At 66.2% G+C, this 461373-nt stretch carries 417 protein-coding genes, 14 tRNA genes, 1 other RNA gene and 2 riboswitches (1 of these 434 only partly in view); of the genes, 143 read left to right on the top strand and 289 right to left on the bottom strand.

Features of this window, described 5'->3' with window-relative positions:
* Positions 1-64: 64 nt before the first annotated feature.
* The 6 genes from rplT to G015_RS0104195 all read right to left on the bottom strand — a co-directional run bounded on the left by rplT (position 65) and on the right by G015_RS0104195 (position 5173).
* A complete protein-coding gene (rplT, locus tag G015_RS0104170; protein WP_018139156.1) occupies positions 65-424 on the bottom strand; it encodes a 50S ribosomal protein L20 in 360 nt (119 codons plus the stop codon).
* Between the two features lie 20 nt (positions 425-444).
* Positions 445-642, bottom strand: coding sequence for a 50S ribosomal protein L35 (gene rpmI / locus G015_RS0104175; protein ID WP_018139157.1), 198 nt, complete (start codon positions 640-642; stop codon positions 445-447).
* Positions 643-744: 102 nt separating this feature from the next.
* Positions 745-1278 (bottom strand): translation initiation factor IF-3, encoded by a 534-nt coding sequence (infC, locus tag G015_RS0104180; RefSeq protein WP_081601214.1) that lies wholly within the window; start codon positions 1276-1278, stop codon positions 745-747.
* 7 nt (positions 1279-1285) lie between these two features.
* Positions 1286-3202 (bottom strand): threonine--tRNA ligase, encoded by a 1917-nt coding sequence (gene thrS / locus G015_RS0104185; RefSeq protein ID WP_018174468.1) that lies wholly within the window; start codon positions 3200-3202, stop codon positions 1286-1288.
* A 149-nt stretch (positions 3203-3351) separates the two neighbouring features.
* Positions 3352-4344, bottom strand: coding sequence for an MBL fold metallo-hydrolase (locus G015_RS0104190; RefSeq protein WP_038050047.1), 993 nt, complete (start codon positions 4342-4344; stop codon positions 3352-3354).
* A 148-nt stretch (positions 4345-4492) separates the two neighbouring features.
* Positions 4493-5173 (bottom strand): TVP38/TMEM64 family protein, encoded by a 681-nt coding sequence (locus tag G015_RS0104195; RefSeq protein ID WP_020146212.1) that lies wholly within the window; start codon positions 5171-5173, stop codon positions 4493-4495.
* Positions 5174-5261: 88 nt separating this feature from the next.
* Between G015_RS0104195 and G015_RS0104200 the strand changes: the two genes are divergently transcribed.
* On the top strand, positions 5262-6287 hold the full coding sequence (locus tag G015_RS0104200; protein WP_018174465.1) for a serine/threonine protein kinase: 1026 nt from the start codon (positions 5262-5264) through the stop codon (positions 6285-6287).
* Positions 6288-6312: 25 nt separating this feature from the next.
* Here the strand turns inward: G015_RS0104200 and G015_RS0104205 are convergent, their stop codons facing one another.
* Together G015_RS0104205 and G015_RS0104210 are read right to left on the bottom strand one after the other, a co-directional pair.
* Positions 6313-6804, bottom strand: a complete 492-nt coding sequence (locus G015_RS0104205; protein WP_028490886.1) for a hypothetical protein — start codon at positions 6802-6804, stop codon at positions 6313-6315.
* Between the two features lie 177 nt (positions 6805-6981).
* Positions 6982-7422 (bottom strand): nucleoside deaminase, encoded by a 441-nt coding sequence (locus G015_RS0104210; RefSeq protein ID WP_020146214.1) that lies wholly within the window; start codon positions 7420-7422, stop codon positions 6982-6984.
* Between the two features lie 109 nt (positions 7423-7531).
* On the opposite strand from G015_RS0104210, the gene G015_RS0104215 reads away from it, so the two are divergent.
* Positions 7532-8815, top strand: coding sequence for a phosphatidylserine/phosphatidylglycerophosphate/cardiolipin synthase family protein (locus tag G015_RS0104215; protein WP_020146215.1), 1284 nt, complete (start codon positions 7532-7534; stop codon positions 8813-8815).
* Positions 8816-8840: 25 nt separating this feature from the next.
* On the opposite strand, the gene G015_RS0104220 is transcribed toward G015_RS0104215, so the two are convergent.
* The 3 genes from G015_RS0104220 to G015_RS0104230 are packed head-to-tail and all read right to left on the bottom strand — an operon-like array spanning position 8841 to position 10199.
* A complete protein-coding gene (locus G015_RS0104220; protein ID WP_028490887.1) occupies positions 8841-9458 on the bottom strand; it encodes a histidine phosphatase family protein in 618 nt (205 codons plus the stop codon).
* Positions 9459-9481: 23 nt separating this feature from the next.
* Positions 9482-9877, bottom strand: coding sequence for a thiol-disulfide oxidoreductase DCC family protein (locus tag G015_RS0104225; protein ID WP_018139174.1), 396 nt, complete (start codon positions 9875-9877; stop codon positions 9482-9484).
* Entirely contained in the window at positions 9870-10199 is a 330-nt protein-coding gene (locus G015_RS0104230; RefSeq protein WP_018139175.1) for a hypothetical protein, read from the bottom strand. The genes G015_RS0104225 and G015_RS0104230 overlap by 8 nt, the downstream gene beginning before the upstream one ends.
* A gap of 256 nt (positions 10200-10455) precedes the next feature.
* On the opposite strand from G015_RS0104230, the gene mtgA reads away from it, so the two are divergent.
* The 10 genes from mtgA (at position 10456) to G015_RS0104280 (ending at position 21067) form a co-directional block, all read left to right on the top strand.
* Positions 10456-11178, top strand: a complete 723-nt coding sequence (gene mtgA, locus G015_RS0104235; RefSeq protein ID WP_018139176.1) for a monofunctional biosynthetic peptidoglycan transglycosylase — start codon at positions 10456-10458, stop codon at positions 11176-11178.
* 133 nt (positions 11179-11311) lie between these two features.
* Complete coding sequence (locus G015_RS0104240) at positions 11312-13615, top strand: mechanosensitive ion channel domain-containing protein (protein WP_018139177.1); 2304 nt, start codon at positions 11312-11314, stop codon at positions 13613-13615.
* A gap of 72 nt (positions 13616-13687) precedes the next feature.
* Positions 13688-14374: a zinc metallopeptidase gene (locus G015_RS0104245; RefSeq protein WP_018139178.1), complete on the top strand. Its 687-nt coding sequence runs from the start codon at positions 13688-13690 to the stop codon at positions 14372-14374.
* A 3-nt stretch (positions 14375-14377) separates the two neighbouring features.
* Complete coding sequence (locus G015_RS0104250; protein WP_020146216.1) at positions 14378-15100, top strand: class I SAM-dependent methyltransferase; 723 nt, start codon at positions 14378-14380, stop codon at positions 15098-15100.
* Between the two features lie 59 nt (positions 15101-15159).
* On the top strand, positions 15160-15744 hold the full coding sequence (locus G015_RS0104255; RefSeq protein ID WP_018139180.1) for a hypothetical protein: 585 nt from the start codon (positions 15160-15162) through the stop codon (positions 15742-15744).
* 317 nt (positions 15745-16061) lie between these two features.
* Entirely contained in the window at positions 16062-18134 is a 2073-nt protein-coding gene (locus G015_RS0104260) for a SulP family inorganic anion transporter (protein WP_018649354.1), read from the top strand.
* 95 nt (positions 18135-18229) lie between these two features.
* The gene (locus tag G015_RS0104265) at positions 18230-18919 is read left to right on the top strand and encodes a Bax inhibitor-1/YccA family protein (protein ID WP_018139182.1); all 690 of its coding nucleotides are present in this window, start codon (positions 18230-18232) and stop codon (positions 18917-18919) included.
* 180 nt (positions 18920-19099) lie between these two features.
* Positions 19100-20080: a D-2-hydroxyacid dehydrogenase gene (locus G015_RS0104270; protein WP_020146217.1), complete on the top strand. Its 981-nt coding sequence runs from the start codon at positions 19100-19102 to the stop codon at positions 20078-20080.
* Entirely contained in the window at positions 20067-20309 is a 243-nt protein-coding gene (locus tag G015_RS13885; protein ID WP_083925118.1) for a SlyX family protein, read from the top strand. Before G015_RS0104270 ends, G015_RS13885 begins: the two co-directional genes overlap by 14 nt.
* A 2-nt stretch (positions 20310-20311) precedes the next feature.
* Entirely contained in the window at positions 20312-21067 is a 756-nt protein-coding gene (locus G015_RS0104280; protein WP_020146218.1) for a class I SAM-dependent methyltransferase, read from the top strand.
* Positions 21068-21101: 34 nt separating this feature from the next.
* Here the strand turns inward: G015_RS0104280 and G015_RS0104285 are convergent, their stop codons facing one another.
* Positions 21102-21662: a hypothetical protein gene (locus G015_RS0104285; RefSeq protein ID WP_018993614.1), complete on the bottom strand. Its 561-nt coding sequence runs from the start codon at positions 21660-21662 to the stop codon at positions 21102-21104.
* A 131-nt stretch (positions 21663-21793) separates the two neighbouring features.
* On the opposite strand from G015_RS0104285, the gene G015_RS0104290 reads away from it, so the two are divergent.
* The 3 genes from G015_RS0104290 to cyaY all read left to right on the top strand — a co-directional run bounded on the left by G015_RS0104290 (position 21794) and on the right by cyaY (position 22900).
* On the top strand, positions 21794-22066 hold the full coding sequence (locus G015_RS0104290) for a hypothetical protein (protein ID WP_018139187.1): 273 nt from the start codon (positions 21794-21796) through the stop codon (positions 22064-22066).
* Between the two features lie 16 nt (positions 22067-22082).
* Positions 22083-22475: a DUF423 domain-containing protein gene (locus G015_RS0104295; protein WP_018139188.1), complete on the top strand. Its 393-nt coding sequence runs from the start codon at positions 22083-22085 to the stop codon at positions 22473-22475.
* 101 nt (positions 22476-22576) lie between these two features.
* Positions 22577-22900: an iron donor protein CyaY gene (gene cyaY, locus G015_RS0104300; protein WP_012982299.1), complete on the top strand. Its 324-nt coding sequence runs from the start codon at positions 22577-22579 to the stop codon at positions 22898-22900.
* Between the two features lie 311 nt (positions 22901-23211).
* On the opposite strand, the gene G015_RS0104305 is transcribed toward cyaY, so the two are convergent.
* The 5 genes from G015_RS0104305 to G015_RS0104325 form a co-directional block, all read right to left on the bottom strand.
* Positions 23212-23619 carry a hypothetical protein gene (locus G015_RS0104305; RefSeq protein WP_018139189.1) on the bottom strand — a complete coding sequence of 136 codons (408 nt, stop codon included), beginning with the start codon at positions 23617-23619 and terminating at the stop codon, positions 23212-23214.
* A 311-nt stretch (positions 23620-23930) separates the two neighbouring features.
* On the bottom strand, positions 23931-24959 hold the full coding sequence (locus G015_RS0104310) for a thioredoxin fold domain-containing protein (RefSeq protein WP_018174444.1): 1029 nt from the start codon (positions 24957-24959) through the stop codon (positions 23931-23933).
* A 21-nt stretch (positions 24960-24980) separates the two neighbouring features.
* On the bottom strand, positions 24981-26270 hold the full coding sequence (gene serS, locus G015_RS0104315; RefSeq protein WP_018649352.1) for a serine--tRNA ligase: 1290 nt from the start codon (positions 26268-26270) through the stop codon (positions 24981-24983).
* 85 nt (positions 26271-26355) lie between these two features.
* On the bottom strand, positions 26356-26772 hold the full coding sequence (crcB, locus tag G015_RS0104320) for a fluoride efflux transporter CrcB (protein ID WP_018138819.1): 417 nt from the start codon (positions 26770-26772) through the stop codon (positions 26356-26358).
* The gene (locus G015_RS0104325) at positions 26769-27203 is read right to left on the bottom strand and encodes a CrcB family protein (RefSeq protein WP_020146219.1); all 435 of its coding nucleotides are present in this window, start codon (positions 27201-27203) and stop codon (positions 26769-26771) included. The genes crcB and G015_RS0104325 overlap by 4 nt, the downstream gene beginning before the upstream one ends.
* Positions 27204-27378: 175 nt before the next feature.
* Between G015_RS0104325 and G015_RS0104330 the strand changes: the two genes are divergently transcribed.
* From G015_RS0104330 to ettA, 6 genes are all read left to right on the top strand, one after another.
* A complete protein-coding gene (locus G015_RS0104330) occupies positions 27379-30087 on the top strand; it encodes a cation-transporting P-type ATPase (RefSeq protein WP_020146220.1) in 2709 nt (902 codons plus the stop codon).
* A gap of 231 nt (positions 30088-30318) precedes the next feature.
* Positions 30319-32001, top strand: a complete 1683-nt coding sequence (locus G015_RS0104335; RefSeq protein ID WP_018138822.1) for an NADH-quinone oxidoreductase subunit L — start codon at positions 30319-30321, stop codon at positions 31999-32001.
* Between the two features lies 1 nt (position 32002).
* The gene (locus G015_RS0104340) at positions 32003-32755 is read left to right on the top strand and encodes a hypothetical protein (RefSeq protein WP_020146221.1); all 753 of its coding nucleotides are present in this window, start codon (positions 32003-32005) and stop codon (positions 32753-32755) included.
* On the top strand, positions 32752-35886 hold the full coding sequence (locus G015_RS0104345) for a DUF2309 domain-containing protein (protein WP_018995241.1): 3135 nt from the start codon (positions 32752-32754) through the stop codon (positions 35884-35886). The genes G015_RS0104340 and G015_RS0104345 overlap by 4 nt, the downstream gene beginning before the upstream one ends.
* The gene (locus tag G015_RS0104350) at positions 35883-36209 is read left to right on the top strand and encodes a P-II family nitrogen regulator (protein WP_018174440.1); all 327 of its coding nucleotides are present in this window, start codon (positions 35883-35885) and stop codon (positions 36207-36209) included. Before G015_RS0104345 ends, G015_RS0104350 begins: the two co-directional genes overlap by 4 nt.
* A gap of 208 nt (positions 36210-36417) precedes the next feature.
* Entirely contained in the window at positions 36418-38085 is a 1668-nt protein-coding gene (ettA, locus tag G015_RS0104355) for an energy-dependent translational throttle protein EttA (protein ID WP_018174432.1), read from the top strand.
* Between the two features lie 42 nt (positions 38086-38127).
* On the opposite strand, the gene G015_RS0104360 is transcribed toward ettA, so the two are convergent.
* Positions 38128-39126, bottom strand: coding sequence for a phosphotransferase (locus G015_RS0104360; RefSeq protein WP_020146222.1), 999 nt, complete (start codon positions 39124-39126; stop codon positions 38128-38130).
* Positions 39119-39601 carry a hypothetical protein gene (locus G015_RS0104365; RefSeq protein WP_018993626.1) on the bottom strand — a complete coding sequence of 161 codons (483 nt, stop codon included), beginning with the start codon at positions 39599-39601 and terminating at the stop codon, positions 39119-39121. The genes G015_RS0104360 and G015_RS0104365 overlap by 8 nt, the downstream gene beginning before the upstream one ends.
* 327 nt (positions 39602-39928) lie before the next feature.
* On the opposite strand from G015_RS0104365, the gene treY reads away from it, so the two are divergent.
* Genes treY through G015_RS0104380 form a run of 3 tightly spaced genes read left to right on the top strand, consistent with a single transcriptional unit; the run spans position 39929 to position 46186 of the window.
* Positions 39929-42589 (top strand): malto-oligosyltrehalose synthase, encoded by a 2661-nt coding sequence (treY, locus tag G015_RS0104370; protein ID WP_020146223.1) that lies wholly within the window; start codon positions 39929-39931, stop codon positions 42587-42589.
* Positions 42586-44364 (top strand): malto-oligosyltrehalose trehalohydrolase, encoded by a 1779-nt coding sequence (treZ, locus tag G015_RS0104375; RefSeq protein WP_020146224.1) that lies wholly within the window; start codon positions 42586-42588, stop codon positions 44362-44364. Before treY ends, treZ begins: the two co-directional genes overlap by 4 nt.
* A gap of 4 nt (positions 44365-44368) precedes the next feature.
* A complete protein-coding gene (locus tag G015_RS0104380; RefSeq protein WP_020146225.1) occupies positions 44369-46186 on the top strand; it encodes a glycoside hydrolase family 15 protein in 1818 nt (605 codons plus the stop codon).
* Positions 46187-46241: 55 nt separating this feature from the next.
* Here G015_RS0104380 and G015_RS0104385 read toward each other — a convergent pair whose 3' ends face one another.
* From G015_RS0104385 to G015_RS0104510, 26 genes are all read right to left on the bottom strand, one after another.
* Positions 46242-46808 (bottom strand): SgcJ/EcaC family oxidoreductase, encoded by a 567-nt coding sequence (locus G015_RS0104385; protein ID WP_018138840.1) that lies wholly within the window; start codon positions 46806-46808, stop codon positions 46242-46244.
* Between the two features lie 263 nt (positions 46809-47071).
* Positions 47072-48049, bottom strand: coding sequence for a LysR family transcriptional regulator (locus tag G015_RS0104390; RefSeq protein WP_018138841.1), 978 nt, complete (start codon positions 48047-48049; stop codon positions 47072-47074).
* 59 nt (positions 48050-48108) lie between these two features.
* Positions 48109-50430 (bottom strand): nitric oxide reductase activation protein NorD, encoded by a 2322-nt coding sequence (locus G015_RS0104395; protein WP_018138842.1) that lies wholly within the window; start codon positions 50428-50430, stop codon positions 48109-48111.
* Between the two features lie 25 nt (positions 50431-50455).
* On the bottom strand, positions 50456-51259 hold the full coding sequence (locus tag G015_RS0104400) for a CbbQ/NirQ/NorQ/GpvN family protein (RefSeq protein ID WP_018138843.1): 804 nt from the start codon (positions 51257-51259) through the stop codon (positions 50456-50458).
* Positions 51260-51340: 81 nt separating this feature from the next.
* Positions 51341-51772, bottom strand: a complete 432-nt coding sequence (locus G015_RS0104405; RefSeq protein ID WP_020146226.1) for a hypothetical protein — start codon at positions 51770-51772, stop codon at positions 51341-51343.
* Positions 51769-52404, bottom strand: a complete 636-nt coding sequence (parA, locus tag G015_RS0104410; RefSeq protein WP_018138845.1) for a ParA family partition ATPase — start codon at positions 52402-52404, stop codon at positions 51769-51771. Before parA ends, G015_RS0104405 begins: the two co-directional genes overlap by 4 nt.
* A gap of 64 nt (positions 52405-52468) precedes the next feature.
* Entirely contained in the window at positions 52469-52750 is a 282-nt protein-coding gene (locus G015_RS0104415) for a 4a-hydroxytetrahydrobiopterin dehydratase (RefSeq protein ID WP_012982279.1), read from the bottom strand.
* A gap of 32 nt (positions 52751-52782) precedes the next feature.
* Complete coding sequence (locus G015_RS0104420; protein ID WP_018995235.1) at positions 52783-53208, bottom strand: bacterioferritin; 426 nt, start codon at positions 53206-53208, stop codon at positions 52783-52785.
* A gap of 10 nt (positions 53209-53218) precedes the next feature.
* Positions 53219-53533, bottom strand: coding sequence for a BMC domain-containing protein (locus G015_RS0104425; protein ID WP_012982277.1), 315 nt, complete (start codon positions 53531-53533; stop codon positions 53219-53221).
* Positions 53534-53601: 68 nt separating this feature from the next.
* Complete coding sequence (locus G015_RS0104430; protein WP_012982276.1) at positions 53602-53895, bottom strand: BMC domain-containing protein; 294 nt, start codon at positions 53893-53895, stop codon at positions 53602-53604.
* A 31-nt stretch (positions 53896-53926) separates the two neighbouring features.
* Positions 53927-54226, bottom strand: coding sequence for a BMC domain-containing protein (locus tag G015_RS0104435; protein ID WP_012982275.1), 300 nt, complete (start codon positions 54224-54226; stop codon positions 53927-53929).
* A gap of 44 nt (positions 54227-54270) precedes the next feature.
* A complete protein-coding gene (locus G015_RS0104440) occupies positions 54271-54603 on the bottom strand; it encodes a carboxysome peptide B (protein ID WP_018995234.1) in 333 nt (110 codons plus the stop codon).
* Between the two features lie 4 nt (positions 54604-54607).
* Complete coding sequence (locus G015_RS0104445; protein ID WP_012982273.1) at positions 54608-54859, bottom strand: carboxysome peptide A; 252 nt, start codon at positions 54857-54859, stop codon at positions 54608-54610.
* A gap of 16 nt (positions 54860-54875) precedes the next feature.
* Positions 54876-56291 (bottom strand): carboxysome shell carbonic anhydrase, encoded by a 1416-nt coding sequence (locus G015_RS0104450; RefSeq protein WP_020146227.1) that lies wholly within the window; start codon positions 56289-56291, stop codon positions 54876-54878.
* Between the two features lie 182 nt (positions 56292-56473).
* Positions 56474-59413 (bottom strand): CsoS2 family carboxysome shell protein, encoded by a 2940-nt coding sequence (locus G015_RS0104455; RefSeq protein ID WP_020146228.1) that lies wholly within the window; start codon positions 59411-59413, stop codon positions 56474-56476.
* Positions 59414-59574: 161 nt separating this feature from the next.
* On the bottom strand, positions 59575-59907 hold the full coding sequence (locus G015_RS0104460) for a ribulose bisphosphate carboxylase small subunit (protein WP_018138850.1): 333 nt from the start codon (positions 59905-59907) through the stop codon (positions 59575-59577).
* A 69-nt stretch (positions 59908-59976) separates the two neighbouring features.
* Positions 59977-61398, bottom strand: coding sequence for a form I ribulose bisphosphate carboxylase large subunit (locus tag G015_RS0104465; protein ID WP_012982269.1), 1422 nt, complete (start codon positions 61396-61398; stop codon positions 59977-59979).
* A 300-nt stretch (positions 61399-61698) separates the two neighbouring features.
* The gene (locus tag G015_RS0104470; RefSeq protein WP_020146229.1) at positions 61699-64800 is read right to left on the bottom strand and encodes an efflux RND transporter permease subunit; all 3102 of its coding nucleotides are present in this window, start codon (positions 64798-64800) and stop codon (positions 61699-61701) included.
* Positions 64801-64814: 14 nt separating this feature from the next.
* The gene (locus tag G015_RS0104475; RefSeq protein WP_020146230.1) at positions 64815-65927 is read right to left on the bottom strand and encodes an efflux RND transporter periplasmic adaptor subunit; all 1113 of its coding nucleotides are present in this window, start codon (positions 65925-65927) and stop codon (positions 64815-64817) included.
* A complete protein-coding gene (locus tag G015_RS0104480) occupies positions 65924-66658 on the bottom strand; it encodes a TetR/AcrR family transcriptional regulator (RefSeq protein WP_018138853.1) in 735 nt (244 codons plus the stop codon). The genes G015_RS0104475 and G015_RS0104480 overlap by 4 nt, the downstream gene beginning before the upstream one ends.
* 103 nt (positions 66659-66761) lie before the next feature.
* Positions 66762-67436 (bottom strand): type 1 glutamine amidotransferase domain-containing protein, encoded by a 675-nt coding sequence (locus G015_RS0104485; protein WP_018138854.1) that lies wholly within the window; start codon positions 67434-67436, stop codon positions 66762-66764.
* 289 nt (positions 67437-67725) lie between these two features.
* Entirely contained in the window at positions 67726-68352 is a 627-nt protein-coding gene (locus G015_RS0104490) for a peroxiredoxin (RefSeq protein WP_018138855.1), read from the bottom strand.
* A gap of 180 nt (positions 68353-68532) precedes the next feature.
* Positions 68533-69189, bottom strand: coding sequence for a hypothetical protein (locus tag G015_RS0104495; protein ID WP_018138856.1), 657 nt, complete (start codon positions 69187-69189; stop codon positions 68533-68535).
* A gap of 237 nt (positions 69190-69426) precedes the next feature.
* Positions 69427-70809, bottom strand: a complete 1383-nt coding sequence (locus tag G015_RS0104500; RefSeq protein WP_018138857.1) for a sigma-54-dependent Fis family transcriptional regulator — start codon at positions 70807-70809, stop codon at positions 69427-69429.
* Positions 70810-70924: 115 nt separating this feature from the next.
* Entirely contained in the window at positions 70925-71929 is a 1005-nt protein-coding gene (cydB, locus tag G015_RS0104505; protein WP_018138858.1) for a cytochrome d ubiquinol oxidase subunit II, read from the bottom strand.
* A gap of 3 nt (positions 71930-71932) precedes the next feature.
* A complete protein-coding gene (locus G015_RS0104510) occupies positions 71933-73339 on the bottom strand; it encodes a cytochrome ubiquinol oxidase subunit I (RefSeq protein WP_018138859.1) in 1407 nt (468 codons plus the stop codon).
* Between the two features lie 362 nt (positions 73340-73701).
* On the opposite strand from G015_RS0104510, the gene G015_RS0104515 reads away from it, so the two are divergent.
* The 3 genes from G015_RS0104515 (at position 73702) to cydC (ending at position 78838) form a co-directional block, all read left to right on the top strand.
* Positions 73702-75093 (top strand): FAD-dependent oxidoreductase, encoded by a 1392-nt coding sequence (locus tag G015_RS0104515; RefSeq protein ID WP_020146231.1) that lies wholly within the window; start codon positions 73702-73704, stop codon positions 75091-75093.
* Positions 75094-75468: 375 nt separating this feature from the next.
* Positions 75469-77139, top strand: coding sequence for a thiol reductant ABC exporter subunit CydD (gene cydD / locus G015_RS0104520; RefSeq protein ID WP_020146232.1), 1671 nt, complete (start codon positions 75469-75471; stop codon positions 77137-77139).
* Positions 77132-78838, top strand: a complete 1707-nt coding sequence (gene cydC, locus G015_RS0104525) for a thiol reductant ABC exporter subunit CydC (RefSeq protein WP_020146233.1) — start codon at positions 77132-77134, stop codon at positions 78836-78838. Before cydD ends, cydC begins: the two co-directional genes overlap by 8 nt.
* A 17-nt stretch (positions 78839-78855) precedes the next feature.
* On the opposite strand, the gene G015_RS0104530 is transcribed toward cydC, so the two are convergent.
* Complete coding sequence (locus G015_RS0104530; RefSeq protein WP_018995226.1) at positions 78856-79632, bottom strand: HAD family hydrolase; 777 nt, start codon at positions 79630-79632, stop codon at positions 78856-78858.
* A 140-nt stretch (positions 79633-79772) separates the two neighbouring features.
* Between G015_RS0104530 and dksA the strand changes: the two genes are divergently transcribed.
* From dksA to thpR, 6 genes are all read left to right on the top strand, one after another.
* Positions 79773-80225, top strand: a complete 453-nt coding sequence (gene dksA / locus G015_RS0104535; RefSeq protein ID WP_018138864.1) for an RNA polymerase-binding protein DksA — start codon at positions 79773-79775, stop codon at positions 80223-80225.
* Positions 80226-80554: 329 nt separating this feature from the next.
* A complete protein-coding gene (gene gluQRS / locus G015_RS0104540; RefSeq protein WP_020146234.1) occupies positions 80555-81499 on the top strand; it encodes a tRNA glutamyl-Q(34) synthetase GluQRS in 945 nt (314 codons plus the stop codon).
* A 389-nt stretch (positions 81500-81888) separates the two neighbouring features.
* Positions 81889-82062 (top strand): hypothetical protein, encoded by a 174-nt coding sequence (locus G015_RS14290; RefSeq protein ID WP_018138866.1) that lies wholly within the window; start codon positions 81889-81891, stop codon positions 82060-82062.
* Entirely contained in the window at positions 82052-84997 is a 2946-nt protein-coding gene (locus G015_RS0104550; RefSeq protein WP_020146235.1) for a sensor histidine kinase, read from the top strand. Before G015_RS14290 ends, G015_RS0104550 begins: the two co-directional genes overlap by 11 nt.
* Positions 84994-86304 (top strand): sigma-54 dependent transcriptional regulator, encoded by a 1311-nt coding sequence (locus G015_RS0104555; protein ID WP_020146236.1) that lies wholly within the window; start codon positions 84994-84996, stop codon positions 86302-86304. Before G015_RS0104550 ends, G015_RS0104555 begins: the two co-directional genes overlap by 4 nt.
* 42 nt (positions 86305-86346) lie before the next feature.
* Positions 86347-86868, top strand: a complete 522-nt coding sequence (gene thpR / locus G015_RS0104560) for an RNA 2',3'-cyclic phosphodiesterase (protein WP_020146237.1) — start codon at positions 86347-86349, stop codon at positions 86866-86868.
* On the opposite strand, the gene G015_RS0104565 is transcribed toward thpR, so the two are convergent.
* Entirely contained in the window at positions 86858-87148 is a 291-nt protein-coding gene (locus tag G015_RS0104565; protein ID WP_018138870.1) for a hypothetical protein, read from the bottom strand. The genes thpR and G015_RS0104565 overlap by 11 nt on opposite strands.
* 4 nt (positions 87149-87152) lie before the next feature.
* Positions 87153-88100, bottom strand: a complete 948-nt coding sequence (locus G015_RS0104570) for a sodium-dependent bicarbonate transport family permease (RefSeq protein WP_018138871.1) — start codon at positions 88098-88100, stop codon at positions 87153-87155.
* Between the two features lie 166 nt (positions 88101-88266).
* On the opposite strand from G015_RS0104570, the gene G015_RS0104575 reads away from it, so the two are divergent.
* Both G015_RS0104575 and codB read left to right on the top strand, forming a co-directional pair.
* Positions 88267-88845: an NAD(P)H-dependent oxidoreductase gene (locus G015_RS0104575; protein ID WP_018174416.1), complete on the top strand. Its 579-nt coding sequence runs from the start codon at positions 88267-88269 to the stop codon at positions 88843-88845.
* 46 nt (positions 88846-88891) lie between these two features.
* Entirely contained in the window at positions 88892-90154 is a 1263-nt protein-coding gene (gene codB / locus G015_RS0104580) for a cytosine permease (RefSeq protein ID WP_018174415.1), read from the top strand.
* Between the two features lie 18 nt (positions 90155-90172).
* Here the strand turns inward: codB and G015_RS13905 are convergent, their stop codons facing one another.
* Positions 90173-90478 carry a hypothetical protein gene (locus G015_RS13905; protein WP_081601208.1) on the bottom strand — a complete coding sequence of 102 codons (306 nt, stop codon included), beginning with the start codon at positions 90476-90478 and terminating at the stop codon, positions 90173-90175.
* A gap of 228 nt (positions 90479-90706) precedes the next feature.
* Here G015_RS13905 and G015_RS0104585 point away from each other — a divergent pair, with 228 nt between their 5' ends.
* Positions 90707-91087: a DUF2237 family protein gene (locus tag G015_RS0104585; RefSeq protein ID WP_018138874.1), complete on the top strand. Its 381-nt coding sequence runs from the start codon at positions 90707-90709 to the stop codon at positions 91085-91087.
* 33 nt (positions 91088-91120) lie between these two features.
* Here the strand turns inward: G015_RS0104585 and G015_RS0104590 are convergent, their stop codons facing one another.
* Positions 91121-91876 (bottom strand): DUF3581 family protein, encoded by a 756-nt coding sequence (locus G015_RS0104590; protein WP_020146238.1) that lies wholly within the window; start codon positions 91874-91876, stop codon positions 91121-91123.
* Positions 91877-91932: 56 nt separating this feature from the next.
* A complete protein-coding gene (gene recQ / locus G015_RS0104595; RefSeq protein WP_020146239.1) occupies positions 91933-93813 on the bottom strand; it encodes a DNA helicase RecQ in 1881 nt (626 codons plus the stop codon).
* 184 nt (positions 93814-93997) lie between these two features.
* Here recQ and G015_RS0104600 point away from each other — a divergent pair, with 184 nt between their 5' ends.
* Together G015_RS0104600 and G015_RS0104605 are read left to right on the top strand one after the other, a co-directional pair.
* Entirely contained in the window at positions 93998-94996 is a 999-nt protein-coding gene (locus G015_RS0104600) for a diguanylate cyclase (RefSeq protein ID WP_020146240.1), read from the top strand.
* Positions 94997-96814 (top strand): ABC transporter ATP-binding protein/permease, encoded by a 1818-nt coding sequence (locus tag G015_RS0104605; protein WP_020146241.1) that lies wholly within the window; start codon positions 94997-94999, stop codon positions 96812-96814.
* A gap of 4 nt (positions 96815-96818) precedes the next feature.
* Here G015_RS0104605 and iscX read toward each other — a convergent pair whose 3' ends face one another.
* From iscX to G015_RS0104655, 10 genes are all read right to left on the bottom strand, one after another.
* The gene (gene iscX, locus G015_RS0104610; RefSeq protein ID WP_020146242.1) at positions 96819-97025 is read right to left on the bottom strand and encodes a Fe-S cluster assembly protein IscX; all 207 of its coding nucleotides are present in this window, start codon (positions 97023-97025) and stop codon (positions 96819-96821) included.
* Positions 97026-97035: 10 nt separating this feature from the next.
* Positions 97036-97374: an ISC system 2Fe-2S type ferredoxin gene (gene fdx / locus G015_RS0104615; protein WP_020146243.1), complete on the bottom strand. Its 339-nt coding sequence runs from the start codon at positions 97372-97374 to the stop codon at positions 97036-97038.
* Positions 97375-97378: 4 nt separating this feature from the next.
* Complete coding sequence (gene hscA / locus G015_RS0104620) at positions 97379-99262, bottom strand: Fe-S protein assembly chaperone HscA (protein ID WP_018138881.1); 1884 nt, start codon at positions 99260-99262, stop codon at positions 97379-97381.
* Positions 99263-99292: 30 nt separating this feature from the next.
* Entirely contained in the window at positions 99293-99817 is a 525-nt protein-coding gene (gene hscB, locus G015_RS0104625; RefSeq protein WP_018993639.1) for a Fe-S protein assembly co-chaperone HscB, read from the bottom strand.
* Positions 99818-99935: 118 nt separating this feature from the next.
* The gene (gene iscA / locus G015_RS0104630; RefSeq protein WP_018138883.1) at positions 99936-100259 is read right to left on the bottom strand and encodes an iron-sulfur cluster assembly protein IscA; all 324 of its coding nucleotides are present in this window, start codon (positions 100257-100259) and stop codon (positions 99936-99938) included.
* 7 nt (positions 100260-100266) lie between these two features.
* The gene (gene iscU / locus G015_RS0104635) at positions 100267-100677 is read right to left on the bottom strand and encodes a Fe-S cluster assembly scaffold IscU (RefSeq protein WP_018138884.1); all 411 of its coding nucleotides are present in this window, start codon (positions 100675-100677) and stop codon (positions 100267-100269) included.
* Positions 100678-100731: 54 nt separating this feature from the next.
* Complete coding sequence (locus tag G015_RS0104640) at positions 100732-101955, bottom strand: IscS subfamily cysteine desulfurase (RefSeq protein WP_018138885.1); 1224 nt, start codon at positions 101953-101955, stop codon at positions 100732-100734.
* A 27-nt stretch (positions 101956-101982) separates the two neighbouring features.
* Complete coding sequence (locus tag G015_RS0104645; RefSeq protein ID WP_018138886.1) at positions 101983-102477, bottom strand: Rrf2 family transcriptional regulator; 495 nt, start codon at positions 102475-102477, stop codon at positions 101983-101985.
* Positions 102478-102534: 57 nt separating this feature from the next.
* Entirely contained in the window at positions 102535-103362 is an 828-nt protein-coding gene (cysE, locus tag G015_RS0104650) for a serine O-acetyltransferase (protein WP_018174409.1), read from the bottom strand.
* Between the two features lie 57 nt (positions 103363-103419).
* Positions 103420-104163: an RNA methyltransferase gene (locus G015_RS0104655; protein ID WP_018138888.1), complete on the bottom strand. Its 744-nt coding sequence runs from the start codon at positions 104161-104163 to the stop codon at positions 103420-103422.
* Positions 104164-104312: 149 nt separating this feature from the next.
* Here G015_RS0104655 and G015_RS0104660 point away from each other — a divergent pair, with 149 nt between their 5' ends.
* Entirely contained in the window at positions 104313-105125 is an 813-nt protein-coding gene (locus tag G015_RS0104660; RefSeq protein ID WP_018138889.1) for an inositol monophosphatase family protein, read from the top strand.
* A 993-nt stretch (positions 105126-106118) separates the two neighbouring features.
* Here the strand turns inward: G015_RS0104660 and G015_RS0104665 are convergent.
* A complete protein-coding gene (locus G015_RS0104665; RefSeq protein ID WP_020146244.1) occupies positions 106119-107975 on the bottom strand; it encodes a thioredoxin domain-containing protein in 1857 nt (618 codons plus the stop codon).
* Positions 107976-108229: 254 nt separating this feature from the next.
* Here G015_RS0104665 and G015_RS0104670 point away from each other — a divergent pair, with 254 nt between their 5' ends.
* The 6 genes from G015_RS0104670 (at position 108230) to G015_RS0104695 (ending at position 117117) form a co-directional block, all read left to right on the top strand.
* Positions 108230-109213 carry a MerR family transcriptional regulator gene (locus tag G015_RS0104670; protein WP_038038618.1) on the top strand — a complete coding sequence of 328 codons (984 nt, stop codon included), beginning with the start codon at positions 108230-108232 and terminating at the stop codon, positions 109211-109213.
* 63 nt (positions 109214-109276) lie between these two features.
* Entirely contained in the window at positions 109277-110809 is a 1533-nt protein-coding gene (locus G015_RS0104675) for a cryptochrome/photolyase family protein (RefSeq protein WP_018138737.1), read from the top strand.
* A complete protein-coding gene (locus G015_RS0104680) occupies positions 110809-112248 on the top strand; it encodes a deoxyribodipyrimidine photo-lyase (protein ID WP_020146246.1) in 1440 nt (479 codons plus the stop codon). Before G015_RS0104675 ends, G015_RS0104680 begins: the two co-directional genes overlap by 1 nt.
* Positions 112245-112508 (top strand): hypothetical protein, encoded by a 264-nt coding sequence (locus G015_RS0104685; protein ID WP_018138735.1) that lies wholly within the window; start codon positions 112245-112247, stop codon positions 112506-112508. Before G015_RS0104680 ends, G015_RS0104685 begins: the two co-directional genes overlap by 4 nt.
* A 138-nt stretch (positions 112509-112646) precedes the next feature.
* Positions 112647-113147, top strand: coding sequence for a hypothetical protein (locus G015_RS0104690; protein ID WP_018138734.1), 501 nt, complete (start codon positions 112647-112649; stop codon positions 113145-113147).
* A gap of 148 nt (positions 113148-113295) precedes the next feature.
* Positions 113296-117117: an AAA family ATPase gene (locus G015_RS0104695; RefSeq protein WP_020146247.1), complete on the top strand. Its 3822-nt coding sequence runs from the start codon at positions 113296-113298 to the stop codon at positions 117115-117117.
* An 80-nt stretch (positions 117118-117197) separates the two neighbouring features.
* Here the strand turns inward: G015_RS0104695 and G015_RS0104700 are convergent.
* The 4 genes from G015_RS0104700 to gltX form a co-directional block, all read right to left on the bottom strand.
* Positions 117198-117273, bottom strand: a tRNA-Glu gene (locus G015_RS0104700).
* 20 nt (positions 117274-117293) lie between these two features.
* Positions 117294-117524, bottom strand: a complete 231-nt coding sequence (locus tag G015_RS0104705; RefSeq protein WP_012982227.1) for a hypothetical protein — start codon at positions 117522-117524, stop codon at positions 117294-117296.
* 25 nt (positions 117525-117549) lie between these two features.
* Positions 117550-117625, bottom strand: a tRNA-Ala gene (locus G015_RS0104710).
* Between the two features lie 42 nt (positions 117626-117667).
* A complete protein-coding gene (gltX, locus tag G015_RS0104715) occupies positions 117668-119074 on the bottom strand; it encodes a glutamate--tRNA ligase (protein ID WP_018138732.1) in 1407 nt (468 codons plus the stop codon).
* A gap of 138 nt (positions 119075-119212) precedes the next feature.
* Here gltX and G015_RS0104720 point away from each other — a divergent pair, with 138 nt between their 5' ends.
* Entirely contained in the window at positions 119213-119656 is a 444-nt protein-coding gene (locus G015_RS0104720) for a DUF4399 domain-containing protein (RefSeq protein ID WP_018138731.1), read from the top strand.
* A 68-nt stretch (positions 119657-119724) separates the two neighbouring features.
* Here G015_RS0104720 and G015_RS0104725 read toward each other — a convergent pair whose 3' ends face one another.
* Positions 119725-120705, bottom strand: a complete 981-nt coding sequence (locus G015_RS0104725; RefSeq protein WP_018138730.1) for a cytochrome-c peroxidase — start codon at positions 120703-120705, stop codon at positions 119725-119727.
* 269 nt (positions 120706-120974) lie between these two features.
* A riboswitch (cobalamin riboswitch) is annotated at positions 120975-121209 on the top strand.
* A 128-nt stretch (positions 121210-121337) separates the two neighbouring features.
* Here G015_RS0104725 and G015_RS0104730 point away from each other — a divergent pair.
* Positions 121338-122453, top strand: coding sequence for a porin (locus G015_RS0104730; protein WP_012982223.1), 1116 nt, complete (start codon positions 121338-121340; stop codon positions 122451-122453).
* A gap of 21 nt (positions 122454-122474) precedes the next feature.
* On the top strand, positions 122475-123035 hold the full coding sequence (locus tag G015_RS0104735; protein ID WP_012982222.1) for a cytochrome c: 561 nt from the start codon (positions 122475-122477) through the stop codon (positions 123033-123035).
* A gap of 195 nt (positions 123036-123230) precedes the next feature.
* Here G015_RS0104735 and cobM read toward each other — a convergent pair whose 3' ends face one another.
* The 3 genes from cobM to G015_RS0104750 are packed head-to-tail and all read right to left on the bottom strand — an operon-like array spanning position 123231 to position 125688.
* A complete protein-coding gene (gene cobM / locus G015_RS0104740; RefSeq protein ID WP_018138728.1) occupies positions 123231-123995 on the bottom strand; it encodes a precorrin-4 C(11)-methyltransferase in 765 nt (254 codons plus the stop codon).
* Positions 123995-124423, bottom strand: a complete 429-nt coding sequence (locus G015_RS0104745; RefSeq protein WP_018138727.1) for a cobalamin biosynthesis protein — start codon at positions 124421-124423, stop codon at positions 123995-123997. Before G015_RS0104745 ends, cobM begins: the two co-directional genes overlap by 1 nt.
* Positions 124424-124452: 29 nt before the next feature.
* On the bottom strand, positions 124453-125688 hold the full coding sequence (locus G015_RS0104750; RefSeq protein ID WP_018138726.1) for a bifunctional cobalt-precorrin-7 (C(5))-methyltransferase/cobalt-precorrin-6B (C(15))-methyltransferase: 1236 nt from the start codon (positions 125686-125688) through the stop codon (positions 124453-124455).
* A 4-nt stretch (positions 125689-125692) separates the two neighbouring features.
* Between G015_RS0104750 and G015_RS0104755 the strand changes: the two genes are divergently transcribed.
* A complete protein-coding gene (locus tag G015_RS0104755; RefSeq protein ID WP_018138725.1) occupies positions 125693-126511 on the top strand; it encodes a cobalt-precorrin-6A reductase in 819 nt (272 codons plus the stop codon).
* Here the strand turns inward: G015_RS0104755 and cobJ are convergent.
* The 17 genes from cobJ to G015_RS0104840 form a co-directional block, all read right to left on the bottom strand.
* Positions 126484-127275 (bottom strand): precorrin-3B C(17)-methyltransferase, encoded by a 792-nt coding sequence (cobJ, locus tag G015_RS0104760; RefSeq protein WP_018648983.1) that lies wholly within the window; start codon positions 127273-127275, stop codon positions 126484-126486. The genes G015_RS0104755 and cobJ overlap by 28 nt on opposite strands.
* On the bottom strand, positions 127272-128027 hold the full coding sequence (locus G015_RS0104765) for a precorrin-2 C(20)-methyltransferase (RefSeq protein WP_038050055.1): 756 nt from the start codon (positions 128025-128027) through the stop codon (positions 127272-127274). The genes cobJ and G015_RS0104765 overlap by 4 nt, the downstream gene beginning before the upstream one ends.
* Entirely contained in the window at positions 128024-128677 is a 654-nt protein-coding gene (locus G015_RS0104770) for a precorrin-8X methylmutase (protein WP_020146249.1), read from the bottom strand. The genes G015_RS0104765 and G015_RS0104770 overlap by 4 nt, the downstream gene beginning before the upstream one ends.
* Positions 128674-130068: a precorrin-3B synthase gene (gene cobG, locus G015_RS0104775; RefSeq protein ID WP_018174781.1), complete on the bottom strand. Its 1395-nt coding sequence runs from the start codon at positions 130066-130068 to the stop codon at positions 128674-128676. The genes G015_RS0104770 and cobG overlap by 4 nt, the downstream gene beginning before the upstream one ends.
* Before the next feature lie 19 nt (positions 130069-130087).
* Positions 130088-130861: an ABC transporter permease gene (locus G015_RS0104780; RefSeq protein WP_081622247.1), complete on the bottom strand. Its 774-nt coding sequence runs from the start codon at positions 130859-130861 to the stop codon at positions 130088-130090.
* Positions 130858-131802, bottom strand: a complete 945-nt coding sequence (locus G015_RS0104785; protein ID WP_020146250.1) for an ABC transporter ATP-binding protein — start codon at positions 131800-131802, stop codon at positions 130858-130860. Before G015_RS0104785 ends, G015_RS0104780 begins: the two co-directional genes overlap by 4 nt.
* Positions 131799-132908 (bottom strand): cobalt-precorrin-5B (C(1))-methyltransferase, encoded by a 1110-nt coding sequence (locus G015_RS0104790; protein ID WP_028490888.1) that lies wholly within the window; start codon positions 132906-132908, stop codon positions 131799-131801. The genes G015_RS0104785 and G015_RS0104790 overlap by 4 nt, the downstream gene beginning before the upstream one ends.
* Before the next feature lie 22 nt (positions 132909-132930).
* The gene (cobA, locus tag G015_RS0104795; RefSeq protein ID WP_020146252.1) at positions 132931-133785 is read right to left on the bottom strand and encodes a uroporphyrinogen-III C-methyltransferase; all 855 of its coding nucleotides are present in this window, start codon (positions 133783-133785) and stop codon (positions 132931-132933) included.
* Positions 133782-135074, bottom strand: a complete 1293-nt coding sequence (locus G015_RS0104800; protein ID WP_018993652.1) for a cobyrinate a,c-diamide synthase — start codon at positions 135072-135074, stop codon at positions 133782-133784. Before G015_RS0104800 ends, cobA begins: the two co-directional genes overlap by 4 nt.
* A complete protein-coding gene (cobO, locus tag G015_RS0104805; RefSeq protein WP_020146253.1) occupies positions 135071-135685 on the bottom strand; it encodes a cob(I)yrinic acid a,c-diamide adenosyltransferase in 615 nt (204 codons plus the stop codon). The genes G015_RS0104800 and cobO overlap by 4 nt, the downstream gene beginning before the upstream one ends.
* Before the next feature lie 52 nt (positions 135686-135737).
* Positions 135738-136028 (bottom strand): DUF2149 domain-containing protein, encoded by a 291-nt coding sequence (locus G015_RS0104810; RefSeq protein WP_018138715.1) that lies wholly within the window; start codon positions 136026-136028, stop codon positions 135738-135740.
* On the bottom strand, positions 136025-136468 hold the full coding sequence (locus G015_RS0104815) for a MotA/TolQ/ExbB proton channel family protein (protein ID WP_018138714.1): 444 nt from the start codon (positions 136466-136468) through the stop codon (positions 136025-136027). The genes G015_RS0104810 and G015_RS0104815 overlap by 4 nt, the downstream gene beginning before the upstream one ends.
* A 136-nt stretch (positions 136469-136604) precedes the next feature.
* The gene (locus G015_RS0104820) at positions 136605-141098 is read right to left on the bottom strand and encodes a cobaltochelatase subunit CobN (protein WP_020146254.1); all 4494 of its coding nucleotides are present in this window, start codon (positions 141096-141098) and stop codon (positions 136605-136607) included.
* A gap of 124 nt (positions 141099-141222) precedes the next feature.
* Positions 141223-141777, bottom strand: coding sequence for a cob(I)yrinic acid a,c-diamide adenosyltransferase (locus G015_RS0104825; RefSeq protein ID WP_018174773.1), 555 nt, complete (start codon positions 141775-141777; stop codon positions 141223-141225).
* Between the two features lie 3 nt (positions 141778-141780).
* Positions 141781-143658 carry a TonB-dependent receptor domain-containing protein gene (locus tag G015_RS0104830; protein ID WP_020146255.1) on the bottom strand — a complete coding sequence of 626 codons (1878 nt, stop codon included), beginning with the start codon at positions 143656-143658 and terminating at the stop codon, positions 141781-141783.
* Positions 143659-143799: 141 nt separating this feature from the next.
* Positions 143800-144049, bottom strand: a riboswitch (cobalamin riboswitch).
* Between the two features lie 45 nt (positions 144050-144094).
* The gene (locus tag G015_RS0104835) at positions 144095-145993 is read right to left on the bottom strand and encodes a hypothetical protein (RefSeq protein ID WP_020146256.1); all 1899 of its coding nucleotides are present in this window, start codon (positions 145991-145993) and stop codon (positions 144095-144097) included.
* Positions 145994-146103: 110 nt separating this feature from the next.
* The gene (locus G015_RS0104840) at positions 146104-147342 is read right to left on the bottom strand and encodes a cyclopropane-fatty-acyl-phospholipid synthase family protein (RefSeq protein WP_018138709.1); all 1239 of its coding nucleotides are present in this window, start codon (positions 147340-147342) and stop codon (positions 146104-146106) included.
* Positions 147343-147547: 205 nt separating this feature from the next.
* Here G015_RS0104840 and fnr point away from each other — a divergent pair, with 205 nt between their 5' ends.
* The 3 genes from fnr to G015_RS0104855 are packed head-to-tail and all read left to right on the top strand — an operon-like array spanning position 147548 to position 149374.
* Positions 147548-148279, top strand: a complete 732-nt coding sequence (fnr, locus tag G015_RS0104845) for a fumarate/nitrate reduction transcriptional regulator Fnr (RefSeq protein ID WP_018138708.1) — start codon at positions 147548-147550, stop codon at positions 148277-148279.
* Positions 148272-148757, top strand: coding sequence for a TIGR02444 family protein (locus G015_RS0104850; RefSeq protein ID WP_020146257.1), 486 nt, complete (start codon positions 148272-148274; stop codon positions 148755-148757). The genes fnr and G015_RS0104850 overlap by 8 nt, the downstream gene beginning before the upstream one ends.
* Positions 148758-148804: 47 nt before the next feature.
* Positions 148805-149374 (top strand): DUF2058 domain-containing protein, encoded by a 570-nt coding sequence (locus G015_RS0104855; RefSeq protein WP_018138706.1) that lies wholly within the window; start codon positions 148805-148807, stop codon positions 149372-149374.
* Between the two features lie 15 nt (positions 149375-149389).
* Here the strand turns inward: G015_RS0104855 and G015_RS0104860 are convergent, their stop codons facing one another.
* A complete protein-coding gene (locus G015_RS0104860) occupies positions 149390-150979 on the bottom strand; it encodes a DNA mismatch repair protein MutS (protein ID WP_020146258.1) in 1590 nt (529 codons plus the stop codon).
* A 149-nt stretch (positions 150980-151128) separates the two neighbouring features.
* A complete protein-coding gene (locus G015_RS0104865) occupies positions 151129-152295 on the bottom strand; it encodes an aldo/keto reductase (protein ID WP_020146259.1) in 1167 nt (388 codons plus the stop codon).
* A 226-nt stretch (positions 152296-152521) separates the two neighbouring features.
* On the opposite strand from G015_RS0104865, the gene ssrS reads away from it, so the two are divergent.
* The 4 genes from ssrS (at position 152522) to G015_RS0104880 (ending at position 154547) form a co-directional block, all read left to right on the top strand.
* Positions 152522-152707: non-coding RNA, 6S RNA (gene ssrS / locus G015_RS13910), on the top strand.
* Between the two features lie 25 nt (positions 152708-152732).
* A complete protein-coding gene (locus G015_RS0104870) occupies positions 152733-153368 on the top strand; it encodes a 5-formyltetrahydrofolate cyclo-ligase (RefSeq protein WP_038050069.1) in 636 nt (211 codons plus the stop codon).
* A gap of 32 nt (positions 153369-153400) precedes the next feature.
* The gene (locus G015_RS0104875; RefSeq protein ID WP_018876953.1) at positions 153401-153865 is read left to right on the top strand and encodes an EVE domain-containing protein; all 465 of its coding nucleotides are present in this window, start codon (positions 153401-153403) and stop codon (positions 153863-153865) included.
* A 4-nt stretch (positions 153866-153869) separates the two neighbouring features.
* Positions 153870-154547, top strand: a complete 678-nt coding sequence (locus tag G015_RS0104880; RefSeq protein WP_018993656.1) for a glutathione S-transferase family protein — start codon at positions 153870-153872, stop codon at positions 154545-154547.
* A gap of 322 nt (positions 154548-154869) precedes the next feature.
* Here G015_RS0104880 and G015_RS0104885 read toward each other — a convergent pair whose 3' ends face one another.
* The 7 genes from G015_RS0104885 to G015_RS0104915 all read right to left on the bottom strand — a co-directional run bounded on the left by G015_RS0104885 (position 154870) and on the right by G015_RS0104915 (position 160332).
* Complete coding sequence (locus G015_RS0104885; protein ID WP_018138700.1) at positions 154870-155145, bottom strand: cupin domain-containing protein; 276 nt, start codon at positions 155143-155145, stop codon at positions 154870-154872.
* 33 nt (positions 155146-155178) lie between these two features.
* The gene (locus tag G015_RS0104890) at positions 155179-155871 is read right to left on the bottom strand and encodes a DUF6064 family protein (protein ID WP_018993657.1); all 693 of its coding nucleotides are present in this window, start codon (positions 155869-155871) and stop codon (positions 155179-155181) included.
* 25 nt (positions 155872-155896) lie between these two features.
* On the bottom strand, positions 155897-156790 hold the full coding sequence (locus G015_RS0104895; RefSeq protein ID WP_018648995.1) for an aldo/keto reductase: 894 nt from the start codon (positions 156788-156790) through the stop codon (positions 155897-155899).
* Positions 156791-156995: 205 nt separating this feature from the next.
* Positions 156996-157466, bottom strand: a complete 471-nt coding sequence (locus G015_RS0104900) for a DsrE/DsrF/DrsH-like family protein (RefSeq protein ID WP_018138697.1) — start codon at positions 157464-157466, stop codon at positions 156996-156998.
* Between the two features lie 116 nt (positions 157467-157582).
* The gene (locus G015_RS14295; protein ID WP_018138696.1) at positions 157583-157726 is read right to left on the bottom strand and encodes a hypothetical protein; all 144 of its coding nucleotides are present in this window, start codon (positions 157724-157726) and stop codon (positions 157583-157585) included.
* Between the two features lie 88 nt (positions 157727-157814).
* Positions 157815-159404 (bottom strand): dynamin family protein, encoded by a 1590-nt coding sequence (locus tag G015_RS0104910; RefSeq protein WP_018993659.1) that lies wholly within the window; start codon positions 159402-159404, stop codon positions 157815-157817.
* Positions 159405-159618: 214 nt separating this feature from the next.
* Positions 159619-160332 carry a hypothetical protein gene (locus G015_RS0104915; protein WP_018138694.1) on the bottom strand — a complete coding sequence of 238 codons (714 nt, stop codon included), beginning with the start codon at positions 160330-160332 and terminating at the stop codon, positions 159619-159621.
* Here G015_RS0104915 and G015_RS14470 point away from each other — a divergent pair.
* On the top strand, positions 160331-161122 hold the full coding sequence (locus G015_RS14470) for a hypothetical protein (RefSeq protein WP_018138693.1): 792 nt from the start codon (positions 160331-160333) through the stop codon (positions 161120-161122). The two genes, G015_RS0104915 and G015_RS14470, sit on opposite strands and share 2 nt — an antisense overlap.
* Positions 161123-161208: 86 nt before the next feature.
* Here the strand turns inward: G015_RS14470 and G015_RS0104925 are convergent, their stop codons facing one another.
* From G015_RS0104925 to G015_RS0104945, 5 genes are all read right to left on the bottom strand, one after another.
* Positions 161209-161451, bottom strand: coding sequence for a hypothetical protein (locus G015_RS0104925; RefSeq protein ID WP_017925927.1), 243 nt, complete (start codon positions 161449-161451; stop codon positions 161209-161211).
* Positions 161452-161974: 523 nt separating this feature from the next.
* On the bottom strand, positions 161975-162775 hold the full coding sequence (locus G015_RS0104930; RefSeq protein WP_020146262.1) for a class I SAM-dependent methyltransferase: 801 nt from the start codon (positions 162773-162775) through the stop codon (positions 161975-161977).
* 1 nt (position 162776) lies between these two features.
* Entirely contained in the window at positions 162777-163820 is a 1044-nt protein-coding gene (locus tag G015_RS0104935) for a glycosyltransferase family 4 protein (RefSeq protein ID WP_018993660.1), read from the bottom strand.
* A 3-nt stretch (positions 163821-163823) separates the two neighbouring features.
* Positions 163824-164222 (bottom strand): 6-carboxytetrahydropterin synthase, encoded by a 399-nt coding sequence (locus G015_RS0104940; RefSeq protein WP_018138689.1) that lies wholly within the window; start codon positions 164220-164222, stop codon positions 163824-163826.
* Between the two features lie 31 nt (positions 164223-164253).
* The gene (locus tag G015_RS0104945) at positions 164254-165231 is read right to left on the bottom strand and encodes a zinc-binding alcohol dehydrogenase (protein ID WP_018993661.1); all 978 of its coding nucleotides are present in this window, start codon (positions 165229-165231) and stop codon (positions 164254-164256) included.
* A 110-nt stretch (positions 165232-165341) separates the two neighbouring features.
* On the opposite strand from G015_RS0104945, the gene G015_RS0104950 reads away from it, so the two are divergent.
* Both G015_RS0104950 and G015_RS0104955 read left to right on the top strand, forming a co-directional pair.
* Positions 165342-166118 (top strand): CDP-alcohol phosphatidyltransferase family protein, encoded by a 777-nt coding sequence (locus G015_RS0104950; protein ID WP_018138687.1) that lies wholly within the window; start codon positions 165342-165344, stop codon positions 166116-166118.
* Entirely contained in the window at positions 166115-166729 is a 615-nt protein-coding gene (locus tag G015_RS0104955) for a YceI family protein (protein WP_018993662.1), read from the top strand. Before G015_RS0104950 ends, G015_RS0104955 begins: the two co-directional genes overlap by 4 nt.
* Before the next feature lie 15 nt (positions 166730-166744).
* On the opposite strand, the gene G015_RS0104960 is transcribed toward G015_RS0104955, so the two are convergent.
* From G015_RS0104960 to G015_RS0104980, 5 genes are all read right to left on the bottom strand, one after another.
* Positions 166745-168103, bottom strand: a complete 1359-nt coding sequence (locus G015_RS0104960) for a YhjD/YihY/BrkB family envelope integrity protein (RefSeq protein ID WP_018138685.1) — start codon at positions 168101-168103, stop codon at positions 166745-166747.
* Between the two features lie 36 nt (positions 168104-168139).
* Positions 168140-168772, bottom strand: coding sequence for a YdbL family protein (locus G015_RS0104965; RefSeq protein WP_038038620.1), 633 nt, complete (start codon positions 168770-168772; stop codon positions 168140-168142).
* A gap of 86 nt (positions 168773-168858) precedes the next feature.
* A complete protein-coding gene (locus G015_RS0104970; RefSeq protein ID WP_018174759.1) occupies positions 168859-170895 on the bottom strand; it encodes a hypothetical protein in 2037 nt (678 codons plus the stop codon).
* A 26-nt stretch (positions 170896-170921) separates the two neighbouring features.
* Positions 170922-171710: a YdcF family protein gene (locus G015_RS0104975; protein ID WP_018174758.1), complete on the bottom strand. Its 789-nt coding sequence runs from the start codon at positions 171708-171710 to the stop codon at positions 170922-170924.
* 17 nt (positions 171711-171727) lie between these two features.
* Positions 171728-172210, bottom strand: a complete 483-nt coding sequence (locus G015_RS0104980; RefSeq protein WP_012982173.1) for a Crp/Fnr family transcriptional regulator — start codon at positions 172208-172210, stop codon at positions 171728-171730.
* A gap of 103 nt (positions 172211-172313) precedes the next feature.
* On the opposite strand from G015_RS0104980, the gene G015_RS0104985 reads away from it, so the two are divergent.
* Complete coding sequence (locus G015_RS0104985) at positions 172314-172772, top strand: DUF6231 family protein (RefSeq protein WP_018174757.1); 459 nt, start codon at positions 172314-172316, stop codon at positions 172770-172772.
* A 15-nt stretch (positions 172773-172787) separates the two neighbouring features.
* Here G015_RS0104985 and G015_RS0104990 read toward each other — a convergent pair whose 3' ends face one another.
* The 3 genes from G015_RS0104990 to G015_RS0105000 all read right to left on the bottom strand — a co-directional run bounded on the left by G015_RS0104990 (position 172788) and on the right by G015_RS0105000 (position 175875).
* Complete coding sequence (locus tag G015_RS0104990) at positions 172788-174107, bottom strand: MFS transporter (RefSeq protein WP_018648999.1); 1320 nt, start codon at positions 174105-174107, stop codon at positions 172788-172790.
* A gap of 23 nt (positions 174108-174130) precedes the next feature.
* Complete coding sequence (locus G015_RS0104995; RefSeq protein WP_026278824.1) at positions 174131-174865, bottom strand: MBL fold metallo-hydrolase; 735 nt, start codon at positions 174863-174865, stop codon at positions 174131-174133.
* A 341-nt stretch (positions 174866-175206) separates the two neighbouring features.
* The gene (locus G015_RS0105000) at positions 175207-175875 is read right to left on the bottom strand and encodes a metalloregulator ArsR/SmtB family transcription factor (RefSeq protein ID WP_018174754.1); all 669 of its coding nucleotides are present in this window, start codon (positions 175873-175875) and stop codon (positions 175207-175209) included.
* 199 nt (positions 175876-176074) lie between these two features.
* On the opposite strand from G015_RS0105000, the gene G015_RS0105005 reads away from it, so the two are divergent.
* A complete protein-coding gene (locus G015_RS0105005) occupies positions 176075-176527 on the top strand; it encodes a hypothetical protein (protein ID WP_017925939.1) in 453 nt (150 codons plus the stop codon).
* A 121-nt stretch (positions 176528-176648) separates the two neighbouring features.
* Here the strand turns inward: G015_RS0105005 and mnhG are convergent, their stop codons facing one another.
* From mnhG to G015_RS0105050, 9 genes are all read right to left on the bottom strand, one after another.
* On the bottom strand, positions 176649-177044 hold the full coding sequence (mnhG, locus tag G015_RS0105010) for a monovalent cation/H(+) antiporter subunit G (RefSeq protein ID WP_018138678.1): 396 nt from the start codon (positions 177042-177044) through the stop codon (positions 176649-176651).
* On the bottom strand, positions 177037-177312 hold the full coding sequence (locus G015_RS0105015) for a cation:proton antiporter (RefSeq protein ID WP_018138677.1): 276 nt from the start codon (positions 177310-177312) through the stop codon (positions 177037-177039). Before G015_RS0105015 ends, mnhG begins: the two co-directional genes overlap by 8 nt.
* A gap of 15 nt (positions 177313-177327) precedes the next feature.
* The gene (locus G015_RS0105020) at positions 177328-177801 is read right to left on the bottom strand and encodes a Na+/H+ antiporter subunit E (protein ID WP_012982165.1); all 474 of its coding nucleotides are present in this window, start codon (positions 177799-177801) and stop codon (positions 177328-177330) included.
* The gene (locus tag G015_RS0105025) at positions 177798-179303 is read right to left on the bottom strand and encodes a Na+/H+ antiporter subunit D (protein ID WP_018174753.1); all 1506 of its coding nucleotides are present in this window, start codon (positions 179301-179303) and stop codon (positions 177798-177800) included. The genes G015_RS0105020 and G015_RS0105025 overlap by 4 nt, the downstream gene beginning before the upstream one ends.
* On the bottom strand, positions 179300-179647 hold the full coding sequence (locus G015_RS0105030; RefSeq protein ID WP_012982163.1) for a Na+/H+ antiporter subunit C: 348 nt from the start codon (positions 179645-179647) through the stop codon (positions 179300-179302). The genes G015_RS0105025 and G015_RS0105030 overlap by 4 nt, the downstream gene beginning before the upstream one ends.
* A complete protein-coding gene (locus tag G015_RS0105035; protein WP_012982162.1) occupies positions 179647-180072 on the bottom strand; it encodes a Na+/H+ antiporter subunit B in 426 nt (141 codons plus the stop codon). The genes G015_RS0105030 and G015_RS0105035 overlap by 1 nt, the downstream gene beginning before the upstream one ends.
* Positions 180069-182372, bottom strand: a complete 2304-nt coding sequence (locus tag G015_RS0105040) for a putative monovalent cation/H+ antiporter subunit A (RefSeq protein WP_012982161.1) — start codon at positions 182370-182372, stop codon at positions 180069-180071. Before G015_RS0105040 ends, G015_RS0105035 begins: the two co-directional genes overlap by 4 nt.
* A 220-nt stretch (positions 182373-182592) precedes the next feature.
* Positions 182593-183282 (bottom strand): TIGR04211 family SH3 domain-containing protein, encoded by a 690-nt coding sequence (locus tag G015_RS0105045; RefSeq protein WP_018138673.1) that lies wholly within the window; start codon positions 183280-183282, stop codon positions 182593-182595.
* Positions 183283-183411: 129 nt separating this feature from the next.
* Positions 183412-184800, bottom strand: a complete 1389-nt coding sequence (locus G015_RS0105050; protein ID WP_012982159.1) for a hypothetical protein — start codon at positions 184798-184800, stop codon at positions 183412-183414.
* A 194-nt stretch (positions 184801-184994) separates the two neighbouring features.
* Between G015_RS0105050 and G015_RS0105055 the strand changes: the two genes are divergently transcribed.
* Both G015_RS0105055 and fabA read left to right on the top strand, forming a co-directional pair.
* A complete protein-coding gene (locus G015_RS0105055) occupies positions 184995-185309 on the top strand; it encodes a hypothetical protein (protein ID WP_012982158.1) in 315 nt (104 codons plus the stop codon).
* Positions 185310-185417: 108 nt separating this feature from the next.
* Complete coding sequence (fabA, locus tag G015_RS0105060) at positions 185418-185930, top strand: 3-hydroxyacyl-[acyl-carrier-protein] dehydratase FabA (RefSeq protein ID WP_012982157.1); 513 nt, start codon at positions 185418-185420, stop codon at positions 185928-185930.
* A 30-nt stretch (positions 185931-185960) separates the two neighbouring features.
* On the opposite strand, the gene G015_RS0105065 is transcribed toward fabA, so the two are convergent.
* Positions 185961-186443 (bottom strand): DUF1249 domain-containing protein, encoded by a 483-nt coding sequence (locus G015_RS0105065; RefSeq protein ID WP_012982156.1) that lies wholly within the window; start codon positions 186441-186443, stop codon positions 185961-185963.
* A 250-nt stretch (positions 186444-186693) separates the two neighbouring features.
* On the opposite strand from G015_RS0105065, the gene G015_RS0105070 reads away from it, so the two are divergent.
* From G015_RS0105070 to G015_RS0105080, 3 genes are all read left to right on the top strand, one after another.
* On the top strand, positions 186694-188331 hold the full coding sequence (locus tag G015_RS0105070) for an alpha-D-glucose phosphate-specific phosphoglucomutase (RefSeq protein ID WP_012982155.1): 1638 nt from the start codon (positions 186694-186696) through the stop codon (positions 188329-188331).
* 22 nt (positions 188332-188353) lie between these two features.
* Positions 188354-189745, top strand: coding sequence for a sodium-dependent transporter (locus G015_RS0105075; protein WP_012982154.1), 1392 nt, complete (start codon positions 188354-188356; stop codon positions 189743-189745).
* Positions 189746-189959: 214 nt separating this feature from the next.
* Positions 189960-191630: a Na/Pi symporter gene (locus G015_RS0105080; RefSeq protein ID WP_020146263.1), complete on the top strand. Its 1671-nt coding sequence runs from the start codon at positions 189960-189962 to the stop codon at positions 191628-191630.
* Positions 191631-192464: 834 nt separating this feature from the next.
* Here the strand turns inward: G015_RS0105080 and G015_RS0105085 are convergent.
* The 40 genes from G015_RS0105085 to rlmE all read right to left on the bottom strand — a co-directional run bounded on the left by G015_RS0105085 (position 192465) and on the right by rlmE (position 233853).
* The gene (locus G015_RS0105085; RefSeq protein ID WP_012982152.1) at positions 192465-193667 is read right to left on the bottom strand and encodes an aminotransferase class I/II-fold pyridoxal phosphate-dependent enzyme; all 1203 of its coding nucleotides are present in this window, start codon (positions 193665-193667) and stop codon (positions 192465-192467) included.
* On the bottom strand, positions 193654-195108 hold the full coding sequence (der, locus tag G015_RS0105090) for a ribosome biogenesis GTPase Der (RefSeq protein WP_012982151.1): 1455 nt from the start codon (positions 195106-195108) through the stop codon (positions 193654-193656). The genes G015_RS0105085 and der overlap by 14 nt, the downstream gene beginning before the upstream one ends.
* 50 nt (positions 195109-195158) lie before the next feature.
* On the bottom strand, positions 195159-196349 hold the full coding sequence (gene bamB / locus G015_RS0105095) for an outer membrane protein assembly factor BamB (protein WP_018138252.1): 1191 nt from the start codon (positions 196347-196349) through the stop codon (positions 195159-195161).
* 15 nt (positions 196350-196364) lie between these two features.
* Positions 196365-196979 carry a tetratricopeptide repeat protein gene (locus tag G015_RS0105100; RefSeq protein ID WP_018138253.1) on the bottom strand — a complete coding sequence of 205 codons (615 nt, stop codon included), beginning with the start codon at positions 196977-196979 and terminating at the stop codon, positions 196365-196367.
* 43 nt (positions 196980-197022) lie between these two features.
* Positions 197023-198306: a histidine--tRNA ligase gene (gene hisS / locus G015_RS0105105; protein ID WP_018649002.1), complete on the bottom strand. Its 1284-nt coding sequence runs from the start codon at positions 198304-198306 to the stop codon at positions 197023-197025.
* Between the two features lie 57 nt (positions 198307-198363).
* A complete protein-coding gene (locus tag G015_RS0105110) occupies positions 198364-199563 on the bottom strand; it encodes a RodZ domain-containing protein (RefSeq protein ID WP_018649003.1) in 1200 nt (399 codons plus the stop codon).
* The gene (gene pilW / locus G015_RS0105115) at positions 199553-200323 is read right to left on the bottom strand and encodes a type IV pilus biogenesis/stability protein PilW (protein WP_018138256.1); all 771 of its coding nucleotides are present in this window, start codon (positions 200321-200323) and stop codon (positions 199553-199555) included. The genes G015_RS0105110 and pilW overlap by 11 nt, the downstream gene beginning before the upstream one ends.
* Positions 200323-201456, bottom strand: a complete 1134-nt coding sequence (locus G015_RS0105120; RefSeq protein WP_018138257.1) for a bifunctional tRNA (adenosine(37)-C2)-methyltransferase TrmG/ribosomal RNA large subunit methyltransferase RlmN — start codon at positions 201454-201456, stop codon at positions 200323-200325. Before G015_RS0105120 ends, pilW begins: the two co-directional genes overlap by 1 nt.
* A 144-nt stretch (positions 201457-201600) precedes the next feature.
* Entirely contained in the window at positions 201601-202032 is a 432-nt protein-coding gene (ndk, locus tag G015_RS0105125; protein ID WP_018138258.1) for a nucleoside-diphosphate kinase, read from the bottom strand.
* A 152-nt stretch (positions 202033-202184) separates the two neighbouring features.
* Positions 202185-202808 carry a class I SAM-dependent methyltransferase gene (locus G015_RS0105130; protein ID WP_018649005.1) on the bottom strand — a complete coding sequence of 208 codons (624 nt, stop codon included), beginning with the start codon at positions 202806-202808 and terminating at the stop codon, positions 202185-202187.
* Between the two features lie 65 nt (positions 202809-202873).
* Positions 202874-204961, bottom strand: a complete 2088-nt coding sequence (gene pnp, locus G015_RS0105135) for a polyribonucleotide nucleotidyltransferase (protein WP_018138260.1) — start codon at positions 204959-204961, stop codon at positions 202874-202876.
* Between the two features lie 125 nt (positions 204962-205086).
* Complete coding sequence (gene rpsO, locus G015_RS0105140) at positions 205087-205356, bottom strand: 30S ribosomal protein S15 (RefSeq protein WP_012982141.1); 270 nt, start codon at positions 205354-205356, stop codon at positions 205087-205089.
* Between the two features lie 111 nt (positions 205357-205467).
* Positions 205468-206427 carry a tRNA pseudouridine(55) synthase TruB gene (truB, locus tag G015_RS0105145; RefSeq protein ID WP_020146264.1) on the bottom strand — a complete coding sequence of 320 codons (960 nt, stop codon included), beginning with the start codon at positions 206425-206427 and terminating at the stop codon, positions 205468-205470.
* Positions 206428-206445: 18 nt separating this feature from the next.
* Positions 206446-206889 carry a 30S ribosome-binding factor RbfA gene (gene rbfA / locus G015_RS0105150; protein WP_018138262.1) on the bottom strand — a complete coding sequence of 148 codons (444 nt, stop codon included), beginning with the start codon at positions 206887-206889 and terminating at the stop codon, positions 206446-206448.
* Positions 206889-209627: a translation initiation factor IF-2 gene (infB, locus tag G015_RS0105155; protein ID WP_018138263.1), complete on the bottom strand. Its 2739-nt coding sequence runs from the start codon at positions 209625-209627 to the stop codon at positions 206889-206891. The genes rbfA and infB overlap by 1 nt, the downstream gene beginning before the upstream one ends.
* Before the next feature lie 79 nt (positions 209628-209706).
* Entirely contained in the window at positions 209707-211194 is a 1488-nt protein-coding gene (nusA, locus tag G015_RS0105160; protein WP_018138264.1) for a transcription termination factor NusA, read from the bottom strand.
* A gap of 59 nt (positions 211195-211253) precedes the next feature.
* On the bottom strand, positions 211254-211709 hold the full coding sequence (gene rimP / locus G015_RS0105165) for a ribosome maturation factor RimP (protein ID WP_026182197.1): 456 nt from the start codon (positions 211707-211709) through the stop codon (positions 211254-211256).
* A gap of 201 nt (positions 211710-211910) precedes the next feature.
* Positions 211911-211987, bottom strand: a tRNA-Met gene (locus tag G015_RS0105170).
* A 97-nt stretch (positions 211988-212084) separates the two neighbouring features.
* Positions 212085-212429 (bottom strand): DUF2818 family protein, encoded by a 345-nt coding sequence (locus G015_RS0105175; protein WP_020146265.1) that lies wholly within the window; start codon positions 212427-212429, stop codon positions 212085-212087.
* Between the two features lie 3 nt (positions 212430-212432).
* Complete coding sequence (gene nuoN, locus G015_RS0105180) at positions 212433-213881, bottom strand: NADH-quinone oxidoreductase subunit NuoN (RefSeq protein WP_018138267.1); 1449 nt, start codon at positions 213879-213881, stop codon at positions 212433-212435.
* A 13-nt stretch (positions 213882-213894) separates the two neighbouring features.
* Entirely contained in the window at positions 213895-215409 is a 1515-nt protein-coding gene (locus G015_RS0105185) for an NADH-quinone oxidoreductase subunit M (protein WP_018174736.1), read from the bottom strand.
* A gap of 52 nt (positions 215410-215461) precedes the next feature.
* On the bottom strand, positions 215462-217471 hold the full coding sequence (gene nuoL / locus G015_RS0105190; RefSeq protein WP_018174735.1) for an NADH-quinone oxidoreductase subunit L: 2010 nt from the start codon (positions 217469-217471) through the stop codon (positions 215462-215464).
* A 6-nt stretch (positions 217472-217477) separates the two neighbouring features.
* Positions 217478-217783: an NADH-quinone oxidoreductase subunit NuoK gene (nuoK, locus tag G015_RS0105195; RefSeq protein ID WP_012982131.1), complete on the bottom strand. Its 306-nt coding sequence runs from the start codon at positions 217781-217783 to the stop codon at positions 217478-217480.
* 89 nt (positions 217784-217872) lie between these two features.
* Positions 217873-218526: an NADH-quinone oxidoreductase subunit J gene (locus G015_RS0105200; protein ID WP_018138270.1), complete on the bottom strand. Its 654-nt coding sequence runs from the start codon at positions 218524-218526 to the stop codon at positions 217873-217875.
* A gap of 15 nt (positions 218527-218541) precedes the next feature.
* A complete protein-coding gene (gene nuoI, locus G015_RS0105205) occupies positions 218542-219030 on the bottom strand; it encodes an NADH-quinone oxidoreductase subunit NuoI (protein ID WP_018138271.1) in 489 nt (162 codons plus the stop codon).
* Positions 219031-219040: 10 nt separating this feature from the next.
* Complete coding sequence (gene nuoH / locus G015_RS0105210) at positions 219041-220105, bottom strand: NADH-quinone oxidoreductase subunit NuoH (protein WP_018138272.1); 1065 nt, start codon at positions 220103-220105, stop codon at positions 219041-219043.
* A gap of 13 nt (positions 220106-220118) precedes the next feature.
* Entirely contained in the window at positions 220119-222515 is a 2397-nt protein-coding gene (gene nuoG / locus G015_RS0105215) for an NADH-quinone oxidoreductase subunit NuoG (protein ID WP_018138273.1), read from the bottom strand.
* Positions 222516-222547: 32 nt separating this feature from the next.
* Positions 222548-223828 carry an NADH-quinone oxidoreductase subunit NuoF gene (nuoF, locus tag G015_RS0105220; RefSeq protein ID WP_018138274.1) on the bottom strand — a complete coding sequence of 427 codons (1281 nt, stop codon included), beginning with the start codon at positions 223826-223828 and terminating at the stop codon, positions 222548-222550.
* A gap of 1 nt (position 223829) precedes the next feature.
* Positions 223830-224360, bottom strand: a complete 531-nt coding sequence (nuoE, locus tag G015_RS0105225; RefSeq protein WP_018138275.1) for an NAD(P)H-dependent oxidoreductase subunit E — start codon at positions 224358-224360, stop codon at positions 223830-223832.
* The gene (locus G015_RS0105230; RefSeq protein WP_018138276.1) at positions 224360-225613 is read right to left on the bottom strand and encodes an NADH-quinone oxidoreductase subunit D; all 1254 of its coding nucleotides are present in this window, start codon (positions 225611-225613) and stop codon (positions 224360-224362) included. Before G015_RS0105230 ends, nuoE begins: the two co-directional genes overlap by 1 nt.
* A complete protein-coding gene (locus G015_RS0105235; RefSeq protein ID WP_018138277.1) occupies positions 225606-226325 on the bottom strand; it encodes an NADH-quinone oxidoreductase subunit C in 720 nt (239 codons plus the stop codon). Before G015_RS0105235 ends, G015_RS0105230 begins: the two co-directional genes overlap by 8 nt.
* A 17-nt stretch (positions 226326-226342) precedes the next feature.
* Positions 226343-226819 (bottom strand): NADH-quinone oxidoreductase subunit B family protein, encoded by a 477-nt coding sequence (locus G015_RS0105240; protein ID WP_012982122.1) that lies wholly within the window; start codon positions 226817-226819, stop codon positions 226343-226345.
* A complete protein-coding gene (locus tag G015_RS0105245) occupies positions 226810-227166 on the bottom strand; it encodes an NADH-quinone oxidoreductase subunit A (protein WP_012982121.1) in 357 nt (118 codons plus the stop codon). The genes G015_RS0105240 and G015_RS0105245 overlap by 10 nt, the downstream gene beginning before the upstream one ends.
* A 264-nt stretch (positions 227167-227430) precedes the next feature.
* Positions 227431-227515 (bottom strand) — tRNA-Leu (locus G015_RS0105250).
* Between the two features lie 26 nt (positions 227516-227541).
* Positions 227542-227922 (bottom strand): preprotein translocase subunit SecG, encoded by a 381-nt coding sequence (gene secG, locus G015_RS0105255; protein ID WP_018138278.1) that lies wholly within the window; start codon positions 227920-227922, stop codon positions 227542-227544.
* A complete protein-coding gene (tpiA, locus tag G015_RS0105260; RefSeq protein WP_018138279.1) occupies positions 227919-228686 on the bottom strand; it encodes a triose-phosphate isomerase in 768 nt (255 codons plus the stop codon). The genes secG and tpiA overlap by 4 nt, the downstream gene beginning before the upstream one ends.
* A gap of 183 nt (positions 228687-228869) precedes the next feature.
* The gene (gene glmM, locus G015_RS0105265; protein ID WP_020146266.1) at positions 228870-230210 is read right to left on the bottom strand and encodes a phosphoglucosamine mutase; all 1341 of its coding nucleotides are present in this window, start codon (positions 230208-230210) and stop codon (positions 228870-228872) included.
* Between the two features lie 33 nt (positions 230211-230243).
* Positions 230244-231137, bottom strand: coding sequence for a dihydropteroate synthase (gene folP, locus G015_RS0105270; RefSeq protein WP_018138281.1), 894 nt, complete (start codon positions 231135-231137; stop codon positions 230244-230246).
* Positions 231138-231228: 91 nt separating this feature from the next.
* Positions 231229-233181, bottom strand: coding sequence for an ATP-dependent zinc metalloprotease FtsH (ftsH, locus tag G015_RS0105275; protein WP_018138282.1), 1953 nt, complete (start codon positions 233179-233181; stop codon positions 231229-231231).
* 45 nt (positions 233182-233226) lie between these two features.
* Complete coding sequence (rlmE, locus tag G015_RS0105280) at positions 233227-233853, bottom strand: 23S rRNA (uridine(2552)-2'-O)-methyltransferase RlmE (protein ID WP_019024748.1); 627 nt, start codon at positions 233851-233853, stop codon at positions 233227-233229.
* 73 nt (positions 233854-233926) lie between these two features.
* On the opposite strand from rlmE, the gene yhbY reads away from it, so the two are divergent.
* The gene (gene yhbY / locus G015_RS0105285; protein WP_019024749.1) at positions 233927-234226 is read left to right on the top strand and encodes a ribosome assembly RNA-binding protein YhbY; all 300 of its coding nucleotides are present in this window, start codon (positions 233927-233929) and stop codon (positions 234224-234226) included.
* Between the two features lie 21 nt (positions 234227-234247).
* Here yhbY and greA read toward each other — a convergent pair whose 3' ends face one another.
* The 5 genes from greA to G015_RS0105310 form a co-directional block, all read right to left on the bottom strand.
* The gene (greA, locus tag G015_RS0105290; RefSeq protein ID WP_012982113.1) at positions 234248-234727 is read right to left on the bottom strand and encodes a transcription elongation factor GreA; all 480 of its coding nucleotides are present in this window, start codon (positions 234725-234727) and stop codon (positions 234248-234250) included.
* Entirely contained in the window at positions 234724-237957 is a 3234-nt protein-coding gene (carB, locus tag G015_RS0105295; RefSeq protein ID WP_020146267.1) for a carbamoyl-phosphate synthase large subunit, read from the bottom strand. Before carB ends, greA begins: the two co-directional genes overlap by 4 nt.
* A gap of 48 nt (positions 237958-238005) precedes the next feature.
* Positions 238006-239139: a glutamine-hydrolyzing carbamoyl-phosphate synthase small subunit gene (gene carA / locus G015_RS0105300; RefSeq protein WP_028490889.1), complete on the bottom strand. Its 1134-nt coding sequence runs from the start codon at positions 239137-239139 to the stop codon at positions 238006-238008.
* A 506-nt stretch (positions 239140-239645) separates the two neighbouring features.
* Positions 239646-239736, bottom strand: a tRNA-Ser gene (locus tag G015_RS0105305).
* A 93-nt stretch (positions 239737-239829) separates the two neighbouring features.
* Positions 239830-240171, bottom strand: coding sequence for a DUF1820 family protein (locus tag G015_RS0105310; protein ID WP_018138288.1), 342 nt, complete (start codon positions 240169-240171; stop codon positions 239830-239832).
* 119 nt (positions 240172-240290) lie between these two features.
* Between G015_RS0105310 and G015_RS0105315 the strand changes: the two genes are divergently transcribed.
* The 3 genes from G015_RS0105315 (at position 240291) to G015_RS0105325 (ending at position 244204) form a co-directional block, all read left to right on the top strand.
* Positions 240291-241151, top strand: a complete 861-nt coding sequence (locus G015_RS0105315) for a diiron oxygenase (RefSeq protein WP_018174730.1) — start codon at positions 240291-240293, stop codon at positions 241149-241151.
* Between the two features lie 67 nt (positions 241152-241218).
* Positions 241219-242802: a membrane-bound lytic murein transglycosylase MltF gene (gene mltF / locus G015_RS0105320; protein ID WP_020146269.1), complete on the top strand. Its 1584-nt coding sequence runs from the start codon at positions 241219-241221 to the stop codon at positions 242800-242802.
* Positions 242803-242902: 100 nt separating this feature from the next.
* Entirely contained in the window at positions 242903-244204 is a 1302-nt protein-coding gene (locus G015_RS0105325; protein WP_020146270.1) for an NRAMP family divalent metal transporter, read from the top strand.
* Between the two features lie 9 nt (positions 244205-244213).
* On the opposite strand, the gene G015_RS0105330 is transcribed toward G015_RS0105325, so the two are convergent.
* On the bottom strand, positions 244214-245131 hold the full coding sequence (locus G015_RS0105330) for an NAD(P)-dependent oxidoreductase (RefSeq protein ID WP_018138292.1): 918 nt from the start codon (positions 245129-245131) through the stop codon (positions 244214-244216).
* Positions 245132-245688: 557 nt separating this feature from the next.
* On the opposite strand from G015_RS0105330, the gene G015_RS0105335 reads away from it, so the two are divergent.
* The 5 genes from G015_RS0105335 (at position 245689) to rlmKL (ending at position 250971) form a co-directional block, all read left to right on the top strand.
* Entirely contained in the window at positions 245689-246132 is a 444-nt protein-coding gene (locus G015_RS0105335; protein WP_018649013.1) for a DsrE family protein, read from the top strand.
* A gap of 288 nt (positions 246133-246420) precedes the next feature.
* Positions 246421-246861, top strand: coding sequence for a DsrE family protein (locus tag G015_RS0105340; RefSeq protein ID WP_018649014.1), 441 nt, complete (start codon positions 246421-246423; stop codon positions 246859-246861).
* A 161-nt stretch (positions 246862-247022) separates the two neighbouring features.
* On the top strand, positions 247023-247928 hold the full coding sequence (locus tag G015_RS0105345; RefSeq protein ID WP_018174726.1) for an ABC transporter ATP-binding protein: 906 nt from the start codon (positions 247023-247025) through the stop codon (positions 247926-247928).
* The gene (locus G015_RS0105350; RefSeq protein ID WP_018138295.1) at positions 247928-248716 is read left to right on the top strand and encodes an ABC transporter permease; all 789 of its coding nucleotides are present in this window, start codon (positions 247928-247930) and stop codon (positions 248714-248716) included. Before G015_RS0105345 ends, G015_RS0105350 begins: the two co-directional genes overlap by 1 nt.
* Before the next feature lie 50 nt (positions 248717-248766).
* The gene (rlmKL, locus tag G015_RS0105355) at positions 248767-250971 is read left to right on the top strand and encodes a bifunctional 23S rRNA (guanine(2069)-N(7))-methyltransferase RlmK/23S rRNA (guanine(2445)-N(2))-methyltransferase RlmL (RefSeq protein ID WP_020146271.1); all 2205 of its coding nucleotides are present in this window, start codon (positions 248767-248769) and stop codon (positions 250969-250971) included.
* 161 nt (positions 250972-251132) lie between these two features.
* Here rlmKL and G015_RS0105360 read toward each other — a convergent pair whose 3' ends face one another.
* Both G015_RS0105360 and G015_RS0105365 read right to left on the bottom strand, forming a co-directional pair.
* A complete protein-coding gene (locus tag G015_RS0105360; RefSeq protein WP_018138297.1) occupies positions 251133-251456 on the bottom strand; it encodes a cytochrome c in 324 nt (107 codons plus the stop codon).
* Between the two features lie 60 nt (positions 251457-251516).
* Positions 251517-252878, bottom strand: a complete 1362-nt coding sequence (locus tag G015_RS0105365; protein ID WP_018138298.1) for a sulfite oxidase — start codon at positions 252876-252878, stop codon at positions 251517-251519.
* 194 nt (positions 252879-253072) lie between these two features.
* Between G015_RS0105365 and G015_RS0105370 the strand changes: the two genes are divergently transcribed.
* The 3 genes from G015_RS0105370 to G015_RS0105380 all read left to right on the top strand — a co-directional run bounded on the left by G015_RS0105370 (position 253073) and on the right by G015_RS0105380 (position 256497).
* The gene (locus tag G015_RS0105370; protein ID WP_018138299.1) at positions 253073-253828 is read left to right on the top strand and encodes an FKBP-type peptidyl-prolyl cis-trans isomerase; all 756 of its coding nucleotides are present in this window, start codon (positions 253073-253075) and stop codon (positions 253826-253828) included.
* Positions 253822-255363: a S10 family peptidase gene (locus G015_RS0105375; RefSeq protein WP_019592112.1), complete on the top strand. Its 1542-nt coding sequence runs from the start codon at positions 253822-253824 to the stop codon at positions 255361-255363. The genes G015_RS0105370 and G015_RS0105375 overlap by 7 nt, the downstream gene beginning before the upstream one ends.
* A gap of 63 nt (positions 255364-255426) precedes the next feature.
* A complete protein-coding gene (locus G015_RS0105380; protein WP_018174723.1) occupies positions 255427-256497 on the top strand; it encodes a GTP-binding protein in 1071 nt (356 codons plus the stop codon).
* 130 nt (positions 256498-256627) lie between these two features.
* On the opposite strand, the gene G015_RS0105385 is transcribed toward G015_RS0105380, so the two are convergent.
* From G015_RS0105385 to G015_RS0105405, 5 genes are all read right to left on the bottom strand, one after another.
* Positions 256628-257407, bottom strand: coding sequence for a sulfite exporter TauE/SafE family protein (locus tag G015_RS0105385; RefSeq protein ID WP_018138303.1), 780 nt, complete (start codon positions 257405-257407; stop codon positions 256628-256630).
* A gap of 6 nt (positions 257408-257413) precedes the next feature.
* Positions 257414-258397: a M14 family metallopeptidase gene (locus tag G015_RS0105390; protein ID WP_020146272.1), complete on the bottom strand. Its 984-nt coding sequence runs from the start codon at positions 258395-258397 to the stop codon at positions 257414-257416.
* Between the two features lie 76 nt (positions 258398-258473).
* A complete protein-coding gene (locus tag G015_RS0105395; RefSeq protein ID WP_020146273.1) occupies positions 258474-262379 on the bottom strand; it encodes an EAL domain-containing protein in 3906 nt (1301 codons plus the stop codon).
* Between the two features lie 21 nt (positions 262380-262400).
* Positions 262401-262835 carry a response regulator gene (locus G015_RS0105400; protein ID WP_020146274.1) on the bottom strand — a complete coding sequence of 145 codons (435 nt, stop codon included), beginning with the start codon at positions 262833-262835 and terminating at the stop codon, positions 262401-262403.
* A complete protein-coding gene (locus tag G015_RS0105405) occupies positions 262832-264919 on the bottom strand; it encodes a PAS domain S-box protein (RefSeq protein WP_028490890.1) in 2088 nt (695 codons plus the stop codon). The genes G015_RS0105400 and G015_RS0105405 overlap by 4 nt, the downstream gene beginning before the upstream one ends.
* Positions 264920-265187: 268 nt before the next feature.
* Between G015_RS0105405 and hisI the strand changes: the two genes are divergently transcribed.
* From hisI to G015_RS0105430, 5 genes are all read left to right on the top strand, one after another.
* On the top strand, positions 265188-265631 hold the full coding sequence (gene hisI / locus G015_RS0105410; protein ID WP_028490891.1) for a phosphoribosyl-AMP cyclohydrolase: 444 nt from the start codon (positions 265188-265190) through the stop codon (positions 265629-265631).
* Positions 265628-267052, top strand: coding sequence for a cysteine--tRNA ligase (cysS, locus tag G015_RS0105415; protein ID WP_020146277.1), 1425 nt, complete (start codon positions 265628-265630; stop codon positions 267050-267052). The genes hisI and cysS overlap by 4 nt, the downstream gene beginning before the upstream one ends.
* Positions 267053-267054: 2 nt before the next feature.
* Positions 267055-267711, top strand: a complete 657-nt coding sequence (locus G015_RS0105420) for a DUF1007 family protein (protein ID WP_020146278.1) — start codon at positions 267055-267057, stop codon at positions 267709-267711.
* A gap of 89 nt (positions 267712-267800) precedes the next feature.
* Complete coding sequence (locus tag G015_RS0105425) at positions 267801-268919, top strand: nickel/cobalt transporter (RefSeq protein ID WP_020146279.1); 1119 nt, start codon at positions 267801-267803, stop codon at positions 268917-268919.
* A gap of 80 nt (positions 268920-268999) precedes the next feature.
* Positions 269000-270808, top strand: a complete 1809-nt coding sequence (locus G015_RS0105430) for a long-chain fatty acid--CoA ligase (protein WP_020146280.1) — start codon at positions 269000-269002, stop codon at positions 270806-270808.
* A gap of 21 nt (positions 270809-270829) precedes the next feature.
* Here the strand turns inward: G015_RS0105430 and G015_RS0105435 are convergent, their stop codons facing one another.
* The 15 genes from G015_RS0105435 to G015_RS0105505 all read right to left on the bottom strand — a co-directional run bounded on the left by G015_RS0105435 (position 270830) and on the right by G015_RS0105505 (position 287887).
* The gene (locus G015_RS0105435; protein WP_020146281.1) at positions 270830-271699 is read right to left on the bottom strand and encodes a uroporphyrinogen-III synthase; all 870 of its coding nucleotides are present in this window, start codon (positions 271697-271699) and stop codon (positions 270830-270832) included.
* Positions 271696-273156: a siroheme synthase CysG gene (gene cysG, locus G015_RS0105440; protein ID WP_020146282.1), complete on the bottom strand. Its 1461-nt coding sequence runs from the start codon at positions 273154-273156 to the stop codon at positions 271696-271698. The genes G015_RS0105435 and cysG overlap by 4 nt, the downstream gene beginning before the upstream one ends.
* A gap of 2 nt (positions 273157-273158) precedes the next feature.
* Positions 273159-275849 (bottom strand): nitrate reductase, encoded by a 2691-nt coding sequence (locus G015_RS0105445; protein WP_020146283.1) that lies wholly within the window; start codon positions 275847-275849, stop codon positions 273159-273161.
* 1 nt (position 275850) lies between these two features.
* Positions 275851-276222 (bottom strand): nitrite reductase small subunit NirD, encoded by a 372-nt coding sequence (gene nirD, locus G015_RS0105450; RefSeq protein ID WP_018649030.1) that lies wholly within the window; start codon positions 276220-276222, stop codon positions 275851-275853.
* Positions 276219-278699 carry a nitrite reductase large subunit NirB gene (gene nirB, locus G015_RS0105455; protein WP_018994668.1) on the bottom strand — a complete coding sequence of 827 codons (2481 nt, stop codon included), beginning with the start codon at positions 278697-278699 and terminating at the stop codon, positions 276219-276221. The genes nirD and nirB overlap by 4 nt, the downstream gene beginning before the upstream one ends.
* The gene (locus G015_RS0105460) at positions 278699-279499 is read right to left on the bottom strand and encodes an ABC transporter ATP-binding protein (protein ID WP_012982080.1); all 801 of its coding nucleotides are present in this window, start codon (positions 279497-279499) and stop codon (positions 278699-278701) included. Before G015_RS0105460 ends, nirB begins: the two co-directional genes overlap by 1 nt.
* A 25-nt stretch (positions 279500-279524) precedes the next feature.
* Positions 279525-280460 carry a nitrate ABC transporter permease gene (gene ntrB, locus G015_RS0105465; protein ID WP_012982079.1) on the bottom strand — a complete coding sequence of 312 codons (936 nt, stop codon included), beginning with the start codon at positions 280458-280460 and terminating at the stop codon, positions 279525-279527.
* 48 nt (positions 280461-280508) lie between these two features.
* Positions 280509-281804 carry a CmpA/NrtA family ABC transporter substrate-binding protein gene (locus G015_RS0105470; protein WP_018994667.1) on the bottom strand — a complete coding sequence of 432 codons (1296 nt, stop codon included), beginning with the start codon at positions 281802-281804 and terminating at the stop codon, positions 280509-280511.
* A 468-nt stretch (positions 281805-282272) separates the two neighbouring features.
* The gene (locus tag G015_RS0105475; RefSeq protein ID WP_018649032.1) at positions 282273-283598 is read right to left on the bottom strand and encodes a nitrate regulatory protein; all 1326 of its coding nucleotides are present in this window, start codon (positions 283596-283598) and stop codon (positions 282273-282275) included.
* Positions 283599-283724: 126 nt separating this feature from the next.
* Positions 283725-284081, bottom strand: coding sequence for a DsrE family protein (locus G015_RS0105480; RefSeq protein ID WP_012982076.1), 357 nt, complete (start codon positions 284079-284081; stop codon positions 283725-283727).
* 91 nt (positions 284082-284172) lie between these two features.
* The gene (locus tag G015_RS0105485) at positions 284173-284415 is read right to left on the bottom strand and encodes a hypothetical protein (protein WP_012982075.1); all 243 of its coding nucleotides are present in this window, start codon (positions 284413-284415) and stop codon (positions 284173-284175) included.
* A 10-nt stretch (positions 284416-284425) separates the two neighbouring features.
* On the bottom strand, positions 284426-285112 hold the full coding sequence (locus G015_RS0105490) for a TIGR04282 family arsenosugar biosynthesis glycosyltransferase (protein WP_026296494.1): 687 nt from the start codon (positions 285110-285112) through the stop codon (positions 284426-284428).
* The gene (locus G015_RS0105495; RefSeq protein ID WP_012982073.1) at positions 285105-285809 is read right to left on the bottom strand and encodes a TIGR04283 family arsenosugar biosynthesis glycosyltransferase; all 705 of its coding nucleotides are present in this window, start codon (positions 285807-285809) and stop codon (positions 285105-285107) included. Before G015_RS0105495 ends, G015_RS0105490 begins: the two co-directional genes overlap by 8 nt.
* Before the next feature lie 14 nt (positions 285810-285823).
* Positions 285824-286516, bottom strand: a complete 693-nt coding sequence (locus G015_RS0105500) for a TVP38/TMEM64 family protein (protein WP_012982072.1) — start codon at positions 286514-286516, stop codon at positions 285824-285826.
* Between the two features lie 6 nt (positions 286517-286522).
* A complete protein-coding gene (locus G015_RS0105505) occupies positions 286523-287887 on the bottom strand; it encodes a replication-associated recombination protein A (protein ID WP_018994666.1) in 1365 nt (454 codons plus the stop codon).
* Between the two features lie 133 nt (positions 287888-288020).
* Between G015_RS0105505 and G015_RS0105510 the strand changes: the two genes are divergently transcribed.
* The 4 genes from G015_RS0105510 to G015_RS0105525 all read left to right on the top strand — a co-directional run bounded on the left by G015_RS0105510 (position 288021) and on the right by G015_RS0105525 (position 292709).
* Positions 288021-289256, top strand: coding sequence for a GTPase family protein (locus G015_RS0105510; RefSeq protein WP_018994665.1), 1236 nt, complete (start codon positions 288021-288023; stop codon positions 289254-289256).
* On the top strand, positions 289253-290791 hold the full coding sequence (locus G015_RS0105515) for a GTPase family protein (protein ID WP_012982069.1): 1539 nt from the start codon (positions 289253-289255) through the stop codon (positions 290789-290791). Before G015_RS0105510 ends, G015_RS0105515 begins: the two co-directional genes overlap by 4 nt.
* The gene (locus G015_RS0105520) at positions 290792-292018 is read left to right on the top strand and encodes an MFS transporter (protein WP_012982068.1); all 1227 of its coding nucleotides are present in this window, start codon (positions 290792-290794) and stop codon (positions 292016-292018) included. It begins immediately after the preceding gene.
* Positions 292019-292148: 130 nt separating this feature from the next.
* Positions 292149-292709 (top strand): SRPBCC family protein, encoded by a 561-nt coding sequence (locus G015_RS0105525; RefSeq protein WP_012982067.1) that lies wholly within the window; start codon positions 292149-292151, stop codon positions 292707-292709.
* Between the two features lie 12 nt (positions 292710-292721).
* Here G015_RS0105525 and G015_RS0105530 read toward each other — a convergent pair whose 3' ends face one another.
* The 3 genes from G015_RS0105530 to G015_RS0105540 are packed head-to-tail and all read right to left on the bottom strand — an operon-like array spanning position 292722 to position 297354.
* Positions 292722-293942: an acetoin utilization protein AcuC gene (locus tag G015_RS0105530; RefSeq protein WP_012982066.1), complete on the bottom strand. Its 1221-nt coding sequence runs from the start codon at positions 293940-293942 to the stop codon at positions 292722-292724.
* On the bottom strand, positions 293939-296497 hold the full coding sequence (locus G015_RS0105535; RefSeq protein ID WP_012982065.1) for a nitric oxide reductase activation protein NorD: 2559 nt from the start codon (positions 296495-296497) through the stop codon (positions 293939-293941). The genes G015_RS0105530 and G015_RS0105535 overlap by 4 nt, the downstream gene beginning before the upstream one ends.
* Positions 296494-297354 (bottom strand): CbbQ/NirQ/NorQ/GpvN family protein, encoded by an 861-nt coding sequence (locus tag G015_RS0105540; RefSeq protein WP_012982064.1) that lies wholly within the window; start codon positions 297352-297354, stop codon positions 296494-296496. The genes G015_RS0105535 and G015_RS0105540 overlap by 4 nt, the downstream gene beginning before the upstream one ends.
* 245 nt (positions 297355-297599) lie before the next feature.
* Between G015_RS0105540 and G015_RS0105545 the strand changes: the two genes are divergently transcribed.
* Positions 297600-297917, top strand: coding sequence for a hypothetical protein (locus G015_RS0105545; protein ID WP_012982063.1), 318 nt, complete (start codon positions 297600-297602; stop codon positions 297915-297917).
* A gap of 90 nt (positions 297918-298007) precedes the next feature.
* Here the strand turns inward: G015_RS0105545 and G015_RS0105550 are convergent, their stop codons facing one another.
* The 20 genes from G015_RS0105550 to G015_RS0105645 all read right to left on the bottom strand — a co-directional run bounded on the left by G015_RS0105550 (position 298008) and on the right by G015_RS0105645 (position 315446).
* Positions 298008-298394 (bottom strand): hypothetical protein, encoded by a 387-nt coding sequence (locus G015_RS0105550; RefSeq protein ID WP_012982062.1) that lies wholly within the window; start codon positions 298392-298394, stop codon positions 298008-298010.
* A gap of 54 nt (positions 298395-298448) precedes the next feature.
* The gene (locus G015_RS0105555) at positions 298449-299495 is read right to left on the bottom strand and encodes a lipoate--protein ligase family protein (protein ID WP_012982061.1); all 1047 of its coding nucleotides are present in this window, start codon (positions 299493-299495) and stop codon (positions 298449-298451) included.
* A gap of 3 nt (positions 299496-299498) precedes the next feature.
* Positions 299499-299918 carry a hypothetical protein gene (locus tag G015_RS0105560; RefSeq protein ID WP_012982060.1) on the bottom strand — a complete coding sequence of 140 codons (420 nt, stop codon included), beginning with the start codon at positions 299916-299918 and terminating at the stop codon, positions 299499-299501.
* Positions 299919-300060: 142 nt separating this feature from the next.
* Positions 300061-301032, bottom strand: coding sequence for a hypothetical protein (locus G015_RS0105565; RefSeq protein ID WP_020146284.1), 972 nt, complete (start codon positions 301030-301032; stop codon positions 300061-300063).
* Between the two features lie 213 nt (positions 301033-301245).
* On the bottom strand, positions 301246-302532 hold the full coding sequence (locus G015_RS0105570) for an OmpP1/FadL family transporter (protein WP_020146285.1): 1287 nt from the start codon (positions 302530-302532) through the stop codon (positions 301246-301248).
* A 249-nt stretch (positions 302533-302781) separates the two neighbouring features.
* A complete protein-coding gene (locus tag G015_RS0105575; protein WP_018174695.1) occupies positions 302782-303954 on the bottom strand; it encodes a radical SAM protein in 1173 nt (390 codons plus the stop codon).
* Between the two features lie 50 nt (positions 303955-304004).
* Positions 304005-305087: an NAD(P)/FAD-dependent oxidoreductase gene (locus G015_RS0105580; RefSeq protein ID WP_020146286.1), complete on the bottom strand. Its 1083-nt coding sequence runs from the start codon at positions 305085-305087 to the stop codon at positions 304005-304007.
* A 37-nt stretch (positions 305088-305124) separates the two neighbouring features.
* Complete coding sequence (locus G015_RS0105585) at positions 305125-306216, bottom strand: biotin/lipoate A/B protein ligase family protein (protein WP_038038659.1); 1092 nt, start codon at positions 306214-306216, stop codon at positions 305125-305127.
* The gene (locus tag G015_RS0105590) at positions 306209-307387 is read right to left on the bottom strand and encodes a radical SAM protein (RefSeq protein ID WP_018138335.1); all 1179 of its coding nucleotides are present in this window, start codon (positions 307385-307387) and stop codon (positions 306209-306211) included. Before G015_RS0105590 ends, G015_RS0105585 begins: the two co-directional genes overlap by 8 nt.
* Before the next feature lie 77 nt (positions 307388-307464).
* Complete coding sequence (locus G015_RS0105595; RefSeq protein WP_081601199.1) at positions 307465-307902, bottom strand: glycine cleavage system protein H; 438 nt, start codon at positions 307900-307902, stop codon at positions 307465-307467.
* 37 nt (positions 307903-307939) lie between these two features.
* Positions 307940-308347 (bottom strand): DsrE family protein, encoded by a 408-nt coding sequence (locus G015_RS0105600; RefSeq protein ID WP_018138337.1) that lies wholly within the window; start codon positions 308345-308347, stop codon positions 307940-307942.
* Between the two features lie 8 nt (positions 308348-308355).
* On the bottom strand, positions 308356-308802 hold the full coding sequence (locus G015_RS0105605) for a glycine cleavage system protein H (protein ID WP_018138338.1): 447 nt from the start codon (positions 308800-308802) through the stop codon (positions 308356-308358).
* A gap of 95 nt (positions 308803-308897) precedes the next feature.
* Complete coding sequence (locus tag G015_RS0105610) at positions 308898-309809, bottom strand: CoB--CoM heterodisulfide reductase iron-sulfur subunit B family protein (RefSeq protein WP_018138339.1); 912 nt, start codon at positions 309807-309809, stop codon at positions 308898-308900.
* Complete coding sequence (locus G015_RS0105615) at positions 309802-310518, bottom strand: 4Fe-4S dicluster domain-containing protein (RefSeq protein ID WP_018138340.1); 717 nt, start codon at positions 310516-310518, stop codon at positions 309802-309804. The genes G015_RS0105610 and G015_RS0105615 overlap by 8 nt, the downstream gene beginning before the upstream one ends.
* Before the next feature lie 49 nt (positions 310519-310567).
* Positions 310568-311404 (bottom strand): hypothetical protein, encoded by an 837-nt coding sequence (locus G015_RS0105620; RefSeq protein WP_038038661.1) that lies wholly within the window; start codon positions 311402-311404, stop codon positions 310568-310570.
* Positions 311379-312407, bottom strand: coding sequence for an FAD-dependent oxidoreductase (locus tag G015_RS0105625; protein WP_018138342.1), 1029 nt, complete (start codon positions 312405-312407; stop codon positions 311379-311381). The genes G015_RS0105620 and G015_RS0105625 overlap by 26 nt, the downstream gene beginning before the upstream one ends.
* Before the next feature lie 23 nt (positions 312408-312430).
* Positions 312431-313837, bottom strand: a complete 1407-nt coding sequence (locus tag G015_RS0105630) for a heterodisulfide reductase-related iron-sulfur binding cluster (protein WP_018138343.1) — start codon at positions 313835-313837, stop codon at positions 312431-312433.
* Positions 313838-313882: 45 nt separating this feature from the next.
* Positions 313883-314557: a 4Fe-4S dicluster domain-containing protein gene (locus G015_RS0105635; RefSeq protein ID WP_017941141.1), complete on the bottom strand. Its 675-nt coding sequence runs from the start codon at positions 314555-314557 to the stop codon at positions 313883-313885.
* Between the two features lie 188 nt (positions 314558-314745).
* A complete protein-coding gene (locus tag G015_RS0105640) occupies positions 314746-314976 on the bottom strand; it encodes a sulfurtransferase TusA family protein (RefSeq protein ID WP_012982044.1) in 231 nt (76 codons plus the stop codon).
* A 140-nt stretch (positions 314977-315116) separates the two neighbouring features.
* Positions 315117-315446, bottom strand: a complete 330-nt coding sequence (locus tag G015_RS0105645; RefSeq protein WP_018649036.1) for a rhodanese-like domain-containing protein — start codon at positions 315444-315446, stop codon at positions 315117-315119.
* 268 nt (positions 315447-315714) lie between these two features.
* On the opposite strand from G015_RS0105645, the gene G015_RS0105650 reads away from it, so the two are divergent.
* The 3 genes from G015_RS0105650 (at position 315715) to soxB (ending at position 319592) form a co-directional block, all read left to right on the top strand.
* A complete protein-coding gene (locus G015_RS0105650; protein ID WP_012982042.1) occupies positions 315715-316026 on the top strand; it encodes a hypothetical protein in 312 nt (103 codons plus the stop codon).
* A gap of 58 nt (positions 316027-316084) precedes the next feature.
* The gene (locus G015_RS0105655) at positions 316085-317527 is read left to right on the top strand and encodes a M48 family metalloprotease (protein ID WP_018174693.1); all 1443 of its coding nucleotides are present in this window, start codon (positions 316085-316087) and stop codon (positions 317525-317527) included.
* Between the two features lie 253 nt (positions 317528-317780).
* A complete protein-coding gene (gene soxB / locus G015_RS0105660; RefSeq protein ID WP_019592124.1) occupies positions 317781-319592 on the top strand; it encodes a thiosulfohydrolase SoxB in 1812 nt (603 codons plus the stop codon).
* Between the two features lie 68 nt (positions 319593-319660).
* On the opposite strand, the gene G015_RS0105665 is transcribed toward soxB, so the two are convergent.
* On the bottom strand, positions 319661-320116 hold the full coding sequence (locus tag G015_RS0105665) for an RT0821/Lpp0805 family surface protein (RefSeq protein WP_018138347.1): 456 nt from the start codon (positions 320114-320116) through the stop codon (positions 319661-319663).
* 274 nt (positions 320117-320390) lie between these two features.
* Here G015_RS0105665 and G015_RS0105670 point away from each other — a divergent pair, with 274 nt between their 5' ends.
* The 4 genes from G015_RS0105670 (at position 320391) to G015_RS0105685 (ending at position 324273) form a co-directional block, all read left to right on the top strand.
* Positions 320391-320693 (top strand): hypothetical protein, encoded by a 303-nt coding sequence (locus tag G015_RS0105670; protein ID WP_018138348.1) that lies wholly within the window; start codon positions 320391-320393, stop codon positions 320691-320693.
* 147 nt (positions 320694-320840) lie between these two features.
* Entirely contained in the window at positions 320841-321380 is a 540-nt protein-coding gene (locus G015_RS0105675; protein ID WP_018138349.1) for a YjbF family lipoprotein, read from the top strand.
* A gap of 38 nt (positions 321381-321418) precedes the next feature.
* On the top strand, positions 321419-322162 hold the full coding sequence (locus G015_RS0105680) for a capsule biosynthesis GfcC family protein (protein ID WP_018649039.1): 744 nt from the start codon (positions 321419-321421) through the stop codon (positions 322160-322162).
* A gap of 17 nt (positions 322163-322179) precedes the next feature.
* Positions 322180-324273 carry a YjbH domain-containing protein gene (locus G015_RS0105685; RefSeq protein ID WP_018138351.1) on the top strand — a complete coding sequence of 698 codons (2094 nt, stop codon included), beginning with the start codon at positions 322180-322182 and terminating at the stop codon, positions 324271-324273.
* Positions 324274-324950: 677 nt separating this feature from the next.
* On the opposite strand, the gene G015_RS0105690 is transcribed toward G015_RS0105685, so the two are convergent.
* Genes G015_RS0105690 through G015_RS0105700 form a run of 3 tightly spaced genes read right to left on the bottom strand, consistent with a single transcriptional unit; the run spans position 324951 to position 328730 of the window.
* Positions 324951-327131: a polysaccharide biosynthesis tyrosine autokinase gene (locus G015_RS0105690; protein WP_019024817.1), complete on the bottom strand. Its 2181-nt coding sequence runs from the start codon at positions 327129-327131 to the stop codon at positions 324951-324953.
* Between the two features lie 22 nt (positions 327132-327153).
* Entirely contained in the window at positions 327154-327597 is a 444-nt protein-coding gene (locus tag G015_RS0105695) for a low molecular weight protein-tyrosine-phosphatase (RefSeq protein WP_019024818.1), read from the bottom strand.
* Positions 327598-327599: 2 nt separating this feature from the next.
* Positions 327600-328730 carry a polysaccharide export protein gene (locus G015_RS0105700; protein ID WP_019024819.1) on the bottom strand — a complete coding sequence of 377 codons (1131 nt, stop codon included), beginning with the start codon at positions 328728-328730 and terminating at the stop codon, positions 327600-327602.
* Between the two features lie 389 nt (positions 328731-329119).
* Here G015_RS0105700 and G015_RS0105705 point away from each other — a divergent pair, with 389 nt between their 5' ends.
* The 13 genes from G015_RS0105705 to G015_RS0105765 all read left to right on the top strand — a co-directional run bounded on the left by G015_RS0105705 (position 329120) and on the right by G015_RS0105765 (position 344058).
* Complete coding sequence (locus G015_RS0105705) at positions 329120-330145, top strand: NAD-dependent epimerase (RefSeq protein ID WP_020146287.1); 1026 nt, start codon at positions 329120-329122, stop codon at positions 330143-330145.
* Positions 330145-331980: an ABC transporter ATP-binding protein gene (locus tag G015_RS0105710; protein WP_020146288.1), complete on the top strand. Its 1836-nt coding sequence runs from the start codon at positions 330145-330147 to the stop codon at positions 331978-331980. The genes G015_RS0105705 and G015_RS0105710 overlap by 1 nt, the downstream gene beginning before the upstream one ends.
* A 34-nt stretch (positions 331981-332014) precedes the next feature.
* Positions 332015-333100: a sugar-transfer associated ATP-grasp domain-containing protein gene (locus tag G015_RS0105715; protein ID WP_012982029.1), complete on the top strand. Its 1086-nt coding sequence runs from the start codon at positions 332015-332017 to the stop codon at positions 333098-333100.
* A 26-nt stretch (positions 333101-333126) separates the two neighbouring features.
* On the top strand, positions 333127-333846 hold the full coding sequence (locus tag G015_RS0105720; protein WP_018994653.1) for a hypothetical protein: 720 nt from the start codon (positions 333127-333129) through the stop codon (positions 333844-333846).
* A gap of 12 nt (positions 333847-333858) precedes the next feature.
* Positions 333859-335196, top strand: a complete 1338-nt coding sequence (locus tag G015_RS0105725; protein WP_019023981.1) for a phenylacetate--CoA ligase family protein — start codon at positions 333859-333861, stop codon at positions 335194-335196.
* Positions 335193-336329 (top strand): glycosyltransferase, encoded by a 1137-nt coding sequence (locus G015_RS0105730; protein WP_019023980.1) that lies wholly within the window; start codon positions 335193-335195, stop codon positions 336327-336329. Before G015_RS0105725 ends, G015_RS0105730 begins: the two co-directional genes overlap by 4 nt.
* Positions 336326-337672 carry a glycosyltransferase family 39 protein gene (locus G015_RS0105735; RefSeq protein ID WP_019023979.1) on the top strand — a complete coding sequence of 449 codons (1347 nt, stop codon included), beginning with the start codon at positions 336326-336328 and terminating at the stop codon, positions 337670-337672. Before G015_RS0105730 ends, G015_RS0105735 begins: the two co-directional genes overlap by 4 nt.
* A 74-nt stretch (positions 337673-337746) precedes the next feature.
* A complete protein-coding gene (gene tviB / locus G015_RS0105740) occupies positions 337747-339036 on the top strand; it encodes a Vi polysaccharide biosynthesis UDP-N-acetylglucosamine C-6 dehydrogenase TviB (RefSeq protein ID WP_020146289.1) in 1290 nt (429 codons plus the stop codon).
* Between the two features lie 183 nt (positions 339037-339219).
* On the top strand, positions 339220-340434 hold the full coding sequence (locus tag G015_RS0105745; RefSeq protein ID WP_020146290.1) for a glycosyltransferase family 4 protein: 1215 nt from the start codon (positions 339220-339222) through the stop codon (positions 340432-340434).
* The gene (locus tag G015_RS0105750; RefSeq protein WP_019023977.1) at positions 340431-341081 is read left to right on the top strand and encodes a sugar transferase; all 651 of its coding nucleotides are present in this window, start codon (positions 340431-340433) and stop codon (positions 341079-341081) included. The genes G015_RS0105745 and G015_RS0105750 overlap by 4 nt, the downstream gene beginning before the upstream one ends.
* The gene (locus tag G015_RS0105755) at positions 341078-341929 is read left to right on the top strand and encodes an aldolase/citrate lyase family protein (protein ID WP_020146291.1); all 852 of its coding nucleotides are present in this window, start codon (positions 341078-341080) and stop codon (positions 341927-341929) included. The genes G015_RS0105750 and G015_RS0105755 overlap by 4 nt, the downstream gene beginning before the upstream one ends.
* Complete coding sequence (locus tag G015_RS0105760) at positions 341920-342888, top strand: D-2-hydroxyacid dehydrogenase (protein ID WP_020146292.1); 969 nt, start codon at positions 341920-341922, stop codon at positions 342886-342888. Before G015_RS0105755 ends, G015_RS0105760 begins: the two co-directional genes overlap by 10 nt.
* A gap of 153 nt (positions 342889-343041) precedes the next feature.
* Positions 343042-344058: a glycosyltransferase family 4 protein gene (locus G015_RS0105765; RefSeq protein ID WP_020146293.1), complete on the top strand. Its 1017-nt coding sequence runs from the start codon at positions 343042-343044 to the stop codon at positions 344056-344058.
* A gap of 60 nt (positions 344059-344118) precedes the next feature.
* On the opposite strand, the gene G015_RS0105770 is transcribed toward G015_RS0105765, so the two are convergent.
* The 5 genes from G015_RS0105770 to G015_RS0105790 form a co-directional block, all read right to left on the bottom strand.
* The gene (locus G015_RS0105770; protein ID WP_020146294.1) at positions 344119-346116 is read right to left on the bottom strand and encodes a nucleoside-diphosphate sugar epimerase/dehydratase; all 1998 of its coding nucleotides are present in this window, start codon (positions 346114-346116) and stop codon (positions 344119-344121) included.
* Between the two features lie 327 nt (positions 346117-346443).
* Positions 346444-346519: transfer RNA gene (locus G015_RS0105775), tRNA-Lys, on the bottom strand.
* A gap of 15 nt (positions 346520-346534) precedes the next feature.
* Positions 346535-346610: transfer RNA gene (locus tag G015_RS0105780), tRNA-His, on the bottom strand.
* A 39-nt stretch (positions 346611-346649) separates the two neighbouring features.
* Positions 346650-346726 (bottom strand) — tRNA-Arg (locus G015_RS0105785).
* Between the two features lie 68 nt (positions 346727-346794).
* Positions 346795-346871: transfer RNA gene (locus tag G015_RS0105790), tRNA-Pro, on the bottom strand.
* A 162-nt stretch (positions 346872-347033) separates the two neighbouring features.
* Here G015_RS0105790 and G015_RS0105795 point away from each other — a divergent pair.
* Complete coding sequence (locus G015_RS0105795; protein WP_019023972.1) at positions 347034-347909, top strand: GGDEF domain-containing protein; 876 nt, start codon at positions 347034-347036, stop codon at positions 347907-347909.
* Between the two features lie 79 nt (positions 347910-347988).
* Positions 347989-348852, top strand: coding sequence for a bifunctional methylenetetrahydrofolate dehydrogenase/methenyltetrahydrofolate cyclohydrolase FolD (gene folD, locus G015_RS0105800; protein ID WP_018860488.1), 864 nt, complete (start codon positions 347989-347991; stop codon positions 348850-348852).
* 22 nt (positions 348853-348874) lie between these two features.
* Here the strand turns inward: folD and G015_RS0105805 are convergent, their stop codons facing one another.
* From G015_RS0105805 to G015_RS0105820, 4 genes are read right to left on the bottom strand one after another with little or no spacing between them, the layout of a single operon-like run.
* On the bottom strand, positions 348875-350494 hold the full coding sequence (locus G015_RS0105805) for an ABC transporter ATP-binding protein (protein WP_020146295.1): 1620 nt from the start codon (positions 350492-350494) through the stop codon (positions 348875-348877).
* Between the two features lie 3 nt (positions 350495-350497).
* Complete coding sequence (locus G015_RS0105810; RefSeq protein WP_019023970.1) at positions 350498-351751, bottom strand: ABC transporter permease; 1254 nt, start codon at positions 351749-351751, stop codon at positions 350498-350500.
* Positions 351744-353123 (bottom strand): ABC transporter permease, encoded by a 1380-nt coding sequence (locus G015_RS0105815; RefSeq protein ID WP_020146296.1) that lies wholly within the window; start codon positions 353121-353123, stop codon positions 351744-351746. Before G015_RS0105815 ends, G015_RS0105810 begins: the two co-directional genes overlap by 8 nt.
* 45 nt (positions 353124-353168) lie before the next feature.
* Positions 353169-355028, bottom strand: a complete 1860-nt coding sequence (locus tag G015_RS0105820) for a peptide-binding protein (protein ID WP_019023968.1) — start codon at positions 355026-355028, stop codon at positions 353169-353171.
* Between the two features lie 372 nt (positions 355029-355400).
* Here G015_RS0105820 and G015_RS0105825 point away from each other — a divergent pair, with 372 nt between their 5' ends.
* On the top strand, positions 355401-356207 hold the full coding sequence (locus G015_RS0105825; RefSeq protein WP_018138759.1) for an enoyl-ACP reductase: 807 nt from the start codon (positions 355401-355403) through the stop codon (positions 356205-356207).
* 104 nt (positions 356208-356311) lie between these two features.
* Here G015_RS0105825 and G015_RS0105830 read toward each other — a convergent pair whose 3' ends face one another.
* From G015_RS0105830 to cysM, 10 genes are all read right to left on the bottom strand, one after another.
* Positions 356312-358213 carry a SurA N-terminal domain-containing protein gene (locus G015_RS0105830; protein ID WP_020146297.1) on the bottom strand — a complete coding sequence of 634 codons (1902 nt, stop codon included), beginning with the start codon at positions 358211-358213 and terminating at the stop codon, positions 356312-356314.
* Positions 358214-358414: 201 nt separating this feature from the next.
* Positions 358415-359182 carry a 3-deoxy-manno-octulosonate cytidylyltransferase gene (kdsB, locus tag G015_RS0105835; protein WP_019023966.1) on the bottom strand — a complete coding sequence of 256 codons (768 nt, stop codon included), beginning with the start codon at positions 359180-359182 and terminating at the stop codon, positions 358415-358417.
* Between the two features lie 7 nt (positions 359183-359189).
* Positions 359190-359384, bottom strand: a complete 195-nt coding sequence (locus tag G015_RS0105840; RefSeq protein ID WP_012982008.1) for a Trm112 family protein — start codon at positions 359382-359384, stop codon at positions 359190-359192.
* A gap of 29 nt (positions 359385-359413) precedes the next feature.
* On the bottom strand, positions 359414-360439 hold the full coding sequence (gene lpxK, locus G015_RS0105845) for a tetraacyldisaccharide 4'-kinase (RefSeq protein WP_019023965.1): 1026 nt from the start codon (positions 360437-360439) through the stop codon (positions 359414-359416).
* 2 nt (positions 360440-360441) lie between these two features.
* Positions 360442-361581, bottom strand: a complete 1140-nt coding sequence (locus G015_RS0105850) for a glycosyltransferase N-terminal domain-containing protein (RefSeq protein ID WP_028490892.1) — start codon at positions 361579-361581, stop codon at positions 360442-360444.
* 35 nt (positions 361582-361616) lie between these two features.
* The gene (locus G015_RS0105855) at positions 361617-362042 is read right to left on the bottom strand and encodes a biopolymer transporter ExbD (protein WP_020146299.1); all 426 of its coding nucleotides are present in this window, start codon (positions 362040-362042) and stop codon (positions 361617-361619) included.
* The gene (locus tag G015_RS0105860) at positions 362039-362683 is read right to left on the bottom strand and encodes a MotA/TolQ/ExbB proton channel family protein (protein WP_020146300.1); all 645 of its coding nucleotides are present in this window, start codon (positions 362681-362683) and stop codon (positions 362039-362041) included. Before G015_RS0105860 ends, G015_RS0105855 begins: the two co-directional genes overlap by 4 nt.
* 35 nt (positions 362684-362718) lie before the next feature.
* Entirely contained in the window at positions 362719-364047 is a 1329-nt protein-coding gene (rlmD, locus tag G015_RS0105865) for a 23S rRNA (uracil(1939)-C(5))-methyltransferase RlmD (protein ID WP_020146301.1), read from the bottom strand.
* On the bottom strand, positions 364047-364853 hold the full coding sequence (locus G015_RS0105870) for a 3'-5' exonuclease (RefSeq protein WP_020146302.1): 807 nt from the start codon (positions 364851-364853) through the stop codon (positions 364047-364049). Before G015_RS0105870 ends, rlmD begins: the two co-directional genes overlap by 1 nt.
* A complete protein-coding gene (gene cysM, locus G015_RS0105875; protein WP_020146303.1) occupies positions 364850-365761 on the bottom strand; it encodes a cysteine synthase CysM in 912 nt (303 codons plus the stop codon). The genes G015_RS0105870 and cysM overlap by 4 nt, the downstream gene beginning before the upstream one ends.
* Positions 365762-366110: 349 nt before the next feature.
* Here cysM and G015_RS0105880 point away from each other — a divergent pair, with 349 nt between their 5' ends.
* A complete protein-coding gene (locus G015_RS0105880; protein ID WP_020146304.1) occupies positions 366111-366818 on the top strand; it encodes a MarC family protein in 708 nt (235 codons plus the stop codon).
* Positions 366819-366840: 22 nt separating this feature from the next.
* Here G015_RS0105880 and G015_RS0105885 read toward each other — a convergent pair whose 3' ends face one another.
* Entirely contained in the window at positions 366841-368175 is a 1335-nt protein-coding gene (locus tag G015_RS0105885; RefSeq protein WP_019023959.1) for an MFS transporter, read from the bottom strand.
* Between the two features lie 63 nt (positions 368176-368238).
* Entirely contained in the window at positions 368239-368877 is a 639-nt protein-coding gene (locus G015_RS0105890; protein ID WP_019023958.1) for a TIGR02281 family clan AA aspartic protease, read from the bottom strand.
* Between the two features lie 107 nt (positions 368878-368984).
* On the opposite strand from G015_RS0105890, the gene G015_RS0105895 reads away from it, so the two are divergent.
* The 3 genes from G015_RS0105895 to ispG all read left to right on the top strand — a co-directional run bounded on the left by G015_RS0105895 (position 368985) and on the right by ispG (position 372229).
* Positions 368985-369815, top strand: a complete 831-nt coding sequence (locus tag G015_RS0105895) for a hypothetical protein (RefSeq protein WP_020146305.1) — start codon at positions 368985-368987, stop codon at positions 369813-369815.
* Entirely contained in the window at positions 369796-370890 is a 1095-nt protein-coding gene (locus G015_RS0105900) for a hypothetical protein (protein ID WP_019023956.1), read from the top strand. The genes G015_RS0105895 and G015_RS0105900 overlap by 20 nt, the downstream gene beginning before the upstream one ends.
* A gap of 112 nt (positions 370891-371002) precedes the next feature.
* Positions 371003-372229 carry a flavodoxin-dependent (E)-4-hydroxy-3-methylbut-2-enyl-diphosphate synthase gene (gene ispG, locus G015_RS0105905; RefSeq protein WP_020146306.1) on the top strand — a complete coding sequence of 409 codons (1227 nt, stop codon included), beginning with the start codon at positions 371003-371005 and terminating at the stop codon, positions 372227-372229.
* Between the two features lie 20 nt (positions 372230-372249).
* On the opposite strand, the gene G015_RS0105910 is transcribed toward ispG, so the two are convergent.
* The 6 genes from G015_RS0105910 to G015_RS0105935 form a co-directional block, all read right to left on the bottom strand.
* On the bottom strand, positions 372250-373731 hold the full coding sequence (locus tag G015_RS0105910; protein ID WP_018138776.1) for an AMP nucleosidase: 1482 nt from the start codon (positions 373729-373731) through the stop codon (positions 372250-372252).
* A 68-nt stretch (positions 373732-373799) separates the two neighbouring features.
* Positions 373800-375392, bottom strand: coding sequence for a Na/Pi cotransporter family protein (locus G015_RS0105915; protein WP_018138777.1), 1593 nt, complete (start codon positions 375390-375392; stop codon positions 373800-373802).
* A 290-nt stretch (positions 375393-375682) separates the two neighbouring features.
* Entirely contained in the window at positions 375683-376333 is a 651-nt protein-coding gene (locus G015_RS0105920; protein ID WP_018994642.1) for a TorF family putative porin, read from the bottom strand.
* Between the two features lie 83 nt (positions 376334-376416).
* Positions 376417-377802 carry a magnesium transporter gene (gene mgtE, locus G015_RS0105925; RefSeq protein ID WP_020146307.1) on the bottom strand — a complete coding sequence of 462 codons (1386 nt, stop codon included), beginning with the start codon at positions 377800-377802 and terminating at the stop codon, positions 376417-376419.
* A gap of 607 nt (positions 377803-378409) precedes the next feature.
* Complete coding sequence (locus G015_RS0105930) at positions 378410-379981, bottom strand: PAS domain-containing methyl-accepting chemotaxis protein (protein ID WP_020146308.1); 1572 nt, start codon at positions 379979-379981, stop codon at positions 378410-378412.
* 156 nt (positions 379982-380137) lie between these two features.
* Positions 380138-381511 (bottom strand): HDOD domain-containing protein, encoded by a 1374-nt coding sequence (locus G015_RS0105935; RefSeq protein WP_020146309.1) that lies wholly within the window; start codon positions 381509-381511, stop codon positions 380138-380140.
* A gap of 109 nt (positions 381512-381620) precedes the next feature.
* Between G015_RS0105935 and motA the strand changes: the two genes are divergently transcribed.
* Together motA and motB are read left to right on the top strand one after the other, a co-directional pair.
* The gene (gene motA, locus G015_RS0105940) at positions 381621-382472 is read left to right on the top strand and encodes a flagellar motor stator protein MotA (protein WP_018138782.1); all 852 of its coding nucleotides are present in this window, start codon (positions 381621-381623) and stop codon (positions 382470-382472) included.
* A 19-nt stretch (positions 382473-382491) separates the two neighbouring features.
* The gene (motB, locus tag G015_RS0105945; RefSeq protein ID WP_020146310.1) at positions 382492-383469 is read left to right on the top strand and encodes a flagellar motor protein MotB; all 978 of its coding nucleotides are present in this window, start codon (positions 382492-382494) and stop codon (positions 383467-383469) included.
* 215 nt (positions 383470-383684) lie between these two features.
* On the opposite strand, the gene G015_RS0105950 is transcribed toward motB, so the two are convergent.
* From G015_RS0105950 to G015_RS0106050, 21 genes are all read right to left on the bottom strand, one after another.
* A tRNA-Asp gene (locus tag G015_RS0105950) sits at positions 383685-383761 on the bottom strand.
* Positions 383762-383792: 31 nt separating this feature from the next.
* Positions 383793-383868, bottom strand: a tRNA-Val gene (locus tag G015_RS0105955).
* Between the two features lie 11 nt (positions 383869-383879).
* A complete protein-coding gene (locus G015_RS0105960) occupies positions 383880-384152 on the bottom strand; it encodes an HU family DNA-binding protein (RefSeq protein WP_012981989.1) in 273 nt (90 codons plus the stop codon).
* 249 nt (positions 384153-384401) lie between these two features.
* On the bottom strand, positions 384402-386867 hold the full coding sequence (lon, locus tag G015_RS0105965) for an endopeptidase La (RefSeq protein ID WP_018138784.1): 2466 nt from the start codon (positions 386865-386867) through the stop codon (positions 384402-384404).
* Between the two features lie 108 nt (positions 386868-386975).
* Positions 386976-388253 (bottom strand): ATP-dependent Clp protease ATP-binding subunit ClpX, encoded by a 1278-nt coding sequence (gene clpX, locus G015_RS0105970; protein WP_018138785.1) that lies wholly within the window; start codon positions 388251-388253, stop codon positions 386976-386978.
* A 116-nt stretch (positions 388254-388369) separates the two neighbouring features.
* Positions 388370-389044, bottom strand: coding sequence for an ATP-dependent Clp endopeptidase proteolytic subunit ClpP (gene clpP, locus G015_RS0105975; RefSeq protein ID WP_018138786.1), 675 nt, complete (start codon positions 389042-389044; stop codon positions 388370-388372).
* Entirely contained in the window at positions 389041-390348 is a 1308-nt protein-coding gene (tig, locus tag G015_RS0105980) for a trigger factor (protein WP_018174653.1), read from the bottom strand. Before tig ends, clpP begins: the two co-directional genes overlap by 4 nt.
* Positions 390349-390433: 85 nt before the next feature.
* Positions 390434-390520 (bottom strand) — tRNA-Leu (locus tag G015_RS0105985).
* Between the two features lie 118 nt (positions 390521-390638).
* Positions 390639-390714: transfer RNA gene (locus tag G015_RS0105990), tRNA-Lys, on the bottom strand.
* Between the two features lie 131 nt (positions 390715-390845).
* Positions 390846-392117 (bottom strand): YeeE/YedE family protein, encoded by a 1272-nt coding sequence (locus tag G015_RS0105995; RefSeq protein WP_018138788.1) that lies wholly within the window; start codon positions 392115-392117, stop codon positions 390846-390848.
* 137 nt (positions 392118-392254) lie between these two features.
* Positions 392255-392938 carry a 7-cyano-7-deazaguanine synthase QueC gene (gene queC, locus G015_RS0106000; RefSeq protein WP_038050064.1) on the bottom strand — a complete coding sequence of 228 codons (684 nt, stop codon included), beginning with the start codon at positions 392936-392938 and terminating at the stop codon, positions 392255-392257.
* Positions 392939-392941: 3 nt separating this feature from the next.
* Positions 392942-393640, bottom strand: a complete 699-nt coding sequence (queE, locus tag G015_RS0106005; RefSeq protein WP_018138790.1) for a 7-carboxy-7-deazaguanine synthase QueE — start codon at positions 393638-393640, stop codon at positions 392942-392944.
* Positions 393637-394404, bottom strand: coding sequence for a tol-pal system protein YbgF (gene ybgF / locus G015_RS0106010; protein WP_018138791.1), 768 nt, complete (start codon positions 394402-394404; stop codon positions 393637-393639). Before ybgF ends, queE begins: the two co-directional genes overlap by 4 nt.
* A gap of 78 nt (positions 394405-394482) precedes the next feature.
* Positions 394483-395049, bottom strand: a complete 567-nt coding sequence (gene pal, locus G015_RS0106015) for a peptidoglycan-associated lipoprotein Pal (protein WP_018138792.1) — start codon at positions 395047-395049, stop codon at positions 394483-394485.
* A gap of 39 nt (positions 395050-395088) precedes the next feature.
* Positions 395089-396375 carry a Tol-Pal system beta propeller repeat protein TolB gene (tolB, locus tag G015_RS0106020; RefSeq protein ID WP_020146311.1) on the bottom strand — a complete coding sequence of 429 codons (1287 nt, stop codon included), beginning with the start codon at positions 396373-396375 and terminating at the stop codon, positions 395089-395091.
* A 32-nt stretch (positions 396376-396407) separates the two neighbouring features.
* Positions 396408-397421, bottom strand: coding sequence for a cell envelope integrity protein TolA (gene tolA / locus G015_RS0106025; RefSeq protein WP_020146312.1), 1014 nt, complete (start codon positions 397419-397421; stop codon positions 396408-396410).
* 11 nt (positions 397422-397432) lie between these two features.
* Positions 397433-397885: a protein TolR gene (gene tolR, locus G015_RS0106030; RefSeq protein WP_018138795.1), complete on the bottom strand. Its 453-nt coding sequence runs from the start codon at positions 397883-397885 to the stop codon at positions 397433-397435.
* A gap of 3 nt (positions 397886-397888) precedes the next feature.
* Positions 397889-398563 (bottom strand): protein TolQ, encoded by a 675-nt coding sequence (gene tolQ / locus G015_RS0106035; RefSeq protein ID WP_018138796.1) that lies wholly within the window; start codon positions 398561-398563, stop codon positions 397889-397891.
* A gap of 40 nt (positions 398564-398603) precedes the next feature.
* Positions 398604-399056 (bottom strand): tol-pal system-associated acyl-CoA thioesterase, encoded by a 453-nt coding sequence (ybgC, locus tag G015_RS0106040; protein WP_018174647.1) that lies wholly within the window; start codon positions 399054-399056, stop codon positions 398604-398606.
* Positions 399053-400099 (bottom strand): Holliday junction branch migration DNA helicase RuvB, encoded by a 1047-nt coding sequence (gene ruvB / locus G015_RS0106045; protein WP_018138798.1) that lies wholly within the window; start codon positions 400097-400099, stop codon positions 399053-399055. The genes ybgC and ruvB overlap by 4 nt, the downstream gene beginning before the upstream one ends.
* Before the next feature lie 81 nt (positions 400100-400180).
* Entirely contained in the window at positions 400181-400471 is a 291-nt protein-coding gene (locus tag G015_RS0106050; RefSeq protein WP_018993738.1) for an acylphosphatase, read from the bottom strand.
* 22 nt (positions 400472-400493) lie between these two features.
* Here G015_RS0106050 and arsC point away from each other — a divergent pair, with 22 nt between their 5' ends.
* From arsC to G015_RS0106065, 3 genes are read left to right on the top strand one after another with little or no spacing between them, the layout of a single operon-like run.
* A complete protein-coding gene (gene arsC / locus G015_RS0106055; RefSeq protein WP_018138800.1) occupies positions 400494-400850 on the top strand; it encodes an arsenate reductase (glutaredoxin) in 357 nt (118 codons plus the stop codon).
* Positions 400847-401464 carry an NAD(P)H:quinone oxidoreductase gene (wrbA, locus tag G015_RS0106060; protein ID WP_018138801.1) on the top strand — a complete coding sequence of 206 codons (618 nt, stop codon included), beginning with the start codon at positions 400847-400849 and terminating at the stop codon, positions 401462-401464. Before arsC ends, wrbA begins: the two co-directional genes overlap by 4 nt.
* Positions 401461-401817, top strand: a complete 357-nt coding sequence (locus tag G015_RS0106065; RefSeq protein ID WP_018138802.1) for a DUF2069 domain-containing protein — start codon at positions 401461-401463, stop codon at positions 401815-401817. The genes wrbA and G015_RS0106065 overlap by 4 nt, the downstream gene beginning before the upstream one ends.
* 18 nt (positions 401818-401835) lie before the next feature.
* Here G015_RS0106065 and hda read toward each other — a convergent pair whose 3' ends face one another.
* Genes hda through G015_RS0106080 form a run of 3 tightly spaced genes read right to left on the bottom strand, consistent with a single transcriptional unit; the run spans position 401836 to position 404671 of the window.
* Entirely contained in the window at positions 401836-402531 is a 696-nt protein-coding gene (gene hda / locus G015_RS0106070; protein ID WP_020146313.1) for a DnaA regulatory inactivator Hda, read from the bottom strand.
* 32 nt (positions 402532-402563) lie between these two features.
* Positions 402564-403643, bottom strand: coding sequence for an AI-2E family transporter (locus G015_RS0106075; RefSeq protein ID WP_020146314.1), 1080 nt, complete (start codon positions 403641-403643; stop codon positions 402564-402566).
* Positions 403640-404671 carry a DUF2066 domain-containing protein gene (locus G015_RS0106080; RefSeq protein ID WP_019592143.1) on the bottom strand — a complete coding sequence of 344 codons (1032 nt, stop codon included), beginning with the start codon at positions 404669-404671 and terminating at the stop codon, positions 403640-403642. Before G015_RS0106080 ends, G015_RS0106075 begins: the two co-directional genes overlap by 4 nt.
* Before the next feature lie 156 nt (positions 404672-404827).
* On the opposite strand from G015_RS0106080, the gene purM reads away from it, so the two are divergent.
* Genes purM through G015_RS0106100 form a run of 4 tightly spaced genes read left to right on the top strand, consistent with a single transcriptional unit; the run spans position 404828 to position 408783 of the window.
* On the top strand, positions 404828-405886 hold the full coding sequence (purM, locus tag G015_RS0106085; RefSeq protein ID WP_020146315.1) for a phosphoribosylformylglycinamidine cyclo-ligase: 1059 nt from the start codon (positions 404828-404830) through the stop codon (positions 405884-405886).
* Positions 405883-406620 (top strand): phosphoribosylglycinamide formyltransferase, encoded by a 738-nt coding sequence (gene purN, locus G015_RS0106090; RefSeq protein WP_018138807.1) that lies wholly within the window; start codon positions 405883-405885, stop codon positions 406618-406620. Before purM ends, purN begins: the two co-directional genes overlap by 4 nt.
* Positions 406571-407371, top strand: coding sequence for a DUF3108 domain-containing protein (locus G015_RS0106095; RefSeq protein ID WP_020146316.1), 801 nt, complete (start codon positions 406571-406573; stop codon positions 407369-407371). Before purN ends, G015_RS0106095 begins: the two co-directional genes overlap by 50 nt.
* Before the next feature lie 5 nt (positions 407372-407376).
* Positions 407377-408783: an NAD(P)/FAD-dependent oxidoreductase gene (locus G015_RS0106100; RefSeq protein WP_020146317.1), complete on the top strand. Its 1407-nt coding sequence runs from the start codon at positions 407377-407379 to the stop codon at positions 408781-408783.
* Between the two features lie 55 nt (positions 408784-408838).
* Here G015_RS0106100 and ilvA read toward each other — a convergent pair whose 3' ends face one another.
* On the bottom strand, positions 408839-410353 hold the full coding sequence (gene ilvA, locus G015_RS0106105) for a threonine ammonia-lyase, biosynthetic (protein WP_018138810.1): 1515 nt from the start codon (positions 410351-410353) through the stop codon (positions 408839-408841).
* A gap of 96 nt (positions 410354-410449) precedes the next feature.
* Here ilvA and rpiA point away from each other — a divergent pair, with 96 nt between their 5' ends.
* Both rpiA and G015_RS0106115 read left to right on the top strand, forming a co-directional pair.
* Positions 410450-411109, top strand: coding sequence for a ribose-5-phosphate isomerase RpiA (gene rpiA, locus G015_RS0106110; RefSeq protein ID WP_018138811.1), 660 nt, complete (start codon positions 410450-410452; stop codon positions 411107-411109).
* Complete coding sequence (locus G015_RS0106115) at positions 411109-411318, top strand: DUF2905 domain-containing protein (protein ID WP_018138812.1); 210 nt, start codon at positions 411109-411111, stop codon at positions 411316-411318. Before rpiA ends, G015_RS0106115 begins: the two co-directional genes overlap by 1 nt.
* A gap of 79 nt (positions 411319-411397) precedes the next feature.
* On the opposite strand, the gene G015_RS0106120 is transcribed toward G015_RS0106115, so the two are convergent.
* The 11 genes from G015_RS0106120 to G015_RS0106170 form a co-directional block, all read right to left on the bottom strand.
* Positions 411398-412234, bottom strand: coding sequence for a rhodanese-like domain-containing protein (locus G015_RS0106120; RefSeq protein WP_018138813.1), 837 nt, complete (start codon positions 412232-412234; stop codon positions 411398-411400).
* 199 nt (positions 412235-412433) lie between these two features.
* A complete protein-coding gene (locus tag G015_RS0106125; RefSeq protein ID WP_020146318.1) occupies positions 412434-416276 on the bottom strand; it encodes a DUF3683 domain-containing protein in 3843 nt (1280 codons plus the stop codon).
* 150 nt (positions 416277-416426) lie between these two features.
* Positions 416427-416576, bottom strand: coding sequence for a DUF3096 domain-containing protein (locus G015_RS13935; RefSeq protein WP_018138815.1), 150 nt, complete (start codon positions 416574-416576; stop codon positions 416427-416429).
* Positions 416577-416629: 53 nt separating this feature from the next.
* Positions 416630-417547, bottom strand: a complete 918-nt coding sequence (locus tag G015_RS0106135) for an MBL fold metallo-hydrolase (protein ID WP_018138816.1) — start codon at positions 417545-417547, stop codon at positions 416630-416632.
* Between the two features lie 631 nt (positions 417548-418178).
* A tRNA-Gln gene (locus G015_RS0106140) sits at positions 418179-418252 on the bottom strand.
* A 39-nt stretch (positions 418253-418291) separates the two neighbouring features.
* A complete protein-coding gene (gene rpsI, locus G015_RS0106145) occupies positions 418292-418684 on the bottom strand; it encodes a 30S ribosomal protein S9 (RefSeq protein ID WP_018138547.1) in 393 nt (130 codons plus the stop codon).
* A gap of 29 nt (positions 418685-418713) precedes the next feature.
* Complete coding sequence (gene rplM / locus G015_RS0106150; RefSeq protein ID WP_018138548.1) at positions 418714-419142, bottom strand: 50S ribosomal protein L13; 429 nt, start codon at positions 419140-419142, stop codon at positions 418714-418716.
* Positions 419143-419364: 222 nt separating this feature from the next.
* A complete protein-coding gene (locus tag G015_RS0106155) occupies positions 419365-419898 on the bottom strand; it encodes a DUF4168 domain-containing protein (protein ID WP_018174634.1) in 534 nt (177 codons plus the stop codon).
* A 97-nt stretch (positions 419899-419995) separates the two neighbouring features.
* A complete protein-coding gene (locus tag G015_RS0106160) occupies positions 419996-420457 on the bottom strand; it encodes a hypothetical protein (protein ID WP_017925836.1) in 462 nt (153 codons plus the stop codon).
* A 397-nt stretch (positions 420458-420854) separates the two neighbouring features.
* Positions 420855-422282, bottom strand: a complete 1428-nt coding sequence (locus G015_RS0106165; RefSeq protein ID WP_018993743.1) for a sigma-54 dependent transcriptional regulator — start codon at positions 422280-422282, stop codon at positions 420855-420857.
* Entirely contained in the window at positions 422279-423814 is a 1536-nt protein-coding gene (locus G015_RS0106170) for an ATP-binding protein (RefSeq protein WP_018138551.1), read from the bottom strand. The genes G015_RS0106165 and G015_RS0106170 overlap by 4 nt, the downstream gene beginning before the upstream one ends.
* A gap of 366 nt (positions 423815-424180) precedes the next feature.
* Here G015_RS0106170 and G015_RS0106175 point away from each other — a divergent pair, with 366 nt between their 5' ends.
* Positions 424181-424861 carry an MBL fold metallo-hydrolase gene (locus G015_RS0106175; protein ID WP_020146319.1) on the top strand — a complete coding sequence of 227 codons (681 nt, stop codon included), beginning with the start codon at positions 424181-424183 and terminating at the stop codon, positions 424859-424861.
* A 106-nt stretch (positions 424862-424967) separates the two neighbouring features.
* On the opposite strand, the gene htpX is transcribed toward G015_RS0106175, so the two are convergent.
* Complete coding sequence (gene htpX, locus G015_RS0106180) at positions 424968-425855, bottom strand: protease HtpX (RefSeq protein WP_018174629.1); 888 nt, start codon at positions 425853-425855, stop codon at positions 424968-424970.
* Positions 425856-426355: 500 nt separating this feature from the next.
* Here htpX and G015_RS0106185 point away from each other — a divergent pair, with 500 nt between their 5' ends.
* A complete protein-coding gene (locus tag G015_RS0106185) occupies positions 426356-428449 on the top strand; it encodes an ATP-binding protein (protein ID WP_028490893.1) in 2094 nt (697 codons plus the stop codon).
* Positions 428433-430226: a bifunctional diguanylate cyclase/phosphodiesterase gene (locus G015_RS0106190; protein WP_020146321.1), complete on the top strand. Its 1794-nt coding sequence runs from the start codon at positions 428433-428435 to the stop codon at positions 430224-430226. The genes G015_RS0106185 and G015_RS0106190 overlap by 17 nt, the downstream gene beginning before the upstream one ends.
* A gap of 48 nt (positions 430227-430274) precedes the next feature.
* On the opposite strand, the gene parC is transcribed toward G015_RS0106190, so the two are convergent.
* Complete coding sequence (parC, locus tag G015_RS0106195; protein WP_020146322.1) at positions 430275-432536, bottom strand: DNA topoisomerase IV subunit A; 2262 nt, start codon at positions 432534-432536, stop codon at positions 430275-430277.
* A 108-nt stretch (positions 432537-432644) separates the two neighbouring features.
* Between parC and G015_RS0106200 the strand changes: the two genes are divergently transcribed.
* Complete coding sequence (locus G015_RS0106200) at positions 432645-434069, top strand: phospholipase D-like domain-containing protein (RefSeq protein WP_020146323.1); 1425 nt, start codon at positions 432645-432647, stop codon at positions 434067-434069.
* Between the two features lie 81 nt (positions 434070-434150).
* Entirely contained in the window at positions 434151-437045 is a 2895-nt protein-coding gene (locus G015_RS0106205; protein WP_020146324.1) for an EAL domain-containing protein, read from the top strand.
* 11 nt (positions 437046-437056) lie between these two features.
* On the opposite strand, the gene G015_RS0106210 is transcribed toward G015_RS0106205, so the two are convergent.
* Positions 437057-438784 carry a diguanylate cyclase domain-containing protein gene (locus G015_RS0106210; protein ID WP_019592149.1) on the bottom strand — a complete coding sequence of 576 codons (1728 nt, stop codon included), beginning with the start codon at positions 438782-438784 and terminating at the stop codon, positions 437057-437059.
* 270 nt (positions 438785-439054) lie between these two features.
* On the opposite strand from G015_RS0106210, the gene G015_RS0106215 reads away from it, so the two are divergent.
* Positions 439055-439420 (top strand): DUF3293 domain-containing protein, encoded by a 366-nt coding sequence (locus G015_RS0106215; protein ID WP_020146325.1) that lies wholly within the window; start codon positions 439055-439057, stop codon positions 439418-439420.
* 37 nt (positions 439421-439457) lie between these two features.
* Here G015_RS0106215 and G015_RS0106220 read toward each other — a convergent pair whose 3' ends face one another.
* The gene (locus G015_RS0106220; RefSeq protein ID WP_018138561.1) at positions 439458-439928 is read right to left on the bottom strand and encodes a CopD family protein; all 471 of its coding nucleotides are present in this window, start codon (positions 439926-439928) and stop codon (positions 439458-439460) included.
* Between the two features lie 147 nt (positions 439929-440075).
* Between G015_RS0106220 and G015_RS0106225 the strand changes: the two genes are divergently transcribed.
* Both G015_RS0106225 and G015_RS0106230 read left to right on the top strand, forming a co-directional pair.
* Positions 440076-441125 (top strand): SO_0444 family Cu/Zn efflux transporter, encoded by a 1050-nt coding sequence (locus G015_RS0106225; RefSeq protein ID WP_020146326.1) that lies wholly within the window; start codon positions 440076-440078, stop codon positions 441123-441125.
* A gap of 9 nt (positions 441126-441134) precedes the next feature.
* Positions 441135-441797 carry an O-methyltransferase gene (locus G015_RS0106230; RefSeq protein WP_020146327.1) on the top strand — a complete coding sequence of 221 codons (663 nt, stop codon included), beginning with the start codon at positions 441135-441137 and terminating at the stop codon, positions 441795-441797.
* Between the two features lie 27 nt (positions 441798-441824).
* Here G015_RS0106230 and G015_RS13605 read toward each other — a convergent pair whose 3' ends face one another.
* Entirely contained in the window at positions 441825-442241 is a 417-nt protein-coding gene (locus tag G015_RS13605; protein ID WP_038038635.1) for a hypothetical protein, read from the bottom strand.
* 115 nt (positions 442242-442356) lie between these two features.
* On the opposite strand from G015_RS13605, the gene G015_RS0106240 reads away from it, so the two are divergent.
* From G015_RS0106240 to G015_RS0106250, 3 genes are all read left to right on the top strand, one after another.
* Complete coding sequence (locus G015_RS0106240; RefSeq protein ID WP_018993752.1) at positions 442357-442926, top strand: hypothetical protein; 570 nt, start codon at positions 442357-442359, stop codon at positions 442924-442926.
* 77 nt (positions 442927-443003) lie between these two features.
* Positions 443004-443537, top strand: a complete 534-nt coding sequence (locus G015_RS0106245; protein WP_020146328.1) for a cytochrome c — start codon at positions 443004-443006, stop codon at positions 443535-443537.
* A 204-nt stretch (positions 443538-443741) separates the two neighbouring features.
* On the top strand, positions 443742-445799 hold the full coding sequence (locus tag G015_RS0106250; RefSeq protein ID WP_020146329.1) for a bifunctional diguanylate cyclase/phosphodiesterase: 2058 nt from the start codon (positions 443742-443744) through the stop codon (positions 445797-445799).
* A gap of 21 nt (positions 445800-445820) precedes the next feature.
* On the opposite strand, the gene G015_RS0106255 is transcribed toward G015_RS0106250, so the two are convergent.
* Both G015_RS0106255 and G015_RS0106260 read right to left on the bottom strand, forming a co-directional pair.
* Positions 445821-448571 (bottom strand): cation-transporting P-type ATPase, encoded by a 2751-nt coding sequence (locus G015_RS0106255; protein WP_020146330.1) that lies wholly within the window; start codon positions 448569-448571, stop codon positions 445821-445823.
* Between the two features lie 115 nt (positions 448572-448686).
* Positions 448687-449238, bottom strand: a complete 552-nt coding sequence (locus G015_RS0106260; protein WP_038038639.1) for an outer membrane beta-barrel protein — start codon at positions 449236-449238, stop codon at positions 448687-448689.
* A gap of 327 nt (positions 449239-449565) precedes the next feature.
* On the opposite strand from G015_RS0106260, the gene G015_RS0106265 reads away from it, so the two are divergent.
* The 3 genes from G015_RS0106265 to G015_RS0106275 all read left to right on the top strand — a co-directional run bounded on the left by G015_RS0106265 (position 449566) and on the right by G015_RS0106275 (position 454455).
* Positions 449566-449889, top strand: coding sequence for a high-potential iron-sulfur protein (locus tag G015_RS0106265; protein WP_018138570.1), 324 nt, complete (start codon positions 449566-449568; stop codon positions 449887-449889).
* Between the two features lie 262 nt (positions 449890-450151).
* Positions 450152-453370: an EAL domain-containing protein gene (locus tag G015_RS0106270; RefSeq protein WP_020146331.1), complete on the top strand. Its 3219-nt coding sequence runs from the start codon at positions 450152-450154 to the stop codon at positions 453368-453370.
* 2 nt (positions 453371-453372) lie between these two features.
* Positions 453373-454455: a DUF3524 domain-containing protein gene (locus tag G015_RS0106275; RefSeq protein ID WP_020146332.1), complete on the top strand. Its 1083-nt coding sequence runs from the start codon at positions 453373-453375 to the stop codon at positions 454453-454455.
* A gap of 22 nt (positions 454456-454477) precedes the next feature.
* Here the strand turns inward: G015_RS0106275 and G015_RS0106280 are convergent, their stop codons facing one another.
* From G015_RS0106280 to G015_RS0106295, 4 genes are all read right to left on the bottom strand, one after another.
* Entirely contained in the window at positions 454478-455107 is a 630-nt protein-coding gene (locus G015_RS0106280; RefSeq protein WP_018174614.1) for a triacylglycerol lipase, read from the bottom strand.
* A 21-nt stretch (positions 455108-455128) separates the two neighbouring features.
* Positions 455129-456913, bottom strand: coding sequence for an aspartate--tRNA ligase (gene aspS / locus G015_RS0106285; RefSeq protein WP_018138574.1), 1785 nt, complete (start codon positions 456911-456913; stop codon positions 455129-455131).
* Between the two features lie 100 nt (positions 456914-457013).
* Positions 457014-457664, bottom strand: a complete 651-nt coding sequence (locus G015_RS0106290; protein WP_018138575.1) for a DUF502 domain-containing protein — start codon at positions 457662-457664, stop codon at positions 457014-457016.
* Between the two features lie 3 nt (positions 457665-457667).
* On the bottom strand, positions 457668-457946 hold the full coding sequence (locus G015_RS0106295; protein ID WP_018994628.1) for an FmdB family zinc ribbon protein: 279 nt from the start codon (positions 457944-457946) through the stop codon (positions 457668-457670).
* A 181-nt stretch (positions 457947-458127) separates the two neighbouring features.
* On the opposite strand from G015_RS0106295, the gene G015_RS0106300 reads away from it, so the two are divergent.
* From G015_RS0106300 to G015_RS0106310, 3 genes are read left to right on the top strand one after another with little or no spacing between them, the layout of a single operon-like run.
* Positions 458128-458505 carry a DsrE family protein gene (locus G015_RS0106300; protein ID WP_018138577.1) on the top strand — a complete coding sequence of 126 codons (378 nt, stop codon included), beginning with the start codon at positions 458128-458130 and terminating at the stop codon, positions 458503-458505.
* 10 nt (positions 458506-458515) lie between these two features.
* On the top strand, positions 458516-459370 hold the full coding sequence (locus tag G015_RS0106305) for an SDR family oxidoreductase (RefSeq protein ID WP_018138578.1): 855 nt from the start codon (positions 458516-458518) through the stop codon (positions 459368-459370).
* Positions 459371-459398: 28 nt separating this feature from the next.
* Positions 459399-460772, top strand: a complete 1374-nt coding sequence (locus G015_RS0106310; RefSeq protein ID WP_020146333.1) for a nucleoside recognition domain-containing protein — start codon at positions 459399-459401, stop codon at positions 460770-460772.
* Here the strand turns inward: G015_RS0106310 and G015_RS0106315 are convergent.
* Positions 460763-461373: the final stretch of a PAS domain-containing protein gene (locus tag G015_RS0106315; protein ID WP_020146334.1), read on the bottom strand. Its footprint extends 3169 nt past the window's final position; only the last 611 of its 3780 coding nucleotides appear in the window; its start codon lies off the right edge, out of view; it ends in the stop codon at positions 460763-460765. The two genes, G015_RS0106310 and G015_RS0106315, sit on opposite strands and share 10 nt — an antisense overlap.

Below are 461373 nucleotides of genomic sequence, written 5' to 3' on the forward strand. Positions count from 1 at the left end.
CGTCGACCCTCCCCTTTCCGGGACCCGCCAGGCAACGCCCGGCGGGTAATCCTGCAGGACCTCGTCAGGCCGGCAGTGCGGCCTTGGCCTGTTCGGCGATCTTGCCGAAGGCCGTCAGGTCGTGCACGGCCAGATCGGCCAGGCTCTTGCGGTCGATCTCGATCTCGGCCTTCTTCAGACCCGCCATCAGGCGGCTGTAGGAGAGATCGAACTGACGGGCCGCCGCATTGATGCGGACGATCCACAGCGACCGGAACTGGCGCTTTTTCTGGCGACGGTCACGGTAGGCATACTGGCCGGCCTTGATGACGGCCTGGTTGGCAACGCGGAAGACGTTCTTCCGGGCGCCGTAGTAGCCCTTGGCCTGTTTGAGGACCTTCTTGTGACGGGCGTGAGCGGTTACACCGCGCTTGACTCGTGGCATGTCTTTCTTCCTCGGTCAGATCAACGGTACGGCAGCATTTTGCGCACGGCGGCGACATCCGCCTCGTGCACCATGGCCGGACTGCGCAGTTGACGCTTACGCTTGGTGGATTTCTTGGTCAGGATGTGGCTGCGGTGCGACTGGAACCGCTTGAACTTCCCAGACCCGGTACGGGCGAAGCGCTTGGCCGCACCCCGATTGGTCTTGATCTTTGGCATTGCTCTCTCCGGCATTTTGGGCCGTACCCGATTCGGGCCGGCCGTTTATGGGAGGACCGGCAGGTATGCGGAGACCTGCGCGATCCTTGTTGTCTGACCGGCCTACTTCTTCTTGCCGGTCAGCACCATGATCATCTGGCGTCCTTCCATCTTCGGCCGCTGCTCGACGACCGCGATATCGGACATGTCCTGCTCGATCTTGTCCAGCAGCTCGCCACCCAGCTCCTGGTGGCGCATTTCGCGACCGCGGAAGCGGATGGTCACCTTGCCCTTGTCGCCGCCCTCGATGAAGCGGCGCAGGTTGCGAATCTTGACGTTGTAGTCGCCCTCGTCCGTACCCGGACGGAACTTCACTTCCTTGATCTGGATCTGTTTCTGCTTCTTCTTGGCTTCCTGCGCCTTCTTCGCCTGCTCGAACTTGAACTTGCCGTAGTCCATGATCCGGGCTACGGGCGGTTCTGCATTCGGTGAGATCTCGACCAGGTCCAGACCGCTCTCCTGGGCCATTTCCAGGGCCTCTGCAGTACTGCAGACGCCGCGATTCTCGCCCTCGGCGTCGATCAGTCGGATTTGCGGGCACGTGATCTGATCGTTCAGGCGGACCGTTTTCGCTGCGCTAATAGCCTTCTCTCCAATTCAAGGTTCAGTGTTGGCGACTGGCGACCTCCTCCCGGAGGCGCTCGCCGAAGGCCTCGACGCTCATTACGCCCAGGTCTTCTCCGCTTCGTGTACGCACCGCGACCTGCCCGTTTTCCATTTCCTTGTCTCCAAGGACCAGCAAGTACGGCACGCGCTTGAGCGTGTGCTCGCGAATCTTAAAGCCGATCTTCTCGTTTCTCAAGTCGGACTCGACCCGGAATCCCTTGTCCCGTAGCGTCTTGGTGACCTCGCGGGCATAGTCGTCCTGGCGTTCGGTGATGGTCAGCACCTCGGCCTGCACCGGGGCCAGCCAGGTCGGGAAGTGCCCGGCGTAGTGCTCGATCAGCACGCCGAAGAAGCGTTCCACCGAGCCCAGCAGCGCGCGGTGGATCATGATCGGGCGCCGGCGCTCGTTGTCTTCGGCCACGTATTCCATGTCGAAGCGCTCGGGCAGGTTGAAGTCCAGCTGCACCGTGGAGCACTGCCATTCGCGGCCGATCGCGTCGTGGATCTTGATGTCGATTTTCGGCCCGTAGAAGGCGCCACCGCCCTCGTCCACCGAGTATTCCAGCCCCTTCTTCTCGATCGCCGAGCGCAACGACGCGGTCGCGTGCTCCCAGATCGCGTCGGAGCCGACCGCATCTTCCGGTTTGGTCGAGAGGTTCACATCGAACTTCTCGAACCCGAAGGTCTGCAGGACCTCCAGCGTCAGGTCGATCACCGCCATCACCTCGGCCTCGATCTGGTCCTCGCGGCAGAAGATATGGGCGTCGTCCTGGGTGAAGCCGCGCACACGCATCAGCCCGTGCAGCGCGCCGGACATCTCGCGACGGTAGACCGTGCCCATCTCCGCCCAGCGCAGCGGCAGATCGCGGTAGGAATGCAGCCGGTCCTTGTACATCAGCACGTGGAACGGGCAGTTCATCGGCTTGAGCTGGAAGGCCTGGTGCTCGTCCTCCATCGGCTCGTACATGGACTCGGCGTAGAAGTCCGCGTGGCCGGAGGTCTTCCACAGCTCCAGGTTCGCGATGTGCGGCGACACGACGAAGTCGTAACCCGCCTTCTCGTGCATGTCGTACCAGTACTTCTCGATCTCGCGGCGGATGCGCGCGCCCTTCGGGTGCCAGAACACCAGGCCGCCGCCGGCCTCGTCCTGGATCGAGAACAGGTCCAGCTCCTGACCGATCTTGCGGTGATCGCGGCGCTCGGCCTCCTTCAGGCGTTCCAGGTATTCCTTCAGCTGGTCCTTGTTCGCCCAGGCGGTCCCGTAGATACGCTGCAGCATCTCGTTGTCGGAGTCGCCGCGCCAGTAGGCACCGGCCACCTTGGTCAGTTTGAAGGCCTTCAGCTTGCCGGTTGACGGGATATGCGGGCCGCGACAGAGATCGACAAAGTCGCCCTGCTTGTACAGCGAGATGTTCTCGCCCTGCGGGATGGAGGCGATGATTTCGGCCTTGTACTCTTCTCCCATGTCGCGGAAGTACTTCACCGCCTCGTCGCGATCCATCAGCGAGCGCTCCACCGGCAGGTCCTGCTTCGCCAGTTCCTTCATGCGCTTCTCGATCTTCTCCAGATCCTCCGGCGTGAAGCCGCGGTCGTAGGCGAAGTCGTAGTAGAAGCCGTTCTCGATGGTCGGGCCGATGGTGACCTGGGCCTCGGGAAAGAGCTGCTTGACCGCCTGCGCCATCAGGTGCGCGGTCGAATGCCGGATGATCTCTACCCCCTCCGGGTCGCGGTCGGTCACGATCGCGAGTTCGGCGTCGGCGTCGATCTCGTGGCGGGCATCGACCAGCTGGCCGTTCACCTTGCCGGCCAGGGTCGCCTTGGCGAGGCCCGGACCGATGTCCTTGGCCACATCCAGCACGGTGACTGGATGATCGAACTCGCGGCGGCTGCCGTCGGGGAGGGTTACTGCGGGCATTGCGAGGCTCCTTCGCCGACCCATACGCGGGGTCGAACGTCGCGTGTCAAAAATTGAACTTGCCGGAAACGACAACGGCGCGAAGCGTATCACACGCCCCGCGCCGCGGCAGGTTTCCCGGCCTGCAGCCGGGATTCCCGGATAGCCCCTTACATGTTCTCTTCGATGAACAGATAGGTCCGGTTCACGTTGGGTCGATGCCAGTCGTCGTAGTGGCGCAGGTGCTTGAACTCTTCGAGATCGGACAGGCGTTCCACCACCTCGTCCAGGGACTCCCAGTCCTCGATACCTGCTCCGACCTCGCGCACCAGCAGTTCCAGGTAGTCACCCGTGTCCTGGCGCGCCTCGGCCATGTCCGTCGCGCGGCCATGACCCGGTACGACGATCTCGGGATCGATGGACTCCAGGTGCCGGAAGGCCTCCAGCTTCTCCACCGGGTTACTCCAGGGATGGATGCCCAACATGCGTTCGGTGTAGACGATGTCGCCGGTGAACACGACATCCTCGCCGGGCAGGTGGACCATGATATCGCCCGGGAAGTGGGCGTCCCCGGCATAGATCAGTTCGAAGTCCACCCCGCCGACCGTCAGGGTGTGTTCGTCCGCGTCAATCGGATTCGGGGCCGGGACTGGCTCGGTCCCTTCCATGGCCTCTTCTCCCACGGCATTCGCCAGGGACTCGATCTGCCCCTCGCCGCGCTCGGTCTGCGTGGATGCAGTGCGCTGCAGCGCGACCAGTTCCGCACCCTGCTCGTGGAAGTAGCCATTGCCCAGCCAGCGGTGATCCTGCGAACCCACCGAGATCACATGCGTGATCGGCTGATCCGTGACCTCGGCGATCGCCCTGGCCATGCGTTCGGCGACCTTGTAGCTCGGCCCCGAATCGATCAGCACGACGCCGTCGTCAGTGACGACGAAGCCCGTGTTATTGGTGAAGCCGAGATTTTCCGGCGTGCGGTTCTCCAGCGAACCGTAGAAGTACCAGACGCGATCCGTCAGCTGAATCGGCTCCAGTACCATCTCGATGGGTCGGTCGCGCGGCTCTTCTTTCTCTTCTCCGGCCTGCGCAATCAGGGCCAGGCCCATCAGCACAACGGCCAGCACTGGCCATACGGTCCAGCGCCCTTTCAATTGCCTATCCATCCAAACATCCTCAATAAGCGGGTTTCGCCCCCCGGTTGGAGAGCCTGCGAACGCGTCGCGTGTATCCCGGCCTTCGAACGCCCGTTCGGACCGTTATTGGTTTTCGGCGATTATATCCGCTTTCGCGCATATTTAGACAGGGTTCACATCAGCGCCGCGGCTGCGAGTCCCCTGTCGAACCATGCAGGGCACGCACGGCCCACCGCGCCACCAGCGGAAACAGGCCCACCGCGACCAGAGAGGCAATCAGACCGGGCGAAAAGATCCCCTCGGGCCCGTCCAGACGACTGATCTGCGTACCGGCATTGGCAAAGACGATCGTCGCCGGGAGCATGCCCAGCTGCGACACCCAGTAGTACGTCCACGTCCTGATGCGCATCAGGCCCATGCCTGCATTGATCACAAAGAAGGGAAAGGCCGGCGTCAGGCGCAGCGCGAACAGGTAGTAGGCCCCCTCGCGCTCGAAGCCACGGTTGATGGGTTCCAGCCGGTCTGCGAATCGGCGCTGCAGGGGCTCGCGAGCGATGGTGCGCGCCACCAGAAACGTCAGCGTCGCGCCCAGTGTGGAGGCAAAGGACGACAGCACACTACCCCAGAACACCCCGAAGATGGCCCCGCCCGCCAGCGTCATGATCACGATACCGGGCAACGACAGCGCCGCGACCACCACATAAACGAAGAAGAACACCACCGCCGCCAACAGCGGCCGGGCCGCACGCTGGTCCTCCAGATCCCCCTGGGCTGCCTGCAGGCGCTCGAACTCCAGGAAACGGCCCAAGTCGAGCGCGAAGAACGCGATCAATGCGGCCACCGCAAGGATCACCACCACCCAGTACGCTCGATTCACCTGCCCTCTCCCGATACGCATTTGTCAAAACGCTGGACCCGGACGCTGCCCGCGTGCGTACATTGGCCGCATGAATACACAGCCCCACCCATACGATGCCCTCAAACCCACCGTGATTCTCGACGCGGTGGAAACCACCGGCCTGCGCTGCGATGGCCGCCTGCTTGCCCTGAACAGCTACGAGAACCGGGTGTATCAGATTGGCATCGAGGATGCGACGCCGGTCATTGCCAAGTTCTACCGGCCCGGCCGCTGGACCGACCGCGCGATCCTCGAGGAGCATGCATTCAGCCAGGAGCTGGCCGCGCGGGAGGTCCCCGTCGTCGCGCCGCTGGTCGCAGACGACGGGGCAACCCTGCACCATCATCAGGGCTTTCGCTTCGCGGTTTATCCGCGCTGCGGCGGGCGTACGCCGGACCTGGAGCAGTCGGACACGCTGCAGCGCATCGGGCGGTTCATTGCGCGAATCCACGAAGTGGGCCTCAGCGCCTCATTCCACGAACGCATCACGCTGGAGCCGGTGGCACTGGGCGAACAGGCGCGGCAGGACGTGCTCGCCTCCGGCTACCTGCCCCCCGAGTTGCAGTCAGTCTATCGCGACCTCAGCGCGGACCTGATCAGCCGCATGCAGCGAAACACCGAGGCGGTGGGCCCCGTCCCGCAGCTCCGGCTGCATGGCGACACCCACCCGGGCAACATCCTGTGGACCGACGACGGTCCCCACTTCGTCGACCTCGACGACGCCTGCAATGGGCCCGCGATGCAGGATCTTTGGATGTTCCTCTCCGGGGAGCCACCGGAGATGGCATCACAGCTGCGCGACCTGCTGGAGGGTTACGAGACGTTCATGCGCTTCGACCGCCGCGAGCTGGGCCTGATCAGCACCCTCCGCACGCTGCGCATCATGCGCCACGCCGCCTGGCTGGCCCGCCGGGCGGATGATCCCGCGTTCGTCGACGGATTCCCGGTGTTCTACACCCCGCGCTACTGGGAGGAACACATCCTGACCCTTCGCGAACAAGCCGCCGCCCTGGACGAGCCCGCACTGGAACTGGACAGCCCGGGGGTCGCGGCCAGGGACTACTGGGATCTTTAAGGAGACGCAAGCGTCTCCTTAGGCCTTACGCCCGCAGGTCAAAGTGCGATCCGAGGTGCTCGTTGGAGTTGGACTGCACCGAGCCGTCGGGCATGAAGGTCTGGCCCATGTCCGCTTCGTCGTCCGGATCGGCGTCCATCTGGGGGGCATCGTCGGCCTGCGGGGCCCCGTTGACCTGGCCGCCGGCCAGCGGCATCGCGGTGGCCTGCGTCGGCGGCGTCGCATTAAGGCCCTGGGGCGCGAATGCCGCCTCGTGTGCCGACGGGGCCTGTGTGGTGGACGCCGGCTGGGCCACATGTGGGGAAGTCGAGACGGCCGCGCCCTGTCCATTGACCTGACCGTTCGCCTGCGCTTGCGTGGCGGCCTGGGCCTGCTGTGCCGGCTGTGCGTGTGCCGCCTGCCCAGCCTGCCCGGCCTGCGCCGGTCGGTGGCCAGCCTGCCCGGCGTTGTTCGGGCTTTGCGCCGAATGGACCGGCCGCGCCAGCGCCGCCTGATTCATTCCGATGCCGTCGATCATGAGGTGCTCCCGGTTTTCGTTGCACCCGGCACCCAAGCAGCGACCATGCCAGAACACTGGTGTTTTCCGTGAAGGGCGCCATGAGGCGCTCCCCGGGCGCCCGCCCCATGTCGCTGTCTTGTCCGGTGCGGCAAGCACGATCCGCCCGCCAGCAAGGGTGTTCCGGTCAAACCGGCCCTATTCGCAACCGATATCCTCGTGCCACAGATCCGGGTGTCGTTCGATAAACGCGGCCATCAGCTCCTGGCAGGCGACGTCCTGCAACACATCGACCTGCACGCCGTGCGAACGCAGCCAGTCCTCCTCTCCCATGAAGGTGGAGTTTTCCCCGACCACCACACGCGGGATGCCGTACAGCACGATCGCCCCGCTGCACATCGCACAGGGCGAGAGCGTCGTGTAGAGCGTGCACTCGCGGTAGATGCTCGCCGCCTGGCGTCCGGCGTTCTCCAGGGCATCCATCTCGGCATGCAGGATGGCGCTGCCGTTTTGCACCCGCCGATTGTGTCCGCGGCCGACGATGCGCCCGCCGTGCTCGATGACCGAACCGATCGGGATACCCCCTTCATCCCAGCCGGTTCGTGCCTCGTCCAGGGCTGCTTCCAGAAAAGGATTCATGACATTCGTCCGGGTTTGTTCGAGAACTGATTGTGTAGACTCATGGACTGAGGTGCGAATTCGGCGCCAACCACCCTCCCCTTGACGGGCTCGATACGAGAGACTTTCCATGCGCCGCCGCATCATCGGCATCCCTGTCGGTATCCTCCTGGGCGTCGCGCTCGCCTTCGTGCTGGCAAACGTTGCCCTGTTCAACCTCCTCCCGAAACCCGACCGAGTGAAGGCCCCGGTGGCCATCGACTACGGCACCTCGGACAGTGCATTTCGCCGCGGAATGGGGCTCACGCTGCAGCAGCCGATTGTCTCCGGCAACGCGCTGGAGCTGCTGCGCGACGGCGAGGCCATCTACGACGCCAAGATCGAGGCCATCGAAGGCGCTGAACAGACGGTTACCTTCGAGGTATACGAGTTCTGGGGCGAGCAGGCCGCCCGCTTCGCCGAGGCCTTCGCACGCGCGGCGGAGCGCGGGGTCAAGGTTCATGTGGTGATCGACTACGTGGGCTCCGTGCTCGCGGATCAGGAAAAGTTCGACCGCATGACCGAAGCCGGCGCGGAAGTCGTGCGCTGGCGCGAGCCCTCCTGGTATCAGATGTCACGTTTCAACCACCGTACGCATCGAAAAATTCTGGTGGTGGACGGCAGAACCGGATTCATCGGCGGCGCGAACATCGCGGACACCTGGGTGCCCGCCGAGGACCACGAGCCCTACCGCGACAACCACTTCCGTGTCACCGGGCCCGTTGTGGGCAACTTGCAGGCGGCATTCATGGAGACCTGGCTGGATGCCAAAGGCGAACTGAAGCTGGGCGATGCGTATTACCCGGAACTCGAGGACGAAGGTGAGCTGGATGCGCAGGTCGTCAACAGCGCCCCGCGCGAGGGCCGTCATCGCATTCGCAAGATGTTCCTGCATGCCCTGGCAGCAGCCGAGGACCAGGTGACCATTGCGACGGCGTACTTCTATCCCGACCCGGACTTTCTCGATGCGCTGACCGACGCGGCCGACCGCGGCGTTCGAATCCGCGTGCTCATGCCGGGCGACAGCATCAACCACGGTTTCGTACGACATGCCTCCGTGAATCGCTGGAGGCCCATGCTGGAGGCCGGGGTCGAGCTGCACGAATACCACCCGCGGATGTATCACTCCAAGCTGATGAGCGTGGACGACCGCTGGGCCAGCATCGGCTCGGCCAATCTGCACAACCGCTCATTCCGCCTGAACGACGAAACCAATCTGAACATCTATGACGAAGACTTCGCCCGCTCGATCCGGGAACTGATCGAGGAAGACAAGGCCGAGGCCGAGCGGATGACGATCGAGGCCTGGGAAAACCGGCCCTGGAAATACCGCATCTACGGCTGGATCGCGCGCATCATCGGGCCGTACATGTAGCGGCCCCGAGCCGGAGCCGGCCTTTTCAGTTGGCGACGGGCCGGGCGCCACCCTCGGCATCGATCTCCACTACCAGCATGTCGCCCGCGCCGATGCTGCGACCGGACAGTTCCATGATGTTCGCACGATGCGTGACATACACCGCCGGCCCCGCATCGCGCGCAAATGCCTCCGCAAGATGCTGGTGCCAGGCACGCATGCGGCGCTCCCGGTCGGGTTCATTGGTGCGGAAGATCGAGCCCAGCGCATCGAGGATCTCCGGCTCGCCGTAGCCCAGCAGGCGCGCCGTATCCGCATTGCGGCACCACGGGCCGGCAAATACGCGGATCTCGGCCAGTCCGGCGGCGCGCAGACGTTCACCAAGCTCGCGCGCCTGGTCACGGCCCAACTCGGAGAGGTTGCGCTGGGTTGTGCAGTCCTCGAGATCGAAACCTGGAGGGTCCCCGATACCTGGCGCCGCGGCATGCCGCATTAACAGGATCCGGTGGGGCTCCTGCAACTGAGCAACAATGACGTGCTCCGCAGCCAGTTCGTCCGCCCAAACCGGTGTGCCAAACAGACACCCCACTACCAGGGCCAGCCCAAGCAGCAGCCGTTTCACAGTTCCGATTCCCTCCGCTACACCACCGCGCGACTCCGCCATGCAGAGCCATCACCGCCGCCGGACTAATCGGGGCGGCAGAGCCCGTCACCACAGCGCGACCGCCAGCGTCGACGCGCAAACCCGTTATAGACCCGATCCATCAGGCGCACCACGGGCGGCACGCGCGACAGCACCCGCCCCAGCAAGCGGTAGTACGGCAAATGCCGCCAGACGACGACAAACGCCCAGGCCCCACTGTGGATCTGTCCCTGGGCGTCGACCACATGCATACGCCGCATCGCCGCATCCCAGTCGATGCGCCACGCCTTCAAGGGTGCCGCGTCGGCGTGGATATCCTGCCAGTCCACGCGACCGGCCTTGTCCAGCCGCCGGTAGTGGCCGATCTCGCGCCGACAAAGTGGGCAGCCGCCATCGAAAAAGACGATGGGGCGCCGCCCGGATAACGAATGGTCAGGCATGGCCGACCGGGCCCAGGTATTGATATTCGGCCTCCGGCAGCGAGCCCAACGCACGTTCTACCACGTCGCGCGCCAGATCGCGGGTCATCTCCGGATGTGCCGGGATCATGTCGGTGCGCACGGCGAGCGCCATTGCCAGCGCCTGCAGCACATCTCCATTGCAGGTGTCGCCCAGCAGTGCAATCTCGTGATCCAGGGTCTCGACCAGCCGGTCCAGCAACTGCTGGACACGCACGGCGGACCCGGTCTCGGGATGCAAACGAAACTCGAAGGAAACGGCCTCTCCACTGGGGGTGGTATACCGATAGGGCATCACGTCCATGGGTCTCTCCTTCTTGTTCGTGTGGATCGGATGGTATCGCCAGGCCGAACGGCGGCTTAGGCTTACGTGGTTGGGCCACGCATGACGGAAACAGTTCAACCAGGAACGAGTTTCCCCGTCGGTCAAGATGGGGTCTGCATCGTTACTGGACCCAACCGTATCAGACCACACCGACGGGATACGCGATCGAACCGCGAGTCGAGGTATTCTTGACCTCGATGAATATGGGACTGCACTTACACGCAGGGTGGCACTGATGGCCCGTCGACGACGCGGACCGATTACCCGTCTGCTACGCGCACTGACCTGGCTGCTGGCCGGGACGCTCACACTCGCGGTCACATTCGCGCTCGGCCTGATCGTGCTGTTCGCCAAGGTCAACCCGCCCTATGGCATGGCCATGGTCGTCGCCACGGACTGGCAGACCGCATCCCGCCTACGGCCGGAATGGCAGCGCCTGGACGACCTTCCGCGTCACCTGATGCTGGCCGTGATCGCAGCGGAAGACCAGCACTTTCCGGTACATCGCGGCTTTGACTGGGGCTCCATGCGCCAGGCGGTAGACGACCACATGCTGCACGGCCAACGCCTGCGCGGGGCCAGCACCATCAGCCAGCAAACGGCCAAAAACCTGTTCCTGTGGCACAAGCGCTCCTGGGTCCGCAAAACGCTGGAGGCCGGATTCACGGCCGGTATGGAAACCATCTGGCCCAAGCGCCGCATCTTCGAGGTCTACCTGAACCTGGCCGAGTGGGGTCCGGGCATCTACGGGATCGAGCACGCCGCCCAGCACTACTTTGGCGTATCCGCGCGCGAACTGGACCGCCACCAGTCCGCACGCCTGGCCGCGATCCTCCCCAGCCCGGGCAGCTACAACCCGGTCAACCCCGGCCCGCGCCTCAGCCAGCGGATCGCCTGGATCGAGCGCCAGATGAACCAGCTGGGCATCGCCTGGCTGGACCCCATGCTGCTGGAATAGCCCCTGCGCTCGCTCCACGGGCGTGAAAATGCCCTAGTGTTTCCCTAGACTACGTTCCTCCGCTGTCGCACGGATGCTCGCACTGGCGTCCTCCTGGCGACCCGCGAACCCCGTCCAAACCCGAGGTCCGCCCGTGTCCCCCAGCCGCTTTTTGCGTCGCCCCTTCTTCCTCCTCCTCACCCTCTTCTCGCTGTTGCTGCTCATGCCCCTGGGGACCGTTCAGGCCCAGGAGGGTGGCGATGGAGGTGATCTGCATGACGCGCTGATCGAGGCACTGGAGAACGAAGAGGCACGCGAACGCCTGCTCGAGACACTGCGGGCCGAACGTACCGGGGACGACGAGAGTACGGCAGACGATGAGGCGGCGGTCGACACCGACGAACTCACGTCGATCCCGCGCCAGATCGCCCAGTTCACCCAATCGCTGGCCGAAGGCACAGTGCAGGAGATTCGGGCCCTGAACGAGATCGCCGTGGATATTGGCGACAAGCTGAGCTCGATCGACCCGGTGGTATTCGGCGCGGGGGTGCTGGACCTGGCGATCCTGATTGTCCTGACGATCGCCGCCTTCCTGATCCTGCGGCGTCTTGGCAGCCCGATGTTTGCGGCGCTGGACCGCTGGGTGATCAATTCGCCGGAGCAGTACCACCTGCTGCGCGCACTCCCCGCCGTACTCCTGGCCGCGCTGATCGATTTCCTGATCGTGATCCTGGCCTGGGTCGGGGGTTATGGCCTCGCGCTCTTTGTGCTCGGGGAGTCCGGAGAGATGCTGACGCGGCACTCGCTGTTCCTCAACGCCTTCCTGCTGATCGAGGTCACCAAGGCGGCCCTGCGCCTGATCTTCGCCACGCGCTACCGGGGCCTGCGGCTGCTGCCCATGGCCGGCGACGAGGCCGCCTACTGGAATGCCTGGCTGGCACGCCTGGTCACGTACATCGGCTACGGCCTGCTGCTGCTGGTGCCGCTGGCCAACAATCATCTCTCCAGCGAGGCCGGGCGCTCGCTGGGGCTGCTGGTCATGCTGACCGCTTTCCTCTACGCGGCGGTCATCATCCTGCAGAACCGCCAGCGCGTGCATGACCGCCTGATCCTGGTCGCCAATCGTGCCGGATTCGCCTTCACGCGCATGACGCTGACCTTCCTGGCGAACGCCTGGCACTGGATCGCGCTGATCTACTTCCTGACCCTGGCAATCGTCAGCATCACCCGCCCGGAAGATGCCCTGCCCTTCATGGCCAAGGCCACCGGACAGACGGTACTGGCCGCATTCATCGGGGTCTTTGTCGCCAACGTGCTCAGCCAGATCATCGGCCGCGAGATCCGGGTTCCGGACGAGACTCGCATGAAGTTCCCGATGCTCGAGGCACGCCTGAACTCGTACATCCCCAAGGCGCTGAAGACGATGCGCCTGGTGATCCTGCTCATCGTGCTGGCAGTGATCGCAGATGCCTGGGGCGCGTTCAATCTCGGCGCCTGGATTGCCTCCGATACGGGCATGTACGTGCTCGGCACTGCGATCTCGGTCGCCCTGATCCTGATCGGTGCCCTGGCCATCTGGCTCGTGTTCGCCAGCTGGATCGAACACCGCCTGAGCCCGAATACCGGCGAGGGCGAGCCCGGGGCGCGCGAGAAGACCCTGCTGACCCTGTTCCGCAATGCGGTCGCCGTCGTGCTGGCCGTGATGACCGCCATGATCGTGCTGGCCGAGATTGGCGTGAATATCGGCCCGCTGCTGGCCGGCGCCGGCGTGCTCGGCCTGGCGGTTGGCTTCGGCGCACAAAAGCTGGTGCAGGACATCATCACCGGGGTGTTCATCCAGCTGGAGAAAGCCATCAACACCGGGGACGTGGTCACGGTGGCCGGCATGACCGGCGTGGTCGAGAAGCTCACGATCCGTTCCATGGGCCTGCGTGACCTGTCCGGCACCTATCACCTGATCCCGTTCTCGTCGGTGGATGCCGTCTCCAACTACATGCGCGAGTATGGCTATCACGTGGGCGAGTACGGCGTGGCCTATCGCGAGGACATCGACGAAGTGATCGTGCGCCTGCGCGAGGCCTTCGAGGAACTCAAGGAAGATCCGGACCAGGGTCCGAACATCCTCGACGAGATGGAGGTACACGGCGTGACTGCGCTGGCCGACAGCTCGGTCAACGTGCGCATCCGCATCAAGGCGCTGCCCGGTACGCAGTTTGGCCTGGGCCGCGCGTTCAACCGCCTGGTGAAGAAGCACTTCGACGCCGCCGGTATCGAGATCCCGTTCCCGCATCAGACCATCTACTTCGGTCAGGAAAAGGACGGCAGCGCTCCGCCCGCGCACCTGCGTCTCAGCCAGGAGCAGGGTGAAGACACCGACGACGGTCGCGACTACTCGAAAGACCAGCGGGCCCGCCCCAATCCGAAGCACAAGGGCGATTACGACGAGGCCGAGGACTGAGCGAGACAGGGCCGGTGTACGGATTCACGCGGACGACTTCCCCCGAAGGGGAAGTCGCGCCATGATGAAGGCATGCGACTGCTGATTCTGCTCGCACCGCTCGTGCTGCTTCTGGCCTGGGCACCGAGCTGGTGGGTACGCCAGACGATGAGGAAGTACAGCCAGCCGGAGGACCGCTACGACGGGACCGGCGCCGAGCTTGCGCGTGACCTTCTGGATCGCCATGGCCTGCATCACGTGCGCGTCGAATCCACCCGCGATGGCGACCACTACGATCCCTTCGATCGCGCGGTGCGGCTGTCGGAGGACAACCACGACGGTCGCTCGCTCACCGCGATCACGGTGGCTGCGCACGAGGTCGGGCACGCGGTGCAGCACGCTCAGGACTACCCGCCCCTGCGCATGCGCAGCAACCTGGTCTGCCTGTCTCGCTACGGACAGCAGATCGGGGCCTGGCTAATGGTCGCGATCCCCATCATCACGCTGATCGCCCGGCATCCGGCACCGGGCATCCTGTTCTTCCTGGCCGGGATTCTGTCGATGGGGATCGCCGCGCTGGTGCACTTCGTCACCCTGCCCACCGAGTTCGACGCGAGCTTTCGCCGCGCCCTGCCGATGCTGCGCCGGGGCAATTACCTGCACCCGCCGGACTATCCCCATGCCCAGCGCATCCTGAAGGCCGCGGCCTACACCTACGTCGCCCAGTCCCTGATGAGCCTGTTGAACATCGCGTCCTGGTTCCGCTTCCTGCGGCGGTAGCGCATGGGCCGCTGCCCGCTGTGTACCGCACCTCTGCGCCCGTTCTTCAGCCGCGGGGTGCGCGACCCTTCGCCCGGGGACTACCAGCGCTGCAGGGGCTGCTCGCTGATTGTCCTGAAGCACCGTTACTGGCCCACCCTCGCATTCGAGCGCGAGTACTACCAGACACACGAAAACCGGCCGGACGACCCCGGGTATCGGCGGTTTCTGGGCCGCCTGCTTGCACCGCTGGAGGCGCACTGCCCGCCACCGGCGCAGGGCGTGGACTGGGGCTGCGGCCCCCATCCGGTACTGGCGGACATGCTGTGTGCGCGCGGCTACTCCATGCAGACCCATGACCCCGTATTCGCACCTGACCGTCCCGAAGCCCGTGCATGCTTCGATCTCGTCACCTGTACCGAGGTTCTCGAGCACCTGCATGACCCGATCGCCATCCTTGGCGAGATGGCCACCCTTCTGCGCCCCGGCGGCACGATTGCGATCATGACCGGCTGGCCGCCCCCCGCGGCGGCCTTTCATCGCTGGCACTATCGCCGCGACCCTACCCACGTGGCCTTCTACGGGCCCGACACCCTGCGCTGGATCGCCGCGCATCTTGGCTGGGCGATCCACCTGCCGGCACCGGACATTGCGCTTTTTCGCATCCCGGAGCCCCAGGGAAACGAAAAACGAGAAGCCTGCAACGAAATCCGGGGTGCCCCGGAAACCTCGGCTCGCGCCTGTTAAGCTGTTGTTAAGTCGCCACGCACTAAGCTTCCCACCGTACTTTCACGAGGAGAGTTGTTATGACGAACCGTTCCCGGCCTCTCGCCGGTTTGATTGCCGCCGCCGCGCTTGCGCTCGCCAGTCCGCTGGTGATGGCCCAGGGCATGGGTCAGGAAGGCATGGGCCAGCAGGGGCAGCAGGAAGGCGGGGCCAACCCGCAAATGGAAATGCAGCAGCTGCAGCAGACCCTGGCCGAGACCCAGCAGCAGGCGATCGAGAACAACCCTGATCTGGAGCGCAAGGGCGAAGAGCTTGAGAACCTGGTGCTCGACAAGATGGAAGAGGCCGGTTACCAGCCCCGCCAGGATCTTGAAACCCTCGAAGGCGCCGAAGAACGCCTGCGCGACCCGGACCTGAGTGCCGAAGAGCGCCAGCAGGTAATCCAGTCCGAAGAGGTCCAGCAGGCGCAGATGAACCTGCAGGAGGCCCAGCAGGCCGTCGCGCAGGACGAGGAGGTCATCTCCGCTCAGGAATCGCTGCGCGAGGACCTGATGGCCGCGATGCGCGAAGAGAATCCGGACATCGATGACATCATCGCGCGTCTGGAAACCCTGCAGCAGGAAATGCAACAGGGCGGAAGCCCGGGCATGGCACCCCCGCAGTAAGCCACGCTGAAGCATACGCTGGAAGGCCCCGGTCGCCGCTGGTGACCGGGGCTTTTTTGTGCAGGGTTGGGCGCTCCAGCGAGTGCGATATATACCCTAAAGGCTATATATCGTATTGAATGCCTTTGATAGAAGAAAATAAGCCGACCTTCTATAATCTTCCCTCCCCTGACTGCGCCCGACCCAACCCCGGGCCAGAGATGGCTGCCAATCACGTGACGACGGCCCTGGCAGCCATACAGCCCGGGTGCGCCAGGCACGCGGGATCGCTCGACTAGCCGTCGTCTTCGTCACGAACAGGCCAAGCGAGTACCGCCATGAATTCGATCCTGCTGCGCATCTTTCCGTTCCTGAGCTGGCGTCCCACCAAGGAAACGCTCAACGCGGATCTGATTGCGGGGATCTCGGTGGCCCTGGTCCTGATCCCGCAATCCATGGCCTATGCGCAACTGGCCGGTCTGCCTCCGGTGTACGGGCTCTATGCCTCGCTGCTGCCGGTGATGGTGGCCGCGCTGTGGGGTTCCTCGAATCAGCTCGCCACCGGCCCGGTGGCAGTGGTATCCCTGCTCACGGCATCGGCCCTGGTGCCGCTGGCGGCCGAGGGCTCATCCGAATTCATCATGCTGGCGATTGCACTCGCCCTGATCGTGGGCGTAATCCAGCTGGTCATGGGCCTGTTCAAGCTGGGCGCGCTGGTCAGCTTCATCTCGCACCCGGTGATCGTCGGCTTTACCAACGCCGCCGCGATCATCATCGGGCTGTCCCAGATCAACAAGCTGCTGGGGGTACCGATCGACACCTCCGGCCACTTCCTTCTGGGTCTTTGGGGTGTCGTGCTGGAGCTGGGGCACACCCATTGGCCCACCCTCGCCTTCGGCTTGGGCGCGATCGCGCTGATGGTCGGCATGAAACGCGTCGCCCCGAAGATTCCGGGCGTGCTGGTCGCGGTGGTTGTCACCATCCTGGTCTCCTGGCTGATCGGGTACGAGCGCAAGGCCGACACGACGCTCGCCCAAATTGCGCCTGGCGAGCTGGTCGAACTCGCCCAGCAGATCGAGGAGAAGCAGGGACAGGCGGCCAATCTGGATGACCGCGTGCGCGAACTGGAACTCGAGATTCAGGAGGCGGCCCGTGGCGATGCACCGGCCCTGCGCTTCGAGCAGGAGCAGGCCGCACTGCAGCGCGATGAACTGCGCGCCGAGCTCGCCCCACTGCGCGACGAGTTGCGCAACACAACGTTGCGCCGACTCCCGGCGACGGACGACGAACCCGAGCGCTTCATCGCCGATGACCACATGACGGATGCCGAACGCGAACGCGCCGAGCGCACCTCGTGGCGGATCGAGCAAGTGGACGGCGATGAGGTCTCGCTCAATGGTGGCGGCGCTGTCGTGGGCAACGTACCCCAGGGTCTGCCGTCAATCTCCGCACCAGAGATCACCTTCGGAACGATCACCACGCTCCTGACCACGGCCTTCGTGATCGCGCTGGTCGGCTTTACCGAGGCCATTGCGATCGCCAAAGCCATGGCCGCGCGCACCGGCCAGCGTCTGGACCCGAACAAGGAGCTGATGGGACAGGGCCTGGCCAACATCGCCGGCGGCTTTACACAGGGCTACCCCGTCAGCGGTTCGTTCTCGCGCTCGGCGGTCAACCTCAATTCGGGTGCACGCACCGGCCTGGCCTCGGTATTTACAGCCGTGCTTATCGGGATCGCATTGCTCTTCCTGACGCCCCTGATCTACCACCTGCCGCAATCGGTACTGGCGGCTATCATCATGATGGCCGTGGTCGGGCTGATTAACTTCAAGGCAATCAAGCACGCCTGGGTGGCCAACAAGCATGACGGGGCGGCCGCGGTGGTCACCTTCATCGCCACCCTGGCGATGGCCCCGAATCTCGACTACGGCATCTTGATGGGTGCCGGTCTGGCCATCGTGCTGTACCTGTACCGCACCATGCAGCCGCGCGTATGCGAACTGGCCCGCTACGACGACGGGACGCTTCGCGAGGCCCAGCGCTACGGGCTGGAGACCAACGAGAAGGTCGGCCTGATGCGCTTCGACGGCTCGCTGTACTTCGCCAACGTCCCCTACTTCGAGGACGCGGTACTGGACCTGGTCGCGCGCCACCCACAGGCCAAGTATCTGATCGTGGTGGGCAAGGGCATCAACGAGATCGACGCCTCCGGCGAGGAAGTGATCCACCAGCTGGTGCACCGCCTGAAGGCGCGCGGCATCACCCTGGTCTTCGCCGGCGTGAAGGCACAGGTCCTGGAGGTGATACAGCGCACCGGGCTCGAGGACATTATCGGCAAGGACAACATCTTCAAGTCCACCGACCACGCGGTTAAGGAGATCTCCGAACGCGTGGGTGAGCCAATCAAGTGATCGCGAAAGCCCACGCCACGGACGGCGAAAAGGGCTGCACCCACCGGCGTCAATCGCTACACTGAGCAGGTTACGAACCCAAGAGGAGTTGACCCGTGTCCCGAGACCAGATCGTTCGCTCGAGTCGCAATCCGTCCAGCACCGGTTCCATCAGCGAGACCATCTCGACCAACAAGGTCATCCGCCAGACCTACATGCTGCTGTCGGTGACGCTGGCATTCAGCGCCGTGATGGCCTTCGTGGCGATGGCTGTGGGCGCCCCGGCGGTGCACTGGCTGGTCCTGCTGGCGGTCCTGATTGGCGGCCCGTTCGCCATCCATGCCGCTCGCAATTCCGCGCTCGGACTGGTGCTGACCTTCGCCTTCACCGGCGTGCTGGGCTTCTTCCTCGGCCCGATCCTGAGCATGTACCTGGGCCTGCCCAACGGGCCGCAGATCGTCGGCAATGCCTTTACTGCCACGGCGGTCGCCTTTGTCGCGCTGTCCGGCTATGCCCTGGCCACCAAGAAGGACTTCAGCTTCCTGGGTGGCTTCCTGGTGGTCGGCCTGATCGTCGCCCTGCTGGCGATCGTCGCGAACATCTTCCTGGCGATCCCGGCGCTGTCGCTGACCATCTCGGCGGCCGTGGTGCTGCTGCTGTCGGCGGCGATCCTGTTCGACACCAGCCGCATGATCCACGACCCGGAGGCCAACTACATCATGATGACGGTCTCGCTGTACGCGAACCTCTATGTGATGTTCCTCCACCTGCTGAACCTGTTCCACGCCTTCATGGGCGACAACTAACAGTCGCAGGCCGACAGGCAAGCGATTCGGGCCCCGCGATGCGGGGCCCTTTTGTTGGGAAACACTGATCAATGTACACGCTCGCGTTGGTACCCCAGGTTTTCCGCGGCAAGCCGCATCGTGCAGTCGGTAGTGGTCCTATCCGCAAGCGTCGCAACACCGTTTCACCTGGTAAACGCCATGACTGAACTGCGACACGGGGTATTTCTCGACCTGTCCACGGTGGATCGCGACGACCTGGACCTCACCCCCCTGCGCGAGGCCCTTCCCGAGTGGGACCTGCACCCGCGCACGGACCCCGACGAGATCGCCGCCCGCGTCGCCAGTGCCGAGGTTGTGGTCACCAACAAGGTGGTGCTCGACGAGTCGCTGCTGGCCACGGCCGCAAACCTGCGGCTGGTCTGTGCCGCGGCCACCGGCACCAACAATATCGATGTCGCCGCCGCGAACCGGGCGGGCATCACCGTCAGCAATGCCCGCGACTATGCGACAGACTCCGTGGTACAGCATGTCTTTGCCCTGCTGCTGACGCTGGTCACGCGGCTGGACGACTACCGCGCCAATATTCGCGCCGGCCACTGGAGCGCCTCCGATCAGTTCTGCCTGCTGGATCACCCGATCCGGACCCTGGCGGGCATGCGCCTGGGCATCATTGGCCATGGCGTACTGGGCCAGGCCACGGCACGCGTCGCACGGGCCTTCGGCATGCAGGTTCAGGTGGCCGCCAGCCTGCGCAAGGCGGTGCCCTCGCCTGCGGATGACCCGGATCGAATCCCGCTGCCCGAGCTCCTGGCGACCAGCGACGTGGTCAGCCTGCATTGCCCGTTGTCCCCCGAAACCCGCCACCTGATCGACGACAACGCGCTGCGGCAGATGCCTCCGGGGGCGATCCTGCTCAACACCGCCCGTGGCGGCCTGGTCGATCCCGAGGCCCTCGCGCGGCATTTGCGAGCAGGCCACCTGGGCGGTGCCGGCATCGACGTCCTGGAGCCCGAGCCCCCGCCTGCAGACCACCCCCTGCTGGCAGCGGACATCCCGAACCTTGTGCTGACGCCACATACGGCCTGGGCGGCCCGCAGTGCCCGTCAGCACGTGATCGAGGAGGTAGCAGCCAACATCCGCTCTTTCGCCCAGGGAAAGCCCCGCCATGTCGTCAGCTGACCCATCCCGCACCGACCACGAACTGATCGCGCGGATCGAGGCGCTGGAAGTTCGCCTGGCGCATCAGGAATACACCCAGGAAGAGCAGGCCCGCGTCCAGCACGAGCTCCAGCAGAACAACCAGGAACTGCGCCGCCAGCTCCAGTGGCTCCGCGACCGGTTGCGGGAACTCGAGGACCAGGGTGGCGGCCCCGGAGACGGCAACGAGCCGCCTCCTCCGCACTACTGACCGTGACCCTTCAAGTCCGCGCAGAACCCGGGCAGGAGCCCCGAGGCCGGGAGATCGACCACTACCTGCAAGGCCACGGCTATCGTCACCTGGGCGAGGCGCCCCTGGTACTGGAGGTCGGCGCGGACGGGCTGTCGCTGATCCGCGAGGAGGGTCGACGCGAACTGCGTCTGCATCTGGACTTTGCCACCGGCCGTCAGGGGTATCGTCTGGCCCATAGCGGGCATCAGCGCGAGGGCCTGATCCGAGCCATGGGCAACATCCCGCGAGACAGCCATGTGGTGGACGCCACCGCCGGCCTGGGGCGCGATACGCTGCTGCTGGCCGCGCACGGCTTCCGCGTGGATGCCTGGGAACGCCACCCGGTCGTCTACCTGTTGCTGGCGGATGCCCTGCAGCGCGCCGCCCATGACGAGGCGCTGGCCCCGATTGTCGAGCGCATCACGCTGCACGCGGGCCTGGCCACACCAGCGACCCTAGGCACACCGCCCGTCGCCGCCGTGTTCGATCCCATGTTTCCGGAGCGGGCCAAGCGCGCCGCGGTCAAGAAGGACATGCAGCTGACCCAGGCCCTGATGGAGGGCGCCCCGGACCCCGACCCGGAAACCACGCTGCAGCGTCTGCGCGAGGCGGCCACGCGGCGGGTCGTCGTCAAGCGGCCCCTGCATGCCCCTGCCCTGGGTCCCGACACGCCCCAGGGCAGCGTCCGGGGCAAGAGCGTACGCTTCGACGTCTACGCACCCGCTGCGCAATCCTGAATCCGACCCGCGGGACCCACGCCCGCCTCACCGGTCACGAACCACCCAGAATCAGCCTGTCGTCTCCGGAGAAACGGTACTCGGGGATCGGCAGATTGCGCCGGGCGTCCTGCCCGTCATACACCCGTCCGGCGGCGTCATAGCGGCCCCCACGGCAGCGATCGACGAACCCGCCGGACCAGTCGTCCGCCGCGTCCGGGTGCACCAGATCCAGCTCGCAGCCGAGATCGGTGCTCTCGCCGATCACGACCAGCCACTCCGGCCGCAGACTACGCAGCGGCAGTTCCAGCCCGTCTGGCTGCTGGCCCCGGCGGGCGCGTGGATCGACCAGCTCGTCATCCTCGCCCAGCGCCTGTTGGAGGGCCGGGTCACGGTGCAGCACCAGGATGCGCCGACCCTCCCAGTCCAGCCGCTTGAGCTGGCCGGGGGCGATCGTATCCAGCTCCACGACGCGGCGCTCGGTCTCCCCGCCCCCCAGCATGGACAGGGCGTAGCTCGCAAGGACACCGGCGAACATCACCACCCCGCCCAGCACCATCAGCTTCATCAGGACGCGGATCCGTATTCGATTCAGGCTTTCGCCCGCGGGCTGCATCGTGAGTACCCCGGTCTGTAAAGAATGTGCTTTGCGCCTGGCCGGCGTGCCTCTACACTACGCGCATGACTACAGCCAGACGCTCCGGACGCCGCCACTACATCGGCATCCACAATGACTTGTACGGCGGCATGACGCCGGTCGGCAATATTATCCGCGATGCCTGGGTCTTCGGCTTCCTGCCGGAGACCGAGACCTGCGAGGGGTGGGACCTCGGGCGCATCCAGCAGCTGCACGACCAGGTCAACGCCGAGTGGGACAAGTACGACCTGCGCATCGCCAACCTCCCGCCCGAACTTCGCGAGCGCCACACGCGCATCCACGATGCAGCGATCGAGCGTGCCCGCGAGCACGGCTGGATCCCCGGGAAGGACTACGACAGCGAGATGGGCGACGACGCCTAGCCCTAGGGAAACACAGATGCCAGGTACGGAGACCGAGCCGATGATCCGCGCCCTAGTCGTGATCGGGGCCCTGCTCGCCGCCATCGCGGTGGTGCTCGGTGCCTTCGGCGCACATGCCCTGCAAGAACGATTGTCCGAGCGCGCGCTGGCCACCTGGGACACCGGCGTCCAGTATCACTTCATCCATGCCCTCGCCCTGTTGCTACTGGCAGCGCTGTGGTCGCACCTGGCCAGCGGCTGGGCCACCGCCAGCGCCGTCGCCTTCGTGCTTGGCATTCTGCTCTTTGCCGGCAGCCTGTATGCCCTGGCACTGGGCGCCCCGCGCGTACTGGGAGCCATCGCACCTCTGGGCGGCACCGCCTTCATCCTCGGCTGGCTGAGCCTGGCGATCGCCGCCTGGCGGGCGTAGCAAGACATTTGCAAACCCGGACAAAGCCAGACTTGGCTTTTCTCAGCGCATCCAACATTTATACTGCCTGCGCCACAAGCATTGACTGAACCGAGAGACCCATGAGCCAGCCCTCCTTCGCCGTATTCGCCGAACAGACCCTCGACGAGATCTACAACCGCCTGAGCGACCAGGACGGTCTCGACGACCTGGACATCGACCTGATCGACGGTGTCCTGACCCTCGAATTCGAGGACGGGGCGCAGATGATCCTGAACCGCCAGGAGGCTGCGCAGCAGATCTGGCTGTCCTCGCCCGAGGGCCCGGCTCACTTCGGCTACAACGAGGACGAAGATGCCTGGCTGGATGACCGTAACGGGGACGACCTGCACGAGACCGTGGCCCGCGTGATCGGGCAGAAGCTGGGCGTACGCGTCGAGCTCTAGGGAGACGCTGATTTAATCGCACGTCCGCGCTCGAGTCGCTTTTGCGTGCGAACAAGGCGCGGTGACTGCCGTGCAGTCATTCTGCACAAAGGAGCCGCAACGCCGTTCCCGCGCCCGTTTTTGATCAACAACGGGCGGCCGAGCCCCTGCTTTCAATAGCTTGTGGGGTTGGTGCCCCCTGTTCCCCGATCCTGCGTTGCGCCCCGCATTCATCAAAAACGGGCGGGTAGAACCACTACCCGCTACACGACGCGCCTTGTCTCGGAAAACAGGGGGCACCAACGCGGACGTGCGATTAAACCAGCGTCTCCCTAGTCTCGGCCCGACCGGCCGTCTTCACCCTCCTGCGACGACGCCTCCGGAGATCCCTCCTCATCCAGCGCCCGCAGGTGGGCCTCCAGCTCCGCCAGCACCGGATGCGGCCGGTCCTCTTCCAGCGCGTTATCCAGTGCCCGGGTCGCTTCCAGTGCCTGGGGGTCCCCTCGCAGCGGCATGCGCGCGATCCCCAGCGCCAGCATGCGGAACTGGCGAAACACCAGGTAGCTGACGGTCGCGGTGATCAGCGCCGCCCACATCTGCTCCTGAAACCAAAGCCAGACGGCGATCCCGTAGCCGCTGAAGGTCAGCACAAAGATCCCCAGCGCGACACGATGAGCGCGGGCCACAATGGCCTCCAGCACATCGCGATTGCGCACGACGAAGTCACGTTCGAAATGCATGCAGTTCGGTCCTCGGCCGCCTAGGGAAACACTGATTCATGTACACGCTCGCGCTCGAGTCGCTTTTGCGTGCGAACAAGGCGCGGTGACCGCCGTGCAGTCATTCTGCACAAGGGAGCCGCAACGCCGTGCGCGCGCCCGTTGTCATCAAAAACGGGCGGCCGAGCCCCTTGGGGTTGGCACCCCCGGTTCCCCGATCCTGCGTTGCGGCCCTTGCCGGTAGAACCACTACCGGCTGCGCACCGCGCCTTCTCTCGGAAAACCGGGGGTGCCAACGCGAGTGTGTACATGAATCAGTGTTTCCCTTACGGCTATGGTTGCTGGGCGCGCCAGCGTTCGAAGGTCGGATAGTCCTCATAGCCGCGCGTGAGCACATAGTCCATCACGTTGCGCAGCCGGTTCAGGTGCACGACCGAATCAATGCGGATGATCTCCTCGCCCGTCTCGTCGAAGAAGATCAGAGTCGGCGCCCAGTGCACGTCCAGTTCCGCCGCCCAGTCGCGCGGGTTGGTTCGTTGACCGTCCGGGGTCAGGACCGGCGTGTCACTGTCCTCGGCGTCCAGCTGGACGGCATCCATCAGGGCGATGCGGTCCAGCACCTCGTCTTCCTGCAACGGCTCGGTATGCAGGATATCGCAGGCATGGCAGGCCTCGCGCTCGAAGAACACCACCAGGGGCCGTTGCGCGGGGATCTTGCTGCGATCCAGCGCATAGGGCTCGTTGACAAAGAAGTCGCGCTCGTTGATGTCGTCCGTGTCGAACTTGGGCGGAGGGTCGGCGCGGTCGAGATAATCACGAAAACTCATTTCGCGGTCGTGACGCTCCGTCACGAAGTCGAGCAGCGCGCGGAATCGATACGGCGGGTAGTATCCCCGCATCTGGTGGATGCGTTCGCCGTCAGCATCATAGAAAGCAATTGAAGGGGTGAAGTTAAGCCGCTGTTCCGAAGCATATTCGCGTTCGAATTTGACCTCCCCGTCCAGCCCGGTCACCTCGCGGTCGCCGAGCACGTCGATCGCCACCACATCGAAGTTGTCCGACAGCTGCGCGCGAATGTCCTCTTTCTCGAAATTCACCTCGAACAGCTGTTCGCAGTACGGGCAGTCGTCCATCCCGTAGTACACGGCCAGCCCCTGCTTGCCGCGCTCCACGGCACGTTCCAGGTCCTCCGGCAGATCGAGAAAGCTCAGCTCGAACCAGTCCGGTGCGTGCAGGCCGATGATCCGCGGTGAATCGTCGAAATCGAAGCCCTCCTCGATCTCGGCCTGCGCCCACAGCGGCCAGCAAAGCAGCAGCACCAGCAGACTGACGAACGCAGTTGGCTTTCCGATTTGGCTCACATCCACCCCGCCTGAATCAACTTACTGTTCAGACGGCGGTTTCAGGACCGAGGTTCCACCGAGATAGGGACGCAGCCGCTCCGGGACCGTGATCGAGCCGTCGGCCTGCTGGTGATTCTCGAGCAGGGCGACCAGGGCACGACCCACCGCGACACCGGACCCGTTGATGGTATGCACCAGCTCGGGCTTGCTGCCTGCTTCCGGACGGAAGCGGGCCTGCATACGCCGCGCCTGGAAGGCCTCGAAATTGGAGCACGAGGAGATCTCGCGGTAGGCCTGCTGGCCCGGCAACCAGACCTCCAGGTCATAGGTGCGCGCGGCCGCAAAGCCCATGTCGCCGGTACTCAGCAGCATTACGCGATAGGGCAGCTCCAGTGCCTGCAGCACCGTCTCCGCGTGCCCGAGCAGCTCTTCCAGGGCCGCGCCGGACTGTTCCGGATGCACCACCTGCACCAGCTCCACCTTCTCGAACTGGTGCTGGCGGATCAGGCCGCGCACGTCACGCCCGTAGCTGCCCGCCTCCGAGCGGAAGCACGGGGTGTGGGCGGTCATCTTCAGCGGGAGCGCGCCGGCCTCGAGGATCTGCTCGCGCACCAGGTTGGTCAGCGTGACCTCGGCGGTCGGGATCAGCCGGAAACGCTGGTCGCAGTCCACCGAGAACAGGTCCTCATCGAACTTGGGCAGCTGGCCCGTCCCCTCCAGGGACTCCGGATTCGCCAGGTACGGGACATAGGTTTCCTGGTAGCCATGCTGCTGGGTGTGCAGGTCGAGCATGAACTGGGTCAACGCGCGGTGCAGACGCGCCATCTCGCCGCGCATCACCACGAAGCGGGAGCCGGCCACGCGTACCGCCGCCTCGAAATCCAGCCAGCCGCCGGGCAGGCCCAGGTCCACGTGGTCGCGGGGGGTGAAATCGAACTCGCGCGGGGTGCCCTCGCGGCGCACCTCGACGTTCGCCTCCTCGTCCTTGCCGACGGGCACGTCCTTCTGCGGCAGGTTCGGGATGCGCATCAGCAGCGCGTCCAGCTCCTGCTGCACGCCATGCAGGTCGGCCTCGCACTGCTTGAGTTCATCACCCAGACGACCGACCTCGGCCTTCAGGGGCTCGATATCCTCGCCCCGCGCCTTGGCCTGCCCGATCCCCTTGGAGCGGGTATTACGCTCGTTCTGGAGTTCCTGGGTACGAACCTGAAGGTCCTTGCGCCGCGCTTCCAGCGTCTCGAAGCGCTCGCGGTCGAGCTCGAAGCCGCGGCTGGCCAGGGCCGCCACGGTCGCGTCCAGGTCCTGGCGCAGACTGCGAATATCCAGCATGTCGGTAATCCGTTCACAAACGACCGGGAAGTCTACGGTCGCGGCCGCGCCCCGTCCATGGCCGGGCCGTCAGGCCCGTCCGGCCTCAGCCGCGTGACGCAGCGGCATTCCAGCGACGCCCCTGCACGCTACCCAGCCATACGCCCGCCAGCCACAGCACCAGGGATACGGACACATACAGCGCCGCACGTCCGGGATCGCCCGTCTCCAGCAACCACAGGCTCTCCAGGCTGAACACCGAAAACGTCGTAAAGCCCCCGCAGAAGCCGGCCAGGACAAACTGGCGGCTCACCGGATCGGCGGGCCGGCAACCCTCCGGGGCACTGATCACGGCGTAAAGCCCAATCAGCCAGGAGCCGGCCACATTCACCGCCAGCGTGTCCCAGGGAAACCCGGTTCCCATCAGGTGCAGCCCGGTCCACGACAGGCCATAGCGCGCCATGCTGCCCAGCGCGGCCCCCAGGGCGACGAACGCGGACAGGCGCAGCGAGTAGCCCGTCATGCCGCACCACCCGCGACGCGGCCCAGCGCATGGCCGATATACACCAGCGCCAGCCCACCACCCAGTGTGAGCAGGACGTAGGCGATCGCCGGGCGCCAGCCGTCGCGTTCCGCAACACCCACCGTCTGCAGGCTGAACGAGGAGACCGTGGTGAAACTGCCGAGCACCCCCACCACCAGCAACAACCAGAGCCAGCGCGCTCCGAAGGGGTCCGCCACCAGCCCGATCGTCACGCCGATCAGCAGCGCGCCCGAGGCGTTCACGACCAGCGTCCCCCACGGGAAACGGCCTCCGGTGCGGTTATCAATCCACTGCGACAGCCAGAAGCGCGCCAGCCCTCCCAGCGCGCCCCCTGCCCCCACCAGCACAAGGCCCTCCCACCAGTCGATCATGACGGCATTGTCTGTGCCCGCAGTCGGCCTGTCGAGCATTTGCATTCGGCGCACCGATTCAGCGCCCTCCGCGGATCTGTTCAAATACAACTTGGCCATGCTTCGGCACACGCTAGTGCGCCTGTTCATCGACAAGCCCTGACACATCGCCTTTCCCGGCGCATGATTAGGACAACCGGAAGCAATGCACAGCCGCCATCCGTCAGGGATACACATGAGCGATCGCGAACCAGACCGCGACTGGCACAGCCGGGGCGTCGACCAGACCCTGGATGCCCTTGGCACCAACGCTGACGGCCTGGATAGCGAAACCGCCCACCAGCGGCTGGAAAAACACGGGTACAACCGGCTGCCCCAGCCGCCACGCCGTGGACCGCTGATGCGCTTTCTGGGGCAGTTTCACAACATACTGATCTACGTACTGATCGCCGCAGCCGTTGGCACAGCGCTCCTTGGTCACTGGCTGGATACTGGCGTAATCCTCGGGGTGGTGCTGATCAATGCCACCATCGGCCACATCCAGGAGGGCAAGGCCGAAAAGGCCCTCGAAGCCATCCGCGGGATGCTCTCGCCCCAGGCGCAAGTCCTGCGGGAGGGGCAACGCCGCAGCATCCCCGCCGAGAAGCTCGTCCCCGGCGATATCGTCTATCTGCAGGCCGGAGACCGAGTCCCGGCTGATCTGCGCTTGATCGGGGCGCACAATATGCGGGTCGACGAGGCCACGCTGACCGGCGAGTCGATCGCCAGCGACAAACAGACCGACCCCGTGGACAGCGACGCCGATCTTGGCGACCGTCAGTCCATGGCCTACTCCGGGACCCTGGTCGCCTTCGGCCAGGGGCGCGGCGTAGTGGTGGCCACGGGCGCCAATACCGAGATCGGCCGCATCTCCACCCTGCTTGGCGAAGTGGAGAGCGTCACCACTCCGCTGCTTCAGCAGATCGCCCAGTTTGGCCGCTGGTTGTCAGTCGCGATTGGCGTGCTGGCGGCACTCACCTTTGCATTCGGCTTCTGGGTGCGCGACTACGACCTGGTAGAGACCTTTCTCGCTGCAGCCAGCCTTGCCGTTGCGGCGATTCCCGAGGGACTGCCAGCGATCATGACCATCACCCTGGCGATCGGGGTTCAGCGGATGGCTGCCCGTCACGCGATCATCCGCCGCCTGCCGGCGGTCGAGACCCTGGGCTCGGTTACCACCATCTGCTCGGACAAGACCGGCACCCTCACCCGTAACGAGATGACGGTAAAGAGCATCATCACCACCCAGGCAGAGTACGAACTGGGCGGGGTGGGCTACGAGCCGCACGGCGGGGTCACCCGCGACGGCCAGGAGGCCGATCCGGAGACCGATCCCCTGCTGGCCGAGACCTTGCGCGGCATCCTGCTGTGCAACGACGCCGAGGTCTATCTCAAGGGCGACCAGTGGACCATGGAAGGCGACCCGACCGAAGGCGCCCTGATCACCGCGGCGATGAAGGGCGGGCTGGAGCCGAAGCTCGTGAACAAGGAATTTGTGCGCGACGACGTGATCCCGTTCGAATCATCCTACAAGTTCATGGCCACCCTGCACCACGATCATGAGGGGCACGCCTTCCTCTTCCTCAAGGGCGCGCCGGAACGCGTACTGGCGCTGTGCAGCCACCAGCGCACCGACGATGAGGATGAGCCGCTGGACACCGAACACTGGCAGCAGTGGATGGATGATGTCGCCTCCCGCGGTCAGCGCCTGCTCGCTCTCGCTACCAAACACATGGAAAGGCACTGCCGAGAACTCGAGTTCGGCGACATCGAGAACGGAGGCCTCACCCTGGTTGCTGTCTGCGGAATCATCGACCCTCCGCGAGAAGAGGCAATTGAAGCGGTGGCTCACTGTCAGAGAGCCGGGATCCGCGTGAAGATGATCACCGGCGATCACGGCGTCACCGCACGGGCGATCGCCGACGAACTGGGCATCAGCACCGAAGGCGGTGTCGTGGTCGGCCACGAACTGGACGACACCTCGGACGATGACCTCCAGGCGATGGTCCAGCGGGTCGACGTATTTGCCCGCACCACACCGGAGCACAAGCTGCGGCTCGTTCGCGCGATTCAGAGCCACGGCGACGTGGTAGCAATGACCGGTGACGGCGTAAACGACACCCCTGCACTCAAACGCGCCGATGTTGGCGTGGCCATGGGGCTGAAGGGTACCGAGGCCGCACGCGAGGCCTCCGCAATGGTGCTGGCCGACGACAACTTCGTCTCCATCGCCAATGCGGTCGAGGAAGGCCGCACGGTCTATGACAACCTGAAAAAGGCGATCATGTTCCTGCTGCCCAGCAACGGGGGACTGGCCTTTACGATCGTCGCTGCCATTTTGCTGGGTCTGACCTTGCCGCTAACCCCGGTGCAGGTCCTGTGGGTCAACATGGTCAGTGCGGTTACCCTCGGCCTGGCGCTGGCCTTCGAACCGACCGAGCCGGGCGTGATGCAACGCCCTCCTCGCCCGCCCAATACGCCTATCTTGTCCGGCTTCCTGCTCTGGCGCGTCAGTTTCGTGTCCACCCTGCTGGTCGCCGGTGCCTTTGGCCACTTCCTGTGGCTGGAGCAGCAGGGGGCCGAACACGAGTTTGCCCGTACGGTGGCCATCAACACCCTGGTCATGGGGCAGCTGTTCTTCATGCTTACCAGCCGCTCTCTTCTGGCGCCCGCTCTCAGCCATGCAAGCCTCGTCGCCAGCCGACCGGCCCTGATCGCAATCGGGATCCTGATCGTGCTCCAGAGCCTCTTTACCTATGCCCCGCCACTGCAACTCCTGTTCGGCACCACCGCCATCGGACCGCAAGAGTGGCTGCGCATCCTCGCGTTCGGCCTGATCCTCTTTACCCTGGTGGAGCTCGAGAAGGCCCTGTTGCGCCGCAGGGGCTTCAACCCGCACCAGTAAAGGAGCCCCGAGCCGGCAGCCGGTCGCGGCCGCCCCCGTCCGCGACTGGCTCACGCCGGACAGCCCGCCGGGGCCCGCGTACGCCTCCCGTGATGAAGGGCCAGAGTTTGCAATCGGCCCACCTGTTTTGTATCCGGACGGCGTGTTTTTGGATATTTCTTTACCTATTATCCGGTACATCGAAGTCAACACCCCGACGGGCAGCCAACAGCGCCAACCAAGGTCGAGACAATGATCGAGACGCAGTGGCTGATCCCTCTCCTCCCCTTCCTCTCGGCATTACTCGTCCATCTGTTCGGTGCCCGACTCGGCAAACGGGTCGCACGGCTGAGCGTGGGCATCAACCTGCTCGTCGTGCTGGTGGCCGCTTTCCAGCTGATCGCCTACATCGCCAGAGACACAGGGCCGCAATGGACGGTCATGGCCGGCGGCTGGGGCAGTCTGCAGATCGACCCGCTGAGCGCGATCATGGCGCTGGTCGTCGCCGGCATCAGCCTGGTGGTCCACATCTATTCGATCCGCTACATGATCGAGGAGCCGGGGTACGCGCGCTTTTTCATGTTGCTGGATCTGATGACCGGCTCGATCCTGCTGATGGTCATGGCCGGCGATCTGATCACCCTGCTGGTGGCCTGGCATCTGATCGGCGTCTTTCTCTATTTCCTGCTGGCGCACAACACCGAACCCGTTAACGCGCAGCGCTACGCGTTCTGGACGTTCATTACCTATCGCCTGGGTGACCTGCCGCTGGTACTGGCCGCGATGGTGCTCTTCCAGGCCTACGGGGCGCTGGACTTCCCCACCCTGTTCGCCCGGATCGAAGCGGCGCCGGACGCCCGTACGTTCCTGGACCTGCCGGTGGCCGGAACCGTGGCCTTCCTGGTGGCGCTGGCGGCCTTTGCCAAATCCGCCCAGTTCCCGCTGCACACCTGGCTGCCCTATTCCATGGAGGGACCGACACCGGTTTCGGCATTGATGCACGCGGGTATCGTCAACGCCGGCGGCATCATCATCAATCGCTTCGCGCCGGTATTCGTCCACAGCAGCGAGGTCCTGCATCTGCTGTTCATCGTGGGCCTGTTCACGGCGGTACTCGGTTCGATGCTGATGCTCGCGCAGAACGACATCAAGAAGTCGCTGGGCTATTCCACCGTGGGCCAGATGGGCTTCATGATCATGGAGACCGGTGCGGGTGCGTTCGCGCTGGCGATCTTCCACCTGATTGCCCACGGGCTGTTCAAGGGCACGCTGTTCCTGGGTGCCGGCAAGGTAATTGGCGCCGCGCGCAAGCACGACGGCGTGCCGAACGACCCGCTCTACGACTTTCTGGTCGAACGCAAGTCGGCCCCGGCCCGACTGCCATGGCTGTTGATCGGGGCTGCGATGCTGATCGTGCCGCTGGTGATCCTGGTGCTCGCACACTACTGGGTGGCCCCGGACTTCTTCCAGAAACAGGGCGCGATCGTGCTCCTGTTCTTTGGCTGGATCACGGGCGTCCAGGTGCTGTTCGCCACGCACCGGCTGGATACCGGCAATCCCTTGCGCATGATGGCCCTGATCGTCCTGTCATTCGCGGTAATCGTGGTCGGCTACAGCTTTGTCGGGCACAGCTTCGAGAGCTTCCTGTATCCGGATGCCGAGTTCCGCGAAGCGCTTTATACCGCGGCAGGCATCGACCAGATCACCTTCGGTGTGCTGATCGCGCTACTGGCGCTGGTCATGGTGGCCGGGTGGATGGGCGCCTATCTGACCCACGTGCGCCGCCAGCGGGTCGACAGGGAACATGGACGCACCTGGCTGACGCTGTACTCGCTGTTCTCCCGCGAGTTCTACGTCGCCGAGCTCTACACTCGCATGACGGTCTCGCTGCTGGCGGGTTCCCGGCGCCTGAATCTCTGGCTGAGGTGGGGTTGAGATGTCCGCTCTGCTGATCCTCGTCGCGGCATTCTTCCTGCCACTGTTCCCGATGAGCCTGGCGTTCAATGCGCTGGCTGCGCGCATCAGCAACACCTACGTGCAGGTGGCGCTTTTCGTGGCCTGGCCGCAGATCGGCGTGGCACTGATCCTGTGGGGTGATATCGCACCATTCGCTGGAGTGCTTGTCGTCTGGGCGACCCTGAGTGCGATCCTGTACGCCTTTCGCCTGTTGACCATCCGCGACGTCGGGCGCTGGGCGGCCTTGCTGGCCAGCTCCACTTGGCCCCTGGTGTGGCTGTTCGCCTTGCAGCGGCCGGCTGAGACGGACGTGATCGGCTTCGCCCTCGCGATGACAGCCGCCCCGTTGCTGATGCTCCTGGTACGCGATGCGCTTGTTCGACGACTGGAGACCGCCTATACCGGACTGCATGGCGGGCTGGCGCGGGATCTCCCCCGCCTGTCGGGCATGATCGTGGTAGCCACGCTCTCCGCAATGGCCCTGCCACTGTTCCCCGGCTTCTTCGCTCTGCTGACACTGCTGGGTGGTGCCACGCCCGGGGTTGCCCTCGGGGTCCTGCTGACCTGGTTGCTGTGGAGCTGGGCAGGGGCGCGGTTGCTGCAAGGAACAGTGTTCGGGCCGCGCAGTGGCGCCATCGCCGAGGACCTGCCGGCCACATCGATATGGGCCTTCGCCGGACTGGTGGCATTGCTGGTGGTATCCGGACTGCTGTGGACTGGAGGTGTCCCGTGAAGCTGACCCTCGGACGCAAGCTCAAGATCCGCTCGATGGTGCACATGGCGGCCGAGCCGATTCCCAACTTCTGGCCCATGCGCACCTTCATCCATCACAACCCGCTTCACGGGCTGGAGAACTTGCCGTTCCCGGACGCGATCCGGCGCGGTGAAGAGCTGTTCCACGGGCGGGGATTCCTGCCCCGAGCCGACTACCAGCGACTGTTCCGCGAGGGCCGCGTGGACCGCGACACCCTCGAGGCGCGCGTCGATGCCGCTCTTGAGAGCCACCCGGCCCTTAGGGCGATCGGCGGGCTCGACCTGCTCTGCACGCTGCTGACCGAATGCCATGATCCGGTCATCACGCCGCGCACGCTCGCCGATGCCGACGACGTGGCGGCCGCCCTGAACGGTCGCGAACACACACCCTCTGCGACGGATACCGGGATACTCGCGGACCGGCTGCACGCCGCGTTTCCGGCTATGCGGCCGCTCTACGAGGCGCTCGATTCAGTGTTCGGCACACGTATCGGGCCCACGCTGGACGAACAGCTGATCAGGATCTGCCTGGACTACTTCGACGAAGGTCAGTCGGCATGGCAGATGCCCGGCCGCGAACAAGGCCTGTTCGCCGCGTGGAAGAGTGTCGTCCATCACCATCCGCGCCTGTTCCTGCGCGGCCAGTACACTCACAAAATCCTGGCGGAGTGTGACAGTCCCGAGGCGATCATCGCCCATGTCCTGGACGCGATCGGGATCCCCGAAGAGGCCTGGCCCGATCTGATCGTTCACGAACTGACTCGCCTGCACGGCTGGGCCGGCTTCATCCGCTGGCGCTCGACGGCAAGCCACTACCACTGGGCACGCGAACATCCGGCCGACCTGATCGATTTCCTGGCTATCCGCCTGGTGCTCGCGCTGTCGCTGATCCGCGAACATGGCCGTCGGCACAAGTTGCCCGGTGACCGCAAGGCGCTCGAGGCCTTCCTGACCGAGCGACCCGGCGAGGCCTACCTGCGCCACGAACTGTTCACCGGGGCAATACTGCCGACTCAGGCCGAGATCGTCGAAGACGTTATCGCGCGTGGCAGGCCGGCCGAGATCGCCCGGCAGCTGGACCATTACCTGCCGGCCAAACGCCACGCGGAAAGTCGCGACCAGGCCCGCGCGCTTCACGCCCTGGCGTCGCTCGCCGGGAATCCCGCGCTGTTTGACGGGCTCGAGCGCGGACCGCTTGCCGCCGTGCTGGAACAGCTGGGCGAGTTCGAGCGGCACGAGGGTATGGTCTGGCTGGAGGCCATGGAGGCGACCTACCGCCGCAGCGTTCTGTCCGGCCTGCGACTCGACCCGCCCGCACCGCGCGAAAAACGCCCGTTCGCGCAGCTGCTGTTCTGCATCGACGTGCGTTCCGAACGTGTCCGGCGTCAACTCGAGACCATCGGCGACTACCAGACCTACGGCATTGCCGGCTTCTTCGGGGTACCAGTGAGCTTCATCGCGCTCGGCAAGGGCAGCGAGGATCACCTCTGCCCGGTCGTGGTCACGCCGAAAAACCTCGTGCTGGAGGTGACCACGGGCGCCGAGCAGCTGGACCTGGACCTGTACTCCTCGGCGGAATACCTGCTGCACGACCTGAAGCACTCCGTGCTGTCGCCGTATTTCACCGTCGAGGCCATTGGTCTGCTCTTCGGATTCGACATGATTGGCAAAACCGTCGCGCCGGCGGCCTACCACCGATGGCGCAACAAGATCGAGTCGGACCAGCCCTCGACCCGCCTGATGGTCGACAAACTTACCCGTGAACAGGCGGATTCGGTGGTTCGCGCCCAGCAGCGGGTCATCATCGTCCAGGCGATTCATCAGCAGTTCGACATCGAGCGCGAAGCGATCACCGACTCCATGATCCGCGAGTTGCGCGAGACGGCAATGGGAAACAGCAGCGAACAGACCGTCTTCGCCCGCGAATTCGGCCTGAGCGAGAGTGCGGAGTCGGAGTTCATCGCGACCTTGCGGAACGACTATCGGATCAACCGTTCCTATGCCCATATGCAGCTCGAGCGACTGGGACGAATCGGCTTTTCCCTCGAAGAGCAGGCCTACTTTGTCGCCCAGGCGCTCCGCTCCATCGGCCTGACCGAACAGTTCTCGCGTTTCATCATCCTCACGGGGCACGGCAGCCAGTCGGACAACAACCCCTACGAATCGGCCCTGGACTGCGGCGCCTGCGGCGGCAGCCACGGTATCGTCAGCGCGCGAGTGCTCGCACACATGGGCAACAAGCCCGAGGTTCGACGGCGGCTGCGAACCCAGGGCATCGACATCCCCGATGACGCCTGGTTTCTGCCCGCCATGCACAACACCACATCCGACGAGATCCGGCTGCATGACCTCGACCTGCTGCCGGCCAGCCACCTGGTCTATCTCGAGCGCCTGCGCAGCGGCCTGCGCGCCGCCACGCGCCGAACGGCACGCGAGCGGCTGCAGACCCTGGAACCGGATCTCGAGGACGCCCCCGATACCATAACGGCCGCTCGGCGGGCACGACGCAACACGGTCGACTGGGCCCAGGTGCGCCCCGAATGGGGTCTGGCACGCAATGCGGGCTTCATCATCGGCCGGCGACACCTGACCGCGGCGAGCGACCTGCAGGGCCGCACGTTCCTGCATTCCTACGACTATCGCGTCGACCCCAAAGGCCGACTGCTGGAAAGCATTCTGACCGGCCCGCTGATCGTCGCCCAGTGGATCAACATGGAGCACTATTTCTCGGCGGTCGACAACGAACGCTACGGCTCCGGCAGCAAGGCCTACCATAACGTCGCCTGTCGCGTCGGGGTCATGACCGGCAACCTCTCGGACCTGCGCACCGGCCTGCCCGCCCAGACCGTACTCTACGACGGGCTGCCCTACCACGACCCGATCCGGTTGCTGGCCCTGATCGAGGCCCCGCTCTCCCATGCGCGCCGGGCCATTGAAAACGTGCCCAAGGTCCGGAGCCTGATTGCGAATGGCTGGGTACTGTGCGTCATCCTCGACCCGGAAACCGACCGGCTGTACCGATTCGTCGACGGCGACTGGCGCGAGGAACCCCCGCCCCGTTCCACACAAGATGCGGCCGACCGACCTGCCGTGGAGGAAAACCGCGCATGAACGACCTGAATCTCAAATCACTGAAGAAGATCGAGATCATTCTCGAAGGCGAACACCAGGCGTTTGCCACCGATCTGCTGGATCGGGCGGGCGTCAAGGGCTACACCATCATCGGCAATCTCTCCGGCAAGGGTAGCCAGGGCTTCCACTCGGGGCACCTGATGTTCAACGAGGACGAAGTCCTGATCATGATCATCGCGGCGATCCCCGAAGAACTGGTCGAACCGATCCTCGAAGGGTTCACGCCCTTCTTCAATCAGCACAGTGGTGTCGTCTTCATCTCCGACATCCAAGTCAGCCGCCTGGTGAAGTTCAAGGGCTGACGCGATCGAGTTCATTTCCGGCAACGCAGAATCCGGCGGCCAGCAAGCCGGTCATGATCCGGTCACAGCCGCGCGGGACCCGCGCCCTCAATAGGGGTCCGGCGCCGGAAGACGCGCCCCTGGACCCCACGGAATGGTAAAGTGCGACCCCAGCGCGGGTCGTCAGTGGCCCGCCCCTCATTCAAACCCCTTAGGTCGCAGGAGCATCATGGCGCAGTACATCTTCACGATGAACGGTGTGGGCAAGATCGTCCCGCCGAAGAAGTACATCCTCAAGGACATCAACCTGAACTTCTTCCCGGGCGCCAAGATCGGCGTGCTGGGTTACAACGGTGCGGGGAAATCCACACTGCTGCGCATCATGGCGGGCGTGGACACCGAGATCGTCGGCGAGGCGCGGCCGCAGCCGGGCATCAATATCGGCTACCTGCCGCAGGAGCCGCAGCTCGACGAGAGCAAGGACGTGCGCGGCAATGTCGAGGAGGCCGTGGCCCCGATCAAGGAGGCGCTGGCCGAGCTGGATCAGGTGTATGCCGCCTATGCCGAGGCCGATGCCGACTTCGATGCCCTGGCCGCCAAGCAGGGCGAGCTGGAGGCGAAGATCGAAGCGGCCGACGGCCACAACCTCGAGCGCAAGCTGGAGGTCGCCGCAGACGCCCTGCGCCTGCCGCCGTGGGATGCGGACGTGAAGACCCTGTCCGGGGGGGAACGCCGCCGCGTGGCCCTGTGCCGCCTGCTGCTGTCCAGCCCGGACATGCTGATCCTCGACGAGCCGACCAACCACCTGGACGCCGAATCCGTGGCCTGGCTGGAACGCTTCCTGCAGGAGTTCCAGGGCACCGTGGTCGCGGTCACCCATGACCGTTACTTCCTCGACAACGTGGCCGGCTGGATTCTCGAGCTCGACCGCGGCCAGGGCATCCCGTTCCAGGGCAACTACTCGCAGTGGCTGGAGCAGAAGGAAAAGCGCCTGAAGCAGGAAGAAAAGGCCGAGGCCGCCCGCGTGAAGGCGATGGAGTCGGAGCTCGAGTGGGTGCGTTCCAACCCGAAGGGCCGCGGCGCCAAGAGCAAGGCGCGCCTGAAGCGCTTCGAGGAGATCGCCTCCACCGACTACCAGAAGCGCTCCGAGACCAAGGAAATCTACATCCCGCCGGGCCCGCGCCTGGGCGACAAGGTGCTGGAGGTGGACGGCCTGTCCAAGAACTTCGGCGACCGCGTGCTCTACCAGGGCCTGTCGTTCTCCGTGCCACGCGGCGCGCTGATCGGCGTGATCGGCCCGAACGGCGTCGGCAAGACCACCCTGTTCCGCATGATCGCCGAACAGGAACAGCCGGACGAAGGCACGATCGAACTGGGCGAGACCGTGCAGCTGGCCTATGTGGACCAGAGCCGCGACGCGCTGCAGGACGAGAAAACCGTCTGGGAGGAGATCTCCAACGGCCAGGACATCATCCAGGTCGGCAATTTCCAGATGCCGTCACGCGCCTACGTCGGCCGCTTCAACTTCAAGGGCACCGACCAGCAGAAACGCATGAAGGAGCTGTCCGGCGGGGAACGCAACCGCGTACACCTGGCCAAGCTGCTCCAGAGCGGTGGCAACTTCCTGCTGCTCGACGAACCGACGAACGATCTGGACGTCGAGACCCTGCGCGCGCTGGAAGAGGCCCTGCTGGACTTCCCCGGCTCCGCGATCGTGATCTCGCATGACCGCTGGTTCCTCGACCGCATCGCCACGCACATCCTCGCGTTCGAGGAGGATGGCAACGTGGTGTTCTTCGACGGCAACTACCAGGAATACGAGGAAGACCGCCACAAGCGCCTGGGCGCTGAGGCCGACCAGCCCCATCGGGTCAAGTACAAGCGACTCGCTTCCTGACGCGAACCCGTCCGGGCGCTCTCCGCGTCCGGACGGTTGGCCTTACAGCCGTTCCAACACACTGCGCGTCACGCGCTCGGCGTAGTCGTTGCGTTTCCAGTGCTCCGGACTCCAGCCGGCCAGAAAACGCTGGAAATCCGCCTGGGCCAGCAGGAACAGCTCGCGCCATTCCTGCTCCAGTGCGTCCAGGTCCACACCCCCTCCGTGCGTGGCGACAACCTCCGAGCGCAGTGCAGCGAAATACCCCTCCAGCAGTTCCTTCTCGAAGCGTTCCTGATCAGCCTCGTCCAGACAGCTGCCGATGAAGTACGCAACGTCCTTCATCCCGCAGCCACCCCCGACATACTGGAAATCCACCGCGGCCACCCGATCGCCACGTTCGCTGAAACAGAAGTTCGCGACCTTGGCATCGCCATGCACCAGCGTCTGAAAGCGCGCCGAACTGAGTCGCTGATCGAGCTTCGGGGCCGCTTCGCGCAGTTGGGGATCAGCGATGGCCGCCCATTCGTCCGGCCGGGTCGCGAGGTGCCAGTAGGTACCCGTAGTCCAGAGTCCCGAGGGCCCGGCACCGAGAAAGGTCGCGTGAAAGGCCGCAAGCCATCCCAGGCAAACGCCGGCCTGCTCCACCGACAGGTGATCGTGCCGAAGCGGAAAACCGGCGGCATCCAGGTCCTCCAGCACAATCAGGTGGGAATCGCCCAGGTCCTGCGCGAGGTGGCATCGCGGGACACGACAGGCGTCGCGGCAGCGCCCCGCCCAGTCGCGATACCAGTGCATCTCGACCTGATAGGAGTGCCGCTTGCGCTCATGCCCCCGCGCCCCTGACCAGCCGCGCGGGTGGCGGCGATTGGCCGGAAACACAATGTGCTTGGCGATAACGGTGGGAACGGACGCCCCCTCCAGACGATAGCGGACGATCTCGCCGTAGCCGCTCCAGAGCGTCTGGACATGCTCGATGGGGATCGCGCGGCGGGCGCCCGTGGCTGCGCATACTGCAGCGGCGACCGCCGCCTGCGATCCGTCGCGGCCTGGCTCAGACACCCGGGTCGTTGCAGGTCGCGGTCAGGCGCCCCTCGACTGGATCCCGCGTCATCCCGGTATCGGAAAACAGCCCCTCGGCGACCAGTTCCGCGCCGTCGATCCGGATCAGGGGTTCGGAGGGACCGTCCGCAGCGGAGAACCACTGATCGCCGGAACGGCTGCGGTTGGCCTCCAGCACCTCGCCCTCCGGCGACATTACATCCCCGATCTGCACGCTGACCGTATGCATCAGCATGCCGCTGACCTCATTGCGCGAGACAAACACCCGCATCGGGCCATCTTCAGTCTCGGCATCGCCAACGAGTGTCTGCAGGTCACCTTCGTCGGACTCGCCTGAGAAATCACAGACCTGAACGTCGAGATCATGGGACTGCCCATCCAGCTCGAGCTGCGCGGTGCCCGCGGCGTGGGCGCTGCCGGCCACGGCGAACACAATGGTGGCAGCCGTCAGGCTCCTGATGCGATTCGGGTTCATGTGTGTCCCCTGCTCTTGATCCGAACCCGACAGTATCCCGGGTTGTACCAACGGGCAAGCCGGGGTTGGCGCTGATGCGTTTGCACCTGCATGCCGGAGCGAATTCTGCCCGCCTCGTCCTCATGCCAGCGGCCGTACCAGTGGAACGGGGGGCGCGACACGGACATACGTTCCTTTCGACCGCGATGTGGTCCATATTCAGAGTGGAGGCTGGTTGATCCTCGAGGCGGAGGGCGATGCGAAGATCCTTCGGTAGCGCTGTAAGGGGTGGTTCCGGGATCCGGCCCGGCGCTTCTCCTTGCCGGAACCGGTCCCGGAGAACAGCCCGTGCAGCCTGAACGGACCGCCACCTGCCGCTTGCAGTTGCACGCCGGCTTCACACTGGATGATGCCGCGCGCGTGACCCCCTACCTCGCCCGGCTGGGCGTATCGCATCTCTACCTTTCTCCGATCCTGCAGGCGGTGCACGGCAGCACCCATGGCTATGACGTGGTCGACCCCTCGCGGGTGAACGACGAGCTCGGCGGCGAGCCGGCGCGCCAGCGCCTGTGCGCGGCACTGGAGCAGGCCGGTATGGGCCTGGTGCTGGACATCGTACCGAACCACATGGCGGTGGCCGGAGCCCAGAACCCGTGGTGGTGGAATGTACTGGAGAATGGCCCCTCCAGCCCGTTTGCGATGTATTTCGATGTGGACTGGGAATCATCGGAGGAGCGCTGGCCGAACAAGGTGCTCCTGCCAGTGCTGGGCGATCATTACGGGCGCATCCTGGAGGCTGGCGAGATCCGTCTCCAGTATGGCGACGGCCTGTTCGAGCTCGCCTGTCACGAACACCGCTTCCCGCTGGACCCGTCCTCGCTGAACGACCTGCTCCACCGCGCGTACCGCGCCACGGGTATCGAATTGCTGGGCTTTCTCGCGGAGTCTTGCGCGCGCCTGCCGCAGCCATGGCTGACCGCCCGCGACGCGGCGTCTCGGCGCCATCGGGATCAGGACGTCATCCGTCAACTCCTCGACAACACCACCCGGCAGGATCCGGCGGCCGCTGCGGCCATCGAGGCCGAGGTGGAACAGATCAATACGCGGCCCGATGCCCTGGATGCACTGATCGAGAAACAGAACTACCGCCTGGCCTGGTGGCGTACCGCCGGACGCGATCTCGGTTATCGGCGGTTCTTCGACATCAACGACCTGGCCGGCCTGCGCCAGGAGCAGGAAGAGGTCTTCGAGGCAGTACATGCACTACCGCTCCGCTGGGTAGAGGAAGGCTCGGTGCATGGCCTGCGGATCGACCACCCCGACGGCATGCGCGACCCGGGGCAGTACTTCAGTCAGCTGAGCCGGGCCTGCCCGGGCGCCTGGATCGTCGCCGAAAAGATCCTCGAGCCCGGCGAACAGCTGTCCGGAGACTGGCCGATCGCCGGCACCACCGGCTACGACTTTCTCAACCGCGTACAGGGGCTGTTCGTGGACCCGGCGGGCGAGGCCCCGCTGACGCGGCTGTTCGAGGAACTCACCGGCGAGCACGCCGACTACGCCGGGCTGGTCTACGAGTCCAAGCGGCAGGTACTGAAGGACCTGCTCGGCAGCGAGCTGAACCGGCTGAGTTCGCTGTTCGTGGACATCTGCGAACTGCACCGCCGACACCGCGACTATACGCGCCACGAGCTGCACCTGGCCCTGCTGGAGACAGCCTCCTGCTTCCCCGTCTACCGCACCTACGTGAGCCCGCGTGAAGGCTCAGTGGCGGCGACCGACGTCGACTATGTAGACGCCGCGATCCACCAGGCGGGCGAACGCCGTCCGGAGCTGGACAGCGAGCTGCTGCAGTTCCTGCGCGACCTGCTCCTGCTGCGCATCCCCGGCGAGCGCGAGAACGAACTCGCCCTGCGCTTCCAGCAGTTGACCGGGCCGGCGATGGCCAAGGGGGTCGAGGACACCGCGCTGTACCGCTTCCACCGCCTGACAGCGCTCAACGAGGTCGGTGGCGACCCGGAACGTTTCGGCATATCGGTCGATGCATTCCACGAGGCCTGCGCCCTGGTACACGCGCGTCACCCGGAGACCATGCTCACCACCTCCACCCACGACACCAAACGCAGTGAAGACGTGCGCGCGCGCCTGGTACTGCTCTCCGAGATCCCGGTTGCGTGGGCAAAAGCCACGCGCAGCTGGATGCGACACAATGCCCGCTACCGCAGCGGCGAATGGCCGGAACCGGCCACCGAATACCTGTTCTACCAGACGCTGGTCGGCGCCTGGCCGATCGATGCCGAGCGCATGACCGCCTACATGGAAAAGGCCGCGCGCGAGGCCAAGCAGTACAGCAGCTGGACCCACCCCCAGGAGGACTACGAGCAGGCATTGCGCGACTTCGTGAGCGGGACGCTGGAGGATGCAGGATTTCGCAACGCGCTGGAGTCGTTCCTGCAGCCCCTGGTCGGCCCCGGCCGCACCAACAGCCTGGCCCAGACCCTGATCAAGCTCACCGCGCCAGGGGTTCCCGACATCTACCAGGGCAGCGAGCTGTGGGACCTGAGCCTGGTCGATCCGGACAACCGCCGCCCGGTGGACTTCGTGACCCGGGCCCGACTGCTGGAGGAGCTCGGTCACCTGACCCCGACGCAGATCAGTGCCCGTGCCGACGAGGGCCTGCCCAAGCAGTGGGTGGTGCACCAGGCGCTGACCCTGCGCCACCGCCATCCGGAATGGTTCCGGCCGGATGCGGCCTACACCCCGCTGCGGGTCACCGGCGAGCGCGCCGGGTATGCAGTGGCCTATCTGCGCGGGGAAGGCGCGCTGGTGCTGGTGCCGCGCCTGGTGCTCGGGCTGGGGGGCGACTGGCGCGACACCCGGCTCGGGCTGCCGCCCGGCGTCTGGCACAACCGCCTCTCGGGCGAGACCTTCGAGGGCGGCGACCGGTCGGTGGCCGAGCTCCTCGATGCGTTTCCGGTGGCACTGCTCGAACGCGAGGAGGAAACCGCATGACCCGCGTGCGCGTCTGGGCCCCGCAGGCGAACCAGGTCGAGCTCGAGTGCGGCGGCAGCCGCATGCCGATGGACCGCCAGGGCGAGGGCTGGTGGTCGCTGCAGACCTCGCGGCTGGTGCATGGCAGCGACTACGCCTTTCGCGTCGACGGCAACGGGCCGTTCCCCGACCCGCGTTCCGCCTGGCAGCCGCAGGGGGTGCACGGCCCGTCGCGCTGGCTGGACCATTCCCGCTTCGTCTGGAACGATGCCGGCTGGCAGGCGCCGCCGCTGGCCGCGGCGGTGATCCAGGAGATCCACGTCGGCACCTTCACCCCGGAGGGCAGCTTCGACGGCGTGATCGACCGCCTCGGCCATCTGGCCGAACTCGGCATCACCCACCTGGAGCTGATGCCGGTGGCCGCGTTTCCCGGCGCCCGCGGCTGGGGCTACGACGGGGTCGACCTGTATGCCCCGCACCATGCCTACGGGGGTCCCGACGGCCTGAAACGCCTGGTCGACGCCTGCCACCGCCGCGGCATCGCGGTGCTGCTGGACGTGGTCTATAACCACCTCGGGCCGGACGGCAACTACCTGGCGCAGTTCGGCCCCTACTTCACCGACCGCTACCACACCCCGTGGGGCGACGCGGTCAACCTCGACGGCGCGGACAGCGACAGCGTGCGCCGGTTCTTCATCGACAATGCCCTGATGTGGCTGCGCGACTATCACATCGACGGCCTGCGCATCGACGCGGTGCACGCGATCGTCGACACCTCGGCCACCCATTTCCTCGAGCAGCTCGCCGGCGAGGTGCAGCGCCTCGGGCGGCAGCTCGGCCGGCACCTGGTGGTGATCGCCGAGAACGACCGCAACGACCCGCGCGTGGCGTGGCCGGTCGAGGCCGGCGGCTACGGGCTGGACGCCCAGTGGAACGAGGATTTCCATCACGCGCTGCACACCGCACTGACCGGCGAGTCCGACGGCTACTACATGGACTTTCGCGGGCTGGCCGACCTGGCCCGGGTGCTGACCCGCGGCCTCGCCAACGACGGCCGCTATTCGCCCTTCCGCCGCCGGCGGCACGGCCGCCCCGCGGCGGACCAGCCGGGACGGCGCTTCGTCGGTTGCCTGCAGAACCACGACCAGATCGGCAACCGCGCCAACGGAGAACGCATCAGCGAACTGGTCTCCCCCGGCCTGCTCAAGGTCGGAGCGGCCCTGGTCATGACCAGCCCCTTCGTACCAATGCTGTTCCAGGGCGAAGAATGGGGCGCCTCGAGCCACTTTCTGTACTTCACGGATCACACCGACCCGGAACTGGGCCAGGCAGTCACCGAGGGTCGGCGGCGCGAGTTCGCCGCCTTCGTCGGGGATCCGGGCGACATCCCGGACCCGCAGGCCCGCGAGACCTTCGAACGATCGAGACTGGACTGGGACGAACGCGAACAGCCGCGACATGCCGCGATCCTGCGCTGGTACCAGGCGCTGATCGCCCTGCGCCGCACCCACCCGGCCTTCAGCGATGATCGCCTGGATGCCATCGACGCATACTTCGACGAGACAGCCCGATGGTTCGTGATGCACCGGCCGGGACTGCTGGTCGCGTGCAACCTGCACCCCGATGCGAAACGCCTGGCATGCCCCGGGACCGCACGATCACGCCTGCTGCTGCGATCCGAAGCGGAGATCGTGATCGGGCAGGAGAACCTGGACCTGCCCGGCGCCTCCGTCGTGATTATGGAACCGGGCGATCCGCCCGGTATGTCTTGCCAACACCCCATGTCGAGGGAGTGAGCCCGTGACGGTATCCGACCGCCCCATATCCCGTGTCGAGGGCTACCTGCCCATCGAAGAACACGGCCTGATAGGCAATTGCACGACTGCCGCCCTGGTGGGGCGCGACGGGTCCATCCCCTGGATGTGCGCGCCTCGCTTCGATTCCGAGCCCCTGTTCTGCGCTCTGCTCGATCACCAGCGAGGCGGTGACTTCACCGTGGCCCCGGAGCCCCTGGTCGCCTCGCACCAGCGCTATATGCCCGACACTGCGGTCCTGATCACGGAGATGACCGGCCCCGAAGGACGCATCCGGGTCACTGATTGTCTGCCCCTGCGCGCCGGGGCCGACTTGTCCGAGGATGCGCCGGCAGGGCGCAACGAACTGCTCCGGCGGATCGAGGTGCTGGAAGGCCGCGTGCGGCTGCGGGTCAGGATCGCACCCAGGGGAGGTGCGAAGGCGTATCCACACGGTGCCGGCCTGGGCCTGTCGCTGTACCGCCAGCCGGAACTGGAGCTGTCGCTGAGCTCGTCGCTGCCCTTGGAGGACACCGACAGCGAGCACGAACTCGAGGCCGGAGACCAGCACTACCTGATCCTGGGCTGGGGCCCGCACACGCACCGTTTCCAGGCCCGCACACCCGAGGAACTGCTCGAGGCCACGCTGGAGGTCTGGCGGCGCTGGATGACCCATTTCCACTATGAAGGCCCCTGCGAGGACCTCGTCCGGCGCTCGGCCGTCACGCTCAAGTTGATGGACTACACCGCGACCGGAGCGATGATCGCCGCGCCGACCTCGTCCCTGCCGGAAGCAATAGGCGGCCCGCGCAACTGGGATTACCGCTACGCATGGATACGCGATGCGGCATTTTCCGTGTATGCCATGAGCGATATCGGCATGACCCACGAGGCCGCGGGCTTTATCGGCTGGGCCCTGGACGCGGTGGATCGCGCGGGCTGGCCACGGGTGCTGTATGACGTAGACGGGCACCTGCCGCAGCCGGAGCGAATCGATCCCGAACTGGAGGGCTACCGAGGCTCAGCGCCTGTACGCTGGGGCAACGGTGCGGTGGAGCAGCGCCAGCACGACGTATTCGGAGAGATCCTCGATTGCGCCTATCGGTGGGAGCGCTGGGGCGGGACGCTGGATGAGCACCTGTGGAGCCGCCTGCGGCGACTGGTCGAAGCCGCCGAGAAGGAGTGGAAGAACCCCGACCATGGCATCTGGGAAGTCCGCACCGCCGGCCGTCCCTTTACCTACTCCGCCGCCCTGTGTGCGGTCGCCCTGGAGCGTGGAGCGGCCCTGGCCGATAACAATGGCATGGCAGGCAACAGCGGATTGTGGCGTTCCGAGGCGGGACAAATCCGCAAGGCAATCCTGGACCAGGCCTGGGACCCCGAGCTTCGGAGTCTCACCGAGCACCTGGGCGGCGGTGGCATCGACGCGAGCCTGCTGGCCCTGCCGGGACGCGGTGTAATCCCGGCCGATCACCCGAAGATGATCGCCACCACAGAGGCCGTTATCCGGCGCCTGGGCGCGGGCAACGGCCTGCTGTACCGCTATCTTCCGGAAGAGTCCCCGGACGGTCTGCCCGGGCACGAGGGTGCATTTGTCCTGTGCAGCTTCTGGCTGGTCGACAACCTGCTGGGACAGGGCCGCCTGGAAGAGGCCCAGGCCCTGTACGACTCGCTGTGCGCCCGCACCAATCCCCTCGGCCTGCTCCCCGAACAGATTGACCCGGCCACCGGCGCCTTCCTCGGCAATTTCCCGCAGGCATTCAGTCATGTAGGGCTGATCTCGAGCGGCATCAAGCTCGCTCGGGCCATGCAACAAGACCGCTAAACCCGGGAATCAGGGGATCCAGCCCGAACGCGGTCCGGGCGGCTCCGCACCCTGTTCAGGCGGTCGGCATCATCGACGAGTGATGGTGCACGATCAGCCACTTGCCGTCGCGGTTCTCGTAGACGAAGGTGTAGCGCGCGGGGACTTCCTGCGTCTCGTTGCCGTCGGTCACGCGGAAGGTATAGGTGCCGGCGTCGGTCAGCTTGTTGCAGCCGAGCTTCACGTTGCGCGTGTTGATGGTGCCGAAGGGCTTCTTCTCGAGGAAATGCTCGAAGTAGTCCTGGATCTCGGCGTGATTGGTACGCGGGACGTTCGACACGGTCGGCAGCAGCACCGCGTCATTGGCGTACAGCTCGGTCACACGACGGGCATCGCCCGTCTGCAGGGCTTCATTCCAGGCGTCGAACAACTCCTCGGCCAGACGGCGCGTGGCGGGTGCGCAGACCACGCAGCTCTCGTTCGGCGGGGTATCGATCGCGGCGGCGAGCATATCGCTGCCCGTCCCGGTCACCGGGTGATGCTGGTCGCGGTGCGAGGCGCTCAGGCTCAGCCGCGAACGCGGGGCCTCGTCGGCGTTGATGAACTGGGTACCGCTGATACGCGGACGGGTCACGGTGCTCACTGCGCGTTCTCCCACTCGGGCCGATGGCGGCCGGGTAAAACGTGAATTTTAAAGAAAGCGCTGAATAAAGCCATCCCGGCTTTCTCAGCGCACGCGGCGCTGCATCGTCTTGCATCTCTTTGCACGGGCAAAGGGGTTTGCAGCTTGCTCCGGAATCAACCGCCTACGGCGGTCGATTCCGGCGGCACGTCCCTGTGCCGCAGGGAAACGCCGATCAATCAGCGTTTCCCAAGGGACCCCTCAGGGCCTGTCATGGCCGCCACTCAGCCGGCCTGGGCCTTGAACGCGGCCAGCAGGTCCTCGACCTGCCCGCGCACCCGGGCCTCGTCCTGGATGGCGAAGTCGAGAAAGGTCTGGGCGACGACGGACAGGACCTTCTTCTTCGGGTAGACGATGTGCCACTGGCGATGGATCGGGAAGTGCTCGACATCCAGCAGCGCCACCGGGCCCTCGGCCCCCTCGGCACTCAGGGTGTGCAGCGACAGCACGGCAATCCCCAGACCACCGATCACCGCCTGCTTGATCGCCTCGTTACTGCCCAGTTCCATGCGCACGGGCGGGCTGATCCCGTGCTCCTGGAACAGCTTGAGCGTCGCCTCGCGGATACCCGAGCCGGGTTCGCGCATCAGGAACGTCTCCTGCTCCAGCTCCTTGAGCGGGATATTGCGCCGTCCGACCAGCGGGTGGTCGCGGCTGGCCATCACCACCAGCGGATTGGGCGCGAACGGGTGCACCGCGACATCAGTCAGCCGCTCGGGGACATGCCCAATGATGTAGAGGTCGTCGTCGTTGTTCGACAGCCGCTCCAGCACCCGGTCAAAGTTGCTGACCTCCAGCGACAGCTCGATATCGGGATACCGCCGGGCGAACTGACCGAGGATGCTGGGCGCGAAGTACTGCGCCGTGGTGATCACCGCGAGACGCAGACGCCCGCGCTTGAGGCCGTGCATCTCGGCCAGCTTCATCTCGAGGTTGGTCAGCGCGCCGAGCATCTCGCGGCAGGTGTCGTACAGCAGCAGCCCGACCTCGGTCGGGAAGGCCTTGCGCCCCACGTATTCAAACAGCGGGAGCCCCAGTGCCGTGGAGAGCTTCTTGATCTGGATCGAGACGGTCGGCTGGGTCAGATGCAGCTCTTCCGCCGCGCGGGTAAAGCTCCCCAGGCGCACGATCGCCTCGAACACCTGCAGCTGACGCAGCGTGGCATGCCGGATCAGGTGCGCCGGCAGCTCCGACTTGAGCATCACCTGCGGGAGACCGGACTCCTTTGGCGTAGGGGACTGAGTCATACGCGACGTATCGTTTACCGCGTGAGACCCGCGTACAGCATCGGCAGCTTCTCCGGCAGCCGGTCGATCTGGTCCAGCACCATGAAGTGCTGGGCCCCGAAGATGCGCTCGACGTACTCGTCGGCGTTCGGATCCAGGCTCATGCAGAAGGTGTACACCCCCTTGCGCCCAACCTCCTCCACCGCCCGCTTCGCATCCTGACGCAGGTACTGCGGGTCGCGCACATCGGTATCCGCCGGCTCGCCGTCGGTGATGATCAGCAACAGCTTCTTCGCCGTGCCCTGGTTGTGCAGCTGCTGGCCGGCGTGGCGAATGGCCGCCCCCATGCGGGTGGAGAGCTGGCCCTGCATCCCGGCGAGGCGGGCCTTCGCGGTATCGTCGAACGGGGCGTCGAAATCCTTGAAGCGGTAGTACTCGACGTCGTGGCGCCCGTCGGAGGCGAAGCCATGGATCGCGAACGGGTCGCCAATGCGCGAGATCGCGCCGGACAGCAGCGTGGCCGCTTCGCGCGCCAGTTGCACCACGGTTGTCTCGCCGTCGCCGATCGTCTCGTTGGTCGACTCCGACAGATCCAGCAGCACCAGCACGGAGAGATCGCGCACATGACGCAGATTGCGCACATAGATGCGCTCGTCGGGCTGGCGCCGCATGCGGACGTCAATCTGGGCCTCGACCAGCGCGTTCACGTCCAGCTCGTCGCCCTCCGGCTGCTTGCGCATGCGCTGAACGCCCTGGGGCTGCATCGCCTCGATCAGGAATTTCAGGCGCGAGACCAGCGGCTTGTGCTTGTCGTAGATGGCCTCGATTTCCTCGATGTCGCCCTTCTTCGGGCGCCGCTCCAGCAGTGTGACCCAGTGCGGCCGCTCCAGCTGCATCTGGTAGTCCCACTCGTGATAGTGGAACGGCAGCGAGATCGGCTCCTTGCCCTCCTGCTGGTTGATGCTTTCGTTTTCGCCGTCGCGGAACCACTCGGTCGCCAGCACCAGGATCTGCTGGGCGTCGTCGCCGGCGTTCGGCACGTCCAACGTATTGATCATCTGCATCGGGGTGACGTAGAAACGCTCCTGCCCGGAGCCATGCGCGGCCAGGACCTCCGCCTCTTCCTCTTCGCGCCCGAAGTTCCAGAGATAGCGGTTGTCGTCGCGATAGAGGACATCCGGCGCGACCTTGGCCGGGTTCATGTAGCCCTGCTCGGGAAACTCGGGTGCCAGCACCTCGGCCAGCTCGCGGGCCAGCCCTGCGGCCTCAAGGTCGTCCACGCGTTCCGCAAACGCGCTCACCGCCTTCTGCACGAATGCATGCGGGTCGTGGTATTGCGGATCGAGCAAGGCGCGCGCGGTGCGCGCCAGCACTGCCTGCGCCGTGTCCCCATCCTCCGCCGTGGCGGTATGCAGCGGGACCCAGATCTGGCGCAGGCCCGGGAACGCCGCGATCGCCAGGGCCTCAATACGCGCGTCCTCGAACAGCTCGGTCAGGATGCCGACCACGCCCCGAGGCCCCTCGTCCGGCTGCATCTCGCGGGTATGCACCACATGGGATGCCGCGTGCGCGGCCGCCGCGCGATACAGATCCAGCCCGGTGAGGCCCTCGACATCGTCGTAGGCGTCCGGCAGGAAGATCGTGAAGCCCTCGATGTAGGGGCGATACCCCTCGCGCGACTCGAAGTCGCCACTGGTCGGGCGCATGAAGAAATCGCGTGCCCACAGCGAGCGCAAGTAGAGGTTGATACGCCGCTGCACGTCCACGAACAGGGTGCCGCGGCGCTCCTTCTGGAACACCGAGCGTGACTCCGGCGACTCCAGACCGAAGTAGGCAATCTGGCCCTCCAGGTCCGTGCGGTGCGCCTGCGCGCCCCACGTCGCCCAGCGCCGAAGACCGCCCAGCGTCAGGTGGGTCAGCAGCTCATCCAGGTGTTCCAGCATCGGCCGCACACCACGCGGCGCCTGCCCCAGCAGGTTATCCAGCAGGCGCAGATACCCCTCGAACAGCGAATAGTCGCCAAGCCGCTGGGCCGCGACCGGGCTAGTCTCGATCACCAGGGTGATGACCGCCGCGGAGGTCTTGGAGTACATCTTGATCGCGGAACCGAGCAGTTCCGCAACGGCATCCTCGCCCAGTTCCTGGGCCAGTGCAGGCGCCTCCTGCACGAAGGCCACGACCATCTCGGAACCGCGCCCCAGGGCCTGGAGACTGCGGGCCCCTTCAAGGTAGTAACGCTTAAGCCCACTGGCGCTGAAGGCACGGCTGGCCTCCTGCCAGGAACTTTCCAGCACCTCGGTGGCGTGGTTTCCCAGATCGTCGAGGAGGTCCTGGTAGTCCTCCAGATGAACGCTCATCGGTACGGGTACGCCGCGCGGTGCGCTAGAAGAACGTGGTGACGGCCGAATCCAGCGCGTCGCGCATGTCCGGATCGTCGGTGATCGGCCGCACGAGTGCCATGCGGCAGGCGCCTAGCGGCTCCACGCCCTTGGCGATCAGCGAGGCGGCGTAGACCAGCATGCGGGTGGAGATGCCCTCGTCCAGGCCATGGCCCTTCAGGTTGCGCGCGCGCTCGGCCACGCTGACCAGCTTGCCGGCCATCTCCTCGTTGATCTTGCCCTCGTGAGCGACGATCTTCGCCTCGGTCTCGTGATCCGGGTAGTCGAAATCCAGCGCGCCGAAGCGCTGCTTGGTCGACTGCTTCAGATCCTTCATCAGGCTCTGATAACCCGGGTTGTAGGAAATGACGACCTGGAAATCCGCGTGCGCCTGGACCATCTCGCCCTTCTTTTCCAGCGGCAGCACGCGGCGATTGTCGGTCAACGGGTGGATCACTACCGTGGTGTCCTGCCGGGCCTCGACAATCTCGTCGAGGTAGCAGATCGCCCCGTGGCGCGCGGCCAGGGTCAACGGACCGTCCTGCCAGCGCGTGCCATCGGCATCGAGCAGATAACGCCCGACCAGATCGGAAGCCGTCATGTCCTCGTTACAGGCGACCGTAATCAGCGGCTTGCCGAGCTTCCAGGCCATGTGCTCGACGAAGCGGGTCTTCCCGCAGCCCGTCGGCCCCTTCAGCATCATCGGCATGCGCACCGAATACGCCGCCTCGTACAGCTCGATCTCGTCCGCGACCGGCTGGTAATACGGCTCTTCAGTGATCAGGTGATCGCGCAGATCGTCTTGCATTGCCCAGACTCCTCAATCAAAAAAGGCCGGGGGACGGGATGCCCAGCACCCCGCCCAGCCCCGGCCCCGAAACGCCCTGACTCAGTCCGGCCAGATACGATTCGGGTGCAGGTTCTTCCACGGCTCGTCGGCCGTCGCCTTCGCCTTGCCCGGATTGAGCTCGGCGGTGGTGCGACCTCCGCGGCTGGCGCCAGAGCCGCTGGACTTCTTGGCCGCCGGCTTCGTGGCGGACGTCTTGCGTGTGGCCTGTGCGGCCGGCTTTTTGGCCGGGGCCTTGCGCTTGGTCGTAGAGGCCTTGCGGGTCGCCGTCTTGCGCGCCGTGCTTTTGGGCGTCGCGGCCTTTTTCGTTGCGGCTGCCTTGGTGCTGGCCGCCTGATGCGTTTGCGCGCTCGCGGGGGTCGTGCTGGTGTCTTTCTTCAGCGCGTTATCGGACGCAGCATTGCTGTTGTCCTTGTTCTGGTCTTCCCGGGCGCTGCGCACACCGGCCGCCAGCTTGTCTTGCAGATTGCTCATTGCGACACCTCCTCGATGATGGCTTCGATCTCCTCGGCCGCCGGTTCGCCCGGTTTGCCCAGGTCGTACACGGAACAGCCTTCCAGCGCGGAACGCCGGTAGATGGCCCGCCGGCGGAGCGACTGCTCCAGGGCGGGGATGTCGATCTCCATCAGTGCATGCTTCATCGCACGCGACAGCGCACTGCGGACCTCGAGCTGGTTGATCACGACATAGGGGCGCAGCGACCGGTTCTTCATCTGCGCCTCCTCCAGACCGCGCCCCATCCGCACACTGCCCCAAAGATCAACGGGGGATGGCAGAACAGGGATCAACACGACATCCGAGCCCGCGAGCGCGGCAGTCACCGCACCACCCTCCAGGGTCGGCGGGCAGTCCACCACGATGTGATCGTAATCCTTGCGCAGCGCCTTGAGTTCGCGATCCAGCGGACCCGCGACGGCGAACACGGAGGCCGGAAAGGGACGGTCGTCCGAGGACATGCGCGCCCACTGGCCGGCCGATCCCTGCGGATCCGCATCGACCACCAGGGTACGTCCTCGGCGCGCCAGACCGGCGGCGAGGTTCATGGAGAGGGTGGTCTTGCCGGTACCCCCCTTCTGATTGACTACCGCGAATACCCGGGAACCCACGTATCAGCCTCCTAGGGCCAGGAACCGGACGGGTCCAGTTCGTGGACTCTGACGTGATGGTAGGTCAGCCAGTCGTTTCGCTGGCCAGCCGATCCACCTCTTGCGCGAAGCGCTGATCCGCCTCGCCAATCCGGTCGCCGTCGCGCGCATCAATGGTGATGTTCACATACGTCGTACCGAAACTGATATTGGGATGATAGCCATCCTCCTCCGACAACTCGGCTACCCGATCGAGAAACTCGCGCGTGATGCCGTAACGGTCGAATGTGAACTGCTTGCTGATGGTCGCCGAGGAGCCCTTGCCCGGCTCCCAGCCGGCCGGCACCACGAGATCGCTATCCGCCATGTACTACTCCAGAACGTTGGACAGGCGTACCCCTAGCGGGCCGCGACTTCCTGTGCGTCGATCTCGCGCACATGTTCGAGTTCTTCCTCGAGGATCCTCTCGAACAACTCGGCATCCGCCGCCGCACCCACGCGTCGACAGTAGACCGCCGCCTCGTCATACAGGCGCACGGCTTCCATCTCCAGTTCGCGGTTGCGCTCCAGCAATTCGGCCATCGAGCGCCCCAGCCGCACGGGTGCCAGCTGGCTCCCGTTGGGGGCAACCCCATGGTGAAACATGCGGGTCATGAATCGATCCGCATGGTCCAGTTCCTCCTGGGCGTCCCGACGCAGGCATTCGCTGACATCGCTCATGCCCCACATCGCGGTCAATCGCGACTGGGCCAGATACTGCTGAACCGCGGACAGCTCATGCGCCACCGCGCGGTTCAGGTAACCCACGATCCGCGGATCCGCCATCGAGGTTGCCTCAGCTGGCCGAGCCGTCAGCCGTCGGGGCCTTCGGCAGGATGCTTTCCACTTCGGAGTGGACACGGGCAATGATGTGCGCAGCCACCAGGCCGTCGCCCACACGCTCGCAGGAATCCGCACCGGCACGCACCGCCGCATTCACGGCACCGGTCTCGCCACGCACCAGAACCGTCACGTAGCCACCACCGACGAACTGACGACCGATCAGGCGCACTTCCGAGGCCTTGGTCATCGCATCCGCCGCTTCAATTGCCGGCACCAGACCACGGGTCTCGATCATGCCCAGGGCCACACCAGAAATTTCGCTCGCCATTGCTAACCTCTTTTACAAACGGGCCGCCGGGCCGATCAGCCACGGCGGCGTTTATCCGCCGCAGGGACTTACGGCTTTTCCGGGAGGATGTTTTCCACCTCGGAATGCACACGGGCAATGATGTGCGCAGCCACCAGGCCGTCACCCACACGCTCGCAGGAATCCGCGCCGGCACGCACCGCAGCGTTCACAGCGCCGGTCTCGCCACGCACCAGAACGGTCACGTAACCGCCACCGACGAACTGACGACCGATCAGGCGCACTTCCGAGGCCTTGGTCATCGCATCGGCAGCTTCAATCGCCGGCACCAGACCACGGGTCTCGATCATGCCGAGGGCCACACCAAAGTTTTCGCTAGCCATTACTTAACTCCTATCAAGCGTTACTGATGAATTACTTTTCAACCTGCTCGGGCAGGATGCTTTCCACTTCGGAATGCACGCGGGCAATGATGTGCGCAGCCACCAGGCCGTCACCCACACGCTCGCAGGAATCCGCACCGGCACGCACGGCGGCGTTCACGGCACCGGTCTCGCCACGGACCAGCACGGTCACGTAGCCACCACCGACAAACTGGCGACCAATCAGGCGCACTTCAGAGGCCTTGGTCATTGCATCAGCGGCTTCAATCGCCGGCACCAGACCACGGGTCTCGATCATGCCCAGCGCCACACCAAAACGTTCAGTTGCCATTTCTCTTTCTCCTGGAGTTACAGTTTTTCCAATTAAAATGACGCTCAAGCCGCCTTGTGGGTACCAGCAGAGCGCTGTGCATCGGTCTGGTCTTGTCCAGCCTTGTTCGTCGACCCTTCCGCTTTCCTGCCACCATCGTCCCAGTGGTCGATGATGCCGCCGATCGTCAGATCGGTTGTCACCTTGGGGTCATCGAGCGCGTAGCGCGCGGCCGATCCAGAGATCGTGAACACCCAATTGCCCGGGTGCGCACCAACTGGATCCACGGCGACGCTGAGCGCACCCTTTTGATCCACCAGCACGCGCAGCGACATGGTCTGAAGGCCGTCCACACGACGCGTGACCACCAGTTCGTCCTGCACCTGCATAATTTCCATGGAGCTACTGCTCCTCCCAGTAATCGATGATCCCGACGATCGTCGCGTCACTGGGGTATTCCTTGCTGCCGGCCGCCTCGCGCGCCGCGGACGATCCGACCACGATCACCCAGTCCCCGGGCACACAACCGACCGCGTCCACCGCGACCGTGCGCGGACCCCCGGCCTTCTCCTGGACCACCAGCAAGGGACGGTGACCCAGATCCCGGATCCGGTTGGTCGAAACCAGCGTCTTCTCTACCTTGCAGATCTTCATTCCGTGTCCCGTTAGCTCAACCGGCGAGCGGTTCCAACTGGCTGCCGCTGCGCTTGTCGCGAATCACCATGTGGCACCCGATTAGGCCCTTTTCGGCCAGTTCGCGATAGCGCGCCATGATCTGGTCGCGGATCCGCCGGCAGCGGGCCTCGACCCGCTCGCGCGACCCCGGCACCTTGCGGTCGTAGCGGTAATGGATCACCACCGGTACCGGCAGGCCCCGCTCGACATTCAGCTGCCGAAAGATCTTGTTCACCCCCACATCCATCCCGTGGGCGCCTTCTTCCATCGTTTCCAGGTGCGCGAAGTAGGCAAAGTTGCGTACCTGCATCTCCTCGACTTCCTGGCCGACGATGATCACCCGCTCGCGGTGCCCCACATCGGCGTAATGCCCGTTGTGGTAGCGCGCCACGTAATCGAGCTGCGAAATATTGTTCAGCAACAGCCGCGAGATCAGCCGAAGCATCCCCTCGTGCGGCCCACCGTTGCCGTGACCCCAGCCTTGCTGGTGGATCGCGTCCTGGATCGCCTGATACACGCGCAGTTCCGCGTCACGGCCATCCAGGTCCTGCGTCTCCCGGTACACCTTCGCGCTATCCACGAAGCGGTACAGACTCATCCGCGTGTCGGTGTCCGGGATATGGATCTTCACGGCATCCGTATCCGTATCCACGCCAATCAGCAGCGTATCGACCGAGGCCCCACAGCAGTAGGTGTTCTCGATCGCCTGACGAAACGCCCGCAGCTGCCGGAGAGCGGCATCCGCCGCGTCCCGCTCACTGTTGCCGTGCGCCGCGCACCCCTGATGGTGCGGGTCCGCACTGCTGTAGTGGTACGCCGCGATCTTCAGGTATCGACTCGGCACATCCGCCGTGGTCGGCCGTCCTTCGCGGAACCGCAACAGCTCGCGTTTCGTCCAGTGGCGGACATCCTCTTCGATGTCGAACTGCGCACCGGCATAACTCTTAACCCGAACAGCCAGATCCGGCAGGCGCAGAATAAAACGCCGCAGGCTCAACAGCCGCCCGTCGGAACAGGGCGAGATGTCCACTTCGTGGAAATCGCAGTCGAGGAAGTACGCAATCGCGCGTTCCGCCTCGTCCACCAGGTCATCCCGACCCGCCCAGTATTCATTGACCAGCTGATCAAACAGCTCGAACGTGCCGTGCAGGTACAGTTCGCGCGTGTCCAGATCGTTGATCCACGCATCCTCCAGGACGCTTTCCGGCAACCGATACCCGAGGTTATCCTCGACAATCCGTTGCGCCTTTTCCTCGAAGTCCCGCTCGTGTTGCAGCGCATGGACCTCTTTCAGTACTGGCACCAGATTCGCGAAGCGATCGCGAAACCCACTCTCGAACGCGTACAGCCGTTCGTTGTCGGCGACATCCGCCAGCGGATGCCCGGGCTTCAGCACAGAAGGCACGTCCATCGGCGCCGGCGCCTTCGGCGGCACTGCGCTAACCAGAGGTTGCGCAGCAGCCGAATTCGCCCCTTGTGCCACCGGCGACCGGACGGCACTTCCCCGTGGCGTCGCGTAACGCGTGCCAAAGGCGGAAGTCTTGCGGCGGCCTCGGCGCACCATCGTGGTCGTATTGCCTCCTTACTCGCCGCTTAGCCGCGGGCACCGCCGGACAGGGTCACCAGCGAACCGCTGCCACTATTCCCGGAGGAACCGGTGATCTTGCTCATCGGCACTTCCTTGCGCTCGAGCTCACGATTGGCATAGGCACTACGGCCTTCACCACGCGGGTTGCCCTTTTGCGTCGCGTTACGACGCGTGGCGAACCCTTCGGTGCCGGTGACGCTGCTTCCACGGGCCCAGTCATCGCCCGTGATGGTCACACCGTTGCTGCTCCCGTTAACGGTCACACGTTCGGCACCAATCTTGGCCACATCTTCAGCCTGAGCCGGTACCGGCTGGTGACGATCCGGCTGATAGCGGAACTCCTCGGTCCCGGACACCAGGCCCGTCGCCTTGTTGATCGGCCCGGTAATGCCACCCGAGGCACCGTATGCAGTACCGGTCACACGACGCTCGCGGCGCGCCAAGGCTTCGCGGGCCGGGCTTTGAACACTGAAGCCGTCATTCGGCATCGCCTGCGCCGGCACGTCGGCCACCGGTGCGGCTACTGCGGCCTGGCCTTCCGGACGCAGACGCGGGTGCAAGCTGCCAGCGGCCGTCGGACAGGTCGCGGCAAATTCGTTCGCCCCGACATACGGCGCACCGGACACGTCCTGACATGCACCGCGTTCGGTGCCCGTCACGCGCTCGTCATAACCCGGCTGGCTCCCGGAAACCGGATGCCCCGGCGTCGCATGGCGTTCGGCCACGCGGGTGTGCGCCGTCTGCATATCACGCGGCTCGCAATAAGCCTCGTACTGGTCAACGCCGATGTAGGGCGTGCCAGAAACCGGTTTGCACGCACCGTACTCGTCACCGGTGACCCGTGCCGAGCGGCCCACGGACGTACCCGAGACGTTCTGCTGGTTCCAGGTGCGGCTCACGGAGACTTTTTCCGGGCCGGCCTGCGGACGGGAGCCACAGAAGGCGTCGTAATGCTCGGACCCGACATACTCGGTACCGGTGATCGGCTTGCAGCCGCCGTACTCGTCACCGGTCACGCGCAGCGAGCTATCCACCTGCGTGCCGGAGACTTCCCGACCCCGCAGCGTGTGCATCACGCCCACCTTCGGCACACCACCGGCGGCCGGACGGTCACACAGGTCACCGAAATCCGCCTGGTTGTAGTACGGGGTACCCGTCAGGGGGCGGCAGGATCCGGACTCGTCACCCGTCACCTTCGAGCTGCGACCCACGGCCGTACCCGTCACGCTCTGGTCTTCCATCGTGTGCAGCTCCTGCACCTTGGCCGGCGTCGGCTCCGGGCGGGTACCGCACATGCCCTTGAACTGTTCCGTACCGATGTATTCGGTCCCGGTGACCGGCTTGCAGCTGCCGTACTCGTCACCGGTGACACGCGAGGAGCGCCCGACTTCGGTCCCGGTCAATTCACGACCGCGAAGCGTATGCATGACGCCGACCTTCATCGGCGCTCCGTTGGACTTTCCCGTGTTACACGGAACCTCGCTCGCCTGCGTATTCAGGTACTCGGTACCGGTGATGTCGCGGCAGGAGCCCGACTCGTCACCGGTGACACGCGGGCTACGGCCGACGCTCGTACCCGACACACCCTCGCCATGACGGGTCACCATCACGCTGGTGCGCGGCGCGCTGTTCGGCGCACGGGTGCCGCAGAAGCCTTCGTACTGCTCGCTGCTCAGGTACTCGGTGCCGGTGATCGCTTCGCAAGAGCCGGACTCGTCCCCCGTTACACGGGCAGAGCGCCCGACCTCGGTACCACTGACTTCCTGGCCGCGGCTGGTGTGGGAGTGCCCCACCTTGGCCGGGTTGGCACTCGGGCGCACATCGCAGTAGCGCTCGTAGTGCTCAAGGCCCAGGTACTCGGTCCCGGTAATGTTGGAGCAGCTGCCCGCTTCGGCGCCGGTGACGCTGCGCGTCGACTCGACTTGCGTGCCGCTAATGTGACCACCGGCGAGGGTCGTGCCCTCTTCCACCTTCGGCGGTGCTTCGCTCGTCTGACCACGGGGACGACCACAGGGACGACCCGGATCCGAAGAACCGCGACCAATCGTGCACAGCTCTTCACGACGCTGGCGTGCTACCTCGCGAGTGGACATACCCTTGCGTTTCGCAGCCTTCCACGCGCCTTCCTGCGGCATGGCACCGCGGCCTTTGGAGCCGTTGAAACGGCGCTTGGTCGCACGCTTGCCGTTCTGTGCCATCGCCTCGCGGCGCGCCATGCAGATCGCGCGGACCTCGGAGATCACCGGATGCGGACCCGCGGACTCGCCACCGGACTCAACCTTGTCGCACAACTGGTCAAGGCCACTTTCCACGACGGTGTCGCTTTCGGGGGTCACCGCGCTATAGGTGTCGTTGCGCTCGGACTTCTCGTCCTTGCAGCCACAGCCACAGCCCTTTTTCTCTTCCTGTGCAGACGGCGCGAAGGAAGCCTGGCCTTTCAGCAGGTCTTCACGGCGCGGCTCGGCCGCCATGGCCTTTTTGCCATCGGTCGCCAGGGCCTGACGGCGCAGGCGGCAGATTTCGCGCCCGCTCATGTTGGAACAGTCGATTTCCATACCCTGGTTCTGCGACAGCGCTTCAAGCTGACGCGACCGGTCGGAACCGCCACGGGCCAAACCGCCGAGGGCCCGCGCACGGGTATTGGAGCGACCGACCGCCTTCTTGCCCTGGCGCGCCATCTTCTGGCGGCGCTCAAGAGCGGCCTGGCGGCCGTTCGAGGCACCGGCGTGCGCGCCCGGTTCCGGACGGCGCGCAGGTGCGCTGCTGCCGACCTCGAACGAGGTCGACGGCTGAGATTCGCTGGAGTGCGACTCCGGCTCCCGCGCCTGGGGGGCCGGTTCGGAAACACGCTGAGCCTGGCGCGCCTTTTGCGCGGCCGCGGCAGAACGCGACGTTCCCTTGGTTTGGCCGGTCGGCTTCACGGCAGCCTTGCCATTATGAGACATGGCCTTGCGCCGTTCCCGGGCGAGTTCGCGACCCGAGAGACCTTCAGACGCGGATGTCGGATTACTCATGGCACTTCCTTACAGTTGGCGGCAGCAACGGTAATAACGCTTGATGGACGGGCCGGGTGCCACAGGCACCCGGCCTCCACCGAACCGGGGTCTTAGCGACCGCGGTCGACCACGAAGGCCATGCCCTGACTCTGGGCGTAGTTATCGTACGCAATGAAGCGCACCATCATGCCCGGGTTGGCACGGCGGCATTCTTCAATCTCGGACAGCACCGCTTCCACGGACTGCTCGCCAAAGAAGGGCAGCTTCCACATGTACCAGTAGTGGGCCATGGCGTTTTCTTTTTCGCTGTACTCGATCGCCGGGTTCCAGCCCTGCGCGAGGCAGTATTCGATCTGCTTGCGCACCTGGTCGGCATTCATCTCCGGCAGATAGGAGAAGGTCTCGTACTTCTGCGACTGCTTGAAGTTCTGGATATCAGACATGTCGGTAATCCTGTGCTCTGGTTCTTTCTGGGCACGGACGGCGCACTAGCGCCGCCCGCGCTCGGACGATCACTTGTGCTGGGTATCCAGCTTGTCGACGGTGTCGAACTCGAACTTGATCTCTTTCCACGTTTCCATGGCGATCTTCAGTTCGGGGCTGTGCTGCGCCGCCTGAGTCAGGATGTCCTTGCCTTCCTTCTCGATGTCCCGACCTTCGTTACGCGCCTGGACACAGGCTTCCAGCGCCACACGGTTGGCCGCCGCACCCGGGGCGTTACCCCACGGATGGCCCAGCGTACCGCCGCCGAACTGGAGCACGGAGTCGTCGCCGAAGATGGAGACCAGGGCCGGCATGTGCCAGACGTGGATACCACCAGAGGCCACGGCGAACACGCCCGGCATGGAGCCCCAATCCTGATCAAAGAAGATGCCGCGCGAGCGGTCTTCCGGGATGAAGGATTCACGCAGCAGGTCGATCCAGCCCAGGGTCGCGGCACGGTCGCCTTCCAGCTTGCCGACCACGGTGCCGGTGTGCAGGTGGTCACCACCGGACAGACGCAGGATCTTCGCCAGCACACGGAAGTGGATACCGTGCTTCGGATGACGGTCGAGCACCGCGTGCATCGCACGGTGGATGTGCAGCAGCACGCCGTTGTCGCGGCACCAGTTGGCCAGACCCGTGTTGGCGCAGAAGCCGCCGGTGATGTAGTCGTGCATGATGATCGGCGCGCCAATTTCCTTGGCGAACTCGGCACGCTTGTACATCTCTTCCGGGGTCGGCGCGGTGACGTTCAGGTAGTGACCCTTGCGCTCGCCGGTTTCGGCCTCGGCCTTTTCGGTCGCTTCCTGCACGAACTCGAAGCGGTCACGCCAGCGCATGAACGGCTGCGAGTTGATGTTCTCGTCGTCCTTGGTGAAGTCGAGGCCGCCACGCAGGCACTCGTACACGGCGCGGCCGTAGTTCTTCGCGGACAGACCCAGCTTCGGCTTGATGGTGCAGCCCAGCATCGGACGGCCGTACTTGTTCAGCTTGTCACGCTCAACCTGGATACCGGAGGGCGGACCACCGCAGGTCTTCACGTAGGCCATCGGGAAGCGCACGTCTTCCAGACGCAGGGCACGGATGGCCTTGAAGCCGAACACGTTACCGACCAGCGAGGTGAACACGTTCACCATCGAACCTTCTTCGAACAGGTCGATCGGGTAGGCGATGAACGCGTAGAAGGACTCGTCGTCACCCGGCACGTCCTCAATGGAGTAGGCACGGCCCTTGTAGTAGTCCATATCCGTCAGGAGGTCGGTCCACACCGTGGTCCAGGTACCGGTGGAGGACTCGGCGGCCACGGCGGCCGCGGCTTCTTCGCGGTCGATGCCCGGCTGCGGGGTGATCTTGAAACATGCCAGCAGATCGGTATCCAGCGGCATGTATTCCGGCATCCAGTAGGTTTCGCGGTAATCCTTGACGCCCGCGGAGTACTTCTTGGCGGCCATGTGGCTTTCTCCTACGCGTTGGTTAATCGTGACGGTCGCCTAGATTAGGAAGGTGCACTGCTAATAACAAATAAATAATCTAGATACGACCAATAGACTTTCGTTTATAGAAAGACCGGTCCGCAGAGTTCCGCGGAGCGGCATGGGGGTTCTGTTCGCATCAGCGCCCGGCGCCTGCTCGGCAGCCTCAGCGGGGAATGCGGTCGCTGATTGTAGTCCATGACCGCAGTCAATGCATGCTCTTTAGACCACAGCGTGATCGGAGCCCGCGCCCCTCTGCCGGGGCGCGCGCACCGAAGATCAGGCAGGACCCGCATCGGCCTCCTGCGCCTCTAGCGTGTCGGCGTAGTGATCGCGCGCCACATAGGTATAGATGGCCGGGACCACGAAGAGCGTGAACAACGTGCCGATCGCCATGCCCGCCGCAATCACCAGGCCCATTGCGAAGCGCGAGCCGGCACCAGCACCGGTCGCCATCAGCAGCGGCACCATCGCCACCACGGTCGCCGTGGTCGTCATCAGGATGGGCCGCAGACGCAGGCTGGCCGCCTCCTCGATCGCATCGCGCAAGGGGCGCCCCTGACGCTGCAACTGGTTGGCGAACTCCACGATCAGGATGCCGTGCTTGGCGATCAGCCCGATCAGGGTCAGCAGACCCACCTGTGTATAGATGTTCAGCGAGGTCACACCCAGGCTGATGAAGATCAGGGCGCCGGCGATCGACATCGGCACCGTGGTCAGAATGATCAAGGGATCACGGAACGACTCGAACTGCGCGGCCAGCACCAGGAAGATCACGACCAGCGCGAAGAAGAACGTGACGACCAGATCCCCACCCTCGGCCTTCAGCTGCCGCGACTCGCCGGCATAGTCCACGTTCACATCGGGCGGCAGCACCTCGGCGGCAATCCGGTCGATGATGTCCAGCGCCTCCCCGAGGGTGACGCCGGGCCGTGGCACCCCCTGCAGGGTCACCGCGTTCAGCTGCTGGAAGCGGTTGAGCTGGCGCGGCGTGACCGTCTCTTCCAGCGTCACGATGCTGGACAACGGTATCGGCTCGCCGTCCGCGGTGCGCGTGTACAGCTCCTCAAGCTGCTCCGGCGTCAGGCGGTCGGAACGCTGGACCTGCGGGATCACGCGATAACTGCGGTTCTCCATCGCAAACCGCCCGGCGAACCCGCCGGAGAGATACGTCGCCAGATCGGCATTCAGCGTCGCCATGTCGATGCCAAGCTGCGAGGCACGCTCGCGGTCAATCTTCAGATCCACCCGTGGCTGGTCGAAGTTGAGATCGGTATCGAGGAAGATGAACCGACCCGTCTCCATCGCCCGGTCCTTGATCTCCTGACTCAGCTCGTTCAACTCCTCGAACGAGCTGGTGGAGCCGAACACAACGCTGACCGGCGCGCCCTGCCCCGGGGTCGGCAGCTGCGGCGGCTGGATCGCGAACACCTCGAGCCCTGGCAGCCCTTCCAGCGCCGGCTGCAGGTCCTCTTCCAGGATCTTGGCGGTCGTTCGGTCACGCTGATCCCAGGGCGCCATAACGAAACCGCCCAGGGCCTGGTTGGTCGCCCCGGCCATACCGGGTCCGCCGCCAAAGCCGTTCACGATAAAGATGTTGTCGAGCTCGGGGATGCGGTCGAAAAAGCCGTCGGTCAGCGCGGTGTTGCGCTCCAGGTAATCGATCCCCATGTAGGCATCGCCTTCCATGATCGAGAAGGCGAAACCCTGGTCCTCCTGCGGCTCCAGCTCGGTCTGCGAAGTCACGAACAGGAAGTAGCAGGACACCAGCACGATGGCGCCGAAGGCGGCGACGGTGAAGCGGTCATTCAGTGCCCCGTGCAGCCGTCGGCGATAGCGCTCGCGCAGGCTGTCAAAGCGCGCGTCCAGCCACGACTCGATGCGCCCGCGCCGCTCGACCGAACCATCGCGCAGGATTTTCGAACACATCATTGGCGACAGCGTGATCGCGACAATCCCCGAGATCACGACCGTCGCCGCCAGGGTAAACGCAAACTCGATGAAGAGCGTGCCGGTCAGGCCGCCGATGAACCCCAGCGGCAGGAAGACCGCCACCAGCGTGGTCGACATCGCGACAATCGGCCACGCGAGCTCGCGCGCCCCCTGGATCGCCGCGTCCATGCGCGACATGCCCTCCTCGATATGCCGCGAGATGTTCTCCAGCATGATGATCGCGTCATCGACCACGATGCCGATGGCCAGCACCATCGCCAGCAGCGTCAGCAGGTTCAGCGAGAACCCCATCAGGAGCATCAGCATGAAGGTCCCGATCAGGGACAGCGGTACCGCCACCGCCGGGATCAGCACACTGCGCCACGAGCCAAGAAACAGATAAATCACGACCAGCACGATCAGCAGCGCCAGCACGATGGTCGTCAACACCTCGTCGATCGCGCTCTCGATGTATTCGGTGGAGTCATAAACGATCTCGCCCTCCAGCCCGGAGGGCAGGCGCGGCTCGATGCGCTCCTCGAAGATCTCGCGTACATCCGCGATCACCTCCAGGGCATTGGCATCCGGCGCCAGCTCGATGCCGATGAACGTCGCCGCCTGACCGTTGAAGCGCACCGAGGTGTCGTAGTTCTCCGACCCCAGCTCCACCTCGGCGATATCGCCAAGACGCACCAGGTCGCCTTCCTGCTCGAACAGGATCAGCTGCTCGAAGGCCTCCGGGGTCTGCAGGTCGGTATCCGCGGTCAGGTCCAGGCTCACCATCGAGCCCTTGGTCTGCCCCACTGCGGAGAGGACATTGTTGCCCTCCAGCGCCGACCGAACGTCGCGCCCGGTTACGCCATAGGCCGCCATGCGATTGGCGTCCAGCCAGGCGCGCATCGCAAAGCTCTGATCGCCGAGGATCTCGGCCCGCTGAACGCCGTTAACGGTGGCCAGCTCCGGCTGCACCTCGCGAATCAGGTAGTCGGTGGTCTGATTGTTGGAGAGGCGCTCGGAATAGAACGACAGGTACATCGCCGCCACATCCTGACCCACGGAGAGATCCACCACCGGGTCCTCGGCCTCCGATGGCAGATCGCTGCGAATCTTGTCCACCTGGGCGGAGATCTGCGTCAGCGCCTGGTTCGGATCGTAGTCCAGCTCCAGGAACGCCTGCACCGTGCTTATCCCCGGCAGGCTGTTGGACACGATGTAGTCGATCCCCTCCGCCTCGGCGATCTCGCGCTCCATCGGCGTGGTGATGAATCCCTGTACCAGGTCCGCATCCGCGCCGATATAGGCGGTGCTGACCGTGACCACCGCGTTCTGCACCTCGGGGAACTGGCGCACGTTCAGGTCGAACACCGCCCGCACCCCGAACAGCAGGATGAACAGGCTGACCACAGTGGCCAGCACGGGCTTCTGAATAAAGAGATCGGTAAAACGCATCGTCGCGGGCCCGCTCAGCGATTCGCCGGCCGCGGATCGCGTTCGGCATCGGGCTGGGCATCCTCCGTGATCTTCACGGGGGTATCGTTCTGGAGCTTCAGCAGACCGCTGACCGCAATCTCGTCGCCCTCTTCCAGGCCATCCACGATGCGCACCAGGTCACCGCGTCGCTCACCGATCTCCACCAGGCGCTGCTCCACACGCTTGTCGCCGTCATCGTCTTCAAAGATCACGAACGCCGAGTTGCCCCAGGGTGCGAAACGGATGGCCGTCTGCGGGACCACCAGCCCCTCCTCCGGCTCGCCACGCTGCAGCGTGACGCGGGCGAACTGACCGGGGCGCAGCCGATGGTCCTCGTTGGTGATCATCGCCTGCACGCGGAACATCCGCGAGGCAGCACGGACACGCGGCTCGATCGCGGTAATCTGCCCCTCGAAGGTCTCGCCATAGGCATCGACGGTGACCTCGACCGACTGCCCCAGCTCGACATTCGCCAGCCGGCGTTCGGGCAACGTGAAGTTCACATACAGCGGGTCCAGGGACTCCAGCACCACAATCGGGTCGCCCGGGCCGACAAACTGGCCCTCGTTCACCTGACGGATACCCAGCTGCCCGTCAAAGGGCGCCCGCAGACGCTTCTGGCGAATACGGGCATCCTGTGCCTTGACCGCCGCCTCGGCCTGTTGCGCCTCGGTCGCGCGGCGCTGGAACTCCGAGTCGGAAATATCGTTGCGCTGCACCAGGCCCCGCGCCCGTTCCAGCTCGCGCGCCGCGAGCTGCGCCTCGGCGCGCAGGCTTTCCAGCTCCGCCTCGTCCAGCTCGGTGTCGAGTTCGACCAGCGTCTCGCCCGCCTCGGCGAAGGCCCCATTGGCAAAATGGATGCGGTCAACAATGCCCTGTGCCTCGAAACTCAGCGTGGCCCCCTGCACCGCCTCCAGGTCCCCCACCGCACGCAGCTGCGGGGCCCAGCGATCGGTCTCCACGGTCGCCGCGTTGATCGTCGCAGTCGGCTCCGGCATCTCGTCAAAGAACTCCGCGATCTGCTGATCCACGAAGGCCTTGAAACCAAAGATGCCACCCAGGACCAGGGCTACGCCCAGCAGCATCAGGAAGAATCGCTTGCTCATGAATTTGCCTCAGGAATGTGCTCGCGCACGATCGCGCGCACCCGCTCCGTCTCGGCGCGCACGACCGAGGGTTCGTCTGGATCGATTCGCGGCTCCCAGCGCCAGCCGGTCAGCAGCGCATGGGTATGGCGGATCAAGTGTTCATACGGGCGGTGGATATCGTAGGCATCCAGCAGCCCCTGGGCATTCGCGAGCGCCTGCATCCCGGTATTCAGCGCCCACGGCCCCAGCCCCATCTCTTCCTCGCCCATCTCCTGGGCCGGTGGCAGGTCCTTGTTCGCCCGCGCCTCGGCCACGATGGCGTTGATCGCCTGGCTGATCGGTTGAGCCGCATCAAGCAACTCCTGCCGCCGCGCCTCCGACGTGCTCGCCCAGACCACCTCTGTCGTCACGAATTGGGTCAATCGATAGTAGTCCGGATTCGCCTGCGCGAAATCGATATCGGCCAGCACCATCGCCAGCATTCGTGAACGGGTTCCCAGCGGCAGCCGAGGAATGCACCGAAACAGCTCCGCACGCTGACGCGTTGCCCGGGTCGCGACGGCCGCCAGCAGATCTTCCTTCGAGTTGAAATGCTGGTACAGCGTGCCGGTCGCGTACTCGCAGGCGGCCGCCAGACGCGACATCTGCAACGCCAAAAGGCCCTCCGAGCGGATCAGCTCGTGGGCCTTTTCGACAAAGAGGGTCTCGCGCGCCTCGCGCTCGCGCTGCTTTCGATTCTCGGTGCCCATCGGCGCAGACTACCGAATCGGAACCAAGATTTGAACCTCGTTCACTCAACAAGCAAAAAAACGGGGCCCAGAAGGCCCCGGTCCGCTTGTCATCGGCGCCCAATCAGCCGGCTTCACGCAGTAGGCGCACGATCGCGTCGGCCACGCTCTTGCTGGACTGCGGGTTCTGCCCCGTCACCAGTTTGCCATCCACCACGACATGGTCGGTCCAGTCCTCGGCGGTCTCGACCTCCCCACCCAGTTCGGCCAGGCGGTCCTGCAGCAGAAACGGCACGGCCTGATCGAGCTGTACCGCCTTCTCTTCGCTGTTGGTGAACGCGGCCACCTTGCGCCCCTTCACTGCCGGACTGCCGTCTTTCAGCATCGCGCCGACCAGACAGGCCGGCCCGTGACACACCGCGCCCACGACCTTGTCGTTCTCCAGAAACTCGCCGACCAGGCGCTGCACATGCGGATTCTCCGGCAGATCGAACATCGTGCCGTGCCCACCGGGGAAGAAGATTGCCGCGTAGGCATCGTGGTGCATGCCTTCATCGAGATGGATCGTGTCGTCCAGGGCCTCCTGCGCGGCGACGGCCGCCGGTCCGGGATGATTCGACTCCAGGCTCTTGGGATCCAGAGGGACGGGCCCGCCCTTGGGACTGGCCACCTTGATCTCGAAACCGGCCTTGCGGAAGCGGTCATAGGGCACCGAGAACTCGTCAAACCACACGCCGGTCGCGTGGCCGTCGCCGATCTCGCCGTGACTGGTCACCACCATCAGTATCGTCTTGCTCATCCCGCGAACTCCTGTTGCATCCATACATGTCCGTGGACTCGGTGGTCCGGGACAGGGTTCCGCTGCGCACAGGAATCAAGGGGCCGGGGCCCGAATTCGAGAAGCCGATCCCTTGCGTCTTGTCGGTATTGGCGGGACAGCTTTCTGAGCGGTCCGAGGAGCAGGGACAGTCGACCGAACGCGTATCACTCTCCCCAACCAAGAAAGGCCCCGTAATGGGGCCTCTGACAGCTTGGTCAATGACGTCCGACCGGCAATGCCGGGCGGACGCCAGGGCTTCAGGTCGGAGTCAGACCTGGGTGTAGCGCAGGTAGGAGCGGATCTCCTCGAAGCCCTGCGGGAACTTCTTCTGCGCATCCTCGTTGCTGACCGTCGGCGGGATGATCACGCGATCGCCCGGGGTCCAGTCGGCCGGCGTAGCGATGCCGTGCTGGTCTCCGGTCTGCAGCGCATCGATCACGCGCAGGATCTCGTCGAAGTTGCGGCCCACCGACATCGGGTAGGTCATCATCAGCCGGATCTTCTTGTTCGGGTCGATAATGTAGACCGAACGCACCGCGGCAGTCTCGCTCTCGCCCGGGTGGATCATCTCGTAGAGCTCGGAGATCTTCTTGTCGGCGTCGGCAACGATCGGGAACTCCAGCGTGGTGTTCTGGGTGTCGTTGACGTCCTCGATCCACTTGTTGTGCTCGTCGACGGTATCCGTGGACAGGCCCAGCGGCTTCACGTTGCGATCCGCGAACTGCTGCGCGAGCTGGGCAGTGCGGCCCATCTCGGTGGTGCACACCGGCGTGAAGTCGGCCGGATGGCTGAAGAAGAAGCACCAGGAATCGCCGATCCACTCGTGGAAATCGATCTTGCCCTTGGTGGTGTCAATCTGGAAGTTCGGGGCGGTATCACCCAGTCGAAGTGCCATGATGTACTCCTTTCTTGATAATCAATGGCTTGCAAGTTTCGGGGCCGTCTCGGCTCCCCGTGGAAACCAAGGTATCGCGACCCCACTGAATTAGCTATTACTAATTCTCTAAGGCCTCGATAGCCGGCACCTAAGACGAGCCGCAACAAGGGCACCCCGCCCCGAGCGGCCCACCCGTCACTACATGCGGCGAAAGAGCTCGGCCAGGTCGTCACGCATCGGCTGGCGCCCCATCTCCTCGGTGGTAAATTCCGAGCCGTCGAAGGACACGCGCAGCATCACTGCCTCGCCGGCCTCCACATCGGGCATCAGCGCAACCATCGGGCGCCCGGTCAGGTATTCGGCAACCGCCTCGTCCATCTCCGCCGCGGCCTGTACCTGCTGCTGCATCCAGGTGGAGATATGCAGCATCAACGTGCCGTCCCACTCGGCCTTCGCGAGCTCGCCGAGCAGGGCGTGGGCCAGGGCCACGTTGTCGTCACGGCTGGCACCGGCGCCAAAGGCGAGATAGGTCACCTCGGCGTCACCGATCGCCGCTACTGCGTCGGCGGCATCCTCGGGCCCTTCCATGCCCGCGATGCTGAACCCGGCCTCCGGGTTGGCGGCCAGCATCCCGGCCCCGAGACCGCCGGTCAGCGCGCCACAGATCGCGGAACGGTTGTTGACCACGGCCAGCGACTCGGCCTCCATCATGCTCGCAATGGCCTGTCCGACATTGCCGCCCGCCATGGCGCGAACGGTCTGCTCCTCGCCAAACGAAAGCGACTCGGCTGCCGCCGTGAGCGGTGCGGCCAGCAGCGCAGCCGAGAGAGACAGTGCAATGGTCGTCTTTTTCATCAGTTCACCTCGTGTTGGTGGTTGGGAATATTCGGTATTTCTGATGCCTGGGGCATCACATCACCATCGGCCGGCCGGGCGGGCGCGGCCCTTCTGGTGTTCGGGAGTTGTGGCTATGCAGCTCCTGGGACCCTGCAGCACCACGCGCGATTCAGGTTTCTCCGACCGCGGCATACTGCGCAGACGGGAACACTCGCCGCAGGCGGCCCGTCAGAACCCGTACCTGGGGCCGCCGGATCAGCCGTCTCGATCCAGTTCCCGCAAGCGCCGGTACAGGCTGCGCTCGCTCAGGCCCAGCCGGCGCGCGAGGCTCCGCCGATCACCCTGGTGTACCGCCAGGGCGTGACGCAGATACTCGCGCTCGATCTGATCCAGCGGACGCAGTTCCCGCGGATGGACCAACTCCGCGTAACCTTCTCCGGCCGCACCCGATTCGGCGCGCGTGGCCTGCTGGCGCACCGGGCCTGGCAGGTGCTCCGGCCGAATCGGACCGCCATCCGCCAGCAGGGCCGCGCGTTCCAGGATGTTGCGCAGTTCACGCACGTTGCCGGGGAAGGCATATCCCTCCAAAACCCGGATCGCGTCGTCCTCCATCGTCGGACGCGGCACCAGCTCGGAGCGATCCAGCATGGCCTCGACGAGCAGCGGGATATCGCCGCTGCGCTGGCGCAGCGGCGGCACCTCGATGGGGAAGGTATTGATCCGGTAGAACAGGTCTTCGCGAAACTCGCCGGCCCGCACCATCGCCTCCAGATCCCGGTGGGTGGCACAAACCAGTCGAAAATCCGCACTCCGAGACTCGATTCCGCCGACCCGGCGGTAGGCGTGCGTCTCCAGCAGGCGCAGCAGCTTCACCTGCTGGCCCAATGGGATATCGCCCACCTCGTCCAGGAACAGCGTGCCGCCGGACGCGGCCTCGACCAGCCCGACCTTGGCCGAGGCCGCACCCGTGAAGGCCCCCTTCTCGTGGCCGAACAACTCGCTCTCGAACAAGGTCTCGGTCAGTCCGGAGCACTCAACCGCGACAAACGGCTTGTCGCGGCGCGGGCTCTCTTCGTGGATCGCCCGGGCGATCAACTCCTTGCCGGTACCGGACTCACCCAGCAGCAGCGCCGAGGCATTGCTGGGTGCCACGCGACTGATCAAGCCCAGCATGGTATTGAACGCCCGCGAACGCCCGACCAGCCCGGTGGCCCCGTTCTGCGGGCTGGATACGGGCAGATGATGGAGGCGCTCGACGAAATAGCGAACAGCCCCCTCCGCCCCCAGGATCGGAGTCAGCTCGACGTCCACGTGCTCGCGGCCCTGCGCCGTGTGATGCACATGCAGGACACGTTCCCGGCGGCGGCTGGCGAGCGCAGCCTGGAGCGGACAGGCTTCCCCGGCCTCGTCGCACGGACGCTGATAGCCGTGCGAGGCCTCATAGCAGGCCCGGGAAGAGCCATCGGCATCCGTGCCGTAGACCCTCTGGTAGGCCGTATTCGCGGCCAGGATCCGGTAATCGGGCGACAACAGGATGGAGGGCTCGCGAAAGGCCTCCATCATCTGTCGCATCGCCGAGAGGTCCGTCTCGTTGCCACACGGAATCGCCAGTCGGCTAATCGTCACGTCTTCTCGCATGGGCCAGGTATCCAGGGGAGGCGCCGCGGCGGTGGTCCTCCGATGACTCTGCCCAATAGACACGCTCAACCGAGGTACGTTCAGTGGCATCACGGCCGGTCTCTACGGATCCCGCTTAGTGGTACCCGGTCTCGGGCGTCACCTTGCCGCGGAAGACCCAGTACGTCCAGGCCGTGTACCCCAGGATGATGGGGATCACGAACAGCGCCCCGACCAGGATAAACAACTGTGCATCCGGGGACGACGCCGCATCCCAGAAGGTGTGGTCCGGCGGCACCACATACGGCCACTTGCTGACCAGAAGCCCCAGATAGGTCGTAATGAACAGGGCGATCGTCGCTACGAACGGGATCCCCTCGTCACGCCGCCGCACCGCCCGGATCAGTATCCAGGCGGACAACAGGGCCAGCGCCGGCAGGACCCACAGGTACTGCCAGGTGCCCATCCAGCGTTCCATCACCTTCGGGTCAATAAACGGCGTGATCAGGCTCACCGCCGCGAACACCACCAGGACCAGGGCCAGCAGGCCAGGCACCACGCGATAGGCAAAGGCCTGGGTCTCGCCATCGGTCTTGACGATCAGCCAGGTCGCGCCCAGCAGCGCATAGCCCGCCAGCAGACCGATACCGGTCAGCACGGTGAACGGCGTCAGCCAGTCCAGCGGCCCGCCGGCAAAGCTCAGACCCTCCATCTCGAAGCCCTGGATGTAGGCGCCCACCACGGCCCCCTGGGCAAACGCCGCCACCGCCGACCCCGCGGCAAAGGCCACGTTCCACAATCCCTTGGAGGTATTGGCCTTGAACCGGAACTCGAAGGCCACCCCGCGGAAGATCAGCCCCGCCAGCATCAGGAAGACGCCGATATACAGGGCCGGCAGGAACACCGAGTACACCAGCGGGAAGGCCGCCAGCAGCCCCGCCCCGCCGAGGATCAGCCAGGTCTCGTTGCCGTCCCAGACCGGGGCGACCGAGTTCATCATCACATCGCGCGAGGTCTCGCCCGGGGCGAACGGGAACAGGATCCCGACCCCCAGATCGAACCCGTCCATCAGCACGTAGGCGATGATGCCGACGGCAATGATGACCACCCAGATCAGCGTGATATCAAGCGTGGTTTCCATGGATCAGCTCCTTGCAGCGCCGGTAGCGGCGTCGTCGATCGAGGTATCGGCCGCGGACCAGGGCCGCTTCGCGTGGGCCGGGGCCTGCCGGACCTCGGTGGTCTCCGGTCCCTTCTGCACGATACGCACCAGGTAGTAGACGCCAGCCGTGAACACGGCGGCGTAGACCAGCACGTAGCCGATCAGCGTGAACAGGGCCATGCCTCCCGTCAGCGCCGGAGTGATGCCCTCGGCATGGGTCATCACGCCGTAGACCAGCCAGGGTGCGCGCCCGGTCTCGGTCACGAACCAGCCGGCGACCACCGCGATGAACGGGGCCGGGATCATCCAGGTCAGACCCCGCAGGAAACGCGGCGAGGCGAACATGCGGCGCCGGAAGCGCAGCCAGGCACCGGCCAGCACGAACAGGATCATCACCATCCCGATCGCGACCATGATGCGGAACGACCAGAAGGTGATCCCCACCGGCGGGCGTTCCTCGGCGGGTACCTCCAGCAGGCCGGGGACCTCGCCATCCAGCTCGTGGGTCAGGATGAAACTGGCCATCTTCGGGATACCGATCTCGAAGTGGTTGGTCTCATTGGCCGAATCCGGGATCGCGAACAGCAGCAGCGGTGCCCCGCGTTCGGTCTCCCAGACGCCCTCCATCGCCGCGACCTTGGTCGGCTGATGTTCAAAGGTATTCAGGCCATGGATGTCGCCCACCACCAGCTGGGCCGGGGCCGCCAGCAGCAACACCCACATCGTGGTGCCCAGCGCCTTGCGGTTGACCAGCACATCGCGCTGGCGCAGCAGGTACCAGGCCGAGACGCCGGCGACCACGAAACCCGCGGTCAGCAGCGAGGCCAGGCCCATATGGAAGAAGCGCGGCCAGAAGCTCGGGTTGAAGATCGCGGTGATCCAGGAGGTCACGTGGAAGACACCGTCCTGCAACTCGAAGCCCACCGGGGTCTGCATCCAGCTGTTGGCGACCAGGATCCAGAACGAGGAAATGAAGGTACCCAGCGCCACCATCAGCGCCGCGAACAGGTGCACGCCCTGCGGTACCCGGTCACGGCCGAACAGCAGCACGCCCAGGAAGGCCGCCTCGAGGAAGAAGGCCGTCAGCACCTCGTAGGAGAGCACCGGCCCGAGGAAGTTGGCGGTCGCATAGGAGAACGCACTCCAGTTGGTCCCGAACTGGAACGACATCACCAGCCCGGAGACCACCCCCATCCCGAACACGACCGCGAAGATCTTGATCCAGAACTTCGAGATCTGGGTGTAGATCGCATCGCCGGTCTTCCAGGCGCGAAACTCCAGGAAGGCGATGAACGACGCCAGCCCGATGGTAAAGACCGGGAAGATGGCGTGAAACGAGACCACGAATGCAAACTGGATTCGTGATAGCAGTATGGGGTCGAGCTCCATGGCGTTCCTCCATTGTCAGGGTGCGCCGTCCGGACGCAGCTACCGCGTCCTTACAAGTACCGTGCCAGCAAGCCCGCCTCCCGCTCGCGGGCCCGGCAGGCGGCAACCGGCCTCGAAGACAACCGCCCGCACCCGCTCGCCACAGCGCCGCTGTGACTGCCATTCATGGCAGCAAAAACCCCACAACTGCCATTTGTGGCAGTCCTGTCGTGGCACAACCCGCCGCCAGCGGCAGGCGCGAGCGGGCTCTGCGATCTGGCACGCAACTTGTAAGAAAACGGCAAGCAGGGCGCGTCAGACGCCCGCCTTTCATAACAAGAGTGCACCGCAGGAACCGCGGTGCCGGACGACGGAGATCCAGCATGTCCCAGCCCGAACAGCGCGAAAATCGCAGCCGCCAGCAGCAGTCGACCGAGGCCCTGGCTGCCGCCATGGACCGCAGCGGCCTGTCCCGCCGCGACTTCCTGAAGATCGCCGGCGCGGCCGGCCTGGCCTCGGCGACCGGCGTACAGGCCGCCCCGGCTCAGGCCGCGGTCTCGACACGGGCACGCATCGTCGTGCTGGGTGGAGGCGCCGCCGGCCTGACCATGGCCGCCCGCCTGCGCGCCCTGCTCGATGGCGCCCGTATTACCGTGGTGGAACCGAGCGAGATCCACGACTACCAGCCCGGCTGGACCCTGGTAGCGGCGGGCGTCTATTCGGTCGGCGAGGTCCAGCGGCGCAACGAGCGCTATATCCCGCGCGGGGTGGACTGGGTGCGTTCCGCCGTGGCCGCGATCGACCCGGAGTCGCAGCGGGTGGAGACGGTCGATGGCGACCACCTGGACTACGACTTCCTGGTGGTCGCAACCGGCCTGCACCTGGACTTCGAGGCCATCGACGGCCTGCGCCGCGAGGACATCAGCCGCCCGGGCCTGACCAGCATCTACGCCAGCGCCGAGGCCGCGCGCGATGCCTACGAACAGGTACGCACCTTTGGCGAGCGCGGCGGCGTGGCCCGCTTCACCATCCCGGGGACGCCGATCAAGTGTGCCGGCGCCCCGATCAAGGCCACCTTCATCGCCGAGAGCCTGCTGCAGAGCGCCGGCCAGCGCGGAGATGCGGAGTTCCACTACCACACCGGGGCAGACCGCCTGTTCAGCGTCGCGCGCTTCGACACGATGGTGCGCGACCTGTATGCCGAGCGTGACATCGCCGTGAACGAGGATGGGTTTCTCGCCGCGGTCGATATCGACGCCCGGCAGGCCACCTTCCGCGGGACGAACGGCAACGAGGAGACGGTCGACTACGACTACCTCCATGTGACGCCGCCGATGCGGGCCCACGGGTTCGTGCGCGAGGCCGGGCTTGCCGTGGAGGATGGCGCGCTGGCCGATGGCGGCTGGCTGGCGGTGGATGATCGCACCCTCCAGCACACCCGCTATCCGAACATCTTCGGCGCCGGCGATGTGGTCGCCACCGCGATCGGCAAGACCGCCTCCACCGTGCGCTCCCACGGCGCGGTGATGCCGGACAACCTGGTGGATGTACTGCAGGATCGCGAGCCATCGCGCGAGTTCGACGGCTACACCTCCTGCCCGCTGATCACCGAGGTCGGCAAGGCCGCCCTGGTGGAGTTCGACTACAGCCTGCAGGAGGTCCCGACCTTCGGCTTCATCGATCAGGGCGAACCCAGCTGGATGTGGTGGCGTCTGAAGGTGCACATGATCAAGCCGCTGTACTTCAACATGCTGCGCGGGCGCTACCTGCGCTAGGGAAACACTGATCAATGTACACGCTCGCGTTGGTACCCCAGGTTTTCCGAGACAAGGCGCGGTGCGCAGCCGGTAGTCGTTCTACCGGCCCGTTTTTGACTAATGCGGGCCGCAACGCAGGATCGGGGAACCTGGGGTACCAACCCCACAAGCCATTGAATGCAGGGGCTCGGCCGCTTTTGCCTGCGCACGGCGTTGCGGTTCCCTTGTGCAGAGTGACTGCACGGCAGTCACCGCGCCTTGTTCGCACGCAAAAGCGACTCGAGCGCGAGCGTGTACATTAATCAGTGTTTCCCTAGGAGCCTGACTGATGTCCACACGCCCAATCCGTCCGCTCCCGCTGCGTCGAGCCCGGATGCCCGTCGTCCGCACGCGATGAATGCTACCGCCAGGGAGTGGCTGCGCCAGCGTGCCCGCCCCCATCGCCGCTGGCTCTGGATGTCCGCGGCCGGCTCCCTGATCGCGGCCGGCGCGACGATCGGCGTGGCCGGCATCATCGCCCAGGCCGTGTACCAGGCCCTGTTCGCGCCCGAGCGCCTGGACTGGGCAGCGGTGCTGGCGGCCGGGCTCGTACTGATCGTGCTGCGCTACAGCGCACAGGGACTGCGTGACCTGGCCGGCCAGCGGCTGGCCCACGCGGTCAAGGGCCGCCTGCGCGGCGAGCTGCTGCATCGCGCCCGCGAGGCCGGTCCGGCGCGGCTCGCGGCACAGGCCACCACCGGCGAATGGATCGAACGCTTCCAGGCCCGCGGCGAGGACCTGACCGGCTACTACGCGCGTTACCTGCCCGCGCTGCAGGCGGTCATCCTGATCCCGCTGGCGATCCTGATCACGGTGTTCTGGCTGGACTGGCTGGCCGGCCTGCTGCTGCTGTTCGCGGCCCCGCTGATTCCGGCCTTCATGGCTATCGTCGGCATGGGGGCCGAACAGATCCATCGCCAGCAGCAGGCCGAGCAGGACCGTCTCGCCGGGCACTTCCTGGACCGCATCCGCGCCCTCGACTGGCTGCGCCGGGCACGCGCAATCGAGGCCACCCAGTCCGAGGTGGTGGAGCGCAGCCACCATCAGCGCCGACTTACCATGCGTACGCTGCGGGTGGCCTTCCTGTCCTCGGCCGTGATGGAGTTCTTCAGCGCCGTGGCCATCGGCATGGTCGCGATCTATGTCGGCTTTGCCCTGTTCGGGGCGCTGGACTACGGCCCGGCCGCGGAGCTGACGCTGTTCACCGGTCTGTTCGTGCTGCTGCTGGCGCCGGAATACTTCCTGCCGCTGCGGCAGTTCGCACAGAGCTATCACGACCGCGCCGGTGCGCTCGCGGCGGCCGAGGCTCTGGCCCCGCTGACCGCGCCCGCCGAACACCCCGCCGCCAGCGCCGCTCCGGCCATCGAGCCGCCCGAGACCGACCCGACCGGCGCGATGCTCGCACTGGAAGCCGTCAGCCTGCGCTATCCCGGCCAGGACGCACTCGCCCTGCCCCGGACCACGCTGACCGTCGAGCCCGGCGAATCCATCGCGATCACCGGGCCCAGTGGCGCGGGAAAATCCACCCTGCTCGCCCTGTGTGCGGGGTTCCTGCAACCGGACGAGGGACGCGTACGGCGCCATGGTGATGCGCAATCGTTCGTGTGGATCGGACAACAGGCCCACCTGTTCCACGGGACCCTGCGCGAGAACCTGCAGCTGGCCCGCCGCGAGCCCCTCTCCGATGAGGAGATGGGCTCGGCGCTGGCGCAGGCCGGCCTGCCGCTGACGGCGGCGGAGCTGCCGGACGGGCTGGATACGGCGATTGGCGAGCAGCGCCGCGGCCTCTCCGGCGGCCAGGCCCAGCGTGTCGCCCTTGCCCGCGGCCTGCTCTCCGGCTACCGGCTATGGCTGCTGGACGAGCCCACCAGCGCACTCGACGCGGCGACCGAGCGCGCATTGCTGGACACCCTGTTCGGGCTGGCCCGGGAACATGGGCTCACGCTGGTCGTGGCCACGCACCACACGACGGTGCAGGCCCGTTGCCAGCGGACCCTGAATCTCGTGGGGGATCGGGATGCGTAGGGACGGCTTCCGGGATCTGCGCTTCCTGCACGCGATCTTCCGGCAACGGCGGCTCTGGTACTGGGGCGCCTGGGCCCTGCTGGCCCTGACCTGGGTCGCCGGGATCGCGTTGCTGGCGCTGTCCGGCTGGTTTATTACGGCCACGGCCCTGGCCGGGGTCGGCCTGCTGGCCACCCTCGACGTCTACGTCCCCTCGGGCGGCATCCGAACCGCGGCGATCGCGCGCACGCTGGCGCGCTATTCCGAGCGGCTGGTCAGCCACGAGGCGGTGCTGCGCAGCCTCGCCGACCTGCGGGGCCAGACATTCCGCGGCCTGGCGGCCCGTCCCGCCGGCTGGGTCCGCGCCTATCGCAGCGGCGACCTGCAGACCCGCCTGACCGGGGACATCGACACCCTGGACGCGATGCCGCTGCGCGTGGTCGGCCCGATCATCGCGGCCCTGCTGAGCCTGCTGGTCACGCTGGTCATTGCATTCTGGCTGGCGCCATGGCCGGCGGCGGCGCTGCTGCTGGTGGCCGGCACCCTGACCGTGCTGGTCTCGCTGCTGCTCGCATGGGTCGGGCAACGTGACAGCCGCCAGTTGGTACGCGCCCGGGCTCATGAGCGTATCGCCCTGGCCGACTACATCGGGGGCCTGGCCGAACTGATCGCCTTCCAGCGGGCGGGCGATACCGAACAGGCGCTGGCGCGGCAGAACCGCGACCATGCCCGGCGACTGACCCGACAGGAGTCGGTGGGCACACTGACCGAGCCCGTGGTGCAGGCGGTGGTCGCCGTCTCGGCACTGCTGATGCTCCTGCTGGCCCTGCACTGGTACACGCAGGGGCTGATTTCAGCACCTGTGGCAGTCCTGCTGCCCCTGATGACCCTGGGCCTGGGCGAGGTCCTGGGCAGCCTGCCGGGCGCCTGGTGGCGGGCCGGCGAGAGCCTGGCCGCCGCGCGCCGCATACGGCATGTGGTCGCGCGGAAGCCCCTCCCGGCCGATTTGCCCGAAGGGGGTGAACGGCAGGGACACCCGCGCCTGTCCGCGCAGGGCGTGGTGACGGGATTCGAGGCCGGCCGCCCGCTGTCGGCACCGCTGGACCTGGCACCCGAACCCGGGACGCCGCTGGTCGTGACCGCCCCGAGCGGACACGGCAAGAGCACCCTGCTGGACACCCTCGCCGGCGAACAGGCGCCCCTGGCCGGGTCGGTCCGGATCGGGTCGACACCCATCGAGGCCCTGTCGGTCGATGCCCGCTATGCCCGGATCAGCTATCTGCCGCAGACCCCGCACCTGCCGGACACCCGCATCCGCAACATCCTCGCGCCCGGTCCGCATGACGACCACCAGGACGAGGCCTTGTGGGATGCGCTTCGGCAAGTCGACCTGGCCGACCGGGTTGGCGCCGATGCGGATGGACTGGACGCCCGCATCGGCGAGGGCGGGCAGCGCCTGTCCGGTGGCCAGCGTCAGCGCCTGGCGCTCGCCGCCATACTCCTGCAGGACCGCCCGATCGTGCTGCTGGACGAACCCTTTTCCGGTCTCGATGCCGCCACCATCCAGCGGATCCTGCAGCGCCTCCGGCCCTGGCTGGCTCGGCGCCAATGCATCCTCGTGACCCATGCCCCGGACGCGCTGCCGCCGGACTGGACACGTCTGCTGCTACCGCGCCCCGCGCTGCCCCGGACGGGTTCTGATTCGGTTACTACTGCTTAGGGAAACACGGACCGGGCTCAACGCCCGCCTTGCGCTGCCGCGGCCCACTCGCGGAGCGCGGCAACATCGACACAGGGGCCCGGCAAATCCGGCCCCCGGAACACCGTTGCCGGACACTGCGGCTCGCCAAATCCATCCAGGACAACCAGGGCGCCGGTGAAGTCCTGCTCGCGCGTGTAGTCGTTCGTCGTGACCACCACATTCAGCCCCGCCCCCCGGGCTGCGCGCACGCCGTTGTCCGAGTCCTCGAGGGCCAAGCAGGCCTGTGGCGGCAGATCCATCGCCTCCAGGGCGTGCTGGAAGATATCCGGGGCGGGCTTTTTCTCCGGGACGACGTCACCGGCAGAGATCACCTCGAAGCGATACGGGCCCTCTTCACCCAGGGTCGCTTCCAGCAGCGCGGTGACGTTCTCGGGCGTCGTGGTGGTAGCAATCGCCAGGCGCAGTCCTGCCGCCGACGCCTCGTCGAGCAGACGTTCGACCCCCGGCCGCAGCGGGATCGCGCCGGTCTCCAGCAGCGCCACGTAGTGCCTTGTCTTGGCCGCATGCAGGTCCCGGATGCGCTGATCGATTTCGGGCTCGTCCAGGATGTCGGGATGATCCTCCGAGAGGTACTGGCGGATGCGTTCCTTGCCACCCGTCACGCGCAACAACTGTCCGTAGCGCTCGACGCTCCACTCCCAGTCCAGCCCGGCCTCGGCAAACGCCTGGTTGAATGCGACGCGATGCCCATCGCGCTCGGTATCGGCCAGTGTGCCGTCGACATCGAAGATCAAGGCCTTCAGTTCCTGCATCCGGGTTCCTCTGGATATGTGGCTGATAAAGTGGGATTCGCTCCGGGCCCCACACAAAAAATACTGGCACGGGACTTGCCCAGCCGGGCTGTCTCTGATACTAAGTGCGCCTTATTTTTCCAGCCGGAGAGAATGCCCGCATGGCTGCTGACAAGAATCAGGACCACCCCTCCACCAAGCACATGGTTGCCGGAGGCATCGCGCCCTACGAGCCGAAGTCCGGCGAAGAGTACATGAATCCGGATCAGCTCGATCATTTCCGCAGCCTGCTGCGGGCATGGCGCCAGGAGCTGGCCGAAGAGGTCGACCGTACCGTGGGCCACATGCGTCAGGACGCCGCGAACTTCGCGGACCCGGCCGACCGCGCGACCCAGGAAGAGGAGTTTGGCCTGGAGCTGCGTGCCCGCGATCGCGAGCGCAAGCTGTCGAAGAAGATCGACGAGGCCCTGCGCAAGATCGACACCGGGGACTACGGCTACTGCGAGACCTGCGGCGTCGAGATCGGCATCCGCCGCCTCGAGGCACGCCCGACCGCCACGATGTGCATCGACTGCAAGCAGCTGGCGGAGATCAAGGAAAAGCAGATGGCCTAGGGAGACGCTGATTTAATCGCACGTCCGCGCTCGAGTCGCTTTTGCGTGGGAACAAGGCGCGGTGACTGCCGTGCAGTCATCCTGCACAAGGGAACCGCAACGCCGTTCCCACGCAAAAGCGGCCGAGCCTCTGCTTTCAATGGCTTGTGGGGTTGGTGCCCCCTGTTCCCCGATCCTGCGTTGCGCCCCGCATTCATCAAAAACGGGCGGGTAGAACCACTACCCGCTGCACGACGCGCCTTGTCTCGGAAAACAGGGGGCACCAACGCGGACGTGCGATTAAATCAGCGTCTCCCTAGCAGGTCATCCGGCGGCAGGATGGCTGTGCCATGACTACCGCCAGCTCGAATCAAGGCGCCCCCTATGTGGGGCGCTTTGCCCCTACCCCCTCCGGCCCGCTGCATGCGGGTTCCCTGTTCGCCGCCGTCATCTCGTGGCTGGACGCCCGCAGTCACCACGGCCGTTGGCACCTGCGTATCGACGACATCGACACCCCGCGCGTCCAGACGGGCGCGGAGTCCGCGATCCTTTCGGCACTCGAGGCCTTCGCCCTGGACTGGGACGGCCCGGCCACCCGCCAGAGCAACCGCACCCCGACATACCAGGCCGCGCTTGAGCACTTGCTAGCCCGGGACCTCGCCTTTGGCTGCGCCTGCACCCGGCGCGACCTTGCTCACAACGGCAAACCGGGCTGGGAAGGCCCGATCTACCCCGGAACTTGTCGTCAGGGTCCGCCGGCCGGACACCCGCCGCGGGCCTTCCGTGCCCGTGCGGCGCAGTCACACTGGGGCGTGGCAGACCGTTTCCTGGGCCCCGTCGCCTTCGACCTCGAGGCCCTTGGCAGCGACTTCGTCATCCGCCGCGCGGATGGCCTGTTCGCCTACCAGCTGGCCACCGTCGTGGATGATCTCGGGTTGGGCGTGACCGACGTGGTGCGCGGAGTCGATCTGCTGGGCTCTACTCCCCGTCAGATGCAGCTGTATCAATCGTTGGCCACGCCCTGGCCGCGTTACGCGCACCACCCCGTGCTGATCGGCGCGGGTGGCCAGAAGCTGTCCAAGGCGACAGGCGCCGAGGGTCTGCGCGAGGACACCACACGCGCCCAGCTCGCCTCAGTGCTGACCTGCATCGGGCTGGCACCCAGCGACCCCGACTGCCCCGACCGGCCCGCTGCCCAGCTGGCCGAGGCACTGGAGCGCCTGACCGACCGTCCCCTGGCCACTCGCCTGCCACTCACTACCGGCGTGCCCGTCCGCGAGCCAGGGAAACACTGATGAATGTACACGCTCGCGTTGGCACCCCAGGTTTTCCGAGACAAGGCGCGTCGTGCAGCGGGTAGTGGATCTACCCGCCCGTTTTTGATCAATTCGGGGCGCAACGCAGGATCGGGGAACCTGGGGTGCCAACCCCAAAAGGGCTCGGCCGCCGGTTGTTATCAAAAACGGGCGTGGGAACTGCGTTGCGGCTCCCTTGTGCAGAATGACTGCACGGCAGTCACCGCGCCTTGTTCACACGAAAAAAGTGACTCGAGCGCGAACGTGTACATTCATCAGTGTTTCCCTAGGGGGTAGACTGCGGCCATGCTGCGCCTGTCCACCCCCACATTCGCGCCACGGCCTGCGGCCCGTCACAGGCCGGATCGGCACACTCCGGGGCGCTGACCTTGCAGTCTTCACGCGCAATCCTCGTCGCCCTGCTGGGCGCCTTGCTGTTCCTCAGCCCACTGGTCATCTGGGTCGCGCACCTGACGCCGGCCTGGTGGTGGCCATTCGCTGGCTGGGCGACCTTCATCGTCCTGGTTGCCGTTGTCTTTGCCGGGGGTCGCCGTGACCCTTAGCCTGGGCCTGATCTACGCCGTCGGCGTGGCCTATCTGGCGCTGTTGTTCGGGATCGCCTTCCTGGCCGATCGCGTTCCGCGCGTCGGGCGCATCGCGGCCAACGGCTGGGTATTCAGCCTGTCGCTCGGCGTCTATGCCACGTCCTGGACCTTCTACGGCAACCTCGGCTTCCTCGCGGACCATGGCTACCTGTACCTGACGATCTACCTGGGCGTGACGCTGGCCTTCGCCGCTACCCCGTGGCTGCTGCGCCCGATCCTGCGCCTGACCCGCGAGCAGCAGCTCACATCCCTGGCGGATCTGTTCGCGTTTCGCTATCGCAGCCGCTGGACCGGCCCCATCGTCGCGCTGTTCATGCTGGCCGGGGTACTCCCGTACATCGCGCTGCAGATCAAGGCGGTCGCGGAATCCGCCGGCGTCCTGACGGCCGAGACGCCACCGCACCTCCTGGCCCTGACCTTCAGCGCCACCATCGCGTTGTTCGCGATCCTGTTCGGCGCCCGCCATATCGCACCGCGCGAGAAACACGCCGGCCTGGTGCTGGCCATCGCGTTCGAGTCCATCGTGAAGCTGGTGGCGATCCTCGGCATCACCGCAGTCGCGCTGTACGCGGTCTTCGGCGGGTTTTCCGGCCTGGACACCTGGCTGACCGAGAATCCCGAGGCCGTGGATGCGCTGTACGCGCCGGTACGCGAGGGCGGCTGGTTCGCGATGATGATCCTGGCGTTTGCCGCCGCCTTCCTGCTGCCGCGCCAGTTCCACATGCTCTTTACCGAGAACATCAACCCGGCGGCGCTCAACCGGGCTGCCTGGGCCTTTCCCGCCTTCCTGCTCCTGCTGAACCTGCCGATGCCGGTGCTCTACTGGGCCGGAGAGGCGGCCGAGCTCGGCATCGACACCAACTACTACGCAATCGGCATCGCCGGCATGGTCGACTCGCCCTCGCTGGCCTTGCTGGTGTTCATTGGTGGTCTCTCGGCCGCCAGCGCAATGATGATCGTGACCACGCTGGCCCTGGCCCACATGGGGACCAACTACCTGTCGCCACTGACGCGCCTGCACGACGAGGATAGCGCCGCCGCCAACCTCTATTCCCGGCTCCTCTGGGGTCGACGCCTGTGGATCGTGTTCATCATCGGTCTGGGCTACGCGTTCTACGGCCTGCTGCAGGTGGTCGAAGGCCTGGCCCAGCTGGGCCTGATCTCGTTTGCCGCCGTAGCCCAACTGCTACCGGGGCTGATCGGGCTGATGCTGTGGAAACAGGCCAACCGCGTCGGCTTCCTGCTGGGACTCTGTGCGGGCATCGCCGGCTGGCTGTTGACGCTGGTGCTGCCGCTGATGGCCAAGGCGGGGATCGTTGCTGGCTACCCGGACCCACAGGGAATGCTTCGGGCCGAGGCCCTGGACCCGTGGACCTTCGCCCTGATGTGCAGCCTTGGCATCAATGCCGTGCTGTTTGCGCTCGGCTCGCTGCTGACCCGCCCCAACCGCGAGGAGACCGAGGCCGGGCGCGCCTGCTGCCCCAACGAATCGGCCGGGACCGGCGGCGGCCTGCCGCTGGCCGGCGATGTCGCCGAGATGGAGACCGCACTGGCCGCCACGCTCGGTGCCAGCGCTGCCCGTCACGAGGTCCAGCGGGCCCTCGACGATCTCGGCCTGCCGCGCCACACCCGTTCGCGCGGCGACCTGCGCACGCTGCGCGAGCGCATCGAGCGCAACCTGTCGGGCCTGCTGGGCCCGGTGCTCGCCCGCATGATCGTCGACCAGCACCTGCGTCTCGACGCCGCCGGGCGCCACACTCTGAGCGAGAGCCTGCGCCGGGTGGAAGAGCAACTCGAGACGCGCGCCCTGCCCCTGTCGGGTCTGGCGGCCGAGCTGGACGCCCTGCGCCGCTTCCACCGCCAGATCCTTCACGAACTGCCGCTGGGGGTAGCAAGCCTTGGCACCACCGGCGAGATCACCGGCTGGAACCAGGCCCTGGCCAAACTGACCGCGATCAACACTGACCAGGCCATCGGATGCAATCTGCAGCAGCTCGAGAGTCCCTGGGCGGGGCTGCTGACCGCCTTTATCGAGAGCCCGGATCGCCAGTGGTACAAGCTCAACGTCGATCTGCCCGATGGCAACCGGCGGCTGAACCTCCACAAGTCCGCACTCCAGGACGAGCATGGCCGGCTGGAGGGTCGCATCGTCCTGATCGAGGACATCACCGAGCGCGCCCAGCTGGAGTCCGAAATAGCCCACGGTGATCGCCTGGCCTCCATCGGGCGCTTTGCCGCCGGGGTCGCGCACGAGATCGGCAACCCGCTGACGGGCATCGCCTCGCTGGCGCAGAACCTCCCGCTGGAGGAGGACCCCGAAGAGGTCCGGGGCACCGCCGAGGACATCCTCGCGCAGACGCGGCGCATCAATGCGATCGTGCAGTCGCTGGTCACCTTCGCCCATGCCGACGAGGGCCCCTCCGCCGGGCATTTCGAGACCATCGCGCTGGATGCCATCGTCAACGAGGCGATCCGCCTCACTCGCCTCGCCGGGCGCAAGGACCTGCGCTTCGAGCTGGACGGCCTCGAAGGCCTCTATCTGCGCGGCTCGCACGCGACCCTGCTGCAGGTGTTCATCAACCTGCTGACCAATGCCGAACAGGCCTCACCCGAGAATGCGACGGTAGCGATCAGCGCCAGCGCTCGCGGTCGCAACATCCACCTGATCATCGACGACCGCGGACCGGGCATCGAGGAATCCAGCCTGGAGCGGCTGTTCGAGCCATTCTTTACCACCAAGCCCGCCGGCCACGGCACCGGGCTCGGCCTGCCGGTGGCCTACAGCATTGTGCGCGACCACGGTGGTACCCTGATGGCCGCGAACCGCCCGGACGGCGGTGCGCGCTTTATCCTGATCCTGCCGCGACACAACCCCGATGGCGACCACGCATGACGCGCATCCTTCTGGTTGACGACGAAGCCCCGATCCGCCGTGCCGTGCGCCGGTTCCTGGAGCATCACGGGTTCCAGGTGCGGCTGGCCGAAGACCTCGCCAGCGCCCGCACCGCCCTGCGGGAGGAACTGCCGGACCTGATGCTGGTAGACCTGCGCCTGCCCGACGGCGAGGGCATCGAGCTACTGGCCGAGGCCGGCCATACCCCCACCGTGATCATGACGAGCTACGCCTCGGTCCCCTCGGCCGTCACCGCGATGAAGGAAGGCGCGGCCGACTACATCGCCAAGCCATTCGATCACGACGCCCTGTTGCTCACCCTGCGCGCGGCGCTGCGGGGGGTCCCCGCCGCAACGACGGCGGGCAGCGACCGCGATTCCGACGACGACAGTCTGGGCCTGGTGGGCGACAGCGTGGCCATCCAGCGCCTGCGTGACCAGATCCGCCGGGTCGCGACCACTCAGTCCACCGTACTGCTGCGCGGCGAGTCGGGCACCGGCAAGGAGCTGGCTGCACGGGCCCTGCATCGGCTCAGCTCGCGCGCAACCGGGCCGTTTATTGCGGTCAACTGCGCGACCATCCCCGAGGGACTGGTCGAAGCCGAGCTGTTCGGCCATGCCCAGGGCGCCTATACCGGCGCCGTCAAGGCGCGCACCGGCCTGATCCAGGCGGCCCACGGCGGCACGCTGTTCCTGGACGAGATTGGCGAACTGGCCCCGGCCGCGCAGGCGCGCCTGCTGCGCGTGCTGCAGGACGGCGAGATCCGCCCGGTCGGCGCGAACGAAAACCTGAAGGTCGATGTCCGCCTGCTGGCGGCCACGCATCGCGACCTGGAGGCGATGATCGGCGAACAGGCCTTTCGTGCCGACCTGTACTACCGCCTGCGCGTACTGGAGCTGTCCATCCCGCCGCTGCGCGAGCGCCGCGAGGATATCCCGGCACTGGCCCGGCATTTCCTCTCCGATCTGGCAGGGAATGGCGGACCACCCGCCGAACTCACCCAGGCCGCGCAGAAAACACTCGAGTCCCACGACTGGCCGGGCAACGTGCGCGAACTGGCGAATGCCCTCGAGCGCGGCTGGGTGCTGAGCCCGGACAGCCGGATCGAACCGGACCACCTGGGACTGGCCCCGGCTACGGGCAATGGCGACACGACTCCCGGAGGCTCGAGCCTCAATGACTATTTCCGCCGCTTCGTACAACAGAACCAGGCCCAGATGACCGAGACCGAACTCGCGCGCGCCCTGGGTATCAGCCGCAAGACCCTGTGGGAACGCCGCCAGCGCGAGGGCCTGCCCCGCCCTTAAGCGGCCTGGCCGGGCGGCCTGACCGGGTCAAGGAGAGACGCCTTGAGCGACGCACGCCGCGTGTTCCTCGCGCTGTGGCCCGATGACACCACGCGCGGGATGCTGGATGACGAAGCGCAACGCCTGAGTGGCCCGGGACGGCCCGTCCCCCGGGGCCACCTGCACCTGACGCTGGCCTTTGCCGGCACCATCCCGGCCACCCAGGCCGACTGTATCGCCCGGGAGATGGGTACGCTGGGGCAGGAGGCCTTTCCGCTCACACTGGACCGGCTCGGCCATTTCGAGCGGGCGCACGTCAGCTGGATCGGGCCCTCCGCGACACCGGCCGCGCTCGACACGCTCGCGGCCCGGGCGCGCGACCTCACCCGAGCCTGCGGCGCCACGCCAGAGGATCACTCGTTCCGGCCGCACGTGACCCTGCGCCGCTTCGCGCGTCCGCCCGAACGCGAGACGCCCGAGCACGCGATCCACTGGAACGCGACGGAGGTCGTGCTGATCGAATCCGGCCAGGGTGGCAACCCCGGCCCCTACAAGGTCCTCGCGCGGGTCCGGCTCAGTTCTTGAGCGTGACCGGGGATGTGAACATCAACAGGCCATAGTCCGCCTCGTACTGCTCCTTGAACTGTTTGGCAATGCGGTCGCACAGGTCCGGGGAACCGACCACTTCAAGCTTGATGTTGCCGCCCTGGCGCCAGTTGCCCCGGCGCTTGCCATGTTTGCCCCAGCCCCGGGTGTCGGACACGGTGTAGCCAGCCGCGCCCTGGCGGCGCACCTCCTCGATCAGAATATCCTCGAGGATGGCCTCGGCCACCACCGTCAACAGCAGCATCTCCTCCGATTGCATTGTCCTAGCCTCCCAGCGAGTAGAGCCACTGGGTCATCCAGAAGTACAGCGGGACGCCCAGGAAGATATTGAACGGGAAGGTGACCCCCAGCGAGGCCCCGATCGACAGCGCGGGGTTGGCCTTGGGTACCGCGATGCGCATGGCCGCGGGTGCGGCGATGTAGGACGCACTCGCGTACAGGGTAGCCAGCAGCAGCGTACCACCCAGGCTCATGCCCAGGCCCCAGCCCAGCAGGATCCCGAGGATCGCCGAGACCACCGGCATCACGATCGCGAACACCACCAGGAACAGCCCGTACTGGCGCACCTCGGCGATCCGGCTGGAGGCGACCAGCCCCATCTCCAGCAGAAACAGGGCCAGTACGCCCTTGAACAGATCGAAGAACATCGGCTCCAGTGGGTCCATCAATTCGGGACCGGCCACGAAGCCGATCACCAGCCCACCGGCGAGCAGGAAGATGCTCTTGCCGAAAAAGACCTCGTGCATGGTCTTGCCCCATTGCACCGGTCCCTTCGTGCCCATGCGTGCCAGCAGGATGCCGATCACCAGCGCCGGCATCTCCAGCAGCACGAGGAAGACCACCATGTGACCCTCGTAGTCGATCCCGCGGGCTGCGAGAAAGGCGACCGCTACCGAGAACGTCACCACGCTGACCGAGCCGTAGTGTGCGGCGATGGAGGCCGAATCCGCGCGCGGCATATGCCCCAGCCAGCGCAGCACTGGAAACGCCAGCAGCGGGATCAGGGCCCCGACCGTCAGCACCGCAAGGCCGGGCAGAATCAGCGGCACCAACTCGCTCTCGGCCAGTTTCACGCCGCCATGCAACCCGATGGCCAGCAACAGATAGATCGACAGCGCCTCGTAGATCGCCATCGGGATCTTGAGATCCGACTTGGCCAGCCCGGCAATTGCCCCGAGCAGGAAGAACAAAACTACCGGATCAAAAGCCATTTCCACCCGTCTCCGTTACTGCGCTGCAGCACCCGGAATATCGTAGGGCAAACTCGAATCAATGTGCATCGATCCGCCGCTGCTACTGGCAGTAAAGCCAGACGGCTTCAGTGATGGGCTACGCTCGTAATGAGTGGTTTGTTCCCGAGCTGCCGGAGGCTGGCCGATGACACGCATCCTGATCCTGCAGGGCCACCCGGACCCGGCCGAAGGCCACTTCGACCATGCGCTGGCGGACGCCTACCGCGAGGGTGCCGAGCGTGCAGGTCTCGCAGTGGATGCGTTCCCGATCGCCCAGCGTGACTTCCCGCTGCTGCGCAGCCAGGCCGAGTTCCTGGAGGAGGCCGTGCCCCCGGCGATCCTCGAGGCACAGGAGTTGATCGAGGTCGCCAACCACCTGGTGCTCGTCTACCCCCTGTGGATGGGCGATATGCCGGCGCTGGTCAAGGGCTTCCTGGAGCAGGTCTTTCGGCCATCCTTTGTGGGTGACGGCGACATGAACCAGTTGCGCCATACCCGGCTGAGGGGCCGCTCGGTGCGTATCGTCGTCACCATGGGCATGCCGGCACCGATCTACCGCTGGTTCTATCGCGCGCACAGCCTGAGGAGCCTGGAGCGCAACGTCTTCCTTTTCTGCGGCTTCAGCCCCGTGCGCCACACCCTGATCGGGCAGTCCGGGGGCAATGCCGCTAGCCGCGAACGCTGGCTGGAAAAAATGAGGGAGCTGGGAGGTCAGGCGAAGTAGCACGACCATCGGTACACTCCCCCGGACCCCCAGCCAACGGACGCGTGTGAACCACAACGATCACCCCCTGAGCGAAGTACCGGACCACGCCCGCAAGGGGTTCTGGTCCATGACCGTGGTCCTGTTCGGGTTCACCTTTTTCACCTCGACCCTGTGGGCCGGCGGGTCGCTGGGCACCGCCTTCAGCTTCGGCGAACTGATGGTGGTGATTGCGCTTGGGAATCTCCTGCTCGGAGCCTATGCGGCCACACTCGCCTACATCGGCTGCAAGAGCGGGCTGCACACAGTGCTGATGGGGCGCTTCTGCTTCGGCGAGTGGGGCAGCAAGCTCTCCGACGTGATCCTCGCGTTCACCCAGATCGGCTGGTACGCCTGGGGTACCGCAACGGTTGCGATCATACTGGTCGAGACCACCGCCCTCCCCGAACCCATGGAGGTCGGACTGATGGTGCTGTTCGGCTTCGCCTTCTGCATCACCGCGATGATCGGCTACCGTGGTCTCGACTGGCTCTCCCGCGTCGCCGTGCCGGTAATGCTGCTGTTTATCCTGTTCACGCTGTTCATTGGCGTGGGCGAGGTCGGCGGCCCCGGCGGTCTGCTGGGGCAGGATCCGGAAACAGAGATGGGCTTCGGCTCCGCGCTCACCATCGTGATCGGGACGTTTGTCGGCGGCGCAACACTGGCGACCAACTGGACCCGCTTCGCGCGCACACCCCGCATTGCGGTGATCGCCACCCTGGCGGCCTTCGTCTTGGGAAATGGGTTGATGGTACTGACCGGCGCACTGGGCGCGCTGATCTATCACGAGGCGGACATCGTCCACGTGATGCTGGCGCAGGGGTTCGTGACCTTCACGCTGCTGATGCTGCTGCTGAACATCTGGAGTACTCAGGACAACACCATCTACAACTTCGGCGTGGCCGGTTGCAATCTGCTGCGCACCCAACGCAGGCGCCTGGTGACGGTACTCGGGGCCGCTATCGGCACGGCACTGGCGGTGGCCGGGATGTATGACTACCTGGTGCCGTTCCTGATCCTGCTGGGGACCTTCATCCCGCCGCTGGGGGGTGTAATCATGGCCGATTACTGGCTGCGCCACCGGGGGCAGTATCCACAACTGGCCAACACCCGGCTCCCGAGCTTTCACTGGCCGGGGCTGCTGGCCTACGCCGCCGGCTCGGCGGCCGCGTACTACTCGCCCGTCGTGCCGCCACTAGTTGGTGTGGTGGCCGCCACCGCGGCCTATGCGGTTCTGATGAACCCGGCCCTGCCCGCCGCGCTGCGGGCGCGACGGGCAGAGAATCGCTAAACCATCCGGGAAGGTTGATCAGAGATCAGGCGTCGGCGGGGTCGGCGGCTCCGGCAGGTCGGACGGATCCGGCAACGGGCCATCCCCCGGCGAGGGCGGGCTGGACGAACGCGGCGGCTTGGGCAGGTCCGGGCTGCTGCCACCGCGCTGCTGTCCCGGGGGTGTTCCGCCATGGCCCGGGGGCGGATTGCCTCCGGCCGGGGTACCACCACTGGCCCCGGGCGAGCCCCCCGGCGGGCCACCGGGGCCCGGTTGCGCCTGAGCGGTGCCGACCGTGAACAAGGCGCCCAGCGCCGCCGCCAATACCCAACGTTTCGTCGACATCATGTCACCTACTCCTTGTGTGGATTCCTGCCCGTGAGTCCGCGCGAAAGGCCCGGGCGTTCCGGCACACCCGAAAAACTGCCAATCCCTTCACACTATGCAGTCGCTTCACGAGACCTTACGCCATCGTTCCAGGATGAACTCTCATCCCCTGTGCAGGAACCACTCGGTACGCTGACGACTTCGATATCCTGCCAGGGTAGATCATTCACCAGGAGATGCTGACTGATGCAGCGCTTCGAGTCCCGCAACGTCTTTGGTCGCCCGCTGGAACCCTGCGGCACCGATCCCGTCACCGGCTTTTATCGCGACGGTGACTGCGCGACCGGCCATGACGACCAGGGCATTCACACCGTCTGTGCCGAGATGACCGAGGATTTTCTGGAGTACTCGCGCGCCAGGGGAAACGATCTAAGCACACCCAATCCGGCATTCGGGTTTCCGGGTCTGAAGGCCGGGGATCGCTGGTGTCTTTGTGCGGGGCGCTGGCTGGAGGCCTACAAGGCCGGCTGTGCGCCCGGGGTATTCCTGCGCGCCACGCACGAGGAGACGCTGGCGATCATCCCGCGCGATCTCCTGGCCGAACACGCGCGCGATACAGCCGAGTAGATAGCGACTCCGAAGGATGCGGAGTCGGCGGAGCTAGCCGGCCACCCGCCGTGCACGGCTCTCGCCGCTGTAGGCGGCCTTCCAGCTCTCGTAGTCGGCCACCAGTTGTTCGACGTCCGCGGCGTCGTACGGGCGCAGGCCGCTCAGCACCAGATGCTTGCTGCCTTCGGCCACGACGGCCTGGTCGATCACCAGCTCGTAGTCGAGGCGGATCTCGCCGCGCTTGCCGTTGACGGTCATCACCGCATCCTTGAGCCGCGGTTCCGGGACACCGGCCGTTGCGGCCAGCGGCTCCGGCAGGCTGAAGCCCATGCGCTCGTACATCACCAGCGGGCGCTTGGGGTTCACCATCACCCCGTGCTCCTCCATTAGCGGCACGAGCACATGCGGGAAATTCTGCCCGGAGAAGCTGACGTAGCTGCGGATCAGCGACTCGATCACATCCGGATCATTGATCACCCGCCCGGAGCGCTCGACCTCGATCACGCTCTTGCCGCCGTCTGCCGTAATGGCGAAGGCATCGCCCGGGTGTTCCGGGAAGATCAGCGGCACATGTCCGCCGACCATGCTGGTGAAGCGAAAATGCATGTTCGCGCTCGCGCCGAAGGTATCCAGCACCAGGGCAAACAGCAGATCGCCGGGCACACAGAAACGCCGGTTGTCGGCGTCATGGATCGGGTTGAAGTCACCCGCCAGCGTCTTGGCGAACTCGCTGCCCTGTTCGGGAGTGACCACCACCTGGCCATCCCGGAGTTCGTAGAAATCTTTCAGAAAAGGGGTATGGCTCACGCGGTCTCCCCGGCTGTTGTTGTCTTGTTATCGGGCCTGTCCCGGCGTTTGCACCACTATAGCCCGAAATGCCCCTCGATGGCCCGGATGAACGCATCGCCGTAGCGCTCGAGCTTGTGCTGCCCCACCCCGGTAATCCCCGCCATCTCCTCCGGCGTACGCGGCGCGCTGGCCACCATCTCCAGCAACGTGGCGTCGGAGAAGATCACGTACGGCGGCACCCCCTGCTCCCGCGCCAGGTCCGTGCGCAGCGCTCGCAGGCGTTCCCACAGACCCCGGTCTTCCGGATCCATCGCGGATACGCTGCGGGCGGTATCGCGGCGTGCAGGCCGGGCCTGGCGCGCCGGACGGGCCTGCTCCTCGCGCAGGTGGATGGACTCCTCCCCGCGCAGCACGCCTCGGCAGGCGGGGTCCAGGCGCAATCCACCGTGGCCCTCGTCATCCAGCCGCAGCAGGCCTCGGGCCAGAAGCTGGCGCACCACCCCGCGCCACTGCATCTTGTCCAGTTCGGTGCCGATCCCGTAGGTACTCAGCCGATCGTGCCCGAGCCGTTGCAGGCGCTCGCTCGAAGAGCCCCGCAGCACGTCGATCACATGCCCCGCCCCGAAACGCTCGCCGGTGCGGTAAATGCAGGACAGAAGCTTCTGCACCGGCACGCTGGCATCCCAGGTCGCGGGCGGATCCGTGCAGTTGTCGCAGGTCCCGCAGGGTTCCGGCATGTGTTCGTCGAAGTACGCCAGCAGAGCCTGGCGGCGGCAGCTGGTGATCTCGCAGAACCCCAGCATCGCGTCCAGTTTCTGCTGCTCGATGCGCTGGCGCTCCGGGCCGGCCTGCGAGCCCTCCAGCATCTGGCGCAGGGTGACCACGTCCTGCAGGCCGTAGACCATCCAGGCATTGGCCGGCAGCCCGTCGCGCCCCGCGCGCCCGGTCTCCTGGTAGTACCCCTCCAGGCTCTTGGGCAGGTTCATGTGCGCGACGAACCGCACGTTGGGCTTGTCGATCCCCATGCCGAACGCGATGGTGGCCACCATGACCACGCCCTCCTCGCGCAAAAAGCGGGTCTGGTTCTCCGCGCGCGTGCGGGCGGAGAGGCCCGCGTGATAGGGCAGCGCGGGTATCCCCTGCTCCGCCAGCCACTCGGCCAGGGCGTCGACTTTCTTGCGCGACAGGCAATAGACGATACCCGCCTCGCCCGCATGCTCCTCGCGGATAAAGCGCAGCAGGCGGTCGCGTGGGGCACCCCCGCGCCCACCATCGGCCTGGGCCACGCGATAGCGGATATTGGGACGGTCGAAGGAACTGATGAACGCGCGGGCCTGTTCCAGCCGCAGCCGTTCGCGGATCTCCTGGCGGGTTGGCCCGTCGGCCGTGGCGGTCAGCGCCAGGCGCGGGACATCGGGGAAGTGTTCGGCCAGAACCGCGAGCTGGCCGTATTCCGGGCGGAAATCGTGGCCCCATTGGGACACGCAGTGCGCCTCGTCGATCGCGAACAGGGCCAGCTCGATCCCCTGCAGACGCTCCAGCATGCCCGAGGCAAACAGCCGTTCCGGGGACAGGTACAGGAGATCCAGTTCGCCCGCATGGAGCGCGGCCAGCACACCGCGCGCGGTCTCGGCGTCCTGGCCGGAATCCAGGCTGGCCGCGGCCACCCCGTTCTGGCGCAAGGCCGCCACCTGATCCTGCATCAGCGCAATCAGCGGGGAGATCACCACCGCACAGCCCGGGCGGGCCAGTGCCGGCACCTGGTAGCACAGCGACTTGCCACCACCGGTAGGCATCAGCACCACGGCATCGCCACCGGCGATCACATGCTCGATGACCGCCTGCTGCTGGCCACGAAAATCGGAATAGCCAAAGGTCTCGCGCAGGATGTCCAGCGGCGCAATGGCCGGGGCGCTTCCCTGCGCGTGCCCGGCGGCGAGACGTGTCGGTTCCAAAACACACTCCAGCGATTATTAAACACCGAAGCCTGCCGAATGCCCGGCAAGGCTGCAAGCCTCGAACCTGCCCGGCCCGGCGGGGCACTCTCTCCCGTCGCGACTGGTGCGAATCAAGCGCCACCGTGTACATTGGTCGCCACCCCGCCCGACCCGTATCCACCAGACGTGATGGCCCGCAAGCATGCCCAACTCGGTTGACGAGGAAGTCCACAGCGCGGTCCGCGAGTACCTGGATGCCTGGTTGCGACAACGGGATCTCGAACAGGTGCTCGCACTTCACACCGACACGCTCTGCGGCTTTGGTACCGGCATGGACGAGGCGGCGTTCTCGCCAGCGGAGGCCGCTTCGATTATTCGACGCGATATCGAGCAGGCGCCGGAGCCCTTCGACTACACGATCCAGCGCGAGCACGTAACCTTTCCGCATCCGGAGGTCGCGATCGCGATGATCACCTTCGCCATGCACACCCGGATTCACGGGCAACAGATCAAGCTCAACGAGTTGAGGGGTACCCTGGTTTTTCGGCGCGCAGACGGCGGCTGGCGGCTGGCGCACCTGCACGGCTCGTTCCCGACCACGGTCCACGGGACCGACGAGCCCTACCCGATCAAGGAGCTGGAGGACCGCGCCCAGGTCCTGGATCGCATGGTCAGCGAACGCACGCGGGATCTCGAGGCCGCACAGGAACACCTGGAGCGTCTGGCCACCACCGACCCCCTGACGGGTCTGCACAACCGCCTGAAGGGCAACCATGCCCTAGAAGACGCGATCCTGCAGGCCCACCGGGACGCGAGCTCCCTGACTGTGATCTTGATGGATCTGGATCACTTCAAGACCATCAACGACCAGCAGGGGCACGCTCGCGGCGACCATGTCCTGCGCGAGACCGGACGACTCCTGCGCGAACGCATCCGCAGCTCCGATACCGCCGCACGCTGGGGTGGCGAGGAGTTCCTGATCCTCTGCCTGAACACCACCGCCGACCAGGCCGCGAAGCTCGCCGAGGCCCTGCGCCATGCGATCGAGGCACATGACTTCGGGACCAACCCGCCGTTGACCGCGAGCTTCGGCGTTACCGGCCACCAGCCGGGGGAGTCGGCCGAGAGTCTGATCGCGCGTGCGGACGAGGCGCTGTACGCGGCCAAGCGCGCCAGCCGCAACCGCGTCGAAACCATCTGAATGCGCGGCCACACGACGCATCCCGATGCCCCGCCCCCCGGTGCGGTGAACTGGCGCATCCTCAAGAGCCTGCTCCCCTATCTGGCGGAGTTTCGCGGGCGACTGATCCTGGCGCTCGTGCTGATGGGACTGGCCAAACTGGCCACGGTCGCGATCCCGCTGGCGCTGAAGTACATCGTCGAGCACTTCGAGGACGCCGGTACCGAGGCACTGGTCGCCGTACCGGTGGCCCTGGTGATCGGCTACGGTCTGTTGCGCTTTGGCAGCACGCTGTTCGGCGAGCTGCGCGACGCGGTCTTCGTGCGCGTGGCGGAACGCGCGATGCGCCGTGCCTCGCTGCGCGTGTTCCAGCACCTGCACCGACTGGAGCTGGGTTTTCACCTCGCACGCGAGACGGGTGGGCTGGCGCGCGACATCGAGCGCGGCACCAGCGGCATGAGCTTCCTGCTGCGCTTTACCGTATTCAACATCCTGCCGACCCTGATCGAGATCGCGCTGGTCGCGGTGATCCTGCTGGTGGCAGTAGGGCCGGTGTTCATGGTCACGGTGCTGGTGGCGGTCGCGGTCTATATCGCGTTCTCGATCTGGATTACCGAATGGCGCACGCGCTTCGTGCGCGAGGCCAATCTGCGCGACAACGAGTCCAACACCCGGGCGATCGACAGCCTGCTGAACTACGAGACGGTCAAGTACTTCGGCAACGAGTCCTTTGAGGCCGAGCGCTACGACCGCGGGCTGGCCGCCTGGGAACAGGCGCGCACCAAGAACGTCCTGTCGCTGGTGCTGCTGAACTCCGGACAGGCCCTGATCATCGCCGCCGCGATTACCGTGATCATGCTCCTGGCCACGCGCCAGGTAGCCGCCGGCGAGATGTCGCTGGGCGATCTGGTGATGGTCAACGCCTACATGATCCAGCTGTTCATGCCGCTGAACTTCCTCGGCTTCGTCTATCGCGAGATTCGCCAGTCCCTGGCCAACATCGAGCGCCTGTTCGGCCTGCTGGAAAAGCCCGTTCAGGTGGAGGATCGCCCGGATGCCCCCGATCTAGAAGTCCGGGCGGGCACGGTGCGCTTCGAGCATGTGGATTTCGGCTACCACGCAAACCGGCGCATCCTCGAGGACGTCTCGCTGGAGATCCCGGCCGGGCACAAGCTTGCTGTAGTGGGCCCCAGTGGCGCCGGCAAATCCACCCTGGCGCGCCTGCTGTTCCGCTTCTACGACGTGGACGGCGGGCGCATCTCCATCGACGGGCAGGACATCCGCGAGGTGACGCAGGCTAGTCTGCGCCGGGCCATCGGCGTGGTGCCGCAGGACACCGTGCTGTTCAACGACACCATCCGCTACAACGTCGCCTACGGCCAGCCAGGCGCGGACGAGGAGGCGATTCGTCGCGCGGTGCGCCTCGCACACCTGGACGACTTCATCGCACAACTGCCGGACGGGCTGGATACGGTTGTCGGGGAACGGGGGCTGAAGGTCTCGGGCGGGGAGAAACAGCGGATCGCGATCGCCCGCATGCTGCTGAAGGACCCACCGATCCTGGTCTTCGACGAGGCGACCTCGTCACTGGATTCAGGCTCGGAGAAGGCGATCCTGCGCGCGCTGAACGAGGTCTCGGCGCGGCGCACCACACTCGTGATCGCGCATCGGCTGTCGACCGTGATCGACGCCGAACAGATCGTGGTCATGGAGCACGGCCATGTGGTCGAACGCGGCACACACCGCGAGTTGCTGGCCTTGAACGGCGCCTACGCGCGGCTATGGCGCCACCAGCAGGAAGAGGCCGAACAGGCCCACCCAGCGACGACCGGCGAGTAACGCCTCAGTCGTCGTCGACGTCGGCCTCGTCCATCCAGGCGGCCTGGATCGCCTCGAGGATGCGCTCGCCGGAGCGGTTCGGGTCGTCGTCGAACTCCGGCAGCTCCATGACCCACTGGCGCAGATCCATGAAGTTCACGTTGCGCGGGTCCACGTCCGGGTGCTCGTCCGCCAGCTGAATCGCGATTTCCTGGGTATCGGTCCACTTCATAGCCGTGCCCTCAGTGGTTCTCGGAGACCTGATTGATCGTGTACTTCGGCAGCTCGACCACCAGATCGGTGTCGGCCACGAGCGCCTGACAGGAGAGCCGGGAGTCCGGTTCCAGCCCCCAGGCCTTGTCCAGCATGTCTTCCTCGTCCTCGGTCGGCTCATCGAGGCTGTCGAAGCCCTCGCGCACATACACGTGGCAGGTCGTGCAGGCGCAGGACTTCTCGCAGGCATGCTCGATCTCGATCCCGTTTTTCAGGGCGAGATCGCAGATGCTGATACCCGGATCGGCCTCTAGCGAGGCCCCCTCCGGACAGATTTCCTCGTGGGGCAGAAAGATTACCTGGGGCATGTTGTCAGTTCCCTGCGTCGTATTCGCTAACGTTGTGTCCGGCGAGCGCGCGCCGGATGCTGTCATTCATGCGCCGCGCGACAAAGGCCTCGGAGGCCTGTTCCACGCGCTTGCGCGCCGCCTCGATGGCGTCGGGATCGGCACCCTTCTCGCGTTCGGCGCGCAGCGCATCGCGCGCCTGCTCGATGGTCTGGCGCTCCTCGGCCTCGAGGTAGCGATCGCCGTCCGTCTCCAGCGCGGCATCCAGCGCCTCGAGCACGCGGTCGGCCTCGACCTGCTCCTCGCGCAGGCGCCGCGCCTCCATGTCCTCGCGCGCGGAGGAGGCGGAATCGCGCAGCATCTGCTCGATCTCGCTGTCGGTCAGGCCATAGCTGGGCTTGACCTCGATATGCGCCTCCACGCCCTGGGTCTGCTCGCGCGCGGTCACGTTCAGCAGCCCGTCGGCATCGACCTGGAAGGTCACGCGGATACGCGCGGCCCCGGCCACCATCGGCGGGATACCGGACAGGGTGAAACGCGCCAGCGAGCGGTTGGCATCGACCACATCACGCTCGCCCTGCACCACGTGCAGCGACATCGCGGTCTGGCCGTCCTTGAAGGTGGTGAAGTCCTGCGCGCGGGTGGCCGGGATCGTGGTGTTGCGCGGGATGATGAACTCGACCAGTCCCCCCATCGTCTCCAGCCCCAGCGACAGCGGGATCACGTCCAGCAACAGGAGCTCGGTATCGGGCTTGTTGCCGGCCAGGATGTCCGCCTGCTGGGCCGCCCCGATGGCCACCACACGATCGGGATCGATCCCGGCGTGCGGCGCGCGGCCAAAGAACGCTTCCACCGCCTCGCGGACCGCCGGCATGCGCGTGGAACCACCGACCAGCACGACCTCGTCGATCGCGTCCGGCGCCAGGTCGGCATCCTCCAGCACCTGGCGGCAGGCGGCCATCGTCCGGTCCAGCAGCGGCCGGGCCAGCTCCACCAGCGTCGCGCGGTCGAGCTCCGCCGTATAAGTCGAGCCATCGGCGCGCACGACCTCGACGCGAGTGCTGTCGGCGTCGGTCAGGGCCTCCTTGGCCTCGCGCGCGGCCAGCAGCACGCGGCGCAGACGCTGCGGGTCGGTTTCGCCGGTCATTCCGGCCTGATTCAGCAGCCAGTCCGCGATCGCGCGGTCGATGTCATCGCCGCCCAGGGCGGAATCGCCCCCGGTGGCCAGCACCTCGAACACACCTCGGCGCAGCTGCAGGATGGAGATATCGAAGGTCCCGCCACCCAGGTCATAGACCGCAATGGTGCTCTCTTCGCCCTGGTCCAGGCCGTAGGCCACAGCCGCGGCGGTCGGCTCGCTAATCAGCCGCAGGACGTTCAGGCCCGCCAGTTGCGCCGCGTCGCGCGTCGCCTGGCGTTGCGGATCGTCGAAGTACGCCGGCACGGTAATAACCACGCCTTCCAGCTCGTCGCCAAGCGTGGCTTCGGCGCGTTCGCGCAGAGTATTGAGGATGTCGGCCGAGACCTCCACCGCCGTCTTGTCGCCGGCCGCCGTCTCGATCCGCGGAACGCTGGAGTCCCCGGTTTTCAGCCGAAACGGCAATTCGCCCGACAGCGTGGCCACATCCGCCACGCCTCGACCGATCAGGCGCTTGACCGAGGCAATGGTGTTGTGCGGATCATCCGCCGCATGCTCGGCCGCCGCGTGCCCGACGCTTACCGCATCCGGCGCGTAGTGCACCACAGAAGGCAGGATATGCCGGCCCTGCTCGTCCGGCAGGGTGTCGGCCACGCCACTGCGCACGGTGGCGACCAGCGAATGCGTGGTGCCGAGGTCGATCCCGGCCGCCAGGTGCCGCCGGTGCGGGGCGGAGTCGGCTCCGGGTTCGGTGATCTGCAGTAACGCCATCGAAATTCGGCTCCTTCACACGGCGGCGGCTCAGCCGCGCGCCAGGTTCTGTCGGGTTCGTTTCAGCTCCGCCAGCAAGCGGTCGAAAAAGCGCAGCTCGAGTACGCGATCTTTGGCCTGCGCCGCGGGCGATGTCGGATCGGCCAGGGCCTCGGCGACCTTCGAGCGCGTTTCGTCGCGGGCCTTTTCCAGCTCCATCCCCACCGCGTCCAGTTCCTCGCGGTCGCCGGCGGATTCGGCATCTTCCAGGCGTTCACGCCACTCGATCTGGGCCTCGATGAACTCGATGTTCTGGCTGGTATCGCGTTCTGCATCGAACGCAATCCCACCGCGCTCCAGCAAGGCCACCGCACGGCGGTAGTCGTCGTCGAGAATGGCATAGGCCTCGTTGACATCGGCCGCCATCGCCGCAGCCATGCGCCGCGCCTGGTCGCCCTGACGCACGAAGCGGTCGGGGTGCAGCTCGGCCTGCAGGCGCTTGAAGCGCTCGGCCAGCTGCTGACGGTCGATCTCGAAAGCGACCGGCAAGTCGAACTGCTCGAAGGGGTCGGTCATGACGTCCTGTGGTCCTCGCAACAAGAGGCTGGCATCGGGCACGGGCGCCCAACGCAAAACGGGGTGGGACAGTGGCTGCCAGGCAACCACCATGCACCACCCCGGATGCGTGCATCAGTCAGATGCTGAAGCTTTCACCGCAGCCGCACCGGGCCTTCTCGTTCGGGTTATTGAACCTGAAACCCTCGTTCAGGCCTTCCTTGCCGAAATCCAGCTCGGTGCCATCCAGATAGACGAGCGACTTCGGGTTGACCACCAACTTGATGCCACGATCCTCGAACACCGTGTCGGTGTCCTCGATATCGTCGGCGAACTCGACCACGTAGGCCATGCCCGAGCAGCCGGTCGTCCTGACCCCGAGGCGCACGCCCACACCCTTGCCACGCTGGGCAAGAAAGCTCTGGATGCGCTCGGCTGCCGGTTCGGTCAGTGTAATCGCCATAGACACCTCAGGCGGTCTTCTGCTCGGCCTGCTCGTCCTGACCGTGCCGCTCCTGATAGTTGGAGATGGCTGCCTTGATCGCGTCCTCGGCCAGCACGGAGCAATGGATCTTCACCGGCGGCAGGGCCAGTTCTTCCGCAATCTGCGTATTCTTGATCTGGCTGGCCTCGTCCAGGGTCTTGCCGCGCACCCATTCGGTGAGCAGCGAACTGGAGGCGATGGCGGAGCCACAGCCGTAGGTCTTGAACTTGGCGTCTTCGATCACGCCTTCGTCGTTGACCTTGATCTGCAGCTTCATCACATCGCCGCAGGCCGGGGCGCCGACCATGCCGGTACCGACGGAGTCATCGTTCTTGTCGAAGCTGCCGACGTTGCGCGGATTTTCGTAGTGGTCCAGAACCTTGTCACTGTAAGCCATGACCGTTCTCCTATTGCGTAGTACGCGTTGCGTTCGTGGTGCCGAGCCGGTGGCCTAGTGGGCCGCCCACTCGACGGTGCTCAGATCGATGCCGTCCTGATACATCTCCCACAGTGGCGAGAGCTCGCGCAGCTTGGCGACTGCGGCGCGCACGATCTCGACCGTATGGTCGACCTCCTCGACGGTCGTGTAGCGACCGATGGAGAAGCGGATCGAGCTGTGCGCCAACTCGTCGTCGCGACCCAATGCTCGCAGCACGTAGGACGGCTCCAGGCTCGCCGAGGTACACGCCGATCCGGAGGACACGGCGATGTCGCGCAGCGCCATGATCAGACTCTCGCCCTCGACGAAGTTGAAAGAGACATTCAGGTTGTGCGCGACCCGCTGTTCGGCGTCGCCGTTCAGGTAGACCTCTTCCATGCCGTCGAGGCCCGCCCACAGGCGGTCGCGCAGCATGCGGATGCGCTCGAGTTCGGTACCCATTTCCGCGCCGGCAATTCGGAAGGCCTCGCCCATGCCGACGATCTGGTGAGTCGCCAGCGTGCCAGAGCGCATACCGCGTTCGTGCCCACCACCGTGCATCTGCGCCTCGATGCGCACCCGCGGCTTGCGGCGCACATACAGGGCACCGATGCCCTTCGGCCCGTAGGCCTTGTGCGCGGAGAAGCTCATCAGGTCTACCGGGAGTTTGGACAGATCGACCGCGACCTTGCCGGCGGACTGGGCCGCGTCCACGTGGAAGACGATCCCGTGCTCGCGGCACAGATTGCCAATCGCCTCGATGTCCTGGATCACGCCGATCTCGTTGTTCACGTGCATCACGGAGACGACGATCGTGTCGTCCCGGATCGCATCCTTGAGTTCCTGCAGGTCCACCAGGCCGTTCTCCTTCACGCCCAGATAGGTGACCTCGAAGCCCTCGCGTTCCAGCTGGCGCGCGGTGTCCAGCACGGCCTTGTGCTCGGTCTTGACCGTGATGATGTGCTTGCCCTTGCGCTGGTAGAAATTCGCGGCACCCTTGATCGCCAGGTTGTCGGACTCGGTGGCGCCGGAGGTCCAGATGATCTCCTTCGGGTCGGCGCCAACCAGCGCAGCAACCTGCTCACGGGCATTCTCCACGGCTTTTTCCGCACCCCAGCCGAAGCTGTGGCTGCGCGATGCCGGGTTGCCGAACAGGCCGTCCTTGGTCAGGCAGCCGGTCATCTTCTCGGCCACACGCTCGTCGACCGGCGTGGTCGCGGAGTAGTCCAGGTAGATGGGCAGTTTCAGGTCACTCATTACGCGTTCACTCCTTACGCAGCCGCCTCAGGCGGTCGCATTGCTCGATTTGGTTGCATCGCCCTTCAGGGCGTTGCCATGCACGACCACTTCCTTCACGCCATCCTGCTCCTTCTGTGCCCGATGCCGTTCCAGCACATCCGCCAGCGTCCGGTTGCTGAGAAAGTCGTAGAGCTGCTGGCTGAGATCCGTCCACAGATCGTGCGTCAGACAGCGCGATTCGGAATTGCAGTTGGCCTTGCCGCCACAGCGCGTGACATCCACGGGCTCGTCGACCGCGACGATGATATCGGCCACCGAGATACCCTCGGGCTCCCGACTCAGCGCATAACCACCGCCCGGGCCGCGACTGCTGTTCACCAGCCCCTGCCGGCGCAGCCTGGAAAAAAGCTGCTCCAGATAGGACAATGACAGTTTCTGGCGTCGCGCCACCTCGGCCAGTGATACCGGGCCGTTCTCGGTGTGCATCGCCACGTCCAGCATGGCAGTGACGGCGTAGCGCCCTTTGGTCGTCAGTTTCATGGCTGTGTCTGCTTCCTGCTCATTTGACGTGCAGCTTAGAATAACCGACCAAAACGATCAAGTATTCCCCTGCTGTTTACGTTCTTGTTGGCTTTCCGCAGGCCGAGGCACTTCGCATTCGTCCGGCTCCAGCCCCTCCAGATCGCAGGGCTCGATCGGCCTCGAATCCGCATCGCCCACCACCTCGCCGGGGTCGATCCCCGCACGCTTCAGGGCCTGGCAGGCCTTGTCCATGCGCTCGTCCAGCTCATGCACTCGGTGCACGATCCGATGAATCGCGTTGGCCACCGGGTCGGGCATATCGCGCGCAACACCGTAGGCATCGAAACCCAGGCGGTCGGCCATCTGCTGAAACCGCGGGTCCGGCTCCGGCCGCGGACCGATGACCCGCGCCGGGATCCCGACCGCCGTCGCATCCGCCGGGACATCCTTCAGCACCACTGCATTCGAACCGATGCGCGCGCGGTCACCCACGTGGATCGGGCCCAGCAGTTTGGCCCCCGCACCGATGACCACCTCGTCGCCCAGCGTCGGGTGGCGTTTGCCGCCCTCCCAACTGGTACCGCCGAGGGTCACCTGGTGGTAGATCGTGCAGTCATCGCCGACCTCGGCGGTTTCGCCGATCACCACACCCATACCGTGGTCGATAAAGAAGCGCCGCCCGATCTTCGCGCCCGGGTGGATCTCGATCCCGGTCACCCAGCGACTGAAGTTGGCAATCACCCGCCCCAGCCAGCGCATGCGATGGTTCCACAGCCAGTGCGCCAGCCGGTGATACCAGAGCGCATGCAGACCGGGATACGCCGTCACCACCTCGAAGGCGTTGCGGGCGGCGGGGTCGCGTGCGAACACGCAGCGAATGTCCTCGCGCATCCTGTCAAACATGGCCGGGCCTCATTCCTGAGTCATTTACTAAGGTATCACTTCCGCGCGCGACCCGTCTCAGCGGCCACGCTCCGTGTGCGTCAATATGCCGCGCAGCATGCGCACCTCGCTGGCACTGAGCCCCGCGCGCATGTAGAGGTGGCGCAGGCGCCGCATCAAATGGCGCGGGTTCTCGGGATCCAGCACCTCGATGGTCGTCAGCGCCTGCTCGAAATGACTGAACAGGCCCTCCATCTCCGCCTGGGTCGCCAGCGGGTCGCGCGCATCCTCGGGCTCGGCCGCAGCCGCGGCCCCAACCGACTCCCCGGCCAGGGCGGCCATGCGCAGCGCATAGGTCATCACCTGCACGCTGCCGGCAAGATTCAGGGAGCTGAAATCCGGGACGGTCGGGATCTGGACAAAGGCGTTGCAGTGATCCAGCTCGGTATTGGTCAGCCCGCTGTGCTCGCGCCCGAACACCAGCGCGACCGGCCCCTCGGACGCATGCGTCAGCACCTGTTCGGCCGCAATATCCGGGCCCAGCACGGGCACAGAGTGCGTGCGCAGCCGGGCGCTGGTCCCGATCACCCACACACAGTCCGCGACCGCAGCCGCCAGGTCGTCCACCACCCGTGCCCGCGCCAGCAGGTCATCGGCCCCGGAGGCCAGCGCCGTGGCATCGGCATGCGGGAACCGCTCCGGCGCCACCAGCACCAGATCGGTAACCCCCATGGCCTTCATTGCACGCGCGGCGGAGCCGATGTTGCCCGGATGCGTCGTACCGACCAGCACGACCCGCACCCGGCCCAGGCGTTGCTCCATATGCGGAACCCCCTTCGTTCAAGGCGTCGGATTGTACACACCGGTGCCTGCGACTTCCCAAAAAAGAGCCGCTTGTGTATTGTTCGCGGCCTTTCCGCGGCGCGTGCGCGCGCCCGCTGGACACCCCTCAGAACACCAGGAGACACCCCATGCACCCCATGCTGAACACGGCGGTATCGGCGGCTCGCGAAGCCGGACGCATCACCACCCGCGCCTGGGGACGACCGGATCGCATGAACACGCGCGAGAAGGCCCGCAACGACTGGGTGTCGGATGTCGACCTCTCCGCCGAGCAGGCCATTGTGCAGACGTTGCGCCGCGCCTATCCCGACCACACCATCATGGCGGAAGAAGGCGGGCAGCAGGACGGAGCCGACGGCGAATACGTCTGGATCATCGACCCGCTGGACGGCACCACCAACTACCTGCGCCAGATCCCCCAGTACGGCATCTCCATCGCACTCAAGCACAAGGGGCGGCTGGAGCAGGCGGTGGTCTACGACCCGCTGAAGGAAGAGCTGTTCACCGCGACGCGGGGTGCCGGGGCGTTTCTCAACAGCCGCCGGATCCGCGTGTCCGACCGCAAGGACCTCAACGGCGCCCTGCTGGGCACCGGCATCCCCTTCCGCGAAGGCCAGGATCTGGAGCGCTACCTGAGCAGCCTGCGCCACCTGGTGCCCGGCACCGCCGGTGTACGCCGCCCGGGCTCTGCCGCGCTGGATCTGGCCTGGGTCGCTTGCGGACGCTTCGATGGCTTCTGGGAGATGGGCCTGCAGGCCTGGGACATCGCGGCAGGCCTGCTGCTGGTGCAGGAGGCGGGTGGCGTTGTCAGCGACTGGGCCGGCAACCCGGACGTGCTTCGCCGCGGCGATGTCGTCGCCGGCAACCCGAAGGTGCTCAAGGCCATGCTGCAGCGCCTGCACCAGGCCGAAAAAGAACGCGCCGCCCAAGCGAACGACTAAACCCTCCCCTTCGCGCCCTGCCGGGCTAACGCCCCGGTAGGCGCGCACCCCGACCACCTTCCGCGCCGTTTAGGCTGAGCCTGTTTCGTCCTCTGGCGTTTACCGTGGCTTCGTCCGACCGCCTACCATATTGTGGCCGGCCCGGTTCGGCACCCGGTGTATACGTGCCTTCGGTCCGCATACTGCCGTGCGCTCACTCGCGAGCGCGGCGCGAGGTACTTTCTTGCTTGCCCAAGAAAGTACCCGTCGAGGCGCACCCGGATTCCGCCCGGGAACCTTGCTCCAGGGCCCTCGGGCCGGCGGCGCTGAAACTCGCTACGCCTTCGGCTTCGCTCAGACAGTCAGCGCCCCCGTTTTTATTTTGAATCTTCCGTCCCGAGAACCCTTCCGCAAGGGGCTTCATACGGGGGACGAAGGTCAAAACAGAAGGTATCCCCATGCCTGCAGTCAATCTAGCCTTCGTAGGGTGCGGTTGAGCGTAGCGAAACGCACCGTTCCGGCGTCGGGGCAACCCTGATGCGATTCGCTGCGCTCATCGGCATCCTACCCTTAGCGCCCGCTTGCGGGCGCGGAACGCCATGGCCGTAGGCCGCGCGTGCCCAAGGTGTCCGAAGACCTAGCCTCCGTCCATAAGCACAATCGCCGGGACAGCCGTTGTCTTGACCTTCACCCCCGTTGTCGTCGCGCCGAGTGGAGAGGGTTTTCGCGGGAAGAGAGGCGCTGACTGTTTGAGCGAAGCCGAAGGCGCAGCGAGTTTCAGCGCCGCCCGCGAAAACCCTCGGAGCGAGGGAAACCCCGGCACAGCGGGCCGGGGTCGCGGCAGTCGGGCGTGTTTCTTGGGTACTTCTTTGCACGAGCAAAGAAGTACCTCGCGGCGCCTCGCGAGTGAGCGCACGGCAGTATGCGGACCGAAGCCACCGTAAACACTGAAAGACGAACCAGGCCCAGCCTCAACGGCCCCGGACAGGTGCGCCACACGCCGGGCGCTGGCGATCAGTCGCGGTCCTCGAACCAGAGGATCAGCCGCGCATGATGCTTCGGCTGCCCCTCGACTCCGCGCCCCGGGCGCAGGTCGTACTCCTCGAAGGCCGTCTTGAGCGTCTCGCTCTCCTCCAGCCACTCTTCGGTCATCCGCAGGATCAGAGTGGTCGGCGACGGCCGATGCACCGCCGGATGGAAGCGTTGCGAGATCATCCCGGGCAGCGGGGGTTCCGGCTCGGACCGAAAGCCGTCGTCGTCGCGGAAACGCTCCCAGGCCGTCTCCAGCAAGGCGATTGCGTTGTCGCGATCACCACTGTCGCGCGTCGAATCCCAGTCACGCAGCCCCTGGGCAACATAGGCGTAATCGTTCAGCGTCGCCTCACCGGCATCCTCGCTCGGGAGGCCCATCAGCGTCGGCAACTCATCAGGCGACTCGGCCACCTCCAGCAACCACGAGCGCACGGCCTCTCCGGCCTCCTCGAAGCGCTCGTCGTGGTCCGCCGCCAGCGCCAGCGCAGACAGCAGGAGCCCGTGCGCCCCGGTCAGGACCTTTTCGTCGCGCGGCAGACCGCGCTCCTCGCGAGCCTGGATCAGGGCCTCGCGGCCTCTGTCCACCTGCTCCTGCACCACCTCCTCGTCGAGCTCGAAGCGCTCGGCCAGTTGCGTGATGGAATCGCCTCCACGCGGCAGGTATCCGAGGTCGAACACCGAGGCGCCTTCCATCCCGAAATAGGCCCGCACCAGTTCCGGGTTCTCGTGATCCGCCAGCGCCGCGTCGAGATCCTCCTCCGGCCACAGGTATGCGCCGCCCTCGCGCCCCTGCTCGTCGATAGCCGAAAGACTGGCGGCGAACCCACGAAAGCCATCGGGACCGACGTCGGCCTGTTCGCCCAGATCATCCTCGCGCAGGGCCATGTCGCGCTTCACGAAATCGAGATTCTCCAGGCCGATATCGATCCAGTCGTCACGATCGAAATGCGTACCCGCCTTGAGGTAAAGCCAGGCCAGCTGGGCCTGGTCCTCCAGCATCACCTCGAAATGTGGCTCGTCCCAGTCCGGCGACTCGGAATAACGAAAGAACCCGCCACCCAGTACGTCACGCAATCCGGACCCGCCCATCTCGTCCAAGGTGATCTCGAGAAACTCCGGGACCCAGTTCGGCGCCTTGCCGGCCTGCTCGGCTTCGAGCATCGCGCGCAGCCACGGCGAGTGCGGAAACTTGGTTGAACTCCCGAACCCACCCTGGAGGTCATCGGCCTCGCGTTCCATCGCGTTCCAGAGGACCTGCGGCAGACGCGCCGCCCGGCTGTCGGACATGGGCTCTTCGCCCTTGCGCAGCTGCTCGGAGAGCTCGTCACTGCCGCGTCGGGCGAGATCCAGAAGCCGGTCATAGTCGGCCTCGAGGCGGTCGGCAATGCCATCCAGGAACTCCGCGAACTGATCACGCGGGGCATACACCACACCGGTCAGCGCGTACCCCTCGGGCGTGACCACCACGTTCAGGGGCCAGCCAGTCGCCCCGGCGGTGGCGCGCTGAAACTCGAGCAGATAGGTATCGAGCGCACCGTTCACCTCGCGATCGACCTTGACCGGGATGAAATGCTCGTTCAGGCGCTCGGCGATGCCTTCGTCCTGGAAGCTCTCCTCCTGCATGACGTGGCAGTAATAGCAGGAGTAATACCCACTCGAGATCAATAACGGGCGCTGTTCCTCGCGGGCTTTCTCCAGCAGCGCAGGATCCCAGGCACGCCACTTTACCGGGTCGTCGACATGCAATCGGAGGTACGGGGAAATACTTTCTGCCATTTCGGGATTGGCCTGCACCGGCATGGCCACAGCCCAGGACAGGGCTGTAATCACGGCCAGCATAGAACCTCCCCGAATGACCGGATGTCGCGCTCTGTGTCCGTCCTGCGGCATTGTTCGCCTCCGTATGGGATCCTTTGCCCTATTAGGGGACTAAACCCCGTTCGGGTTCATTCCAACAGACCCCCCCCATGAAGGCCTGGTGGCCAATCGCGGGGGGAGCGGTCGAGGCCGGGGTTGACGGCAACCATCAGTACGGCCGATGCTCGGCCCGAATACGCAGTACATGATCCGTACAGATGCTGTACAATTAACCTATGGCCAGCGCGACACAATTGGGCACATCCGAACAGGAAGGTCTTTATCCCATCCGCCACGTGTGCGCGGAGACCGGGATCAATGACGTCACTCTGCGCGCCTGGGAGCGTCGCTACGGGCTGATTCGCCCGATGCGCACCCCCAAGGGTCATCGGCTATACAGCGCAGACGACATTGCCCGCATCAAGCGCATCCTGGAGCTGCTCGATCAGGGGATTCCGGTCTCCCAGGTCCATCGTGTCCTGGCCAGCGAAAGCGCAACGGTGGAACCGCCCCCCTCGTCGCATACCCAATCCGAAGCATCCGCCAGCCGCAATCGCACGGGCACCAGCAAACCCGGTATCGCCCCTCACACGCTCGACCCACTGGCCGAGGCGCTCTATTCCTCTGCCGCGGAACTGGACACGGCTCAGCTGGAGAGGACCTACGCGCGCCTGGTTATGCGCCACGGCTGGAACGGCGTGCATGAAAGCGCCTTTCTCGAGGTCTATCGGCGCCTGCGGGAAGAATCGCGGCACTCGCCCGAAGGCGAGGTTCGCCTGGCGGTTTTCGCGGCCTGGGCCACCGCGGCCTTTGCCGATCAGCTGCGCGCAGCGATCCGGGCCTGCGAAGGTCCCGCGATCCCCTGCCTGGTCCTGGGCGGCGGGCACCAGCAGGTTGGCGGCATGCTCCTGCAACTGGCCTGCGCCCGGCGAGGCCTCAAAACACTGCCCCTGTTTGACGCGACCAGCCCCGAGGCCCTCGAGGCGCTGGTGAAACGCCAGTCCGCGCCTGCCGTGATAATCCACGGCTCCTCGCAGCTGATGCGCTCCCCCGAACTGCCGCGCATCGAGGCTATCCTGAATCGCCCCGGGCCTCGCTGCTATCTGGCGGGTTCCGCGGCGCTCGAACTCTCCCAGGTGAATCACCAGCGCGAAATCGAAGTGTTGCCCGGCGCGCCGCTCGAAGCGGCCGAACTCCTCAGCCGACAACTGCCTCACTGAGCCGGTCCACCACGGCTCGTGGACTCCGGCCAACCTCCGAGCGCGAACGACCACCCGACGAAATTGCTGGTGGTACTCGGCGACCAGCTCGCCCAGCCTCACCCCGTGCAGGAAACCCTGCACCCCTCCCGCGACGCCCTTTGGATGGCCGAGGTGCCGGGCGAATCGCTGCATGTCCCGTCGCACGCCGCCCGTACCGTAATGTTTCTCTCGGCGATGCGCCACTTCGCCCGGCGCCAGCGCGAGGACGGATGGGCGCTGCACTACCATGCCCTGGGCGACCACGGGCATCACACGCTCGAGTCCGCCCTGGAGGCCGATCTGCGCCGCCTGCGTCCGCGCGAAGTTCAGGTCCTGCAACCCGGCGAAGTTCGCGTACAGCGCGAGCTGGAGACGGCCTGCCGCAGAGCCGGGGTCACGCTCACCATCCTGCCCGACCCGCTGTTCCTGGTATCGCTCGAGGCATTTTCCGAGTGGGCCGGGACCCGCAAGCAACTGCGCATGGAGTATTTCTACCGCGACCAGCGCCGCCGTCTTGATGTGCTGATGGATGACGGCGAGCCCGCCGGCGGCCAGTGGAACTTCGACGCCGAGAACCGGGGGCATTTCGGCCGCGAAGGTCCCGGCCTACTGCCCGCACCGAGACGCTTCCCGCCCGACGCCGTCACGCGCGAGGTCATCCAGATCGTCGCCGAGCAGTTGCCCGACCTCCCCGGCCGCTGCGAGGACTTCGACTGGCCAGTCACACCCGCGCATGCGCGCGAGGCGCTGGACGATTTCATCGCCCACCGGCTGCCACACTTCGGTCAGTACCAGGACGCGATGTGGAGCAGCGAGCCCTGGCTGTACCACGCCCGCCTGTCCGCCGCCCTGAATCTGCACCTGCTCAGCCCGCGCGAGGTAATCGCTGCAGCGGAGGACGCCTGGCGCCGTGGCCATGCCCCGCTGGCCGCAGTGGAAGGCTTTGTCCGCCAGATCCTGGGCTGGCGCGAATACGTGCGCGGCCTGTATTTCCATTTCGGCGAGCGCTGGCACGATTGGAACGCGCTCGAAGCCGGGGAACCCCTGCCGGCGCTGTACTGGGATGCCGACACCGAGATGCGCTGCCTGCGCGAAGCCGTCGGACAGACCCTGCGTCTTGGCTATGCCCACCATATCCAGCGCCTGATGGTCACCGGCCTGTTCGCGCAGCTGCTGGGGGTACAACCGACCGCCATTCACGGGTGGTATCTGGGCATCTACGTCGATGCGGTGGAATGGGTGGAGATGCCGAACGTAATCGGCATGTCGCAATACGCCGATGACGGCCGCATGGCCTCCAAGCCCTATGTCGCCACCGGGCGCTACATCCAGCGCATGAGCAACTACTGCACACAGTGTCGCTACCGCCCGACCGAGGCGCTCGGCGACGACGCCTGCCCGTTCACAACCCTCTACTGGGACTTCCTCGATCGCCACCGCGAACGCTTCGCGAATCATCCGCGCACCGCGCTGCAGTGGAAGCACATCGAGAAGATGGACACCGAACGCCTTCAGGCCATTCGCACACAGGCCGCCGCGATCCGCGAACGGCTGCAGCAGGGGGAGCGACTCTGATGCCCGGACCCACCCTCGTCTGGCTGCGCCAGGACCTGCGCCTGGCCGACCAGCCCGCACTGCAAGCCGCCGCCGAACGTGGCGGGCCCGTGATCCCGGTCTTCATTCATGCCCCGGACGAGGACCTGCAGTGGGCCCCCGGGGCCGCCTCCAACTGGTGGCTGCACCACAGCCTGCAGTCGCTCAACGAGGCGCTGAACAAGGCCGGCAGCCCTCTGGTCGTTCGCGCCGGCCCGAGCCTCGACACCCTGCGCGAGCTGGTCGTCGAGACGGGCGCCGAGGCCGTGTACTGGAACCGCGTATACGAACCGGCCCGCGTCCTGCGCGATCAGGGGATCAAGGCCGGGCTGCGTGCCGACGGTCTGGAGGTTCGCAGCTTCAACGCGGCCTTGCTGATCGAGCCCTGGGACGTCGAGACCGGCCAGGGCGGCCCGTACAGGGTCTTCACCCCGTTCTGGCGCGCCTGCCTGCAGCGCGGGATTGAACAGGACCCGCTCCCCGCCCCTTCTCGCCTGCCGGGGCCCGAAAAACCACCGGCCTCCCTGACGCTCGACGACTTGGCACTGCTGCCCCGAATCGACTGGGCCGCCGGCCTGCGCGCCACCTGGGCACCCGGCGAACGCGGCGCCCAGGCACGCCTGGAGCGGTTCCTCGGGCAGTCGATCACAGGCTATGCCGACAGCCGCGACCGCCCCGACCAGGACGGCACCTCCGGGCTGTCACCGCATCTGCATTTTGGCGAGGTTTCGCCGCGGCAAGTGTTGCGCGCCCTGCGCGATGCCGACATCAGCCTGGAGCACAAGGGGCCCGAGTCTTTCGTGCGCGAACTCGGCTGGCGCGACTTTGCGCACCATGTGCTCTATCACTTCCCGCACACGCCGGAACAGCCCCTGAACCCGCGCTTCGAGGATTTCCCGTGGCGCGAATCGGAGGCCGACCTCGCCGCCTGGCAACAGGGCCGCACCGGAATCCCGATCGTGGACGCGGCGATGCGCCAGCTGTGGGAGACCGGCTGGATGCACAACCGCCTGCGCATGGTCGTAGGATCCTTCCTGACCAAGAACCTGCGCCTGCACTGGGGGCACGGCGCCCGCTGGTTCTGGGACACCCTGGTCGACGCCGATCTTGCCTCCAACACTCTGGGCTGGCAGTGGGCCGGTGGCTGCGGCGCCGATGCCGCACCGTATTTCCGGATCTTCAACCCACAACGCCAGGGGGAACAATACGACCCGGACGGCCGATTCGTGCGACGCTTTTTGCCGGTGCTCAAGAAGACCGAAACACGGTATATTCACGCCCCGGGCGCCGGCGGCACCCTGGGCTATCCCGACCCGATCGTCGACCTGAAAGCCAGCCGCCAGGCCGCATTGGAGGCCTTCGAGGCCATCAAGAACACATCAACCAGTCAAACCAAGTCATCCAGCAAGGCCCAGACATGACCTTTTCCGAACGCAACCTGAACTACCCCAAAGGCGTTAGCTACAACTTCAGCCGCCACGACAAGACGACCCCGGTACGCGTGACCCACGAGGGCAAGCAATACGTCGGGCAGGTCCTGAATTCGAAAGCCCCGTACCGCATCCGAGTGACCGAGGAGATCGTCGGGCCCGGCACTGCACGCTTCATCCCGGTGCGCGAGATCCAGGTGCAAAACCTCGAGGGTGTCGAGTACCTGCACAAGGGCTACCACGGGCACTAAATCGCCCGCGCGGGGGCCATCCAACCGCCCCCCCGAAGCAGGCTGGGCATGGGAACTCGTGTGCACACGGGTCCCCATGCCCTAAACTCGAGGCATAGTCACCGCAGAAACCGGCTCTGGGTCGGCAAGGAGCTCGCCATGAAATACCGGCTGATCGGCATGATCGGAACTGTCCTGCTGGCCTTCCTGCTCACGGGTCCGGTGGCGGCGGAAAAGCCCTCCGACGAGCGTGCACTCGCAGGCATCGAACACGGCCAGATCCTCTGGGACATCACCATTGGCGATCCCGAACGCCTGATTGCCCGGCTGAGCGTTATCGAGGAGACCCACGAGGACATGGTGCGCCAGGGTCTGGAACCGAACATGGTGTTCGCGTTTCGCGGTGGTGCCGCCGCGCTGATTGCACGCGACACCGACCACCTGGAGATCGAGGACGTATCGGCGGTACGCCACATCCATGACCGCCTGGCCGACATCCAGGAGCTGGATGGTGTCCACATGGAGGCCTGCTACATCGCCACCCGTCGCTTCGATCTCGGCCAGGACGACCTGATCCCGGGCGTCAATCTGGTGGGCAACACCTTCCTGTCCATCATGGGCTACGAGCAGCAGGGATACACCACTATCCGGATCGACTGACCCAGCACCTCAAATCCCGGTACAATCCGGGTGATTTCGTCTCGCGGCCAGACAGCGCGGGCAAGACACGCAATAACCACCCGGGCACCGGCAACAGCGGCGACGACGCCCGTTGGCATGCGCCCGGCGTTTGCGACAGGGGGGATGGTTGGCTCATCTGGAGATCACGACCTTCGGCACAGTCGGCGTGCGGGTCGAGGGCCGTGATGTGCCCGCCCTGTCCGGCACCAAGCTGGGGCTGTTACTGACCTACCTGGCGGCCGAATGCCCACGGCGCGTGCCACGCCAGGAGCTGGCGCACCTGTTCTGGCCCGAGCTGGACAGCGACAGCGCACGTGTCAACCTGCGCCAGGGGCTATTTCAACTGCGGCGGCAACTGCCGGACCCGCCCGCCGCCCTGCTCGAGGCCACACCGCGCTACGTCCACTTCCAGCTTCAGCCCGGCACCGAGATCGATTTCCTCGCCCTGCACCGCCTGCGGGCCGACCGCAGCCACCTGAGCTGCAACGAACTGGCCGCACAAACTCTCGCGAGTATCCGCCACTACCATGGCCCCTTTCTTGATCCCGTGCGCGCACTCCAGGATCTCCCCGAGCTCGCCGCCTGGGCACAGACACAGCGCGACCACTACTGGTCCCAGCTGCTCCTCCTGATCGAGGAAAATCTCGACGATCTCTGCCACTCCGCAGACGCCGAAGCCCTGCTCACCGAACTCCAGCGACTGCTGGCGATGGAGCCCCATGAAGAGGCCCTGCACCGCCTGGTCATGCTGACCCTGGCCGGCATGGGTAACCGCGAGCGGGCGCTGGAACACTTTGGCCGCCTGGAGCGCCAGGCGGTCGATGGCCCTGGCCACCTGCTGGTGCGAACCCGCGACGAAATCCTGGCCCCAACACCAAAGACACCGGCAACGGTGTCTTCGACTACCACACCCGAAACAGCCTCTCTGCGTGCCGAGCGCCGCCGGGTCACCGTTGTGGCCTGCCTGGTCCAGGCGGACGCCGAGCTTGACGTCGAGCTGCAGAATGAACGCATGCAACACACCCTGGAGCAACTGGACCTGGTCCTGTTGAACCATCGGGGGCATGTGGTTCGGGCCCCTGGCAGCGGCCTCCTCGCCTATTTTGGCTATCCTGCAGGTCGCGAGCAGGCCACCGTCGATGCCGTCCACGCCGCCTGGCAAGTCCTGCAAACAGCCCCGAGCGACTGCGAGCTGCGCATAAGCGTCGATACCGACCTCATCGTAACCGGGGTCGACCCGGACACCCCCGACCCCGCTGGCCTGCTCAGCCAGCGCGCACAGGCTCTGGCACGTTCGACCGACACGGGGACGCTCGTGGTCTCGCCATCCGTGCACCAGCGCGTCTCGGGGTATTTTCTGTTCAGCCCTCACGCAGGCACGGGAGTACTCGAAGGAAGCCAGCGCGTCACCGGCGACCCCGGCCCCCTGGATCGCGTCGATGCCCAGCACGCCCGAGGTGGCCTCACTCCTCTGGCAGGACGCACAGAGGAGCTTGAGCGCCTGCACATGATCTGGCGCCAGACACTCGAACATCACAAACCACACTATGTACTGATTCAGGGTGAAGCCGGCCTGGGCAAGAGCCGTCTCGCACGACACCTCGACGAGCGCATCCGCGGCCAGGCGCGCTCGCGCTTCCTGCTGAAGTGCCGCGAGGACCGCGCGCGGCACTTGTTGACGCCCGTGCGTCAAGCGTTCGCCACCTGGCTTGGGCTCGGCAGCATGAATGCCAGCCGCCAGCGCCGACTGGCACATGCCCTCGGCACCGCTCGGTCACTCGATGCGGACATCGCCGACGCCCTGGCGCACTGGCTCACACACCCGGACAGCAACGGCCTCGAAGCACTGGCCGCGCAGGGTCTCGACCGGGATCACATCATTGACGTCCTCGTCGAACTCGCCCGGCGCCGAGCCCAACGAGGCCCCATCCTGCTGATCTGCGACGACCTGCACTGGATGGATTCCGGCACGGCCGAATTCCTCCGACGCCTGTATCAGCGCCTGCATGACCGCCCGTTGCTGACCCTGCTCACGGCCCGCATGAGTTTTCGCTCCAACTGGCGCGATATCCCGCTCGAGCACCTGCGACTGCACGCCCTGCCCGACCAGGCTGCACATGAACTCATCGAGCGTTGCGACACCCAGCATCGCCTGACGACACACCTGCGCGAACAACTCATCGAGCGCGGCGAGGGCGTCCCGCTTTTTCTCGAGGAGCTGACGCGCTACACCCTCGAAGCGGCGCGCACCGGGACCCTGCCCGACACCTTGCCGCCCGGGCTGGCTAATCTGCTGGTGGCACGTCTGGAACAAACCGGGACCGCGCGTGACCTGGCCCACGCCGCGGCCGTAATCGGACGCGATTTTGATACGCGCATCCTGAGTCACCTCCTGGAGCAGCCGGCCGACGTGATCCGCCGCCAACTCAGCCGCCTCACCGGCCGCGGATTCATCGAGCCGGTCGGCGTCCTGGACGGTGTGCGCTACCGGTTCCGTCACGCGCTGTTTCAGCAGGCCGCCTACGAATCCATGCTGGTGGCCGAACGAACGCGTCTTCACGGCCGCCTGGCCGATCTCCTGCGTGACGATGGAGGCACAAGCAGTATCGACTGGGGCCAGGTGGCCAGCCATCTCTATCACGCCGGGCGTGTGGAGGAGGCGGTGCCCGCCTGGCTCGAGGCGGGAGAGGCGGCGTTCGCCCGGGGCATGCTGCTGGAGGCCTCGCACTACTTCGAAGACGCGCTCAGCTGCCTCGATCGCGAGCTGGGTGAGCGGGAACCGTCGGAAGAACGCGATGCGCAGACCCAGCGAGCCCTGGGCGGACTGGGTGCCTCAAACCTCGCCTTGCTGGGATACGGCTCGCGCACAGTGCACGCGATCTTTGAGCGTACGCTGGGCATCACCGCGCCCCAGCGAGACGCGGTGCAGTACTTCCGTGTGCTCTGGGGGCTTTGGCACGGTGCCGGATCCTGGCATGGCTTTGATGAAGCCCACCGCCTGGCCAACGACATGGAACAGGTCGCAGAGCAGTCGAACGACCGCCTGCTACGGATCGCCGCTCACTATGTACAAGGCAACACGCACTTCTGGAGTGGCCAGCTGCCGCTGGCGCTGGAACACCAGACCCAGGCGCTCGCCCTGTACCGCGAAGACGACCACCCACACCTGGTCGCGCGCCACACCGAAAACCCTGCGATCAGCTCACGCGGCTTCATGGCCTGGACGCTCCTCTTCTTCGGCAACCACGCTCGCGCGTGGGATGAAATGGATGCGGCCTGCGCCGAGGCCACAGCGCTGGAACACCGCCCCACCGAGGCCTTTGTCTACGCCTTCCGGGCAGCGCTTGGCTTCTTCGCCGACGACCCTGACGAAGCCCTGACCTCCGCCCGCCGCGCGCTCGCGATTGCCGAGGACTATGACTATCCCCTCTGGCGGGCCTCAGGCCTGGCACTACAGCACTGGGCTCTCGCGCGCCAGGGCGACCCCTCGGCTGTGGCTCCACTCCGGGAACAGGCAGATGCATTGCGCCACATCATGGATGGCGTCAGCACCATCTTTCAGCTCTTCCTGCTCGACGCCCTGCATGCAACCGGCGCCAAGCCCTCGGAACGCCTGCAGATCGCCACCGATACACTGACCAACTGCCTGAAACGAGGGGATCACGGCTTCGAACCCGCCATCCGGCGACTGCGGGCGCATGCGCTACTGGAACGCAGCGACGGCACCGACAACGAGGGCTGGCAGGAGCTGGAGCGGGCACGACGTCTGGCCCACGACCACGGCAACCCGAATATCGAACGATTAACCCTGCTCGACTATGCCCGCTTTGCTCGCGATGACGTCTGGCGCCAGTGGAGCGAACGCGAACTCCTGCGCATCAACCACTGCATCATCCCCCGACGACACCCATCCGAGCAGGCGCTGCAGCAAAACCCGCAGCTCGCCTGAACCGGTCCCGCGCCAGCACGGGTACCGGCGCGCACAAAAGAAAAGGCCCGAACCTTTCGATTCGGGCCTTCTCGGAATAATGGCGTCCCCACGGGGATTCGAACCCCGGTCGCCGCCGTGAAAGGGCGGTGTCCTAGGCCTCTAGACGATGGGGACGCAGAGGCAACGTCTTGTTGCTAGTTTGGCGGGCCCTGGGGCCGGCCGCTTCTGTGACCTCCGGCGGTCTCACGATAAATGATCGTGGTTACAACACCGGTAAACACCAGAAGAAATCCGATCGGAACCGCCGCAATCAGGGGCTTGGACCAGGTTTGCTCCCCGGTGAACATCAGCCCGAAACCGCCGAACAGCCCAACCACTGCAATCACCAGACCCACCCAGATGGATATAACCCCAAAACGATGCATCGGTGAACTCGCTTACACCCGAATTTGGTGGAGCCAGGCGGGATCGAACCGCCGACCTCCTGCATGCCATGCAGGCGCTCTCCCAGCTGAGCTATGGCCCCGTGTCAGGCGAGCGCGTACTGTAGCCAGCACCCCCTGGAGTGTCAACCCGCTTCCGCCGAAATTTTCTTCAGCGCCCGCTCGATCCGAGCCAGTGATCGCTCACGCCCAATCAGCACCAGGGTGTCGTCGATCGGCGGCGATACTGTGCCGCCGGTCAGGGCCACACGCAGCGGCTGCGCGACCTTGCCCAGCTTGAGATCCAGCCGCTCGCCGGTGTGCACCACGACCTCGTGCAGAGGCTCCTTCTCCCAGGCTCCCAGCGCACTGAAACCGTCATGCAGCGTCTGCAGCACCGGGAGTGCTTCGGCGGTGAGCTGCTTGCGCGCGGCCTTCTCGTCGTAGTCCTCGAACTCGCGGTAGAAGTACACGCTGTTCTCGGCCATCTCGCGAAGGGTACGCGCCCGCTCGCGCTGAGCGATCACCACGTCGCGCATCGCCGGGCCGCTGGACGGATCGATACCCAACTGACCCAGGTGCCAGCCGAACTCCAACGCCACATGGTCCGGGTCCAGGGTCTTGATGTAGTGCTGGTTGAGCCAGAGGAGCTTGTCCGGGTTGATCGCCGAGGCGGACTGGTTGACGTCCTCGATATCGAACAGGCGCACCAGTTCGTCCACCGAGAAGATCTCCTGGTCGCCGTGGGCCCAGCCCAGGCGCACCAGATAATTCAGCAGGGCCTCCGGCAGATAGCCCTCGTCGCGGTACTGCATCACCGAGACCGCCCCGTGGCGCTTGGACAGCTTGGCACCGTCCGGGCCCATGATCATCGGCAGGTGGCCGTAGCGCGGCGGTTCCACGTCCAGCGCCTTCAGGATGTTGATCTGGCGCGGGGTGTTGTTCAAGTGGTCATCGCCACGGACCACATGGGTGATCCCCATATCCATGTCGTCGACCACCACCGTCAGGTTGTAGGTTGGCGAGCCGTCGGAGCGGGCGATGATCAAGTCGTCCAGCTCGCTGTTCTGGAACGCGACCTTGCCGCGCACCATGTCGTCGACGATGGTTACCCCCTCGTCCGGCGTGCGAAAACGGATTACCGGCTCCACGCCCTCGCGCGGCTCGGTGCGCGCGCGGCAGCGACCGTCGTAGCGCGGCTTTTCCTTGCGCGCCTTCTGCTCCTCGCGCATCGCATCCAACTCTTCCTTCGTGCAGTAGCAGCGATAGGCGTGACCTGCGGCCATCAGCTGGTCGATTACCTCCTTGTACCGATCAAAACGCTCCGTCTGATAGAACGGCCCGTGATCGTAAGTCAGCCCCAGCCAGTTCATCCCCTCAAGGATCGCGTTGACCGATTCCGCATTGCTGCGCTCCAGATCGGTGTCTTCGATGCGCAGCACGAACTCGCCACCGTGGTGACGCGCATACAGCCAGGAGAACAGCGCGGTGCGGGCACCGCCAATATGGAGATAGCCGGTCGGACTGGGGGCAAAACGGGTACGAAAAGTCATGCGAAGCACTCGTTCCTGAGGAAAGTGGAATTTGAAGGCGCCTAGGGTAGCAGAACGCCGCGGGGCTGCCGCAGGGACCGCGGTCTATACTGGAGTTGGGACCACACGGATGCCCGAACGCGGGCCAAAGGAGCCTTCATGAATCCCACGCTCACCCGACTTTCCACGTTACTGGCACTGACCGGCGGCCTGGCGCTGGCCGGGAATGCCATGGCGACCGACCGCATTGCGCCACCGGACGGGGCCGAGGTTTATTTCATCAGTCCACAGGATGGCGAAACGCTCGAAAGTCCAGTGCGTGTCCAGATGGGCCTGCGCGGCATGGGTGTCGCGCCGGCCGGCGTGGAGATGGACAACACCGGCCACCACCACCTGCTGGTGAACAAGCCACTCGACGAGGTGGACCTGGATGCCTCGCTGCCCTTCTCCGACCACAAGCGTCATTTCGGTGGTGGACAGACCGAGGGCGAGCTGGAACTGGAACCCGGCGAGTACACCCTGCAGTTGCTGTTCATGGACTACCGCCACATTAGCTTCGACCCACCGGTTGTGTCCGAAAAGATCACTATCACGGTCGAATAAACGCACCCACGAAAAAGCCCCCTCCGTCTCCGGAGGGGGCTTGTAACACCCGATCCCAGTGCGGCCAGTTACGGCAGCGCGGGGATATCGAAGCGCGGCATCTCGCCGGTCAGTGCGTGCATGAAGGCCTCGATGTCCGCGACCTCGTCATCGCTGAACTCCATGCCCAGCATCTCCTGCCCCATGATGCGGATCGCCTCGTCCAGCGTCGCGGTCTCGCCGTTGTTCATGTAGGGGTAGGTCAGCGCCACATTGCGCAGCGTCGGGGTCTTGAACGCGAACTTGTCGGCCTCATCGCCCGTGACCAGATAGCGGCCCTTGTCTTCCGAGCCCGGCACCTGGATGCGATGGAAGTTGCTGTCGGTCAACGCCGGTCCGCTGTGGCAGGCCACGCAGCCGTTATCGGCGAACAGCTTCATCCCGCGCATCTGCTGCTCGCTCATCGCACCCTCGTCCCCGACCAGCCAGCGATCCAGCGGCGAATTCGGGGTGTTCAGCGTGCGCTGGAACGTCGCCAGGGCCTTGGCCACGTGGTCGGTATTGATCACGTTGTCGCCGTCATAATCGGGATAGGCGGCCTCGAACTTCTCCTGGTACTCGTTGAACTCCTCCAGGCGCGCGATCGCCTCCTCCAGCGGCATCGCCATCTCGATCGCGTCCTGGATCGGGCCCAGGGCCTGGCCTTCCAGATCGTCCTCGCGGCCATCCCAGAACTGGGCCGTGAAGAAGCCGGAATTCAGCACGGTCGGGGTATTGCGCTCGCCAACCTGGCCGTCATGGCCCACCGCGCGCGGGATGCGGTCCGCCCAGCCCAGCGCCGGGTTGTGGCAGGTGGCGCAGGAGATCACGCCGGAGCTGGAGATGCGCGGCTCGAAGAACAGCATCTTGCCCAGCTCGATCTTCTCCTTGGTCATCGAGTTGTCCGCCGGGATCGGCGGCAGCGCCGGCAGCGGCTCGAACACGTCGCGGTACTCGGAATAGTCGGTATCGGCCACGGCCGGGGCTGCGGCCCCGAACGCGACGGCTGCACAAGCCGCCAGCGCCGTCATGCGGAATCCGGAAAGCGTTTTCATACAGGTCTCCCTTGAGTAACAGATGAGTAACAGACATCTGAGAAGCGGATATCGGCGCGAACCGAAATAGACTCGGTCCAAACCACTTAAAACCCACCCTACAGACGCGGAAACCTGGTCGCGATCAAAATCCGCCCCGGAGATGATCTGCATCAATTATCAGCCTCCAGGGGAGCCGGGTTCGCCCCCACTACACCGTTTCCCGGGATACCCGGACAAACTTGACCCCCCCTTTTCCCTCCATTACGGTTCGCCCCACTCTAGGTGCCCCGGCGCTCAGCCGCCGGGGATAATCGGGAAGCCGGTGCGCGAATCGACATTCGCAAGGCCGGCACTGCCCCCGCAACGGTAGGCGGAGACGGGCGGATCCAATGCCACTGCGGCGCATCCCCGGGATGCCCGCGGGAAGGCGATCCGCCCTGGATGCATCGCGCATCCACTTCGCGAGTCCGGAGACCGGCCTGGACGACACCCGACGCCGCGGTGGGCGGCCGAGCGGGCCAGTCCGGCGTGCTCGCATCGCCCGGCCTCCCCTGCTCCCTGTCCAGCTTCCGGCGTCGTTTCATCCACGGCGTGCGGGGTCGCGCGTCCAAGGGAGCAACCCAACAATGAACCATACCCATCTCCGACCGGGACAGCATGCCGTCCCGGCCCTGGCCACCCTGTGCCTGATGACGGCCGCGGGCATCGCGCCGGCACAAGCCGGCTTCGAATTCGGCGACGCGGAAGACGGCCTGCAGGTCACCCTGGATCCGCTGATCCAGGGCCGCTACAGCTACGAACGAGACCCGGATGGCTCCAGCAGCGAATTCGACTTCCGTCGTGCCTGGCTGGACACCTCGGGCACCCTGTTCCACCCCGATCTGAGCTTCCGCCTGCAGCCGGATTTCAGCAGCGGCGAGCTGTCCATGCGCGACATCTGGTTGCAGTACGCACTGGGTGAACACCTGGGCCTGCGGGCTGGCCAGTTTACGGTCCCCTTCGGCCTGTCGCGGGATATCGGCGGACCCAACCGCCTGTTCACCGAACTGAGCATCGCCGGCAACCAGTTCGAGGTTCCGGCCGGCCGCGACACCGGTATCGCCCTGCTGGGCGGCGCCGGCGACAACCGGGCATGGGCCATCGGCGTGTTTGACGGTCGCGGACGTCTGGATCAGCGCGACGATCGCCCCTCCACATCCGGCCACCTGTTCAGCGCGCGCGGCGCGTGGGCCCCGGTCGGCGCAGTCCCACGTGACAACACCACGTTAGGCCAGGCCGTGGAGCGCACCGTCGCCCTGGGCGCCGGCGTACAGGCCGCCAGCCGCAACCACCTGCGCGACTGGAGCCGCGGCATCGAAGACACGGTGGCCAACCAACGCGCCGACTGGATCACCGCCACCGCCGACGCGGTGGTCAAGTTCGCCCATACCTCGCTGTCGCTGGCGGCCTTCCGCCGCGATGTCTCCCCCGACCGCACCGCGAGCTACCACGACCTGGGGGCCGAACTGGAACTGGCGCAGTCGCTGCCGGTGGAGGGACTGGAGTTCGCCGCGCGCCACGCCGTATTGCGCCACGACGCAGGCGACGATCTTGGCACTGACGAGCGCTGGCAGCGTGAATGGGGTGCCGGCCTCAACTGGTATCACCGTGGCCAGCGGCACAAGACCCAACTGATGTGGCTGGACCGCGACACCGACACCTCGGACTGGGAGCTGCACCTGCAGCACCAGTTCCGCTTCTGAGAAATGACCGGGAGAATCGACATGAACTGGATGCAACCGATCCACCACCCGTTGAGAACCACCCTCTTTGCGATCCTGTTGCTGGCTGCCACCGGCAGCCCGGCCACCGCGGAGGTCACTGTCACAATGCCGGGCCCCTGGGGCGACTATGACGAGACCCTGGACGATCCGGCCAAAGTGGATGCGACCGAGGCCTTCCAGCGCTTCCGTCAGCAGAGCATGCAGGGCACCTCGGCCACCTACCGCAGCATCGAGCAGATCCTGCGTTATGACGCACCATTCGCCGAACGTCTGCCCGGTCTGGCCGAGGAACTGGCGCGCCGCGCCGACGACATCGAAACCTGGTTCGCACGCGAGACACCAGCGCGGGACGGCGAACCCGGGGCCCTGCCCGCGGCCTGGGAGGACCCGGAGTTCTCCGAGTACAAGGCAGCCTACCGCGAGGCCGCCGAACGACTGCAGCGCAAGGTGGAGTCGGCCGACGACCTGGAGAACGAAGACTTCCAGCTTCGCGCCACCGAGGCCCTGAACGGCGTGCGCCACCATTGTCTGGCCTGCCACGACAACTACCGCCGCCGCTAAACCGGCCGGGAACCAAGGGGCCGCCGCATGGCGGCCCCTTGCCGTGACCCTGATCGGGAAGAAACCGCCTTCGCCTGCAAGCAGACTCCTACAGGTTCCTGGCGATGTGGGAGCCTGCTTGCAGGCGAAAAGCCCCGTGTCCCACAACACCCACCGGCGTTATCCCTGCCTGCGGAAGATCAGGGGCGCCACCGCTTAGTCCCCGTCCATGCCGCGGTAACGGCGCACATGCGCCGGGTCGTACAGCGCGCTGTCGCGGAAATCGCCCGGGTCCAGCGCCGGGCCCACCAGGATCAGCGCCGAGCGCCGTGTGGTCAGGGCCTGCGCCCGTTCCGCGATATTCCCCAGCGTACCGCGCACCACGCTCTCGTCCGGCCAGCTGGCGCGAAACACGATCGCCACCGGGCAGTCGCAGCCATAGTGCGGCCGCAGGTCCTCGACCACGGTCTCGATATTGTGCAGCGACAGGTGGATCGCGAGGGTCGCCCCGGTGGCGGCAAAGCTCGCCAGCCGTTCGCGCTCCGGCATGGAGGACGCCCGTCCCGGCGTGCGCGTCAGCACCACCGACTGCGCCACCTCCGGCACCGTCAGTTCCCGCCCCAGGGTCGCGGCGGCGGCGGAGAATGCCGGCACGCCGGGCGTGATGCTGTAATCGATCCCGGCCGCCTCCAGCCGACGGATCTGCTCGCCCAGCGCGCTGTAGACCGAAAGATCGCCGGAGTGCAGGCGCGCCACGTCCTGGCCCGCCGCGTGGGCGCGTTCGATCTCCTCCATGATTGCGTCCAGCGTCAGCGGCGCGGTGTTGACCACGCGCGCCCCCTCCGGGGCATGCTCCAGCACCGCCTCCGGCACCAGCGAACCGGCATACAGGCATACCGGGCAGGCCGCGATACGATCGCGCCCGCGCAAAGTCAGCAGATCGGCCGCACCCGGCCCCGCTCCGACAAAATGAACCGTCATCAAAACTCCTCGAAATTCCCGTCTGTCCCGTTCACCGTCCGCACGGCCACCGCGCAGCTCGCCCGTGCCGAGAGCCGCCGCGGCAGCAGCAGGCGCGCCCCGTCGCCGGCCACCGCCAGCGCCGCCGCCTCCGCCACCGAACCGACCCCGGCGACGGCACGCGAGCGCGCCGAGTCCGTGGACAAGGCAGCGTCGCGCGCGGCCAGCGCGGCCGCCGACGCGAACACCGGCTCCAGCTCCAGGTCGCGCGCGGCCGTCCACAGCACCGGGCTGTCGCCCTTGTGCCCCGGGGCCGCCAGCTGCCGGATCTCGATCGCCTCGCCGCCCCCCGCCCGCAACACTGCGTGCGCCTCGGCCAGCACCTCGCGGACCAATGCCTCCAGCTCGCCGGCCGTGCAGGCCGAGGCGAAGCCGACCCCGGGGGTCACCCGGACACGCGCCCCGCTCGGCGTTTCCCTCAGCTCCGGCGCAGCGACCACAGGGTCACCGGCCGCAGCGGCTTCCAGCCGGCCATGCCGCCCAGCGGCTCCGCGCGGCTGACGTTGATCCGCGTGAGCTCGCCGCCGTGGCGCTCGTGCGCCGCCGCCAGCACCGCGTCCCCTTCCACGGTCACGCTGCTGGCGACCAGCCGCCCGCCCGGGCGCAGTTGGCCGATGCAGTGCTCCACCAGCCCCGGCGTGGTCAGCCCGCCACCGATGAAGATCGCATCGGGTGGCGGCAGGTCTCCCAGTGCCCCCGGCGCCCGCCCGTGGATGCACCGCAGCGTCGGCACCCCCAGCGTGCTCGCGTTGCGCGCGATGCGTTCCAGGCGCTCCGCGCGCGGCTCGATGGCCACGGCGGTGTTGGCCGGATCCGCCAGCATCCACTCGATGCCGATGGCACCGGAGCCCGCGCCCACGTCCCACAGCCGCTCGCCGCGTCCGGGCGCCAGCAGGGCCAGCGCCACCGCCCGCACCTCGCGCTTGGTGATCTGTCCGTCCTGCTCGAACTGCGCCTCCGGCCGGCCGGCACTGGCCGCCAGCACCTGCGCCGCCGGATCGGCCCGGCACTCCAGCGCCACGGTGTTCAGCGCCTCGATCGCGACCTCCGGCCAGGCCCCGGCGCGCTCGCGGACCGCCGCCTCGCGGTCCGCACCCAGGGACTGCAGTACGGTCAGGGTGGAATCGCCGAAGCCGAGCCCGGTCAGCCAGTGCGCCAGTTCCGCCGGGGTATCCCCGTCGCGGCTCAGGATCAGCAGCCGCGCGCCGTCATGCAGCCAGGGCCGCAGCGCCTCCATCGGCCGGCCGTGCACCGACAGGCAGCGGGTCTGCTGCAGCGGCCAGCCCATGCGCGCGGCGGCCAGACTGAACGCCGAGGGCGCCGGCCAGACGCAGGTCTGCGCGGCCGGAAAACGCCGCATCAGGGTCGCGCCCACCCCGAACCAGAAGGGGTCGCCGCTGGCGAGCACGCACAGCGGCTGCCCGGCGCGCGCCTCGATCCAGTCCAGCGCGGTCTCCAGCGGCGACGGCCACACCAGGCGCTCCTGCCCCGGCCGCTCCGGCAGCATCTCCAGATGCCGTGCGCCGCCGATCACCGTCGCCGCCGTGTCCAGCGCCATGCGGGCATCCGGGGCCAGCCCGGCGAGCCCCTCCGCGCCCACGCCGACGATATTCAGCCATGGCGCTCGCTCCTCGTTCGTGGCTAGACTGGTCATCCTCATGAGCTCCCGTTCATCTCCTGACTCCAGCCCCCGGGCGGCGCGCCCGCGGCAGATCCTGCTGCTGGGCGGCACCACCGAGGCCGCGGCGCTGGAACCGCTGCTGGACGGCCACCCGCGGCTGCACGCCACCGTGTCGCTGGCCGGACGCACGCGCAGGCCCGCGCCCTCGCGACTGCCGCGGCGCACCGGCGGGTTCGGCGGCGCCGAGGGCCTTGCCGCCTGGCTGCACGAACACGCGGTCGACGCCCTGGTGGACGCGACCCACCCGTTCGCGCGGCAGATCTCGGCCAATGCCGTCGCCGCCACGCGCCACGCCGGCGTACCCCTGGCCCGGCTGACCCGGCCGCCGTGGCAGGCCGGCCCCGGGGATCACTGGCTGCGCGTGCCCGACCTGGAGGCCGCCGCCTGCGCGCTCCCCGGCCTCGGCCGGCGCGTGCTCATCACTACCGGGCGCCAGCACCTGGAGGCCTTCGAGGCGGCGCCCGAGCTGGACTACGTCATCCGCACCATCGACCCGCCCGAACCGTTGCCGGCGCTGCCCCGGGTCACCTGGCTGCGGGCCCGCGGCCCATTCAGCCTGGCCGACGAGCACCGGCTGCTGGAGACCCACGCTATCGACGTGCTGGTCACCAAGGACAGCGGCGGCGAGGCCACCGCCCCCAAGCTGCAGGCGGCCCGCGAACGCGGCATCCCGGTGGTGATGGTGGACCGGCCGCCGGACGCCCCCGGGGTGCCCCGCTTCCACGCCCCGCAGGCGGCCCTGGAGTGGCTGGAAGGCCTCGCGCGCGTTCACCGCGACTCCGCCGACTCGACATAGCGCGGGGTGTACACGTGGCGCCGGCCGGAGGGGCGCTCCAGCACCCGGGTGGAGGCGGCGCCCACGATCACCAGCGTGCTCATGTTGGCCGCCGCCGGATCCACCTCGCCAAGGGTGGAGATCTGCACGTCTTCGCGTTCGCCGCGTCCCACCGCGGTGGCCAGCATGACCAGAGTGTCCGGACCCTGGGCCTCGCGCACGATGCCCAGGGCCTCCCCCAGCTGCCATGGTCGCGCGCGCGAGATCGGGTTATAGAACGCCATGGCGAAGTCGGCCTCGGCCGCCAGCCGCACCCGGCGCTGGATCAGCGACCAGGGCTTGAGGTTGTCCGACAGCGAAATCACGCAGAAATCGTTGCCCAGCGGCGCACCCAGCCGCGCGGCGGCGGCCTGCATCGCCGAGACCCCGGGAGTCACGTCCACCTCGACTCCCGCCCAGCGTTGTGCCTGCGCCCCTTCCAGCGCCTCGAAGATCGCCGCCGCCATGGCGAATACACCCGGGTCGCCCCCCGAGACCACGACCACGTCCCGCCCCTCGGCGGCCATGTCCAGGGCGTGCATCGCACGCGCCAGTTCCTCGCGGTTATCCGAGGCGTGAACACGGTGATGAGGGCCCGCAATCCGTTCCAGGTACGGCCCGTACCCCACCAGATCGGTGGCCGCTTCGAGACGGGCAGCGACCTCCGGTGTGATCCATTCCGGCCCCGCCGGACCCACCCCGACCACACTCAACCGACCGACCACCGGACCGCCATCCCCGCTCATCGCCGAACCCCGCGCCCGGGGATCACGATCATCGAGAAATAGGGCACCCGTTCCGGGATCTCGGACAGCGGCTGGACCCGCTCCTCGGCAGTGCTCGCGCGTTCCACGTACCAGGCGCGCTCACTCAGCCCCAGCTCCTGCAGGACACCGACCACCGCATCGCGATGGGTCCCCACTTTCATGATGACCGCTGCATCCGTCCCCTGCAGGGCCTGGCGCAGATCGTCGATCGGCATCGTGCCCGGGATCACCGTCAGCAGGTCATCGCGCATGGTCAACGGAGTTGGCAGTTGGGCGGCAGAGGCCATCATCGAAGTCACTCCGGGCACAATACTCGTGCGAAAGCGCTCCTTGAGCCGCAGGTATACGTGCATGAAGGAGCCGTAGAAGAACGGGTCGCCCTCGTTCAGCACCACGACCGAGCGCCCGGCTTCCAGTTCGGCCGCCAGCTGCTCGGCACAGGCGTCGAAGAACTGTTCGATGCGGCGGCGGTATTCCTCGGAGCCGTGCGGAATCTCGTTGGTCACCGGGTACTCCAGCGGCATCTCGCACTGGCCGGTACCCAGGTGGGCGTCCACGATCGCACGGGCCTGACCGCGCCCGCCACGGCGGCAGAAATAGGCCACTACCGGACTCTGTGCGATCAGACGCGCGGCCTTCAACGTCAGCAGCTCGGGATCGCCAGGCCCGGTGCCGACTCCATACAGGCAGCCCGCCTCCGGGGATGCATTCACAGGGGAAGAAGTCGTCATATCCGGTCACTCGCAAAGGCATTGATGGCCGCCGCGGCCATGGCGCTGCCACCGCGGCGTCCGAAGATGGTCAGGTACTCGAGGTCCAGCGGGCTGGCGGCCAGCGCCTCCTTGCTCTCCACCGCACCGACAAAGCCCACCGGGATACCGAGTACCGCGGCCGGACGTGGCGCGCCCTGGTGCAGCATCTCCAGCAGGTGAAACAGGGCCGTGGGTGCATTCCCGATGGCCACGACCGCACCCTCCAGATGCGGTCGCCACCATTCCAGGGCAGCCGCCGATCGCGTGGTACCCAGGCGTTCGGCGGCCGCGGCCACACCCTCCTCCCGCAGGCTGCAGATCACCGGGTTGTCCGCCGGTAGCCGGGTCCGAGTGATCCCGTGGGCCACCATGTTGCTGTCGCACAGGATCGGCGCGCCGGCGGCCAGCGCATCAGTGGCCGCCCGGGCCACGCCGGCCGAAAACCCGACGTCCCGTGGCAGATCGGTCATGCCGCAGGCGTGGATCATGCGCACCACCGCGGGCACCAGCTCCTGCGGAAAGCGGTCCAGGTCCGCCTCGGACCGGATAATCGAAAACGACTCCCGGTAGATGGCCGCCCCGTCGCGGATATAGTCGGGTACGGCCCCGGCCGGATCGCTCTGCGTCATGCTGGATCTCCGTTGTTCATCATCGCGTTCATACGTCTCGTCAGCGCTGTTCCCTCCAACCGTTGCAGGGCCTCGAGCCCCGACTCATGCCGGCCACCCTCTTCGCGGGCGATGGCATCGAGGGCTGCCAGGGCCGGCTCGACCTGCCCCGGCGCCAGCCTCGTCAGCACGGTCTCCCATCGCGCGGGGGCGCGTTGCAGCGAGAGCTCATAGCGGCCTTCCCACGCCGTGAGCAGGACCTGCGCATTCGCGGGACGCCCACAGTGCTTGTCGCAGCCACTCACATGTACTTGCCCGCCCCCCGCAAGCAACCCGCAGGCAGCGACCCCGGCCCTCTCGGCATCCGCCCGCGTGGCGGTACTGCCCGCGGAGCAACCCATCTGCCCGATACAGGCACTCACCGCCAGGCGCGGGTCGTCCGGATCGGTCACGCCACCCCACTCGGCGACACGGTCCGGCTCCACAGGAGGTACCCCGGTCAGAAGCAGGCTGCGCCACGGTGTCAGGCGCAGGCGTCCGTCGTGCGCCCGAATGTGCTCGGCCAGCCCCTGCAGCGCCTCGGCGCGCAGGGCACCGAACGGAAACGCGATCCCGAAGGCGCGCCCGTTCAGGCACGTCCCCATCCCGGCATCCGCGTATTCGGGGATCCGCGCCGCGACCCAGTCCCCGCCCGGGAGCACCCGCTCCAGCCCGGGCGGCGTCAACGCCTCCGGGCCCCATCGGGCTACGGCACCCGCGAGCCGTCCCGGCGGATCCACATCGCCCTCGCGCAACGCAACGAAGCGTTCGAACACCGCGAGGGCGACGTCCACCACATTCTCCGCGCGTGTCCAGCCCAGCACCGTGGCCGTGCGACTGGACGCCCCCAAGGCCACTCGGAACCACACCCCTCCCAGCGCCGTACAGGCCTCCAGTCGCAAATCCGCCGGCACCCCATCCAGCGGCAAACCGCCACCCGCCTCCACCACCACCCCCACCTTCGGGGGCAATGCCCTCAGGCGCGGGTGCTCCCCCAGTGCTCGCACGAGATCCCGCGCGACCGGCTGCACATCCATGGCCGCCTCCGGGTCGATATCCGTCACCGGGGCCGCCAGGACATTGCGCACCGCTTCCGCCGCAGGGTCGCGATCTGCCAACCCCGCCCCCTCCAGCTCGGCGCGAGCCGGCTCCAGCCCCGCCGCGTCCAAACCACGCAGCTGCAGATTGCCGCGGCTGGTCAGCTCGAGGACACCGGACCCAAAACGCCGCGCCACCTCCGCAATGGTCTCCGCCTGCCCCGCATCCAGCCCCCCGATCGGGTGACGCACCCGCATCAACAGACCGTCCCCGGTGGCCATCGGCGCGGCCACCCCCGGACAGGCCCGGCGCACCCGCGAATGATCGGCACTCATCGCTGCACCCCGCCCCCACTCATGTCCGGATCCGCACGCCGCGGGCGACCAGGGCCCAGGCCAGCACGCCAACGACGAGGGTTGCCCCTGCGAGGACCCAGAAGGTCGCGGCCCAGGCAAAGGAGCCGGTCCCCAGCAGGCCGTAGCGAAAGCCCTCGATCATGTAATAAAGCGGGTTGAGTACGGCCAGGGACTGCCAGGGCTCGGGCATCCGTTCTACCGGGTAGAACAGGCCGCCCAGGTAGATCAGCGGGGTCAGCACGAACGTGGCCACCACGGAGGTATGGTCGAAGCTGCGCGCATACAGGCCGTTCAGGAGCCCGGCCAGGGCGAACAGCAAGGCGCTGATCAGCGCGATCCCCAGCGTGGCCGCCAGGTGGTGCAACTGGAGATTGGCAAACGGAATCGCGACCAGCGCGACCAGCGCCCCGGCCAGCAGGCCTCGGATGACACCACCGGTGGCGAAGCCGGCCACAATCAGCCAGGCGGGCAGCGGCGCGACCAGCAGCTCCTCGATATGTCGCTGCAGCCGCGCCCCGTAGAACGCCAGTGTCACATTGCTGTAGGCATTGGTGGCCACCGCCAGGATGATCAGGCCGGGCAGGATAAAATCAGCGTAATCGACCCCTCGCATGGTGCCGAGCTCGCGCCCGATCAGGTGACCGAAGATCACCAGGAACAGGACCGTCGTCACCACCGATGGCAGGAGGTTCTGCACCCAGGCGCGCAGGAAACGCCGCACCTGTTTGACCACCATCCCGCGATAGGCAAATCCGTACGCCGCGAGCCTCATGTCTCCCTCCCCGGCGGGGCGGCAGCGCGTTCCGCGATGCGCTGCAGGAACAGCGACTCGAGCCGGTTGCGCTTGTTGCGGACTCCCGCGACACGCACCCCGCTTGCGCCCAGGCGGTCGAACAGGTCATTCACCTCCATGCCCTGCGGCAGGTCGACCTCCAGGGTCCAGCGATCACTCAAACGAATCGCCAACCCGTCCAGCGCCGGGGTCGCGTCCAGCGGCATGCTCAGTTCCAGCACCAGGGTCTGCACGTTCAGCCCGTGCAGCAGTTCGCCCGTATCACCGCGCGCGACGATCTCGCCTTGATCGAGTATCGCCAGGGTGTCGCACAGGGTCTCTGCCTCCTCCAGGTAGTGGGTGGTCAGCAGGATCGTCACGCCGTCCGCGTTCAAGCCACGCAACAGCTCCCAGGTGGCATGGCGCCCCTCCAGGTCCACCCCCGCCGTCGGCTCGTCCAGGAGCAGGACGCGGGGGCGGTGCACCAGGGCCCGGGCAATCATCAGCCGCCGCTTCATGCCACCCGACAGGCCCCAGGCCGACTGTTCGCGCCGGTCCAGCAGCCCCGCCTGTTCCAGCACCTCGCCGGTTCGCTCGCGCGCCCGCCTTGGGGACAGCCCGTAGTAAGCCGCCTGGGCCTCGACGATCTCGCCCACCGGTTCGAAGCTGTTGAAGTTGACCTCCTGCGGTACCACGCCCATGCACGCCTTCGCCGCAACCGCCTGCGTGGCCACGTCGTACCCGCAGACGCGGATCGAGCCCCGATCCGCCCGCACCAGCGTGGTCAACAACCCCACCAGCGTGGTCTTGCCAGCCCCGTTCGGCCCCAGCAGGCCGAAAAAGCTGCCCGCCGGCACCTCCAGATCCACGTTCGCCAGCCCAACCCGGCCACCGGCGTAGCGCTTGGCCACCGACTGCAGGGCAATCGCGGCGGCCGTCATGGCGCGAGCCCCCCGGCACCATCGGCAAACCCGACGATGCGTCCGGCCCGATCCACCGCGCAGACCTCCAGCGCCGTGGTCTCCGGCAGCATCCCGCGCGCCCGCTGCCAGGCGCGCGCACTGATACGGTCGGCCAGCGCCACACCCTGCTCCAGGCAATCCGCAAGCGCCTGGGCACTGGTGTTGGCCGCGCGGATGCGCGCGACCAGTGCCTGGCTGCCTCCCAGATCCGCCGCCTCCTCCGCCAGCGCGTCGAGATCGATGCGTGACTTGCGGCTGTGGGCATCCAGGTGCCCGGCCGCGAATTTGCTGAGCTTGCCGAACCCCGCGGCCAGCACCACCGCGGGCAGGGGGTGACGCCTCAGATACTTCAGTGCCGCCCCGAACAGATCCCCCATCTCGATCAGCGCCATGTCGTCCAGACCGTACTGTTCACGCATCGCGGCCTCGCTGGTACCCCCGGTGCAGCAGGCCACGCGCGGACAACCGTTGGCGCGGGCCACGTCTATGGCCTGATGGATGGATGCGATATAGGCGGCGCAGGAGAATGGCCGGACGATGCCGGTCGTGCCCAGGATCGAGAGCCCCCCGAGGATCCCCAGGCGAGCGTTCATGGTCCGCCCGGCAATGCGCTCGCCACCGTCCACGCCAACCGTAACCCTGAAGCCCCCGCTGTACCCGGCGGCTGCAGCGAATGTCTCCAGATGCCCCTGGATCATGCGTCGTGGGACCGGATTAATGGCGGCCTCGCCCGGCTCCAGCACCAGGCCCGGGCGTGTAACCGTCCCGACCCCGGCACCCGCCACGAACTCGACACCGGGCGCACCGCACAGGTTTATCTCCACCCAAACTCGGGCCCCGTGGGTGGCATCCGGGTCGTCGCCGGCATCCTTGATGACCCCGGCAACCGCGCCACCCGGAGTGGGTTCGAGGTCGTTCAGTGTCAGGCTCACCACCTGCCCCTTCGGCAGGATGACTTCCACCATCTCGAGCCGCCGCCCCTCCAGCAGCCAGCGTGCGCCGGCAACGGCGGCGGCGGTCGCACACACACCGGTGGTCAGCCCCGTGCGCAGACGCCCGCTGGTCTCGGGAGTCTCCGGGCGCATGGCGCCCGCCGAGCTGTTCTGCTCAGCCGGTTTCATGCGCTCCCGGGACGGACTCGGCACCCTGCATGGCGATCGTCTCGCGCAGACGCACGACCTCGCCCACGATCAGCAGCGCCGGCGACTGGATATCCAGATCCGCCACCCGCGCGGGGAGATCGGCCAGAACGCCTTCGATGACACGCTGGCCCGGTCGCGTCCCCTGTTCAACCAGCGCGGCCGGCATCGCGCCATCCGCACCCGCCGCCATCATCTCGCCGCAGACCTCGGCCAGGGTATGCAGCCCCATGTAGACAACCAGGGTCTGCTGCGGATGGACCAGCGAGGCCCAGTCCAGATCGGTCTCGCCGGCACGCCGGTGGGCGGTCACGAACTGGCAGCGATAGGCGTGATCGCGATGGGTCAGCGGGATCCCGGCATAGGCTGCACAGCCACCGGCTGCGGTAATCCCCGGCACGATGCGCACGGGCACCCCGGCAGCGGCAATCGCGGCAGCCTCCTCGCCACCCCGCCCGTAGACAAACGGGTCGCCGCCCTTCAGGCGCACCACGTAGTGCCCCTCCCGGGCCAGTGCAACCATGCGATCGTTCAGATCCCCCTGATCGCAGCTGTGCCGTGAGCGGGCCTTGCCCACATACAGGCGTTGCGCCTCCGGGTTGGCCAGCTCGAGGATCGCCTCCGGGATCAGGCGGTCATGCAGCAGGACATCGGCGTGCTGCATCGCTGCGGCGGCGTCCAGTGTCAGCAGGCCCGGATCGCCCGGCCCTGCCCCGACCAGATCCACGCAACCGGGCTTTCGCTCGCCGCACAACGGGAGGCGGGCCCCGGCGCGCGCCCCGGGCTCGATCCGCGTCACATTGTCCCGCGGTCGATCACTCATGCTCGAAACAGCTGGGCCGTGGCCTCCGGGTTGGAGGGGAACCAGGCATGCAGATAGGTCGCAGTCAGGCGGCCGTCGCGATAGATCGCCTCGCCCTGCGACCCCGTCCCGCGCGCGCGCCAGCAATGGCCATAGGGCTCGAGCCCGACCTCGGAGTGAGTGTGATGGAAGGTGTGCCCGCGCAGCTCGCCCTCCGGCAGCGGGGCCGCCTGAAGACCCAGACCTTGCAGGCGGTCCGCCAGTTGGGCCTTGCCCGGCACCAGCCCGGCCATAGCCGCGGCATGGCCCTCGCGGTCGGCCAGTTCGTCCAGCAGGTAGAGAAAGCCCCCGCACTCCGCCAGGATGGGGCGGCCCGCCGCATGATGGGCCTCCAGGTCCGACTTCAGGGCAGCATTGGCGGACAGCTGATCCAGATACAACTCGGGGTAGCCACCCGGCAGCCAGACGGCATCGGCCTCTGGCAAACCGTCCCCCGCAAGCGGGGAAAAGAACCGCAGTTCGGCGCCCATCTTCTCCAGCAGGCGCAGGTTGGCCGGATACATGAAAGCAAAAGCCGCATCCCGCGCGATCGCAATGCGCACGCCGGACAGCGCCGCCTCGATCGGCGCAATTGTTTCCGGATGAAAGGTCACCGGCTCCGGGAGCCCGGTCACCCCAGCCTCTTCAATCGCGGCCGCTGCCGCCTCCAGCCGCGCATCCAGATCGGCGATCTCGCCTGCCTGCACCAGACCCAGGTGACGATCCGGGACACTTAGCGTCTCGTTACGCTGCACGGCACCAAAGAAACGGATCGCTTCCGGGGTGCAGTCCTCCAGCATCCGCGCATGGCCGGGACTGCCCACCCGGTTGGCAATCACGCCGGCAAACGACAGGCCCGGACGGTAGGTCGACAAGCCATGCACCAGCGCCCCGAAGGTCTGGCCCATGCCGCTGGCATCGACCATGGCCAGGATCGGCAAGCCGAAGGCCTGGGCCAGATCCGCACCGGACGGATCCCCGTCAAACAGCCCCATCGAGCCTTCCACCAGGATCAGGTCGGATCCCTGGGCCGCCTCGTACAGCATCGCTCGACAGGCTTCTTCCCCGACCATCCACAGATGCAGGGCGTCGACCGGATGGCCGGAGGCCTGTTCCAGGATCATCGGGTCGAGGAAATCCGGACCGGTCTTGAACACTCGTACCCGGCGTCCCTGGTTGCGGTGGTAGCGGGCGATGGCGGCGGTGATCGTGGTCTTGCCCTGGCCCGAGGCCGGGGCCGCCACGAATGCGGCGGGGCAGCTCACACTCACAGCTCGATCCCCTTCTGCGCCTTGATTCCGGCCTGGAAGGCGTGCTTGACCACACCGATCTCGCTGACGGTATCGGCCGCCTCGATCAGGGCCTTGGGCGCGGCGCGACCGGTGGTGATCACGTGCTGCATCGGCGGACGATTGGCGAGATCCTCCAGCACCTCGTCCACATCCAGGTACTGATATTTCAGCGCGATGTGCAGCTCGTCGAGCAGCACCAGGTCGACGTTCGGGTCGCGCAGCATGTCGCGGGCATGTGCCCAGGCCTCGCGGGCCGCGGCCACGTCCTTCTCGCGGTCCTGGGTCTCCCAGGTGTAGCCCTCGCCCATCACGTGGTACTGCACGTGGTCCTGACCACGGAAGAAGGCCTCCTCGCCGGTGGCGAACTGCCCCTTGATGAACTGCACGATGCCGACCTGCATGCCGTGCCCCAGGGCGCGCGCGACCATGCCGAAGCCGGAGGAGCTCTTGCCCTTGCCGTTGCCGGTCAGGATCAGGAACACGCCCTTTTCTTCCTGCGCCTCGGCGATCTTGCGATCCACGATCTCCTTCTTGCGGGCCATGCGCTGGGCGTGGCGTTCGGCCCGTGCCGCTTCGGTGTCGTCGGTCATGTTGATGTACTCCTTGAGTTCATTGCTTGTTCGGGGTGCGCAGGGGGCGGGCCTACTCGCCGATCAGGATCATTCGTCCGGTCTCCGGGTCACGGTAGACTTGGCCCATCGACTCGAAGCCGGAGCCGGCCTCGCCGGCACCCTCGGGCGGGTCCGGGATCTCGCGCCCTGGTTCGATCTCGGCGCCGCCGCTGGCCGGTTCCAGGCCGCTCCCCGAGGCGGCCATCACCACCATCAGGCCGACGGCGAACACCAGCATGATGTCGGCCAGGTTGGCCAATGGCCCCATTGGTTCCTCGTCAGGGGCATCGAAGCGGCTGGCGCGGTAGTGCGGGACCCTCATGCCGCCGCCTCCAGGCGCTCCATCGCGGCGTCATACCAGCGCCGCCGGAGGCGTCCGAGCAGGAAACCGAGGATGCCAACCAGCAGCCCCAGCACCGTGGTGTTGAACGCCACCGTAACGGCCTGAGCGAGGATTTCCAGTTCGCCCCGGCCCATCGCGGCCAGCCCTGGACCCAGCGGGATCAGCGTCCCCATCAGCCCGAGCATCGGGCCGATGCGTGCCAGCAGATCCGCGCGGTCAATGCGGCGCCGTGCGCGGTAGGCCAGGCGCTCGGCATCGCCGGTGGCCTCCAGCCGGCGCACCCCGCCGGAGCGTTCGCCCAGTGCGAGCCCAAACTCCCAGACGGCGACCGCCACCAGCACCAGCAGGCCGACAATCACCGGCTCCAGCAGCCAGCGCACTACGGTATCCATCAGTTCCATCGTGATCGAGAACGGCATTCGCGTTTACCTCACTAACCTTTGTTCAGCGCTTCTCACCTTCCTGTGTAGGAGGCCAGCCCTCTGGCCGATGGGGTATATCCGGCGGCCCATCGGCCAGGGGGCTGGCCTCCTACAGGAGATGCCCAAGCGGCGGTTATCGGCGGCGGCCTGCGGCGATACCGCCAATCAGCAGCAGGAACAGCGCGGCGGCGACTAGCCAGGGAAGCCAGGGCATGCCGGCTGCCTCGTCGCCGGTCTCCTGGCCACTCTCGGCCTCGGCCGCTTCCGGCATCTCCTGCATCTCCCGGGCGTCCGGGTCCTCCAGCGGCTGGATCTCGGTGACACGACTGGGGTCGGCCTCCGCCTGTGCACGATCGATCTGCGCGGACGCGCGCACGGCCTCGAAGGCCTCGCGCAGTTCGGGGTCCTCCAGGCGCTCGGCCACCTCGTCCAGCATCGGGTGGTCGGGGCGCGTGTGCCCGCTGCCCGGCAGGCCGTGTTCCGCAACCAATTCGGCGAAGCGTTCGGACAGGGCGTCCAGTACCTCCGGCTCGGCCTCCCAGAACCCGCGACTGGCAGCCACCAGATGCACGGCCTGCAGGTGGGTCTTCACATGCACGTTGTGGCCGTCGGCGAGAAATTCGTCCACGCCCAGTCCGTGCCGGTCCTGCAGGTAGATGTCGTGCACCTCGTCCCAGACCCAGGAGCGCACGATCTCGGGGTTGGTGGCCTGCCAGCCCCAAAGGTTGTCGACGAAGTCGCGGGCCATGGTGCGGGCCCCGGCATAACCGTGATCCATCAGCGGCTCGATCCACTGCGGGTTCAGGTTCTGCCCCTGCAGCTCGCGCATCAGCGCGCGCCCCAGCGTCTCCACCTGCGGGTTGTCCGGGTCGGCATGCTGCAGCACGCGGTTGTCCGGCACCTCGCCGCGCAGGCTTTCCACGGCAGTGGACAGCCCACCCTGGAAATCGAAGCCGTCGTCGTTGTCCAACAGCCCGTACAGGTGCGAGGCACGGCCCAGATAGGTGCGCCCGACCCCGGCCACGCGCGACTCGAACGCCTCGTGTGCCGCATCGCCGGATGCCGTTGTGCCGTAGGCATGCCCCATGCGGCGCAGGTAGGCCGCGCCCAGTTCGGCGCGATCCTCCCAGGCGCCGGAACGGTCCGCCAGGCGGTTGACCCCGGCGCCGTACGCCCCCGGTGCGGTGCCGAACACGCGCAACGCGGCCTGCTCCCCGGCGGCGGCACCGTCCAGTCCGGCCGCGCGCAAGGCCTCGGTGTCCTCCACCCACTGCGCGGCGACATCATTACGCGCCAACGACTCGCCGCCGGGATCGCGCAGATCCTCCGCCAGCGGAGCGAGGGCTGCTTCCAGTGCCTCTTCCAGTTCCGGGTGCTCCTCGAGGATGGTCTCCGAGGCGCCATCCAGCGCCAGCCGTGCGGCCCGGTCCAGCCACACGAGCTGGTCCTCGTAGAGATCGCGGAACAGCCCGGAGGTGGTGAACAGGGCATCCCGGCGACGGTCGCGCCCGGCCTCGTCGAGATCCATGCGCTCCAGGCCCTCGACGATCCCGCGACTGTTCCAGGCGGGCCGGATTCCAAGCATGTCCATGCCGAAGGCGATCATCACCCCCTCGTCACGTACGGTGTCGGAGGCCCAGAGGATGATGGCCTCGCTGCCATCCGCTTCCGGATCACCGTGCTCGCGGGCATCCGCGGCGAGTTCCTGACCGATGCCCCAGGCGATTCGTGTTGGCACCAGGTCCGCCGACAGGGCATGGAAGTTTGTCCCGGTGGGCAGTACATCCGGCGTGCGGATCGGATCGTTGCCCTGACCCGGTGGCACGAACCGACCCTCCAGGGCGGCCAGCAGATGGGCGCGTTCACTGGCGGGCGAACCCCGCAGCCTGTCGTCCCAGTCGTCACCGGCCTCACCATCCCCGGCCATCGACTCGAGCATCGTGTCCACGGCTTCGTCCGACCAGTCGCGACCGAACACATGCAGACCCAGCGGCATCTGGTCCTCCTGCATGTCGGTCAGGTAGTGGCCGATCTCGTGCACCAGCAGCTCTTCATCCATCTCCGCGAGCGGAGTGTCACCGTGCCCGTGGTCGTGCCCGTGGTCGTGCCCGTGGTCGTGCCCGTGGTCATCCCCATGATCATCGTCCCTGCCATGGTCGTCATGTCCATGGCCACCGTCCTGCTCATGCCCGTCGGAGTGGTCATCGTGGTGCCCATCTCCGTCGTCGTGGCCGTGATGGTGATGGCCGCGCGCCAGTTCGCGTTCGATGGTCTCGGTCAGGCCCAGCTCGTCGATACGCTCGCGCAGCGTCTGGGCGGCGCGCGAGCGGGTGGCCGCATCGGGCTGGGCCGCGGCCTCGTAGGTCTCCACCAGCTGGCGCAGTTCCAGCAGGCTGTCGTAGAGCTCGGTGGCCGCCAGCGGCGGCGTCAGGTGGCTGATCATCACGCCCATCGCCCGCCGCTTGGCCTGGATGCCCTCGCCGACACCATCGACGATGTAGGGATAGATGATCGGCAGGTCACCGCCGAGGATCTCGGGGTAGTCGTCCGGGGCGAGACCCGCGCGGCGGCGCGGGAGGAACTCGCGAGTGGAATGACGCCCGACGTAGACCAGCGCATCCGCCTCGAAGTGCTCGCGAATCCAGTGATAGAAACCGGCGTACTGGTGAGTCGGCGGGAAGGTCGTGTTCGCATGCAGCAAGCGCTCGCTGACCTCCCACCCGCGCGGCGGCTGCGGGCCGATGAACACGTTGCCGAACTCGATGCCGGGGAAGAGCATCTCGCCGTCGCGCGTCATGGCCTCGCCCGGCGGCTCGCCCCATCCGGTCAGACCCGGGATGCCTGTACGCACCAGGGCCTTGCGCAGCTGTTCGGTGGTTTCGTGTTCGTCTTCACCGGCCAGCGTGGCCTCCCAGGCGGCCTCGTATTGGGCGAGCAGGTCCAGCGCCCGTTCCTGGGCGTCGTGCGGGTAGCTCTCGAGCATATGCCGTAGATCGCCGACACCGCTGTCCAGCGCGGCCTCCGCCAGTTCGTGCTTGTCCGCGTCCCTGGCCGCCTCCAGACGCGCCTGCAGGTAGCCGATCGGTCCGTCGACCAGCTCCGCCTGCACCGCGGCAGGCAAGCCGTCGAAATACGCCTGGTACTGATCTCGATCCAGCGAGGCGACCCGGCCGGCGATCGCGTCCAGCGCGTCCGCCTGTTCCGGCAGATTCACCGCCCGGTCCTGGATCATGTCCAGCAGGGCCTCGGCATCCTCCGGCACCTCGTCCCCGAGGTCATACCCGGCGGCCTCCAGCCGTTGCAGGATCTCCAGCAGTGATTCCGGGACATCCAGCTTGTCGGCGCCAATGTTCTGGCGACCGGGCGGATGGTTGTAGTACACGACCGCGACCCGCTTGTCTGTGTTGTCCAGCTGGCGCAGCCGGTTCCAGCGCTGCATCCGGTCGGCCAGGGCCTCCACCCGCTCGCCCACCGGTTCGGGCAGCGCCAATCGCACGCCAGTGCGTTCGTCCTGCGTGGGCTCGCCCGCGGTCGCCAGCACCATCGGCTGACTGGCGCCCTGCAATTCCGGCATGGCCACGTGATAGTGGACCTTGTCCCAGGGGATGCCCTCGTGCGAGAGCCGCCACTCGGTCTCGCTCACGTCCGCCAGACGAATCCCCTTGACCACAGGGACATCCAGCTCGGCGAAGGCCTCGGCCACCGCCTCGCGGTTGCCACCGCCGCCCACTACGAAGTCCTGCAGGCTGACGATCCCGCTCAGCTCGGCGGGTGCCGCCGATGCGGCGAGGTTCTCGACTGCCTCGCGGCTGGCCCCACCCCAGCGCGCGAGGACCGCGAAGCACTGGGTATCCCGGGCCTCCAGCGCCTCGCAGGTCGCATCCAGAAGCTCGCGGTCACCGGGACGGTCACCGGTATCCAGGTCCAGCACGGCCACGGCCGGCCTGGCATCCAGGCCAAGATCCCCCGGGTCGGCCACCGACTGGCCATCCCGGTAATAGCGGATGGTCTCGCGCGGATCCGGTTCCGGCACGTCAATCGAGTGCCCGCCCCGAGCGGCCAGCCAGCGCATCAGACCCTCCATGTTCTCCGGTGTGCGGCCCTGATAGAACGCACGTCCGGTTAACCAGTCGGCCTGGTTTGAGAAGCGCTCCTGCTGCCGGGCCAGGTGCTCGCGCGGATCCTCGCCCGCTTCAGGGTTCTCGGTCAGTTCGGTCCGGGCCTCCTCGTCCAGCTCCTCCAGAACCGCCTGGCCGTCGATGCGGGACAGCGCGGTCAGGCGCCGTTCGCTGTTGATTGCAAGGATCGGCGCTGACGCGGCCGGTGCCTCTTCGCGCAGCAGACGTTCGAGACGACCGGCCTGGTCCCCGAACACCGCTGCCACGAGCACCGCGTCGGCATCGCGCCACAACGCCCGGATTGACGAGTCCGACTTGTCCGCCAGCTGCTCAGGCGTGCGCAGCACCACCTCGGCATCCGGCACGGCCTCCAGGAATCGATGCGCACCGGCGGCCACCTCGGGGGCCGAGCGCTCGGAGACGATGCCGACGATCTGGGGCCCTGCCCATACGGGCGTGCTCCACAGGCCGACGATCAGCAGGACCAGGCTGCGTTTCCAGAAGGACATGCGATAAACCCCGAAGAAAATTCGATGGGGCGACGCCACCGGTGCAATGGTGGCGTCGCCAATCCGTTATACGCAGGAAGGTGCCGTGGAAACGGCACCCGAAAACCAGCAACGGCAGATGCAATCAGCCGCGTTTGTTGGCCGGCTGCCAGAGGACTTCCGCGCCGTTCTCGTGACGTGCAAGCACACGGCAGAGCACGAACAGAAGATCCGACAGGCGGTTGATGTAGGCCAGTGAACTCGGCCGCAGCGCCTCATGGTGATTCACCGCCACCAGACGACGTTCCGCACGGCGGCATACCGTACGGGCGATATGGCAGTCGGCCGTGGCCGGCCCACCGCCCGGCAGGATGAACTCCTCGAGCGGCGGCAGATCGGCGTTGAAGCTTTCCAGCTCGACATCGAGCCGCTCGACAGAGGCATCCGGTAGCGCCTGATGCCCCGGCACCGCCAGCTCCGCCCCCAGGTCGAACAGCTCGTGCTGAACCAGGGCCAGCACGCGCCGAACCTCTTCCGGGAGATCGTGGACCAGGACCCGGCCCACGACACTGTTCAGCTCGTCCACGTCACCAAACGCCTCGACGCGGTGGCTGTCCTTATCCACCCGCGAGCCATCCCCCAGGCCAGTCCGGCCTTCGTCACCCGTGCGGGTCGCAATCTTTGACAGTCGATTACCCATGCATCACCTCTGCTGGTAGCGCAGCTTGACGAAAGCGGCCCGACCCGGCTGGTTGTAGCCCCCTTGGGTCTCGTAATCCTTATCAAGCACATTACTAACCGTCGCCCGGAGCTGCCATTCCCGATGGATCTGATAGCTGGCGCGCAAATTCAGCAGGCCGTAACCGGAAAGTCGGTCGTTATTACCGGTATCGTCATACGATCGACTCTTGGCAATGGCTGTAGCTCCAACGGAAAACCGCCCGAACTCTCGGTCCAGATCCAACCTCGCACTTACCGGCGCCCGGCGCGACAGCTCCTTTCCGGTTTCCCGGTTTTCGGCATCCAACAACGTCATCGAGGCACGAGAATTCCACGGACCGAACTCATGGCCACCCTCGATCTCCAACCCACGAATCCGCGCCTCTTCGATGTTTTCAGGGAGAGGGGAGCCGGTAATAAGGTTATCGACGCGAGCCTCAAACACCGCAACGTCGACGTACGTGTGACCGGCTGAGTACCGCGCACCGAGTTCATACGTTTCTGACTCTTCTGGATTTAAGTCTGGATTGCCACGGAAAAACCCTACATCTGGGAAATAAAGATCGTTAAATGTCGGAGCCTTGAAAGCCGTCCCATAGGATGCCCGCAGGCGCAGGGCATCGGTGGCCTGCATGCCCCAGGCGATCTGACCCGTGGTCTTTGCACCGAACTGCTCGTTGTCGTCGTAACGCAGCGAAGCTTCCAGGTCGTGGTTGCCAAGTTCGGTGCGCAAGACCGAATACACGCCAACGTTGTAACGCGAGTCCTCGTCATAATCGGTGGTGCCATCAACCTGGTCCTCGTAGGCATCCACTCCGGCCACTAGGTCGGTGCGATCCCCAAGTCGGAGATCGTTGCGCCAGGTCAGCTGATTCCGACGCGTATCGAATCGATCGATGCTTCCACCAAGCACGCCGCCTTCCGTCACATCGTCACTCTCATCCCGTGACTGCCCGAGCGTGACTTCCGAGTCCCAGCGGGCGGTTACCGGAATACGAACACCGGCCCGCAGGGCGGCGTGCACGAAATCCGTGTAGGCACGGTCATACGGCCCCAGACGGCCAAAAGAGTCCGGGTCGGCGGGGTCGACGAGGCCGAATTCGTCCGCATCGTATTCCGAGCGGCCCTCCGAATACAGCATGTTGCCGAATAGCTCGATGCCGTTGGGGAGCCGATGCGACAGCTTGCCGGCCAGCGAGGTGTTCTTGTAACCGTCAGGGTCATCGTCACCGACGTCGTCCTGCACGTTAATCCCATCGGTCTCGAAGTGGCTAACCGAGAAACTGTAGTTCGTGTTCTCGGTGCCGCCGGCAACGCCGACTCCGGTCTCCCACGTGTCAAAACTTCCGCCTCCGACAAATGCGTTGACCTTCGGCGGTCCTTCTCGACCTTCTCGGGCAAAGATCTGGGTCACGCCGCCAATGGCATCGGACCCATAAATGGACGTTCGAGGGCCCCGCACGATCTCCACTCGTTCGATCTCCTCCGGCGGCAGGAACCGCCAACTCGCCCCGCCGGTGGTCGCAGAGCCCATGCGAACTCCATCGATCAAAAGCAGGTGGTGATCAGATTCGGTACCCCTCACGCGCACACTCGACTGTTTACCAAATGGGCCGGCACCACTCACCGATACGCCAGCGCGCCCATCTAAAAGATCGGTGAACTGCTGGGGCTGCAGGCGTTCGATTTCCTCGCGGTCGATGATGGTCACCGAAGCGAGCGTCTCGTCGACGGTCTGGGCGATTCGCGAGGCGGTAACCTGGACGGTCTCCAGCGTCTGCGCGTCGTTGGTGTTCGGCGTGTCCGCAAGGGCGGGACCGGTGGCCAGCAGGATGGCCGTGGAAAGTGCTGTGCGTTTCATGTCGTCCGTGTCTCCCGGCGAGCCGCCCGCACGCCGTAAATTCGTCGGGACCACGCAGGCAGGGGGAGAGAGGCACGAGGGGGACCGGGCACAGCCGCTATGCGACCAGGCCCGATCATCCGCCTCGCATGCCCGCCGCATGCCGCGCGATCATTCCCTGGCCGGTCTCCGGGCTGACGAGCGTTCCGGTGCGGCGCCTTCCCGAACGATTCCGTTCAGTGGCGTGTGCCGCGACCATCAGAGGCCGTCATGGCCTCTCGCTCGATTACCGTTGCGGGGGCAGCGTCGGATTCGTCCGCAGGCATCCAGATACCTGTAGCGGGCTCACCGAACTTCCCGTTTAACCCCTCGGCGAGACACGCCGAGGGGCACCAGAAAACGCACGAAAGCCTACACAGTTGGTCAAGAAATTACCAGACCCGGGAAATACGCGGCGTCAGGATCGCTGGGCCTCGGCCTGCACATAACGTGCGCCGCTCTTGAGCAACCGCCCCCAGGACTTGTCCTGCAGCATGGCGTCAAATTCCGGCGACCGTTCGGCACGCAAAGCCACCGGCGCCGCCTGCGCGCCCTCCTCCACCGGATGGGCGGCCAGCATCTCCAGGCGGTCGGGATTGGCGCCATATTGCCGTACCAGGAAATCACGCATGGAGTCGGACAGCGGCAGATGGTAGATGCGCGTCAGACGCAGGGCCAGCCATTCCGCCATACGGCTAAGATCCTGACGCACCATACGCACCATCGCCGAACCCAACCCCGCCTTGGCATCCGCACTCATGCCGACGTACAGGCCTCCGAGATAGGCGGCGGGATTCGCATAGATCGCGCGCTGGATACTCGGGTTGGTCAGGTCGACCAGAGGCTCCAGAATCAGTGCGAGCTGGATGCCGATGCGCTTGGCGGTGTCCGCATCCAGTGGGTGCCCACCAAAGTAGAACAGGTCGCCCTCGCGCCGGATGCCGAGCTCGGACAGGTACTCACAGAACCGGTCGGCCAGGCGCAGCTTCTGGTCGTCCGCCAGCTCGATCACCTCTTCGCTCACGCGGATACCGCGCGCACTGCGCTTGAACCAGCTCTGCTGCCCCTTTCTCTCGACCTGCTGTCGTCGCAGCGCCTCCCAGCGCTCGACCGCGGCGGTATAGCGACTCTGCGCCTGCATGAGCTGGTCCCGCGCCGCGCGCAGGTCTTCGACATGACGCAGCGCCCGCCCCAGCAGGCGGCCTTCCGGCGAATTCACAGCGGGGCGGGACTGTTCCAGTTGCGAAAGTGCATCCAGCACCTCGCGCCCGATACCCAGAGTCGGCGAACGCAGGACCTGCGGATCCAGGCCACTGGCCGGGCTTTGCGCCAGCAACATCGCGAGCGAGCGCAGGCGACTGACCACACCCGCCTGAGCGACGCGGAAACGGTTGCCCTGATACTCCAGCCGATCCAGCGCATGCCCCAACCGCCAACCACCCGACCATTCGAAACTCAGCCGCCGGATCTGCCGCCCGTTGACCATCTCGAAGGCCAGTACAAACATGGCCTGCGTATCATCCAGTGAGCAGCGCGACAGGTCATCCGAGTCCGCCGCTGAAAACAGGCGGTCCAGAAATTGATCGATCCGCCGGACGCCATCCTCACGGGTTGGCGCGACGCCCTGAAGCCGGTCGCGCAGCGGATCCGCCAGTTCGGAGGCATCGTGGTGCAGTTTTTCCAGCGCGGCCAGACGAGCATCCGCAGTGGCATCCACCAGATCCGCGACGCGCGAGCGCAGCCCCAGCCGACGGTAGATCTCGATCTGCTCGGCCGCTGCTGCGAGGCTGGTATCGCCGGTCATCTCGCGCACCGCGACCGCGACGCCTTCCGGCGAGATATCCACCTCATGAAGCAGAACCTCGGCGGCCTTGCGTCGCCGCATGTCCGGCGCCATCTCGGCCATCGCCAGGTCGCGGGTCACGAACAGCAGGTCCGGCAAAAAGTCGATCGTATTGCGCAGCTGATCGCGTGAGCGCTCCTGCCGCTTGCCCCGCGTGGCATCGGCAATAAACCGCGCCAGCAGGCCAATCACCCCGAACAGCAGCGTGTAGACGGCAAAAAAGATGAAATTCTGGGCCGGGGCGGCGTGGCCAAAGCCCAGGAAATAGCCCCCCTGCATCGCGAGGAAGGTCACCGGGCCGGCCGCCCACAGCAGCTGCAGCATGTTGAGCGACCAGGGCACCTTGCGCGCGGTCGCCGCGACCTCGGTGATCCGGCTGCGCCCGGCCGCCTCGATCAGCACATGGTCCTGGCTCGGACTGGCGGCCTGGGGGGCCTCCTGCCGCTGTTGCCGCTTGCGAAACCTGCCAAACACGCGTCGTCCCTGCCCCCTCAGCGTTTCCGTGAAGTGTAGGGAAAACAGACCGGTTGCGGGTGCCCGGTCAGGAAAAAATGTTCAGGGAGCCAGGAAGTAGTCCGCAATCCCTACGCAGCACTGCGACCCCGGACTGCCGCCTCCCCCGGCGGCGTCGAAACCACCTTGGGCGCCTCGTCGGCATACAGATAGTCGCGGGTGAGCGGCACGGCATCCTGCTGTTTGGCCACCTGGATGTGGAACACCACCTGGCGCCACCAGCGGAAGGTCGCCTCGCAACTGGCCAGATAGAACTCCCACATGCGGCAGAAGCGCTCGTCGAAGTGGCCCACTGCCTCGGCACGGATGTTCTGGAACCGCCGATACCACTCGGCGAGCGTCTCCGCATAGTGCAGCCGCCAGAACTCGATATCGGTGGTATGCAGCGGGGTCGGCTCCAACGCCTCCATCACCTCGGACAGTGCCGGGGTATAACCGCCAGGGAAGATGTACTTGCTCAGCCAGGGGTTGGTGGTCCCCGGAGGCCCCTGGCGGCCAATCGTGTGCAGGACGGCCACGCCATCGTCCTTGAGCAGGTCGTTCACCCGCTGGAAGAACGTGCCGTAATTGGGCACGCCGACATGCTCGAACATGCCGACACTGACGATCCGGTCGTACTGGTCGTCGTGTTCGCGGTAGTCCTGATAGAAAAAGCGCACGCGATCGTCCAGCCCGCGGCGCTTCGCCTCGGCCTGGGCCACTCGCAGCTGCTCCCGGGACAGGGTGATTCCGTCCACCTGGACATCGGCATTCTCGGCCAGGTGAAAGGCCAGCCCACCCCAGCCGCAGCCGATATCCAGCACCCGCTGACCGGGCTCCAGCACCAGCTTCTTGCGCAGCATCGCGCACTTGGCCTGCTGGGCCTCCTCCAGGGTCATGTCCGGGCGCTCGAAATAGGCACAGCTGTAGAACATGCCTTCGTCGAGAAAACGGCGGAACAGCCACTCGTCCACGTCGTAATGATGGGAGATGTTCTGGTAGCTGCGCGCGATACGGTTGCCCTGCTCGAGGACCGCGCGAAACATGCACACCAGCGGGTGCACACGACGCTGGAATCTGGGCGCGAAGTTGCGCATGGCCACATCCAGAAACACCCGGATGCCCTCGGGACCCGGCGACCAGAGCCCGTCCATATAGGTTTCGCCCAGCTGAAACCCGGGATCTCGCGCGATGCGCTTGAGGGCCGCCCGATCATGGACCTGCAGCGTGATCTCGGGTGCCCCCTGCCCGAAACGGCGCTCGCTCCCGTCCGGCTCGCGCAGGATCAGCGTGCCGTGGTGCATGTATTCGTTCAGCATCCGTTCGATCATTGCGTCCCTTCCCATGCGAATCGCCTGCTATATTAAACAGAGTCTAGATATCGCACTCGCTCCGCCGCAAGCCTCTGAATTGGCTGATCCCTGCCACTCCAAAAGGTTCCACACTCACAATACCGGAATTCCTCATACGGGCAACCTCTATACGGGGGCCTCACACACCTTCCCTCACCGATGGCAAAACCGCTAACCTGAGCACATGACACTGCGCCCGACCCAAGCCTGCGAACACTGCACCCTGCGCCAGCTCTGTCTGCCGATGGGGCTGCCACAAAACGAACTCTGGCAACTCGACGAGATCGTGCAGCAACGCCGTCCGATCGAAAAGGGGGCCTTGCTGTTCGGCATGGGCGAGCGCTTCGACACCCTGTTTGCCGTACGCACCGGGGCGTTGAAGACCGTTCTGATCGGCGACGACGGTACCGAGCAAATCACCGGCTTCGCCCTCGCAGGCGATCTGCTGGGGCTGGATGCGATCCACTCCAGAAAACATCCGGTCAGCGCGGTCGCCCTCGAATCCACCAGTGTCTGCGCAGTCCCGTACACCCATGTGGACGACCTCGCCGGCAGGCTTCCGACATTCCGCCAGCACATGATGAACGTGATGAGCCAGGGGCTGGCTCAGGACGAAAGCCTGCATGCCCTGCTCGGGCAGCGCACGGCGGAGCAGCGCCTGGCCACATTCCTCGTCACCCTGTCGGAGCGGCATCGTGCACGGGGCCTGTCCACCGAGCGCTTCTACCTCCCGATGTCGCGCGCCGACATCGCGAACCACCTGGGGCTGACTCAGGAGACCATCAGCCGCCTGTTCACACAGCTGCGCAACCAGGGGGTAATCAACCTGCACACCCGGGATCTCGAGATCCTCGAGCCGACGACCCTGCGCAGTACCGCCGGCGTGACTTTTACGCCCGCCGCCAGTAGTGCCTGAGGCCGCCCGGCCACACGACTTCGACCGCTTCTGGGATTTCGCCCTGCGGATATGGGCCTGCGCCCCCGCACGGAAACGCCTGCTGCACTGGCAGGATGCCCATGAGGTCGATGCCATCCTCGCCCTGTTCGCCCTGTGGTACCCACGGCGAGTACACACACACGACTGGCAGGCGCTGATGCAGGCCGCCGCGCGCTGGCGCGAGCAAACCACCTCGCGCGTGCGCGCCCTGCGCCGCCGTCTCAAGCCCAACAGCCCCGATGAGCGACAACGCCAAGCCCTGTACGACGCCGTGAAAGGGCTGGAGCTGGCTTGCGAGCGCACGGCTGCGATGCGACTGTGTCAGCGCACGCAGGCGCTGGGCAATCCCGCTGCGACTCCCGATCTTGCGCGGCGTTTACACCTGCTGTTTCCCACCCTTCCCATGACCGAGATCCTGGACGGATTACCCGAACTTACACACGTCGGCTGCACATAGCAGAGGTTCGGGCTATCCTCCCGACACATTTTCTACAGGCAAGCGGCATGTCGGACGATCTGCGCAATCAGCTCCTGAAGGCCGGGCTGGTGGACGAAAAACAGGTGCGCAAGGCCAAGAGCCAGAAGCACAAGGCCCAGAAGACACAACCGAAAAAGAAAAAGGGCAAGCCCGCCGACGCCGAGGCTAGCGCCGCTGCGGCTCGTCAAGCCGAGCAGGCCCAGCGCTCGCGGGAGAAGAACCAGGAACGACAGGAAAAGGCCGAACGCCGCGCGCGCCGGGCGCAGATTCGCGAACTGGTGAACCAGCACCTGGCCCCGATCCCCACCGGCGACGCCGCGATCGACTACCACTTCCAGTTCGACGGGCAGGTCCGCCACCTGCCGGTGACCGAGGACACCCGCAAGCGCCTGGTCGACGGCCGCGCGGCGCTGGCCGGCCTGGAGCTGCACCCGAGCAAGGGTTTCCGTGTAATCCCGCGCGACATCGCGGACAAGATCCGCGAGCGGGATGCCGAATGGCCGCTGGTTATCCCGGCCGAGGAAAGCGGCGGTTCCGAGCCCGATCCCGACGACCCGTACAAGGACTACGTCGTCCCCGACGACCTCATGTGGTAACGCCTCGCTCGGGGCTCACGCCTTGCCGGTATCGCCCCCGGCCTGGGCGGTGGGGAGTTCGGCGAAATGCTCGCGCGCACGGGCAACCAGCTGGGCCGGCAGCCCGTTCTTCTCGGCAATCGTAAGACCAAAGGACACACCCGGCTCGCCAATCAGCAGCCGGTAGGTCGGGGACAGCGTCTCGGCATCGAACTGCATCGAGGCGTTCACGATGCCCGCGTGCTGGGCGGCATAGTCCTTCAGGGGCGCCAGGTGGGTATTCACAATCCCGCGCGTGCCACGCGCACGCAACTCGTCCAGCATCGCCATCGCCAGTGCCGCGCCCTCGTCGGGGTCGGTGCCCGTACCCAGCTCGTCCAGCAGGATCAGGGTCTCCGACCCCGCGTGATCAAGAATCCGCTTCAGAACCTCCACATGGCCGGCAAACGTGGACAGGTGGTGGAACAGGCTTTGATGGTCGCCGACATCGACCATCACCTGATCGAAGCGCCCGATGCGGCAGTCCTGCTCGGCCGGGATATGCAGCCCGCACCAGGCCATGGTGACCAGCAGCCCGAGCGTCTTCAGCGCGACCGTCTTGCCGCCGGTATTCGGCCCGGTGATCAGCAACAGGGGCTGCTCGCCATCCAGCCGGATCGACAGCGGCACCGGCTGCGGCCCGTTGCCCTCGGCGAACTGCAACAGCAGCAGCGGGTGGTAGGCCTCGATCAGTTCCACCCCGGCCTCCGCCTCCAACCGCGGGGCATGGGCATTCATCTGTGCGGATAGCTGCGCGGCGGCGGATGCCAGGTCGATCCAGGTCAGTGCGGTCAGCATCAGTTCCAGCGGCTCGCCATACTGGCGCACCACGTCGGTCAGCTCGCGCAGCAGGCGCTGCTGCTCGGTATTGATCTGGCTGTTGACCGTATCCAACTGGTTGTTCAGCGGCACCGCCTCGATCGGCTCGACGATCTGGTCGCGCCCGCCCATCGCGGTGCCGCGACGCACACCCTTGACCGCATTGGCCGCCTCGCCACGCAGCACCATCACCGCGCGTTCCTGGTGCCACTGCACCTTCAGCGCGTCCTCGCCCTTTTGCGCGACATCGGAGGCCGCCAGGCGCTTTTTCACCACCGCCTCGACCTCGTCGCGCAGGCGCCCACGCTGCTCGAAGGCCTCGACCAGCGCGGGGCTCGCGTCCTCGCGCAGCGACCCGCCGGGGTTCAGGCACGCCGACAGGCGCTCTTCCAGCCCCTCGGGCGGATACAGCTTGTTCAGGTCCGCCGGATAGATCTCGGGGGTGTCCGCCAGTTGATCCGCCAGCTCGCGGGCCTGACGCATGATTGTCTGGAGGTTGTGCAGGGCCTGCACCGGCAGCGCAGCCCCGGGGTTGGACGCCTGGCGCAGCGCCGCGCGCACGTCCGGCAGTTGCCCCAGACGCGGCAGGGTCCCGGCATCCAGACGCTGGCGCGCAACGGTCACCGCGGTCTGCAGTGCGCGCGCCGCATCCAGATTCGGTGCCGGCTCCAGCCCGCGCGCGGCATCCGCGCCGTAGGGCGTCGCGGTCAGGCGCTCCAGCAGACGCTGGATCGCGGGGAATTCGAGGGCCTTCAGATCAACCTGCATGACATACCCTTGTGCATGAATTCTCTACCATGGCCGGGGCTCGGGACCCTGTGGGAGCGTGCTTGCACGCGAAGCCCCTGCCAAAGCCGGATGCAGGCGGGGCTTCGCCGGCAAGCCGGCTCCCACAAGGGGGGAGACCAGGCTTCGGCTCACTCCTCGGCCTTCTTGAACATCCCGAGGTAGGCCTTTTTCTCCAGCAGCGGTTCGCGCATCACCGCCAGCATGTCGTCCAGGTGTTCCGGCGTGCTCATACCCACCAGGGAGGTGCCCAAGCCCGGCGTGGAGCGGTTGAACTGCATCGCGCGCTGCGCCGGATTGGGCAGGTTCGCCAGCTGCTGTTCGACCACCTCCACCGACTGCTGGGCGAGGTGTCCCTTCAGCATGGAGTGGGAGGCGAACATGTACACCTCCAGCTGGTGCGCGGCCTGCAACGGGCTGGCCACATTGCCCTGCCCGGTCGCGGTGTTGAAGCGGGTAAAGCCTTCCAGCATCACCTGGTTGAACGGGAGCATCCCGATCTTGAAGTGGTGCCGGGCGTGGTCGTCGCCGGTCACGGTCTGGGCCGCACGTTCGGCCAGCCCCTGCATGGAGGTCAGCGACTGAAACACGGCGGCATCGGTCTCCTCGCGGAAGCCCTCGAACGTGGAGATCCCGTAGGCGCGGATCTTCTTTTCCCGCGCCGCCCGCTCCAGCATCTCGAACACCGGCTCCAGCTTGCGGTTGGTCGCCTCCTTGCCAATCTCGTGGATATGGACCTCGGGCTGATCAATGACGAAGGCATCCAGCGTCTCGACCCCCATCAGCGAGCGCGACAGCTCCATCTGATAGTGGATGTACTCTGGCGTCAGCAGGTGCGCGCCCTTGGCGAGATCGTCCCGGGTACCCATGCCCTGGGACTCGATCTCCCGCTGGAACCAGGCATCCATGTCGTCCGGCGGCCCGCCGCGCAGTGTCAGGAATCCGCCCTTGGAGATCAGGAACATCGCCTCGCGCGGGACCCCGGCCTCCAGGGCCGTGCGCACGCCTGCGCCTACGGCCGCCAGCGAACGACCATAGCGGTAGTGGGCACCGGTGTCGACGACATTGATGCCTTCGGTCAGCCCGCGGGCGACGATGGCGGAGATCGCGGCATCCACCTCGGCTGTGGCGGCGCCGCCGAAGGTGCCAATGCCCAGGCTGGACAGGCGCATCTTGGCGCGCGAGAACTCGCTGTAGTGGCCCTCGGCGGCCTTGCCCTCGGCGATGTAGTGCTCCGCATACCGGCGCGTCGCCTTGGCGTTGGCGTATCCCGGGATCAGTTTCTGCGGCGATTCCATAGAGCTCCTCTGCACAGTCCGGAGAAGGCCGGTACTCGATCGCGCACCGCCCGCTCGCATCCATCCGGAAAACGCGAATCCTACGTCACCCGAGCGTGATTGCTAAAACCCATCCAAACCGGCGAGTCTCCCAAGCGGCCGGATTCCGCTCTGGGTGGATCGTGCAACCCTGATGTGATCATGGTTGCGCACACCCCCGGGGGATTGGTTCATAATGGTGGCGGACGCGTCGCTGCGGCGTGCGAAAGTGGCCTGGTGGTACCCTTGAGCCTTAATTCTTCACCACGGGACCGAGCACTTCCGTTTCGTTGCGCATGTCCGTCATCGAGCGGAAAGCCTTAAGATTCGGAGGCTTCTCCCACCTGAACCTCTGGTTCAAGGTCGATGGTCACTTCGGCGCCCGCGGGGCGCGTCCACCTCATTATTTTGCGGATCGTATGTCCAGGGACGAGACCTCCTTCACGCCTGACGAACTGCGCCAGCTACGACTGCGCCTGCGCCGCGAGCGCGCCGCGCTGTCCGACGAGCGGCTCGAGATTCATTCCGCCCTGATCTGCGATCACCTGCTGCGCTGGTTCCAGCGCTGGCAACCGCATTGCATCGGTGCCTATCGCGGCCTGCGCGGCGAGGTGGATCTGACCCCCCTGACCGTGTCCCTGGCCCGGCGCGGCACCCGCATCGCCCTGCCGGTGATGGATGCCAAACGCCCCGGGCGCATGCACTTTCACGCCTGGGGGCCGGACGCGCCGCTTTGCCACAACGGCTTCGGCATTGCCGAGCCCTGCCCCGATGCCCCGCGCATCTGGCGCCGCGAGATGCAGGTGGTCCTGCTGCCGCTGGTCGCCTTCGACCATGCCGGCAACCGCATGGGCATGGGCGCGGGCTATTACGACCGCTACTTCGCCCGTCGCCGCTTCGGCATCCGCCGACCCAAGCTGATCGGCGTGGCCCATGCCCTGCAGGGGGTCGAGGCCCTCCCCAGCCAGCCATGGGACGTCCCACTGGACGGCGTGGTCACCGAGGCCGGGTGGCATGCGCTGCCCCGCCGTGCGCGGCACAATACGCACACCTGACCCACACGCCCGATCCGGCACAAGGAGCCCGCATGGCCTACTGGCTGATGAAATCCGAGCCCGACGAGTTCAGCATCGATGACCTGGAACGCGTGGGCGTGGAGCCCTGGGACGGCATCCGCAACTACCAGGTGCGCAACATGATGCGCGACGAAATGAAGAAGGGTGATCTGGCCTTCTTCTACCACTCCAACGCCAAGCCACCGGGCATCGTCGGCATCCTGCGCATCGAGAAAGAGGCCTACCCGGACTCCTGCGCCTTCGACCCCGAGGACCCGCACTACGATCCGAAGAGCGACCCGGACAACCCGCGCTGGCTGCGGGTGGACGTCGCCTTCGAGGAAAAGTTCGGCGACATCATCACCCTCGACTGGCTAAAGCAGCAGCCGCAGCTCGAGGACTGCCCGCTGGTCCGCCGCGGCAACCGCCTGTCGGTCATGCCCATCACCCAGGAGCAGTGGGACTTCATCCTGAGCCACGCCCAGCGCGGAAAGTAGCCGCGTGGCCACGCTCTACCACTTCCCGCACGACGCAAAGGCCGACCGCCTGCGCCTGGCCTGTGGCTACAAGGGTGTGGAGCTGGAAACCGTCGCGCTGGACTGGTTCGACGACGAGACCTTCTTCGAGCTGGGCGTGGCCCGCCAGTCGCCGGTCCTGCAGATGGATGACGGTACCCTGGTCACCGACACGCTCACGGCGCTGCGCGACATCGACCACCTGTTCCCGACCGGCGAGCCCCTGGCGGAAGGCGTAATCCCCGAGGATGCCTGGCAGGCCCTGGTGGACTGGCGCAGCAAGGTCGATGTCGTGCTCGATCGACTGTACGCCCCGCTGGCGCCGGGCTTCCACGGCATCGGCGAGAGCGCCGAGGCCCTGGCCGACTACAAGGCCCAGGTGCAGCACCGCTTCGGCCTGTCGCTGGAAGAACTCGCCAACGACCGCTACGACGGCTACAACCAGCTCGCGAAACTGAGCCGCCTGCCGGAACTGGCGAAGCACCTGGCGGCCAGTCGCTTCTATCTCGGCCACCCTTCCATCGCCGACTGCGTAATCGCCGCCGACCTCTACCCCCTGCAAATGCACGACGGCATCAACCTGCCCGTCGACATGCTCTACTACCTGCGCCGTGTCGAAGAAACCTTCAGCACCCGCCTCGACACCCAGTGGCTCGCCCGCTGAGGCTCTGTGGGAGCGGCCTCGGCCGCGAACACGAAACCTGATTTCACCACCGGCGCATCTCCAGATTCAGGCGAACCCCACAAAGGCCGGCAAGACGCACTGACCGACCTGATTCGCAACGCTGTTCGACCAACCGCCTACTCGTAGGATGCGTTGAGCGCAGCGAAACGCATCAGGGGTCAGACAAGGCGTGGGGAATGGCGCGTTTCGCTACGCTCAACGGCACCCTACGCCGTTTGGAAAAGGCCCTGCATTCGTGCGCAAGCACGCTCCACCGGACACACCACGTCGTAGCGTCCGTGTCGGACCTGCGACGATACACTCAGCCGAAGCGGTAGTGCTTGCGGATGTCGCGGTGGATCTCCCAGGTGCAGTCCATGCCCTCGGGGAAGGTCACCAGGTCGCCCTCACCGACCGTCACCGGCTCGCCACCACCGTCCGGGGTGACCGTCACCTGCCCCTCCAGGATGTAGCAGACCTCGCGCTCGTCGTAATGCCAGGGGAAGGTCGAGACCTCCTTTTCCCAGACCGGCCAGTCGAATACGCCGAGGCGTTCCAGATGGTCCTGCTCCGGCCGATGGATCACTTCGATGGACATGACGGGCTCCTCTGTCTGGGGGAAATGGCAAGCCTAACGGGACCGCGACCGGGCGCCAAAAGTATCGGAGCGAAACAGGCCCCTCTCGCCCGGGTAAAGCCGGCGAACGAGCAACAATACGAAAGCGATCAGTCCCAGCGCGGCCGGTAGATACTCCAGCCAGATACCCAGCTCCCAGGCGATGTAGGCGGTCACCAGGGCCCAGAGGAAGGGAATGATTGCCAGGATCAACGACGGGCGCGGCTGCGCCAGCAGCAGGATGCCGAGGGTGAACAGCATGGTGGGTCCCGGCGCGACACCCACGTACTGGGCCTGGGCCCAGGACACCCCCAGGAGCAGGACCTCCAGCAGGGCATGGCCGACCATGGCATAGGCCATCACCACGATCGCGACAAGGCCGGCCACACCACCCGGCCAGCCAAAGCCGTGGCGCCCCAGCAGCGTGAGGGCGAACAGGAGCATCAGGCCCTGCGCGACGAACACGCCCGCCAGCCGGCCCGCCCAGAAATGGAATTCGGCAAGCACACCCCCGATGAACACGACCCCGATCCAGACCCACATCACAGCGAGCAGCAGGCCCACGACGCGTCCGGCCCCGCGCCCGCCTACAAGGGCTAGCGCCAGTGTGACGAGCACCATCAGGGCCGCGACCCCGTGCAGCGGCCAGATGGCGCGATTGTATTGCCCGAAGATCGACAGCAGGGTTTCGGCGGCAAATGGCAGCATCCGCACTCCCGGTAAACTTTGAGACTTAAAGTGCTTCGACGTATTCGATCATGCGCTGGCGCATGTCGTCATCCGGCATCGGGCCGTAGAGGGCTCCCATATTCTCCCGCATGTGCTCCACGACCGAGGTCGCCGGGATCGCACAGGTGACATCGGGGTGCGAGACGATGAACTTGAGCAGGAGTTGCGGCCAGTTCTCGCAGTCGATCTCCCCCGCCCAATCGGGCAGTGGTTCGCTCTCGAAGCGCTTGATCAGCTCCTTGCGGCGGAACGGGCGATTGGCGATGACCGCCACCTCGCGTTCTCGGGCCAGCGGCAGCAGGCGTTCCTCCGCCTCGCGGTCGAGGATGTTGTAGGTCAGCTGTACGAAGTCCAGGTCCTCGCGTTCCAGGATGCGCTCCAGCTGGTTGTGGCGGCGCCCGTGGGAGGTGGTCACCCCGATATAGCGGATCTCGCCCGCCTCGCGCTTCTCGCGCATCGTCTCCAGATGCGCCTCCCAGTTCTGCAGGTTGTGCACCTGCTGCACATCCAGGGTATCCACGCCCCACAGGTCCAGCGACTTCGCATGCTGGTTGCGCCCGGTGCCGGTGCTACCTGTCCAGATCTTGGTCGCCGAAATCAGCCCTTCGGGGTGGCCCAGCTCCTGCAGGCAGTGCCCCACTACCGCCTCCGCGCGCCCGTACATCGGCGAGGAGTCGATCATGCCGCCGCCGCGCCGGAAGAAGGTATCGACAATCTCGGTGCGCAGCGCGAGGGCATCCGGGTCATCCGCGACGTTGAAGGTGATCCAGGTGCCCATGCCGATCACGGGGATCTCCTCGCCCGAGGAGGGAATCGCCTTCCTGTTCGGTTCGCGTCCCTCGCCGGCCGCGCCTGCGAGCGGCCAGCCGGTACCGGCGGCAATGGCCGAACCGGCCATCCACTGCAGAAACGACCGGCGCGAACGCTGATTCGGGACTCTCGCCATGCGACGGCTATCCTTCGGAACCTTACCCACGTGGTCCCGCCGAACGCGCCAGAAGTTCCGGCACGGGAGTATTTTGGCCTGCCAGAACGAAAACGGCCCCGGGCAGATGCCGCGGGGCCGGGACAGGCGGACGGGCCGCCCGGGGCTTCACATCCGCCTAGATAAACAGACAGATGTCCGACTCGCCGGCGAACTCGAAGAACGCGGCGGCGCCGGCATACTCGATGCCGTCAATGAACTCGCTGGTGTCCATATCGAACAGATCCACCGTCATCTGGCAGGCGATCATGCGCACCTCGGCCTCCTGACACAGTTCCCGCAAATCCTCGAGATCGGAGACGCCTTTCGCCTTCATCTTCTTTTTCATCATCGTCGTCATCATGCGCTGCATGCCCGGCAGCCCCTGGAGCATGACCGGCATGGGCATAGGCATGGGCATCCCCGGGTTACCCAGCGACGTGACCTGCAAATCCATCTTCTTGCGCAGCAGCTGCAGCCCGTAAAAGGTGAAGAACACTTCGACTTCATAGCCGAGCGCGGCAGCGGTCGAGGCCAGAATGAACGGGGGATAGCCCCAGTCCAGACTGCCCTTGGTCGCAATGATGGCCAATTTCTTGGTATCGCTCATTCACTCCTCCTTGGTGGTGGAGGATGGTCCGCCACAGCCCCCTGCGCGTAACCCCACCCCCCTGTGGATCGGGGCCGCCCCGTGCGACCCCAATATTTCGATCTAGTGCGGGCTGGCTATTTCGAGGCCAGGCGCGCCTTGCGCCAGTCCCGGATCAATGCACACCCCGCACATACCCCGAGCGCTGCCAAACTGCCCCAGACCGAGATCGGGACCAGAATCATGGCCAGCGCGAAGAGCATCCAGGCGACAACCGTCATGGTGATACTCCGTCATGGCCCTCGCCCCCCGACGAGGAAACCATGCATCGCGGACTAAACAAGGAAACGCCGCTCGGCGTGTTCCTGACTAACGCGCTTCGGGGCGCTCCGCGGTCACGTCCCCTGGCGTCTCGGCGGCCGGTGATTGCTGTACGGCATCACCGGTCGACTCCGATACAGTATCCGATTGTGCCTGTTCTGCCGAGCGATGCACATCGGCAGCCGAGGCCCGCCCCCCCGTACGCGATACGGGCCGGGCATCGACGAACTGGTTGTTCAGGCGCTGGATATAGGCCTCGGCGCGATCACGCAACGCATGCAGGCGGCCAATTTTGCGCCGTCCCAGGCCCAGCGGTGCGCGACGCAGCATCCAGCGCCACGGGCGCGTGTTCTTTTCGAAAGCCGCCCGCCAGTTACCGGCGGCCGACTCGGTCGGCAGCGTGCGCGCGATGCGCCGGGCGACCCAGCGGCGGTTGAAGAAGTGGAGCCCAGCCAGCACAAGGACCAATACAACAATGCCGGTCGACGTCCAGATCGGGTGCTCGCCCATCGACGCCCAGGCCGAACCGTCCATCCAGGGCCCGAATCCGCCCGCCGTGTTGTACCCGATCACACCCAGGATCACGGCAATCACCGCGAACATGGCGGCGTCGAACTGAAACACCCGCCGCCGCCACCGCTCCAGTGCCCTTCGCAGTGCAGGCAACGCATCCATTTCGATGGATTCGGCGATCGCCTGCAGCGAGCCGAGGATACGATACGAGCGTGACGAGCTGATTTCCTGGATCTTCTCGTGGATCTCCGCGCGATCACGCTGCGACTTTTCCTCGTAGCGTTCGCGCACCTGCTCGTCGCCGATCTCGACCCCGGCGCTCTCGTTGAACATGCAGTAGAAACGCCCGGTGGCATTGCCCTGGCGCACGACCGCACGTTGCCAGGCGGAGACGACCTCTTCCAGGTTGTCTTCGCGCCAGGTGGTGTCGATTTGGTTGAGCACAAACACCAGTTTGTTGAAGTCGTTGCGCTCGGCAACCCGATTAACCAGGTGCTCCAGCGTATCGCGCATCGCGCCCGGCTCCGGGTGCCGCGCATCGAAGAAGACAACCACCAGGTCCGACAGATCGATGATGTGGTCGGTCAGTTGCAGGATCGTCGCACGCTGCTCGTCGGCGTCGAACCCGGGCGAGTCGATCAGGATTCGGCCGCGCAGGCGCTCGGAATTGGCGGTCTTCATCGCCAGGAAATGGTCCACGGTGCGGCCACCACCATCGGTAATGCGCTCGATCTCGTCGGACACGCGGTAGAACGGGAAGCGCGGATCACCATCCAGCGCCAACCCCGGAAGCTCCTGCACCCGCTCGCTGCCGCCGTAGCTGATGACGGTGAACTTGTCGTCCACCGCCTGCGAACCACTGCGTTGAACAGTGGTCCCGACGTACTCGTTGATGAACGTCGACTTGCCCGACGAGAACGTCCCGAGCACCGCAATCATCGGCCACCAGGAGATCGTAAAGGCGTAAGAATCCTCCTGAGGATTCAACAGTCCCGAGGCATAGCCGACTCGATCCAGATCACGGAAGGGGTCGACAACCCCTTTGAGGACTGGATTTTCTTCGGCGAGGCGATCGCTCAGCAGCTTGAGCTGCTTGCGCACGCGGCGACCAGGACGATTAAACATGGGGACTCCGTTGCGGCGGCGGCCACCCGGCAGACACAGCTACTCCGTGCCCGGACGCCTCCGCGATGTGAATTGGCTCCATTCATCATACCCATTGCGCCCACGCCTGTGTGGTCCGCGGTATGGGTTACGACCCCGGGAAACGCTGGCGATCCAGCGTTTCCCTCACAAAGGTTCGAAAACGCCGAAGAAACGCTTACTGGCTCACGTTCTTCTATCGATACTCATCCAGGTGCGCCGCACCCTCCTCATGATGACGGTCGTAAACCGGGGCGAGGCGCTCGATCATACGCTGCCGCTCGCTCTCGGGCAGCACCTTGAGGGCACCTTCCCAGGCATCCATCGCGGCCCCGAAATCGCGCATGGCAAACAACGCGTTGCCGAGCTCGCCATACAGATCCGCACGTTGCACCGAATCCTTAGGCAGCGCCTCCAGCCCCTCGCGCAGTACCGCTACCGCCGCGCGCGGTCCCGCACGCCAGTAGGCATCACGCCCAGCCTGCAGAGCCGCCTGGGCAGACTGCGCGGCACGCTCGGCGTCCACCTCGACCGCTGCATCACCTTCGAACGCGGGCTCGCGCTCGGTAGCCAGGTCGGCAGCCGCCTCATCCTCCGCGTCCTCCTGAACGTACGGCTGATCATGCGCAGCCCCGGTCATGGGATCGGGGTCCCCCTCGTCATCGAGTTCACGGGCCGGGCCAGGGCGAACATCGTCCTCCGTGGCTTCATCCTTCGCGGCTGCCTCGTCCTGCGCATCGGCATCGTCGGCGGGCACTGCGTCGGCCTGCTCGGCGGTCTCGTCCTCGGGGACCGCCTCGGCGCTCGGGGCCAGCACGTCCCGTGCCGACCAGGCGATGAACCAGAGCACGATCACGATCACGATGAAGTAGCGATTGATAAAGCTGCGCGGCTTGTCTGCGTTATCCATGCGTCACCTTTCGATTTACCTTCCAGTTCAATCCTACATCCTCTGTAGCGGCCGGTCCGCACCGCGCGTTATTCGCCCGGAACGGTCAATCGTTCATCTCCGGGGTCAGGTCAGTGTCGTCGTCAAAGGACGGTTCATCACCCATACCACCCTCGGTCGGGGGAGGATCGCCGGGGCCATCCCCGCTGGCCCCACCCGGGGGCTCGGCATCACGAGGGGGCATGCCCTGACCACCCGGCGGCTGGCCCTGGGGCGGTTGCCCTTGCGGAGGCTGGCCCTGAGGTGGCTGACCCTGCGGAGGCTGGCCCTGAGGCGGTTGCCCTTGGGGCGGCTGGCCCTGCGGCCCTTGTCCTGGCGGCGCGCCCTGCGGGTCACGACCTTGGGGATCACGCGCGCCCGGGGGCTCGCCCGGCTCGACATCGCGCTGCTGCGGGTCTCGTTGCTGCGGCGGTTCGCCCTGCCCCGGCATTCCGCCTCGGTCCTGCCCAGGCGGCGGTGCACCGCCCGGGGTACCGCCCGGAGGCGCTCCACCCGGGGGACCCCCTGGCTCGCCACCCGGAGGGGCACCGCCAGCCGGGCCACCCGGGTCGCCACCCGAACCACCACCAGGTGCCTGGGCTTGATCCAGACCGTGGCCCCGCTCGCTCTCAAAGGCGGGGCGCTCACCCAGACCGGCAGGCCCGGAGTAAGGCGCAAGGCCAGAGTTGTCGCCAGGTGCGTACTGCGCGGAAACGGCGAAGGGGACGGCCATCAGGGCGCCAAAGACCCCGGCCTTGAGAAGACTGCGTGACTGGCTCATGACGAAACCTCCGTCGGAGCTGACTATGTGAATTCGGGGCTGGACGAACGCCCGGCCCCCGTAGGTCGCGCCAGGGTTCAGGATCCGTTGGCGTCGTCTTGCTGCTCTTGCATGGCCTCGCGGTGACGGCGCATTTCCTCGCGATAGACCTCGCGCGCGCGCTCCGCAGCCTGGCGGTGTGCTTCGCGCATTTTTTCGTGCTCGGCCTGGCGTTCGCGCATGTGCTCGCGCATCGCCTCGCGGTCCTCGGGATCGAAGTCCGGGTCAAAGTCGCGCATGCGCTCCTTCCCGCCGGGGCCATACGGCATGCCGTACTGCATCGGCCCGCCGTGATAGGGACCGTGATGTGGCCGCTGGCCGTAACCGGGACCATAGCCGTACCCGTAGCCATAGCCGTAACCAGGCCCGTAGCCATGCCCGGAACCATGGGGGCCCGAACCCATGGGCCCGTACATCATGCCTCTATGGCCAGCCCCCCGGGGGCCTTGACCATACGGCCCCGGGACCGCCTCTCGATGCATCATGCCCGGCCCGCCAGGATGTCCACCCTGACCGTGCATTCCCGGGTAGCCATAGGGACCGGGGATAGTGGGCGCGTGCATGGCACCCGGCCTGTCAGACGCGGAATCTGCATCCTGGGCCAGCGCCGGCCCCGCCAGTAGCAGGCCGGCAACGCATGCAAAACCCCAAAAAAAGTGTTGTGGTCGTTTCATGTTTTGGGCTCCTTCTCCAGGCGCCGCCAGATTCAACCGCCATGCGGGATTCCGGCGAACTGCACGTTCTCCTCAAGGCGTGTGACAACACAATCGCCGCAGTTACTCCCGCCAATTACACGAGGGCAGATCAGTGTTTCCCTAACACCAGCATATCGCAGTGCCCAACGCTCAGATGCACCCGCCCGTCCGCGATATCCCTGACTCGGGAACGCGCCCAGTCCTGGAACAATGGACGACCCTGCGGCTCCATCTCGGCCGCCGCCTCCGCCCAGCCTCCGATCAGGGCAGCCGCAAGCGCCGCCTGGCCCTGCCCCAGCTGCCAGTCACTGGTCTCGGTGATCACGCGAAGGCCGTTGGCGGTCAAGGCTCGAGCACAATAAGCCGCAGCCTCGGGCCCCAGGGCCGGGCCAAAGCCCTTGTCCGTGCGCTGATGGCGATTCACCGCATTACGCACGCGCTCGTCGGCCGCATGCGGGTGACTCCACTCGATACGCCCATCGTAGCTGAGCGCGAACAGCGCCGGGACCGGCCATTCGGTCAGCGTCATCACCAGGCGGTCGAGCCAGTTCGCCGAGACCAGATCCAGCAGGGCGGAGGCCGTCACCAAACCTGCATCCGGCGGGACCGGGGGTGGGGCACCCGAGAAATCGAGCACCTGCGGGGTGACGGTAACGGCCCCGTCCGGCGCTGAGATCGTCGCCAGCAAGTCGGCGTCGTGATCCACCAGGGTCCAGTGCTGCGGCCCGGTCAGGCGCGGTGCCAGATAGCGCAGGTTGGAACCGGCCCCGCTACCTAGATCCAAGACCTGCAGGGGTGTCTTGCACCCCGCAAGCGCGTCGTTTAAGGGCCCGAGCAGGGATTCCGGCCGGGCCACATGATCCGCCGGTTCGCGCAGAGCCAGCCAGTCTCCGGCAAAGCGCTCGGCCATCTCAGGCCACCTCCAGCCACAGAGCCAGACGACGGGCACCCTCCGTCCAGCCCGGTAGAGACTCGGCATGCGCGCGACCCGCGCGGCCCATGCCCCGACGCTGTTCGGCGTCGCACAGCAGACTCCCCAGTGCCCGGCGCAAGGCCTCCACGTCCCCGGGCGGCACCAGCAGGCCCGCAGTCTCCGGCACGGTCTGGGGGATGGCGCCCCCCGTGGTCCCAACGACCGGCAGGCCGCGCATCATTGCTTCGGTAAAGGCCATGCCGAAACCCTCGTAGGCGCTCGGCAGCACGAAGATCGAGGCCTGGTCATAGAGCTCCGCCAAGCCCTCGTGTGTCAGCACTCCCGGGGCCGAGATTCGCGCATCCAGACCACTCTCGGCAATGGCAGCACGCACAGCGGCCGTGTAGTCCGGATCGCGATCCATGGCACCAGCCAGCTCGGCCCGCCAGGACCGATCGCGCAGGCCGGACAGCGCGCGCACCAGCTCGAGCTGTCCCTTGCGGGGCACCCAGGCGGCCACGCACAACAGCACCGGCACCTCATCCTCCGGGCCACGGGCCAGCGGCGCCGGTTCCACGCCAGGCGGGATGCTGCAAAGGCGTTCGGACGGCACACCCCAGTCGGCCACCTGCGCCCGCGTGTAGTCACTGGTCACGACCGCCCGCGAGGCGAGGGCCACGGCCGCACGTTCCGACTCGAGGAGTTCCTGGGAGCGCGCAGACGCAAGCCCCGCCTCCAGGCCCAGCGGGTGATGCATCAGGTAGACGAGCCGCAGGCGCCCTGCGTGACGCCGCAAGGTGGCGGGATGCGCACCCGCGGCCAGTCCGTCGACCAGCACCCGCATGCCATCCGGAAAGCTCGCCAGGGCCTCTTCGAGGGCCCGTTCCGCGCGCGCATCAGGCCCGGGGAACTCGCCCTCCAGCTCGCGCAGCTCGACCCGCCAGCCCTGCTCGCGCAGCCCGGAGATCATGCGCGCGTCGTAGCGGTACCCGCCCGTGGGCTGGTCCAGTGCCCCCGGGACCACGAAACCAAGCTCGGGCATATCTCAGGGAGCGCCCTCGTAGCTCGCCCAGGCCACATGGGACTCGTGCAGCGTCACCGCGACGGCGTCCAGTCCCCGGGCCGACTCGCCGAGTTCCCCCTGGGCGATGGCCTGCGCCACGCGCTGGTGGATCGCATGAGCGAGAAATTCGGTGGTCGTGTTCTGACCACGGAAGTCTTCACGATCGTCGAGGTTCTGGTAATTGAGCTCGGCCAGGATGGCCCGCAGGACCTCGCTTGCCCGGCCGATATCCACCACCAGCCCATCGGCATCCAGTGCCACGCGGCGGAAGGTCACGTCCACCACATAGGTGGCGCCGTGCAGGTTCTGCGCCGGACCAAACGTGTCGCCGGAGAAACTATGGGCGATCATGAAGTGGTCACGGACATTCAGGCTGTACATGCGGTTTCCTTGCGCGTTTGGGTGAGCAGGATCAGTAGCGAATTCGGTGGCACAGCGTACGGTCCGCCTCTGGCCCTGTCACCCGCTGCATCACGGCCGGGAGATTGGCAAACGCATCCTCACCGGTAATCAGGCCGTCCAGTGCCGGGTCATCGAGCAGTGCGAGTGCGAGCGCCAGCCGGCGACGGTAATCCCAGCGCGACGACCGCTCGGGCGGGATGCGCCCGACCTGCGAGCTGCGCAAGGTCAAGCGACGCGCGTGAAAGCCCTCCCCCAGCGGCAGATCCACGCCTGCGTCACCGTACCAGCTCATCTCCACCACCCGCGCCTCGACACCCGCCAAGGTCAGCGCCTGGCGCAGGCCAGCCGGGTTTCCACTGGCATGCACCACGAGGTCCAGGTCCTGCAAGGAGGCGGCCTGCTCCGGGGTCAGAAGGGCCAGGCCCAGTGCGGCACAGATGTCTTCGCGCGCAGGGTTGGGGTCGATCACGGAGACCTCGGTTCCGGGAATCCTTCGCAACAACCAGGCGGCGAGCAGGCCCACCACACCCGCGCCGATCACGGCGATGCGATCCCCGGGGCCGGCGGCGCTGTCCCAGACCGCGTTGATCGCCGTCTCCATGTTGGCCGCCAGCACGGCACGCTCGGCCGGGACGCCCGCCGGCACCGGCACTACAGCCTGGGTCGGAACAACATAGTCGGACTGGTGCGGGTGCAGGCAGAACACCATCTGCCCCGCCCCGGGGCCCTCGACGACGTCGCCGACACTGATATAGCCGTACTTGACCGGCGCCGGGAATTCGCCCCCCTGAAAAGGCGCGCGCATCGCGGCGTACTGGCTGGGGGGGACGCGGCCATGAAACACCAGAGACTCGGTCCCGCGGCTGATCGCGGAATAGCGGCTGCGCACCCGCACCTCGTCGACACCGGGTGCCTCCAGGGGCTCATCACGCAGCTCGCCCTGGCCCGGTCCGATGACCCAGAAGGCGGTGGCAGAGGGAGCGCTCACGGAGCGGTTCGATCATCGTCAAACATAGGGCCAGTGTGGTCGATGGTCGTGATTCCCGGCAACTCGCGGGCGTTTCCACCGTGTTTCCCCGAGGCGACTACACTCGAGCCATGGATTCCACGCTGAGCTCCAACCGCTGGCCGGAACGCGCGCGCACGGGCCTGCGCACCTGGGCGCGGGACTGGGCGCTGGCCGGCGCGGGCGGGCTCGTACTCTCCGCACTGCTGGGCTGGCAGATCGGTGCCGTGGCCGCCCTGCTGGTCGCACACGCAGGGATCTGGATCCTGCTGGGGCTGATGCTGGTCCTGAACACTCCGCAGGGCGGTCTGACCGATGCGCACCGCGGACCCGGCCCGGCCAACCGTGTAACGCTGGCCCGTGCTGCCATCGCCACGCCCCTAGGGGCGCTCGTCCTGACCTCGGGCGCGGTCCCCGGTACCACTGTCATGCTGTGGATCCTGGGCCTGGCCGGAGCGGCCCTGATCCTGGACGGCGTGGATGGTGCCGTTGCCCGCCGCACAAACAGTCGCACGGCCTTCGGCGCCCGCTTTGACATGGAACTGGACGCGGCCATCATCCTCGTCCTCTCGATTCTGGTCTGGTGGATGACCGCGGTCGGGGCCTGGGTCGTGCTGATCGGTGCCATGCGCTATCTGTTCCTGGGTGCGCAGCGCATCTGGCCCTGGCTGGGCGCGGACCTGCCCCCGAGCCGGCGGCGCCAGACGGTCTGCGTACTACAGACCGGCGTACTCCTGGTCGCCCTGCTCCCGAGCCTGCCCCCGATGGCGGCGATCGCCGTCGCCCTGGCGGGGCTTGCGGCCCTGACCAGCTCGTTCGCCACCGACATCCACTGGCTACACCGTCATCGTCCCGGAGGTTCGACATGATCCACGCCCGCACCCCACGCTCCCTGCTCCTGGCCGGTCTGCTGGCCCTGGCCCTCCCCGTTTCCGCGCTGGCCCAGGCCGATCGCTGGGAGATCGACCCGGAACACTTCGCGGTCGGCTTTCTGGTGGATCACGCCGGCTACGCCAAGGTTCTGGGCATGTTTCTGGAGGCCGAGGGCGAATTCACCTTCGATCCGCAGACGCGGGAGCTGCGCGAAGGGTATTTCGTCGTGCAGACCGACAGCGTGTTTACCAACCACGAGGAACGCGACGACCACCTGCGCAGCGACGACTTCCTGAACGTCGCGGAATACCCGGAGATGCGCTTCACCGCGACCCAGTACGAGCCCACCGGCGACGACACCGGACGCCTGACCGGCGACCTGGAGCTGCTGGGCGAGACCCGCCCGGTGACCCTGGACGTCACGATCAACAAGGTCGGTCGCTATCCGTTTCCGCTCGGTGGGGTGTTCGGACGGCCCTACGTGCTGGGCGCCTCGATGCGCGGCAGCTTCGACCGCTCGGACTTCGGCATGACCTATGGCCTGACGCGCGACATCGTGGGTGACGAGATCGAACTGATCATCGAATTCGAGGCCCAGCGCCAGTAAGCCCGGCGCCGGGAATCAGGTGGCCGCCGCCGCGGCCCCCTCGCTTTTCAACAGGTCGCGCAGCGTACGCCCGTCCAGACGGTCACGGCGTGCGGTCTCCAGTTCCTCCAGCGTGGCCTCGACTGCCGGGTCGCCCTGCAAACGGCGCAGGGCGCGGGCATCTGCATCCTGGCGCAGGGCCTCCAGGATCTCGTCCACCCGGATCCGCTCGAGATCACGGCCTGGCACATAACAGGTGGCATCGGTGCCGGCCCGCACCAGCAGGCCCGCCGACTCGAGCGCCTGCGCGACCTCGCCCAGGGCATTGCCCGGCACTGACAGGTCATGCGCCACATGGTCCAGTGTTGGCGGCGAGCGGCCGTCGAGGAAACGCTGACCCACCTGCTGCATCAGATGCAGGCCCATGCGTTCACGCGCCGCGCCGGACAGGCGCAGGCGCAGGCCGCGCACCGTCATGTACTCGGGGTGCTGTACGTAGAAGGCCACATTGGCCCCGATCAGCAGGATCAGCCAGGCCAGATAGATCCAGATCAGCAACAGGATCATGATCGCGAAGCCCGAATAGATCGCGTCATAGCGAGTGGAGCCGGCCACCATGGTCGCGAACCCCCAGCCCACGCTCTGCCACAGCAAGCCGGCCACAACAGCCCCAACCAGGGCCGGGAACAACCGTACTCGAGTGTTTGGCACAAACACGTAGATGAAAGTGAACGCGGCCATGATCAATAGATACGGAACCATGCGCGAGGCGCCAGTGATCAGCGTGCCGAACGGCTCGATCCCGGCCAGAGTCTGCATGGCCGTGGTGGACATCACCGTCGCGGTGATGCCCAGGGCGGAGACCACCAGGAGCGGACCAATCAGGATCACCGACAGGTAGTTGGAGAAGCGCTGGGCGAAGTTGCGACTGTTCTCGACCCGCCAGATGGTGTTGAACGCCAGTTCAATCTTCTGCACCAGCGCGATCACGGTGTAGACGAGGAACAGCAGACCGACAAAACCGAGGACGCCGACCCGCATGTTGTCGACGAATTCGATCACGTTGTTCGCGATCTCGACCCCCTGCTCCCCCAGCGGCTCGAGAAACCCGAGCACCACCGGCTCGACTGCGTTGTGCGCGCCGAAGGCCTTGAGTACGGAGAACGACAACGCGATCAGCGGGACGATGGACAGCAGCGTGGTATAGACCAGACTCATCGCGCGCAGCGTGAGCTGGCCTTCCTTGGCCTCGTGCACGATCGCGCCCGCACCCCGCACGATCCCGAGCAGCAGGGCCTTCCAGCGCGGGAGCCGCGTCAGGTCGGTATCCTGCACCAGCGATACCAGACGCTGGCGCTGGGCCTCGATGCGTTCGGCCAGCGTCAGCGCCGGCACGAACCACTCCCTGTGCCTGGCAGGCTCATGAGCGGGCTATTTTTGCTGCCACTGGCCGTTGCGGTCCTGGTACCAGTAACCGGAGGGCGCCTCTTCCACCCAGACCCGGGCGAAGGTCTCGCGAATCCGGTCTTCCCAGTCCGGGCGGTCGTTCGCGCGCGCGATCTCGCGGTAAAGCGAGTCGCGGTCCGAGTTTTCCTCGCTCACCAGCCGCTGCACGGTACTGCGATCGCGCAGCGGAACCTCGGACAAATCACGGATCACCACATCGGCGTTGCGCCCAAAGCCGATTGCCCCGCTGCGAAAATGCGGCGCGAGCTGCGGCGCCCGCTCGCGCATGGAGGCGCGGATACGGTTGATCGCGGGGGTCTGGATCTGCAGGTCGGGGCTCTGCGCGGAGGCCGGGCTCACCAGTCGATCCAGCACCCAGGCCAGCACCGGCAGGTTGGCGTTCGCCGGGTTGTTGCGCGGCATCAGCATCGCACCGGGCTCGGCTTCAGACGACGCTTCCGGCTCCCGGGTACCCTCCTCGACCTGCAGCGCGTCGCGCACGATCGCGCGCGCCGCCTCCTCGGCCGCGGCCGTCGGGAAATAGATATTGATGGTCACGCAGCCCGCCATCAGAGCGAACACCAGCGCCAATCCCGGAACACTCCATAAAGCCTTCATGCCGTACTTCCCTTGTCGAGGCGGTTCAACCCGCATGATGCCCAATCTACACCAACACCCTGAACGGTAACCAAACGCCAAGCCGCTTATTGCACCACCGGGCCATCTCCGGCCTGGATGGTCGCCAGGCGGTTGATTAGTTCGGGCCAGTCGACCCGGCGGTTGTAGCCAATCACCTGAATCTGCGGGATGCCCCCGCCCTGCACCAGCACGAAGCCGCTATCCGGACGGTCGGCCACGCCGGAGGCGGTGCAGACCTCGCCACGCAACTCGCAGCGAAACCCGAGACGGCGGTAGCTGAAGTTCTCGAACACCCGCAGGAAGACCGACGAAGCCGCGGCCTGCAGCCCTCCGCCCAGCTCGGTGATGTTCTCCACCGCCCGCTGGCTGATCCGTCGGCGCCCGCGATCACGCTCCGGCGTCATCAACTCCAGATCCATGCGCACCGGCGACCAGTCCACCATCACCAGATCGCGCACATGCCCGGAGATACGGCCCTGGACACGACCGAAGTCGAACGCCTGCGTCAACGGATCCAGATCCAGCCGCTGGATCTCGGCCGACAGGCCCAGCTCCGGGGCATAGCCCAGCAGGTCGTGGATATACACATCGCGCAACACCACCTCGCCGTTGAACACCTGGACCAGCAAACGGCCATCCACGTTCAGATCCCCCCGCTCGTAGCGCACCCGGGGGATCATGCCGGCCAACCGCCCGGAGAATCGCGGCCAGCCCAGCACCTCGGTCAGTGGCTCCAGACTGATCGCGCGGATACCACCCTCGAAGCGCACATCCGGTCCTGCGTCGGTCTGGCGCAACTCGAAGGCCCCGACCCGCAACCCGCCATCGAAGATCGGGATCTCGGTTTCGGCCAGCAGCTCCATGCCGGCTGGCAGGGCCCGGACCTGCGCCTCGAACGCATCGAACGGCAGCCCATACAGGTGCGCGGCATCCAACGCGAAGGTCCCGGGGCTGCCCGCCTCGTCCGCCGACCAGTCAAGTGCCCCGCGCGCACCGGCCAGGCCGAAACGCCCCCGCCGGTCGCTGGCATCCAGTTCCGCCCACTCGAGATCCGCGCGCCGGGGCTGCGAGCCCGCCAGCTCCACATGCCCTGCGATCTGCCCCCCGGTGGCCAGATCGCCGAGTACCGTCCCGGCCAGCCAGGGCGCCAACAAGGAATCGTAGACCGGGGCGAGCGCATGGACCCGCCCGTGAAATACGCCATCCAGCCCCGCCTCCGGATCGTAGGCCACCGCCTCGCCGCGAGCCTCCAGCGCAGCGCCGTAGCGCAGACCCAGGACATCCATCCGGAACGTCAGGGGCCCGGGGTCTCCCTCCAACCCATTGAGGGAAATCTCCACCGGCCCCTCGTCGTCCAGGTCCACAAACCACGGGTCGATGTAGATCACGCCACCCTCCAGGGCGAGATCCAGGTCCCAGCGCGTGCCGTCCCCGGACAACTGCGCCTGGCCGCGCAGTTCCTCGCCGGCCTGCAGGCCCAGCGGATCGCTGAACGCAACATCTTCCAACCCCAGACGTGCGGTGAGCCGGCCATCCGGACGCAACCGCAGATCGAAGTCCGCCCGTCCCCCGTCGACGGCGACGGGGAGTTCCAGAGGCAAGCGGTCGAATGCGGCCAGCGCCTGGAGATCCAATCCTCGCAACCGGGCATCGACATCCCAGCCGCGTTCGGGGGCGAAATCCGCGCGCAGGCTCCCGCGCCCGCCGAACCAACCGGGCCAGTCCCCAGCCAGTCGGAGATCGCCGCTGTCGCGGCCCCAGGCCAGCGACAGGGGGTGCCCGTCCAGTCGCAGGTCGCCCGAGCGCCCCCACAGACGCGCGTCGTCACAGGCCACCTCGCGCCGGGTCAGGCGCAGCTCGGTACATTCCACCCGCGCGGCCGTCAGGGTGCCCACCGGCTCCGGCAGCTCGATGCGCTCGGCACGCAGCTCGAGGCTCAGGCGCCCGTTACGCCAGCCGATACGAGAAGTCAGCCCCTTGGCACTCAGGGCCTCGTGCATCAACGACTCGATATTCAGCTCGGCCCCGAGGGAGACCTCGGGCTCGGCCTGCGCCGAGGCTGATGTGGCCGCGATACCTGACACGCAAAGCCCCGCCAGCATCCAGCACACCGGGAGGGGCACGGGCCTCAGTCTCCCGAACTGCCGCGCAGGCGCTCGCGCAGGGGCAACGCCGCCCGCGCCAGCCACTCGCGCAAGGCAAAGCGCGAGGTCTCGATCGCCTCCACCGTCGGTAGAAAAATTCCAAGACCGCGCGGGTCACCGGTGGCACCGCGGAAACCGGCGGGCGCCGGGTAGGCGTCGAACCCGGCGCGCTCGAAACACTCCAGGGCCCGCGGCAGATGCATCGCCTGGGTCACCACCAGCACGGTATCCACGCCCTGCCCCTGCAAGCGCTGGCGTGTATGCGTGGCATTCTCGCAGGTGTTGCGCGAGGTGTTCTCGAGCCAGCGTGCCGAGACACCGAGATCCTGTTGCAGGGTCGCGGCCATCAGTTCGGCCTCCGAACGCCGCCCGGGCAGGGCCCTCGGTACCCCGCCCGAGACCACAATGGGGAGATCGGTGGCACGATGCAGCCGCGCGCCCTCGCGCACACGCTCGTGGGTGCGGGGGTTCAGGGCGTCGTGTCCGGCGTCCTCCGCGCGCCCCACCCAGCGGCCACCGCCCAGGATGACGATCGCATCCGCCCGCCCGGTCGCCAGTACGCTGTCGCGCACCTCGCGCTCGAGGGTATCCGCCAGGGGCTGTGCCACGACCTGCAGGCTGGGCAGCACCAGCGCCAGCAGCCCCAGCGCCAGGAGCGGCCGGCCACCACGCCAGTCGGCCCGCCACAACAGCACGCCCAACACCGTCAGGGCGATACCCAGCCCCGGCGGCAACAGCAGGTGTTCCGCAATGGTTTGCAGGGACGCGAGCATGGGCGGTCCCGGGGGGCTTACTTCTTGCCCGGGGAGTAGAGGTAGTGGGCGTAGGTCGCCACGTCCTCCGAGACACGGCGGATCAGGTGATCCAGGCTGATGATCGCGAACTCCAGCAGGTTCACCGCGATATACGGGTTCTCCACACGCAGGCGGTCGTACATCGAGCGCGACAGGCGCAGCAGCCGCGTCTTGTCGCTCAGCGCACGCATGCGCACGCCGCGCGGCACCCGGTCAAAGAACGACATCGACCCGGCCAGCTCGCCGGTTTGCATGCGGCCCACCTCGATCTCCTGGCTGCCGTCGTCGTGATACAACGCGGCCGTCCCGCTCACCACGAAAAACAGCGACTCGCCCACCTCGCCGATATCCGCGATCACCTGCTTGTGGTGGGTCTCCACCACCTCCAGGTATTCGAGCAGGACTTCCACCTCCGCAGGCGTCAGGGACGCGGAGATCGGGTGCTTGGAGAGGAATTCGGTCAGCAGTTCCTTGGACATGAGGGGCTTCCTTCTAACGGGTCCGCAGTAGCAGTGGGAGTCATTTAGAGTATAACGAACACGCCGTCGGCACAGGCGACGGGAATTACCAAGGAGGCCTGCGTTGATCGACATTGATGCCCTGCGCCGACATCTGCCGCGCCGCCTGCGCGAGGGCCGGGCTGTTCTGCTCGCGGCCGGGGCCAAGCCACCGGACAGCCCACCGGGGCTGGAACAGATCACCGTGGAGGACTTTCTCGAACACCCGCCCGAATCCCGCGTGCCACTGGTCCTGCTGCTGGACACCCTCAGCGCGCTGGATAGGCCGACCGGCCAGAACCTGCTCGGCGGGCTGCGGGATCGCTGGGCGGACGAGGTGCTGATCCTGCATCGGCTGGACGATGAACGCTGGGGGCTGAACGAGTTTCTTGCGCTGGGCTTTCGCCGGGACCCGGACGCCGAATCCGCCGCGCCGGATCATGCGGTCTACCGCACCAGCCTGTATGACTACAAGCTGACGCCCGACTGGCTGAATGCCCGCTTCTGGGCCAACCCGGGCATGTGGGACAAGGCGCGCTGGTAGGCGCGCGGCGGGTGCCTAATCCTTCTCGGGGTTCAGCCGCGGGTGGGTCTCCTCCCCCCACAGCAGTACCAGCGCACCGGACAGGAACATGGCGATGGCCACGAACCAGAAGCCCCAGGTGACCGAACCGCCGATGTGGGCGACGACCCCCAGGGCCAGTGCACCGATGCCATAGCCCAGGTCCCGCCAGAAGCGGTAGGTCCCGATCGCCGAGCCGCGCCAGTTCGGATGGGCGATATCGGCGACCGCCGCGCTCAGATTGGGATACAGAAGCGCCATGCCAAGGCCGGTTACGGCCGCCGCGAACGACCACCAGACGACCCCCTCGCCGAGCAGCGTCAGGGCCACGCCCGCGCCACAGATCCACATACCCCAAACGATGGGCTGCAACCGCCCCACATGGTCGGAGAGCTTGCCAGTGGCGAACTGCGAGCCACCCCAGACAAAGCCGTAGATCCCCACGACCCAGCCGATCGCGGCCAGGCTCAGCCCCTGCTGATACAGGAACACCGGATAGAACACCCAGACCAGGGCATCGACGAACTTCTCCACCAGGCCCGCCTGGCTGAACGCGGCCATGCGCCGGTCACGCCAGGACATCAGCGTGAACACCTCCCAGGTGGTCGGCGTATCGGCGATCGATTTGGGATAGCGCGGTTGTGGCCCGGTGGATTGCCCGGCCGCATGCCGGGCCCCCTCGGCCTTGGCCCAGTCCAGGGTCTCGCGCACCCACAGTGCAGTCATCAGGACCGCGATCGCGATCACGACTATGCCGAACACGAACACCCCCATGCGCGGCCCGAGGGCAGCGGCCATATAGCCGGTCACGATCCCGGCCACGGCCACCCCGACATAGCCGGAGAACTCGTTCATGCCCATCGTGAAGCCGCGTTCGTCGCCCCGGGTGATGTCCATCTTCGCGGTCTGGGTCATCGACCAGGCGAGCCCCTGATTCACGCCTAACAGGACGGTCGCGGCCACAATCCAGCTCCAGGATGGCGCGTAGAGGATCATGAACGGGATCGGGATGGCCGCCATCCAGCCGAGCATCAGAACGGTCTTGCGCCCCATGCGTTCGGACAGCCGCCCGGCAACGAAATTGAGCACGCCCTTGACCACGCCGAACGCGACGACGAACGCGGTCAGCAGCATGAACGAGCCCTCGGCCACGCCGAACTCGTCCTCGGCCAGCGCCGGGATGACGGTGCGCATCATCCCGATCGTCAGGCCCACGAAGAAGACCTGGATCAGTTGCTGCCCAAACTGCCCGAGGTTCTCGCGAATCCCGTGGGTCAGGTGTTCATAGGCCTGGGCGGCCCTGGATGGATCGCTCATCAGAGTTCCTTGTCTTGCGCCACTCAGGCCGCGATATTGGCGGCTACATAGGCGTCCATGCCCGCCGGTCGCGGGGGGATATCACTCGTCAGGAAGTCGACGAACGCATCGCGATCGCTGAATGCGAGCCCCGGATTAAAGCGTTTCTCGAAACCCAGGGTGGAGGACGGCTTGCCCGACAGGCCCGCGCCGCAGGCGCTTCCAGCGTAATGGCCCGGATAGATCTCGAGCTCATCCGGCAGCCCCAGCAGCCGCTGATGCAGGCTGTCGTAGAGCCGCCCGGCCATCTCGCGCTCCTGCCCGGCCAGATCGGGTCGCCCGACGCTCCCGATAAACAGCGTGTCCCCCGTCAGCACGAACCAGGGCTGCCCGCCGCGACGTTTGTCGGTCACCAGCAGACACACGCTGTCCTCCGTATGGCCCGGCGTGTGGAGGACCTCTACTTCGACATTACCGGCCTCGATCCGGTCGCCATCGCGCAGGGGATGAAAATCAAACTCTACCACCTCGCGATCCGATTCATGAAGGCAGTACTTCGCGCTGGTGCGCTCTGCAAGATCACGACCACCGGAATAGTGATCGGCATGGACATGGGTATCGATCACGTGCGTGATCTCGACGCCAATCTGGCGTGCCTGCTCCAGGAACCACTCCTGGTCACCCTCGACGACGTCCACAGCAATCGCCTTGCCGAGCGACCCGCATCCAAACAGATACGACAATGAAGATTCTGTAGTCGGTAACTGACGGAAAAACATGAGACACCTCCTGGATCATCCATGATGACGGCCAGAGATCGCCGAGAATGGGGAATCGAGTGGTTCCGTTCCGGGAACCTCGCCCCACAATCGAACGGAATCCACCTGACACAGCATTCATTCTAACGTTCGTTAGAACGTAACCTAGTCCGCGGCCGAAGGGATGTCAAATACGTGCTGGCGTATGCGGATGGGGCTCCACCGCAGCACACGGACGAACGTCCGATTGCACATAGCCCACAGGCCTCCGCTGGAGGCGCTGTTGTGGGAGTAAACGAACTGGCGGGCGGTCCGCCAGCCGAGGTGGGCTCAGCGGTCTGAGAGACCCGGGGAAAGACTGATCAGTGTTTCCCTTGTTCCAGGGGCAGACCCTGATGGCGCCATTCGGCGACACCGTGGTCCAACCGGACGGCGCGGAAGCCGTGCTCGCCCAGGATCGCGACCGCATCGCGCGCCATCAGGCAGTACGGTCCCCGGCAATAGGCAACGACCGGGACATCCGGCGCCAATTCGTCCAGACGCTGCTTCAACTCGCGCAGCGGGATGGAGCGGGCGTGCGGCAGATGCGCGGTGGCGTACTCGGTGTCCGGGCGAACGTCCAGCACGATCAACTCACCCTTGCGTGCCTGCTCCAGCAACTCCTGGCCACCTAGCGGCACCATGTCGCCGGCACTGGCCGCCATGTCGCGCACAGCGCCCTGCAACTCCAGCAAGCGGCTCTCGGCCAGCTCGCGCAGCACGACCCAGAAATCGGCCACACGTGGGTCTGCCAGCCGGTAGAAGATACGCCGTCCATCGCGCCGGGACTCCACCAGGCAGGCCTGGCGGAGGTCCTTCAGGTGGGCACTGGCCAGCTTGACGCTGATCTGGGCATCCGCCGCGAGCTGATCGACGCTCTTCTCCCCCTGCACCAGGATCTCGATCAGTTCCAGCCGCTTCGGGCTGGACGCCGCCTTGCCGATCCGGGCGACCTGGTCATAGAGCAAATCTTTCAGTTCGCGATCAGACATGAACGCATTCCTGATGGGGAAGTCGGCAAGGTAGACCGCCCTGCCCTGACGCGCAAGGCCTGAACAGGAACGCGGGTTTGTTGCACCGAATTTTTTCTTGACTAGATTACTCAGGAACTATTCATCAGCAGTTGGTAACAAACTAACCAACAAGCCGTGCCCCAACCGAGGGGTACCCGTTCCCGAAAGGAGGACAACCATGAGCCAGCTGATCCACAACTTCCCGGCCGACGGCGTCGTCACCATCAACCGCGTGATCCTGAAGCCGGAGTACAGCATCGACGACCTGCAGGAGCGCGTCGCCATGCTGTGCGAGAACGTAAAGACCTATCACTCGGACACCGGCTTCGTCGGCGGCTTTGTCGCGCTGAATTCCGGCGCCGTCTCCAACGAGGGCTCGACCATCGGCCAGGCCGTGGAGAGCCCGATGAAGGACAAGGAGGCGCTGATCATCACCTTCTGGCGCAGCTTCGAAGAACACGAAGCCTCGCATCGCAGCGAGACCTTCCAGCCGCTGTTCCAGGAGGTCCTGGAGCTGTGCGAAAACGGTAACGAAGAGATTGCCTACGAAATGCTCTGGTCTGGCGCGGCCTATTCGCCGGAAGAGGCCAAGGCCGCTCGCGAGGCGAAGGAAACCCATCAGGCGGCCTGAACCTGCACTGATGGCTGAGTGACCTCCAGTCGTATTTCTCTCCTGCGACTGTGCCCATTGCCGGGACCTTGCGTCCCGGCTTTTTTATGGCTGACCGACCACGATGCCAGCCAGGTCGGACTTAGCGTCGGGGTTCGTCGTCCGAGGAGGACTCGTTCATCTCCGGGGGCGAGGCAAGGGTGTGGGTCTTGTTGTCGTAGCGACCCTTGAGTTCGTCGGAGCGTGTGTGTTCCCACAACGGCACCCCGACAAAATACCCTGCACGGCCGATCGCATGCGCGGCCACCGGGGCCGTCAGCAGCAGAAAACCAATCACTGCCACGGCGCGGGTGGTCACGCCCCCGTCGCCGAAATAGACGGCGACCCCCACCATCATCAGGCCGGCCCCAAGCACACCCGCCTTGGTGGTGGCGTGCAGGCGCATCGGCAAATCCGGCATGCGGACAAGCCCCAGCGCGGCCACCACCATGAAAGCGGCCCCGGACACCAGGAACAACGCCGTCAGTAGCTCAATCATCTTCGCGGTGCCCCCCTTTCTCGAGATAGCGGGCAAATCCGACCGCGGCGAGGAAGGCGGTCAGAGCCAGCACCATCGCCACGTCGATAAACGGGGTCCGGCCACTGGAGATCACGTACACCGCGATAAAGCCAATGGTCAGGGACGCGATCAGTTCCAGCGCCACCACGCGATCGGGCAGCGTCGGCCCGAGATAGAGACGCCAGAACCCCAGCACCAGGGAGATGCTGAGCAGTACATTGGCCACGATGATGGCGATTTCGAACATCTGTGTCCCCCGCGCCTAGCGCAGGACCTCCAGGGCCCGGTGTTCCAGATACTTGATCGACCGAATCACCGCATCGCGGTCTTCCAGGTACATTACATGGATGTAGAGCACCTTCCGGTCGGTCGAGACGTCCAGGCTCAGGGTGCCCGGTGTCAGCGAGATCAGGTTCGCGACGATCGTGATCTCGCCATCGGTCTGCGCATCCAGCGGAAAGGCAATCACGCCCGGCACCATGTGGTGCGTCGGCGTCATCACATCGTAGGCGACCTTCAGGTTCGACAGGAACAGCTCCCACAGGAAGAACCCAATGAAGGCGATGAACTTGGGCACCCGTCGCGCGTAGCTCGCGAAGGCCGGCTTGTCACGCAGCGCGAACGCCAGCAGGACATAGCCGAGGAAGAACCCGATCAGCAGATTGCCCCCTGTGAAGTTCCCGGTCAGGAACACCCAGATCAGGGCCAGCGCGATATTCCAGGTCAGCGCGATCATTGCCGTGATTCTCCCAGCACGGCCTCAATATACTGCGACGGATCCAGGAGCTGCTCGGCGGACATCGCCGCCATCTGGTAGATCGGCTCGCCGTACAGGCCAATGGCCACGGTCATCAGCGCCAGCATAATCACCGGCACCCACATCCAGATCATCGGGCCCGAACTGACATCACGGAGCTCGCCCTCAACGCCCTCCGGCTGCGCCTTCCAGAACACCTCGGCCCAGATCTTGATCATCGAATACAACGTCAGCAGACCCACCAGCAGAGCCACGCCCACCGCCCAGTAGGCCTCGGCCTCGATGCCAGCGCGGATGATGATGAACTTGGCGAAGAACCCGGACAGTGGCGGCAGACCCGCCAGTGACAGCGCCGGGATCAGGAACAGCACGCCCAGCATCGGGTTCGTCCGGTAGACCCCGCCCATCAGTTTGAGCTCATGGGTCCCCTTCATCACGAAGGTGATCCCGCTGATCAGGAACAGATTCGCCTTCACGATGATGTGGTGCATGATGTAGAACACCCCACCGACCAGTGCCAGCGGTGTGAACAGTGCCAGACCCATGATCATGTAACCGATCTGGCTGATGATGTGGAACGACAGAATGCGCCGGAACTCGTAGTGGGCGGCCGCCCCAAGCACGCCGGTCAGCATCGTGGCCGCGGCCACCCACAGGAGGATCTCGTGGGTGTAGTCCACATCCTGGTTGAAGATCAGTGTGAACACGCGGTACAGCGCGTACACCCCAACCTTGGTCAGCAGGCCCGCGAACAGCGCGGAGACCGCGACCTTCGGCGTGTGATAAGAGGCCGGCAGCCAGAAGAAGAACGGGAACGCCGCCGCCTTCACCCCGAACGCGACCAGATACAGCATCGCGATCACGGTGATCAGCCCGGTGTCCTCCACCGTGGAGAGCTTGTCGCCGATATCCGCCATGTTCAGCGTGCCGGTCAGGCCGTAGGTCAGGCCGATCGCAGTCAGGAAGATCATCGACGACAGCAGGTTCAGGGTGACGTACTTGATCGCCCCTTCCATCTGCGAGCGCTCGCCACCCAGGATCAGCAGCGCAAACGACGCGACCAGCATCACCTCGAACCAGACATAGAGGTTGAAGATGTCGCCGGTCAGGAACGCGCCGTTCACGCCCGCCAGCAGCAGATGCAGCAACGGGTAGTAGCCGAACTTCTCCGACATCTTGCCGATGCCCGAGAGCGAATAGATCGCGGTCGCAAAGCCGATGATGCCAGTCAGCACCACCATGATCGCCGCCAGCATGTCGGAGACCAGCACGATCCCGAACGGCGCCGGCCAGGAGCCCATCTCCATCACGACATGGCCGTTCTCCCAGGTCTCCAACAGCAGCCAGACGGTGGCCGCCAGCATGGCGCCGGTGCCGAGCACGCCCAGCGCACGCTGCGCGAAATGCGAGCGCCAGAACATCACCGACAGCGCGCCGGCGAGCAGCGGGATGATGACCGGAAGGGCAACGGACATATTCATCGATCCGTGTCCTTCATCTGGTCCAGATCATCGACCTTCACCACCTCGTAGGCGCGATGTATCAACACTACGGCGAATGCCAGTACGCCGAAGCCGATCACGATCGCGGTCAGCACCACGGCTTGCGCCAACGGATCGGCCGACAGCCCTTCAGGAACCGTGGCACCCGGCGGGATCAGCGGCGGCGCGCCCGGCAGCATGCCGGCCAGCGTAAAGATCAGCAGGTTGGCCGCGTTCGACAGCAGCACCAGGCCGATCACCAGCTTGACGATCGAGCGCCGGAGCATCATGTAGATGGCCGCGGCGTACATACCGCCGACCACGAAGGCCATGACGACTTCCATCAGTCTTCTGCCTCCGCCAGGTTGAGCATGATCGTCAGCACCGACCCGATCACGACGAGATAGACGCCGATATCGAAGATCAGCACGGTAGAGAGCTTGATCTCGCCAAAGACCGGGGCCGTGAATTCCCACCACTGGGCCGTGAAGAACGCCTGCCCCAGGAAGGCCGCGGGCAGTGCGCTCACGACCGCCAGCACCATGCCGGCACCCAGCAGGTCGCGCGGGTCCACGCGCAGCACCTTGCGCGCGGAGCGGATGTCCATGGAAAACAGGTACAACACGATCGCCGCCGCCGCGACCAGGCCACCGATAAACCCGCCACCCGGCTCGTCGTGGCCGCGCAGCAGCAGGAACACGGAGAACAGCAGCAGCAGCGGCAGCAGAAAGTGCCCGGCCGTGCGCAGGATCAGCGAGTGCATGTTCATCGGCGGTGGTCCTCCGCACGGAAGCGAATCATCGCGTACACCCCGATCGCGGCCAGGGCCAGCACGAAGATCTCGCCCAGCGTATCCAGTGCCCGGAAGTCCACCAGCACCACGTTCACGATGTTACGGCCATAGCCCGAGGGCTCCGACTCCTCGATGAAGTACTGCGAGATCGAGTCGAACAGGCGCGCATCCATTGTGCTCAGCATCAGCAGCGTGATCATGCCGCCGGTGACCAGCGCGATACCGGCATCGCGCAGCCGCAGCGCGGTAGACGACAGATTCAGGAAACCCGGCAGGCGGAACAGCACCAGCACCAGCAGGATTACCGTCAGGGTCTCAACCAGCACCTGGGTGATCCCCACATCGGCCGCGCTGTACAGCACGTACACCAGGGCGACCGTAAAGCCCAGAGAACCCAGCGCTGCCACGGCGCCCAGACGCGAGCGCGTCAGCACCGCGAACAGCATCGACGCCACCAGGATGGCGATAATGGCCATCTCGTGGATCTGCAGGCGCTCGAAGTGCGCCGTGCCGACACTCACGTTGAACAGCTGCGCGGTCACTCCGACCAGGCCCGCGGTCATCGCCACGATCACGATCACGTAATAGCGCAGATAGCCGTTCTGCAGGACCCGGGTCTGCCATTCGGAGATCCAGACCAGGCCATCCATCATCTTGAAGTAGCCCTTCTCCGGGCCGTATTCAGCGGCCCGATCGACCCAGTCCAGGGCCCGACGCGCCTGCTCCCAGCGCCAGTAGAGCAGACCACCCGCGACCAGGCTGAACGCGGAGATCGCCAGCGGCCAGTTAATGCCGTGCCACAGCGCCAGGTAACCATCCACCGGCGCGCCCTGCACGCTCGCCGCCGCGGCGTTGACCAGCCCGTCGTCCGCCAGCCCCGGCCCAAGGCCAAAGATCAGTCCCAGGCTCGCCAGCACGACCGGGCCGGCCAGCATCGCCGGCGGTGCCTCGTGGTGCGGGGTCTTGGGTGTTTCCACCCGAGCCCCGAACCACGGCCGGATGCCGACGATCGCGGCGACCGCCACCCCGAGGATCGCGGTCAGTACCGCCAGCAGCGTCAGGATACCCACCAGACCCGGTGCCTCGAGCACCGACTCCAGCATCAGCTCCTTGGCAACAAAGCCGAACAGCGGAATAACCCCACCCAGCGACAACGCTGCAAGAATCGCGAAGGCGGCCGTGATCGGCAGCGCGGTGCGCAGCCCCCCGGTTTGCAGGAAGTCCTTGGCCCCGGCCTCGTGGTCGAGGATGCCGGCGACCATGAACAGCGCGCCCTTGTACAGAGAATGCGCCAGCAGGAAGGCCATCGCGGCCATCAGCGCGGTCTCGGTGCCGATACCAATCAGCATGGTCAGCGTGCCCAGCGCCATCACGGTGGAATAGGCCAGGACCTGCTTCACGCCCGTGCTGCGGAAGGCCAGGAAGACGCCCGTGAACATGGTGATCGCGCCGAACAGCGCGAGCGTGGTGAACCAGATATCGGTGCCACCCAGCGAAGGATTCAGGCGCGCCATCAGGTACACCCCGGCCTTCACCATGGTGGCGGAGTGCAGATAGGCGGAGACCGGCGTCGGCGCGGCCATCGCGCGCGGCAGCCAGAAGTGGAACGGGACCTGGGCCGACTTGGTAAAGGCCCCGATCAGTATCAGAATCAGTAAAGGCAGGTACAGCGCGTGTTCGCGGACGACATCGCCGTTGGCCAGGATCTCGGAGAGCTCGTAGGAGCCGCCGGCCATCGCCAGCATGATGATCCCGGCGAGCAGCGCCAGGCCGCCACCGACCGTGACAATCAGGCCCTGCAGTGCGTACTTCCGGGCGTCCGCGTTCTCGTGGTTATAGCCGATCAGCAGATAGGACGTGATGCTGGTCAGCTCCCAGAACACGAACATCGCAATGAGGTTGTCCGCCAGCACCAGCCCCAGCATGGAGCCCATGAAGGCCAGGATAATCACGTAGAAGCGCCCGAGGTCGCGGTGCCCCTCGAGATAGCGCCCGGCATAGGTGACGATGAAGAACCCGATACCCGAGATCAGCAGCGCGAACAGCAGCGACAGGCCGTCCACCAGGAACGACAGGTGGATATCCAGCCCCGGCAGCCAGGGCCAGCTGAGCACGATGGACTCGCCGGCGGAGACCGCAGGGAGGAAACTCAGGAAATAGAGGAACAGCGCGGCCGGGAGGAGCCCCAGCACCCAGCCGCTGGCGCGACCGGTGACACGATGGACCGCGGGTGCGATCGCGGCCACCAGGAATGTTGACAGAATTGCGTAGAGCATCCGGCCAGCTGAGTCCTTTTGCGTCGGGCGTTATCCGCGTGACCCCGTACGACCTGCCCGGAATCACGCTCCTGGAGTTGCGTCCGCCACCAAGGACCACCGGCGACGGCTTCAAAACAGCTGCGAAAGCCTAATGGCTCGATCGCCGGCACGCAAGAAACGCGTATGGGGGCACGTTTCGGCGCGCGTCCCCGGGCAACCCCGGAGACGGAAGGGGGGATCAGTACCAGTCGCTGCGGCGGCGGCGCAATGGGATGCGCGTCAGGATAATGCCAAGAATCAGGCTGCCAACCGTCACCGCCGCACCCGTCATGAACCACCGCCGCTGGCTGTCGGCCTGCATCACCTCCACCTGGCGGCGATACTCGTCCGCGGAATCACGGGCCTCTACCAGCTCGCTTTCCAGGCGCCGGTTTTCGCGCTGGATCTCCTGCGGCCGTTCCGCGACGTCGCGCAGCTCCTCGAGCTCGGACTCCATGTCCGCCACCTGCGTCTCCAGGCCATCGCGCTCGGCTTCGAGTTCGCGGCGGGTATCCAGCAGTTCGGCAATCCGGCCTTCCTGGTCGTCCGCACCCGAGCGAATCTCGGCCAGCTCGGCCTCGACCTCTTCCAGGCGTTCACGGGAATGCGGCTCGTCCTGCAGGTAACGGGTCAGGATCCAGGCCTCGGTGCCGCTGGGCAGGCGAATACGGGTATGGCCATCGCCGCTCTCCTCGAGCACCGTGACCTCCTGACCCGAGCGCACTGAACTGATAATGCGGCTGTTCGGCCCGGTGCCATTCCGCACCCCGACCTCCAGCTCGTCGCTGACGAAACGCGTGGTCTCGGCCATCACCGCCGTCGCGGTCAAGCCGCCCAGGATCAGAATCCCGGATACCGTAAGTCCGCGCATCACCCGCTGCATCTGCATGCCCATGTCCTGCCTCTCGCCTGGTTGCCTGATCCGACCATGGAGTCAACGTCGCCTGCATGGCCGGGGGCGCATTCTACAGTGGCATTCGTGGCTCGCGGCAACGCACCGCCTGCGGGGTGATCCGCGTCACACTCCGGCATCCGCATCCCGGGCCGACGTCGAACGGTCCGCGAGCCGTTCGCGCACCGCGCGCGCCGGGAATGTGACCAGCTCGAACAGGGCCGGCAGCAGCCTGCGCAGCTGCAATGCAATCACGGCAAGCAGGTGCAGCACACCCGTCAGCAGCGCCAGCAGGATGCCAAGAAGCCCTCCGACCAGCACCCGTATCGCCTGCAGGAGGGAGACCAGCCACAGCGGCGCAAGCGCCACCACCAGCGGCACCACCAGCCCGACCGCCGCACCAACCATCTGCTCGGTCCAGTACAGCGTGGGCGGTGGCGCGACCTCCCCGGCCATCAGGGTCTCCAGCAAATCGTTGCGATAGCGGACCCACTCCAGGTGATAACCGGCCAGGCCCGACAGCACCACCACGGCGGCCAGCACCAGCAATGCCGTGACCACCAGGCCCATTCGGGCCCAGTTGTCGCGCTCCATCACCGCCTGCGGCAGCAGCCGGACCGCCCCGCGGCTCTCGGCCAGCAGCCACCCGCTTACCAGCGCAATCCCCAGCAGCAGCGCAATGATCCGATCCGAGAGCGTCCCGGGCCCCGCGTCCTCGGCACCCGGGAACTGCCCGTCAAACGGCGGCCCGAAGAGCTGGTGGTACACCGTGACCGCCAGCACCGTCAGCGCAAGCCCCAGCAGGCCCAGCAAACCCTGGCTGACGGCCTGGATATACGAAGGCATCTGATGGCGGATCGAAGGCTCGGTCTGCTCGCAGCGCGTCAGGGCGTGGTCCAGGCGGCCCCCCTGACGCTGCAGGTCGCCCAGACGCCTTTGCAGACCCTCCAGACGGCCGACCAGCTGATCCACCGGGCTCTCCAGCCGCCGCCGGGCGGCCAGCATGCCCTGCGCCAGCTGCCGGTGTTCCTCCATGCCCAGCCGCGCGATACGCAGGATCGTCTCCTGGAGATCCTGCGCGAGACGCTGACTCTGCGGGGTATCACTGACGGGGGTGCTGGCCAGTGCCTCGAGACGGCTTACCCAGGCGGGTTCCTCGAGCAGGCGGGTCTCGTCCCGTTCGTAGGCCTCGCGCAGGGCGCGCAAGGTTTCAGTGGACTCCTGGCGAAGCTGCGGCATCTGCGCCAGGTCATGCCCCACCAGGTGGGCATACCGACGTTCCAGGGCCTCCACCGCCCCGTGGATACGATCGGCCTCCAGCCGTGCCAGATACCGGCGATGCCAACCGGTCACGGCATCCCGCACATGTACGAGATGCCGGCGCAGCGCACATACCAGGTGGACCAGCCCGCCCGTGATCGCAAGCAGCACCGTGCGCACCGGATTCCGCGCCCAGTCCAGCAGCACGATGGCGACCACGATCGCCAGAGTCACCATCAGGATTGTGATCGCCACGCCACCCCCTCGTCGGTCCTGCCTGTCGCCCGGACACGCCGGGCCCCACACCTACCCTGCTTGCAACCGGCACTCACCTGTCGCCGGTTCTCCCCGCCGCGATTATGGCCGATCCAACCATCCGGTGCGCGCCCCCCTGGCTCAAGTTTGCGACAAGCGCGCCGATAGGGAGGGTAAATCTCCGGAGAATCCCAATGCTGCAGACCGACCTGCTTCCCATCGCCGGCCCAGAACGCATGGAACAACCCGGCTGGCTGGATGCCGGCTTCACCGCCGGCTGGCTGCCCGCGTTCCGTCATCGAGGTACGGGCGAGGTGCATGCCAGCCACCTGGAAGATGGTCGACTGGCCTGCACGCACATCCTAGACACCCTGCCCGCGTCCTGGATCGCCGAGCGCGACGCCGAGGGCCGCCCCGGTGCCCTGGTGGCCGACATCCAGGCCGGCTACCTGCGCGGGTCGCGCTTCTACACCCTGGCCGAGCTGCTGCGCTACCCGTCCGACGCCTGATTCTTGCGTCTCTGGCGCCGCCCGGCGGCCAGCGCCCTCGCCCGGCACAATTGCTTTTAGGCGCGGGTTTCGGTCCAATACCGGGCTTTTCCCCGAGCGACGCCCCCCATGCAGAAAAATCAGTACGATCGCGACGAACTCCTGGCCTGCGGCTACGGCGACATGTTTGGCCCGGGCAACGCCCAGTTGCCGGTCCCCAACATGCTGATGATGGATCGCGTCCTGGAGATCAACAGCGATGGCGGCGAGCATGGCAAGGGCCAGATGATCGCCGAGCTGGATATCAATCCAGACCTGTGGTTCTTCGCCTGTCACTTCCCCGGTGATCCCGTGATGCCCGGCTGCCTGGGGCTGGACGCGATGTGGCAGCTGGTCGGCTTTTATCTGGCCTGGCTGGGCAACCCCGGCCGCGGCCGCGCCCTGGGTGTGGGCGAAGTGAAGTTCACCGGTCAGGTCCTGCCCACCGCGAAGAAGGTCACCTACCGCATCGACATGAAGCGGGTGATCTCGCGCAAGCTGGTGCTCGGCATTGGCGACGGCATCGTCGAGGTCGATGGCCGGCCGATCTACGAGGCCCATGACCTGCGTGTGGGCCTGTTTACCTCCACCGAAAACTTCTGACCTGACCGGCAAGCCTGCTCCGGCAGGGCACTAGTCCGTCGCCAGCGGCGCGGGCGTGGCGTCCGGGTAGAAGCGGTGGCCCTGGCGCAGGCAGTAGCGCAGCCACTTGAACAGAAAGCGGTTATGCCGCCAGCGGCAGCCCAGCCCCGGGTGCCCCGCGATCGTGTCGATCACCAGGTCCTCGCCGCTGCGCCGGCAGTGACGCCCCAGCACCTCGGCCTGCCGCGCATCGTGGAACAGGCGCACCCGGGCATCCGGCTGCAGGCGCGGTTCATCGCGCCCGGCAAAGGCATAGGTCAGTCGCAGCGTGGTCGTGTACCGCGTGCGCTCCAGCACCTCCAGATGCAGATCCAGCGCCCCCTCGACCCGCGAGACCGAGTGCACCGGCTGACAGTGCAACTCGGGGCACAGACGCCGTATGGACAGGTAGTTCTCCTCGTACATCTCCATCAGCGCCGCGAAGGTCACCGGGCGCGGCTCGAGGTGGGCGGGGGTGCGGGTATCCAGCAACATGCCGCGCAGTCTAACAGCCCCCGGGCAACCACAGGCCAATGTACCCGCAAGGAATAATGTCCGGTTCTGCACGATCGACTTTCCGCCTCGATACAAGCCGAATCCATCGCTTCCGAGGCGCGCGGCACGCAGCGGGTGTCGAAAACCATGCGCAAACCCTTCGCCCGGCACGGGACACCCCGAGCCCTTTTTGGTACCGTCAAACCAGAAGAGAATCCCCGGCGTGCAACCTAAAAGGACTCACGACTTCATGGATATCAGTGTCGTCACGACCCGGCCATTCAACGACCAGAAGCCCGGCACCTCGGGCCTGCGCAAGCGGGTACGGCAGTTCCGGCAGCCTCACTATCTGGAAAACTTCATCCAGAGCATCTTCGAGGCACACCCGAGCCTGTGCGAAGGGGAGCTAATCCTCGGCGGGGATGGCCGCTTCCACAACCGCGAGGCGATCCAGACCATCCTGCGCATGGCCGCGGCCAACGACGTCAAGAAGGTCGCGATCGGCTATGCCGGACTCCTGTCGACCCCGGCCGCCAGCCACCTGATCCGCTCGCGCGGTGCCACCGGCGCCATCATCCTCTCGGCCTCCCATAACGCCGGAGGGCCGGAGGGAGACTTCGGTGTCAAGCTGAACACGGCCAACGGCGGGCCCGCACCGCCCGGCGTCACCGATGCCATCTTCGAGCACAGCAAGTCGCTCACCCATTACCGCATCGCCAGCGGCACGCCGCACGTCGATATCGATCATCTGCACACCACCCATCTCGGCGAGATGTCGATCGAGGTCGTCGACCCCGTGGGTGCCTACGCCGACCACATGGAGACACTGTTCGACCTCGAACGCATCGGCGAACTGCTGCGCTCGGACTTTTTCCGCATGCGCTTCGACGCGATGCATGCGGTCACGGGGCCCTACGCCGAGGAAATCCTGATCAACCGCCTGGGCGCCCCCGCCGAAACCCTGCTGCGTGCGGAACCACTGGCCGATTTCGGCGGACGCCACCCGGACCCGAACCTGGCCCATACCCGCGAGCTGTGCGAGGCCCTGTACGGGCGCAACCCGCCGGACTTTGGCGCGGCCTCCGACGGCGACGGCGACCGCAATCTGATCCTGGGCCCGAATTTCTTCGTCACGCCGTCCGACAGCCTGGCCATCATGGCGGCCAACGCCCACCTGATCCCCGCGTTCTCCAACGGGCTGAAGGGTGTGGCGCGCAGCATGCCGACTAGCCAGGCGGTGGACGTGGTCGCCGAGGCGCTCGGCATCCCCTGCTTCGAGACACCCACCGGCTGGAAATTCTTCGGCAACCTGCTGGACGACGGCCGCATCCGCCTGTGCGGCGAGGAGAGCTTTGGCACCAGCTCCGATCATGTGCGCGAGAAGGATGGCCTGTGGGCCGTGCTGTTCTGGCTGAACCTGCTGGCCGCCCGCCGCCAGTCGGTGGAAGAGATCGTGCGCGATCACTGGCGCGACTACGGTCGCCACTACTACACGCGGCATGACTACGAAGGGCTGGACACCGCCCGCGCCGAACAGGTGATGGCGCGCATCGGCGAACAGCTCTCGAGCCTCCCGGGGCAGTCGCTCGCCGGCATGCGTGTCACGGAGGCGGACGACTTCGCCTACCGCGACCCGGTGGATGGCAGCGTGACCGAGCACCAGGGCCTGCGGGTCCTGTTCGAGGGCGGCGCGCGCATCGTGTTCCGTCTCTCCGGGACTGGCACTGAAGGAGCGACCCTGCGCATCTACATCGAGCAGTACGAGACCCACCCGGAGCACCTGGACCGCGAGCCGCAGGAGCTGCTGCGTCCGCTGATCGAGGCTGCCGTGCGGCTGGGTGACCTGCCGGGCCTGACCGGGCGCGACCAACCCGATGTGATTACCTGACCCGACCTTCAGTCCACCGCTGATGGACATCGTCGCCACCCGGCAGCGCTGGACGCATGGCTATGCGTTCGTGCTGGCCGCCACCGCCTCGGCGGTCGGGCTCGGCAACATCTGGAAGTTTCCCTACATCCTCGGCCAGAACGGCGGCGGCGCCTTTCTGGCTGTGTACCTGCTGACGATTGCGCTGATCGGCATCCCGATCATGATGGCCGAGGTGATGATCGGGCGGCGCGGTCGCCGGTCTCCGGGATACGCGGCACTGGCCGTCGCCCGCGAGGCGCGTGTCCGCGACGCCTGGCAGATGGTCGGCTGGATCGGGATCATCGCCCTGTTCGTGATCATGACCTTCTACGCCGTGGTCACCGGCTGGGTCTTCTCCTATGTGCCACGGGCCGCCAGCGGGGCCTTCGCCGGGGTAGACGCGCCCGAGGTCATCGCGATCTTCGAAGGCGTTCAGACGTCGCTTTCGGGGATGCTGCTGTGGACTACACTGGTCCTTGCGGCGACCTTCGCGATTGTGGCCCTGGGGCTACGCAACGGGCTGGAACGCGGTGTAGCACTGGTGATGCCGCTGTTGTTCGGGCTGCTGCTGGCCGCCATGGTTGGCGGTCTCTGGGTCGGCGACGCCGAAACCGCTCTGGACTTCATGTTCCGCCCGGACTTCTCCGCCCTCGACCGACACAGCCTGCTGATCGCGGTCGGGCACGCGTTCTTTACCATGACCCTGGCAGCCGGCGTGCTGATGATGTTTGGCGCCTATCTTCCCAGGAAAACCTCCATCGCCGGCACGGCCATCGGGGTTGCGATCGCCGACACCGTGATCGCACTGATCGCAGGGGTCGCGATCTTCCCGGTGGTCTTTGGCTATGGCCTCGATCCCGCCGCCGGGCCCGGCCTGATGTTCGAGGCCCTGCCGCTGGCCCTGTCCGCGATCCCGGCAGGGGTCCTGCTCACGACGCTGTTCTTCGTAACGCTAAGCCTGGCGGCCTTCAGCACCATGATCGCGAACGTCCAGGTATTCGTGCACCTGCTGCACGACCACTTCGGCATCTCCAACCTGCAGGCCGCCCTGGGCAGCGCGCTGGGCATCTGGGGTTTCAGCCTGATCACGATATTCTCTTTCACGGGGGCCGGCTGGACCCAGATCGACCTGGTCGTGCTGGGGCGCGAGTTGCCGACGCTCTACCACCTGCTGGAACACACGGCCATCAACATCCTGCTGACGGTCAGTGGCCTGCTGATCGCACTGTTTGCCGGCTGGATCCTGCCGGTGAGGATCACACGCGACGAGCTGGGGCGGCCACCACTAGCCTTTCATATCTGGCGTCTGATCCTGCGCTATATCGCGCCGATCGTCCTGCTGACCCTGTTCTGGCAGAACTCGGTGATCGTCAACCACCTGCCATTGACCTAAACGACCACGTCCCGGCACCCCGCGCGGAACCCTGATTACGGAGCCGCCCTTGGAACCACCGCCACCCCGAGCACCGGGGCCACCGGATGGGGGACCGCCATCGGACTGCTCGGCCTGGCTGAGGGTGTTCCCCTTTGCCGTTACCGGCGTTCCTTGTCACGACCACCTCACGGACGCGGACGCAGACCACAAAAGGCCCCGTTAGAATGCGCGGATGAATGGCGAGTGGATGATCACCTTCGAGATCGCGGCGACGCTGTTTGCCGGGCTCGGCCTGTTCTTCGTCGGCATACGCCTGATCAGCGAGCACCTGCGCCAGCTCGCGGACCAGCGCCTGCGGGCACTGGTCGGGCGCGCCACGGGCTCCAACCGGGCGGCCGCGTTCCTCGGCCTGGTCGGCGGGGCGATTACACAAAGCATCCATGCGGTCATCTTTGTGCTGATCTCGCTGGTCACCGCCGGCGTACTCGACGCCCGCCGTGCCCAGCCGGTGATCAACTACGCCAACCTGGGCACCTCGCTGCTGGTCCTGATCGCCGCGCTAGACCTGACCCTGATGGTCTTCATCCTGGTCGGCGTTACGGGGCTGCTGTTCTACTTCGACCGCGACCAGTCCGCACGCCTGCGCCACCTGATCCGAGCCATGCTCGGCATTGGCCTGCTGTTCCTCGGGCTGATGTTCATCAAGGAAGGCGCCAAACCGCTCAGCGAGCTGACCTGGATGACCGGCCTGATGTCGCTGTCGGCGCAGTCCTTGCTGATCGCATTCGCCACCGGCCTGGTGTTTGCGGTGATCGCGCATTCGGCCTCCAGTATCACCATCGTGACGATGGCCCTGGCCGCCAGCGGCGTGATCGATCTCGAATACGGCCTGATGGTCGTCTACGGGGCGAGCTTCGGCACCGGTGTGTCGACCCTGATCCTCGCCGCCTCGCACAAGGGACTGGGCCGCCAGCTGGCGCTTTATCAGTTCATCCTGAAGGGACTGGGTCTGATCCTCCTGCTGCCGCTGTTCTGGATCGAGTTCTACGGCGGCGTCCCGCTGATCGCCTCGGGCCTGGAAGCGCTCGCGATCGGCATCAGCCTGCAGATCGCGCTAGCCTACATCCTCTACCAGGTCGTCTGCGACCTGGCGATGCACCCGGTGCACGGCCCCGTCGCGCGCTTCCTGGAGCGCACCGCACCGCCAACCGAGGAAGAGGCCCTGGGCAAGCCGCATTTCATCTACGCCGGGGCACAGAACGACGCCGGGTCCGCGCTGGTGCTGGTGGAAAAGGAACAGTTGCGCCTACTCAAGCGACTGCCCGACTACCTCGAAAGCGTGCGCGATGACAGCGACGGTGCCCACCACGAGCGCCTGGCCCTGCACCGCGGCAACCTGCAGGTCACCGAGGCAATCGAGCAATTTCTCGACGAGATCCTTTCCGGTGCCCTGAGCGGGGCCACCCTCGATCATGCGATCGTGCTGAAGAACCGCAATCAGCTGCTGCTGCAGCTGGAAGATACGCTGAACGACCTCGCCACGGAGATCGAGCGCTCGCTCAATGCCGACGCCTCCGCCGAAGCCCGCGCCCTGACCCACAACCTGGTCGAGACCCTGCACATGATGCTGCTGACGCTGACCGACGCGGCACGCACCGGCGATACCGAGGATGTCGCCCTGCTGCAGTCCCTGACCCACGACCGCTCGGAGCTGATGGATTCCATCCGTCGCCGCCTACTCGCCTCCAGTGATCTCGACGGCAGCGTACGCGAAGCGGTGTTCGGCGCGACTAGCCTGTTCGAGCGGGGCATCTGGGTCTTGCGCCGCTATGCGCTGCTCCTGACGCCGCCGGTGGGGGCCTCCTACGAGGCCGACCCCACCACCGCCTCCACCAAGTCTTAACGCTATATTCCTGATCAGACGGCGAAGCTTGTTGCCCCGCGCCCTGAGGCTAGGCCTGGTTCGTTATCCGGTGTTTACGTGCCTTCGGTCCGCCACCTGCCAAGCGCTCACTCGCGAGCGCGCCGCGAGGTACTTTCTTGCTTGCCCAAGAAAGTACCCAAAGAAGGGCACCCGGATTCCGCCCGGGAACCTTGCTCCAGGGCCCTCGGGCCGGCGGCGCTGAAACTCGCTGCGCTACGCTCCGCTCAGACAGTCAGCGCCTCTCTTCCGGCCCGAGCACCCTTCCGCAAGGGGCTTCATACGGGGGGATAAGGTCAAAACAACGGCTGTCCTGACGTTCGTGCCAATGGTTGGAGGCAAGGTGTTCCGACATCCTGGGCACGCGCGGCCTTCGGCCCTGGCGTGCCGCGCCCGCGAGCGGGCGCCAGGCCCCATCGTAGGATGTGATGAGCGCAGCGAATCGCATCAGGGTTTCTCCGGCGTCGGAACGGTGCGTTTCGCTGCGCTCAACGCACCCTACAGCTCGGGGCTTAGGACAGGTGCGGGAACACCGGCGGTTTTTGACCTTCCCTCCCGATATGAGCCCCTTGTGGAGGGCGTGACAGGCCGGGAGAAGGCGCTGACTGTCTGAGCGAAGCGAGTTTCAGCGCCGCCGGCCTGGCGCGGCCGGAGCAAGGTTCCCGGGCGAATCCCGGGCGTGTTTCTTGGATACTTCTTTGCACAAGCAAAGAAGTAACTCGGGGTGCGCTGGCGAAACAGCGCTTGGCAGGCGGCAAGACGAAGCCACCGTAAACACCGGGTGCCGAACCAGGGCCAGCCTCAAACAGGTGAGTGTCAGGCGAGGAGCGACGCGAGGCGGTCCAGTGCTTCGCGCAGGCGTGACTCGCGCTGGGTGTAGGCGATGCGCAGGTAGCGCTTGCCCGCGCTGGGGCTGAAGTCCGTGCCCGGCGTCAGGGCCACGCCTGCCTCGTCGAGGATGCGCGCGCAAAGCGCCTCGGAGTCGTCCCCGTGTGCCGTGCAGTCGGCGTAGATGTAGAACGCCCCATCGGGGCGGGCCTGAACCTCGAGGCCCAGCGCCGGCAGGGCCTCCAGCAGCACGTCACGCCGCGTCTGCAGTTCGCGCACCTGGCGTTGCAGGATCTCCTCGGTCTCGGGGGCGAAGGCCTCGACCGCGGCCGTCTGCGCCATGCTGGCCGGGGCCACGAAGAGATTCTGGGCGATCCTGCGAACCGGGTCGATCCACATCTGTGGGACCACCATCCACCCCAGCCGCCAGCCGGTCATCGCGAAGTACTTGGAAAAGCTGTTGATCACGATGACATCGGGGTGGAAGGCCGCGGCACTGCGCTGCGGCTCGTCGAACAGGATCTGGCCATAGATCTCGTCCACGATTACCAGACCGCCCCGCGCGCGCACGACGTCCACGATGGCGGCCAGACGATCGCCGGACAACCGGGTACCGGTGGGATTCGCGGGTGAACCGAGCAGGATGGCCCGGGTTCGCTCGCCCCAGGCCTGCGCTACTGCCTCGGCAGTCGGCTGGAAGGCGTGCTTGGCGGCCACCGGCAGCCCGACCGGGACCGCCCCGCGCGCCGCGACAAACTGACGGTTACAGGCATAGCCCGGGTCGGGGAGCAGCACTTCCTCACCGGGGTTCACTCCGGCGGCCAGCGCCAGCAGGATCGCGGCAGAGGCCCCCGCCGTGATCACGACGCGCTCGGGGTCGATCTCGGCCTGATGGCGACGGCGGTAGTCGGCCGCGATGGCCTCGCGCAGCTCGCGGGTACCATGCGCCGGGGTATAGCGGGTATCCCCGGCCGCCAGCGCAAGCTCCCCGGCGCGCAGCACCGCGGGGGGCGTGGGAAAGTCCGGTTCACCCACCTCCAGGTGGATGATATCGCGCCCGGCACGCTCGGCCGCCTGGGCGCGCGCCAGGATATCCATCACCCGGAAGGGCTCGACCGCTCGGCCGAACGCGGACAGCGCAGGGGCACTCGGCCCCTCCAGTGATGCCCGGCTCGGATCAGCGGCGGACATGGCGCATCATGCGCTTTCGTTTGCGCTGCTGGCGCGGCGTGAGGGTATTGCGGCGACCGGCATACGGGTTGCGGCCCGAGCGAAACTCCATGCGCAGCGGTGTACCCACCAGCCCCAGATGCTTGCGGAAGAAGTTCTCCAGGAAACGCTTGTAGCTGCCCGGCAGGGCATCGGTCTGGTTGCCATGGATCACGATGACCGGGGGATTCTGCCCGCCCTGATGGGCGTAGCGCAGCTTGATGCGGCGACCGCTGACCAGCGGTGGAGCATGCTCGGCGACGGCACTCTCCAGCAAGCGGGTCAGCTCGGGGGTCGAGACCTTGGCGAACGCACTGGTATGGGCCTCCTGCACATCTTCGAGCAGGTGCCCCACATTGGTGCCATGCAGGGCGGAGATCAGCCGCAGCCGGGCAAAATTGACGAAGCCGAGGCGCCGGTCCAAGTCGTCGCGCACCCGCTCGCGTTCCTCCGGCGCCATACCGTCCCACTTGTTCACCGCGAGCACCAGCGCGCGACCGGAGTCGATCACCAGGCCCAGCAGGTGAGCATCCTGCTCCGAAAGCCCGGCCTGGGCATCCATCACCAGGATCACGACATGCGCGGCCTCGATCGCCTGCAGCGTCTTGATCACGCTGAACTTCTCGATGACCTCGTGTACACGCGCCCGGCGCCGCACCCCCGCCGTATCGATCAGGGTGTAATCCTGCCCATCGCGCGAGAACGGGACAAAGATGGAATCACGAGTGGTACCGGCGACATCCGTGGCCACCACGCGCTCGTCGCCGAGGATGCGATTGACCAGCGTGGATTTGCCGACATTCGGGCGCCCGACAATGGCCACGCGGATGCCCGGCCAGTCGTCCAGCGCGGCCTGCTGCGAGGCCTCGTCCAGTCCGTCCTCCGCGGCCTCCTCCGCTGCACCCTCGGCTGCTTCGGCCTCGCGCCGCTCGGCGGCCACGGCCCGCCGGACCTTCTGCATCAGGCCCTTGATGCCACGACCATGGGCTGCGGCAATCGACGTGATCTCGCCCATGCCCAGGGTATAGAACTCGGCGCTCACGGCGTCGGCATCCAGGCCGTCGGTCTTGTTCACCACGACCCGGGCCTTGACCCCGGCCGAACGCAACTGGTCGGCGATCGCCTGGTCCTGCGGCGTCAGGCCATCGCGCGCATCCACCAGGAACAGGACATGGTCCGCCTCCGCGACGGCCCGCTGGGTCTGCTCGGCCATCGCCCGGTCCATCTCGGCACCCTCGCCCGACAGACCACCGGTATCCACCACCAGGTAGGGGAAGTCGCCCACCTTGCCGATGCCGTACTGGCGATCGCGGGTCAGGCCGGCGACATCGGCCACCAGCGCATCACGCGAGCGCGTGAGCTGATTGAACAGGGTCGACTTGCCGACATTGGGCCGGCCGACCAGGGCAATGACAGGGATCATGAGGCAACGCTACCGCAACAGCTGGATCCGGGGGTACGTGCCAGCGACGCTCATTCCCCGGAGTCCAGACGCGGATTGACCGCGGTGAGCCGACCGTTGTCGGTCACCACGTAGAGGATGTCGTCCACCAGCACGGGGCGGGTCACGACCGCGCCGGAGCTCGCCCGCAGACGCGCCACGATGCGCCCGTCCTCGAGGTGGAACCAGTGCAGATAGCCTTCGTAGTCGCCGACGATGGCGTAATCACCCACCACGACCGGGGCCGTGACGCCGCGCAGGCGCAGCTGCTCGCTCTGCCAGAGATCGGCGCCATTGCGCGGATCCAGCCCCCACAGGTGGCTCTCGGCATCGGTGACCGCGAGGACGTTCGCCTCGTTCGTCACATCCCCACCCTGATAGGACGAGAAGTCGCGGGCCCAGAAGATTTCGCCGGAATTCAGGTCGATGGCGGCCAGACGCCCCTGATAGCCGGATGCGATCGCCGCACCCTGATAGATCGGCATATAACCGTCGACATCGACCATGCGCTCCACCTCCGAGCGGCCGGTCGGGATGCCGAGCGTCGTCTCCCACAGTACGTTGCCGCGCTCCCGCCCGAGCATTACCACACGCCCGTTATCGAAGCCGGTAAGTACGCGCCCGGCCGTCATCTGGGGTCGATGCGCACCGCGCAGGCTCAGCGAGGGCGTGGTCCGCAGCGCGGTCCACTGCGTGGCGCCGGAGGCCGCATCCAGGGCATGCACGCGACCATCGTTGGTGCGCGCAATCACAACACCCGAGGCGACGTCCGAAATCGCCACGACCTCGCTGGACAGACGCGAGCGCCAACGCTCGCCATCACCCTGCAGATCCACCGCGATAGCCTCGCCATCCAGAGTGCCGACCACCGCGATCTCGTCGCCCACACCAACACCCGCCGACACCCGGGCGTCGTCCAGGCGTACGCGCCAGCGCTGGCTCCCGGTTTCCGGATTCAGCCCGGAGACGCGGCCATCGGCATCGACCATCACCAGCATGTCGTCGACCACCCCCGGATAGACCTGCCAGAGGAAGCGCTCACCGCCGCTCCCGACCGAGCGCGACCACAGCTGCTCCGGCTGCGCCTCCGCCTCGAATTCGGGCAGATCGGCCGGGGGCTCCGTGGTATCGCGTTGCCACAGGCCACAGGCACTCAGCGACAGCATGAGCGCACCGGCAATCAGCAGGCGCACGGCGGTCTTCGTCGGGGCAGACACGGACATGGGAGGTCAGTTCCTTTAGGCCGAGAGCTCTTCGTACTTCAGGCTCAGGTATTCGGGTGTATGGCCATGGTCAAGCGCTTCGCGATAGCGCTCGCGGGCCAGGTCGCGATCCCCGCGCGCCCGCGCGAGGTCGCCTTCCAGTTCCAGGCGCAGGCCGCGAAACGCATCGCGGCGCACGTCGCCAAGGGCCGATTCGGCATCGTCATACTGCTCCGCCAGAATCATCTGCCGCGCCATGCGCAGGGTGAGCAGTTCGCGGTAACCCCGATCCGGCGCAGCATCACGCGCCGAGCGCAAGGCCTCTATGGCCGCCTCGTGGTCGCCCTCGGAGACCGCCAGGTCTGCGCGGAAGATCCAGGCCAGCGAGCGATACGGCGTACCCCGGCCCTGCTCGATCAGCTGGTCGGCCAGCTCCATCGCACGGGCGTTGTTGCCGGTCTGCGCCGCGCCCTGCATAGCGATATACATGTCGGAGGCGCCGGCCGCGCGCTCGTCCTGGTGGCCACTCCACCAGTTCCAGCCGATCAGGCCGCCAATGCCCAGCACCAGACCGGCAATGATGGCGATGGCATTATCCGACCACCATTGTTTGATGCGTTCGGCTTTTTCTTCGTCGGTGAGGTAGCTCATCGTCCTCTTGATCCTTCGGTTGCGGTACGCGCCTTGACGTTCGTCAGGCGGCGGACGCGTGCAGGGCCTGTTCCAGATGGCGCGCGAGTTCCTCGCGCGGTACGGCAGTTTGTTCGGCTCCGGGCGATCTTAACGGCTTCACCGTCACGGTGCCCGCGGCGTGTTCGTCAGTTCCGAGCACCAGGGCAAAATGGGCGCCCAGCCGATCCGCCCGTTTCATCTGCGACTTGAAGCTGCCGCCCCCGCAGTGCTGGACCAACCGCAGCCCGGGCAGTTCGCTGCGCAGCCGCTCGGCCAGCTCCAGCGCGGGCCCCACCAGCTCGTCACCGCCCACGACCAGGTAGGCATCCGGCCCCGGCGGCTGCGGTGCATCTTCCCGGGCCTCCAGCAGCGCGACCAGGCGCTCCAGCCCCATGGCCATGCCAATGGCCGGGGTGCCACGCCCCCCCAGCTGTTCCACCAGGCCGTCATAGCGCCCGCCGGCGCAGACCGTGCCTTGCGCCCCGAGGTCGTCGGTAATCCACTCGAACACGGTGTGCGTATAGTAGTCCAGACCGCGCACCAGCCGCGGGTTATGGACGTACTCGATACCCAATGCATCCAGGTGCGCGCACAGGCTGTCGAAATGCGTGCGCGACTCGGCATCCAGGTGATCCATCAGGCTCGGCGCGTTCGCCACCACGGCGCGCGTCTCCGGGTGCTTGCTGTCGAGGATGCGCATGGGGTTGTCGTGCAGCCGCCGCAGCGCCTCCTCGTCCAGCGAATCCCGATGCTGCTCAAAGTAGGCGATCAGCTGGTCCCGATACTGGGCGCGGCTTGCCGGCGTCCCCAGCGTGTTCAGCTCGAGGCGCACATTTTCCAGGCCCAGCAGCTTCCAGAGCCGGGCGGTCATGGCAATCATCTCGGCGTCCACATCCGGGCCCTGCAGCCCGAACACCTCGACACCCACCTGGTGAAACTGCCGGTAGCGACCCTTTTGCGGGCGCTCGTGCCGGAACATCGGGCCCAAATACCAAAGGCGCTGAACCTGGTTGTGCAGCAGGCCGTGCTGGATCCCGGCGCGCACGCAGGAAGCGGTGCCCTCGGGCCGCAGGCTGAGGCTGTCGCCATTGCGGTCCTCGAAGGTATACATCTCCTTTTCGACGATGTCCGTGACATCACCGATCGAGCGCTTGAAGAGCTCCGTCGCCTCGACCACCGGCATCCGGATCTCCTGATAGCCATAGCCATCCAGAAGGCCACGCAGGCCGTCTTCCAGTTGCTGCCAGACGTGGATCGACTCGGGCAGGATGTCGTGCATCCCGCGAATGGATTTGATCGCTTTCATGTTGCCTTTGTGGACTCGGGACCGGCCTGCCCAGGGCGCGTAGCCGGCGTCGAAAGATCAGGGTTCGAGGTCGAAGCGTGCGGTGCGGTCTCCCCGGACATGGGGCTCGAAGTCAAAGGGCTCGCCATCCAGGGTCAGTTCGACGCCCCGGGCATTCCCCAGGACCACACGCCCGGGAAGCGTGAGTTCCAGTTCCTCACGGTCGCCGCTGCTCAGCACACCGGTAAACACGACCTCGTCGTCCGCATTGCGAATCTCAAGCCAGGAAGTCTCGCTGACCTCCAGCACCAGTCGGTACAGGCCGTCGCGATCGGCCTCTCCACCATTCGGTGCGGCCGCATCCTCGTCCTGGTCCTGGGCCACGGCGGCACCACCGGTCAGTAACGTCATTTCCGACACCGGGCCGGACGTCGAGGATTCGGCCGCCTCTTCAGTGGAGGTCTCGTCGGTCGCCGTGTCCTCTGCGGGCACCGGCTCGGCCAGCGTGTCCATCGCGGGTTCCGGGTCCTGTTCTGCACCAGCCTCACTGACCTCGGGATCCGTCTCCGCAGCCCTCGGCGCCTCGGGCTCGGGTTCCGCTTCCTCGATCAACGACGGCGGCGCACTCAATTCATCATCCGGCGCGCGGGCGGCGGCATCCTCGGACGGGACACTGCGATCGTCTTCCAGCCATCCCAGAGACGGGAATGACGGCGTACCGCCGCCGCGCTCGGACCACGCGTAAACCCCCAGACCCAGTAACGCCAGCAGGAGCAGAAAGGTCAGCCAGTACGGCGCACTGGAACGCCGCCGCCTCTTGCTCCGGGCCGAGGCCGTAGCCACCGCCCGCAGCTCCGGCTCGGTCAGGCCATGGCCCTCGAAGGCGCGCAGCCAGGGATCGGCGTTCACCCCCAACTCGCGCGCACAGGCCCGCAGATAGCCCCGTACATAGGCCGGGGCCATGTGATCGAACCGGTTCGCCTCCAGGTCTTCCAGCGTCCCGCGACCGAGGTGGATCCGGTGTGCCAGCGTGGCGGTATCCAGACCGGCGGCCTCGCGCGCGCGGCGCAGGCTATTGCCGGGCTCGCCCTCCCCACCCTCGGGATCGGGAGGCGGGGGCTGATCCCGAGTCGTCAGCCCACTTGCAGCGGGAAACTCCGGGGCCGCATGGGGGTCATCGTCCGTGGTTCGTAACGGTTCCATCTCGGAAACGGAATCGTCGACTTCCTCGACCCGGCCCAGACCCGGCTCCTTGTCATCACGCGGCTCAGCCACCATTGCGCTCCATGTCTTCCAGGCGGACCAGCTCCATGCTGTCCGGGTACTGACGCCGCAGGCGTTCCGCGCAGTCGTTCGCCGCACGCCGGTTCCCGAGCGCCAGTTCCGCCCGATAGCAGAGGAACAGCGTCTCGGAACTTTCCACACCCAGCCCTTCCAGGCGTTGCAGGAATGCCCTTGTCTGCATCGGGCGGTCGTCTTCGTAGGTCAGGCTTGCCATTTCCAGGAGGGCACGCGGGTACTGCGGGTTGATCCGCAGCGCCTCGCGCAGCTTCTCCTCGGCGCGTTCCGTCTGCCCGGCATCGGCGAAGCACACCCCGGAGTTCATCAACGCAATCTCGCGCTGGTCGTAATCGGGATTGTCGATCGCCTTGGCAAACAGCTCCTGCGCCTCGTCAAAGGCCTCGCGCCGGCACAACAGGGCCCCAAGGCTGGTCTGCACGTAGGGGTTGCCATCGTCTCGGCGCAGTGCCCGGCGGTAGTGCTCTTCCGCGCGCTCATGCGCACCCCGGCGTTCGTAGACATTGGCCATGCCCAGATTGGCGAGCGGATGGTTCGGATCGAACTCCAGCGCCCGCTTCAGATTACGCTCGGCCTGGTCGACCTCCCCCTCGCGCAGATACCCGATACCCAGCTCGGCGTTGACCTCCGCGGCCTCTGCGCGTTCTCCGGTTACCTCGCGCTCAGCCATCGCCGCGCATCCTCCGAGGGCCAGCCCCAGCAGTACCACGACGGCCGGGCGCCCCCAGCGAAGCCCCATCAAGAGGCCCTCCGCGGGCGCTCAGGCAGTTCGGCGTGCAGACGAATCATGCGCATCCCCCGGTTGGTACGGTCTTCCACCTGCCCCACCAGCTGTCCGCAGGCAGCATCGATGTCATCGCCACGCGTGCGTCGCACCGTGGTGACATAACCCGCCTTCTGCAGCTGACGCTCGAAACGCTCGATATCCGCTTCCGCAGGACGGTCGAAAGGCGCACCGGGAAACGGATTGAACGGGATCAGATTGATCTTGCCCGGGATGCCCCGCAGCACGCCGGCCAGCTGATTGGCATGTTCGGGGCGGTCATTCACGCCGGCCAGCAGCACGTATTCGAAGGTCACGCCACTGTGCGCGCCCGTCGCCTCGACATAGCGCCGGCAGCTCTCCATCAAGCGCGCGATCGGGTACTTGCGATTGATCGGGACCAGGCGGTCGCGCAGCTCGTCGTTCGGGGCATGCAGGCTGACCGCCAGGGCGACATCGGTGTCCTCGCTGAGGCGGTCCAGCGCCGGCACCAGCCCGGAGGTCGACAGCGTCACCCGCCGACGGCTGAGGCCATAGGCGTTGTCGTCGGTCATCAACTGACAGGCCGCCACAACGGCATCGTAGTTGGCCAGGGGCTCACCCATGCCCATCAACACCACATTGCTCACCGCGCGTTGGCGGCCCTCCGGTGCCGGCAGGCGCTGCATCGCCAGCCAGACCTGGCCGATGATCTCGGCGGCCGTCAGGTTGCGGTTGAAGCCCTGCTGAGCGGTCGAACAGAAGGTACAGTCCAGCGCGCAGCCGACCTGCGAAGAGATGCACAGGGTGCCGCGTCCGGATTCGGGAATGAAGACGGTCTCGATCGCGTTGCCATCCGCCAGACGCAGCACCCATTTCACGGTGCCGTCACCGGAGGCCTTCTCCAGCGCGATCTCGGGCAGGGCGATCTCGGTTTCGCGCGCCAAGCGCTCGCGCAGATTGCGCGAAACATCCGTCATCGCATCAAAGTCGGTGACCCCGCGCTGATGCATCCACTTGACGAGCTGAGTGGCACGAAAACGCGGCTCACCCCACTGCGCCAGCAGCTCGGTGAGCTGACTGCGGCTGTAACCCAGCAGATTCAGAGGTGTAGAGGTTTCCGCTGCCATGCTCGCGACCAGTTAAAAACACCCCCTAGTGTACTGCGCAAGGGGGATGCCTGCCTACGGGGCCCGGCGGGACCCGCGAGGGCCCCCGTAGCAGGGAGAAAAGGCGCCGCCGCGACGGGGACCGCGCCCTTTCCCGACCGGCGCTTAGCGGGTGCGCGGACAGACGCCGTCGTTGCCGAAGAAGAACTCGATCTCGCGCGCGGCGGTTTCCGCGGCGTCCGAGCCGTGGACGGCGTTCTCGTCGATCGAGGTCGCGAAGTCCGCACGGATCGTGCCCGGGGCCGCGTCCTTCGGGTTGGTCGCACCCATGATTTCACGGTTTTTGGCGATCGCGCCCTCGCCCTCGAGGACCTGCACCATCACCGGACCGGAGATCATGAACTCCACCAGATCGTTGAAGAACGGGCGCTCCTTGTGCACATCGTAGAAGCCCTCGGCCTGCTCGCGGCTCAGCTGCATCATGCGCGCGGCCACGACTTGCAGGCCGGCTTTTTCGAAACGGCTGTAGATTTCGCCGATCACATTCTTGGAAACGGCATCCGGCTTGATAATGGACAGGGTACGTTCTGCGGCCATGTTGGCTCTCCTGACTAAGGTTGAATAAACGGGGGCTATCCTGCGTCGCAAACGCGAGAACCCGCCAGACGGCGGGCTCCAGGCAGGAACAGCGTGCGGCGCGTAGTGTAGGCAAACTCGCGCCCGCATGCACGCGGGCCGAGCCGCCAGCATCAGGCGTGCGCGGGCTTGCGGAACTCCACCTGCTTCCAATATCCGAACAGGCTGGCGGGGGCCACCATCGCCGGTTCCTGACCGGTCACGCTCACGAAGTCCTCGAACTCCATGTCCGGTCGGAAGCCGACCGCGCGCGACAACGGGCGCAGACAGCGCTCGAACCCGCGCAGCAGCCACTGCCTAGACGCGAAGTGGTTGATCACCAGGATCTGCCCGCCCGGACGGCAAACGCGCCACATCTCGGCAAACAGCCGATCCGGGTTGGGCACCACGGTGGCGACATACATCGCGACCACCGCATCAAAGCTGCTGTCGGCGAACGCAAGCTGCTCGGCGTCCATCTCGCACAGGCCGGAGACCGCGGGGAGCCCACCATTCAGGCGGCCCCGTGCGACATCCAGCATCTCGCGCGAGACGTCGATCCCGACGATCTCGCAGTCGTCCGGATAGTCCGGCAGCGAGAGTCCGGTACCCACACCCACCTCGAGTATGCGCTTGCCGGACAGCGGCGCCAGGGTCTCCTGGGCGCGTTCGCGACCGGTTGCGAACACCCGCCCGAAGGTGGCGTCGTAGTGGCGGGCGTAGCGCTTGTAGCTCTTGCGGATACTGACCAGATCCATGCCGTTACGTCCCGAATACCGATGGCCGGGCACCCAAGGGTGCCCGTTGCGTGACGGAGCCCAGATCAGGCCTCGGACTCGACCGCTTTCATGCTCAGGCGGATACGCCCCTGCTTGTCTACTTCCAGCACCTTCACGGTGACCGAGTCGCCCTCGGACAGGAAGTCCGCCACGTTCTCCACCCGCTCGTCGGAGATCTGCGAGATGTGCACCAGGCCATCACGGCCCGGCAGGATGGAGACAAACGCCCCAAAGTCCATGATCTTCGCGACCTTGCCGGTGTACTGACGGCCGACCTCGATGTCGGCGGTCAGCTCCTCGATACGGCGCTTGGCCTCGAGGCCGGCGGCCTGGTCAGTGGAGGCGACCTTGACCGTGCCATCGTCCTGGATGTCGATCGTCGCACCAGTCTCCTCGGTCAGGGCACGAATCGTCGCCCCGCCCTTGCCGATCACGTCGCGGATCTTGTCCGGGTTGATCTTCATGGTGATAAAGCGCGGCGCGTGCGAAGACATCTCCTCGCGGTGGCTCGGCAGCACCTCGTTCATGCAGCCGAGGATATGCATCCGGCCCTCGCGCGCCTGCGCCAGCGCCTGCTCCATGATCTCGCGGGTAATCCCGTCGATCTTGATGTCCATCTGCAGCGCGGTCACACCATTGGTGGTACCGGCCACCTTGAAGTCCATGTCGCCGAGGTGATCCTCGTCACCCAGGATGTCCGACAGCACGGCGAAGCGCTCGCCTTCCTTGATCAGGCCCATCGCGATCCCCGCGACCGGGGCCTTCAGCGGCACGCCCGCATCCATCAGTGCCAGCGAGGTACCGCAGACGGATGCCATGGAGCTGGACCCATTGGACTCGGTGATCTCGGAGACCACGCGCACCACATAGGGGAACTCTTCGACCTTCGGCATTACGGCCGCCACCCCACGCTTGGCCAGGCGACCATGCCCGATCTCGCGGCGCTTGGGCGAGCCAACGAAACCGGTCTCGCCGGTGCAATAGGGCGGGAAGTTGTAGTGCAGCATGAAGCGGTCACGGCGCTCGCCCTCGATCGCATCGATCACCTGGGCGTCGCGATCCGTGCCCAGCGTGGCCACGACCAGCGCCTGAGTCTCGCCGCGGGTAAACACCGCCGAGCCGTGCGTACGCGGAAGCACGCTGGTCTGGACGCCGATCGGGCGTACGGTCTTGTTGTCGCGTCCGTCGATACGCGGATTGCCATCCAGAATGCGGTCGCGCACCAGGCGGTACTCGAGATCGTGGAATGCCGTCTTCACGTCTTCCGCGCTCGGCCCGGACTCGTCTTCACTGGCGATCGCGTCGACGGCCTGGCTGCGCAGCTCGCTAATGCGCTGGGTACGCGCCTGCTTCTCGGCGATCTGATAGGCCTCGACGAGGTCGTTGCCCACGGCCTCTTTGACGCGGTCTTCCAGCGACGCCTCGGACGGCGGTGCCTGCCAGTCCCAGGCCGGCTTCCCGGCCTCGGCCGCCAGTTCCTTGATCGCCTGGATCGCGGCCTGCATCTGCTCGTGGCCGAACATCACCGCGCCCAGCATCGCCTCCTCGGAGAGCTCGCTGGCCTCCGATTCGACCATCAACACGGCATGCTCCGTGCCCGCCACGACCAGGTCGAGATCGGAGTCTTCCAGGGCGCTGTAGGTCGGGTTCAGCAGGTACTCACCGGCACGATAGCCGACGCGCGCGGCCCCGATCGGTCCCGCGAACGGGACACCGGACAGCGCCAGCGCGGCGGAGGCGCCCAGCAGGGCGGGGATATCGGGATCGACTTCGGGGTTGATCGACATGACCGTGGCCACGATCTGGGTCTCGTTCTTGAAACCCTCGGGGAACAGCGGGCGGATCGGACGATCAATCAGGCGCGAGGTCAGCGTCTCCTTTTCGTTCGGACGCCCTTCGCGCTTGAAGAAACCACCCGGGATCTTGCCGGCGGCGTAGGTCCGTTCCTGATAATTCACGGTCAGCGGGAAGAAGTCGCGACCTGGCTCGGCCTCCTTGCGCGCGACGGCGGTCACCAGGACCACGGTCTCGGCCATGTTGACGAGGACGGCGCCACTGGCCTGGCGGGCGATGTCACCGGTCTCGAAGGTGACGGTATGGTTTCCGTACTGGAACGACTTCTTGTGTGCCACGTTATATCCCGTTTCCCGTAATGCGTGCATCGGTCTTGCTTGCGATGGGCCGACCAGCACCCCTGCGCGGCCGCCCCTGAAACTGAACGGGCCCGCACCAGTGGCGCGGGCCCGTTGTGCCTGCCTTAGCGGCGCAGGCCAAGCTCCTGAACCAGGGCCTGATAGCGGTCCTGGTCATTGCGCTTGAGATAGGTCAGCAGCTTGCGCCGCTGGCTGACCATCTTCAGCAGCCCGCGACGCGAGTGGTGGTCCTGCTTGTGCTTTTCAAAATGCCCCATCAGATGCTGGATGCGGGCCGTGAGCAGCGCGACCTGGACTTCCGGCGAACCGGTGTCGTTGGCATCGCGCTTGTGCTTCTCGACGATGGCCGATTTTTCTTCGGTAGTGAGCGACATGAAAACCTGACTCCTGAGATTACTTGACCGTTAATCGACCAGTGGCGCTGGCGATAGGCGCGCAATGTTAGCACGACGTACCGGCCTTGAATAGAAAGAACCGCGGCGTCGTCAGGACGCCGCGACAAACAGGCGGCGGGGCCGCACCCGGCCGTCCGGTTCGCGCGACCCCACCGCCAGAAAGCCGCCCTCGGCGTCATACACCCGCACCAGCGGCCAGCCAGTTTCGGCCTCGGCCGGCGCGCCTTCTGCACCCGGGGTCTGGGACTCGATCGCCTCGGCACCCGCTGCGTGGCCATGGCGCATGGCCGCGCTGGCCTGTGCATTGAGGGAAACCGAGGGCCAGTGCCCTAGCGCCGTTTCCGGGGCCTGCAGCATGGCCTCGATCGCGGCCGCACCACCCGCTTCGAATGCGGCCTCCACCTGCTCCATCGTTACCATCGCGGCGGCCTCGAATGGGCCGTGCCCGATGCGCCGCAGGCTGTCGACCGCCGCCCCGCAACCCAGCGCATGCCCGATGTCGGCCACCAGGGAGCGTACATAGGTGCCCTTGCTGCAGCGCACATCGATGCGCAGCCGCTCGGGCGCGATGGCTTCGATCGACAGGGCATGGATCTGCACGGGCCGCGGGGGACGCTCCACCTCCACGCCCCTGCGCGCCAGCTCATAGAGCCGCTTGCCATCGTGCTTGAGGGCCGAGACCATCGGAGGCACCTGCTCCTGCGCCCCGCTGAACCGCCGCTCCAGCACCCGCAGCTGCTCCGGCTCGACGGCCGGCACCGGCGCCTCGCGGATGACGGCGCCATCGAGATCCGCACTATCGGTCTCGACCCCCAGCTGCGCCTCCGCGATGTAGTGCTTGTCGGCGTCCAGCAGCCAGCCCGAGACCTTGGTCGCCTGACCGAAACACAACGGCAAAAGGCCGGTCGCACGCGGGTCCAATGCCCCGGTATGACCGGCCTTCTTGGCCTGCAACAGGTACTTCACGCGCCCCAGGATCTGGGTAGAACTCGGCCCGCGGGGCTTGTCCAGCAGCAGAATACCGTCGACCTCGCGACGTGCGCGCGCCATCAAGGAAACCGGCCGGGATCAGGCCTCGCGGCCCGGGTCCTTCGGGTCCTCGGACCCACCATTGTCACCGCTGTCGCCCCCATCCGAATCGGCATGATGCGCGCGATCCTCGGCCAGGGCCTGATCGATCAGAGAAGACATACGAGCCCCGCGCTCCGGCGTGTCGTCGTAGACAAACCGCAACTGGGGCACGCTACGCAGCCGCATCCGCTGACCGAGCGCACGGCGCAGGAATCCTGCCGCGTGATTCAGTCCCTGCTGTGCCTCGCGGCCTTTCTCCTCGCCACCCAGCTGGGTAAAGAACACCTTGGCATGGGCGAGATCCCGCGAGACCTCGACATCCGCCAGCGTAATCATCCCCACGCGCGGGTCCTTGACCTCCAGACGGATCAGTTCCGCCAGCTCGCGCTGGATCTGGTCACCGACCCGATCGGAACGATGGAAGTCGCGATTCCCGGGCATCAGAGGCTCCGAGCCACCTCGACGCGCTGGAAGACCTCGATCTGGTCACCGGCCTTCACGTCGTTGTAGTTCTTCACCGCGATACCGCACTCGGTACCGGCCTTGACCTCGTTCACGTCATCCTTGAAGCGACGCAGGCTCTCGAGTTCGCCTTCGTAGATCACCACGTTGTCGCGCAGCACGCGGATCGGGTTGCCCCGCTTGACCGCACCCTCGACCACGAGACAGCCGGCGACCTGGCCAAAGCCGGAGGCCTTGAACACATCGCGCACCTCGGCGAGGCCCACGACCTCTTCGCGGATCTCGGCCGACAGCAGACCCGACAGCGCCTGCTTCACGTCGTCGATCGCCTCGTAGATCACCGAGTAATAACGCACGTCGATCTCGTTCTCGGCGGCCAGGCGCTTGGCGCCCGCATCGGCACGCACGTTGAACGCGATCACGATCGCCTCGGAGGCCATCGCCAGGTTGAGGTCGGACTCGGAGATCCCGCCGACACCGGCGGAGACCACCTTCACGCGCACCTCGTCGGTGGACAGCTTGATCAGCGACTCTCGCAGGGCCTCGGCCGAGCCCTGAACATCCGCCTTGATCAGGATGTTCACGGTCGCGATCTCGCCTTCCTGCATCTGGTTGAAGATGTTCTCCAGCTTGGCTGCCTGCTGCGCGGCCAGCTTGCGTTCGCGCTGTTTGGCGTCGCGGTGCTCGGCGACCTCGCGGGCGGTCTTGTCGTCCGCAACCACCAGAACCTCGTCCCCGGCCTCCGGCACACCGGACAGACCCAGGACCTCGACCGGCATGGACGGACCGATCTCCTTCACCGACTTTCCGGTGTCGTCGAACATTGCCCGCACGCGACCGTATTCCTTGCCCGAGAGCAGGATATCGCCATGCTTCAGCTTGCCGGACTGGACCAGGATGGTCGCCACCGGGCCACGCCCCTTGTCCAGGCGCGACTCGATCACCACGCCCCGCGCAGGGCCCTCGGCCGGGGCCTTCAGTTCCATCACCTCGGCCTGCAGGCCCAGGGCCTCCAGCAGCTGGTCGATGCCCTCGCCGGTATGCGCCGAGACGTTGATGAACTGCGTATCGCCACCCCAGGCCTCGGGGATCACTTCGTGCTGGGCGAGATCGTTCATCACGCGCTCGGGTTCGGCCTCCGGCTTGTCGATCTTGTTCACCGCGACCACGATCGGGACGCCCGCCGCCTTCGCGTGCTGGATCGCCTCGAGCGTCTGCGGCATTACGCCGTCATCCGCTGCCACTACCAGGATCACGATGTCGGTGGATTGCGCGCCACGGGCACGCATCGCGGTAAACGCGGCATGCCCCGGGGTATCCAGGAAGGTCACGCCGTCGTGGCCATTGTCCACGTGGTAGGCACCGATGTGCTGGGTAATACCCCCAGCCTCGCCCGAGGCGACCTTCTCCTTCCGGATGTAGTCCAGCAAAGACGTCTTGCCGTGGTCGACGTGACCCATCACGGTGACGACCGGCGGGCGCGCCTTGGCCTCCGCCGTCTGCTCCAGACCGGTGTCGATCTCGTCCTCGACCGAGGTCTCCTTCGCCGCGACCGGCGTGTGGCCCATCTCCTCGACCACCAGCATCGCAGTGTCCTGGTCAATGGACTGGTTGATGGTCGCCATCACGCCCATACCCATCAGGGCCTTGATCAGCTGTGGCGCCTTGATCGCCATCGCCTGGGCCAGTTCGGAGACCGTGATCGTCTCCGGCACCTCGACCTCGCGGACAACCGGCGCGGTCGGCTTGGCAAAACCATGCTTGCTCGCAACGGCCTGCGCGGCGGCGGACTGCGCCTTGCGGCCCTCGCCCTTCTTGCGCCGACCACGACGATCCCCAGCGACATGCAGCTCTTTGCGGTCGTCCTTGCGCGTCTTGCGACCCTTGCCGGCGCCGGCCGCGGTCTTGCCGGCTTCGGCCTCGGCGGTGGCCTGACGCTGGGCCGCCTCGCGCTCGAGGCGTGCCTGTTCTTCTTTCTCGCGCTTGGCCTCCTGAGCCTCCAGCTCCTTCTGGCGGCGCTTCTGGCGTTCGCCACGCTCGACCTCTTCCTGCTTGCGCGCCTCCAGCGCCTTGCGCTGGGCATCGCGTTCGGCCTCGACCTGCAAGGCAAGCTGTTCGGTCCGGCTCAGCGGGCGCTTCGGCTTAGCCGGGGTCGGCTCGGGTTCGGGTTCGGGCTCAGCCTCGGGTTCCGGTGCTTCGGCCTCTTCGCTGGCCTCAGCCTCAACCGGTTCTTCCGCAGCAGCCTCGACTTCAGGGGCGGCGGGCTCCTCGACCTCGACTTCCTCCGGCTTGGGCTCCTCGGCCACCGGCTCAGCCGGGACTTCCTTCGGAGTCGGGGTCGGTTCGGCGGTCGGCTCCGGGGTCGGCACAGCTTCGACCTCGACCGGGGCTTCGGTCGGGGCCTCGACGGGCTCCTCGGCTGGCTTGCGCTTGATCGTGCGCTTCTTTCGCACCTCAACATTGACCGTCTTGGAGCGTCCGGGCCCGGAGCTCACCTTCAGGGTCTGGGCCTGGGCGCGCCGTTTGAGCGTCACGCGGCCACCCTCACTCTCCCCGTGCGACTGCCGGAGGTGATCGAGCAGCTTGCGCTTCTCGGCATCGGTGATGGCCGCTTCCGGGCCATCCACCTCGACGCCCGCCTCCTTGAGCTGCTCCATGAGGCGGTCTACCGGCTTCCCAACCGATTCCGCGAATTGCTGCACTGTCATTTGCGCCATGGCGCCTTACCTCCATTCCATATTCTTTTCAGGCCAGCCGACGGCCTGTCACACGGGCTTCGCGATTCTTCGTCCGGGGTTATTCCCCGGTTTCAAACCACGGGGCGCGCGCCGTCATAATCAGCTCGGACGCCTCTTCCGTGCTCAATCCGGTCATTTCGACCACGTCGTCGGCTGCCTGCTCCGCGAGGTCCTCCATGGTGCAGACACCATGCGAGGCCAGCTTGTTGGCCACGCCCTGGGTCATGCCGTCCATGTTCAGCAGGTCCTGCGCGGGCTGGTAGTTCTCGCCGCCCGCGATCGCTCGGGTCAGCAGGGCGTCGCTGGCGCGGCTGCGCAGCTCGCCCACGATGTCCTCGTCGAACTCCTCGATCGCCAGCAGTTCGGCCTCGTCGACATACGCCACCTCGTCCAGCGTGCTGAAGCCCTCCTGCACCAGGATGCCGGCCACTTCCTCATCCACATCCAGCGCCTCCATAAAGAAGGTCACTAGCTGCTGGGCCTCGGCCTCGCTCTTCTCGGCCGCCTGCTCCTCGGTCATTACGTTCAGCTCCCAGCCAGTCAGCTGGGAGGCCAGGCGGATATTCTGTCCGCCACGGCCGATGGCCAGGGAGAGTTTGTCTTCTTCGACCGCAATGTCCATCGACTGCTTGTCCTCGTCCACCACGATCGACAGGACCTCGGCCGGGGACATCGCGTTGATCACGAACTGAGCCGGATTCTCGTCCCAGACGATGATGTCGATGCGCTCGCCGGCCAACTCGTTGGACACCGACTGCACACGCGAACCGCGCATGCCGACGCAGGCGCCGACCGGATCCAGACGCGGGTCGTTGGAGCGCACGGCGATCTTCGCACGCTGGCCCGGGTCACGCGCCGCGCCCATGATGTCGATGATCTCCTGCCCAACCTCCGGCACCTCAAGCTTGAACAGCTCGATCAGGAACTCCGGCGCGCTCCGGCTCAGGATCAACTGCGGCCCGCGCGCGTCGGGACGGATCTCCTTGAGATAGCCGCGCAGGCGGTCATTGGTGCGCACGGTCTCGCGCGGAATCATGTGTTCGCGCGGGATCAGGGCCTCGGCGTTGTTGCCGAGATCGACGTAAGTGCCGTTGCGGTCGGTGCGCTTGACGATACCCATTACCAGCGTACCCACGCGGTCCTGGTACTCCTCGACCACCTTGGCGCGCTCGGCCTCGCGCACCTTTTGCACGATCACCTGCTTCGCGGTCTGCGCGGCGATACGGCCGAAATCCACGGCCTCCACCGGCTCCTCGATCACGTCACCGACCTGCGCATCGGGGTTCTTCTGCTGCGCATACGAAAGGAGGATCTGGTACTCCGGTGATTCGAACTCGGGGTCCTCGTCATCGACCACGGTCCAGCGACGGAACGCGTCGTAGTCACCTTCCTCACGGTCGATGCTCACGCGCACGTCCATTTTGCCACCGTGATACTTGCGGGTCGCCATGGCCAATGCCGATTCCAGGGCATCGAAAATAATGTCTTTGTCGACACCCTTCTCGTTCGCCACGGCATCCGCGACCAGCAGGATCTCCTTGTTCATCTCTTGTCTCTCCGCACCTCGGCGGTTACCCGCCGATTCAACAAAAACCGCGCGCCGGTCTACAGCTGTTCCAGGACCCGCGCATTGTGGATAGCGTTCAACGGCAGTTCGTAGCCCGTGCCGTCGACCTCGACTTCGATCATTTCCTCGTCCACGCCGATCAGCGTGCCGCGGTAATTCCGCCGCCCGTGCTCCGGCCAACTCAACCGCACCTTCACCGGGTGTCCGATATATCCCCGGTACTGGTCGGGCGTGAACAGCGGCCGCTCGATACCCGGACTGGAGACCTCCAGGGTGTAGTTGCCGCGCAGCGCCTGTTCCACCTCGAGCACGGCACCGGCCTGGTCGCTCACCAGCGCGCAGTCATCCACCGTGACCCCCTCGGGGCTGTCGATGTAGATGCGCAGCATCACGGGCTTGGAACCGGGGTGGTACTCCAACCCCCAGAACACAAACCCCTGCCCCTCGACCACCGGGGCCAGCAGCGCCTTCAATTGTTCGGGCTTTTCCGCCACCTGACTCCACTCGGAACGATTCACGAACCGGCCCTTTCCAGGGCCCGGAAACAAAAAAAGGGCGATAAACGCCCCTCGAACACCTCAGCGATGAGCGCAGCCAGTCAGACTGACTGCTTGGCGCGCGGGAGCGCAGCCCGGCAAGACCGCCACAACGGACCTGCCTAACAAAAAGGCCCCATATGGGGCCTCTCTGAAAAATGGTAGCGGGGGCAGGATTTGAACCTGCGACCTTCGGGTTATGAGCCCGACGAGCTGCCAGACTGCTCCACCCCGCATCCGAGACGCGAAACTATAACAAAGCGGGTTGGGGGCTGCAAGGAAAAGCGCGAGATTTTTCCTGATTCCAAGCCCCCTCGCACCCGGCCGTACCCCTTACCGCGAACGGTGCGCGCGAGTCCGCAGATGCTGCCGGAGATCGTAGCGCCAGATGTATCCGGGCAGCGCGAACACCGCGAACAACGACAGGGTGATCACGTAGAACTCCCAACCCTGCGTGTGGATGCCTCCAGTCGCCTGAAACTCCAGGCCCTTGCCGATCAGTCCCACCAGCAGATAAAGCCCGACCCATTCGAAGATACGGGCCCAGGGGCCCTTCACACCACTGGCCGGCAGGACCATCAGGCCGATGCGTTCGGTCAGCCAGGGCAGGTTTGCCGAAATAAAGGCAACGACGACAAAACCCCAGACCAGAACTTCAAATGGAATCCACTGTGTCACGACTTAGCCCATGATTGCGTAGTGGGTGACAGACAACAGCAGCCCCGGAAAAATTCCAAGAAGCAGTACCGCCAATCCGTTAATGCTGAGCGCGGTGGCCAGCGCCCCCGAAGGCTGCACCGGCTCTTGCGCGTCTTCGCGGGGGTCGTCGAAGAACATCATCTTGACCACGCGCAGGTAGTAGAAGGCCCCAATGATCGAGAAGATCACGGCGACAATCGCCAGCCAGACCAGATCCGCGCCCACCGCGGCCTGGATCACCGCCAGCTTGGCGTAGAAGCCGACTGTCGGCGGCACCCCGGCCATCGAAAACAGCAGCAGCAGCATGATGAACGCGAACCACGGGTTGCGCTTGGCCAGGCCCTTGAAGTCATCGATCTGGTCCGCCTCATAGCCCTTGCGCGACAGGAACACGATCATGCCGAAGCCACCGGCCGCGGTGATCGCATAGACGATCACATAGAACATCGCCGAGGCGTAGCCGCTGTCAGTCCCGGCCAGGATGCCCATGAACACGAAGCCGACATGGGCGATGGTCGAGTAGGCCAGCATGCGCTTGATGCTGGTCTGCGCGATCGCGATCACGTTGCCCACCGCCAGCGACAGCACGGCCAGGATCACGAACATGCCCTGCCAGTCGGCATGCATCGGGCCCATGCCCTCCACCAGCAGGCGCATCAGGAAGGCGAACGCGGCGATCTTCGGCGCCGTGGCGATGAACAGCGTCACCGCGGTCGGGGCACCGTCGTAGACATCCGGCACCCACATGTGGAACGGCACCGCCCCCAGCTTGAACGCGATCGCGACCACCAGGAACACCAGACCGAAGACCAGCGGGATGTTCAGGCTCTCGTCCGCTGCCGTCAGCTCAGCGGCAATGACCGCGATATCCAGCGAGCCGGTCATGCCGTAGATCATCGACATACCGTAAAGCAGCAGACCGGAGGCCAGCGCGCCCAGCACGAAGTACTTCATCGCCGCCTCGGTCGCGCGGGTGTTGTCGCGCCAGAACGCGACCAGTGCATAGGACGACAGCGACAGCAGCTCCAGCCCCAGGTACAGCGTCAGCAGGTTGTGCCCGGAGATCATGATCATCATCCCGAGCACCGCGAACAGGCCCAGGATGTAGAACTCGCCCTTGTGGATCCCGCGCTCCATCAGGTACGGACGCGCATACAGGAACACCAGGAAGCTGGTCACGTAGACCGCGACTTTCAGGACGTCCGCCATCGGGTCCTTCACGAAGGTATCCGAGAAGGTCAGCACCGTCTCCGGACCCATCATCCACAGGGTCAGGCCGGCAGCCGCGACCAGGGTCGCCTGCACCAGGCCGTAGGTGATGTCGCGCCGCGAATCCGGCAGGAACGCGTCGATCACCAGGATCAGGCACGCCATCCCGAGCACGAACATCTCGGGCACGGCGGGGAGGAAGTTGGGGATCTCGAAAGTCATGTCAGGCGTCCGTTCAGAGCTTCGAGTGCGCGATATGCGCCACGAGGTGGTCGATGGTCGCGTTCATCACATCCAGCAGCGGCGCCGGCCACACACCCAGCAGCAGGGTGAAGAAGGCCAGCACGCCCATCAGGAAGAACTCGCGGCGGTTCATGTCGGAGAGACCGGCCACGTTGTCGTTGGCCACCGCGCCAAAGATCACGCGCTTGACCAGCCACAGGGTATAGCCGGCGGCCAGGATCAGCGTGGTCGCAGCGAGGAAGGCAATCCAGAAGTCCGCCTTGAATGCGGCCAGGATGACCATGAACTCGCCCACGAACCCGGACGTACCCGGCAGGCCGGTATTGGCCATCGCGAACAGCACGAAGAACGCGGCGAACCAGGGCATGGTGTTCACCACACCGCCGTAGTCCGAGATCTGTCGGCTGTGCAGACGGTCGTACAGAACGCCCACCGCGAGGAACATCGCCGCGGAGATAAAGCCGTGCGAGATCATCTGCACCATGCCGCCGGCAATACCCAGCGAGGCCCCTTCCCAGTCACCGGTGTTGCGGTAGATGTAGAAGGCGAGGAAGAAGCCCAGGGTCACAAAGCCCATGTGCGCGATCGACGAATAGGCGATCAGCTTCTTCATGTCGCTCTGAATCAGCGCCACCAGGCCGATGTAGACGATCGCGATCAGCGACAGCACGATCATCAGCGTATCCAGCACCGCCGAGGCATCCGGCGTGATCGGCAACGAGAAGCGCAGGAAGCCGTAGCCCCCAATCTTCAGCATGATCGCCGCCAGGATCACCGAGCCGCCGGTGGGCGCTTCCACATGCGCATCCGGCAGCCAGGTATGCACCGGGAACATCGGGATCTTCACCGCGAACGCCATAAAGAACGCGAGGAAGATCAGTATCTGCGCGGTCATGCCGATCTGCAGGGCATGGAAGTCCTGGATCAGGAAGCTGCCGGACTGGATGTACATCCAGATCAGCGCAACCAGCATGAACACCGAGCCCAGGAAGGTATAGAGGAAGAACTTGATGGTCGCATAGACGCGCCGCGGCCCGCCCCAGATCCCGATCACCAGGAACATCGGGATCAGCATCGCCTCGAAGAACACGTAGAACAACACCGCATCCATCGCCGCGAACATGCCGATCATCAGGCCTTCCATCACCAGCATGGCCGACATGTAGTAGGCGATCCGGTCCTTCACCGACTCCCAGGCCGCAACGATCACGATCACGGTGATCAGTGTGGTCAGCAGAATCAACGGCATGGAGATGCCGTCCACCCCGAGGTGGTAGTTCACGTTGAACGCCGGGATCCACGAGGCCAGTTCCTGGAACTGCATGTCCGCGGTGCCACGCTCGAACGTGAACCACAGCGGCAAACTGGCCACAAAGGTCGCCACGGCCACCGCGAGCCCGAGCCGCCGCGCCACATGGGGCGCGTCGCGCCCGGCGGCAAGCACCAGGAAGCCGCCGAGAATCGGCAGCCAGATCAACAGACTCAAGATAGGCCAGTCAGCAAACATGGTCGTTCCTTGAAACAGCGATGGGCTTCGAGCGCATGGGTGTCGAAGCCGCTCAGATCACGAAGGCGAACATCAGGACCAGCAGGCCGATGATCATCACGAACGCGTAGTGGTAGAGGAAGCCGGACTGCATGTGGCGGATGCGCGCCGAAATCCAGCCGACCGAGCGCGCGGTACCATTGACCAGCAGCCCGTCGATGATCAGAGCATCACCGTAGCGCCACAGCGCACGCCCCAGGCGGACGCTGCCGCCGGCGAAGAACCAGTCATTGAAGCGGTCGAAGCCGTACTTGTCCTCGAGGATGCGCACGCCCAGCTTCAGCCGTTCGGCGATCACGCTCGGCAGCTCGGGCCGCTTCATGTACAGGTACCAGGCCGTGCCCAGACCCGCCATCGCGAGCCAGAACGCGGGCAGCATCAGCCCATGCAGCACAAAGCCGATCACGCCGGTGTAGGTCTCGCCCTTGGTCGCCAGCACGTCCTGCTCCGGCAGCACGAACAGGCTGTCGGCAAAGAAGTCGCCGAACAGCATCGGGCCGATGAAGTAGCCGGCCACCACCGACGGGATCGCCAGCAGGACCAGCGGCAGAGTGACTACCCACGGCGATTCCTTCGGCTGCAGCGGGCCATGGTGATGATCATCGCCGTGTTCGTCGTCGTGGTCATCGCCATGGTCGGGCATGTACTTGTGCGCCTGGTCATAGCGCTCCTCGCCATGGAACACCATGAAGAACATGCGGAAGGTGTACAACGCGGTCACGAACACCCCGGCCAGCACCAGCCAGTAGGCAAACGTCGCCCCCGGGATCTGCGAGTAGCCGACCGCCTCGATGATCGCGTCCTTGGAGAAGAACCCGGAGAAGAACGGGAACCCGATCAGCGCCAGCGAGCCGATCAGCGCGGTCACGTAGGTGATCGGCATGTGCCGGCGCAGCCCACCCATCGCGCGCATGTCCTGCAGGTGGTGCATCGCGATGATCACCGAGCCCGCGGCCAGGAACAGCAGCGCCTTGAAGAAGGCATGCGTCATCAGGTGGAACAGGCCGGCGGCGTAGGCGGAGGCGCCCAGCGCCACGGTCATGTAGCCCAGCTGCGACAGCGTCGAATACGCCACCACCCGCTTGATGTCGTTCTGGACGAGCCCGATCAGGCCCATGAAGAACGCGGTGATCGCCCCGATGATCAGGATGAACGACAGCGCCGGGACGGAGAACTCGTACAGCGGCGACATGCGCGCCACCATGAAAATACCCGCGGTCACCATGGTCGCCGCGTGGATCAGCGCGGAGATCGGGGTCGGGCCTTCCATCGAGTCCGGCAGCCAGACATGCAGCGGCACCTGGGCGGATTTACCCATCGCACCGATGAACAGGAAGATCAGCGCCAGATCCAGCAGGCCGAAGGTCCAGCCCGGCCAGATGGTGATGGTCGCCTCGCTCATCGACTGACCTTCGGCGAACACATCGGCGTAGTTCAGGCTGCCGGTGTAGAACACCAGCGCGGCGATCCCGATCAGGAACCCGAAGTCCCCCACCCGGTTGACGATGAACGCCTTCATGTTCGCGTAGATCGCGGTCGGCCGCTTGTACCAGAAGCCGATCAGCAGGTAGGAGACCAGGCCCACGGCCTCCCAGCCAAAGAACAGCTGCATGAAGTTGTTCGCCATCACCAGCATCAGCATCGAGAAGGTGAACAGCGAGATGTAGGCGAAGAAGCGCTGGTAGCCCGGATCGTCCTTCATGTAGCCGATGGTGTAGATGTGCACCATCAGCGAGACGAAGGTGACGACCAGCATCATCATCGCGGTCAGGTTGTCGACCAGGAACCCGACCTCGAACTGGATGCCGTCGGAGACCATCCAGGTGTAGACGGTTTCGTTGTAGACCCCGGCGTCACCGAACACGTGGGCCCAGAAGACCACCACCGACAGGATGAACGAGATCGACACCCCGAGGATGGTGACGCTGTGCGCCCCGGTGCGGCCGATCTGACGCCCGAACAGGCCGGCGATGATCGCGCCGAACAGCGGCGCCAGGACGATAAGTAGATAGATCGTATCCATGGCCCGTTATCCCTTCATTGCGTCCAGGTCCTGGACGTTGATGGTTCCGCGATTCCGGAACAGCAACACCAGGATGGCGAGGCCGATGGCCGCCTCGGCCGCGGCGACGGTCAGGATGAAGAACACGAACACCTGGCCCGCGAGGTCCTGCAGGAAGAACGAGAAGGCAATGAAATTGATGTTCACCGCGAGCAGCATCAGCTCGATGCACATCAACAGAACGATCACGTTTTTCCGGTTCAGGAAGATCCCGGCCACACTGATCGAAAACAACAGCGCGGCCAGCACCAGGTAGTGCTCTAGCGTAATCATGTTCTAGCCCTGAGTTCTTTCGGGGGCGGCATCCGCCCCCGGTGTCCGGGTCCCGACCTCTGGCCGGAATGCCTTGTTACTCGGATTGCCTATTTCGACGAGTCGTCCTGCTGTCCATCCGCATCGCTGCTCTGGGCAGCACGACGCGGGGACTTCTTCTTCTCGGAGGCCATGGAGACCATGCGGACCCGACCCTCGCGGGAGACCGCCATCTGCTGGCCTGGATCGATCGACTTGTTGTCCGGACGCTTGCGCATGGTCAGCGAGATCGCCGCGATGATCGCCACCAGCAGGATCACCGCCGCAATCTCGAACGGATAGACGTATTCGGTGTAGAGGATCGCGCCCAGGGCCTCGGTGTTGGCGTATTCCGGCCCTGCGCGCTCCGGCACATCCATCGTGATGTAGCGGGTAATCACGGCCACCAGCACGGTGGCCATCGCTACCGCGACCACGATGCCCACCGGCAGGTATTCGGTGAAGCCCTCGCGCAGCTTGGCGAGGTTGATGTCGAGCATCATCACCACGAACAGGAACAGCACCATCACCGCGCCAACGTAGACGAGCACCAGCACGATGCCGAGGAACTCCGCCTCCGCCAGCAGCCAGATCGCGGCCGCGGCGACAAAGCACAGCACCAGGAACAGGGCCGCGTGCACCGGGTTGCGCACACTGATCATCGCCAGGGCACCGCCCAGCAGGATCGCGCCGAAGAGATAGAAAAGGATCAACTCGAAGGTCATGGGGCGGTCCCTGCGTTACCGGTACGGGGCGTCGATCGCACGGGCCTCGGCGATCTCTTTCTCGAAGCGGTCACCAATGGCCAGGAGCTTGTCCTTGGTCATGATCTGCTCGCCCCGGTTCTCGAAGTGGTACTCGAAGATGTGCGTCTCGACGATGGAATCCACCGGACAGGCCTCTTCGCAGAAGCCGCAGAAGATGCACTTGAACAGGTCGATGTCGTAGCGCGTCGTGCGGCGCGTGCCGTCCGCGCGCTCCTCGGAGTCGATCGTGATCGCCAGCGCCGGGCAGACCGCCTCGCACAGTTTGCAGGCAATGCAGCGCTCCTCGCCGTTCGGGTAGCGGCGCAGCGCATGCAGCCCGCGGAAACGCGGCGACATCGGGGTCTTCTCGTCCGGGTACTGCACGGTGAACTTGCGGCTCAGCAGGTAACGCCCGGTCAGGCGCAACCCCAGCAGCAGTTCAAAGAACAGAAAACTCTTCAGGTATCGGCGGAACGCTTTCATCACGAACTCCTCAGGCGAACCACGGGCCGACGTTGAACGCGACCAGCACGCCCTCGACAAACAGCCAGAGGATGGTCACCGGGATCAGCACCTTCCAGCCAAGACGCATGATCTGGTCATAGCGATAGCGCGGGAAAGTGGCACGGAACCACAAGAAGGCGAACAGGAACACCGCCGTCTTGAACAAGAACCAGTGGATGCCATGATCCAGCAGCGCACCGATGACCGGCAGGTCAAAGGCCGCTTGCGGCAGGATGCCCTGGAAGGGCGACAGCCAGCCGCCGAGGAACAGGATCGCGGTCAGGGCCGAGATCAGGATCATGTTCGCGTATTCGGCCAGGAAGAACACGGCGAACGCCATGCCCGAGTACTCGACGTGGAAACCCGCGACGATCTCGGATTCGCCCTCGGCCACGTCGAACGGCGCGCGGTTGGTCTCGGCAATCCCGGAGATGAAATACACAAAGAACAGCGGCAGCAGCGGCAGCAGGAACCAGTGGTACATGCTGCCCGACTGCGCCTCGATGATGCCGCCCACGTTCAGCGTGCCGGCAGCCATCAGCACGCCGACCAGGGCAAAACCCATCGCGATTTCGTAGGAGACCAGCTGCGCGGCCGAACGCAGCGACCCCAGCAGCGCATACTTCGAGTTCGAGGCCCAGCCGGCGATGATGATCCCGTATACGCCGAGCGAGGTCAGCGCCAGCAGGTACAGCAGCCCGGCATTGACGTTGGCCAGCGCCCCGCCATCGAAGAACGGGATTACCGCCCAGGCGGCCAGCGCCGGGGCGATGGTCAGCACCGGGGCACTCAGAAACAGGAAGCGGTTGGCATTGGTCGGGAGGATGACCTCCTTGGTCAGCAGCTTCAGCGCATCCGCGATCGGCTGCAGCCAGCCGCGCGGCCCGACCCGGTTCGGCCCGACGCGCACATGCGCATAGCCGATCACCTTGCGTTCGGCGAAGGTCGTGTAGGCCACGGCCAGCATCAGCGGGATCACGATCAGCTGAATGCCGATCAGGATCTGCATCACCGTCGGCAGGCTGCTGTAGAGGTTCATCATCCAGTCGAACATGTCTTACGTTCCCTCAGGCACGCGCGAGCGTGACCGTGGCGTTCGGGGCGCCCAACCGGCCCATGGCCGTCGAGCCCGCAAAGGTCACCGCCAGGCCTACCGGCACGGCGTCGTCCAGGATCAGGGTCAGCTCCGTCTCGGCGCCGGCCTGACGCAGTTTCACGCGCGAGCCGGTATCAAGCCCGCCGGCGGATTCGGGATGCACGATTACGCACTCGGCCAGCTGGCCCTCGGGGCTGGTCTGCAGTGGCTCGGCACGGCGCACGAGAGCATCCGTGCTGTAGAGCCCGGCCGCCTGTACGCGATACAGGTCGCCCTGCGCCGGCTCCGGAATGGAAATCTGCGCCTTGTTCATGTTGACCGCAGTATCGAAATTGGCATCCGCCAGCAGGCCCTTCAGCTCGTCACGCACCGCGCGCGAGTCGAGATAGTCCATGCCGCGCTGTTCCAGCAGATTCCCGAGCACGCGCCAGACCTTCCAGCCGGGGCGAGTGTCTTCCTGCGCGCGGGCCGCGGCACGGTAGCTCTGCCAACGGCCCTCGGCGTTCACGAAGGTCCCGGAGTTCTCGAAGCTGGTGGCAACCGGGAGCAGTACATCGGCCACGGCTTCCAGATCCGTATTGGCATAGGCGCTCAGTGCGACCACGAAGCCGGCTTTCTCGAGCGCGGCGCGCAGCGCAACCGGATCGGCCCCGTCACGCCCGGGTTCGATACCGGCGACCACGAAGGCATCCCGACCCTCGGCCAGCATCTCGGCCGCGTTCCGGCCGGCGACCTCGACTTCGGCCCCGGCCGGGCCGCGGTGCGGCAGCACGCCGGCCAGCCAGGCACCCGCGGCACTGGCGCCGGCCGGCAGGTATCCCAGACGGGCGTCGGTGTGCTTGGCGATCCAGCCGGCCAGGGCGCGCAGGGTCGCAAAGGCCGGCCCGTGGATCGCGACCTGGCCCAGCAGGACATGGCCCTGCTCGGCATCCAGCAGCGACTTGGCAATGTGTTCGAACGCGGCCCGCGTATCGGCGTCATCGGCCTCGGCGGCCTTGACGACCTTTTCCAGCTTCTTGGGCAGCGACTTGCCGGCGGCGGCCAGTTGCCCGGCCACACCCGCCAGGGCCATGACCTGATCGCGCTCGTGGCCGACCAGCTGGGCCTGAACCGGATAGGTCAGATCCAGCAGCATGTCATTGATCAGGCTGACCCGCGCCCCGCGCGAGGCCGCCTTGCGCAGGCGATGGGCGAGCAGCGGCTGTTCGCGGCGCGGATTGCAGCCCACCAGCAGCACGGCATCGGCCGTATCCAGATCGCTAATGGCCGCGCCCAGGTACGGGAACAGCGGCGCGGCCGCCTCGTCGGAGAAATCCACCTGGTCCAGCCGATGATCGATATCGGTGACGCCCATGCCGCGCAGGACCTTCTGCGCCAGGTAGTGTTCTTCCACCGACAGCGACGGCGACAGCAGCGCACCGATGCGGTCGGGGGCAGTCTCCTTCAGGCCCTCGACGACATAACTCAGCGCGGTCTCCCAGGAGACGTCCTGCCACTGGCCGTCCACCTTCATGCGCGGGCGGGTCAGGCGATCCTCGGCGTACAGGCCGGTGTAGCTGAAACGGTCGCGGTCGGAGATCCAGGTCTCGTTGACCGCCTCGTTGTCGCGCGGGACCACGCGCATTGCGCGCCCGTCGTGGGTATGCAGGTGGAGGTTGGAACCGACCGCGTCGTGCGGGGCGATGGTCGCGGCCTGCGACAGCTCCCAGGCACGCGCGGTGTAGCGCGACGGCTTGGCGGTCAGCGCGCCAACCGGGCACAGGTCGATCACGTTGCCCGACAGTTCGTGGGCCACGGTCTTCTCTACGTAGGTGCCGATGCGCATATGCTCGCCACGCCCGGTCGCGCCCAGTTCGCGCACGCCGGCGATCTCCTCGCCAAAGCGCACGCAGCGGGTGCAATGGATGCAGCGGGTCATCTCGGTCTCGATCAGCGGACCGATATCCTTGTCCTTCACCACGCGCTTGGCTTCGGTGTACTTGGACACACTGTCGCCGTAGCCCATGGCCACGTCCTGCAGCTCGCACTCACCACCCTGATCGCAGATCGGGCAGTCCAGTGGATGGTTGATCAGCAGGAACTCCATGGTCCCCTTCTGCGCGCGCAGCGCCAGTGGAGACTGGGTGTAGACCTTCATCCCGTCCATGACCGGGGTCGCGCAGGCGGGCAGCGGCTTGGGTGCCTTCTCCACCTCGACCAGGCACATACGGCAGTTCGCCGCCACCGACAGCTTCTTGTGGTAGCAAAACCGCGGAATGCGGATATCGGCATCGTCCGCCACGTCGATCAGCATGGAGCCCTTGGGCGCCTCGATCGTGCGGCCGTCAATCTCGATGCTGACCAGATCCTGCTTCTGATCCTGACTCATGCTCGATTCCTGCTGCGGATGCGCGGGGGGCGTCAGGCGGCGTCTGCCACCGGGCTCCGACCGTGCTGGATGTAGTATTCGAATTCGTGGCGGAAGTGCTTGATGAAGCTGCGCACCGGCATCGCCGCGGCATCGCCCAGGGCGCAGATGGTATGCCCCTCGATCTTGCTGGCCACGTCGTCCAGGCGCTCCAGATCCTCGGGACGGCCCTGCCCTTCCACGATGCGGGTCAGCATGCGATAGAGCCAGCCGGTCCCCTCGCGGCAGGGCGTGCACTGGCCGCAGGACTCGGAGAAGTAGAAGCGCGAGATGCGCTGCAGGGCCTTGACCATGTCGGCGGTCTCATCCATCACGATCACCGCGCCGGAGCCCAGCATGGACCCGGCCTGGGCGATCGAGTCGAAGTCCATGTTGGCCTTCAGCATCACATCGCCCGGGACCACCGGAACCGACGATCCGCCGGGGATCACGGCCTTCAGCTTGCGCCCGTTGAGCACGCCACCGGCCATCTCCAGGAGGTCCTTGAAAGGCGTGCCCAGCGGGATCTCGTAGTTCCCGGGCTTGTTCACGTGCCCGGAGACGGAGAACAGCTTCTCGCCACCGGACTTGGGCACCCCCAGATCGGCGAACCACTGCCCGCCGTTGCGGATGATCGCCGGGATCGAGGCCAGTGACTCGGTGTTGTTGATCGTGGTCGGCTTGCCGTACAGGCCGTAGTTGGCCGGGAACGGCGGCTTGAAGCGCGGCTGGCCCTTCTTGCCTTCCAGGGACTCCAGCAGCGCCGTCTCCTCGCCGCAGATGTAGGCGCCGGCGCCCAGCGACGGGTGGAGATCGAAATCGACCCCGGAACCGAAGATGTCCTTACCGAGATAACCGGCGTCGTAGGCCTCTTTCAGGGCCGCCGTAAAGCGCGTGTTCACCTCGTCCATGAACTCGCCGCGCATGTAGTTGTAGCCCACCGTCGCGCCGATCGCGTAGCCCGCGATCGCCATGCCCTCGATCAGGGCATGCGGGTTGTACATCAGGATCTCGCGGTCCTTGCAGGTGCCCGGCTCGGATTCGTCCGAGTTGCAGACGATGTACTTCTGGCCCGGGGTGTTGCGCGGCATGAACGACCACTTGAGCCCGGTCGGGAAGCCCGCCCCGCCGCGGCCGCGCAGGTTGGAGGCCTTGACCTCCTCGATCACGTCCTCGGGGGCCATCTTGCCCTTGTAGACCTTCTCCAGCGCCTGGTAGCCGCCGACGCTCTTGTAGGTCTCGAGCGAGGCAGGGTCGTCCAGGTAGCGGGTCGCAAAGCAGATCTGGTTGGCCATGCTACTTCTCCAGACCGTCAAGAATCTCGTCCACCTTCTCGGGGGTGAGATTCTCGTAGTAGACGTGGTCTACCTGCATCATCGGGGCACCACAGCAGGCCGCCAGGCACTCCTCTTCCATCTTCAGGTAGAACTTGCCGTCCGGCGTGCTCTCGCCGAGCTTGATGCCGAGACGATTCTCCAGGTGCTCGATGATCTGTTCCGAGCCGCGCAGCATGCAGGAGATGTTGTTGCACACCATGATGGTGTGCTTCCCAACCGGCTCCAGCTCGTACATCGAGTAGAACGAGCCGACCTCGTACACCGCGATCGCCGGCAGGCCGAGGTACTCGGCCACGGCGTCCATCTTCGCGGTAGAGAGATAGCCGTCCTCGTGCTGCACTGCGCGCAGGGCGCCGAGAACCGCGGAGCGCTTCTGGTCGTCCGGATAGCGCGCCACCCAGGCGTCGATCTCTTCGCGCTCGTGGTGGCTGAGCTCCACCTTCTTGCCGGCGGGCTTGTGGAAGGCGACGGTTTTCTGTTCGGCAGCCATCAGCGGTCGATCTCCCCGAATACGATGTCCTGGGTCCCGATGATCGCGACCACGTCGGCCAGCATGTGGCCACGCGCCATCTCGTCCAGCGCGGACAGGTGCACAAAGCCCGGCGGACGGACCTTCAGGCGATAGGGCTTGTTGGAACCATCCGAGACCAGATACACGCCGAACTCGCCCTTCGGATGCTCGACCGCGGCATAGGCCTCGCCTTCCGGCAGGCACATCCCCTCGGTGAACAGCTTGAAGTGGTGGATCAGGGCCTCCATGTCGGCCTTCATCTCCTCGCGCTTCGGCGGGGTGATCTTGTGATCCTCGAGCAGCACCGGACCCGGATTCTGGCGCAGCCAGTCCACACACTGGCGGATGATGCGGTTGGACTGGCGCATCTCCTCGATCCGCACCAGGTAGCGGTCGTAGCAGTCGCCGTTGACGCCCACCGGGATATCGAAGTCGAGGCGGTCATAGACCTCGTAGGGCTGCTTCTTGCGCAGGTCCCACTCGATGCCGGAGCCGCGCAGCATCGGGCCGGTAAAGCCCAGCTGCATGGCACGTTCGGGATCGACCACGCCGATGCCCACAGTGCGCTGTTTCCAGATACGGTTGTCGGTCAGGAGGGTCTCGTACTCGTCCACGCAGCCCGGGAAGCGCTCGGTAAAGGCCTCGATGAAGTCCAGCAGCGAGCCCTGGCGAACCTTGTTCAGGTCGTCCACCACTTCCTGAGATTTCCAGGAGGACGGCTGGTACTGCGGCATGGTCCCCGGCAGGTCGCGCGCGACCCCACCCGGACGGTAGTAGGTCGCGTGCATGCGCGCACCCGAGACCGCCTCGTAGCAGTCCATCAGGTCCTCGCGCTCGCGGAAGGCATACAGGAACACCGCCATCGCGCCGATATCCAGCGCGTGGGCGCCCAGCCACATCAGGTGATTCAGGATGCGGGTAATCTCGTCGAACATTACCCGGATGTACTGTGCCCGCAGCGGGGCCTCGATCTGGAGCAGCTTTTCCATCGCCAGCACGTAGCCGTGCTCGTTGGCCATCATCGACACATAGTCGAGGCGGTCCATGTAGCCGATAGACTGGTTGTACGGCTTGCTCTCGGCGAGCTTCTCGGTCCCGCGGTGAAGAAGGCCGATATGCGGGTCGGCGCGCTGCACGACCTCGCCATCCATCTCCAGCACCAGGCGCAGCACGCCGTGGGCGGACGGATGCTGCGGCCCGAAGTTCAGGGTGAAGTTGCGAATCTCAGGCATTCTCGGCTCCTTCGCCTGGCTTCTCGCCCTCGCTGTAGCGATGGTCGTCGCGGATCACCTTGGGCACCAGCACACGCGGCTCGATGGTCACCGGCTGGTACACCACGCGCGCCTGTTCGGCGTCGTAGCGCATCTCCACATGACCGACCAGCGGGAAGTCCTTGCGGAACGGATGACCGACGAAGCCGTAGTCCGTGAGGATGCGGCGCAGGTCCGGGTGCCCGGAGAACAGGATCCCAAACAGGTCGAAGGCCTCGCGCTCGAACCAGTTGGCCGAGGCCCAGACCTCCACCAGCGACTCGATCTCGGGGAATTCGTCATCGGCCAGCCAGGCGCGCATACGCAGGCGACGATTGTGCTGGATCGACAGCAGTTGCACGGCCACGGTGAAGCGTGGCCCGTCCCAGAGGCTGTCTTCCGGCGCGTCGTCGAACGTGAAGCGCCCGGAGGTGGCCGCCTCGACCCCGCGGGAGAAACCCGTGTTGGTCGCGGACTCCGTGCCCCACTCGTCCTGGCCGTATTCGAGATAGTCCACTCCACACAGGTCGATCAGCATCTCGAAGCCGAACGCGTCGCGCAGCTTCTCGGCGGCCTCGCGCCAGGACTCCGGCCGGATATCGACCGTGACCTCGTCATAGGCCTCGGTGACCGTCTCCAGGGCGTCGCCCAGTTCCGCCCGCAGGGCGTCGATCCAGTTGTCTTGTTCAGCCATCTGAAACCCCGGGTGCGTCAGCGCGCGATGGTGTTCGTGCGCCGGATCTTGTTCTGCAGCTGGATGATGCCGTAGAGCAGTGCCTCGGCCGTGGGCGGACAGCCCGGCACGTAGACATCCACCGGCACGATGCGGTCGCACCCGCGCACCACGGCATAGGAGTAGTGGTAGTAGCCGCCGCCATTGGCGCAGGAGCCCATGGAGATCACCCAGCGCGGCTCGGGCATCTGGTCGTACACCTTGCGCAGCGCCGGCGCCATCTTGTTGACCAGCGTGCCGGCGACGATCATCACGTCGGACTGGCGCGGGCTGGGCCGGAAGATGATCCCGAAGCGGTCGAGGTCATAGCGCGCGGCACCGGCGTGCATCATCTCGACCGCACAGCAGGCGAGCCCGAAGGTCATCGGCCACAGGGAGCCGGTACGGGCCCAGTTGATGAGCTTGTCAGCCGAGGTGGTGACGAAGCCCTTTTCAAGAACGCCTTCTATTCCCATTCCAGCGCCCCCTTCTTCCACTCATAAATGAATCCGACGACCAGAATGAGCAAAAACACGGCCATCGCAAGAAGCCCGAACAGGCCAATGGCATCCAGCGATACCGCCCACGGGAAGAGAAATGCGATCTCGAGATCGAAGATGATGAAGAGGATCGCGACCAGGTAGAAGCGCACATCGAACTTCAGCCGCGAGTCCTCGAAGGCCTCAAAGCCGCACTCGTATGGCGAATTCTTCGCGGCGTCGGGCTTGCGCGGCCCGACGGCCATCCCGACCACCAGCGGCACGATGCCGATCACGATCCCCACTGCGATGAACAGCAGGATGGGTAGATAACCTTCCAGCATGTCTCTCTCCCGTACACCGCCCTCGGGCGGGTCGGTTCGCAGGGTGCCGCGTGGATCCGGCGCGTCCGCGAGCCGTTCTAGCGTTGCTGGTTGAATGCACCGGTTGGTGGCCACCTCGATGGACGAGGCAAGGGCGCATACCGGGCACGGAGTCTAGGTGAACCGTGAAAACGGTGTCAAGTATTTGTAATTTTATAAGTTACTGATTTTATTTTGGTTTGACTCCTGACGCCGATTCTCGAACGTCGCCAGGGGCCTTCGAAATGGTGCAGATGGTGGGACTCGAACCCACACGGCTTTCGCCACTACCCCCTCAAGATAGCGTGTCTACCAATTCCACCACATCTGCCTGTCTAAGAGGCCGCGGTCGCCGGCCTATTCAGGTACGTCGGCCGGGCGGTCGGAGGCCGGGGCATCCGATTCGTCATCCCGGGGTACTGTACCGGGAATGCCTTCCGGAATATCACCCTCCTCGCGCATCTCTTCCGCTTCGAGCTGATCCATCAGGCTTTCGGCCTGAGGCGTCGAGGAGGCGAGATAGGCCAGCGTCAAGCTGTTCACGAAGAACACAACAGCCAGAAACGCGGTCGAGCGGCTCAGAAAATTGGCCGACCCGCGCGCACCGAACACGGTCGCGGACGCACCACTGCCAAAGGCCGCCCCCGCGTCGGCACCCTTGCCATGCTGCATCAACACGAGGGCGATCAGGGCGATCGAGACCGAGACCTGAACGACCAGGAGCAACCCGTAGATCATGCCGCGACCCGCTCGGCCGCCGCACGGGCGATCGCGGTAAAGGCATCGGCGTCCAGCGAGGCGCCACCGATCAGCCCGCCGTCGATGTCTTCCAGCGCCAGCAGGCCCGCGGCGTTGTCCGCCTTCATGCTGCCGCCGTAGAGGATACGCAGATCCGCAGCGACACGCGGGTCGCGGCCCGCCACTCGGTTGCGGATAAAGGCGTGCACTTCCTGCGCCTGATCGGGCGTGGCGGTCAGGCCGGTTCCGATTGCCCAGACGGGCTCGTAGGCGATCACGGCGCGATCGAAGGTCTCGACGCCGGCGGCATCCAGCACCGCATCCAGCTGCTCGGCCACCACGGATTCGGTGCGCCCGCCTTCGCGGTCACTCTTCTGCTCGCCAACACACAGGATGGGCGTCAGGCCAGCGGCCTGGGCGGCGATGAACTTGGCCGCCACCCATTCGCTGGTCTCGTTCTGGCGCTCGCGCCGCTCGGAGTGGCCAACGATCACGTAACGGCAGCCCGCCTCAGCCAGCATGGAGCCGGCCAGCTCACCGGTATACGCGCCCTTTTCCTGGTCCGAGCAATCCTGCGCACCGACCTCGATCACGCTACCCGACAGGGTCTCGGCAATCTCGGCGAGGTAGACGGCGGGCGGACACACCGCGACGTCGACACCCTGCAGGTCACCCAGACTGCCCTTCAGGGCCGACAGGAGGGCGCGGTTCGCTTCGCGCGAACCGTTCATCTTCCAGTTACCGGCGACCAGCGGCTTGCGCATGCGGATCTTCCTCCTGCGAGAACGGTCGGATCCGCGCGGATACACGGAGTCCGATCATGATGATTAGAGCGGCGGGATGTTACCGGCGCACCCGGTGCAAATCAACCGAGCCCAGGTCCGGGCAAACGGGCGGCCTGTCCCGTGAAGAATCACCCATCGGCCGACGACGCCCGCAGACCGGGATCAAACAGCCGCGCGGATGCTGTCGGCGATGCGCTCGGCGGCCTGACGGGTAATGACTTCGTCCTCGGCCTCGACCATCACGCGCACCAGGGGCTCGGTACCGGACGGGCGCAGCAGGACACGCCCGTGCGCACCCAACTCGGCCTCAACCGCGGCGACCTCGGAGCGCACGGCGGGCGCCTCCAGACAGCCATTGGCCTTGCCCGAGACCGGGACGTTCACGAGGCACTGCGGGAGCTTCGGGATCTTCGCCGCGAGCTCCGCGAGCGAGCAGCCGGTGCGATGCATCAGGTGGGCGACCTGCAATGCCGCAACGGTCCCGTCACCGGTCGTCGTGTGCTCCAGGCAGACGATGTGCCCGGATCCCTCTCCGCCCAGCATCCAGGCGCGCTGACGCAGCTCCTCGAGCACGTAGCGATCACCCACCTTGGCGCGAACAAACGGGATCCCGTGCTCGCCCAGGGCATTCTCGAGCCCAAGGTTGGTCATCAGCGTACCGACCACGCCGCCCTGGAGCAGGCCCGACTGCTGACGATCGAGGGCGAGAATCCCCAGGATCTGGTCACCATCGACCACGTTGCCGTTCGCATCGGCCAGGATCACGCGGTCACCGTCACCATCGAGGGCGATCCCGAGGTCAGCCCCGGAGGCCTTCACCTGCTCGGCCACGACCTCCGGGTACAGCGCGCCCACGCCGGCGTTGATGTTATAGCCATCCGGGCGGGCACCCAGGATTTCCACCTCGGCCCCGAGTTCCTCGAATACCGGCGGGGCGACGTTGTAGGTCGCGCCGTGGGCACAATCGACCACGACACGCAGGCCGCGCAGCTCGGAGCGCGCCGGGATCGCGCTCTTGCAGAACTCGATGTAACGCCCGGCGGCATCGGCGATACGGACGGCCTTGCCGAGGTGGGCCCCGTCCACCGAGCGCTGCGGCTCTTCCAGCCGTGCCTCGATAGCCTCCTCCACCGCATCCGCGAGCTTGTCGCCCTCCGGGGTGAAGAACTTGAATCCGTTATCGTGAAACGGGTTGTGCGAGGCGCTGATCACCACACCGGCGGTCGCACGGAACGTCCGCGTGAGATAGGCCACCGCGGGCGTCGGCATCGGCCCCAGCAGGGCGACATCCAGGCCCGCAGCCGACAACCCGGCCTGCAGCGCCGACTCGAACATGTAGCCCGAGACCCGGGTGTCCTTCCCCACGAGCACCGGACCCTGACGCTTGGCCCGCGCGCCCAGCACCTCGCCTACCGCATAGCCCAGACGCAGCGCGAATTCGGGCGTCATCGGCCAGTCGCCTGTACGCCCACGAATCCCGTCGGTGCCGAAATAACGCCCCATGCCGCTTGCTTCTCCCTTAATACTGAATACGAATCACGACTGACGGGAGCCCCGCCACGCCTGTGGTGTCAGTGCGGAGTATAGCGCCAGCGCATCGTGTGTCCCTGCGACATCGTGCACACGCAGGACACGCGCGCCGGCCTGCGCCGCCAGTAACGCCGCAATCGCGGAACCGGCGTCACGTTCCTGCACCGGGCAATCCCCCAGCAGGGCACCAATCATCGACTTGCGCGAGACCCCCACCAGCAGCGGGGACCCGAGCTCGGCCAGCGCGGGCAGCGCATGGAAGAGTGCCAGGTTGTGCTCCAGCGTCTTGCCGAATCCGAAGCCCGGGTCCAGCAGCAACTGCTCGGCTGGCACGCCATCGCGCGCGAACGCCTCGCGCCGATCGCGCAGAAACGCGCCCACCTCCCGCGCGACGTCATTGTAGTGCGGGGCCTGCTGCATGGACTGCGGCTCCCCCTGCATGTGCATCGCGCACAGGGCTACACCCTGCTCGCGGGCGGCGGCCACGGCGGCCTCCCAGGCCCCCTCGGCGCGAAACCCGTTAACGTCGTTCAGCAGCGTCGCCCCGGCCGCCACGGCCTCGGGCATCAGGGCCGGCTTCATCGTGTCCACCGACAGCGGGACATCCAGTTCCGCGGCAAGGGCCTCGACCACCGGCAACACCCGCCGCCGTTCCTCGTCCAGTGCGACCGGCTGCGCCCCCGGACGCGTCGACTCGCCCCCGATATCGATCAGGTCAGCGCCCTGCTCCACCATCGTGCGGGCATGCTCCAGGGCCTGTTCCACACGCTGATGTGCGCCGCCATCGGAGAACGAATCGGGCGTGACATTCAGGATGCCCATGATCCGCGGGCGATCCAGCGCCAGCCGATGCCTTCCGCAGCGCAGGACCGCAGGCGCGCCTTCCGTATCCATGCCCATGTCTTTGCCTCCCCGCCAAAATGAAAAGGCCGCCAAGGAGTCCCTGGCGGCCCATGGTGGCCTTTCGCCACCGGAGTGATACCTCGCTCGATCAGGACTGCGGGGCAGGCCCGCCGACGACACCCTTGCTGTCGTCGTCCTCGCGGCCGTCGTCGGAATCGCCAGCGGGCTCGTCACTCGCCTGCGCCGACCCACCGGATCCGCTATCGCTGTCCCAGTCCGCCGGTTCTCGGGGCTCGCGTCCGGCCATAATGTCCTCGATCTGCTTGTCATCGATGGTCTCGTACTTCATCAGCGCCTTGGCCATCGCGTGCAGTCTGTCGAGGTTGTCCAGCAGGATCTGCTTCGCATTCTGGTAGTTCGTGTCGATGATCCGGCGCACCTCGGCGTCGATCTGGCGCGCGGTCTCGTCGGACATCGGCTTGGACTTCGCCCCCATCTGCCCGCCGAGGAACGGGTGCCCTTCCTCTTCGCCGTAGTCCAGCGGACCCAGCTTCTCGGAAAGACCCCACTTGGTCACCATGTTGCGCGCAATCTGTGTGGCGCGCTCGATGTCGTTGGAGGCACCGGTGGTCACCTTGTCGTCGCCAAAGATGATTTCTTCCGCCAGACGCCCCCCAAAAAGGCTCGCCAGCTGGCTCTCCAGTCGGGTCTTGGAGTGGCTGTAGCGATCCTCCTCGGGCAGGAACATGGTCACACCCAGGGCCCGTCCACGCGGAATGATGCTGACCTTGTAGACCGGGTCGTGCTCGGGGACCGTGAGCCCGACGATCGCGTGCCCCGCCTCGTGGTAGGCCGTCAGCTTCTTTTCGTCCTCGGACATCACCATGGACTTGCGCTCGGCGCCCATCATGATCTTGTCCTTGGCGCGCTCGAAGTCGCTCATGTCGACCAGGCGCTTGCCGGCCCGGGCCGCAAACAGGGCCGCCTCGTTGACCAGGTTCGCCAGGTCCGCGCCGGAGAAGCCCGGCGTGCCACGCGCGATGAGGTCCGGACGCACGTCTTCGGCGATCGGCGTCTTCTTCATGTGGACTTTGAGGATCTGCTCGCGGCCACGCACGTCCGGCGGCGGCACCACCACCTGGCGGTCAAAGCGGCCCGGGCGCAGCAGCGCCGGGTCGAGCACGTCCGGGCGGTTGGTCGCGGCGATCACGATGATGCCCTCGGTGCCCTCGAAGCCGTCCATCTCGACCAGGAGCTGGTTCAGGGTCTGCTCGCGCTCGTCGTGACCGCCACCCATGCCGGCGCCACGCTGGCGTCCGACTGCGTCGATCTCGTCGATAAAGATGATGCAGGGGGCGTGCTTCTTGGCCTCGGAGAACATGTCACGCACACGCGAGGCGCCCACACCCACGAACATCTCCACGAAGTCTGAACCGGAGATACTGAAGAACGGGACCTTGGCCTCGCCGGCAATGGCCTTGGCCAGCAGGGTCTTCCCGGTACCCGGCGAGCCGACCATCAGGACGCCACGCGGGATCTGGCCACCGAGCTTCTGGAACTTGGACGGGTCACGCAGGAAGTCGACCAGCTCGGAGACCTCTTCCTTCGCCTCGTCACAGCCGGCCACGTCGCCGAAGGTAACCTTTACCTGGTCCTCGGACATCAGCTTGGCCTTGGACTTGCCGAAGGACATCGCCCCACGGCCGGCGCCACCGCCACCCTGCATCTGGCGCATGAAATAGATCCACACGGCAATCAGCAGCAGCATCGGGAACCAGGAAATCAGGATGCTCATCAGCAGCGAACGCTCGGCATCCTCCTGTGCATTGATCTCCACATTGTTCTGCAGCAGATCACCGATCAGGCCGGTGTCATTGGGATTGACCGTGGTGAAGCGCTGACCCTCGATGGTCTGGCCACGGATCTTGTCGCCCTCGATGGTGACGCTGTCGATCCGACCGCCCTGCACATCCCGGATGAACTCGGAATAGGTAATACTCCGCACATCCTGCTGCTGTTGCGGGCTGAAGTTATTGAATACCGACATCAGGACGATCGCGATAACCGCCCAGATGATCAAATTCTTGGCCAGACCGTTCAAAACGCCACCTCGAAAAACTTTTACCTACGTGGATTCTCGCGAGCTTTACACATCCCGAGGGCCACGCGCCAATACGTACACTTCGCGTGACCGTGGGCGCGAGGCTTGCGGTTTGCGCACCTGCACCTTCTCGAACCGGCGCCGTACCTCGGCCAGGTAGGCGTCCGATCCCTCGCCCTGAAACAACTTGACCAGCATCGCACCCCGAGGGTTCAGCACATCGCAGGCCAGCTCCAGCGCCAGCTCGCACAAATGGATCGAGCGCGGCTGATCGATGGCATCCGTACCCGTAAGGTTGGGGGCCATATCGGAAAGCACAAGGTCGGCGCGCTGCCCGTCCAGCGCCTCCAGGATCGCCTGCAGGACTGCATCCTCGCGAAAGTCACCGGTAATGATCGTGGCACCGGGCACGGGATCCATCGGCAGGATGTCGGAGGCCACGAGCACCCCCTTGCGACCGATCTTCTGTGCGGCGTACTGCGTCCAGCCACCCGGCGCGGCCCCCAGGTCCACCACGCGCATGCCCGGTTTGAGCAGTCGGTCACGTTCGTCGATCTCCTGCAACTTGTACACGGCGCGACCGCGATAGCCCTCCTGCTGCGCCCGCTGCACGTACGGGTCGTCGAAGTGCTCCTTCAGCCAGCGCTGACTGGAACGGCTACGCTTGGGCACCGTGGTTCTCCTGGCTCAGGCACGCGATCCGCGTGCTACAATTTGCGTGTTCCAATACCGAATCAAATCCCACGTGAATCTGACCGACGCGCAACGCCGCCACCTGCGCAGCCTCGCCCACCCGCGCAAGCCCATCGTGACCATCGGCCGCAATGGCCTGACGGACGCCGTGGTCAAGGAGCTGGAACAGGCACTGGCACATCACGAACTGGTCAAGATCAAGGTCAATATCGGCGACCGCGAGGTTCGCAATGGTACGGTCGAGGACCTGTGCGAACGCACGGGTGCGGCCCTGGTCCAGCGAATCGGCTACGTGGCGACCCTGTTCCGGCGCAATCCGGACGAGCCCAAGGTTACCCTCGACCCGGCCTGATCCCAGCCGCAGGCCGCTACGTCAGTTGACGTAGCGCACCTCGAGGATCTCGTATTCCGTCTCGCCACCCGGCGCCTGGACGGTCACGACATCGCCCTCTTCCTTGCCAATCAGCGCGCGCGCAATCGGCGAGGACACCGAGATCATGTTCTGCTTGATGTCGGCCTCGTCCTCGCCCACGATCTTGTAGGTCACCTGGCGCCCGTCTTCGGTCGCCTCGAGCACCACGGTCACACCGAACACGACCTTGCCCGTCTGCGGCAGGGCCGTGACGTCGATGATCTGGGCGTTGGAGAGCTTGCCCTCCAGCTCGCGGATGCGCCCCTCGATAAAGCTCTGCTGCTCGCGCGCGGCGTGGTATTCGGCGTTTTCCTTCAGGTCGCCGTGTTCGCGCGCCTCGGCGATCGCATTCACCACCCGCGGGCGATCCTCGCCTTTCAGCTTCTTCAGCTCCGCCTTCATCTTCTCGGCGCCGGTTACGGTCAGCGGGGTCTTGTTCATGCGCTTTTCCCTCCGAGATTCTCCTGGTGGAGGTCCTGCAGCCGGAACACGTCGTTCGCCCCCAGGTGATCCAGGGCCTGCACCGTGGCACGCGCACCGGCGATGGTCGTGGTATAGCCCACCTTGTGCATCAGCGCCTCGCGCCGAATGGTGTAGGAATCGGAGGTCGACTGCTTGCCCTCCACGGTATTGATAATGAAGCTGATCTCGTCGTTCTTGATCATGTCGACAATATGCGGGCGGCCTTCGGTCACCTTGTTCACGCGCGTGACCGTGATGTCGGCCTCCTCCAGAACCTTCGCCGTACCGCGGGTCGCCAGGACCTCGAAGCCCAGCTCGACCAGGCGCCGGGCGACCTCGGCCACATGCGGCTTGTCGATCTCGCGCACCGACACGAAGGCCTTGCCGGTGGACGGCAACAGGACGCCCGCCCCCAACTGGCTCTTGGCGAAGGCCTCGGCGAAGCTGCGACCGACCCCCATCACCTCGCCGGTGGACTTCATCTCCGGCCCCAGGATCGGGTCCACGCCCTGGAACTTGGCGAACGGGAACACCGATTCTTTCACCGAATAGTAGTCGGGGTAGACGGCATCACCCACGCCCTGCTCGGGCAGGGTCTGCCCGGCCATGCAGCGGGCGGCGATCTTGGCCAGCGGCCGGCCGACGCTCTTGGAGACATATGGCACGGTGCGCGAGGCGCGCGGGTTGACCTCCAGCACGTAGATATCGTCGCCCTTGATCGCGAACTGGGTATTCATCAGGCCGACGACCTTGAGCCCCAGTGCCATCTTGCGCACCTGCTCGACCATCTCGTCCTGCAGCTCCAGGGACAGCGAGAAGGGCGGCAGCGAACAGGCCGAGTCACCCGAATGCACGCCGGCCTGCTCGATGTGTTCCATGATCCCGCCGATGATCACATTCTCGCCGTCCGAGATGGCATCGACATCAACCTCGATCGCGTCATCCAGGAAGCGGTCCAGTAGCACCGGGGCATCATTGGAGACCGACACGGCGTTCTGCATGTAGCTGCGCAGGTCCTCGCGGTCGCGCACGATCTCCATCGCGCGGCCACCGAGCACGTAGGACGGGCGCACCACCAGCGGATAGCCGATCTCGTCGGCCAGCTTCTCGGCCTCTTCCTCGCTGCGCGCGGTGCGGTTCGGCGGCTGCTTGAGTCCCAGCTTGTTCAGCAGCGCCTGGAAGCGCTCGCGGTCCTCGGCCAGGTCGATCGAGTCCGGGCTGGTGCCGATGATCGGCACGCCGGCCGCCTCGAGATCCCGTGCCAGCTTCAGCGGGGTCTGGCCGCCGTACTGCACGATCACGCCGGCCGGCTGTTCGGTCGCGACAACCTCCAGCACGTCCTCCAGGGTCAGCGGTTCGAAGTACAGCCGATCCGAGGTGTCATAGTCGGTGGAGACAGTCTCCGGGTTGCAGTTGACCATGATGGTCTCGTACCCGTCCTCGCGCATCGCGAGCGCGGCATGCACGCAGCAGTAGTCGAACTCGATCCCCTGGCCGATGCGGTTCGGCCCGCCGCCCAGGACCATGATCTTCTGCTTGTCGGTCGGCTCCGCCTCGTTCTCCTCTTCATAGGAGGAGTACATGTACGCGGTGGTGGTCGCGAACTCGGCCGCGCAGGTATCCACCCGCTTGTACACCGGGCGCACGCCCAGGCCGTGACGGTGCTTGCGCACGGCCTTCTCGGTCTCGTTCAGGAGCGTCGCCAGGCGCCGGTCGGAGAAGCCGCGCTGCTTCAGGCGGTACAGCTCCTCGGCCTTGATGTCGCCGAGGATGCGGTCCTTCAGGCCCTTCTCGACATCCACCAGCTCCTGGATCTGGGCCAGGAACCAGGGATCGATCGCGGTCAGGTCGAAGATGTCCTGGATCGAGAAGCCGGCGCGGAAGGCATCGGCCACGTACAGCACCTGATCCGGGCTGGGGTTGGCGAGTTTCGTGCGCAGCTGGTCGACGACATCGTCGGCCGTCAGGTCAATGCGCTCGTCGAGGCCGTCCATGTCGGTCTCCATCGAGCGCAGCGCCTTCTGGAACGACTCCTGGAAGGTGCGGCCGATGGCCATCGCCTCGCCCACCGCCTTCATCTGCGTGGTCAGCCGCGCCTCGGCCTGCGGGAACTTCTCGAAGGTGAAACGCGGGATCTTGGTGACCACGTAGTCGATGGACGGCTCGAACGAGGCCGGGGTCAGCCCGCCGGTGATCTCGTTTTTCAGCTCGTCGAGGGTGTAGCCCACCGCCAGCTTGGCCGCGACCTTGGCGATCGGGAAGCCGGTCGCCTTGGAGGCCAGCGCGGAGGAACGCGACACCCGCGGGTTCATCTCGATCACGATCATGCGCCCGTTCTCCGGGTTGATCGCGAACTGCACGTTGGAGCCGCCGGTCTCCACGCCGATCTTGCGCAGCACCGCCAGCGAGGCGTCGCGCATGATCTGGTATTCCTTGTCGGTCAGGGTCTGCGCCGGGGCCACGGTGATCGAGTCCCCGGTGTGGATGCCCATCGGGTCCAGGTTCTCGATCGAGCAGATGATGATGCAGTTGTCCGCCTTGTCGCGGACCACCTCCATCTCGAACTCCTTCCAGCCCAGCGCCGACTCCTCCAGCAGCACCTGGTTCACGGGCGAGAGGTCGAGCCCGTTCTTGACGATGTACTCGAACTCCTCGCGGTTGTAGGCGATGCCGCCACCCGAGCCGCCCAGGGTGAACGACGGTCGGATGATCACCGGAAAGCCGATCTTCGGCTGGATCTCCTGCGCCTCCTCCCAGGAGTGCGCGAGCATCGCGGTCGGGGTATCCAGACCGATATCGGCCATCGCCGCCTTGAAGTGATCGCGGTCCTCGGCCATGTCGATCGCCGCCTCGTTGGCACCGATCATTTCCACGCCATACTTCTCGAGCACGCCTTCCTTCGACAGGTCCAGCGCGCAGTTCAGCGCGGTCTGCCCGCCCATGGTCGGCAGCACCGCATCCGGGCGCTCCTTCTCGATGATCTTGGCGACCGTCTCCCACTCCACCGGCTCGATGTAGGTGGCATCCGCCATCTCCGGGTCGGTCATGATGGTCGCCGGGTTGGAGTTCACCAGGATCACCCGGTAACCCTCCTCGCGCAGGGCCTTGCAGGCCTGGGCGCCGGAGTAGTCGAACTCGCAGGCCTGACCGATCACGATCGGGCCGGCCCCGAGGATCAGGATGCTCTGGATGTCGGTACGCTTGGGCATGTGACGGCTCTCGCAGGCTGTCGAAATCGGAAATTCGGAGGGGGAGCTTTAGCGACGCGCGGCGCGCATCATCTCGACGAAGTCGTCGAACGCCGGGGACACATCGTGCGGGCCCGGGCTGGCCTCGGGATGTCCCTGCAGGCTGAACGCCGGGCAGTCGGTGCGGGCAATGCCCTGCAGCGTGCCGTCGAACAGCGACCGGTAGGTCGGCGTCAGCGTATCGGGCAGGTTGTCCTCGTCGATCGCAAAGCCGTGGTTCTGCGACGAGATCATCACCCGCCCGCTTTCCTCGTGTCGGATCGGGTGGTTCGCCCCGTGATGGCCGAACTTCATTTTCACGCTCTTGCCGCCGCTGGCGATGCCCAGCAGCTGATGCCCGAGGCAGATGCCGAACAGCGGCAGCTTGCGCTCGCAGATGTCGCGGATCGCCTCGATCGCGTAGGTGCAGGGCTCGGGGTCACCCGGGCCGTTGGACAGGAACACGCCGTCGGGCTTCAGCTCCATCACCTCGTCCACCGGCGTCTCGGCCGGCACCACGGTCACGCGACAGCCACGGTCTGCCAGTTTGCGCAGGATGTTCTGCTTCATGCCGAAGTCGTAGGCCACCACATGAAACTCGGCCTGCTCCGGGTTCACCCGCGCCGGCTCCTCGCCGAGCTGCCAGGTACCCTCCAGCCATTCATAACGGCTGCGCGTGGTGACCTCGCGCGCCAGGTCCATACCCTTGATGCCGGGGAACTCGCGCGCGGCCGCCAGGGCCGCGGCCTCGTCCACATCGCCGGCCTGGATGCAGCCGTTCAGCGCGCCCTTCTCGCGCAGGATACGGGTCAGCTTGCGGGTATCGATCCCGCTGATCGCCACGATGCCGTGACGCAGCAGGTAATCCGGCAGCGACTCGCGCGAACGCCAGTTCGACACCAGCGGCGGCAGGTCGCGAATGATCAGCCCGGCGGCATGGGCGCGTGCGGACTCGTCATCCTCCGGGTTGGTACCGGTGTTGCCGATATGCGGATAGGTCAGCGTGACCATCTGCCGGTGGTAGGAGGGATCCGTCAGGATCTCCTGATAACCGGTCATCGCGGTGTTGAATACCACCTCGCCGACCGTCTGGCCCAGGGCGCCAATCGCCTGACCATGAAACACAGTGCCATCTTCCAGGACGAGCAGAGCGGGCGCGGACACGGGGACCTCCGGATGGTCTGGGTCGAGGCCGCCAGGCCATTTGCCGGCGGCGATACTGCGATTCATTCGGGATCTTTGACCCGACCTCGCCCGCACCGTCTACCGGGGCTGGACCCCGCATTCGGACAACGGTTCGGCGGCTGAGTGACGGGTGCGGTTACGCCTGCAAGTGTACGCGAGCGCCGCGCACGACGTCCAACGAGAATGGCCGCTGCGCCCTCGTGGAACGCCTTCAAATACGGCCCTGTCCGGGAGGATCACATCACAGCACCTCGGGGCCAGACATGCGAAAGGGGCCACCCGGGCCCCCTTGCTGAATCTGGTGGAGAGGGAGGGACTACTCGGCACCGCGTGCCTCGCCCTCCGGGTCGTCGCCTGCGGCGACGTTCGGGTGCCGCGGCGCGTCACCCGTCGAACCCGGCTTTCTCATGTATCGAGGGTTCGAATCCCGATAGCTCCGGGGCCAGACATGCGAAAGGGGCCACTCGGGCCCCCTTGCTTGAATCTGGCGGAGAGGGAGGGATTCGAACCCTCGATACGGGGTTACCGTATACACACTTTCCAGGCGTGCGCCTTCGACCGCTCGGCCACCTCTCCGGTTTGTCCCGCGAAGGCACTGGCCTACGCGAAGCGCGAAAGGGTAAACCAGCGGCGGTCGGTTAGCAATGCGGACACCCGGCACGGGCACCATCAGCCGTCCGAGGGCTTGCCCGGGCCGCGGCTGGGGAGCGACGGGAAGGCGTGGACATTGCCACTGTCCTGGCTGGCGTCCCGGATACGGGGCGTGCCGACGGCCGCGACCTCGTCAATCCGGATCAGCGCATGCATCGGCACATGGAAGCGTTCGACCCCCTCGAACTCGGTGCGCAGGCGCTCCTCGGAGGGATCGACTACCACCTGCGAGCGCTCGCCAAACAGCAGATCCTCGACAGTGACAAAGCCATAGAGTTCGTCCTGATAGACCTCGCGGGCATAGATCTCGTAGACCTTGCCCTGGTTGAGGAAGCTGACGCGGTAACGGGTGGCGGACATATTCATTTGACTCATATTGGGGTAGCAACCGCAGATTGCAACGGGTTGGCGTTGGTCCGGACTGACAATGCCGGTATGATTCGGGCGTTTAACCGTCCAGCGCCTTCGGTACGCCTTCGATGAATCCCTCGCAGGAGCTGCTCGATCTATTGAGCCGCAACAGCCAGCCGTACGAGGACCCGCTCACTCACGTGCGCTGGGACGCGCTGTCGCTGGACGATTTCTGGATCCCGGAGGAGGCTGTCTCGCTCTTCGGCACCCCCGAATACTCGGCGCTGGACGATGCCTGCAAACGGCGCCTGTCGCAATACGAGTTTCTGTACTTCATCAGTGGCGCGCTGTGGCTGGAAGGCCTTTTCATGGAGCGCATCTCGCGCATATCCATGCACTCGGCCGGCCGTCTGGACCGGCTGAATTATCGCCTGCACGAGCTGCGCGAGGAAGCCGGCCACAGCCTGATGTTCATCGAGTTCATGCGCCGCAGCGGGCTGCCCCTGCCGGAACGCCGGTTCCCGAAGCCGAAGCTGGCCACCCTGGTCGGTCGTTTCTCTCCGTTCGAGTCCTCGATCTTCTGGATCGCGGTGATGATCGGCGAAGAGGTCCCGGATCGCATGAACCGACTGATCCGCCAGCACAAGGACTCGATCAGCCCGACGGTGGACGACATCGTGACCCGGCACATGATCGACGAGGCGCGTCACATGGCGCATGCCCGCGACACGCTGGAATCCTATCTGGATACGCTCCCGTCCTGGCAGAAATGGGCCTACCGCCCGCTGATGCGCCGCGTGTTCCGCCAGTTCGTGCATGCGTTCTACTACCCCACCCGCGACATCTACGAACTGGCCGGCCTGCCCGAGGGGCCGGACTATCGCCGCATCGCCCGCGAGAACCCGCGCCGCGCCTCCTTCATCGACACCTGCGTTGACCCCGCGCTCAAGATCCTGCGCGACCAGGGTCTGGTGCTGAACTGGCGCTAGGGAAACACGAACGTGTTTCCCTACCATCCCCGGTGACCACCGGGGCAATTGGGTATGATCCAGTGCCATGGGCACGCATCTGAAACTCCGCCCCCCAAGCAGCACCTGGCGCCAGATCGAACTGGGGCTCTTCATCGTGCTGCTGACGGCCATCGTGCTGCGGGTGTACTACAACCCGCCAGCGGCGCTGGAACAGCTCACCTTCCGTGACGAGTTGCGAGTGGCCCTGGTCGAGCGCCCCCTGGGCCGCTCCGAGCTCGCCGCCACCGCCGGGCGGGACCAACTCGAGCTGGAGCTGCTGTACGGTCTGGCCGAGGAGCTCGACACGCGCCTGCGCGTGACCCGCGTGGACGACGCCGCCACCGCCCATCGCCTTTTGCGCCAACGCCGCATCGACATCGCCGCCGGCCTGCTCGTGCCGCCACACGATCCGTTGATCGAAGCCGGCCCGGAAATCCTGAGCGTGAAGCATGTCGTGGTCTTCTGGAACGAGAACGAACGGGCTACACCGCTGCTGGCGCTGACCGACATACCAGCCGGGGCGCGCGTCGGCATGACCGCACAGGCCCCCGTACCCGAGAGCCTGAGCCAGCCCTTGCTGGCCGAGGTCGGCATGGAACCGGAAACCCCGCCGGGGTTGTCACCGGATCCAGCAACCGAGGCCGAGCCAGCGCCCGAGGGGGGGGCATTCGACCCGAGCGCCTCCCTCCCGGACGGCGACGAAGAAACGGACCAGCCCAATGGCGAACTCATCCCCTACACCAACGCCGAGGCCCTGCGCGAGGCCCTGGAGCGTGGCGAGATCGACTACGCAGTGATGAATTCCCTGGAGTACCGTCGACTGCGGCGCATGCACCCGAACCTGCGTCAGGCACACGAACTGGAACGCAGCGCCGAGGTCCGCTGGCTATTCCCGGCAGGCTTTGATCGTAGCCTGATCGACGCCACCGAGGAGTACATCGCCAGGCTGCGCGACAACCGTGAACTGGAGTTGCTACTCGATCGCTATCTCGGCCATCTGGACACCCACGACCTGGTGGATGCCCTGACCTTCGCGCGCCGCGTCGAGCATCGCCTGGACCAGTTTCGTCCGCTGTTCGAGGAGGCCGGAGAGACCCACGATCTCGATTGGCGTTTCATCGCCGCGGTGGCCTACCAGGAATCCCACTGGAATCCCGATGCAGTTTCCCCCACCGGCGTGCGCGGACTGATGATGCTGACCCAGGTTACCGCCGAGGGGCTGGGCGTCGAGGACCGCACCGATCCGGCCGCGAGCGTCGACGGTGGCACGCGGTACCTGATCGACCTGCGGGAACGGCTGCCGGAATCGATCTCCGAGCCCGACCGCACCTGGATGACGCTGGCTGCCTACAACGTGGGACTGGGTCATCTGCACGATGCCCGGCGCCTGGCGGCCGCCAACGGCGACGACCCGGATCGCTGGCTGGATGTGATGCAATGGCTGCCGCGTCTGGCGCAGTCCGAATGGTACGAGCAGACCCGCTTCGGCTACGCCCGCGGCTGGGAGCCGGTCCACTACGTGCGGAACATCCGCAGCTACTACGACAAGCTGGTGCAGCGCTTCCCGGAATCCGAAGAACTCAAGCCGCCCGCCCCCGAGCTCTACCGCCGAACCCCGCTGGCGCTTTAACGACGTAACAGCGGGCTCACGGCTATAGCCGTCGCCGGATGGCGGTCGCGGGCAATTCCCCTATAATCGCGGGCCGAATTCCCGACCGAAAGGAACCTGGATGAGTCCGTCCACTCGCGCCTCGCTTCGGGCCGCCATTGGCCCGGGGCTGCTGATGGCCGGTGCGGCCGTGGGGGTCTCGCATCTGGTCCAGGCCACCCGGGGCGGCGCGGAGTACGGGCTTCTGCTGATCCCGATCGTGCTACTGGCCTGCCTGTTCAAGTACCCGTTTCTGGAGTTCGGCCCGCGCTATGCAGCCGCCACCGGCCATCACCTGCTGACCGGCTACCACCGGCTGGGCAATTGGGCCCTGAGTCTCTACATCGCGGTGACCGTGGGCACGCTGTTCGCCATCCAGGCGGTAGTCACGCTGACCACTGCCGGGCTGGTCACACTGGTATTCGACCTCGACCTCTCGGTCACGCTGGTCTCGGCGCTGGTCCTCGCTGCCTGCATCACCTTCCTGATGATCGGCGCCTACCGCGGCCTGGACCTGGGCATGAAGATCATCATGGCCGCGCTGAGCGTATCCACCGTGGCCGCAGTCGCGCTGGCCTTTCGCGAGGCCCCGGACCTCGCCACCCTGTCCGGTGCCCAGGAGTGGTCGAACCTCTGGACCCTGGCCGGCTTCGCCTTCATCCTCGCGCTTCTGGGCTGGATGCCCATCCCGCTGGACGTGGCCGCCTGGCACTCGATCTGGACCCAGGAACGCGCCCGCCAGACCGGCCACGCGCCGACCGTGCGCGAGGCCATCTTCGACTTCCGCCTGGGGTATCTCGGGGCCGTAGTCATTGCCGTCGCATTCATGCTGCTGGGCGCGGTCCTGATGTACGGCAGCGGCATTGGCTTTGCCGCCGGGGCCGCCGCGTTCTCGGCCCAGCTGGTAGACCTGTACGCCCAGAGCCTGGGCGAATGGAGCCGCACCCTGATCGCAGTGGCGGCCCTGACCACGATGTTCTCGACGACACTGGCCGTCACCGATGCCTACCCCCGCGTGATCGTGGCGATCATCCGCACCCTGCGCGAGGACGGCCACGCGCCGCAGACTATGGACCCGTCGCGCAAGGGCGAGCGCGGACTCGACTGGTGGGGCTATCGCATTGCGCTGCTGGCCGTGGCCAGCGGTGCGTTGCTGCTGATCTCGCAGGCCGGGGAGCACTTCACGCGGCTGGTGGATATCGCGACGCTGCTGTCCTTCCTCTCCGCACCGATACTCGCGTGGATCACCTTCAAGGTGGTCATGTCGCCGGACATGCCGGAGGCGGCCCGCCCGGGGCGTGGCCTGCGCGGTCTGGCCTGGGCCGGCATCGCGTTCAGCCTGATCTTTTCGCTGCTGTATATCCTCTGGCGTCTGTTCGGCTGACCTCGCGCCTCAATCCCTGGTGCCCTCGCCACGGGCATGCAGGCAGAAACGCGCCAGGATCGCGACATCGTGATCGGCCTGCCCGGCCGCCAGCGCCTTGTCTACCGCGTGGCGCACCGGCTCCAGGCCGTCCAGGCTGAGGCCCACCTGCTCGCCCAGACCGGCCACGATGCCCAGATCCTTGTGGTAGAGCCCAGCCTGAAAGCCGGGCTCGAAGTCACCGTCCAGTAGGCGCTGGCCGTGCACCTCGAGGATACGCGAAGCGGCAAACCCACCCATCAGCGCCTCGCGCAGCCGCGCCGGATCGACCCCGGTCTGCTCCGCCAGCGCGAAGGCCTCGCCAATGGCGACCAGGGTCTCGCCCACCACCAGCTGGTTGCAGGCCTTGGTGATCTGACCGGCCCCGCTGGCCCCGACATGCGTCAGCGTCGAACCCACGATGTCGAAGATCGGCCGCAGCCGATCGACCGCCTCCTCCGGGCCACCAACCATCAGGCTGAGCGTGCCGCTGCGGGCCCCCGGCTCGCCGCCGGACACGGGCGCATCCACAAACACCACCTCCCGTTCTGCCGCGGCCTGCGCAATCGCGCGGGTGCGGATCGGGTCGATCGTGCTGTGGTCGACCACCAGCAGCCCCGGGCGGGCGTGCTCGAGCACCCCATCCGGGCCCAGCATCAGCTGCTCCACATCCGGGGTGTCAGAGACGTTCAGTACCAGCACGCGCACGCTGGAGACCAGTTCCGCCAGACTGGAGGCGGCCCCGGCACCCTCGGCTACCAGGGACTCCGCCGCCTCCGCCCGACGCGCCCAGACCCGGATATCCGCCCCGGCACGCAGCAGATTGCGGGTCATGGGGGCCCCCATGATGCCCAGGCCCACGCAGCCGATCGGCTGCAGTGCTTCGGGGAGGCTGGATGCAGTGGTCATGGCGAGGACTCCTGGCGAGGGACGGCCATCGAATGGACGTCCAGTGGATTCGAAAGCCCCACACTCTAGCAACCTACACAACCGGAGGGTGGAGACCGCGAGGCATCGGCGAACACCCCCTGGTCGACTGACTTCTGGCGTTTGTTCACGTCATGACCGTCAGTTTTGGCGGCCCGCTGGTCCGGCTGACGGATTTCTCCGAAGTAAACGTCATGGGTCTGGCGAACTCTCGCCGAAGCCCCGCCCGGCTCGCCCTGACCGCAGGCCGCCTCGTCCTACCCGCCCTGCCCACCCAGTCACCGCGACAGCCCTGAACCCAATCCCCCGCCCATGGCTTCACTGAGACCTCCGAACGGTTTTTTATTATTTAATTATTTACCGTATTTCATGATGCGATTATCTTTAATTAGATCGGAATAATTACCCCGCGTTCCCGTCCTACCCACAACTGGATTCAAAAAGCCACGGAAGCAAAACGGTCCAGTGTGCTTCTTGGAAGCTCGGCATACGCCACACCGAATATGTAAAAGAACGAGAATACCGCAAGGAGCCCACCAATGAAGAAAGCTTTTATCCTGCCTCTGGCCCTGACCGCCGCCGCCATGCTCACCCTTCCCGGCGCCGCCATGGCCGACTACGGCGAACAAAAAGTCGTCTATCACGTGAACTACAACGACATGGACCGCCACATGGCCGCCATGGGCAACATCCAGAACCACATCAATGCCGTGGGCGCGGAAAACATGGAGATCCGAGTGGTCATGCATGGCCCGGGCCTGCACCTGCTGCGCAACGCCAAGGAGAGCGAAGACCTGGCCGCCCGCATCGAAGAACTGAAGATGCAAGACGTTGATTTCAATATCTGCAATGTCACCGTCACCCGGGGCAACGTGGACATCTCGGAAGAGCTTTTCGATGCCACCGAAGACGACCTGGTACCTAGCGGAGTCGGCGAGATCGGCCACCTTCAGACGCAGGGCTTCGTTTACCTGCGCCCGTAAGTACCACATTTCCTCCAAGCCACCGAGTGTTCTCCCGGTGGCCCTTTGGGCTCGGCCTTGGCCGGGCCTTTTTCTTGAGCGGAACCAGGTTTCCAGAAGGAAATACACAACCAAAATTCCAGTCTTTATTTGAATATATAAATACCCGCAAAAATCAGCCGGACCAGCCGGAATAAGCACCCCGTTAACGCGTCATATCAAAGCCGGACAAAGCAGCCCCAAAGGGAAGCACCGGCTGCAAAATAAAAGGAAAATCCCAACCGGGACCTTGAACGAGGAAAACGCGTCATGAAGCACCTGCATATTATCGCCCTGGCTCTGGTCTCCTTCCTGCTGATCGCCCCGGCGACCGCGCTGGCGGAATACGGCGAACAGAAGGTGGTCTACCACGTGAACTACAACGACATGGACCGCCACATGGCCGCCATGGGCAACATCCAGAACCACATCAATGCCGTGGGCGCCGACAAGATGGACATCCGCGTGGTCATGCATGGTCCGGGCCTGGGCCTTCTGCGCAATGCCAAGGAGAGCGAGGACCTGGCCGGCCGCATCGACGAACTGAAGCTGCAGGGTGTTGATTTCAACATCTGCAACGTCACCGTCACCCGCGGCAATATCAGCATCGCCGACGAGCTCTACGATGCCTCCGAGGACGACATCGTCCCCAGCGGTGTGGCCGAGATCGCCCATCTGCAGCAGCAGGGCTTCGTCTACCTGCGCCCGTAAAGCGACACCTGCCATCACACGCACGTTTGTCGTCTGAAGGCCCGGCAGCTGCCGGGCCTTTTTTGTGCCCGCGCCAGAGCCCTGGAACACGCGCGAATCATATTGGGCTATCCGCGGCAAACCGGTAAGGTATGCACTCCTTTCTTCCGCGAACCGCCTGCTTGCCCGCAATCCGCATCCAGTCCCTGTACAAACGATACGACGGCGTAGCCGTTGTCGATGGCGTGAACCTGGAGATCCCGCGCGGCGAGTTCTTCGGGCTGCTTGGGCCCAACGGCGCGGGCAAGACGACGACCCTGCGCATGCTGCTGGGGATGACCCCGATCGACGGCGGTCAGGTCGAAGTACTGGGCCTTCCGATGCCGGAAGGCGAGCGCGAGGTGCGCAAGCGCCTGGGCATCGTGCCGCAGTTCGACACGCTGGACCCGGACTTCACCGTGATCGAGAACATGCGAACCTATGCCGCGTATTTCGGTCTCTCCGGCGCAACGGTCCAGGCGCGCATCGATCACCTGCTGGAGCAGGTCAACCTTAACGACAAGCGCGGCGCGCGCATCAATGCCCTGTCCGGCGGCATGAAGCGCCGGCTGACCCTCGCACGCGCCCTGATCAACGAACCCGAGGTCGTGGTGCTGGACGAGCCGACCACCGGGCTGGACCCACAGGCGCGCCACCACCTCTGGCGCCAGCTCCGGCAGCTGCGCGCCTCCGGCGTCACGCTGGTGCTGACCACGCATTACATGGAGGAGGCCCAGGAGCTGTGCGATCGCATCGCGATCATCGACCACGGCCGCATCATTGCCTGTGACCGACCCAGCCGCCTGATCGCCGAGCACATCGAACCCTGGGTGGTCACGGTCGGCGGGCCCGATGCCGGCACCGCGATCGAGCAGGAGATCGGCCCCCGGGATCGCGCCCATCAGGTCGCGGATACCTGGCTGGTCTACACGGCCGAACCGGACCGGCTGCGCGAACGCCTGCGCGCCCGGGGCCTCGAACCGACCCTGCGCGAGGCGGACCTGGAAGACGTGTTCCTGAAACTCACCGGCCACGAGCTGCGCGACTGATGTCCGACCCAACCTCGACCTGGCTCCCCCGGCCCAGCCTGCGCTTCGTCGCGGTCTGGCGCCGCAACCTTCTGGTCTGGCGCAAGCTCCTGGTGCCGTCGATGCTCGGCAACTTCGGCGAACCCATCCTCTACCTGCTCGCATTTGGCTACGGCTTCGGCCGCCTGGTGGGTGACCTCGACGGCATGAGCTACATGGTGTTCATCGCCTCCGGGATCATCTGCTCCTCGGCGATGTTCACCGCCAGCTTTGAGGGCATGTATTCCGCCTACACGCGCATGGCGGAGCAGAACACCTGGCTCGGGATGCTGGCCACACCGCTGACGCTGGACGACATCGTTTTCGCCGAGGCGATATGGGCCGCGAGCAAGGGCCTGATCAGTGCCACCACCATCCTCGTCGTCGCCGCAGTCCTGGGGCTGGTGAGCGACGCTCGCGCCCTGCTCGCCCTGCCGGTGATCTTCCTCGCCGCGTTCACCTTCGGCGCGCTCGCCCTGGTCATCACCGCGCTGGCGCGCAGCTACGACTTCTTCCTGTACTACTTCACCCTGGCGGTGACCCCGATGCTCCTGCTCTCCGGGGTGTTCTTCCCGCTACAGGAGCTGCCCAACTGGGTGCAGACCCTGGCGCTGGCCCTGCCGCTGGCGCACGTGGTCGAGATCGTGCGTCCGCTGATGACCGGCAGCTGGCCCGCCAGCGTCTGGCCGCACCTGGCGGTGATCACGGGCTACGGCGCGGCGGCTATCATCCTGGCGACCGCGCTGATCCGACGCCGCCTGCTGCGCTGACCCCAACGGCGGCTGTGGCAAGATAGGCCCCCGTCCCAGGAAGACACCGCATGGCCACGCCCGAGAACGATCCCAGTACCCCGCAGGAATACCGCGCCACCGTCGCCCGCGGGCTCGGCCCCCTGCTGGCCGAGGAACTGGTTACCCTCGGCGCCGCCGACGTGCGCGAGGAGGGCGGCGCGGTGCACTTCTCGGCCGATCTCGAGACGCTGTACCGCGTACTGCTGGGCAGCCGCATCGCCAGCCGTATCCTGCTGCCACTGGCGCGCTTCGAGCAGCCGGACGGGGATGGCTGCTACACCGCCGCCCGCGCGATCGACTGGCCCGCGCTGCTGGACCCCGGTGCGACCTTCGCGGTCGAGGTCGGCGGCAAGAGCCGCCACATCCGCCATACCCACTTCGCCGGGGTACGCATCAAGGACGCGGTGGCCGACGCCTTCCGCGAGGCAACCGGCGCCCGCCCGGACGTGGACCCGAAACACCCGGACGTCCGCATCCTGCTGCAGCTGCAGGGGGATCACGCCCGGCTGTCCGTGGATATCGGCAATGGCGGCCTGCACCGGCGCGGCTATCGCGGCGCCGGAGGGGCGGCCCCGCTGCGCGAGAACCTCGCCGCGGCCCTGCTCGCCCGTGCCGGCTGGCCCGCACGCGTCGAGGACGACCCGGAACAGGCGCAGCTGCTGGACCCGTTCTGCGGCAGCGGCACCCTGGTGATCGAGGCCGCCCTGATCGCCACGCACACCGCTCCCGGGCTGCTGCGCCAGGACTTCCGTCCGCAGGGCTGGGCCGGGCACGACGCCGCCCTGTGGCAGCGCTGTGTGGATACGGCCCAGGCGGCGGTCCGCCCCTGGCAGGGCCCGACGCTGCTGGGGTCGGATCGCGACCCGCGCGCGGTGCAGGCCGCGCGCCAGGCGGCCCGCACAGCCGGAGTCGCCGCCTGCACCCGCTTCGAGGTCGCCGACGTGCTGACCCTCACGCCCCCCGCACCGAACGGGCTGCTGATCAGCAACCCGCCCTACGGCGAACGCATCGGCGACCAGCCCGAACTGATCAAGCTCTACAGCCTGCTGGGCGAGCACCTCAAACAGGCCTTTGGCGGCTGGCAGGTGGCCCTGCTGGTCGCGGACACCACCGACTCCCGCCGCCTCGGGCTGCGCGCCACGCGCAAGTACCGCGTACACAACGGCCCGATCGACTGCCAGCTGCTGGAGTTCGACATCCATGCCCGCGAGGGACAGGCCGAGGCGGCACCCCCGGCACCCGAGTTCGCCAACCGCCTGCGCAAGAACCTGAAGCACCTGGATCGCTGGGCCCGGCGCCAGGGCGTGACCTGCTACCGCATCTACAGCGCCGACCTGGACGAGTACCCGCTGCTGATCGATCGCTACCAGGCGACCGACGGCTCCGTGCACCTGCACCTGCAGGAGTTCGCCGCCCCGGCATCGGTCGAACCCGCGCGTGCCGAGGCGCGCCTGCGCGGGGCGCTGGCCGCGACTCTGGAGGTCACCGGCGTCGCGCCCGCCCACCTGCACTACAAGCAGCGGCGCGCCCAGAAAGGCCGCTCGCAGTACCAGCGCGCCGAGACCGCCCAACCCGCCCCCTTCTGGGTCGAGGAACACGGCTGCCGGCTGAAGGTGGAGCTGGATGCCTATCTGGACAGCGGGCTGTTCCTGGACCACCGCCCGATGCGGCGCCGTCTGCAGGAAGAATGCAGGGGCCTTCGGTTGCTGAACCTGTTCTGTTACACCGCGGCGGTCAGTGCCCATGCCGCCATGGGGGGTGCCCGCCAGACCGTCTCGGTGGACCTGTCCAACACCTATCTCGACTGGGCCGCCGACAACCTCGCGGCCAACGGCTTCGAGGCCAGCGTGCGCGATGGGCGCAGTCGGCGGCGCCCCGACACCCATGCGCTGCTGCGTGCCGACTGCATCACCTGGGTACGGGAGGCCGCAGACGACCCGGCGCTGCGCTTCGAACGGATCTTCCTCGATCCCCCGACCTTCTCGAACTCGAAACGCACCGAGGCGGACTTCGAGGTGCAACGCGACCATGTCGAACTGATCCGGGACGCCGCGCGCCTGCTGACCGAGGGCGGCATCCTGTACTTCTCGACCAACCGCCGCCGCTTCGAACTCGACACTGAGTCCCTCGCGGGCCTGGAAGTCCGCGAGATCACTCGCGAGACGCTGGACGAGGATTTCCGCCGCCCACCCCCACCCCATCGCTGCTGGGCCATCTCGCACGCCGCGGACTGACCCACCACGAGACCCGGCATCGCCACCGGCCATGCAAGGGCGACGGACAGGCTCGCGAAGCGCACACGGCTTGCCGCGCTGCACAGAGACCACCACAAAAAAGGCGCCCCGTGGGGCGCCTGGAAGTACGGCTCCTGACAACGGAGCTCTCCTGCACAGCCTTAATCACCGTAACCGTAGTTCTCCACCAGGAAATCCACGATGTCGTCACGCTGCTCATCGGTGAGCCAGGTCATGCCGTAGTCTTCCATGTCGTCCATGACCCAGTTCCAGTCAGCACGATTCAGGTTCTGGTTGGTCGCCTGACGGATGCCGTGGCAGGCCGCACAGGTCTGTTCAAACAATTCCTTGGTCGCCGAGACCTCTTCGGCCTTCTCTTCCTGGGCTTGTTGTTCTTCCTCGGGAATGGCCTCCTCGGCAACAACGGGCGAAGCCAGGGCCGCACACGCCAACCCCAGTAGCGACAGCATTACAAAACGCTTCATGCGTACTCCGTTCTGCTCAAGAGAAACCCGGGGAAATGATGCCCCGGGTATGGAGGTTTGTCACGCAGCGACCGTGACCGGGATCTTGTGGACGATGTTGCCGTCGTAGCCACGCGGGTTCCACGGCTGAACGATGGGCTGAGTATTGCCCTTGTCGTCCACCGCGCGGGCCCAGATCTCGTAGTAGCCGCGATTCTCGAAGGACAGCTCCTTCTCAAAGTGCACCCAGGCGTACTTGTTGACCGGGTCGCCCTTGAGATCGGCCTTCTCCCAGTTGAGACCAAAGTCGGTGGAGATCCAGACTTCCGCGACCTCGTCCTCGCCCGCCCAGGCATGGCCGGTGACCTTGACGGTCTCGCCACGCTCCAGACCGGTGTCCTTCTTCGGACCGGTGATCACGGACTTGATCAGCCACGGGCCGCCGACCTTCATGTCCTCTTCCGGCGGGCGCTCGCCCGGGGCCACCGGATACTTGGGCATGCGGTAGGAGTAGCCAGTCATGCCGCGGCCGTCGTGTTCCTGATCGCGCAGCGTGATCTTGTTCAGCCACTTGTGCGAGCAGGAGCCGTACCAGCCCGGCACCACCAGACGCACGGGGAAGCCGTGGGTCGCAGGGATGTCCTCTCCGTTCATCGCATAGGCCACGATGGTGTGCTCTTCCATCGCCTTGTCGATCGGCACGCCACGGGAGAACGGACCGCGGTCACCGAGGATCGGCTCGTAGCCCTCGTGCGCGGTGTAGACGGCGCTGTCCTTCACGCCGGCCCGCTCGAGGATGTCCTTCAGCGGCACGCCGGTCCACTTGGCGTTACCCACCGCACCGCGGTCCCAGGGGTTGCCGCGCGGCTGCGGGTCGAAGTTCGCACGGCCGTTGCCGCCACACTCGATGTGCAGGACCAGGTCCTTGCTGTCCATGCTCTTCAGGTCGTCGAGACCGATCTCCAGCTCTTCATGCACCTCGCCGTCGATCTTCAGCGACCAGCCATTCGGGTCGCGATCCAGCGCCTGCTGCGGGATCAGGTCGTTGTTGCGGATGAAATGACGGCTGGCCGGGGTAACCTCGTCTTCCAGCAGGTGCGGCGGGGTTTCGACGTTCAACGGGCGATCGTTATGGACGATCAGGCCATCCTCCTTGCCGGCGTCGGACATCGCGGACTTCGCCTGCTCGTCCTCGAGGCCATTCGCTTCGTCCGCCCAGGCAGCCGGGATCAGGCCACGCCCGAACAGGCCGCGCATCGCGGCGTCGGTGCCGGCACCAAAGCCGAACAGCGTCAGGGCAGCGCCGCCCACGCCCATGCGGCCCATGAAACGACGCCGGGAGACGGCTTCGTCAAAGATCTCGAGGGTCTGCGGGTCCGCCCCGGCGTCTTCCGTTACGCCTCGCAGGCGATCCCAGAATTGGTTTTCTTGTTTCCTGGTCATATGCTCCTCCGTCACACGGATCCTTGCGGTCAAGATCCCCCTCAACAAGGCCTTGTCGATTCAGGGATCCCTGAATCATTTAGATCAGGTTCAAATGAATTTCAAAGTTTTTCCAAGGAATTTTGGAAGGAGTTTTCTGGTCTGGTAAAAGCCGGCATGTAAAACAAAAACTTGCAATTTATAAGGATAAAATGATGAAAGCCTGGTTTCTGTTCGCCCTGTTCCTGACCCCGGCCTTCGCGCTGGCCGACAGCATCGAGATTCGCGACATCGAGGAGGGCGAGGGCCCCGAACTCGTACGGCACGACACGGCCCTGGTCCACTATGTCGGACGCCTCGAGGAAGACGGCTCCGAGTTCGACTCCAGCCGCGGCGGCCAGCCCCTGTCCGTGACCATCGGGTCCGGCCAGACGATCCCCGGCTTCGAGCAGGCGGTGAAGGGCATGCGCGAGGGCGGCAAGCGCGAGGCGATCATCCCGCCGGAGCTGGCCTACGGCGAGCGCGGCGCCGGCAACATCATCCCGCCGAACGCCACCCTTCGCTTCGAACTCGAGGTCGTCGAGGTCCAGCGCGCCCCGTTCAGCAGCCTGGACAACGAGGGACTGGCCGAGAAGCTGGATGAGGGGGTCACCATCGTCGACATCCGTCGCCCGGACGAGTGGGCCGAGACGGGCGTGGTGGAAGGCAGCCATCGCATCACCGCGTTCGAGGAAGACGGCAGCCTCAACCCGGAGTTCGGCAGCAAGTTCACCGCGCTGGTCGACTCCGACGACGAGGTGATCCTGATCTGCCGCGTCGGCAACCGCACCAGCGCACTCGCCCAGGCCCTGTCGGAGGGGCTCGGCTACGACAAGATCTACAACGTGACCGACGGGATCATGGAATGGCTGGACGATGACCGTGTCGTACGCCATGACTGCCCCGATCACGAGGAGACCGCTCAATGCTGATAACGGCGCCGCCACGACGCCCGCTCAAACCCACACCTGCATCGCGCACCAGCGCCAGCCCGTTCTACGGGCTGGCGCTCGGCCTGCTGATCGGTCCCGGGATGTCCGCTCCCCTGCTGGCCAACGAGACTGAACCGACGCCCCCCCTGCCCGAGGCCGTGACCACCGAGCACTCGCTGGAACTGCTCGACGGCAGCACGCTGGACTACCAGGCCACGGTCGGCTATGTCCCGCTGGGCGAGTCGATGGACGACCCCGATGCCCGGGTGTTTACCGTCAGTTACACGGTGGACAGCGACGAAGATCGTCCGGTCACCTTCATGGTCAACGGCGGGCCCGGCGCGGCCTCGGCCTACCTCAACGTGGGCGGCCTGGGGCCGCGGGTACTGGAGACCGACGACCAGGGTCTGGCCGCCTCCACGCCGCCCCGGCTGGTCGACAATCCCAAGACCTGGCTGGCGTTTACCGATCTGGTCTTTATCGACCCGGTCGGGACCGGCTTCTCGCGCGTGATGGGCGGCGAAGCCGATCAGTACTTCTCCCGCGACGGCGACCTGGCCGCGATGGAGGAGACGCTGGAACGCTGGCTGGATGAACACGGCCGGCGTGGCGACGCGGTGTACCTGGCAGGCGAAAGCTACGGGGGCTACCGCGCCGCCGCGTTGCCGGCGCGCATTGCCAAGGGCTCCGGCATCAGCCTGAGCGGCACAGTGCTGATCTCGCCCGCGCTGGATTACGGCATGCTGGAACACGGCACCGCCCGCCCGATCGGCTGGGCCCTGAGCCTGCCGGCGATCACCGCCGCCGCGAAGGCACAGGGTCGCCTGGGCGATGACCCGCCCAGCCTGGAAGAGGCCGAGGCCTTCGCCCTGGGCGACTACCTGCAGGGCCTGATCCACCCCGGGCAGATCGACGACGACTGGATCGGCGAGGTCGCCCGCTTTACCGGACTGTCGCGCGATCGCCTGAAGGCCACACGGGGACGCATCACGCTGGACATGACCCAGCGCGGCCTGCTGATGGACGAAGGCCGGCTGGTCAGCCTGTACGACGGCGGCATCGACAACCTCGACCCGGTGCCCACCAACATCATGCCGCAAGCCGATGCGATCCTGGACGGCCTGACCGCCCCGCTGTCCACCGCAATGCTGGACCACCTGCGCAACACCCTGGACTGGGAACACGGGCACCAGTACCGCCTGCTCAGTCGCGACGTGTTCCGGGCCTGGGACTGGGAGGCCAGCGGCCGCGAGGGACACTTCACCGCGATGGACGAGCTGGCCACCGCCCTCTCGCTCAACCGCGACTTCCGGATCTTCAGCGTGCATGGCGAGGCAGATCTGATCACGCCCTACTTCACCACCGAGTGGCTGCTGGGCCAGATCGCGTTCGCCGCCGGCGACGAGGCCGACTCGCGCATCATCCCGCGCGCCTACCCGGGCGGGCACATGCTGTACATGCGGGCGGACACCAACGAAGCCCTGTTCAACGACGCCGAGGCGTTCTATCAGGGCGAACTGCGCGCCGACGACTGAACCGAAACCAATCGCGTGGCGTGCCCGCTGCCCGGGTCCGCCCGCCAACCTGGCCAACACCACATGACCACCCACCACGACATCCCCACCCACCTGGTTACCGGCTTTCTGGGGGTGGGCAAGACGACCACCATCCGCCAGTTGCTCGCACTGCGCCCCGAGGGCGAGCACTGGGCCGTGCTGGTCAACGAATTCGGCGAGATCGGCGTAGACGGCGGCCTGCTCGCGGATACCGGCGTCGCGCTGGAGGAGATCCCCGGCGGCTGCCTTTGCTGCGTCTCCGCGCAGATGTTCACCGTCGGCCTGAACCGGCTGATCCGCTCGCAGCACCCCGACCGCATCCTGATCGAGCCCACCGGGCTCGGGCACCCGGCCGAGATCATCCGCACCCTCACCCAGCCCCCCTACGATGGCGTGCTGGACCTGCGCGCCACGATCACGGTCATGGACGCCCGCCACCTATCCTCGCCCCGCCACCGCGAACACCCGAACTGGAACGACCAGATCGCACTGGCCGATGTCCTGCTGGCCAACAAGGCGGACCTCTACAGCGAGGCGGATCGCGAGGCCCTGCAGGCGTTTGTCGCTGCCATGCCGCCACCACGTCCGCTGGTGGTCGAGACGACCCAGGGATGTGTGGAACCGGCGTGGCTGGAGCACCCCCGGCTGGAACGCGGCGGGGCCCTGTTCCCGGAGGCTCGGGCGTTTCTATCCGCGGGTGACACGCCCGACCACGACCACGACCACGACCACGACCACGACCATGGTCATGGTCATGGTCATGCACCCAACGAGCACGGGTACGAACCCGTGACCATCGACACCCGGGGCGATGGCTACCTGGGCCGCAGCTGGCTGCTGCCCGAGGGGCAGGCGTTCGACCACACGGTCCTGGAGACGCTGGTGAGCGGCTTCACCGGAGAACGCCTCAAGGGTCTGGTGCTGACCGATCAGGGCTGGCAGCGCATCAACCGCGTGACGGGCGACGGCGGACTCGAGGCCATGGAAGCGCCCGCCGCCGGCACCCGCCCGCGCATCGAGGCCATCCTTCCGGAGACCGACGCCCAGGCGCTGGACAACTTCGACCAGGCCCTGCAGCAGGCTCGCACCGGCCCTCAGCGTATCGCGCAATAAGTCAGGGGGACGGCCCGGGCAACCGATGCGATTCGCTACGCTCATCGCATCCTACGCGCCCGAGCTCCCCTCCGAGATGACCGTAGGATGCAATGAGCCCCGCGAATTGCATCAACCCAACGCCAGAGCACTACCCCAGCCAGACCGGATCGACGAAGAAGAGCACCGTAGTACCGGCACCCACCAGCGTAACCAGATGCCGGTACCACGGTTCGGGCAGAACCCCCAGTAGCCCAATCCCGACCCGGGCGCCGAGAATGGCCCCGGCCCCGACGGCCAGCAGCCCGGTCGCAACCACCTGTCCACCCACGACAAAGACCACGACGGCAATCAGCGTCAGCACCGTGGAGAGCAGGTTCTTCAGGGCATTAGCCTGTGCCAGGTCGGCCATCCCCTGCCCCCGCAGGATCGCCAGCAGCAGGATGCCGACCCCGCCGTTGAAATAGCCACCGTAGACGCAGCCAAGCCCCGCGCCCGCCACCCGGGCCAGTGCCGGGTGTGCCGCATGGGCCGCGCGACGCTGCAGCCACGGACCCAACGCGAACAGCAGGGTCGCCAGCAACAGCAGCCAGGGGATGAAGGCCCGAAAACGCGCATCCCCCGTAAGCAGGAGCAGGGCCGCACCCAGCGCCCCGCCCAGCACACCCACGATCAGGAACAGCGCCAGCAGGCGCATTCTCAGATCCCGCCAGAGGGTACGCAGGCGTCGATGGTCCACCAGCAGGCTGGCGGCGTACCCGGGCAGCAATGCGGCGGTCCCGGTGGCATTGGCCGCCACCGGCGGGACCCCCACGGCCATCAGGGCCGGCAGCGTAAGAAAGCTGCCGCCCCCGGCCAGGGCATTCAAGGCACCAGCGAAGAACCCGGCGGCAAGCAGCAATACGGCAACGCCGGAGAAGGCGAACTCCACAGGACGTTAGATCACGCGGCGGTCACTGAACTCGGCGCGATAAAACCACTCGTTGCCCGGCAGCGAGCTGGGGTTGGGAAACACGATAAAGCCGTCGGCCGGGGCCTTCACCTCGGTCCCGTCCGCGCGAACTCCGATCACATCACCCTCGTGCAGGGGGTCGAAGCTCTTCCACTCGCGCACGAACCGGTCATCGGGGTGGTCGCGGTCGATCACCTCGACCAGGCGCAGGACCTCCGGGTCGTCCTGCCCGGGCGTGGCCGGGGCCTCGATCATGCCGAGGTGGGCCAGGGTATTGAGGATCGCGTTATAGGCGACCACCGGGGCCTGCGGGTCGTCGTGCTGGCCGCATTCCAGCGTCACGCCGTAGCCGCCCTGCGAGCGCATGTACTCGGTGGTGCCGATGCCGTAGCTGGGGTCGGTGGACAGCATCTGCGCGCGGTGACTGGCGTTCGGGTTCTTCATGCGCCGGGCGACCCCGCGCGCGTAGGTATCCAGCCAGCCCTCGACCATGCGCCGCGGGCCGAGGCAGGCGGCCAGGGCCTCCTCCTCGCGGGCACGGGCAAAGTCCTCCAGTCCGCCCTCGTTGTTCCGCGGGCCCAGCATGATGAACGGCTGACCGCCGGTATGAAACGAGTGCAGATCCAGCAGGACGTCGTGCGCCGCCAGCAGCGGGCACAGTACGTTGGCGATGCGGTCCTCGAAGTCCTGCGGGTCCTCGGTCACGCGCAAGTTGCGGTTCAGGTTGCGCTCGCCCATGCGCTGCCCCAGCTCGTAGGCCAGCGGATTCGTGCGCGGGACCAGCGTCAGCGTCCCGCACTGCAGGCGACGCTCGCCGCTCTCCAGCTCGTCATGCAACCGCTCGGCCGCCTGCGTGCCGCAGGTCTCGTTGCCATGCACCGCCCCCAGCACGATCAGCCGCGGCCCCGGGGTCAGGCCGTGGAAGGTCAGGGAACGCATGGCGGTGGGATGCGGCTGGGACGACGACATATCGAGAGCTCCGGCGAACGGGGAATCAGCTCGCCATTGTACGCACGCACCCCGCGAGCGCGAGCCTGACGCCGCCTCAGGCGGGCGAGGTCACTCGCCGCGCGGCCCACTCCAGCAGTTGCTCGGAAGGCAGCGCGGGGCTGTACAGGTAGCCCTGACCGAACTCGCAGCCATGCTCGATCAGAAAGCAAGCCTGCGCCTCGTTCTCCACGCCTTCGGCGATGACCTCCAGCTGCAGGTTGCGCGCCATCGCGATGATGGTGGATGCGATCAGCCGATCGGTACCCTCTTCGTCCATCCGGTCCACACCGTCGACGAAGCTGCGGTCGATCTTCAGCACATCCAGCGGGAAGTTCTGCAGCACGGCGAGCGACGAATACCCGGTGCCAAAGTCGTCGATGGCCACCCGCACGCCCAGCGACTTCAGGGCCTTGAGTCGCGTGACGGCCTGGTCCCCCTGCTGCATCAGGCCGGTCTCGGTAATCTCGAACTCCAGCTGACGGGCAGGGAATCCCGTCTCCTCCAGCACCTGGCGCACCTGCTCCACCAGGTTGCCACGCCGCAGCTGCACCGGGGACAGATTGACCGACATCACCAGGTCCGGGCTCACCTCGTCGAGCAACTGGCGACCCTGGCGGCAGGCCTCACGCAGCACCCATTCGCCAAGCGGGACCACCAGCCCGGTCTCCTCCGCGATCGGAATAAAGCGATCCGGACGGATACTCTCGCCCGACCCGCTATGCCAGCGCACCAGGGCCTCCACCCCCGTGAGCCGGCCATCGACGAGCCGCACCTGTGGCTGAAAATGCACCGCCAGCTCGCCATTCCCCTCATTCAGGGCATGACGCAGGCGGTTCTCCAGGTCCAACCGCTCGGCCGCCGCCTGAGTCAGGTCCTCGGTATAGAAGCTCCAGGTCTCGCGGCCCAGCGCCTTGGCCTGGTACATCGCCGCGTCGGCATGCTGCATCAGATCCACTACCGTATCGCCATCTCCCGGGAAGCGGCTGACGCCGATGCTGGCGTTGACGTAGACCACCTGCCCGTCGTCCAGCACGAACGGGCGCTGCAGCACCTCCAGCAGTGCCCGGGCCCTTTCCTCCGCCAATTCGTGCGTGTCGGCGGACTCGAGGACCGCAAGAAACTCATCCCCGCCCAGTCGTCCGAGCAGGTCCGGGCTCTCGAGTACATCGGCTAGGCGCCGCGCGACCTCCAGCAACACCCGGTCGCCGACCGAATGCCCGAGACTGTCGTTCAGCGTCTTGAACCGGTCCAGGTCCAGACAGAGCACGGCCAGGCCGCGGCGCTCCGCGCGCGCCCGCTCGAGTGCGCGCCCCAGCAACGTCTGCAGCTGGCTGCGGTTGGGCAGGTCGGTCAGCGAGTCATGCTGGGCGAGATACTCCAGCTCGTTCTGGGAGCGCTTGAGCGCGGACAGGTCGGTCAGCACCCCTGCGTAGTACTGCGGCTCACCGCCCTCGTCACGCACCACATCCAGACTCAGCCACTGTGGATCGGTCTCGCCGGTGGAACGGCGGTTCCAGACCTCGCCCTGCCAGTGCCCGGCGGCCACCAGGCTCGCCCACATCTCCTGGTAGAACTCGGCGTCGTGCCGCCCCGACTTCAAAAAGCGCGGGTTTCGGCCCAGGGCGTCGTGCTCGGAGAACCCAGTAATCTCGCTAAAGGCCGGGTTGACCGCGACGATACGGGCCGACAGGTCGGTGATCAGGATCCCGTCGCGGGTACTCTGGAACACGGCCGCCAGCCGGCGCAGCCCGGTCAGCGCGCGACGACGCTCCAGGGCGGCCCCGAGGTTCGCGGCGACGATACGGACCATGTGCTCGTCGGCGGCGCCCCAGATTCGCCCCTGGCGTACCCGGTCCAGACCGACGAACCCCCGATACTCCCCGCGCACAAACAACGGCGCCAGGAGCAATGCCCGGGTCTGAACCGACTCGAACAGCTCCCGCTCGCCATCCGGCAGGTCGACGATCCGGGCCTGAATAATCTCCCCGGCCCGCAGACGCTCGTCCCACTGTGGCAGCACGGACTCGAGGCTCAGATGGCGCAGGCTGGGTGGACGAATCGGAGGATCGCCCTCGGGGTTCACCCAGAAGAACCGATGCTGCTCCAGGGTCTCGCGCTCGGAATCGGGGCCGGCATCCATCATCACGTAGGTACGATCGGCGCCCGTAACCCGGCCCAGCTCGCCCAGCAGGCGGCTCATCACGACGGACGGGTTTTCATTGCGCAACAGGTTCAGGCTCAGGCCCGCCGCCGCCTCCAGTGATCGCTCGCGCTGTTCCAGCGCCTGCCAGGCGCGCAGCTTCTGCACCGCCAGCGCGGCCAGACGCGCAAACTCCTCGAGCTGATCGCGCTCCTCCGGACGCGGCAGTCGCGCGGCGGCCAGATAGACCGCAAACGTCCCCAGCACATAGCCATCGGCGTCGCGAAAGGGGAACGACCAGCAGGCTCGAAACCCGGCCTGCGCCGTCGCCTCTTCCAGCCCGGCCCAGTAGGGGTGCGACTGCGTATCCTCGACCAACACCGGCTCGCCGGACCAGGCCGCGGTGCCGCAGGACCCGACCCCATCCGCCACCGGGATGGGGCTGGTCACCGACCGCAGAGTCTCCGGTATGCGCGGACCGGCGGCGCCGACCAGTTGGTCTCCATCCGCATCCACCAGCATCACACAGCCATGCAGGTCCGGATTCAGGGATTCCAGCCCCAGCACCAGATCCTCCAGCAGCGCGGGATCGCGCTCGCCCGTGGCGATCCGGTCCAGGATGTTTGCGCGGATCTCCTGAATACGCTGGTTGCGCACGCGTTCGGTGACGTCGATCAGGGTCCCGGTGAATGGCCGCTCGTCCCGCTCGGACTGCCGCGCGCGCAGCCGCAGCTCGCACCAGCGAATGCCCCCTTCGCGCGTTTGCAGACGCACCTCGCTGAGGCCGCCTGTCTCGCCGGTCTCCAGCACCTCGCGGACAAGCTCCCCGACGCGCCCCCGGTCTTCCTCCACCACGAAATCGACCAGCGGCCGCCCCAGGGTCTGCTCCAGCACAAACCCGGTGATCTCGGACCAGGCGGGATTGGCAAAGACCCAGCGCCCCTGCTGATCCAGATAAAAGAAGACATTGCCCGCCTGCTCGATTACCTCGCGGTAGCGACGCTCGCTCGCGGCCAGGGCGGCGCGCTCGCGGCGCAGGCGGGCGTGGACATGGACTTGATCGAGTACGGCGGGCAGGCCCTTGAGGTACCCCTCGCTTTTCAGCACGTAATCGTCCACGCCCATCCGCAGGGCCCGCGCGGCCAGATCCTCGGTGCCCTGCCCGGTCAGCAGCACAACGGGCAGATCCAGTCCGCGTTCGTGGCGAACGATACGCGCCAGCTCCAGGCCATCCATCGCGGGCAGGCGGTAGTCGACCAGCAACAGGTCCAGCGCCAGGGGTTCCTCCGGCGAGGTCGGCAGGACCTCCAGCGCGGCCTCCGCCGAGCGTTGCACCGTGAGGTGGATATTCGGGGCGCGCCGCGCCAGCTCCCGGCGCGCCAGGCCGATGTCGAATTCGTTATGCTCGACATACAGGACCGCCAGCGGCTCGCGCGGGTCCGAGACGCGCAGATCGCGGTGCGAGCGCGCATCGACGATGCGCGTGGGCAGTCGCTCCAGATAGCCTTCGGCCTTGGTCAGGTAGTCGTCCGCCCCGGAGCGGAAGGCCGCGATGACCGTCTCCTGCTCGCCATGCCCGGTCAGGACGATCACCGCCTCGGGGCGCCCCTGGTCGCGCAGCTCGGCCACCAGGTCCAGCCCGTTGCCATCCGGCAGACGCAGATCCACCAATGCACAATCGAACGTCTGGTCTGCCAGTGCTTCGCGCGCCCCTTTGAGGGTGTCCGCCACGACGACCTGGGCCGAGGGGACGCCGCGCTCGATGGAGCGGCGCTGCAGATCGGCATCGGCCGCCTGGTCTTCGACCACGAGTACATGCATGGGGGATATTCCGTCAGGGCGTCAGCGTGGGTGCTGGTTCAGCAGACACCAGTACAGTTCGACATGTTCGGCGACCTCCATGAACTTAGTGAAGTCGACCGGCTTCACGATGTAGGAGTTGGCCCCGGCATCGTAGGCGGTGTGGATATCGCGGTCCTCGCTGGACGAGGTCAGCATCACCACCGGGATGCGACCGAACTCTGGATGTGCCCGCACCGCGCGCAACACCTCCAGGCCGCTGATTTTCGGGAGCTTGATGTCCAGCAGAATCACGGCGGGGGGATCCTGCTCGCCGGATTCCCAGCGTTTCAGGCAGGCCAGGGCCTCCTCGCCGTCGCGGGCAATCTCCAGCGGGTTGGTCAGATAACGACGCTCGAAGGCCCGCTGCATCAGGTCGATGTCCACAGGATTGTCTTCGACCACCAGGATGGCCGGCTGACGGGCGTTCGGACTCATAGGGGAAGCTCCAGTCGAAAGGTGGCGCCGACATCGGGTCGGCCTTCGCACTCGATGCGACCCCCAAGGCGTTGCAATGCCCGACGCACCAGGGCCAGACCGACCCCGGTACCCGGGTAGTCCTCGGCCCGGTTCAGGCGCTGGAAGATCTCGAAGATGCGATCTTGAAATGCCATGTCGAATCCAATCCCGTTATCGCTCACGGCTAGGTGGAGCGTCTCGCCCCGGGGTTCGGCCGTGACCGCAATGCGCGGATTCTCGCGCGGTGCGGTGAACTTCAGGGCATTGTCGAGCAGGTTGCGCAGGGCCAGGGCCAGCCCGTCCGGATCGGTCTGCAGTTCGAGATCCGACGGCACGTCGACGGCAATCTCGGCCCGTTCACGCAGCGCGGGATCAAGGCCATCGAGCACCTCCTCGACCAGCGGTTGCAGACGCACTCCGCGCTGTTCCAACGGACGGCGTTCCATCCTGGAGTAGTCCAGCAGGTCACCGATCAGCTCGTTCATCTGCGCGACCCCAGCGCGGATATTGCGGATGAACATCTGGCCTTCCGCGTCCAGCGAATCGACGTAATCCGCCTCCAGCAACTGGCTGTAGCCGTCGATCCCTCTCAGGGGTGCCTTGAGGTCGTGCGAGACGGCATAGGAAAACGATTCTAGCTCCTGGTTCGCTGCCTCCAGGGCCGCCGTACGCTCGCGCACCCGCTCCTCCAGTTCGGCGTTGAATTGACGCAGCTCGCGCTCCGCCTGCTGCAGGTCCGTAATATCCAGCATGGTCCCCTGAACCGCATGCAGCCCGTCCTCGCGCTCCGCCACGGCATCCACCGTCAGGCTGAACCAGCGTTCGATACCGCGTGACGGGTGGCGCAGCAGCCGGAACCGCCGGCCGATACCTTCATGGCCCGGGGAAAGCTGTTGCAGCACTTCCTTCAGCTTTTCCGCGTCGCCCGCATCCGGGTCGAACTGCATCTCCCACACATCGCTCAATCCGGGCGCATAGCGTTGCGGGTCAAGGTGCATCAATTCGTACAGATGATCGGACCACCACAGCTGCCCGGTCTCGATGACGTATTCCCAGGAACCCAGACCCGCATGGCGCTCGGCATGGGTCAGGCGGTCCATCTGCCGATTCAGGGCCTGCTCGGCCTTCTTGCGCGGCTCGATGTTGCGCAGGGTCACCAGCAGCAGGCGCTCGTTGGCGATCTCGGTCGCCTGCAGGTTCGCCTCCACCCAGAAGACGTGGCCGTCGCGGTGGCGCGCGCGCCATTCGAACACGATCTGTTCGCCCCGCCGTGCGCGCTCAATCAGGGCCTGCTGGCGCTCGACCTCGTATCCGGGCTCACGGGCACTGAGATCCGTGACAGTGCAGCGCAGGAGCTCCTCGCGCTCGTAGCCATACATGGCCAGCGCCGCGGCGTTCGCCCCGACAAAGGCACTCGTCTCGAAGTCCTGCAGCAGGATACCCTCCTGCACATTGTCGAAGATGGCGCGAAAGCGCTTCTCGCTGTCGCGCAGGTTGTGCTCGGCCTGCACCCGTTCGGTCACATCCATCAGCAGGCCGTGAAAGCGGCGAACCTCGCCCGCGTGGTCCCGCTCCAGCCAAGTACGGTCCTCGACCCAGATCCAGCGCCCACCCCCCACATCCAGGCGGTAGTACTGAAGATACTCGTCCGGCCCGCGCTCCATATGCCGGGACACGTCCTCGACGATGGCCTCGCGGTCTTCGGGATGGATCCGCCGGGAATAGTCAGCCGCACCGGACAATAGCGCCTCCGGTTCAATCCCCCAGCGCCGCACGTTCGGGGAGACATACACTACGGGCCAGCCGGGACGCGCGGCCCACTCGATGGTGACCACCGGCGAGCGATTGGCCACCTCGGTCAGGTAGTGTGCTTCGGCCGAGGCCCGGTCACGGGCCGCGAGCACCCAGTACAGCAGCAGGAACAGCAAGACCGCGGTCGCGCTGACATAGAAAAAACCCTTGACCGTCTGCAGCCAGCCCAGCACCTGGACATCGTCCACCAGCCACAACAACGCCTGATCGGACAGCCCGATCCAGAGCAGCCCGACCGCCAGATAGACCAGCGCCACCCAGCTGGACGTGCGCCAGGCGCTCAGCACCTTGCCGGTGGACACGCCCCTCTCCCGTGCCTCGCGCTCCAACCCCTTCCCCCTGCTCGCGCGGAAACCCGCTTGTGTATTACTACTTTAGTCTGAGAATCCTCTACCCGCACCGGGGTTTCAAGACCTGTCGCCAAACACTTTCTTAACGCGCTGCCACGACGCGCGCTGATCTGCTCATCACAGGCGCGGGATGGTACCCTTGGCGCTGGTTTCCGCTATGCCGGCGTACATGTTCAAGACACTGGAAAAAGCCTCGCGCAGCACCCGCCGGCCAGCCGCCGAGGTGCTGGAAAAACTCAAGCTGAATTCGGACGGCCTGATCCCCGCGATCGCCCAGCAGTTCGACAGCGGCGAGGTCCTGATGATGGCCTGGATGAACCGCGAGGCGCTGGACGAGACCCTGCGCACCGGGCGCGTGTGCTACTACTCGCGCTCGCGCCAGGCGCTGTGGCGCAAGGGCGAGCAGTCGGGTCAGGTGCAGCAGCTGCAATCGCTGCACCTGGACTGCGACGGCGACACCATCCTGCTGAAGGTCGACCAGACCGGCCCCGCCTGCCATACCGGCCGGCGCAGCTGCTTCTACGTGCAGATCGACAACGACGAGGCCGTGATCACCAGCGACCCGGAGATCGCCCCCGAGACCCTGTACGGCCACAAGGACGACACGAAATGAGCGCCAACCCCGGCCGCGAGCTGATCCTGCACAACACGCTCGGCGGGCGCGACGAGCCCTTTCGTCCGCAGGACCCCGAACGCGTCACGCTCTATGTCTGCGGCCCCACCGTCTACAACCGGGTACACGTGGGCAACGGCCGCCCGGTGGTGGTGTTCGACGTGCTGTTTCGCGTATTGCGCGAGCTGTACGGCCCGGAGCACGTGATCTACGCGCGCAACATCACCGACGTCGACGACAAGATCAACAAGGCCGCGGCGGAGAACGGCGAACCGATCGCCGCGCTGACCGAGCGCTTCACCCGGGCCTTCCACGAGGACATCGCCGAGCTGGGCACGCTGGCGCCGACCCTCGAGCCGCGCGCCACCGATCACATCCAGCCGATGACCGAGCTGATCGAACGCCTGATCGAGCGCGGCCATGCCTATCCGGCCGAGGGGCACGTGCTGTTCGACGTCACCTCCTACCCGGACTATGGCGCGCTGTCCGGGCGCACGCTGGAGGACATGCAGGCCGGCGCCCGGGTGGAGGTCGCCAGCTACAAGCGCCACCCCGGCGACTTCGTGCTGTGGAAGCCGGCCGCCGAGGGCGAACCGGGCTGGGACAGCCCCTGGGGCTATGGCCGTCCCGGCTGGCACCTCGAATGCACCGCGATGATCCGCAGCCATCTGGGCGCGATGATCGACATCCACGGTGGCGGGCACGATCTCGTCTTCCCCCACCACGAAAACGAGATCGCCCAGGGCTGCGCGGCGGAGGGCTGCACCGAGCACGGCACGCACTACGCCCGCTACTGGGTGCACAACGGGCACGTGACCATCGACGGCGAGAAGATGTCCAAGTCGCTGGGCAACTTCCAGCTGCTGCACGACCTGCTGCAGGCCTATCCGGGCGAGGTCCTGCGCATGGCGCTGCTGTCGCGCCACTACCGCGCACCGCTGAATTTCTCCGAGGACACGCTGAACCAGTCGCGCAATGCCCTGAACGGGCTCTACCGCGTGCTGCGCGACCACGCCGATATCGAACCGGCCCCCGTGAACGCCGCCGAGACCCCGGTGTTCACCGCGCTGCTGGATGACCTGAACACCCCCGGCGGCATCACCGCCCTGCACCGCCTGGCGGATGCCCTGGCCGCGGCTGGCGACGCGGCCGAACGGGCCCGCCTGAAGGGCGAACTGATGGCCGGCGCCGGGCTGCTCGGACTGCTGCAGCAGGACCCGACGGCCTGGTTCCAGGGGGATGGCGAGGACCACGAACTCGCCGCCTGGGTGGAGGAATGCATCGCCGCGCGTCAGGCCGCGCGCAAGAACCGTGACTTTGCCACCGCCGACGCCATCCGCGACGAGCTCACCGCCCGCGGGATCGAACTCGAGGACACCCCGGAGGGGACACGCTGGCAGCGCAGCGGGAGCGTCGCCTGAACATGGCCCGACGCCTCATCCGGCGACTCCTGCTGGGCCTGGCGCTGCTGATCCCGGGCCTTGCGCTGGCACACCCCCACGCCTGGATCGACCTGCGTGTGGGTCTCGTGTTCGACGACGACGGCCAGCTGGAGCGCATGCAGCAGGCCTGGCTGATCGATCCGACCTACAGCCACATGCTGCTGGAGGAGATGACCCGGGACCTGGACGGCGATATCGGTATCGACGAGGCGCTGGATCGGGTCGCGGAGCGCATGCTGGAAAATCTGGCCGCCTATAACTACTTCACCAAACTGCGCCACGACGACGCGGAGCTTGCGGTACCCCGGGCGGAAAACGCCCGGCTATCGCTGGAGGATCGGCGGCTTTATCTGCGCTTCGACCTGCCACTGGCCGAACATGACCTCGACAATGCTAACGGCTTCACATATCGCGTATTCGACCCGACCTACTGGATTGAAGTCCTGCATGACGCGGACGACGTGGTCCATATCGAAAATCGCCAGGGCTGCGAGGTGCAGATCGAAGAGGCGCGCCCGGACCCGCAGTTGATGCGCTATGCCGCCACCCTGGAACGTCAGGACCGCAGCCCGGTCGACAATCTCGGACGCTACTTTGCCGAGACCGCCACCCTGCAATGCCGGAACACCTCGGACTAGGCGAAGCACTGATCGATGTGCACGCTCGCACAGGATTCGAACGAAAAACCGGTCGATGCACCCGCAGGACAGCGTTATAGTATAACGATATGATCGTCGCCCCCGCCTATCGACTGAACGGCCTCACGGGCCCCCTGGTCCTCCTGGCCTTGGGGTTCTTCCTGTTGCTGGGTGTTTTCAGCGCCCACGCCGGCGAATCGGCCCATCCGCTGGGCGGCGGTGCACCCGCGGGCGAGGCCGAGGAGCGCGAGGCCATGCCGGATACCGCCACCGCACCGGTGCCGGAGACGCTTGCCGATCCGCCCGGGGCACTGGAGCGCGTCACCGCCTGGATGCTGCAGACCCAGCGCCAACTGCATCGCGACCTCACCCAGGGACTGCATGCCCTGCGCGACGCCCCTACCGCCCAGACGGCCGGTGCCCTGATCCTGGTCAGCCTGCTGTACGGCGTCTTCCATGCGGCCGGGCCGGGCCATGGCAAGGCGGTCATCAGCGCCTATCTGCTGACCCAGCCCCAGAACCTGAAACGCGGCATCCTGCTCTCCACGGTCTCGGCACTGGCCCAGGGGGTCACGGCCATCGTGCTGGTCGGGGTGCTGATCGGCCTGCTCGGCTGGCTGGCGCGCGACACGCTGGGCCAGGTCCGCACCCTGGAAATCGCGAGCTTCGCGCTGGTCGCCCTGCTGGGCATCTGGCTGATGCTGCGCGCCCTGCGCCATGCCTGGCGCCTGCACAAGGCGCACGCCCAGGCACGTGCCGAGGCCCGGCACGACCACGGGCACGCAGACCATCATCACCATGACCACCATACCCACGACGACCACTGCGGCTGCGGCACCCCGCATCATGTCGACCCGAACCACAGCGGGACCTGGTGGGGTACGGTCGCGGCCGTGGGCATCCGCCCCTGTTCCGGCGCGGTGCTGATCATGGCGGTATCGGCCGCCCTGGGCCTGGCCTGGGCCGGCGTGCTGGCCGTGCTGGCGATGTCGCTGGGAACCGCGGCCACGGTATCGGTTCTGGCCACACTGGCCGTCTCCGCACGCGACTGGACCCGCCGCTGGCTGGGCCCGACCCGCGTCGGCCGCCTGACCTACATGGGGCCGGCCTTCGGGCTTGCCGGCGGCGGCATCATCGCGCTGATCGGTATCAGCCTGGTGATCGGGGCCGTGGCCTACCGGCCGGCCGCCCACCCGCTGGGACTGTAGAACGCCACAGACGCCAAGGTTGCCGCACAGGTCCGGGTCCTCTAACGTCCCGAACATACTCCAAGCTGCGAGACGCGCCGATGTCCGATTCCGCGATCCGTCCCGACCAGGCCCCGACCCTCCCCTCGCTGTTCCGTGTCCGCGTCGAGCAGACACCGGATGCCCCGGCCTATCGCCAGTACAACAGCGAACGCGGAGAGTGGCAGCAAACCTCCTGGCGTGAGATGGGGGCGATGGTAGACCGCTGGCAGGCCGCACTGGCCGCCGAGGGCCTCAAGCCCGGCGAACGCGTCGCGCTGATGCTCGGCAATTCGCGCGAGTGGGTCGCGTTCGACCAGGCGGCGATGGGGCTGGGGCTGGTCCCGGTCCCGCTGTACACCGACGATCGTCCCGACAACGTCGCCTACATCATCGGCCAGACACAGGCGCGCATCCTGCTGTTGGGCGAGAGCGCCCACAGCCGACGGCTGTCCGAGCACTTCGAGAACATGCCATCGCTGCGGCGCATCGTGAACATCGGCGGCGAGGATACGGAGCCGGACGACGAACGCGTAATCGAGCTGGAAGACTGGCTCGCGCGGCACGAAGGGACCGAGTTCCACCACCCGGACCTCGATCCGGAGGCCATGGCCACGATCGTCTATACCTCCGGCACCACCGGGCGCCCCAAGGGCGTAATCCTCTCGCACCGTAGCATCCTGGAGAACGCCTGGGCCTCTTCGCAGACCGGCCCGCTGTCGCCCGCCGACCGGTTCCTGTCGTTCCTGCCGCTGTCGCACATGCTGGAACGCACCGCCGGGCTGTACATGCCCATGCTGATCGGTGCCGAGGTCGCCTTCGCGCGCTCCATTCAGGCCCTGGGAGAGGACCTGGTCAACGTGCGCCCCACCGTGCTGATCTCGGTACCGCGCATCTACGAACGCGTGCACGGCCGCATCCAGGCCGGCCTGAAGCAGAAATCGGGCCTCGGCCGCGCCCTGTTCAAGGCGACCGTCAACATCGGCTGGAAGCGCTTCGAGCACCAGCAGGGCCGGGGGGGCTGGTCACCCGGCTTCCTGCTCTGGCCCGTACTGGAGCGCATCGTCGCCCGCAAGGTGCTGGACCGCCTGGGCGGCGAGCTGCGCTTCGCGGTCTGCGGCGGCGCGCCCCTGCCACCACCGATCGCCCAGTTCTTCATCGGCCTGGGCCTGCCGGTACTGCACGGCTACGGGATGACCGAGGCCAGCCCGGTGGTCACGGTGAATACGCCGGACAACAATCTGCCCGCCTCAATCGGCAAGCCGCTGCCCGGGGTGGAGGTGAAGATCGGCGAGATGGACGAACTGCTCACCCGCAGCCCCTGCGTGATGCTCGGCTACTGGAAAAATGCGGAGGCCACCCGCGAGACCATCGACGAGGACGGCTGGCTGCACAGTGGTGACCAGGCCCGCATCGACGACAGCGGGCATGTCTTCATCACCGGTCGCATCAAGGACATCCTGGTGCTGACCAACGGCGAGAAGGTCCCGCCGGCCGACATGGAGATGGCGATCGCGCTGGATGCGCTGTTCGACCAGGTAATGATCGTCGGCGACAACCGCTCCTTCCTGACCGCCCTGGTCGTTCCGGAGCCGGAGGCCTGGGCCTCGTTTGCCAGCGACCACGACCTCGACGCCGAGGCCGATGGTCGCCTGCCGCGCAAGGCCGAACGCGCCCTGCTGCAGCGCATCCAGTACCAGCTACGCGACTTCCCCGGCTACGCCAAGATCCGCCATGTGCATGTAACGCACGAGGCCTGGTCTGTCGACAACGGCATGCTGACCCCGACCATGAAGCTCAAGCGCCCGGTGATCGTCGAGCACTACAGCGAAGCCATCGAGGCGATGTACGCCGGCCACGACGGTCACTGAGACCCGCGCCGGGCCCGCCATTCAGCCGCCATGTGCACCCAGGTGGCGCGCGAGCGTCGAGACCAGGGGTTTCATGAAGTACTGCCCGTCAGGGACCACTGTCGGGTGCACCCCGTGGGCGCGCAACTCGTCGGCCACCACCGGGCCGATCGCGGCGACGACGGTGCGGCCGAGCGCTGCCAGCAGCGCGTCCTCGCGCCCCGCGTCGCGGGCGACGCGCAGCAGGCGCCGGACCTGGGCCTGGCTGGTGAAGGCGATCGCATCCACCTCCCCCGCGATCAGGGCCTCGATCAGCCCGGTCACGCGCCCGGTCTCGGCGGCGTCCGCATAGCGGTAGGGCCAGACGGGAAAGACCTCGGCGCCCGCCTGCTCCAGGAACTCGAGCAGGCGGCGGTTGGGTTCCGCGCCGTAGAGCTGCGCCCCGATGCGCTGCCCGGCCAGATGCTGCCCGGCCCGATCCTGTCCGGAAAGGGTCTCGATGATGCCCTCGGTCGTCGGTGCGGCCGCGACCGCATCCGGCCGCACGCCGAAGGGCTTCATCGCCCGCCCCGGCTTGGGGCCGCGCACCAGGGTCGGCGTCCGCGCCACGGCCGCCAGCCAGGCGTCCTCGCGCCCGGCACGCCGGGCAAAACCGGTCAGGCGGGTGAAGCCCTCGCCGGTCAGAAAGATCAGGCGGTCGAACGGCGCCTCGATCGCCCGGTGCAGCCAGGCCTCGATCGCCGCACGGTCGGGGCTGTCGTGGATCGCGATCAGCGGGCAGCGCCAGACCTCGGCCCCGCGCCGCTCCAGCAGACCGGCGAAAACTTCCAGCGCTCGGCTCTCCGGCAAGGCGACGCGGCGACCCGCGAGGCCACTGGCCGCCGCCTCCGGCAGGACGGATGCGGCCGTCACGCCGCGCTCGCCGCCGCGGCCCGCGGCCCCGACATCGGCATCGGCTGTGGAAACACCGTGGCGGCCCCGGCATCCGGCTGGAACCAGGCCAGACGCGCGTGGCAGGCCGCCACCTCGCCGATCACGATCAGGCTGGGCGAGCCCACCTGCTCGCGCTCGGCGCGCGCGGCCAGGGTATCCAGCGTGCCGGTCACGACGCGCTGGCGGGCAGTGGTGCCGTTCTCGATGATCGCCGCCGGGGTCTGCCCGGCGCGGCCGGCACCCTTCAGCCCCCGGCAGATCTCGCCCACCCCCTTGCGGCCCATGTAGAACACCAGGGTCTCGCGGGTACTGGTCAGCTGCGACCAGTCCACATCCAGCCGCCCTTCGCGGGTATGGCCGGTGATGAACCGCACTGACTGGGCATGGTCGCGGTGGGTCAGCGGTATGCCCGCATAGGCGGCGCAGCCGCTGGCCGCGGTAATGCCGGGGACGACCTGGTAGGCCATGCCGTCGCGCGCCAGCACGTCCAGCTCCTCGCCGCCCCGGCCGAACACGAACGGGTCGCCGCCCTTCAGCCGTGCCACGCGCTTGCCCTCGCGCGCCAGCCGGGAGAGCAGCGCGCTGATCTCCTCCTGCGGCACGCAGTGGTGGTCGCGCTCCTTGCCGACATAGAAGCGCTCGGCCTCGCGGCGCGCCAGGTTCACCACCTCGGACGACACCAGCCGGTCGTAGACGACCACATCCGCCTGCTGCAGCAGGCGCAGCGCGCGAAAGGTCAGCAGATCCGGGTCGCCCGGCCCGGCGCCGATCAGGTAGACCTCGCCGGGCGTGCTGGTTGCGGCATCCGCCAGTTCCTGTTCCAGGCGCGCCTCGGCCGCGTCCATGCGACCGGCCAGGGCGAGCTCGGTGGCCGGCCCAGAAAAGGCCCGCTCCCAGAACGCGCGGCGGGCGTTCACGTGGTCGAAACGGGCGCGCACCCGGTCGCGCAGCCGCCCGGCGAGATCGGCCAACCGACCATAGCCGGTCGGGATCAGGCTCTCGATCTTCGCGCGCAGCAGGCGCACCAGCACCGGGGCGCGGCCACCCGAGCCGATCGCGATGGTCAGCGGCCCGCGCTCCACGATCGCCGGCAGGATGAAGCTGCACAGCTCGGGCTGGTCGGCGACGTTCACCGGGATCGAACGTGCGACACAGTCCTCCGAGACCTGGCGGTTCACCACTGCGTCATCGGTCGCGGCGATCACGATCGCTACCCTATCCAGGCATTCGCTGTCATAGACCCCCGGATCGCGGCTGATCGACCCCGGTTGTTCGCGCAACAGGCGCTCGGCGGCCTCGCTGTACTCGGGGGAACGCAGGCGCACCCGCGCCCCGGCCTCCAGCAGCAGCGCCGCCTTGCGCGTGGCCACCGGGCCGGCCCCGACCACCAGGGCCTCGCAGCCGTGCAACTGCATATAGATCGGCAGGTGTTCCATGCTTATCCCTCCCGCGCCACGGGGTCCGTGGGCATCTCGGCTTCTTCATTCAACAGGGTCTGGATCTCGGGTCGGCAGGAGCCGCAGTTGGTCCCCGCCTCAAGGGCCGCACCCACCGCCTCGCAGGTGCCCAGCCCCTGCTCGCGGATCGCGGTGCGGATACGCATCTCGTCCACGCCGAAGCAGGCGCAGACCATGCGCCCGCGCGCGGCCTGGCCGTTCGGTGGACGCCCGGTCAGCAGCGCCATGCGCTCGGTATCGCTGATCGTCTCGGCCGCGAACAGGCCGGCCAGCCACTCGCGCTCGGGCAAGCCCCGGTCGGGGCCCGCGAACAGCACGCAGGCGAGCCGCCCCTCGTGGATCCGCGCGGCGCGGTAGCGCCCCCCGGCGGGGTCGGCGAACTCCAGCCATTCCCCCGGCCCGTCCAGGCGTTCGCGCCACGCATCCATCGTGGGCGGTGTGCCCCGGCCGGCCAGTTCGGTACGCAGGTGTCGGGGACCGCGGGCGGTGACTGCGTAGTCCGACTCGGGCGTGGCGATCGGCTCGCGGCTCAGCACGAAGCCGTGCCAGTCCAGCGCCGCCGGGCGCACGGCCACGGCCGTGTGCTTGAACGCCGGCTGCCCGGAGACGGGGTCGACATGCGCGGGCACCAGAGCATCGACTCGGGCGAGCCGCGCGATCGGCCGGCTCCAGTGCATGGGCACGAACACGCTGCCCGGACGCTGCTCGCGGCTCACCTGCACCCGCGCCAACAGGCGCCCGTGGCGACTGGTCACCTCGGCCAGATCGCCGGCCTGGAGCCGGAACAGCCCGGCATCCACCGGATGGATCTCGACGAACGGCTCCGGCTGATGCGCGCTCAGGCGCGGGGTGCGGGCGGTCCGGGTCATGCTGTGCCACTGGTCGCGGATGCGGCCGGTGTTCAGGCGCAGCGGATACTCGGCATCGACTGGGTCGGTCGGAGTCTGGGGGGTCACGGCCGCGAGCCGCGCCCGGCCATTGGCGGTGAAGAAACGGCCATCGGCATAGAGGTGTTCGGCGCCCGTCCGGCTCCCCGCCGGCAGCGGCCACTGCACCGGCTCCAGGGCCTCGTACTCGGCGTCGGACAGCCCGGCCAGGGCGCCGATATCGAAGTCGCGCGTGCCGTGGTTCTCGAAGGCGGACAGCGCCGCATGCTCGCGGAAGATCTCGCCCGGGCGGGTGTAGGGAAAGGCGTCGGCGAAACCCAGCCGCTGCGCGACCCGGGCCAGCGCCCACCAGTCGTGGCGGGCCTCGCCCGGGGGCGCCCGGAACGGGCGCTGGCGCGAGATGCGGCGCTCGGAGTTGGTTACCGTGCCGTCCTTCTCGCCCCAGGTGGTCGCCGGCAGCAGGACGTCGGCTACCCGCGTGGTCTCGGTCTCGCGCACGCAGTCGGAGACCACGACCAGCGGGCATGCGGCCAGGGCCTGCTCGAAGCGCGCGGCCTCGGGCAGGCTGAACAGCGGATTGGTGCCGATGATCCAGACCGCCTTCACCTGCCCCGACTCGACCGCGCGGAACAGGTCCAATGCCTTGAGCCCCGGCTGGCGCGCGAGGTTCGGTGCGCCCCAGAAACGTCCGACCCGGTCCAGGGCCGCGTCGTCGAAGCCCATGTGGGCGGCCAGCTGGCTGGCCAGTCCGCCGACCTCGCGCCCGCCCATCGCGTTCGGCTGGCCCGTCAGCGAGAACGGGCCCATGCCCGCGCGCCCGATACGGCCGGTGGCCAGGTGCACATTGAGGATCGTCCCGGCCTTGTCCACGCCGCTGTCGGACTGGTTGATGCCCTGGCAGAAGGCGGTCACGGTGCGTTCGGTGCGGGCAAACCACTGGAAGAACGTCGCCACCGCCTCCGGCTCCAGCTCGCAGGCCTCGGCGGTTGCGGCGATCGACGGGTTGGAGGCCCGTGCGGCCGCCAGGGCGTCGGCGAAGCCGTCGACATGGCGCTCCAGGAAGCCGGGGTCCAGTGCATCCTCCCGGCGCAGGTGGTCCAGCAGGCCGTTGAACAGCCAGGCATCCGAGCCCGGCGCCAGCGGCAGGTGCAGGTCGGCCGCCTGGGCGGTGGCCGTGCGCCGCGGGTCGATCACCACCAGCTTCATCTCCGGGCGCGCCGCGCGGGCGGCCTGCAGGCGCTGGAAAAGGACGGGGTGGGCCCAGGCCATGTTGGAGCCCGTCACCACGACCAGATCGGCCTGTTCGAGGTCGGTATAGCTCCCCGGCACGCCATCCATGCCGAAGGCGCGGGTATGGGCGGCCACGGCCGTGGACATGCAGAGCCGCGAGTTGGTGTCGATATTGGCCGAGCCCATGAAGCCCTTCATCAGCTTGTTGGCCACGTAGTAGTCCTCGGTCAGGATCTGCCCGGAGACGTACAGGGCAACCGCATCCGGCCCGTGCACCGCGATGGTCTCGCGAAAGCCGTCCGCCACATGATCCAGCGCGGTCTCCCAATCGACACGCCGCCCGCCGATCTCCGGGTGCAGCAGCCGGGCCTCGTCGCCGAGGGTCTCGGCCAGTGCCGCGCCCTTGGAGCACAGGCGCCCGGCATTCGCCGGATGGGCGGGGTCGCCGCGCACCGCGACCGGAAACTCGCCTTCCGGCGTCGCGGTCACCTCCACCCCGCAGCCCACCCCGCAATAGGGGCAGGTGGTACGGGTCACCGGCTCGGCCGTGGCCATCTCAGCCCGCCTCGCGGCAGGCGACCGGTGCCGCAGCGGCATGGTCCGCGGCGTCGCCCGTGGCGCCGGAGAAATCCAGCCACACCTGACCGTCGGTCACCCGTATCGGGAAGGCATGGGTACAGCCACTGTCCGCCCCGGTGGCCTCGCCGGACTGCAGGTCGATCACCCAGTTGTGCAGCGGGCAGGTCACGCGCTCGCCGTGGACGATGCCCTGCGACAGCGGCCCGCCCTTGTGCGGGCACTGGTCGCGCAGGGCAAACACGCGGTCATCCGCGGCGCGGAACACGGCGATGTCGCCGTTCGGACTCGCCACTACGCGCGCACCCAGCGGCGGGATGTCCTCGAGCGGACAGATCGCAAGCCAGCTCATGCCGACACCCCCTGGCGCGGGGGCGCGTCCACCGGCGTGATCGGAATGAACTCGTGCGCCGCATGCCCGGCGGCCCGCTCGGCCCAGGGGTCCACCTGCGCCACCTCCTGCGACTCCAGGAAGCGGGCGTACAGTGCCGCGCGGTTCTCGGCGTCGTCCACCAGGCGTTCCTTCACCCGGGTCAGCCCGACGCGCTCGATCCACGGGGCGGTGCGTTCCAGGTAGCGCGCGTCTTCGCGGTAGAACTGCATGAAGGCCCCGGCATATTCCAGCACCTCGGCCTCGGTCTCCACCTTGCAGAGGAAGTCGGTGGCGCGCACCTTCACCCCGCCGTTGCCGCCCACGTGCAGCTCGTAGCCCGAGTCCACGCAGACCACGCCCAGGTCCTTGATCGTGGCCTCGGCGCAGTTACGCGGACAGCCAGAGACCGCCATCTTGAACTTGTGCGGGGTCCAGGAGCCCCAGCTCATCCGTTCCAGCTGGATGCCGAGTCCGGTCGAGTCCTGGGTGCCAAAGCGGCACCACTCGGAGCCGACACAGGTCTTCACCGTACGCAGGGCCTTGCCGTAGGCATGGCCGGAGACAAACCCGGCGTCGCCGAGATCGCGCCACATCGCCGGCAGGTCGGCCTTCTTCACCCCCAGCAGGTCGATGCGCTGGCCGCCGGTGAACTTGACCGTGGGCACCTGGTAGCGCTCGGCCACCTCGGCGATCGCGCGCAGCTCGGCCGGGGTGGTCACCCCGCCCCAGATGCGCGGCACGACGGAATAGGTACCGTCCTTCTGGATGTTGCCGTGGGCGCGCTCGTTGATGAAGCGCGACTGGGCGTCGTCCTGGTAGTCCTTCGGCCAGGCCGCCAGCAGGTAGTAGTTGAGCGCCGGACGGCAGACATGGCAGCCGTTCGGGGTCTTCCAGTCGAGGGCCTCGAACACCGCGTCCATGGTCTTCAGGCCGTCGCGGGCAATGGCCGCGCGCACCTCGTCGTGGCTGTGGTCGGTGCAGGCGCAGACCGGCTTTTTCGCCGGGGCGTCGGAGTAGTCTCCACCCAGCGTGGTGGCGAGCACGGACTCCACCAGCCCGGTGCAGGAACCACAGGAGTTCGACGCCTTGGTGTGGGCACGCACGTCCTCCAGCGTGAACAGCTTGTGCTCGCTGATCGCCTGGACGATCTCGCCCTTGCACACGCCATTGCAGCCGCAGATCTCGGCCTCGTCGGGCATGGCCGCGACCCGCGAAGCCTGGTCGCCATGACCGGAGTCGCCGATATGCGCCTGGCCGAACAGCAGGTTCTCGCGGATGTCGGCCACTGGCGTTCCGTCCCGCATCAGCTGGAAGTACCAGGAGCCGTCCAGGGTATCGCCGTACAGCACGGCCCCCTGGATGCGGTTGTCCTTCAGCACCAGGCGCTTGTAGACGCCGCGCGCGGCATCCTTGAACACCAGGTCCTCGGTGGTCTCGTCGCCGGTGAAGTCGCCGGCGGAGAACAGGTCGATCCCGGTCACCTTCAGCTTGGTGGAGGTCATCGAGCCCTCGTAGCGCCCAATGCCGTACTCGGCCAGGTGGTTGGCGCAGACCTTCGCCTGCTCCCACAGGGGCGCGACCAGGCCGTAGGTGGCGCCGCGGTGCTGCACACACTCGCCGACCGCGTAGATCGACGGGTCATAGGTCTGCATCGTGTCGTTCACCACCACGCCGCGCTCGCAGTGCAGCCCGGCGGACTCGGCCAGCGCGGTGTTCGGACGGATGCCGACCGCCATCACCACCAGATCCGCCTCGACCTCGCTGCCGTCGGTGAAGCGCACGCCGGTGACGCGGTCCTCGCCCAGGATCGCCTCGGTCTGGTGCGCCATGCGAAAACGCATGCCGCGCTCCTCCAGCGAGCCGCGCAGCATCCCGGCGGCCTCGGCATCCAGCTGGCGCTCCATCAGGTGATCCATCAGGTGCACCACGGTGACCTCCATGCCCTGGCGCATCAGGCCGTTGGCAGCCTCCAGGCCCAGCAGGCCGCCGCCGATCACCACCGCATGCTGGTGTGCGCGGCTGGCCGCGAGCATCGCGTCCACGTCGTGGATGTCGCGGAAGGCAACCACGCCCTCCAGTTCGTGCCCCGGCACCGGGATCATCACCGGGTCGGAGCCGGTCGCCAGCAGCAGGCGGTCATAGGGCGCCTCGGTGCCGTCCTCGGCGATCACCCGCCGGTTCACGCGGTCGATCCGCTCGATGCGTCGGCCCTTGTGCAGGGTGATGCCGCGTTCGGCATACCAGGCATCGTCGTTCAGCATGATCTCGTCGACGGTCTTCTCCGAGGCCAGCACCGGCGAGAGCATGATGCGGTTGTAGTTGCCCCAGGGCTCGGCGCCGAACACGGTGATGTCGTACATGTCCGGCGTGAGCTTCAAGAGCTCCTCGACCGTGCGCATGCCGGCCATGCCGTTGCCGATCAGGACCAGCCGCGGCTTGTCGTTCGCGGTATCCATCACGCGGCCTCCGACTCGGGGTTCTTGTGGCGCTCGTGGAGAAAGCGCAGCACCTCGGCCCGGTAGTGGTTGTACTGGGGGTTGTCGGCCATCACCAGGCGCTCGCGCGGCTTCGGCAGGTCGATCTCCAGGATCTCGCCGATGGTCGCCGCCGGGCCGTTGGTCATCATCACGATGCGGTCGGACAGCAGCACCGCCTCGTCCACGTCGTGGGTGACCATCAGCACGGTGTTGCCCAGCTCCGACTGGATGCGCATCACCTCGTCCTGCAGGTGCGCCCGGGTCAACGCATCCAGCGCGCCGAAGGGCTCGTCCATCAGCAGGACCTTCGGCTCCATCGCCAGCGCCCGGGCGATGCCCACGCGCTGCTTCATGCCGCCGGAGATCTCGTCCGGGCGCTTGTCCAGCGCGTGGCTCATGCCGACCATATCCAGCGTCTGCAGGATCCACTCGCGGCGCTCGGCGGCGGATTTCTTGCCCTTGAAGGTCTTGTCCACCGCCAGTGCCACGTTGTCGCGCACGGTCAGCCAGGGCAGCAGGGAGTGGTTCTGGAACACGACGCTGCGATCCGGACCCGGCTTGCTGACCTCCTTGCCGTCCAGGATCACCGCGCCGGTGCTGGTCTCCAGCAGCCCGGCGACGATGTTGAGCACCGTCGACTTGCCGCAGCCGGAGTGGCCGATAATGGAGAGGAACTCGCCGCGGTCCACGTGCAGGTCGACGTCGCGCAGCACCTCGCTGGCCGTCGGTCCTTCGCCAAAGGTCTTGTGGACGTGTTCGATGGAGAGATAGCTGGTCATGATGATTCTCCTGTGAGGGGCCGGATCAGCCGGCCTGCGTGCCGCGGGTGACCCATTTGCCGACGGTCGCGACCAGACGGTCGAGGAAGAACCCGACCAGGCCGACGTAGACCAGGGCCAGCACGATGTCGCTGAGCATGGAGGCGTTCCAGGCATCCCAGATAAAGAAGCCGATGCCGACCCCGCCGATCAGCATCTCGGCGGCGACGATCGCCAGCCAGGCGAGGCCGATGCCGATGCGCAGACCGGAGAAGACATACGGCGCGGCGGCCGGGAGCATGATCTTGGTGAAGTACTCGAAGCCGTTCAGGCGCAGCACGCGGGCCACGTTCACGTAGTCCTGCGAGATATTCCGGATGCCGACCGAGGTGTTGATGATGATCGGCCAGATCGCGGTGATGAAGATCACGAAGATGGCCGACGGGTTGCTCGCCTGGAACGCGGCCAGGGAGATCGGCAGCCAGGCCAGCGGCGGCACGGTGCGCAGCACCTGGAACAGCGGGTCCAGCCCGCGCATCGCCCAGGTGGACTGGCCGACCAGCACGCCGAGACCGATCCCGGCGACCACCGCCAGGGCGTAGCCGTAGGCCACGCGTTCCAGGCTGGCGAGCAGCTGCCAGGCCATGCCCACGTCGTTGCCGCCGTAGTCATAGAACGGGTTGACGATCAGTTCCCAGGTGTCGGTGATCACCTGACTCGGGCCGGGCAGTACGGCTCCCTGGGAGGACGTCATCATTTCCCAAAGGAGCAAAAAAATCGCGGTCACGATCACCGGGGGCAGGACCACGGTAGCCGCGTTGCGCATACGCCGGGCCCAGGCCCCGGGGTCGGGCGGCGGGGCACCGCCGGACCGGGCCGACGGCGCCGCCGGCCGGGCCACCGCGGCCGTGGAGGTCTCCGCGGCCGCCGGGCGTTCGCGCCCGGCGCCGAAGGTCATGTTGCGATCGAGAATGGCACTCATCGTCGAATCCTCTTGAATCGTCTGTGCAGGGGGCGTCGGGCCGTCGCGTCAGGACGCGAGCGCCTTGATCTCCAGGCTGTCGAGATAGGCCTGTGGGTCTTCCGGGTCGAAGACCTTGCCGTCGAAGAACTCTTCCTTGCCGCGCGAGGTGGACTCGGGGATGTCGGCCGAATCGATGCCGAGCGTGTCGGCCGCCTCGCGCCAGATGTCCTCGCGGTTGACCTCGTCCACCAGGGCCTGCATGTCGAGATCCGGCGGCAGGTAGCCCCAGCGGATGTCCTCGGTGAGGAACCACAGGTCGTGGCTCTTGAAGGGATAGGAGGCCTGGTCGTTCCAGTAGCGCATGCGGTCGGGGTGATCCTCGACCACGCGGCCGGTGCCGTAGTCGAAGTGCCCCTGCATGCGGTCGATGATGTCGCCGTACGGGGCATGGATGTAGCGCCGGCGCGAGCAGATCTCGGCGACCTCCTCGATATTCGCCGGGTCCTCGCAGTACATCTGCGCCTCCATCACCGCCATGGTCAGGGCGCGGGCCGCGTTCGGGTTCGCCTCCACCCAGTCCGCGCGCATGCCCAGCGCCTTCTCGGGATGGTTGTGCCAGAGCTCGCCGGTGGTGTTCGCGGTATAGCCGATGCCCTGGTTGATCAGCTGCATGTTCCAGGGCTCGCAGACACAGAAGGTGTCCATGGACCCGACGCGCATGTTGGCGACCATCTGCGCCGGCGGCACGACGATGGTGGAGATGTCGCGGTTCGGGTCGATCCCGCCGGCCGCCATCCAGTAGCGAATCCACAGGTCATGGGTGCCGCCGGGGAAGGTCATCGCCGCGCGTACCTCGTCGCCGCCGGCGCGCTTCTCCGCCAGCGCCTCCTTGAACTCCCCGGTCTCCAGGCCGACCTTCAGATCGGCGTATTCATCGCCCACCGAGATACACTGTCCGGCCAGGTTCAGCCGCGCGAGGATGCTCATCGGCGTACCGCGACGATGGATCAGGTAGGGCATCGGCGTCAGAATGTGCGAGCCGTCGATGCCGCCGCGGCGCGAGCCCAGTTCCAGGTTGTCGCGCACCGTGCCCCAGGAGGACTGCTTCAGCACCTGTACGTCCGGCATGCCGTGGGCGGCGAAGAACCCCTTCTCCAGCGCGATGAACAGCGGAGCGGCGTCGGTCAGGGCGATAAAGCCCAGCTTCGCCTCGGTGGTCTCCGGCTTGCCGTTGCCGGCCTTCGCATACCCCCAGGGCGCGGCCCCGGAAACGCCCAGCGCGGTCGCGCCGATCCCGGCGGCCATGCCGCCCAGGAAACGCCGGCGCGACAGGCCGGAGGCCTTTTTCGTGTGATCGGTCATTGCGGGTTCACTCCCCTTGTCAGCAAACACGTCCCAAAAACGAAAAAAGGCGTCGCATCAGCCCGGCCGCGTTTGCAGCCGGGTGATGGACGCCTTTGTCCAGTCCCACGGGAGGCCCGGTCATCGGGTCTCCCTGTTGTCAGGCGACGAACCGCCGTTGGCTCGTCTTGCTCAGTCTCCTGCAGGAGGTGTGCCAATTAGCTGTTGCTAATCGACTCTCGTGGACCAAAGCCCACCCTGACGCGGAAAAATCGGACGGTTCCCGGTAAACAATCGAATCCTGGCAGGGGAATGACGATCACAAGCGGCACCACCCTGGGGCACGCCGGCGGTGCAGATGAACCGCTCTGGTGCACACCCCGTAGGAGCCGCCTTGGCGGCGAAGCCCCTGCCATTGTCGGACACTAGCAGGGGCTTCGCGGGCAGGCCCGCTCCCACAGGGGCGGAATCCCTTTCCCCGCGTATTAGCTACAGGTCGCCCTTGCCCAGGAGGTCGGACATCGCGACGGTCGCCTCGGCGACCTCGGCCAGGCGCCGGTTCTGGTTCATCGCCGTCTGGCGCAGGAGCTTGTAGGCCTGATCCTCGCTGAGGCCGCGGTGCTGGATCAGCAGCACCTTGGCGCGCTCGATGGTCTTGCGTTCGGCCAGGGCCTGGCGTGCCGCATGCAGTTCGTCCTCCACCGACTGCAGCCGGGTCGCCTGGCGCTGCACCAGGTCCATCACCGAGTGCCCGACGATCGGGACGTTGAGTACGGTCTCGCCCTCCTCCTGCGTGCTCTCCAGGCCCTCCGGCGCGCCGAAAAACACCGCATACGGCACGCTGTCGCGCAGCTCCGACTCGGCGAGTTGCTCCACCCGATCACGCACAGCGCCCAGGTCCGCGCGATCCGCCGTGATGCGTGCCGAACAGCACTCGTTCAGGTGCATCTCCAGCAGGTCCTCGATCTCCTTCATCGCGTCGATGCGCGCGGTGGTGCAGGCAAACCAGGTCTCGGCGCGGGCCGGGTCCGGCAGGGGATCGCCCCGGAGATCGCCGTGGGTACAGGCCTGACGGCGCAGCCGCTCGACCTCCGCCGCGAAGCCCGCGCCCTGCAGTTCCTGCCAGGCCGCGCAGGCGGGCTTCGGGGCAAACTCGGAGAAGATCCGAAACGAGCGTTCCTGGGCATCGATCCGGTGCAACAGGGACTGGCGCAGTTCGCCATCGAACACGCCCTGACCAAAGCCGGCGGCCCCGATCGCGCGTTCCTGGCCCGCCAGCTCCTTGCCCTGCATGAAGTTCAGCAGGGCCACCAGGGCCCGCGAGACCTCCGGGTCCGTGGCGGAGTCAGCGGCCTCGAACACCACTGCCAGCAGCGACCGGATCAGCTCGCTGAAGCCGCGCATCGCCTCCATCGGCGAGAGCGTGCGTTCGCTGACCTCCGCCCGCAGGCTGGGCAGACCCGACAGGCCATGCAGCGCCAGCGCCATGCGCCCCAGCAGACGGCTGCGCGCGTGGGCACAGGCCCCGGGCTCCAGCCAGCCATCAAGGTGTTCACGAAACGCCTGTGCGGTGGTGTCGGATTCAGCTCGGTACTGCGCTAGTTCGTCCGCATAGCGCTGGCCACCGGAGCCGATCCAGAGGCTGGAGGCACCGCGTTCGCGCTGGAGCTGATGCACCAGCGCGCGGATGCGCCCGACCAGCTGTACCGCCTCCAGCAGGCGCTCCAGGCTCACCACCTCGCACTTGCGCGAGGCGACCAGGAAGTCGCCAATGGCCTCTTCGAAGGAAAAACTCGGGGATGGGGTCTGGGTCATGCTCGTCGTCCGTGGATCACTCCCGGAACAAACAAGCATGCGATGTGCCAGTTCGAGGGGCTGACACAGGAGACACGGGCAAAACGGGCGGGGGATCACACCCCACCCGCGGACCGGCCCGCTCGATCAGAAGCTCATGGAGCGGTCGAAATCGGCAACGGCCTGGACGTACTGACCCATGCCGGCCATCTCGGCGTTCGGCAGGAAGTTGTGCTCGCCGACGTCGCGGCCCTTGGCGCAGGCCTCGCAGGCCCAGAACGGGACGCCTTCCTCGACCAGCGAATCCACGATGTCCTTCATCGCCGGCATGTTGTGGCCGACGATCTTGTCGTAGACATTCCGGTTGGCGATGTTCACGGCCTCGCCCTGCAGCCAGACGGTCACGTCATGGCCCTGCTGCTTGGCCACGTTCGCGGCAATCATGCCGAGAGTGGCGCGGGTCGGGTCGTCAGTACCGGCGGTAACAGCAACAATAAAACGCATGGGACTCTCCTTGGTCACGTCAAAGTGGCAGGCACCGTAGCGACCCAAGTCGGGACCGTCGAGTTCCCACAAGCCTCAAGGAGACGCCGAGTCAGGAAGCGCCTTTCGACGTAATGCTCATGCGATAGAGCTTGAAGGCCATCAGCAGCCAGGGAATGGCGTGCATGATCAGGTCGAGGATATCGATCGGACGGGTCAGCTCGCCCTGGAAGAGCCAGCGGATCTTCTCGACGATGTGCGGTTCGGGGACATAGGGCGACAGCCCCAGGGTGGCCACGAACAGTGCAAACAACCACAGTGGGGAACGGTCGACCCAGGCAACAAAGGCTTTCATGGCGCGCATCCTACCCGAAGCCTGGGCCGACTTGCGACTGCTCTGGGATCGGGGACTCTCGAGGTGCCCCAATGCCACGCAGGAGCACCGGCGGACAGTGCACCAGGTCCTCCGGTCGGTCGATGTCCGCCCGCGCTTCCAGCTCCGCCCAGACAAGACCCTGCGCCTGGGCCCGCTCACGGGTCTGTTCCAGCACCCGATCGCTGCCCCACTCGACGGCCTCGAACAGCCCGGGGACGGGCCGCGCGGCGGCCAGCAGCACATAGCCACCATCCAGCGCCGGGATCAGTGCCACATCCGCCCCTTCAGCCAGCGCCTTACGTGCAGCGACCAGGTCCCCGACACCCAGCGTCGGGGCATCGGACCCCATCACCAGTGCCGGAAACGGCCCCACCTCCAGTGCATGGCGCATGCGGGCCCCGAGGTCATCACCCACCTGGCTGTGCAGGGAACAGCCAAAGCGTTCCGCACAACGCTCGAGGAACGGATGATCGGTATCCGGGGTGCACCACAGCTCCACATGGTCCGGTGCCACCTGACGGGCCACGTCCAGCGCGTGCTCCAGCAGCCGTTCGTGCAGCCGTGCGGCGCCCTTGGCACCCAGCGCGGGAATCAGCCGCGTCTTGGTCCGGCCCGGCTCGGGCGCGCGGGCAAAGACCAGCACGCGCGGCGCATCCGTCGGCCGACGTTCAGGCATCACCACGATAAAGTCGCGCCAGCCCGTCCGGGTTTGCACCCAGCCAGTAGGCCAGGCGCAACCGCCACATCAGCCAGATCGTGCGCCAAGCGCCCTGCCGCTCCCAGCGCCGGGACGACGTGACCAGCCACGTGCGCAGGCACCTTGGGCGCCCCACCGATCGCTTCAGCCGCCGCGAGAGCTCGATGTCCTCCATCAGCGGCTGGTCCGGCCAGCCGCCTACGGCATCGAACGCCGAGCGTGTAATGAATATGCCCTGATCCCCGGTCGCGATCCCGCTCAGACGCGAGCGCAGGTTCATCATCGCGGCGATCAGCGCGAATATTCCGCGACCGCCCGACAGGCGGACGTCGAAACGTCCCCAGGCGCGATCGTCCCGGGCCACCGCGTCGCGCAGGGCATGCACCGCCACCCCGGCTCCGTCCGGAAACGTGGTGTCGGCATGCAGAAACCAGAGCGCCTCGCCTCGGGCGCGCTCGGCGCCGGCATTCATCTGCCGTGCGCGCCCCGGGGCGCTGGACAGCACACTCACACCGCATTGCCCTGCCTGCTGGACAGTCCCGTCCGTGCTCCCGCCGTCGACCACGATCACCTCGCAGTCGAGGATCTCGCCCAGGGTATCCAGCAAGGGCGGGAGAGATTCGGCTTCGTTCAGTACCGGGATGATCACGGACAGGAAGGGTGACTCCCGCGACATGGTTGCTACGGGACTCAGGCTGGCGACTGGACGGCTTTCTGCCCCTGCCAGATCCGGCGCAACAGCCGAGGCAGCAACAGCAGCAGGGCCAGCACGGCGAGAATCGCCAGCCCCAGCTGGACCCGGTTGTCCGTATCACCCGCCACCATCTCGCGCGTAGCGTGGCCCAGCCAGGCATAGGCGAACAGGCTGGGGATCAATGCGACCAGGGTCGTGATCGTGAACACGGTCAGCGGCATACGCACCAGGCCCAGGGCGTAGTTGGTCGGGGCGAACGGGAAGACCGGCACCAGCCGTGTCAGTGCGACCACGCGCCAGCCCTCGGCCTCCACATCCTCGCGCAGCCGTGCGCTGCGCGGACCCAGACGCGGTTCCAGCCAGGGTTGCAGCAGGGTGCGCGCCAGCATGAACGCGATAATCGCAGCGATGGTCGCCGCCAGCAGGCTCAGGGCCCCGCCGGTGAACGGCCCGAACAGCGCCCCTCCCAGCAGGATCCAGAAGGTGCTGGGCAACGGAAACAGCGCAAGGACGACAAAGGCCAGCACAAACATCATGTAGGCGCCCATCCCCCAGCTGGCGAGCCACGCCTCGACGTCCTGCAGCGGCAGCAGATCAGGCCACTCGGTGGTCAGTGCTACCCAGACCAGCGACCCTGCCAGCAGGACCGCGGCCAACAGCCACCAGCGTTCGGGATGATGTATCTGCATATGTCTCTATTCTTTGCCGTCGCCGCGCAGTCGCTCCAGCCGTTCGGCCAGCGCGCGCTCCGTGCCCTCGCGTTTCGCCCGATAGAAGCGCTGATCTTCCAGCCCTTCGGGCAGATAGACCTGCCCGCGCGCGAAACCGTCCGGTTCATCATGATCATAGCGGTATCCGGCGCCGAACCCCTCGTCACGCATCAGCTCCGTGGGGGCATTGCGCAGATGCAGGGGCACGCCGGGGCTGCCCGTTTCGCGAATGCTGGCGCGGACCTCGTTCAACGCGGTGTAGGCGCTGTTGCTCTTGGGGGCGGCGGCCAGCTCGATCGCCGCCTGGATCAGCGCGAGATCGCCTTCCGGCCGCCCAAGCCGCTCCATCGTCTGCCAGGCCGCCAGCACCCGAGCACCCAGCCCTACGGCCGCCAGCCCGATGTCCTCGTAGGCCATGCGCAGCAGGCGCCGGCCGAGATAATCCGGGTCACAGCCGGCATCCAGCATGCGCGTCAGCCAGTACACCGCCGCACCAGGATCGGATCCGCGCACCGACTTGTGCAGGGCGGAGATCTGGTCATAGAAGGCATCGCCCTGGCGATCGAAGGCCAGGCTCTGCGCCCCCATCACCGCGCGCAGGGCGTCGGCGGTGATCTCGCCGTCACGTGCCAGATCCGAGGCGGTCTCCAGCCAGTTCAGTGCCCGCCGGGCATCGCCGTCCGCCGCACGGGCCACCCGCTGGCGTTCGGTGGGCTCCAGCCGCAGCCCGCGCCCCCCGAGTCCGCGCTCGGGATCGCTCAGCGCCCGGTCAATCAGCGCCTCGATCGCCTCGGCGCCGACGGACTCCATGCGATAGACACGCGCCCGCGACAGCAACGCACTGTTGAGCGCAAATGAGGGGTTCTCGGTCGTGGCCCCCACGAAGGTCAGTGTCCCGTCCTCGATGTGCGGCAGCAGGGCATCCTGCTGCCCCTTGTTGAAGCGATGGATCTCGTCGATGAACAGCAGCGTGCCGACCCCGTTGCGTCGCCGGGCCTTGGCCGCGTCCACCACCGCGCGCACGTCCTTGACCCCGGCCAGCACCGCCGACAGCGTCACCAGACGCTGTGCCCCGGCCGCCGCCACCAGGCGGGCCAGCGTGGTCTTGCCGCAACCCGGCGGGCCCCACAGGATCATCGACGGGGTCTGCCCCTGCTCGATCGCCTGGCGCAGGGCGGCATCCGGGCCGACCAGGTGATCCTGGCCCACCATCTCGTCCAGCCGCGCCGGGCGCATGCGCTCGGCCAGCGGTGCATTCGGGTCCGGGCCCTGTGCGGCCGGTTCGGGCTCGGGGGGCAGTCCACCCGCATCCGGGCCGAACAGGTCGCCTTCGGAGATATCGCTCATCATTTCAGTGTACCGCGCCCGCCGCGAACATTGGCCGAGACATGGCACACTGAGCGGCGGGCTGGCTCACAAGCCCTGCACAGTTGCGCCTTCTTCACTGATGAAAGGTTTCCATGCCGCGAAACGGAATCACAGCATGAAGCTGCCCTGGCAATCCCTGCGCCTGCCGAAGGGCCTCGGCTGGCGCAAAGTCATGCAGGCCGTCCTGCGACCCGAGGCCGAGGCCCCCGATGCCGACGTCGTGGCCGAGCGAGCGCGCGAGCAGGCCCCCGTGCTGTGGCTGCTGGGCAAGGTGCAGTCCGGCAAGAGCACGCTGGTGCGCGCGATCACCGGCGACTCCGACGTGGCGATCGGGACCGGTTTCAGGAGCTGCACCCGGACGGCACGCGCCTATGACTTCCCGGCCGAAGCGCCGGTGCTGCGCTTTCTGGACACGCGGGGACTGGGCGAGGTCGCCTACGACCCCAGCGAGGATCTCGCCGAGCTCGCGGGCCACGCGCACATGGTGGTCGCCGTGGCGCGCGCGATGGATCTGCAGCAGGAACCCGTGCTGAATGCCCTGCGGGACATTCGCCGCCGGCATCCGAACTGGCCGGTCCTGCTGGTCCAGACCTGCCTGCACGACGGCTATCCCGACGGGCGCGATCATCCGCCCTACGCCGAACTGGACCGCAGCCCCGGGCTGGAGGAACTGGCCCGCGCGCGGCGTACCCAGGCCGAGGCCTTTCGCAACCTGCCCGGGACCGGCCCGGTGCAGGTCGTGCCCGTCGATATCACGCCCGAGGACGAGGGCTTCACCCCGACCCACTACGGCCTGGACGCCCTGCTCGATGCCCTGGAGAAGCTGGCTCCGGAACGCATGGGGGTGATCCTGCAGGGGCTGCGCCAGTCCGCAGGCGGTGATGCCCGTCGGCTGCGCGCCCGATCACACATCCTCGGCTACGCCAGCGTCGCCGCGACCACCGATGCCGTCCCCCTGCTGGGCCTGTTCTCCGTTCCGGCGGTCCAGGGGAAACTGCTGCACAGTCTGGCCAGCATCTACGGGGTCACCTGGGATTCTCGCAGTATGAGCGAGTTCTCCGCGGCGCTCGGTTCCAGCACCCTGCTCGGCCTCGGCCTCAGCCACGGGGCCCGGCAGGTCGGCAAGCTGGTCCCCGTCTACGGTCAGACTGCAGGTGCTGCAGCGGCGGCCGCCACCAGCTTTGCCACCACCTATGCGCTGGGCTATGCCGCACGCCACTACCTGGCCCGGCGACATGACGGGCGCGAGGCCACGGCCGGGGTGGAGCAGGCCTATCGCGACGCCCTGCGCGAGGCCCTGAACCTCGCCCGGCACCGCCAGACCGAGCCCTCGGGGAACGACACGCGATGAAACGCCGCTGGCTCACCCGTCTGCAGGTCACGGGCGTGACCTTCGCTGCGTTCCTGCTGCTGTCGCCCTTTGTGGTGGCCTTCGTCCTGGGTCTGCTCTGGCTCTACGAACACAATGCCCTGCTGATCTGGATCGCCGCGGCCGCCATCGCCGCCGGAAGCGTATGGGGCATGACGCTGTGGGCGCGCCACCGGATCAAGGTCCACACCCGCGAACGGACGACCGAGCCCGTGCGCCCCGCCGATGGCGACTGGGCGCCACTGGAACACGCCGCCTGGGCCGAGGTGATGCGCCTGAGCGAGCAGGCCAGCGGCGAGATCGTCACCGACTACGACCGCCTGCGGGAAGCGGGCGAAGAGACCCTGCGTACCGTGGCCGCGCACTATCACCCGGAACAGGAAGACCCCACCTGGGAGTTCACCGTGCCCGAGGCCCTGCTGCTCAGCGAGCGGGTCAGCGCCCGGCTGCGCAAGATCCTGCTGGAGGAGGTACCGCTGTCGGATCGCCTGCGCATGGGCCAGATCCTGCGCGTCTGGGGCTACCGGCCCATGGTGGCATCGGGGCTGTCCTACGGGCGCACGGCCTACAAGGCCTACCGTATCGCGCGCCTGGCCAATCCCCTCCACGCCCTGGCCGCGGAGCTGCGTGATCGCTTCTTCAACGAGCTCTCCGGCAGCGCACGCGAATACCTGCTGCGACGGGTCGCACGCATCTGGATCGAGGAAGTCGGCCGCGCCGCGATCGAGCTCTACTCCGGCCGCCTGCAGCACGATGCCGACGCCCTGGCCGAGATCGCCGACCAGGAAGCACAGGCGAGCGGCCCCACGGAGGAGGCATTCCCGGGCCGGCCGAAGATACTGGTCGTGGGCCAGCCACAGGCCGGGAAATCCACGCTGGTCAACGCGCTGCTGGGGGAATACCGCGCAGCCACGGACGTGCTGCCGCTGACCGCCGAGCAGGAGGGCTACCTGCTGACCCTCGCGGACGGCCAGGAACTGCTTTTGGTGGACACCCCGGGGCTTGGTGACCGCATGGACGTGGATACCCTGGTTGATGCCGCCCAGACGGCGGATCTGGTGCTATGGGTCGCGCCGGCGCACCAGGCCGACCGCTCCCCGGACCACGAGGCGCTGCAAGCCGTACGGCGCTTCTTTGCAGAGCGCCCGGATCGACGCCAGCCGCCCATTCGCATCGTGGCCAGCCACATCGATCGCCTGTCGCCCGCCCGCGAATGGGAGCCGCCGTATACGCTCGACCCGCCGGAAGAACGGCCCAAGGCGCAGAACATCGCCGCCGCCCGCCAGGCGATCGCCGCGGACTTCGGCCTGCCCGAACAGGAGGTGATTCCCGCCCGGCTCGATGGCGCAACGCCCTACAACATCGACGCCCTGACGGCCGAACTGGAGACGCTGATCCCGGCCATGCAGCAAACCCGCAAGACCCGGCTGCTGCGCCACCCGTCATCCCGAAGCCTGCGCCAGATCTGGCGTCAGACCCGCAAGGGGGCCGGTCGCCTGCTGGGTCGACCGCGCTAGATGACCCTGCGTCCACGCCAGCACCAGGACGCCCCCTCCCTGGACTCCCCGACCGCCTGGCTCGCCTGCGGGCTCTCCCTTGTGGCGCTGTTCGTGGCCTTTGGCATCGCGTACAGCTACGGGGCGTTCTTCTCCTCCATGGCGCAGGAGTTCGGTACACGGCACGGCGGGTCCGCGCTGTTCTTTTCCGCCACCGCTCTGTTGTTCTTCGGCCTGAGCGGTGTGACCGGCCCCCTGTCCGACCGCATCGGCCCAGGGCCGCTGCTCGTTGCGGGTGGCCTGTTCATCGCGGCGGGGCTGGTCGGGACGGCGCGTGCCGGCGAACTCTGGCAGGCCTACCTGGCCTATGGCCTGGGCGTGGGTATCGGGGCGAGCTGCGTATTCGTGCCCGTCGTGGCCGCGGTCGGGCGCTGGTTTGCCCGCAGACGCTCCATGGCCCTGGGCATCGCGGTATCCGGGATCGGGTTGGGCGTACTTGGCTTCGCGCCGCTGTCCGCCTGGCTGATCGAGCTCCACGGCTGGCGCTCGACGTACTATTTCTACGCGCTCGCGGCAGCCGTCATCCTGCCGCTCGCCGGCATCCTGTTTCCACGGCCCGGGCGCGCCCCGGATGGCACCCACGCCACCACCACCCGCTGGGGTGGACGCCGCTTCGCCCAGCTTTATCTGGCGACCTTTCTGCTGAATACGATCCTGTACGTACCGTTCGTCCACCTGCCGCCCGCGGCCGAGGCGGGCGGCATCGATCCGCTGCGCGCGGCGGGCCTGGTCGGGATTATCGGGCTGGCGAGCGTGGTCGGGCGGCTGGCGATCGGCATGCTGGGCGATCGCTATTCCCTGATGCATCTCTATCGCGGGTGCTTCGCCCTGATCACGCTGAGCTTTCTGATCTGGGGCACCGCAGGCAGCTACGCCGCCCTTATGCTGTTCGCGGTGGTACTTGGTTTCGGGTACGGCGGGTACATCGCCCTGACACCGGCGATCCTGGCCCGCCTGTTCGGCCTGTACAGCCTGGGCCGCCTGCTGGGCATGACCTACACCGCCGTGGCCCTCGGCGCCGCGCTGGGTCCGGTCCTCACCGGCCTCGGGGTCGACCTGACAGGCGGCTATCTCATGATCCTGATCGCGCTCCACCTCGTCGGCCTTCTGGCCGTTCTCGCCACCCTGCCGATCCGCGACGAGCCCGTCACGGGGACCACGCATCCCCAGCGCGACAGTGACCCCTGAGGTCTTTGTCTATCATCACAGTCCAACCGCCCGTCGTAGGGCAACCTGAACCCCGGCCGCATCCGGGGATCGAATTCTTCATAAAGCTGCAGCAGCCAGGCCCCGAACCGAAGCCCAGGAGGTACCCGCGATGCGAACGTTGCCCGCCCTCCTCCTGGCTGCCTTGGTCGGCTGGGCCCCCGGTGCCGCACTCGCGGTGGAGGTGGTCGAGCGGCATTTTGATACCGACGGTGACCAGCACGAGCTGGAGGTGACCTTCCGGGTCGAAGTCCCACCCGAGGCCCTGTGGTCATACCTGACCGATTACGAGGCGCTGAACCGTTACTCGGAATCCATCCGCGAGAGCCGGATCGTCTCCCGATCGGATGACGAGGTGGAGGTCGCAAGCGTCGTGCACAGCTGCGTGTTCGTGTTCTGCCGGACCATCCGCAGGCACGAACGGGTGACCGAGTACTACCCCGAACGCATTGATGCCGAGGTCGATCCGGAGCACAGCAATCTGCGTGCAGGCTCGACCCGCTGGGAGCTGCAGCCCGATGCCGGCGGCACGCACCTGACGATCCAGATGCATGTGGAACCGGACTTCTGGGTACCCGGCTTTATCGGCAAGACCCGCATCCAGCGCGCGACCCTGCGAGAGACGACCGAGCTGCTGCGCTACATCGAACGCGACTACCGCGCCAGCCGCTGACGCTCAGGCTCTCTACGAGCAACTGAACAACGGGTGCCCTGCCAGCAGCCGTTCAAGGCGATTGCGCAGTTCGTCGCGCACCGGACCGGCGCGATCCGCATCGAGACGGGAGGTAAAGAGGGACTCGTACCATTCCTCTTCTTCGTCCATGTCCCAGTCAACCTCGCGCAGCAGGGCCTGGCCGGCCTCCGGGATCGCAGCGGGGAGCTCGCGACCGGTCAGCAGGGCCCAGACCCCGGTCCAGCAGCGTGCCAGCGCCAGCGGGTGATAGCCGCCACCGCCCAGGACCAGCAGCCTCGGTGTGCCGTCGGCGTGCCGCGGGCTGGTCTCGATCACGTCGTCGACGCAGGCGAGGAAGCACTGGGTGGAGATGCCGAACTTGCCGAGCGGGTCCGGCAGCAGCGCATCGGTACCGGCCTGAACGACGACCGCATCCGGCTGCCAGCGGGTGCGCACGGCCTCCCAGACGGCCGCGAAGGCGGCGCGAAACTCGCTGTCGTTGGTCTCCTTGGGCAGCGGCAGGTTCACGGCGTTGCCAAGCGGTCCGGTGTCCTCGATGCGCCCGCCCTCGAAGGGGTAGCCGTACTCGGTGTCCATGTGCAGGGAGACGGTGAGCACGTCCGGGTCGTCGCTGAACGCGGCCTCGACCCCGTCGCCATGGTGGGCGTCGATATCCAGATAGAGCACGCGCTGCCCGGCCTGACGCAGGCGCAGGATCGCCAGCGCCGGGTCGTTGAAGTAGCAGAATCCACGGGCCTGGTCGGGGGCGGCGTGGTGCATGCCACCGGCCGGGTTGAAGGCCATGCGCCCGTCCAGCACCACCTCGGCGCCCTGGATGGAGCCCCAGGTGGCGGTCGCCGGGGTCGCGAAGAACCCGGCGAAGAACGGGTTCTCGAAGTTGCCGATGTTGTGGCGGTCGCGGTAGCGCTGGAAGACCTTGCCCAGCGCCTCGGCGCGCTGCATCGCGGCCACGTACTCGCGGGTGTGGAACCACTCGAGCTCGGCCGGCTGTGCCTTGCGCGATACGGCCATCTCCTGCGGCGTGATCGCGTCATAGGCCTCGATCAGGTCGATGGTCAGCGAGACGCGCGGGATCCCGAGCGGGTGGTTGTCGCCGTAGCTGTGCCCGCGATAGCGCGGGGCATGCAGCAGCGTGGCATGTCGGCGGGCCGGCTCCGGGTGCCGGTCCGCGGCCCCGGTGGAGGCATCGATGGCTTCGGGGGTGGCACTCACTGGCGCAGCCTCAGATAGATCTCGGGCAGACGGCGCGGCAGCTCGTCCACGTGGTCGATGATGGTGTAGTGACCGGGACCGAAGATCGCCGGCAGGTATTCCGAACCGGACGGGTCCAGGGTGATGCAGAACGGGTGCACGCCGGCGTCCACCGCCTCCTTCATCGCCATGCGCGTGTCCTCGTGCAGGTAGCGCTGGTCACCGCCGTCGTCGTAGTCGGCCGGGCGGCCGTCGGACAGGATCAGCAGCAGCCGGCGCTGGGCCGAACAGCGCTTGAATGCCTCCAGCGAGTGGCGGATGCCCGCGCCCATACGCGAGGCCAGGCGCCCGGAGACCCCGGCGATGCGGGCGCGGACGGTGTCGTTCAGGTCCTCGTTGAAATCCTTCAGCCAGTAGTAGTTGACCTGGTCGCGCTGCTTGGAGGCGAAGCCGGAGATCGCGTAGGGATCGCCGACCTTCTCGATCGCCTCGGCGAACAGCATCATCCCCTCGCGCACGCGGTCGACGATCTTGCCCTGCCCGCCCGGGTGACGCGCCATGATCGAGGTAGACATGTCCGCCAGCATCATGACGCCGGTATCGCGGTGCTGCACCGCACGGCGGCGGTAGATGAAGGCCTTCGGCGACAGCCCCGCCTTCTTGTCGGCGATGAAGTCGATCACCGCCTCGGTGTCGAGCTCGTCGCCGTCCATCTGCTTGCGCTGCGGCGCCAGGCGCATCGGGCGCTGCATCTCCAGGCCGCGGGTCAGGCGCTTCAGGGTGTCGGCGTTCTCCGACAGGATCGTGGCCGCCAGCTCCGGGTTTTCGTCGTCCAGCACGCGCTCGTAGAGATTCACCCAGTCGGAGATATAGCGCTGCTCGCGGTAGTCCCACTCGGGATACGGGATGCCGTCCTTCTTCGGGGTGTAGGGAGCGGCGCGCTTGGCCACCTGGGCCGGCTGCGGGATACCCGTGCCGATGCGCCCGCCGGTGCCAGAGGTCTCCTGCTGCGGGGTCTGGATGTCGGCGTCCGGGTCTTTCTGCGCCTGCTCCGGGGCCTGCTGCGGCTGCTCTTCCTGCTTCTCGCGCTCGAACTTGTGTTCGTCGTGCGCCTCGTGGTCGCGGAAGTCGGCCAGGCTGCCGTCGCGTTTGCGCTGCGGATACACCGGCAGCGACTGGTTCAGCGACAGCCCGGGCAGATAGGCCTCGGCGCGCTCCTCGATGGTGATCTCGGGGAAGGCCTCGTCGGCGAACAGCTCCTCGCCGATGGCCCAGGCGGTGACCACATCCGCGTCCGGCTCCAGCACGCGCGCCAGACGCGGGTCCTGCGCCTCGTCGCGCAGCAGGGCCTGGTGGGCCTTCAGCGCGAAATCGAAGTAGACGCCGGCCGCGCCCTCCGGGCGCTCATGGTCCTCGGCCAGCGCCACCAGGCGCGGCAGGAAGTTCGGGATGCGCGGGGCCAGGCGCGCGTTCACGCGCAGGTCCTCGGCCAGGTCGAACAGCACCTGGAAGCGGAACATGCGCGCCTCGAATGGCGCGAACAGCGGGCGCCAGGTGATGCGCGAGCGGTCATCCAGCGGCGGGTGCTCGACCCCGGCACGCTCGAACAGCCGCTCGACATCGGACTGCGCATACGTATCGAAGGCCAGATGCGCGGCCGCGTGCTGGGTGGCGACGATCGCCTCCTCGCGCGAGTCCATCACCGCCGGCATAAACAGCCGCCGGCCGTCGGTCTCGAGCATCGGGCGGCCCTCGCCCGGCTTCCAGCTGGAATCGGCCAGCGGGATATCGGCATCCAGCCAGGCCAGCAGCACCAGGCGCAGGAAGCGCCCGTGCATGCGCGGGCGAAAGCCCGGCAGCGCCTCCAGGAGCAGCTTCAGGCTCTCGTCGCTCTCCAGGCGAAAATAGGCCTCACCGCGCGAGCGCCCGGCCTTCAGCAGGTCCGCTCCGCGCCGGGCCCAGGACAGCAGGCCCTGGTCGCCGACCAGGTTGCGGGCGATCGGGGCACCCTCAAGATAGGCATCCAGGGTCAGGCCGCGTTCGTCGAACAGCGTCTCGGCCGGCTCGATCAGCGCGCGCAGGCCCTCGATACCTCGGCCGGCGGAGAGCTTGTCGAACGGCGTCTCGAAATAGGCGCGGGCATCGGGCAGGCTGCGTTCGCACCAGCGCAGGCCGATCTCGGCCCAATCGCGCTCGCCGGCCTCGCCCCAGGCGTCATACACGCGATCAGCCTGGGCCATGAAGCCCTCCAGCGCATCGGCCGAGTTGACCCACTGCTTGAACTGCGCGGCCTGCTCCAGCCACAGGTCCACCGTCTGCATATGCTCCGCGAGCCGCGCGGAATTGCGCATGAAGCTCTTGCCGGCCTCGCGGTCGTGGAAGAACAGCTCGCGTACGGTCTCGATCCAGCGCCGCGCGGTGGCGGCACCGAACGCGCGGATGGCCGGGAGGGCTTCCTTGGTGTCGCGGTGGGCGACGAAGCTGATGTCCTCGAGATGCTGGAGGACCTCCTCGATCTCGACGAGATCTTCGGCTTCCGTGTTCGCCCCGCCGCTGTTGCGGGCCTGGTCGCTCACGCGGCTTCGGACTCGGGGAAGTGGGCGTCGAAGATCTCTTCCAGCGCCTGGATCAGCTCGGGGTCATCGGTGATCGGGGCGATCATCGCGGCGCGGCAGGCCACGCGCGGGCTCAGACCCGCCTGCATCAGCTCGCCGGCATAGGCGAGCGCCCGGGTGGAGGTCGCCTCTTCCAGTCCGTGGTCCTTCAGGGCCCGCGCCTTGCGCCCGGCAGCCACCAGCTTCTCGACGCGATCGGCATCCAGGCCGCCGGATTCCTTGGCCACGATCTCGCGCTCGACATCCTCGGCCGGATAGTCGAAGTGGATACCGACAAAGCGCTGCTTGGTCGAGGGCTTCAGGTCCTTCAGCACCGTTTGGTAGCCGGGGTTGTAGGAGATCACCAGCATGAAGTCCTCGTGCGCATCGATGATCTGGGACTTCTTGTCCAGCGGCAGCTGGCGACGGTGGTCGGTCAGCGGGTGAATGACCACGGTGGTGTCGGTACGCGCCTCGACGATCTCGTCGAGGTAGCAGATCGCGCCCTCCTTGACCGAACGGGTCAGCGGGCCGTCCTGCCAGACGGTTTCCTCGCCCTCCAGCAGGAAGCGGCCGACCAGGTCCGAGCTGGTCAGGTCCTCGTGGCAGGATACGGTGACCAGCGGCTGGCCGAGGGTGTGCGCGACATGTTCCAGGAAGCGGGTCTTGCCGCAGCCGGTCGGGCCCTTGAGCATCACCGGCAGGCGCTTCGAGTACGCGGCCTGAAAGATCTCGATCTCGTCGCCCTGGGCCTTGTAGAACGGGGCATCACCCGCGTCACCGGGCTTCTCAATCACGTCGCGTTCCACGCCGCGGATACGGTTAATCAGGTTCTTCATGGGGTCTCCGATGCCGACCGCGGGGGCCGGGACTGGTGTATGCGCGGGAGCGGCGTTACCCTCCGCCGGGCTGGCGGCATGCCCCGTGGCATCCCGTCGTGTTCCCGCAGGCTTTGTTGTATCATTGGCTGTTTATATTCTATCGAACCTGCGCACTTCCATGAACCAAACGCCCTTCCCGGTACGGGATCGGGCAGGTGAAGGCGCCCGCAACTCGGATTCAGCGCGTCAATAGAGGACCCGGTATGAAACTTGTCAAACTCGTCAAGCTGAACAACCTGCAGTACAACCCGAATCGCGATCCGGAAGTCTACCGGCGCCCGATCAACGAGGAATTCCGGGTGCAGGCCCTGCTGAACGGCTCCGGCACCGCCCAGTGCAAGTTCTCGGTGGAAGGCGAGGCCCTGTGCGAGAGCAGCGTGTCCCTGCCGGGCACCTTCGACTGCAAATTCAGCTTTGATACCGCCGGCACCCGCGTGGGCGACCTGGTGATCGAGGCCAACGGCGAGACCTACCACGAGAAGATCCGCATCGACGTGCTGGAGCACGCCTGGATCGGCTAAGGCCGTGCGATGCCCCGCGATCCGCATCATGCGGATCCGCGAATCAAAAAGGCCCCGTGGCTAACGCCCGGGGCCTTTTTGATGGGGCGCTCAGCCCCAGTCGTACATGCGGATGAACTCGGGGAGCTTTTCGACCATCTCCTCGCGATTGAAGAAGCGATCGGCCCGCGCCAGGCGCATCTCGTCGCGGATGTCCTGGTCCCCGCCAAAACAGAACACGGGCAGGTTTATCTGATACTCCATGCGCAGGATGCGGATTACGTCCAGCGGGTCGAACACCTCGATCTCGTCCAGATCCAGCAGCAGGAAGCGGTAGAGCAGCACCTCGTTCCAGGCGCCCAATTCTTCCAGATCGGTCACCGGGTGCAGATGCCAGTCATCCGGCAATGCGGTGCGAATCTGCTCGATCATCGCCTGATCCTGGCTCATCAGGATCAGGCGTTTCTCCAGCCGGCGCTGAATGGTCGGTTCGGACATCGGTTCGCCTCGTAAAGCTTTTTGGGGAAGTATCCAGCGGCGTGCAAAGCAGGATCAGGCGGCGGCGATCCCTCGGTAGAGACCGTCGATGCGCGCGCTGACCTCGTCGACGATCACCGCGTCGAGCTGGCCGTTCAGGCGCGAGCGCACACGCAGGCGCTCCGGCGACTCGCCCACCAGGGTCTCGCGCAGCACGCGATCCACGCTCGGGTCCTCGCACCAAATGCGTGCAATGTGTGTCCCGGCGATATGCAAGCGCAGGCGGCCACAGTGGCCGCGCGTCTCGAAGACATGGTTCTCCCGATTCACACGGATACCGTCGCGCACGGCCGGCCCGCCCTGGCTGTCGGCCAGGTCGGCGAGTTCCTCGCGCCCGGCCGCCAGCCACTCGTCCCATTCTGCGGAACTCGGACGGTAACACCGCGCGGGGGTACTGAAGCGGCGCTCCAGCACCTCGCTCAGGGCCGCCTCCAGACGTTCCGGCGTCGGCGCCGCCTCGGGGCACTGCTCCGCACAATCGGTCATGCCCTCTTCCAGTGCCGGGCGCAGCCATTCGCGGTAGCCGTCGCTTGGGGCATTTACACACGATAGAAAGCGTTCCACCGGGAAGCGGCGCAGGAAGCTAGCGCCGAACACACAACCCTCGTTCAGCGTGGCCGCACCAGTACCCATGATCTTGCGCCCCTGAACCCAGACGTCCTGACCGCGCGCCTCGACGCCTTCCAGCCCCAGCTCGCGCAGCACATCCATCGCGATGCCCAGCCCCAGCGCGAACAGGTGGCGATGGCCACGGGCGAGGACCTGGCGGGGCTGAATCAGGAAGAAACAGGCCTGGTCGGCATCCACCCAGACGGAGCCGCCCCCGAGCGGGCGGCGCACGACCGGCACGCTATTGGCCTTGCAGGCGACCAGGTCCAGATCCATGGCCGGGTCCTGGCTGGCGCCCACGGAGATGTGCGCCTCTCGCGAATGCACCCACAGCACGCGCAACGGCGATTCCGGCGGCGTGCTGCTCGCCAGACCGGTATAGAGGGCGTGGAGTTCTTCCGCGGAGCGGGCCCCGGCATCAATCCATTCCGGGGTGACCGTGGATGCGACCAAGGATCAGTCCTCGGGTTTGTCCTGCTCGGACGGGGCCTCGTCGTCCTTGCCGGGCTTGTAGAAGTAGCGGAAGTAGAAGTCGCTGCGCGAGAGGTCCTCGTACAGCTTGGCACGTTCCTCGACACCCCCGCGCATGATCTCGACCATGGCCATGGCCTGCTCGCCGTCGATGATGTGGATCCCGCCGGTCAGCTCCTGATCGGTGTTCAGGAAATGCGCGGCCAGCTCTTCCGGCTCCTGGATATACACCAGGAACGACTGGCAATCGGGGTCCTCGAGATCCAGGGGCTGCATCACGATCTTGCCCAGCCAGGCCAGGCGCGCGACCTGGTTGAACTGGTGAATATCGAGCTTCTTGCCCTTCTTGTACTTGTTGAGTTCGTTACGGATCTCGCCGATGTTGGCGATCTTCATCGATTTCATGGGGCGTGCGTCCTGCCGCGAATGAACCGGGAGCATAAACAAGTCCAGCCCCCGGCCGTAAAAAAACCCCGGCGGACCGGGGTTCTTGAGAGGAACCCTGGGCTATTAGCTGGGTTCGTTCGCCATCCCTGGCGTTATGCTTCTACCAGTCGAAACCGTCGTCTGCGGGCTCCTCAAAGCCGGCCACCTCGCGAAGGGCATCCTCCAGCGCGCCCGGGACGCGGCGAAGCTGCATGAAGCTGTGATCGCCGAGCATGCGCAGGTCCGGCCAGTGCAGCGCCGCACGAAAACGCATGTGCAGCGCCTCGATATCGCCCCCTTCTACCAGGATCTCGTACGGCACGTAGGCGGTGTGGCGAAGCTCGCGCACGTCGATCGTCTCCAGGGTGTTGAGGTCGGTGGCCTCGGAATCGGCGCCATCATCGGCCCGAATCGCCACGCCGATCAGCGTAGCGTCCGTTCCCGGGATATCCAGCCGGTAGATCTCCGACACGCCCCCACGCCGATCGCCCAGACCGGCATCCAGCTCTTCCAGGGCGGCGCTCCGCGAGCCGTGGCTACCCAGGTCATACGGGGCGTTGAAGCGCTCCATACCAAACGTATAGCGGTAACGCTGCAGCTCCCGCGGGGTCATGCCGTCCTCCGACCCGAAGTGCTGCTCGTCGCCCAGCACCTCCGCCAGCCGCGAACTCACGGCGTTCACCGAGTCATCAATGCGATAGGCATGTCGAAAGTACTCGAGGTTGTTGTAGCTGACCTGAACCCCGCCGTTGGTCGCGGTCACGGCGACGCGTATAGGTGCGATGTACGCCGCCCGATCCTGGGAGCCCGCCACCGCCAGCAGGTCGTCGTGGGTCACCACGATCACGTGCCGGTCGTCACTGACCGGGTACTCGCCGAGGGTCTGGAAATCGGCCTCTTCCAGTCGCTCGCGGACCGTCTCCACCTCACCGCTGACATCGGAGCCGGACGTGGTGTAGGCCAGTACCAGGGGCCGATAGACATCGTCCGCCAGCGCCGTGGCGGCCGCGCCAAGGGTCAGCAGACACGCGCCGAAGAACGCGAGAACGGCAGGCACGCGAATGCCTCCGCGCAATGCGTGGATTGCTCGCATGGGATTCTCCTTTTGATTTTGCTAGTTCGAGCACAGGCTCGATCAGGATGCCTTCCGACGAAAGGGCCCGGGCCCCACCCCCCGATGGGTCCCGGTGTCCGGCACCGTCCGCACTCCATGGCGGTACCGCCCCCTCCTCCAGGGTCGGCAGCTCATCCCGAAGCCCGCGCCGGGCACCGGTGCGGCCGCTCACGACCGCCCGGGCGCCATCGATCAGAAGCGGTACGCGTACCCGATCTCGAGCTCGTACTGCCGCATCTCGATCTCGATGTCCTGACCGGCCCCGAACACATCCTGACCACGTACGCGCTGACTGGGCGCATACATCGCCGCGAAGTTAATCTCGTGCTGACCAAATTCACGAGTAAAACCGGCGGTAAAGTGATCCGTCATCACGGCCGGAGCCAGGATGTTGAGCATCACGTCCTCCGAACTGATCGGATTCTCGCCACGGTTGTAGCCAACGCGCCAGGTCCAGCCGTTGCCCCCATCGATCTGGGCACCGAACTTGAAGATATTCACGTCGTCCCAACCGAATCCTGGGCCTCCGTCCGCGCCAAACTGAGCGGTCGGCATACTTGAGTTCGCGATCGAATCGATCTCCGAGTAACGGATCTTCTGGTAGTCGGCCGACAGGGTCACGTTCGGGGTAACATCCACCGAAAAGCCCAGCCCATAGGTCGACGGAATATCGAACTCGCCACCATTAGCGAACAACCCGGAGTACCGGTCGAAGTCGCCAGCCCGGATCTTGGAACGATAACTCGCACCTACACGAGCCCCTTCCGCCAGTTCGGCCTGAAAGCCGATTTGCGCACCATATCCCCAGCTCGAATCCGTACGCCCGCTTGTCATGTTACCGGGGTCTGCAGACATCTGGGGGTTATCGAATCCATCCAGCCCTTCGACGCTAATCCGCTGGTAGCTGATAATCGGGCTGAAACCGATACTGACCCGGCCATCCGCAAATTTCTGCGCATAGGTCGGGATAATGGCCAACTGCTCCAGGTCCACTCCAGTTCTGCCAGCGCAGAACGGACCACCTGCCGGGCACCCCTCGCTTTGACCATAAGCAGGATAGTCGGTATTCATGCCCCCGTTTCCAAGGAGCGCGACACCCCAGGAGCGGTTTTCATCAATCTGCTGAACAAACGCCAATGATGGAATAAAGAAATTCTCACTGTCGCTGTCGACGCTACCCGGATTTACAAACATTTCTGCCCCTGGGGTGGTCGGCATACCAGCGTCGAAGGAGCGTTCCGGGCGGAAATAGGCAATCGAACCGTCAATACGGGTTTCCATACCGGCGATGCCGGCCGGGTTGATGCCGGGTGCGTAGGCGTCCTGGGAGATGGCCATGCCGACCCCGCCCATGCCCTTGGCCTTGGTGCCATAGCCGTGCGCGAAATAGCCGTTGGTGGCATTGGCGACGCCGGCGCTGCCCATTGCAAGGCCGACCGCGACCGTCACCAGACTGCGGCGAATGATGCGTGCTTCCATGTTGTTCTCCTTTGGTGGTCTTCTTGTTGTATGGCCCGGCACCCCGGTTACCTGCGGCCCCCTTGTATGCCGCCGGTCCAGTTATGTGGTGCAGTGACCGCTCGCGGGTGGACGACCCATCCCCCCGGGAGTTCTTTCGACGGGGCCCCTGAAATATCCCCGCTCGAAACCTGAATATTCAAAACGTCTAATCAACCCCCCTGACGTGCGAAAGCCCCGGAGACCGGGGCTTTCAGCATGCATCGAGTTTTATGCGGACTTTTCGTCCTCGGCCTCGTCGGCGTCGAAGTCGAAGGTGCCGACATCCTCCCCGGCCATCTGCCGCTGGACGAACCCGACGTCCGTCGAGTTGAGGGCAAACGGGAAGGACAGGATGTCCGTCGGGCTGGAATCGCCGTAGGGACGGTTGCAGGCCGAGACTTCCTCATCCGACTTGCCAGGGCAGCCGGAGGTCTGGAACGGCTTGCCGGAGGCGATCAGTTCGTCGACCTCGGACTGCGGCAGGCCGAAATCCACCACCTGACCATCGGCGTTGAACTTCATGTCGTCGATGCGGCCACCGGCGTAGTCGATCACGAAGCGGCCCAGCTGCACGCGCCGCCACTGGTCGCGCGGCACCGGGTTCCAGTCTTCCATCAGCGAGCCCTCTTCCGGGAAGAAGGCGAACATGTGGTTGTGGCCGCCCAGGTCGCGGATGCGCTGGCAGACCTGCAAGATCTCTTCCTCGGTCTCGCCCATGCCGCAGATCAGGTGGGCGCCGAACTTCTCCGGCCCGAAGATCTCGGCGGCCCACTCGATGGACTGCCAGTACTTGTCCCAGCTGTGAGGGCTCTCGACCGCCTTGCCACGGGTGCGCTCGAAGATCTCGGGGGTGACCGCGTCCAGCGCGACAGTGAAGATATCGGCGCCCTTGTCCCGCAGGAGCTGGAGGTCTTCGTAGCTCATGGTGGTCGGGTTGGACAGGATCGACACCGGGATGTGATTGACCTCGGCGACCCAGCGTTCGAGTAGCTCGACGGTGTCGGCGTCGGAGTTCGGGTGCGTGATCATGGAGATGCACATGCGCTCGAACTGCCCGGCGTCGGCGTGATTCTTTACGCGCTCGATCACCTCGTCGTACTTGGCGGTCGGCCAGTCGACGCGGATGAAGTTGCGATCGGCGTAGTCACGCGATTCCTCGCGGTGGCGCGCCAGACCGCAGTAGGAGCAGTTCGCACGGCAGCCTTCCGGGTAGGTGACCAGCAGGTTCAGGCAGTGGGTGCAGGACGTACGGTGCATGGTGCCCGGCACCAGGCCCAGCGTGATCGCAGCCGCCGTGGACATCTGCACGTACTCCGGCGAACGCATGTCCGGGGTCTTGATGTGATAATCGGGCCGGTAAAAGTTGATCGGCGCGACCATCTCCTCTGCACTTGCACTCATGGAATTCCTCCAGCGTTGTTCACCGGGTGCGGGGCACCCGCCAACCGGGCCTACGCGGCCTGGTCACCATCGTTGAAATACTCGGAAAAAGCAATCCATCCGCGGCGCTGCGTGGCGTCTTCCTGCGCCCGCGGCGTACGCCAGTGTTCATTCAGGAACGCGCGGCGCTTGCAGGCGCGCTCCAGGGCCGGACCGTACTGATCGCGCATCTCTTCATCGTAATCGTCGAAAGCCTCGGCGTCACCCTCGAGATGCGCAATCGCGGCCTCGCCCGCCGCCTCGCCCGACACCACCGCCGCGGCAATCCCGGCCCCGGTAATCGGATGGGTAAATCCACCGGCATCGCCCACGAACAGGACATCGCCGTCGTACAGCGAATCACGCAGGCCGCCGACCGGGATCGCGCCACCCGTACGGTGACGGATATCCTCGCCCAGCAGCCCCTGCTCGACGAGCTGGGCATGCAGGGATTCCAGCGGCGTCTTCATGTCGTTGTCGATGCGCTTGTCCGCACCCAGCCCCAGGTTCGCCCATTCGCCCTTGGGGAACAGCCAGGCGTATCCACCCGGGTAGTCGTCCGACAGCCAGACATCGGTCGCGGTATACGGCTTTTTGAGCGGCACCGTGTACTGCCGGGTCTGCACGACCGGCAGCGCGGACAGACCCAGGGACTCGGCCACCGGGGAATGCGGGCCATCGGCGGCGATCAGAACACGGTACTCGACCGCGTGTTCCTGCCCCTGGTGCTTGACGGTCGCCACATGCCGCTCGGCATCCACACGCTGCAGCGGGGTCGAAGTCACCAGCTGCGCGCCGTTGGCCTTCGCCGCCTGGATGATCGCGCGGTCGAACTCGCCGCGGTCCACCATCAAGCCAGGGAAATCGGAGTGCTCCACGGCCCCGGAGGGCAGGAAGCTCTGCATCGAGTCGATGCGCTGCAGCAGGACTCCATCCGCCTTGGCATAGGCGCCCATCGGGTTCGGGATGAACTCGGCACACTGCACCGGCTCGCCGAAGGCTTTGTTGCGCTCGACCGCCAGCACGGACAGCCCGGCCGCCGCGCACACGCGCGCCGCCGAGGCGCCACCCGGCCCCAGCCCGACCACCAGGACATCGACCTTTTCGGGGAGCATTACTGCTGCCTCCCGGCAAGTACCGCGCAAAGGACCTTCATCCCGCCGATTCCTCGGTCTCGGCCATGGCCAGAGCCGACTGAATCGCCGCGATTACGTCATCGACCGTCAACTGCAGCATCTCGACGTCGCGCTCGGCAAAGAATGCGCGCACACGCTCTTCCATCTCGGCCTGCGGCGTGTCCCGCAGGGCCGCTTCCAGATCGGCGATGGTACGCGCGGGCTTCACGAAGATGTCGCCCGTCAGCCAGAGCTGCTTCAGGCGCTTGCGCTCCGGGTCCAGGGCCACACCGACGCGCATTAGCCCGCCGTCACACTTGAAGATGCTCTCGAACAGCGGGGCATCGGTGGCCGGACGGTTGCGCTGGTAGACCCATTCTTCGGTGTCGATCTCGGCCAGGGCCTCTTCGAAGGACTTCTGCTCCTCGGGCAGCAGATCCAAGGGGGCCAGCTCAACCGCGAACTCTTCCGCAAAGGCCTTGGCAATCGCGTCCTTCACATGGTCCAGATTCGGGCGTTCGCCCAGCAGGGTCGCCAGATTGACCACACGATCGCGCGCCGACTCGATCGCCTTGTTGGAGAGCTTCTCGGCCGGAATCCGCAGAATGCGCAACATGTCCTCGACATCGAACTCGATCAGCAGCGTGCCCTGATACATGATCGAGTCGCCATCGAATGCGCCACCCGTGCCGGAGATCTTGCGGCCTTCGACCTCGATGTCGTTGCGCGGGCGGAACTGCGCGTCGACCCCCAGCGTGCGGATCCCGGCGGCCGCGGCATTGCAGATGCGCGCGGCGATCTGCCCCATGTCGGCCGTCCCGAGAAAGCGCTTGTCGAGGTACAGCTCCCAGCCCAGCTGGGTGGAATCAAAATAGATCGCGCCGCCACCGGTAATCCGGCGCTGGATCGCAATACCGTTTTCCTTGCAGTACTCAGTGCTGATCTCCTGGTCCACATTTTGGTGGAAACCCACCAGCGCGCAGGGTTCGAACTGCAGGAAACGCAGGGTGTGCGGCGACACGCCCTCCTGGTGGCACTCGAGCAGGGCCCGGTTGAAGGCCATGTTCTCCGCCGCCGGGCGCAGGCCAGTGTCCAGGACGCGCAGGGTCTTCTGATCGCGCTCAGACATGGCAACCGCCTCCGGCCGCGACATTGCCCTCGGTCACGATGCGGATCCCGCCGAGGCCCTGGCGCGCCTTGCGTTCCTGCTCGCGACGCCGCGCCTCTTCGGCGACGATCGTGTCCAGGTCGATCTCGACACCGCTCTCGACCGTGGTCCCGTCCGCCATCACCTCGTCGCCCACGGCGATCGAGCAGCAGGCCGGAGTCACGCGGACCTTCTTGCCCAGACGCGCGGCCAGTTCGACCACACCCTCGGCCGGGTGCGCAATACCGGACAGGCCGGCCATCACCGCATAACTATCGATCTGGCTCTTGGCCTCGCCTGGTGGGCGCGCGCAGCCGAGCAGCAGCGGCGTGTCACCCAGGCGCTCGCGGGCGTCGTGGAAGAAGCGCCCGACCGCATGCACATCCGGCGTCTCGAATGGGCGGCTCGCCGGGGCGTAAAACGGCATCACGACCACCAGCACCACGGCATCGGGCAGGTGGCGCGCGAGCATCTCCAGCGCGTTCCACTCACCCAGCAGCTTGCCGTAGTGCAGACCGATCACGATGTGCGGGACCACCTTCATGTTGGTGTTCACCAGGCTCTCGAGTGTCTGCTCGAAGTCATCCACGCTGCGGCGCAGATGGTAGACCTGCGTGATCGTGTCCTGCGCGCCGATCACGTCCATCATCGCCGCGTCGATACCGGCCTGCTCCATCGACGTTGCGATGTCGTCGTCGACCAGCGCCGTATGCAGCGCGATGCGGAATTCGGGAAATTCGTCCTTGATGCGACGAATCGTGGAATAGTACGGGTCGTACTCGACCTCGTTACGGTGGTTCGAGCCACCGGTCAGGAGCATGCCCTGGGCACCGGACTCGATCACGTTGTTCACCTGAGCCCATAGGTCCTCCGGCGTGCGCACCGGGATCATCGGGTCCAGGATCTTGGCCTTGCAATGGTCACAGGCGAGCTTGCAGTCGCCACCGGTGATCGACATCGCCGGCCAGGCGCTCTTGCCGCAGTCCGCCAGTTCACTGGACTGGTACGACTTGAACGTCGGGGTATAGAAATGCACCGATCCGGGATCGGAGCCCCGCTGAACGCTGTGCTGAAGGTCATTCACCAACGCCGCATCGACAGGGATGTCTTCCAGGGGTTCGACCCGCTGGATCACCTCGTTCCAGGTCGTCATCAGCTTGCTCCGGATACCACAGAATCAAAAAAGGCCGCCGAACACTGGGGAACGGCGGCCCGAGGCTCGGTAGGGGCTTAGCAGCCGCCGAAACCGTCTGCTTCCATCTTGGCTTCGAACGCCGCCAGGGCGTCGGAACCGGTCTTCAGGTCGCCGACTTCGCCGTCCCAGTCTTCAGGCTTCAGCTTGATCAGCCAGCCTTCGCCGTACGGGTCTTCGTTGATCAGACCCGGGTTGGCCGCAACCTTGTCGTTGGTTTCGGTCACTTCACCGGTCACCGGGGTCTTCGCCGGACCCACCCACTTGCCAGATTCAACGGTGGTGCAGGACTTGTCCTTCTTCACGGTCTTGCCGACCTTCTTGGGAGTGAAGGACACGATGGTGCCGGCCAGCGAGCACGCGTAGGAGGTCAGGCCCACGGTCGCGGTACCGTCGCTTTCCTTGCGCACCCACACGTTGTTTTCAACGTTGTACATCAGATCTTCCGGAATATCACAACCCCGTACTGCGCCCATGTTTTCCTCCAAGCGTGAAAGTAATAATGCGGGAAAATTAAAACGTTATCGTTTTATCGCTACGCAGAATCAGGTCCGCCAGTTCGCTCGCCCGATTCACTTCATCGACCTCGTCGATGAGATCCGAAGACGCGTCGATTCTATACCCCGGTAAAGCGGGCTGGCAAACGTGCAGGCGCACACCTGCGCGTTTTGCGTCCTGGATAAAATCCTTGATCAACTTGCCATCTTCCATGGCCCGCAGGTCGTCGGCGACCCCCTTCTCCATCAGGCGAACGCCCTCCATGGTGAAGAAGATATAGACGTCCACATCCATCGAGGCCATCACCGCCCCAAGGTAGAACGGCGTCGCACAACGATGCGGCGTCGACGGCCCCGAGGTCATGATGAACACGACCGTCTGCTCGTCGTTGTCCAGATAGTAATCGTTGCCCAGTTCCGCCATCGTTCTCTCTATCGCAGTTTCCGCTGACACTCGATGTCTTCATCTTTGGCGCGCTTGCAGTAGCCCTCCTCGGCCTTGTCGCCGGTCAGAAACTGCTCCAGCGCAACATCCACACCGTCGGTGGCTTCGACACGCGCGATCCACGCATTGTAGGGATCCGAGTTCAGCAGCACTGGGTTTTCCAGCACCTCCTCGTTGCCCTCGACGATCTTGCAGTCGATGAAGTTCGGGATCGGACCGGCCCATTTCCCGCTTTCGATCGTGGCGACCGGCTTCCCAGGCGGACGCCGGGTACCGGGGCGACGCACTCGTACGTGAATGATCTTTCCCGCGATGGTCTGCGAAAGGTCGGTCATCCCCACGGTCAGGGTGTCGTCATCCTCGCGGCGCAGCCAGATCTGAAATTCGTCGTCGTAGAACAGTTCGGGATGAAACTCGCAACCGTTGCAGTCCATGTTTCGCCTCGTTCCTGGCATCGACACAAAAAACGGGCGCCAGGCGCCCGTCTTCTGAAAGTACTACTGGGCCATTCGGGCCTCGAATCAGGGGATCAGATGACCCCCTTCTCCTTCAGCAGCCCGATGGAGTCACTCACGTTCTCGTGGATACCCAGCTTGCGCGGGGACAGCCCCATCGCCAGGCCCAGCAGCTGCGTGAAGTACACCACCTTCACGTCGGTCTTGATGCCGAACTCGGTCTCGGCCCGCACCTGGTGCATCTCCAGACCGGAGTGGCAGGTCGGGCATTCGGTAGCGATCACCTCGGCACCGGAATCCTCCGCCGACTGCAGCAGGTTCAGCACCAGCTGGGTCGAGGTGTCAGAATCCGACAGCGTATGCGCACCGCCGCAGCAGGAGGTCTTAAGCGGAAAGTCCACGTTCACGGCGCCGGCGGCACCCAGCAGGTCATCCATGAAATGCGGCTGGTAACTGGAATCCGAACCCGGGCCATTGTCCTTCTCGGGGAAAATCTGGCGCGGACGGGTGTACATGCAGCCGTAGTAGTTGGCGATCTTGATGCCATTCAGGCTCTTGGTCATCTTCTGCTTGATGCCCTCGGGCCCCAGCTCTTCCATCAGCCACTCGAGCAGATGCAGGGTGCGGACGTCCCCGGTGTAGACCGGGTCGTCGGACTTGCGCGCCAGATCCTGGACGGTGTCCATCGCATCCTGGGAGGTCGCGGTCTCGTACTCGGCCTTCTTCAGGTTGTGGTAGCAGCCGTTGCACGGCGCCATCACGGTGTCCATGCCCATCTGTTCGGAGGCAATCGCCATGTTCCGCGCGGACAGATAGGTCTGCAGCATCGGGTGAATGTTCTTCACCTCCATCGCGCCGCAGCAGTTGTAGTCGCGCAGGTTTTCCATCTCGAGTCCCAGCGCCTTGACCAGCACGCGGGTGGAGCGGTCGTACGGACCACCAGAGCCCTCGAGCGCGCAACCCGGATAGTAAGCAACCTTAGCCATGAGCGGCCTCCTTCTGTTCGCGCACGTAATTCTTCAGCACGTCCCCGGTCTTGCCCCAGGACTTGGTGCGCGGCGTATGTACGGTGTTGATGCCCATCGCCATCAGATGCTTCACCGGCAGGTGCTTCATCATCCGGAAGATGAAGATCTTCATCCATTCCTGCACCAGAGGCTGGCCGGTCTTCTTGAAGAAGTTCTGCATCACCTTGGAGTCTTCGATGCGGCCAGTCTTGTAGATCTGATCGGCAAACTCTTCGTCGAAGATCGTGGACGGAGCCTTTTCGGTGATCCCTTCCTCTTCCATCCAGTGCGCCAGAGCCTTCATCACGCCTTCCGGCTTCACGTCCTTCGGGCAGATGTTCGTGCACTTGTTGCACGAGACGCACTGCCAGATGATGTCCTTGTCCTTGACCAGCTCTTCCTTCATGCCCAGGCGGGTGAGGTAGATCCAATAACGCGGATTGAACTGCACGTTCTGCGCATACATGGTGCACGAGTTGGTGCAGGACCCGCACTGCCAGCAACGATGGACGTTCTCGCCACCCGCAAAGCTCTGGATCTTCGTCTCGAAATCGTCGTCGTAATCGCGAACAGTGCGCGGGGCGATCATCGTGTTCCAGTGTCCGGACACGTCCACGCCGTCGACCACCAGCTCGTCGTGTTGCTGGAGGCGCTCGTCCTCGATTAGTGCCTTTTCATGTATTGCCATGACGTCTCTCCGAAAACCTGTGTAGCCAGGCTCAAGTTCGTTCCGTTATTTAATGCAGCGACGCATCGGTTCCTTTCAGGCGACCTTCCGGGGAGTCGATCCCCAGCATCTTCACCGCCAGTTCCAGCGGATCCTGCTTGGCGCCGAACTGGTTGTCGATCATCCCCAGACTCATCGAAAGCGCTCGGGCATAGTCGGAATAGGCTTGCACCCAGACCAGGTCCGTCACAAACGGCAGGTCTCGATAAAAGCCTTCCTCGGCCAGCGCATCGAAAAACCAGCGCCGCGCCCCCTCGATCGAGCCGACCGTATCCCCAATAGGGATCGACCGGAGCGTGTCATTGCCGCGGATGAACTCGCGCAACGCGCCCGTCGTGGTCGACGTATCCCACACCCAACGGCAGGCCAGAGGCACCGCGTCCGGATCCGCGAAGTGCAGGATCTCGGCGCCAAAATCCCAGATCGCCCGCCGAAGCTTCTTGTCGTCAGCCGCAAGATCCGCAAAGTTCGCGAGCCGCTCGTTCACCCCAACATCCGGGCGAACCAGAGTGCGCACACCGTCCACCAGGGCGCCCTGACGCTCGGCCATCAACGAGCCAAGCTTGCGCCGAACCGAGAAAACCAGACCGCCGAGGGTGCGAACATCCTCGGCATCGATCTCGTCCCCTTTCGCGACAATCGCGGCAAACACTTCGTGTTTCGACCGCAGGGCCTCGATGAAAGTCCCCAGCCCGTCGACACCACCCGCCTCGGCGATGGCCTCGTTCAGACTGTTCAGCTTCGTCGCAAGGATATCCTTGTCGAAGCTGACCTCCAGCGGCTCCGGGGCCAGCCCCGAAGCCGCTGCGTCGCTGACGACCTCAGCCGGCTTTCGAAACCAGCGCATGCAGGTCCGCAACCGCGCGGCCACCAGCAGCAGCACCCTGCGCGATCGAATCATCGATCGTCTCGGGGCCATAGGCCGCACCGCAGGAGTAAACGCCCTTGCGGGTGGTGCCACAGGTGTTGGTGTACTGCTCGGCCTTCTCGATAAAGCCGTGCTTCTCGAGACCGACACCGAAGACCTGGGAGATTTCCGGGTTGTCGGCGTTCGGATCCATGCCAATGGCGTGCACGACGATGTCGAACGGGATCACGATCGGACGCTTGACCAGGGTGTCCTCGCCCTTGACCAGCAGCCGGCCGTCGCCAGAGGCCGTCACTTCCGCGATACGGGCCTTGACGAACTTGGTTTTAAACTCTTCCTGGGACTTCCAGTAAAACTTGTCTTCGTACAGGCCGAAGGTGCGGATGTCCATGTAGTAGATGAACACGTCCGTTTCCGGCGACAGTTCCTTGATCTCCATGGCCAGGTTGGCGGAGACGGTACAGCAGATCTTGGAGCACCACTCACGACCGATCTGGCGATCACGCGAGCCCACGCAGAGCAGGATGCAGACCCGCTCCGGCACACGGCCGTCGGACGGGCAGGCGATCTTGCCGGAGGCGACCATCTGTTCCATCTGGGTGGTGGTCAGCACGTCTTCGTACGTGCCAAAGCCCCACTCCGGCTTGTTGATGGAATCGAAATGGGTAAAGCCCGTGGCCAGCACGACGGCACCGGCCTGGACCGATTCGCCGTTGGTCAGCGTGGCGGTGAAGTTACCGGCCTCGCCTTCCAGCTTCTCGACCTTGGCACCCTTGTGCACGGTCGAGTTGGAATCGTCTTCCACGCGCTTGACCATGCGGCCAATGGCGTCCTTGGCCCACTCGCCAGAGGGGACCAGCTTGGCGTAACCCGACAGGATCGGGGCACCGCCCAGGACGTCTTCCTTCTCGACCATCACGGCCTTGAAGCCGGCCGAGGTGACATTGGCGGCGGCGGCCAGCCCAGCCGGGCCACCACCCACTACTAGAACAGTATCTTGCTGCATCAGACTTTGCCCCCGTAAGCGAGCTCAGGATTGTAGAGGTATTCGATATTGCCGGCCTCGACTTCCTTCAGGTATTCCTGGAAGGTCTTCTTGGCCTCGTCCCAGGAGATTCCCATCTTCTCGACCAGGTCTTCGCAGGGCGATGCGTGCCACTGCAGCTGGACGATCTTGAACGGATCCGCGCCGCAGGCCAGGGCTGCGAACTGGACTTCCGCCATGATCGGAATCTGGAAGTTCTGGTTGTGGGCCTTGCCGATCCACTGGTTCTTGTCCATGGTCGTGACGCAACCGGTGTCGTTGGCCAGCATCACGTCGGCATTGGCTTCCTCGCGGGCCACGCGGATCTTGCGATCCATCGTGAACGAGCGGGTGAACTCGCGCTCGGAGATGATGTGGCGGAAGCCGAAGCCGCAGCAGTCGTACCAGGTGGAGTAGTCGATCACCTGCGCACCCAGGGCCTGCGCCGTGGAGGTGATGATCGCGGTACGGTTGCCCCCCAGCACGGACGGGTCGTAGACCGCGTCTTCGTGGACCATCTTGTAGTAATGGCAGGCCACGTGGGACGTGGTGCGGATATTCGAGACGTCGATGGTCTGGAGCTCGGAGGCGATACGGTTACGCATCACGTGCACCCACTCGGAGTAGTGGATGATCTCTTCCGGGATGACCAGCTTGCCGTCGACCAGGCGACCCAGCTTCCCAAGGATCTTGGTGACCTTCTCGCGCAGCTCGGCAGACTCGACCAGATACTTGCGGATCTCCTTGTAGTTACCGAAGGAGGTGCCACAGTGGACGAGCGGGAAGAAGTGGCCCAGCTCGTGGCCGTGCTGCTTGCCGGATACATAAGACTGGTGGAAGTTACGCAGGAACACCGCGGCCAGCGATTCGACGTTCCCGATACCGGAGCCGTGGTAGTTCCACGCGGTGCAGGAGGTCTGGTCGGTCTCGTCGAGGTAGTCCTTGCCCGGCTCGAAGCCGAACTTGTTCATGAACCACAGCAGCGAGGTCGGGTAGCCCGGGATGTTCCCGCACTGGCCACAGGACTTGTGGTGCCACAGCTGCTTGGTCGGGACCTTCTTCTCCCAGCCGAACAGGGTGTTCACCGAGATCGGCTCGTGTTGGTCCTCGATGCGGTGGATGATGATCTGGCCGTCTTTTTCGAGCTCGTACATGTGCTCGCGGACGTCATCCATGCGGTCACCGAGGTCGACCGTACGGCGGTCAACGTGCTTGCGCACCCAGTCGGTCGCCTTGATGGCGTCTTCCTTGGACAGGTCGGTCGCCTGGAAGAAGGAACCGTGACCGGCGATACCCTGACCGTCGGTATTGTGGAAGCCGGGCTTCATGGTGCCAGCACCGGCACCTTCGCCGTTCTGGTTGTGATTGCCTGGGGTCTGTTCACTCATAACGCTTCTCCTGATGTCCTGGAGTGGAGTCGGAAACGGGACGACTTATTCGTCGTCTTCCTCTTCCTGCTCCTCGAGCCAGTCTTCGTAGTCCTCGCGCTTCTCGTCGATGAAGTCTTCGATCACGTCGAAGAGGTTCTCGTCCATCAGCTCGAGGGACTTCAGCACCCCGGTCATTTCCCAGATGGTGTACATCTCGACCGAAGTCTTCAGGGACACTTCCCAGGCGGTCTCGACCGTCTGCAGCGTCTTCACCGGAATCGCCTTGCGCAGGATGCGCAGGTCACCTTCCACCTTCTGGATATTGGGGCCCCAGTCGGGGAAGTGGTCGGGCTGGATCATGTCGGGCGACAGCTGGTTACCCGTGGTGATCAGCTTCAGCATCACGCGACCGAACGGGCGGAGCACGTCCTTCGCGGATTGCATTTCGTGCTTGATGGCCACTTCGCGCATGATCGCGACCAGGCCACCAGGGGAATTCTTGAACGGACAGCGAGCGGCGCAGGTCATGCACTGAGCGCAGGCCCAGATCTTTTCCTGCATCGCGTCGTAGATCTGCTCGACGTTTTCGGTCCACAGCAGCTGGACGATCTCGCGCGGGGAGTAGTCATAGAACTGAGCAGAGGGGCACGTCGCCGTGCAGATGCCGCAGTTCAGACAGCCGTTGAGTTCGTGGTCGTAGCGAAAATCTCCGCGGATGTCGTCGAAGATTTGCTGCATCTCAGCGTATGTCGCCATATGTCACCTCTTCGCTGTTGGCGAGGCAGGTTTCTTTGAGAACCTTGCTCAGCCAGCCTAGACCTCGTCCAGGCACCTATCCAGTTACCGCATGGCAACCGTCGTTTTTCAGGAATCGGGGCGGTCGATCCTTGCGGATCGCCGCCCCGTTTCAGGCACTTAGAGACGCCTTAGGACTTCTTCACGAGGAAGTAGAACTTGCCACCTTCTTCCTTGTGTTCCATCAGCTCGTTGCCGGTCTGCTTGGCGAAGGCCTGGAAGTCCTTCACGGCACCCGGATCGGTGGCGATGATGTGCAGAACCTGACCGGATTCCATGGCCGCCAGGGCCTTCTTGGCGCGCAGGATGGGCAGCGGGCAGTTCAGGCCGGAAGCGTCGAGTTCTTGGTCAAAGTTGGCCATGGTGTGTCTCCTTTAGTGCGTTACCAAAATCAGTTGGGTGCTGAGGTACCAATCGTGGCGGTTCGGGGACCACGACGATCGAACCCTTGCCAGCCGAATTCACCCTTATAGGGGAAACGGGATCGGAATACAACCGAATTCTAATCCGGGGTGACGACCGACTTGCCGGCCTGAGCCCACGCCACGATACCGCCACGCAGGCTGTTTGCGGTCTCCAGCCCTTGCTGCGCAAGAAACGCGCAAGCCTGGGCGGAACGAGCGCCACTCTGGCAGTACAGGACCAGCGGCGTGTCGCCTCCCAGAAACTCGTCCTTGCGCAATGGCAGAACCGTCAGCGGCACCAGCTCGGCGCCAGGAATCACGCCGCGGGACGTCTCGCCAGGGGAGCGTACATCGACGAGCCGAAAGGACTTGCCTTCCGTTCGCCACTGCTCGAGTTCGTCGGCCGTAATCTCCGAGAATCCGTACATGCGTCCCACTCCAAGTGTGCTGAACCGCATCTGCCTGCCTCGCTCGCGGGCCTCGACAGATGGCACCGGTCACGAAGGATGGGCGCGGAGAATAGCGAAACGGACCACAAATGCAAACTTGTCCGACGGTCGGCAGGTGGTTTGTTCTCTCGCGCACAGAAGTCGTGCTATCGTTCCGAGTTGAAGGAAAGACTGATGGACGCACCCGACTCTCGGGCGGGCTCGTCCAGACGATCAACCCCCTGATTCATTCGCGGAGGACTTTGCGGTGGACAAGAGCGAATTCCAGGTCAACGGCCACTACGCCGTGACCATGAAGGACGAAAACGGCAAGCTGCGCCCGGCCAACATCTACGTGCACAGCATGGAAGACGAATACATGATCGTGCGCCGCACCTCCGGCGGTGACGTGGGTCTCCTGTTCAAGCTGAAGTACGACGACGTGGTCAAGATCGTGCGCACCCACAAGGTGCTGGACCGCAAGAAGTTCATGATTCCGGAAGCGATGCTCAAGCCGAAGCTCTGGGAAACCCGTGACAGCATGCGCACCTACTCTTCGGCTCCGGGCCTCGGCAAGTAACCGACCCCGCGATGCCAAGACCCTTCGGAGGCCGGCCCCAACGGCCGGCCTCCGTCGTATGAAGACACGGCTTCTCACGCTACTTTCGACCCTGCTCCTGGTACTCACGCTGGGGGCTCCAACGGTTTCGGCCTCCGGGACCGCCCTGCCCGATCTGGGCGAGGCCTCCGGTGGCGTACTGACCCCCGCGGAAGAGCGCGAGCTCGGCCGCTCACTGCTTCGAGAGATCCGACGGTCCCTGCCACTGGTGACCGATCCGGAAGTTTCCTTCTACGTCGACTCCCTTGGCCGGCAGCTGCTCGCCAATGCCCCTGACGCAGATGGCCCGTTCTACTTCCTGACGATCGACAACGGTCAGGTCAACGCCTTTGCGATGCCCGGCGGAATCATCGGGGTGCACTCCGGACTGATGCTCGAGGTGCGCGACGAGGCCGAACTGGCCGCCGTCATGGCCCACGAAATTGCACACGTCACCCAACGCCACCTGGCCCGAATGTTCGCGCGCGGGCGCGAGGTCAACTTCACCACCGGCCTGGCCATCCTCGCCGGGGTCCTGGCATCGATGGCGGATCCCACCTTGGGCTCGGCCATCATCACCGGCGGTGTCGCGGGCGGTATCCAGCAACAGATCAACTTCACCCGCGCCAACGAGGCCGAGGCCGACCGCGCCGGCATGCGCATACTGGCCAGCGCCGACTTCGACCCGAACGCGATGGCGGATTTCTTCGAGCGTCTACAGGAACTCTCGCGCGGCGTTGGCGACGCGGTGCCCGAGTACCTGCGCACCCACCCGGTCACGCTCGACCGCATCACCGACGCCCGCAATCGCGCGGCCGGCCTGCCGGCGGTCGATACGCGCAACCGCGGCCCCGAGTTCCAGTGGATGCAGGCCCGCACCCGGGCCCTGAAGGACCCGCGCCGTGCGATCGAGATCCATCGCGGGGCCTCGGACCCGGCCCCGCACCAGATCTACGGCGCAATGGTGGCTCACCTGGAGCGCGGCGAACTGGACCGCGCCGCCGAACGGCTGGAGGAAATCCCGGTCGAGGAGGCCCCCGGGATGACGCTGGAGCTGGCGCGCGTCGCACTGGAGCGCGAACGCGGCAACCACGAAGCGGCGCTCGAGATCCTGAATGACCTGGACGCGGTCTACCCCGGGCACCCGGTCATCCGCGAAGTGCTGGCCCGCGTGCACCGAGATCTCGACAACCCCGACCGCGCCATCCGCATCGTCAACGAGATGATCCGCAATGAACGCGCGCCCAACCCCGAGTTGCTGCGACTGAAGGCAGACATCGCGGATGGGGCCGGCTATATTGCGGTCAGCCGCGAGGCCATGGCGGAATATTTCTTCCACCGCGCGCAATACGAAGAGTCAGTACGCCAGTTCGAGGCCGCCATCGACGCACGCGATGCCAGCGAGCGCGATATCCAGCGGATCGAGGACAAGCGCGACACGGCCAAGGAAACCGCGCGGCAGGCGCGCGAACAGCGCCGCTAGGGTGACGCCGCCCCCCACGAAGATTCGGGGCTCGGTCAAGGGCAGACATCAGCATCCGTCACGGCCAGAAACCGGGGAATCCGGTTCTTGAGGCGCTGCGGGCTGACTACGGCTTCATACCAGCCGGGCGTCGCGCCGGTCGGCAAGGAAGCTCCATACCCAGGGAATGTTCCACAAAGAAATAGCGTCTAGATTGCTGCTTCGAGAAACCCAAAAATCACAATAAACTACTGTAGAGAGAGGTAGGACCCTCATGCATATCTCACGCCGCGAATTCATGCAGCTGCTGGCCGCCGCCAGCGTGGCCGGCTTCCCCCTGGCGGGCTGCGCCAAGGCCACCAATGGCAAGTACGGCACCTCGGGAGACCCGTACGACATGCTGGATCGCTTCGGCAATGTGCATCTGCTGCACTACACCGACTGCCATGCGCAGCTCAAGCCGATCTATTTCCGCGAGCCCAACGTGAACCTGGGCGTAGCCGATATGCGCAACCGCCCGCCGCACATCGTCGGCGAGCACTTCCTCAAGCACTATGACGTCGAACGCGACAGCATCTTTGCCCACGCCTACACCAACCTGAACTTCATGGAGGCGGCCGAACAGTACGGTCGTGTCGGCGGCTTCCCGCAGCTGAAGACACTGGTCAAGAAGCTGCGCGACTCGCGCCCGAACTCGCTGTTGCTGGACGGTGGCGACACCTGGGGTGGCGGTTCGGGCACCGCGCTGTGGACCAATGCCCAGGACATGGTCGATGCACAGAAGCTGCTGGGTATCGACATCATGACCGGCCACTGGGAATTCACCTACGGAGCCGACCGTGTGGAAGAGGTCGTCAACGGCGATTTCGCCGATGCCGGGATCGACTTCGTCGCCCAGAACGTGCGCGACGTGGACTGGGGCGACCTGATCTTCAAGCCGTACGTGATCCGCGAGTTGAACGGTGTGAACGTCGCCGTGATCGGCCAGGCGTTCCCCTACACCCCGATCGCCAACCCGCGCTGGATGGTCGAGCAGTGGTCGTTCGGCATTCGTCCGGACGATATGCAGCGCCAGGTCAACGCCGCGCGCGAAGAAGGCGCCGAGATCGTGGTCGCGCTGTCGCACAACGGCATGGACGTGGACATCAAGATGGCCGGCATGGTCGAGGGTCTCGACGCGATCATGGGCGGTCACACGCACGATGCCGTCCCCCAGCCGCTGCCGGTGGAACGCCCCGACGGTGGCACCTGCCTGGTGACCAACGCCGGCTCCAATGCCAAGTTCGTTGGCGTGCTGGACTTCGATTTCCGCGACGGCGAGATCAAGGACTGGGAATACCGCCTGGTCCCGGTGTTCGCCAACCTCCTGGACGAAGATCCGGAGATGGCCGAGTTCGTCGACAGCATGCGCAGCCAGGAAGTCACCTACGACGGCGACACCTTCAACATGGAAGAGAAGCTCTCCGAAGAGCTGGCCGTGGCCGAGGACCTGCTGTTCCGCCGCGGCAACTTCAACGGCACCTTCGACCAGCTGATCTGTGATGCGCTGATGGAGGTCCACGATGCCCAGATCGCGTTCTCTCCGGGCTTCCGCTGGGGCACCACCGTACTCCCGGGCATGCCGATCACCTTCGAGCACATCATGGACCAGACCGGCCTGACCTATCCGGAGACGACCCGCAACGCCATGACCGGCGCGCAGATCAAGGACATCCTGGAAGACGTCGCCGACAACCTGTTCAACGCCGACCCGTTCTACCAGCAGGGTGGCGACATGGTCCGCGTGGGCGGCCTGCGCTATGCGATCGATCCGGAAGCCGAGATCGGTAGCCGCATCTCCGAGATGGAGCTGGGCGGCGAGAAGATCGATCCGGACAAGGAATACGTCGTCGCCGGCTGGGCCAGCGTCCAGCAGGAGCCGGCGGGCGGTACCGGCACGATGATCTGGGACAACGTCGCCGAGTACCTGCGCAACCAGTCCGACGGTGTTCGCATCAGCAAACTCAACGAGCCGAAGGTCAAGGGCATCGGCGAGGACAACCTCGGCTATGTCCCGACGACCGAGGACATGTACCGTCCCTCCTGATCCTGCCGCAGGTCCAGGAACGAGAAAGCCCCGCGATCGCGGGGCTTTTTTGTGGGAGATTGCCGGTCTTACTGATTGACCCAGCGTCCCTGCGCATCCCTGCACGCCGTACCGTTCACCGTTTCCGGCTGTCCGTTCATCGTCGTCTGCACCTGGTACTCGCGGCAGTCCTGCCCGGACGCCTGATAGGTGCGCGTGGGGGTGGCCTGATACTGGTACCCGGTATTGGGGTTCTGCCAGGTGGATGCCCGATGATCCGGATTGTGTTCCAGGGCATGCGAGACCTGCTGGCGATCGACCTGGTCCATGGTGCGTCCAACGGAGCCGCCGATCGCTGCGCCGGCCAGCGTACCCGCGATGATCGCCGCGGTCCGCCCCCGACCACCGCCGATCTGGGAACCAATGACGCCGCCGGCCGCACCACCGATCACTGCACCGGTCTGCTGTTTGGTGGGCGGCGTCTGGCAACCGGCGAGCAGAAAGGTCACGCTCGCCACCGCCGCTAACAACACTGTCTTCTTCATCTCTGCCTCCGTTGCGCGGCCACCGGACCGCACTGCACAACTGCATCATTCAAGTTAGCGGCGAAGACCTGAACGCTGCGTGAAAATCCGGGCACGCAAAGCCGGCGGCTGAATGTGACCTCCAGGCCGCAAAACTTCCAAGCCGTTCAAAACACGTATGAGAAACCTCGTATTCATGTCTCAGAATCGCCCCCCTCCGCTGTCGCTTTCAGGCATCCCTTCCTAGACTGTCCTCCGGTAAAAGACACCCCCCGGTGAAGTGAGGAACGTGACCATGATCAAGAAGATATTCGCCACAGCCATTGTTGCCAGTGTGTTCGTAGCCGGCCCGGTGATGGCGCAGTCCGCCGGCGCGGGCGCCAGCGCCAGTGCCCCGCAGGGGAACCCCAGCTCGCCGGTCGCCGGTGGCACCCCCTCGGGTGGCATCTCCGCAGCCGCGCGTTCGGAACCGGGCGCGGTGTCGCGTATTGCGACCCGCTCCGGTCGCCTGGTGGGCCTGATTGCCTCCACCGGTACGACTCCGGGTACCGGTACCACCCCGGGCACGGGTACCACCCCCGCTACCGGCACTCGGTAACGAACACCCATGCGAACCAATTCGCACTTCCTTCGCGAAGGCCGCCTCCGGGCGGCTTTCGCATGTCTGGGCCTTGGAGTTTTCGTGAGCCTGGTCACGGGCTGCGGTAGCGGGGGGCCCACGCCGCTGGGGGCATCCCTGCAAGGCATGGTCACGGGCGGGCCGGATGTGAGCTCCCGGGCAGAGGAGATTCCCTATGCGTCGCTCGCGGTTCGCACCGAACACCATCAGGGGTTGCTGATCCTTGGGGCCCTCTCCGACGAACACACCTTCTGGCCGAGTGCCGAGGGCCTTTCGCTGCAGCTGCGCGACGGGGGGCTGTTTGCCACGTCCGGTCTCGAACAGGACCTTCTGGGAACCCACCACCCCGATGCCGATGCCCCCCCCTGGCGCCAGGCAAGCCCCGCCACCTACCAGGTCGAACGGCATGTCCGCGCACCCTCCGGCGCCATTGTCCGCCATGTCGGCGAGGGCACCCTGGACTGCGGGACTCGCACATCGCGGGACCTCCCCCTCGTGACTCTGGAACTCGAGCGCTGCCGCGAGCGTATCGACTGGGAAGGTGCCGGAACGACTCGCGCCGATTTCTGGCGTGACCCCGAAACCCGCGATCTATGGGCATACGACGGCCAGGCCTGGCCGGATGGTCCCTCGATCGCCTGGCAGGTGGCTCGCCCCTGGTGGTAGCCCTCGCAGGAGGCATGATGCAACGCCATTTTCATCCCATGTGGCTGGCCGTGGGCTTGCTGGCCCTGGCCCCAACGGTGGGCTCGACCGACGACACGCCGGTCCCGCCCTCGCTCGCCGAAACCTGGGTGACCTGGCAGGAAGAACTGTCCGAACCCATCGACTGGGCCTACGGTTTCGCCCTGCGTAGCCGCGATGTACGCCCCATCGACCACGAACGCCGACGGCTCCTGGCCGAAATCGAACTGATCGGACAGACGATGGACATCGGCGGACGCCCCGAGGTGGCCCGGGCACTCGATTCCTGGAGCGAAACCGTCGAGGCGATGGAGGCGGCTCCCAATGTACGCAGTGCCGAGCGCCTCGACCTGCCCTGGCTCCTGGCCAATCTGCGCCACGCGCCCGACCCGTCCGGCATGGAGCACATTGGCTACTGCACCCCGCCCGACTGGGTGGAGCTGTGGTCCCTGGATGGTGTGGACCGCCATGAATGGACCCCGGGGATGACCCTGCAGGACCTGCTCGCCAAGCCCTCGCGCACGGCGCTGCGCGGCACGGACACGGCCGCCGTGGTTTCGCCGGTCGGCGAGGTCCACGTATTCGGCGCCGCGCCCTGGAACCGTGAGGACACCGCGATCGCCCCCGGGACCCGGGTGATGACGCACCTCCATGTCCGTGACCTGGGGGGGTCGGTAGAGGGTGACCTGCTCAACCAGCGCCTACCCCGCTTTCTTGCGACCCGTTTGCCGGGCGACAACTGCACACTTCGGAAACTGCCATGAACGCTACACCTTTGCGCATGCGCCGCCGCAGCCTGGTGGTCGCCGTGCTCCTCGGCCTGGGCCTGCCCACGGCACAGGCCGAGGAATTCGGACTCGGCCAGGGCCAGCGGGATACCGGCGGGATCGGTCTGATGCAGACCCCCACGGCCCGCACCGGTGATGCCGGTCACTTCGCCGCCGGCTGGAACCGCACCTACCCCTACCGTCGCTGGAGCGTGTTCGTACAGCCGCTCGACTGGATGGAACTCGGCTTTCGCTATATACAGGTCGAGAACCGACCATATCTGGCCGCCGGCGATGACGACCGTTACAACATCGACAAAGGCGCGGACATCAAACTCCGCCTGGTCGAGGAGAGCCGCTATATCCCGGAAGTGGCCGTCGGTTTTCAGGACCTGGGCGGCACGACCCTGTTCGGTGGCGAGTACCTGGTTGCCAACAAGCGCTGGAACAACTTCGACTTCTCCCTGGGGATTGGCTGGGGTTACCTGGGCAATCACGGCGATATCGAATCACCGCTTGGCTGGATTGACGACAGCTTTGACGAACGCCCACGGTCCGCCGGGGGTGGTCAAGGCGGCGAGGTCGCCACGCACCAGATGTTCCGTGGCCCGGCGGCCCTGTTCGGGGGGGTCGAGTACCAGACGCCCTGGGACCGCCTGCTGCTTCAAGTCGAATACGAGGGCAACACCTATCAGCAAGAACCTCAGGACAACGCCCAGGAACAGGATTCCCGCTTTAATTTCGGCGCGCGGCTGAAACTGACCAACAGCATTGAGCTGCATACCGGCTGGCAGCGCGGCAATACCGCGATGGTGGGCCTCCATTTCACGACCAACCTGGCGCGGCTCTCGCAGCCCAAGGCCGACGACCCGGCCCCAGTCGACCCCGCCCATGTGGAGCGCCGCGACTGGGATGCGGTGGCCACGGACCTCAATACCAATGCCGGGATCTACGTGACCGAGATCCGCCAGGTCGGCGACACCATCGAGGTCACGGGCGAACCCGCCCGTTACCGCAACCTGAAGCAGTCCGAAGGGCGGGCCAACCGTCTGCTTGAGGCGCAGGCCGATGCCGGCATCCACACCTTCCAGTACCGCTGGCAGACACTGGGGCTCGACCTGCGCGAGAGCCTGCACGACCGGGAGGCCTTTGGCCGCGCCCTGGCCTCCGCGGATCACGAGACCGACTACCGGCACAGCGTGCGGGTACGCGATATCGAACCTACGACGAACAATGATCGCGGCGAGGTCCTTTACGAGGCCGAACCCCGGCGCTTCGAATGGGGCGCAGGCCCCTCCCTGGAACAGAACTTTGGCGGCCCCGACGGCTATCTGTACCGGCTGTCCGCCTATCTCGATGCCAGCTATCACCTCGCCCAGGGCACCTGGATCTCGTCCATGCTCACGACAACCCTGGCCGACAACCTCGAGAACTACGAATACATCGCCGATTCCGAGTTGCCCCGCGTGCGCACCCACATCGGCGACTATCTCGCCGAGACCAGCGTAGGCATCTCCAACCTGCAGGCCACCCACACCAAGCGACTGGGCAAGAACTGGTACGCGATGGGCTACGGTGGCCTTCTGGAGATGATGTACGCGGGTGTCGGGGCCGAGGTCTTGTACCGGCCGTTCAACAGCCGCTGGGCCATCGGCGTCGATGCCAACTGGGTACGCCAGCGCGAGTTTAACCAGCAGTTCGGCCTGCGGGACTACGAGCAGGTGACTGGGCATGTGACCACCTACATCGACACCGGCGTGCAGGACATCCATGCACGGGTGAGCGTAGGCCGCTATCTGGCGGGCGACCTCGGGACCACCCTCGACTTCTCGCGCGAATTCGCCAATGGCGTGCGGGTCGGCGCCTGGTCGACCTTCACCGATGCTGGTGACGATTTCGGCGAAGGCAGCTTCGACAAGGGCCTGTACCTGTCGGTCCCCTACGACTCCTTCTTCTCCACCTCCAGCCGCAACCGGGCCAACATCGCCTGGCAGCCGCTGACCCGCGACGGTGGTGCGCGCCTGAACCGGCGTCATCAGCTGTTCGACATCACCGAAGAACGTCAGGTCGGCCGCTACTGGGACGAGCCCGACGCCACCTGGCGTTAATCCCCCGGTGTCCGGGGCGTCGCGCCCCGGACACCCCTTCCCTCCGATTGACGAGACGCCGAGTCAGGCGCGTGTGCGTTCGCACTCGCGCCCCCCGGCTTCCCTCCCCCTTGCCACCTCCGACGCAGTTGGGACAATCCCGGCACACCTGCGCATTCGCGCCGGGCGCGAATCCATGACAGGACAGCCCGGCACCAGCCGCACCTCCCAGGGAATGTCGATGGCGACATACTGGTTACGCCCTCTCGCCTCGGCGCTCCACCACGCTCCGCAGGCAGACGCATGCGTGTTGATCGTCCGACGACCCTCAGTCACACCCGCCTGTTCGGCCTCCTGCCAGGCGAGGCGCTGATTGAATCGCGCGTCCGCGCTCTACTCGCGTTTGCGTACGAACAAGCCACGGTGACGGCCGTACCGTCATTCTGCCCAAGGGAGCCGCAACGCCATGTCCGGGGGTACGCGCCTGCCTGGCCCAAACCTGACCGACAACCGGCACCATCACGTTCGCTGCACTAGCCCGCCGCGCCTGCGGCCATCGCGACCACGAACACTCATGGCTCGCGATCCACGCCGCATTCCCCGATGGGTGATGTGCCACAAACCAAAAAAAAGCCCCGGCAATCGCCGGGGCCACGAAGGAATCAATCGGGGCCGCCGCTTCGCGGCCCCGCGATCCGCTACTTGTAGGAGTAGTGGTAGTAGCCGTAGCCGTAGCTGGTCGAGGCCTTGTACTCGATCGAGTTCAGGATACAGCCACGCACATCGACCCCCGCCGCATCGAGACGGCGCCGTGCCGATTCGATCTCGCGCAGCGGGTTCAACTGGAAGCGCACCACCATCAAGGTGGTCGAGCACTGGCGTGCGACCACGGCCGCATCGGTGACCGCCAGGATCGGCGGCGTGTCGATCAGCACCAGGTCGTAATCCCGGCTGAGCTGTTCCAGCATGCGGCTGAAACGGTCGCTCATCAGCAACTCCGACGGGTTCGGCGGCGCGCTGCCACGGGCGATGTAGTCCAGCCCCTGGATATCCGTGCGGCGCAGCACCCCTTCCAGGGATTCCTGGCCCGCCAGAAACTCCGAGAGTCCCCCGTCGCTGCGCTGACCGAAGGCGTGGTGCACATGCCCCTTGCGCAGGTCGGCGTCAATGATCAGCACGCGCTGTCCCGCCTGCGCACAAACGGTCGCCAGGTTAACCGAGACAAAACTCTTGCCCACATTCGGGCTCGGACCGGTAATCACCAGCCGGTTGTCCTCGGCCTCCAGCATCGCGAAATGCAGGCTGCTGCGCAGGCCGCGCAGGGCCTCGATGGCGTCATCGGCCGGGTCGATCGAGGCCAGCACATCCCCTGGAACGTCATGCCCCCGCGACTGGTGGCGCCGTTTCACCCGGCGCAGCAGATTCTCCTGCGCCCTGGAACGCGGCACGCTGGCATACACCGGCAGGTCGATCCCCTCGATCTCCTCCTGTGATTCCACCCCGCGGTTGAACATCCCGCGCACCAGCACCAGCGCAATCGCCAGGCCACCGCCAAATACCGTGGACAGCATCACGATCATGTTGCGCTGTGGTTCGACCGGGGACAGCCCTGCCTGGGCATCGTCCAGGATACGGACGTTCCCCACCGTGCTGGCGCGGGCAATATCCATCTCCTGCATGCGATTGAGCAGCTGGACATAGATGTCCTGGTTGACCTCCACATCCCGGTTGAGACGCAGGATCTGCTGCTGGGTCTCCGGAAGCGCGCTGACCTCCTGGTTCAGCCGGTTGCGCTCCTCCTGCAGCTTCTGGCGTTTGTCGATCAGGGCCGCATAGGTCGGATGGCTGGCCGTGTACCGCCGGGAGATCTCGGCCTCCTCGAACTCCAGCTCGTTGAGCTGACGTTCCAGGTTGACCAGGCGGTCCAGCACGGCACGGGTCTCCTGCGAGAGGTCCACGCTGTCGCGCTCTGTGCGGTACTCGTTCAGCGCATCCTCGGCCGTTTGCAGCTGATCGCGCACATCCGGCACCTTCTCCTCCAGGAATTCGAGGCTCTTCTCGGCCTCGGCGGCCTTGCGCTGAACATTCTGCGTCAGATAGATCTGGCTGATGGTGTTCAGGATGCGCTGGGCCTGCTGCGGGTCCGGATCGGTCAGGGTCAGGCTGAACACGCCACTCTCGCGGCCCTGCTGCCCCGCTTCGAACTGGCCACGCAAGCTGTTGATCGCCGCCAGGCGCGAGCGCCGCTGGATATCAAAACGCGCCCCCGGCCCCGCATCCATTTCGGCCACACGCAGGCGCACATCACCCTCGAAGAACTCCACGTCCTCGCCAATACGCCCCTCGCCCAGTTCGTGATCCCCGTTGATCAGGCGATAACGATCGTCATCCAGAACCTCCAGCGTAAAGGTGCGCCCCTCGTAGGCTCGGGCCACCTGGAACTCGCCCACGTTGATCGACTCGCCCGCCCAGACACTGGACTGAGCAAAGGCGGGGCGCTCCATGCCCCGGCGAACGAGGTAATCGCCCACCACCGGCATACGGTGCGGGCGTACCACCAGATCCAGCGCCTCCTGATCGACCGTGCGCCCGAGGACCATGCGTGAACGCAGGATCTGCAGCTCGGCCTCGACGCGCGGCTCCTGCCCCAGCATCTCGCGCACACTGGACAACGGGCTGCTGAAGCGTCCCATATCCTCCACCTGTACCAGCGCATCCGCCCGGTAGATCGGGGTAGACAGCGTCGCGTATACCGCGCCCGCAATGGCAAACAGCGCCGTAATGAAAATGATCAGCCACTTGTGGTCCAGCAACTGGCCAAGCAGTCGGCCAATATCCAGTTCGCCTTCCGGCACCCCGGGGGAATGGTTCTTTGTCATCGGGATTTACCTGTGTCGGAGATCATCGGTTCAGCCGCCGCGCCCAGGCATCGGCAGCCTCCACGAGTAGGGCATGAGCCTGCGCAAAGACTTCGGGGCTCTTGCCATAGGGATCGGGAATGTCTCGGCCACGGCCGCCTTCCAGCCAGTGGCCAAATCGCATCGTCTTGCCGAGCACCTCGGGGTGGCGCCCGCCGACGGCCTGGCGCTGGCCCTCGCTCATGACCAGCACCAGATCGGCGTGATGCAGCAGATCGGGCTCGATCTGACGCGCCTTGTGCGCCGTGACGTCCAGACCCGCGGCCTCTGCCAGGCGCCGCGCCTCGGGGTGGACGCCCTCCCCGACCACGGCCCCGAGGCCGGCGGATTCCACCGAGCGATCGGGCAGACGCTCGCGCAGCAGTGCCTCGCCCACGGGACTGCGGCAGATATTGCCGGTACAAACCACCAGAATCCGGTTAAACATGGCTAGAAGTCATCCGACAGGCGGCGCACGTCGCGCGTGGTACGGGAGGATTGGTAGACAGCGCTTACCGTGGGCAGCAGCTGGCTGATCACGCGATTCCAGCGGCCCAGCGACGTTGTCGTCACATACACGATGTCCAACGGCTCCAGCTCGAACTCGGCCCCCAGCATCAGCGCTGCGGAATTGCGCGCATCCAGTTGATACACGGTCGCGAGCTTGTCGCTCTCCGGTGGTGCACGGCGGATCACGAAGATGCCGCTGGCGTCCGCCCGGTTCTCGTTAAACCCTCTGGCCTGGCTGAGCGCATCCATCAGCGTGAGCTGACCGCGGCCCAGGGGCAGCCGCTGCGGCTCCCCGACCTCGCCCATCACGTAGACCTGCTGGCCAGCGGTATCCGGGACGTGCAGCACATCGCCATCGCGCAGGAGCCGGTTCTGCGACATGTCGCCATAGCGCAGCATGTCGTAGAGCGAGATCACGATCTCTTCGCCTTCCCGCGTCAGGATCACCTCGTGCCAGTTGGCATCGTCGGAAAGCCCACCCGAGTGATGGATCGCATCCAGCACGGTCAGCGGGACATTGGTCACCGGCTGCACGCCGGGCTCGCGTACAGAGCCCGTCACCTGGACCTTCTGCGAATTGAAGGCCGCCACGCGTACCTCGACCTGGGGCTCGTTCACGAAGGTCGCGAGATCGCGCGCAATCCGGTCGCGCACCTGCGACACCGTGTACCCCTCGACTTCCACGCGCCCGATATAGGGGTAAAAGATCGTGCCGTCCGGGTGCACGGTATTCCCCGACTCCACGGCCGATCGCTCGCTCCCGGCGGGGATGGTCAACTCGGGGTGTTCGTACACGATGACAGCCAGCACGTCGCCGCGACCGATGCGGTAATCGTATTCAGCGACGTCCTGCGCCATCTCGTCGCTTACACGGCGAAGGTCCGGCGGGACCGAGCGCGTCTCCTGGGCCCGGATCAGACCAAAGGTTATGGGCTCGATATCGACCAGGTCCTCGACCGGGGCACTGGAGGTGCGTTCGGCAATGTGCCCGCCAGGGGCCCAGGCACACCCACCCAATATCACCAGCAGGCTCAGCAACAGGACCCAGCGTACGGGGGGGATCACGTTCATGGATCTTCCTCTTTTGCGCATGGCCGCAGCGCCCTGGCGCCCACGGCTGCGTCGTCACCTTGCGATTCATCCTGGCGAGCCCCACCGGGTCCGCCTCAAGCGGGCCGACCATGTCACGAATAGGTCGGATCGTCGTCGAACTGGCGCAAAATATCGGCAGCCAACCCCTTGCAGGCAATGCCGCGATCCGAAACTTACGGGGCGAGTCACAGCTTCGACGGATCGACCTCACGTTTCCCGGAACCGGCGTTGCGGGGCCATTCCGGCCGATGCTTGAATCCATCGCGTTCACCCCATGAACGAGTGACCCGGACCCTCGTCACAACGCCCCTGGGCAAGCGAAACGTCCGGACACGTCAGTCCCATCCATCTGACAAGGAAGAGGCGACATGAAAGTCTTGATCACCGGTGCGGCAGGATTTATCGGCTCCCATCTGGCCCTGCGCCTGCTGGAGCGTGGCGACACCGTGATCGGTGTCGACGACATGAACGACTACTACGACCCGAGCCTGAAGCGGGCCCGACTGGACCGCATCCGCGCCTTGCCGGCGTCCCGCCAGCGCTTCGTGTTTGAACACGAAGACATCGCCGACCGCGAGGCGATGGAGCGGGTGTTCCGCGAGCATCGCCCGGAGCGGGTGGTCAACCTGGCGGCTCAGGCCGGGGTGCGCTACTCGCTGGAGAACCCGGCGGCCTATGTCGACACCAACCTGGTCGGTTTCGGCAACATCCTGGAGGGCTGCCGGCACAACGGCGTGGAGCACCTGGTCTACGCCAGTTCCAGCTCCGTCTACGGCGCCAACACCACGATGCCGTTCTCGGTGCACGATAACGTCGACCACCCGCTGAGCCTCTACGCCGCGAGCAAGAAGGCCAACGAGCTGATGGCGCATACCTATGCGCATCTGTACCAGCTCCCGGTGACGGGCCTGCGCTTCTTTACCGTCTACGGCCCCTGGGGCCGGCCGGACATGGCGCTGTTCCTGTTCACCCGGAAGATCCTGGCGGGCGAGCCGATCGACGTCTTCAACTACGGCCACCACCGCCGCGACTTCACCTACATCGACGACATCGTCGAGGGCGTGATCCGTACGCTGGATCGTCCGGCTCAGCCCAACCTCGACTGGACCGGCGCCGAGCCCGACTCGGCGACCAGTGCAGCCCCCTATCGGCTGTACAACATCGGGGCCCATCGTCCGGTGGAGTTGATGCACTACATCGAGGTGCTGGAAGACTGCCTGGGCTGCAAGGCGGAGAAGAATCTCCTGCCGCTACAGCCGGGCGATGTGCCGGACACCTACGCCGACGTCGAGGCGCTGCGCGCAGACACCGGCTACGAACCGACCACATCGGTCGAGGAGGGCGTCGCCCGCTTCGTCGAGTGGTATCTGGGGTATTACCGGGCAGCCGCCTGATGGGGGTCTACCGCAAAACGCTGCAGTTGCTCACCCCGGCGGAGAAGCGCCGGGGTGCGCTCGTGCTGGGGCTGATGATGATCATGGCGGTACTGGAGACCGCCGGGGTCGCATCGATCATGCCGTTCCTGTCCGTGCTGGGTAACCCGGAACTGGTCAACACCAACCCGGTACTGAACCAGCTCTACACGGGGCTCGGCTTCAACTCGGTGGATCAGTTCATCTTTGCCCTGGGTGCGGCGGCCTTCGCGCTGATCCTGTTCTCGGCGGTATTTCGCACACTCACGCACTACGCGATGAACCGCTTCATCGAGATGCGCCGTCACAGCCTCGGCAAGCGCCTGCTGGAGACCTACCTGCGCCAGCCGTATGCGTTCTTCCTGAACCGTCATAGCGGCGACATGGCGAAGAGCATCCTGTCCGAGGTCGACCAGTTGGTGCTGAATGTCTTCCGTCCCGGGATCACGATGATCGCCTACCTGGTCGTAACCATCGCCATCGTGGCACTGCTGATCTTTGTCGATCCGTGGCTCGCGCTGGGGGTCGCGGTCGTAATTGGCGGGGTATATGGCACGATCTTCTTGTTCGTGCGCGGCCTGCTCGGGCGCATCGGCCGTGATCGCTCGCTCGCCAACAAGGAACGCTTCACGGCCGCCGGCGAGGCCCTCGGCGGCATCAAGGACATCAAGCTGCTGGGTCGCGAGCATGCGTACCTGTCGCGCTTCGATGCCCCCTCCAAGCGCCAGGCCCGGCACCAGGCGACCAACCAGACCATCTCTCAGGTACCCAAATTCCTGATCGAGGCGATCGGCTTCGGCGGCATCATCGGGCTCACCCTGATCCTGCTGCATACCCAGGGCGGCACCGGTACGGATGCGCTGGGCGAGATCCTGCCGATCCTCGGGCTGTACGCCTTTGCCGGCTACCGCCTGCTGCCCGCCGCGCAGCACATCTACGCGGGCCTTGCGAAGCTTCGCTTCGGCGCCGCCGCCGTGGAGAGCGTGACCGAGGACCTGCGCGAACGCGAGGCCCTGGCGGAGCTGCATCGCCAGGCCCCCCAGCCGCTGGTCCCGCAGAAGACCATCGCTCTCGAGGGCATCGAGTTCACCTATCCAGGCAGCCACCGCCCCGCGCTGCAGTCCATCAACCTGGAGATCCCGGTCGGCACATCGGTCGGGATCATCGGCACCACCGGCTCCGGCAAGACCACGCTGGTCGACGTCCTGCTGGGCCTGTTGCGCCCGACCGAGGGCGCCATCCTGGTGGATGGCCAGCCGGTCACGGATGCCAACCTGCGCGCCTGGCAGCAGTCCCTGGGCTACGTCCCCCAGGACATCTTCCTGACCGACTCGACCGTGGCCGAAAACATCGCGCTGGGGATTCCCGCCGCGCAGATCGACCACGATCGCGTCGAGCGCTGCGCGCGCATGGCACAGGTGCATGACTTCATCGTTCAGGACATGCCGGAGCAGTACGCCACGATGGTAGGCGAGCGTGGCGTGCGCCTGTCCGGGGGCCAGCGCCAGCGCATCGGGATCGCCCGCGCCCTCTACCACGACCCCGACGTCCTGGTGTTCGACGAGGCCACCAGTGCCCTGGACACCGCAACCGAACGCGCCGTGATGGAGGCGATCGAGTCCCTGTCACGCAGCAAGACCATCATCCTGATCGCGCACCGCCTGAGTACCGTGCGCGCCTGCGATCAGGTCGCCCACCTGGAACGGGGATCGTTCGCCTCCGTTGGCCGCTTCGACGAGCTGGTCACTCACACCGAGGCAGATAACCCCCAGGTCCAGTCCGTCCCCGGCCCTGCGGCCTCCGGCACCCATGGCTGAACCCGCCGTGTCGACACCACACGAGGAGTTGCCCGTGACGCACGTTCAATCCCAGCCGCTGCAGATCAAGAACAGCGGCCGCATCGCCCGCACCATTGCGCGCGCGGTCCATCTGCGCCACCTGCAAAAGTCGCGCAAGATCGCCATCCAGTGGCGCGAGAAGCTGATCCGCGCCCACGGCGAGTCTGCGGTCACGCGCCCGGTCCTGCAGCGGATCAAGCGCTATGCGACCGACACCTACGGGAGCGAGTCCTGGTGGCCATGGCTGGCCGCCTACACCGAGGTGCGGCGCGAGTTCGTCGAGGGGTGGATCGGCGACGATTACTACACCGAACACCTGAACCCGCTCTGGAACCGGCAGGACATCCGCCGCCTGAGCGGACTCAAGACCATGGATTCGCGCCTGTTCCCGGACAGCGTCGTGCCCCCGGTCTTCGTGCGCGTGGGTGGCCAGTACCTGGATGCCCAGGGGACGCCAGAGCCGCTGGAAACCGCCCTCTCCCGGCTCGAGGCCGGCAAGACCTATGTGATCAAGCCCGACGAGGGACGCCAGGGCCTCGGCGTGACCTTCACGACTACCGAGCAGGTGGCCGAAGAACTCGGCAAGGTCCCCGGAAACTGTATCGTGCAGCCCCTGATCGAGCAGCATCCCGATATCGCGCGGATCAACGCCAGCTCGGTCAATACGCTGCGGGTTCTGACCTTCCTCGATCCGGAATCCGGGGAACTGCGCATCCTGAACCATTTCCTCCGCCTGGGCCGCGAGGGGCAGCGCACCGACAACGTCTCCACCGGTGGCTACTTCGTCGGTGTCGATGGTGAGGGCTGGCTGGACGGCCACCTGCGCGACCCGGTCTGCGTCAGCATCGGCTCGGTCCACCCCGACAGCGGCGTGGACGTAAAGGACTGCCGGATCCCCAACTTCGGCGCGGTACGCGAGCTGTGCCTGAATGCCCATCGCCGCATCCCCTATCTGCGCTTCATTGGCTGGGACGTCTGCATTCAGGCCAGCGGCGAGCCCGTAATCCTCGAGTGGAATGCGGAGCAGGTGGCCTGGTCGCGCAACGAGTCCTGCTTCGGACCCTTGCTGCCCTCGGTCCCGCGCGGCTATCCGCGCTGATCCGCCACTGCCATCAGGAGAACGACATGAACACGATCAAACTGCTGTGGACCGGTGGCTGGGACTCCAGCTACCGCCTGCTGGACTTGGCGCTTTATCGCAACCGCAAGGTACAGCCGATCTACGTGCTGGACCCGCGCCGGAAATCCTATGTGTACGAGTTGCGGGCCATGGCCAACATCCGTGCGGGCATCGAGGCGCGGGCGGAGGCCCGCGGGCGCGTGGCGCCGGTTCGTGTCTATCTGCGCAGCGACATCCTCGAGGACCCGAACATCACCGAGCTCTACCAGCGCCTGGCGAGCGAGGTGCATGTGGGTACCCAGTACGACTGGCTCGCCCGCCTGTGCGAACAGGAAGGCCTGCGCGACCTGGAACTGTCGCTCACCGGCCACGAGGCCGGCACCGAGTTGCAGGAACGTCTGTTCCGCAACCCGCAGTACGGCGATTTTCGCTTCCGCGAGGACGACTTCGCCTGGGAGCTGTTCCAGTACTACCGCTTCCCGTTGCTGTCGGTGACGAAGGAGGCGATGAAGTACGACGCCGAGGCCAAGGGCTTCCTGCCGCTGCTGGAGCAGTCGTGGTTCTGCCACTCGCCGATCCTCGGCCAGCCCTGCGGTCACTGTCAGCCCTGCCGCTTCTCGCGCGAGTCGCGGCGCACGATCCAGTATTCGCGTCTGGGTCCGTTCCTGGAGCTGGCCCGCCGGGCGCGGTCCAGCCTGCGCTCGACGCGCACCGCCAGCGCCTGAGGCACAACCGTCATGTCCCTGGCCTTTGGTGCCCTCCTCCCCTGGCTCTCCGGCCCACGCGAATATGCCGCGCTGCGCCGGGCGGAGCGGCTGCCCCTGCCCGCCCTGCAGCGCCTGCAGGCCGAGCGGCTCGCGCGCCTACTGGTACAGGCACGCGACGACGTGCCGTACTACCGGGAAATCCTGCCAGATGCGGACACCATCGCCGCCGATCCGCTGGCCACCCTGCTGTCGCTGCCCATCCTCGACAAGGACACCATCCGTCGCGAGGGCGAGCGCCTGTGCGCACAGCGGCCCCGACCCGGGCTGCGGCGCAACACCTCGGGGGGATCCACCGGCGAGCCGGCCACGTTCTACCAGGACACCGCCTATCGCCGCTGGGGCCGCGCCACCAAGGCCCTGTTCGACGGCTGGACCGGCTACCGCCCGGGGCAGCCCAAGGCCGTGCTGTGGGCGGCTTCACGCGACCTGACGGCACCCCGGGGCACCCGCCGCCTCGCCGAACGCCTGAAGAATCGCACCCTGCTGAACGCCTACCGCATGGACCCGGAGACGATGGATGCGCACCTCGAGCAGTTGCGCGCCGCGCCGCCCAGCCAGTTGCAGATCTACGCGGAGAGTGGCCACGAACTCGCCCGGCATGCCCTGCGCCGGGGAGTCCGTGTGCCGGGTATCGGCAGTGTGCTGAGTTCGGCCGGCACCCTCTTTCCCGACATGCGCGAGACCATCGAGAAGGCCTTCGATGCCCCCGTGTTCAACCGCTACGGCTCGCGCGAGGTGGGTGACATCGCCTGCGAATGCGAGCGCCACCGCGGGCTGCACGTCAACCCGCTGACCCAGTACCTGGAGATCCTCGACGACGACGGCCGTCCGACGCCACCCGGCATCCCCGGACGGGTCGTGGTCACCTCGCTGACGAACTACAGCATGCCCCTGCTGCGCTATGCGATCGGCGACCTGGCCAGCTGGTCCGGCGAGGCCTGCGACTGCGGGCGGGAATGGCCGCTGCTGGAGGGGGTATGGGGACGCGTGACCGACCATATCCGCGGCACCAGCGGTGCCGTGGTATTCGGCGGGTGGCTGCGCCAGTTGCTGTACCCGGAAGACTGGATCGGACAGTACCAGTGGGTCCAGCACGCGGAAGATCATATCCGCCTGCGCCTGATCCCCATCGATCGTGCCCCGCAGGGCGAGCGAGAACAGCGTCTGCAGGCGCGCCTGGAGCCCGAGATCCGCGAACAACTCGGCGCGGGCACACGCCTGGATATCGATCGCGTGGACGCGATCCCGCCGTCGCCCAGCGGCAAGCACCTGCATGTGATCAGCGAGTTGCAGGAGAACCGACGGTGAAGATCCTGCACGTGATCAACGGGCTCGGCCAGGGCGGCGCGGAGCGCCAGCTGGGCAACCTGCTGCGCGCGGCACCGGACGCCGGTGCCGTGTTCGCGCTCAAGGAACCCGGGGTGATGGCCGGCGACATCCGGGCGCAGGGTATCCCGGTCTATACCGGGCGACTGCGCAACCCGCTCTCCACGGGATGGATCGCCGCCCTGCGCCGCGCGCTGGCCGCCTATCAACCCGATGGCGTGATGGGCTGGATGTACCACGGCAACCTGGCGGCCTCGCTGACCCAACGCCTCGGGCATCAGGGCCCGGTGTTCTGGAACGTGCGCCACTCGTTGCATGACCTGGCGCACGAGAAACGCGGGACCCGCTGGGTGATCCGCACCGGCGCCTGGCTGTCGCGGTATCCGGCCCGCATCGTCTACAACAGCGCCACCGCCGCCGCGCAGCACGAGGCGCTGGGATTCTCCGCGGATCGTCGCGTGGTCCTGCCCAACGGCTTTGACCTGGCGCGTTTCCATCCGGCGCCGGACGCCGCCCCCGGGCTGCGCACCCAACTGGGTATCGGGGCGGATACCTGGCTGCTGGGCATGGTCGGGCGCGCCCACGCAATGAAGAACCATGCCGGACTGGTGGCCGCCCTGGCGCACCTGGTCCGGGGTGGAGCCGACGTGCACTGTGTAATGGTGGGCACCGGGGTGTCCGCAGATGACAACCCGCTGGCCCAGGCCATCCGCGAACACGGGATGGACCGGCATGTCACGCTGCTGCCGCCCACCCCCGAACCCGAGGCCCTCTACCCGGGCCTGGACCTGCTGGTGCTGCCCTCGCGCTGGGGCGAGGGCTTCCCCAATGTCGTGGGCGAGGCCATGGCCTGCGGCAGACCGGCCGTGGTCACGGATATCGGCGATGCCGCCCGCGTGGTCGGGTCCACCGGCTTTGTCGCCGCCAGCCCCGAGCCGCAGGATCTGGCGGACGCCATTGCCCGGGCCATCGGCCAGGGCCGTGAGCGCCTGCACGCGCTGGGTGGCGAGGCCCGTGCACGCATGGAATCGCATTACGCCCTCGAGGCCGTGGCCGCGCGCTACCAGACCGTGTTCCGGGATGCGATGGCCGATACCGCGCCCGTCTCGCCATGAGCTATACATCGATCCCGTTTACGACGATGGAGCTGCTGCTGTCGGCCAGCTTCCTGATGGTGGTGCTGGTCGCCGTGCTGTGGACCGGGGCCAGACGCGAGGGCTATCTGTGGCCCCTGCTGGCGGCCCTGCTGGCCCGCATCGGGGCGGCGCTGGTACAGCGCTTCCTGTTTCCCCTGCCTCAGGGTGGCGCCGATGCGATCAGCTTCGAGCGCCGGGCCTGGTTCTGGGCCCAGAACGGCTGCGGCAATCTCGGCGACCACTTCAGCATGGGCAGCTCGTACCTGCACAGCTGGCTGATCGCGAACGTCTACGCATGTGCCGACCGCGCCCCCCTGGCCTTCCAGGCCGTGAACATCGCCCTGGGCATGCTGACGGTCTATCTGATTGCGCGCATCGCCGAGCAGCTCTGGGATCGCCAGGCCGCCGTGCGTGCAGCCTGGATCGCCGCATTGTTCCCGATCCTGATCGTGAACGCGGCCGTGCCACTGCGCGAGGTCTGGTTCACCGCCTTCTTCCTGCTGGGCGTGCTCTGGCTGGTGCGCTGGGTTCAGAGTCAGCGCACCGGTTTCCTGGTGGCCGCCGTCGGGGTCCTGCTGGGTGCGGCGGTCGTGCATGGCGCGGCGGTGTTTGCGATCGCGGGCATCGCGGTCGTGCTGGTCGGCTGGTCGATCAAGGAATTCCTGCGCGGCTCGGATCTGGGCCACCTGCGCCCCGGCCTGCTGCTCGGCGGCATGCTGCTCGGCACAGCCGGGGTCCTCGGATTCGTGGTGATGGACGAGATGCGCTTCTCGTCGATCGGGCAGCTGGGCGACGTGATGGAACAGACCGAGACGCTGGACCAGCGGGCCGAGCGCAGCGCCCGCGGCGGGGCGGCCTACCCGTCCTTTTTGATCCCGTCCAATGACCTACAGGCACTGCTCCTGACCCCGGTCCGGGTGGGCTATTTGCTGTTCGGCCCTCCGCTGTGGGAGGTGCGCTCGCCCGTCCATCTGATCGGCATGGCAGAGGGTCTGTTCTATCTGGCGCTGGTCCTGCTGCTGGCGGTGTATCGCCGGCACTGGTGGCATCGCTCGGACTTCCGCGTGCTGGTCGTGGTGTTCATCGTGCTGGCCATCATCTTCGCCTGGGGCACCAGCAACTTCGGGACCGCTGCCCGCCATCGCGCCAAGTTCCTCGGGATCCTGATCGCCCTGGCGGCGGGCCTGGCCGGGCGCCGCCTGTGGCGCTGGGAACGACTGCGACGCCTTGGCGCCAGTCGCTCGTCAGGCCCGAACAGCACCACGGACCCACCGGAGACTTCCGGCGCGGAGTTGCCGCAACCGCGGCGTGCCGCGCCCTGATCGGCCGCGCGCGACGCGCGCGCACCTGCCCCGTTCCCGGGGCCATTACCAACATTCACACAGGAGATTGGAAGATGGCGGAATTTGCGGCACCGGACGCCCCGCGTCTGGCCATAATTGGTCTGGGTTATGTCGGCCTGCCTCTGGCAGCCGAGTTCGGACGGGTCCTGCCCACGCTGGGCTTCGATATCGATACGGGCCGCGTCGAGGAACTGCGCGGGGGACACGACCGCACACGCGAGGTCTCCCGCGAGGAACTCGCCGACGCCGAGCACCTGGAACTGACCGCCGATCTGGAGCGACTGCAGGACTGCAACGTGTTCATCGTGACGGTCCCCACACCGATCGATGCCCACCGGCGCCCGGACCTGGGCCCGCTGCTGGCGGCCAGCCGCACGGTGGGTCGTGCCCTGAAGCCAGGGGACGTGGTGATCTACGAGTCCACCGTCTACCCCGGCGCGACCGAGGAAGACTGCGCCCCGGTGCTGGCCCGCGAATCCGGCCTGGAACTGAACCAGGATTTCTTCCTCGGCTACAGCCCGGAGCGGGTCAACCCCGGCGACAAGGAACATCGCATCCCCGATATCGTCAAGGTCACCTCGGGCTCGACCCCCGAGGTCGCGACCTTCGTCAACGCGCTGTACGCCCGCATCATCCGTGCCGGCACCCATCCGGCCCCCAGCATTCGCGTGGCCGAGGCGGCCAAGGTGATCGAGAACACCCAGCGCGACGTGAATATCGCGCTGATCAACGAACTCGCGATGCTGTTCGAACGACTCGACCTCGATACCGAGGCCGTGCTGGCCGCAGCCGGGACCAAGTGGAACTTCCTGCCGTTTCGACCCGGCCTGGTGGGCGGGCACTGCATCGGCGTCGACCCGTACTACCTGACGCACAAGGCACAGGCCGCCAACTACCACCCGGAGATGATCCTTGCCGGACGCCGCACCAACGACGGCATGGGCGGCTACATCGCGGACCGCACGATCAAGGCGATGATCCGCAAGGGATTCCCGGTCGTGGGATCGCGCGTCCTGGTGATGGGACTGGCGTTCAAGGAGAATTGCCCGGATCTGCGCAATACGCGCGTCGTGGACATCATCCATGACCTGCACGGCTACAACGCCGAAGTCGATGTCTGGGACCCCTGGGTGGATACCGCCGAGGCCCGTCACGAGTATGGCCTGGACCTGCTGAGCGAGTCGCCGAAGCAGGGCGAGTACGACGCCATCATCCTTGCGGTCCCGCACCACGAGTTCGTCGAACTCGGGGCCCAGGGCCTGCAGAAGTTCGGGCGCGAGCGCGCGGTCATCTTCGACGTGAAATCCGTCCTCCCACCCGAGGCGAGTGACCTGCGTCTATAAACCGGCCATCCCCCTTGAGCCGGTCTGCCTTTTCGGGGTGTCTCGCACACTTTGAGCACCCCGAAACATAGCGATAAATCATTGTCCTGTTTACCTTTTGTACCCATGCACAAGGACTTCCGAGAGACCTCTCCAGCGTAGGCGGAGACCACCCGGCACCTCTTGGGAACAGGAGCAACAGACATGCAGAACACCGAGCACCGCAGGGTGGCCACCACCCTGCGCGAGGATGCCACCAGCACGGCACAGGCCGACCGGGAAAGCGAGTCGCGGGAACACAGCGGGATCGATCTCCTGATCGTGGCGGCCAATGCCCGATCGCTGATCGCCAACCGCGGGGACCTGATCCGCGAGATCCGCCGCCGCGGCCAAACGGTGGCCGCCGCCGTCCCGCGCAAGGACTACCTGCCCGAGGTCGAGGAGCTGGGCATCCCGATCTACCCGTTCGACCTGGGCCGTACCGGTGTCAACCCGATTGAAGACCTGCGCACGACCTTCGCCCTGACCCAGCTGATGCGGCGCCTGCGACCGGAGGCCGTGTTCAGCTATACCGTGAAGCCCGTGGTGTACGGTTCTCTGGCCGCCCGCTGGGCCGGGGTCCCGCGGGTCTACGCGATGATTACCGGTCTCGGGCATGCCTTTACCACCGAGTCCTGGCGCACGCGCATCCTGCGCACGATCAGTTCCGGCCTGTATCGCCAGGCGCTGGCCCGCTGCGATCGAGTGTTCTTCCAGAACCCGGATGACCTCCAGGATTTTCTCGATCGGGGTGTGCTGCCGGATACCGAGCGAGTCGTTCGCATTAACGGATCCGGGGTGGACGTGGACCGCTTCGCCCAGCATCCCCTTCCCGAAGGCGACCCGCTGTTCCTGTTTGTCGGCCGTCTGCTCACCGAGAAAGGCATCCTCGAGTTCGTGGAGGCCGCGCGCCAGGTTCACGCGCAACACCCCAATGCCCGCTTCGTGGTGGTCGGCCCCCATAACCCGGACCTGCCGCACACGATCTCGGCGGAGCAGGTCGAGGCCTGGAAGCGCGAGGGCATTGTCGAGTTCGTCGGTGGTGTGGCCGATGTTCGACCCTGGCTTCAGAAGGCCTCCGTGTTCGTCCTGCCCTCCTACCGCGAAGGCACCCCGCGTTCGGTGCTGGAGGCGATGAGCGTGGGCCGCCCGATTATCACCACAGATGCCCCGGGCTGCCGCGAGACCGTCGTCGACGGCGAGAACGGCCTCCTCGTCCCGCCCCGGACCTCCGCGCCCCTGGCGGACGCCATGCAGCGGCTCCTCGACCATCCGGAACTGTTGCCCCGCATGGCCCGGGCCTCGCGCGAGCGGGTCGAGGCGAAGTACGAGGTGGGGCAGGTCAACCGCGTCATTCTTCGAACGATGGAGCTCGCATGAACGCCACCCTCAAACGCCTGTTCGACATCCTGTCCAGCATGGCGGCGCTGCTCGTGCTGGCCCCGTTGCTGCTGCTGATCGCCATTGCGATTCGCCTCGACAGCCCCGGGTCGATCCTCTTCCGCCAGCGACGCATTGGCTTCAACGGCCAGCCGTTCCGGGTACTGAAGTTCCGCACCATGGTGGATCGCGACCCGGACGCGATCGACCAGCACCAGGAACAGGTGGTCAGCACCGGGGTCGACCCGCGCATTACCCGCGTGGGTCGCTGGCTGCGTGCGACCAGTCTCGACGAGCTGCCGCAGCTGTGGAACATCCTTCGCGGCGACATGAGCGTGGTCGGTCCCCGCCCGATCCTGCCGGAACAGGTAGAGGTCGTGCCCCCCTCCTACGCCTCCCGGTTTTCGGTGCGTCCCGGCCTGACCGGACTGGCCCAGGTCCGTGGTCGCCGCACGCTGGGCTGGATCCAGCAGCTCGAGGCCGACACCGAATATGCCGCGCAGCACAACCTGCTGTACGACCTGGGGCTGATTCTGAAGACGGTTTACGTCGTCCTGACCGGCCAGGGGGTCTACGGCGAGGCCGGGATCAACTGGCGTACCTATCGCGATTCGTTGCGTAACCGACAGCAAGGGGACATGGAATGACTTCGACCCTGAAACACATGTTCATCACGCCCTCCGCCGATGTGGCCCGGCAGGCCGAGGCAGCGGGGATCGCACGGATCTTTGTCGACATGGAGACCCGCGGGAAGGCCGAACGCCAGGGCCATCTGGACACCCACAAGGCGCGTCACACGCTCGACGATGTCCGCCGCATCTCCAACGTGCTCACGAGCGCAGAGCTGATGGTGCGCATCAATCCGCCGGCTCCGCAAACGCCCTCCGAGGTCCGTCAGGCGATCGACGCCGGCGCCGACCGGCTGATGCTGCCGATGTTCACCCGCATCGACGAGGTGCAGCATTTTCTCGACGCCGTCGGCGGACAGGTGCCGGTGACCCTGCTGGTCGAGACCCCGCAGGCCCTGATCCGACTGCCGTCCTACCTGCCCCTGCTCGGGCCAAAGGACCAGATTCATATCGGCCTGAATGATCTCAGCCTGGCGTCCGGGCTCGATTTCCTGTTCGAACCGCTGGCCGGCGGCATGCTGGAGGCGCCGGCCGCCCTGTGCCGCGAGGCGGGCGTCGCGTTCGGGTTCGGGGGCGTCGGCGCGGTGGGCAAGGGCGAGGTCCCGGCCGAGTCCATCCTGGGCGAACATGTCCGCCTTGGGTCCGAATGGGTGATCCTTTCGCGCGCCTTCCGCGAGGTCGTCAGTCAGGAAGACCCGGCCACCGGGACGGCGCGCCTGCGCGGCGAGCTGGAGCGGCTGCAGGCCGCGGAACAGCAGTTTCGCGCAGCCCCCCCGGAAGCACTGCTGGAGAACCGCGACGAGGTCCGCAGCCGCATCTTCCGGCTGGCGGCCCGCATGCACAACCGGAGCCGTGCATGCGCCTGAGCCACACCCTGTTCCTGCAGAAACCGGAGGTCCTGGAAAAGCAGCAGGATACGATCGAGGCCCACCTGCAGCAGGCGTTGCCCGGCACCACGCTGACCTTCGCCGGTCAGCCCGAGGCCATCCCCGAGGGGCTTGAGGTCGATGCGGTGATCGCCCCCACCCTGCCCTGGCTGCCCGATGCCCTGGGCCGCCTGTCGCGCTATGGCTGGGTGCACTTTCTGTCCGCCGGGGTCGAGAAGATCTGGGACATGCCATTCCCCAAGGATGGCCTGCTGATGACCAAGAGCGGTGGCGTCCACGGCGCCCCGATGAGCGAGTATGCGATCGGGGCCATGCTCTATTTCGCCAAGCACTTCGACCGCTTCAACGCGCAAAGCCGCGAGAAGCGCTGGGAACGCTGCTGGCTCGGGGAGCTGACCGGGCGCACCGCCATGGTGCTCGGCATGGGGCATATCGGCACCCAGGTGGCGCGCCGGGCCCGGGCGTTCGACATGCGCGTGATCGGTGTCCAGCGCAACCCGCGCCCCCATGAATGCGCCGACGAGGTCATTGCCCTGGATAGCGTGGAGGACCGCCTGCCGGAGGTGGACGACCTGATCGTATGCCTGCCGCTTACCCGGGACACCCGGCACCGGATCGGCGAAGCCCAGTTCCAGCGGCTCCAGCCGGGCGCCGTGCTGGTGGACATCTCCCGCGGCGGCGTTGTGGATCAGCAGGCGCTGATCCGGGCGCTGGATGCCGGACGCCTGCGCGGCGCGGCGGTGGATGTCTTCGAGCAGCAGCCCCTGCCCGCCCAGTCGCCGCTGTGGGACCGGGAGAACGTCCTCGTCACGCCCCATGTCTCGGGCACCTCTCCACACTATATGGAACGTGCGCTGGAGATCTTCATCCGCAATGCCCGCGCGATGGCGCAGGGCGAGCCCCCGGTGACCCCGGTCGACCCGATCGCCGGTTACTAGGTCGGCGAGCACCAGGTCGGCGCTTCCTGGCTCGACGCTTACCAGCCAAGCGCTGGAGTCCCACCTCTCCTTCCCCCACAATGCGCGGCATCCGGCCTGGGGCGGCAGTGATCCGATTGCCTGCCCGGGGCCGCCAGCCGGGACCCATGGGGGATGCCTTACGTGATCGAGACCATCGGATTGCTGACCGCCTTCGTGCTGGTGGTGGTGATCACGGGCTGGATTCGCCGCTACGCCCTGGCGCGGCAACTGGTCGACATCCCCGGCGCACGCAGCTCTCATCAGACCCCCACACCACGCGGTGCCGGCCTGGCACTGGTACTGGTCTTTCTGCTCGGAACCCTGCTCTCCGCCGGGATCGGCTGGGCCGACCTGCCGACCGCCGCCGCCCTGATCGGGGCGGCCGGCGCCGTCGCCTGGGTCGGCTGGCTGGACGACCACGGTCACCTGGCCGCACGCTGGCGACTGCTGGTGCATTTTCTCGCGGCCGCCTGGGGCCTGGCCTGGCTGGGCGGGCTGCCACCCGTGGCGATTGTCGGCGTCCAGATCGATGCCGGATGGATCGGCCATGTACTCGCGCTTTTCTACGTCGTCTGGCTGCTGAACCTCTACAACTTCATGGACGGCATCGACGGTCTGGCCGGCATTCAGGCGGTCACGGCCTGTCTGGCCATGGCCGGCCTGCTCATTGGGTGGGGGGATGCGCACGCCTGGTGGTTGCCGGCACTGCTGGCCGCGGCAAGCACGGGATTCCTCGTCTGGAATTTTCCGCGGGCGCGGATTTTCATGGGTGATGTCGGGAGTGGCACGCTCGGATTGCTGCTGGGTCTTCTGTCGATGCAGGCAGCGGGGCTGGACACGAACTTCCTGGCCGCCTGGCTGATCCTGCTGGGCGTGTTCATTGTCGACGCGACCACAACGCTGGCGGTCCGCCTGTTTCGGGGGATGCGGGTCTACGAGGCCCATCGCAGCCATGCCTACCAGCATGCCGCCCACCGGTTCGGGTCGCATATCCCGGTGGCCCTGGGTGTCGCCGCGATCAACCTGCTCTGGTTACTCCCCATTGCAGTCCTGGTCGTTGCCAACCATTTACCGGGTGCCGCCGGTGTCGTGATCGGCTACCTGCCCCTGCTCCTGCTGGCCATCGCCCTGCGCGCCGGACGCGACTGATCCGGGTTTCGCCGAGGAAACCCGGATCATCCGACACCCCTCCAGAGGGCTTCGTTGGTCCTAGCGTGGAACCGAATCGGCCACCCGTGCATAGGCGACTGCCGCCGGACGCACGGTCGGGGCAGGAGCCGGACGGGGCCGACCGACCGGTGCGGGGGCACTGTGGGTGGCCTCTTCGTCGCGGCCCGGCTCGTACCCATCGACGACCTCGCGCAGCACCTCGAACGCGGCCTGGGCATTGCGCTCGCGGTCGGCCTTCTCCAGCGTGCGCAGGGCCCGGGCGAGAACCGCCGGCTCCGCACAGGTTTCGCGTGCACGCATGATCTTGCTGTGCGGGGTCTCTTCCACGTTATCCCCGATCAGCAATTCCTCGTAGAGCTTCTCGCCGGGACGCAGGCCGGTACAGGTGATGGCGATGCCTTCCCCTTCGGCCTCGTCCTCCCGGACCTGATGACCGTGCAGACGGATCATGCGCCGGGCCAGGTCGATGATGCGCACCGGTTCGCCCATGTCGAGCACATAGACCTCGCCCCCCTGCGCCATCGCCCCGGCCTGAATCACCAGCTCGGCGGCCTCCGGGATCGACATGAAGTAGCGGGTGATCTCCGGGTGGGTCACCGTGACCGGCCCGCCTTCGCGAATCTGGCGATGGAACAGGGGTACAACGGACCCGGAAGAACCCAGGACGTTGCCGAACCGCACCATGCTGAACACCGTTGCGTTCTGACGGCGCGCGCGGTCCTGCAGCACCATCTCCGCCAGGCGCTTGCTCGCGCCCATCACGTTCGTGGGGCGCACGGCCTTGTCCGTGCTCACCAGGATAAAGCGCTCGACACCGGCCGCGATCGCCGCGTCGGCCACCACGGCGGTGCCCAGGCTGTTGTTGCGAAGGCCTTCCAGCAGATTGCCCTCGACCAGCGGCACATGCTTGTAGGCCGCCGCGTGGTAGAGCGTCTGCACGCCATACTGGTGCAGGACCTCTTCGACGCGCGCCTGGTTGGCGACCGAGCCCAGCACCGCGTGCACCTCGACGCCCGACTGCATAGACGAACGACGCTGCATGATCTCCTGTTCGATCCGGTAGAGCGCGAACTCGTTACGCTCGAACAGCACCAAGGCGGCCGGCTCCAGACTGAGGATGCGGCGGCAAAGCTCGGAACCGATAGACCCCCCGGCCCCGGTGACCATCACCACGCGCCCGCGGATGCTCCGCGCCAGCAGGGCCTCGTTGGGCGGCACTGGATCGCGGCCCAGCAGGTCGGCAACATCCAGGTCCTCCAGCTGATCCAGCGGGGCACGGCCCGAGACGACCGCCTCCAGCGAGGGCACCGACTGCACATGCAGCGGATAGGGCTCCAGCCATTCGAGGATGCGCCGGCGGTCGGCCCGACTCGCCGACGGCACCGCCAGCAATACCCGGCGCACGCCACACTGCTCCACCAGGGTGCCCAGGGCCTCGCGGCCACAGACCGGGATGTCGTCAATCGAACGCCCCTGGACCGCCGGATCCTCGTCGATGAAGGCCATCACCCGGAAGCGGCCGCTGGACTGCAGGCCGGAGGCCAGCTGAACCCCTGCCTCGCCGGCGCCAAAGATGACCACGCGCTCGCTGCCGGTACGCGCATCGGACACAGCCTGGTACCAACTGCGCACCACAAATCGTCCCGCCGCTACCAGGGCAAAGGCCAGCAGGGCGAAGTTCACCGCGACCGCCCCGAAGAAACCGGGCGTCTGTGTCAGTTCGGCCGAGGCCCAGATCATCAGCGCCAGCGCCGAGACCCCGACGATCACCGCACGCACCGCGCGCGCCCCCATGAAACGCACGACGGTTCGATAAAGGCCAAGGCGCGCAAACACCAGTGCGCCGACCGTCGGGACCAGGGCAAACAGCCACCAGGCCTCTACCATCATGGGCGGCAACGGCTGCCCCGTGCGAATCACAAAGGCCAGCCACAGCGCCAGCGGCAGCATCACGATGTCCGCCAGCACCATCAATCCCTGTTTTTTGCCGCGCGGCAGTCGCAGCAAGTTCTCCAGACTACGATCCAGTACCGCCATGATTAGGGCCTCCAATGTGTCAGCAACCGGGCACGGTGTGCTTGCCGAACCTGTCGGCTTGCCTTGCACCGCAAACGTGTGGGGAGGCTAGCACCTGAATGGCAGACTAATTGGGGGGGAAATCACGCTGTCAGACGAACGACTGAGGGCACCATCACGCTGTCGGTAGATCGCTGCGAGATCAGGAGTAAAAGGTTGACCGAATACCGCTCGATACACCCGACATTCGAGCACAGGTCAGCACCGCCAGGCACAGCCAGACCGAACAGGCGAGGCCACTCGAAGGAAGCAAAATGCGGATCAGACGCGGAAGATCAGGCTTGGAGATGGTGGGCCGTGTAGGAATCGAACCTACAACCAATGGATTAAGAGTCCACTGCTCTACCAATTGAGCTAACGGCCCCCAAGAAAAAGGGGATGGGGTGACCGATGGGACTCGAACCCACGACAACCGGAGTCACAATCCGGGACTCTACCAACTGAGCTACGGTCACCACCGTGTCACTGTCCAGGCAACTGCCACAGGGCGGCTCTGGCGCGCCCGGCAGGACTCGAACCTGCAACCGTCGGCTTAGAAGGCCGATGCTCTATCCGGTTGAGCTACGAGCGCGTTACCGCCGAACGTCGAGGTGCCACGCCTGATCTCGAGCCTGCCTGCAAACCATTGGCCGGGAGGGGTGGTCGGGGTAGAGGGATTCGAACCCCCGACATCCTGCTCCCAAAGCAGGCGCGCTACCAGACTGCGCTATACCCCGTCGAGCCGTCCCCGCAAAAGGGCCTACACAGCGAGCGCAGGATGGTAGCGCTACCACCGCCAGCGGTCAAGGTACAAGGGGTTAGAAACGTTGTTCTTTCATGCACGTTTCCGTGGTACGTTGCAGGTACGCAAATCGGGATTGCGTGCGGGGGACAGGGAGATGCTCAACTGGATCGCCAACGGGGCCATCGTGCTGGGTGCAGCGGGCCTGATCTATGCCCAGTGGAATCTGGCCCGCCTGCTGCGCGAGCTGCCGGAGAGCCGCGTGCGCACCGGCTGGCTGCTGATGTTCCTCCTGATCCCGATTTTCACCTTGGGATATCTCGGCTTCATCCCGCTGAACTGGGGCCTGTACCACTCGATCCCCGATCTTCTGGTGCCGATCATCTTCCTGCTGGGCGGCTGTTTCGTCTGCACCGTTGTACGCCTGACCTACAGCTCGGTGGAGAGCATCCGCCGCATCACCCGGCTGGAACACGAGTCAATCACCGATCCGCTGACCGGCCTGTTCAACCGTCGCCACATGAATCGCCGCCTGGACGAGGAGGCCGCCCGTGCACGCCGCTATGGGCAGGCGCTGTCGGTGGTCATGCTGGACATCGACCAGTTCAAGGGGATCAACGATCGCCTGGGACACCTGGCGGGTGACTATATCCTCGAATCGATCGCCCAGCGCCTGCGGCAGAATCTGCGCCGCGTGGACCTGGCGGCGCGTTTTGGTGGCGAGGAGTTCGTGGTCATCACCCCGCATACCGACCAGGATGCCGCCATGCAGCTGGCCGAAAAACTGCGCACCGAAATCGCCCAGACGCCCATTATCCTCAAGGGTCACGAGCACGTACCGCCCTGCGCGCCGGATGAACTCTACGTGACGGTATCGGTCGGCGTCGCCAGCCTCGACATCGAGCCCGACTCGCGCGACAACGCGGATTTCCTGATCCAGCGGGCGGATGACGCCCTCTATCGCGCCAAGGCCGGCGGCCGCAATCGCTGCGAGGCCGGACCCAGTCGCGCCAGCCTGGTCGCGGCGATCTGACACGCCCACGAGCATACTGGCTTGAGGCGCTCCCGCGCGCGTGGGATGATCGCGGCCAGTTTCCGAGACAGAGCCTCCCATGACCGCCCAGCTCATCGACGGCCGCGCGATTGCCCAGACCCATCGCGCCCGCATCGCCACCGAGATCGAATCCATGACCGCCCGCGACCTGCGTCCACCGGGTCTGGCGGTGGTGCTGGTCGGGTCCGACCCCGCCTCCCAGGTCTACGTGCGCAACAAACGCAAGGCCTGCGAACAGGTGGGGGTGGTCTCGCACTCATACGACCTGCCCTCGGGCACGCCGCAGACGGACCTGCTGGCCCTGATCGACCAGCTCAATGCCGACCGCACCATCGACGGCATCCTGGTGCAGCTCCCCCTGCCCAGCCATATCGATCCGGAGACGGTGATCGAGCGCATCTCGCCCGCCAAGGACGTTGACGGGTTCCACCCCTACAACGTCGGCCGGCTCGTCGCCCGCATTCCGCGCCTGCGCCCCTGTACCCCCTGGGGCGTGATCCAGCTGCTGCGCCACCTGGACGAACCGTTCAAGGGCCGCACCGCCTGCGTGATCGGCGCCTCCAACATCGTGGGCCGCCCGATGGCCCTGGAACTCCTGCTGGCCGGGGCCACCCCGACCATCTGCCACCGCTTTACGCCGGATACCGCGGGTATCGCGCGCCAGTCCGACATCCTGATCGCGGCGGCCGGCAAGCCGGGCCTGGTCAAGGGCGACTGGGTCAAACCCGGCGCCACGGTGATCGACATCGGCATCAACCGCCGCGAAGACGGCACCCTGTGCGGTGATGTGGAGTTCGATGCGGCTGCGGAAAAGGCTGACTGGATTACGCCGGTCCCCGGCGGGGTCGGCCCGATGACCGTGGCGATGCTGCTGGACAACACCCTGCGCGCCCGCGCCTTCGGCACCCACGAGGCGAGCTAGGCAACCGCCAGATGGACGAGCGTTACTGCACGTAGCGCGAGACCCGGGGCACCGCGTCCAGCAGGTGCCGGGTGTAGTCGGCACGCGGATTGGCCAGCACCTCGGCCGTGTTGCCGATCTCCTCCATGCGGCCGTCGTGCATCACCAGCATGCGGTCGGAGAAATACTCGACCACGCCCATGTCGTGAGTGATGAAGATCAGCGCCAGGCGGCGCTCGACCCGCAGTCGGCCGAGGATCTGCAGGACCTCCGCCTGCACCGAGACATCCAGCGCGCTGGTCACCTCGTCGCAGATGATCACGTCCGGGTCCAGCACCAGGGCCCGGGCGATGCCGATGCGCTGACGCTGGCCGCCCGAGAACTCGTGCGGATAGCGCCACAGCGTATCCGGCGGCAGCGCGACCTGGTCCAGGGTCGCCCGGGCGCGTTCGATGCGATCTTCCTGATCCTCGCCGATCCCGTGGACGGCCATCGGTTCGGTCAGCAGGGTCATCACGTTCAGGCGCGGGTTCAGCGACGAGGCCGGGTCCTGGAATACCACCTGCAGGTGACGACGCAGACGCCGCAAAGGCTTGCGCGGCATCCCGGTCAGCGGCTGGTCGCGATAGCGGATCTCGCCGCCGGTGGGTTCGATCAGGCGCAGTATCGCGCGGCCCAGCGTCGTCTTGCCACAGCCGGACTCCCCCACGACCGCCAGCACCTCACCGTTTTCGAGTTGGAACGACACACCGTCCACTGCACGCACGACATCCACCTGGCGACGCATCAAGCCCTTCAGCACCGGGAAGTGGACCTGCAGGTCGCGCACGTCCAGCAGCGTCTCGCGCCCGGCTCCCGGCACGGAGGGCAAGGCCGGCAGGTTCTCCGGCAGGGCCCCGATCAGCTTGCGTGTGTAGGCATCCTGTGGATCGCGTAACAAGGGATGACACTCGCCCTGCTCCACCAGCCGGCCCTTGTGCATCACCGCCACGCGATCCGCCACCGAGGCGACCACCCCAAAATCATGCGTGATCAGCAGCACGGCCATCCCGTTCTTTTCGCGCAGCTGATCAATCAGCTTCAGGATCTCGGCCTGGATGGTCACATCCAGCGCGGTGGTCGGCTCGTCGGCAATCAGCAGATCCGGCTCCGCCACCAGCGCCATCGCGATCATCACGCGCTGACGTTGCCCCCCGGAAAGCTTGTGCGGATAGTCGTGACGCCGCTGTTCCGGGTTCGGCAGCTGGACCTCGCGCAGCACCTCGAGCACCCGCACCTCGCGCTCGGCCGGGGTCATCTGCGGGCGATGCAGGCGCAGGACCTCGTCGATCTGGTCGCCCACAGTCAGCACCGGGTTCAGCGAGGTCATCGGTTCCTGGAAGATCATGCCCACTCGATCCCCGCGCACCTGCTGCATCACGCGGTCCGGCAGGCCCAGCAGTTCCTGCCGGGTCCCGTGCTCGGCCAGCCAGACCTCACCCGTGGAGGGCTCGAAGCCCCCGTCCAGCAGCCGCATGATCGCCAGCGCCGTGATCGACTTGCCGGACCCGGACTCGCCCACCAGCGCGAACAGCTCGCCTGCGCGGATCGAGAAGCTGATGTCCTCGACCAGCGGCGCCTCGCTGTCGCGATGGCGAATGCGGAGGTTGCGCACCTCGAGCATGGCCTAGCGCACCCCCCCGCTGGTGGCACCCGAGGCGGCCGGGCGGGCCGGCGCGGCATGGCTGGCCGCCTTCGCGGCCGAGCGCGAGTGCGGGTCCACCGCATCGCGCAGGGCCTCGCCAATCAGGTTGTAGGCGAACACAGTCAGGAAGATCGCGCCCCCCGGGAAGGCCGCCATCCACCAATTGAAGGTGGAACTCTGCACCGCCTGGTTCAGCATCTGCCCCCAGGAGGGCTCGTCCACCAGCCCCAGGCCCAGGAACGACAGCGTGGCCTCGGCGAGGATCGCGGAGGCCACGCCAAAGCTGGCCGCCACCAGGATCGGCGCGATCCCGTTGGGCAGCATATGGCGGAACAGGATCGAGGGCAGCGACAGCCCGGAGGCGATCGCCCCCTGCACGAAGTCCTGCTGGCGCAGGCGCAGGAACTCGGCGCGCACATAACGCGCATAGCCGGACCACGACGTCAGGCCGATGATCAGCATCATCAGGTACAGCGAGCGCCCGAAGAAGGCGACGAAGGTCAGCAGCAGGAACAGCGTCGGGATGGCCTCGAAGATCTCTACCAGGCGCATACCGATGATGTCCACGATCCCCGAGAAATAGCCCATCAACCCGCCCAGTATCACCCCGATCCCAAGTGCGATCCCGGTGGCGATGAAGCCGATGGACAGGGCGATGCGCGAGGCATGGATCATGCGCGAGAGCGCGTCCGCGCCGTTGTCGTCGGTACCGAACCAGTGCACGCGATCGGGGGACTCGCGCGGGGCCTCGAGCCCGGTGTCCGCGTAATCCCGCAGGTAGTCGCGCGGCGAATACGGGATCGGCGCTCGGATCACGGTCTGGTATTCGCCCTGCGCCTCGGCCTCGCGGTACTGCTCGTAGATCACCAGCGAGGGGGCCGAGACCGTCTGCCAGGCGACCGCCCCCAGAATCGCGCTCAGCACTCCCCAGAGTACAAAGCGCCGCCAGGGCCGGCCGGGCAGCAGCCAGAACACGCCCGCCAGCACCAGCATCCCGAACAGCGTGACATCCGCCGCGGTCAGGTAGCGCAGAAACGGCATGGACCAGCCGTCCGCCGTCTGCACCAGCAGCGGGTGCGAGCTGGCCAGCACGGGCGCCAGGATCGCGACCAGCGTCAGCAGCGCGATCCAGCCGATCCCCAGCCGCGCCCCCCAGCGCAACAGCACCTCTCCGACCACACGACGTGCCCAGGAGCGGCTGCGACGGCCCTCGACCTGCTGTACCGACTCAGTCATAGCTCACCCGCGGGTCGACAATGGCATAGGCCAGGTCCGCCAGTAGATAGCCAACCAGGGTCAGCACGCCGGAGATCAGGGTGATCGACAGCACCAGTTCACGGTCGCGGGTCTGCACCGCCTCCACCGCGAGCTTGCCCATCCCGTCGATCGAGAAGATTGCCTCCACGATCACCGAGCCGGCCAGCAGCGACGGCAGCAGGGTGGCCGAGACGGTGATCAGCGGTAACAGACTGTTGCGGAACACATGCCGCCACAGCACCTCGTGCTCGGGCACGCCCTTGGCACGCGCGGTGCGGGCATAGTCCGAGTTCAGGTTCTCCAGCACGGACGAACGCGAGAGTTTGGCCAGGAAGGCGAGCCCTCCATAGGACAGGCACAACACCGGCAGCACCAGGTGCCAGGCGCGATCGAGCAGGAAACCCGGGACCATGCTGCCCGGCGCCAGGCCCAGCGCTATCGCGAACCCCGCGGCCAGGCCCACCGTGCCCAGGTAGAAGCCACGCAGCACGCCCCAGTCACTGTGCGCCATCAGCCAGCCCAGCACCACACCGGTCGCCATGGCAACCGTCGTACTGATCCAGCCCGCCGGGGCCAGGTCACTGAACATCAGCCAGCCGCAGAAGGCCCCGACAGCCGCACCGAGCCCGCCCCGGATCAGCGCCGGCAGGTAGCGCGCCAGATAAATACCGAGCGCCGCCCCCAGAAACGGCAGCACCAGCAGCAGCGGTATGGCCCAGGCCACCTCCACCGTCGGCAGGAAAGTCATGTCCAGCGCCGCCCGCTGGCTCAAGCCCCCGGTCGGAAACCATTGCCAGAACTGATCGGAGGCAAAGAAACCGATCAGCAGCACGCCCGCCAGCATTGTGGGCACCGACCAAAGGGCCAGCAGCACCACCCCGGACTGGGAATCGAAGGCCTGCCCCTGCTGGGTGGCTGCCCGCACCCCGACGGCCACCGCCACGATGTAGATCAGTGGTATGGACAGCACATTCAACAGCAGGGTGATCGGCAGGCGTTCGGCAATCAGATCGGAAACCGGGCGGCCAAAGCGGAAACTGGTCCCGAGATTGGGGGCCTTCAGCTTCGGCCAGCCGGTCAGCGAGCCGTCCTCGTCCTGGGCAAAGCCCACCGGCGAGATGTTGTTCAACCAGCGCCCGTACTGCACCGGCGGCGGCTGGTCCAGGCCATAGAGGCGGTTGTAGTACTCCTCCATCGCCTTTTGCGCCTGCGGCTCCAGCCCCTGCCCCTCGATCAGGGTCAGTGCGCTGATGCCACCGGGCGCGGCCGCCATCACGGCAAAGACCACGATCGTGATGCCGAACAGCGTCGGCACCATCAGCATCAGGCGGCGCAGGATGTAGGTCAGCATGGCGTGCGCGGGTTCTCTGGCACTCCGGCCCCGGTTGGCATGCGGCTACTGCCCGTACCGCTGCTGGTCAAACGGGACGTAGATCTCCACCGGCACGAACCCGAGGTTCAGGCCGAGTGCCGTCTGTTCCAGGTTCTGGATACGCCGGTCGATGAAGGCAAGGGTCTGGCGCCGCATCAGGAAGGTATACGGCTGATCCTCCACCAGGATCCGCTCGGCCTCGCGCCAGTGCTCCATGCGCTTGTCTTCGTCCACCTCGCCGCGCGCGGCCTCGATCACGGCATCCAGCTCGGGGTTTTCGTAGTTGATGAAATTGTCACCACCAGAGACCGTCTGGCTGGAGTGGAACATCTGGTAGATGTCCACCTCCACGCCGCTGGTCCAGCCCAGGGTAATGGCATCGAAGTCCTGGCGGCTGAGCTTCTCCAGCATCACCGACCACTCGGTTGGCTGCGGCCGCATATGAACCCCGGCGCGGGCATACAGATCGCGCAGGAACAAGGCGATACGGCGGGTGTCCTCGTTGTCCTGGAAGTACACCAGGTCGAACGAGAACGGCTCGCCGTCCTCATTGATCAGCACCCCGTCGCGGTTCTTCTCGGAGTAGCCGGCCTCGGCCAGCAGCTCCAGCGCGCGTTCGACATCAAAGGGGATGTGTTCGAGGTCGGGGTTGTGCTGGTCGCTGCGTGGGCTGAACGGGCTGATCGCGCGCTCGGCATAGCCCAGCATCACCTGCTCGATCAGGCGATCGACATCCGTCAGATAGCTCATCGCCCGGCGCACGCGGGGATCGGCAAAGCGGGTCGGCTCGCCATCGCGCTTCTGGTTCCAGCCGATATAGGAATAGCCCGCGGTCGGGCTCATGTATTCGTGGGTATCCGCGCGTTCACGCAGGGCCTCGTCATCGCGCAGCCGGGCGTATTCGCGCGGCCGGGCCCCGTAGACGTCGATGTCGCGGTTGCGGAAGGTCGTCAGGCGCGCGCTGTCATTCTGGATCACGCGCCAGACGAGCCGGTCAAACGAGGGCTCCACCGGCCCCCAGTAGCGCGGATTGCGCTCCAGTTCGATCCGCCCGGCATCCGGCGTCCAGCCGGTCGGGTCCTCGAGCCGGTAGGGGCCGGATCCCAGCAGAATCCCGCGCGACTCGTTGAACGTCTCGGGCTCGTCGAGGTAGCGCTCGTAGAAATGCTTTGGCAGGACGTTCAGCCCACCGGCGACCCGCAAGGCGTCAAAATACGGCTCCTCGAAGGTGAACACGACGGTACGCTCGTCCACCGCCTCCACCTTCTCGACCTTCTCCAGGAAGGCCCGCGCGCGCGGCACCGCGATCGCATCGGTCATCAGGAAGTTGAAGGTGAACTCCACGTCCTCCGCGGTCAGCGGCTCGCCGTCGGAGAACTGCAGGCCAGGACGCAGCTGGAAGGTCAGCTCCTGACCGGATTCATCGAAGTCCCAGGACGCGGCCAGCAAGCCCTGCCAGTCCAGGGTCTCCGGATGGCGCTGCACCAGCGATTCCAGCACGTAGTTCTGTACGTCAGCGGCATAGGCGTCGCTGGAGACATAGGGTGTGATCGTCGCCAGCCCCGTACCGAAGGCCTGCACCAGCCAGTCGCCCTCGGCATAATCATCACGCCCCGCCGCCTCGGCCGCCCGCTCGAATGCCGAGGGGACCTCCGCGACCCGAGGTGCGCGCTCGCCGTCCCCAGTGGTGAAACGCCCCGAGGCCAGATCGGACTCGAGACTCTGCAGACTGCGGCGCAGTGCCCGCAGGTCGCGCGCCTGCTCGCTCATCATGTTCTGCATGGCGGCCATGCGCTGCCACTGGCGATCCACCTGCACCATGACCAGCAACAACAGGATGCCCAGCACGATCAGGGTGACAATCCAACCAAAATGACGACTCACAAGGCCTCCGCTCTTGAGTGGCACCGACGTCCGCGCTCCCCAGGGACAAACGATGCAGACCGCACTTCGCGCACTATAGCAATCCCGCCCGCCGCTCTCACCGGGTGCAGGGGAACACTGACCAATGTACACACTCGCGTTGGCACCCCTGTGCAGAATGACTGCACGGCAGTCACCGCGCCTCGTTCACACACAAAGGCGACTCGAGCGCGAGCGTGTACATTGGTCAGTGTTCCCCTAGCTGGCCCGACCCGCGGCACATCGGTATGATCCCGAGACAGTCGCGTCGGCACTGGGTTCCCGCCCGGTCCGGCCGCCACGGGGCGGCCCCTTTCAAGGGCGCCGACACGAACCAGATTCAAGGAGATTCACATGGGTTTTCTGAAGGGCAAGCGCGCGCTGATTGTCGGCGTGGCCAGTAACCGCTCCATCGCCTACGGCATTGCCTCGGCCATGCATCGCGAGGGCGCCGAGCTCGCGTTCACCTATCAGAACGAACGGTTGCGCGACCGTGTGGAGAAGCTGGTCGCCGATTTCGACTCCGACATCCTCGTGCCCTGCAACGTCGAGGACGACCGCGAGATCGAGCAGGTCTTCGAGCGTCTGGACGATTACTGGGACGGCGTCGATATCCTGGTGCACTCGGTCGCCTTCGCCCCGAAGGAGCAACTGGACGGCGATTTTCTCGACAACATGACCCGCGACGGCTTCCGCATCGCCCACGATGTCAGCTCCTACAGCCTGGCGGCCCTGGCCAAGGCCGGTCGCGGCATGATGAAGGACCGCGACGCCTCCATCCTGACCCTGAGCTACCTCGGCGCCGAACGCTCCATGCCGAACTACAACGTGATGGGTCTGGCCAAGGCCAGTCTCGAGGCCAATGTCCGCTATCTCGCCTACACCCTGGGCCCGGAAACCACTCGCGTGAATGCGATCTCCGCCGGTCCGATCCGCACGCTGGCCGCCTCGGGCATCGGCGAGTTCAAGCGCATCCTCGACCACGTCGAGGCGAACGCGCCGCTGCGCCGCAACGTGACCACCGAACAGGTCGGCAATGCCGGGGCCTTCCTCTGCTCCGACCTGGCCTCCGGGATCACTGGCGAGGTGATGTACGTCGACTCGGGCTACAACACCGTCGGCCTGGGCGCTGCCGAGATTGGGCTCGACAAGGATAGTTAAGCTCCCCTAGCCGGGTACGCGACCCACGAAAAAGGCCCGGTCCGCGAAAGCGGGCCGGGCCTTTTTACGTTCGGCGGTTCCGGTGAACCGCCCGTTGGGCGCGACTAGTCCAGGTTCTCCGGATAACGCTTGATATCCGCCTCGGATTCCAGCCAGGCCAGATAGGCACGGAACTCGGCGCTGGCATAGGCATTGCGCATCAGTTCGCGGGCCTGCTGGCGCATCGCCGCATCCGCCTCCTGCTCGTCGAGCCGCACTTCGTGCAGGATCGCGACGGCGAAGTCGCCAGTCCCCAGCCGAGTGCCGCTGATCTCGACGGCGTCCTCGCCCGGGGCCGACAGGCGGAACAGGTGCTGCTGCAAGCCACCGGGCACGCCGTTATCGCCATCTACCGGCGAATCCCGGCGCACCTCGCGCTCCATCTGCCAGGCGTCGTCATCCTCGATGGCACCCGCCCAGTCGTCGGCGTCACGCAGCCGCGCGATCAACTCCTCACCCGCTTCGCGGGCGGCTTCGGCGGCAGCCTCGCGCCGCAGACGCTCGCGGATCTCGTCCTCGACCTCGGCCAGCGGACGGACCTCGGACGGCTCGTGCTCCTCGATTCGCAGCACGACAGTCGAGCCATCCTGCAGGTCGATCGCCTCGCTGTTGTGACCATCCTCCAGCACGCGTGGATCGAAGGCCGCATTGCGGATCGAACGGTGCTGGGCGATGCCGTCGCCGGAGCCGCGGGTAAACCAGTCGCTGGTCTGGATCTCCAGACGGGTAGCCTCGGAAGCCGGCTCCAGGCTGTCCGGGTATTCGGCGGCCTGCCCCATCAGGTCATCCAGGGCGTCGATCTGCATCTGTTCGGCGCTGCGGTCGCGCAGATCGCGTTCAACCTCGTCCCGCACGTCCTCGAACGGTTGCGGGCGGGCCTCCTGGATAGACGTCACCTCGAGGATGAACCAGCCCCGGTCAGTACGCACCGGGCGGCTGATCAGCCCCTCCGGCAGCGTGAAGATGATGGTCTCGAGCGTGCGATCCAGGTCGCCGCGGGCGATCTCGCCGAGGCTGCCGCCACGGTCGGCACTGAGGCTGTCCTCGGAATACGCTTCGGCCAGCTCGGCAAAGTCCTCGCCGTCGTCCAGGCGATCGCGCAGTTCGTTGATCTTCGCCTCGCCTTCCTCGCCGGTATCCTGAATCCGGATCTGGCGCACTTCGCGCAGCTCCGGTTCTTCGTAGCGGCTGCGGTTCACCTCGTAGTGCTGGCGAATATCGTCCTCGGACACATCCACCGCGTCTTCCAGTGCCTCGGGGTCGAGCTGCAGGTAGGCGATACGCACCCGCTCTTCGGTGGTGAAATCGTCCTGATTGGCCTCGTAATAGGCCTCGATCGCCTCGTCGTCGACCACGTCCGGCTGGTCGAAATCATCGACCGGGAAGATGCGCCAGCTGGCGACACGCGTCTGGTTGCGCAGGCGGCTGAAGTCATCCACCACTGCATCCGCCGGGAAGCCCGTGGCCTGGATGCCGCCCTGGAGCTGCGACAGGGTGATCGACCGGCCGATGTCGCGCTCGAAGTCCGACGGGCTCAGACGCTGCGCATTGAGCAACTGCGCATAGCGCTCGCGACTGAACTGGCCACCTTCCTGGAATACGGGCATCCCGCGGATCTCGCGCGAGATGCTGTCCCCTGCGGCCTTGAAGCCCGCCGAGTCGGCTGCCTGGCGCAGCAGTTCCTGGCGAATCAGGGTCTCCAGCGCCTGCATGCGAATGCCCTCCTCGTCGAGCAGGTCATCCGGGATCTGGCCACCAAACATGCGGGCCATCTGGTCCCGCTGTGCGCGCGCCTCGTTGTGCACGTCGCGCACCTGGATATCGGTCCCGTTGACCTCGGCCGCGACGAGCGGGCCGGAGCCACCGAAATATTCCCCGAGCCCCCAGACAGCAAAGGGGATGGTAATCAGGCCGATAATCACATAGGCGAGCCAGCCGCTCGCCCGGTCGCGAATTGCTTGCAGCATGGTGGTCTCTGCGTGCTCCGGGGTCGCCCCGGCGCTTGGTGCCGGGGGTTTCAGAATCAATCAGCGATGGTAGCAGGAGCGGCGCCCCGCGTCTGCGCCAGCCCCCGGCCGAAGCCGGGAAATTCGCTCACCAGGGAGACACTGATCGAATCGCACGTTAGCGCGCAAGTCGCTTTTGCGCGCGATTCGATCAGTGGCTCCCTAGACGCGGGTACGCCCCGACAGCAGGGCATCCACTCGGTCGAGGTCCTCCGGGGTATCGACACCCGGCGGATGCGCCTCGCCGCGACGGCCGACCTGGATCCAGGCACCCATGGCCAGGGCCCGCAGCTGCTCGAGCTGCTCCAGCTGTTCCAGGGCGGCGGGTGGCTCGGCACTCATGCGACGCAGAAAGCCGGCACGGTAGGCATAGACGCCAAGATGCCGGGTCGCCTGATCCAGCGCCGGGGCACGGCCTTCCCGATGGGCCTCGCGATCCCAGGGGATCGGGGCACGCGAGAAATACAGGGCGCGCCCCGACGCATCGGTGACCAGCTTCACCTGGTTCGGGTCGGCCAGGTCCTCTGGGCGGCGGATCGGGACGCCGAAGGTCGCCATGTCCGCTTCCGACGCGTCGGCCAGCAGGCGGGCCAGGTCATCCAGCAGCGGCCCCGGGGTCAGCGGCTCGTCACCCTGCAGATTGACCACGATGGACTCGTCGCCCCAGCCCTCGGCGGCAGCCACCGCCGCGATGCGGTCGGTACCGGAGGGCAGGTTGGGATCGGTGGCAAAGGCCTCGACCCCGCACTGGTGCGCGACATCGAGGATACGCTCGTCGTCCGCCGCGACGATCACGCGCGAGGCCCGGCTCTCCTTCGCCCGGGCGATCACATGCGCGATTAGCGGGCGCCCGGCGACAGCCGCCAGCGGCTTGCCCGGCAGCCGACTGGAAGCCATCCGGGCCGGGATCACGACATGGAAGGCGGCCATGGAACGCTCAGGCGTCGCGCCAGCGCTCCTTTTCCTCGTCCGACAGGGCGCGGGCCTCGTCCTCCAGCATCACCGGGATTTCGTCGCGGATCGGATAGGCGAGACCGGCGGAGACGGAGATCAGTTCCTGGTTCTCGCGGTCGTACTTGAGCGGGCCCTTGGTCACCGGGCAGACGAGAATATCGAGCAGACGCTTGTCCATTTAATACCCCAATAGTAGTTGCGACGCGGTCAGATCAGCGTCTTCTTGATTCGGGCGACCGTCTCCAGACGGGCCAGCAAAGCCGACTCGAAGGCGGACGGCACGCGGGCCGCAATCGGCCAGTACCAGTGATTCTCCTGCGCGAACGCCCGGCATTTTACGGCATCCTTCTCGGTCATCAGAACCGGCAGCCCGTCACCGAAGCGGATCTGGTGCGGACGAAAGCGGTGATGATCCGGAAACGGGTGGCGGATGATGTCGATCTGGGCCGCCTCGAGCATGCGAAAGAAGCGCTCCGGGTCGGCGATGCCGGCGACCGCATGGGCATCGCGACGGGCAAAGCGATGCGGCTTGTAACCCTCGCCATGCCCATCCACGCGCTGCAGACGGCTGGACGGCACCAGCTCCATCGCGAACTCGCCGGGGCCGGGCTCGCCCCCGGTCACCAGCACGAAGTCCGCCCGCTCCCGCGCGGTCTTCGGCTCGCGCAACGGCCCGGACGGCAGACACAGGCCATTCCCCAGCCGGCGCTTGCCGTCGATCATCAGGATGGTGATGTCACGCGGCAGGCGGTGATGCTGCATCCCGTCGTCGGCAATCACCACATCCACGCCCTGGTCCGTCAGCGCCCGCGCCCCGCGCACACGATCGCGGTCGACCTGCACCGGGACCCCGGTGCGCTGTGCAATCAGCAGGGGTTCGTCCCCGACCACCACGGGGTCGGACAGCGGGGTCACTCGAATCCCCGCGACATCCCCACGCCCGCCGTAGCCCCGGCTGACGATACCCGGACGATACCCGGCATCCGCCAGGCGCTTCGCCAGCCAGATGGTCATCGGGGTCTTGCCGCTGCCACCCACCGTCAGGTTGCCGACCACGATCACCGCCTTGGCCGGGATCGTGATGCCCCGCCGGGCCTGCTCCAGACGATGGCGATTCCACTCCACCGCCCCGGCATAGGCCAGCGACAGCGGGTACATCGCCGCCGCGAACGGCCCGCGCTGACACCACTGATCCCAGATTCGGGCGCCCAGCCACGCCTTGAACCGGCCCATGGCTACCAGTCCCAGACCCGCCGCAGCACGGCATCGAAGTTGGCATCCACCTGCCGGCGCTCCTCCCAGAAGCGCCGCCGGGCCGCATCGCCCTGCTGGCGCCGGGTGGCGGGGTCGTCCCGCAGGCGCGCCCAGGCCTCCAGCACGGCGGCGGAGTCCTCCAGCACCGGGCATGGCACCTCGGTGGCCGGCGCCTCCCCCAGACTCACGGCCGCGCCCCCCGCCAGCCCCTGCCAGAGGGCCTGACGGTCGGGCGCGGCCAGGTGTACCGCATGCGCGGCGCTGGCGGCGGCCGCAAACCAGCGCCGGTCATCCAGATGCAGGATGCCCCCCGGCGCCAGCGCCGAGCGATCCCAGTCCGAGACCCGCAGCCCGGCCCCCGGGAGATCGCGCGCAGTCGCCGCCGCCCCGCCCCGGCGACTGGCCAGCAGGATATCGGTCGCCCCCATGCCGGAAGCCTCCCAGGCCGCACGCCACGCCGACCACTGGTCGTCACGTCCATGCCACCACCACAGCCGCTGCACCTCCCCGCCCACCAGGGCGCGCAGGACCACGTCCGCCTGGGCCTCGACGAAGCGCGCCTGGGGATCGGCGACCGGCAGTGTGTCGGCCACAGCATCCTTGGCCCAGCTCGTGGATGTGTTCAGGGGCCAATACTGGTCCACTGGCCGCGCGGGTTTCCACGTGGGGGTACGGGTATTGACCACCACCACCGGGCATCGGGCCTGCGCCAGCAGGCTGCGCGGGGCATCGCCCCCGGCCAGGAGGATGCCGTGGGGCTGGAAGCGATCCAGGACACGGCGCACCACGCGCGGGCGATCGCAGGGGCCATAGCCCACTCCGACCTTCTTGAAAGGCTGCATGTGGCGCTCGAACAGCTCGGGGTAATCCTGCTCGAAGGTCAACACGATACGCACGTCCTGACGCTTGTCGCGCACCGCCCCCAGCAGCTCGATGCCCAGACGTACATCCTCGGGAGTGCCGCCAGCCTTGATCCAGACGAGACGCCCGCGCTCGGCAGGCGGGCTCAGAAAACCGCGGCGCGCCCGAGCCCGGGCCCCGTTGCCCTGGCGATAGTCGCGCCAGACGGCACGCCAGACCGGCAGCGGGCGGTCGCCGTAGCCCGCCGCCTCATCCCCCATGCGCAGCCCCGAAGGCGGCATCTTCTCGCGCGCCATCAGTCATCGTCGTCGCGCGCGCCCAGGGTCGCGATCGAGACAGAGGTAATGCCCAGGCGCCCGACCACGTCCAGCGCGCGCACCACCGACTGGTGCGAGGTATTGGCATCGGCGCGGATCAGCACGGGATCGTCCTCGCGGCCCTCGCGCGCCTCGGACAGCACGCGTTCCAGGGTCTCGGCGCGGCGGTTGACCAGCTCCTGGCCGTTGACGAAGTAGTTGCCGTTGGCATCCACCACGATATCCAGCCAGGCCCGTTCGACCACCTCCGCCTCGCGGTCGGCCGACGGCAGGGTCAGCTCGATGTCGGCATGCTGATCGAAGGTGGTCGAGACCATGAAGAAGATCAGTAGCAGAAACACCACATCGATCAGCGGCGTCAGATTGACGCCCGGCTCGTCATGGTGCGGCCTGCGAAAGTTCACGCGGTGACTCCGCCTTCCGGAGTGGCGGCGGTTGCATCCCGCTCGCCGTGGATGACTTCGACCAGCTTGGTCGCCTCCTGCTCCATCTCCAGCACCAGCTCGTCGATGCGGCCCCGGAAGTAGCGGTGGAAGGCCAGCGCCGGGATCGCCACGCCGATGCCGGCGGCGGTGGTAATCAGGGCCTGGGAGATGCCCCCGGCCAGATCGCGCGGGCTGCCCACGCCGATCTCGGTGATCACGGTGAACACCTCGATCATCCCGACCACGGTGCCGAGCAGGCCCAGCAGCGGGGTAATCATCGCGATGGTGCCGAGCGTATTCATGTAGCGCTCGAGTTCGTGGGCCACCCGACGGCCAGCCTCCTCGATGCTCTCCTGGGTGATCTGGCGCGCGCGGTCATGGGTCGCCAGGCCGGCGGCCAGCACGGCGCCCAGGGGCGAACCGGCCCGGATGCGCTGGATGTCCTCCAGGGTCAGCCCCTTCATGCGCATCTGTTCCCAGATCGTGCCGAGCAGGCGTGGCGGGACCACGCGCGAACGCCGCAGCGTCCACAGGCGTTCCAGAACGATGGCCACCGCGAGTACGGAACACAGCAGGATCGGCAGCATCAGCCAGCCGCCCGCCTGTACGATCTCCAGCATTCGGTCTCTCCCTCTTGGCTCGTCGGGCCGGCGCGTCAGTCGCGCCGGAACACGGCCATGGATTCCACATGGGCGGTATGCGGGAACATGTCCATGATCCCGGCCCGCTCCAGGCGATAGCCATGATGATGCACCAGGCGCTCGGCGTCACGGGCGAGCGTGGCCGGGTTGCAGGAAACATAGACCATGCGCTCGATGCGCTGCGGCGCCAGTGCCTCGATCACCGCGGCCGCGCCGGTACGCGGCGGGTCCAGCAGTACGCGGTTGTAGCGTTCGGCCAGCCATGCGGCGTTCTTCAGGGCCTCGACGTCATCCAGATCGGCGCGTTCGTAGCGGGTGTTGGCGATGCCCTGGTCGCGGGCATTGGCGCGCGCCCGTGCCAGCATCGCGTCGTCCACCTCGACACCGACCACCTCGCCCTCGGGCACCGTGCGCGCCAGCGGCAGGGTGAAGTTGCCCAGCCCGCAGAACAGATCCAGCACCCGCTGGCCCGGCTGCAGGTCCAGCGCGGCCAGCGCCTGCGGGACCATCTTGCGGTTGATGCCGGCATGCACCTGGATGAAGTCCGTGGGCATGAACGGGACCGACACGCCGTAGTCCGGGTGGCGATAGACCAGTGGCTCGATCGGCCCGGCCAGCGGTTCCACCGTCTCCGGGCCGCCAGGCTGCAGGTACACCTGAATGCCCTCGGCCTCCGCCCAGGCCGACAGGCGCGCGCTGTCCGCCTCGGACAGCGGATCGAGGTTGCGGAAGATCAGCGCCACGCGCTCGTCGTCATCCACCGCCACCTCGATCTGCGGCAGGCGGTCGCGCGCCTCGAGGCCGCCGATCAGCTCGCGCAGGGCCCGAATGCGCTGCCCCACGGCCGGGTGCAGCACCTCGCAGTGGTCCATCTCGGCCAGATACGGGCTGCCGCGCTCGCGAAAGCCAACCAGCACCCCGCCCTTCTTCGGCACGTACTTCGCCCCCAGCCGCGCGGTGCGGCGGTAGCCGAGGGTGGTGTCGGTCAGCGGCTCGAAACGGGCCTCCGGGGTCACGTGGCCGATACGCTCCAGGGCATCGAACAGGGCCTGCTCCTTGATCGCACGCTGGTTCTCGATGGAGGCATGCTGCAGCTTGCAGCCGCCGCACAGGCCGAAAAACTCGCAGGGCGGTTCGACCCGGCCCGGGGCCGGCTCCAGCACCTCGACCACCTCGGCGCTGTCGAAGCGGCGCTTGCGCCCGGTCTGCTGGGCCATCACCCGCTCGCCCTTCAGCGCCCCGTGGATGAAGCAGGCCTTGCCATCGCGGCGGATCACGCCCTGGCCATCCAGCGTGACCTCCTCGATGGTGGCCTCGAAGGGGGTCTTGTCGATGCGTGCCATCAGTCCGCGCGTCCGGCCGGCTGCCAGGCGTCGAGGAATTCCCGGTGGTGGGCCGCGCCGCTGGCCTCCAGGTACTCGGCCAGCTGCTGCTGCCGGCTGGCCAGGGCCGCGTCGGTCAGATTGCCGCGCATGTACTCGAAGCGCAGCCAGACCAGATAGGTGTTCAGCACGTCGTGCTCCACGTAGTCGTGGATCTCGCGGGCGCGGCCGTCGCGCCAGGCCGGCCAGACCTTCGAGCCATCCATGCCCAGCTTGCCGGGGAAGCCCAGCAGGCTCGCCATCATGTCGAGGCTGGTGACTGCACGGCCCTGGAAGCCGGCCAGCACGTCCATCAGGTCCACATGGCGCCAGTGGAAGCGCGACAGGTAGTTGTTGTAGCGAAACTCGCGGTCGTCGTCGCCCTGCTCCCAGTAGCGCGGGGCCTGCACACCGTTGACCAGCGCGCGGTAGTGCAGCACCGGCAGGTCGAAGCCGCCGCCGTTCCAGCTGACCAGCTGCGGCGTGCGCTTGTCGATTACATCGAAGAACTGGCGCAGGAGCTCGGCCTCGGTCGGTGCCTGGCCATCCTCGCCCTCGCGCCCGAAGGCGGAGAGTTTCAGCGCGTCGCCCCCCTGGTAGAGCACGCCGATGGAGACGATACGGTGCAGCGGGTGCTTCAGGAACTCCGTGCCGGCTTGCGCGCGGCGCAGGGCGAACAGCGCCTCGGCCACCTCGTGATCGCTCAGGCCCTCGAAGTCGTGCAGGCGCCGGGCGCCGTCGATGTCGGGGACGGTCTCGAGATCGAAGATCAGGACCGGGGCACTCATGACGGGAACACGCCGGTGGAGATGTAGCGGTCGCCGCGGTCACAGATGATCGCGACGAAGGTCCCGCCCTCGGTCGCGGCCGCAAGCTTCAGGGCTGCGGCCACGGAACCCCCGGACGAGACCCCGGCGAAGATGCCCTCCTCGGCGGCCAGCCGGCGCATGGTGTCCTCGGCCTCCTCCTGGGTCACGTCCACGGTCTGGTCCACCCGCGAGGCCTCGAAGATGGTGGGCAGGTACGCCTCCGGCCAGCGCCGGATACCGGGGATGGACGATCCCTCGGTGGGCTGCACGCCGACGATCTGCACCTCCGGGTCGCGCTCCTTCAGATAGCGCGACACGCCCATGATGGTGCCGGTGGTCCCCATCGCCGAGACGAAGTGGGTCACCGTACCCTCGGTGTCGCGCCAGATCTCCGGGCCGGTGCCGATGTAGTGGGCCTCGGGGTTGTCCGGGTTGCCGAACTGGTTCAGCACCCGGCCCTTGCCCTCGGCCTCCATGCGGTCGGCCAGGTCGCGCGCGCCCTCCATACTCTCCTCGCGCGAGACCAGCACCAGTTCGGCGCCAAAGGCCTTCATCGAGGCGCGGCGCTCGGCGGACATGTTGTCCGGCATCACCAGGATCATGCGATAGCCCTTCATCGCCGCGACCATCGCCAGCGCGATGCCGGTATTGCCGCTGGTCGCCTCGATCAGGGTATCGCCGGGCTGGATGTCGCCGCGGCGCTCGGCCGCCTGGATCATGTTCAGTGCGGGCCGGTCCTTGACCGAACCGGCGGGATTGTTGCCCTCGAGCTTCACCAGCACGGTGGACGGCAGATCCGCCGCCATGCGCTGCAGGCGCACCAGCGGCGTATTGCCGACAAAATGCTCGAGGGTCGGGAAGGATTCAGGGTGCAGGCGTTTCTTCATGCGCGCAGAGTATAACGACCGGGCCCTGTCCCTGCCCATGCACGCGACGGTCCGGCGTCGGGGCTTCCCATGGAGATTGCTTCGTCGCGCTGCTCCTCGCAATGACGCGAAGGGGGCACCGTCATCGCGAGATTCCGCCGGGGGCGCGGCAACTTCCGTCCGGAACCACCGGAACCGAATTTCGGGCGCCCCGCAAGCGTCAGGCGATTGCTTCGTCGCTTGGCTCCTCGCAATGACACCAAAAGGGCACCGTCATCGCGAGGCGCGCAGTGCCGTGGCGATCGGTGTGATCAGGCCGCCTGCGCAAGCTTATCTCGCAACCTTCCGGCTTCCGGCCTAAGATCCAGTCATGCTCGTACTGCTGGAATACCTCGTCGTCACCTTCCTGGCGGTGTTCGTGATCGTGAACCCGCTGACCACCGCGTTCATCTTCATGGCGATGCTGCCACGCGCCTCGGAGGAGAAGCGCCGGGCGATCGCGCTGCGCTCGGTGAAGGTCGCCACCTCCCTGCTGTTCGCCTTCGCCCTGCTGGGCGGGGTGATCTTCCAGCTGTTCGGGATCACCCTGGCGGCGTTTCGTATCGCCGGCGGGATCATCCTGTTCGGCATCGCGATCGGCATGATCCGGCAGAAGGGGGCGACCGAGAAGGAGACCGCCGAAGAGGTGAAGGCCGACAAGGGGCACGTGACCGAGGACATCTCGGTGATCCCGCTGGCGATCCCGTTCATGAGCGGCCCGGGTGCGATCGCCACGGTGATGATCCTGACCAGCGAGGCCCCGACCGTCTACCACACGGGACTCGTGTTCCTCGGCGTGCTGGCCTGCATGGTCGCCTGCTACTACGCGATGGTCTACTCGCGCTATATCGTCCAGTACCTGGGCGACACCGGGAAGGACATCCTCACCAAGGTCTTCGGCCTGATCCTCGCGGTGCTGGCCGTGCAGTTCGTGATCAACGGCATCAGCGACGCCGCGATCGGGTTCATGCTGGATACGCAGATGCTGGACGAGAACGAGGTGGAGGACCCGCGCGTGCCGGCGCGCGATCACGATTAGGGCACCGCAACGGCCCTCCGGGTCAGGCCGTATCGGGCTCGCGGTTGCGCCGAGCGAGATGCACCGGAATCGACGCCAGCAGGGCGGCCACGAACAGGAACAGGCAGAACAGGATGGCGTTGGCCAGGCCCAGCCAGGCCTGCAGCAGGCCAATCCCGACCAGGCCAAAGATCGCGGCCGCCCGCGCCGACAGCGCCCAGAAGCCAAACCAGCGCCCCGCCTCGCGGACCGGCACCATCATGCCCACCAGCGCGCGCCCGGCCGACTGCGCGGCCCCCAGACACAGCCCGGCAATGATCCCGACCCCGAGAAACACCATCTGCGCCTCAACGGGCTGGCCCAGCAACGCGCTCAGCCACTGTGCAATGGCCGAGGTACCGAAGATCGCCAGCACCGCCAGCGCCCACAGCGCCAGGGTGATGCGGTAGATACGCACCGGCCCGACGCGGTCCATCAGGAAGCCAAACCCGATCGCCCCGATGATCGCCGTGACCTGGGTGATCACGAACATCGCGATGCGCACGGACTCCTCCCACTGGATCACCTGCGAGCCGTAGATGAAGGTGAAGGAGATGATGATGTAGATCCCGGCCATCATGAAGAAGATGGACACATACAGCGCACGCAGCTCGCGGCGCTGAGCCAGGGTGACCAGCGCCTCGCGCACGCGGCGCCAGCCCAACCCCAGTTGCAACCGCCGACGCATCCGCCGGCGCGTGCCGCGCTCTTTCAGGAACAGGAAGGTCGGGATCGCGGAAATCAGGAAGAAGGCCGCGGCGAACGGCCCCACCCAGCGGATGCGCTCGAAGTTCTCCTCGCTGACATCGCCCAGCAGACCCAGGGCAAAGGCGGTGGCAATCAGCCCGCCGACATAGCCCATGCCCCAGCCGAGCCCGGAGATCCAGCCGAGCTTCTCCGGCGGCCCGAGGCTCGGCAGGAAGCTGGCGATAAAGGATTCGCCAATCGCATAGCCAAAGTTGGAGGCGATGATTAGCGCCATGCCGAAGACCACCAGCCCCGGCTCGACGAAGTAGAGCATCGCTGTGGCAACCACGGTCAGCATCCAGGAGGCCATCAGGAAGCGCTTGCGCGAGGCCGTGGCATCCATGATCGCACCGGCGAATGGGGCGGCGATCACCACCATCCCGTAGCTGATCGCCAGGGCCAGGCTCCACAGCAGATTGCCCAGCCGGTAGTCCGGCCCGTCGCCGACGATGATGCGGGTGAACAGATCGCCGAAGATCACCGTGATGATCAGCAGCGTGTAGGCCTGGTTGGCAAAATCGAACATCGCCCAGCCGAAGATCTCGCGGCGCGGGGCGGGGGCATCGACGGGGTGACGCCGGATCAGCGGCATAGGGAGATCAGCAGTGGTGGACTTGCGGCATCCTAACGCGAATCCGCCCGGCAGTTTTTGAGCTTACGGCCGGATGGTGTAGGCCCCGCCGTCGAACTCGACCTCGAAGGCATCCAGGAACGCCTGGCCCAGACGCGAGCGCGGCAGGTCCTCGTCCGTCAGGACAATCACCGGGACGTCATCGCGGGCCAGATGCCCCAGTTGCAGGCGGTCAACGCGCAACGAACGCCCCTCTACCCTTCCACGGGCGCGTTCGACACGGACCGACTCCCCGCGATCCGGATCGAGACCCGCGCGCCGGGCATCGCGTTCGCGCAGCAACACCCACTCGGCCTCGGGATCAACCACGAAGGTCACCGCGTGGCCGTTGACCCCGCCGGTGACCGCGTGCTCGCCCGCCGAATCCCGATGCACGGTAACCCCGGCGCCACGCCGGTCGGCCTGGGGGGCACCGGCGCCGCGGGGGCGTCTTTCCACCCGAAGTTCACGACGCTCGCCGGCGCGCTCGACCACCGCGCCACTGCCGGAGATGCGCAGCACCCGCACCCCGCCCGGTCCGGTCTCGCCCTCGCCGACCAGCGCGCGCTCGCCGTCGACCGACAATACGACCTGATTGCCGAACACGGCATGCAGCTGCCAGTCCTCCGCCGCTACCGGCGCGGCGAACAGACAAAGCAGGATGATCACGGCGGTGCGTGGCATGCCCCGGTTATACCCTGACCACCTGAACCGTACCAGAACGGCTTCTCCCTGCATCGCGCGACGCCTGCGCTTGCTACCATCGGGAGACATCCCTTGCGGAGTCATGCATGTCCGCCACTGCCCTCGCCGCCGCGGTGCCCACCCGGGCGCCGGCCAACGCCGCCCGCCAGCTGTTCACGCTGGTGCTCCTGCTGATGGGGCTGTGGCTGCTCCACCTGAACCTGCGCGTGGCGCCCGAGGCGGTAATCCTGGCCCTGTGGATCGGGGCGACCCTGCTGATCGGCTACGGCGGCTTTCGCCGCCACCGTCTGCGCCGGGCCGCCTTCCTGCGCGGCTACCTGGATGCGGAAAGCCCGTGGAGCGAACGCCTGCGCGGCGGCCCGCTGATGGCGTTGCACCACCTGCTCGTGGGCGCCCTGCTGGGCGGGCTGCTGGTGCTGGCGCTGGCCCGCATCCAGACTCCGGCGGTGTGGGCGATCCTGGTCGCGGGCGCGCTGGCACTGGTCCTGCTGGAGGCCGCCTTTGCCCGTCTGATCGCCGGTCATGCGCACCCGCGGCTGGCCCCGGAGCTGGCCCGGCGCGGCGCCTTGTGGATCACCGGCGGCGGGCTGACGCTGGCGTTGCTGGTTCTGGCCCTGCGTGGCTGGTATCCGGACCTTTCGGGCGCCTCGCTGGAACAGGTGATCTGGTTCATGGTGGAGCACGAAGGGGCCCGCAGCGCGGTGCTGGAGATCGGGCTGCAACTGGCCGCGGCCCAGGACGGGCTACGCCTGTGGCTTGGCCAGCAGTGGCTGCCGCCTGGGGCCCAGCCTCTGCCGGTGCTGGTGGCCTGGTCGCTGCTGCTGATCGAACAGGCATTCCTGGCCGCCGGCTTCCTGCTGCTGGCCAACGGGCTGTTCCCGCCGCGTGATCCCGGCGATGACCCCGCGCAACCGTAGACTCCTGCGGACCTTGGTCTGGTTCGCGCTGACCGCCCTTGCGGCGGCCGCGTTCCTGGCCCAGGTCGATCGCCACGAGCCGCGTCAGTGGGACGACCAGGCGCATGTCGAGCTGGAGTTCGAGGGCGAGCGCTATCGGCTCGACGGCGACCGGCTGAGCCGCCTGGAGCGCTTCTCGCTGGAGTGGCTGGAGGCCGGTGACGAACAGGTCCGAGCCCAGTGGCAAACCCGTATTGATCACAAGCTGGACCAGCATTTCCAGATCCTGCACGACCGCGTGCCCGAGGTCGCGGACTGGTACTTCTCGCTGGGTGCGGAATATCAGCGCCTGTTGCTCCGCGGCGCCCAGTGGCTGGGCACAGCCGAAGACGACGCGGCCACGCGGGCCCTGCGCGACCGGCTCCTGCCGGCAGACCTCTGGGACGGCCCCCTGCAGACGCTGGCCGAACGGGCGCAATGGGGTCTGGACGAGGATCAGCGCAAGGTCCGCGATGCCTGGCGCATCGCCCTGACACGCGAGATGGCCGACGCCCGTGTACCCGCCACGCCGGCGGCCCTGCAGTCGCCGATCGAACAGCACGCGCGCATCGAGCGGGCCCAGCAACTGGCCAGCGCAATGGACGCGGATCTCGCCCGGCTGGAACAGCGCGCGGGCCTGGCGGCCACTGCCGCCGCCGGAACGGGACTGGCCACCCCGCTGATCGCCCGTGCGGTCCAGGCCCGGCTGGCGGCCCAGGTGGCGCGCAGTGGCGGTGCGGCACTGACCCGGGCCGGGCGCGCGGGGGCCCTGGGCGCAGGCGTCTGCGCCTGGAGCGGTCCGGTCTCGCTCGGCTGCGGAATCGTGGCCGCCGGCGCGGCCTGGGTCGGGACCGACTGGGTGCTGCTGCGCATCGACGAGGCGCGCCACCGCGAGGATCTCGAGGCCGCCCTGCACGAGGCCCTGGACGCCCTGCATACCGAGACCCGCCTGACCTGGCAGCAGGCCATTGCCGAGCATGTCGAGGCACGCCACTCGGCCAGCCGTGAGGCGATCGACCGGACCTTTCAGCCGTGGAAGGCGGCCCTGAATCCGTGAACCGCGGCACCCGTTGCAGCCCCGGCAACCCCTGCGCGCCTGCGGCGTCTCGGCAGCGAGCGGGGCCTGCGTTACACTCCGCGCACCGAATTGACGCGCCCGCTGCCTCGACATGAACACGACCTCCACCCGCCGCAAGACTGTCCCCGTTCGCATCGGCCCTGTCACCGTCGGTGGTGATTCCCCGGTGATGGTGCAGTCGATGACCAACACCGATACCGCCGATGCGCTGCGCACCGCCGTGCAGGTGGCGGAGCTGGCGCGCGCCGGCTCCGAGGTCGTGCGCATTACGGTCAACTCCGAGGACGCGGCGAAGGCGGTGCCGGAGATCCGCGAACGGCTGGAGGCCATGGGGCTGGAGGTGCCGCTGGTCGGGGACTTCCACTTCAACGGGCACAAGCTGCTGACCAAGTACCCGGAGTGTGCCGAGGCGCTGGCCAAGCTGCGCATCAATCCCGGGAATGTCGGCCGTGGTTCGAAGCGCGACGCCCAGTACGCCGCGATGATCGAGACCGCGATCCGCTACGACAAGCCGGTGCGGATCGGCGTGAACTGGGGCAGTCTGGACCAGGCCCTGCTCGCACGCATGATGGACGAGAACAGCCAGCGCGCCGAGCCGGCCGCACCCGAGGCGGTGATGCAGGAGGCGCTGATCGCCTCGGCACTGGAGAGCGCGGCCGAGGCCGAACGCATCGGTCTGGCCCATGACCGCATCATCCTCTCGGCCAAGGTCAGTGGCGTGCAGCCGCTGATCAGCGTCTACCAGGACCTGGCCGCGCGCTGCGACTACCCATTGCACCTCGGGCTGACCGAGGCCGGCATGGGCACGAAGGGCATCGTCGCCTCCACCGCCGCCCTGGCCGTGCTGCTGCAGCAGGGCATCGGCGACACCATCCGTATTTCGCTGACCCCGGAGCCCGGCGGCGACCGAACCAAGGAGGTCCTGGTCGCCCAGGAGATCCTGCAGAGCATGGGGCTGCGCAGCTTCCTGCCGTCGGTGGTGGCCTGCCCCGGCTGCGGCCGCACCTCCAGCGAGTATTTCCAGCACCTGGCACAGGACATCCAGTCCTACATCCGCCAGCAGATGCCCAACTGGAAGCAACAGTACCCGGGCGTGGAGGAGATGACCGTCGCGGTAATGGGCTGCGTGGTCAACGGCCCCGGCGAGAGCAAGCACGCCAACATCGGCATCTCCCTCCCCGGCACCGGCGAGCAACCCGTGGCCCCGGTCTACGAGGACGGCGAGAAGACCGTGACGCTCAAGGGCGAACGCATCGCCGAGGAATTCCAGGCCCGCGTCGAGGCCTACATCGAACGCCGCTACGGCCAGACCGCCTGACGCACCACTATCTCGAGGCGCTACAGGAACGCCGTTTCGTTGAAGGAACGCAGCTTGCGACTGTGGATTTCCTCGATGGGCATGTCGCGCAGCGACTCCATTGCGCGAATCCCGATCTGCAGGTGGCGCGACACCTGTGTTCGGTAGAAGCTCGACGCCATGCCTGGCAGTTTCAGTTCACCGTGAAGCGGCTTGTCGGATACGCACAGCAGCGTCCCGTAGGGGACGCGAAAGCGGAACCCATTGGCCGCGATGGTTGCGCTTTCCATATCCAGGGCGATCGCCCGAGACTGGCTGAGGCGCTGCACCGGCCCGGACTGCTCCCGCAACTCCCAGTTCCGATTGTCGATGGTGGCTACCGTGCCGGTGCGCATGATCTGCTTCAGGTCGTAGCCTTCGAGCTGCGTGATCTCCGCCACGGCATCCTGAAGCGCGATCTGAATCTCGGCCAAAGCCGGAATCGGCACCCATACGGGCAGATCGGCATCGAGCACGTGGTCTTCGCGCAGGTAGGCATGGGCGAGAACGAAATCCCCCAGCGCCTGAGAGCTTCGCAGCCCGGCGCAATGACCCACCATCAGCCAGGCACGCGGGCGCAGCACGGCGATATGGTCGGTGGCAGTTTTCGCATTCGATGGCCCCACACCGATATTGACCAGCGTCACCCCCGCCCCGCCCGGACGCTGCAGGTGGAAGGCCGGCATCTGCGGCAAGCGGGGCCGTGCGGGGATCGGCGCGTCAGGGTCGGTGATCACGACATCCCCCGGCGCCACGAGCGCGGTGTAGCCGCTGCCGGGATCGCTTAGCTGTGCACGGGCGAAGGCCTCGAACTCGTCCATGTAGAACTGGTAATTGGTGAACAGGACGTGGTTCTGGAAATGCTCGGGCGCAGTGCCCGTGTAATGCGCAATCCGCGCCAGCGAGTAATCCACCCGCTGCGCGCTGAACAGGGCCAGCGGCAGGGAGCCGTCCTCGCGCGCCACGGCGTCACCATTGGCGGCCTCGTCATTCATGGTGGCCAGATCCGGCACATCGAAATGGTCGCGCAGCGAGCGCTCCTGCCCGTCATGCTCCAGCGGCTTCACCTCACCCCTGCCGGCCATGGCAAATTGCAGGGGTATCGGCGTTGTGGAGGGACCCACGCTGACCGGGACGCCATGGTTCTGCATTAGCAACGTGATCTGCTGATGCAGGTAATCCCGGAACAGGTCCGGGCGGGTCACCGTTGTCGTATACGTTCCCGGCTCCGTTACGTGGCCGAAGCTCAGGCGCGAATCGATCGGATCGAAGCGCGAGGTGGAAAAACGGATTTCCGGATAGCAAGCCCTGAAACGGGCCGCCGGCAGCTCACCTCTGGAAACACCATCAAACGCTTCGACAAGAAATCGTGTTGCGGTCGCGTAGAGCTCTTCCAGGCAGGCGACCGCCTGGTCGGCATCCGTAAAAGAGCGAAACTCGGGCACCGCAGGGGCCTGAATTGGAGGCAAGCTGTTCGGCGTCATCCGGATTCTCCTTTCTGTTTGGCCAGTGCCTCGGTGCCTGAATCGCATCAGCTCGGTAACAAGCATACTTACGTGTCCAGCGCCTCGACCTCCGGTTCGTTGCGGCAGTAGACGTACGCGACACCGCTCAGACGGCGATTGAGCTGCTGGAAGTCATCGAGGATCTCCCAGACCGGGTACGGCAGGCCGATCTGCGTGCGCTTCGCCTGGATCAGCCAGCGGCTGTTCTCCTGCTTGCGTTCCAGGATCTTGCGCCCGAACTCGGGGCGCTCGCGCATCAGCATCCGCGCCACGGTGTTCATCTGCTGCGAGAGCCGCGTCGCGGCCTCGGCCAACACCGGGCGCGCGGCGTCCAGCGCGTTGGGATGTGTCCGCACGAGGCGCTCGACATCCTCGTAGAGGTTCGGACCCAGCGTGCGCACGATGACCGGCAGTTCGCGCATGAAGTCGTCCAGAGTCTCCTTCAGGACCTGGTCGTCCTCATCCAGCGCGTCGTCGGGGATGCCGTCCAGGAACTCCACCAGTTCGTCGCGAACCTCCAGGATCTGCCAGCGCCGATGATCCATCTCCGTCTTGAGCCCGGGCGGAAGCGCACCCTCGGACAGCGCGAGCATCGCCCGCTCGCGGATCAGGTGCAGCTGATCGAACACCTTCAGTGTCTCACGCAGCACGGCGTTCAGGGCCAGGGCTGGATTCTGCAGGAGCAGCGGGTCGAGACTGGTCGCCGCGGAGGGCTCGGCGGCGGGCTTGGGAACCAGGACACGGACCCAGCGCCCGAGCAGAGGCGCGAACAGGATCGCCGCACAGGCAGCCAGATTGAACAGGGTATGGCCCCAGGCCGCCTGCTGCGGGAGGGTACCGGGCAGCGACTCCAGCGATGCCAGCGGAACGGTCAGCAACACGGCGGTGAGCGCGACCACCAGCGGCCCCTTGACCAGAAAATTGGCCAGACCGAGCCGGCGCCCCTGGCGATCGCCCCAGCCGGCAACCAACACCGTCAGCACCAGACCGATGTTCGCGCCCAGTACCCACAGCAGAAGCATCGTCAGGTCCACCTGCCCGCTTGCGACCAGCGCAAGCGCGAGCGCAATCGACGCCGTGGCGCTCTGCATCAGCAGCGTCAGCAGCGCAGCGCCGATCAGAAACAGCAGGGGGAGCTGCCCCAGCGCGGCGAAGAGATTGACCACGGCGGGATCATTGCCCAGCGAGCGAGCGGCCTCGCCCAGCAGCCCCATCCCCAGCAGCATGAAACCGAACGCCAGCAGCGCCTGCCCGATTCCCCGCGGCCGTGGGGCCTCGACGTACAGGAACAACGCCGCGCCCAGGGCGACGAACAGGCCCGCGAATGCCTGCAGGTCGAAGGACAACACCTGGATCAGCGCCGTCGTGCCCAGTTGCGCCCCCAGCAGAACCGCGAGCACGTTTTCCCAGGCGACATTCCCGCGGCGGGTCATCTGCACCGAGAGCAGGGCCGCGGCCGTCGACGAGGGCATTACGACCCCGCCCGCGACACCACCGACCCATGCGCGGGGGCGAGTGCGGGTAAAGCCCTGCAGCCAGTCGATCAGGTCACCGCCCATCGCCCGCGCGAAGCCCTTGCGCAGGAAGCGCAGGCCGAACAGGATCAGCAGGACGCCTGCTACGAGATTGATCATTTCCATCGCGGCACCTGTGCAGCGGTTCGCGCTCAGTTTGTGTACTTGCAGGCTCCGGGGCCCTGTCCCGGAGCTTCGGTTTTGGGAAACGGGTCTGCTCACCGCTGCCAGGCGGCTGGTTATCTGCCAGCCGTTCGGGCAGCAGGGAACGCTGCGCAATCTGAACGGCAGCTACGGGCCCGCCCTGGCAGTCACAACGCTCCTTTCCGGACTCGGATCCTGCAAAAGAAAACGGGCCGCCTCCCGGCTCGGAGTCCCGGAAGACGGCCCGCTGGTCAGTGTCCGGAGCGGACGCGTCAGAAGCTCAGAGTGTAGCCGGCCACGAAGAGGTCCTGAGCACCGCTCTCGTCGCGCGAGGCGTAGGTGAGCGAGAAGGTGCCGAAGTCGGTCGCGTGCGCCGCGCCCAGTTCCCAGAACTTCGCGCCGTTGTCATCGGCCGGATCGTCATAGCCGAGCCCGCCGAAGAGCTCGGTACGCGGGGCCACCTCGTGCCCGGCCCCGACGAACCAGACGCGGCTGCCCTCGGCATCGCGATCGTCGGCGTGGGCGACATACGCCACCTCGGCGAACAGCGGCCCCCAATCGGCGCCCAGGAACAGCTCACCCTCGTCTTCGTCATCCAGGCTGGAGTAATGGGAGTACTCGTAGCCGAATTCGATGCCGATCGGGCCAGCGTCGAAGCCATAGCCGACGAACGGGACGATCTCGGTGCCACGGCCACTGCCCAGGCTGGAGGCCTGCACACCGGTGAACACGCCGGTGGGGAAGCCCAGCTCGAAGCCGCCCTGCACCACCGGGTCGTTGTCGGACTTGGACGCACCGTCGTCGATGTAGTCGGTGAACACGCCGATGTTGAATTCGGCCTCGGTGGCCTGGGCCGCCGAGATGCCGAAGGCGAATACACTGGCTGCGGCCAGCACGCCGCGATGGAAGTTTCGATGGTTCATGTCAATTCCTCTTCTATCAAACGTTCGTTACGGGCGTGTTGCCGGATTCTGTCTCCGGCAACACGGTTCGGATTCCCCGGCATTCAGGCCGGCATGTGCGCACTCAGCAGCCAGGCGGCCATGCCGAAGTACACGGCCAGCCCGGTGAAATCCTTGATGGTCGTGATGAACGGGTCCGCGCCTGGCGCATGGTCCACACCGATCTTCAGCAGTACCCACGGAAGCAGGAAGCCCAGGATCGACGCGGTAAACACCGAGACAAACAGTGCCACGCCAACCACGATGCCCAGCTCCGGGATGCCGTTCGGCGCACCCTGCCAGAAGTGGGCGATGGTACCGGCGATGACGGCCATCACAACCCCCATGGCCAGGCCTACGCCCCCCTCTCGGACCAGATGCGCGCGGAAGAAGCGGCCCAGGTTGATATGCCCCAGGGCGAGCCCGCGGGCGAAGATCGTGGTCGACTGCGTGCCAACGTTGCCGCCCATGTCCATCACCAGCGGGATGAAGATGGCCAGCGCGACCACCGCCGCCAGGGTGTCCTCGAAGAAGTCGATCACCCCGCCTACGGCCAGACCACCCGCCAGCGTCACCATCAGGAAGGCCATGCGCACCTTGACCGCATAGCCGATCCCGCCGGAGGTCAGCTTCTCCGAGCGCACGACATCCTTCTGGTGCAGCAGGTCGCCGATCCCGGCCTTCTTGTAGAAGTCCTCCGAGGTGTCTTCCTCGAGCACGTCCATCGCGTCGTCGATGCGCAGCACCCCCACCAGCACGCCGTCGGCATCCACCACCGGCAGATACGGCAGATCCGTGCGCTGCAGCAGGCGGGCGGCCTCGACCTTGTCGCCGTCGGGCGTGGTGCAGAAGTCCTCCAGTTCGATCAGATCCCCAACCGTCTGGCCGGACTCCGCGCGGAACATCCGGCCCAGGCGCACCAGCCCCTTGTAGTGGTGGTCGCGATCGGTAATCAGCAGTGCGGCCCCGACATCGTCCGGCATATTGCGATCGTCGCGCAGGCGGGCGGTGACCTCGCTGACGGTCTCTTCCGGGGTCACCCAGAACACCGGGCGACGCATCACACGAGCCACGGTGTCCTCGTCCTGACGCCACAGGGCGCGCACCTTGTCGCGCTTGGCCCCGGGGAGGGCATCCAGGAGTTCGTCCGCCAGGGACTTGTCCACCAGCGTCAGAGACCGCGCCAGGGTGTAGGCCGGCAGGCTCTGGACCAGCTCGCGGGCCTCCGGCTCGGGCATGTGCTCGAACAGGATCGCCTGCTCTTCGTCATCCATCGCCAGGAAGATGGCGCGACGTTCGTTGGTATCCACGCCCTCCAGGATCACCCAGCGCGAACGCGGGTCCAGCTCGGACAGGCGGTTGGCGGTAATGGCCGGGACCGGATGGATCACCTCGTCGCGGGCAGCACCCACGTCACCGGCATGAATCATTTCCAGAATCTTGTCGTTCATTGCAATGCTCCTTGTGCTTAAAAAATAAAAAACGCACGCGGGGCATTACAAAAGACAAAAGAATCCCGTGACCGCTGGTGGCGGTCTCTTACAAAACCCCCATCAGCGAGACGAACACACTTTTACTTTTCTCACTGCCCCGCAGTGATGTTCCGGGTCTAGACCCGGGGTCGTCGTCTTCAGGCGCTGGCATGGCGGCCTCCTGCTGGTTATTCATGGATACAGTCCAATCCGTTACGCGCACGGCAACGTGCGCATCGGCCCGGAATCCGGGCAGAGGCGGAATATCATCGAATGGCATGGGGCAGCGCGCCACGCGCAAGGGCGGGCGCAATACGGGCTGAGGGGCTGGGGGGGCACCCGCGAGGGGCGCAAGGGGAAAGGCTTTCTGCCACCCCCCGGAGTCACGCATATCGCTGACACCGGGGGACACCACCGCACTACCGGGTGGCGGGACCCCGCTGGCAACGATATGCATGCTCGTACCGGCTACCGGCCCGACGCTCATGCATCCATCGACAACAGTCCATTGACAGACCTCTGCTACTCAAGATGGGCGCGATTGTAGTGACGACCATTCACTTTCGCAACCCCGAAAATAAAATTCTTATACGGCCTTTTGTTCAAAACGCTGGATCAGCGCCTTGAGTTCGGCGGCCTCGGCCAGCATGCGCGCGCTGGCGTCGCGCGCATGTGCGGAGACCGAACCGGTTTCGCTGGCGACATCGCGGATGGAGGTCACGTTGCGGTTGATCTCCTCGGAGACCGCGCTTTGTTCCTCGACCGCCGTGGCGATCTGGGTGTTCATCTCGGTGATCTGGGCGACGGCCTCGCGGATGGTAGTCAACGAATCCCCCGCCGCACGGGCCTTTTCAACCCCGTCGGCCGCCTGTTCCTGGCTGGCGCGCATGGCGGACATCGCCTCGCGGGCACCGTTTTGCAGGCTCTCGATCATGTTGCGGATGGTCACCGTGGACTCGTCGGTGCGCTGCGACAGTGAGCGCACCTCGTCGGCCACCACCGCAAAGCCGCGGCCGTGCTCGCCCGCGCGCGCGGCCTCGATCGCGGCGTTCAGCGCCAGCAGGTTGGTCTGTTCGGCAATCTCGCGGATCACACCCAGGATCTTGTCGATCTCCTCGGTGCTCGCCTCCAGCTTGCCCAGCTTCTCGGCAGTCGATTCGACCTCGGCCGCCATGCGGTTGATCACGGCAACCGTGTCGTTCACGACCTCCTGCCCGGCCCCGGTCTCCTGCTCGGCGTGGTTCGCGGCCTCGGCCGCGCGCGCGGAATTGCCGGCCATCTCCTGGATAGTCGAGCTCATCTCGTTCATCGCAGTGGCGACCTGGTCGATCTCGTTTTGCTGGCGCTCCACGCCCGAGGCCGTCTGATCGACGCTGCTGGCCATCGCCTGCGCGTCACCGGCCACCGCATCGGCCTTGTCCTCGATACGGCCCAGCACCGTGCGCAGCTTCGCCTCGTTGAAATGCTGGATCAACTCCAGCGACGCGCTGTCGTCGCGACGCCCGGTATAGATCGCCTCCATCACGGGGTTGTCGAACTGTTCGCGGGCGCGGTTAACCGCCTGCCGGATACCCGAGGTCAACGCCAGCGACACCACCCCACCGGCGACGAAGACCAGCGCCAGCAGGCCGGCCAGGACCAGTGGCGGGGGTGCCAGGGACACAGCGGCCAGCGCCAGCAGAAAGCCCGCGATCCACGTCCCCGCAAGACGGCAGGTGAGGCCGTGATACCAGCGCCGCGCAAAACTCCGGCCCCGGTTGAGCGCGGCATAAACCTGCTCCGCGCGGGCGACATGCTCGCGCTCCGGGATGGCCCGCACCGACTCGTAACCGGTCTTGCGGCCGTGCTCGTAGGCAGGTGTTACAAAGGCATCCACCCAGTAGTGGTCACCGTCCTTGCGCCGGTTTTTGACGATACCCATCCACGGGTGGTCCGCCTTCAGGGTCTCCCACATGTTCGCGTAGGCGGCCTCCGGCATGTCCGGGTGGCGCACGATGTTGTGCGGCGAATGCTCCAGCTCTTCACAGTCGAAACCACTGACCGTCACGAAGTCATCGTTGGCATAGCGGATCCGGCCCTTCTCGTCGGTGGCCGAGATCAGGTCTCCGTGGGCCTCCAGGGAATACTCGGTCTGAGTAACGGGAAGGTTCTTGCGCATAAGGGACGATGTCCTGTTGTTCCAGTGTCAGGGTGGAGCCGAAGCGGCAGACAGATGGCCTCGCCTTCATGCGGGACCATATATGCACCACCCGATATAACGGCCAGGGCCGTCGTAGCTTGAGGCACGGGCCAATTGATCGTGTGCGAGAAAAGACTAACCGGCGCTCGAGGCTGCCTGCACCACGCGGCAAAAACCCTTGAACGCGCGGTCATCGAGGGCATGCTGGCGACTGCGGCGATCGGCATACACCAGACCGACCACCTGGCCCTGGTCCCGCACCGGCGCATAAAAGGCATCGACCCCTCCTGTCAGGGCCTGGACCGCCTCCGGCAGCGCCACGCCCGGGTAGTGGCGCCCCCACCAGGTCGGCATGTCATCCTCCAGCACGGCCTCCAGCGGGCCCAGGGCCGAACGATGGATCACGAAGTGACTAAATTCCGGCTCGTGCAGTGTGCCGACCATGTGCTCGGCTCGCAGTGATTCGCCATCACGCGCAAGCCGGGCGAACACCACCCGGTTCAGTCCCAGCCCGAACTGCATCACGCGCAATATGCGCCGCAGCCGCGACACGCGGTTGGTGTCCTGTTGTAGTCGCGCCAGCCCCTCCTCCAGCACATCCGCACGTGGGCAAAGCGCGAGGCGCGTGCGGTGGCGCACGCCGAGCCAGACCGACCCGGGTGTCGCGGGATTCAGGGGCTCGATGTGATACAGGTCGACGTCGTCATTGAAGCGATCGATGATCTCCGACAGCCGGTCCGCGACGACCTTCTCGTTGACTCCGGTCAGGCCGGCCAACAGGCGCAGATCGCGATCGCCCCGCACCGTGTCCATCCCGCGCATGATCTGCCAGGCCACCGCACTGGCGACCATGACCTCAAAGGCGCGCGGATGCGCGGCGTTGACCGCGCGCTGAGTCCCCACGACCAGTTCGGGCAGCTCCATCGCCTCGGTCATCGCACGCGACAGGTCGTCGGTCGCGTAGCCCAGCGCGGTATAGCTGGCCTCGTCGGGAAGGGCGTTGAGCTCCAGCATGGCAAGCAGGCGGCCCAGGCGTGGCTCACCAGCCACCAGGAGACCGAGCAGGCCCAGCTGATTCAGCAGGGCGGCCAGACCGACTTCCGCCGGCTCGGAGTCGCGTCGACGCTGGGCCACGTCGGCCGCGATCATCGCCGCCAGCCGCGACTGGGCCGCCACCTGCCGATATCGCTGCGGTTCACGCACGACCTCACCAACCGGCGGGGCCGTGCGGACTTCATCGCAGACGTTCTGCAGACCGAGCATGGCGATGGCATCGGGCACCGAATGCACCTCCTGGCGCATACCGCGGCGCGAGCCGTTCGCCCGCAGGACCAGACGCAGTGCAAGGCCGGGGTCGCGCTCCGCCCACTGGCCCAAATCCCGCAAGGAGCGCTGCACCAGCGCATCCGGCTGGGAAAAGGCGACTGCACTGGCTTCCAGAATCGGCCAGTCGAGTCCAGCCAGGCGACGTGCCTGGTCGCTATAGGGCGCGCCCTCATCCTTGGCCATGCTGTACCTCGCGCGGGGGAGTCGTTATCGTTATGGCCGTCACTATATCAACAGCGAAAGCGTGACCGGCGTCACTTTCGCCCATCGACCAGCTCGGGGTTCCCGTTTCGTGAAGTATTTTCTTGGCATCGTCGTCGTATTCTCGTCGGTCTTCGGGGGGTACTACTTTCATGGCGGCGACCTTCGGGTCATGTGGCAGCCATACGAATACTGGATCATCGGGGGTGCAGCGCTGGGCGCATTCCTGATCGCCAATCCGCCTCGAGTCGTCATCACCGTCTTCAAGTCCATCCCCAGCCTGATGAAGGGTAGCAAGTACAAGTCGGACGACTACCTCGACCTGCTCGCACTGATGTACAAGCTCTTCACCAAGGCCCGCAAGGAAGGGCTGATGGGGGTGGAGAATGACATCGAGGAGCCGGAGAACAGCGAGATCTTTCAGGCCCACCCGCGGATCCTGCAGGATCACCACGCGATGGAGTTCATTACCGATTACATGCGCCTGATCATCTCCGGCAGCATGAACCCGCATGAACTCGATGCCCTGATGGATCTGGACCTCGAGACCCATCACGAGGAATCGCACAAGCCCGCCCACGCCGTGCACCGCGTTGCGGAGGCCCTGCCCGGCTTCGGGATCGTCGCCGCGGTGCTGGGGATCGTAATGACCATGGGCAGGCTCGACGGCTCGATCGAGGAGATCGGCTCGAGCGTGGCGGCCGCGCTGGTCGGCTCATTCCTCGGGATCCTGCTGGCTTACGGCTTTGCCGGACCGACCTCGACGGCGCTCGAGACCCGCGCCCAGGAAGAAGCCAAGTTCCTGCAGTGCATCAAGGCCTGCATCCTGGCCAATGTCCAGGGCTACAGCCCGCAGGTCGCCGTCGAGTTTGGCCGCAAGACCATGGAAGGCGCCATGCGCCCGAGCTTTACCGAGCTCGAGGAGCACGTGAAGGGGGCCTGACCGCCTCCGGATCAGCCACATGGGCGTCGAGGACAAGACCCAGCCGATCATCGTCAAAAAGAAGGTGGTCAAGGGCGGCCACCACGGTGGCGCGTGGAAGATCGCGTTTGCCGACTTCACCCTCGCGATGATGGGTTTCTTCCTGGTGTTATGGCTGCTCGTGGCGCTGGACGACGAACAACGCGCCGGCATATCCGAGTACTTCCAGAACCCTTCCGCATTCGTCGGCGAGGCCGCCGCGCCCGGCCAGGCACCGGGCGATGGGACCGGGGTCGATCCATCGCTGATCGACTTCGAGGGCATGCCCGAGCTGATCCAGGACCCCGAGGCCATGGAGGCACCCATGGGGCTGGATGGAGAGGCGTTGGACGAGCTGGCCGAAGCCCGCGACCGCGAGGCCCTGGAGGCACTTCAGGAAGCCTTGGAGGAAGCCCTGGGCCAGAGCCAGGCCCTGGCGCCCTACAAGGACCAGTTGCTGCTGGATATCACTCCCGAGGGACTGCGCATCCAGATCATCGACCGCGAGAATCGCCCGATGTTCGACACCGCCAGCTCCACTCCTCTTCCGCACGCCGACGCGATCCTGCGCGAGCTCGCAAGCCTGATCAATCAGGTGCCGAATCGCATCTCGATCACCGGCCACACCGATGCCCGCCCCTTGCTGCGTCCGGACTATTCCAACTGGGAGCTTTCGACCGACCGCGCCAATGCCGCACGCCGTGCGCTGATTGCGGGCGGAGCCGAATCGGGACAGGTCGCGCGGGTCGTGGGCCTGGCCGACAGCGTACCGTTCACCCGCGACGACCCGGAGGCGGCCATCAACCGACGCATCTCCATCATCGTGCTCAACCAGGAGGCCGAAGAAGCGATGCGCAAGAGCCTTGAGGGCGAGACCTACGCACCAGAATCCACCTCCTCCCCTGAGAGCGAGAACGGCCCGGGCACACCGATCGATCCCCAAGCGCCCATCGACGAAACTCGCCCAAGCGACACCTGAGCGCTACGGCTCCCTCTCGCGCGCGCCCCAAGGTGCGCTCGCAGCAACCAGCGCCGACCGCGTACCGAGCTCAAGCCAGGCCGTATGCGCCGCGGCAGCCCCTCTTTCCCGTGCACCAAAAGACAAAGGGTCGCTTCTCGCGAACGGGTTGGGGGGGCGGCCTGGGCTGTACGACAGGCAAAGAAAAAGGCGCCCGAAGGCGCCTTTCTCAGATATGGCGGAGCGGACGGGACTCGAACCCGCGACCCCCGGCGTGACAGGCCGGTATTCTAACCAACTGAACTACCGCTCCAAATTTTCTTCATGCAGCCAGTCAGGCTGCATGGTGGGTGCTGACGGGTTCGAACCGCCGACATTCGCCTTGTAAGGGCGACGCTCTACCAACTGAGCTAAGCACCCGATAAAGCGCACTAGTTTACGCGATCCTTGAGCGCTTTACCAGCCTTGAAAGAAGGCGTTTTGGAGGCAGCGATCTGGATGGACTGGCCAGTACGCGGGTTACGGCCGGTGCGGGCTTCGCGCTCGCGGACGAGGAAGGTGCCAAAGCCCACCAGGGAGACCTGGTCGCCCTTGGCCAGAGTATCGCCCACCACGGTCACCATGGCGTCCAGCATGCGGCCGGCCTGGGCCTTCGGGACATCGGCTTCTGCGGCGATCGCGTCGATCAGTTCGGATTTATTCATGAAGCGCTTCCTTATCTCAGTGGTGACTCAGGCTTACGGCCCGATGAAGGCCAAGCTTACACCAGCGCGGGGAGGGTTCTCCATCCTGTCGCGGGCTTGCCCAGCCGGGAATCAAATAATGCGATTGGGGTTATATCAAGGGGCTCGAAAAAGTGTCAAACAAGCGTTACACAACCCCTGCGGTTCACTGTACGCCACGGCGCAAAAAAACCGCGGCCGAAGCCGCGGTTTTGATTGCAAATCCGTTGCTTAGTGGTGCCGGACCCGGCGTCGGCCCGATTCCTTGGCCGGCTTCACAGCCTCCTCGACCTTGGCCGGTGTCTCGCCGCCCTTGGCCTCCGGCAGGTGCGTGAGCGCCACCTCGAACACCTCGTCGATCCAGCGTACCGGGCGGATATCGAGCTTGTTCTTGATGTTCTTCGGGATGTCCACCAGGTCCTTTTCGTTCTCCTCGGGGATCAGCACCGTGCGGATCCCGCCACGATGGGCCGCCAGCAGCTTCTCCTTGAGCCCGCCGATCGGCAGCACCTGACCCCGCAGGGTGATCTCGCCGGTCATCGCCACGTCGGCACGTACCGGGATGCCGGTCAGCGCCGAGACGATGGCCGTGCACATCGCGATACCGGCCGAGGGGCCGTCCTTGGGCGTGGCGCCCTCGGGGACATGGATGTGCAGGTCTTTCTTCTCGTGGAAGTTCTCCTCGACCCCCAGGGACTCGGCACGCGAGCGCACGACGGTCAGGGCCGCATGGATCGACTCCTGCATCACGTCGCCGAGCTTGCCGGTCTGCTGGGTCTTGCCCTTGCCCGGGACGACCGTCGCCTCGATGGTCAACAGTTCGCCACCGACCTCGGTCCACGCCAGGCCAGTCACCTGGCCGATCTGATCGTTCTCCTCGGCCAGGCCGAAGCGGAAGCGCCGCACACCCAGGTACTTGTCCAGGGTCTTCGGGGTGACCGACGTGGTGCGGTCACGCTCCTTGCCCTTGGCCAGGAGACGCTGCTTGACCACCTTGCGGCAGATCTTGGCGATCTCGCGCTCCAGGGCGCGCACACCCGCCTCGCGGGTGTAGTAGCGCACGACGTCGCGCACCGCGGCATCGGAGATATTGATCTCGTCCGGCTTCAGGCCGTTGGTCTTGATCTGCTTCGGTACCAGGTAGGTATGGGCGATGTTGACCTTCTCGTCCTCGGTGTAGCCGGACAAGCGGATGACCTCCATACGATCCAGCAGCGGACCGGGGATGTTCATCGAATTGGCCGTGGCCACGAACATCACGTCGGAGAGGTCGTAATCGACCTCCAGGTAGTGGTCGCTGAAGGTATGGTTCTGCTCCGGGTCCAGGACCTCGAGCATCGCCGAGGCCGGATCGCCGCGGAAATCCATCGCCATCTTGTCGATCTCGTCGAGCAAAAACAGCGGGTTGCGCACCCCGACCTTGGACAGGTTCTGGACAATCTTGCCCGGGAGGGAGCCGATATAGGTCCGGCGGTGACCGCGGATCTCGGCTTCGTCACGGACACCGCCAAGGGCCATGCGCGAGAACTTGCGGTTGGTTGCGCGCGCGATGGACTGGCCCAGCGAGGTTTTGCCGACCCCCGGGGGACCGACCAGGCAGAGGATCGGGCCCTTCAGCTTGCGCACACGCGACTGCACGGCGAGGTATTCAAGGATGCGCTCCTTGACCTCTTCCAGGCCGTAGTGGTCCTCGTTGAGGATCTTCTCGGCACGGGCCAAGTCCTTGCTGACCCGGGTCTTCTTCTTCCACGGGACATTGACCAGCCAGTCGATGTAGCTGCGCACGACGGTGGCCTCGGCCGACATCGGCGACATCATCTTCAGCTTGTTCAGCTCGGCGGTGGCCTTCTTCTTGGCCTCCGCCGGCATGCCGGCCTGCTCGATCTTCTCGGCCAGGTCTTCCTGTTCGTTTGGCGCATCCTCGAGATCGCCCAGCTCCTTCTGAATGGCCTTCATCTGCTCATTCAGGTAGTACTCGCGCTGGGACTTCTCCATCTGCTGCTTCACGCGGCCGCGGATCTTCTTCTCGATCTGCAGCACGTCCATCTCGCCCTCGATCTTGGCGACCAGGTGCTCCAGACGCGCACGCACGTTGGCGATCTCGAGGACCTGCTGCTTCTCCTCGAGCTTCAGCGACATGTGCGCAGCAATGGTGTCAGCCAGACGCGAGGTGTCGTCGATCCCGGCCAGCGAGGTCAGGATCTCCGGCGGGACCTTCTTGTTCAGCTTGATGTACTGCTCGAACTGATTGAGCGCGGAGCGGCCGAGGACCTCGAGTTCCTTCTCCTCGGTGTCGTACTCCTCCTCGATCATGCGGATATCGGCGGTGAAGTAGTCCTCTTCCTTCTCGGCATTGCCGGTCGTGGAGACATCCATCACGCGCGCGCGCTGGGCGCCCTCGACCAGCACCTTGATCGTGCCATCGGGCAGGCGCAGCAATTGCAGGATGTTGCCGAGGGTACCGATCTCGTGCAGATCGCCGGCCTCGGGCTCGTCCACCTCGGCGCTCTTCTGCGCCACCAGCAGGACCTGCTTGTTCTGGGCCATGGCGGAATCCAGCGCGCGGATCGACTTCTCGCGACCCACAAACAGCGGGATGACCATGTGCGGATACACCACGACATCGCGCAGCGGCAGGACCGCGACGCGCTTCACGGGGGAATCCACCTCGTTCTGGGAGGAGTGTTGGTCGGTCATGTGGCCCCCTCAGGGCTTGACGAATGTACGGGAGAGATGGGGGCGCCCTGACCGTTTTTCAAGCCGGGGCCAGCCCCATGCCCGCCCCCTGTGCATGACCGCGAAGCTTCAGGAATCGGCAGCGGCCTGCTTGGAGAACGATGCGTTCTCGTAGATGAGGTAGGGCTCGGCGTCTCCGCGGATCACGGCTTCGTCGATCACCACCTTGCTGACGCCCTCCATCGAGGGCAGCTCGTACATGGTGTCGAGCAGGATGTTCTCCATGATGGTGCGCAGGCCCCGGGCGCCGGTCTTGCGCTCCATCGCCTTGTGGGCGATCGCGGCCAGGGCATCGTCCCGGAACTCGAGCTCCACGCCTTCCATATCGAACAGACGGGCGTATTGCTTGACCAGCGCGTTCTTCGGCTGGGTCAGGATGGTGATCAGCGCATCCTCGTCCAGTTCGTCCAGCGTCGCCTGCACCGGCAGACGACCGACGAACTCGGGGATCAGGCCATAGCGCACCAGGTCGTCGGCCTCCAGCTGTTTCAGCCATTGGCCGCCGCTCTTGCTCTCGTCCTTGGAGCTGACCTCGGCAGAGAAACCGATACCACCCTTCTCCGCGCGCTGCTGGATGATTTTCTCCAGGCCGGAGAAGGCACCGCCGCAGATGAACAGGATGTTGCGGGTATCGACCTGCAGGAACTCCTGCTGTGGATGCTTGCGCCCGCCCTGCGGCGGCACGGAGGCCGTGGTGCCCTCGATCAGCTTCAGCAGGGCCTGCTGCACACCCTCGCCCGAGACATCGCGGGTGATCGAGGGATTGTCCGATTTGCGCGAGACCTTGTCGATCTCGTCGATGTAGACGATGCCGTTTTCGGCCTTCTCCACATCGTAGTCGCACTTCTGCAGCAGCTTCTGGATGATGTTCTCGACGTCCTCGCCCACGTAACCGGCCTCGGTCAGCGTGGTCGCGTCGGCGATGGTGAACGGGACGTTGAGCACCCGCGCCAGCGTCTCGGCCAGCAGCGTCTTGCCGGAACCGGTCGGGCCGATCAGCATGATGTTGGACTTGGACAACTCGACGTCGTCCTTGCCGGCTCGGGCCTCGAGGCGCTTGTAGTGGTTGTACACCGCGACCGAGAGGATCTTCTTCGCGGAGTTCTGCCCGATCACGTAGTCGTCGAGGATCTCGCGGATCTCGCGCGGCTTGGGCAGCGAATCGCGCTCGGTATGCCCCGCCTCCTGCATCTCCTCGCGAATGATGTCGTTGCAAAGCTCGACACACTCGTCGCAGATAAACACGGAGGGACCCGCGATCAGCTTGCGCACTTCGTGCTGACTCTTCCCGCAGAAAGAGCAGTACAGAAGCTTGCCGTCGGCGGAGGGGGTCTTGTCGTCGCTCATCCGTATGCCTCGGTTGCGCTATCAGGGTTTCTCAGAACATGCCCCGTTTGCAGCCACGTTGCAAACGGACCGGGCGCGAGTCCGGTATATCCCGCTCGCACCCAGCCTGGCTTCGATCAGGACTTGTCCTTCTTGCCGGCTTCCTTGTCGCCGGTGTCCGGCGCGCCGCGGCTGGAGAGGACGTTGTCCACCAGGCCGTAGTCCTTAGCCTCCACTGCGGTCATGAAACGGTCACGATCCGTGTCCTGCTCCACCTGCTCCACGGTCTGCCCGGTGTGGTGAGCGAGTACGCGGTTGAGCTCCTCGCGGATCTTCAGGATCTCGCGGGCGTGGATGTCGATATCCGATGCCTGCCCCTGGAACCCGCCCAGCGGCTGGTGGATCATGACCCGCGAGTGCGGCAGGGAGTAACGCTTGCCCGGGGCACCACCCGCCAACAGCACCGCGCCCATGCTCGCGGCCTGGCCGACACACAGGGTGCTCACCTGGGGCTTGATGAACTGCATGGTGTCGTAGATCGCCATGCCCGCGGTCACGGCCCCGCCCGGGGAGTTGATGTACAGGCTGATCTCCTTGTCCGGGTTTTCCGATTCGAGGAACAACAGCTGGGCCACGATCACGTTGGCCATGTAGTCCTCGACCGGACCCACACAGAAGATGACCCGGTCCTTCAGCAACCGGGAGTAGATGTCATAGGCGCGCTCGCCGCGGGCGGTCTGCTCGACCACCATCGGGACCAGATTCAGCCCCTGGGCATGCTGCGCCCCCTGACCGGCCATGTCGTGGCTCATTCAGTCGACTCCTTATTCGGATTCATGACGTCCTGGAAGCTGGTCTTTTTCTCGGTGACCTTGGCCTGATCGACGATCCAGTCGACCACCTGGTCCTCGAGCACCAGCGACTCCAGGTTGCTCTTCGCCTGCGGGTTGGAGCGGTAGTACTGCTTGACCTCTTCCGGGTCCTCGTAGGTGGCCGCCATGTCTTCCAGGTCACGCTCGACCCGCTCCGCGTCCACCTCGAACCCCTTCTGGTCGATGATGGCGCGCAGGGACAGACCCAGGCGCACGCGGCGCTTGGCCTCCTCCTCGAACAGACTGTCGGGGAGCGGCTGGGTCTGCTGGGCACCACCGAAGCGCTTCTCGGCCTCCTCGCGCAGGCGATTGATCTCGGACTTCACCAGGGCATCCGGCAGGTCGAACCCATGGCGCTCGATAATCAGCTCCATGACCTGATTCTTGACCTTGCCTTTCAGCGCCTGGTTCAACTCGCGCTCCATATTGGACCGCACGTCGGCGCGAAGTTTCTCGACCGAGCCGTCTTCGATGCCGAATTTCTTCGCGAACTCTTCGTCCACCTCAGGCAGCTTGGGCCCCTCGACCTTCTTGATGGTCAGGGCGAACTGCGCGGTCTTGCCCTTCAGGTTCTCGGCCGGGTAGTCATCGGGGAAGGTGACGTCGATGGTCGGCTCTTCGCCGGTCTTCACGCCCTTGAGCTGCTTCTCGAAGTCTTCGATCAGACGGCCGGCACCCACTTCCACCTGGAAGTCTTCGGCCTTACCACCCTCGAACTCCTCGCCATCGATGCTGCCGACGAAGTCCAGCGTGATGCGATCGCCCTTCTTCGCCTTGCGCTTGACCTCGGCCCATTCCTTGTTCTGCTCGCGCAGGGAGTCGATCACGCGATCGATGTCCTCGTCGCCAATCTCGGCCACCGGGCGTTCGATCTCGGCATCGGAGAAATCGGCCACCTCGACCTCGGGAAAGACCTGAAAGCTCGCAACGAACTCGATCGGCTGCCCGCTTTCCACACTCTGCGGCTCGATACTCGGGTTCCCCGCAGGCTCCAGCCCTTCCTGCTGCACGGCCTCGCGGTAACTCTCCTGCAGGACTTCGCTCAGCACCTCCTGATAGACCCCGGCGCCGTAACGCTGGCGCACGACCTTCAGCGGGACCTTGCCCGGGCGAAAGCCGTCGAGCCGGACGCGCTTGGCCAGCGATTTCAGACGGTTGTCGACTTCGGTCTCGACGCGCTCGGGGGGGACCTGGATGGTCATCTTGCGTTCCAGGTTGCCGGTGGCTTCAACGGAAACTTGCATGAAGGGCCTCGCAATAGTTCAAAAATCGGTCATCCCTGCCGACCGCAGCACTCGCCGGCTGCCTGCCTGGGCGTTCACGGGACATTGGTGCGAAAGGAGAGACTCGAACTCTCACGGGTTTTACCCCACTGGGACCTAAACCCAGCGCGTCTACCAGTTCCGCCACTTTCGCGTGTGCATTCAATGGTTCGATAAAGGCGCGCATTCTAGCCTGTTCGCGTCCCATAAACACAAAAAGCCCGCGTAGGCGGGCCCTTGTGCCGGCCGCGCTCGCACGCGCCCGGGAATAATGGTGGGTCGTGTAGGATTCGAACCTACGACCAATTGGTTAAAAGCCAACTGCTCTACCAACTGAGCTAACGACCCATGTCTGAGGCCCGCATGGCACCCCCGCAGGGGTCCGCCGGCCTTGTCATTACGCGGCAGCACCTGAATCACCGCGCCGCGTAGTTTACGGCCCGCCGGGGAAAACGCAAGGCTCCCCCGGCGGCCGGCGATCAGATGGCCTCGAGCTTGCGCATGCCACCCGGCAGCAGCTTCATGTCCACCAGCGAGGTGACCAGGGCCTTGCCGAAGGTCGCCTCGTCTTCATAGACCATCTTGTAGTACTGGATCTTCATGGTCAGCGCGGACCCGAACACGATGAACGCAAAGGTAAAGAAGCCACCCAGCGCCAGCGTGGAAATCCCGGTGACCGCCTGACCGATGGTGCAACCCAGCGCCAGGATGCCGCCGACACCCATCAGGATGCCGCCGATGAAGTGGTTGACGAAGTCACGGAAGGACGAGAACCACTCGATTCGGAAGCTGCGCGACACCAGAGCCCAGAAGAACGAACCCAGGATCACGCCGGCCAGCGCCAGCACACCGAAGTACAGCATGGTGCGGTCAAAGCCGCTGGACACGTAGCCCACGCTCTGGCCCATCGGGTTGATAAAGGTAAACGACTGGTTGGCCCAGGGACCGGACAGCGCCGGACGCTCGCCATCGTCGTCATCGGCGACGAAATCCCATTCCTGGATGTATTCCTGGGCGCTGTACACGCCGCCCATGCCGTCGTCGATCTGGATGTTGCTGGTCAGCCACCAGGCCCCGATCACCACCAGGCCGATCACCAGACCGCCCAGGATGTTGTCGAAACTCTTGCGGAAATCCGCGGCCTTGAAGATCAGGGCCAGCAGCAGCACACCGATCACCAGACCCATCACCAGGCGGGCGCCCAGGGCGTTCTCGCCAGCGATAATGGAGCCAAGATCCTGGCCGCCTTCCATCTGGATGGACACCGCGTCCATCCAGCCAAACAGCAGCTGGAACAGCGTCTGGCCGGTGCCGAAGACAGTGGCGCGGCTGGTCAGCCAGAAGGCGATCACACCGATGATGATCATCACCATCACCGACTTGATGTTGCCGCCACCCACACGCACCAGCGTCTTGTTACCGCAGCCGGACGCATAGGTCATGCCGATGCCGAACAGGAAGCCACCCAGGACGTGCCCGAGCCAGTTGAAGTTTTCGCCGCGGTAGGGAGGGAAGGAACCCTCGGCGCTCAGCACCCCGAAGAATTCGAGCGCCGCCACACCCAGCATCGCCACGGCAATCGCCAGCAGCCAGGAGCGCATGCGCCCGGTATCACCCATGTTCACCCAGTCGGAGACGGCTCCCATGGTGCAGAAGTTGGTCTTGTTCGCGACCGCACCCATGATGAAGGCGAGGACGAACGTGCCGCCCAGGAACATCATTGCGGCGGTTGAAAAGCTGGAGAATTCCATCAACGTATCCTCTCACTGATCGGTTGTCGGGCACGCCTGCACCCATGGGGTGCGCAGCATACATCGGACGCAAGACGAGATCGACCCCCAATTCATTCCGGACCCGGGGCTGTCTGACGAGGGCGAACCGTCCGCCGTCAGGCCGTCCGGTAGAGAGTCGGGTCGGGGACACCAGCGGCCGCAAAACCCTCGCGACGGATACGGCAGCTATCGCATCGTCCGCAGGCCCGGCCCTCGGGGTCGGCCTGATAGCAACTCACCGTCTGGGCGTAATCGACCCCCAGGCGCGCGCCGGCACGGATGATCTCGGCCTTGCTCATGTGCATCAAGGGTGCACGCACCTCCCAGCGTACGCCCTCCACCCCGGCACGGGTAGCGACCTGCGCAAGGTCGCGGAAGGCGTCGATAAAGGCCGGTCGACAATCCGGGTACCCGGAGTAGTCGACCGCATTCGCACCGACATAGAGCAGCCGGGCATCAAGCGTTTCGGCCAGCCCCAGCGCCAGAGACAGGAACACCGTATTACGGGCGGGCACATAGGTCACCGGGATGCCTTCGCTCGACTCGGTGGGGACCGCGATCGCGTCATCGGTGAGCGCGGAGCCGCCGATCGCGGTCAGGTCGACCCGGACCACTCGGTGGTCCTGCACGCCCTGGGCGGCAGCCACGCGGCGCGCCGCGTCGAGCTCGGTACGGTGTCGCTGGCCATAGTCGATCGACAGGGCATGACAGTCGAGCCCGTCGGCCAGCGCCATTGCCAGGCAGGTTGCAGAATCCAGCCCGCCCGATAGCAACACCACCGCCTTATCCGGTTGCGACATCGACTAACGACCTGGTTGATCGCCCCACAGGAGCTTGTGGAGCTGAAGCTGAAACCGCACGGGCAGCCGTTCGGCCACGATCCAGTCGGCCAGCTCGCGCGGGGCGAGCTCGCCGAATACCGGCGAGAACAGGACCTCGACCTCGGGCGCAAGATCCAGGCGCCCGAGTTCCGCGCGGGCCCAATCGAAATCCGCTCGGTTCGCGAGTACGAACTTCAGCTGATCGCCGGCAGCAAGGTGAGGGATATTGGCCTCCAGGTTGCGGTCCTGCTCGTCGGAGCCCGGCGCCTTCCAGTCCATCACGACCGTGACGCGCGAATCGAGCCCGCCGATGTCGAGGGCGCCGCTGGTTTCCAACGACACCCGATAGCCTGCATCACACAGCCGCGCCAGCAGGTCGCGACAACCGGGCTGGGCCAGTGGCTCCCCACCCGTGACACAGACATGACGGACGCCCGTCTGACCGACCCACGCGAGGATCGAGTCCAGCGCGCGTGCCTCGCCACCCTCGAAGGCGTAAGCACTGTCGCACCAGCGACAACGCAGCGGGCACCCGGTCAGCCGCACAAATGCGGTGGGCCAGCCGGAATCCGCCGCCTCGCCCTGCAGCGAAACGAACATCTCGGTGATACGGACCTGGGTCGGGCCATGCGAATCGCCCGTGGTCGGTGCGCGCCGGGCACGCACGGGGATCTCGGTCATTGCCCGTCGAGCCGCCGCAACCGCTCGCGTGCCAGGCGGTCCAGCGTCGTGCCGCCGTAATCGGCGCGCACCGCCTCCAGCGCCTCGCGGGCCTCGTCCTCGTTGCCCAGCTCGTAATGCGCATAGCCGATCTTGAGCAGGGCATCCCCGGACTTGTCGCTCTCCGGGTACTGCTCGCGCAAATGCTCGAAATCCTCCAGGGCCGCCTCGAAGTCGCCACTGGCATACTTGGCCTCGGCCAGCCAGTACCAGGCATTGGCGGAATAGTCGCTGTCGGGATAGCTCTCGATGAAGCGTTCAAGGCCGCTCATCGCGGCGTTGTAGTCACCCGCCATCAACTGCTCGAAGGCCTCCTGGTAGGCCGCCTGCTCGTCCGCCTCGGGAAGGTCGAACTCAATGACCTCGTCCGCCGGGGCAGCGGTATCCGCGGGCGCGGCCGCGCCGGTCTCGAACGTGGCCACACGCTCGTCCAGGTTACGGAACTGATCGCGCTGACGGGCGTTCAGACGCTCCAGCTCGTGGCGCAGCGTCTCCACTTCGCCCCGCAGCTCGCGCATCTCCCGGTTCATGGTTTCCGCACCCCGCAGGAGTTCCTGCATGGCGCTGGAGTCCAGCGTCCGCTCGATGCGGTCCAGCCTCCGCGAGAGGTCGCGGATCTGCGACTGGGTCGCGAACACGTCGTCCTGGGCGACGGCTTCGCTGGCAAGCGGGCCCCACGACCCCATCGCCAGGACCAACACCCCGGCGGCGACCGCCACACCCACCCGTGGAAAGAGAAATGCCCCCGGGGGGGCATTTCGGTTACTGCTACCTGTCAAACGCCGCATGGCGCCTCCCGTCGTCTAGCGCCGGGATTCGTAGACCAATTCGACCCGGCGATTCTTGGCCCAAGCCTCCTCGTTCTGCTCAAAGGCGACCGGCATTTCTTCACCATAACTGATGACCTCGATCTGGTCATCCGAGGCCCCGTTCAGGGTCAGGATACGGCGCACCGACTGTGCGCGGCGCTCGCCCAGCCCCAGGTTGTACTCGCGAGTACCTCGCTCGTCGGTATGGCCCTCCAGCCGCAGGCGGGCCCCGGAGTTCTGCGACAGATAGGCCGCATGCGCCTCGAGCATATCCATGTACTGCGACTGCACCTCGTCACGGTCGAACTCGAAATAGACCAGGCGCTCGGCCAGCGGGCTGTCCGGATCATCCAGCGCATCGGCATCGAACTGCCGATCGCGGCCCAGCGCGCGGGCCTCGGCCTCGCGGGCCTCGGCTTCGGCGCGTTCGCGCTCCGCTTGCTCGGCCGCAGCCCGCTCGGCCTCGCGTTCGGCATCCTCGGCATCACGCGTCGGCGTCGCACACGCCGACAGCGCCCCAATCACCATGGCCACAAAAAACCAGCGAAAGATCGTGCTCATCACGTCATTATCCTCGAAAAGCGGTTGTTATTAGGAAGATCAATTCAAGGGTGACCAGGCCGGCTCACGGACCTCGCCCTCCCTGGCAGCGAGACGCTGATGGACCTGCCCATCCTGGCTCACCGAGCCCAGCACGCCACGCCCGCCATCTGTCATCGCATAGATAATCATGCTGCCATTCGGGGCAAAGCTTGGCGATTCCGCATCCCGCCCATCCGTGAGGCGGGTCACACGGCGGTCGTTCAAATCGAGACGGGCCAGTTGAAATCCGCCATCACCACCGTGCACGTAGACCAGATAACGCCCATCCGGGGACACCGTCGCCGCGGCCGCATAGCCGCTCTCGAATGTCAGACGCCGGGGGCTGCCCCCCTCTCGCGGCAGCGCATAGATCTGCGGCGCGCCTGCGCGGTCGGACGTAAAGTAGAGGGTTTCGCCATCGGGCGACCAGACCGGCTCGGTCTCGATCGAGCTGGTCTGGGTCATCTGGCGCATCTCGCCCGTCTCCAGCTCCATCAGGTAGATATTCGGCGCCCCATCGCGTGACAGGCTCAGCGCGAGATAGCGGCCATCGGGCGACCAGGCGGGCGCGCTGTTGATACCCGTGAAGCTGGCCACCCGTTCCCGACTGCCGGTCTCGACATTCTGGCGATAGACCTCGGAACGGCGGTTCTCGAACGAGACGTACACCAGTTCGCGTCCATCCGGCGACCAGTCCGGCGACATGATCGGCTTCGCGGAACGAAACAGGGTGCGCGGATTGGCCCCGTCGGAATCGGCGACCTCAAGGGCAAAGCGGCGCTCGTCGCCGTTACGCTCCACGCTCACGAACGCGATGCGCGCACTGAATGCCCCCGGGTCACCCGTGATCTGTTCGTAGATGATGTCCGAGATACGATGCGCCCCGCGCCGGAGCATGTCGCCGGGCACCGGAATGCGCCAGCCGCCCAGGCGTTCCTCGGACAGCACATCGAATACGTGAAACTCCACGAGGACGTCATCGCCATCGCGGCGCTGATTGCCCACGACCAGGTACTCGACCCCGGTGTCGGCCCAGGGCTCGGCAAGAAAGTCGGCCGGTCCGGACGGGGCCGCAGGCAGATCGTCCTGTTCGACATTGAACAGCCCGCTACGGGCCAGGTTGGCCGCGACGATCTGGGAGATGTCCTCGTCGAGCTCACCCTCCCCCTCGTAGGTAAACGGCGCAACGGCCACCGGTATTGCCCCGGTGACCCCCTCGGTGACCGTGACTTCCAGCACGGCCTGTGCCTGCGCTACCCACAGCAGCAGCATGGCCGGCAGCATCCAGTGAATCAGTCGTCGCATGAGCTCCTCGTCAGGCGGGCGTGGCCCGCGAATCAGTCCGGTTCAAATCGGATCCGCACCCCGCCACGCACCGCGCTCGCATCCGGCGGGCGCGGCAGCGAACTCAGACGGTCCATGGTCTGGCGCACGGAGTCGCAGAACCGGCTGTCGCCGGAACAGCTTTCGATATCGAAGTCGATGATACGCCCGGTCTCGTTTACACGCACGAGAACAATGGCACGATCCGAGGAGTCGATATCCGACGGCTGGCGCCAGCGTCGCTGGACCACCGACTGCACCTGGGCCCGCCATTCGTCCACCTCGCGGTCCATCTGCGCCTGGCGCTCCGCGGCCTCGCGCCGTTCGCGCGCTTCCGCCAGGCGCTCCTGCTCGCGTTCCATCGACTCGCGGCGGCGCTGCTCCTCAAGTTCGCGCGCCTGTTCGGCCCGGCGTTCGGCCTCTTCCTGCTCACGACGCTCGGCTTCTTCCTGCTCGCGGCGCTCCTGCTCCTCGCGGGCCTGGCGTTCAGCCTCTTCACGCTCGCGCCGCTCGGCCTCTTCGCGCTCGCGGGCCTCCTCGGCCTCCTGTCGTTCACGCTCCGCCGCCTCGCGTTCGGCGCGGATCCGTTCACGCTCGGCCTCGGCCTCTTCCTGTGCGCGTTGGCGCTCCTCTTCGGCCTCTCGGCGTGCCTGCTCGGCTTCCTCGATCGCCTGCTGCCGCGCCCGTTCTTCCTCTTCCTGGCGGCGTTGCTCTTCGGCCTGTCGGCGCTCTTCCTCGCGGCGGGCCTCTTCTTCGGCGCGCCGTTGCTCCTCTTCCTCGCGCAGCTGCTCGGCGACTTCTTCCTGGCGAGCGACCTCGCGTTGGTGCTCGACCTGATCGAACGCCTCGGCATCCACGGCCACCGCGTCGATCACCTCAATATCCTCCTGCACCGAGATCTCCACCGCGGCCTGCGAGGAGGTGGGGGATATCAGGCTGATATTGAACATCAACGCCGCAAACAGCGCCCCGTGCAACAGGAGCACGAGGAGGAAGCTGACAGGGTGGCGGCGGACAAGCTCGAACACGGCAGCGTGCGTCAGTCGCCGGTTTCGCGCGGCGGCTCGGTGATTAGCCCGACACGCCCGCCGCCCGCGCGCTGCAGGGCGATCATAGCGTCGATCACACGCCCGTAGTCCACATTACGGTCGCCACGCACGAAGGTCTGGGTGCCCGGATGCTCCGCCAGGAACTCGCGCACGATCTCGGTCATCTCCTGAGGCGCCAGCGGCTCATCGATGATTGGCCCCTGGTTCAGGCTCATGGCCCCACTGGCGTCCACGGTCACCACCAGCGGCTCGGCCGCCTGTTCGTCCCGGTCCAGGGCCTCGGCGTCCGCCTCCGGCAGGTCGACTTCCACACCCTGCTGCAGCATGGGCGCGGTGATCATGAAGATGATCAAAAGCACCAGCATCACGTCGATAAACGGCACGACGTTGATCTGGGACATGGGCCGCCGCAGGCGGCGACTGTTGCGGCGCTGCTCGGACATGGGTCAGGCCGTGGCCTCGGAGGCCGTATCCGTGGACTTGGCGTGAACCTGCCGGTTGAGCAGAGCCACGAACTCGTCATTGAAGTTCTCCAGGCGCACGGCCACGCGGTCGACATCCCCCGCAAAGCGGTTGTAGGCGATCACGGCCGGGATCGCGGCAAACAGACCCAGCGCGGTCGCGATCAGGGCCTCGGCGATCCCGGGAGCGACCATCGCCAGGGTCGCCTGCTGCACCCCAGACAGCCCCAGGAAGGCATGCATGATGCCCCAGACCGTGCCGAACAGGCCGATATACGGGCTGGTTGACCCCACCGTGGCGAGGAACTGCAGATAACGCTCCATCTCGTCAATCTCGCGCGCGATCGCCACACGCATGGCACGCTGGGCGGGCTCACCGGCCGGGATGCCATGCTGGCGCGCACGCAGAAATTCCTTGAACCCAGAGGAGAAGACGTGCTCCATGCCCGTCATTTCCTGCTTGCGCCGCACCCCTTCGTAGAGATGGGAAAGGTCGGCCCCCGACCAGAAGCGCTCCTCGAAATCGTCGCAGGCGCGGTGCGCCGCATTCAGGGACCTGGCCTTGACGACGATCGCCAACCAGGAGAGTACGGAGGCGAGCACCAGAATCACCATCACCAGCTGGACCACCAGGGTCGCCTCCATCACCAGCTGGTACATTGAAAAGTCGACTGCCACTTGTCCGTCTCCCGTTACAGCGTTACTTGGTTCCGGCTACGCGGTCAGCCGGCCCATGATCATGATGTCGGCGCAGGGCCTCCAGTACCGGACCGGGGATCGCGGCGGGCGCCTGGCGCGCCACCTCGACGCAGGCAATCCCCACCTCGCCGCTGGCCAGGGTCTCGCCGTCGCGCTCCACACCCTGATGGAACTCCAGGCTCGCCCGGCGCAACGAGTGCAGCCGGCAGGTCACCGTCAGGGCATCGTTGAAGCGCGCCGGGCGCCGCATATCCAGACAGCAGCGGCGCACCGCAAAAACGATCCCGTATTCCTCGCGCAATGCATCCTGCTCGAACCCCAGCGCGCGCAACCACTCGGTGCGCGCGCGCTCCATGAACTTGAGGTAGTTCGCGTGGTAGACCACGCCGCCGGCGTCAGTGTCTTCGTAATAGACTCGCACCGGCCACTCGAACGGGGCGTCGCCTTCCGTCACGGACGGCCTCCGCCCTGGCTGTCGACCGGCGCCAGCAGGTCGGGTTCCACCGACCCGGTCAGGCCGAACATCGCCAGCGTCCGCCGCGTGGCCTGACGCCCGCGCGGGGTTCGCTGCAGGTACCCCTGCTGGATCAGAAACGGCTCGACCACATCCTCCAGGGTACCGCGATCCTCGTTCAGCGCCGTCGCCAGGCTTTCCACGCCGACCGGCCCGCCGTCGAATTTCTCGACCAGCACCTCCAGCAACCGGCGGTCCTGGGCATCCAGGCCCGAGGCATCGATCGCCAGCAGGTCCAGCGCCTGACCCGCGACCTCGGCGGTAATCACGCCGGAGGCACGGACCTCGGCATAGTCGCGAACCCGCCGCAGCAGGCGATTCGCCAGGCGCGGCGTGCCCCGCCCGCGGCGCGCGATCTCCGCCGCCCCTTCAGGCTCGATCCCGACACCCAGCAATCCGGCGGCGCGCCCGACAATATGGGCGAGGTCTGTGACAGTGTAATGATCGAGTCGCTGAACGATGCCGAACCGGTCACGCAACGGCGCCGAAAGCAGGCCCGCGCGCGTAGTCGCGCCCACTAGTGTGAACGGGGGCAAGTCCACCTTGATCGAGCGCGCCGCCGGTCCCTCGCCAATCACGATGTCGAGCTGACCGTCTTCCAGCGCCGGATACAGGATCTCCTCGACCACGGTCGGCAGGCGGTGGATCTCGTCAACGAACAGGACGTCCTGGGGCTCCAGCGCGGTCAGGATCGCGGCCAGGTCGCCAGCGCGCTCCAGTACCGGGCCCGAGGTCTGGCGCAGCCCCACCCCGAGTTCGTTCGCCACGATATGGGCCAGGGTCGTCTTGCCCAGCCCCGGGGGGCCGGCCACCAGCGTATGGTCCAGGGCCTCCCCGCGCCCGCGCGCCGCCTCGATAAACAGGCCCAGTTGTTCAACCACCCGGGGCTGTCCGGTGTAGTCGTCCAGCCGCTTGGGACGCAGGCTGACCTCCACCCGCGTGTCCTCCGACTGACTCTGCATATCGACCAGGCGTGATTCCATGACCCCGCAGTATGCATCCGTCGCGATGGCGTTTATAGACCCCCGTACAACTTTAAAGGAAGCGTCTCAAAAGCTCCCGATTCAACCCGTATCAAAGCCTGCGGGCAACGGCTCCGGCGGGCTCACAACCTCCCTATCCAGTTCCTCCACGTGCGCCATGCGGGGTCCCTCCCAAAGCCATGCCTCCAGCCGCTCCAGGGCATCCGGGTCGCCGACCGCCAGCACCTCCACGCGGCCGTCCGGCAGGTTGCGCGCATACCCCGTCAGCCCGAGCGCCTGCGCCTGTTCCCGGGTCGAGGCGCGAAAGAACACGCCCTGCACACGCCCCCTGACATGCCAGCGGCGGGCATGGGTATCATGGGCCTTTGCCATCGATGACCTCCGGAGTCGATTCATGTCCGATGCCCCTACGCTGTATCACAACCCGCGCTGCAGCAAGTCGCGCGCGACCCTCGCCCTGCTGCGGGAGCAAGGTGTAGAGCCCGAGATCGTGGAGTATCTGAAGACGCCACCGGATGCCGCGACGTTGAAGGGCGTGATCGAGAAGCTGGGCATCCGCCCCCGCGACCTGCTGCGCACCGGCGAGGCGGAGTACCGCGAGCTGGGCCTGAAAGACGCGGAGATGGATGACGAGGCGCTGATCCAGACCATGGTCCAGCACCCGAAACTGATCGAGCGACCGATCCTGATCGTCGGGGGCGCGGCCCGCATCGGGCGGCCGCCGGAACAGGTGCTGGAGATCGTGTCGTGAGCACGGCACCGGAGATCCTGGTGCTGTACTACAGCCGCTACGGGGCGACCGCCGAGCTGGCCCGCCAGGTCGCAACCGGCGTCGAAAAGGCTGGCGCCACCGCGCGGGTGCGCACCGTACCCCCAGTCTCCACGAATATCGACGAGGACCGCCCGGCAGTACCCGAGGACGGGCCACCCTATGCCGAACTGCGCGATCTCGAGGAATGCGCGGGGCTGGTCATGGGTTCGCCGACCCGCTTCGGCAACATGGCCGCGCCGCTGAAATACTTCCTCGACGGCACCAGCGGGCTGTGGGCCAGCGGCGGGCTGGTGGACCGGCCCTTCGGCGTCTTCACCAGCACGGCCACCCAGCATGGCGGGCAGGAGACCACCCTGCTCAGCATGGCCCTGCCGCTGATCCATCAGGGCATGCTGTGGGTCGGCGTGCCCTATACCGTGCCGGAGCTGAACAGCACCACCAGCGGCGGCACGCCCTACGGCGCCAGCCATGTGGCCGGCACCCAGGGCGAGCAGGCGGTCACCCGCGACGAACAGCGCATCGCAGCAGCCCTTGGGGAACGCGTCGCGCGCATCGCCTTGCGCCTCGAAGCAGCACCTGGCGCCCCGGCATGATCGCGCTGTCCCGTGCCCTGGCTCTGGCCGGCTTTCTTGGACTGCTGCTGCTAATCCTGGTCTGGACCACCTGGATCGCCCCGCCGGAGATCGTCCCGGTCTGGCTGGCGTTGATCGTACTGGTCATGCCGCTGCTGTTTCCGCTGCGCGGGATGCTGCACGGAAGGCGCTACACCCACGCCTGGTCCAGCCTGCTGGCGCTCGCCTACATCACGCTCGGGATCACCATCGGCGCGGCCGCGGAGGACCGGCTCTATGGCCTCCTGATGACCGGAGCCAGCCTCGCCTGGTTCGCGGGCAGCCTGCTGTTCGTGAAACTGGACGCCCGGCGGGCCCGCGCGGCGGCCGAGTAACCTCAAGCAACCCCGGGTTCAGCCCATACGGGCCAGCTGTTCGCGCACGAACGGGATGGTCAGGCGCCGCTGCTGGGCTAGCGCAGCCAGATCCAGGCGGTCCAGCAGCGCCAGCAGCGTGGACAGGTCACGCGAGCAGCGGCGCAGCAGGTAATCCGCCACCGGCTCCGGCAGCTCCAGCCCGCGCAGGGCCGCACGCTGTGCCAGGATCTCCTTGCAGGCCGCATCATCCGGCCGCTGCATGCGGAACACCGGGCCCCAGGCCAGGCGCGAGGCCAGATCCGGCAACTGGACCGGTAGCCCCTCGGGCGGTGCCGCGGCCGCCAGCAGCACGCGGCAGCCGGCATCACGCAGCCGGTTGATCAGCCCGAACAGGGCCTCGTCCCAGTCCCCGCGGCCCACCACGGCCTCCAGATCATCCAGCGCCACCAGACGCGAGCGCTCCAGACCATCGAGCACGGCCATCGGTGGCGCATCACGTACCTCGCCAAGCGGCAGGTAGCTGACCGGTTCCCCGCGCTCGTGTCCCTGGTGACAGGCAGCCTGCAGCAGGTGCGTCTTGCCGGAGCCGGGCGGCCCGTGCAGCAGGATCTGCGGCTCCTGTATCCCGGCCCCGACACTCAAGGCCCGCACGGCATCCCGCGCCAGGGCATTGCCTGCCGCGCAAAAACCGGAGAAACGCGAGGCGTCGCGCAGGCGCAGGTCCAGCGGCATCTGGCGCTCCAGCGGGCTGTTGCCTTCGGGTCTCACGGGGTATCGGCCCCGGCTGCGTTCATGTCCCGATAGCGCGCCATTGCCTGACGCGCCGCAACTGCGAGCACCGCCGCCACCGGCAACGCAAGCAGGACCCCGAAGAACCCGAACAGCTGACCGCCGGCGAGCACGGCAAAGATCACCGCCACCGGATGCAGCCCGGTCCGGTCCCCCACCAGCCACGGGGTCAGCACCACCGACTCCAGCACCTGGGCCACCGCGAAGATCACCAGCACCACCAGCAACAGCGTCCAGCCATCGCCCTGGAACAGCACGGCCGCCGTGGCCAGCACGATGCCCACGATCACGCCGACATAGGGGATAAAGCTCACCAGACCCGCGATCAGGCCAATGGCCAGGCCCATCTGCACGCCCGCCACGCTGAGCGTGATCGCGTAGAACAGCCCCAGCGCCAGCATCACCAGCAGCTGGCCGCGCAGGAATGCCCCCAGGGTATGGTCCGCTTCCACCGCGAAACGGCTGACCGGGTCGCGCCAGGCGCGCGGCAGCAGGTCATGCAGCCCCGCGACCAGCCGCGGCCAGTCCCGCAGCAGATAGAAACTGACCACCGGGATCAGCACCAGATTGAGCACGCCCAGGACCAGGGCGCCGGTCGAGCTGCCCAGCCAGTGCAGCAACCCGCCCGCCAGACCGCCGGCCTCGCGCCAGTGCTCGGCCAGCAGTTCCTGCAGTGCCGCCGGCTCCAGGGCCGGCAGGCGATCGCCCGCCTGCTGCTCGATCCAGGGACGAACCCGCTCGTCGAACCAGGCGATTACCTCGGGCAACAGCAGCATCAGGCGTTCGAACTGGGCCATGGCCAGCGGGATCAGGACCAGCACCAGCCCCGCCATTCCCAGCATCACCAGCACGAAGATCACCAGCGTGGCCAAGGTGCGCGAACCGCCCATGCGTACCGCCAGGCGCGTCACCAAGGGGTTGAACAGGTAGCCGATCAGCAGCGCGATCAGAAACGGCGTAAGAATCGGCGCCAGCAGATAGAGCGCCACGCCCAGGACCACCAGCCCGACCAGGGCCGCCAGCGTGGCAGCGGAGAATGGCGCCAGCGGGTTCACTCGCGGCGCAGCCAGGCCTTCGCCTCGGAGTCACCGCGCGGATCCTCCGCCGCGCCATAGCCGCTGGCGTGCAGCAGGTCTACCAGGTCATCCGGGGCCAAACCCGTGCGCACCTCGAGGGTCACCGCGTTACCACCCAGCGAATCCAGCCTTGCGCTCTCAATAGCCTCGATCTGCGCCAGCTCCCGCCGCAACGCCTCGAACGCGGGAAAGCCCTCGACCCCGACAAAGCCCAGCTTCACCCACTCGGGCTCAGCGGCGACGCGCGCCAGCGGTGCCACGACCTGGTCAAGGCCATCCTCGACCGCCGCGCGCGCCGCGGCGGCCGGAGATTCACCGCGGCCCTCACTACGGTACTCGCGCCCACCATGCACGGTAATGGCACGCGCCTCGGCGCCACCCCCAACCGAGCGTACATGCAGCGCCACGATACCCGTCGGCCCGTAGCGCCCGGCCGCTTCCTGCAGCGGCTCGGTCACGCCACCAATCACATCCCCCGCCTGCGCGGCCCGGCGATCCTCCAGATCCCCCAGTGGCAGCACGAAAGGCATCCCGCGATCGCGCCCCAGCGCGTCAATCCCGGCCAGCACATCGGCCTCGTCCTGGGTGGAGCCCAGCAGGTGGCGGCGCCCGTCCGCCTCGTATACCGCCCAGACCAGCAGTTGCGGGCGCGCGCCCAGCACCACGGGCACCTCGGCGGCATTTAGAGCGTTGCGCAGGCGGCCCCGATCGAACTCCAGGCGATATTCGCCGTTATCCACCTCCTGCCGCCGACGCAGGGCCTCAATACGCCCCTCCTCGTCCAGTTCCAGCAACAGGAGCTGCGCCAGTTCGCTCAGCTCCGGCGAACGCTGCCCGGCCACGCGCACCAGCGCCTGTTCCAGGCCCTGCGCCAGCGCGGTCGTTTCGTCCTCCGCATGGACGTTCACCACCACGGCATCATCCGCCAGCAATGGAGAGACCAACAACAGCAGACACAGGAGTAGGCACGCAGCCAGGGCGCGGGACGGGCGAAAGAGGCGCAGCATAGGGTTGAATGGCGTTTTCGACAGGCGCCCAAAATACCACAGCGCCCCGCCCTGCAGCGCCCGGCTTTTTGCACGCCCCCCGGCGCCTCGCTACCATGCCGGATTCCGCGAGCGCCGCCGGATACCGGATGCGGCCATCAACCACCCAGGGTACCCATGTCCGAAACCCGTTCAGGCCTGACCTACCGCGAGGCAGGTGTCGACATCGAGGCCGGCGCCGAGCTGGTCGAACGCATCAAACCGCATGCCGCCCGCACGCAGCGCCCTGGCGTCATGGCCGGGCTGGGCGGCTTTGGTGCCCTGTTTGAGCTCCCGATGGACCGCTACAAGCAGCCTGTGCTGGTCTCCGGCACCGACGGCGTAGGCACCAAGCTGCGCCTGGCCCAGGAGACGGGGCGCCATGACAGCATCGGCATCGATCTGGTGGCGATGTGCGTGAATGACATCGTGGTGCAGGGAGCCGAGCCGCTGTTCTTCCTCGACTACTACGCCACCGGACACCTGGACGTCGATATCGCCGCGGATGTCGTCACCGGTATCGCCACCGGCTGCGAACAGGCCGGCTGCGCCCTGATCGGGGGCGAAACGGCCGAGATGCCGGGCATGTACCAGGGCGAGGACTACGACGTCGCGGGCTTCGCGGTCGGCATTGCCGAAAAGGAGGCCCTGATCGACGGCACCCGGGTCAGCGCGGGCGATGTCGTGCTCGGGCTGGCCGCCAGCGGCCCGCACTCCAATGGCTATTCTCTAATCCGGCGCGTCCTGGAACACTCCGGCGCGGCCCTGGATGCCCCGCTTCCCGGAGCCGACGGCACCACATTGGGCGACGCCCTGATGGCCCCGACCACGATCTACGTGCGCCCGCTGCTGGATCTGATGCAGCAGTTTCCGGTACACGCGGCGGCCCACATCACCGGTGGCGGCCTGACCGAAAACCTCCCGCGAGTGCTGCCGGAGCAGCTGTGCGCCCGCATTGATCCGCAGGCCTGGCAATGGCCACCCGTGTTCGACTGGCTGCAACAGGCCGGCGACATCGCGCCTGAAGAGATGCTGCGCACCTTCAACTGCGGGATCGGCATGACCGTGATCCTGCCCGAAGACCGTGTCGAGGCCGCCAGCTCGGCACTGGCCCGGGCGGGCATCCCGAGCTGGCCGATCGGCGTGATCGAGAACTGCGAAGACACGGCCCCCGGGGTGGTCTACGCCGCACGATGAGCAGCAACGCCGGCCCCTCCAGCCCGGATTCCCTGCCACGCCTGGTCGTCCTGATCTCGGGGCGCGGCAGCAATCTGGGCGCCATGATCGAGGCCTGCAACACTGGCCACATCCCGGCCCGGATCGTCGGCATCATCAGCAATCGCCCCGATGCAGGGGGGCTGGCCTACGCGGAAGAGCACGCGATCCCCGCACGTGTTCTGAACCACCGCGACTACCCCTCGCGCGAGGCCTTCGATGCAGATCTGGCCGAGGCGATCGAGGCCTTTGACCCCGATCTCGTGATCCTGGCCGGCTTCATGCGCATCCTGACCCCCGGTTTCGTCGATCGCTTCACGGGAAGGCTGTTGAACATTCACCCCTCCCTGTTGCCGAAGTACCGTGGGCTGGACACACATGCCCGCGCGCTGGCCGACGGGGAGGACGAACACGGCGCCAGCGTGCATTTTGTCACCCCCGAACTGGACGGCGGCCCGGTGATCATGCAGGCCCGCGTGCCGGTCCTGCCCGATGACACGCCCGAGAGCCTCGCCACCCGCGTCCAGCGCGCCGAACACCGGCTGTATCCCGAGGTCGTGCGGCGCCTGTGTTCAGGGGAAATTCAGTGGCGCGACCGCATCGTGACCGGGGACAACACCCCGTTGACGGTCCCGCTGCAGCTCGAAACCAATGAGGTAGTACCCGATGTTGAAGCTCCCGAGGAACGGAGCCCTGTGCCGCGCGACGCGGACTAGCCTGCTGACCGCCCTGCTCCTGCTGGGACAGGTCCTGCTGGCGTCCGCTGCCGCCAATGAGCCCCAGGAGGGTCCGCGCCTGCCGCCATTCACGGCCAGCTACGAGGCCCAGGCCATGGGCAACACCCTGAATGCCAGGATCACCCTGAACCACGAAGACGTACAAACACGCATGGCCATGGATGCCCATGTATCCGGCTTCCTGCGGATCCTCGGGCGCTTCGAGCTGAGCCGCGAGGCGCTGATGAACGCCAACGACGTCGGACTGCAGCTGGTCACCTCGCGCAGCCGCGAGGTGACACCCCGCCGCGAACGCAAGGTCGAGACGCGCTTCGACTGGGAAGAAGACCGTGCGATCGGACACGTAGACAACGAGCGATTCGATATCGAGGTTCCCCCGCATACCCTCGACTTTCTCGGCTCGCTGTACTTCATGATGCAGCGCCTGGAAGCGGGCGACCTCGCCAGAGAGGGCGACGGCGAAACGGTACAGACCCTGGAACGCGACCGCCTGCGCGAGTATCGCTTCGAGTACGCCGATACGGAGACGATCGAATCCCCGATGGGGCGTATCGAGACGGTGCGCGTCGTGCGCAAGAGCCGGGACAGTGACATCGAACTCTCTGCCTGGTTCGCCCCCGACCTCAGCCACCTGCCGGTAAGGTTCGATTACGAGGCCGACGGCCGCGTGTTCGAACTGAAGCTGACCCGGCTGGAGTGGCACGACCCGATCATTGACCTGACCGAGTAGACACCATGAGCGAGACCTTTGACCTGGCCATCATCGGAAGTGGCCCCGGGGGCTATCGTGCCGCCGTTCTGGGCGCCCTGCGCGGGCTCAACGTCGTCATCGTCGAAAAGGGCGACTGGGGCGGCTGCTGCCTGAACCGCGGCTGCGTGCCGAAAAAGGACTGGTACCACACCGCACGCACCGTCGCCGCGCAGCGCCACTTCGAGGGCCGCGGCATCAGCGGCAGCCTCACGGCCGACATGGACCGCGCCTGGGACCACCAGAAGGACGTGGTCACCGAGGTCCGCAACTCCTACCTCGGCTACATGAAGCACCTGAAGATCCAGTACCGTCACGGCACTGCCCGCTTCCGCGATGCCGAGACCCTCGAGGTCGCGACGGAGGATGGAACCGAGACCATCCAGGCCCGCCATACCATTATCGCCACCGGCGCCACCGCTACTGTCCCGGCCCCGTTCACGACCGAACCCGGGCGCGTACTGACCACCGACATGCTGTTCGACGACAAGCCGCCGGCGGGCGAGCGCGTCGCGATCATCGGCTCCGGCGTGGTCGCCACCGAGTTCGCCTGGATCTTCCATCACCTCGGCAAGAAGGTAACCTGGCTGTCGCGCTCCAAGCCGCTGTCCACCCAGAAGTTCAGCCCGCAGGCGCTGGGCACGCTGAAGGAGCAGCTGGCCGCGGACGGCATCGAGCCGGTGCGGGTCAAGGGCTACGATAGCGTCGAGACCTCGGATGACGGCGTCACCATCACCGACAGCGAGGGCAGCACCTTCGAGGTCGACTGGGTCCTGCTTGGCACCGGGCGCACCCCGCATACCGAGGGCCTGAACCTCGACGAAATCGGGGTGAAGACCGACGCCCGCGGCTTCGTGAAACGCCGCCCCACCCTGCAGACCGATGTCGACAACATCTACGCCATCGGCGATGTCGCGAGCGAATGGCAGACCGCGAACCACGCGCTGGCCGACGCCACCATCGCGGTGGAAAACATCCAGAACGGCAATTCCCGCGAGCAGGACGAGCGCTTCGTGCCGATCGCGATCTACTCCGCGGTGGAGATGGCGCGCCTGGGGATGGACGAGGACGACGCCGAGGACGATGAGCTGGAGCCGGCGGTCGGCTTCGCCGCGTTCGAGACCTCCCCGCGCGCGCTGGGCCAGGACGAGCCGGAGGGCTTCGTACGCCTGATCGGCGACATGGACACCGGCGCCCTGCTGGGCGGCGAGGTCATCGGCAGCGACGCCGGCGAACTGATTCACATCCTTTCGCTGGCCCCCGACCGCGACACCGCACTGGCCTGGCTCGCCCGCGGCCAGTGGAACCACCCGGCCCGCGCCGAGGAATTCCTCAACGCAACGGAAACCCTCGCCTCGAAGTGGAACCTGAAGTCCGAGATCTTCGGGCTTTAGTGGACGCGGGCGGCACAAGGATGTGCCCCCATAGCCGCCTTAGCCGGGAACGGGATCAACGCAGAAACAGCGAGTAGGCCGGGTTGGCCGTCTCCTCGTGCCAGGGGTAGCCAACTTCCTTCAGGAAATCGCGAAAGCGCGCGCGATCCTCGGCCGGAATCTGCATCCCCACCAGCACGCGCCCGTAGGCGGCCCCGTGGTTGCGGTAGTGGAACAGGCTGATGTTCCAGGTCTGGCCCATGTGGGTCAGGAAGTTCAGCAACGCCCCGGGGCGCTCGGGAAACTCGAAGCGGTACAGGCGTTCGTTGCGGACCTCGCCGCCATGACCACCGACCATGTGCCGCAGGTGCAGTTTGGCGACCTCGTTCTCGGTCATGTCCATGACCTCGTAGCCCTGCGCCTCCAGCGTCTCGCGGATCGCCTGACGTTCGCTGTCGCCGCCTTCCAGCTTGATGCCGGCAAACACGTGCGCACGCTCGTCGTCCGCGTAGCGGTAGTTGAACTCCGTGATGCCCCGCTTGCCGATGGCCTGGCAGAACTGGCGAAAGCTCCCCGGGCGCTCGGGGATGGTCACCGCGAACAGGGCCTCGCGGTGCTCGCCGATCTCGGCGCGCTCGGCCACGTGGCGCAGACGGTCGAAATTGATGTTGGCACCGCTCAGCACGGCGGCGAAGTCGCCCCCCGTGATCCCTTCGCGCGCGATGTACTGCTTCATCCCGGCCACCGCCAGCGCGCCCGCCGGCTCCGCCAGTACGCGGGTGTCGTCGAACACATCCTTGATCGCGGCGCAGATCGAGTCGGTATCCACCAGCAGGACCTCGTCGACCAGCTCGCGCACCAGGCGAAAGGTCTCCTTGCCCACCTGGCGCACGGCGGCGCCGTCGGCAAAGATCCCGACCTGCTTCAGCGTGACGCGACGATTCTGCTGCAGCGCCTTGTACATGGACGGGGCGTCGTCCGGCTCGACCCCGATTACCTTGATCTCCGGACGCAGGCGCTTGATATAAGCGGCCATGCCCGCCGCCAGACCTCCGCCACCGATGCAGACGAACACCGCATCCAGCGGCGCGGAGTGCTGGCGCAACAGTTCCATCGCCACGGTACCCTGGCCGGCGATTACGTCCGGATCGTCGAACGGGTGGATAAACGTATAGCCGTGCTTTTCCTGCAAGGTCCGCGCATGCGCGGCCGCCTCGTCGAAAGAATCGCCGTGCAATACCGCCTTCCCGCCATAACGGCGCACGGCCGCGATCTTGATCGACGGCGTGGTCACCGGCATCACGATCACCGCCTTGATCCCCAGATGGGCCGCGCCCAACGCCACCCCCTGGGCATGGTTACCTGCGGAGGCGGCAATCACGCCTTTCTTGCGCTGCTCGGGCGTAAGCTGCGCGATCTTGTTGTAGGCCCCGCGCAGCTTGAACGAGAACACCGGCTGCAGGTCCTCGCGCTTGAGCCAGATGCTGGACCCCAGGCGCTGCGACAGCGTCGGCATCGGCTCCAGCGGCGTCTCGCGCGCGACATCGTAGACACGCGCCGTGAGGATCTTCTCGAGGTAGGGGACTGTCATGGCCGGAACGATAGCACGGCGCGAATCATGCTTGTCTCGCTTGCGCGCCAGTCGGTATCCTCGGCGGGTTATAGACATCAAAGACGAGACAGCGTAATGACTCAGGACGAAATGAAGAAGGCGGTCGCCGAGGCCGCGCTCGAGCGCATCGAAAGTGGCTGGATCGTGGGGGTCGGCACCGGCTCGACCGCGAATTACTTCATCGATGCCCTGGCCGGTATCAAGGGCAAAATTGACGGCGCTGTAGCCTCCAGCGAGGCCAGTGCAGAGCGCCTGCGCGGCCACGGGATCGAGGTCCTGGATCTGAACTCCGCCGGCCCGCTGCCCATCTACGTCGACGGGGCCGACGAGGCGACGCGCCACCTGCACCTGACCAAGGGTGGGGGCGGCGCGCTGACCCGCGAGAAGATCGTCGCGGCGGCCTCGAAGACCTTCGTCTGCGTCGTCGACGAGACGAAGGTCGTGGATTACCTCGGCGCATTCCCGCTGCCGGTCGAGGTGATTCCGATGGCGCGCAGCCACGTGGCCCGTGCGCTTTCGAAGCTGGGCGGCAATCCGGAGCTGCGCGAGGGCTTCAAGACCGATAACGGCAACGTCATCCTGGACGTGCACAACCTGCGCATCATGAACCCGGTGGAACTGGAGTCCGAGCTGGACCACATCGCCGGCGTGGTCACCAACGGCCTGTTCGCCCGCCGCCCGGCGGACGTGATGCTGGTCGGCTCGCCCTCTGGCGTCGAGGAAATGACCGCCTAGTGAGCGAAACCGGCAAGTGGCTGATCGTCATCGGCGGGCTGATCGTTCTGATCGGCCTGCTGTGGCCCTGGCTGGGCAAGGTCCCCTGGGGTCGTCTGCCGGGCGACATCGTGATCGAACGCGAAAATGCCCGCTTCTATTTCCCGATCACGACGATGATCATCGTAAGCGTGGTGATCTCGATTATTCTCGCACTGTTTCGGCGTTAGCCACGCAACAAAAAGGCCGGGGATGTCCCCGGCCTTTTTGTTTGTGAGAGCCATGCAAAGCGGCTCTCGGCCACAGTCGCTAGCGCGCCATGACCTCGTCGTAGAAGCGCTGCAGGCCGCCTTCCAGGAAGTAGTAGTCATCCACCCCGCGTTCTTCCAGGTGGTACTGCAGCCAGCGAGCCTGCTGCCCGTACTGGTCGAAGATCAGCAGGGTCTGCTCGTTGCGCCGGGCCTGGTCCACGATACGGTCCAGGGCGCTGATGTCCGACAAGGGCGCGCCGACCTCGCGGCCACCAAACAGCGAGATCTCGTCGCGTTCGCCGCGGCTGCGGATATCCACGACCACGACATCCTCACCCTGGCGGGCGCGCCGGGAGAAGGCGTCGGCCGCCAGCACGCGGGCCTCGAAGTCGTCCCCGCTGATCAGTTCGTCCTCGGCCTCGTTGGCCGGCTCACCACGGAAACGAGCCAGCCCTGGGTAGCGCTCGACCCAGTCCTGCATCCCGGCGTCATAGGCCTGGGCCGAAGCCACGCCGAGCTCGTTGGCGCGCGCGGCGGCGCGATAGCCGGCGTAGCTCTGGCGTCCGTTGCAGTAGAACACCAGTGGGCTGCCATGTTCCTCTTCCAGCGCCAGGATCTGCTGATCGAAGTCTTCGCTGTCGAGATCGACGTGATGAGCGCCCTCGATATGCAGGATGTCGTATTCCAGCCGGGGGCGAACGTCGACCAAGGTGGAGCCCGACAACTGGCCGCGCAGGTCGAACAGATCCACCGCCTCGACCCCAAAGCGCTCATAGAGCGGGCGGCCAGGGAATTCCACAAAAGGTTGCTGGGCCGAGGCCACGATGGGCGCTCCGGCCAGACTCAGGCACAGGGCCACCAGGGCCACTCGGGGGCGAGCGAAACGAACGATCATGCGAACTCCCTTGGTTGACGATGGGCGTCCGCGAACTGCGGCCCACGAATCGCCCCTTTAGCCCTCCGGGTCCCGACCCGGAACGCACATCGCACGATGCACGTTTTGGCAGGGTACCCGGTTGCCCCGATTGTAGCCAACCATACGCGGCTTTCCAGGCGCGGGCCTTGCCGCCCGTCCTGGCGCCGCAGCGTCGCCCCTACAGGAGAACCTTCTCGATGCCGCCCTCGCGCGCCCGGTCGATGAAGTCCTTCTGCCAGCCGTCGCCCATCAGGCGATTGGCCATCTCGACCACGATGTAGTCGGTATCCATGCCGGTGTCCTCGCGGTAGCGCGACAGGCCCTGCTGGCAGGCCGGGCAGGAGGTCAGCAGCTTCACGTTGCCGTTTTCGGCCTTGTCCTCGCCGGTAAGCTGGCGAATCCCCTTGTGCAGTTCTTCCTGCTTGCGGAAGCGTACCTGGGTCGCGATATCCGGACGGCTGACCGCGAACGTGCCCGCCTCGCCGCAGCAGCGGTTGGACTGCAGCACCTCCTGCCCCAGCAGCTTGGCGGCCACATCGGTCGGCTTGTGCGACTTCATCGGCGAGTGGCAGGGGTCGTGGTACATGTACTGCACCCCGTTGAGCCCCTCCAGCTTCACGCCCTTCTCCATCAGGTACTCGTGGATGTCGAGCAGTCGGCAGCCCGGGAAGATGCGCTCGAACTCGTACTTGAGCAGCTGATCCATGCAGGTCCCGCAGGAGACCACCACGGTCTTGATGTCCAGGTAGTTCAGCGTAGTCGCCACGCGGTGGAACAACACCCGGTTCTCGGTGGTGATCTGCGAGCCCTTGTCGAAGTCGCCATTGGAGTTCTGCGGATAGCCGCAGCACAGGTAGCCCGGCGGCAGCACCGTCTGCGCCCCGACGTCATAGAGCATGGCCAGGGTCGCCAGCCCGACCTGACTGAACAGGCGCTCGGAGCCACAGCCGGGGAAATAGAACACCGCGTCCGAGTCGAGATCGGTCTTCACCGGGTCGCGCAGGATTGGCACATAGCGCGAATCCTCGAGCCCGAGCATCTGGCGGGTGGTCTGGCTCGGCAGACCGGCCGGCATCGGCTTTTTCACGAAGTGCACGACCTGTTCGTGCATCGGGGCCTTGCCGGTGGTCGAGCGCGGGCGCTTGCCCTCGCCGGTCAGGTTGAGCTTCTTGAACGCGTAGTGGCCGAGGCGCTGGGCGGCATAGCCCATCTGGATCGCCCCCTTGCGGATGCCCTTGATCTTGGACGGATCCTTGGTGTTCAGGAAGGCCATGGACATCATCGTCGCCGGCGTGGCCTTGCGCTTGCCCTTCTTCTTCAGGATCGAGCGCATGTGCATGGTCACGTCGCCGAAGTCGATGTCGACCGGGCACGGATTCAGGCACTTGTGGCAGATCGTGCAGTGGTCGGCCACATCGTTCATCTCGTCGAAGTGGTGCAGCGACAGCCCGCGCCGGGTCTGCTCCTCGTAGAGGAAGGCCTCGACGATCAGCCCGGTGGCCAGGATCTTGTTGCGCGGCGAGTAGAGCAGGTTCGCGCGCGGGACATGCGTGTTGCACTCCGGCTTGCACTTGCCGCAGCGCAGGCAGTCCTTGATCTCGTCGTTGAGATCGCCCAGCTCGCTCTGCTCCAGGATCAGTGCCTCCTGCTTCACCAGGCGCAGGGACGGCGTATAGGCGTTGGACAGCCCGGAGCCCTCGAGCAGCTTGCCGGCGTTGAACACGCCATTGGGGTCGACCTGCTTTTTGTACTTCGCGAACGACTCGATGCGTTCGGGCTCGAGATACTGCATTTTGGTCAGCCCGATCCCGTGCTCGCCGGAGATCACGCCATTCAGCTCGCGCGCCAGGCGCATCACGTCATCCACCAGACGCTCGGCCTGGTGCATCATCTGGTAGTCGTTGGAGTTGACCGGGATGTTGGTGTGCACGTTGCCATCCCCGGCGTGCATGTGCAGGGCGATGAACAACCGGCTGGTCAGCACGCGGTCGTGGATCGCGCCCAGGCGCTTGCGCACCGACTCCATCTGGTGACCGTCGAAGATCTCGAACAGCGGGCGCTCCACCTCCGCACGATAGGAGATGCGCAGGCTGCGTCGCAGTAGCAGGTTGATCAGCTTGTCGTGGTCACGGCGATCGGCGCGGGCGGGTTCGTCCAGCAGCTCGTCGCACTCGGAGGCCAGCGTAAAGTAGTTGTCCGCGATCGCCTTCCAGCGCTTCTGCACCGCCTCGAGCTTCTCGACCGCGCGTTCGCGCTTGGCCTCGAACCACTGCTGCCCTTCGCCACCGGTGTCCTCCAGTAGCTCGCGCAGCTCGGGGTGGTCGCCGCGCATGCACTCCAGCACCTCGTCGATCATCGCCAGCTTGTTCTTCAGCGATTCGCGCACGTTCAGGGTCTCGATCCCCTCGGTGTACTCGGCGAGCCGCTCCAGCGGGATCACCACGTCCTCGTTGATCTTGAACGCGTTGGTGTGGTGGGCGATCGCGGCAGTGCGCGCGCGATCGGCCCAGAAACGCTTGCGTGCCTCCGGGCTCACGGCGATGAAGCCCTCGCCGTTGCGGGCGTTGGCCGCGCGCACCATCTTGGCGGCGAGCTTGCCCAGGGCATCCTCGTTGTCGGAGACGATGTCGGCGATCAGCACCATCTTCGGCTGCTCGCCACGGGCACCCTTGGGGGTGTACTTGACGGCGCGCACGTAGCGCTCGTCCAGGTGTTCCAGACCCGCCAGCAGGACGTCGTCCTCGGCATCCACCGCATCCTTGATCTCGACGATCGCCGGAACCGCCTGATGCAGGTCGGTCCCGTAGAACTCCAGGCATACGGTGCGGATGTTGTCCGGCATCCGGTGCAGGATGAACTCGGCCGAGGTAATCAGGCCGTCACAACCCTCCTTCTGGATGCCCGGCACGCCCATCAGGGTCTTGTCGGTCACGTCCTTGCCCAGACCGAGCTTTCGGAAGCGTGCACCCGGCATCTCCAGCGTCTCGGGTTCGCCCTTGGGGGTGCGACCGTCGGGGCCAAAACGTGTAATGCGAAAGCGCACGGTCTCGGCATCATGGATCTTGCCGAGGTTGTGGTCCAGGCGCTCGACCCGCATCCAGTCGGCCTCGGGGGTGACCATCGTCCAGGAGGCGAGGTTGTCCAGCGCGGTCCCCCAGAGCACGGCCTTCTTGCCCCCCGCGTTCATGGCGACGTTGCCGCCGATGGTGGAGGCGTCCTGCGAAGTGGGATCCACCGCGAACACGAGTCCATTCTCGGCGGCCAGCTCGGAGACGCGCTTGGTCACCACGCCGGCCTCCACACGCACGACAGCCACGTCCTGATCGACACCCGGGAGCGGACGTCGCTCGACCGGACCGATCCCTTCGAGCTTTTCGGTATTGATCACGGCGGAACGCTTGGACAGCGGCACCGCACTGCCGGTATAGCCGGTACCACCACCACGCGGGATCACGGTCAGGCCGAGTTCGATACAGGCGGCGACCAGCGGCCCCATCTCTTCCTCGGAATCCGGCGTCAGCACGACGAACGGCAGTTCCACGCGCCAGTCGGTGGCGTCGGTGACGTGGGAGACGCGGGCCAGACCACCGAACTGGATGTTGTCCTTGTGCGTCAGGCCCTTCAGGCGTTTGCGCACACGCTCGCGCAGCTCCAGCGTCTGCTGGAACTCGTCGGCAAATGCGGTGACCGCGGCCTGGGCACGGCGCGCCAGCGTCAGCGCCTTCTCGTTGCCGTCGGCACGCTTGCGAATCTGGTCCAGGCGATGCTGCATCGCATCGATCAGCGACTTGCGGCGCTTCTTGTCGTCCAGCAGGTCGTCCTGGATATACGGGTTGCGGGCGACCACCCACATGTCGCCGAGCACCTCGAACAGCATGCGCGCAGAGACACCCGTCTGGCGTTCCCCACGCAGTTCGTTGAGGAGGTCCCAGGTATCGGAACCCAGGAAGCGGATGACAATTTCGCGGTCGGAGAATGAAGTGTAGTTATAGGGTATTTCTCGAACGCGTTCGGCGGTCATTGAGGCTTGGCCCCCCGATCAGAATGAGCGCAAAGAGTAACGGCTCCGTGCGGGATGCGCACGAAGTCGCACTCTTCGTCCATGCTTTTGGGCACCAAAGTACCTGCCGATCCCCGCGCCGTTCGGTACCCGGCTTCTGGTTACCCGGCGTTACAGGTAGGTCAGCAGCCCCACCGCACCGATTACGATCAGGTAGATTGCCACGATATAGTTCAGCAGCCGGGGCCAGACCAGAATCAGGATGCCCGCACCCAGCGAGAGGATGGCCGTCAGCAGGCCAGGATCGATATGCAGCGTCATGCGGGTACTCCTTTGCCGGGCGCTACGGCCCGGCATACCGCGAGTGATCGAGATCAGAAGAGTTTTTCTTCCATCTCCAGATAAACGGCATTGGCGTTGCTGCGATTGGTCTGCTCGAAGGCCGGCAGGTCCTCATAGTCGGACCAGTCCATCGCCGCATAGGCCTCGTCGAAGGAATCCATATTCTCGACTGCCGCGCCCATGTGTTCACGCAGATACGCGATATAGTCACGGGTGAACTTCACCGCGCGAGCTGCCTCGTCGGTGGCGTCGCCATGCCCCGGGACCAGGAACTTCAGGTCCATCTCCATCAGTTCTTCCAGACGTTTGACCCAGTTTTCCGAGTCCAGCGCGTCATCACCCATGAACGGGATGCGGCCGTCGAACACGATATCGCCGGCAAAGACCACGCCGGTCTCCTCCACCACCATGATGATGTCATCCGGCGAATGGGCCGGGCCTGCGTGCACGCAACGAAACGTCTTGCCGCCCAGCTTGATCACGTACTCGTCATCGAAGAACTCGTCCGGCGGGATGATCTGGGTGTCCTCGTCGACCCAGGGGGCCAGCACACCTCGGCGCTGCTCGAGCCGTGCGGAGGCCCCGGGGCTGTCAAGATAGTCCTGCGCGCGCGACTGGCCGATGATCTTCGCGTCCGTGTGATCGGCGAAGGCCTGCAGGCCATAGATGTGATCCGCGTGGTAATGCCCGGCAATCACGTACTTGATCGGCTGATCCGTCACCTCCTTGATCCGCCGGATCATCTCGAACCCGAGCGGCGGCGTCCCCAGGGCGTCGTAGACCACCACACCCTCGTCCGTCACCACAAAGCCGGCGTTCGAGGTATGCCCCTCGTTGTCCGGGTCGGGGATTCCGGATATCCCGATCATGTACCAGGTATCCGCGCCCTCGACCTCGTGGGCGGTGGTATCGACGCTGACCGGCTCGTAGGGGTTGTCAGGTACCGACATGGACTCTCTCCTCTCCTGTTTTTTGGTTTTGTCTGGCGCACATCGAGTCGACATTCGCGCCATTCCTGAAGGGTTCGACGCAGAGGGGCCGCAAGAATTCCCGCTGGCTGCGGGTGGCGAGGCGTCGATCAGGGAGTGTAGCGAGTTTGGGACGCGGGGAGGGAAAGCCAGCGGCAGAGATCGCCGCATCGCCATGCTCGACCCGCAAGGGCCGATAGCGGCTCCAGGCGGGGATGGCTGGGGGACCAGGATGATTCGGCGGCTACGCCGCCTCACCCCTTCGGGGCTGCACGCGCAGCGCGCGTGCAGTGCTCCGCCTCGCTGCGCCGAACCTTCCAGGTTCGAACCCCGGGCTCGCTCAAATATCCATAGAAAAGGGCCCCGCGAGGGGGCCCTTCCCTGAAGTAACGACCAGTCCAAAGCAAATGGCGGTGAGCCCCGTCGAGGGGCACACCGCCATGGCTGGGGGACCAGGATGATTCGGCGGCTACGCCGCCTCACCCCTTCGGGGCTGCACGCGCAGCGCGCGTGCAGTGCTCCGCTTCGCTGCGCCGAACCTTCCAGGTTCGAACCCCGGACTCGCTCAAATATCCATAGAAAAGGGCCCCGCGAGGGGGCCCTTCTCTATGGATGGCTGGGGGACCAGGATTCGAACCTGGGTTGACGGAGTCAGAGTCCGTAGTCCTACCGCTAGACGATCCCCCAGTAAACCGGGTGCCGTACGCGCCGGCACTCGAGCGCGGTTTAGCGCTTCGAGTACTGGGTCGCGCGGCGAGCCTTGCGCAGGCCGACCTTCTTGCGCTCGACCTCGCGGGCGTCACGGGTCAGATGACCCCCACGACGCAGCGACGGGCGCATCTCTTCGTTGTACTGCACCAGCGCACGAGCGATGCCCAGACGAATGGCGCCGGCCTGGCCGTTGCCACCCCCGCCTTCCACGGTCGCGATCACGTCGAAGTTCTCGGTGGACTCGGTGGCCTCCAGCGGCTGACGCACGACCATGCGCGAGGTCTGACGGCCGAAGAACTCGTCCAGCGGCTTGTCGTTGACCGTGATGTTGCCCGTACCCGGGCGCAGGAACACGCGGGCCGAGGAGGTCTTGCGACGGCCAGTGCCGTAGTATTGATTGGTAGCCATACGGATCGATTTCCCTTGCTGTTGAGCCGTCAGATGTCGAGCGGCTGCGGCTGCTGCGCGGTGTGGCGATGCTCGGTACCGGAGTACACCTTGAGCTTCTTGAACATGGCGCGGCCCAGCGGGTTGCGCGGCAGCATGCCCTTCACGGCGAGCTCGAGCACCTTCTCCGGATGACGGTCAATCATCTGGTTGAAATTGGCTTCCTTGATACCACCCGGGTAGCCGGTATGGCGGAAGTACATTTTGTCGCTGGCCTTGTTGCCGGACACGCGAATTTTTTCCGCGTTGATCACGACGATGTAATCGCCAGTGTCCACGTGCGGCGTGTAGACGGGCTTGTGCTTCCCGCGCAGGCGACGCGCGATTTCCGTGGCGAGGCGGCCGAGGGTCTTGTCCGCGGCGTCGACCAGGAACCAGTCGCGTTCGACTTCAGCCGGCTTGGCGCTGATGGTGCTCATGTCTTGATGCTCCGATGTCGGGGCGATTCAGAAAGCGCGCAAGAATAGCGCTTCCCGGCGTCTGATTCAAGCGGCGCGCGGATTAATCTGCACGCCCCACGAGAACCTGTGCGCGATCACACCCATGAGATATCCCGTAATAGAAAACAATAAAAAGGCCGGCACGAAGGCCGGCCCTTTCTGGACCCGGGCACGAGGCCCGGGGTCCGGAGCGGGGATGGATTACATCTCCGCTTCGGCGCGCTCCTGGACTTCCTGCATCAACTCGGGATCGTTCTGCAGAGCCATGGCCACTTCGTTGTATTCCTCGACGGACATGCCGGCGTCTTCAACAGCGCTGACCATTTCGTCCTGGGCTTCCTGCTGCATGGACTGGGCCTCGGTTTCATCCTCGGCTTCCTGCAGGCGGTTGGCGAAGTCTTCGCGCACTTCCTGGACGGCCACAAAGGCACCTACGAACGTGTCGATATCTTCTTCGCTCAGGTCCACTTCAGGGGCCTGCTGAGCGGGCGGCGCACCAGCAGCACCACCTTCCGGCGGAGCGCCACCTTCAGGCGGCTGACCACCCTGGGCACCACCTTCCGGCGGCTGGCCACCCTGCGGCGGAGCACCACCTTCGGCACCACCCTGCGGCGGGGCACCTTCGGCGCCACCCTGGGCACCACCACCCATGTCGCCGGTCTGCGCGGTCGCCACGCCACCGATCGCGAACATGGAAGTCAAAGCAAATGCGAGTGCGGTCTTGCGAAAGCTCATAATGTCTACCTCTTCCTCTGGGTGAAAAAACTCGAGGCTCCTGCCTCAGAGATGGGGGCCGGGCAGACGAACACTGCCCGGCTTGCCCGTTAGCCCCTTACCAATCCGGGGCGTCGTCTTCGTCGTCGTCATCATCGCCAGCCGGGGCTTCAGCGCCGCCCGCCTGGGCCATCTGCGGCATACCGCCTTCGCGGTCGTCATCATCATCGTCCGCGGGCGGGGCAGCCGGCTCACCAGCCTGAGTCATCTGCGGAGGCATACCGCCGTTGCCCTCGTCTTCGTCGTCATCCGCGGGCGGAGCAGCCGGTTCACCGGCCTGGGCCATTTGCGGAGGCATGCCACCGCCGTCCCGATCCTCGTCGTCATCATCGGCCGGCGGCGCGGCAGGCTCACCCGCCTGGACCATCATCTGGGGCGGCATACCACCCTGTTCTTCCTGCGCCTCTTCTTCATCCGGCGCCTCGGCACCTTCGCCCATGGCTTGGGCGGCGCTCAGACCACCGAGGGCAAAAAGGGAACTCATCGCGATTGCTAGAGCAGATTTACGAAAAGTCGACATTGTGCTTCTCTCCTTCATTTAAGGTTTCAGCACAGTCAACGGAACGGCTCGATTGGCTTTCGGTTGACTGCACCCAAGGAATTAGCAGAAGCCGTGCCAAAAACGACCAAAAGAGAACAAAACTATAACCTTCAATGCTTTACGAATACCCAAAGGGCCTGCAGGTGGGCCTGGGTCACAATGAGATGCGGGTCAAAACGACACATGGGTCAGGGCGACCCGGGTCAGTACGGCCCATCAGGGGCTGAGAGGGGTGAAATGGGTCACGATAGAGCCGACCGTGAACGGTGGAGAGGCGCCGAGCAGAGGGACTCGGGAAACACTGATTAATGTACACACTCGCGTTGGCACCCCAGGTTTTCCGAGACCAGGCGCGGTGCGCAGCAGATAACGCCGGTCAGGAATCCGACTCGCTCTCGCCCAGCTTGCGATAAAGCGTCTTGCGGCCGATCCCCAGGATACGCGCGGCGCGCTGCTTGTTGCCCTCGACATGCTCCAGGACCCGATGCAGATAGGCCTGCTCCACCTCGGCGAGGCTGGGCCAGTGGCTGTCATCACCGGTGCCGGGTATCGGCAGGTCGGCTCCAGAGACATTCCCGGACGATTCACCCGAGCCGCTAGCGGCCCCGGACTGGCGCACACGCTCGGGCAGATCGCGTAGCTCGATCACCTCCCCGGATGCGAGCGTCGCCGCGCGTTCCATCAGGCTGGCCAGTTCGCGGACGTTCCCGGGGAAGCCGTAGCGCAGCAGGGCACGCATGGCCTCCGGGCTGAGTTCGCGCACGGGCAGCCCGCGCGCCAGCGCCTGCTCGCGCAGGAACTGCTGCGCCAGGCGCTCGATGTCATCACCGCGATCGCGCAGGGGCGGGATCTCGATACGAAAGGTCTCGAGACGGTAATAGAGGTCCTCGCGGAACTGCTCGTGACGAATACGCTCCTGCAGATCCTGGTGGGTGGCGGCCACAATGCGCACGTCCGTCTCGATCTCCTCGTTGGAACCCACCGGCCGGACACGCCCGTCCTGCAGCAAACGCAGCAGCTTGCTCTGCATGGCCACCGGCATCTCGGCGATCTCGTCGAGGAACAGTGTGCCGCCGTCGGCCTCGGTAAACAGGCCACGCCGCGCGCCCTTGGCGCCACTGAACGCCCCGGCGACATGCCCCAACAACTCCGACTCCAGCAAGGTCTCCGGGATGCCCGCACAGTTCAGCGCGATGAATGGGCCATCGGCGCGGGCACTCTCCGCATGCAGCGCGCGGGCCACCAGCTCCTTGCCCGTCCCCGATTCGCCGGTGATGAGTACGCTGCCATCGGCCGCGGCGATCCGACGGATCAGGTCATGCAGCTTGAGCATCGCCGGGCTCTTGCCCTGCATGCCATGAAAGCTCTCGTCGCCCGCAAGGACCTCGCGATACTGGCGTACCTCGGCCCGAAGGCGGCGGGCCTCGGCCACCCGTTCGGCCGCCAGACGCAGATGCTCCAGATCGACGGGCTTGGTCAGGAAGTCGTCCGCACCCGCCTTCAGCGCCGTCACGGCCTGATCGATCGTGCCGAAGCCCGTGAGCATGATGAACCCGGGCACCGGCACCGTGTCGCGCGCCACCTCCAGCACATGGAAGCCATCGGCACCGGGCAGTCGCAGATCGCTGACCACCAGGGAAACCGTTTGCTGCCGCAGGACCTGCTCGGCCTCCTCGGCCGTCTCCACCGCAGTGACCGCGTAGCCCACTTCGGCCAGTTCTTCGGCCAGGAGCTCGCGATGGCCCCGGTCGTCTTCGACGACCAGCACGCGATTGTTCAGCTCGTCACCCCGGGCCATGCTCATTCCGCTCCTCCACCTGTTGCGTGCCCGTCCTGGACCGACTCCGCCCCAGACGGTTCCGATTGCCTGTCGCGACAGGCGCCGGACGCGAGCGGGAGCGTGACCACAAAACGCGTGAGCTGCGGATCGTTGCGATCCAGCCTTACCTGGCCACCATGGTCCTCCAGCGCCACTTGTGCGACCGCCAGCCCCAGGCCGGTCCCCTCGCCCGTCGGCTTGGTCGTAAAAAAGGGCTCGAACAAGCGGTCAGCCTGCTCATCGGAGATTCCGCGCCCCGCGCGCGGGGCATCGTCCGCAATCACACATTCGAGCGTGTCGCCCTGGCAGCGCCAACTCACCCGCACACATTCGGCAGCAGCCTGCGCAGCGTTGTCGATCAGATTCTCCAGCGCCTGCCCCAGACGCAACCGGTCCGCCGCCACCGTCAACGCCCCGCCATCCAGATCAAAGCGCACCTGTTCGCGCCCTTTGCCACGTTCCTGTACGCGCGCCACGATCTCGCGGACCAGGCCCTGCAGCTCCAGCGGGCGCTGCTGCAACGGATTCCGGCGCGCGAAATCCAGGAGCTGGCGGACGATGGTCTCCACGCGCTCGAGCTCCGCCTGCAGCTCCTTCATCTCCTTGTGCGCGGGGTCGTCCGCGGGCAAGCGCCGCGCGGCACGCTGGGCCCGGCCGGCGATAATACCCAGAGGCGTCCCCAGCTCATGCGCGACCCCGGCCGCCAGTTGACCAATGGCAGCCAGCTTTTCCGAGTGGCGCAGCTTTTCCTCGAGCCGTGCCTGCTCCTCGCGCTGCGCCTGCAATGCCGCCTCTGAGGCCTCGCGGCGCTCCAGCATCCCGTTCATCGTGATCGCCAGACGGCGCAGTTCCCAGGGTCCCTTCTCCGGGGCGCGCAGCCCCCGCTGCCCGTCGCCAATATCTCGCATGGCACCGATCAGGCGCGCCACATGACGCCCGACCGCTCGATGGTGACCAATCAGGACCACCAGCAAGAACAGCACGCTGACCGCCAGCATCACCATGCCCCCCTGCCAGCGCAGCTGCGACACATAGGCCCGGAACGGCGAGACGTCACGCGTCACCTGCAACAGGCCGACGATCCGCCCGGCGGAATCCGACAGTGGCAGGAAGAACGAGAAGACCTCGCGCCCCTGATGTTCGTCGAAGGCGCCAAGGCTGCCCGTCTCGCTGATCGCCTGGGCCTCGCCCGGGTGGCGAATGGTGGGGCTGGGCGGCCCGCTGGTGGCGACCATGTCGCCCTGGGCGTCGTAGACGTAGACGCCGAACACCTGATCGATCTGGAACAACGAGTCCAGCGACTGCTGCACCGTGGTCACGTCCTGGTCAATCATCGCGGTGGCCACAGGCAGGCGAATGGAACGCGCAACCAGCTCGATATCGGCCTGCATGCGATTTTCCATCTGCGTCTGGAACTCCTGCAGCCCGAGCGTCACCGTGCCGCCGACCACCAGCAACAGGGGCAGCAGGACAAACAGCAACACCGCATTGCGCAAACTGTTCAGACGTGTGGGCATCAGGCGTTCGGGGATCCGGACATCGCCGTCATGTTAGGCAGGGCTTTGTCGGGATGCGAATTCCGGGCAAAAAAAAGCGCGGGTCGAAGCCCGCGCCAAGAAAACCACCAAAGGAGGATGGAGGAGTCTGCTGACGCTACCAGGGGGGGCAGCAATCAGCATATGCAAATCTTCTAATACAGCGATCTTCTTGTCAAGCAGCCTCGTACGCAGGGGGTCGTACTCTTGGGCTGCTCCGCTCGACCGCTTTTTCTAAAGATCTGCACACCCTTTAAGACGCAGGCGCGCGCGTTCTATTCCCGAATTCCCGTCTCGAATCAAAAACGGGCACAATCCGCGTTCTCGTCACCGATCTTCACAGCCCATATGCTCCAGCACCTGAGCCACCCCGTTACCGCACTCGCGCAGAACGCCACCTTGATCTGGTGCGACCAGATCCGCGCCGCCGCCTGGGTAGACCCCGGCGCCGAGGCCGACACGCTGATCGAGATCGCACGACGGCAGGATGTCCGGCTGGACTGCATCCTGCTGACCCATGGCCACCTCGATCATGTCGGGGCCGCCGCCGAGATGGCGCGCCGCTGCAATATCCCGATCCTGGGCCCTCAGGTTGAAGATGCCTTCTGGCTCGATCAGCTGCCGATGCAGTGCCAGATGTTCGGTTTTCCCGAGATGCCTGCGCTGGTTCCGGATCGCTGGCTGCACGACGGCGAGAATCTGCGGCTGGGCGAGGTCACGCTCGAGGTGCTGCACTGCCCGGGGCACACCCCGGGTCATATCGTGTTCTTCGACCGCGAGAGCCGCCTCGCCCTGGTGGGCGATGTCCTGTTCCATGGCGCCATCGGCCGCAGCGACTTCCCGCGCGGCAACGGGCCGCAACTGATCGAATCCATCACCCGGCGCCTCTGGCCGCTGGGCGACGATGTGCGCTTTGTGCCCGGCCACGGCCCGGAGTCAACGTTCGGGGAAGAGCGCCGCAGCAACCCTTTTGTGGGCGATGCCGCTCTCGCTGCTGGCGGTCAGCCCGGGCGCGGACGCTATTATTGATGCGTCTCGCTGCGCTCAACGCATCCTACGAGTAACCAGCCTCCCAACGAAGAAGGCCGCCCTGTCGGCGGCCTTCCGCGTTCCTGCCCCTGGTGCTGGAGGTGAATCAGCTGTTCGCACGCAGCGACGCGATGCGCTCCTCGATCGGCGGGTGGCTCATGAACAGCTTCTTCAGCCCCTGGGCCATGCCCCCGCGAATGCCAAAGGCCGCCATCTGATCGGGCATGTCCACCTGGCGCCCGGAGGCGCGCGCCAGCGACTCCAGTGCACCGATCATTTTTTCGCGTCCGGCCAGCTTCGCTCCCGCCTCGTCGGCCCGGAACTCGCGCTGGCGCGAGAACCACATGACGATGATCGAGGCCAGGATCGCCAGGATGATCTCCGTCACGATGGTGGTAATCCAGAACGCCGGGCCATGACCGGACTCGTTCTTGAAAACCACGCGGTCGACGAAATGCCCAGCCACACGCGCCAGGAAGATCACGAAGGTATTCACCACGCCCTGGATCAGCGCCAGCGTGACCATGTCGCCGTTGGCCACGTGCCCGACCTCGTGGCCCAGCACCGCCTCGACCTCGCCTTGACCCATGCTTTGCATCAGCCCGGTGCTGACCGCAACCAGCGCATTGTTCTTGCTCATGCCAGTGGCGAAGGCATTCGGGTCCGGCGAGTCATAGATGCCCACCTCCGGCATGCCGATCCCGGCCTCACGGGCCTGGCGCTGAACGGTCTCCAGCAACCACTGCTCGGTGGCATTGCGCGGCTTGTCGATGACGTGGACCTTCATGGTCTTCTTGGCCATCCACTTGGAGATGGCCAGCGAGATAAAGGACCCGCCAAAGCCGAACACCGCGGCAAAGATCAGAAGCGCATTGAGGTCGAGGTGGACCCCCTCCTCGTCGAGAATGCGCTCCACACCCAGCAGGCGCAGGGTGATACTGAGCACGATGATGATGGCGAAGTTTGTCGCCAGAAACAGCGCAATACGTTTCATGAAGCCTTCCTGTACCCCATCAGCCGGAATCGGTGGATGCGTATTAAATGGTTGCCACGCGCCGGAATTCAAGGCTCGCCGGCGGTATTTCATCACCACCGGCGGGATACCGCGCCGCTTTAAGGAAACACTGATGAATATACACGCTCGCGTTGGTACCCCAGGTTTTCCGAGACAAGGCGCGTCGTGCAGCGGGTAGTGGTTCTACCCGCCCGCTTTTGATTGATTCGGGGCGCAACGCAGGATCGGGGAACCTGGGGTGCCAACCCCGAAGCGTGGGAACAGCGGCGTTGCGCCTCCTTTGTGCAGAATGACTGCACGGCAGTCACCGCGCCTTGTTCGCACGCAAAAGCGACGAAGCAGCGAGCGTGTATATTCATCAGTATTTCCTTAAGGACCACATTCCGGCGCTGCGGTTCCCAGCCCCCAACCCTGCCGGCCCCCTCCCATCAACGCCATTCTTCCCGCATACTGCCAGGCCATTCCTACGGTCCCGGCCGATGCCCTCCGCACCCTTGCCCGAAAACGAGCAGGCACGTCTGGAGGCAGTGCACCGCCTGCCCCTGGAAACCAGCGACCACGACCTGTTTCGGCCGCTGACGCGGCTCGTCGCGCGCCACTTCGACGTCCCCATGGCCACGGTCACGCTGGTCGACGAGCAATGCCAGTGCTTCATCGCGCCACAGGGTCCGCTCGGGGCCGGCACGGAGCGCAGCATCTCCTTTTGTGCACACGCTCTGGCCCGGCCGGATGAACTCCTGATCATCGAGGATGCCACCGCAGACCCGCGTTTTACCGACAACCCGCTGGTCCTCGACGAGCCCGGCATCCGCTTCTACGCCGGGATCCCGCTGACACCCGAGCCCGGGCTTGCAGTCGGCAATCTGTGCATCATCGACACGCAACCACGCCGCTTCCGTTCAGAGGAGGCGACGGATCTGCGCGAATTCGGCGAAATCGCCACCTCGTTGCTGCGCGAGTACCTCGCGCGCCGCGACCTGGGGCACAGCCGCAGCGCACTGGATGCCCAGGGCCAGCGTCTCGCCGCCGTACTCGAAACGGCCGCGGCCGGCATCATCCAGATCGACCACACTGGCCATATCGAGCAGTTCAATTCGGCGGCCGAACGACTGTTCGATTACCCGGCGGATCAAGTCCTCGGGCACAACGTATCCATGCTGATGCCGTCACGCTGGGCCCACGAACACGACGACTACCTGCGTCACTACCGCGAAACGGGGCAAGCGCGGGTGATCGGCAGCGGGCGCGAGGTCGAAGGGCTGCGCCGCGACGGTTCCACCTTTCCGATGCAGCTCGCGGTCAGCGAGGTTCGAATCGAAGAGCAGCCCCACTACATCGGTATCGTCACGGACCTCACCGACCTGCGCGAGAGCCAGCGCCGCGAACTGGCGGAGGCCGAACGGGCCAATCGTGCCAAGTCCGAGTTTCTCTCAAACATGTCCCACGAGCTGCGCACCCCACTGAACTCCATCCTGGGGTTCTCCCAGCTGATGCGGGCCGACCGGGCCCACCCACTGCCCGAGCGCCAGCAGCGCCAGGTCGAGCACATCGAGCGCAGCGGACACCACCTTCTGGCCCTGATCAATGACATCCTGGACCTGTCCCGCATCGAGGCAGGGCAAATCGCGTTGTCACTGGAGCCTACGGATCCCGCCATGACCCTCGCGGAGTGCCGCGGCATGATCGAGGGCGCGGCCAGCGAACGGGGCATCCAGCTGGACTTTCCGCCTCCGGAACCCGCCCTGCCCGCCGTACAGGCCGACCGCACACGGCTCAAGCAGGTACTGCTGAACCTGTTCAGCAATGCGATCAAGTACAACCGCGACGAGGGCATCGTGCGCGTCCACGTGACCCCCATGCCCGACGGACGCGTGGAATTCCGTGTCCGGGACACCGGCCTGGGGATCCCCGAAGACCGCCGTGCCGAACTGTTCCGGCCCTTCAGCCGCCTCGGGCACGAGACCGGCGCCATCCAGGGCTCCGGAATCGGACTGGTCATCACTCGGGAGCTGGTGCGACACATGGGTGGCGAACTCGAATACCGAAGCCAGGAGGGCGAAGGCACGGAATTCTTCTTCACCCTGCCCATGACCAGCGCCGCCGAGCGTCCAGCGACCCAGGAACACACAACCCGGTCGCTCGACGATGCACCGAGAACGGACTTGTGCCGGCGGGTGCTGTATGTCGAGGACAATCCAGCCAATGTCAGCCTGATGCAAGAGATCCTGGCGCTTCGCGACGGGATCGAACTACAGACGGCGGGAAGCGCTGAGGAGGGCCTGATGCTCGCCCGGGAGAACCCCCCGGATCTGGTGATTATGGACATCCACCTGCCCGGGATGAGCGGGACCGCGGCCGCCCGCCTCCTGCGCGCGCGTCCGGAGACCCGGGAGGTCCCGATCATCGCCCTGAGTGCCGATGCCACGCGTGAGGCCGTCGATGACGGGAACCAAAACCCAGATTTTGTGACTTACTTCACGAAACCCTTGGATATAGCGCGGTTCCTCGCGGCCCTCGACCCACTGCTCGAACCTCGCGCGGATCGCACGGACGCCGATGATTACACCCGCTGACAGCCCCCGCGATGCCCGCATTCTGATCGTGGACGACAACCGGATGAACGTGGATCTGCTTGGGGCCATCCTCGAGGGGGCCGGGTTCCGGGATATCGCCAGCGAAACCAGCGGGGAACGCGCGGTGGAGCGCTGGCGCGAAGAACCCTTCGACCTGTTGCTGCTGGACATCCGCATGCCCGGCATCGACGGCCACGAGGTGATGCGCCAACTGAACGGCGACCTGGCGGAGGGCGACTGGCTGCCGGTCATCGTCCTGACCGCGCAGATCGACCCCCAGACCCGGGAACAGGCCCTCGCCGCCGGGGCGCTGGATTTCATTACCAAGCCGTTCAACACCACCGAGGTGGTGCAGCGGATCGACAATCTCCTGCGGGTCCGGGCGCTGCACAACGCCGCCCACGATCGCGCCGAAGACCTGTCGCGCAGCCTGGCCGACCGTGTGCGCACCCTGCAACGCACCGAACAGGACCTCGAACACCTGGCCCACCACGACCCGGCTACCGGCCTGCCAAACCGGCATTCACTGCTGCGTTTCATTGACGGGACCATCGAGACCGGCAGCGCCCTGGACCTGGTCATGGTGCACGTCCGTGGTCACGAGGCAGTGGAACGTCTTGAGGGCTATGCCGCGGCCGACCTGATGCTGCGCGAGATCGGCCAGCGGCTGCGCCTGGCCCTGGAAGATCAGACCCCGGGGCGAGTACTGTGCGGCATCTGGGGCAGTTCCACATTGCTGCTCGCCGTGGCCAGCAGCGAGAGCATTGCCACCAGCACCCTGCAGGACTGCCTGGATGCCTCGATGGCGCACCTGCGCCTGGGGCGCTACGAGATCACCCCCAGTGCCTCCGCCGGACACGTCCGGGCCCCCGATCATGGTCGCGACACTGAGGAACTGATCCGCCGGGTCTCGCTGACCCTGGCCAAGGGCGAACGCCGCGGGAGCGAGTGGCTCAGCTTCGACCCCGTACTGGAGCAGGCTGCACGCCGACGCCACCAACTGGAATACGGTCTGACGGTCGCCCGCGAGCAAGACCAGTTCCACCTGCTTTACCAGCCCAAGATCGAGCTCGCCAGCCGCTGCCTGGTCGGGTTCGAGGCCCTGATGCGCTGGGAGCATCCGCGTCTTGGGCTCATCTCGCCGGCGGAGTTCATCCCGCTGGCGGAGAACACCGGGCGTATCGCCGAGCTGGGAGAATGGGCCCTGCACGAGGCACTGGCCGCCGCCCGCCGCTGGCGCGAGGCCAGCGGGCACTGCCCGCCGATCGCGGTCAATGTCTCCACCCAGCAATTCGCCGCCCTGACCCGATCCGGCAGATCGCTGGTGGATGCAGTGGAAAGCGCGCTGAAGGCCAACGGCCTGAACGGCAGCGCACTGGAGATCGAGATTACCGAGACTGCGGTAATGCACGACGTGGACGCGGCAGTAGAGGAACTTCGGGCCCTTAGGGCCCTCGGGGTATCGATCGCGATTGATGACTTCGGTACCGGCTACTCATCGCTGGCGTACCTGCGTCGCCTGCCGGTTACGGCCATCAAGATCGACCGCAGCCTGATAGACGGCGTATCCGCGAACCCGAGCATGGACACTCTGGCCCGCGCCATCCTGTCGGTGGGGCGCGGGTTCGGCCTGACCACCGTCGCCGAGGGCATCGAGACCGAGGCCGACGCACGACACCTGGCGAAGCTCGGATGCCCGATTGGCCAAGGATACCTCTACCACCGCCCGCTCGCCGAGACGGACGCAAGCGGTCTGCTGGGCCGAGCCTGCGCCTGACATCCAGCCGCTCCCCCGCGCTTGGCGGTAGACGGCCACGCTTGTCAATCAGGCGCTGCGCACTTCCAGGCGATCGGCGTTCTGGTAGCCGCGCGGCAGCTGGCGCCCGCGCCGGGCGCGCTCGCCCACGTACTCCGCCCACTCCGTCGGGGCCAGCGCCTTGAAGCGCTTGCCGGCATGCACGACCAGGGTGTCCTGCGGGCCCAGCACGGCCACGCCGAGCACCCGCTCGGAGCCGTCCTTGAGGGCGGCGGAAGGGATGCCAATCAGCTTGTTGCCCTTGCCGCGCGCCAGTTCCGGCAGCTCGGTGGCCGGGAACAGCAGCAGGTAGCCACGCGTGGTGACGACGGCGATGTGATCCTCGTGCGGGTTGCGCACCGAGGCCGGCTGCAGCACAGCGGCCCCGTCAGGCACGGTCAGCACGTTCTTGCCCGCCTTCTGCCGGCCCAGCAGATCACCCAGCTTCGCGACGAAGCCGTAGCCGTGATCCGAACCCAGCAGCCAGCGATCTTCCTCCGCCCCGGTGGCCAGGCCGACAAAGCGCGCGCCCTCCGGCGGGTTCACACGGCCGGACAGCGGCTCGCCCCGCCCGCGCGCGGACGGCAGGGTGTGAGCGGGGATGGTATAGGTGCGGCCGGTGGAGTCGATGAACGCGACCGGCTGGTTGCTGCGCCCGGTGACCGCGGCCTGGAAGGCATCCCCGGCCTTGTAGCTGAGCCCCTGGGCATCCACGTCGTGACCCTTGGCCGCGCGTGCCCAGCCCTTCTCCGACAGCACAATGGTCAGCGGCTCGGTGGGCACCAGCGCGGACTCGTCCAGTGCCTGCGCGGCAGCGCGCTGGACCAGCGGCGAGCGGCGCTCGTCGCCGTAGTCCGCGGCGTCCTTCTCGATCTCGCGGCGCACCTGGGTGCGCAGGCGACGCTCGGACCCAAGGGTCTTCTCCAGCTGATCGCGCTCCTTGGCCAGTTCGTCCTGCTCGCCGCGGATCTTCATCTCCTCGAGCTTGGCCAGGTGGCGCAGCTTCAGCTCCAGGATCGCCTCGGCCTGGATGTCGGACAGGCCAAAGCGGCTCATCAGCTCGGGCTTCGGCTGGTCGTACTCGCGGATGATCGCGATCACCTCGTCGATATTGAGATAGGCGATCAGCAGGCCTTCCAGCACATGCAGCCGCGCCTGCACCTTTTCCAGGCGCCATTGCAGGCGCCGGCGCACGGTCTCGATGCGGAAGGTCAGCCATTCGCCCAGCAGCCCGGCCAGGTCGCGCACCTGCGGACGGCCGTCGAGGCCGATCACATTCATGTTCACGCGGTAGGTCTTTTCCAGGTCCGTGGTCGCGAACAGATGCGCCATCAGCGCCTCGACATCGACGCGGTTCGAGCGCGGGGTAATCACCAGGCGGGTCGGGTGCTCGTGGTCGGACTCGTCGCGCAGGTCCTCGACCATCGGCAGCTTCTTCGCGCGGATCTGGCTGGCGATCTGCTCCAGCAGCTTGGCCCCGGAGACCTGATGCGGCAGCGCGGTGACCACGATGTCGTCACCTTCGCGTTCATAGCGCGCCCGCGCGCGGATCGAGCCCTGGCCGGTCTCGTAGACCCGGCTCAGTTCGGCGGGCGGGGAGATGATCTCGGCCTCGGTGGGAAAGTCCGGCGCCGGCAGATGCTCGCACAGCTCCGCGACAGTCGCCTTCGGGTGCTCCAGCAGGTGCACGCAGGCCGCGGCCACCTCGCGCAGGTTGTGCGGCGGGATGTCGGTGGCCATGCCCACGGCGATCCCGGAGCCACCGTTCAGCAGCACGTTCGGCAGCCGGGCTGGCAGCACCTTCGGCTCGTCCAGCGCGCCGTCGAAGTTCGGCACCCAGTCCACCGTGCCCTGCCCCAGCTCCGAGAGCAGCAGCTGCGCATAGCGCGACAGGCGCGATTCGGTGTAACGCATCGCGGCGAAGGACTTGGGATCGTCCGGCGAGCCCCAGTTGCCCTGCCCGTCGACGAACGGGTAGCGGTAGGAGAAGGGCTGCGCCATCAGCACCATCGCCTCGTAGCATGCCGAGTCGCCGTGCGGATGGAACTTGCCGAGGACGTCACCGACGGTGCGCGCGGACTTCTTGTATTTGGCCGTGGCCGAGAGCCCCAGCTCGCTCATCGCGTAGATGATGCGGCGCTGCACGGGCTTGAGCCCATCGCCGATGTGCGGTAGCGCACGGTCCAGGATCACGTACATGGAGTAGTCCAGGTACGCCTTCTCGGTGAAGTCCTTCAGCGGCAGCTGCTCGCCACTGTTGGCGAACAGGCTGGGGGTCTCGATATCGGTCATCGGCTCTCTCGAAGGGCGAATGGATCACCATGGCGGCCTTTTACCGCTCGCCCGGCCCGCGTACTGTAGCGATCACACCGCCACCATTCCATTCCCGGGGAGAATGCCGTGCTGGGTACCGGCTGGATTGCCAGTATCACTGCCGTCGCCGCCTTTGCACTGGCCGCCGCCAGTGTGATGCACGCATTGCTCCAGCGCCGCGAGACCGGGACCGTGATCGCCTGGGTCGGGCTGATCGTACTGCTGCCGGTGGGGGGCTCGATCCTGTACTGGATGTTCGGAGTCAACCGCATCCGCCGCCGCGCCCACGCCCTGCGCGAGGGCCATCTGCTGGTCGACCCCGCGGCGCGCGACGCCGACGGCCCGGGCATTCCGCCCCGCTGGAGTCGCCTGCTGGGCTGTGGCGACCGGCTCGCGCCGTTTCGCGCCAGCGCCGGCAATTCGGTCCGACCGCTGACCGATGGGGACCAGGCCTATGCGGCGATGCTCGAGGCAATCGACCGCGCGTCCCGCAGCATCACCCTGGCGACCTATATCTTTGACTACGACGTGGTCGGGCAGCGATTCGTGCGCCACCTGAAGGCCGCCCACGACCGCGGCGTCGAGGTGCGCGTCCTGATCGATGGGATCGGCGCCCGCTACAGCCGCCGCAACACCCTGCGCTTCCTCAAGCGGGCCGGCATCCCGGCCGCCGCCTTCATGCCCGTACACCACCTGCCGCGGACGCTTGCGGCGTTCAATCTGCGCAATCACCGCAAGATGCTGCTGGTGGATGGCGAGCACGGCTTTACCGGAGGCATGAATATCCGTCGCGGCCACAGCGCGAGCGACCCGGGCCCACACCCGATTCAGGACCTGCACTTCGAGGTCCGCGGTCCGATCTGCCTGCAGTTGCAGCGGGTGTTCGCGGAAGACTGGCAGTTCAGCACGCAGGAGGCGCTGGAGGGCCCGCCCTGGTTCCCGGAGGAGACGCGCCTGGCAGGTGCCCAGTTGTGCCGCGCCCTGCCGGACGGCCCCGATGAAGACTTCGAGGTGCTCAAGTTCACCCTGCTGGCCGCGATCGCGGAGGCGCGCGAGCACGTTACCGTGGTCACGCCCTACTTCCTGCCCGACCTGGAACTGCTGGGGGCGCTCAAGGCCGCGGCCCTGCGCGGCATCGAGGTCGATCTACTGCTGCCGGAACGCAACAACCTGCGCCTGGTCGAGTGGGCCGCCCGTCCGCTGCACGGCGAACTCCTGACCCGCGGCTGCCGCATCTGGTTGACGCCGCCCCCGTTCAATCACTCCAAGCTGATGCTCGTCGACGGGGAATGGGCCCTGGTGGGATCGGCCAACTGGGACCCGCGCAGCCTGCGCCTCAACTTCGAGTGCAACCTGGAATGCGTGGACCGCGACCTGGGGCAACAGCTGGCCGACTGGGCCGAGGATCTGCGCTCGCGCTCCCATCGACTGACCCTGGAGGATGTCCACGCCCGCCCCTTGCCCGCTCGTCTGCGCGACGGGGCCGCGCGGCTGCTGACGCCGTACCTCTAGATGCCCCAGCGCGCGCAACCCGACGCTGCTTGTGCTTAACTCGAAAACAGAGAAAGGGATTTCCGCCATTTCAGGGGGTCGATGGTGAATGGTCCATTGATCGCAGCGCTCTATCTGCTCGCCGGGCTGTGTGTCTACGCCACAGCCAGCCACCTGTTGTATGCCGCCCATAGCCTGAGGCGCACGGAACATCTGTTGTTCGCCGCCATGTGCCTGCTGATAACGGGCGCCGCGATCAGCATTGCCCTTTCCTATCAGGCACCGTCCCTTGAGGCCTATACCGGTCCCATCAAGGCGTACTACGCCCTGATCGCCCCCGTCTATGTGCTGTTCGCGGCGTTCATCGCCCGCTATACCCAAACCCCCGCCCGGGGCCTGCTCGCGGCACTGGCGATATTGACGGTTGCCATGTGGGTTGCCAACGCGCAGCAACCGCACGGGCTGCAACTGGGCGAGGTCGCCGAACTACGCACGGTGACCCTCCCCTGGGGCGAGACGCTGGCACTCGCGACGGGAACCCCCAGCCCATGGTTTCTGCTGGGCCTGGCCGGACTGCTACTGGTGTTCGGCTTCGCGATTTGGGCCCTGCTACGCCAGTGGCGTCGCGAAGGTGGCAGCGGCCCGCTGGTCCTTTTCGCCGCCATGGCGGTCTTCCTCGCAGCCACCGCCCAGGGCGCACTGGTGCGCCTCGGCGTGCTCGACTCGGTCCCACTGTCGGTATTCGGTTATCTGGGCATGATCCTGGTGATGAGCCTGGTACTGCACCGGGAAACCCAGGAGCGCACCCGCGAGTCCGAACACCGCTTTCGTGATCTGGTGCAACAGGCCCCGATGGCCGTGGCGGTTCTCACGCCCGAGAGCCGGGTGCGCCAGGTGAACGCCGCCTGGGAAACTCTTCATGGACGTGACGGCGAGCGCGTGCGCGATTCCAGCGTGCTGCACCGTCCCGACCCCATCGATGGGCGCATCACCGATGCCATCCGGGCGGCTGCACAGGGCCAGCGTCAGTTGATCGAACCCTTCGCCTGCTACATGGGGGCCGATTCCGCGACGAAGCAGGCGGGCAGCCGCTGGCTGAAGGGGTGCGTGTATCCCCTGAAGAATCACCGGGGTGAGGTACAGGACATCGTGGTGATGCAGGAAGACATCACACTGGCGCGCCGCAGCGAAGACGCACTGCGCGTGATCGCTCAGGGTTTTCGCGCCCACGACCGGGAGAGCTTCTTCCAGAACCTTGTGCTTCGGCTAAGCGAGGTCTTTCGCGCCAACTATGCCCTGGTGGGCATCAACATGGCGGACAGGCCCGGTTACGTCGAAACCGTCGCGCTTTCCCAAGATGGAGAACTCGGGCAGAACATCCACTATGCCCTGGCCAACACCCCTTGCGATGAAACACTAACGAGCGGTCTGTGCGTCTACCCGGATGGCGTTCAGGAACTGTTCCCACACGACCACCTCCTCGTCGAGATGGAGGCACGCAGCTATCTCGGGGCCCCCATGCTCGACAGTCAGGGACGCGAACTCGGACACATCGCGGTCCTGAACCGCTACCCGCTGGACGAAACCGAACAGGCAGCGGGCATCCTCGAGATCTTTGCCGACCGGGCAGCGGCCGAACTCGAGCGACTGGAAGGTGAGGAGCACATCCGGCGGCTCGCCTATCACGATCCGCTGACCGGACTGGCCAATCGGATCCAGTTGCACGACGCCCTAACCCAGGATCTGGACCTGGCACATTACGGGGGCCAGCATGGCGGGCTCATCCTGATCGATCTGGACCATTTCAAGACGATCAACGATGCCCTGGGGCACGCGGTCGGTGACACCGTGCTGGCCGCGGTCGCCGACCGCCTGCGACAGAACGCGCCCGCACAGGCCCTGGTGGTGCGCCTGGGCGGGGACGAGTTCGCCACCCTGATCCATCCCCGGCGCGCATCGCGCCAGGCGATCGAGGCGACGGTCAACGACGCGGCCCAACGGCTGCTGGATGCCCTGCAGCACCCGATCGTGGTGGGAGAGCGCACCTTCAGTGTCGGCGCCAGCCTGGGCTGCGTGCTGTTCCCGGACGCGGGGCAGACCTCATCGGATGCCTTGCGCCATGCCGACATCGCGCTGTACCAGGCGAAACGGGCCGGACGCGGCGGGGTGCAGTTCTACCGCCATGCGCTGCAGGACGAGGCCCGTGCACGGCTGCAGATCGAGGAGGGGCTGCGCCAGGCCCTGGCGAATCACGAGATGCACCTGAGTTACCAGCCGCAGTTCGATGCCCAGGAGAACATGATCGGTGCCGAGGCGCTGCTGCGCTGGACACACCCCGAGCTGGGCTCGGTCGGGCCGGCGCTGTTCATCCCGATCGCCGAGGAGACCGGGCTGATCCACCCTATCGGGACCTGGGTGGTCGAACATGTACTGGAAAATCTGCGGGACTGGCGCGCGCGGGGTCTGCCGCTTCCGCCCCACGTGGCCATCAATATCTCGCCCTGGCAGCTGGCCCGCCCCGATTTCGTCGAGCAGCTCAGGGAGCGCGTGCAGGCCGCCGACCTGGAACCCAGCCGCATCACCCTGGAAGTGACCGAGTCGGGACTGCTGCGTGACCTGTCCGATGCCATTGGGAAACTTCGGGTGCTGCGCGAGTTCGGCGTCCAGGTGGCACTGGATGACTTCGGCACGGGGTATTCGTCTCTGGCCTACCTGCGCGATCTGCCACTGGACGAACTCAAGATCGACAAGTCGTTCATCGATGAACTCGTGGACAAGGGCGAGCAGATGCTCATCGAGAACATCCTCGATATCGGCCACAACATGGGCCTGCGCGTGATCGCCGAGGGCGTGGCCCAACAGACCCAGCGCCAGCGGCTCCTGGCACTGGGTTGCACGCATTTCCAGGGATTTCTCTACGGCCAGCCGATCGCGGAAGACGAGTTCCCGGCCTGGCTGGAACGAAACGCCAGCCCGGCAGCGCAACGCCAGAGCTGACCCAGCGCTGACTACGGGGCTTCCAGCCCAAGACCGCAGCCCAGCGGCCCGCGCCGCCGATGCCGTGTGTTCGACCGGCTGGCGAGGCTGGTATCGACCTGCTCGTACAACACGATCCCGCCGCCCCCGGCCTCCTTGGCCGCATACATCGCACGATCCGCCTGCAGCAGCAGACCTTCCGCGTCGGCACTGTCATGCGGGTACAGAGCTGCTCCCATGCTCAAGCCCACCTGCACGGCCTCGTGGTTGACCTCGATGGGCTCGGCAAAGCGTTCGATCAGCTTCAGACCGACCCCGAGCAAGGCATCCGGGGCATCCATGTTTTCCAGCAGAATCACGAACTCGTCTCCCCCCATGCGGGCGACCACATCGCACTCGCGCACCCCCTCGCGCAGACGCCCGGCCACCGTCACCAGCACCACATCGCCCGCGTCATGGCCAAGCCGGTCATTGATTGGCTTGAACCCGTCCAGATCGCAGACCACCAGGGCCAGCCCCGTGTTGTTGCGCTGGGCACGGCGCAGCGCATGGCACAGGTGCTCGTTAAAGAGACTGCGATTGGCCAGCCCGGTCAGCGAGTCATGATGGGCCTGATGCCACAGGCGCTCCTCCGAGGCCTTTTCCAGGGTGACATCCCGCACCATCCCCAGGACCTGCAGGGGGCGGCCGGTGTCGTCACGGGCGATCTCGCCTTCCACGCGCACATGGCGCACCCCGCCATCCGGCCGCACGACCCGGTGATCGACACGATAGACCGCTTCGCTGGCAAGGGCCTGGTTGATGGTCCGGCGCACGCGGGTGCGGTCATCCGGGTGCACGGCGTGGATGTAGGACTCGAAACCCGCCTCGTCCAACCCGGGGTCCAGCCCGAACAGCTCGAACACATGAGCGGACCAGTTCAGCTGCCCATTGCGTATGTCCCAGTCCCAGAACCCTGCGCCCGCACTGCGCTGCGCCTCCTCCAGGCGCGCCGTGGTCTCCTCGAGCTCCGCCGTTCGACGCGCCACGGCGGCCTCGAGACCCCCCTGGGTCTCGCGCAGGCGCGCCTCCACTCGTTCGCGCTCGCGCAACTCGTCCTGTAGTGCCTGGTGATTGCGCTGCAGGCGGTGGCGTACGCGAGCCCCCAGCAGCATGATCAGCAACGCCGCCAGACCGGTGGCCCACAGCATCCATTCCTGGCTTTGTTCATGGCGTTGCGCCATGACCTCGATCGCACGCGTATTGTCCCGGTGGAAAGCCTCCAGTATGCGCTCCATCTGACCCAGGACTTCTTCCTGCACCGGCATCAAGTCGGCATACAGCATGCCCAGGGCCTCGTTACGGTCCCCGACCAGGGCGAGATCGACGATGTCTTCCAGAAGCGGGGCGCCGATGGAAGTCAGCTCGCGCAATTCCTGCATGCGCTGGCGCTCCGCGGTCTCGGTGGTCTGGGCCTCCGCCGCCGCCAGTGTCTCCACGAACTGGGGCGCGAGGTCGCGAAACTCCCGGTGATAGCGCTCCTGCAGGGCGGTGTCCTCCGCGCTCACCACCAGCGATGCGCGCAGCACACGCTCGCGCACCAGGCTGCGCATGCGGTGGACATGATCAACCCTCTGGATGTGTTCTTCGGTGAGGGTCTGGATATCCTGCTGCAGGTGTTGCACCCGCAGCCAACTGAACACCGCGATCGCCGCGACCAGCAGAATCACCAGCGCAAACACGCTGGTGATTCCCGGGACACGCGGGCGATCGACGGACACGATCAGCCCACCGACCTTCCGGCTGCCAGTGCCTTCGCCCGCGTGATCGTCGGATCGTCACCGACCGTCCGGCAGGTCTGAGTCCAGTCCTTGACGCGCATGCTGTCTCCCTGTGTGATCGTGAGTCCGCACGACCACACGCGAGAGTGCCCCGGGATGGCGCCAAACTCAAGAGGGGACGGGACACCCATCGATAACCCCGAGACCCGGGCGGCGCTGTCCCGGGCCTACACTGCCACGCACTATTGCATCGAGGCCCCCGGGCAGACGTTGCTCCTGCGCATCGGTCAGCGCGATCCGCGTCTCGAGGCCGCCGTGCAGGCACAGGGGGTGAAGCAGGCCAGCTTGCTGACCGCATGGAACCCGCGCAGCGACCCCCTGCCGGAACCGGAGAACCGCGCACGCCAGGCCCGTCTCGAGCGCGAGCTGGCGCAGGCCGGCTGGCGCTGCTGGCCCACGGTCCACCGGGACCCGGCCGGCCGCTGGCCCGACGAACCCGGCTGCTGTGTGCTGGGGATGGGCGCCGCCGAGCTGGATACCTGGATGGTCGGGTTCGACCAGAACGCGGCTGTGGTAATCGAACCTCCCGGCACGCCGCGTCTGGTCTGGCACCCGGCCCTGCGATCGGCCGGCTGAGCCCCGGCCGCTCCCGACTGCCCGACCGGCAATGACCCTACTGCGGCATCAGCGGACCACCGGAGGCCACGATGATGGTGACCAGCCCGATCAGGGTGTTGATACCCACCAGCCGGCGGATCTGGCCCAGACGGCGCAGGCCTTCCGCGGTGTCACTGGCCGCGATCGCCTGGCGCATACGGCGGTACGGGGCGAATACCACATGGGCGAAGATCGCCATCATGATGAGGCCCAGCGCCAGCATCGTGTGCACACTGGGATGCACGCTGTCCATGCCGCCAAACACCAGGAAGATCATGTGGAAGCCGGTGATCAGCAGCGCCACGACCGCCGCCCACACCCAGGGAAAGAAGCGCTGGAACACCTCTTCCCACAGGCGCAGCCGCGCCATGTCGTCGAGCTGCCGTGCCGCCGTCGGCCGCAGGAACATCCAGGCGAAGAACATCCCGCCAACCCAGATCACGACCGCCAGCACGTGCACCACGGTGGCCAGTGCATACCCTTCCATATTCCGCTCCTTGTCCGTTTCGGATGATTCCGTGGCGCAGTGTAGCCGGGCACAGCGGACTCTGCCGACCCCTGTCTCGCCAGTCACCATCCGGCGCTGCCCTCGCGGACTCTTGCAGCGGCGACGTCCCAAGACGACGATCGACCAATGATCGCCGCGATCCTGAGCGCTACGCTGGAACTCGCCCTGACGGCCGCCCCGTGGCTGCTACTGGGCCTGGCCGCGGCCGGACTGGTCAAGGCCTTCCTGCCAGAGGTGGCGCTGCAGCGCTGGCTGGGCGGCACGGGTCTGGCACCGACCGCCCGCGCCGCCATTGCCGGGGCACCCTTGCCGCTTTGCTCCTGCGGGGCGATCCCGACCGCCCTGGCACTGCACCGGGGCGGCGCCGGACGGGGCCCGACCACGGCGTTCCTGATCGGTACCCCGGGCGTGGGCGTCGACTCGGTGGCGATCAGCTATGCCCTGCTCGGCCCCCTGATGACCGTCGCCCGGGTCGCCGGCGCCGTGGTGACGGCCATCGCCACGGGCCTGCTGGTCGGGCGCACGCGCGCTCCCGCGGCGCATGCGGACAATACGCGGACGTCACAAGACTGCTGCACCGCGGCTTCCTGCGATGGAGGGGGCTCACCATCCGCCACGGCGCCGGGCCCATGGACGCGCCTGCTGGAGGGCCAGCGCTACGCATTCGGCGACGTGCTGGATGACATCCGTCTCTGGCTGGTGATCGGACTGTTCGTTGCCGGGGCGCTGCTGGCCCTGGTGCCACCGGCCGCACTGGCGGAATATGGCAGCGGGCTGCCGGCAATGCTGCTGCTCGCCGTGATCGGCATCCCGATGTACCTGTGTGCGACCGCGGCCACCCCCATCGCGGTCGCCCTGCTGGCGGCTGGAGTTTCTCCTGGCGCCGTGCTGGTGTTCCTGCTGGCCGCCCCGATCACCAGCCTGGCGACCCTGGGGGTGTTCCGGCGGGAACTGGGCAACGCGGCCCTGAGTCTTTATCTATTGGGTATCGGCGCCAGCACCGTGGCACTCGGGCTGGCACTGGATGCCGGACTGGGCATGAGCGGGTTGAGCCCCGCGATCACCCCGGGCAAGGCCACCGAATGGATACCGCCCACCGTCGAATGGGTGGCGCTGGCCGTGCTGGTGGTGCTCGCCCTGCATCCGCTACGCTGGCGCCTGCCTGCCCATGCCTAAGGAGCCGTGATGTCCAACCGTTCAATCGGGCTCGATGACCGCCTTCAGGCCTATGTACTGGATCGCTCGCTGCGCGAGTCCAGCCTGCTTGCGGAGCTGCGCGCCGAGACCGCGGGGCTGCCGGAGCACAACATGCAGATCGCCCCCGAACAGGGACAGTTCATGGCCCTGCTGGCGCGCCTGGTCGGGGCCCGGCGCTACCTGGAAGTCGGCACCTTTACCGGCTACAGCGCGCTGGCGGTGGGGCAAGCCCTCCCCGACGACGGCGAGGTGATCTGCCTGGATCACAGCGAGACCTGGACCGCGATCGCCAGGCGCTACTGGGACCGGGCCGGTCTGGCCGCGCGCATGGACCTGCGCCTGGGCGATGCGCGCGCCAGCCTGCGCCAGCTGGAGGCTGAAGGACAGAGCGATCGCTTCGATCTTGCGTTCATCGACGCCGACAAGACCGGTTACCCGGAGTACTTCGAGGCCTGCCTGCGCCTGGTCCGCCCGGGCGGACTGATCATGGTGGACAACACCCTCTGGCATGGCCAGGTGGCGGACCGGCACTGCGATGACGAGGACACCCGGGCCATCCGCGACTTCAACCAGGCGCTGCATCGCGACGAGCGCATCGACCTCTCGCTGGTGCCGATCGGCGACGGCCTGTCCCTGGCGCGTCGCCGCTGATCGTCAGGCCGCGCGCGAATCAGGCGATCAGCGACAAAGCCCGTCGCCAGACAACCCCCGGCGACAGATCACGCGCCGCTCCACCCCGGTCACCGCCCAGCCATCGTCGCGTTCACGAAGTGTCAGCCGGTATTCATGGTCGCGCACGGCGTCATCGCGCAGGTTCTTGACGAAGACCTCGGCCCGCTCGCGGCGCTGATGGTGGATCTCCAGACTGGAGTAGTCCGTACCCAGGCCCTCGCGCCAGCCGCTGGCCTCCACCCAGTCCATCACCGCGCCCCCCGGCGTGGCGGCCGGTTCGAGCTCCGGGATCTCGAGCGTCTTGCGCTCGGTCGGCTGCGGCTGGAACACGTCCGTCGCTCGCTTTTGCTCAGAGGGGAATGGCGCACAACCCGCCAGCAGCCCGCCCAGCAGAAGCGCCCCGATTAGTCGTCTGTCTATCATGGCTGGTACCCCATCACGTGTCTCGCGTCGCAAATCCATCATCCACTGCAACAAATTCCACCGCACGAACGTCTTATCATCACATGACCACAAGCCCATTCCCACGGGGGATACGATGATGGACCACATCCGCACGACAGGACTCGCCCTGGTGGCCGCGGCCGCGCTGGCACTCAGTGCGCCGCTCGTGCTGGCCGAGGAGCAGGCCGCCGAGGACGAAACCGCAACCGAAATGGAAGAGCTGCGCGACGACTGGGCGCAGACCCGCGAAGAAATCCAGGCCGATGCCGAACGCGACGACGAAGCAACCCGCTCGCGCACCCGCGAAACCCTGGATGCAATGGACCAGCAGCTCACCACCCTGCGCGAACGCACGCGCGAGGGCTGGGATGACCTGAGCGATGCCACCCGCGAGCGCCGAGAACGGGCCTACGACGGACTGGTACGCGAACGCGACAACCTGGCCGAATGGTCCGCCGAGACCCGCGAACGTTCCTCCGGTGCCTGGCAGGGTGTGCGCGAAGGCGCCCGCGATGCCTGGGGTGGCGTTCGCGATGGCTCGCGCAAGGCCTGGGGCTCCGTTCGTGATGCCGTCCGCGGGGATCGCCCGCCGGCCGAGCAAGGCGAACCGGGCACGCAGGAAAATCCCGCGGACCCGGACGACCCGGCGATGCAGACGGATTGAACCAACGGACGGACTGAAATGGTACTCGTCACAATGAGGGTTGAATGAAGCCAAGCCGACACGGACGCCGGCCCGTCATGTTCCTTCCGGCCCTGGCCGCGCTGCTCGCCGGCGCGGTCCTGGTCGGTTGCGACGGTCTGCCAGGCCTGGACGCGACCCCGGAACACCACCAGCGCGACTGGGACAACGAGACCCTGCAATACGGCGAACGGCTGTACATGCAGAACTGCGCGGTATGCCACGGCGAGAATCGCGAGGGCGCGGAGAACTGGCGCCAGCGCGACGCGGACGGCTACATGCCGCCCCCGCCCCTGGATGGCCGCGCCCACACCTGGCACCACCCCTACTGGCAGCTCAAGGACATGATCCGCTACGGCGCCGAAGCGCGCGGCGGGGCCATGCCCAGTTTCGAGGACACCCTGTCCTACGACGACGTAGAAGCGATTATCGCCTTCATACAGGCGCAGTGGCCCGACGAGATCTTCGAGGCATGGATCCGCTACGACCAGAACCACCCGACCCAGGAGGCCTGGGAGGAAGAGATGGGCGAGCCCTGGGTCACTCACGTATCCGATCCGCGCAACCCTTCGACCGGGCACGAACATCACTAAACAGTGCTCAACCGGGACCTCACGCAAGCCACACCGCCCCCAGGAATTACGCTCACTCGGGAATAGCCGCTAGCGCCACGGCGTCTGCCGAGATAGCAAGCCTCAAACGGGTTATGATCCGCCGCGTTCACACCCAGGGTATGGAAGACCGGGGAAGCCCATGCATGACGCAGCCAGTGGTCGCCGCGAACACGGAAACCACCAATGAATCGCCGCCGTAGCGACGTCCTCCCGGACGAGGAGCGCGCGCGCCTCGAGGGCCTGATTCGCGAGGAACGCGAGGCCCGACGACATGCAGAATCCCTGGCCGACACCCGCCTGCAGGACCTCTACGCGAAGCAGCAGCAGATCGAACTGCTCAACACGATTGCCTTCGCAGCCAATCAGTCCGACTCCATCGCCGAAGTCCTGCGCACGGCCCTGAATGCCATCGGGGAGTTTCTCGACTGGCCGGTCGGCCATGCCTACCTTGCGCGCAAGAGTTCAGATGGCGAACTGGAGCTGGGCCCGACGGGCATCTGGCACCTGCGGACACTCGACCCGGTCGAGGCCTTTCGTGAATGCACGGAAGACACGATCTTCCGTTCCGGCCAGGGCCTGCCCGGCCGCGTTCTCGAACAGCGTGCCCCGGTGTGGATCGAGCACCTGGATCAGGACCCCCATTTCCCCCGGCGCGCGGCGGCGGCCTTGAGCGGCCTGCGCTCGGGCTTCGCCTTCCCGGTCATGGTCGGGCACGAGGTCGCCTGCGTACTGGAGTTCTTCGCCGCCGAGACCACTCCGCAGCAGCCGGAGGTACTGGCCCTGCTGGCACAGGCCGGTGTGCAACTGGGGCGCGTGGTCGAGCGCAACCGCCACGCCGAACGGCTGATCCACCACGCCTCCCATGATCCGCTGACGGGCCTGCCGAACCGGCGGCTCTTTCACGACCGTCTGGAGCACGCGATCGCGCGCTATGCGCGCGAGCCGGAGTCACTGTTCGCCGTGCTGTTCGTCGATCTCGACCGCTTCAAGCTCGTCAACGACAGCCTCGGCCACACGGCCGGGGACGAGCTGCTGGCCCAGGTCGGCCAGCGTCTGCTGACGACGCTACGCCAGAACGACACGGTTTCTCGTCCCGGCGTTGACCACAATGCGCGACCAGACGACACCCTCGCCCGACTGGGCGGTGACGAATTCACGATCCTGCTGGAGGGCCTGCACGAACCGGTGGATGCGCTGCGCGTCGCCGAGCGCCTGCAGGCCGTCCTGCACGAGCCCTTCGCGGTCGCCGGCCAGACGGTGTATGTCACGGTCAGTATCGGCATCGCCACGCGCCCCGATGGCCAGGCCTGCCCAGTCGCCAGTGCCGATCAGGACGGCCCGAGCTGTGCCGAGGATCTGATGCGCGAGGCGGATATGGCGATGTATCGCGCCAAATCGCTCGGCAAGGCCCGCTGCGAGTTCTGCGACCCGGGCATGCAGACGCAGGCGCTCGAGAGCCTGCGTCTGGAGACCAGCCTGCGCGAGTCGGTGGAGCGCAATGCCTTTGTCGTGCATTACCAGCCGATCATGTCCCTGGCGGACAATCGCATTACCGGGTTCGAGGCCCTGGTGCGCTGGGAACGGGAAGGCGAACTCCTGCCCCCGGATCGCTTCATCCCGATCGCGGAGGATGCCGGGCTGGTCCACCTGATCGACATGCAGGTGCTGTATACCGCGTGCTGCCAGCTACAAGCCTGGAATGCACAACGCAGCGGCCCGCCGCTGACGATCAGCACCAACCTCTCCGCGCGGCAGCTCACCCGCCCCGAGCTGGTGGACGAGGTCGCCACGATCCTGTGCGGTACCGACACCCCGCCGGAACAACTGCGCCTGGAGATCACCGAGACCGCAACGCTGGGCAACCTCGAAGAACTGATCGCCACCCTCAAGGGACTGAAGGCCCTCGGCGTCAGTCTGGCGATGGATGACTTCGGCACGGGCTACTCGTCGCTCAGTTATCTTCACCGCCTGCCGCTGGATATCCTGAAGATCGATCGCGCCTTCGTGGCCGGGCTGGACCGCGACGAATACAGCCAGCGCCTGGTGCAGACCGTGATCAACATGGCGCGCAACCTCGGCCTGGAGGCGGTCGCCGAAGGCGTCGAGAGCAATACCCACGCGGCCACCTTGCGCGCACTGGGGTGCACCCGAGCCCAGGGGTACTACTACTCCCGCCCCGTACCCGCCGACCGGGCCGGCGACCTCCTGGTTGCCGATCAGCTCCCGCTGGTCACCACCTGAGCCCAGCGGCCGGCCTGGAGGCTACACCGCCGTCGGGGCAATTCCTCGACGGCGGGCCAGCACCTGGCGCACCACCAGCTTCTCCAGCTCCACGATCACGAACACCGCAAGGCCGAAGGCCAGGATGCGCAGCCAGTCGCCCAGGCCGATCGTGGTCGTGCCGAACAGGGTGTGCATCACCGGGGCATAGGTGAAGGCCAGTTGAAGCAGGATCAGGACCCCAATCGCGATCCACATGCTGTGCGAGCGAAACAGCTCGAATCCCGGCAGCACCGGCTGGTGGATCAGGCGCAGATTCAGGAGATAAAAGGCCTGCCCGGCCACCAGGGTATTGATCGCAATGGTACGCGCCAGCTCCTCGTTTACGCCGACCACCGTCTCCATGTAGACGAAATGCCCGAAGGTCCCCAGCCACAGCAGGACCGCGACAAACGGGATGCGCCACAACAGGAACCCGGACAGGAGCGGCTGATCCGGGGCACGCGGCGGACGCTGCATCACCCCCGGCTCGGCACGTTCGAAGGCCAGCGCCATCGCCAGGGTCACCGAGGTCACCATGTTCACCCACAGTACCTGCACCGGTGTCAGCGGCAGGGCCAGCCCCATCAGAATCGCCATCATGATAGTCAGCGACTGCCCGGCGTTGGTCGGCAGCATGTGCAGGATGGCCTTGCGGATGTTGTCGTAGACCGTGCGCCCCTCTTCGACCGCGTGGGCGATCGAGGCAAAGTTGTCGTCCGCGAGCACCATCTCCGAGGCCTCCTTGGCGGCCTCCGTGCCCTTGCCGCCCATCGCGACGCCGACATCCGCGCGCTTGAGTGCCGGGGCGTCGTTCACCCCGTCCCCGGTCATGGCAACGATCCGACCGCGGCCCTGCAGGGCCCGCACCAGACGCAGCTTGTGCTCGGGCGAGGTGCGTGCGAACACATCGGTGGCCTCGGCCATCTGCGCCAGGCGCTCGTCGTCTACATCATCCAGCTCGTGCCCCGCGTGCGCCTCGGCATCGCGCCCCAGCCCCAGCTGCTCGCCGATGGCCCGCGCGGTCGCCAGATGATCGCCGGTGATCATCTTCACGCGAATGCCCGCCTCCCGGCACTCTGCCACGGCCTGGATCGCCTCGTCCCGCGGCGGATCGATAATCCCCACCAGGGCGAGCAGGGCGAACCCGCCCTGCTCGACATGATCGAAATTCAGTTCGCGCTGATCAGGCTCCACCTCGCGGGTCGCAATGGCCAGCAGGCGCTGGCCGCGAGCCGCGATGGCTTCCAGCGACTGGAGCCAGGCTTCGCGGTCAAGGTCATCGGTATCCTCACCCGCACGCACCCGGTCGCACAGCTCCAGCACCCGCTCCGGGGCCCCCTTCAGAAAGATCTGCGCATGCCCGTCGTGATCATGGTGCAGGGTCGCCATGTAGCGATGATCGGACTCGAACGGGATCACATCGGCACGCGGAAGCCGCTCCGCCTCCAGGTGCGGGTCGAGCCCCGCCTTGCGCGCGGCCACCACCAGCGCCCCCTCGGTCGGGTCGCCCTCCATCACCCACTCGCCCTCGCGTTCGAACACCTGGGCGTCGTTGCACAAAAGGCCCGCGCGCAGCACCTCCAGCAGCGCCGGCTGCTCGTCGGCCTCCACTTCCTGCTGGCCCACGGAGAAATGCCCGTGCGGGGCATAGCCCACGCCGGAGACGCCGTACTCTTCGCCCGCCGTGCACACGGTCTGCACCGTCATCTCGTTGCGGGTCAGCGTGCCGGTCTTGTCGGAGCAGATCGTGGAGACCGAGCCCAGCGTCTCCACCGCCGGCAGGCGACGGATGATGGCATTGCGCCGCGCCATCTTCTGCACGCCGATCGCCAGGGCGATGGTCATGATCGCCGGCAGACCCTCGGGGATGGAGGAGACCGCCAGACTGGCCGCTGCCAGGAACATCTCGTCCAGCGGGTAACTGCGCACCCAGTAGCCAAAGGCGAACGTCGCAGCGGAGATAACCACGACGACGCCGGCCAGCCAGCGGCCGAACTGCTCCATCTGGCGTACCAGCGGCGTCTGCAGGCTTTCGACCTCGCCCAGCATCGAAGATATGCGACCGATCTCGGTGTGCTCGCCGGTGGCCACCACCACGCCGTGCCCGCGCCCGAAGGCGACCAGCGTGCCGGAAAAGGCCATGCCGGTGCGGTCCCCCAGGTCCGCCTCGCGGTCCACGGCTTCGGGGGATTTTTCCACCGCGACCGACTCCCCGGTCAGCACCGCCTCCTCGACCCGCAGGTTCTTGACCTCGAGCAGGCGTAGGTCCGCCGGCACACGGTCGCCCGCCTGCAGATAGACGATATCGCCCGGGACCAGCTCCTCGGCCGGAATCTCGCGCCGGTGCCCATCGCGCAGGGCCAGCGCGTGCGGCGAGAGCATCTTGCGGATCGCATCCAGCGCCTTTTCCGCCTTGCCCTCCTGGACAAAGCCGATCAGCGTGTTGATCAGGACCACGGCCAGGATCACGCCGGTGTCGACCCAGTGACCGAGCAGGGCCGTACCGGCCGCCGCGGCCAGCAGGATGTAAATCAGGATGTTGTGGAAGTGGCGAAAGAAACGCCGGATCAGGCCCACCTGCTCCGGCGGGCGCAGCTGGTTCCTGCCGTACTGGTCCAGGCGTTCCCGGGCCGCGTCAGTGGACAGCCCCTCGCGGCGACTGTCGCGCTCGCTCAGGGCGGCATCGGGATCAAGGGCATGCCAGGCGATGGTCTCGTCCCTGGGGGACTGCGCGTTTTGCGATTCGTCCATTCGGTATCGGTGCCGAGAGATGAACCCCCATCCTCGAACAAGACCCCGCGACCGGCAAGCCTCGGCGGGCAGGTCGCGGGGCCTGATTCAGCCCCGCCGTTCAGCCGGTGGTCGGCTAGAAATGCACGCCCAGCTTGGCCATCACCCGCAGATTGTCGACGTCCTCGCGACCGCGGCCGCTACGGAAGCGATCACTCTCCGTGAACTGATAGCGGGCCTCGACGCCAAGAAACATATTGTTGTCCATGGTGTACTTCAGGCTGCCGCCGAACTGAGCCGCCCACAGGCCGTTGGTGTCATCACCCAGTTCCGCACGCACATAGCCCAGGCCGGGACCGAAACCCAGCTCGAGGTTCGGTGCGGTCTCGAACATCCAGTGGGTATTCAGCTCGGTGCTGGTCATGCGCAGCGGGCTCTCGGAGTATCGGGAAACGCTCAGCTGGTGGCGCAGGACACCGGTGCGCGGCTGGAGCAGCTGGCAATTTGCACCCAGCTCGATGCCATAGCCCCAGTCCGTCGAGGCCCCCGACGCGTCCGGCGAGACCGAGCCGAGCATGACGGCGATACTGGGTTCCATGCCCACGCGTTCCTGCGCCTGGACCGTCGTTCCGGCCAGCGCAAGAGAACCAGCGGCCAACATAGCAAGGGACGTACGTAGCTTGAGCATGGGACACCTCCAGTGAGTCATTGACGGGGACCTGAAGCCCCGCTGGCGCGTCGTGCCGCCACCGCCAGCAGGAACTTCAGCACCTACTGATATTAGTTGATCCCCGAGCCCATAGAAACCGGGGCGGGCCACCAGGGAACGGAATTTTTTCGCCGCCCGATGCATCGAAGGGTGCGGAGCGTGTCTTTGAATCAGGCAGAAGTTGCCCACCACGGGAACATCTGGATATTCCCTCGCTCTAATCCAGCGATCCGTCCGGCATGCTTCAACCATGCCTCGGGTCAAATTAAGCGCTAAAAAATTCATATGATCTACGGAGGTCACTCCATGTCCGATCAACCGAACGCGAACCGCCGAGCCTTTCTCCGCCGCGCCTCCATGGCTGTGGCAGCCGTCCCGCTCGCAAGTCTGACCACCTTCGGCGTTGCCTATGCCAAGCCGAAGGCCGAAGACGGTCACGCCCATGACTACGTGAACGATGCGTCCGACGCATCCGGCCACGACGCCTACGAAGACGGTGCCGTGTGCGACAACTGCGCCTTCTGGGCGGGCGAAGAGGACAACGGCTGGGGTGGCTGCCACCACCAGGCCTTCCAGGACGTCCTGGTCAACGCCGACGGCTGGTGCGATGCCCATGTCCGTGGCGGCTGATCACCACACCGCCTGACGGCACCTGCGAACACCGCCTCCGGGCGGTGTTCGCGTTTATGGCCTCCGCAATTGAACGGTACGACTTGCGGACTGGGTCACAAACCGGTCACGCTTACGCCGCAGCGCCTCAAATTTTTGGCCTTCTGGACGTTATCGGACGATGAACCGCCCGTTTAAGGAGCTCCGCGTGCCCCACTCCCGTTCGAGCGCCTGCCCCGGCCCCGAGCAACATCGTTCTCCAATCAGAGCCCCCCTCTAGCCAGTGGGCCTGGACACCACGCCACTGTCGCTGCTGTACGCGCTCAACGGGCTCGCGTTCTTCACCCTAGGCATCGTGGCGCTGATGCTGCCGCGCCGCGAACGGTTTGTGCCTTTCGCCGCTCATGTCGGGTGGCTGGTGCCGTTCGGTCTGCTGCACGGGACCTATGGTTTCCTCAACGCGATCGGCCTGCATCACGAGCTGGGCGTACTCTCCGATCGCTGGTTCATGACGGCCTGGCTGGCGGTCTCCTATCTGCCCCTGCTGGAGTTTGGTCGACGCGCGCTACTCGACATACGCCCCGGCCTGCACCTGCCGGCCTGGGGCGTGTACGGGAGTCTCGCCATCGGCCTGAGCGCGATACTCCTGGTCACCGCTGACCCGGCAACCGGGCTCGCCAATGGTGCCCGCTACCTGATCGGATTCCCCGGCGCACTCCTCGCAGGGTTCGCATTCCTGCTGCACGTTCGTTCCCCCGGGGCACAGCCGGAGATGCAGCGGCATATCCCGGCGCTGGGGATCGCAGCCTTCGCGTTTCTGGCCTATGCCGTATTTCTGCCTTTCCCGGCGCAGGTAGATTTCGGCCTCCCCGCATGGCTGCCCACGCAGGGCGATTTCCTGGCCGCGACCGGGGTGCCGATCCAGGCCCTGCGCACCGGGACCGCGGTGCTCTTCACCCTGGCGCTGATCAGCCTAGCGCGCACCATCGGCGCGCAGCACAGCGACGACCTCCTACGGGTGCTGGAAACGGTCAATGGCTTTGTCTACCGTTGCCGCAACAACCCTCAGTGGGACGTGATCTTCATCGATGGCGGGGTCCGCGAATTGACCGGCTACAACGCCGCGGATTTCTATAGCGGGAAGATCACCCTGGCGAGCTGGGTCCACCCGGAGGATTCCGACTCCATATGGGAGGGCGTGCAGAAGGGACTTCAGCGCGACGGGACTTATCAAATCCAGTACCGCGCCATAGCCAGGGATCAATCCGTGCGCTGGGTCTTCGAACGCGGTGCCGGCGTCTACGACGCACATGGGCGGCTCATCTATCTTCAGGGTCACGTGATCGACGCCCACGAGCTGGTCACCACATCCCGCGAACTCGAACGCCGCAGCGAGGAGCTCGAGGCCTTTCGCAGCACGCTGGACCTGACGCTGGATGGTGTCTTCCTGTTTGACGTGGACAGCCTGCAGTTCATCTATGTCAACCAGGGCGCGATGGACCAGACCGGTCGTACTCGCAACGAATTGCTGCAGCTGCACCCGTACGACATCAAGCCGGAGTTCCCCGAGACCCGTTTTCGCAGCATGCTGGAGCCCCTGCGGCGAGGGGAGCGTGACCAGTTGCTGTTCGAGACCACGCACCAGCATGTCGACGGACACCTGATCCCTGTACACATCTCGCTGCAGCTAGTCGCCCCCCGGGGTGAACGCCCGCGCTATGTCGCCATCGTGCACGACATCAGCCAGCGCAAGCGCAATGAAGAAGCCCTGCTGGAGGCACTGGAGAGTCTGGAGACCTCGCGCGACGAGCAGGCGCGGCTGCTGGAACTCACGCGGCGCGAGCAGGGGCGCATGGCCTCGCTGCTGTCGGCCATGAGCATCGGCATCCTGTTCGAGGATCGCGAGGGGTACATCGAATACGTAAACCCGGCATTTCGGCGCATGTGGGCGATTGCCGACGAGATCGACCTGGTCGGGCAGCCCTCACGTGCCGTGCTGGAACATTCCACTCACCGCTTTGCCCGGCCCGACCATGCCTCGAGGCACGTGCTGCACGTCCTCGACACCCACGAGATCAGCGAACGCTTCGAGGTGGATCTCTACGACGGCCGGATCCTCACGCAGCTGTCCTATCCGGTACACGATGCCGACGAGCGCTCCATTGGTCGGCTGTGGCTGTACGAGGACGTCACCCACGAGCGCCAGACCGCCCAGCAGCTGGTCTATCTGGCCGAGCACGACCCGCTCACGGGCCTGTACAACCGCCACCGCTTCCAGCGCCAGCTGGAGCATGCGATCCACAACGCCCGCCGCCGCGAGACCCAGCTCGCGTTGATCTACTTCGACCTCGATGAGTTCAAGACCATCAACGACACCTTCGGCCACCGCGCCGGGGACACGGTCCTGGTACGCGCGGCGGGCGAGATCGCAAGCCTCGTACGCGAGGAGGAGATCTTTGCCCGCCTTGGCGGCGACGAGTTCGCGATCCTCGTCGACCAGGCATCCGAACGGGAACCTGAAGGGCTGGCTGAACGCGTGGCCCGCGCGATCTCCGCGATTCCGTTCCGCTTCCGCGGCCAAAACTACCGCCTGACCGCGAGCATCGGGATCGCGCGCTACCCCGAGCACGGTGACAATGTCGAAGACCTGGTGGCGCATGCCGATGCCGCGATGTACCAGGCCAAGGACTCGGGCAAAAACACCTGGGCGGTATTCGACGCCAGCCGCAACACCGCCGAACGCATGCTCGAGCGAATGAGCTGGAGCCAGCGCATTGGCAACGCGCTGGAGGGCGGGCAGTTCGAGCTGCATTTCCAGGGGATCTACCAGTTGGACAGCGGGGCGCTCAATCACATGGAGGCCCTGGTCCGCATGCGCGACCCGCTGGCGTCCGACGAGGTCGTGATGCCGGGGCAGTTCATCCCTGTGGCCGAGAAGACCGGGCAGATCCTCGATATCGACCGCTGGGTGATCCGCGAGAGCATCGCGCACCTGGCCGGCCACCCTGAACTCCCGGGGATCGCGATCAACATCTCCGGTCGCAGCTTCGACGAACCCGGGCTGCCGCAATACATCACCAACGAGCTGAGCCAGCAGGGTGTCAATCCCCGGCGGCTGATCATCGAACTGACCGAAACGGCAGCCGTCTCCGAGATGCAGGACGCCCAGCGCTTCATCGAGGCGTTGCAGCAGGCCGGCTGCCTCGTCTGCCTGGACGATTTTGGCTCCGGCTTCTCCACCTTTGCCTACCTCAAGTACCTGGGCGTCCAGGTGCTCAAAATCGACGGCATGTTCGTGCGAGATCTGCCGAACAACCGCGACAACCAGGCATTCATCCGCGCGATGGTCGACGTCGCTCGCGGACTGGAAAAATGGACCGTGGCCGAGTGCGTCGAAGACGGCGACACCCTTGCGATGCTGGCCGACCTGGGGGTCGACATGGTCCAGGGCTACCATCTGAATCGCCCCTCGCCAGACTTCCCGCCGGACCGGGCCCCGTAGGTGTGCAGCCCGCGGCACCCCGCATCCTGCTACTGTCCGCCTACCGTGCGGACAGCCATGCCGCCTGGGCCGACTGGCTGACCCGGCAATTCCCCGAGTTCGACTGGGATCGCCGGGAATTACCGGGGCGCCACTTCCGCTGGCGCATACGGGGCAACCCGCTCTCCTGGCTCCGCAGCCTCGGCGACGCCCAACCCGACGCCATCGTTGCGACCTCCATGGTCGATCTCGCCACACTGCGCGGCCTGCACCCGGCACTCGCGCAATCACCTGCGCTGTACTACTTCCACGAAAACCAGTTCGCCTACCCGACCAGCCCCGGCCAGAACCCCTCGGTGGATCCGCAGATGGTCCAGCTCTACGGCGCCCTGGCGGCCGACCGCATCGCGTTCAACTCGCACTACAACCGCGATACCTTTCTCGACGGCGTCGACCGCCTGCTTGCACGTATGCCAGACAAGGTACCCCCGGGTCTGCGCACGACGCTCGACGAGCGCAGCGAGACCCTGCCCGTTCCGATCCAGGCCATCACCACCACCGACCACGCAGAGCGCGACCCGAACCTGATTTTGTGGAATCACCGCTGGGAGTACGACAAGGCCCCGGACGACTTCGCGGAAGCCTTGCTGCAACTGGCCCGTGAGGGAATCGATTTCCGACTGGCCCTGCTAGGCCCTCGGCCCGCCAGGATTCCGGACGCCCTCACACGACTCCGCACGCATCTGGCTGACCGCATCATCGTGGACGCCAAGTGCTCGCGCGAGGAATACGAATACTGGCTGTGCCGGGCGGGGATCGTGGTCAGCACTGCCCGCCACGAGTTCCAGGGTCTTTCGCTGCTGGAGGCCACCCGCGCGGGCGTACTGCCACTGGTGCCGGATGCCCTGGTATACCCCGAGCAATACCCGGCCACCTGCCGTTACCCCGCCGGTGATACCCAAGCACTGGCCACGCGTCTCGGCGCATGGCTGACCGGCGCGCGACCGCCCGTCCCCGATATCGGCCAGTGGCACAGCAAGAGGGTGGAACCGCAATGGCGGCGTCAGATCGAAGAACTGCTGGAGACCCGGCGAGGCGCCGCCTGAGGGAAACGCTGAACGGGGCCGCTCAGGGAAGGAAGTCGCCGCGATCGAGGAAGTGCAGGGTCTCGCGGGCCACCGTGGCATCGAACAGCATCCCCGTATGCGAGATCGGCAGTGTCAGGTGGCGCGTGACATCCGGGCCGCGTGTCTCGTCGACGGCGACGAAGCCATCATGCGGGGGCGGCATCTGCGCGAACAGCGGTGCCGGACCCAGTGGGCGGCTGCCGGCGATCATCCCGATTTCGCGTCCGCGCAAGACGGGGCTGCCCCCCAGCAGACCGCGGTCCAGCGCGGCCCCCAACCACCAGCGGCCAAGCCGGTTGCGTGCCAGGCGCGCGGCCACCCGGCTGCCCGCCAGCGGCGAACCCAGCATCACGATCCGACCGGGGCGCTGGACCGGGGCCACGGTGAACAGATGGCGGACGATGATGCCGCCGAGGCTGTGGGCCACAAGGTGCACCAGGTCGCCGGGCACTGCCTCAATGAAGGCGGCCAGGGCGCGCGCCGCCTGTTCCGGGGTCTGGCGGCGCGAGGCATAGTGGAAGCGATGGACCTCCAGCCCGGCCGCACGCAGCCGGCGTTCCAGCAGCGCCAGCTCCAGGCCCGGCATATGCCAGCCATGGACCGTAACCACGCTGGCGCGCATGCCGGCCATGGTAAACGACCGGCCCGTTGCCTACCCGGCCTGTTGTGTGGCGCTGGCGCGCAGACGGATGCCCAGCTCGCGCAGCTGCTTCTCGCCGACCGGCGCCGGGGCATCGGTCAGCAGGCAGGCGGCCGTCTGGGTCTTGGGGAAGGCCATTACGTCGCGAATGGAGTGGGCGCCGCTCATCAGCATCACCAAGCGGTCCAGGCCGAAGGCCAGGCCGCCGTGCGGCGGGGCACCGAACTCCAGCGCATCCAGCAGGAAGCCGAATTTCTCGCGCGCCTCGTCCTCGCCGATACCCAGGGCCTCGAACGCAGCCTGCTGCATCTCGGGGTTGTGGATACGGATGGAGCCACCGCCCACTTCGGTACCGTTGAGCACCATGTCGTAGGCACGGGACAGGGCCTCGCGCGGGTTGTTGCGCAGCGCGTCCGGGCTGTCCACCGCCGGGGCAGTGAACGGGTGATGCAAGGCGTACAGGCGCTTGTCCTCGTCGTCGTACTCGAACATCGGGAAGTCGACGACCCACAGCGGCTGCCAGCCCGCCTCGACCAGCTCGAGGTCGTGGCCGAGCTTCACGCGCAACGCGCCGATCGCCTCGTTGACCACCGAGGCCTTGTCCGCACCGAAGAAGATCAGGTCGCCGGCGGCGGCCGCGGTCTTCTCCAGGATCTGCCGGGTCACATCCTCCGGCAGGAATTTCAGGATCGGCGACTGCAGCCCGCCCTCGAGGTCCGCCGGGTCGTTGACCTTGATGTAGGCCAGGCCCTTCGCGCCGTAGCGACCGACGTACTCGGTGTAGACGTCAATCTCCTTGCGCGTCAGTTTCGCCCCGCCCGGCACGCGCAGCGCGGCCACGCGGCCCTCGGGGTCGTTCGCCGGGCCGTTGAACACCTTGAACTCCACCGCCTGCATCACCTCGGTCAGCTCGGTGAACTCCAGCGGGATGCGCAGATCGGGCTTGTCCGACCCGAAGCGGGCCATCGCCTCGGCGTAGGCCATGCGCGGGAACGGATCGGGCAACTCGACACCCTGCACCTCGCGGAATAGGTGGCGGATCAGGCCCTCGGTCACGTCCATCACGTCGGCCTCGTCGACAAAGGCCATCTCCATATCCAGCTGGGTGAACTCCGGCTGGCGATCGGCGCGCAGGTCCTCGTCGCGGAAGCAGCGGGTGATCTGGTAGTAGCGGTCCATGCCGGACATCATCAGCAGCTGCTTGAACAACTGCGGCGACTGCGGCAGGGCAAAGAAGCTGCCCGGATGCGTACGGCTGGGCACCAGGTAGTCGCGCGCGCCCTCCGGTGTGGCCTTGGTCAGCATCGGGGTCTCGAGGTCGAGGAAATCGCGTTCCTCGAGGAAGCGGCGCATGGCCGCGGAGACCTTCGCGCGCAGGCGCAGGCGCTCCTGCATTACCGGGCGGCGCAGGTCCACGTAGCGATAGCGCAGGCGGGTGTCCTCGCCAACGTCCTCGTCGTCCAGCGGGAACGGCGGGGTCTTCGCGGCGTTCAGGACCTCCAGCTCCAGACCCAGGATCTCCACCGCGCCGGTGGACAGGTCGGGGTTCTCGGTGCCCTCGGGGCGGCGGCGCACGCGGCCGGTCATGCGGATCACGAACTCGCTGCGCAGCTGCTCGGCGCGGGCGAAGACGTCCTCGCGGTCGGGGTCGAACACCACCTGCACCCGCCCCGTGTGGTCGCGCAGGTCAACGAAGATCACGCCCCCGTGGTCACGCCGGCGATTCACCCAGCCGCAAAGGGTCACCTCCGAGTCGAGTTCGTTCTCGGTGACACGTCCACACAGATGAGTTCGCATTACGCTGTTCCAGCCGAAGGGCACGCCCGAAAGGGCCTGCACGGTTAGTCGGGAAAACGGGGCAAACGTCGCGCCTGCGCCCGCGAAAAGGCCGGAAATCTTACGATTTGCCCTGCTCTCGCGCAACCGGAGCCGGGGCCTCGGACGGGCTCGACAGCGGCGTGACCACGCCCATGGACATCACGAACTTGAGCCCGTCCTCCACCGTCATGTCGAGCTCGACCGCCTCGTCGCGCGGAACCAGCAGCACAAAGCCGGAGGTAGGGTTGGGGGTGGTGGGGACGAACACGGTAATCACCTCGCGCTCGGTACGCTCCTGCACCTCGCCGTAACCAACGCCGGTCATGAAACCGACCGACCACAGCCCGCGACGCGGGTACTCGATCATCACGACCTTGCGAAAGGCCTGGCCACCATCGGTCAGCACCGTCTCGGTGACCTTCTTCACCGCCCCGTAGATCGAGCTGACCAGCGGGATGCGGTGCACGATGGATTCGCCCACCGAGACCAGCTTGCGCCCGACAATATTGGCCACAATCACGCCGGTGACGAACACAACCACGATCGCGACCACGATCCCGGCACCGGGGATCGAAAAGCCAAGCAAGGCCTCCGGCCGCCAGGCCGGCGGCAGGAGGAGAATGGTGAAGTCCAGCAGATCGACCAGCAGCTTGATAACGAAGCCGGTGACGATCAGCGGCAGCCAGACCAGCAGCCCTGCAATCAGGTAGCGGCGCAGGGAGACCAGCATCGATCAGGTTCCGGTCGCTGCCGCTTTCGAGGTCGCCGTGGAATCGCTCTTGCCGGAACCGCTGCCAGCACCACCGCCATCCTTCAGATTGCGCTTGCCGTCTTTCTTGAAGTCAGTCTCGTACCAGCCGCCCCCCGCCAGGCGAAAGCCGGCAGCGGAGACCTGCTTGGTCAGGGCCTCGGCGCCACATTCGGGACAGGTGGTGGCCGGCGGATCGGAGATCTTCTGCAGGATCTCGGAAATCTCGCCACAGTCCTTGCACTGATACTCGTAAATGGGCATGCGTGTATTCCTCAGGCTTCGCGTCCGCGACAACGGCCGCAACAAAACGGTTCGAGGCGTATTATGCGGGCGTTTCCCGGGAATAAAAGGCTTTCCCCGGTGGCAATCCGTGTTTGCGCCGCGAGGCCGCAGCGCCGATCATTCGCCCCATACCCGAACGTACTGCCCGCAAGGACCCGTCATGGCCGAAAAGATCGTGATCATGCTGCTGAACCTGGACCTGGACCGCCCCGGCACGCTGGGGGCCCCGTTCTTCCAGGCGACCGTCGCCGCCGCGATGGATCTGGAAGTCGAGATGTACTTCGCCGCCGGCACCACGCGCCTGTTGCGCCAGGGCGTGGCGGACAAGATCTACCCCGGCGAGGCGAAGGAGAAATCGGTCTACAGCTTCATGCAGGATGCCCACGAGGCCGGCTGCCGCTTCTACGCCTGCGCCGGCGCAATGGACGAAAACGGCCTGACCCTGGACAACGCGATCCCCGAACTGGACGGCATGCGCGGCGGGGGCGCCTTTATCGGCGAGGTGGTCGAGGACGATGTGGCCACCCTGACCTACTGAGCCGCGACCGGTGAGCGAGTCCTGGCCCCGTGCCGTCCTGATTACCGGCTGCTCCAGCGGGATCGGACTGCACGCCGCCCGTGCGCTGCGCGAGCGCGGCTACCGCGTGTTCCCGACCGCCCGTCGCGGCGAGGATGTTGCGCGCCTGAAGAAGGAGGGCTTCGAGGCCCTGCAGCTGGATCTGGACGACTCCGCCAGCATCCACAGCGCGGTCACCGAGATCCTGCACCGCACCGACGGGCATCTCTACGGCCTGTTCAACAACGGCGCCTATGGCCAGCCCGGCGCGGTGGAGGACCTCTCGCGCGCCACCCTGCGCGCCCAGCTCGAGACCAACGTACTCGGCTGGCTGGAGCTGACCAATGCGGTACTGCCCGCGATGCGCCGTGCCGGGGAGGGACGAATCATCCAGAACTCCTCGGTGCTGGGCTTTGCCGCCCTGCGCCTGCGCGGGGCCTATGTGACGTCCAAGTTCGCGATCGAGGGCATGAGCGACACCCTGCGCCAGGAGCTGCACGGCACGGGCATCCATGTGAGCCTGGTCGAGCCCGGCCCGATCCGCAGTGCCTTCCGCGCCAACGCCCTGAAGGCCTTCCGCCGCCACATCCACCGCGAGCACAGCCCCTGGGCCGAGACCTACCGCGCGGCCGAGGCGCGCATGGCCAATGCCGAGTCCGATGCCCCGTTCACCCTCGGCCCGGAGGCCGTCACCCGCTGCGTGATGCATGCCCTGGAGGCCCGCCGCCCGCGGGTGCGCTACCGCATCACCTTCCCGACCAAGTTATTCGCCTTCCTGAAGTGGCTGCTGCCGGCGCGCGCGATGGACGCCGTGCTGCGCGGGGTATCGCGCGGGGAGAACCGCTGATGCGCGCGCGGCCAGGGGCGGGCGCCGCATGAATCTGATCTTTCTCGCGCTGATCGTGATCGCCGTGGCTACGGCCGCGATCCGCGAGTTCCAGTCCACCGACCCCGACGAACAGCCGATGCAGGCCCTGTCCGAGGGCGCGATCGATGCCGCCGGCTCGGCGGTCGAACTGGCGCTGGGGCTGGTCGGGGTAATGGCGCTGTTCCTCGGGCTGATGAAGATCGCCGAGGCCGGCGGCCTGCTGACCGTGCTCGCCCGCCTGCTGCGCCCGCTGATGACCCGCCTGTTTCCGTCGGTCCCGCCGGAGCACCCGGCGATGGGCGCGATGATCCTGAACTTCTCCGCCAACATCCTGGGGCTGGGCAACGCCGCGACCCCGTTCGGCATCCGCGCGATGCAGGAGCTGGAGAAGCTGAATCCGCACCCGGGCACCGCGACCAATGCGATGGCGCTGTTCCTGGCAATCAACACCTCCAGCATTACGCTGCTGCCCACCGGGGTGATCGCGCTGCGTGCCTCGCTCGGCTCCGAGGCCCCGGCGGCGATCCTGCCGACCACGCTGTTCGCCACGCTGTTCGCGACCATCGCCGGCATCACCAGCGCCCTGATCCTGCAGCGCTATTTCCGCAGCCCGGCCCCCACCCGCTCGATCGACGCGGATGCCTCCGCCGGCTCCGACGAACTGGAAGACACGATCCGGGAAGCGAGCCAGGACAGCACCGAACCGGCGAAGGCCGAGAATCGCGAGCAGGACAGCGCCCAGTCCGATCAGCAGCCGATGAACATCGAGGTCCCCACCGAGGGCTACCCGGCCTGGGTCTCGATCCTGGTCCTGCTGGGGGTGCTGGCGATCATCCCGCTGACGATCGTGTACGGCCAGGCAATCGCCCCCTGGATCATCCCCGGGCTGGTGGTGGGGTTCCTGTCCTACGGGGTGATCCGCGGGGTGCCGGTCTACGAGGTCTTCGTCGAGGGGGCCAAGGAGGGCTTCAACGTGGCCCTGCGCATCATCCCCTATCTGGTGGCGATCCTGGTCGCGGTGGGGATGCTGCGCGAGAGTGGTGCGCTGGGCATGTTCGTCGGGCTGGTCGGGCCACTGACGACCCCGTTCGGCCTGCCGGCCGAGGCCCTGCCGATGGCCCTGCTGCGTCCGCTGTCCGGCTCCGGCGCCTACGGCATCATGGCCGGCATCATGCAGGACCCGGCCACCGGCCCGGACACCCATGTCGGCATCCTGGTCTCCACCCTGCAGGGCTCGACCGAGACGACCTTCTACGTGCTCGCCGTGTACTTCGGCGCGATCGGCGTCAAGCGCGTACGCCACACCCTGGCCGCGGCGCTGAGCGCCGATGCGGTGGCCGTGATCGCGGCGGTCGCGATCGTCGGCTTCCTCTACCTCTGACAGATCGCGAGATCGTCCAGCAACGCGGCCAGATCGTCCGCCGACACCGGCCGGGTCAGCACGCGCCGGAAGGGTGCATGGCGGGCGCGTTCAGTCCTCTCTGAATCCTCGCCCCCCCCGACCGCAACTACAGGGATTGGCGCCAGGGCGGGGTCCGCCTGCAGCGCGCGCAGGACCTGGAAGCCATCCATCACCGGCAGGTCCAGTGCCAGCACCACCAGGGCCGGCACATGGCGCAGCGCCAGGTCCAGACCCTCCACCGCCGAGGTCGCGCACAACGGCTGCAGCCCCACCTGCCCCTCGAACATGGTCTGGAGCCTCGCGAGGTGTTCGGGGTCGGCCTCGATCAACAGGACATGCGGGTCCTTGTCCACGCCGGACTCGACGGTTGAGTCATCCATCACGTGGGGCTCCGCCCCGGCACGCGGCAGCCGGAACCAGAAGCGGCTGCCGACACCCGGCTCCGATTCCACCGCAAGCTCGCCCCCCATCATTTTGACCAGGCTGTTCGAGACCGCGAGTCCGACGCCCGCACCCTCGACGCGACCGCCATCGGCATGCAGCCGCTCAAAGGGTTCGAACAGCCGCGCCTGATCCTCCA

Origin of the sequence: Thioalkalivibrio sp. ALJ15, assembly GCF_000383695.1 — a bacterium.
Lineage (GTDB): Bacteria > Pseudomonadota > Gammaproteobacteria > Ectothiorhodospirales > Ectothiorhodospiraceae > Thioalkalivibrio.

What these genes read in the sequence shown, in the direction of transcription:
- rlmKL (WP_020146271.1), top strand. Translation starts at nt 248,767, where the DNA reads ATGGCCACGCCCGAGAACGATCCCAGTACCCCGCAGGAATACCGCGCC.
- G015_RS0105445 (WP_020146283.1), bottom strand. Translation starts at nt 275,849, where the DNA reads ATGGCCACGGCCGAGCCGGTGACCCGTACCACCTGCCCCTATTGCGGG.
- G015_RS0105720 (WP_018994653.1), top strand. Translation starts at nt 333,127, where the DNA reads ATGAACACGATCAAACTGCTGTGGACCGGTGGCTGGGACTCCAGCTAC.
- G015_RS0104480 (WP_018138853.1), bottom strand. Translation starts at nt 66,658, where the DNA reads ATGGGCACCGAGAATCGAAAGCAGCGCGAGCGCGAGGCGCGCGAGACC.
- G015_RS0106280 (WP_018174614.1), bottom strand. Translation starts at nt 455,107, where the DNA reads ATGGCCGGCATGCGCGCCAGCGTGGTTACGGTCCATGGCTGGCATATG.
- G015_RS0104665 (WP_020146244.1), bottom strand. Translation starts at nt 107,975, where the DNA reads ATGCTGGCCGTGATTACAGCCCTGTCCTGGGCTGTGGCCATGCCGGTG.
- G015_RS0105705 (WP_020146287.1), top strand. Translation starts at nt 329,120, where the DNA reads ATGAAAGTCTTGATCACCGGTGCGGCAGGATTTATCGGCTCCCATCTG.
- G015_RS0105655 (WP_018174693.1), top strand. Translation starts at nt 316,085, where the DNA reads ATGAAGACACGGCTTCTCACGCTACTTTCGACCCTGCTCCTGGTACTC.
- G015_RS0104705 (WP_012982227.1), bottom strand. Translation starts at nt 117,524, where the DNA reads ATGCATCGTTTTGGGGTTATATCCATCTGGGTGGGTCTGGTGATTGCA.
- G015_RS0104770 (WP_020146249.1), bottom strand. Translation starts at nt 128,677, where the DNA reads ATGACGCAGAGCGATCCGGCCGGGGCCGTACCCGACTATATCCGCGAC.
- cobA (WP_020146252.1), bottom strand. Translation starts at nt 133,785, where the DNA reads ATGAGTGATCGACCGCGGGACAATGTGACGCGGATCGAGCCCGGGGCG.
- ilvA (WP_018138810.1), bottom strand. Translation starts at nt 410,353, where the DNA reads ATGACAGTCCCCTACCTCGAGAAGATCCTCACGGCGCGTGTCTACGAT.
- G015_RS0105920 (WP_018994642.1), bottom strand. Translation starts at nt 376,333, where the DNA reads ATGAACCATCGAAACTTCCATCGCGGCGTGCTGGCCGCAGCCAGTGTA.
- G015_RS0106125 (WP_020146318.1), bottom strand. Translation starts at nt 416,276, where the DNA reads ATGACCGCCGAACGCGTTCGAGAAATACCCTATAACTACACTTCATTC.
- G015_RS0105615 (WP_018138340.1), bottom strand. Translation starts at nt 310,518, where the DNA reads ATGGCAATACATGAAAAGGCACTAATCGAGGACGAGCGCCTCCAGCAA.
- G015_RS0105075 (WP_012982154.1), top strand. Translation starts at nt 188,354, where the DNA reads ATGGACATCGTCGCCACCCGGCAGCGCTGGACGCATGGCTATGCGTTC.
- G015_RS0106175 (WP_020146319.1), top strand. Translation starts at nt 424,181, where the DNA reads ATGCTCCAGCACCTGAGCCACCCCGTTACCGCACTCGCGCAGAACGCC.
- G015_RS0104295 (WP_018139188.1), top strand. Translation starts at nt 22,083, where the DNA reads ATGCCAGGTACGGAGACCGAGCCGATGATCCGCGCCCTAGTCGTGATC.
- G015_RS0105885 (WP_019023959.1), bottom strand. Translation starts at nt 368,175, where the DNA reads ATGCCGCTGATCCGGCGTCACCCCGTCGATGCCCCCGCCCCGCGCCGC.
- G015_RS0105895 (WP_020146305.1), top strand. Translation starts at nt 368,985, where the DNA reads ATGTCCGCCACTGCCCTCGCCGCCGCGGTGCCCACCCGGGCGCCGGCC.
- G015_RS0106265 (WP_018138570.1), top strand. Translation starts at nt 449,566, where the DNA reads ATGTCCGATCAACCGAACGCGAACCGCCGAGCCTTTCTCCGCCGCGCC.
- G015_RS0106165 (WP_018993743.1), bottom strand. Translation starts at nt 422,282, where the DNA reads ATGAGCATGGCCCGGGGTGACGAGCTGAACAATCGCGTGCTGGTCGTC.
- G015_RS0104900 (WP_018138697.1), bottom strand. Translation starts at nt 157,466, where the DNA reads ATGAGCGATACCAAGAAATTGGCCATCATTGCGACCAAGGGCAGTCTG.
- tig (WP_018174653.1), bottom strand. Translation starts at nt 390,348, where the DNA reads ATGCAAGTTTCCGTTGAAGCCACCGGCAACCTGGAACGCAAGATGACC.
- G015_RS0104910 (WP_018993659.1), bottom strand. Translation starts at nt 159,404, where the DNA reads ATGTTTAATCGTCCTGGTCGCCGCGTGCGCAAGCAGCTCAAGCTGCTG.
- G015_RS0104940 (WP_018138689.1), bottom strand. Translation starts at nt 164,222, where the DNA reads ATGTACAGCCTGAATGTCCGTGACCACTTCATGATCGCCCATAGTTTC.
- iscA (WP_018138883.1), bottom strand. Translation starts at nt 100,259, where the DNA reads ATGGCGATTACACTGACCGAACCGGCAGCCGAGCGCATCCAGAGCTTT.
- G015_RS0105330 (WP_018138292.1), bottom strand. Translation starts at nt 245,131, where the DNA reads ATGACCACTGCATCCAGCCTCCCCGAAGCACTGCAGCCGATCGGCTGC.
- G015_RS0104365 (WP_018993626.1), bottom strand. Translation starts at nt 39,601, where the DNA reads ATGAACCCGAATCGCATCAGGAGCCTGACGGCTGCCACCATTGTGTTC.
- G015_RS0104205 (WP_028490886.1), bottom strand. Translation starts at nt 6,804, where the DNA reads ATGATCGACGGCATCGGAATGAATCAGGCGGCGCTGGCGCGGCCGGTC.
- G015_RS0104255 (WP_018139180.1), top strand. Translation starts at nt 15,160, where the DNA reads ATGACGAACCGTTCCCGGCCTCTCGCCGGTTTGATTGCCGCCGCCGCG.
- rplT (WP_018139156.1), bottom strand. Translation starts at nt 424, where the DNA reads ATGCCACGAGTCAAGCGCGGTGTAACCGCTCACGCCCGTCACAAGAAG.
- G015_RS0104725 (WP_018138730.1), bottom strand. Translation starts at nt 120,705, where the DNA reads ATGACGGCGCTGGCGGCTTGTGCAGCCGTCGCGTTCGGGGCCGCAGCC.
- G015_RS0106245 (WP_020146328.1), top strand. Translation starts at nt 443,004, where the DNA reads ATGTTCCTTCCGGCCCTGGCCGCGCTGCTCGCCGGCGCGGTCCTGGTC.
- G015_RS0105830 (WP_020146297.1), bottom strand. Translation starts at nt 358,213, where the DNA reads ATGCTGCAAGCAATTCGCGACCGGGCGAGCGGCTGGCTCGCCTATGTG.
- G015_RS0104575 (WP_018174416.1), top strand. Translation starts at nt 88,267, where the DNA reads ATGACACGCATCCTGATCCTGCAGGGCCACCCGGACCCGGCCGAAGGC.
- greA (WP_012982113.1), bottom strand. Translation starts at nt 234,727, where the DNA reads ATGAACAAGACCCCGCTGACCGTAACCGGCGCCGAGAAGATGAAGGCG.
- G015_RS0104245 (WP_018139178.1), top strand. Translation starts at nt 13,688, where the DNA reads ATGCGACTGCTGATTCTGCTCGCACCGCTCGTGCTGCTTCTGGCCTGG.
- nuoL (WP_018174735.1), bottom strand. Translation starts at nt 217,471, where the DNA reads ATGGATACGATCTATCTACTTATCGTCCTGGCGCCGCTGTTCGGCGCG.
- rpsI (WP_018138547.1), bottom strand. Translation starts at nt 418,684, where the DNA reads ATGGCTACCAATCAATACTACGGCACTGGCCGTCGCAAGACCTCCTCG.
- G015_RS0105840 (WP_012982008.1), bottom strand. Translation starts at nt 359,384, where the DNA reads ATGGACAAGCGTCTGCTCGATATTCTCGTCTGCCCGGTGACCAAGGGC.
- lpxK (WP_019023965.1), bottom strand. Translation starts at nt 360,439, where the DNA reads ATGGGCCGGTTCAAGGCGTGGCTGGGCGCCCGAATCTGGGATCAGTGG.
- G015_RS0105430 (WP_020146280.1), top strand. Translation starts at nt 269,000, where the DNA reads ATGTCCGATTCCGCGATCCGTCCCGACCAGGCCCCGACCCTCCCCTCG.
- G015_RS0104290 (WP_018139187.1), top strand. Translation starts at nt 21,794, where the DNA reads ATGACGCCGGTCGGCAATATTATCCGCGATGCCTGGGTCTTCGGCTTC.
- G015_RS0105505 (WP_018994666.1), bottom strand. Translation starts at nt 287,887, where the DNA reads ATGATGAGCGATATCTCCGAAGGCGACCTGTTCGGCCCGGATGCGGGT.
- G015_RS0105960 (WP_012981989.1), bottom strand. Translation starts at nt 384,152, where the DNA reads ATGAATAAATCCGAACTGATCGACGCGATCGCCGCAGAAGCCGATGTC.
- hscB (WP_018993639.1), bottom strand. Translation starts at nt 99,817, where the DNA reads ATGACCGACCCCTTCGAGCAGTTCGACTTGCCGGTCGCTTTCGAGATC.
- G015_RS0105565 (WP_020146284.1), bottom strand. Translation starts at nt 301,032, where the DNA reads ATGCGAGCAATCCACGCATTGCGCGGAGGCATTCGCGTGCCTGCCGTT.
- G015_RS0105470 (WP_018994667.1), bottom strand. Translation starts at nt 281,804, where the DNA reads ATGACCGATCACACGAAAAAGGCCTCCGGCCTGTCGCGCCGGCGTTTC.
- G015_RS0104720 (WP_018138731.1), top strand. Translation starts at nt 119,213, where the DNA reads ATGAATCCCACGCTCACCCGACTTTCCACGTTACTGGCACTGACCGGC.
- G015_RS0105485 (WP_012982075.1), bottom strand. Translation starts at nt 284,415, where the DNA reads ATGAAAGCCTTTGTTGCCTGGGTCGACCGTTCCCCACTGTGGTTGTTT.
- G015_RS0105810 (WP_019023970.1), bottom strand. Translation starts at nt 351,751, where the DNA reads ATGACTGAGTCGGTACAGCAGGTCGAGGGCCGTCGCAGCCGCTCCTGG.
- purN (WP_018138807.1), top strand. Translation starts at nt 405,883, where the DNA reads ATGAGCAGCAACGCCGGCCCCTCCAGCCCGGATTCCCTGCCACGCCTG.
- G015_RS0105675 (WP_018138349.1), top strand. Translation starts at nt 320,841, where the DNA reads ATGGTCACGGGCGGGCCGGATGTGAGCTCCCGGGCAGAGGAGATTCCC.
- G015_RS0106230 (WP_020146327.1), top strand. Translation starts at nt 441,135, where the DNA reads ATGTCCAACCGTTCAATCGGGCTCGATGACCGCCTTCAGGCCTATGTA.
- G015_RS0105680 (WP_018649039.1), top strand. Translation starts at nt 321,419, where the DNA reads ATGTGGCTGGCCGTGGGCTTGCTGGCCCTGGCCCCAACGGTGGGCTCG.
- G015_RS0104415 (WP_012982279.1), bottom strand. Translation starts at nt 52,750, where the DNA reads ATGGCGGATAGCGATCTCGTGGTGCCGGCCGGCTGGGAGCCGGGCAAG.
- cobO (WP_020146253.1), bottom strand. Translation starts at nt 135,685, where the DNA reads ATGACCGACGACACCGAAGCGGCACGGGCCGAACGCCACGCCCAGCGC.
- G015_RS0104420 (WP_018995235.1), bottom strand. Translation starts at nt 53,208, where the DNA reads ATGGCGGATCCGCGGATCGTGGGTTACCTGAACCGCGCGGTGGCGCAT.
- parC (WP_020146322.1), bottom strand. Translation starts at nt 432,536, where the DNA reads ATGACCGATATCGAGACCCCCAGCCTGTTCGCCAACAGTGGCGAGCAG.
- tolR (WP_018138795.1), bottom strand. Translation starts at nt 397,885, where the DNA reads ATGTCCGAGCAGCGCCGCAACAGTCGCCGCCTGCGGCGGCCCATGTCC.
- G015_RS0105310 (WP_018138288.1), bottom strand. Translation starts at nt 240,171, where the DNA reads ATGTCCGCCACCCGTTACCGCGTCAGCTTCCTCAACCAGGGCAAGGTC.
- G015_RS0105245 (WP_012982121.1), bottom strand. Translation starts at nt 227,166, where the DNA reads ATGCTGGAAGGTTATCTACCCATCCTGCTGTTCATCGCAGTGGGGATC.
- tolB (WP_020146311.1), bottom strand. Translation starts at nt 396,375, where the DNA reads ATGCGACGACTGATTCACTGGATGCTGCCGGCCATGCTGCTGCTGTGG.
- G015_RS0105230 (WP_018138276.1), bottom strand. Translation starts at nt 225,613, where the DNA reads ATGCCTGAGATTCGCAACTTCACCCTGAACTTCGGGCCGCAGCATCCG.
- G015_RS0105240 (WP_012982122.1), bottom strand. Translation starts at nt 226,819, where the DNA reads ATGGGAATAGAAGGCGTTCTTGAAAAGGGCTTCGTCACCACCTCGGCT.
- G015_RS0105070 (WP_012982155.1), top strand. Translation starts at nt 186,694, where the DNA reads ATGGATATCAGTGTCGTCACGACCCGGCCATTCAACGACCAGAAGCCC.
- G015_RS0104490 (WP_018138855.1), bottom strand. Translation starts at nt 68,352, where the DNA reads ATGGCACTTCGACTGGGTGATACCGCCCCGAACTTCCAGATTGACACC.
- G015_RS0105880 (WP_020146304.1), top strand. Translation starts at nt 366,111, where the DNA reads ATGCTCGTACTGCTGGAATACCTCGTCGTCACCTTCCTGGCGGTGTTC.
- G015_RS0104965 (WP_038038620.1), bottom strand. Translation starts at nt 168,772, where the DNA reads ATGAAGGCTTTATGGAGTGTTCCGGGATTGGCGCTGGTGTTCGCTCTG.
- nuoF (WP_018138274.1), bottom strand. Translation starts at nt 223,828, where the DNA reads ATGGCCAACCAGATCTGCTTTGCGACCCGCTACCTGGACGACCCTGCC.
- G015_RS0105085 (WP_012982152.1), bottom strand. Translation starts at nt 193,667, where the DNA reads ATGTCCGCCGCTGATCCGAGCCGGGCATCACTGGAGGGGCCGAGTGCC.
- G015_RS0104270 (WP_020146217.1), top strand. Translation starts at nt 19,100, where the DNA reads ATGACTGAACTGCGACACGGGGTATTTCTCGACCTGTCCACGGTGGAT.
- G015_RS0104570 (WP_018138871.1), bottom strand. Translation starts at nt 88,100, where the DNA reads ATGGCTTTTGATCCGGTAGTTTTGTTCTTCCTGCTCGGGGCAATTGCC.
- G015_RS0104455 (WP_020146228.1), bottom strand. Translation starts at nt 59,413, where the DNA reads ATGTCTCATAATGGCAAGGCTGCCGTGAAGCCGACCGGCCAAACCAAG.
- G015_RS0104830 (WP_020146255.1), bottom strand. Translation starts at nt 143,658, where the DNA reads ATGAAACGCACAGCACTTTCCACGGCCATCCTGCTGGCCACCGGTCCC.
- G015_RS0105395 (WP_020146273.1), bottom strand. Translation starts at nt 262,379, where the DNA reads ATGCATGTACTCGTGGTCGAAGACCAGGCGGCCGATGCCGATCTGCAG.
- G015_RS0105065 (WP_012982156.1), bottom strand. Translation starts at nt 186,443, where the DNA reads ATGTTGCTGGATACCCGCACCCCCGCCCACCTCGAGCCGCGCCCGGTG.
- G015_RS0105365 (WP_018138298.1), bottom strand. Translation starts at nt 252,878, where the DNA reads ATGACCAGGAAACAAGAAAACCAATTCTGGGATCGCCTGCGAGGCGTA.
- G015_RS0105760 (WP_020146292.1), top strand. Translation starts at nt 341,920, where the DNA reads ATGCGCCTGAGCCACACCCTGTTCCTGCAGAAACCGGAGGTCCTGGAA.
- G015_RS0105755 (WP_020146291.1), top strand. Translation starts at nt 341,078, where the DNA reads ATGACTTCGACCCTGAAACACATGTTCATCACGCCCTCCGCCGATGTG.
- kdsB (WP_019023966.1), bottom strand. Translation starts at nt 359,182, where the DNA reads ATGGCCGCCTTCCATGTCGTGATCCCGGCCCGGATGGCTTCCAGTCGG.
- aspS (WP_018138574.1), bottom strand. Translation starts at nt 456,913, where the DNA reads ATGCGAACTCATCTGTGTGGACGTGTCACCGAGAACGAACTCGACTCG.
- G015_RS0105710 (WP_020146288.1), top strand. Translation starts at nt 330,145, where the DNA reads ATGGGGGTCTACCGCAAAACGCTGCAGTTGCTCACCCCGGCGGAGAAG.
- G015_RS0105640 (WP_012982044.1), bottom strand. Translation starts at nt 314,976, where the DNA reads ATGGCCAACTTTGACCAAGAACTCGACGCTTCCGGCCTGAACTGCCCG.
- G015_RS0105750 (WP_019023977.1), top strand. Translation starts at nt 340,431, where the DNA reads ATGAACGCCACCCTCAAACGCCTGTTCGACATCCTGTCCAGCATGGCG.
- G015_RS0106050 (WP_018993738.1), bottom strand. Translation starts at nt 400,471, where the DNA reads ATGGCAAAGGCCCATGATACCCATGCCCGCCGCTGGCATGTCAGGGGG.
- G015_RS0105515 (WP_012982069.1), top strand. Translation starts at nt 289,253, where the DNA reads ATGAAACGCCGCTGGCTCACCCGTCTGCAGGTCACGGGCGTGACCTTC.
- G015_RS0105825 (WP_018138759.1), top strand. Translation starts at nt 355,401, where the DNA reads ATGGGTTTTCTGAAGGGCAAGCGCGCGCTGATTGTCGGCGTGGCCAGT.
- G015_RS0105490 (WP_026296494.1), bottom strand. Translation starts at nt 285,112, where the DNA reads ATGCCTGAACGTCGGCCGACGGATGCGCCGCGCGTGCTGGTCTTTGCC.
- G015_RS0105110 (WP_018649003.1), bottom strand. Translation starts at nt 199,563, where the DNA reads ATGGTGGCTGAGCCGCGTGATGACAAGGAGCCGGGTCTGGGCCGGGTC.
- nusA (WP_018138264.1), bottom strand. Translation starts at nt 211,194, where the DNA reads ATGAACAAGGAGATCCTGCTGGTCGCGGATGCCGTGGCGAACGAGAAG.
- G015_RS0104885 (WP_018138700.1), bottom strand. Translation starts at nt 155,145, where the DNA reads ATGTCCATCGAAGTGATCCATCGGCCGGAGCAGGACCATCTGGAACGC.
- G015_RS0105815 (WP_020146296.1), bottom strand. Translation starts at nt 353,123, where the DNA reads ATGCTGACCTACATCCTGCGCCGCCTGATGCTGATGGTGCCGACGCTG.
- G015_RS0105025 (WP_018174753.1), bottom strand. Translation starts at nt 179,303, where the DNA reads ATGAATATGTCCGTTGCCCTTCCGGTCATCATCCCGCTGCTCGCCGGC.
- fnr (WP_018138708.1), top strand. Translation starts at nt 147,548, where the DNA reads ATGACACTGCGCCCGACCCAAGCCTGCGAACACTGCACCCTGCGCCAG.
- G015_RS0104820 (WP_020146254.1), bottom strand. Translation starts at nt 141,098, where the DNA reads ATGTCCTTCTGGAAACGCAGCCTGGTCCTGCTGATCGTCGGCCTGTGG.
- G015_RS0104970 (WP_018174759.1), bottom strand. Translation starts at nt 170,895, where the DNA reads ATGCTGGCGGGGCTTTGCGTGTCAGGTATCGCGGCCACATCAGCCTCG.
- G015_RS0104530 (WP_018995226.1), bottom strand. Translation starts at nt 79,632, where the DNA reads ATGCAGGAACTGAAGGCCTTGATCTTCGATGTCGACGGCACACTGGCC.
- G015_RS0105610 (WP_018138339.1), bottom strand. Translation starts at nt 309,809, where the DNA reads ATGGCTAAGGTTGCTTACTATCCGGGTTGCGCGCTCGAGGGCTCTGGT.
- soxB (WP_019592124.1), top strand. Translation starts at nt 317,781, where the DNA reads ATGCATATCTCACGCCGCGAATTCATGCAGCTGCTGGCCGCCGCCAGC.
- fabA (WP_012982157.1), top strand. Translation starts at nt 185,418, where the DNA reads ATGCAGAAAAATCAGTACGATCGCGACGAACTCCTGGCCTGCGGCTAC.
- G015_RS0104190 (WP_038050047.1), bottom strand. Translation starts at nt 4,344, where the DNA reads ATGGATAGGCAATTGAAAGGGCGCTGGACCGTATGGCCAGTGCTGGCC.
- G015_RS0105890 (WP_019023958.1), bottom strand. Translation starts at nt 368,877, where the DNA reads ATGCCACGCACCGCCGTGATCATCCTGCTTTGTCTGTTCGCCGCGCCG.
- G015_RS0104890 (WP_018993657.1), bottom strand. Translation starts at nt 155,871, where the DNA reads ATGCTGCCATTTGCCGCCGAAACCCTGCTGTCGATCTTCGGGCAATAC.
- G015_RS0104690 (WP_018138734.1), top strand. Translation starts at nt 112,647, where the DNA reads ATGAAATACCGGCTGATCGGCATGATCGGAACTGTCCTGCTGGCCTTC.
- G015_RS0106310 (WP_020146333.1), top strand. Translation starts at nt 459,399, where the DNA reads ATGAATCTGATCTTTCTCGCGCTGATCGTGATCGCCGTGGCTACGGCC.
- G015_RS0104645 (WP_018138886.1), bottom strand. Translation starts at nt 102,477, where the DNA reads ATGAAACTGACGACCAAAGGGCGCTACGCCGTCACTGCCATGCTGGAC.
- G015_RS0104495 (WP_018138856.1), bottom strand. Translation starts at nt 69,189, where the DNA reads ATGAAAAAGACGACCATTGCACTGTCTCTCTCGGCTGCGCTGCTGGCC.
- nirD (WP_018649030.1), bottom strand. Translation starts at nt 276,222, where the DNA reads ATGAGCTGGCTTGCGATCTGTCCGCTCGAGGACATCCCGCCGCTGGGT.
- G015_RS0104585 (WP_018138874.1), top strand. Translation starts at nt 90,707, where the DNA reads ATGCAGCGCTTCGAGTCCCGCAACGTCTTTGGTCGCCCGCTGGAACCC.
- iscU (WP_018138884.1), bottom strand. Translation starts at nt 100,677, where the DNA reads ATGGCTTACAGTGACAAGGTTCTGGACCACTACGAAAATCCGCGCAAC.
- G015_RS0106255 (WP_020146330.1), bottom strand. Translation starts at nt 448,571, where the DNA reads ATGGACGAATCGCAAAACGCGCAGTCCCCCAGGGACGAGACCATCGCC.
- G015_RS0105510 (WP_018994665.1), top strand. Translation starts at nt 288,021, where the DNA reads ATGAAGCTGCCCTGGCAATCCCTGCGCCTGCCGAAGGGCCTCGGCTGG.
- G015_RS0104440 (WP_018995234.1), bottom strand. Translation starts at nt 54,603, where the DNA reads ATGGAAATTATGCAGGTGCAGGACGAACTGGTGGTCACGCGTCGTGTG.
- G015_RS13605 (WP_038038635.1), bottom strand. Translation starts at nt 442,241, where the DNA reads ATGATAGACAGACGACTAATCGGGGCGCTTCTGCTGGGCGGGCTGCTG.
- treZ (WP_020146224.1), top strand. Translation starts at nt 42,586, where the DNA reads ATGACCCGCGTGCGCGTCTGGGCCCCGCAGGCGAACCAGGTCGAGCTC.
- glmM (WP_020146266.1), bottom strand. Translation starts at nt 230,210, where the DNA reads ATGGGGCGTTATTTCGGCACCGACGGGATTCGTGGGCGTACAGGCGAC.
- mltF (WP_020146269.1), top strand. Translation starts at nt 241,219, where the DNA reads ATGGGCACGCATCTGAAACTCCGCCCCCCAAGCAGCACCTGGCGCCAG.
- G015_RS0105420 (WP_020146278.1), top strand. Translation starts at nt 267,055, where the DNA reads ATGGCCCGACGCCTCATCCGGCGACTCCTGCTGGGCCTGGCGCTGCTG.
- G015_RS0105795 (WP_019023972.1), top strand. Translation starts at nt 347,034, where the DNA reads ATGCTCAACTGGATCGCCAACGGGGCCATCGTGCTGGGTGCAGCGGGC.
- hscA (WP_018138881.1), bottom strand. Translation starts at nt 99,262, where the DNA reads ATGGCGTTACTGCAGATCACCGAACCCGGAGCCGACTCCGCCCCGCAC.
- G015_RS0105100 (WP_018138253.1), bottom strand. Translation starts at nt 196,979, where the DNA reads ATGAGCTACCTCACCGACGAAGAAAAAGCCGAACGCATCAAACAATGG.
- G015_RS0104840 (WP_018138709.1), bottom strand. Translation starts at nt 147,342, where the DNA reads ATGATCGAACGGATGCTGAACGAATACATGCACCACGGCACGCTGATC.
- G015_RS0104350 (WP_018174440.1), top strand. Translation starts at nt 35,883, where the DNA reads ATGAACGACCTGAATCTCAAATCACTGAAGAAGATCGAGATCATTCTC.
- ntrB (WP_012982079.1), bottom strand. Translation starts at nt 280,460, where the DNA reads ATGAGTGCCATTCTCGATCGCAACATGACCTTCGGCGCCGGGCGCGAA.
- G015_RS0104250 (WP_020146216.1), top strand. Translation starts at nt 14,378, where the DNA reads ATGGGCCGCTGCCCGCTGTGTACCGCACCTCTGCGCCCGTTCTTCAGC.
- G015_RS0106240 (WP_018993752.1), top strand. Translation starts at nt 442,357, where the DNA reads ATGATGGACCACATCCGCACGACAGGACTCGCCCTGGTGGCCGCGGCC.
- serS (WP_018649352.1), bottom strand. Translation starts at nt 26,270, where the DNA reads ATGCTGGATATTCGCAGTCTGCGCCAGGACCTGGACGCGACCGTGGCG.
- nuoH (WP_018138272.1), bottom strand. Translation starts at nt 220,105, where the DNA reads ATGTTCGACTGGATGATGAACCTCTACAGCAGCCTGCCGACGGTGATG.
- G015_RS0105235 (WP_018138277.1), bottom strand. Translation starts at nt 226,325, where the DNA reads ATGGCTGAACAAGACAACTGGATCGACGCCCTGCGGGCGGAACTGGGC.
- G015_RS0104425 (WP_012982277.1), bottom strand. Translation starts at nt 53,533, where the DNA reads ATGGCGAGCGAAATTTCTGGTGTGGCCCTGGGCATGATCGAGACCCGT.
- folD (WP_018860488.1), top strand. Translation starts at nt 347,989, where the DNA reads ATGACCGCCCAGCTCATCGACGGCCGCGCGATTGCCCAGACCCATCGC.
- truB (WP_020146264.1), bottom strand. Translation starts at nt 206,427, where the DNA reads ATGGCGCGCGCACGTCGCGAGGTCGACGGTATTCTGCTGCTGGACAAG.
- ndk (WP_018138258.1), bottom strand. Translation starts at nt 202,032, where the DNA reads ATGGCCGCAGAACGTACCCTGTCCATTATCAAGCCGGATGCCGTTTCC.
- G015_RS0104680 (WP_020146246.1), top strand. Translation starts at nt 110,809, where the DNA reads ATGCCCGGACCCACCCTCGTCTGGCTGCGCCAGGACCTGCGCCTGGCC.
- G015_RS0105040 (WP_012982161.1), bottom strand. Translation starts at nt 182,372, where the DNA reads ATGCTCTACGCAATTCTGTCAACATTCCTGGTGGCCGCGATCGCACCC.
- G015_RS0105685 (WP_018138351.1), top strand. Translation starts at nt 322,180, where the DNA reads ATGCGCCGCCGCAGCCTGGTGGTCGCCGTGCTCCTCGGCCTGGGCCTG.
- G015_RS0105935 (WP_020146309.1), bottom strand. Translation starts at nt 381,511, where the DNA reads ATGGCCAAGGATGAGGGCGCGCCCTATAGCGACCAGGCACGTCGCCTG.
- G015_RS0105860 (WP_020146300.1), bottom strand. Translation starts at nt 362,683, where the DNA reads ATGCTGGAGATCGTACAGGCGGGCGGCTGGCTGATGCTGCCGATCCTG.
- queE (WP_018138790.1), bottom strand. Translation starts at nt 393,640, where the DNA reads ATGACCGAGATCCCCGTGCGTGCCCGGCGCGCACCGACCACGGGCGAT.
- G015_RS0105915 (WP_018138777.1), bottom strand. Translation starts at nt 375,392, where the DNA reads ATGGAAATGATCAATCTCGTAGCAGGCGTCCTGCTGATCCTGTTCGGC.
- G015_RS0105635 (WP_017941141.1), bottom strand. Translation starts at nt 314,557, where the DNA reads ATGCAGCAAATCTTCGACGACATCCGCGGAGATTTTCGCTACGACCAC.
- G015_RS0104285 (WP_018993614.1), bottom strand. Translation starts at nt 21,662, where the DNA reads ATGCAGCCCGCGGGCGAAAGCCTGAATCGAATACGGATCCGCGTCCTG.
- arsC (WP_018138800.1), top strand. Translation starts at nt 400,494, where the DNA reads ATGTCCGATGCCCCTACGCTGTATCACAACCCGCGCTGCAGCAAGTCG.
- fdx (WP_020146243.1), bottom strand. Translation starts at nt 97,374, where the DNA reads ATGCCCCAGGTAATCTTTCTGCCCCACGAGGAAATCTGTCCGGAGGGG.
- hisS (WP_018649002.1), bottom strand. Translation starts at nt 198,306, where the DNA reads ATGAAAGCGATCAAATCCATTCGCGGGATGCACGACATCCTGCCCGAG.
- G015_RS0105700 (WP_019024819.1), bottom strand. Translation starts at nt 328,730, where the DNA reads ATGAACGTGATCCCCCCCGTACGCTGGGTCCTGTTGCTGAGCCTGCTG.
- G015_RS0104990 (WP_018648999.1), bottom strand. Translation starts at nt 174,107, where the DNA reads ATGAGCGATCCATCCAGGGCCGCCCAGGCCTATGAACACCTGACCCAC.
- G015_RS0104215 (WP_020146215.1), top strand. Translation starts at nt 7,532, where the DNA reads ATGCGCCGCCGCATCATCGGCATCCCTGTCGGTATCCTCCTGGGCGTC.
- G015_RS0104510 (WP_018138859.1), bottom strand. Translation starts at nt 73,339, where the DNA reads ATGGAGCTCGACCCCATACTGCTATCACGAATCCAGTTTGCATTCGTG.
- G015_RS0105045 (WP_018138673.1), bottom strand. Translation starts at nt 183,282, where the DNA reads ATGCAGATGCAGCGGGTGATGCGCGGACTTACGGTATCCGGGATTCTG.
- G015_RS0106290 (WP_018138575.1), bottom strand. Translation starts at nt 457,664, where the DNA reads ATGCTGGTCTCCCTGCGCCGCTACCTGATTGCAGGGCTGCTGGTCTGG.
- G015_RS0105765 (WP_020146293.1), top strand. Translation starts at nt 343,042, where the DNA reads ATGCCTTACGTGATCGAGACCATCGGATTGCTGACCGCCTTCGTGCTG.
- G015_RS0104670 (WP_038038618.1), top strand. Translation starts at nt 108,230, where the DNA reads ATGGCCAGCGCGACACAATTGGGCACATCCGAACAGGAAGGTCTTTAT.
- G015_RS0104765 (WP_038050055.1), bottom strand. Translation starts at nt 128,027, where the DNA reads ATGACGACTTCTTCCCCTGTGAATGCATCCCCGGAGGCGGGCTGCCTG.
- G015_RS0104210 (WP_020146214.1), bottom strand. Translation starts at nt 7,422, where the DNA reads ATGAATCCTTTTCTGGAAGCAGCCCTGGACGAGGCACGAACCGGCTGG.
- rlmD (WP_020146301.1), bottom strand. Translation starts at nt 364,047, where the DNA reads ATGGCACGCATCGACAAGACCCCCTTCGAGGCCACCATCGAGGAGGTC.
- G015_RS0104565 (WP_018138870.1), bottom strand. Translation starts at nt 87,148, where the DNA reads ATGCAATCGGAGGAGATGCTGCTGTTGACGGTGGTGGCCGAGGCCATC.
- mgtE (WP_020146307.1), bottom strand. Translation starts at nt 377,802, where the DNA reads ATGAACGACAAGATTCTGGAAATGATTCATGCCGGTGACGTGGGTGCT.
- G015_RS0104815 (WP_018138714.1), bottom strand. Translation starts at nt 136,468, where the DNA reads ATGCCGTTCTCGATCACGATGGAACTGATGGATACCGTAGTGCGCTGG.
- G015_RS0105870 (WP_020146302.1), bottom strand. Translation starts at nt 364,853, where the DNA reads ATGAGTGCCCCGGTCCTGATCTTCGATCTCGAGACCGTCCCCGACATC.
- pal (WP_018138792.1), bottom strand. Translation starts at nt 395,049, where the DNA reads ATGAGCACGATCTTTCGCTGGTTTTTTGTGGCCATGGTGATTGGGGCG.
- G015_RS0104395 (WP_018138842.1), bottom strand. Translation starts at nt 50,430, where the DNA reads ATGAGCGTTCATCTGGAGGACTACCAGGACCTCCTCGACGATCTGGGA.
- nirB (WP_018994668.1), bottom strand. Translation starts at nt 278,699, where the DNA reads ATGGATACCGCGAACGACAAGCCGCGGCTGGTCCTGATCGGCAACGGC.
- rpsO (WP_012982141.1), bottom strand. Translation starts at nt 205,356, where the DNA reads ATGTCGCTCACTACCGAAGAAAAATCGGCCATCGTCGAGAAGCACAAG.
- G015_RS0105560 (WP_012982060.1), bottom strand. Translation starts at nt 299,918, where the DNA reads ATGAAATCGATGAAGATCGCCAACATCGGCGAGATCCGTAACGAACTC.
- G015_RS0104430 (WP_012982276.1), bottom strand. Translation starts at nt 53,895, where the DNA reads ATGGCTAGCGAAAACTTTGGTGTGGCCCTCGGCATGATCGAGACCCGT.
- G015_RS0104860 (WP_020146258.1), bottom strand. Translation starts at nt 150,979, where the DNA reads ATGCAGGTTGATCTGAAGGCCCTCGAATTCCCCGCGATCCAGCGTCTG.
- G015_RS0105595 (WP_081601199.1), bottom strand. Translation starts at nt 307,902, where the DNA reads ATGGGCGCAGTACGGGGTTGTGATATTCCGGAAGATCTGATGTACAAC.
- G015_RS0105620 (WP_038038661.1), bottom strand. Translation starts at nt 311,404, where the DNA reads ATGCGCTGGTTTCGAAAGCCGGCTGAGGTCGTCAGCGACGCAGCGGCT.
- G015_RS0106095 (WP_020146316.1), top strand. Translation starts at nt 406,571, where the DNA reads ATGTTGAAGCTCCCGAGGAACGGAGCCCTGTGCCGCGCGACGCGGACT.
- G015_RS0104810 (WP_018138715.1), bottom strand. Translation starts at nt 136,028, where the DNA reads ATGAGGGTCCCGCACTACCGCGCCAGCCGCTTCGATGCCCCTGACGAG.
- G015_RS0105375 (WP_019592112.1), top strand. Translation starts at nt 253,822, where the DNA reads ATGCTGATAACGGCGCCGCCACGACGCCCGCTCAAACCCACACCTGCA.
- cysG (WP_020146282.1), bottom strand. Translation starts at nt 273,156, where the DNA reads ATGGAACACCTGCCGATCTATATGCAGTTGCACGGCTGCGAGGCCCTG.
- G015_RS0105370 (WP_018138299.1), top strand. Translation starts at nt 253,073, where the DNA reads ATGAAAGCCTGGTTTCTGTTCGCCCTGTTCCTGACCCCGGCCTTCGCG.
- tolQ (WP_018138796.1), bottom strand. Translation starts at nt 398,563, where the DNA reads ATGTACCAGCTGGTGATGGAGGCGACCCTGGTGGTCCAGCTGGTGATG.
- G015_RS0105670 (WP_018138348.1), top strand. Translation starts at nt 320,391, where the DNA reads ATGATCAAGAAGATATTCGCCACAGCCATTGTTGCCAGTGTGTTCGTA.
- G015_RS0104445 (WP_012982273.1), bottom strand. Translation starts at nt 54,859, where the DNA reads ATGAAGATCTGCAAGGTAGAGAAGACGCTGGTTTCGACCAACCGGATC.
- rpmI (WP_018139157.1), bottom strand. Translation starts at nt 642, where the DNA reads ATGCCAAAGATCAAGACCAATCGGGGTGCGGCCAAGCGCTTCGCCCGT.
- G015_RS0105350 (WP_018138295.1), top strand. Translation starts at nt 247,928, where the DNA reads ATGTCCGACCCAACCTCGACCTGGCTCCCCCGGCCCAGCCTGCGCTTC.
- G015_RS0106250 (WP_020146329.1), top strand. Translation starts at nt 443,742, where the DNA reads ATGAATCGCCGCCGTAGCGACGTCCTCCCGGACGAGGAGCGCGCGCGC.
- clpX (WP_018138785.1), bottom strand. Translation starts at nt 388,253, where the DNA reads ATGAGCGACGACAAGACCCCCTCCGCCGACGGCAAGCTTCTGTACTGC.
- G015_RS0105545 (WP_012982063.1), top strand. Translation starts at nt 297,600, where the DNA reads ATGAAACTTGTCAAACTCGTCAAGCTGAACAACCTGCAGTACAACCCG.
- G015_RS0105390 (WP_020146272.1), bottom strand. Translation starts at nt 258,397, where the DNA reads ATGTCGTCGTCCCAGCCGCATCCCACCGCCATGCGTTCCCTGACCTTC.
- G015_RS0104390 (WP_018138841.1), bottom strand. Translation starts at nt 48,049, where the DNA reads ATGCTCAAGTCGGAGCTGCCGGCGCACCTGATCCGGCATGCCACGCTG.
- G015_RS0105120 (WP_018138257.1), bottom strand. Translation starts at nt 201,456, where the DNA reads ATGGCAGCGGAAACCTCTACACCTCTGAATCTGCTGGGTTACAGCCGC.
- G015_RS0105525 (WP_012982067.1), top strand. Translation starts at nt 292,149, where the DNA reads ATGCGAACGTTGCCCGCCCTCCTCCTGGCTGCCTTGGTCGGCTGGGCC.
- G015_RS0105130 (WP_018649005.1), bottom strand. Translation starts at nt 202,808, where the DNA reads ATGGATCTGGTCAGTATCCGCAAGAGCTACAAGCGCTACGCCCGCCAC.
- G015_RS0105500 (WP_012982072.1), bottom strand. Translation starts at nt 286,516, where the DNA reads ATGCAGATACATCATCCCGAACGCTGGTGGCTGTTGGCCGCGGTCCTG.
- G015_RS0105475 (WP_018649032.1), bottom strand. Translation starts at nt 283,598, where the DNA reads ATGACCCAGACCCCATCCCCGAGTTTTTCCTTCGAAGAGGCCATTGGC.
- G015_RS0106100 (WP_020146317.1), top strand. Translation starts at nt 407,377, where the DNA reads ATGAGCGAGACCTTTGACCTGGCCATCATCGGAAGTGGCCCCGGGGGC.
- G015_RS0104330 (WP_020146220.1), top strand. Translation starts at nt 27,379, where the DNA reads ATGAGCGATCGCGAACCAGACCGCGACTGGCACAGCCGGGGCGTCGAC.
- tviB (WP_020146289.1), top strand. Translation starts at nt 337,747, where the DNA reads ATGGCGGAATTTGCGGCACCGGACGCCCCGCGTCTGGCCATAATTGGT.
- G015_RS0105690 (WP_019024817.1), bottom strand. Translation starts at nt 327,131, where the DNA reads ATGACAAAGAACCATTCCCCCGGGGTGCCGGAAGGCGAACTGGATATT.
- bamB (WP_018138252.1), bottom strand. Translation starts at nt 196,349, where the DNA reads ATGTCCGTGTCTGCCCCGACGAAGACCGCCGTGCGCCTGCTGATTGCC.
- G015_RS0105590 (WP_018138335.1), bottom strand. Translation starts at nt 307,387, where the DNA reads ATGACGACCTGGAACGAGGTGATCCAGCGGGTCGAACCCCTGGAAGAC.
- G015_RS0104225 (WP_018139174.1), bottom strand. Translation starts at nt 9,877, where the DNA reads ATGCCTGACCATTCGTTATCCGGGCGGCGCCCCATCGTCTTTTTCGAT.
- G015_RS0104780 (WP_081622247.1), bottom strand. Translation starts at nt 130,861, where the DNA reads ATGAGGCTCGCGGCGTACGGATTTGCCTATCGCGGGATGGTGGTCAAA.
- G015_RS0104470 (WP_020146229.1), bottom strand. Translation starts at nt 64,800, where the DNA reads ATGCGTTTTACCGATCTCTTTATTCAGAAGCCCGTGCTGGCCACTGTG.
- ettA (WP_018174432.1), top strand. Translation starts at nt 36,418, where the DNA reads ATGGCGCAGTACATCTTCACGATGAACGGTGTGGGCAAGATCGTCCCG.
- G015_RS0104870 (WP_038050069.1), top strand. Translation starts at nt 152,733, where the DNA reads ATGTCCAGGGACGAGACCTCCTTCACGCCTGACGAACTGCGCCAGCTA.
- G015_RS0104400 (WP_018138843.1), bottom strand. Translation starts at nt 51,259, where the DNA reads ATGCAAGACGATCTGCGCGATCACCTGATCACTGAAGAGCCGTATTAC.
- nuoI (WP_018138271.1), bottom strand. Translation starts at nt 219,030, where the DNA reads ATGAAAGCGTTCCGCCGATACCTGAAGAGTTTTCTGTTCTTTGAACTG.
- cysS (WP_020146277.1), top strand. Translation starts at nt 265,628, where the DNA reads ATGAGCGCCAACCCCGGCCGCGAGCTGATCCTGCACAACACGCTCGGC.
- G015_RS0105200 (WP_018138270.1), bottom strand. Translation starts at nt 218,526, where the DNA reads ATGACCTTCGAGTTGATCCTTTTCTATCTCTTCGGCGCGATCCTGCTG.
- G015_RS0104460 (WP_018138850.1), bottom strand. Translation starts at nt 59,907, where the DNA reads ATGTCTGATATCCAGAACTTCAAGCAGTCGCAGAAGTACGAGACCTTC.
- tpiA (WP_018138279.1), bottom strand. Translation starts at nt 228,686, where the DNA reads ATGCGCAAGCCGCTGGTCGCCGGTAACTGGAAGATGAACGGTTCGCGC.
- G015_RS0106170 (WP_018138551.1), bottom strand. Translation starts at nt 423,814, where the DNA reads ATGCCCACACGTCTGAACAGTTTGCGCAATGCGGTGTTGCTGTTTGTC.
- G015_RS0104515 (WP_020146231.1), top strand. Translation starts at nt 73,702, where the DNA reads ATGTCCCAGCCCGAACAGCGCGAAAATCGCAGCCGCCAGCAGCAGTCG.
- secG (WP_018138278.1), bottom strand. Translation starts at nt 227,922, where the DNA reads ATGATCTACGGGTTGCTCCTGGTCGTTCAGGTCTCGGTCTCGATCGCC.
- G015_RS0105400 (WP_020146274.1), bottom strand. Translation starts at nt 262,835, where the DNA reads ATGAGTCCGAACGCCCGTCAGCCGGCCATCCTGGTGGTCGAAGACAAT.
- cobG (WP_018174781.1), bottom strand. Translation starts at nt 130,068, where the DNA reads ATGAGTGCCGATCATTCGCGGGTGCGCCGGGCCTGTCCGGGGGTGGCC.
- G015_RS0104825 (WP_018174773.1), bottom strand. Translation starts at nt 141,777, where the DNA reads ATGGGTAATCGACTGTCAAAGATTGCGACCCGCACGGGTGACGAAGGC.
- G015_RS0104790 (WP_028490888.1), bottom strand. Translation starts at nt 132,908, where the DNA reads ATGCGCCCGGAGACTCCCGAGACCAGCGGGCGTCTGCGCACGGGGCTG.
- purM (WP_020146315.1), top strand. Translation starts at nt 404,828, where the DNA reads ATGTCCGAAACCCGTTCAGGCCTGACCTACCGCGAGGCAGGTGTCGAC.
- G015_RS0104500 (WP_018138857.1), bottom strand. Translation starts at nt 70,809, where the DNA reads ATGCGAGAAGACGTGACGATTAGCCGACTGGCGATTCCGTGTGGCAAC.
- G015_RS0105005 (WP_017925939.1), top strand. Translation starts at nt 176,075, where the DNA reads ATGAGCCAGCTGATCCACAACTTCCCGGCCGACGGCGTCGTCACCATC.
- G015_RS0104950 (WP_018138687.1), top strand. Translation starts at nt 165,342, where the DNA reads ATGGATTCCACGCTGAGCTCCAACCGCTGGCCGGAACGCGCGCGCACG.
- G015_RS0105930 (WP_020146308.1), bottom strand. Translation starts at nt 379,981, where the DNA reads ATGCGCAAGAACCTTCCCGTTACTCAGACCGAGTATTCCCTGGAGGCC.
- G015_RS0106135 (WP_018138816.1), bottom strand. Translation starts at nt 417,547, where the DNA reads ATGTCGGTACCTGACAACCCCTACGAGCCGGTCAGCGTCGATACCACC.
- G015_RS0106120 (WP_018138813.1), bottom strand. Translation starts at nt 412,234, where the DNA reads ATGATCGTTCGTTTCGCTCGCCCCCGAGTGGCCCTGGTGGCCCTGTGC.
- G015_RS0105185 (WP_018174736.1), bottom strand. Translation starts at nt 215,409, where the DNA reads ATGTTTGCTGACTGGCCTATCTTGAGTCTGTTGATCTGGCTGCCGATT.
- G015_RS0104750 (WP_018138726.1), bottom strand. Translation starts at nt 125,688, where the DNA reads ATGACCAGTCTAGCCACGAACGAGGAGCGAGCGCCATGGCTGAATATC.
- mtgA (WP_018139176.1), top strand. Translation starts at nt 10,456, where the DNA reads ATGGCCCGTCGACGACGCGGACCGATTACCCGTCTGCTACGCGCACTG.
- G015_RS0104340 (WP_020146221.1), top strand. Translation starts at nt 32,003, where the DNA reads ATGTCCGCTCTGCTGATCCTCGTCGCGGCATTCTTCCTGCCACTGTTC.
- nuoE (WP_018138275.1), bottom strand. Translation starts at nt 224,360, where the DNA reads ATGGCTGCCGAACAGAAAACCGTCGCCTTCCACAAGCCCGCCGGCAAG.
- G015_RS0105325 (WP_020146270.1), top strand. Translation starts at nt 242,903, where the DNA reads ATGAGTCCGTCCACTCGCGCCTCGCTTCGGGCCGCCATTGGCCCGGGG.
- G015_RS0104200 (WP_018174465.1), top strand. Translation starts at nt 5,262, where the DNA reads ATGAATACACAGCCCCACCCATACGATGCCCTCAAACCCACCGTGATT.
- G015_RS0105570 (WP_020146285.1), bottom strand. Translation starts at nt 302,532, where the DNA reads ATGGAAGCACGCATCATTCGCCGCAGTCTGGTGACGGTCGCGGTCGGC.
- nuoG (WP_018138273.1), bottom strand. Translation starts at nt 222,515, where the DNA reads ATGAGTCAGGATCAGAAGCAGGATCTGGTCAGCATCGAGATTGACGGC.
- G015_RS0106260 (WP_038038639.1), bottom strand. Translation starts at nt 449,238, where the DNA reads ATGCTCAAGCTACGTACGTCCCTTGCTATGTTGGCCGCTGGTTCTCTT.
- crcB (WP_018138819.1), bottom strand. Translation starts at nt 26,772, where the DNA reads ATGACGGGCTACTCGCTGCGCCTGTCCGCGTTCGTCGCCCTGGGGGCC.
- G015_RS0105630 (WP_018138343.1), bottom strand. Translation starts at nt 313,837, where the DNA reads ATGAGTGAACAGACCCCAGGCAATCACAACCAGAACGGCGAAGGTGCC.
- G015_RS0105520 (WP_012982068.1), top strand. Translation starts at nt 290,792, where the DNA reads ATGACCCTGCGTCCACGCCAGCACCAGGACGCCCCCTCCCTGGACTCC.
- cydC (WP_020146233.1), top strand. Translation starts at nt 77,132, where the DNA reads ATGCGTAGGGACGGCTTCCGGGATCTGCGCTTCCTGCACGCGATCTTC.
- G015_RS0105550 (WP_012982062.1), bottom strand. Translation starts at nt 298,394, where the DNA reads ATGTCCGAACCGACCATTCAGCGCCGGCTGGAGAAACGCCTGATCCTG.
- G015_RS0104895 (WP_018648995.1), bottom strand. Translation starts at nt 156,790, where the DNA reads ATGGCCGGTTCGGCCATTGCCGCCGGTACCGGCTGGCCGCTCGCAGGC.
- G015_RS0106185 (WP_028490893.1), top strand. Translation starts at nt 426,356, where the DNA reads ATGCCCTCCGCACCCTTGCCCGAAAACGAGCAGGCACGTCTGGAGGCA.
- G015_RS0105460 (WP_012982080.1), bottom strand. Translation starts at nt 279,499, where the DNA reads ATGACCAGCTATCTCTCCATCGAACACGTCCACAAGACCTTTGGCGAA.
- G015_RS13935 (WP_018138815.1), bottom strand. Translation starts at nt 416,576, where the DNA reads ATGACGCTGCATATCGATCCTGGCCTGCTGACGGCCATCCTCTCGCTG.
- cyaY (WP_012982299.1), top strand. Translation starts at nt 22,577, where the DNA reads ATGAGCCAGCCCTCCTTCGCCGTATTCGCCGAACAGACCCTCGACGAG.
- G015_RS0106225 (WP_020146326.1), top strand. Translation starts at nt 440,076, where the DNA reads ATGATCGCCGCGATCCTGAGCGCTACGCTGGAACTCGCCCTGACGGCC.
- der (WP_012982151.1), bottom strand. Translation starts at nt 195,108, where the DNA reads ATGATCCCTGTCATTGCCCTGGTCGGCCGGCCCAATGTCGGCAAGTCG.
- G015_RS0105665 (WP_018138347.1), bottom strand. Translation starts at nt 320,116, where the DNA reads ATGAAGAAGACAGTGTTGTTAGCGGCGGTGGCGAGCGTGACCTTTCTG.
- iscX (WP_020146242.1), bottom strand. Translation starts at nt 97,025, where the DNA reads ATGAAGTGGACCGATACCCAGGAAATCGCGATTCAGCTGGCGGACGAG.
- G015_RS0104975 (WP_018174758.1), bottom strand. Translation starts at nt 171,710, where the DNA reads ATGCTCGCGTCCCTGCAAACCATTGCGGAACACCTGCTGTTGCCGCCG.
- cydD (WP_020146232.1), top strand. Translation starts at nt 75,469, where the DNA reads ATGAATGCTACCGCCAGGGAGTGGCTGCGCCAGCGTGCCCGCCCCCAT.
- G015_RS0104475 (WP_020146230.1), bottom strand. Translation starts at nt 65,927, where the DNA reads ATGAGCAAGCGATTCTTCCTGATGCTGCTGGGCGTAGCCCTGGTCCTG.
- G015_RS0105315 (WP_018174730.1), top strand. Translation starts at nt 240,291, where the DNA reads ATGAATCCCTCGCAGGAGCTGCTCGATCTATTGAGCCGCAACAGCCAG.
- thrS (WP_018174468.1), bottom strand. Translation starts at nt 3,202, where the DNA reads ATGCCCGCAGTAACCCTCCCCGACGGCAGCCGCCGCGAGTTCGATCAT.
- motB (WP_020146310.1), top strand. Translation starts at nt 382,492, where the DNA reads ATGGGCGTCGAGGACAAGACCCAGCCGATCATCGTCAAAAAGAAGGTG.
- G015_RS0104640 (WP_018138885.1), bottom strand. Translation starts at nt 101,955, where the DNA reads ATGAGTGACCTGAAACTGCCCATCTACCTGGACTACTCCGCGACCACG.
- G015_RS0105910 (WP_018138776.1), bottom strand. Translation starts at nt 373,731, where the DNA reads ATGACGCCGAACAGCTTGCCTCCAATTCAGGCCCCTGCGGTGCCCGAG.
- G015_RS0104735 (WP_012982222.1), top strand. Translation starts at nt 122,475, where the DNA reads ATGAACTGGATGCAACCGATCCACCACCCGTTGAGAACCACCCTCTTT.
- G015_RS13905 (WP_081601208.1), bottom strand. Translation starts at nt 90,478, where the DNA reads ATGTCGACGAAACGTTGGGTATTGGCGGCGGCGCTGGGCGCCTTGTTC.
- G015_RS0105745 (WP_020146290.1), top strand. Translation starts at nt 339,220, where the DNA reads ATGCAGAACACCGAGCACCGCAGGGTGGCCACCACCCTGCGCGAGGAT.
- G015_RS0104875 (WP_018876953.1), top strand. Translation starts at nt 153,401, where the DNA reads ATGGCCTACTGGCTGATGAAATCCGAGCCCGACGAGTTCAGCATCGAT.
- G015_RS0105055 (WP_012982158.1), top strand. Translation starts at nt 184,995, where the DNA reads ATGCTGCAGACCGACCTGCTTCCCATCGCCGGCCCAGAACGCATGGAA.
- G015_RS0104220 (WP_028490887.1), bottom strand. Translation starts at nt 9,458, where the DNA reads ATGGCGGAGTCGCGCGGTGGTGTAGCGGAGGGAATCGGAACTGTGAAA.
- G015_RS0106080 (WP_019592143.1), bottom strand. Translation starts at nt 404,671, where the DNA reads ATGCTGCGCCTCTTTCGCCCGTCCCGCGCCCTGGCTGCGTGCCTACTC.
- ruvB (WP_018138798.1), bottom strand. Translation starts at nt 400,099, where the DNA reads ATGGAATCACGCCTGGTCGATATGCAGAGTCAGTCGGAGGACACGCGG.
- G015_RS14295 (WP_018138696.1), bottom strand. Translation starts at nt 157,726, where the DNA reads ATGACGGTTGTCGCCTGGATGCTCTTCGCGCTGGCCATGATTCTGGTC.
- G015_RS0105585 (WP_038038659.1), bottom strand. Translation starts at nt 306,216, where the DNA reads ATGTCTGAGCGCGATCAGAAGACCCTGCGCGTCCTGGACACTGGCCTG.
- G015_RS0105850 (WP_028490892.1), bottom strand. Translation starts at nt 361,581, where the DNA reads ATGGGGGATGAGGCGGCGGGCTACGGCGACCGCCCGCTGCCGGTCTGG.
- G015_RS0104305 (WP_018139189.1), bottom strand. Translation starts at nt 23,619, where the DNA reads ATGCATTTCGAACGTGACTTCGTCGTGCGCAATCGCGATGTGCTGGAG.
- G015_RS0104655 (WP_018138888.1), bottom strand. Translation starts at nt 104,163, where the DNA reads ATGGAGCAACGCCTGGGCCGGGTGCGGGTCGTGCTGGTCGGTACGACG.
- hisI (WP_028490891.1), top strand. Translation starts at nt 265,188, where the DNA reads ATGTTCAAGACACTGGAAAAAGCCTCGCGCAGCACCCGCCGGCCAGCC.
- G015_RS0104325 (WP_020146219.1), bottom strand. Translation starts at nt 27,203, where the DNA reads ATGCTCGACAGGCCGACTGCGGGCACAGACAATGCCGTCATGATCGAC.
- clpP (WP_018138786.1), bottom strand. Translation starts at nt 389,044, where the DNA reads ATGAGCCACGACATGGCCGGTCAGGGGGCGCAGCATGCCCAGGGGCTG.
- G015_RS0105020 (WP_012982165.1), bottom strand. Translation starts at nt 177,801, where the DNA reads ATGATCGCGCTGACCTGGAATATCGCGCTGGCCCTGATCTGGGTGTTC.
- G015_RS13885 (WP_083925118.1), top strand. Translation starts at nt 20,067, where the DNA reads ATGTCGTCAGCTGACCCATCCCGCACCGACCACGAACTGATCGCGCGG.
- G015_RS0106220 (WP_018138561.1), bottom strand. Translation starts at nt 439,928, where the DNA reads ATGGAAGGGTATGCACTGGCCACCGTGGTGCACGTGCTGGCGGTCGTG.
- rpiA (WP_018138811.1), top strand. Translation starts at nt 410,450, where the DNA reads ATGACTCAGGACGAAATGAAGAAGGCGGTCGCCGAGGCCGCGCTCGAG.
- G015_RS0104660 (WP_018138889.1), top strand. Translation starts at nt 104,313, where the DNA reads ATGCACCCCATGCTGAACACGGCGGTATCGGCGGCTCGCGAAGCCGGA.
- G015_RS0104915 (WP_018138694.1), bottom strand. Translation starts at nt 160,332, where the DNA reads ATGGATAACGCAGACAAGCCGCGCAGCTTTATCAATCGCTACTTCATC.
- G015_RS0104465 (WP_012982269.1), bottom strand. Translation starts at nt 61,398, where the DNA reads ATGGCCGCCAAGAAGTACTCCGCGGGCGTCAAGGATTACCGCGAAACC.
- G015_RS0104855 (WP_018138706.1), top strand. Translation starts at nt 148,805, where the DNA reads ATGTCGGACGATCTGCGCAATCAGCTCCTGAAGGCCGGGCTGGTGGAC.
- G015_RS0105995 (WP_018138788.1), bottom strand. Translation starts at nt 392,117, where the DNA reads ATGGAATTCTCCAGCTTTTCAACCGCCGCAATGATGTTCCTGGGCGGC.
- G015_RS0104935 (WP_018993660.1), bottom strand. Translation starts at nt 163,820, where the DNA reads ATGCCCGAGCTTGGTTTCGTGGTCCCGGGGGCACTGGACCAGCCCACG.
- G015_RS0105425 (WP_020146279.1), top strand. Translation starts at nt 267,801, where the DNA reads ATGATCGTCGCCCCCGCCTATCGACTGAACGGCCTCACGGGCCCCCTG.
- G015_RS0104335 (WP_018138822.1), top strand. Translation starts at nt 30,319, where the DNA reads ATGATCGAGACGCAGTGGCTGATCCCTCTCCTCCCCTTCCTCTCGGCA.
- G015_RS0104435 (WP_012982275.1), bottom strand. Translation starts at nt 54,226, where the DNA reads ATGGCAACTGAACGTTTTGGTGTGGCGCTGGGCATGATCGAGACCCGT.
- G015_RS0105340 (WP_018649014.1), top strand. Translation starts at nt 246,421, where the DNA reads ATGAAGCACCTGCATATTATCGCCCTGGCTCTGGTCTCCTTCCTGCTG.
- lon (WP_018138784.1), bottom strand. Translation starts at nt 386,867, where the DNA reads ATGACCGACCAACACTCCTCCCAGAACGAGGTGGATTCCCCCGTGAAG.
- G015_RS0106155 (WP_018174634.1), bottom strand. Translation starts at nt 419,898, where the DNA reads ATGAGCTTTCGCAAGACCGCACTCGCATTTGCTTTGACTTCCATGTTC.
- G015_RS0105080 (WP_020146263.1), top strand. Translation starts at nt 189,960, where the DNA reads ATGAATGGCGAGTGGATGATCACCTTCGAGATCGCGGCGACGCTGTTT.
- G015_RS0105035 (WP_012982162.1), bottom strand. Translation starts at nt 180,072, where the DNA reads ATGAACATGCACTCGCTGATCCTGCGCACGGCCGGGCACTTTCTGCTG.
- G015_RS0104865 (WP_020146259.1), bottom strand. Translation starts at nt 152,295, where the DNA reads ATGGAATCGCCGCAGAAACTGATCCCGGGATACGCCAACGCCAAGGCG.
- queC (WP_038050064.1), bottom strand. Translation starts at nt 392,938, where the DNA reads ATGTCGCAACCGGATAAGGCGGTGGTGTTGCTATCGGGCGGGCTGGAT.
- gluQRS (WP_020146234.1), top strand. Translation starts at nt 80,555, where the DNA reads ATGACTACCGCCAGCTCGAATCAAGGCGCCCCCTATGTGGGGCGCTTT.
- G015_RS0106190 (WP_020146321.1), top strand. Translation starts at nt 428,433, where the DNA reads ATGATTACACCCGCTGACAGCCCCCGCGATGCCCGCATTCTGATCGTG.
- G015_RS0105030 (WP_012982163.1), bottom strand. Translation starts at nt 179,647, where the DNA reads ATGGAAGTCGTCATGGCCTTCGTGGTCGGCGGTATGTACGCCGCGGCC.
- G015_RS0105605 (WP_018138338.1), bottom strand. Translation starts at nt 308,802, where the DNA reads ATGGACTGCAACGGTTGCGAGTTTCATCCCGAACTGTTCTACGACGAC.
- G015_RS0104930 (WP_020146262.1), bottom strand. Translation starts at nt 162,775, where the DNA reads ATGGCCGAGCGCTTTGCCGGAGACTGGCTGGCTCTGCGCGAACCGGCG.
- G015_RS0105540 (WP_012982064.1), bottom strand. Translation starts at nt 297,354, where the DNA reads ATGAAGAACCTGATTAACCGTATCCGCGGCGTGGAACGCGACGTGATT.
- cysE (WP_018174409.1), bottom strand. Translation starts at nt 103,362, where the DNA reads ATGTTTGACAGGATGCGCGAGGACATTCGCTGCGTGTTCGCACGCGAC.
- G015_RS14470 (WP_018138693.1), top strand. Translation starts at nt 160,331, where the DNA reads ATGCGTCACCTTTCGATTTACCTTCCAGTTCAATCCTACATCCTCTGT.
- G015_RS0105725 (WP_019023981.1), top strand. Translation starts at nt 333,859, where the DNA reads ATGTCCCTGGCCTTTGGTGCCCTCCTCCCCTGGCTCTCCGGCCCACGC.
- gltX (WP_018138732.1), bottom strand. Translation starts at nt 119,074, where the DNA reads ATGACTTTTCGTACCCGTTTTGCCCCCAGTCCGACCGGCTATCTCCAT.
- ispG (WP_020146306.1), top strand. Translation starts at nt 371,003, where the DNA reads ATGAACACGACCTCCACCCGCCGCAAGACTGTCCCCGTTCGCATCGGC.
- G015_RS0104955 (WP_018993662.1), top strand. Translation starts at nt 166,115, where the DNA reads ATGATCCACGCCCGCACCCCACGCTCCCTGCTCCTGGCCGGTCTGCTG.
- hda (WP_020146313.1), bottom strand. Translation starts at nt 402,531, where the DNA reads ATGCCGCTGGACCTGCGCCTGCGCGACGCCTCGCGTTTCTCCGGTTTT.
- G015_RS0104995 (WP_026278824.1), bottom strand. Translation starts at nt 174,865, where the DNA reads ATGTTTTTCCGTCAGTTACCGACTACAGAATCTTCATTGTCGTATCTG.
- G015_RS0104485 (WP_018138854.1), bottom strand. Translation starts at nt 67,436, where the DNA reads ATGAGCAAGACGATACTGATGGTGGTGACCAGTCACGGCGAGATCGGC.
- G015_RS0104980 (WP_012982173.1), bottom strand. Translation starts at nt 172,210, where the DNA reads ATGTCCAAGGAACTGCTGACCGAATTCCTCTCCAAGCACCCGATCTCC.
- G015_RS0106160 (WP_017925836.1), bottom strand. Translation starts at nt 420,457, where the DNA reads ATGTCGACTTTTCGTAAATCTGCTCTAGCAATCGCGATGAGTTCCCTT.
- G015_RS0106295 (WP_018994628.1), bottom strand. Translation starts at nt 457,946, where the DNA reads ATGCCCATTTACGAGTATCAGTGCAAGGACTGTGGCGAGATTTCCGAG.
- nuoK (WP_012982131.1), bottom strand. Translation starts at nt 217,783, where the DNA reads ATGATTACGCTAGAGCACTACCTGGTGCTGGCCGCGCTGTTGTTTTCG.
- G015_RS0106065 (WP_018138802.1), top strand. Translation starts at nt 401,461, where the DNA reads ATGATCGCGCTGTCCCGTGCCCTGGCTCTGGCCGGCTTTCTTGGACTG.
- G015_RS0104230 (WP_018139175.1), bottom strand. Translation starts at nt 10,199, where the DNA reads ATGGACGTGATGCCCTATCGGTATACCACCCCCAGTGGAGAGGCCGTT.
- cysM (WP_020146303.1), bottom strand. Translation starts at nt 365,761, where the DNA reads ATGAAGAAACGCCTGCACCCTGAATCCTTCCCGACCCTCGAGCATTTT.
- G015_RS0104405 (WP_020146226.1), bottom strand. Translation starts at nt 51,772, where the DNA reads ATGAGCAATCTGCAAGACAAGCTGGCGGCCGGTGTGCGCAGCGCCCGG.
- G015_RS0104555 (WP_020146236.1), top strand. Translation starts at nt 84,994, where the DNA reads ATGACGCGCATCCTTCTGGTTGACGACGAAGCCCCGATCCGCCGTGCC.
- G015_RS0105600 (WP_018138337.1), bottom strand. Translation starts at nt 308,347, where the DNA reads ATGGCGGAACTGGGCAACGATTACTATCTGGACAACGACGAGCAGACG.
- G015_RS0105900 (WP_019023956.1), top strand. Translation starts at nt 369,796, where the DNA reads ATGACCCCGCGCAACCGTAGACTCCTGCGGACCTTGGTCTGGTTCGCG.
- folP (WP_018138281.1), bottom strand. Translation starts at nt 231,137, where the DNA reads ATGGGCATGGATACGGAAGGCGCGCCTGCGGTCCTGCGCTGCGGAAGG.
- pilW (WP_018138256.1), bottom strand. Translation starts at nt 200,323, where the DNA reads ATGGGGCTTCGCTGGGGGCGCCCGGCCGTCGTGGTACTGCTGGGGCTG.
- G015_RS0104755 (WP_018138725.1), top strand. Translation starts at nt 125,693, where the DNA reads ATGAGCTCCCGTTCATCTCCTGACTCCAGCCCCCGGGCGGCGCGCCCG.
- G015_RS0104605 (WP_020146241.1), top strand. Translation starts at nt 94,997, where the DNA reads ATGCGCGGCCACACGACGCATCCCGATGCCCCGCCCCCCGGTGCGGTG.
- G015_RS0104600 (WP_020146240.1), top strand. Translation starts at nt 93,998, where the DNA reads ATGCCCAACTCGGTTGACGAGGAAGTCCACAGCGCGGTCCGCGAGTAC.
- G015_RS0104785 (WP_020146250.1), bottom strand. Translation starts at nt 131,802, where the DNA reads ATGACGGCCGCCGCGATTGCCCTGCAGTCGGTGGCCAAGCGCTACGCC.
- cydB (WP_018138858.1), bottom strand. Translation starts at nt 71,929, where the DNA reads ATGGAAACCACGCTTGATATCACGCTGATCTGGGTGGTCATCATTGCC.
- G015_RS0104260 (WP_018649354.1), top strand. Translation starts at nt 16,062, where the DNA reads ATGAATTCGATCCTGCTGCGCATCTTTCCGTTCCTGAGCTGGCGTCCC.
- carB (WP_020146267.1), bottom strand. Translation starts at nt 237,957, where the DNA reads ATGCCCAAGCGTACCGACATCCAGAGCATCCTGATCCTCGGGGCCGGC.
- rplM (WP_018138548.1), bottom strand. Translation starts at nt 419,142, where the DNA reads ATGAGCACCATCAGCGCCAAGCCGGCTGAAGTCGAACGCGACTGGTTC.
- cobM (WP_018138728.1), bottom strand. Translation starts at nt 123,995, where the DNA reads ATGACGGTTCATTTTGTCGGAGCGGGGCCGGGTGCGGCCGATCTGCTG.
- G015_RS0105575 (WP_018174695.1), bottom strand. Translation starts at nt 303,954, where the DNA reads ATGAGTGCAAGTGCAGAGGAGATGGTCGCGCCGATCAACTTTTACCGG.
- cobJ (WP_018648983.1), bottom strand. Translation starts at nt 127,275, where the DNA reads ATGAGCGGGGATGGCGGTCCGGTGGTCGGTCGGTTGAGTGTGGTCGGG.
- G015_RS0105805 (WP_020146295.1), bottom strand. Translation starts at nt 350,494, where the DNA reads ATGCTCGAGGTGCGCAACCTCCGCATTCGCCATCGCGACAGCGAGGCG.
- G015_RS0105695 (WP_019024818.1), bottom strand. Translation starts at nt 327,597, where the DNA reads ATGTTTAACCGGATTCTGGTGGTTTGTACCGGCAATATCTGCCGCAGT.
- G015_RS0105380 (WP_018174723.1), top strand. Translation starts at nt 255,427, where the DNA reads ATGACCACCCACCACGACATCCCCACCCACCTGGTTACCGGCTTTCTG.
- G015_RS0106205 (WP_020146324.1), top strand. Translation starts at nt 434,151, where the DNA reads ATGGTGAATGGTCCATTGATCGCAGCGCTCTATCTGCTCGCCGGGCTG.
- G015_RS0105580 (WP_020146286.1), bottom strand. Translation starts at nt 305,087, where the DNA reads ATGCTCCCCGAAAAGGTCGATGTCCTGGTGGTCGGGCTGGGGCCGGGT.
- G015_RS0106300 (WP_018138577.1), top strand. Translation starts at nt 458,128, where the DNA reads ATGGCCGAAAAGATCGTGATCATGCTGCTGAACCTGGACCTGGACCGC.
- G015_RS0105000 (WP_018174754.1), bottom strand. Translation starts at nt 175,875, where the DNA reads ATGTCTGATCGCGAACTGAAAGATTTGCTCTATGACCAGGTCGCCCGG.
- G015_RS0105495 (WP_012982073.1), bottom strand. Translation starts at nt 285,809, where the DNA reads ATGTCGCGGGAGTCACCCTTCCTGTCCGTGATCATCCCGGTACTGAAC.
- G015_RS0105335 (WP_018649013.1), top strand. Translation starts at nt 245,689, where the DNA reads ATGAAGAAAGCTTTTATCCTGCCTCTGGCCCTGACCGCCGCCGCCATG.
- htpX (WP_018174629.1), bottom strand. Translation starts at nt 425,855, where the DNA reads ATGAAACGTATTGCGCTGTTTCTGGCGACAAACTTCGCCATCATCATC.
- mnhG (WP_018138678.1), bottom strand. Translation starts at nt 177,044, where the DNA reads ATGATTGAGCTACTGACGGCGTTGTTCCTGGTGTCCGGGGCCGCTTTC.
- G015_RS0104685 (WP_018138735.1), top strand. Translation starts at nt 112,245, where the DNA reads ATGACCTTTTCCGAACGCAACCTGAACTACCCCAAAGGCGTTAGCTAC.
- G015_RS0105770 (WP_020146294.1), bottom strand. Translation starts at nt 346,116, where the DNA reads ATGGCGGTACTGGATCGTAGTCTGGAGAACTTGCTGCGACTGCCGCGC.
- dksA (WP_018138864.1), top strand. Translation starts at nt 79,773, where the DNA reads ATGGCTGCTGACAAGAATCAGGACCACCCCTCCACCAAGCACATGGTT.
- G015_RS0104925 (WP_017925927.1), bottom strand. Translation starts at nt 161,451, where the DNA reads ATGCAGTACGGCATGCCGTATGGCCCCGGCGGGAAGGAGCGCATGCGC.
- infB (WP_018138263.1), bottom strand. Translation starts at nt 209,627, where the DNA reads ATGGCGCAAATGACAGTGCAGCAATTCGCGGAATCGGTTGGGAAGCCG.
- G015_RS0105645 (WP_018649036.1), bottom strand. Translation starts at nt 315,446, where the DNA reads ATGTACGGATTCTCGGAGATTACGGCCGACGAACTCGAGCAGTGGCGA.
- G015_RS0105735 (WP_019023979.1), top strand. Translation starts at nt 336,326, where the DNA reads ATGAGCTATACATCGATCCCGTTTACGACGATGGAGCTGCTGCTGTCG.
- G015_RS0105015 (WP_018138677.1), bottom strand. Translation starts at nt 177,312, where the DNA reads ATGTTCGAAATCGCCATCATCGTGGCCAATGTACTGCTCAGCATCTCC.
- G015_RS0105480 (WP_012982076.1), bottom strand. Translation starts at nt 284,081, where the DNA reads ATGCGTTTTATTGTTGCTGTTACCGCCGGTACTGACGACCCGACCCGC.
- nuoN (WP_018138267.1), bottom strand. Translation starts at nt 213,881, where the DNA reads ATGACTTTCGAGATCCCCAACTTCCTCCCCGCCGTGCCCGAGATGTTC.
- rbfA (WP_018138262.1), bottom strand. Translation starts at nt 206,889, where the DNA reads ATGCCCGGGAATCGCGACTTCCATCGTTCCGATCGGGTCGGTGACCAG.
- G015_RS0104450 (WP_020146227.1), bottom strand. Translation starts at nt 56,291, where the DNA reads ATGGACGTGCCTTCTGTGCTGAAGCCCGGGCATCCGCTGGCGGATGTC.
- G015_RS0105360 (WP_018138297.1), bottom strand. Translation starts at nt 251,456, where the DNA reads ATGAAGCGTTTTGTAATGCTGTCGCTACTGGGGTTGGCGTGTGCGGCC.
- G015_RS0104730 (WP_012982223.1), top strand. Translation starts at nt 121,338, where the DNA reads ATGAACCATACCCATCTCCGACCGGGACAGCATGCCGTCCCGGCCCTG.